Source organism: Variovorax paradoxus (assembly GCF_040544635.1).
Lineage (GTDB): Bacteria > Pseudomonadota > Gammaproteobacteria > Burkholderiales > Burkholderiaceae_C > Variovorax > Variovorax paradoxus_R.
The window spans coordinates 55,700-405,794 of sequence record NZ_JBEPKJ010000004.1 but is presented as its reverse complement, the minus strand read 5'-3'; the positions used below and the strand labels follow the sequence as shown (position 1 = coordinate 405,794).

General features: G+C 65.7%; 308 protein-coding genes, 1 tRNA gene, 2 pseudogenes and 3 riboswitches (1 of these 314 only partly in view). Of the genes and pseudogenes, 146 read left to right on the top strand and 165 right to left on the bottom strand.

Features of this window, described 5'->3' with window-relative positions:
- From ABIC94_RS09495 to ABIC94_RS09420, 16 genes are all read right to left on the bottom strand, one after another.
- Window positions 1-1,151: NAD(P)/FAD-dependent oxidoreductase (locus ABIC94_RS09495; protein ID WP_354372766.1), on the bottom strand; the 1,151-nt coding region annotated here is incomplete at its 3' end.
- 362 nt (window positions 1,152-1,513) lie between these two features.
- Window positions 1,514-2,317, bottom strand: a complete 804-nt coding sequence (locus ABIC94_RS09490; RefSeq protein WP_354372765.1) for an enoyl-CoA hydratase/isomerase family protein — start codon at window positions 2,315-2,317, stop codon at window positions 1,514-1,516.
- Between the two features lie 27 nt (window positions 2,318-2,344).
- The gene (locus ABIC94_RS09485) at window positions 2,345-3,181 is read right to left on the bottom strand and encodes an SDR family oxidoreductase (RefSeq protein WP_354372764.1); all 837 of its coding nucleotides are present in this window, start codon (window positions 3,179-3,181) and stop codon (window positions 2,345-2,347) included.
- Between the two features lie 35 nt (window positions 3,182-3,216).
- Entirely contained in the window at window positions 3,217-3,648 is a 432-nt protein-coding gene (locus ABIC94_RS09480) for a PaaI family thioesterase (protein WP_354372763.1), read from the bottom strand.
- A gap of 1 nt (window position 3,649) precedes the next feature.
- The gene (locus tag ABIC94_RS09475; RefSeq protein WP_354372762.1) at window positions 3,650-5,191 is read right to left on the bottom strand and encodes a class I adenylate-forming enzyme family protein; all 1,542 of its coding nucleotides are present in this window, start codon (window positions 5,189-5,191) and stop codon (window positions 3,650-3,652) included.
- Window positions 5,192-5,213: 22 nt separating this feature from the next.
- Complete coding sequence (locus tag ABIC94_RS09470) at window positions 5,214-5,678, bottom strand: PaaI family thioesterase (protein ID WP_354372761.1); 465 nt, start codon at window positions 5,676-5,678, stop codon at window positions 5,214-5,216.
- Between the two features lie 11 nt (window positions 5,679-5,689).
- Window positions 5,690-6,697 carry a tripartite tricarboxylate transporter substrate binding protein gene (locus ABIC94_RS09465; protein WP_354372760.1) on the bottom strand — a complete coding sequence of 336 codons (1,008 nt, stop codon included), beginning with the start codon at window positions 6,695-6,697 and terminating at the stop codon, window positions 5,690-5,692.
- Window positions 6,698-6,716: 19 nt separating this feature from the next.
- Window positions 6,717-8,405 carry a long-chain-fatty-acid--CoA ligase gene (locus ABIC94_RS09460; RefSeq protein ID WP_354372759.1) on the bottom strand — a complete coding sequence of 563 codons (1,689 nt, stop codon included), beginning with the start codon at window positions 8,403-8,405 and terminating at the stop codon, window positions 6,717-6,719.
- A 35-nt stretch (window positions 8,406-8,440) separates the two neighbouring features.
- Window positions 8,441-9,601: an acyl-CoA dehydrogenase family protein gene (locus ABIC94_RS09455; RefSeq protein WP_354372758.1), complete on the bottom strand. Its 1,161-nt coding sequence runs from the start codon at window positions 9,599-9,601 to the stop codon at window positions 8,441-8,443.
- A gap of 16 nt (window positions 9,602-9,617) precedes the next feature.
- Window positions 9,618-10,442, bottom strand: a complete 825-nt coding sequence (locus tag ABIC94_RS09450; RefSeq protein ID WP_354372757.1) for an SDR family NAD(P)-dependent oxidoreductase — start codon at window positions 10,440-10,442, stop codon at window positions 9,618-9,620.
- A gap of 35 nt (window positions 10,443-10,477) precedes the next feature.
- Window positions 10,478-10,921, bottom strand: coding sequence for a MaoC family dehydratase (locus ABIC94_RS09445; protein WP_354372756.1), 444 nt, complete (start codon window positions 10,919-10,921; stop codon window positions 10,478-10,480).
- 20 nt (window positions 10,922-10,941) lie between these two features.
- Window positions 10,942-11,385, bottom strand: a complete 444-nt coding sequence (locus ABIC94_RS09440; RefSeq protein WP_354372755.1) for a MaoC family dehydratase N-terminal domain-containing protein — start codon at window positions 11,383-11,385, stop codon at window positions 10,942-10,944.
- 11 nt (window positions 11,386-11,396) lie between these two features.
- Window positions 11,397-12,581 (bottom strand): lipid-transfer protein, encoded by a 1,185-nt coding sequence (locus tag ABIC94_RS09435; protein WP_354372754.1) that lies wholly within the window; start codon window positions 12,579-12,581, stop codon window positions 11,397-11,399.
- Window positions 12,582-12,623: 42 nt separating this feature from the next.
- On the bottom strand, window positions 12,624-13,607 hold the full coding sequence (locus ABIC94_RS09430) for a tripartite tricarboxylate transporter substrate binding protein (RefSeq protein ID WP_354372753.1): 984 nt from the start codon (window positions 13,605-13,607) through the stop codon (window positions 12,624-12,626).
- Window positions 13,608-13,798: 191 nt separating this feature from the next.
- Window positions 13,799-14,836, bottom strand: a complete 1,038-nt coding sequence (locus ABIC94_RS09425; protein WP_354372752.1) for an AraC family transcriptional regulator — start codon at window positions 14,834-14,836, stop codon at window positions 13,799-13,801.
- An 84-nt stretch (window positions 14,837-14,920) separates the two neighbouring features.
- Window positions 14,921-16,090: a CaiB/BaiF CoA transferase family protein gene (locus ABIC94_RS09420; protein WP_354372751.1), complete on the bottom strand. Its 1,170-nt coding sequence runs from the start codon at window positions 16,088-16,090 to the stop codon at window positions 14,921-14,923.
- A gap of 224 nt (window positions 16,091-16,314) precedes the next feature.
- Between ABIC94_RS09420 and ABIC94_RS09415 the strand changes: the two genes are divergently transcribed.
- Together ABIC94_RS09415 and ABIC94_RS09410 are read left to right on the top strand one after the other, a co-directional pair.
- Entirely contained in the window at window positions 16,315-16,728 is a 414-nt protein-coding gene (locus tag ABIC94_RS09415) for a Zn-ribbon domain-containing OB-fold protein (protein ID WP_354372750.1), read from the top strand.
- Complete coding sequence (locus tag ABIC94_RS09410) at window positions 16,725-17,900, top strand: thiolase (RefSeq protein WP_354372749.1); 1,176 nt, start codon at window positions 16,725-16,727, stop codon at window positions 17,898-17,900. Before ABIC94_RS09415 ends, ABIC94_RS09410 begins: the two co-directional genes overlap by 4 nt.
- A 13-nt stretch (window positions 17,901-17,913) precedes the next feature.
- Here ABIC94_RS09410 and ABIC94_RS09405 read toward each other — a convergent pair whose 3' ends face one another.
- From ABIC94_RS09405 to ABIC94_RS09395, 3 genes are all read right to left on the bottom strand, one after another.
- Window positions 17,914-18,123 carry a hypothetical protein gene (locus ABIC94_RS09405; protein ID WP_354372748.1) on the bottom strand — a complete coding sequence of 70 codons (210 nt, stop codon included), beginning with the start codon at window positions 18,121-18,123 and terminating at the stop codon, window positions 17,914-17,916.
- A gap of 188 nt (window positions 18,124-18,311) precedes the next feature.
- Complete coding sequence (locus ABIC94_RS09400; RefSeq protein WP_354372747.1) at window positions 18,312-18,518, bottom strand: dodecin; 207 nt, start codon at window positions 18,516-18,518, stop codon at window positions 18,312-18,314.
- Window positions 18,519-18,613: 95 nt separating this feature from the next.
- On the bottom strand, window positions 18,614-20,455 hold the full coding sequence (locus ABIC94_RS09395; RefSeq protein WP_354372746.1) for a pectate lyase: 1,842 nt from the start codon (window positions 20,453-20,455) through the stop codon (window positions 18,614-18,616).
- 361 nt (window positions 20,456-20,816) lie between these two features.
- On the opposite strand from ABIC94_RS09395, the gene fusA reads away from it, so the two are divergent.
- From fusA to ABIC94_RS09375, 4 genes are all read left to right on the top strand, one after another.
- Window positions 20,817-22,877 carry an elongation factor G gene (gene fusA, locus ABIC94_RS09390; RefSeq protein WP_354372745.1) on the top strand — a complete coding sequence of 687 codons (2,061 nt, stop codon included), beginning with the start codon at window positions 20,817-20,819 and terminating at the stop codon, window positions 22,875-22,877.
- 257 nt (window positions 22,878-23,134) lie between these two features.
- Entirely contained in the window at window positions 23,135-24,616 is a 1,482-nt protein-coding gene (locus ABIC94_RS09385) for an aldehyde dehydrogenase family protein (RefSeq protein ID WP_436317974.1), read from the top strand.
- Window positions 24,617-24,659: 43 nt separating this feature from the next.
- Complete coding sequence (locus ABIC94_RS09380; protein ID WP_354372743.1) at window positions 24,660-25,379, top strand: cupin domain-containing protein; 720 nt, start codon at window positions 24,660-24,662, stop codon at window positions 25,377-25,379.
- A 20-nt stretch (window positions 25,380-25,399) separates the two neighbouring features.
- Window positions 25,400-26,725 carry an NAD(P)/FAD-dependent oxidoreductase gene (locus ABIC94_RS09375; protein ID WP_354372742.1) on the top strand — a complete coding sequence of 442 codons (1,326 nt, stop codon included), beginning with the start codon at window positions 25,400-25,402 and terminating at the stop codon, window positions 26,723-26,725.
- Here ABIC94_RS09375 and ABIC94_RS09370 read toward each other — a convergent pair.
- On the bottom strand, window positions 26,722-27,678 hold the full coding sequence (locus ABIC94_RS09370; RefSeq protein ID WP_354372741.1) for a LysR family transcriptional regulator: 957 nt from the start codon (window positions 27,676-27,678) through the stop codon (window positions 26,722-26,724). The genes ABIC94_RS09375 and ABIC94_RS09370 overlap by 4 nt on opposite strands.
- 153 nt (window positions 27,679-27,831) lie before the next feature.
- Between ABIC94_RS09370 and ABIC94_RS09365 the strand changes: the two genes are divergently transcribed.
- The 4 genes from ABIC94_RS09365 to ABIC94_RS09350 all read left to right on the top strand — a co-directional run bounded on the left by ABIC94_RS09365 (window position 27,832) and on the right by ABIC94_RS09350 (window position 31,631).
- Window positions 27,832-29,004, top strand: coding sequence for a DSD1 family PLP-dependent enzyme (locus tag ABIC94_RS09365; protein WP_354372740.1), 1,173 nt, complete (start codon window positions 27,832-27,834; stop codon window positions 29,002-29,004).
- A complete protein-coding gene (locus ABIC94_RS09360) occupies window positions 28,977-29,399 on the top strand; it encodes a RidA family protein (protein ID WP_354372739.1) in 423 nt (140 codons plus the stop codon). The genes ABIC94_RS09365 and ABIC94_RS09360 overlap by 28 nt, the downstream gene beginning before the upstream one ends.
- Window positions 29,400-29,404: 5 nt before the next feature.
- Complete coding sequence (locus ABIC94_RS09355; RefSeq protein ID WP_354372738.1) at window positions 29,405-30,274, top strand: GNAT family N-acetyltransferase; 870 nt, start codon at window positions 29,405-29,407, stop codon at window positions 30,272-30,274.
- Window positions 30,275-30,353: 79 nt separating this feature from the next.
- On the top strand, window positions 30,354-31,631 hold the full coding sequence (locus ABIC94_RS09350; RefSeq protein ID WP_354372737.1) for an NAD(P)/FAD-dependent oxidoreductase: 1,278 nt from the start codon (window positions 30,354-30,356) through the stop codon (window positions 31,629-31,631).
- Between the two features lie 82 nt (window positions 31,632-31,713).
- Here ABIC94_RS09350 and ABIC94_RS09345 read toward each other — a convergent pair whose 3' ends face one another.
- A complete protein-coding gene (locus ABIC94_RS09345; protein WP_354372736.1) occupies window positions 31,714-31,866 on the bottom strand; it encodes a hypothetical protein in 153 nt (50 codons plus the stop codon).
- Between the two features lie 127 nt (window positions 31,867-31,993).
- On the opposite strand from ABIC94_RS09345, the gene ABIC94_RS09340 reads away from it, so the two are divergent.
- Complete coding sequence (locus tag ABIC94_RS09340) at window positions 31,994-32,371, top strand: YbaN family protein (protein WP_354372735.1); 378 nt, start codon at window positions 31,994-31,996, stop codon at window positions 32,369-32,371.
- 8 nt (window positions 32,372-32,379) lie between these two features.
- Here ABIC94_RS09340 and acs read toward each other — a convergent pair whose 3' ends face one another.
- From acs to ABIC94_RS09290, 10 genes are all read right to left on the bottom strand, one after another.
- Window positions 32,380-34,302 (bottom strand): acetate--CoA ligase, encoded by a 1,923-nt coding sequence (gene acs / locus ABIC94_RS09335; RefSeq protein ID WP_354372777.1) that lies wholly within the window; start codon window positions 34,300-34,302, stop codon window positions 32,380-32,382.
- Between the two features lie 89 nt (window positions 34,303-34,391).
- On the bottom strand, window positions 34,392-35,300 hold the full coding sequence (locus ABIC94_RS09330) for an ACP S-malonyltransferase (RefSeq protein WP_354372734.1): 909 nt from the start codon (window positions 35,298-35,300) through the stop codon (window positions 34,392-34,394).
- Complete coding sequence (mdcB, locus tag ABIC94_RS09325; RefSeq protein ID WP_354372733.1) at window positions 35,297-36,160, bottom strand: triphosphoribosyl-dephospho-CoA synthase MdcB; 864 nt, start codon at window positions 36,158-36,160, stop codon at window positions 35,297-35,299. Before mdcB ends, ABIC94_RS09330 begins: the two co-directional genes overlap by 4 nt.
- A complete protein-coding gene (gene mdcG, locus ABIC94_RS09320; RefSeq protein ID WP_354372732.1) occupies window positions 36,157-36,840 on the bottom strand; it encodes a malonate decarboxylase holo-[acyl-carrier-protein] synthase in 684 nt (227 codons plus the stop codon). The genes mdcB and mdcG overlap by 4 nt, the downstream gene beginning before the upstream one ends.
- A gap of 25 nt (window positions 36,841-36,865) precedes the next feature.
- On the bottom strand, window positions 36,866-37,567 hold the full coding sequence (mdcE, locus tag ABIC94_RS09315; RefSeq protein ID WP_354372731.1) for a biotin-independent malonate decarboxylase subunit gamma: 702 nt from the start codon (window positions 37,565-37,567) through the stop codon (window positions 36,866-36,868).
- Between the two features lie 22 nt (window positions 37,568-37,589).
- The gene (locus ABIC94_RS09310) at window positions 37,590-38,480 is read right to left on the bottom strand and encodes a biotin-independent malonate decarboxylase subunit beta (protein WP_354372730.1); all 891 of its coding nucleotides are present in this window, start codon (window positions 38,478-38,480) and stop codon (window positions 37,590-37,592) included.
- Window positions 38,477-38,809: a malonate decarboxylase acyl carrier protein gene (gene mdcC / locus ABIC94_RS09305; protein ID WP_354372729.1), complete on the bottom strand. Its 333-nt coding sequence runs from the start codon at window positions 38,807-38,809 to the stop codon at window positions 38,477-38,479. The genes ABIC94_RS09310 and mdcC overlap by 4 nt, the downstream gene beginning before the upstream one ends.
- 14 nt (window positions 38,810-38,823) lie before the next feature.
- On the bottom strand, window positions 38,824-40,506 hold the full coding sequence (gene mdcA / locus ABIC94_RS09300; protein ID WP_354372728.1) for a malonate decarboxylase subunit alpha: 1,683 nt from the start codon (window positions 40,504-40,506) through the stop codon (window positions 38,824-38,826).
- Between the two features lie 40 nt (window positions 40,507-40,546).
- Entirely contained in the window at window positions 40,547-41,920 is a 1,374-nt protein-coding gene (locus ABIC94_RS09295; RefSeq protein ID WP_354372727.1) for an SLC13 family permease, read from the bottom strand.
- 168 nt (window positions 41,921-42,088) lie between these two features.
- A complete protein-coding gene (locus ABIC94_RS09290) occupies window positions 42,089-43,063 on the bottom strand; it encodes a Bug family tripartite tricarboxylate transporter substrate binding protein (RefSeq protein WP_354372726.1) in 975 nt (324 codons plus the stop codon).
- Between the two features lie 174 nt (window positions 43,064-43,237).
- Here ABIC94_RS09290 and ABIC94_RS09285 point away from each other — a divergent pair, with 174 nt between their 5' ends.
- The 3 genes from ABIC94_RS09285 to ABIC94_RS09275 all read left to right on the top strand — a co-directional run bounded on the left by ABIC94_RS09285 (window position 43,238) and on the right by ABIC94_RS09275 (window position 45,426).
- Window positions 43,238-44,083 (top strand): glutathione S-transferase family protein, encoded by an 846-nt coding sequence (locus ABIC94_RS09285; RefSeq protein WP_354372725.1) that lies wholly within the window; start codon window positions 43,238-43,240, stop codon window positions 44,081-44,083.
- Between the two features lie 66 nt (window positions 44,084-44,149).
- Window positions 44,150-44,977, top strand: a complete 828-nt coding sequence (locus tag ABIC94_RS09280) for an alpha/beta fold hydrolase (protein ID WP_354372724.1) — start codon at window positions 44,150-44,152, stop codon at window positions 44,975-44,977.
- Window positions 44,978-45,084: 107 nt separating this feature from the next.
- Window positions 45,085-45,426 carry a RidA family protein gene (locus ABIC94_RS09275; RefSeq protein WP_354372723.1) on the top strand — a complete coding sequence of 114 codons (342 nt, stop codon included), beginning with the start codon at window positions 45,085-45,087 and terminating at the stop codon, window positions 45,424-45,426.
- 139 nt (window positions 45,427-45,565) lie between these two features.
- Here the strand turns inward: ABIC94_RS09275 and ABIC94_RS09270 are convergent, their stop codons facing one another.
- Together ABIC94_RS09270 and ABIC94_RS09265 are read right to left on the bottom strand one after the other, a co-directional pair.
- The gene (locus ABIC94_RS09270) at window positions 45,566-46,738 is read right to left on the bottom strand and encodes a GlxA family transcriptional regulator (RefSeq protein ID WP_354372722.1); all 1,173 of its coding nucleotides are present in this window, start codon (window positions 46,736-46,738) and stop codon (window positions 45,566-45,568) included.
- 141 nt (window positions 46,739-46,879) lie between these two features.
- The gene (locus tag ABIC94_RS09265) at window positions 46,880-48,274 is read right to left on the bottom strand and encodes a M20 family metallopeptidase (protein WP_354372721.1); all 1,395 of its coding nucleotides are present in this window, start codon (window positions 48,272-48,274) and stop codon (window positions 46,880-46,882) included.
- A gap of 255 nt (window positions 48,275-48,529) precedes the next feature.
- A riboswitch (glycine riboswitch) is annotated at window positions 48,530-48,619 on the top strand.
- A gap of 15 nt (window positions 48,620-48,634) precedes the next feature.
- Window positions 48,635-48,752, top strand: a riboswitch (glycine riboswitch).
- A 79-nt stretch (window positions 48,753-48,831) separates the two neighbouring features.
- Here ABIC94_RS09265 and ABIC94_RS09260 point away from each other — a divergent pair.
- Together ABIC94_RS09260 and ABIC94_RS09255 are read left to right on the top strand one after the other, a co-directional pair.
- The gene (locus ABIC94_RS09260) at window positions 48,832-50,154 is read left to right on the top strand and encodes a D-amino acid dehydrogenase (protein ID WP_354372720.1); all 1,323 of its coding nucleotides are present in this window, start codon (window positions 48,832-48,834) and stop codon (window positions 50,152-50,154) included.
- A gap of 266 nt (window positions 50,155-50,420) precedes the next feature.
- Window positions 50,421-51,212, top strand: a complete 792-nt coding sequence (locus tag ABIC94_RS09255; RefSeq protein ID WP_354372719.1) for a hydroxyacylglutathione hydrolase — start codon at window positions 50,421-50,423, stop codon at window positions 51,210-51,212.
- Window positions 51,213-51,279: 67 nt separating this feature from the next.
- Here ABIC94_RS09255 and ABIC94_RS09250 read toward each other — a convergent pair whose 3' ends face one another.
- From ABIC94_RS09250 to ABIC94_RS09240, 3 genes are all read right to left on the bottom strand, one after another.
- Window positions 51,280-52,194, bottom strand: a complete 915-nt coding sequence (locus ABIC94_RS09250) for a LysR family transcriptional regulator (RefSeq protein WP_354372718.1) — start codon at window positions 52,192-52,194, stop codon at window positions 51,280-51,282.
- A gap of 67 nt (window positions 52,195-52,261) precedes the next feature.
- Entirely contained in the window at window positions 52,262-53,866 is a 1,605-nt protein-coding gene (locus tag ABIC94_RS09245; RefSeq protein ID WP_354372717.1) for a sensor domain-containing diguanylate cyclase, read from the bottom strand.
- 97 nt (window positions 53,867-53,963) lie between these two features.
- Window positions 53,964-55,133: an SMP-30/gluconolactonase/LRE family protein gene (locus ABIC94_RS09240; RefSeq protein ID WP_436317967.1), complete on the bottom strand. Its 1,170-nt coding sequence runs from the start codon at window positions 55,131-55,133 to the stop codon at window positions 53,964-53,966.
- Here ABIC94_RS09240 and ABIC94_RS09235 point away from each other — a divergent pair.
- Window positions 55,042-55,857, top strand: a complete 816-nt coding sequence (locus ABIC94_RS09235) for a universal stress protein (protein ID WP_354372716.1) — start codon at window positions 55,042-55,044, stop codon at window positions 55,855-55,857. The two genes, ABIC94_RS09240 and ABIC94_RS09235, sit on opposite strands and share 92 nt — an antisense overlap.
- Before the next feature lie 12 nt (window positions 55,858-55,869).
- Window positions 55,870-57,222, top strand: coding sequence for an MBL fold metallo-hydrolase (locus ABIC94_RS09230; protein ID WP_354372715.1), 1,353 nt, complete (start codon window positions 55,870-55,872; stop codon window positions 57,220-57,222).
- Here ABIC94_RS09230 and ABIC94_RS09225 read toward each other — a convergent pair.
- The 8 genes from ABIC94_RS09225 to ABIC94_RS09190 form a co-directional block, all read right to left on the bottom strand.
- Complete coding sequence (locus ABIC94_RS09225; protein WP_354372714.1) at window positions 57,198-57,458, bottom strand: BON domain-containing protein; 261 nt, start codon at window positions 57,456-57,458, stop codon at window positions 57,198-57,200. The two genes, ABIC94_RS09230 and ABIC94_RS09225, sit on opposite strands and share 25 nt — an antisense overlap.
- Before the next feature lie 134 nt (window positions 57,459-57,592).
- A complete protein-coding gene (locus tag ABIC94_RS09220; protein WP_354372713.1) occupies window positions 57,593-58,246 on the bottom strand; it encodes a BON domain-containing protein in 654 nt (217 codons plus the stop codon).
- Complete coding sequence (locus ABIC94_RS09215; protein WP_354372712.1) at window positions 58,243-58,848, bottom strand: universal stress protein; 606 nt, start codon at window positions 58,846-58,848, stop codon at window positions 58,243-58,245. Before ABIC94_RS09215 ends, ABIC94_RS09220 begins: the two co-directional genes overlap by 4 nt.
- Window positions 58,849-58,885: 37 nt before the next feature.
- Window positions 58,886-61,588 (bottom strand): bifunctional acetate--CoA ligase family protein/GNAT family N-acetyltransferase, encoded by a 2,703-nt coding sequence (locus ABIC94_RS09210; protein ID WP_354372711.1) that lies wholly within the window; start codon window positions 61,586-61,588, stop codon window positions 58,886-58,888.
- 84 nt (window positions 61,589-61,672) lie between these two features.
- A complete protein-coding gene (locus ABIC94_RS09205; RefSeq protein WP_354372710.1) occupies window positions 61,673-62,182 on the bottom strand; it encodes a universal stress protein in 510 nt (169 codons plus the stop codon).
- 68 nt (window positions 62,183-62,250) lie between these two features.
- Window positions 62,251-62,463: a TraR/DksA family transcriptional regulator gene (locus ABIC94_RS09200; RefSeq protein ID WP_354372709.1), complete on the bottom strand. Its 213-nt coding sequence runs from the start codon at window positions 62,461-62,463 to the stop codon at window positions 62,251-62,253.
- Window positions 62,424-64,160, bottom strand: a complete 1,737-nt coding sequence (locus ABIC94_RS09195) for a trypsin-like peptidase domain-containing protein (RefSeq protein WP_354372708.1) — start codon at window positions 64,158-64,160, stop codon at window positions 62,424-62,426. Before ABIC94_RS09195 ends, ABIC94_RS09200 begins: the two co-directional genes overlap by 40 nt.
- Window positions 64,157-64,684: a flavodoxin family protein gene (locus tag ABIC94_RS09190; protein ID WP_354372707.1), complete on the bottom strand. Its 528-nt coding sequence runs from the start codon at window positions 64,682-64,684 to the stop codon at window positions 64,157-64,159. Before ABIC94_RS09190 ends, ABIC94_RS09195 begins: the two co-directional genes overlap by 4 nt.
- A gap of 213 nt (window positions 64,685-64,897) precedes the next feature.
- Between ABIC94_RS09190 and ABIC94_RS09185 the strand changes: the two genes are divergently transcribed.
- On the top strand, window positions 64,898-65,299 hold the full coding sequence (locus ABIC94_RS09185; RefSeq protein ID WP_354372706.1) for a hypothetical protein: 402 nt from the start codon (window positions 64,898-64,900) through the stop codon (window positions 65,297-65,299).
- Between the two features lie 110 nt (window positions 65,300-65,409).
- Here the strand turns inward: ABIC94_RS09185 and ABIC94_RS09180 are convergent, their stop codons facing one another.
- Entirely contained in the window at window positions 65,410-66,063 is a 654-nt protein-coding gene (locus ABIC94_RS09180; RefSeq protein ID WP_354372705.1) for a BON domain-containing protein, read from the bottom strand.
- A gap of 352 nt (window positions 66,064-66,415) precedes the next feature.
- Here ABIC94_RS09180 and ABIC94_RS09175 point away from each other — a divergent pair.
- The 5 genes and pseudogenes from ABIC94_RS09175 to ABIC94_RS09155 all read left to right on the top strand — a co-directional run bounded on the left by ABIC94_RS09175 (window position 66,416) and on the right by ABIC94_RS09155 (window position 74,251).
- Window positions 66,416-67,820: pseudogene (locus ABIC94_RS09175) on the top strand (thymidine phosphorylase family protein).
- 317 nt (window positions 67,821-68,137) lie between these two features.
- A complete protein-coding gene (locus ABIC94_RS09170) occupies window positions 68,138-70,771 on the top strand; it encodes a cation-translocating P-type ATPase (protein ID WP_354372704.1) in 2,634 nt (877 codons plus the stop codon).
- Window positions 70,772-71,110: 339 nt separating this feature from the next.
- Entirely contained in the window at window positions 71,111-71,497 is a 387-nt protein-coding gene (locus ABIC94_RS09165; protein ID WP_354372703.1) for a tripartite tricarboxylate transporter TctB family protein, read from the top strand.
- 10 nt (window positions 71,498-71,507) lie between these two features.
- Window positions 71,508-73,031: a tripartite tricarboxylate transporter permease gene (locus ABIC94_RS09160; RefSeq protein ID WP_354372702.1), complete on the top strand. Its 1,524-nt coding sequence runs from the start codon at window positions 71,508-71,510 to the stop codon at window positions 73,029-73,031.
- Window positions 73,032-73,450: 419 nt separating this feature from the next.
- A complete protein-coding gene (locus ABIC94_RS09155; RefSeq protein WP_354372701.1) occupies window positions 73,451-74,251 on the top strand; it encodes a hypothetical protein in 801 nt (266 codons plus the stop codon).
- 97 nt (window positions 74,252-74,348) lie between these two features.
- Here the strand turns inward: ABIC94_RS09155 and ABIC94_RS09150 are convergent, their stop codons facing one another.
- The 5 genes from ABIC94_RS09150 to ABIC94_RS09130 form a co-directional block, all read right to left on the bottom strand.
- Window positions 74,349-74,795, bottom strand: coding sequence for a Csu type fimbrial protein (locus tag ABIC94_RS09150; RefSeq protein WP_354372700.1), 447 nt, complete (start codon window positions 74,793-74,795; stop codon window positions 74,349-74,351).
- Window positions 74,792-76,999, bottom strand: a complete 2,208-nt coding sequence (locus ABIC94_RS09145; RefSeq protein ID WP_354372699.1) for a fimbria/pilus outer membrane usher protein — start codon at window positions 76,997-76,999, stop codon at window positions 74,792-74,794. The genes ABIC94_RS09150 and ABIC94_RS09145 overlap by 4 nt, the downstream gene beginning before the upstream one ends.
- Before the next feature lie 139 nt (window positions 77,000-77,138).
- Window positions 77,139-77,777 (bottom strand): fimbrial biogenesis chaperone, encoded by a 639-nt coding sequence (locus ABIC94_RS09140; protein WP_354372698.1) that lies wholly within the window; start codon window positions 77,775-77,777, stop codon window positions 77,139-77,141.
- An 83-nt stretch (window positions 77,778-77,860) separates the two neighbouring features.
- A complete protein-coding gene (locus ABIC94_RS09135) occupies window positions 77,861-78,478 on the bottom strand; it encodes a Csu type fimbrial protein (RefSeq protein ID WP_354372697.1) in 618 nt (205 codons plus the stop codon).
- Window positions 78,479-79,280: 802 nt separating this feature from the next.
- On the bottom strand, window positions 79,281-80,255 hold the full coding sequence (locus ABIC94_RS09130; RefSeq protein ID WP_354372696.1) for a ferritin-like domain-containing protein: 975 nt from the start codon (window positions 80,253-80,255) through the stop codon (window positions 79,281-79,283).
- 275 nt (window positions 80,256-80,530) lie between these two features.
- Here ABIC94_RS09130 and ABIC94_RS09125 point away from each other — a divergent pair, with 275 nt between their 5' ends.
- A complete protein-coding gene (locus ABIC94_RS09125) occupies window positions 80,531-81,655 on the top strand; it encodes a sensor histidine kinase (protein ID WP_354372695.1) in 1,125 nt (374 codons plus the stop codon).
- A 43-nt stretch (window positions 81,656-81,698) separates the two neighbouring features.
- Here ABIC94_RS09125 and ABIC94_RS09120 read toward each other — a convergent pair whose 3' ends face one another.
- Entirely contained in the window at window positions 81,699-82,019 is a 321-nt protein-coding gene (locus ABIC94_RS09120) for a hypothetical protein (protein WP_354372694.1), read from the bottom strand.
- 394 nt (window positions 82,020-82,413) lie between these two features.
- Complete coding sequence (locus ABIC94_RS09115) at window positions 82,414-83,532, bottom strand: antibiotic biosynthesis monooxygenase (protein WP_354372693.1); 1,119 nt, start codon at window positions 83,530-83,532, stop codon at window positions 82,414-82,416.
- 61 nt (window positions 83,533-83,593) lie between these two features.
- Between ABIC94_RS09115 and ABIC94_RS09110 the strand changes: the two genes are divergently transcribed.
- Window positions 83,594-84,550, top strand: coding sequence for an AraC family transcriptional regulator (locus ABIC94_RS09110; protein ID WP_354372692.1), 957 nt, complete (start codon window positions 83,594-83,596; stop codon window positions 84,548-84,550).
- Between the two features lie 188 nt (window positions 84,551-84,738).
- On the opposite strand, the gene ABIC94_RS09105 is transcribed toward ABIC94_RS09110, so the two are convergent.
- Complete coding sequence (locus tag ABIC94_RS09105) at window positions 84,739-85,689, bottom strand: LysR family transcriptional regulator (protein WP_354372691.1); 951 nt, start codon at window positions 85,687-85,689, stop codon at window positions 84,739-84,741.
- Between the two features lie 289 nt (window positions 85,690-85,978).
- Between ABIC94_RS09105 and ABIC94_RS09100 the strand changes: the two genes are divergently transcribed.
- From ABIC94_RS09100 to ABIC94_RS09065, 8 genes are all read left to right on the top strand, one after another.
- Entirely contained in the window at window positions 85,979-86,911 is a 933-nt protein-coding gene (locus ABIC94_RS09100; RefSeq protein WP_354372690.1) for an NAD(P)-dependent alcohol dehydrogenase, read from the top strand.
- A gap of 19 nt (window positions 86,912-86,930) precedes the next feature.
- Entirely contained in the window at window positions 86,931-87,608 is a 678-nt protein-coding gene (locus ABIC94_RS09095) for a helix-turn-helix transcriptional regulator (protein ID WP_354372689.1), read from the top strand.
- 229 nt (window positions 87,609-87,837) lie between these two features.
- The gene (locus ABIC94_RS09090) at window positions 87,838-88,137 is read left to right on the top strand and encodes a superoxide dismutase (protein ID WP_354372688.1); all 300 of its coding nucleotides are present in this window, start codon (window positions 87,838-87,840) and stop codon (window positions 88,135-88,137) included.
- 22 nt (window positions 88,138-88,159) lie between these two features.
- Complete coding sequence (locus ABIC94_RS09085; protein WP_354372687.1) at window positions 88,160-88,855, top strand: type 1 glutamine amidotransferase domain-containing protein; 696 nt, start codon at window positions 88,160-88,162, stop codon at window positions 88,853-88,855.
- Between the two features lie 27 nt (window positions 88,856-88,882).
- Window positions 88,883-89,914, top strand: a complete 1,032-nt coding sequence (locus ABIC94_RS09080) for an amidohydrolase family protein (protein ID WP_354372686.1) — start codon at window positions 88,883-88,885, stop codon at window positions 89,912-89,914.
- A 41-nt stretch (window positions 89,915-89,955) separates the two neighbouring features.
- Complete coding sequence (locus tag ABIC94_RS09075) at window positions 89,956-90,693, top strand: SDR family oxidoreductase (protein WP_354372685.1); 738 nt, start codon at window positions 89,956-89,958, stop codon at window positions 90,691-90,693.
- Window positions 90,694-90,858: 165 nt separating this feature from the next.
- Complete coding sequence (locus tag ABIC94_RS09070; RefSeq protein ID WP_354372684.1) at window positions 90,859-91,098, top strand: hypothetical protein; 240 nt, start codon at window positions 90,859-90,861, stop codon at window positions 91,096-91,098.
- 122 nt (window positions 91,099-91,220) lie between these two features.
- Window positions 91,221-92,111, top strand: coding sequence for a LysR family transcriptional regulator (locus ABIC94_RS09065; protein WP_354372683.1), 891 nt, complete (start codon window positions 91,221-91,223; stop codon window positions 92,109-92,111).
- Here the strand turns inward: ABIC94_RS09065 and ABIC94_RS09060 are convergent.
- Window positions 92,099-93,007: a LysR family transcriptional regulator gene (locus ABIC94_RS09060; protein WP_354372682.1), complete on the bottom strand. Its 909-nt coding sequence runs from the start codon at window positions 93,005-93,007 to the stop codon at window positions 92,099-92,101. The genes ABIC94_RS09065 and ABIC94_RS09060 overlap by 13 nt on opposite strands.
- A gap of 190 nt (window positions 93,008-93,197) precedes the next feature.
- Between ABIC94_RS09060 and ABIC94_RS09055 the strand changes: the two genes are divergently transcribed.
- Window positions 93,198-93,674, top strand: a complete 477-nt coding sequence (locus tag ABIC94_RS09055) for a (R)-mandelonitrile lyase (RefSeq protein WP_354372681.1) — start codon at window positions 93,198-93,200, stop codon at window positions 93,672-93,674.
- A gap of 88 nt (window positions 93,675-93,762) precedes the next feature.
- Entirely contained in the window at window positions 93,763-94,425 is a 663-nt protein-coding gene (locus ABIC94_RS09050) for a carboxymuconolactone decarboxylase family protein (RefSeq protein WP_354372680.1), read from the top strand.
- Window positions 94,426-94,446: 21 nt separating this feature from the next.
- Here ABIC94_RS09050 and ABIC94_RS09045 read toward each other — a convergent pair whose 3' ends face one another.
- Window positions 94,447-94,887: a MarR family winged helix-turn-helix transcriptional regulator gene (locus ABIC94_RS09045; protein WP_354372679.1), complete on the bottom strand. Its 441-nt coding sequence runs from the start codon at window positions 94,885-94,887 to the stop codon at window positions 94,447-94,449.
- Between the two features lie 125 nt (window positions 94,888-95,012).
- Here ABIC94_RS09045 and ABIC94_RS09040 point away from each other — a divergent pair, with 125 nt between their 5' ends.
- The 18 genes from ABIC94_RS09040 to ABIC94_RS08955 all read left to right on the top strand — a co-directional run bounded on the left by ABIC94_RS09040 (window position 95,013) and on the right by ABIC94_RS08955 (window position 128,820).
- On the top strand, window positions 95,013-95,750 hold the full coding sequence (locus ABIC94_RS09040) for an SDR family oxidoreductase (protein ID WP_354372678.1): 738 nt from the start codon (window positions 95,013-95,015) through the stop codon (window positions 95,748-95,750).
- Window positions 95,751-95,780: 30 nt separating this feature from the next.
- A complete protein-coding gene (locus tag ABIC94_RS09035; RefSeq protein ID WP_354372677.1) occupies window positions 95,781-96,467 on the top strand; it encodes a response regulator transcription factor in 687 nt (228 codons plus the stop codon).
- A gap of 28 nt (window positions 96,468-96,495) precedes the next feature.
- Complete coding sequence (locus tag ABIC94_RS09030) at window positions 96,496-97,854, top strand: sensor histidine kinase (protein WP_354372676.1); 1,359 nt, start codon at window positions 96,496-96,498, stop codon at window positions 97,852-97,854.
- Between the two features lie 156 nt (window positions 97,855-98,010).
- Window positions 98,011-99,012: a glycosyltransferase family 2 protein gene (locus tag ABIC94_RS09025; RefSeq protein WP_354372675.1), complete on the top strand. Its 1,002-nt coding sequence runs from the start codon at window positions 98,011-98,013 to the stop codon at window positions 99,010-99,012.
- Entirely contained in the window at window positions 99,012-100,562 is a 1,551-nt protein-coding gene (locus ABIC94_RS09020) for an ArnT family glycosyltransferase (RefSeq protein ID WP_354372775.1), read from the top strand. The genes ABIC94_RS09025 and ABIC94_RS09020 overlap by 1 nt, the downstream gene beginning before the upstream one ends.
- Window positions 100,550-101,143, top strand: a complete 594-nt coding sequence (locus ABIC94_RS09015) for a phosphatase PAP2 family protein (protein ID WP_354372674.1) — start codon at window positions 100,550-100,552, stop codon at window positions 101,141-101,143. The genes ABIC94_RS09020 and ABIC94_RS09015 overlap by 13 nt, the downstream gene beginning before the upstream one ends.
- Window positions 101,144-101,510: 367 nt before the next feature.
- Window positions 101,511-101,891, top strand: coding sequence for a hypothetical protein (locus ABIC94_RS09010; RefSeq protein WP_354372673.1), 381 nt, complete (start codon window positions 101,511-101,513; stop codon window positions 101,889-101,891).
- 502 nt (window positions 101,892-102,393) lie between these two features.
- A complete protein-coding gene (locus ABIC94_RS09005) occupies window positions 102,394-113,118 on the top strand; it encodes a peroxidase family protein (protein ID WP_354372672.1) in 10,725 nt (3,574 codons plus the stop codon).
- A gap of 42 nt (window positions 113,119-113,160) precedes the next feature.
- Window positions 113,161-113,430: a hypothetical protein gene (locus ABIC94_RS09000; RefSeq protein ID WP_354372671.1), complete on the top strand. Its 270-nt coding sequence runs from the start codon at window positions 113,161-113,163 to the stop codon at window positions 113,428-113,430.
- Between the two features lie 31 nt (window positions 113,431-113,461).
- Entirely contained in the window at window positions 113,462-115,144 is a 1,683-nt protein-coding gene (locus ABIC94_RS08995) for a type I secretion system permease/ATPase (protein ID WP_354372670.1), read from the top strand.
- Window positions 115,145-115,183: 39 nt separating this feature from the next.
- Window positions 115,184-116,521: an HlyD family type I secretion periplasmic adaptor subunit gene (locus ABIC94_RS08990; protein WP_354372669.1), complete on the top strand. Its 1,338-nt coding sequence runs from the start codon at window positions 115,184-115,186 to the stop codon at window positions 116,519-116,521.
- A gap of 34 nt (window positions 116,522-116,555) precedes the next feature.
- Window positions 116,556-118,343, top strand: a complete 1,788-nt coding sequence (locus ABIC94_RS08985) for a multicopper oxidase family protein (protein WP_354372668.1) — start codon at window positions 116,556-116,558, stop codon at window positions 118,341-118,343.
- Between the two features lie 50 nt (window positions 118,344-118,393).
- Entirely contained in the window at window positions 118,394-119,008 is a 615-nt protein-coding gene (locus ABIC94_RS08980) for an SCO family protein (RefSeq protein ID WP_354372667.1), read from the top strand.
- Between the two features lie 82 nt (window positions 119,009-119,090).
- The gene (locus ABIC94_RS08975) at window positions 119,091-120,485 is read left to right on the top strand and encodes a TolC family outer membrane protein (protein WP_436317973.1); all 1,395 of its coding nucleotides are present in this window, start codon (window positions 119,091-119,093) and stop codon (window positions 120,483-120,485) included.
- A 19-nt stretch (window positions 120,486-120,504) separates the two neighbouring features.
- Window positions 120,505-122,832, top strand: a complete 2,328-nt coding sequence (locus ABIC94_RS08970; RefSeq protein WP_436317966.1) for a TonB-dependent receptor — start codon at window positions 120,505-120,507, stop codon at window positions 122,830-122,832.
- 62 nt (window positions 122,833-122,894) lie between these two features.
- The gene (locus tag ABIC94_RS08965; protein ID WP_354372666.1) at window positions 122,895-125,045 is read left to right on the top strand and encodes a calcium-binding protein; all 2,151 of its coding nucleotides are present in this window, start codon (window positions 122,895-122,897) and stop codon (window positions 125,043-125,045) included.
- Window positions 125,046-125,241: 196 nt separating this feature from the next.
- Entirely contained in the window at window positions 125,242-125,895 is a 654-nt protein-coding gene (locus ABIC94_RS08960) for a response regulator transcription factor (protein WP_354372665.1), read from the top strand.
- A 174-nt stretch (window positions 125,896-126,069) separates the two neighbouring features.
- On the top strand, window positions 126,070-128,820 hold the full coding sequence (locus ABIC94_RS08955; RefSeq protein WP_354372664.1) for an FAD-dependent oxidoreductase: 2,751 nt from the start codon (window positions 126,070-126,072) through the stop codon (window positions 128,818-128,820).
- A gap of 29 nt (window positions 128,821-128,849) precedes the next feature.
- Here the strand turns inward: ABIC94_RS08955 and ABIC94_RS08950 are convergent, their stop codons facing one another.
- The 7 genes from ABIC94_RS08950 to mltG form a co-directional block, all read right to left on the bottom strand.
- A complete protein-coding gene (locus tag ABIC94_RS08950) occupies window positions 128,850-129,332 on the bottom strand; it encodes a DUF2726 domain-containing protein (RefSeq protein WP_354372663.1) in 483 nt (160 codons plus the stop codon).
- A gap of 158 nt (window positions 129,333-129,490) precedes the next feature.
- On the bottom strand, window positions 129,491-130,180 hold the full coding sequence (locus tag ABIC94_RS08945) for an ankyrin repeat domain-containing protein (protein ID WP_354372662.1): 690 nt from the start codon (window positions 130,178-130,180) through the stop codon (window positions 129,491-129,493).
- Window positions 130,177-130,986: a TatD family hydrolase gene (locus ABIC94_RS08940; RefSeq protein WP_354372661.1), complete on the bottom strand. Its 810-nt coding sequence runs from the start codon at window positions 130,984-130,986 to the stop codon at window positions 130,177-130,179. The genes ABIC94_RS08945 and ABIC94_RS08940 overlap by 4 nt, the downstream gene beginning before the upstream one ends.
- A gap of 144 nt (window positions 130,987-131,130) precedes the next feature.
- Entirely contained in the window at window positions 131,131-131,508 is a 378-nt protein-coding gene (locus ABIC94_RS08935) for a PilZ domain-containing protein (protein WP_354372660.1), read from the bottom strand.
- The gene (locus ABIC94_RS08930; RefSeq protein WP_354372659.1) at window positions 131,505-132,524 is read right to left on the bottom strand and encodes a DNA polymerase III subunit delta'; all 1,020 of its coding nucleotides are present in this window, start codon (window positions 132,522-132,524) and stop codon (window positions 131,505-131,507) included. The genes ABIC94_RS08935 and ABIC94_RS08930 overlap by 4 nt, the downstream gene beginning before the upstream one ends.
- A complete protein-coding gene (tmk, locus tag ABIC94_RS08925) occupies window positions 132,521-133,189 on the bottom strand; it encodes a dTMP kinase (protein WP_354372658.1) in 669 nt (222 codons plus the stop codon). Before tmk ends, ABIC94_RS08930 begins: the two co-directional genes overlap by 4 nt.
- Window positions 133,186-134,220: an endolytic transglycosylase MltG gene (mltG, locus tag ABIC94_RS08920; protein ID WP_354372657.1), complete on the bottom strand. Its 1,035-nt coding sequence runs from the start codon at window positions 134,218-134,220 to the stop codon at window positions 133,186-133,188. The genes tmk and mltG overlap by 4 nt, the downstream gene beginning before the upstream one ends.
- 131 nt (window positions 134,221-134,351) lie before the next feature.
- Here mltG and ygfZ point away from each other — a divergent pair, with 131 nt between their 5' ends.
- Window positions 134,352-135,278, top strand: coding sequence for a CAF17-like 4Fe-4S cluster assembly/insertion protein YgfZ (gene ygfZ / locus ABIC94_RS08915; protein ID WP_354372656.1), 927 nt, complete (start codon window positions 134,352-134,354; stop codon window positions 135,276-135,278).
- Between the two features lie 145 nt (window positions 135,279-135,423).
- Window positions 135,424-136,368 carry a hypothetical protein gene (locus ABIC94_RS08910; RefSeq protein WP_354372655.1) on the top strand — a complete coding sequence of 315 codons (945 nt, stop codon included), beginning with the start codon at window positions 135,424-135,426 and terminating at the stop codon, window positions 136,366-136,368.
- On the opposite strand, the gene ABIC94_RS08905 is transcribed toward ABIC94_RS08910, so the two are convergent.
- Both ABIC94_RS08905 and ABIC94_RS08900 read right to left on the bottom strand, forming a co-directional pair.
- Window positions 136,362-137,243 (bottom strand): YbgC/FadM family acyl-CoA thioesterase, encoded by an 882-nt coding sequence (locus ABIC94_RS08905; RefSeq protein WP_354372654.1) that lies wholly within the window; start codon window positions 137,241-137,243, stop codon window positions 136,362-136,364. The two genes, ABIC94_RS08910 and ABIC94_RS08905, sit on opposite strands and share 7 nt — an antisense overlap.
- Window positions 137,240-138,217 carry an alpha/beta hydrolase gene (locus ABIC94_RS08900; protein WP_354372653.1) on the bottom strand — a complete coding sequence of 326 codons (978 nt, stop codon included), beginning with the start codon at window positions 138,215-138,217 and terminating at the stop codon, window positions 137,240-137,242. Before ABIC94_RS08900 ends, ABIC94_RS08905 begins: the two co-directional genes overlap by 4 nt.
- A gap of 69 nt (window positions 138,218-138,286) precedes the next feature.
- Here ABIC94_RS08900 and ABIC94_RS08895 point away from each other — a divergent pair, with 69 nt between their 5' ends.
- The 7 genes from ABIC94_RS08895 to ABIC94_RS08865 all read left to right on the top strand — a co-directional run bounded on the left by ABIC94_RS08895 (window position 138,287) and on the right by ABIC94_RS08865 (window position 147,471).
- Window positions 138,287-139,423: an iron-containing alcohol dehydrogenase gene (locus ABIC94_RS08895; RefSeq protein WP_354372652.1), complete on the top strand. Its 1,137-nt coding sequence runs from the start codon at window positions 138,287-138,289 to the stop codon at window positions 139,421-139,423.
- A gap of 361 nt (window positions 139,424-139,784) precedes the next feature.
- Complete coding sequence (locus ABIC94_RS08890; protein WP_354372651.1) at window positions 139,785-142,127, top strand: type VI secretion system Vgr family protein; 2,343 nt, start codon at window positions 139,785-139,787, stop codon at window positions 142,125-142,127.
- A gap of 3 nt (window positions 142,128-142,130) precedes the next feature.
- Window positions 142,131-142,574: a hypothetical protein gene (locus ABIC94_RS08885; protein ID WP_354372650.1), complete on the top strand. Its 444-nt coding sequence runs from the start codon at window positions 142,131-142,133 to the stop codon at window positions 142,572-142,574.
- 7 nt (window positions 142,575-142,581) lie between these two features.
- A complete protein-coding gene (locus ABIC94_RS08880; RefSeq protein WP_354372649.1) occupies window positions 142,582-145,227 on the top strand; it encodes a DUF2169 family type VI secretion system accessory protein in 2,646 nt (881 codons plus the stop codon).
- Complete coding sequence (locus ABIC94_RS08875; protein WP_354372648.1) at window positions 145,224-146,336, top strand: pentapeptide repeat-containing protein; 1,113 nt, start codon at window positions 145,224-145,226, stop codon at window positions 146,334-146,336. Before ABIC94_RS08880 ends, ABIC94_RS08875 begins: the two co-directional genes overlap by 4 nt.
- Window positions 146,333-147,067 (top strand): DUF3540 domain-containing protein, encoded by a 735-nt coding sequence (locus ABIC94_RS08870; protein ID WP_354372647.1) that lies wholly within the window; start codon window positions 146,333-146,335, stop codon window positions 147,065-147,067. The genes ABIC94_RS08875 and ABIC94_RS08870 overlap by 4 nt, the downstream gene beginning before the upstream one ends.
- Window positions 147,068-147,084: 17 nt before the next feature.
- The gene (locus tag ABIC94_RS08865; protein WP_354372646.1) at window positions 147,085-147,471 is read left to right on the top strand and encodes a DUF4150 domain-containing protein; all 387 of its coding nucleotides are present in this window, start codon (window positions 147,085-147,087) and stop codon (window positions 147,469-147,471) included.
- A 6-nt stretch (window positions 147,472-147,477) separates the two neighbouring features.
- Here the strand turns inward: ABIC94_RS08865 and ABIC94_RS08860 are convergent, their stop codons facing one another.
- The 3 genes from ABIC94_RS08860 to ABIC94_RS08850 all read right to left on the bottom strand — a co-directional run bounded on the left by ABIC94_RS08860 (window position 147,478) and on the right by ABIC94_RS08850 (window position 152,040).
- Window positions 147,478-148,461 (bottom strand): tripartite tricarboxylate transporter substrate binding protein, encoded by a 984-nt coding sequence (locus tag ABIC94_RS08860; RefSeq protein WP_354372645.1) that lies wholly within the window; start codon window positions 148,459-148,461, stop codon window positions 147,478-147,480.
- Window positions 148,462-148,551: 90 nt separating this feature from the next.
- Complete coding sequence (locus tag ABIC94_RS08855) at window positions 148,552-149,625, bottom strand: patatin-like phospholipase family protein (RefSeq protein ID WP_354372644.1); 1,074 nt, start codon at window positions 149,623-149,625, stop codon at window positions 148,552-148,554.
- Window positions 149,626-149,664: 39 nt separating this feature from the next.
- Complete coding sequence (locus ABIC94_RS08850; protein ID WP_354372643.1) at window positions 149,665-152,040, bottom strand: Tex family protein; 2,376 nt, start codon at window positions 152,038-152,040, stop codon at window positions 149,665-149,667.
- A gap of 227 nt (window positions 152,041-152,267) precedes the next feature.
- Here ABIC94_RS08850 and ABIC94_RS08845 point away from each other — a divergent pair, with 227 nt between their 5' ends.
- Genes ABIC94_RS08845 through ABIC94_RS08835 form a run of 3 tightly spaced genes read left to right on the top strand, consistent with a single transcriptional unit; the run spans window position 152,268 to window position 154,798 of the window.
- A complete protein-coding gene (locus ABIC94_RS08845) occupies window positions 152,268-152,735 on the top strand; it encodes a hypothetical protein (protein ID WP_436317972.1) in 468 nt (155 codons plus the stop codon).
- 54 nt (window positions 152,736-152,789) lie between these two features.
- A complete protein-coding gene (locus ABIC94_RS08840; RefSeq protein WP_436317964.1) occupies window positions 152,790-153,377 on the top strand; it encodes a DUF2239 family protein in 588 nt (195 codons plus the stop codon).
- The gene (locus ABIC94_RS08835) at window positions 153,374-154,798 is read left to right on the top strand and encodes an MATE family efflux transporter (protein WP_436317963.1); all 1,425 of its coding nucleotides are present in this window, start codon (window positions 153,374-153,376) and stop codon (window positions 154,796-154,798) included. Before ABIC94_RS08840 ends, ABIC94_RS08835 begins: the two co-directional genes overlap by 4 nt.
- Window positions 154,799-154,819: 21 nt before the next feature.
- Here the strand turns inward: ABIC94_RS08835 and ABIC94_RS08830 are convergent, their stop codons facing one another.
- From ABIC94_RS08830 to ABIC94_RS08795, 8 genes are all read right to left on the bottom strand, one after another.
- Window positions 154,820-155,296 (bottom strand): VOC family protein, encoded by a 477-nt coding sequence (locus ABIC94_RS08830; protein WP_354372641.1) that lies wholly within the window; start codon window positions 155,294-155,296, stop codon window positions 154,820-154,822.
- A 65-nt stretch (window positions 155,297-155,361) separates the two neighbouring features.
- Entirely contained in the window at window positions 155,362-156,978 is a 1,617-nt protein-coding gene (locus tag ABIC94_RS08825) for an MFS transporter (RefSeq protein ID WP_354372640.1), read from the bottom strand.
- Between the two features lie 67 nt (window positions 156,979-157,045).
- Entirely contained in the window at window positions 157,046-157,681 is a 636-nt protein-coding gene (locus ABIC94_RS08820; protein ID WP_354372639.1) for a PqiC family protein, read from the bottom strand.
- Window positions 157,678-159,321 carry an intermembrane transport protein PqiB gene (locus ABIC94_RS08815; protein WP_354372638.1) on the bottom strand — a complete coding sequence of 548 codons (1,644 nt, stop codon included), beginning with the start codon at window positions 159,319-159,321 and terminating at the stop codon, window positions 157,678-157,680. The genes ABIC94_RS08820 and ABIC94_RS08815 overlap by 4 nt, the downstream gene beginning before the upstream one ends.
- Window positions 159,318-160,028, bottom strand: coding sequence for a paraquat-inducible protein A (locus ABIC94_RS08810; RefSeq protein WP_436317971.1), 711 nt, complete (start codon window positions 160,026-160,028; stop codon window positions 159,318-159,320). Before ABIC94_RS08810 ends, ABIC94_RS08815 begins: the two co-directional genes overlap by 4 nt.
- On the bottom strand, window positions 160,028-160,660 hold the full coding sequence (locus ABIC94_RS08805; protein WP_354372636.1) for a paraquat-inducible protein A: 633 nt from the start codon (window positions 160,658-160,660) through the stop codon (window positions 160,028-160,030). The genes ABIC94_RS08810 and ABIC94_RS08805 overlap by 1 nt, the downstream gene beginning before the upstream one ends.
- A gap of 20 nt (window positions 160,661-160,680) precedes the next feature.
- Window positions 160,681-162,036: an MFS transporter gene (locus ABIC94_RS08800; RefSeq protein WP_436317970.1), complete on the bottom strand. Its 1,356-nt coding sequence runs from the start codon at window positions 162,034-162,036 to the stop codon at window positions 160,681-160,683.
- A 95-nt stretch (window positions 162,037-162,131) separates the two neighbouring features.
- On the bottom strand, window positions 162,132-163,355 hold the full coding sequence (locus ABIC94_RS08795; protein WP_354372634.1) for a multidrug effflux MFS transporter: 1,224 nt from the start codon (window positions 163,353-163,355) through the stop codon (window positions 162,132-162,134).
- A gap of 210 nt (window positions 163,356-163,565) precedes the next feature.
- Between ABIC94_RS08795 and ABIC94_RS08790 the strand changes: the two genes are divergently transcribed.
- Window positions 163,566-165,443, top strand: a complete 1,878-nt coding sequence (locus tag ABIC94_RS08790; protein WP_354372633.1) for a M48 family metallopeptidase — start codon at window positions 163,566-163,568, stop codon at window positions 165,441-165,443.
- Between the two features lie 167 nt (window positions 165,444-165,610).
- On the opposite strand, the gene ABIC94_RS08785 is transcribed toward ABIC94_RS08790, so the two are convergent.
- The 3 genes from ABIC94_RS08785 to ABIC94_RS08775 are packed head-to-tail and all read right to left on the bottom strand — an operon-like array spanning window position 165,611 to window position 170,002.
- A complete protein-coding gene (locus ABIC94_RS08785; RefSeq protein ID WP_354372632.1) occupies window positions 165,611-166,195 on the bottom strand; it encodes a methylated-DNA--[protein]-cysteine S-methyltransferase in 585 nt (194 codons plus the stop codon).
- Between the two features lie 32 nt (window positions 166,196-166,227).
- A complete protein-coding gene (locus tag ABIC94_RS08780; protein WP_354372631.1) occupies window positions 166,228-169,296 on the bottom strand; it encodes an FAD-binding and (Fe-S)-binding domain-containing protein in 3,069 nt (1,022 codons plus the stop codon).
- Window positions 169,297-169,306: 10 nt separating this feature from the next.
- Window positions 169,307-170,002, bottom strand: a complete 696-nt coding sequence (locus ABIC94_RS08775) for a GntR family transcriptional regulator (protein ID WP_354372630.1) — start codon at window positions 170,000-170,002, stop codon at window positions 169,307-169,309.
- Between the two features lie 121 nt (window positions 170,003-170,123).
- Here ABIC94_RS08775 and ABIC94_RS08770 point away from each other — a divergent pair, with 121 nt between their 5' ends.
- From ABIC94_RS08770 to ABIC94_RS08760, 3 genes are all read left to right on the top strand, one after another.
- Window positions 170,124-171,365, top strand: a complete 1,242-nt coding sequence (locus tag ABIC94_RS08770) for a pyridoxal-phosphate-dependent aminotransferase family protein (protein WP_354372629.1) — start codon at window positions 170,124-170,126, stop codon at window positions 171,363-171,365.
- Between the two features lie 117 nt (window positions 171,366-171,482).
- Window positions 171,483-172,460, top strand: a complete 978-nt coding sequence (locus tag ABIC94_RS08765; RefSeq protein WP_354372770.1) for a Bug family tripartite tricarboxylate transporter substrate binding protein — start codon at window positions 171,483-171,485, stop codon at window positions 172,458-172,460.
- Window positions 172,461-172,783: 323 nt separating this feature from the next.
- Window positions 172,784-173,542, top strand: coding sequence for a fumarylacetoacetate hydrolase family protein (locus ABIC94_RS08760; RefSeq protein WP_354372628.1), 759 nt, complete (start codon window positions 172,784-172,786; stop codon window positions 173,540-173,542).
- On the opposite strand, the gene ABIC94_RS08755 is transcribed toward ABIC94_RS08760, so the two are convergent.
- Window positions 173,491-174,453 (bottom strand): LysR substrate-binding domain-containing protein, encoded by a 963-nt coding sequence (locus ABIC94_RS08755; protein ID WP_354372627.1) that lies wholly within the window; start codon window positions 174,451-174,453, stop codon window positions 173,491-173,493. The genes ABIC94_RS08760 and ABIC94_RS08755 overlap by 52 nt on opposite strands.
- A gap of 100 nt (window positions 174,454-174,553) precedes the next feature.
- On the opposite strand from ABIC94_RS08755, the gene ABIC94_RS08750 reads away from it, so the two are divergent.
- Together ABIC94_RS08750 and ABIC94_RS08745 are read left to right on the top strand one after the other, a co-directional pair.
- A complete protein-coding gene (locus tag ABIC94_RS08750; RefSeq protein ID WP_354372626.1) occupies window positions 174,554-175,750 on the top strand; it encodes an MFS transporter in 1,197 nt (398 codons plus the stop codon).
- A gap of 34 nt (window positions 175,751-175,784) precedes the next feature.
- Window positions 175,785-176,816, top strand: coding sequence for an aldo/keto reductase (locus ABIC94_RS08745; protein WP_354372625.1), 1,032 nt, complete (start codon window positions 175,785-175,787; stop codon window positions 176,814-176,816).
- Window positions 176,817-176,838: 22 nt separating this feature from the next.
- Here ABIC94_RS08745 and ABIC94_RS08740 read toward each other — a convergent pair whose 3' ends face one another.
- Window positions 176,839-177,549: an FMN-dependent NADH-azoreductase gene (locus ABIC94_RS08740; RefSeq protein ID WP_354372624.1), complete on the bottom strand. Its 711-nt coding sequence runs from the start codon at window positions 177,547-177,549 to the stop codon at window positions 176,839-176,841.
- Window positions 177,550-177,659: 110 nt separating this feature from the next.
- Here ABIC94_RS08740 and gcvA point away from each other — a divergent pair, with 110 nt between their 5' ends.
- Both gcvA and ABIC94_RS08730 read left to right on the top strand, forming a co-directional pair.
- Window positions 177,660-178,589, top strand: a complete 930-nt coding sequence (gcvA, locus tag ABIC94_RS08735; protein WP_354372623.1) for a transcriptional regulator GcvA — start codon at window positions 177,660-177,662, stop codon at window positions 178,587-178,589.
- A 31-nt stretch (window positions 178,590-178,620) separates the two neighbouring features.
- Complete coding sequence (locus ABIC94_RS08730) at window positions 178,621-178,977, top strand: Pr6Pr family membrane protein (protein ID WP_354372622.1); 357 nt, start codon at window positions 178,621-178,623, stop codon at window positions 178,975-178,977.
- 5 nt (window positions 178,978-178,982) lie between these two features.
- Here ABIC94_RS08730 and ABIC94_RS08725 read toward each other — a convergent pair whose 3' ends face one another.
- The 21 genes from ABIC94_RS08725 to ABIC94_RS08625 all read right to left on the bottom strand — a co-directional run bounded on the left by ABIC94_RS08725 (window position 178,983) and on the right by ABIC94_RS08625 (window position 204,753).
- Complete coding sequence (locus ABIC94_RS08725; protein ID WP_354372621.1) at window positions 178,983-179,621, bottom strand: ABC transporter ATP-binding protein; 639 nt, start codon at window positions 179,619-179,621, stop codon at window positions 178,983-178,985.
- A 24-nt stretch (window positions 179,622-179,645) separates the two neighbouring features.
- Window positions 179,646-180,551: an SDR family oxidoreductase gene (locus ABIC94_RS08720; protein WP_354372620.1), complete on the bottom strand. Its 906-nt coding sequence runs from the start codon at window positions 180,549-180,551 to the stop codon at window positions 179,646-179,648.
- Between the two features lie 80 nt (window positions 180,552-180,631).
- On the bottom strand, window positions 180,632-181,597 hold the full coding sequence (locus ABIC94_RS08715) for a glutathione S-transferase family protein (RefSeq protein ID WP_354372619.1): 966 nt from the start codon (window positions 181,595-181,597) through the stop codon (window positions 180,632-180,634).
- Window positions 181,598-181,647: 50 nt separating this feature from the next.
- Window positions 181,648-183,303 carry an isovaleryl-CoA dehydrogenase gene (locus tag ABIC94_RS08710; RefSeq protein ID WP_354372618.1) on the bottom strand — a complete coding sequence of 552 codons (1,656 nt, stop codon included), beginning with the start codon at window positions 183,301-183,303 and terminating at the stop codon, window positions 181,648-181,650.
- 95 nt (window positions 183,304-183,398) lie between these two features.
- A complete protein-coding gene (locus ABIC94_RS08705) occupies window positions 183,399-184,415 on the bottom strand; it encodes an NADP-dependent oxidoreductase (protein ID WP_354372617.1) in 1,017 nt (338 codons plus the stop codon).
- 29 nt (window positions 184,416-184,444) lie between these two features.
- A complete protein-coding gene (locus ABIC94_RS08700; RefSeq protein ID WP_258506108.1) occupies window positions 184,445-184,906 on the bottom strand; it encodes a PaaI family thioesterase in 462 nt (153 codons plus the stop codon).
- Between the two features lie 12 nt (window positions 184,907-184,918).
- Window positions 184,919-185,713 carry an SDR family oxidoreductase gene (locus ABIC94_RS08695; RefSeq protein ID WP_354372616.1) on the bottom strand — a complete coding sequence of 265 codons (795 nt, stop codon included), beginning with the start codon at window positions 185,711-185,713 and terminating at the stop codon, window positions 184,919-184,921.
- Window positions 185,714-185,761: 48 nt separating this feature from the next.
- Window positions 185,762-187,159 (bottom strand): DUF2252 domain-containing protein, encoded by a 1,398-nt coding sequence (locus ABIC94_RS08690; RefSeq protein ID WP_354372615.1) that lies wholly within the window; start codon window positions 187,157-187,159, stop codon window positions 185,762-185,764.
- 72 nt (window positions 187,160-187,231) lie between these two features.
- Window positions 187,232-187,468: a hypothetical protein gene (locus ABIC94_RS08685; RefSeq protein WP_354372614.1), complete on the bottom strand. Its 237-nt coding sequence runs from the start codon at window positions 187,466-187,468 to the stop codon at window positions 187,232-187,234.
- A gap of 1 nt (window position 187,469) precedes the next feature.
- Window positions 187,470-189,326, bottom strand: a complete 1,857-nt coding sequence (locus ABIC94_RS08680) for an acyl-CoA dehydrogenase (RefSeq protein ID WP_354372613.1) — start codon at window positions 189,324-189,326, stop codon at window positions 187,470-187,472.
- 137 nt (window positions 189,327-189,463) lie between these two features.
- A complete protein-coding gene (locus ABIC94_RS08675; RefSeq protein ID WP_354372612.1) occupies window positions 189,464-190,639 on the bottom strand; it encodes an acetyl-CoA C-acyltransferase in 1,176 nt (391 codons plus the stop codon).
- Between the two features lie 43 nt (window positions 190,640-190,682).
- Window positions 190,683-192,158, bottom strand: coding sequence for a M20 family peptidase (locus tag ABIC94_RS08670; RefSeq protein WP_354372611.1), 1,476 nt, complete (start codon window positions 192,156-192,158; stop codon window positions 190,683-190,685).
- Between the two features lie 26 nt (window positions 192,159-192,184).
- Window positions 192,185-194,290 (bottom strand): 3-hydroxyacyl-CoA dehydrogenase NAD-binding domain-containing protein, encoded by a 2,106-nt coding sequence (locus ABIC94_RS08665; RefSeq protein ID WP_354372610.1) that lies wholly within the window; start codon window positions 194,288-194,290, stop codon window positions 192,185-192,187.
- A gap of 150 nt (window positions 194,291-194,440) precedes the next feature.
- A complete protein-coding gene (locus ABIC94_RS08660; protein WP_354372609.1) occupies window positions 194,441-195,136 on the bottom strand; it encodes an ABC transporter ATP-binding protein in 696 nt (231 codons plus the stop codon).
- Between the two features lies 1 nt (window position 195,137).
- The gene (locus ABIC94_RS08655; RefSeq protein WP_354372608.1) at window positions 195,138-195,929 is read right to left on the bottom strand and encodes an ABC transporter ATP-binding protein; all 792 of its coding nucleotides are present in this window, start codon (window positions 195,927-195,929) and stop codon (window positions 195,138-195,140) included.
- A complete protein-coding gene (locus ABIC94_RS08650; RefSeq protein WP_354372607.1) occupies window positions 195,929-197,245 on the bottom strand; it encodes a branched-chain amino acid ABC transporter permease in 1,317 nt (438 codons plus the stop codon). The genes ABIC94_RS08655 and ABIC94_RS08650 overlap by 1 nt, the downstream gene beginning before the upstream one ends.
- Before the next feature lie 4 nt (window positions 197,246-197,249).
- Complete coding sequence (locus ABIC94_RS08645; protein WP_354372606.1) at window positions 197,250-198,203, bottom strand: branched-chain amino acid ABC transporter permease; 954 nt, start codon at window positions 198,201-198,203, stop codon at window positions 197,250-197,252.
- A gap of 80 nt (window positions 198,204-198,283) precedes the next feature.
- A complete protein-coding gene (locus tag ABIC94_RS08640; RefSeq protein ID WP_354372605.1) occupies window positions 198,284-199,522 on the bottom strand; it encodes a branched-chain amino acid ABC transporter substrate-binding protein in 1,239 nt (412 codons plus the stop codon).
- A gap of 201 nt (window positions 199,523-199,723) precedes the next feature.
- A complete protein-coding gene (locus ABIC94_RS08635; RefSeq protein ID WP_354372604.1) occupies window positions 199,724-200,953 on the bottom strand; it encodes a branched-chain amino acid ABC transporter substrate-binding protein in 1,230 nt (409 codons plus the stop codon).
- Window positions 200,954-201,103: 150 nt separating this feature from the next.
- On the bottom strand, window positions 201,104-202,747 hold the full coding sequence (locus ABIC94_RS08630; protein WP_354372603.1) for a 3-(methylthio)propionyl-CoA ligase: 1,644 nt from the start codon (window positions 202,745-202,747) through the stop codon (window positions 201,104-201,106).
- A 140-nt stretch (window positions 202,748-202,887) separates the two neighbouring features.
- The gene (locus ABIC94_RS08625) at window positions 202,888-204,753 is read right to left on the bottom strand and encodes a carboxylesterase/lipase family protein (RefSeq protein ID WP_354372602.1); all 1,866 of its coding nucleotides are present in this window, start codon (window positions 204,751-204,753) and stop codon (window positions 202,888-202,890) included.
- A gap of 148 nt (window positions 204,754-204,901) precedes the next feature.
- On the opposite strand from ABIC94_RS08625, the gene ABIC94_RS08620 reads away from it, so the two are divergent.
- The 6 genes from ABIC94_RS08620 (at window position 204,902) to ABIC94_RS08595 (ending at window position 209,776) form a co-directional block, all read left to right on the top strand.
- A complete protein-coding gene (locus ABIC94_RS08620; RefSeq protein ID WP_354372601.1) occupies window positions 204,902-205,978 on the top strand; it encodes an AraC family transcriptional regulator in 1,077 nt (358 codons plus the stop codon).
- Window positions 205,979-206,041: 63 nt separating this feature from the next.
- Complete coding sequence (locus tag ABIC94_RS08615) at window positions 206,042-207,535, top strand: protein adenylyltransferase SelO (protein ID WP_354372600.1); 1,494 nt, start codon at window positions 206,042-206,044, stop codon at window positions 207,533-207,535.
- Window positions 207,532-207,942 carry a peptide-methionine (R)-S-oxide reductase MsrB gene (gene msrB, locus ABIC94_RS08610; RefSeq protein ID WP_354372599.1) on the top strand — a complete coding sequence of 137 codons (411 nt, stop codon included), beginning with the start codon at window positions 207,532-207,534 and terminating at the stop codon, window positions 207,940-207,942. Before ABIC94_RS08615 ends, msrB begins: the two co-directional genes overlap by 4 nt.
- Before the next feature lie 28 nt (window positions 207,943-207,970).
- On the top strand, window positions 207,971-208,513 hold the full coding sequence (locus ABIC94_RS08605; RefSeq protein ID WP_354372598.1) for a septation protein A: 543 nt from the start codon (window positions 207,971-207,973) through the stop codon (window positions 208,511-208,513).
- 61 nt (window positions 208,514-208,574) lie between these two features.
- On the top strand, window positions 208,575-208,856 hold the full coding sequence (locus ABIC94_RS08600) for a BolA family protein (RefSeq protein ID WP_354372597.1): 282 nt from the start codon (window positions 208,575-208,577) through the stop codon (window positions 208,854-208,856).
- A gap of 134 nt (window positions 208,857-208,990) precedes the next feature.
- Entirely contained in the window at window positions 208,991-209,776 is a 786-nt protein-coding gene (locus ABIC94_RS08595; RefSeq protein ID WP_354372596.1) for a peptidylprolyl isomerase, read from the top strand.
- Window positions 209,777-209,845: 69 nt separating this feature from the next.
- Here ABIC94_RS08595 and purL read toward each other — a convergent pair whose 3' ends face one another.
- Window positions 209,846-213,844 (bottom strand): phosphoribosylformylglycinamidine synthase, encoded by a 3,999-nt coding sequence (gene purL, locus ABIC94_RS08590; protein ID WP_354372769.1) that lies wholly within the window; start codon window positions 213,842-213,844, stop codon window positions 209,846-209,848.
- Window positions 213,845-213,998: 154 nt separating this feature from the next.
- Between purL and map the strand changes: the two genes are divergently transcribed.
- The 3 genes from map to pgm all read left to right on the top strand — a co-directional run bounded on the left by map (window position 213,999) and on the right by pgm (window position 219,204).
- Window positions 213,999-214,823, top strand: coding sequence for a type I methionyl aminopeptidase (gene map / locus ABIC94_RS08585; RefSeq protein ID WP_354372595.1), 825 nt, complete (start codon window positions 213,999-214,001; stop codon window positions 214,821-214,823).
- A 34-nt stretch (window positions 214,824-214,857) separates the two neighbouring features.
- Window positions 214,858-217,464, top strand: coding sequence for a [protein-PII] uridylyltransferase (locus ABIC94_RS08580; RefSeq protein WP_354372594.1), 2,607 nt, complete (start codon window positions 214,858-214,860; stop codon window positions 217,462-217,464).
- Window positions 217,465-217,548: 84 nt separating this feature from the next.
- Window positions 217,549-219,204 (top strand): phosphoglucomutase (alpha-D-glucose-1,6-bisphosphate-dependent), encoded by a 1,656-nt coding sequence (gene pgm, locus ABIC94_RS08575; RefSeq protein ID WP_354372593.1) that lies wholly within the window; start codon window positions 217,549-217,551, stop codon window positions 219,202-219,204.
- Between the two features lie 21 nt (window positions 219,205-219,225).
- On the opposite strand, the gene ABIC94_RS08570 is transcribed toward pgm, so the two are convergent.
- The 3 genes from ABIC94_RS08570 to ABIC94_RS08560 are packed head-to-tail and all read right to left on the bottom strand — an operon-like array spanning window position 219,226 to window position 222,310.
- Window positions 219,226-220,284: an amino acid ABC transporter permease gene (locus ABIC94_RS08570; protein ID WP_354372592.1), complete on the bottom strand. Its 1,059-nt coding sequence runs from the start codon at window positions 220,282-220,284 to the stop codon at window positions 219,226-219,228.
- Window positions 220,281-221,279, bottom strand: a complete 999-nt coding sequence (locus tag ABIC94_RS08565; protein WP_354372591.1) for an amino acid ABC transporter permease — start codon at window positions 221,277-221,279, stop codon at window positions 220,281-220,283. The genes ABIC94_RS08570 and ABIC94_RS08565 overlap by 4 nt, the downstream gene beginning before the upstream one ends.
- Window positions 221,276-222,310, bottom strand: a complete 1,035-nt coding sequence (locus ABIC94_RS08560; RefSeq protein WP_354372590.1) for an amino acid ABC transporter substrate-binding protein — start codon at window positions 222,308-222,310, stop codon at window positions 221,276-221,278. The genes ABIC94_RS08565 and ABIC94_RS08560 overlap by 4 nt, the downstream gene beginning before the upstream one ends.
- Window positions 222,311-222,483: 173 nt before the next feature.
- Here ABIC94_RS08560 and ABIC94_RS08555 point away from each other — a divergent pair, with 173 nt between their 5' ends.
- Window positions 222,484-222,879 carry a DoxX family protein gene (locus tag ABIC94_RS08555; protein ID WP_354372589.1) on the top strand — a complete coding sequence of 132 codons (396 nt, stop codon included), beginning with the start codon at window positions 222,484-222,486 and terminating at the stop codon, window positions 222,877-222,879.
- 35 nt (window positions 222,880-222,914) lie between these two features.
- Here ABIC94_RS08555 and def read toward each other — a convergent pair whose 3' ends face one another.
- The 5 genes from def to smc all read right to left on the bottom strand — a co-directional run bounded on the left by def (window position 222,915) and on the right by smc (window position 230,810).
- Entirely contained in the window at window positions 222,915-223,454 is a 540-nt protein-coding gene (gene def, locus ABIC94_RS08550; protein WP_354372588.1) for a peptide deformylase, read from the bottom strand.
- Window positions 223,455-223,510: 56 nt separating this feature from the next.
- Window positions 223,511-223,954, bottom strand: a complete 444-nt coding sequence (locus ABIC94_RS08545) for a hypothetical protein (RefSeq protein WP_354372587.1) — start codon at window positions 223,952-223,954, stop codon at window positions 223,511-223,513.
- A gap of 108 nt (window positions 223,955-224,062) precedes the next feature.
- On the bottom strand, window positions 224,063-226,147 hold the full coding sequence (gene ligA, locus ABIC94_RS08540; protein WP_354372586.1) for an NAD-dependent DNA ligase LigA: 2,085 nt from the start codon (window positions 226,145-226,147) through the stop codon (window positions 224,063-224,065).
- Between the two features lie 27 nt (window positions 226,148-226,174).
- A complete protein-coding gene (locus tag ABIC94_RS08535; RefSeq protein WP_354372585.1) occupies window positions 226,175-227,281 on the bottom strand; it encodes a cell division protein ZipA C-terminal FtsZ-binding domain-containing protein in 1,107 nt (368 codons plus the stop codon).
- A gap of 13 nt (window positions 227,282-227,294) precedes the next feature.
- A complete protein-coding gene (gene smc, locus ABIC94_RS08530) occupies window positions 227,295-230,810 on the bottom strand; it encodes a chromosome segregation protein SMC (RefSeq protein WP_354372584.1) in 3,516 nt (1,171 codons plus the stop codon).
- A 113-nt stretch (window positions 230,811-230,923) separates the two neighbouring features.
- Here smc and ABIC94_RS08525 point away from each other — a divergent pair, with 113 nt between their 5' ends.
- From ABIC94_RS08525 to ABIC94_RS08510, 4 genes are all read left to right on the top strand, one after another.
- Window positions 230,924-231,682 carry a hypothetical protein gene (locus tag ABIC94_RS08525; protein WP_354372583.1) on the top strand — a complete coding sequence of 253 codons (759 nt, stop codon included), beginning with the start codon at window positions 230,924-230,926 and terminating at the stop codon, window positions 231,680-231,682.
- A 60-nt stretch (window positions 231,683-231,742) separates the two neighbouring features.
- Entirely contained in the window at window positions 231,743-232,060 is a 318-nt protein-coding gene (locus tag ABIC94_RS08520; protein ID WP_354372582.1) for a helix-turn-helix domain-containing protein, read from the top strand.
- On the top strand, window positions 232,057-233,355 hold the full coding sequence (locus ABIC94_RS08515) for a type II toxin-antitoxin system HipA family toxin (RefSeq protein ID WP_354372581.1): 1,299 nt from the start codon (window positions 232,057-232,059) through the stop codon (window positions 233,353-233,355). The genes ABIC94_RS08520 and ABIC94_RS08515 overlap by 4 nt, the downstream gene beginning before the upstream one ends.
- Window positions 233,356-233,425: 70 nt before the next feature.
- Window positions 233,426-234,118 carry a mobilization protein gene (locus ABIC94_RS08510; RefSeq protein ID WP_307700883.1) on the top strand — a complete coding sequence of 231 codons (693 nt, stop codon included), beginning with the start codon at window positions 233,426-233,428 and terminating at the stop codon, window positions 234,116-234,118.
- 9 nt (window positions 234,119-234,127) lie between these two features.
- Here the strand turns inward: ABIC94_RS08510 and ABIC94_RS08505 are convergent, their stop codons facing one another.
- From ABIC94_RS08505 to ABIC94_RS08470, 8 genes are all read right to left on the bottom strand, one after another.
- Complete coding sequence (locus ABIC94_RS08505) at window positions 234,128-234,634, bottom strand: disulfide bond formation protein B (RefSeq protein ID WP_354372580.1); 507 nt, start codon at window positions 234,632-234,634, stop codon at window positions 234,128-234,130.
- Window positions 234,631-235,728 (bottom strand): sulfate/molybdate ABC transporter ATP-binding protein, encoded by a 1,098-nt coding sequence (locus tag ABIC94_RS08500; RefSeq protein WP_354372579.1) that lies wholly within the window; start codon window positions 235,726-235,728, stop codon window positions 234,631-234,633. The genes ABIC94_RS08505 and ABIC94_RS08500 overlap by 4 nt, the downstream gene beginning before the upstream one ends.
- 20 nt (window positions 235,729-235,748) lie before the next feature.
- On the bottom strand, window positions 235,749-236,651 hold the full coding sequence (cysW, locus tag ABIC94_RS08495) for a sulfate ABC transporter permease subunit CysW (protein WP_354372578.1): 903 nt from the start codon (window positions 236,649-236,651) through the stop codon (window positions 235,749-235,751).
- Window position 236,652: 1 nt separating this feature from the next.
- A complete protein-coding gene (cysT, locus tag ABIC94_RS08490) occupies window positions 236,653-237,540 on the bottom strand; it encodes a sulfate ABC transporter permease subunit CysT (protein WP_354372577.1) in 888 nt (295 codons plus the stop codon).
- On the bottom strand, window positions 237,541-238,557 hold the full coding sequence (locus tag ABIC94_RS08485) for a sulfate ABC transporter substrate-binding protein (RefSeq protein WP_354372576.1): 1,017 nt from the start codon (window positions 238,555-238,557) through the stop codon (window positions 237,541-237,543).
- A complete protein-coding gene (locus ABIC94_RS08480) occupies window positions 238,554-239,129 on the bottom strand; it encodes an RBBP9/YdeN family alpha/beta hydrolase (protein WP_354372575.1) in 576 nt (191 codons plus the stop codon). The genes ABIC94_RS08485 and ABIC94_RS08480 overlap by 4 nt, the downstream gene beginning before the upstream one ends.
- 20 nt (window positions 239,130-239,149) lie before the next feature.
- Window positions 239,150-239,791, bottom strand: a complete 642-nt coding sequence (locus ABIC94_RS08475; RefSeq protein ID WP_258506056.1) for a peroxiredoxin — start codon at window positions 239,789-239,791, stop codon at window positions 239,150-239,152.
- A gap of 139 nt (window positions 239,792-239,930) precedes the next feature.
- Window positions 239,931-240,845, bottom strand: a complete 915-nt coding sequence (locus ABIC94_RS08470; RefSeq protein WP_354372574.1) for a LysR family transcriptional regulator — start codon at window positions 240,843-240,845, stop codon at window positions 239,931-239,933.
- A gap of 130 nt (window positions 240,846-240,975) precedes the next feature.
- Here ABIC94_RS08470 and ABIC94_RS08465 point away from each other — a divergent pair, with 130 nt between their 5' ends.
- Window positions 240,976-241,623 carry an FMN-dependent NADH-azoreductase gene (locus ABIC94_RS08465; protein ID WP_354372573.1) on the top strand — a complete coding sequence of 216 codons (648 nt, stop codon included), beginning with the start codon at window positions 240,976-240,978 and terminating at the stop codon, window positions 241,621-241,623.
- Between the two features lie 78 nt (window positions 241,624-241,701).
- On the opposite strand, the gene ABIC94_RS08460 is transcribed toward ABIC94_RS08465, so the two are convergent.
- Entirely contained in the window at window positions 241,702-242,259 is a 558-nt protein-coding gene (locus ABIC94_RS08460) for an NADPH-dependent FMN reductase (RefSeq protein WP_354372572.1), read from the bottom strand.
- Between the two features lie 178 nt (window positions 242,260-242,437).
- Between ABIC94_RS08460 and panE the strand changes: the two genes are divergently transcribed.
- Both panE and ABIC94_RS08450 read left to right on the top strand, forming a co-directional pair.
- On the top strand, window positions 242,438-243,370 hold the full coding sequence (gene panE / locus ABIC94_RS08455) for a 2-dehydropantoate 2-reductase (protein ID WP_354372571.1): 933 nt from the start codon (window positions 242,438-242,440) through the stop codon (window positions 243,368-243,370).
- A 13-nt stretch (window positions 243,371-243,383) separates the two neighbouring features.
- Window positions 243,384-244,079, top strand: coding sequence for an Asp/Glu/hydantoin racemase (locus tag ABIC94_RS08450; RefSeq protein WP_354372570.1), 696 nt, complete (start codon window positions 243,384-243,386; stop codon window positions 244,077-244,079).
- On the opposite strand, the gene ABIC94_RS08445 is transcribed toward ABIC94_RS08450, so the two are convergent.
- From ABIC94_RS08445 to ABIC94_RS08385, 13 genes are all read right to left on the bottom strand, one after another.
- Window positions 244,066-245,433, bottom strand: coding sequence for an NAD(P)/FAD-dependent oxidoreductase (locus ABIC94_RS08445; RefSeq protein ID WP_354372569.1), 1,368 nt, complete (start codon window positions 245,431-245,433; stop codon window positions 244,066-244,068). The genes ABIC94_RS08450 and ABIC94_RS08445 overlap by 14 nt on opposite strands.
- A 72-nt stretch (window positions 245,434-245,505) precedes the next feature.
- The gene (gene epsC / locus ABIC94_RS08440) at window positions 245,506-246,420 is read right to left on the bottom strand and encodes a serine O-acetyltransferase EpsC (RefSeq protein ID WP_354372568.1); all 915 of its coding nucleotides are present in this window, start codon (window positions 246,418-246,420) and stop codon (window positions 245,506-245,508) included.
- Between the two features lie 494 nt (window positions 246,421-246,914).
- Window positions 246,915-247,130: a TOBE domain-containing protein gene (locus tag ABIC94_RS08435; RefSeq protein WP_007829250.1), complete on the bottom strand. Its 216-nt coding sequence runs from the start codon at window positions 247,128-247,130 to the stop codon at window positions 246,915-246,917.
- Window positions 247,131-247,195: 65 nt separating this feature from the next.
- Window positions 247,196-248,485: an O-acetylhomoserine aminocarboxypropyltransferase/cysteine synthase family protein gene (locus tag ABIC94_RS08430; protein WP_354372567.1), complete on the bottom strand. Its 1,290-nt coding sequence runs from the start codon at window positions 248,483-248,485 to the stop codon at window positions 247,196-247,198.
- A 35-nt stretch (window positions 248,486-248,520) separates the two neighbouring features.
- Window positions 248,521-249,351 (bottom strand): ATP-binding cassette domain-containing protein, encoded by an 831-nt coding sequence (locus ABIC94_RS08425; protein WP_354372566.1) that lies wholly within the window; start codon window positions 249,349-249,351, stop codon window positions 248,521-248,523.
- Window positions 249,348-250,334, bottom strand: coding sequence for an aliphatic sulfonate ABC transporter substrate-binding protein (locus tag ABIC94_RS08420; RefSeq protein WP_354372565.1), 987 nt, complete (start codon window positions 250,332-250,334; stop codon window positions 249,348-249,350). Before ABIC94_RS08420 ends, ABIC94_RS08425 begins: the two co-directional genes overlap by 4 nt.
- An 11-nt stretch (window positions 250,335-250,345) precedes the next feature.
- Complete coding sequence (gene ssuC / locus ABIC94_RS08415; RefSeq protein ID WP_354372564.1) at window positions 250,346-251,194, bottom strand: aliphatic sulfonate ABC transporter permease SsuC; 849 nt, start codon at window positions 251,192-251,194, stop codon at window positions 250,346-250,348.
- Between the two features lie 8 nt (window positions 251,195-251,202).
- Window positions 251,203-252,372 carry an FMNH2-dependent alkanesulfonate monooxygenase gene (ssuD, locus tag ABIC94_RS08410; protein WP_354372563.1) on the bottom strand — a complete coding sequence of 390 codons (1,170 nt, stop codon included), beginning with the start codon at window positions 252,370-252,372 and terminating at the stop codon, window positions 251,203-251,205.
- A gap of 28 nt (window positions 252,373-252,400) precedes the next feature.
- Window positions 252,401-252,562, bottom strand: a complete 162-nt coding sequence (locus ABIC94_RS08405; RefSeq protein ID WP_354372562.1) for a hypothetical protein — start codon at window positions 252,560-252,562, stop codon at window positions 252,401-252,403.
- On the bottom strand, window positions 252,559-253,515 hold the full coding sequence (locus tag ABIC94_RS08400; RefSeq protein ID WP_354372561.1) for a sulfonate ABC transporter substrate-binding protein: 957 nt from the start codon (window positions 253,513-253,515) through the stop codon (window positions 252,559-252,561). The genes ABIC94_RS08405 and ABIC94_RS08400 overlap by 4 nt, the downstream gene beginning before the upstream one ends.
- A 37-nt stretch (window positions 253,516-253,552) precedes the next feature.
- On the bottom strand, window positions 253,553-253,687 hold the full coding sequence (locus tag ABIC94_RS08395) for a hypothetical protein (RefSeq protein ID WP_354372560.1): 135 nt from the start codon (window positions 253,685-253,687) through the stop codon (window positions 253,553-253,555).
- A 104-nt stretch (window positions 253,688-253,791) separates the two neighbouring features.
- Complete coding sequence (gene ssuE, locus ABIC94_RS08390; protein WP_354372559.1) at window positions 253,792-254,376, bottom strand: NADPH-dependent FMN reductase; 585 nt, start codon at window positions 254,374-254,376, stop codon at window positions 253,792-253,794.
- 20 nt (window positions 254,377-254,396) lie between these two features.
- A complete protein-coding gene (locus ABIC94_RS08385) occupies window positions 254,397-255,422 on the bottom strand; it encodes a sulfate ABC transporter substrate-binding protein (protein ID WP_354372558.1) in 1,026 nt (341 codons plus the stop codon).
- A 137-nt stretch (window positions 255,423-255,559) separates the two neighbouring features.
- Between ABIC94_RS08385 and ABIC94_RS08380 the strand changes: the two genes are divergently transcribed.
- Window positions 255,560-255,832 (top strand): oxidative damage protection protein, encoded by a 273-nt coding sequence (locus tag ABIC94_RS08380; protein ID WP_012748083.1) that lies wholly within the window; start codon window positions 255,560-255,562, stop codon window positions 255,830-255,832.
- A 7-nt stretch (window positions 255,833-255,839) separates the two neighbouring features.
- A complete protein-coding gene (gene mnmC / locus ABIC94_RS08375; protein WP_354372557.1) occupies window positions 255,840-257,681 on the top strand; it encodes an FAD-dependent 5-carboxymethylaminomethyl-2-thiouridine(34) oxidoreductase MnmC in 1,842 nt (613 codons plus the stop codon).
- Here the strand turns inward: mnmC and ABIC94_RS08370 are convergent.
- A complete protein-coding gene (locus ABIC94_RS08370; protein ID WP_354372556.1) occupies window positions 257,678-258,013 on the bottom strand; it encodes an antibiotic biosynthesis monooxygenase family protein in 336 nt (111 codons plus the stop codon). The genes mnmC and ABIC94_RS08370 overlap by 4 nt on opposite strands.
- Before the next feature lie 116 nt (window positions 258,014-258,129).
- Between ABIC94_RS08370 and ABIC94_RS08365 the strand changes: the two genes are divergently transcribed.
- The 3 genes from ABIC94_RS08365 (at window position 258,130) to msrA (ending at window position 261,593) form a co-directional block, all read left to right on the top strand.
- Window positions 258,130-259,029, top strand: coding sequence for a transglutaminase family protein (locus ABIC94_RS08365; protein ID WP_258506031.1), 900 nt, complete (start codon window positions 258,130-258,132; stop codon window positions 259,027-259,029).
- Between the two features lie 191 nt (window positions 259,030-259,220).
- Window positions 259,221-260,729: an alpha/beta hydrolase family protein gene (locus ABIC94_RS08360; protein WP_354372555.1), complete on the top strand. Its 1,509-nt coding sequence runs from the start codon at window positions 259,221-259,223 to the stop codon at window positions 260,727-260,729.
- A 162-nt stretch (window positions 260,730-260,891) separates the two neighbouring features.
- Complete coding sequence (gene msrA, locus ABIC94_RS08355) at window positions 260,892-261,593, top strand: peptide-methionine (S)-S-oxide reductase MsrA (RefSeq protein WP_354372554.1); 702 nt, start codon at window positions 260,892-260,894, stop codon at window positions 261,591-261,593.
- A 2-nt stretch (window positions 261,594-261,595) separates the two neighbouring features.
- Here the strand turns inward: msrA and ABIC94_RS08350 are convergent, their stop codons facing one another.
- Window positions 261,596-262,627, bottom strand: coding sequence for a class I fructose-bisphosphate aldolase (locus tag ABIC94_RS08350; protein WP_354372553.1), 1,032 nt, complete (start codon window positions 262,625-262,627; stop codon window positions 261,596-261,598).
- A 52-nt stretch (window positions 262,628-262,679) separates the two neighbouring features.
- Window positions 262,680-263,852: an NAD(P)/FAD-dependent oxidoreductase gene (locus ABIC94_RS08345; RefSeq protein ID WP_354372552.1), complete on the bottom strand. Its 1,173-nt coding sequence runs from the start codon at window positions 263,850-263,852 to the stop codon at window positions 262,680-262,682.
- Window positions 263,853-263,937: 85 nt separating this feature from the next.
- On the opposite strand from ABIC94_RS08345, the gene ABIC94_RS08340 reads away from it, so the two are divergent.
- The 3 genes from ABIC94_RS08340 (at window position 263,938) to ABIC94_RS08330 (ending at window position 267,251) form a co-directional block, all read left to right on the top strand.
- Complete coding sequence (locus ABIC94_RS08340) at window positions 263,938-264,831, top strand: LysR substrate-binding domain-containing protein (protein ID WP_354372551.1); 894 nt, start codon at window positions 263,938-263,940, stop codon at window positions 264,829-264,831.
- A 286-nt stretch (window positions 264,832-265,117) separates the two neighbouring features.
- Window positions 265,118-265,795 (top strand): winged helix-turn-helix domain-containing protein, encoded by a 678-nt coding sequence (locus ABIC94_RS08335; RefSeq protein ID WP_354372550.1) that lies wholly within the window; start codon window positions 265,118-265,120, stop codon window positions 265,793-265,795.
- Window positions 265,796-265,817: 22 nt separating this feature from the next.
- On the top strand, window positions 265,818-267,251 hold the full coding sequence (locus tag ABIC94_RS08330) for an ATP-binding protein (protein WP_354372549.1): 1,434 nt from the start codon (window positions 265,818-265,820) through the stop codon (window positions 267,249-267,251).
- Here the strand turns inward: ABIC94_RS08330 and ABIC94_RS08325 are convergent.
- The 3 genes from ABIC94_RS08325 to ABIC94_RS08315 form a co-directional block, all read right to left on the bottom strand.
- Entirely contained in the window at window positions 267,194-268,537 is a 1,344-nt protein-coding gene (locus ABIC94_RS08325; protein WP_354372548.1) for an HlyD family type I secretion periplasmic adaptor subunit, read from the bottom strand. The genes ABIC94_RS08330 and ABIC94_RS08325 overlap by 58 nt on opposite strands.
- Window positions 268,538-268,558: 21 nt before the next feature.
- Window positions 268,559-270,265, bottom strand: a complete 1,707-nt coding sequence (locus tag ABIC94_RS08320; RefSeq protein ID WP_354372547.1) for a type I secretion system permease/ATPase — start codon at window positions 270,263-270,265, stop codon at window positions 268,559-268,561.
- 67 nt (window positions 270,266-270,332) lie between these two features.
- On the bottom strand, window positions 270,333-277,358 hold the full coding sequence (locus tag ABIC94_RS08315; RefSeq protein ID WP_354372546.1) for a peroxidase family protein: 7,026 nt from the start codon (window positions 277,356-277,358) through the stop codon (window positions 270,333-270,335).
- A gap of 201 nt (window positions 277,359-277,559) precedes the next feature.
- On the opposite strand from ABIC94_RS08315, the gene ABIC94_RS08310 reads away from it, so the two are divergent.
- From ABIC94_RS08310 to ABIC94_RS08265, 10 genes are all read left to right on the top strand, one after another.
- Window positions 277,560-278,954, top strand: a complete 1,395-nt coding sequence (locus tag ABIC94_RS08310) for a TolC family outer membrane protein (RefSeq protein WP_354372545.1) — start codon at window positions 277,560-277,562, stop codon at window positions 278,952-278,954.
- A 76-nt stretch (window positions 278,955-279,030) separates the two neighbouring features.
- Window positions 279,031-279,483, top strand: a complete 453-nt coding sequence (locus tag ABIC94_RS08305; RefSeq protein ID WP_354372544.1) for a GNAT family N-acetyltransferase — start codon at window positions 279,031-279,033, stop codon at window positions 279,481-279,483.
- A gap of 156 nt (window positions 279,484-279,639) precedes the next feature.
- Window positions 279,640-280,605, top strand: coding sequence for a MurR/RpiR family transcriptional regulator (locus ABIC94_RS08300; protein ID WP_354372543.1), 966 nt, complete (start codon window positions 279,640-279,642; stop codon window positions 280,603-280,605).
- A complete protein-coding gene (locus tag ABIC94_RS08295; RefSeq protein WP_354372542.1) occupies window positions 280,602-281,561 on the top strand; it encodes an isoaspartyl peptidase/L-asparaginase family protein in 960 nt (319 codons plus the stop codon). The genes ABIC94_RS08300 and ABIC94_RS08295 overlap by 4 nt, the downstream gene beginning before the upstream one ends.
- A gap of 31 nt (window positions 281,562-281,592) precedes the next feature.
- The gene (locus ABIC94_RS08290) at window positions 281,593-283,470 is read left to right on the top strand and encodes a dipeptide ABC transporter ATP-binding protein (RefSeq protein WP_354372541.1); all 1,878 of its coding nucleotides are present in this window, start codon (window positions 281,593-281,595) and stop codon (window positions 283,468-283,470) included.
- 86 nt (window positions 283,471-283,556) lie between these two features.
- On the top strand, window positions 283,557-285,110 hold the full coding sequence (gene gsiB / locus ABIC94_RS08285; protein WP_354372540.1) for a glutathione ABC transporter substrate-binding protein GsiB: 1,554 nt from the start codon (window positions 283,557-283,559) through the stop codon (window positions 285,108-285,110).
- Window positions 285,111-285,228: 118 nt separating this feature from the next.
- Window positions 285,229-286,149: a glutathione ABC transporter permease GsiC gene (gsiC, locus tag ABIC94_RS08280; RefSeq protein WP_354372539.1), complete on the top strand. Its 921-nt coding sequence runs from the start codon at window positions 285,229-285,231 to the stop codon at window positions 286,147-286,149.
- Window positions 286,150-286,159: 10 nt separating this feature from the next.
- The gene (gene gsiD, locus ABIC94_RS08275; protein WP_354372538.1) at window positions 286,160-287,080 is read left to right on the top strand and encodes a glutathione ABC transporter permease GsiD; all 921 of its coding nucleotides are present in this window, start codon (window positions 286,160-286,162) and stop codon (window positions 287,078-287,080) included.
- A gap of 12 nt (window positions 287,081-287,092) precedes the next feature.
- Window positions 287,093-288,148, top strand: coding sequence for a P1 family peptidase (locus ABIC94_RS08270; RefSeq protein ID WP_354372537.1), 1,056 nt, complete (start codon window positions 287,093-287,095; stop codon window positions 288,146-288,148).
- 18 nt (window positions 288,149-288,166) lie between these two features.
- Window positions 288,167-288,985 (top strand): M55 family metallopeptidase, encoded by an 819-nt coding sequence (locus tag ABIC94_RS08265; protein WP_354372536.1) that lies wholly within the window; start codon window positions 288,167-288,169, stop codon window positions 288,983-288,985.
- Window positions 288,986-288,999: 14 nt separating this feature from the next.
- Here the strand turns inward: ABIC94_RS08265 and ampC are convergent, their stop codons facing one another.
- Window positions 289,000-290,208: a class C beta-lactamase gene (gene ampC, locus ABIC94_RS08260; RefSeq protein WP_436317969.1), complete on the bottom strand. Its 1,209-nt coding sequence runs from the start codon at window positions 290,206-290,208 to the stop codon at window positions 289,000-289,002.
- A gap of 305 nt (window positions 290,209-290,513) precedes the next feature.
- On the opposite strand from ampC, the gene ABIC94_RS08255 reads away from it, so the two are divergent.
- The 7 genes from ABIC94_RS08255 to ABIC94_RS08225 are packed head-to-tail and all read left to right on the top strand — an operon-like array spanning window position 290,514 to window position 297,083.
- Window positions 290,514-292,304: a nitrite/sulfite reductase gene (locus tag ABIC94_RS08255; RefSeq protein WP_354372534.1), complete on the top strand. Its 1,791-nt coding sequence runs from the start codon at window positions 290,514-290,516 to the stop codon at window positions 292,302-292,304.
- Complete coding sequence (locus ABIC94_RS08250) at window positions 292,301-292,696, top strand: DUF934 domain-containing protein (protein ID WP_126746440.1); 396 nt, start codon at window positions 292,301-292,303, stop codon at window positions 292,694-292,696. Before ABIC94_RS08255 ends, ABIC94_RS08250 begins: the two co-directional genes overlap by 4 nt.
- Before the next feature lie 21 nt (window positions 292,697-292,717).
- Window positions 292,718-293,350, top strand: coding sequence for a phosphoadenosine phosphosulfate reductase domain-containing protein (locus ABIC94_RS08245; protein ID WP_354372533.1), 633 nt, complete (start codon window positions 292,718-292,720; stop codon window positions 293,348-293,350).
- A 30-nt stretch (window positions 293,351-293,380) separates the two neighbouring features.
- A complete protein-coding gene (cysD, locus tag ABIC94_RS08240; protein WP_354372532.1) occupies window positions 293,381-294,334 on the top strand; it encodes a sulfate adenylyltransferase subunit CysD in 954 nt (317 codons plus the stop codon).
- The gene (locus ABIC94_RS08235) at window positions 294,334-295,674 is read left to right on the top strand and encodes a sulfate adenylyltransferase subunit 1 (protein WP_354372531.1); all 1,341 of its coding nucleotides are present in this window, start codon (window positions 294,334-294,336) and stop codon (window positions 295,672-295,674) included. The genes cysD and ABIC94_RS08235 overlap by 1 nt, the downstream gene beginning before the upstream one ends.
- 42 nt (window positions 295,675-295,716) lie before the next feature.
- Entirely contained in the window at window positions 295,717-296,046 is a 330-nt protein-coding gene (fdxA, locus tag ABIC94_RS08230) for a ferredoxin FdxA (protein WP_055806301.1), read from the top strand.
- Window positions 296,043-297,083: an NAD(P)/FAD-dependent oxidoreductase gene (locus ABIC94_RS08225; RefSeq protein ID WP_354372530.1), complete on the top strand. Its 1,041-nt coding sequence runs from the start codon at window positions 296,043-296,045 to the stop codon at window positions 297,081-297,083. Before fdxA ends, ABIC94_RS08225 begins: the two co-directional genes overlap by 4 nt.
- On the opposite strand, the gene ABIC94_RS08220 is transcribed toward ABIC94_RS08225, so the two are convergent.
- Window positions 297,070-298,374: an aspartate aminotransferase family protein gene (locus ABIC94_RS08220; RefSeq protein WP_354372529.1), complete on the bottom strand. Its 1,305-nt coding sequence runs from the start codon at window positions 298,372-298,374 to the stop codon at window positions 297,070-297,072. The two genes, ABIC94_RS08225 and ABIC94_RS08220, sit on opposite strands and share 14 nt — an antisense overlap.
- Window positions 298,375-298,485: 111 nt before the next feature.
- Here ABIC94_RS08220 and ABIC94_RS08215 point away from each other — a divergent pair, with 111 nt between their 5' ends.
- Together ABIC94_RS08215 and ABIC94_RS08210 are read left to right on the top strand one after the other, a co-directional pair.
- Complete coding sequence (locus tag ABIC94_RS08215) at window positions 298,486-299,220, top strand: TetR/AcrR family transcriptional regulator (RefSeq protein WP_354372528.1); 735 nt, start codon at window positions 298,486-298,488, stop codon at window positions 299,218-299,220.
- 26 nt (window positions 299,221-299,246) lie between these two features.
- Window positions 299,247-299,354, top strand: a riboswitch (TPP riboswitch).
- Between the two features lie 76 nt (window positions 299,355-299,430).
- On the top strand, window positions 299,431-300,780 hold the full coding sequence (locus tag ABIC94_RS08210) for a purine-cytosine permease family protein (RefSeq protein WP_354372527.1): 1,350 nt from the start codon (window positions 299,431-299,433) through the stop codon (window positions 300,778-300,780).
- On the opposite strand, the gene thiD is transcribed toward ABIC94_RS08210, so the two are convergent.
- Window positions 300,734-301,594, bottom strand: a complete 861-nt coding sequence (gene thiD / locus ABIC94_RS08205; RefSeq protein ID WP_354372526.1) for a bifunctional hydroxymethylpyrimidine kinase/phosphomethylpyrimidine kinase — start codon at window positions 301,592-301,594, stop codon at window positions 300,734-300,736. The genes ABIC94_RS08210 and thiD overlap by 47 nt on opposite strands.
- Before the next feature lie 140 nt (window positions 301,595-301,734).
- On the opposite strand from thiD, the gene ABIC94_RS08200 reads away from it, so the two are divergent.
- The 6 genes from ABIC94_RS08200 to ABIC94_RS08175 all read left to right on the top strand — a co-directional run bounded on the left by ABIC94_RS08200 (window position 301,735) and on the right by ABIC94_RS08175 (window position 307,150).
- Complete coding sequence (locus ABIC94_RS08200; protein ID WP_354372525.1) at window positions 301,735-302,826, top strand: FAD-dependent oxidoreductase; 1,092 nt, start codon at window positions 301,735-301,737, stop codon at window positions 302,824-302,826.
- The gene (thiS, locus tag ABIC94_RS08195) at window positions 302,823-303,026 is read left to right on the top strand and encodes a sulfur carrier protein ThiS (protein WP_145743690.1); all 204 of its coding nucleotides are present in this window, start codon (window positions 302,823-302,825) and stop codon (window positions 303,024-303,026) included. The genes ABIC94_RS08200 and thiS overlap by 4 nt, the downstream gene beginning before the upstream one ends.
- Window positions 303,027-303,060: 34 nt before the next feature.
- Window positions 303,061-303,882, top strand: coding sequence for a thiazole synthase (locus ABIC94_RS08190; RefSeq protein WP_436317956.1), 822 nt, complete (start codon window positions 303,061-303,063; stop codon window positions 303,880-303,882).
- On the top strand, window positions 303,879-304,811 hold the full coding sequence (gene thiE, locus ABIC94_RS08185) for a thiamine phosphate synthase (protein WP_354372524.1): 933 nt from the start codon (window positions 303,879-303,881) through the stop codon (window positions 304,809-304,811). Before ABIC94_RS08190 ends, thiE begins: the two co-directional genes overlap by 4 nt.
- Before the next feature lie 10 nt (window positions 304,812-304,821).
- Entirely contained in the window at window positions 304,822-306,984 is a 2,163-nt protein-coding gene (locus ABIC94_RS08180) for a TonB-dependent siderophore receptor (RefSeq protein ID WP_354372523.1), read from the top strand.
- A 90-nt stretch (window positions 306,985-307,074) separates the two neighbouring features.
- Window positions 307,075-307,150 (top strand) — tRNA-Asn (locus ABIC94_RS08175).
- 101 nt (window positions 307,151-307,251) lie between these two features.
- On the opposite strand, the gene ABIC94_RS08170 is transcribed toward ABIC94_RS08175, so the two are convergent.
- Window positions 307,252-307,542 carry a hypothetical protein gene (locus ABIC94_RS08170; RefSeq protein WP_354372522.1) on the bottom strand — a complete coding sequence of 97 codons (291 nt, stop codon included), beginning with the start codon at window positions 307,540-307,542 and terminating at the stop codon, window positions 307,252-307,254.
- Window positions 307,543-307,702: 160 nt separating this feature from the next.
- Between ABIC94_RS08170 and ABIC94_RS08165 the strand changes: the two genes are divergently transcribed.
- The 6 genes and pseudogenes from ABIC94_RS08165 to ABIC94_RS08145 all read left to right on the top strand — a co-directional run bounded on the left by ABIC94_RS08165 (window position 307,703) and on the right by ABIC94_RS08145 (window position 314,774).
- On the top strand, window positions 307,703-308,029 hold the full coding sequence (locus ABIC94_RS08165; protein ID WP_354372521.1) for a hypothetical protein: 327 nt from the start codon (window positions 307,703-307,705) through the stop codon (window positions 308,027-308,029).
- Between the two features lie 26 nt (window positions 308,030-308,055).
- Window positions 308,056-308,226, top strand: a complete 171-nt coding sequence (locus tag ABIC94_RS08160; RefSeq protein WP_354372520.1) for an autotransporter outer membrane beta-barrel domain-containing protein — start codon at window positions 308,056-308,058, stop codon at window positions 308,224-308,226.
- Between the two features lie 967 nt (window positions 308,227-309,193).
- Window positions 309,194-309,325, top strand: a pseudogene (locus ABIC94_RS27355) (ESPR domain-containing protein); the annotation flags it as partial.
- Between the two features lie 411 nt (window positions 309,326-309,736).
- On the top strand, window positions 309,737-313,543 hold the full coding sequence (locus tag ABIC94_RS08155; RefSeq protein ID WP_436317968.1) for a YadA-like family protein: 3,807 nt from the start codon (window positions 309,737-309,739) through the stop codon (window positions 313,541-313,543).
- A 31-nt stretch (window positions 313,544-313,574) separates the two neighbouring features.
- Window positions 313,575-314,420, top strand: coding sequence for an OmpA family protein (locus ABIC94_RS08150; RefSeq protein ID WP_354372518.1), 846 nt, complete (start codon window positions 313,575-313,577; stop codon window positions 314,418-314,420).
- A gap of 156 nt (window positions 314,421-314,576) precedes the next feature.
- Window positions 314,577-314,774 (top strand): hypothetical protein, encoded by a 198-nt coding sequence (locus tag ABIC94_RS08145; protein ID WP_354372517.1) that lies wholly within the window; start codon window positions 314,577-314,579, stop codon window positions 314,772-314,774.
- Between the two features lie 17 nt (window positions 314,775-314,791).
- On the opposite strand, the gene ABIC94_RS08140 is transcribed toward ABIC94_RS08145, so the two are convergent.
- Window positions 314,792-315,001, bottom strand: coding sequence for a hypothetical protein (locus ABIC94_RS08140; RefSeq protein ID WP_354372516.1), 210 nt, complete (start codon window positions 314,999-315,001; stop codon window positions 314,792-314,794).
- A gap of 132 nt (window positions 315,002-315,133) precedes the next feature.
- Between ABIC94_RS08140 and ABIC94_RS08135 the strand changes: the two genes are divergently transcribed.
- Together ABIC94_RS08135 and ABIC94_RS08130 are read left to right on the top strand one after the other, a co-directional pair.
- Complete coding sequence (locus tag ABIC94_RS08135; RefSeq protein WP_354372515.1) at window positions 315,134-315,367, top strand: hypothetical protein; 234 nt, start codon at window positions 315,134-315,136, stop codon at window positions 315,365-315,367.
- On the top strand, window positions 315,364-315,729 hold the full coding sequence (locus tag ABIC94_RS08130) for a hypothetical protein (RefSeq protein ID WP_354372514.1): 366 nt from the start codon (window positions 315,364-315,366) through the stop codon (window positions 315,727-315,729). Before ABIC94_RS08135 ends, ABIC94_RS08130 begins: the two co-directional genes overlap by 4 nt.
- An 84-nt stretch (window positions 315,730-315,813) precedes the next feature.
- On the opposite strand, the gene ABIC94_RS08125 is transcribed toward ABIC94_RS08130, so the two are convergent.
- The 5 genes from ABIC94_RS08125 to ABIC94_RS08105 form a co-directional block, all read right to left on the bottom strand.
- Window positions 315,814-316,041: a hypothetical protein gene (locus ABIC94_RS08125; protein ID WP_354372513.1), complete on the bottom strand. Its 228-nt coding sequence runs from the start codon at window positions 316,039-316,041 to the stop codon at window positions 315,814-315,816.
- 37 nt (window positions 316,042-316,078) lie between these two features.
- Window positions 316,079-317,548 (bottom strand): DegQ family serine endoprotease, encoded by a 1,470-nt coding sequence (locus tag ABIC94_RS08120; protein WP_354372512.1) that lies wholly within the window; start codon window positions 317,546-317,548, stop codon window positions 316,079-316,081.
- A gap of 103 nt (window positions 317,549-317,651) precedes the next feature.
- Window positions 317,652-318,980, bottom strand: coding sequence for an ATP-binding protein (locus ABIC94_RS08115; protein WP_354372511.1), 1,329 nt, complete (start codon window positions 318,978-318,980; stop codon window positions 317,652-317,654).
- Entirely contained in the window at window positions 318,977-319,636 is a 660-nt protein-coding gene (locus tag ABIC94_RS08110) for a response regulator (RefSeq protein ID WP_354372510.1), read from the bottom strand. Before ABIC94_RS08110 ends, ABIC94_RS08115 begins: the two co-directional genes overlap by 4 nt.
- A 53-nt stretch (window positions 319,637-319,689) precedes the next feature.
- The gene (locus tag ABIC94_RS08105) at window positions 319,690-320,460 is read right to left on the bottom strand and encodes an IclR family transcriptional regulator domain-containing protein (RefSeq protein ID WP_354372509.1); all 771 of its coding nucleotides are present in this window, start codon (window positions 320,458-320,460) and stop codon (window positions 319,690-319,692) included.
- A 130-nt stretch (window positions 320,461-320,590) separates the two neighbouring features.
- Between ABIC94_RS08105 and pobA the strand changes: the two genes are divergently transcribed.
- A complete protein-coding gene (gene pobA / locus ABIC94_RS08100; RefSeq protein WP_354372508.1) occupies window positions 320,591-321,772 on the top strand; it encodes a 4-hydroxybenzoate 3-monooxygenase in 1,182 nt (393 codons plus the stop codon).
- A gap of 22 nt (window positions 321,773-321,794) precedes the next feature.
- On the opposite strand, the gene ABIC94_RS08095 is transcribed toward pobA, so the two are convergent.
- Genes ABIC94_RS08095 through ABIC94_RS08085 form a run of 3 tightly spaced genes read right to left on the bottom strand, consistent with a single transcriptional unit; the run spans window position 321,795 to window position 325,454 of the window.
- Window positions 321,795-322,190, bottom strand: a complete 396-nt coding sequence (locus ABIC94_RS08095) for an SRPBCC family protein (protein ID WP_354372507.1) — start codon at window positions 322,188-322,190, stop codon at window positions 321,795-321,797.
- A 15-nt stretch (window positions 322,191-322,205) separates the two neighbouring features.
- The gene (locus ABIC94_RS08090; RefSeq protein ID WP_354372506.1) at window positions 322,206-323,078 is read right to left on the bottom strand and encodes a helix-turn-helix transcriptional regulator; all 873 of its coding nucleotides are present in this window, start codon (window positions 323,076-323,078) and stop codon (window positions 322,206-322,208) included.
- 45 nt (window positions 323,079-323,123) lie between these two features.
- Window positions 323,124-325,454 carry a xanthine dehydrogenase family protein molybdopterin-binding subunit gene (locus ABIC94_RS08085; RefSeq protein WP_354372505.1) on the bottom strand — a complete coding sequence of 777 codons (2,331 nt, stop codon included), beginning with the start codon at window positions 325,452-325,454 and terminating at the stop codon, window positions 323,124-323,126.
- A 245-nt stretch (window positions 325,455-325,699) separates the two neighbouring features.
- Between ABIC94_RS08085 and aat the strand changes: the two genes are divergently transcribed.
- The 3 genes from aat to ABIC94_RS08070 are packed head-to-tail and all read left to right on the top strand — an operon-like array spanning window position 325,700 to window position 328,074.
- Complete coding sequence (gene aat / locus ABIC94_RS08080) at window positions 325,700-326,455, top strand: leucyl/phenylalanyl-tRNA--protein transferase (protein ID WP_354372767.1); 756 nt, start codon at window positions 325,700-325,702, stop codon at window positions 326,453-326,455.
- The gene (locus ABIC94_RS08075) at window positions 326,452-327,201 is read left to right on the top strand and encodes an arginyltransferase (protein WP_354372504.1); all 750 of its coding nucleotides are present in this window, start codon (window positions 326,452-326,454) and stop codon (window positions 327,199-327,201) included. The genes aat and ABIC94_RS08075 overlap by 4 nt, the downstream gene beginning before the upstream one ends.
- Window positions 327,202-327,231: 30 nt before the next feature.
- Complete coding sequence (locus tag ABIC94_RS08070; RefSeq protein ID WP_354372503.1) at window positions 327,232-328,074, top strand: IclR family transcriptional regulator; 843 nt, start codon at window positions 327,232-327,234, stop codon at window positions 328,072-328,074.
- A 76-nt stretch (window positions 328,075-328,150) separates the two neighbouring features.
- On the opposite strand, the gene ABIC94_RS08065 is transcribed toward ABIC94_RS08070, so the two are convergent.
- The 8 genes from ABIC94_RS08065 to ABIC94_RS08030 form a co-directional block, all read right to left on the bottom strand.
- Window positions 328,151-329,353, bottom strand: coding sequence for a serine hydrolase (locus ABIC94_RS08065; protein WP_354372502.1), 1,203 nt, complete (start codon window positions 329,351-329,353; stop codon window positions 328,151-328,153).
- 114 nt (window positions 329,354-329,467) lie between these two features.
- Window positions 329,468-331,006 (bottom strand): 2-isopropylmalate synthase, encoded by a 1,539-nt coding sequence (locus ABIC94_RS08060; RefSeq protein WP_354372501.1) that lies wholly within the window; start codon window positions 331,004-331,006, stop codon window positions 329,468-329,470.
- Between the two features lie 60 nt (window positions 331,007-331,066).
- Complete coding sequence (gene leuA / locus ABIC94_RS08055) at window positions 331,067-332,770, bottom strand: 2-isopropylmalate synthase (RefSeq protein WP_354372500.1); 1,704 nt, start codon at window positions 332,768-332,770, stop codon at window positions 331,067-331,069.
- Between the two features lie 185 nt (window positions 332,771-332,955).
- Complete coding sequence (gene pssA / locus ABIC94_RS08050) at window positions 332,956-333,780, bottom strand: CDP-diacylglycerol--serine O-phosphatidyltransferase (RefSeq protein WP_354372499.1); 825 nt, start codon at window positions 333,778-333,780, stop codon at window positions 332,956-332,958.
- 184 nt (window positions 333,781-333,964) lie between these two features.
- Window positions 333,965-334,981, bottom strand: coding sequence for a ketol-acid reductoisomerase (ilvC, locus tag ABIC94_RS08045; RefSeq protein WP_093019123.1), 1,017 nt, complete (start codon window positions 334,979-334,981; stop codon window positions 333,965-333,967).
- A gap of 53 nt (window positions 334,982-335,034) precedes the next feature.
- Window positions 335,035-335,298 (bottom strand): DUF4282 domain-containing protein, encoded by a 264-nt coding sequence (locus tag ABIC94_RS08040; protein ID WP_157613688.1) that lies wholly within the window; start codon window positions 335,296-335,298, stop codon window positions 335,035-335,037.
- Window positions 335,299-335,353: 55 nt separating this feature from the next.
- Window positions 335,354-335,845, bottom strand: a complete 492-nt coding sequence (gene ilvN, locus ABIC94_RS08035) for an acetolactate synthase small subunit (protein WP_215247057.1) — start codon at window positions 335,843-335,845, stop codon at window positions 335,354-335,356.
- Between the two features lie 111 nt (window positions 335,846-335,956).
- A complete protein-coding gene (locus tag ABIC94_RS08030; protein ID WP_354372498.1) occupies window positions 335,957-337,741 on the bottom strand; it encodes an acetolactate synthase 3 catalytic subunit in 1,785 nt (594 codons plus the stop codon).
- Window positions 337,742-338,024: 283 nt separating this feature from the next.
- On the opposite strand from ABIC94_RS08030, the gene ABIC94_RS08025 reads away from it, so the two are divergent.
- The 6 genes from ABIC94_RS08025 to ABIC94_RS08000 are packed head-to-tail and all read left to right on the top strand — an operon-like array spanning window position 338,025 to window position 341,538.
- Window positions 338,025-338,591, top strand: a complete 567-nt coding sequence (locus ABIC94_RS08025) for an RNA polymerase sigma factor (protein WP_093019119.1) — start codon at window positions 338,025-338,027, stop codon at window positions 338,589-338,591.
- The gene (locus ABIC94_RS08020; RefSeq protein WP_354372497.1) at window positions 338,588-339,010 is read left to right on the top strand and encodes a DUF3619 family protein; all 423 of its coding nucleotides are present in this window, start codon (window positions 338,588-338,590) and stop codon (window positions 339,008-339,010) included. The genes ABIC94_RS08025 and ABIC94_RS08020 overlap by 4 nt, the downstream gene beginning before the upstream one ends.
- 18 nt (window positions 339,011-339,028) lie before the next feature.
- Window positions 339,029-339,931 carry a DUF3106 domain-containing protein gene (locus tag ABIC94_RS08015; RefSeq protein WP_354372496.1) on the top strand — a complete coding sequence of 301 codons (903 nt, stop codon included), beginning with the start codon at window positions 339,029-339,031 and terminating at the stop codon, window positions 339,929-339,931.
- A gap of 11 nt (window positions 339,932-339,942) precedes the next feature.
- Entirely contained in the window at window positions 339,943-340,512 is a 570-nt protein-coding gene (locus ABIC94_RS08010; RefSeq protein ID WP_354372495.1) for an RDD family protein, read from the top strand.
- On the top strand, window positions 340,509-340,916 hold the full coding sequence (locus tag ABIC94_RS08005; RefSeq protein WP_354372494.1) for a diacylglycerol kinase: 408 nt from the start codon (window positions 340,509-340,511) through the stop codon (window positions 340,914-340,916). The genes ABIC94_RS08010 and ABIC94_RS08005 overlap by 4 nt, the downstream gene beginning before the upstream one ends.
- 31 nt (window positions 340,917-340,947) lie before the next feature.
- Window positions 340,948-341,538 carry a TIGR00730 family Rossman fold protein gene (locus ABIC94_RS08000; protein WP_354372493.1) on the top strand — a complete coding sequence of 197 codons (591 nt, stop codon included), beginning with the start codon at window positions 340,948-340,950 and terminating at the stop codon, window positions 341,536-341,538.
- Between the two features lie 29 nt (window positions 341,539-341,567).
- On the opposite strand, the gene ABIC94_RS07995 is transcribed toward ABIC94_RS08000, so the two are convergent.
- Entirely contained in the window at window positions 341,568-341,906 is a 339-nt protein-coding gene (locus ABIC94_RS07995) for a P-II family nitrogen regulator (protein ID WP_126746480.1), read from the bottom strand.
- Complete coding sequence (locus ABIC94_RS07990) at window positions 341,903-343,606, bottom strand: NAD+ synthase (RefSeq protein ID WP_354372492.1); 1,704 nt, start codon at window positions 343,604-343,606, stop codon at window positions 341,903-341,905. The genes ABIC94_RS07995 and ABIC94_RS07990 overlap by 4 nt, the downstream gene beginning before the upstream one ends.
- A gap of 19 nt (window positions 343,607-343,625) precedes the next feature.
- On the opposite strand from ABIC94_RS07990, the gene ABIC94_RS07985 reads away from it, so the two are divergent.
- Complete coding sequence (locus tag ABIC94_RS07985; RefSeq protein ID WP_354372491.1) at window positions 343,626-344,807, top strand: GNAT family N-acetyltransferase; 1,182 nt, start codon at window positions 343,626-343,628, stop codon at window positions 344,805-344,807.
- Between the two features lie 80 nt (window positions 344,808-344,887).
- Window positions 344,888-345,640, top strand: a complete 753-nt coding sequence (locus tag ABIC94_RS07980; protein ID WP_354372490.1) for a hypothetical protein — start codon at window positions 344,888-344,890, stop codon at window positions 345,638-345,640.
- A 39-nt stretch (window positions 345,641-345,679) separates the two neighbouring features.
- On the opposite strand, the gene ppa is transcribed toward ABIC94_RS07980, so the two are convergent.
- Window positions 345,680-346,207, bottom strand: coding sequence for an inorganic diphosphatase (ppa, locus tag ABIC94_RS07975; RefSeq protein ID WP_021007095.1), 528 nt, complete (start codon window positions 346,205-346,207; stop codon window positions 345,680-345,682).
- A 254-nt stretch (window positions 346,208-346,461) separates the two neighbouring features.
- Here ppa and ABIC94_RS07970 point away from each other — a divergent pair, with 254 nt between their 5' ends.
- Together ABIC94_RS07970 and ABIC94_RS07965 are read left to right on the top strand one after the other, a co-directional pair.
- Complete coding sequence (locus ABIC94_RS07970; RefSeq protein ID WP_354372489.1) at window positions 346,462-348,636, top strand: sodium-translocating pyrophosphatase; 2,175 nt, start codon at window positions 346,462-346,464, stop codon at window positions 348,634-348,636.
- 13 nt (window positions 348,637-348,649) lie between these two features.
- Window positions 348,650-349,018 (top strand): nuclear transport factor 2 family protein, encoded by a 369-nt coding sequence (locus tag ABIC94_RS07965; RefSeq protein WP_354372488.1) that lies wholly within the window; start codon window positions 348,650-348,652, stop codon window positions 349,016-349,018.
- Between the two features lie 37 nt (window positions 349,019-349,055).
- On the opposite strand, the gene ABIC94_RS07960 is transcribed toward ABIC94_RS07965, so the two are convergent.
- The 3 genes from ABIC94_RS07960 to ABIC94_RS07950 form a co-directional block, all read right to left on the bottom strand.
- Window positions 349,056-349,637, bottom strand: a complete 582-nt coding sequence (locus tag ABIC94_RS07960) for a hypothetical protein (RefSeq protein ID WP_354372487.1) — start codon at window positions 349,635-349,637, stop codon at window positions 349,056-349,058.
- 219 nt (window positions 349,638-349,856) lie between these two features.
- Window positions 349,857-350,087, bottom strand: coding sequence for a hypothetical protein (locus tag ABIC94_RS07955; protein WP_012747462.1), 231 nt, complete (start codon window positions 350,085-350,087; stop codon window positions 349,857-349,859).
- Window positions 350,074-350,095, bottom strand: partial view of a hypothetical protein gene (locus ABIC94_RS07950; RefSeq protein ID WP_354372486.1) — the 3' end only. It continues 347 nt past the right edge of the window; only the last 22 of its 369 coding nucleotides appear in the window; its start codon lies beyond the right edge, outside the window; its stop codon occupies window positions 350,074-350,076. Before ABIC94_RS07950 ends, ABIC94_RS07955 begins: the two co-directional genes overlap by 14 nt.

The window sequence follows — 350,095 nt, the reverse complement described above, 5'->3', positions numbered from 1 at the left end:
TCCACCGTGTCGCCGTACAGGCACGCGCCCACCAGCTTGTCGTCCTTGATCACCAGCTTCTTGTAGACCCCGCCGAAGGGGTCGCTCATGACGATCTCTTCCGTGCCTTCGCCGCCCATGAACTCCCCGGCCGAGAACAGGTCGATGCCCGTGACCTTGAGCTTGGTGGAGGTCAGGGACCCCAGGTAGCGGCCGATGCCGAACTGGGCCAGGTGGTTGGCCGCGACCTTGGCCTGCTCGAAGAGGGGGGCCACCAGGCCGTAGGCGATGCCGCGGTGGGCGGCACATTCGCCCACCGAGTAGATGCGCGCGTCGGTCACGGTCTGCATGGTGTCGTTGACCACGATGCCGCGGTTGCAGTGCAGGCGCATTTGCTCGGCCAGCGCGGTGTTGGGGCGGATGCCCACGGCCATGACGACCAGGTCGGCGGCCACCTCGGTGCCGTCCTTGAAGCGGATGGCCTTGACTCGCCCGGCTTTGCCCTCGTCCGCGTCGCCCACCAGCTCCTGGGTCTGGGCGCCGATGAGGAACTTCAGGCCGCGGTCCTCCAGGGACTTCTGCAAGAGCTTGCCGGCCACGTCGTCCAGCTGGCGCTCCATGAGCCAGGGCATGACGTGCACCACGGTGACGCTCATGCCGCGCAGCATGAGGCCGTTGGCCGCCTCCAGGCCCAGCAGGCCGCCGCCGATGACGACCGCGTGCTTGTGGGTCTTGGCGGTCTCGATCATGTAGTCGGTGTCGGCGATGTCGCGGTAGGCGATGACGCCCTTCAAGTCCTTGCCGGGCACGGGCAGCATGAAGGGGTTGGAGCCGGTGCACATCAGGAGGCGGTCGTAGGCGGCCTCGGTGACGGCGCCTTGGGCATCCTCGGCGCGCACGATGCGCTTGACGCGGTCGACTTCGACGACCTTTTTGCCGGCGTGCAGGGTGATGTGGTTGTCGGTGTACCACTCCCAGCTGTTGAGCACGATCTCGTCCACGGTCTGCTCGCCCGCGAGCACGGGCGACAAGAGGATGCGGTTGTAGTTGGGGTGCGGCTCGGCACCGAAGACGGTGATGTCGTACATGTCCGGGGCGAGCTTCAACAGCTCTTCCAGGGTGCGTACGCCGGCCATGCCGTTGCCGACCATCACGAGCTTGAGTTTCTTCATGGGGTGGGGCCTTTCAAATGCAAATGCCGCAACGCAGCCTTGCGTGGCTGCATTGACGAGCGGGGTTGGGGGGAGGGGCGCCCGCAGAGTGCGGGCTGAAGGTGCTGGCGCCTCTTGCGCCGGGTGTTCGCAAGACCGCGAAAACCACACCAAAGCGGTGCTTCGTTACACCGTGATTTCCTGGTCATGCAAAGACCGTGCCTGCGCGGGCGAATCGCCGCTTCGCCAGTGAAGGCCTTTGACGCTACAGGCCGAGGAGGGTGGTTGGAGCGGGCTGGTGCTCGGAACTGGTGCGGCCGTGCACGTGGCACGTGCAATGGGCGAGCCGCGATGGCTCCCCGGTCAGAAGGGCCGTCGTGCGTTCAGCCGGGCCACCGGAACCGCGGCGCGCGCTTGGCGAGGAAGTCCGCCACGGCGTCGCGGTGGCCAGCGGTTCCCATCGCCAGTGCCTGCGCGCTGGCCTCCAGTTCGAGCCGGGTGTCCAGATCGTCTGCGGCAGCCAGGCTGCGCTTGATGAGGCTCACAGCCGAGGGCGATGCGCCGGCAAAGCTGTCCGCCAGCGCGCGTGCGCGGGGCAGCAATTGCTCGGGCGCCTGCAGCTCCATGGCTAAACCCAGGCGCAGCGCTTCTTCGCCGCCAACCTCGCGCCCCGAAAGCATCAGCTCCTTGGCGCGCTGCGCGCCGACGATGCGCGGCAAGGTATAGAAGGTGCCGCAGTCGGGCACGAGCCCGATCTTGATGAAGGACACGCACAGGCGCGCCCGCGGCGTGGCGATCACGAAGTCGGCGGCCATGGCCAACCCGAAGCCGGCGCCGAAGGCGGCACCGTCGACAGCGGCAATCACCGGCCGATCGAGCGTGATGAGGTCGCGCAGCCAGCCATGCAGGTCATGCAGGCGTTCGCGCCAGCCTTGGTTGTCGAGGCCCGCGCCGGCAATGCTGCGCAGGTCGCCGCCGGAGCAGAAGTGGCCGCCGGCACCGGTGATGACCAGGGCGCGCACACCGCGGTCGCGCTGAACACGCCGCACCGCGTCGGCCACTTCTTCGCGCATGGCGGGGCCGAGTGCGTTGCGGGTGGCGGGGTCGTCGAGCGTCAGTACGGCTGTCGTGCCGTCGGTTTCGAAGCGGATGCGCTCGTAGGTCGGGGAGGCTTCGGGTGTGCTCATGGTGTTCTTGAAAGAGCGTATGCGGGGTCAGGCGGCCGGCTTGAGCGCGGAGCCCAGGTCGCGGCCGCCGGCGAGCGAGCTGCCGCCATCGACGGGAATGACGGCGCCCGTGACGAAGCTCGACCAAGGCGAGCTCAGCATCAGCGCCATCAGCGCGACGTCTTCGGTGCGGCCGAAGCGCCCGAGCGGAATGGACGCCGCCATGGCTGCGAGCGCCTCGGGGCCGGGGGCGAGCCTGCGCACCCCTTCGGTGTCGCCGATGGGGCCCGGCACGATCGAATTGACGCGCACGCCGTCGGCGCCCCATTCCATGGCCAGCACGCGTGTGAGCATGTCGACACCCGCCTTGGCGGCGCACACGTGCGCCTGGTAGGGCGTGGGGTTGGCGGCCTGCGGCGCCGAGATGTTGATGACCGATGCGCCCGGCCGCCGCAAGAATTCATGCGCCGAGCGCAGCACGTTGAAGGTGCCCACCAGGTCGATGTCGACCACGGTGCGAAAGCCCTTGCTCGACATGCCGAGGGCCGGTGCAACGAAGTTGCCGGCGGCCCCAGAGACCAGCACGTCGATGGGGCCGAAGGCCTCGTGCGCGGCGGCCAGCGCGGCGCCGATGCTGTCTGCATCGCGCACGTCGGCGATCCATCCCTCGGCCCGTCCGCCATGGCTGCGCAGGCGCTCCACGGCGGCGGCGACGCGTTCGGGCGAGCGGCTGGCAATGCCCACGCGGGCACCGCGCCGGACGAAGGCCTCCGCAATCGACAGGTTGATGCCGCTGCTTCCTCCGGCGACGAAAACCGTGCGGCCCTGGAAGTCGAAGGCCGCCTCGGGCGGCGGTGCGAGAGAAGCTTCTGCGTGTGCGGTCATGGGCGATGTATGAATGAAGAAAGGCGCCGCCGCACTCAGGATTCCGACTGCGGAAGCGGCAGGTAGCGAAACGATCCGAGCGCGGTGGCCACGAGCTCGCCGCTGGCGTCGCGCGCTTCGGCCGAGCACGAAACGACGCCGTCGTTGGTCTCCAGCGCAAAGCCGTCGGCCACGATGCGGCCGAGGCCGGGCCGCAGGAAGCTGGTGTTCAGGTTCAGCGTGACGGCGGTCTTGGTGAAGTCGACCAGCGAAACCGCCGCGCTCGCCATCACCACGTCGAGCATGGTGAGGATCACGCCGCCGTGCACAGCGCCGATTACATTTTGCAGTTCGGGCCGCGCGTCGATCAAAAGCCGCGCCTGGCCGCCTTCCGAATAGGCGCGCTCCACGCCCATCATTCGCGTGAAGGGCACGCGGGCGTAGGCGTTGCGTCGGGCCACCTGATCGTCGACCATTTCAGCGGACATCTCATCGGCCATAGGCGGCACGCAATGCGGTCTTGAGCACCTTGCCGGCGGCGCTCATCGGCAGGCTTTTGGCAAAGGCGATGCTGCGCGGGCACTTGTAGCCGGCCAGCTCCCGGCGGCACCAGGCCGTGAGTTCCGCGCCGAGTTCCGCCGTGAGCGTATCGCTCGACGCGCCGGCCAACGGGTGTCCTTCGCGCACCACAACCACCGCATGCACCGCTTCGCCCCAGCGCGCGTCGGGCACGCCGATCACCGCGGCGTCGGACACCGCCGGGTGGCTTCGCAGCGCCGCTTCGACCTCGCCGGAGTAGACGTTTTCGCCGCCCGAGATGATCATGTCCTTCAGCCGGTCGGCAATGAAGATGTAGCCGTCCTTGTCCATGCGCGCGGCGTCGCCGGTGCGAAACCAGCCGTCCCGGAATGCCTGCGCGGTGATCTCCGGCAGGTTCCAGTAGCCGCGCGTGACCATGGGGCCGCGAACCACTATTTCTCCCACCGTTCCGCGCGGCATGTCGGCGCCCGATTCGTCGACGATGCGAATTTCGGCGCCGAGCCCGGCCCGGCCGACCGAGCGCCAGCGGTCTGTCAGCCGCGCCGCGCCGCGGTGGTTCAGCGGCGGGTTGATGCAGACCGCGCCCGCGGTTTCGGTCAGGCCGTACGCCTGGAAGAACTCGGCCTCGGGCCAGGCCTGAAGGGCGCGGTCCAGCAGATCGGGCGGCATGGGCGCGGCGCCGAACGCGATGCGGTTCAGCGACTGCGCGCGCGCCGGGTCGAAATGCGGCCAGTCGAGCACACTCTGCAGCATGCTCGGCACCATCACGGTGTCGGTGATGCCGTGGCGTTCGATGGCCGCGAGCACCGGCTCCGGGCGAAAGCTCGGCATCGTGAGGCAGGTGCCACCGACCATCGACTGGCCCACCAGCCGGCCCATGCCGGCCACGTGAAACAGCGGCGCCACCAGCAGGGACACGCTGTCGGGCGAGTTCGGCAGCTCGGCGGCGCGCGTCATGGAGGCCGACCAGAAGTTGGCGTGCGAGAGCATCACGCCCTTCGAGCGGCCGGTGGTGCCGCCGGTGTAGAGCAAGGTGCAAAGCGCGTCGCCGCCAGTGCGGCTGTCGGGCAGCCCGGGGCAATTCGCCGCCTCGCCGGCCAGCGCGCTGAACGACAGCATCGGTACCAGGTCGCCCAACGGTGCACCGGCCTCGCTCATCGCGTCGTCGGTCACGAGAAGGAGGGCGCCCGCATCGGCCAGCGCATGGCGAAACTCGGGCAGGCTCCAGCGCGTGTTCAGCGGGCATGCCACGGCGCCGAGCCACCAGCAGGCCCACAGCGCCACGATGAGCCGGTCGCTGTTGGGCGCCAGCAGCGCTACGCGGTCGCCGGGCCGTACGCCCCTTGCCTGCAGAGCGGCGGCATGGCGCGCCACCGCGTCCAGCAGTTGGGCAAAGTCGAGCGATCGCTCCGAGTCTTCCGCGACATGGCGCAGTGCCGTCTTGTTCGGATGGCGCTGCACCGCGCGGTGCAGGCCCTGTGTCAGGTACATGTGAATCTCCGGCTCCGGTGGTTCAGTTCGGGCGAAGGTTTTCGCCGGCGGGCTGCGCATCGGCCGGCGCGCGGTAGCGGAAGGTGCCCATCGCCTTGGCCACCACCGTGCCGCTGCCGTCGATCAGCTCGGCTTCGCAAAAACACACCGACCGGCCGCCGCCCGTCGCGCGCCCGGTCGCCACCAGGCGGCCTGCCGCGGGCCGCATGAAGCCGATATGCATGTCGATGGTCACCACTTCGCGGCTGTAGTCGATGCGGCTGAGCGCGGCATGCGCCATGGCGCTGTCGAGCAGCGTCATGACCACGCCGCCATGGCCGCCGCCGTGGTTGTTGCACAGCTCGGGCCGCAACTCGAGCGAGACGACGGCCGTGCCGTCGGCGGCAAAGTCGCGGTTGGCGGCCAGCAGTTCGAGAAAGGGCACATGGCGCTCTGGTCCTGCCACTGGGCGTGCCGTCGATTCGGACTGGGTGAGGGTTTCGTTCATCTGCGCAAGGCTCATTCGGGCTTGAAGCCGACCTCGTCGAGCATCTGCTTCTCGCGTGTGTACTGGGCCTGCGCGTAGGCGCGGAACACCGCGCTGTCCATCGGCCATGCCGCAAGATCGAAGTCGCTCAAAAGGCGCTGGTAGGCCGGGTCTTCCATGCCCTTGCGCAGGGCCGTCTGCAAGCGGGCGGAAATCTTCGCGTCGAGGTTCTTCGGTGCCACCAGCCCGAACGGCGACTGGATCACCAGGTCGAAACCCTGTTCCTTCACGGTCGGAACGGCGGGCCAGCGCTTCAGGCGCTCTTCAGTGAAGGTGGCCAGCACGCGCACCTTGCCGCCCATTGCCATCGCGCCGAAGCCCGGGTCTCCGTAGACGTCGAGGTGGCGGCCGATGAGCGCGGTGAGCTGCTCGTTGCCGCCCTTGAACGGAATGAAGTTGAACTTGACGCCGGCCGCGCGCGCCAGCCGCTCGGCATAGATGCGGTTGATGCTGGTGCTGCCGACGTTGCCCCAGCTGATCTCGCCGGGGCGCTTTTTCGCATCGGCCAGCAGGTCCGCAAGGTTCTTCCATGGCGCATCGGCCGCCACGGCGATGCCGGTGGCCAGGCTGGCCATGCCGATCACGTAGCTGAAGTCGGTCCGCGGGTCCCACGGCACCTTGAGCATGTGCGGCTGGCGGATGACCGTGTTGTGCATCACGGCCAGGGTGTAGCCGTCGGCGTCGCCCATGGTCGCGAGGCTGGCCGTGCCCGTCACGCCGCCGGCGCCCGCCCTGTGCGTCAGCACGAAGGGCTGGCCGATCTCCTGCGAGGCCGCGTCAAGCATGGCGCGCACCACCGCGTCGAGCATGCCGCCCGGCGGAAAGGGGAGGATGACGGTGATGGGCTTGGACGGAAACTCTGCCGCCAGTGCCACGCCATGCCGACCGAGCGCCGCCGTGCCGATTGCGGCGAGCGCAACGGCGCCGAGCGCCCGGCGTGTCAGCCCTGGATGGGCGGAAGAAAAAGATGGGGTCTGCATGCTTGTCTCCTTGTTTTCGTCAATGCGTGGCGCGTTCGACTTCTGCAATGGCCTCTTCCTGCAGCAGCCGCCACTGCACCTTGCCGGTTTCAGATTTGGGAAGGGCATCGCGGAACACCACGCTTCGCGGCACCTTGTAGGCCGAAAGCCGCTCGCGGCACCACGCGGCAATGCCTTCCGCGTCGACCTGGGCGCCCGGCCTGCACACCACCAGCGCCCGCACCGACTCACCCTGGCGGGCATCAGGCACGGCCACCACGCACGCCTCGTGCACGGCCGGGTGCTGGTGAAGAAGGTCTTCCACCTCGGCCGGCCACACCTTGTAGCCGCTGACGTTGATCATGCGTTTGAGCCGGTCGCGCATAAAGAAGAAGCCGTCGGCGTCGCGGCAGGCGAGGTCGCCGGTGCGGAAAAAACGCTTGCCGTCGCGCTCGAAGAAGGCGGCCGCATCGGCCTCTGGGCTGTTCCAGTAGCCGAGCATGAGCTGCTCCGCGTGCGTGACCAGTTCGCCGACTTCGCCGTCAGGCAGCGGCGCCAGCGTGACCGGATCGACGATGCGCGAATCGACGCCGAAAGCCGGCAGGCCGAGCGACAGCGTCTTGCCGTTGCCCGGCGGGTTGCCATGGAGAAACGAAGCCGTCTCCGTGAGGCCGTAGCCTTCCACATACGAAATGCCGAAGCGCTCCCGCAGCAGTGCGGCAACGGCCTGCGGCATCGGCGCGCCGCCGCCGTTGAGCATGCTGAGGCTGCACAGGTCGCGCTGCGCGGTTTCGGGGTGGGCGAAGAAGTCGTTCAGCATGGCGGGCGGCGCGGCCCAGGTCGTGACGCGGTAGCGTTCGATGGCGCGGCCCGCGGCCACCACGTCCCAGCGCGGCAGCATGACGACCGTGGCGCCTTGCGAAAGCGGCATCAGCATGGCGTTCTGCAGCCCGAGCATGTGAAAGAGCGGCGCCACCGCGAGCACCACGGCCTCGGCATGCAGACCGCGCCACAGGGCGGCACCGCAGGTCGAGGCCAGCACGGTGCGGTGCGTGTGCATGCAGCCCTTGGGGCGGCCCGTGGTGCCCGAGGTGTAGGGCAACAGGCACAGGTCTTCGGGCTGTGCGTCTACGTCATGCGGCGGCGGCGCGTCGGCCAGCGCTTCTTGCCACGCCATCGCACCAGGCAGGTCGAGCGGCAGGCGCCCCGCCGTGACGGTATCGGGCACGGGCTCCGTGGGCAGTTGCAGCAATGCATCAGAGTAGGTGTGCACGACGGCATGCGTCAGTCGCCCGTCGCGCAATGCCGGCGCCACCGCCGCGAGCAGCTCCTGCGCCACGCAAGCCACGCGGGCGCCGCTGTCGGCCAGGTAGTGCGCCACCTCGGCCGCGGTGCTCATGGCATTGACGGGAACCACCACGCCGCCCGCGCGCACGATGGCATGGAACGCCACGACGAACTGCGGGCAGTTCTGGCTGAGCAGCAGCACGCGGTCGCCGCGGCCCACGCCGTGCTGCCGCAGGTGGCCGGCCAGCCGCGCGGCCTGGTCGCGCAATGCCGCATACGTGATGGCGTTCTCGCAAAAGAAGATGGCCGGCTTGTCCGGGAAACGCAGCGCCGCGGTTTCCAACTGCTGCCAGAGCGTGATGCGCGGCACGTGGATGCGCGCGGGCAGGCCGCGCGGCCAGTGCGGTGGCGGTGTTTCGACAAGGGCGCGGCGGTCGGTCATGGCGGCGGAACCGGTTCTTGCTGGATGGTTCGAGGTCAAGGCTGGATCGCGCGGGCGATGATTTCCTTCATCACCTCGTTCGAACCGCCGTAGATGCGGCCGACGCGTGCGTCGGTCCAGATGCGTGCAATGGGGTATTCGGTCATGTAGCCATAGCCCCCGTGAATCTGCACGCACTCGTCCGCCACGCGGCACAGCGCGTCCGTGGTCCACCACTTGGCCATGGCGGCGGTTGCGGCGTCGAGCTCGCCGCGCAACAGGCGGGCCATGCAGTCGTCGATGAAGCTGCGCGCGATGGTCGCCTGCGTCTGGCATTCGGCCAGGCGGAAGCGGGTGTTCTGCAGGCTCATCAAGGTGTCGCCGAAGATCTGGCGCTGCGTGGCGTAGGCCACGGTGTCGTCGACCGCGCGCTGCATCGTGGCGGCGGCGCCCACGGCAATGAGCAACCGCTCGCGCGGCAGCTGCTGCATGAGCTGAACGAAGCCACGGCCCTCGGTGTCGCCGAGCAGGTTCCACGCCGGCACCCGCACGTCGTCGAAAAACAGCTCGACCGTGTCCTGACCCCGCTGCCCGACCTTCTCGAGCAGCTTGCCGCGCCGGAAGCCCGGCAGGTCGGCCGTTTCCACCATCAGCAGCGAAACTCCCTTGGCGCCCTGTGCCGGATCGGTCTTGACAGCGACGCAGACCAGATCGGCATGCAGGCCGTTGGTGATGAATGTCTTGGCACCGTTCACGACGTAGTGATCGCCGTCGCGCCGCGCCGAAGTCTTGATGCGCTGCAGGTCGGTGCCGGCACCGGGCTCGGTCATGGCGATGGCGCCGACCATTTCTCCGCTGGCCATCTTCGGCAGCCAGCGCAGCTTCTGCGCTTCGCTGCCGTAGCCCAGCAGGTAATGCGCGAGGATGCCGCTGTGCACATTGAGGCTGAAGCTGTTGACCAGCGCGCGGCCTTGCTCTTCGCAGATCACCGCCTCGTGCAGCACGCCGCCACCGCCGCCACCGTAGGCTTCGGGAATGCCGGGGCACAGCAGGCCGAGCTCGCCCGCGCGGCGCCAGATGGCGCGGTCGGGGTGATGCTGGCGCGCCCACTCTTCCTGGCGCGGCACGCACTCCGTTTCGAAGAAGCGGCGTGCGGTGTCGGCCAGCATGGACAACTCGGCGTCCATCCACGGGCGGGCTGCGGTGGGCAGGGGCATTGCTCTCGGCTCCGGCTCAGGGGCGGCCGCCGCCGCAGACCAGCACCTGTCCGCTGACGTAGTCCGACTCGGGAATGCAGAACAGGTAGACGGCGCCCGCTGCTTCTTCGGCCGTGCCGCCGCGGCCCAGCGGTATCAGCGACTCGGCGTTCTTCAGGATCTGCGGGTTGACGCCGACCTTGATCTGGCGCCCGTCGATGTCGATGCTGGCATCGGCATTGGCATCCGCCTCGGTCAGCCGTGTCTTGATGAGGCCGAAGGCCACGCTGTTCACGTTGACCTTGTAGCGGCCCCATTCCTTTGCAAGCGCCTTGGTCAGCCCGTTGATGCCCGACTTGGCCGCCGCGTAGTTGGCTTGGCCCGCGTTGCCGTAGACGCCCGAGGTCGAAGAGATGTTCACCACCTTGCGCAGCACCGGCGCTCCGGCCTCCGCCTCGCGCTTGGACGCCTCGCGGATGAAGCCGGCTGCGGCACGCAGGATGCGAAACGGCGCCGTCAGGTGCACGGCGAGGATGTCTTCCCACTGCTCGTCGCTCATCTTCTGGATCACGTTGTCCCAGGTGTAGCCGGCGTTGTTGACGATGATGTCCAGCCCGCCGTAGCTCTCGATGGCGGTGCCGACGAAGCGCTCGCCGAAGTCCGGCTGCGTCACGCTTCCGACGCAGGCAACTGCCTGCCCGCCGGCCGCCCGGATGGCGGCGACGGTTTCGGCGGCCGGCGCCTCGTCGAGATCGTTGACCACTACGCGTGCGCCTTCGCTCGCGAGCTTGAGAGCGATGCTGCGGCCGATGCCGCGGCCCGAGCCCGACACCAGGGCGACCTTGTCTTGCAACTTGTTCATGGAGACTGGATTCATTGAAGGAGGAATGAGGGACATCAGGGCAGGGCCACCACGGCATCGCCGCTGAGCTTGATCTGGCCGTTCTGGTCTGTGGTGGATAGTTCGAGCCGCACGCGACGCTCGCCGCCCGTCTCGAACTTTTCGGCCACGCGGCCTTCGCAGCGCACGCGGTCGCCCACATGCGTGATGGCTGAAAAACGCACGCCGTATGTGCGCAGGGCCGAGGGCGGCACCCAGTTGGTCAGCAGCCGGCCGAGCCAGGCCATCGACAGCATGCCGTGGGCGAACACGTCGGCCTGCCCGGCGCTGCGTGCGAAGTCGATGTCGACGTGAATCGGGTTGTGGTCGCCCGATGCGCCGCAATACAGCGCAAGCATGAGGCGGGAGACGGGCTCGAGTTCCAGTGCGGGCAGCGTGTCGCCGACCTGCAGGCTGTCGAACCGGAGAGTCTGCGAGGGTGTGGTCGTCTGTGCGGTCATGGCGTTCCGTTCGAACCCGTTCAGGCGTTGCGCAGCACGGTTACGGTGCGCAGTTCCGCCACGCGCGCATCGCGCTGGTTGTGCACCTGCGTGCGGCGCACCACGAATTCCAGCGCACCGCATTTCTTGTCGTAGATGTCTTCGATGCATTGCTCGAAGCGCAAGGTGTCGCCGGCATGCACGGGTGCGTGGTATTCGAACTGCTGCGCGCCGTGCAGCAGCTTGCGGTAGTCCATGCCCAGGAGATTGCGGATTGCCGCGGGATCGGGCGCATCCATTTCCAGGCAGAACAGAAAAGTGGGCGGCACGAGCAGCCCGGGCAGGCCGGCCGCACGCGCTGCCTGCTCGTCGACATACAGCGGGTCGGTCTGGCCGGTGGCCTTGGCGAAAAAGCGCAGCCGGCCGGCTTCGACGCGCACATCGAATGCGGGGAGGGTGTGGCCGATGAAGCAGCGGTCGATCATCCGGCCGCCCCTTACGCGCGCTGGTAGAGCGTGACCACGCAGGCGCCGCCCAGTCCGAGGTTGTGCTGCAGCGCGAGGCGTGCGCCTTCCACCTGCCGCTGGTCGGCCTGGCCGCGCAGCTGCCACGTGAGTTCCGCGCACTGGGCCAACCCGGTGGCGCCCAGGGGATGCCCCTTGGACAGCAGGCCGCCCGAGGGGTTGGTGACCACGCGCCCGCCGTAGGTGTTGTCGCCTTCGAGAATGAATTTCTCCGCCGTGCCCTCGGGCGTGAGGCCGAGCCCTTCGTAAGTGATGAGTTCGTTGGCGGTGAAGCAGTCGTGCAGCTCCACCACGTCGATGTCCTCGGGGCCGATGCCGGCTGCCTCGTACACCTGGCGTGCGGCGGCCACCGTCATGTCGTAGCCGACCACCTTGCGCATGTCGTGCGCATCGAAGGTGCTGGGTGTGTCGGTGGTCATGGCCTGCGCGGCAATGAAAACCGTGGTGTCGATGCCGTGGCGCTGCGCAAAATCTTCGGAGCACACCACCGCGGCAGCGGCGCCGCAGGTAGGCGGGCAGCACTGCAGCCGCGTCATGGGTTCGAACACCGTCGGCGCGGCCATCACTTCGTCGAGCGTGACCGTGTCGCGGAACACGGCCATCGGGTTGCGTGCCGCATGCTGGCGTGCCTTGACCGAGATACGGCCGAAGGTGTCGGCACGGATGCCGTGTTCCTTCATGTAGTCGCGCCCCGCGCCGCCGAAGAACTGCGCAGCGCGCGGCGCGGCGGGATCGAAGCCTTGCAGCGCCGTCATCTCTTCGGCGAAGCGCGCCATCGGCGAGGGGCGGTCGTCGTACGCGCCTTTCAGTGCGCCCGGCACCATCTGCTCGAAGCCGAGCGCCAGCGCGCATTCGACCATGCCGCTCTCGACGGCCTGGCGCGCCAGGAAGAGCGCGCTCGATCCGCTGGAGCAGTTGTTGTTGAGGTTGAACACTGGCACCCCGGTCAGGCCGACGCGGTAGATGGCGGCCTGGCCGGCGGTGGAGTCGCCATACACATAGCTCACGTAGGCCTGCTGCACTTCGGTGTAGGGCACACGTGCGTCGTCGAGCGCGAGGCGCGCGGCGCGTTCGCCCATCACGAGGTAGGGATCGCTCTTGCCCGGCTTGCTGAAGGGAATCATGCCGACGCCGGCAACGATGACTTTGCGTTTCATGGTCTTTACTGGATCAAGGAATGGAAGGAAGGGGGAGGCCGCCTACTGCAGCTTGATGCCGAGCTGTTCGATGAAGACCTTTTCGCGCGCGGTCTGCTCGGCGGCGTATTGCTGGTATGCCGCGCTGGACATGTAGATGTCGGGCTGGTCGTAGAGCTCCAGCGCGCGCTGGTAGGCGGGGTCTTTCATTGCGCGGTGGAATCCGTCGTGAAGCGTCTTCACCACCGCCGGGTCCATGCCTTTGGGCCCGACGATGCCGACCGGCGAATTGACGGTGATGTCGTGGCCCATTTCTTTCAGCGTGGGCACCTGCGGCCAGCGCTTCAGGCGCTTGTCGCCAAGGGTGGCGAGCACGCGGGCCTTGCCGCTCTCGACCAGCGCGCCCCAGCCGGGGTCTGAGATGACGTCGATATGGCCGCCGAGCAGCGCGCTGGTTTCCTCGGCCATGCCCTTGAACGGAATGAAGTTGAGCTTCACGCCCGTGGCGCGCGACAGGCGCTCCATTGCAATGTGGCCGCCGCTGCCCACGCCGGTCGAGCTGTAGCTGATCTGCCCCGGACGCCGCTTGGCGTCGTCGAGCAAGTCTTGCAGCGTTTTCCACGGCGCGTCGTCGCGAACGACAAGGCCGTTGGTGTAGCCCGTGAGATTGATGATGTAGGTGAAGTCGGTCACCGGGTCGTAGCTCACCTTCTGCAGATGCAGCAGGCGAAACAGCGTGGCCGGAACGACGGAGATGGTGTAGCCGTCGGCTGCGGCGCTGCGCGCCATGGCCGCTGGCGCCAGCGTGCCGGCCAGGCCCGGCTGGTTGACCACGACAACCGTCTGGCCGATCTCCTTGCCCAGCGCCAATGCGATGGCACGCATCTGCGCATCGGTTGCACCGCCCGGGGGAAAGGGCAGGATCAGCGTCACAGGCTTGTGCGGATAGGCGGGCGGCTGGGCCAGGGCAGCCGGCGCTGCAAGGCACGCGGCCGATGCGGCAAGTGCGCCAAGGGCCTGGCGGCGGGAAAGAGCGCGATACGTCATCTCTGTCTCCTGTCTTTTTCGGCAGCTGTACCGCTGCCTGTGGGCGATCACCGGCGGTGGCCGGTGTCATGTCGAACCTTGCGAACTTCGCAGGACCGATGAGGAAAGTCTAGGGAGACGATGCAGTGCGGCCCATGGCCGAACCGATGATTCGGATTGGCACGTTCGATCAGCGTGCCGCTGCGGAGGGCTCAGTGCTCGCGCAGCCGCGTGGTGCGATATTCGCCCGGGGCCACGCCGGTCCAGTGCTTGAAGGCGCGGTGAAAGGTGCTGGCTTCGGAGAAGCCGAGCCGCTGCGCGATCTCGACCAGGTTCAGCTCGGGGCGCGCCAGGTACTCGATGGCGGCATCGCGCCGCAGGTCGTCCTTGATGGCGCGGTAGCCCTGGCCTTCCTCGGCCAGGCGGCGGCGCAATGTTTGCGGCGTAACGGCCAGCTGCTTGCCAACCGCTTCGAGCGAAGGCAGTTCATCGGCCAGCTGGCGCCGGAGGATGCGGCGGATGCGCTCTGTCATGCTGGTCTGGTCACGGTACTTCACCAGCAGGCTCGCCGGGGCCTGGCGAAGAAACTCGTCGAGGCTTTGCTCGTTCTGCACCACGGGAAGTTCGAGCCAGCGCGCCTCGAAGCGCCAACCGGTGCAACCCGCGCCGAAACGCACCGGCGCCTGGAAGAGCGCGGGCGCATCGCTGGCGCGCTCGTCCTGGTGCGGGTAGTCCACCTGCAGCAGCGGCACGCGCCGGGCGACCAGCCACGACACAAGGCCATAGGCAAGAAAAGAAAACGCCCGCTGCGCGTAGGCCACCGATGCCGTGAGCGGCACGCGTGGCACCAGCGCGAATGTGGCCTCGCCGTGCTGCACATGCAGGCGCGGCACGAAGTCGGCCAGCAGCAAGCGGTAGTGGCGCAGGCCGAGCGTCAAGGCCTCTCCGAGCGTGCGGCAACGGATGAGAAGGCGCGTGGCCTGCGCAAAGCTTCCGGTCGGCACCGGCTGGCTGCACAGGCCCCACAGCTCGTCGCGCAAGCGATGGCGAAGCGCGAAGATGAGGGCCGCGAACTGGTCCTGCGTGACCCGCGAGAGCGGTGCGTCGAGCAGCGCCGCGGAAATGCCGGCACGCTGCAGCAGTGCATCCACATCGGCGCCCTGCGCGCGTGCGCCGATCAATATCTGATCGACGTGCTGGATGCCGATGGTGTGGCGCGTGCTGTGTGTCGGTGTCTGCCTGATGGCCATGAGCGTTCGTGATGCGACAGCGCCCCGTTCGGCGCACGCATGGCGGGATTCTAGGAGTTGCACCGGCTGCAAGGGCGCGCGCGCTCAGCCCACCACGCCGCGCCGGCGCAGGTCGGCGCGGGCGGTCTCGTCGTGTCCCAGCGCCGCGAGCACTTCGTCGGTATCCTGGCCGGGCAAGGGCGCGGCCCGATCGATGGAAAACTCGAAACCGGTCATCCTGACGGGGCAGGCCAGCTGCGGCGCACCGCCTTCGGCGGCCGGCGGATGCACCATGCCCCGCGCCACGAAGTTTTCGTGCGCCAGCGCCTCTTCCAGCCGCAGCACGGGCGTGACGCAGCACTGCCGGCCATGGAACACGTCGGCCCAGTACGCGAGCGGCCGCGCTTCGATGAGGGCCGCCACGTCGGCGCGAACCCGCTCGGCGGTGGCACGGTCGGGCGGCATGTGCATCGGCTTCAGGTCGGGCCGGCCGAGCACGTCGCAGAAGCGCTCCCAGAACTTGTGCTCGAGCGCACCGACAGACAGGTGGCGCCCGTCCTGCGTGCGGTACATGGCATAGCAGGGCAGGGCCCCGCTGAGCTTGTCGAGGCCCGCGCGGCGTGTGGCGCCCTGCGTGGCCAGCGTGACCAGCGGCACCAGCGCATGCGCCAGCACGCCGTCGGCCATGGAAATGTCCACATGGCGGCCGGTGCCGGTGCGCGCCGCGTCGAACAGGGCCGCGAGGATGCCCATCACGGCATTCATCGAGCCGCCGAGCAAGTCCGCAATGGGCAGGTTGGAGAGGGCGGGGCCGGCGTCGTCGCGGCCGATCTGGTCGCTGACGCCGCTGAGTGCGCAGTAGTTCAGGTCGTGCCCCGGCTCGTCGCGGTAAGGCCCGGTCTGGCCGAAGCCGGTGATGCTGCAATAGACCAGGCGCGGGTTCACCGCCGAAAGCGCGGCGTAGCCCACGCCCAGGCGGTCCATCACGCCCGGCCGGAAACCTTCGACGAGCACGTCGGCGCTCTCGGCCAGCCGGTGCAGAAGCGCCACGCCGTCGGCTTGCTTCAGGTCGAGCCGCATGGCTTTCTTGTTGCGCTGGACCATGGCGCGCAACGCGGGCGCGGCGTAGTCGCCGAGGCCTGTGTCTTCGATCTTGAGCACGTCGGCACCGAGGTCGGCCAGATGCAAGGTGCAGACCGGCCCGGGCAGCAGGCGGGTCAGGTCGAGTACGCGAATGCCGGCCAGCGGCGGGCGCGATGCGCCGGTTGTCTCCATCGAGTTTTTCCTGGGTGAATTTGGAACGGGCGCGTTGCAGTCTAAAAACAGGTGCCTCGCGTGCCCATGGCACAAAGCCTGAAAGCCGTTGGCAGAAAGAATCATTTGCACACACGGCCGATCGGTTCGGCCACGCCGATGGGGCCCTTCGGCAATCGCGAATGGCGCGAATGGGGCACAGCCGGCATGCTCGACGCAACCCATGCCGAACTCCGGCCATTTCAATGACGCATTCATCGACAACATCAAAACCGACCGGCACCGGCGTGCTGGCGCGCCACCAGGCCGAGCTGGACGCGGGCCGTTTCCTGATCCAGCGCTGCGGCGCCTGCCAGCGCGCGGTGTACTTTCCAAGGGTGCTGTGCCCGCATTGCGGCGCCGAAGAGCCTGCCTTGGTGGCGCCCGCCGGCACTGGTGTGGTGTATGCCGTGACGACGGTGCGCCGCAAGCCCGAGGCCGGCGGTGACTACAACGTGTGCATCGTCGAGCTGGACGAAGGCGTGCGCCTGATGAGCCGGGTCGAAGGCATGCCGCCAGCCGAGGTGCGCATCGGCCTGCGTGTGTGGGCGCGCGTGGTGGTGCCGCCCGGCGGCAGCGGCATGGTGGTTTTCGATGCCGTCACGGGAGACGCCGCATGACCACACTGAAGCAACTGCGCGGCAGCGCCGCCATCGCCGGCGTGGCCACCTACGGCTGCGGCGAGTCTCCGGGCCACACCGACATGGAACTGCTGGCCGAAGCCGCGCGGCGCGCCGTCGCCGACGCCGGGCTGGCCATGAAGGACATCGACGGACTCTGCACCGCCAGCGCAAGCGCAACGATGTGGGCCATGCCTGTCATCGAGTACCTGGGCCTTCGCCCGAGCTACATCGACAGCACGATGCTCGGTGGCTCCAGCTTCATCGCGCACCTGCTGCCGGCCATGCAGGCCCTGGCCAGCGGCCAGTGCAACGCGGTGCTCGTCTGCTACGGAAGCGCGCAGCGCACGGCCACCTTCGGGCGAAGGGAAGTTGTCGCGAGCAGGCGCTATCTCGATCCGCAGCCTTACGAAACGCCTTATGAACCGATGCAGCCGCTCTCGGCCTACGCGCTGGCCGCATCGCGCCACATGCACGAGTTCGGCACCACGCGGCGCGACCTTGCCGAAGTGGCGGTGGCCGCGCGCGCCTGGGCCCGGTTGAACCCCGAGGCGTTCATGCGCGACCCGCTCTCCATAGACGACGTGCTGAATGCACGCATGGTCTGCGACCCGCTGACCGTGCGCGACAGTTGCCTGGTGACCGACGGCGCGGGCGCCTTCGTGCTGGTGCGAGCCGATCGTGCGCGGGACCTGCCGCGCGAGCCGGTGCATGTGCTGGGCACCGGCACGGCCGTGTGGAACCGGCAGATTTCGTCGATGCACGACCTGACGACGACGGCTGCGCGCGACAGCGGGCGCGCCGCATTCGACATGGCAGGCCTCTCGCCGCGCGACATCGATGTCGTTCAGCTTTATGACGCCTTCACCATCAACGTGCTGCTGTTTCTCGAAGACCTGGGCTTTTGCGCGAAGGGCGAGGGCGGTGCCTTCGTGCGCGGCGGTGCCATTGCGCCTGGCGGCCGGCTGCCGGTCAACACCAACGGCGGCGGGTTGTCCTGCGTTCACCCGGGCATGTATGGAATCTTCGCGTTGATCGAAGCCGTTCGGCAGCTCAGGGGCGAGGGCGGCGACCGGCAAGTAGCCGGTGCCCGCACGGCGCTTGCACATGGCAACGGCGGCACGCTGTCCAGCCAATCCACCGCAGTGCTCGGGCTGGCGCAAACGTTGTGATGAATGAAGCGCGTCAGCCGTATTCCGCTGCCAGCTCCGTTCGCCCCACCGGTGTGATTTCTCGCACCACCGCGCACTCGTAGTCTTCGAACGAACTGCAGAGATCGAGGGGCGGTGAGATTTCAGCCTCCACGCAACCGATCGCCTTCAGAACAGCAATGGCCTGAATCGCATCCCGGTCTCGAATATGAAGCGGGAAGCTGGCGTGCTCGAGTTCGAGCAAATACTCAATGGGTCTGGGTGTTGCTGGCACTGTCTGGAAATACTAGCCGAACAACTTTGGCTTGTGCTCAGGGGTGCACCCCAGTACCGTGCGGAACACGCTACAAGAGGTGTCGGAAAATGCGCACCACTTTCGGTTCAAGCGGCTTCGGCGTTGGTGCATTCGTACTAGTTGTTGCGCCGTTGCGGCTATTCCAGCGTGAACCCGATCTTCACCGTCACCTGCCAATGCGCGATCTTGCCGTCCACCACGTGGCCGCGCGTCTCGGTGACGTTGAACCACTGGATGTTGCGTACCGTCTCGTGCGCCTTGGAGATGGCGGTCTGAACCGCGTCCTCGATGCCGATCGGCGATGAGCCGGTCAGTTCGAGCGACTTGTAAACGTGATTCGACATGTCTCTGCTCCTTGTGAGTGGCGGCCACACATCGTAGTCAGTGCGCGCGGCGACAGCCAGATTTTTCTGCCGCCACGCGGATCACCGGGCTCCGGTCAGGCCACCGGCGAAATGAACGAGATCAGCCGCCCCATGCGGGCGATGAAGTTCGACGTGATGATGAACTGCGGTTTTTCGCGCTTCACATACGGTTCGATCTCCGGTGGTGCATCGGCCGGATAGGGAGAGGTGTCGTAGATGTCGCCCACGTGGCGGCTGCGGTAGGCCGTGCCGGTATACGGCGTCGTCGGGCCGTTGCCGCGGTACGGGTTCACGATCTCTGGCACGGGCGCGGTCCAGTAGTTGCCGTCCACCAGCGCGGCCAGGATCGTCTGTACTTCCGATTCGGGCACCACCGGCGTCTTCAGCACCGCGCCTTCGAACAGGTCCGGAAAATCCACCTCTCGAACGGCGGCAAAGTACTTTGGCAGGGCCCGGGCCGTGGTGGCCCGCAGCGGCGACTTGGCGACCATGGCATCGATCTGCGGCTGCGTCATCGCGTTGAGTTCATTCAGGCGCGTTTGCAGCGCGGCGGCATTCACCGAGCGGCCCGACGAATAGTGGCTGATGGTGTTGGTGATGTCCTTGTCGAAAAAGTACGCGCCGTTGTGGATGTTGGAGCCATAACGGTGAACGAAGAGCGGCTCGTTCGTGTCGAGCTCGATGAACGTGGCCACGTTGCGGCCGGCCAGCAGCGGGTTGATGGTTGCAACATCGGCCGGGAGCTGGATCGACGGCGACTTCAGCCAGTCGATCGCCTTCTGCAACTGCGACAGGTACTTCTTGTCGCCGGTGAGCGTGAAGTAGCCGAGCAGCTGCTGGATGTTGGTCTGCGTGGTGTGCGTGGCCAGCGAGCGCGGCTCGTACGAGCGCGCACCGGCCGGGGCGCCTGCAGGGCGGAGGTTCGTTTCGCGCGATAGGTGCTGAAGGCTCCAGCCCGATTGCAGCGGCAGCACCCCCGAGGTCCACTGCATGCGCTGCATGCAATCCATTGCCCGTGTGATGTTGGCCACCAGGTCGGTGCGGCCCAGCGTCATCACGCACATGGTCAGGAACTTGATGTTCTCGCCCATGACGTCGTCGTTGAAGGTCACGTGCAGCGTGTAGTCGCTGTCTTCCATGCCCGCGCGCGCGCCCGCGGGCAGCTGCTGCGGATTGGGCAAAGGCATCGAAGTGATTGCGTTCGGGTTGTGCGGAAAGCGCTGGGGCCAACCGCCGTCGGCTATGCCGAACTGAGGACCGAACTGCGCATCGGTGATGAACCTGATGGCCTTGTCGGCCGCGGCCTGGTAGACCGGATCTTTCTTCTCCAGATACATGCGCAGCATCAGCTGCGATGCGACGGCGGTGGTGGCGTCGTCGAAGGTCGCATTGCCGTAGTAGTGCTGGAACTCTTCCAGGCGCCAGCCGTTCATGCCAACGGTTTCGTACCAGTGCTGCAGCGAGGCCTCGCCGTTGAAGTCGTAGATGTAGTTCCAGCCGCCCGAGCTGTGCTGGGCCGCGGCAACCGCCTTGGCCGTGCGGTCGGCCGCTTGGTAGAAGCGCTCGTCCCCAGTCGCGTGATAGGCGTCCAGGTAGATATGGCCGATGGAGGAGGTGCCCGGCGGCTGCAGCCACAGCATGGTGCGCTTGGCTTCCATTTCTCCGAATGTCTGCGTGAGGTCGGGTGAGTACGACCACACGTAGCCGCCCTTGTAGGAGACCACTTCGTCCATGTAGCTCGCCGCGCGCTTGAGCGCTGCTGCGGCGGTGGCCTGCGGAGTTGGCGCGGGAGGGGGAGCAGGGGGCGGGGGTGGCGGAACAGGAATCGGGAAGCTTGGCCCGTCGTTGCCGCCGCCGCCACAGGCGGCCAGCGCGACGGGAGACAGGACCGAAATTGCAAACTGTCGGCGTTTCATGGCATTTCCCTTTATTGATCGAATGTCCGGGGTTGGTCGGGCTGCGTCATCAGATGTCATACAACATCAGTTGTCATACGACGCGGCGGGCGGATTATTTGGACGGCCTTCAGGTGGAGTCAATCAGAAATTGCAAAGAAAATCGCTTCAAAGTATCGCCAGTAACTACATAGTTGTAGGACAACGTATGAGTTGAGGTGAGGCCTGTCGATTTCCTCGCTGTCGGCCCGAACGCGATCCGCCAGTTGGAGGGCGGAGTTGCATCGGCACTGTCAATCCCTTACGCTGGCCCAGCGTCCACACGCAACACCCGACTCCTGCAGGCGTCGGTCGGCTCTCCGGACGCCAAGGAGTGCATGCCATGCCAAGCCGATCGAACGGCCTCGCGGCCGAAATGGAAGCAGTGCGAACGCTGGCGCTCGTCGGCCCCGCCGCTGCAGGCAAGAGCTCCCTTGCAGAGGCCTTGCTGCACAAGGCGGGTGCCATCGGGGTGTGCGGCAGCATCGAGCGCGGCAACACCGTCAGCGACCACGATCCGCTCGAGCGCCGCATGCTGCATTCGCTCAACGCATCGGTGATGCACCTCACGCATGCCGGCACGCGCATCCACTTCATCGACACGCCCGGCGGGCCCGACTTTCTCGGCCAGAGCCTGCCGGCGCTGGAAGCGGTCGAAACGGCGGCGGTGGTCATCAATGCCGCCAACGGCATCGAGCCGATGGCGGTGCGCATGATGGAGTACGCGGCCTCGCGCCACCTCGCCCGCATGATCATCGTCACCAAGATCGACTCGCAGGGCATCTCGCTGGCGGGCCTGCTGGCCGACATCCAGGCGACCTTCGGCCGCGAATGCCTGCCGCTGAACCTGCCCGACGGGGTTGGCAGGCAGGTGGTGGACTGTTTCTTCAACCGCTTCGGGCAATCGGACTTCGGCCCCGTCGAAGCGGCCCACCGCGCACTGGTGGAGCAGGTGGTCGAAGTCGACGCGGCCTTCGTCGACCGCTACCTGGAGGAGGGCGACGTGGACCCGGCCGAGCTGCATGCGCCGCTCGAGCAGGCGCTGCGCGAAGGCCATCTGATCCCGGTGTGCTTCGTCTCGTCGCGCAGCGGCGCCGGCGTGGCCGAGCTGCTGGACGTGATCGTCAAGCTGCTGCCCGATCCGACCGAGGGCAATCCGCCGGAGTTCCTGCTTGGTGAGGGCGCGGAGGCCAGGCCAATGGAAGTTCGGCCCGATCCTTCGCTGCACGTGCTGGCGCACGTGTTCAAGGTCACGGTCGACCCCTATGTCGGCAAGATGGGCATCTTCCGCGTGCACCAGGGCACGCTCACGCGCGACAGCCAGCTCTACATCGGCGACGGCCGCAAGCCATTCAAGGTGGGGCACCTGTTCATGCTCCAGGGCAAGGATCACGTGGAGGTGTCGCACGCGGTGCCGGGCGACATCGTGGCGGTGGCCAAGGTCGACGAGATTCATTTCGACGACGTGCTGCACGACGCGGCGGAAGACAACCATATCCATCTCGCACCGCTGCCGTTCCCGGTGCCGGTGCACGGCCTGGCCGTGGAACCCAAGCGCCATGGCGACGAGCAGCGCGCCTGGGAGATCCTCGGCAAGCTCGCGGCCGAAGACCCGTGCCTGCGCATCGAGCATGTGGCCGCGACCAACGAGACGGTGCTCTACGGGCTCGGAGAACTGCACCTGCGCATCGTGCTCGAACGCCTGCGCGAGGTGTACCGCTTCGAGGTCCTGACGCGGCCGCCCCGCATTGCCTACCGGGAGACCGTGACCGCACCGGCCGCGGGCCACCACCGCCACAAGAAACAGAGCGGCGGGGCCGGCCAGTTCGGCGAAGTCTTCCTGCGCATAGAGCCGCTGCCGCGCGGTGCGGGCTTTCAATTCGCGGACGAAGTCAGGGGCGGCGCGATTCCGGGCCAGTTCATTCCCGCCGTCGAGAAGGGTGTGCGCGAGGTGCTGGCGAGCGGGGCGATTGCCGGCTACCCCGTGGTCGATGTGCGCGTCGTGGTGCACGACGGCAAGCACCACAGCGTCGACAGCAAGGACATCGCCTTTGCGACGGCCGGCCGCAAGGCCTTCATGGCCGCCATGCGCGAGGCACGGCCGGTGGTGCTCGAACCCATCGTCCAGATCGAGATCGCCGTGCCCGAACATTCTGTCGGCGATGTCACGAACGACTTGTCGTCGCGGCGCGGCCTGGTCACCGGTACGTCGATCGTGGGCGTCGGCACCGTGGCGGTCGGCGGCCAGGTGCCCATGGCCGAATTGGCCAGCTACCAGTCGCGGCTCAATGCGATGACCAGCGGCCAGGGCCGCTACACCATTGCGTTGTCGCACTACGAAGCCGTGCCGCCGGGGGTTCAGCAGACGCTGATGGGGCAGTACAGGGTGCACGAAGAAGACTAGGACGCTGGCCGCGTCGCTTGTCTTCGGCGGTCGAGTGCGTCCGGGGGCGAGTGCCTCCGAGGTGAAGGCCTCCGGCATATGCACAACGGCATGATCTGCTTGTAGCGACTCGCACAACCGCAGCCTGCTTTGTGCAAGGCCCTCATTGCAGCACCCGGGCGAGGGGCGCGCAGCCTAGACTTTTGGACATCCAAACGTCCGACCTCCGCTCCATCATGACGCGCCCCACCGCATTGCCAAGCATCCGTTTCGCCACGCTGAACTCCTCCGTCATCGAGCACCTCAGGCGCGCTGGCCGCCTGGATCGCATATTTGTCGACGGCGAATGGGTCTTGCCCGAAACGCAAGCGCGCAGCGCCGTCATCGACCCATCGACCGAGGAGCCCGTCGCGGAGATCGCGCTTGGCAGTGCAAGCGATGTCGCCGCAGCCGTGGTTGCAGCGCGGCGCGCCTTCGCGACCTGGTCCGTGAGTGCCGCCCAGAGCAGGGCCTTGCTTCTCGATCGCGTCCACGCCCTGATCCTCGAGCGCGCAGAACTGTTCGCCCAGGCCATCTCGCTGGAGATGGGCGCGGCCATCGGCTTCGCGCGCAGCACGCAGGTGCCGTCCGCGGCGGAGCACATCCGTGTGGCCAGCGACAACGCGCGCAGCTATGAGTTCGTCACCCATCGGGGCGACATGGCCATCGTGCGCGAGGCCATCGGCGTGTGCGGCCTGATCACGCCGTGGAACTGGCCGCTCTACCAGATCACCGCCAAGGTCGGAGCCGCCCTGGCAGCGGGATGCACCGTCGTCTTGAAGCCCAGCGAGTTGTCGCCCCTGAGTGCCTTGCTCTTTGCCGAAGTGATGCACGACGCCGGCATTCCGCCGGGTGTGTTCAATCTGGTGAATGGCAGCGGACCAGAGGTCGGCGCTGCCTTGGCCGAGCATCCGGACGTGGACATGATCTCGTTCACCGGCTCGACGCGGGCCGGCGTGCTGGTGGCCCAGGCGGCGGCTCCGACGGTGAAGCGCGTGGCGCAGGAACTCGGCGGGAAATCGCCCAACCTCATCTTGCCGGATGCGGACCTCTCTCTTGCCGTACCCAAAGGCGTGGCGGCCGCCTTCCGCAACGTCGGCCAATCGTGCAGCGCGCCGACTCGCATGATCGTGCCCCGCGCGCGCCTGCAGGAGGTTGAACGGATCGCGTTCGAAGCGGCATCCGGCTTCGTCGTGGGCGATCCGCGTTCGCAGCAGACCACGCACGGCCCGGTGGCCAATCGTGCGCAGTTCAATCGGGTGCAGGAAATGATCGGCATCGGCATTGCCGAGGGCGCGCGGCTCCTTTGTGGCGGCGCCGGGCGGCCGGAGGGCCTGAACCGCGGTTTCTACTGCCGCCCGACCATCTTCAGCGCGGTGCATTCTCAGATGCATATCGCGCAGGAGGAGATCTTCGGGCCGGTGCTCGCGATCATTCCCTACGACAGCGGGGACGAAGCGGTGGAAATCGCCAACGACACCGTCTACGGCCTGGGCGCCCATGTGCAAGGCAAGGACCTTGGTGCGGCGCGCGCCGTAGCGGCGCGCATTCGCTCCGGGCAGGTGCACATCAACTATCCGGCCTGGAACCCCAATGCGCCCTTCGGTGGCTACAAGCGCTCGGGGAATGGCCGCGAATACGGCATCGAAGGCTTCGAGGAGTACCTGGAAACCAAGGCCATCCTCGGCTTCCAGGATGCCTCGGCACCCAGCAGCAACTGACAGACTTTTCAGTGAAGACATCGCGCATCGCGCAGGAGCAATGATGACCGTGGCCCTAGTACTGCATCGCGCCGACGGCGCGCCCGTTTCAACCGCTTTCCGCAGGGCGCCGTTCGGCAAGGACGACCCCTTTGCGCGGCATCGCGAAATCGCCTGGGAAGGACCGGGCGAGATGAGCGCCGGCCGCACCAGCTTCATCGGCGAACTCGACGTCGCAAGCTATCCCCACATCGAGACCATCGTCGTGGTCGAGGGCGAGCTGACCCTGACGGCGGCCGGGGAGGCCCCGCTGGTGGTCGGTCCCCAGGCGGGTGCCGTCATCGGATGCGGCACCTCGCTTCGCATCCAGGCCGGATCCCGCGTGCGCTTCGTGTTTTGCGCGGCCGCCTGCGACAAGCCGACGAAGCGCGGCGTCTTCCCCCTGCATGCCGACGCCAACTTCACGCCCACCGGCACGCTGCCCGCCGAAGTGCTGCTGGGCCCCGTGCCGGAGTGCCGCAGCGACAAGGTCTTCACCGATGACGCCGCGCAGTACCTTGCGGGCGCCTGGGACTCGACCCCCTACCACCGGATCGTTCGCGCGCATCGCATGAACGAGTTCATGCATCTTGTGGCGGGCAGCGTGCGCTTCCCAGACCCTGACGGCGGTGTGCTGTCCGTGGGCACGGGCGATTCGCTTTTTGTGCCCCAGGGCACGCCGATCGGGTGGGAAAGCAGCGATCGCGTAGCGAAGTTCTACGTGTGCCAAACCGTCCCGGCTTGAACGGGCGAGCGAGATTCATCATGTCGCCTCCGCTGCAACACATCAACACGTCCCCCAAACCACCGGCTTCGGCGGATGTCGTCGTGATCGGTGGCGGCATCATCGGCGTCTTCACCGCCTACTACCTGGCCAAGCGCGGCGTGTCGGTCGCACTGATCGAGAAGGGGAGGATCGGCGCGGAGCAGTCCAGCCGCAACTGGGGCTGGTGCCGGCAGCAGAATCGCGACGCTCGCGAATTGCCATTGGCGACCAAGAGCCTCGACCTGTGGGAGCAATTTGCCGCCGAGAGTGGTGAAGACACGGGCTTTCATCGCTGCGGGCTGCTTTATCTCAGCAATGACGAGGCCGAAATTTCGCGCTGGGCCAGCTGGCGCGATTTTGCGAAGACCGCGGGCGTGACAACCCACATGCTGAGCGGCCGCGAGGCCGCCGAGCGCGGGCAGGCGACCGGCCGCGCCTGGAAAGGCGGTGTTTTCTCGCCCAGCGACGGCACCGCCGATCCCGCCAAGGCCGCGCCGGCCGTGGCCGCTGCGTTCATCAAGCTTGGGGGCAGCGTCCATCAGAATTGCGCCGCCCGCGGCATCGAGACCGAAGGCGGGCGGGTCAGCGGCGTGATCACGGAAGCCGGGGTCATCAAGACCCGGACGGTCGTGATGGCGGGCGGCGCCTGGGCGTCCTCGTTCTGCCGTCAGCTGGGCATCCGCTTTCCGCAGGCCTCGATCCGCCAATCCATCCTCAGTGTGTCCCCTGTGGCGCATCGCTTGCCGGATGCGCTGGTGAGCGCGGGCGTGTCCGCCACGCGCCGCAACGACGGACGCTACGCACTGGCCATCAGCGGCCGCGCGCGCGTGGATCCGACAGGTCAGTTTCTGCGCTTCGCTCCGCAGTTCGTGCCCATGTTCGCCAAGCGCTGGCGCAACCTTCGTCCGGGCGGCCTGGAAGCCATTCGGAGTGGCCATGAAACGCTGGCGCGGTGGCGGCTCGATGCGCCAACGCCCATGGAACGCGTGCGCATCCTCGATCCGAAGCCCGATCCCGTGAGCATCAAGGACACCCACCGCCGCGCGGTCGAGCTGCTGCCCCAACTTCGAGACGCAAAGATCACGCACGCCTGGGCCGGCTATATCGACAGCACGCCGGACGGTGTTCCCGGCATCGGCGAAGTGCCTGGCATGCCGGGCTTCATCCTGGCCGCGGGCTTTTCCGGCCACGGCTTTGGCATCGGTCCCGGCGCCGGCCACCTGATCGCGGACCTTGCCAGCGGCGCCAAACCGATCGTCGATCCCGTGCCCTATCGGCCGGAGCGCTTCAGCAACTCGGCATGGGGCAAGGTCGCTGACTTCTAGGTTGCGCCTGCGACGCGCTGAGCCCCGCCGCCGCCCAATCGCGCGGCCCTTCGCCTCCAAGGCGGCGGCGCAAGAGATTGGCGCAGCATCGTCAGAAAGGCCGTGGCCCGCGCACTTCGGCCGAAGCGGGTGCCCAGCATGGCGACGACATCGGCCGGAGGAACCTCCCAGCTCGCAAGCACCCGCTTGAGCCGACCGGCTGCCAGGTCGGCAGCGACGTTCCACTCCGACCGGATCGCGACACCCCGGCCTGCCACCGCCCACTCGCGCACCACCGCGCCGTCGTTGCTGCACATGGTGGGACGGATGCGGACGGTCTCCGGCTCGCGCGACGCGTGCACGAAGCGCCACAGGGTGACGTCCTCGTCGTTCTCTCTCACCACCAGGCATCGATGCCGCAGCAAGTCCGAAGGCGACTGGATCGGCGAAGCACCGGCGAGATAGTCCGGGCTGGCGCAGAGGATGCGTCGGTTCGGTGCCAGCGTCGTGACGATCTGGTTCTGGGCAGCAGGCGGTCCGATGTGGACGATGACGTCGCTGCTCTCCACCAGGTGCGCGCCGGGATGGTCGGCAAGGTCCAGGGTGACCGTCACGCCAGGATGCGCTTTTGCAAACGCATCGACCACGGGCGAGACATGCAGCCGCCCGAAGCCATGCGGGGCGGCTATGCGCAGATGCCCGCTGACGGCCTTCTTGCGATTGGCCAATGCCTCGGACAGCGCCTCCATCGCATCGGCCACGATGGTTCCGTGCGATGCGACCAGATCGCCTTCATCGGTGAGGACCATCCTGCGGCCGGAACGGTCGATCAGCCGGATGCCGATTCGTGCTTCCAGCGCCTGCAGGCGCTGGGTGACCGCCGGCGGCGTGACATCCATCTTCCGGGCAGCTTCAGCGAGCGACGCGGACCTGGCCAACACGTTGAAGAAGCGCAGGTCTTCAGAGCTGATCATTTAGTTCGGCCTTAACTCTCTATGCAGGTTCGATAAATTGTAGGTTCAATCGATCGGGCGCAACATCCGGCCATCTCACTTGCTCGATGCAGGTCCGCATCCAGCAAGCCGCATCGGACAAACACAACTCGGAGCACGACATTGAGCCAGGCCATGACCATGAAGCAGGCGCAAGCCGAACAGATCGCAACGACGCTGGGGGAACTGGCGACGCCTTGCCTCGTCCTCGACGCCGAGCGGATGGAGCGGAACATCGCACGCCTGAAAGCCCGGCTGGACGGCCTGGGCGTCACGCTGCGTCCCCACCTCAAGACGTCCAAGTCGGTGGAGGTCGCGCGGCGCGTCATGACGTCGCCGTCGGGTCCGGCAACCGTTTCGACGCTGCTTGAAGCCGAGCAGTTCGCAGCGGCCGGCGTGCGGGACATCGTCTACGCCGTCGGCATTGCGCCATCGAAACTGCCGCAGGTGCTCGCGCTGCGCACCGGGGGCGCCGATGTGACCGTGGTGCTGGACACCGTGGAGCAGGCGCAAGCTGTTGCCCATGCCTCGCGCCAGGCCGGCACGCGCATTCCGGCGTTGATCGAGATCGACTGCGACGGCCACCGCTCCGGCGTGCTGCCGGCCGACCGGCAACTGCTGCTGGACATCGGCCACGCCCTCGAAGACGGCGCTCAACTGCGGGGCGTGATCACGCACGCCGGGGACAGTTATTTGGCCCGTGGGGCCGAGGCCTTGCGTCAATGTGCCGAGGTCGAGCGCCGCAGCGTGGTCGATGCCGCCGCCATCCTGCGCCAAGCGGGGCTGCCCTGTCCGGTGGTCAGCGTCGGCTCCACGCCGACAGCGCACAACGCCGCCGACCTTAGCGGCGTCACCGAAGTCCGGGCCGGTGTGTTCGTGTTCTTCGATCTCGTGATGGCCGGGCTCGGTGTCTGCCAGGTCGACGACATCGCGCTGTCGGTGCTGGCGACGGTGATCGGCCACCAGCGCAGCAAGGGATGGATCCTGGTCGACGCTGGCTGGATGGCGATGTCGCAGGACCGCGGCACCCGCAGGCAGGCGGTCGACCAAGGCTATGGGGTGGTGTGCGACGCCGCCGGCGTGCCTTATCCCGACCTGATCGTTGCCGACGCCAACCAGGAGCACGGAATCATCACGGTGCGTCCCGGCTCGGGGGGCAAGCTGCCCGATCTCGCGATCGGCGATCGTGTGCGGATCCTGCCGAACCACGCCTGCGCCACAGGCGCCCAGCATCGGGCTTATCAGGTCGTTCGCGGCGCGTCCGACCGGGTCGAAGCCGAGTGGCCGCGTTTCGGGGGCTGGCGATGAGCGGCGGGCAGCTCGTGACCGCCATCCTGACGGACCGCGCACCGAAGCCGGCAGGCCACTACACGCAGGCCGTGGTTTCGGGCGCCCACGTCTTCGTCTCCGGCCAGTTGCCGATCCGCGCGGATGGGCGTCCGCTGGACGACGACGGTTTCGAGGCACAGGCGAGGCAGGCGATCCAGAACATGCTGGAGATCGTGCGCGCCGCAGGCAGCTCGCCGCAACAGATCGTCAAGGTGACGGCGTACATCGTCGGCATTGCCAACTGGGCCCGCTTCAATGCGGTCTATGCGTCCATGCTGCCGGATGCGTGCCCCGCGCGCACCGTGGTTCCGGTGCCGGAACTGCACCACGGGTACCTGGTCGAGATCGACGCCATCGCGGTGCGCGAACCATGACCGCCATGGCGACCCGACCCGACCACCACGACCACGACGACGACGTGGAGCTGCTTCCGTTTGCCACGGAACACCTGGAAGGCGCCCTCCAGCTTTCGCAGGAGATGTCCTGGCCTTATCGGCTCGAGGACTGGGCCTTCGCGCTCGAGCTCGGCCAGGGCCTCGTGCTGTGCAACAGCGCCGGTACGGTGATCGCGACCGCGGCCTGGTGGGCCTACGGCGAAGCCCATGCTTCAGTCGGGATGATCATCGTCGCCAAGGCTGCCCAAGGCCGTGGCCACGGTGCCCGGTTGATGGATGCGCTGCTGGCAGCGGCGCACCCGCGCACCATCATGCTGAACTCGACGGCCGAAGGCCTGGCGCTTTATGAAAGGCGCGGCTTTGTCGGCATCGGCGTTATCCAGCAACATCAAGGCGTTCCCCACGAGCGCCACCAGGCGCCACCGGCCAGCCTGGTCAGGGCGATGGCCCCATCGGATGCCGAGGCAGTCGCGCGTCTGGACCAACAGGCCACGGGCTGGGCCAGGCCGCAGATGCTGGATCGGCTCATCCAGGCCGGTGACGGCCACGTGCTCGTGCGTGACGGCGAGCCGCGCGGCTATGCCATTTCACGCCTCTTCGGCCGCGGACACGTCATCGGTCCGGTGGTCGCCGAAAGTGCGGCCGATGCGCGCGCCTTGATCGAAGCCGCGCTCGCACGACTAGGGCAGGTTTTCGTCCGCGTCGACACCGCGACCACCTCGCAGCTCGGAGACTGGCTCGAAAGCATCGGCCTGCGCCAGGTCGATGAAGCCACCACCATGGTCAAGGGGCCGCACATCCCGCCGGCGGGGCCCGCACGCATGTTCGCGCCGGCCAACCAGTCGTTCAACTAGGAGACATCACGATGCTGAGCTCGAAGACGCCGAAGGTGCCGAAAACGCGGGAAACGCGGGAAACGCGGGAAAGGCCGCTATGAAGCTGACCTCGTATTGGCTGGACACCTCGGAACCCTTTCGCAGTGCCGCTGCAGGACCGGTGCACGGCAGCTGCGACGTGGCGGTGATCGGCGGCGGCCTGACCGGCTGTTCGGCTGCGCTGGCGCTTGCCAAGAAGGGCGCACGCGTCGTGCTCCTGGAAGCCGAGACCATCGGGCACGCAGCCTCCGGCCGCAACGGCGGCATGTGCAACAACGGCTTTGCGCAGGACTACGGGATGATGTCGGCCAAACTCGGCAAGGAAGTCGCCGACCGGCTCTATCGGGCCTTCGACGCCGGAGTCGATACGGTCGAGCGCCTGGTGGCGGAAGAGAAGATCGACTGCAGCTTCGCGCGCGTTGGCAAGATCAAGCTCGCGGCCAAGCCCGAGCACTACGACAAGCTGGCGCGCAGCCAGGAACTGCTGGCCGCCAACGTCGACCCCGACACCGAGATGGTGAGCCGTGCAGACCTGGCCAGCGAGGTCGGGTCGGACCGCTTCCATGGCGGGCTGATCTACCGCAAAGGCGCCGGCATGCATGTCGGGCGCTTCGTGCGCGGCTTGGCGGAAGCGGCGGCGCGGCGCGGCGTGGAGATTCACGAGCATGCGCCGATGACAGGCCTGCGACCGGCCCCCGGGGGAGGGCACCAGATCGAAACGCCGAAGGGCCGGCTCAACGCCAGGCAGGTTCTGCTGGCGAGCGGAACCTCTCAGACGGGGCCGTTGGGTTGGATTCGACGCCGCATCGTGCCGGTGGGCGCGTTCCTGATCGTCACCGAGCCACTGCCGACTGAAACGCTTGACCGGCTGTTGCCGCGGCGCCGGATGGCGGTCGATACGAAGAACCTGGTCAACTACTTCCGAACGACGCCCGACAACCGGCTGCTCTTCGGTGGACGCGCGCGCTTCGCCGTCTCCAATCCGAACTCCGACGAGAAGAGCGGGGCGATCCTCAAGGCCGCGCTGCACGAGGTCTTCCCCGAGCTTCGCGCCGCACGCATCGACTATTGCTGGGGCGGCATGGTCGACATGACGCGTGACCGCCTGCCACGCGCCGGCGAGCGCGACGGCATCTACTACTCGATGGGCTACAGCGGCCACGGCACCCAGATGTCGACCCTGATGGGGACGATCATGGCCGAGGTCATGGACGGGCGCGCCGAACTCAATCCCTGGAAAGACTTCAACTGGCCCGCGATTCCGGGCCATGTCGGTCCACCGTGGTTCCTGCCGCTGGTAGGAGCCTATTACCGGCTCAAGGACAAGTTCGCCTGAAGGCCAATGCGGGCCTCGACTTCAGCCAGCTCGGCCCGCGTGCCCGGCTGCACGAGGGGACCGCGAATATGGGTGTTCGTCATCATTCGGCCTTGATGTTCTCGGCGCGCACCAGCTTCGCCCACTTGTCGGAATCCTGTTGCTGGATTGCCGCCAGTTTCTGGGGCGTCGGCCCAACGGGCTCGGTACCTGTCTTCAGCAACCTCTCCCGCACAGCCGGGTCGAGCGCGTGCATGTGGCGACGTACTGACCGGCACTCGACATTGCCTGCTACACGCCAGACTGTTTCGATCGGCATTGGCCTACCATCGGCCGATGCTGCAACCCTCATTCCCGGCCGAGCATTCCCTAGGAGGCGCCCGTTGAGGCGACTGGGCGCTTCTGTCGCGAAAGTGCTCTGGCGTGTGCTGGCGCTGATGCTGGTCGCTCTCGGCCTGCTCGGCGTCTTTCTCCCCGTTCTGCCGACGGTACCTTTTCTGCTCGCCGCCGCCTGGGCGGGCGGACACGGCTGGCCCGCCTTGGAGCAGTGGCTCGTCGGGCACCCGCGCTACGGCAAGTACATCCGGCAATGGCGGGAGGGAGGCTGCGTACCGCGCCGCGCAAAGTGGGCGGCCAGCTGGATGATGATCTTCAGTTCAGCCGTGCTGCTCGCCACCAACGCCCACATCGCCGTGAAGATCGGCGCGCCGCTGCTCATGGCCGTGGTCGCGATCTGGCTGTGGAGGCGGCCCGAGCCGTGATGGTGCCCTCAGTTCCGTTCTGATAGCTGCTCCAGGATGGCCGGATTCTCCAGCGTGGATGTGTCCTGGGTGATGGCCTCGCCCTTGGCCACGGACCGCAGCAGCCGGCGCATGATCTTGCCGCTGCGCGTCTTCGGCAGGTTGTCGCCAAAGCGGATGTCCTTGGGCTTGGCGATGGGGCCGATCTCCTTGGCGACCCAGTTGCGCAGTTCGTTCGCGATCTTCTTCGCTTCTTCCCCGGTGGGGCGCGTGCGCTTCAGCACGACGAAGGCGCAGATCGCTTCGCCCGTGGTGTCGTCGGGGCGACCGACCACCGCGGCTTCGGCCACCAGGGCGGTGCAAGACACCAGCGCCGATTCGATTTCCATCGTTCCCATGCGGTGGCCCGAGACGTTGAGCACATCGTCGATGCGGCCGGTGATCGTGAAATAGCCGGTCTTCGCATCGCGGATGGCGCCGTCGCCCGCGAGGTAGTAGCCCTTGAGTTCGGGCGGGTAGTAGCTCGCCTTGAAGCGTTCCGGGTCGCCCCAGATCGTGCGGATCATGCTCGGCCAGGGCTTCTTCACCACGAGAATGCCGCCCTGGCCGTTGGGCACATCGGCACCGGTCTCGTCGACGATGGCCGCCGCAATGCCCGGGAAAGGCAGGGTGCACGAGCCCGGCACCAACGGCGTGGCGCCCGGCAGCGGCGTGATCATGTGGCCGCCCGTTTCCGTTTGCCAGAAGGTGTCGACGATGGGGCAACGGCCGCCACCGACATGCTGGTGAAACCACTCCCACGCGGCCGGGTTGATCGGCTCGCCGACGGAACCCAGGATGCGCAGGCTCGACAGGTCGTAGCGCTTCGGGTGCACGGCTTCGTTGGCCTCGGCCGCCTTGATGAGCGAGCGGATGGCCGTCGGCGCGGTGTAGAACACGCTCACTTTGTGGTCCTGGATCATCTTCCAGAAGCGGCCGGCGTCCGGATACGTGGGCACGCCCTCGAACACGACTTCGGTGGCGCCCAGCGCCAGCGGGCCGTAGGCGATGTAGCTGTGGCCCGTGACCCAGCCGATATCGGCAGTGCACCAGAACACGTCGTCCGGCTTCAGGTCGAAGGTCCACTTCGTCGTCAGCACCGCGTGCAGCAGGTAGCCGCCGCTGGAATGTTGCACGCCCTTCGGCTTGCCGGTCGACCCGGAGGTGTAGAGCACGAACAGGGGATGCTCGGCACCCACCCATTCGGGTTCGCAGGTCTCCGGCTGCGCTTGCGTTTCTTCGTGCAGCCAGCGGTCGCGCGACGGAGCCCATCCGATCGGGCCGCCGGTGCGCCGGTAGACGATGACGTTCTTCACGCTCTCGCAGCCGCCCAGTGCAATGGCTTCGTCGACGATGGCCTTGAGTGGCAGCTGCTTTCCGCCGCGCAGCTGTTCGTCGGCGGTGACGACCATGACGGCCCCGGCATCCTGGATGCGGTCGCGCAGGCTCTGCGCCGAGAAGCCGCCGAACACCACCGAATGCGTGGCCCCGATGCGCGCGCAAGCTTGCATGGCGACCACGCCCTCGATGCTCATCGACATGTAGATGACCACGCGGTCGCCTTTCTTCACGCCGCGCGCCTTCAGCGCATTGGCCATGCGGCAGGTGCGCGAGAGCAGCTCGCGATAGCTCACCCGGGTGACCTGGCCGTCGTCGGCTTCGAAGATGATCGCGGTCTTGTCTCCCAGGCCGCGCTCCACCTGGCGGTCGAGGCAGTTGTAGGACACGTTGAGCGTGCCGTCTTCGAACCACGTGAAGAAGGGGGCCTGGCTGTCGTCGAGCCCCTTGGTAAACGGGGTTTTCCAGTTCAGGAACTCGCGCGCAAGTCGGGACCAATAGCCGCTGTAGTCGGCTTCCGCCTCGGCCACCAGCTTGTCGTACGCGGCCATGCCGTACACGTGGGCATCCTTCATCTCCGGGGCGGGAATGAAAGGGGTTGTCGGTTCTTGGGTGCTCACGATGGATCTCCTGTTGTTCGATTCAAGACGCCGAGCGGACTGATTCATCGGTCCGAATGGCTGTTCAACCAGGCTGCAATGGCTGCGGCACTGCGGAAGTCGTCGCAGGCGCGTGCCGGAACGGTGGGATAGCGCTGGTTCCACATGCGCGCCAGTGCCTGGCCCGGCCCGACCTCCAGCACGCAGCGCACCTGCCGCGCCATGATGTTTTCCATGCATTCGTCCCAGCGGACCGTCTGCGCGATCTGGGCGGTCAATGCCGTGCGGGCAGAGTTCGCATCGCGCATGCGGTCCCCCGTGTTGCTGAACAGCACGACGCGGGGTGCGCTAAACGGCACCTTCGCGAGGGTCTGAAAAAAACTCTCTGCCGCCTCGCGCATCCAGGGCGTGTGGGATGCGACGTTGACCCGCAGGCGCGTGCACTGCGCACCGGCTGCCAGGGCCATGCGCTCGGCCTCATCCAACGCGGCCACCGGGCCGCCGAGGACCATGCTGGCATTGCCGTTGCGAATCGCGAGTTCGAGTCCCGCTTCGGTGCGCAACTGCTCGAGCCTTTGCTCCGGCAAGCCGCTGACAGCCAGCAGGCCACCGGGCGCATGGGCCGCGCAACGATCCATCGCCTCGGCCCGCTGCGGCGCAAGCGCTACCGCCGCGCCGGGATCGATCACGCCGGCCGCGCTGAACGCGGCGAGCTCGCCCACGCTGTAGCCGGCAACCGCGGCCGGCGGCGGAACCATGGGCGCGAGTTGCCCCCAGGCTGCCAACGCAAGGCTCGTCAGGAGCATCTGCGCATTGCTGTTCCGCTCGGCCCATTCCGGATCGGCGAGCGCACGGCGCCAATCGCCGACGCCGAGCCGCACGCACATGCCGCGCACGATGGCGTCGTCCGCTAGCCAGGGGAGCATGGCAGGGTGCTGGGTGCCCTGGCCGGAAAAAAGCAGCGCGTAGCTCATGGGGCAGGGCACACGCGCTGGAGCCAGCAGGCGGCGGCGAGCGTGTCTGCCGCGCCGCCGGGCGACAGGCGCTGCCGCACGAAATCGTCTGCAATGGCTTGCGCCTCCTGCAGCCCTTGAGGCCGCGCGATGCCTCCCCGGGCCAGGAAGCCTTGCGCCGCGCGTTGGGCGCCGCGCAGGCCCGCAAGGCCGCCGCGGTGCGCCAGGTTGCTGTCGTCCAGCACCGCGATGATGTGGAACAGGGCGTCGAGCCGGGCCTGGCGAGCCGTGAGGCCGCGGGCCAATGAGCCTTGCAATGCGGGCAGGGCTGTTTCGAACAGCACCGGAAAGCCCAGCGCCGCCTCTTCGGATGCGCCGCGCAGGCCGTGGCGCCGTGCGGCGATGCCGCCGGGCAGTACGGATGGCCTCTGGCTGCGCCTGGCCAGCGCCTCGCCCCAGTGCCGGCGCAGCGCGTCACGCAACGCTGCCGGGTGCAACGCACCGCCTTGCTCTTGCAGGGCGGCACCCGCCGCGGCGCACAACAGGCCGAGCATGAAGATGGCCCCGCGGTGCGTGTTGACGCCGCCGGTGGCGGCCAGCATGCGCGCCTCGGCCGCAATGCCAAGCCGTTCGAGCACCGGAAAATCCGCGCCTGCAGCGCCGGCTTCGGCAATCTGGACGAAGTAGCGGCGCAGCGAGAACAGGCTGCGCATGAAGGTGTGCGCGTCCATGTCGTCGTGGCTGCCTCGGTCGATCAGGGTGACCAGGCCGGGCTTGGGCGACAGGGCGAGTTCGTCGTAGAGCGCGAGCGTGGCGGCGCGCCCGATCATCTGCGGTGTGAGCGGCGCTTGCGGCTGCAGCGAGCGCGCGGAGTTTTTCATGCGGCCAGCTCCGTCATGTCGGCTTGCCCGCACCAGGCGGTATCGCGTTGCATGCACACGCCGTCGAGCCGTTTGACCAACACGGCGCGCGCGCGGCCGGCGCGCCACTCGCGCCATTCACGCCACGCCACCGCCGAGCCGTCATTGAACAGGAGCTCGCCGTCCAGCCGCGGCCATGGCGCCTCGAACGACGCAAGCGCCCGAACCACGGCGTCCGCATGTGCCGCGCCCTCGACGGAGACCGACAGGTCGAGATCGGAGGTCGGGTGCACGTGATCGAGGCCGCTGATCGCCTGCCAGCCGTAGCTGCCGAACACGCGCGCTGTGGCGTGGCATTCATCGAGTCGTCCGAGCAATTCGCGGATTGCACCTTGCGCTGGCGGTGGCAGCAGATCGCGCATGTCGGCAAGCCGCGGGAACTCGTCGAGGCCAAGCACCGCGGCGTGCGGCACCTGCAGTGCAAGCCGGCGCTTGCCCCACCCCGCGGGCGCCGGCAAACCGAGCGCGATCCGTTCGCTGGCAGCGGAATCGGCTGGCTGCCGCGTCACGACCAGCGGCAGTTGATGCGACGCCCAATGCGCAAGGCATTCGCGTGCCTGCTCGTCCCACGGCCGGCCCAGCACGGCGGCCCAGCCGCTCGTGGAGAGCCGGGCGAGTTGATGGCGATGCAGAGGAACCATGGCGGTTTGCGTATTCAGGCGGCGGTCAAGCGGCGTCCAGCACGCGCTGCACGACAGCGGCGGCCAGGCGGCGTCCGCCTCGTTCGGCGCCGTCCCGCGCGCGCCGGTCTTCTGTGGGCGCGGGGGCCAGCGCATCGCGCAGGCAGGCCTGCAAGTCGCCCCGCCAAAGCGCCCTCACGCCGCCCATCGCCACATAGTTCTGCACGCCGGGTGCGAACACCGGGTTGGACTGCGACAGGGCAGTGAGCTTTTCTTCCGGCAGCTTGGTCACGCGGGCCATGGCGGGAATGCGCATCACGCGAATCTCGGCGTCCGGCAGCGCGTAGCAGGCGTCGGCAATCAACCCCGAGGTAATGAAGCCGCCGGACAGCGCCTGGTCGTACACCAGGCCGATCACGCGGTGGCCGCGCCGCCGTGCCAGGTCGATGCTTGCGCCCAGGTGCGCCATCGCGCGGTTGATGCCGAGCAGTTCGTCGCGCCGGCGCAGTTGCTGGCCTTGGGTGTCGATCAGCAGCAGGATCGGCCGGCCCGGGTGCTGTGTGATGGTGTCCAGCACCACGCGGGCCTGGGCCAGCGCGAGCCGGACCCCGATCGGTGCGTGGTTCGTGGTGCCGATCACCGCAACAGGCTCGCCGTCGAAGATGACTTCGCCCTGCAGAAAATCACCGTCTTCGCGCATGCCGTGGTACGGGCCGAAGAGCTGGGTGACGAGTGAATTCCATTGCATGGATTGCCTCTGTCTGTATCTGTCAAACGGTGCGCAGCGCGCGGACGGCATCCACCGAGAGCTCGGGTACCCGCTGCGCATCGGGAATGCCGAGCGCGGTCCAGAGCAGCGTCGCTTCGTCGCTGTCAGTGGTGCCGGTGGTGTCAGTGGAGGGCAGGGCGTGCAGGCGCTCCGTGAGCAGAACATGCTCCTGCTCCAGCGCCGCAAGAGTCAACGGCTTTGATTCATTGAGGGCCGAAATGGCCGCCGCGCGAAAAGCGGCAACGTCGTCGTCGACCAGCGCATCGCAGTCGCCAGTGAGCCAGCGGTGCTTGCCGCCCGTGGTGCGCCAGACCAGTGCCCGGTCGCGCGAATCGAATTCATCCACGCCGTGGGAAGCCTCGATCACCTCGGGGCCCGACATCGCCAGCCGGCCGACGTCGCTCATCACGATGTGGTCGGCACAGCGCGCGACGATGCCCATGCCGCCGAAGCAGCCGTTGGCGCCGCCGATCAACACCAGCACCGGAATGCCGGCGGCGCGCACGTCGAGCAATGCGCGCATCACTTCCGACACCGCAATGAGTCCGGCGTTGGCCTCGTGCAATCGCACGCCGCCCGATTCGGCCAGCAGCAGCACGGCCGCCGGCCGGTCGCGCAACGCACGCTGTAGCAGGCCGACCAGCTTGGCGCCATGCACCTCGCCGACACCGCCGCCCATGAACGCGCCTTCCTGCGCAGCCACGAACACGCTGCGGCCATCGAGCATCGCGCGGCCGACCGCCACGCCGTCGTCGAAGGCCGAGGGCACGCCCAACTGCGCCAGGTGCGGGCTCATGACCCGCTCGCTCGGAGGCAGCCATTCATGAAAACTGCCGGCATCGAGCAGCAGCGCCAGCCGCTCGCGCGCCGAGCATTCGGCATAGCTGATCATGCCCCGCCTCCGGCAATCTCGGCCACAGCCTGGTCCAGCCGTAGGCTCACCACTGCGGGTGTGGCGCCCATGTCGTTGATAGAGACGCGCACGCCGGCCAGCGGATGCCGGGCGTGAAAGTCGTTCATCACGGCCTGCCAGATCGGGCCGAAGCCGCGCGCTGATGTCTCGACGCGCACCGCGCAGCCGTTGCCGGCGGCCGGCTCGAGCATGACTTCGAGGTTGCCGGACCCAACCACACCGACGAGCACCGGCGCAAAGGCACCGGCCGGCCGGCCGCCGGAAAAAGAAAAGTCCAGGGTTTCGAGCCCTGCGGGAATGTCGCTCATCGTTGAATCTCCTGCTACCAGTTTCTGAAGCGCTTGGGCGGTTGGTACAAGCCGCCGGAGGCGCGCACGAGGTCGCGCATGTTGCGTGCGGCCAGCAGGTTGCGCGTGGCCTGGCGGGGGTCGATGCCCAGGTCCTGCGGCCGGCGGATCACGCCGCGGTCGCGCAGGTTCTCGACCGCGCGCTTGTCGCGCGCGAGGCCCACCGCGGTATAGCCAGCCACGCCGCGGATGGCTTGCTCGCGCTCCGCATCGCTGCGGCACATCAGCAGGTTGGCAATGCCTTCTTCGGTGAGGACGTGCGAGACGTCGTCGCCGTAGATCATGATCGGCGGCAGTTCCATGCCGGCCTGCTCCTGCAGGGTCCAGGCATCGAGCCGGTCGACGAAGGCCGGCTGCATGTGCTCACGGAAGGTCTCGACCATTTGCACCACCAGCTTTTGCCCGCGCGGCGTGCCGGCCGCGCCGGTGCGCCCGGCACGCGCTTCGCGCCCGGCCTTGAGCCAGGCCGGGCTCGAATGCCGGCGGCCGCGCGCGTCGGCGCCCATGTTGGGCGCGCCGCCGAAGCCGGCGATGCGGCCCAGCGTGGCGGTGGAGCTGTTGCCATCGAGGTCAATCTGCAAGGTCGAGCCGATGAACATGTCGCAGGCGTAGTGGCCCGCCGCCTGGCAGAACGCCCGGTTGCTGCGCAGGCTGCCGTCGGGACCGGTAAAGAACACGTCGGAACGCGCGCGAATGTAGTCTTCCATGCCCAGCTCGGAGCCGAAGGAGTGCACCGACTCCACCCAGCCCGCCTCGATCGCGGGAATCAACGCCGGATGCGGGTTCAGCGCCCAGTGCTTGCCGATCTTGCCCTTCAGGCCGAGCGACTCTGCATAGGTCGGCAGCAGCAGCTCGATCGCTGCGGTGTCGAAGCCGATGCCGTGGTTCAGGCGCTGCACGCCGTACTCGGCATAGATGCCCTTGATGGCCATCATCGCCATCAGGATCTGGACTTCGCTGATTTGCGCCGGGTCGCGCGTGAACAGCGGTTCGATGAAATTGGGGTGCGGCGCCTTCACCACGAAGCTCACCCAGTCGGCGGGAATGTCGACGCGCGGCAGCGTGGTGGTCTTGCCGTCGACCATTTCATTGACCTGCGCAATCACGATGCCGCCCGAGAACGCCGTGGCTTCGACGATGGCCGGCGTGTCTTCGGTGTTGGGGCCGGTGTAGAGATTGCCTTCGGCATCAGCCGCCTGCGCGGCGACCAGCGCGACCTTGGGCGTCAGGTCGACGAAGTAGCGCGCGAACAGTTCGAGGTAGGTGTGGATGGCGCCGATCTCGATGCGCCCCGCAGACACCAGCTTGGCCAGCCGCGCACCCTGAGGCCCCGAAAAGCTGAAGTCCAGCCGGGCGGCCACGCCGTTCTCGAAAACGTCCAGATGCTCCGGCAGCGCCAGCACCGACTGCACCATGTGCAGGCCATGCACCTTTGCCGGATCGACCTGGACCAGTGCGCGCGCGAGAAAGTCAGCCTGCTTCTGGTTGTTGCCTTCAAGGCAGACACGGTCGCCCGGCGAGAGCACCGCCTCGAGAAGGGTGGCGATGGCTTCGGTGTCGACGCGCTTGCCGGCGAGCCGGTTTCCGAGTGCGTCGGCCGCGCGTGCCAACCGCATGTTGCGGTCGTCGGCCTTGGAGGTCCAGGATCTGGAGATCATAGGAAAAGGAGTTGAAGTTCGATCGAAAACATTGGGGCCCTCACAGCACCACGAAGAGCAGCCACACCACCACCGGCGCCACCAGCGTCACGATGGCGCCATACACCATCAGCTGCCGGAAGAACACGTCCCGGTCCACGCCCTTGGCGTTGGCAAGCACCAGCGCCCCGTTGGTGGAGAACGGACTGACGTCGACGATGGTCGAGGACACGGCCATTGCCGCGATGAAGCCGATGGCGCTCACGCCCGTGTCGCCCTGCAGGAACGGCACCGCCAGCGGAATCAGCGAGCCGAGCACGGCGGTCGACGAAGCAAAGGCCGAGACCACGGCGCCGACGAAGCACAGCAGCAGCGCGGCGACCATGGGCGAGGTGAGTCCGGCCACGCTGTGGCCGACGAAGTCGATCGTGCCCATCTTGTCCATCACGCCCACGTAGGTGCTGACGCCCACGATCAGCATGATCTCCGGCCACGACACCTGGCCCAGCGCGCGCTTTTGCAGGTTGGGCGCCATCAGCGTCAGCACAAGGCCGATGCTGATCGAGACGAAGCCGATGTCCTGCTTGAAGAACAGCGTCAGCACGGCCAGCGCCAGCAGTCCGGCCACGGTGGCGATGCGGTAGGCATGCGAGCCAGGGTTCGCCGCTTCGGCGCGTGATGACTCCATCAGCGAGTTTTCTGCGCGCGCCGCGATGCGCCGTTCTTCGGGAAACGATTCGCCCTCGGCATCGCCATACACCTGCGCGCCGCTTTGGCCATGCGAAACGCGCTGCACGAGCGGTGCGGTGCCGTCGGCATTCGCGCGCTGCCGCAGCAGCTTCATGCCGCCCATCAGGAAGAACAGCAGCAGCGACACCGACAGGTTGACGCCGAGGCTTGCGAGCATGGTGGCCATCTCGTTCAGCGGCAGGCCGGCCTTGGCGACGATCTTGTTGGTGATGCCCCCGTAGATGCTGATCGGCGAAAAGCCGCCCCCTTGCGCGCCGTGCACGACCATCAGCCCCATGAGCAGCGGATTGATGCCGTACTTGGCGGCAAAGCCGAGCGCGATAGGCGCGATGATGGCCACCGCCGCCGGGCTGACCGCGCCCACTGCCGTGAGCAGCGCCGCAATGAGAAACATGATCCAGGGAATGGCGGCAATGCGCCCGCGCACGGCGCGCACCGCCAGCCTCACGAGCCAATCGATGGTGCCGTTGTTCTGCGCCAGCGCGAACAGGTAGGTGATGCCCACCAGCGTGAGAAACAGGTCGGCCGGAAAGCCGCCCATGATCGCCTTCGTGTTCATGCCGGCCACCAGCGTGCCGACCAGGAACGCACCGACGAAGGCGATCACGCCCATGTTGATGGGCAGCACAGTGGCCAGCACGAACATGCCGACCAGCGCGTAAATCGAAATCCAATGTGAACTCATCGAGGCGTCTCCGGTGTTTTAGGTACGACGCACATGGCACCACGCGTCTGGGTCCGTACGGTACGCACCCCCTCCGGGACGATCAATGAAGCGGCGTCTTCGACCTTTACGCCATGTGAAACGATCGAGGGTTAACCCTGGTTCGACCACAAGCTGGGCAAGGGGCAATCAGTCGAGCGTGGCGCCAGAAATCTTCACGCGTTCAGCCTGCACCTTGAAGTCTTGTGCCAGAAAGCTCCTGTACTCCGCAGGCGTGGAACCGATAGCCACATAAGAATAGGCGTCGATCTGCGTGCGGCGGAAATCGGGATCCATCAGAATCTTGCGAACGTCGCTGGCGATTTTGTCCACCACGGCCGAGGGCGTTCCCGCGGGTGCCACGAGCCCGATATTGAAAGCGCCATTGATGTCTTTGACGCCCGCTTCCTTGAACGTTGGCACGTCTGGCAAGGCAACACTGCGGCTGTCGCCGGAAATAGCGAGCGCCTTCATCTTGCCCGATTTGACGTGTTGCTCGACGACTGACACACCGAGGATCGCCGAATCCACTTGGCCCGAAATGATGTCGGGGATCAGGGGGGCTGCGCCCTTGTAGGGCACGTGCACCATTTCCAGATGCTCTTGTTTGGCAAACATGGCCAAGGGCAAATGGACAATGCCACCAGCGCCGGAAGAACCGTAGCTCATGGGCTTGTCTTTGGCGTTATGTGCCAGTTGCACGAACTCTTTAAGGGTGTTGGCCTTCGAGTTTTGCGGTACCAAAAAGACCATTGGCACAGTGATCAACCGCGAGATGGGCGCAAAGTCTTTTTCAGGGTTATAGGGCAATTTCTTGTACAGGTGCGGATTCATGGTCAACGCCGCCTCCGTCGCCGCAAACAACGTGTAGCCATCGGCCGGACTCTTGGCCACGAGCTCGGCACCAATAATCTCATTGGCGCCTGTTTTGTTCAAAACCAGCACTGGCTGGCCCCACTCCTTGGTGAGCCTGATGCCCAATGACCGGGAAAGATTATCTACGGGGCCGCCCGCGGAGTAGGGAACCACGATGGTCACGGGCTTGGCAGGGAAAGTCTGGGCAACAACGCCCTGCGAAGCAGCAATGACGGCAAGTGAAAGTGCAATTTGTACAAGATTTTTCATGGCAATTGTGCAAAACGAGACCAGATGCGAAAGCAGAAAGACAGGTCGATTTCTTGTCGCTCGAATGTGGCGACTGACGCTATGCACTTTCCTAGGAAGCGCATGAAAAAATACTCCCCTATAAACTGACTGCGTGGAACGATATCTCGTTATCAGGTCGTCGCGATAGGATAAATGCGCTCCGAAGTTTGGATGATTGCGACATCCTCGGCAACGGCGGCGGAGCTTTCATGTTCTCACGGCTTTGCAATCCTATCGATCCCATCGCAATGGGTCGAGAATTCCGTTATTGATCGAACCGAGAACCTTCGATTTGGGTGGCGGTGGCGAGTTCTGGCTGCGTTGGTCACCGGCGAGCATCGATCAATGTTTCAGATTAATAGCCAAGGAATTCTCTTCATGAAACTATATTGGTCATCAACGTCCCCATTCGTCAGGAAAGTCGTCGTAAGTGCCCACGAGCTGGGGCTGGCCGACAGGTTGGAAACGATTCCAACCCGCGTTGCACCAAATAAGCCAGATTTGGCTTTGTTGCAATACAACCCGCTCGGACAACTTCCAACGCTCGTTCTGGATGATGGAACTGCGCTCTACGATAGCCTCGTAATCATCGAGCACCTCGAACACGTCGCAGGTGGCGCCAAGCTCATTCCGTCATCGCCTGAAGCCCGAATTGAAGAGCTTCGGTTCCATGCGTTGTGCAATGGATTTCTCGATCTGTTGGTGCAATGGCGCATCGAATCCATGAAGGACGCAAAGCAGATTGCACTTATCAATGCATTCAATTTGAAGTCGAGCATGATATGGGCAAAATTGGAGGCGGCAGCCGAGCAAGTGGGGCAACGGCCTTTTGGGTTGTCGTCAATTACGCTTGCCATTGTTGCCGAATATGCCGACTTTCGATTTCCCAGGCTTGGCTGGCGAGAAAAATATCCGGTGCTCTCTAGCTGGCACCGATCGATGCAGTCGCGTCCTTCTCTGGTCTCCAGTAGATTTTTCGATGGCTCCCAGTCTCAGTAAGCAGTAGTCTTGCAAAGCTGCTGCCTACGGTTTCAACGGACTATCACCATCAAATTAGGATACAAAATGTCAAAATTCGAGCGCAAACTGATCCCAACGCATGAAGGGCAGGTCGAACTTCTGGTCGAAGGTGAGGGGCCGCGTATTGTCTTGCTGCCCTCGCTGGCGAGAGGGGCGACTGATTTCGATGAAATTGCACCAATAATCGCAGCGGCTGGATTTCGCGTATTGCGACCTCAGCCACGCGGCATAGGCGAGAGCACGGGGCCGACCGAAGGCATCACGTTGATTGATCTTGCCGCTGATGTTGTTGCCGCGATCGAAGCTGACTGCGCACCAGGAAAGCCCGAGGTATTGTGTGTGGTGGGCCATGCATTCGGAAATTGGGTCGCCCGGGTTCTCGCTCATCATTGGCCATCGATGACAAAATCTGTGGCGCTTTTGGCGGCCATTATCGGCAGCACGATATCGCCCGAGCTTTTGATTTCAGTCAATGTCGTATCTGACAATTCCAAGCCGGACGCAGATCGGCTGTTTTATCTGGAGCGGGACTTCTTCGCTCCGGGGCACGATGCTTCCGTTTGGTTGGGCGGGTGGCATACGGAAGTCTCCAAATTCCAGCTTGCAGCGACGAATGCAACGGCCGACAGCAGTTGGACCGAAGTAGGCAAGAATTTGCCGGTGCTTTACGTCGCGCCTGAATTTGACAAGATCGCGCCCGTACCCGAAGAAGACTTCTTGCGGGATCGCGTAGGCCATCGAACGACGATGGAGATCATTCATGGTTCCGGGCACGCACTTCTTCCGGAGAAAGTTTCTGAGGCTGCGGCTGTACTTGTCTCATTCGCCCAATCCATCATGCGCGGCGAAGGCGATGTATCGAAATCCGCCTAGACTTCGCAGTTGCATTTCAAAGAAGCAGCAATTCCGCGCCTAATGATTTCACGGGCCCGCTTTCACGCGGAGCCTTTTCCCGCAGCTCAATTTTTCAGGAGAATTCCATGAGCATTCAACGCATCGAACCGGGCGCCCGCATGAGCAACGCCGTCGTCCACGGCAACACCGTCTATCTCGCCGGCCGCGTCGGCGAAGGCGAAAGCGTCACCGACCAGTGCAAGAGCGCACTTGCTCAAGTCGACCAACTGCTCGCTGCCACCGGCAGCCACAAGTCGAAGATTCTGCAGACGATCATCTATCTCTCGGACATCGCGAATTTCGGGGAAATGAATGCCGTCTGGGAAGCCTGGATCGATCCGGCCAACCCCCCGGCCCGCGCCACCAGCGAAGCCAAGCTCACTACCCCGAAATACAAGGTCGAGTTCATCGTCACGGCAGCGATCTGACCCGTCCGGATTTGAGAAAAAAAGCCGGCCTATCGCTCCGATGGGCCGGCAAGCGGGATTGAGAGAGGACGTCCAGGTGAGCGAGAACGCCCAAGCGCAAGAAGCTCTTGCCGGGCGGCCGTTAGAGACGGGCGGTCGCCTAGTTGGTTTCTGTCTCGGTCAAAGCGGCATCGGGATCGATCTTGCCTGGAGAGGCACCCACAGAATGAGCCAGACTTGTGTAAACCGACTTTCTTGATCTCGACAAGTCCAGGTCTTGGTCGCTCTTTACAGTTCTTTCGTAAAGAGAAGCCCATTGCGGCGACATCACATCATCCACGCTCACTTTTGATTGGCGTGCCTGCGATGGAGTCATTGCAAACTGAGTTCGAAAACATCGATTGAAGTGAGAGCTATCGGAAAAACCGGTGATTGTCGCAATTTCGGTGATCGACTTGGGGCTATTCAGAAGAAGCCAATATCCATATGCGAGTCTGAGCTGCCGGCAATATTGCTGAACCGGCTGCTTCATTTCCTGCTGGAAAAGCCGTTCTATCTGCCGCTTGGAAATCCCCAGGGATGATGCTAGGGATTCGACCTTCAATGGCTCCTGTCCAAGATTTCTCTCGATGATCTTGAGCGCCCGAAGCACTCTCGGATCGAGTGGATTTTCTCTTTCTTCGACATTCTGCTCAGCTTCGGGAGGGGAGGCCGAAAGTTCCTGCGGTGCGGGAATCTCGGCGCCGATAGCGGAGTAGTGACGTTCCAGGAGCCATGATCCGAGTTCCAGCGCCGCGAGTCCTCCGGCACAGCTAACTCGCCTGCCGCTCACCATCAAGTTAACGCCTGGGATCTGCTGAACTTCCGCAAAACGGGTATCTCGGTCGGCGCCCCGATACCAATCGGTCGCACACGGCAATTTATCGAAAAATCCTGCCTCGATCAGCACAAACAGCCCCGAACCTGTTCCGACAAGGGTCGCGCTATTTCTATCGGCGTTCGTGAGTGCTTCCAGAATCGATCTGCGGTCCTCGACAGGAACTGCCGTCTTTCCACCGATCACAAAAACGTAGTTGCAATCGCGAGCAGCGTTCAGGGGCGCTGTCGGAGGTACTTGGACACCGCAGGTCGTCTCGGCGGGCTTCTGTCCTAGAACTACATATTCAAAGTCGACGCCGACCGCAGCTGCCGGGTCGGTGCAATGCTTCAGGATATAGACCAGGGCGGAGTACGAAAACATCGTGAAGCCCGGAAGGAGGATGAAGCCGACCCTCACTCGTCGCCGCGCCAGCTTGGCGGTCTCGGCCTTCACACCCAGAACCGGCATCATCATGGAATCTCCTGCCACAAGGTCGCGCATCGTAGCAGTCACAGCAGGTTCGCGCGCAATCCGATGCTCATGGCACTTGTCGCATAGAAGGTAAGCGGATAGTCGTACTTCACGGCTCCGCTGCGGCACGCGATCGGTGGCCGTTCAGCGTCGCGGAAGCGTCGGCGCGGCCGCCGCGAGGTCCCAGAACAAGCCCGTCATCAGTTGCAGCGCCTCGCGCGCCACCGGTGCCAGCAGATGCTCGTCGGGCGCGTGCTGCTGGCAGGCTGCATAGCTGTGCGGCACCCACACGGTGGGCAGGCCCAGGATGTCAGCAAACACATCATTGGGCAGGCTGCCGCCCAGGTTGGGCAGCAGCACGGGCTTCTTGCCGGTGCTCTGCTCGATGCTGGCCAGCGTGAAGCGCACCCAAGCGTTGTCCGGGTTCAGCCGGGTGGCGCGCATGATTTCGGGTTCGCTGACTTCGATGCCTTCGAAGGCATGCGTCGACAGGTGCTGCAGCACGACATCACGCAACCGGCTTACGTCGGTGCCGACGACAAAGCGCATGTGCATGAAGGCCTGTGCTGCGGGCGGAATTGCGTTGACCGGGAAGTCCGGGTTGCCGGTCTTGTAGGCCAGCACTTCCAGTGTGTTCCAGGCGATCACCCGTTCGGCCGGAGTCAGGCCGGGCTCGCCCCAGCCGGCGTCGACTTCCGGGTCGCCGGCGTCACCACCAAAGCGCAGGCCCTGCAGTGCGGCGCGCACGTTGGCCGGGATGGGCGGCGGGCGCAGGCCCTGGACACGGATCACGCCGTGGGCGTCCACCATGCTGGCAATGGCGTTGGCCAGTACCGTTCCGGGGTTGCGCAGCAGGCCGCCCCAATTGCCGCTGTGGTGACCTCCACCGCCGCGCAGGTTCAGCGTGAGACTGAAGTTCGCCACACCGCGCGAGCCCAGGAAGACAGTGGGCTGGTCACGGCCCACGCGCGGGCCGTCACTGGCGATCAGCACATCGGCGGCCAGCAGTTCCTGCTGCGCAGAGCAGAAAGCGGCCAAGCCCGGCGAGCCGGTCTCTTCGCCGGTTTCCAGCAGCCACTTGATGTTGAAGCCCAACTGGCCGCGCAGCGCCAGCACCGTGGCCAGCGCGGCGATGTTGATGCTGTGCTGGCCCTTGTTGTCGGCGGTGCCCCGCCCATAAAGGCGTTCACCGTCCACCGCCAGCGTCCACGGTCCCTGGCCGCAGGTCCAGCTCTTGTCCTGGCCTCGGATGACGTCGCCGTGGCCATACATCAGCACGGTGGGCAGGTCATCGCCTTCATGGCGGCTGGCGACCAGGAACGGTCCGTAGGCGGGCTCGGGGTTGGGGTAGATGCTGAAGCTGAAGCCCAGCTTGGCCAATGAAGGGCCGATCTCGTCCTGCAGGTAGGCGGCCAGTGCCGGTCCGGAATCCGGCTCCTGGCTGGCGGTGCGGAATGCGATACGGCGCGACAGGTCGCGCACGAAGTCGCCGTTGTCGAAGTGACCGGCAGCATGGGCCAGCGCGGCGTCGCGCGTCATTCTGCCCCCCGCAGGGCTTCTCGACGGCGGCCAATCCCACTAAGGGGGACACCCATGGGAGTGCACTTTGCTAGGAGACGCATGAAGGTACTTTCGTGTAGCAGACTGCCCAAGACGATATCGCGCTGCCAACCGGTTCAATAGGATAAATGCGCGCTTGAATTTGGATAATTGCGACGTGACCGGAAAAGGCGGCGATTTTTTTATATTCTCTTGGCTTTGAAATTCTATTGATTCCAGCGCATTGGAATAAGCTTGGAATTAGCAGGAGAGCGGGCCGCGAAGGCGGTTCCACCGAAGGCGCAAACTCCCATAAACGCTCAGGTCGGCCCACGCGATGGGTCTGTACTGCATCAATTGTCAAAGCCGTCTGGAGAGCCATCACGCCATTGGAATGTGAGCGTGGTGCACCGAAGGAGCAAACCCGTTGCGGGCGCAGCGGGTGAATCTCTCAGGTACCGAGGACAGGGGGAGCGGCAACTTGGACGCAAGATCCGGTTGCTTTCTTTTCGAGCTTCCATTTGCGTTTGAGCGCTGCAACCTCAAGGGTTCTCGAAATGCGCGTAATCGTTCTTGGCGCCGGCTTGCTCGGCGTGACCTCGGCTTACTACCTCCAGCAACTCGGCCACGAAGTGACCGTGATCGACCGGCAGGCCACGCCGGCCGCCGAAACCAGCTTTGCCAATGGCGGGCAGATTTCGGTCAGCCATGCCGAACCCTGGGCCAACCCGAGTGCGCCACTCAAGGTGCTGCAATGGCTGGGCAAAGAAGACGCTCCACTGCTCTTTCGCATTCGTGCCGATATGCGCCAGTGGCTCTGGGGCCTGCAGTTCCTGCGCGAATGCACCCCGGCGCGCACGCGCCACAACATCGAGCAGATCGTGCGCCTGGGCACCTACAGCCGTGACACGCTGCAGCAGCTGCGCGCCGACACCGGCCTCCAATACGACCAGCGTACGCAGGGCATCTTGCACTTCTACACGACGCAGAAGGAATTCGACGGGGCGCTGAAGCCGGCCGAGCAGATGCGCGCCCTGGGCTGCGAGCGTCAGGTGATCTCGGCCGATGAGGCGGTGACGATCGAGCCTGCGCTGGCTCACATCCGACCGCAACTGGCCGGTGCCACCTACACGGCCGAAGACGAATCGGGCGACGCCAACCGCTTTGCGCGCGAACTGGTCGGCCTCGCGGCCGCAGCCGGTGTGAAGTTCCTCATGAGCCACACCATCACTGCGCTGCGCGAGACCGGCGGGAGCATCGACCACGTCGAAGCTACCGACAACGAAGGCCGCTTCCAGCGAATCCGGGGCGAGACCTTCGTTCTGGCGATGGGCTCGCTAAGCCCGCTCTATGCCGCGCCGCTGGGCATTCGACTGCCGATCTATCCGGCCAAGGGTTATTCGGTGACCTTGCCAGTCAAGGACGCCTCGAAGGCGCACCAAGTCTCGCTGACGGACGACGAATACAAGCTCGTGTTCTCCCGCTACACCTCGGCCAGTGGCGACCGCCTGCGTATCGCCGGCACGGCCGAGCTCAACGGCTACGACCGCGACCTCAACCGCCTGCGCTGCGAGGCGATCGTGCGGCGCGTCGAAGAGCTCTTCCCAGGTGCCGGTGACACCGCGCAGGCCCGGTTCTGGACCGGCCTGCGCCCCGCGACGCCGAGCAATGTGCCGCTGATCGGCAAGACCAAGCTGCCTAACCTGTTCCTCAACACCGGGCACGGCACGCTTGGCTGGACGCACGCCTGCGGCTCGGGCAAATCGATCGCGCGCATCGTGAGCGGGCTGAGGCCTGAGGTCGATTTCACGTTCACCGGCTTGACGGACGGGACACGACGCAAAGCATTGGCGCCGCAGGTTGGTGGGCCATCTGCGTAGCGAGTTGCCATGGCTTCGCATCGGAAAGCAATTCAAACGGGGGGCGGAGCACCCTGGTCGGTGGTGGTATGAAGGAGCGGTTGCGTCGATTTCTGCAACGTGCTGGATCGTTTATTCACCGGTTGGTCGTTCGCTCGGGAGCAATGGAAGAAGCCGCTTGGATGCAGCCACGCGATGTTTGCAGCCGTGCCGAGCCACCGAACGAAGCACATCAACGGCATCGGGGTTAAGTCAGTGCCTTTCGTATCTCATACTTGGAGCGACAAATGATCGTCGAACGCATCTGGACCGGCAACGCCTATCGCAACTACAACTACCTGATCGTTTGCCCCGAGAGCGGCGAGGCTCTTGCCATCGATCCCCTGGACCATCAGAAATGCCTGGCGGCCGCAAAGGACAAGGGTTGGCAGATCACGCAAATCCTCAATACTCACGAGCACCACGACCACACCGGCGGAAATGAGGCAGTCGTCGCGGCGACCGGCGCCAAAGTAATTGCGCACCACCAGGCAGGCTCTCGCATTGCCGGCATGGATCGCGGCGTCAAGGCCGGCGACGTGATCAAGGTCGGCAAGACCGTCGAGCTCGAATGCATGGACACGCCCGGCCACACGATGTGCCACATCTGCCTGCGCTCTCACACCGACAGGCCGGCGCTGTTCTCCGGCGACACGCTGTTCAACGCGGGCGCGGGCAACTGCCACAACGGCGGCAATGTGGAAGACATGTACACCACCTTCGTCGAGCAACTCGCCAGGCTGCCCGACGACACCCGCGTCTACGCCGGCCACGACTACATCGAGAACAACCTGCGTTTCACGCTTGCGCGCGAGCCCGACAACGCCGCCGCCAAGGCGTTGCTGCCGGGTGTGGCAGGGCATGACCCGGCCAAGGCGCGCGTCACGACGCTCCGCGAGGAGAAGCAGATCAACACCTTCCTGCGCCTGTCGAGCCCGAGTGTCATTGCGGCGCTTCGCGAGGCCTTTCCCGATCTGCCCGAGGAGCCGGACCCAAAGACCGTGTTCGTCAAGCTTCGCGAGCTGCGCAATACGTGGTGAGCCGCTAGCCGACACTACGCCGCCCGTGCGGGGCCGGACAGCGCCGCATCGATCAGGCGGCCCGCGCTCAGCCGAGTTCGGCTCTTGCCAGGCGGCACACCGACAGCAGCGCAAGCAGGTTCGGGTCGCGCTCGCGCGTGCGCAAGAAATTGAGCGCGATGGTCTGGCGCATCAAATACCGGGGTTGCAGCGGAATCAGCTGCACCTTCTGCGGCATCACGCCGCGCACCCGCCCTGGCAGCAGCGTGTAGCCGACGCCGCCGCTCACCAGGTTCATCAGCGAGAAGATGTCGTCGGTCTTCATCACCACATTGGGCGTGAAGCCGGCGATGCGGAAGGTTTCGACAAAACCCCGGTAGGTGACAAAACCTTCGCTCAGGCTCACGAAGCGTTCGCCGGCGCAGCTGCTCAGGTCGATCTCGGCCAGCGCGGAGTAGGGCGAGCCTACGGGGGCGGCAAACTGGATGTCGTCTTCGAACAGCGGTTCCGACTCGACATCGGAAACACCTTCGGGAATGGCCATGAGCGCGGCGTCGATGGCGCCATCCCGCAGCTTCTGCAGCAGGTGCGCGTTGGAGCCGAGCACGAGTTCCGTGTGCAGGTCGGGTTTGCGCAGTTTCATGCCCATGATCAGCTGCGGCACCGTGCGGCTCGTCAGGGAGTAGAGCGAACCGATGCGAATCCGGTCGGCCGAGTAGCCGGCGACTTCCCGCGTGGCGCGAACGCCCTCGGACATGGTGCGAAGCACGTCATGCGCCACCTCTGCCAGCGCATGGGCGGCTTCGGTCGGGTGCAGGTTGCGGCCTTCGTGCCGGAAGAGGGCGCAGCGCAAGCCGGTTTCCAGCGAATGCAGGGCGCGGTGCACGCTCACGGCGCTGATGTCGAGCTTTTCCGCCGCGCGGGCCAGATTGCCGGCCTCCATGAAGGCCAGCAGGATCTCGAGTTTGCGGAAGGTGATCTCTTCGTCGACGTGGGGGAGCATGGGCGGCCTGCGAATGACATCCGATCGTAACCCTGGTGCCGCTGCGCGGTCTTGCGCAGCCAACAGGTCATTCGTGCACCATGACTGTGTTGCGCCCCTCCTGCTTGGCGAGGTAGAGCGCTTCGTCCGCGGCTTTCAAAAGCTCGAACGGCGTGCTGCCGGGCTCCGGAACCCAAGCCGCCACGCCAAGGCTGATGGAAACCGTGCCCAGCGCTGCCGCCGCATGAGGAATTTGCAGATCGACCACGGCCAGCCGCGCCCTTTGCGCGACCTCGAGCGCACCTTCGGCGTCGGTCGCGGGCAACAGCAGGACCATTTCCTCTCCCCCGTAGCGCGCGACCAGATCGGCCGAGCGCCACACCGCGGAGCGAAGCGCGTGGGCGATTCGCCGCAAGCACTCATCGCCTTCAAGATGGCCGTACAGATCGTTGTATTTCTTGAACTCGTCGACATCGACCATGACGACCGCCAACGGCATTTGGCCCTCCTGCGCCTGCAGAAATGCGAGGAGCAGCCGGGCGTCGAAGTAGCGGCGATTGGCCAGGCCTGTCAGCCCGTCTTCCTGCGCAAGATGTTCCAGCCGTTCATTGGCCTCCGTCAGTGCGTCCCGCGTACTTTGCAAATGCAGTTCCGCCACCAGGCGCCTGCGCATCGACCGGATCAGGTAGCGGCCCGACACGCCGATGATCAGGCACAGAAGGACCACCCAGGTCGTTTGATAGATCGATGCGGATTTCCATTCCTGCAGCGCCTCGTCCTTGCCGACCGCAACGGTCACGAAGAGCGGGTAGTCCAGAAGGTGTTCGAAGCTGATGATCCGCGTCACGCCGTCAATCGCCGATCTTCCTTCGACGGTGCCCGAACGCGAGGCCTGGAATCGCTTTTGGAACGGCGAGTCCGTATTGCGCCTGTTCATGTCGGCTTCCCTGAAGGGGCGGCGAAGCAGGAGCTGGTCGGTTCCGAACAGCGCAATAGCTCCCTGCTCGCCGATCTGAAAGCGGTCCAGCACGCTCAGCAGGTGCTTGACGCTGAGCGTGACCAGCACCACGCCGGCAAAGTTGCCGTCCGGGTCGTTGATCCTGCGCGAAACCGGAATCACCCACTCGCCCGAAGAGCGGCTCACGATGGGGCCGCTGATCAGCGTCCGCGCGCTCGGGTTGGTTCGGTGGTAAATGAAATACTCGCGGTCCGAGTTGTTTTTAGTACCCGCCGGGGATGCCTCGGAATAGACCAGCCAGCGGCCTTGCTCGTCGTAGATGAAGAGCCCCTTGATGGCCTGGACTTCGGAAGCATGGTTCACGAGAACAGGTTGAAGACGCTGCAGCGTCTCGGGCGTGATGTCCGCGCGCTCGAGCTCGAAGACGATGCCCGAGATGATGTGCTCGGCCAGGGCGACGGTACTGTCGATCTGCTGGCTGACTGCCCGCGCCAGGTTGGTATTCGCCCGCGCGATCTGCTCGTTTTCCGCCGTGCGTGCGCGAATGACCAGCCATGCGTTCATGGCCAGCAATGCCACGCACACAAAGACTACAAACAAAGTAGTACCGAAGATGACGCGACTTTTTTGCGCGTCCGTTTTTCGGGCGAGGGCGCTCGCGTCGTTCGATGACCTCGAGCCAATGGACGTATCGGGAACCGTCTCGGGCGACGGAGGAGAGGGAGCTTTTTTCATCGAAGGCCCGACTCTACAAAAAAACTCCGCTCGCCGGCTTCACCTGCGTTCAATTCGCTTCGGAACTCCTGTTGTTCGTTCAGACCTCGAGTAGCGCCTAGCCCGGCGCCGCGCCCTGCGTGGCCGTGTAGACGGCATACAGCGACTGGCTGGCCGCCATGAACAGGCGGTTGCGCTTGGGGCCGCCGAAGCACACGTTGCCGCAGACTTCCGGCAGGCGGATACGCCCGATGAGCCGGCCTTGCGGCGTCCATACGGTAACGCCGCTGTAGCCCACGCTGCGGCCCGCATTGCTGGAGCACCACAGGTTGCCGTCGACGTCGGCGCGCACGCCGTCGGGCCCGCATTTCACGCCGTCGACCATGAAGTTGCTGAAGAGCTTGCCGTTGCTGAGCTTGTTGTCCGGGCCCACATCGAACACATACATGTCGCCCTTGCCGCCGGCAATGGTGTCGCCCGGTCCCTGACCGGTGCTGACGATGTAGAGCTTCTTGAAGTCGGGCGAAAAGCACAGGCCGTTCGGGTCCGGCACCAGATCTTCGCCGGCGACCTGCGTCAGCGTGCCGCTCTTGTCCAGGCGGTAGACCGCGGTCGGCAGTTCGCGCTTGTACGAGCCGATCTCGGGCGGTTGCCCGAGCCTCGGATTCAGCCGGCCGGCCTTGTTCGCGGGCCCGCCCGCGGCATCGACCGTGCCCTCGTAGAGCTGGGCGCCGTAGGGCGGATCGGTGAACCAGTAGCTGCCATCGGGGTGAGGGACGATGTCGTTGGGCGAGTTGAGCCGCTTGCCGTTGAAGCTCGAGGCGAGGATGGTCACCGAGCCGTCGAGCTCGTAGCGCACCACGCGCCGCGTCAGGTGCTCGCAGGACAGCTGCCTTCCCTGGTAGTCGAAGGAGTTGCCGTTGCTGTTGTTCGAAGGCGCGCGGAACACGCTGACGTGGCCGTCGTCCTCGCTCCAGCGCATCTGGCGATTGTTCGGTATGTCGCTCCACACCAGAAAGCGGCCGACCGAATTCCACGCCGGCCCTTCGGACCACAGTGCACCGGTCCACAGCCGCTGGATGGGGGCGTTGGGCTGGCGCAGGCCATCGAAAGCCGGATCGACGGTGAGCACGTCGGGGTCGGTGAAGTAGGTGGTCGGGGCCCCGCCTGGGCCGAAGTCGCGCGGCGGCTGGGTGATGGTGCTGGGCGGCGCAACCGGCTTGCCGGAGGGGGCTTGCGCGTGCGTCCATCGCGGAAAGACGAAGGAGGCGCCTACCGCGGCTCCCACGCCCCCAAGAAGCTTTCGGCGTAGTACCGAACTATTCAATCCTGGATCGACTTTTTCTTGTGCCACTGATCACTCCATGAAAACGAAGGAAGAAGCCGCTGAAAGCGAGGCCGCAAAAACCGGTCGCATGCTACGCGCTTCTCTGAGGCTGCACCAGATTGCCCCGATGCTGCATAGAGCTGCATCGGGGGTTGATTCTGCGCAAGGTTCGCATCGATTGGGAGGCCTAAGGTCTGCGGATATGCCCATCTTCTTCGAAGGAGCGTCCATGCAGACCCCGAAATCGATCCTCTTGCATCTCGACGGCTCGGCCCGCACGGCGCAGCGCCTCCAGCTTGCGCGCAGCCTGGCCGAAGCATTCGGCGCGCGGGTCACGGCCATGCCTTGCACCATGTCGGCAATCATGCGTTATCCCTTCGCGTTGGAAGGCGCGGCGGAGGCCATCGCGATCATGCGTGCGAGTGACAAGGCCGCGCGCGCGCCACTTTTACGGTTCACGCGGCGGGCTCGCCTCGCATGCGGTGGGCCGAGCCGCAGAGCGACTCGCCACGGGGCTTTGCCCGCCATGCGCCGCAACAAGCTGCTGTCGATGGCCGCTGTCCTGGGCGCAGACCTTCTTGTGATGGGTTGCTACGGCCATAGCCGTGCACGCGAATGGATCCTGGGCGGCGCCACGCGAACCATTCTCGAGACGATGACCTTGCCTGTGCTGCTGTCGCATTGAAGGCGGGCCACCATGCGCATCGACTTTCTCGGCGGCACCGGCACCGTGACCGGTTCCAAATATCTGTTGACTCACAGCGGCAAGAGGCTACTGGTCGACTGCGGGTTGTTCCAGGGGCTGAAGCAGCTGCGTCTGCGCAACTGGGACGCGCTGCCTTTCGACGCCTCGGCCATCGACGCCGTGCTGCTGACCCATGCCCACATGGACCACGGCGGCTTCGTGCCGCGCCTGGTGAAGCTCGGCTTCAAGGGCAAGGTGTATTGCACGGCGGCCACGCGCGAGCTGTGCGAACTGCTGCTTCCTGATTCGGGCCGCCTGCAGGAAGAAGAAACCGACTTTGCCAATCGCCACGGATTTTCAAAGCACAAGCCGGCGCTGCCGCTCTACACCGAGCAGGACGCGCGCGCCGCGCTGAAGCGCTTCGAATGCGTTTCGTTCGAAGAGGAGTGCTCGCCCTGGCCGGGCTGGTCATGGCGGTTGATCCGCGCCGGCCACATCCTCGGCGCGGCCAGCCTGCGCGTTGGGTGGAACGAAGGCAGCATCCTCTTCTCCGGCGACCTGGGCCGCAGCGACGACTTGGTGATGAGGCCACCGCAAGAGGCCGCCCCTGCGGACTACGTGGTGGTGGAGTCCACCTATGGCAATCGACTGCACCCGGAGGCGGACACGCTTGCCGAGTTGGCGGGCGTGATCAACCGCACGGCCGCGCGCGGCGGGGTGCTGGTGGTGCCGGCCTTTGCCGTGGGGCGGGCGCAAACGCTGCTGCATTGCATCCAGATGCTCAAGCGCGAGGGGCGCATTCCGGACATGCCGGTGTACCTCAACAGCCCGATGGCCGCGGACGCCACGCGCCTGTACAAGGCGCACCTCGACGAGCACCGCATGAGCGCCGAGCAATGCGCAGACATGAGCGGCCGCACGATCATCGTCAACACCATCGAAGAGTCCAAACGCCTGAACAGGCTGAGCTATCCGTCGATCATCGTATCGGCCAGCGGCATGGCGACGGGCGGCCGCGTGCTGCATCACCTGAAGGCCTATGCGCCCGATGCGAGGAACACGATTCTGTTCGCGGGCTTCCAGGCCGCGGGCACACGCGGCGCAACGCTGCTGGGCGGCGCCGATTCAGTGAAGATCCATGGCACCTACGTGCCTGTGCGCGCCGAAGTGGCAAACCTGGAAACCCTGTCCGCCCACGCTGATCGCGAGCAACTGCTTGCCTGGCTGGCGCCGCAGAAGTCGCCGCGCCGGGTGTTCGTGACGCATGGCGAGCCGGTGGCCGCCGATGCGCTGCGGCTGGCCATCCAGGAGCGCTACGGCTGGCCTTGCACAGTGCCCGACTATCGGGAGTCGCAGGATCTGTGAGGTATGGCGGCTGTCGCCGCCGGCTCTGCCGTGGTCAACCGGTTCACGATGGTGGCAATGCCTTCCGCGCGTCGAACGGCGCGCTCTACGGCAGCTTTCAAAGCCTCGCTGGCCAGCTTTCCCTGTAGCGTGACCACACCGTTCTTCACGCGCACGTCGACGTCGCATCCAAATACCGAGGGGTCCCAGTTCAGTTGGGCGAAGACCTCGTGTCTGAGTTGGATATCGGGGTCCATGTTGATCCTTTCGGAAATGAGAGACTCTTTACTCCGCATCTGCTATCCGCATCACGACGCGGCCCTCGATCCGGCCCTGCCGCATGCGGTCCAGCACCGTGTTGATGTTTTCATCGTTTGCATGGTGGTGTTCCTCAGGCTTCGACAGCCAGTTCGTTGACTACGGAGACGATTCCCGGCGTCGACCACGCGGCATTGCGCACGGCCTCGAATTCCTTCCACGACCGCACCTTGCCCCGGAGCACGAGTTGCGAGCCGTTCACGTCGATGGCAATTTGCCGTGGCTTGCCATGAAAGGCACGGATGAGCGCGTCCTGCACCTGCCGCTCCACGTCGGCGGAACGCAGGAGCGGCTTGATCCCTACCAGGTTTGTGATTCCGGTGACGCCCAGCAGGTTGCGAACCGTGGCTTCGGCTGCGCGGCGCTGGTAGTCCCAGTCGACTTCGCCGGTCAGCGTGACCCAGCCGCCTTCCAGCATGGGTTTGATCGTGCTTCGGGGCACCTGCACGTTCCATTCGAGCGCATGTTCGACGGCCTGGGCCAGGTCGGCATCGGTGCGTTCGAATCCGGCGGCCAGCTTGACCGAGGTTTCAATGGCCAGCGCCTTCACGCCGCTGACTCGCAATGCGGCGCGTTCGGCCGCGAGCTTCTCTGCGTAGCTGCGGAGATGACCCGTCAGCGTGACAACGCCATGATTGACGATGACGCCAACGTCTTCAGCGGTCACCGCCGGGTCCCATTCCAGTTCGGCCTGAATGTCTGCCCGGAGCTGTGCGTCGGGCTTCATCGGTTTTCCGTTTCCTGGGCTGCCTCTGCGCAGCATGAAGCCGGTTGACCGACGGATTCCTGGCGCACGAGTAGAACCGGCACCGGGCTGCCGCGCACCACGAGATCCGCGTCGCTTCCGAGCGCAAGCCGGCTGAAGCCGCGCCGCCCGTGGGTACCCATCACGACAAGATCGCAGGCGGCCTTCTTGGCCTCTTCGATCACGACGTCGGCAATCCTGCCGCGCGTGACTTCGCGCAGGATGGTGTCGGTCTCCACTTCCGAGCGAGACGCAGCAGCCTTGCCGGCCGCCAGCACGGACGCCCCGTAGTCGCGCATCTTCTGCAGGCCGGCTTCGAAATTGGCGACGGTCGACATTTCCATCAGCCCCGGAAGGTCGTCGACGACGTGCAACAGGCGCAACTTTCCTTTGTGTTCTGCCGCCAGCCGGATGGCCTCGCGCAGGCCGCGCTCCGCAGTGGGACTGCCGTCGATAGGAACAAGAATGCGGTGGTACATGGCGTTGTCTTCCTTTGGCCGGACGAAGGGGCGTTCGCCTCCGGCCGGCAGGCGAACGCTTCGATTTTTCGGCCGGACCGCAGATGCGGGCTTGCGCCACGTCAAGCCAGCGGCAAGGAGCAGCTGCGCGCCGCCCGATGCTTCAACGCGTGCCCTGGGCCTGGCGCGCGATTTCCGGTTTCGTGTCGGCCAGGTTCCGGACCATGCGCCGCAGCCCAGAGTCCACGGGCTCGGCGGTATCAGCCTCGAAACCCATGGCGCGCGACAGCTTCAGCATGCGAGTGTTCTCGCGCAGCACCAGGCCTACAAGCCGTTCGAGGCCGCGATGCTTCGCGTGCTCGATGAGCCGCTCGAACAGCAGCGTGCCCAGCCCCTGGCCCTTGAGGTCGGAGCGCACCACGATCGCGAACTCGGCTTCCACGTTGTCAGGATCGCTCACCGTTCGCGCCACGCCCAGCGTTTCCGTTCCGCCGGTCTCGTCGCGCGCTTCGGCGATGAAGGCCATCTCTCGGTCATAGTCGATCTGGGTCAGCCGTGCGAGTTCGCTGCGCGGCAACTCGCTGCGGCTGTGGAAGACCCGCATGCGGATGTCTTCGGGGTCGAGCGACTCGAGGAAGCGCCGGTGCTGTGCTTCGTCTTCGGGGCGAATGGGCCGCACCACAATCGAGCGGCCGTTCCAATCCTGCTTGCTGACCCATTGCGTGGGGTAGGGCAGGATCGAAAACCGCTCGGCACCCGCCACCGGCGTCATCGAAATCCGCGCGCGCGCATCCAGCGCAAGGGCACCGTGCTCGTCGACCCAAAGCGGGTTGATGTCGAGTTCGGCCAGTTGCGGCAGATCCGCCAGCATTTGGGACACCGCCATCAGCACGTCATAGAGTGCGTCGATCTTGGCGGGCGGGTGGTCGCGGTAGCCGGCCAGCAGGCGCGAAACGCGGGTGCGCGCTACCAGTTCACCCGCCAGCGCCCGGTTGAGCGGCGGCAGCGCGATCGCGCTGTCGGCGATCACCTCGACCGCGGTGCCACCCTGGCCGCACAGGATCACCGGGCCGAAGACGCTGTCGATGCTGGCGCCGACGATCACTTCCTGCGCATGGGGCCGCCGTACCATCGGCTGCACCGTGAATCCGTCGATGCGTGCGCCGGGCCGTGCCGCGGCGACCGCCTCCTGCATGGTCCTCACGGCATCCCGCAGCGCCGCTTCGTCCGCCAGGGCGAGCCGCACGCCGCCCACGTCCGACTTGTGCGTGATATCGCGCGACAGGATTTTCAACGCGACCGGGTACCCCAGATCGCGCGCGGTCGCGGCGGCGGAATCGGCCGAAGCGGCCACCGCAGCGGTGGGAACGGTGTCGATGCCGTAGGCCTTCAAGAGCGCCTTGGCCTCCTGTTCGCCCAGCCACTCGCGGCCTTCGGCCATGGCGCTTTCCAGCAGGCCGCGGGCCGCAGCCGCATCGGGCGCAGGGCTCTGGCTGGCTTCCGGCGTCTCGGTCAGGATCTCCTGGTTGTGCCGGTAGGTCTGCAGCATCGAAAAAGCGCGCACCGCTTCCTCGGGCGTGGCGTAGTCGGCCACGCCTGCGTCTTCGAAAAGCTTGCGTGCCTGCGCAACCGCTGCATCGCCGAGCCAGGCGCTCATCATGCGGGAGGTGTGGCCGCGCACCAGCGGCAGGCAGGCGCGCGCGATGTCTTCGCTGCGCACGATGGCCGTGGGCGCATGCACGAAGAGCACCGCACCCGTGCCGGGATCCGCAAGCAGGGCCGAAAGCGTGTCGACGTAGCGCTGCACCGGCGCATCGCCAATGATGTCGATCGGGTTGGCGCGCGACCAGTTGGGCGGCAGCACGGCATCGAGCCGAGCCAACAGCGCCGTGCCGGGCTCCGCGAGCGCAACGCCGGAGCGTGCGGCCGCGTCGGCCGCCATGACGCCGGCGCCGCCGCCGTTGGTCATGATCGTGAGTTCGGTGCTGCGGTTGGTGCGGAAGCGCGCCAGCGTTTCGGCGGCGAGAAACAGTTCCTGCAAGGTGTCCACGCGCAGCATCCCTGCGCGCCGGATGGCGGCGTCATACACCGCGTCGGAGCCGGCCAGTGCGCCGGTGTGCGACGCGGCGGCCTTCACGCCGTTGCCGGCGCGGCCGGCCTTGACGATGATCACGGGCTTGTTGCGTGCAGCCGCCCGCGCGGCCGACATGAACTTGCGAGGCGATTCGATCGCTTCGACATACAGCAGGATCGACCGTGTCTGTGCGTCGTTGGCCAGGTGGTCGAGCAGGTCGCCAAAGTCGACGTCGCAATGATCGCCAAGCGACACCAGTCGCGAGAGGCCGACGCCGCGGCTGCGCGTCCAGTCGAGCACCGCCGTCACGAGTGCGCCGGATTGCGACACGAAGGCGATGTCTCCGGCCAATGCGTCGCAATGGGCAAAGCTGGCGTTCAGACCGATGTGCGGGTTGAGCAAGCCGATGCAATTGGGCCCCAGCAGCCGGACCATGTGCGGGCGCGCGGCGTCCAGCGCTGTCTGCTTCTGTTCGGCGCTGAGGCCCCCGGTCACGACCACGACGGCCCGGGTGCCGAGCGCGCCAAGTTCCCCGATCAGGCCGGCCACCGTGTGCGACGGCGTGCAGATGACAGCAAGGTCCGGCGCCGCGGGCAGCTGCGAGGCCCTGGCGTAGACGGGCACGCCGTCCAGCATCGAATGCTTCGGGTTCACGCCGTAGATGGGCCCGGTAAAGGCGCCGGCGCGCAGGTTGCGCCAGACCGTGGCGCCGACGCTGCCAGGGCGGGTCGACGCGCCGAATACGGCGACGGATGCAGGCGACAGCAGGCGGTCGAGATAGCGGATGCTCAAAGGGGTCTCCGGGACGATCGGGTGGGACTTGAGCCTGTTCCCGCGGACCAAGGCACCCGGATGTACACCTGCCGAGCGGCAGGACTACTGGTTGGCGACGAGACCGCTCGGCAGCGTGAAACGGGCGGCCTCGGCCTTTGCCTGCACTTCGGGTGCGCGAATCAATAACACCGGAACGGTGGCGTGTCGCAGAATGAGCTCCGCGCTGCTGCCCATCACCATGCGACCGAGTCCGCGGCGACCGTGCGTTCCCAGCACGATCAGATCCGCCGGCCAGGCGGCCGCGTCACTCACGACGCGCTCGGCGACCGCCCCCCGGAAGGTGTCGCAGAGCAGGCATTCGGCCTCCACGCCCGCGGCCGTGGCCTTCGCCCTGGCCTCCTCGAGCAGCTTGCTGCCAGCGGCGCGTAACTGGGCGAGCCAATCGCCGGTGTAGCCCGAGTAGGCATCCATCGCCAGCGCAAAAGAAAGCTCGTCGATGACGTGCATCAGCCGCAAGCGCCCCTGCGTGACCTTGGCAAGGCGAATTGCCTCATCCAGGCCGTGGCTGGATGTCGAGCTTCCGTCGATAGGAACAAGAATTCGCTGGTACATGGCGGCCTCGCTGGCAGTGATTCGGTGATCAGTATCCGGGGTGCGCACGAGCCGGCGCTTGATATCTATCAAATGGCGGCATCGTGGCGGCGCCGATGCAACTCTGCGGCGGCCTGACACGATGCGCAGCGGATGGCCATGGGCCGCGCCAGCAGGCGTTCGCGCGGGATGTCTTCGCCGCAGTCCACGCAGATGCCATAGCGACCGTCGCCCATGCGCTGCTGCGCCTGCTCGATCTCGCTCAACCGCACGCGGTCGACCTCGATCTCGGCAAAGCGCACATCGTTCTGGCGTGCTGTCTCGGCTTCATCGGCCGGCGTGGCTTCGCACTTCGTGCGCGCCCTCGAGCAAGCCTGCCTGCGCCCCGGATGCGCTTTCGCGGAGTTCCGCCAGTACCTGGCCTTTCATGGCCTCGAGTTTCGTGGCCAATGCGTGGCGATCGGCGTCGCTCAGGTGTTTCATGGTGTCCTCTTTGAAATTGGTGTTGGAACAAAGGGGGGGTTCGGCCGGAGGGGATAGGATCCGGCAGCCGCACCGCGACATAGGCAACCCGCTTGTCACGCACTACCAGCAACGCGACCGTTTTGCCGGCGGGCATGCGCGACAGGACTTGCCTGAACTGATCGACGCGGTTGAGGAGCACATCGTTGAGCGCCACGATGAAATCGCCGGCGCGAATACCCTCGCTGCGCGCGAGCCCGGCGGCTTCGCGCACCAGCAGCCCGCCGTCAATGCGGAGCAGCGCTTTCTGCGTGGAGGACACTTCTCCAAGCACGAGCCCAAGTCCGTCGTTCCATTCAGGCGCGGGGTCGGGCGCAAGCAGGGCGGTCTTGGCGGCCTGCGGCTGCGACGGCGTGACCCAGACAGTGCGCAGCGCGCCGCGCCGCCAGACCTCCATCCGACTGCGGTCTCCGGGCACGCGATCACCGATCTGCTGCAGCAGATCGGTGAGTCGTATGACGGGGATGCCGTCGAAAGCCGTGACCACGTCGCCCAGCACAAGACCGGCGGCTTGCGCCGGGCTGCCCGCATCGACGTGGACCACGAGCGCGCCGGTGGGCGCGGGCAGGGCGAAGGACTGGGCCAACGCGGGCGTCACTTCCTGAAACTCGGCGCCAAGATGAGCACGGTGCACGGTTCCGCCGGCGCGCAGCTGCGTGGCGATCCGCATCGCCAGGTTGATCGGCACCGCGAACGAGAGGCCCATGTAGCCGCCGCTGCCGCTGTAGATCATCGAGTTGATGCCGACGACCTCGCCGCGGCTGTCGAAGAGCGGGCTGCCCGAGCTGCCCGGGTTGATGGCGACATCGGTCTGGATATAGGGAACGCTCCCCGCACCGCCCATCAGGCGGTCGACTGCACTCACCACGCCCGCCGTCACGCTGCCATGAAAGCCGAACGGTGCGCTGATGGCGGCCACCCAATCGCCCGGAGCCAGCCGCGAGGAATCTCCGATGAGGGCAACCGGCAGCTCGGCGGCGTCGATCTTCAGCAGGCCCACATCGGTGCGCTTGTCGGCGCCGACCACGCGGGCCGTGAAGCGCCGGCCGTCGTCGAGACGCACCTGGGCCTCGTCGATATTCGCAAGCACGTGCGCGCTGGTGAGGATCAGTCCATCGCTGCTGACGATCACGCCGGAGGCGAGATCGCGGATCTGGCTGACCCGCACGCTGGCCGGCAGCGGCCAGGCCAGGCGGTCGGCGAAGTCATGCTCGGGCGCGATCTCCAGTTCGATGTCTTCCGGACTCTCGTCGCGGCCGATGCGCAGCGTGCTGATGTCGACCACCGAAGCGCTGCGGCTTGCGACGAGCAAGGAAAAAGCCGGGGCCCAAGACGACCCGGTGGCGGGCTCGGCCCGCAGAGCCGGAGCGGCAAGCGGCGCGGGTCCGGCGGCACATGCGGCGAGGAGCGCAAGCAGGCCGGCGCACGCAGAGGCGGCGACGAAACGTTGGATTGGCTGCACGAGGGATCCGCTCAAGCCGCCTGTGGAGAAAGGTCGACGGGCCGCACTGTCGATTGCGCAGCCTCGGCGCTGCGCACAGCCGTGCCGAATGCCTCCAGCCGCGTGGCGAAACTGCCGTTGTCGACCTCGCTGGCGGCAAATGCCACGTCGAGAATGGGCGCGCGTCCGATCAGCCGGCTGATTTCGGAGACCGCGTTGGGCGCGCCGCGCCCGCCCATGACCGAGATCACGGCCACGTCGGGCATGTGGTTGCGCCGGGTGCCGACGAAGCTGCGCATCGGTCCCGCGAGCCGCTGTCCCCAGATGGGCGATACCAGCACCACGGCGTCGAACTTCTTCGTGCGCGGACCGTTGTAGCGGATCGGCGAGTGCCGGCGGAAGACCGAATCGAGCAGGCATCGCAAGCTACCGGAGGCACCCGCGCGCGGCCGGGTTTCAACGATCTCGGCCATGGGCCAGCCCTGCTGGCTGCACAGCAAATCCGCCACCTTGCGCGAGGTGCCGGTGTAGGAGTAAACGACCACGAGGATCTTGTTCATGGCTGCCTCAGGTGTTTTCATGGAGAAATCAATGTAGGCCGCATGCCGGGTCGCTGCTTTGCGTTGGATCAAGCGGGCGAGCGGCGTCGCAAGGGCTGGGGGCACGCGATGCATTGCTGCATTGATCTGGAGCAAGGCGAATCTCCGGACGCGGGCGAACATCTGCGGCAGCGACTACACGGCTCGCATGCTCCCACTCTTCAAGGATTTGCCATGAACACCATTCACACACTCGGCTCGGCTGCATTGCTGTTCCTGGCCGGCTGCAGCCTGCTGCCCTCCGCAGAGGACAAGAGGGACAAAGATCATCTGCTGCACCATCCGTCCGCGGCGCTCTCGCCTGCGACGACAAGGTCGGATCAGCAGATGGCGCAGATGCGCGAAATGCACCGAAAGATGATGGCTGCCAAGACCCCGCAGGAACGCCAGGTGCTGATGGCTGAACACATGAAGGCCATGCAAGGCGGGATGTCGACGATGTGCCAGATGGGCGCCACGCCGAGCCCGCAGGTCGGGGCCCCGTCCGAAGAAACAATGAAGCGCTGCATGGCCATGAAGGACATGACCATGCAGATGATGCCGGACCGGGAAAAGCTCCAATCGCCTGCGCGATAGGCGGGCGCCACGGCCCGGGGCTGCTTGAGAGCAGGGGCGGCCTTGCCTTGCTCTGCTGCCGCTTCAGCGGCATCGACCGCCTTTGCCGCCGGTAACCAGCGCGATGCGTGTCAATTGTCCACCGCGAGATCGTTCACGACGAGCGAAACGCCGGGGGCCGCCCATGCTGCGCCCTGCACTGCATTGCGCTCGGCCCAGGAGTGGACCTTGCCGCGCAGCGTGACCTGCGATCCGGTCACCGTGACGGCAAGGTGTTTGGCTTCGCGTTCGGCCTGGCGCGCAAGCGCGTCATGGATCTTCTTCTCGACGTCGGCGGGGCAGACCTTGGGCGTGACCCTGACAAGGTTGGATACGCCTCTCACGCCCAGCAGGTTGCGCACGGCGCTTTCCGCGGCGCGGCGCTGGTAGTCCCATTCGACCTCGCCGTTCAGCGTCAGCCAGCCCTTTTCCACCATCGGGCGGATCTTGTCGTCCGGCACCAGCACGTTCCATTCGAGCGCGCGTTCGGCGGCGGTCGCAACCTCGGCATCGGTGCGCTCGTTGTCGAACGGGAGCTTGACCGCGATCTCGACGGCAACGGCCTTCACGCCATGCACGCGCTGCACCGCCCGTTCAACGGCGTACTTTTCGGCAAAGCTCGCCAGATGGCCGGTCAGGGTGACCACGCCGTCCTTGACGATCACGCCGACATTGGCGGCATCGAACGACGGGTCCCAAGCCAGTTCGGACTGAATGTCTTCTCGCAATTGAGCATCGGTTTTCATGGTGTTCCTTGCAGTGAATGGAGGTTGAACGGCCCGCACCGGAACCGGTGACGATCGTGGATTCACTGTAGAAACGTCGCCGTCCGGCTGTATTGCGCTGGATCAATGCACAGGCGCGTCCCAGCGCCTTGCATCAGCCAATACGGCCCGGAAGCAATGCCTGCCGCCCGAGACGCCGATGTACGTCTGCCACGACTACCCGACGACAACGGCGTTTCTTGCCTGCGCATTCCGCTTAACGCGCTGCCGGTTCGCCGCCCTGACGCTGATAGAGCGCGGTAGGCGCTGGCTTGACGCGGGTCAAGCTCCGGGCACGTGATGACTGCCAAGCTTGCTGCTTCAAGGAACGCCCATGCCGCCACTCAACCATCTGCTGGCTCGCCGCGCTGGCATCGACACCTACCAGCAGCCTGTGGTCTACATGCGTAGCGACTGCGCTGTCTGCCGTGCCGAAGGTTTCCAGTCGCAAGCACAGGTCGAGGTGGTCGCCAATGGGCGCCATCTGTTTGCAATCTTGCACCAGGTGAGCGGCGACTGGCTGCGCGACGACGAGATCGCGCTGTCGGAGGCCGCCTGGACTATGCAGCGCTGCGTTCTCTGATGGACGACATCAGCCGCGGACGCCTTGCCGATATCCACATGGCGTCGTTCGTGACGGTCTGCGCCGGCCGCGGTCTCGACCTGGACGAGACCGTGGCCCTGACCCGCGCCATGGTCGATGTCGGAGAGCGCGTCGACTGGGGCACCTCGCCCGTGCTCGACAAGCATTGCATCGGCGGCTTGCCGGGCAACCGCACCACGCTGCTGGTGGTGCCCATCGTCGCTGCATGCGGTGTGGTGATGCCCAAGACGTCGTCGCGCGCCATTACCTCGGCGGCCGGTTCCGCAGATGTGATGGAGACGCTCGCGCCCGTCGACCTCGACCTGGCGGCGATGCGCCGGGTGGTCGAGCGAGAAGGCGGGTGTGTCGTATGGGGCAGCGCCATGCGCGTCAGTCCCGCCGACGACATGCTGATACGCGTAGAGCGGCCGCTTGGCATCGACAGCGAGGGCCTTATGGTGGCGTCCATCCTGTCCAAGAAAGCGGCCATGGGTTCCAGCGCGTGCTGATCGATATTCCCGTCGGCCCGCTCTCCAAAGTGCGCAGCGATACCGCTGCCAAACAGCTCTCGCGCAGCCTGACTTCCGTCGGCGCCGCTCTGGGGCTGCAAGTGCAGACTGTTCTCACCGATGGCGGCCAACCGGTCGGAAGAGGTGTTGGCCCCGCACTCGAGGCGGTGGATGTGATGGCCGTGCTCGAGCGTCGCGCTGATGCCCCGGAGGACCTTCGCGAACGTGCGCTCCTGCTGGCTGGCCTCGTTCTTGAAATGGCAGAAAAGGCGCCGCCGGGTGCCGGGAGAGCAATGGCACGCGAGGCGTTGGACGGAGGCCGCGCCCTGGCCAAGTTCATCGCCATCTGCGAAGCACAGGGTGGCCTGAGAGTACCGCCAAAAGCAGCCCACACACATTGCGTAACGGCGCCCGCGACTGGGGTGGTATCGGGGATCGACACCCGCTTGGTGGCGCGCATGGCCAAGCTGGCCGGCGCACCGCGAGACCCGGCTGCGGGCGCGTCGATGCACGTGCGCGTGCAGGACCGAGTCGAGCGTGGCCAGCCGCCCTTCACCTTGCACGCCGAAAGCCTCGGCGAACTTCAGTACGCATCAAGTTTCGTGCGCTCGCAACTGCCTGTGGTTCGCATTGAGGCTGCGCCCTGAAACAGGGTCGAGTAAGACTGCTCGGCAGTGTCGCATCACAGACAGCGGGGCGCGGTCGGCGGAGCAGGGCGTCGAGATCTACACGCCCGAAGCCACGCGCGAGACTTTCGACCGGCTGCGGCGCTGCGCGCGCTTGCCATCTAGGTGCTCACTGACAGTGCCGTAGACATTGCTTCGATTGACGCGCGCTGGCGCGACGCCGCAAGCGGCCCGGGTGGCGGCCTGCATTCAACGCGGGCCCCGTGAATACGCGCAGGTTCCGCGTCGGTTTGCGCATTCTCAAAGCCATATCGTCCACCACGTCGGACGATATGGAGATGAACGACCCGAAAGATGCCTCCGCCCTGGTCCGCGATGCACACCTGCATCCCGTCGACGCTCTTGCGACCCATCTGGAGGTAGACCCTCGAAAGGGCCTGAGCACCGAGCAGGCGACGCAACGGCAGGCGCTCCACGGCAGGAACAGCCTGCCGGAGTCGCCGCCTCGGAGCCTGGTTCAGCGCGTGCTCGACCAGTTCCGGGATTTCATGGTGCTGGTACTGATCGCGGCGGCGCTGCTGTCGGGATTCATCGGCGATGTGGCGGACACCGTGGCCATCACGGTCATCGTCGTGCTCAATGCCGTCATCGGTCTGGCGCAGGAGTGGCGGGCGGAGCGCGCGCTCGACGCACTCAAGCGCCTGGCCAGTCCGCACGCGACAGTACGGCGCGAAGGGCGTACCCAGGTCCTGGATACGAGCCAGCTTGTGCCGGGCGACGTGGTGCTGCTCGAGGCAGGCAACCTGGTGCCGGCTGATCTCCGCCTGCATGATGCGGCGCAATTGCGGGTAGATGAATCGACGCTGACCGGGGAATCGGTCACGGTGGAGAAACACACAGCGCATCTCTCGGGCAGTGCGCACGCGCTGGGCGACCGGCTCAACATGGCGTTCAAGGGAACGCTGGTCACGCACGGCCGGGCTGAAGGGTTGGTGACCGCCACCGGTTCCCAGACTGAACTCGGCCGCGTGGCCGGACTGTTGCGCGATGCGCAAGAGCGGAGCACGCCGCTGCAGTTGCGCCTGGCCTCGTTCGGCAAGCGGCTGTCGCTGGTGGTCCTGTGCATCTGCGCACTGATCTTCAGCATCGGCGTGATGCGGGGCGAGCCGGTGCTGCTCATGGCATTGACTGCCATCAGTCTCGCTGTGGCGGCGATTCCCGAGGCCCTGCCTGCCGTGGTGACCGTGCTGCTGGCGCTGGGCGCTCGCCGCATGGTGAGGGTGAATGCGCTCGTTCGCCGTCTGCCGTCCGTGGAAACGCTTGGCTCCGTCAGCGTGATCTGCTCCGACAAGACCGGCACCCTGACGCAGAACCGGATGCGGGTTCAGGTCGTGGATCTCCTTGCCGGCGGTTCCCGCGACGCCATCTGGCGTGCCGCGCTGCTGTGCACCGACGCCAGCGCGGGCGCCCACGGAGAGTGGGTGGGGGACCCGACCGAGACCGCACTGGTCGAAGCTGCGCAGGCCGATGGTTTCGATCCGGGGGCTGTCCGTGCGGCGAATGCCCGCTTGCACGAATGGCCTTTCGAATCGGAGCGCAAACGCATGAGCACGTTGCACCGTGAGCATGAAAGCTGGCTCGTGGTGACCAAGGGTGCCCCCGAAACCCTGCTGCCGCGCTGCACTCGCGTGGCATCGGCGCAGGGTGATCTTGCGCTGGACAGTGCCGAAGCCCTGTTCGCCGCGCAAGCGATGGCGGCACAAGGATTGCGCGTGCTCGCGGTGGCGCGCCGCTCCTTTGGGCAGGATCCTGCAGGCCTGCCTGCCGATGCCGTCGAGTCCGACATGGTCCTGCTCGGGCTCGTCGGGCTGGCCGATCCGCCGCGGCCGCAGGCCAAGGCTGCCGTGGCCGATTGCCGCAGCGCGGGTATCACGCCGGTGATGATCACCGGCGACCATCCTGCGACGGCATTGGCCATTGCGCGCGAACTCGGTATTGCCGAGGCTGGTGCATCGGCGCTCACCGGTGCGGAGCTGAGCGCAATGGACGACGTGGCGTTGCAGCGCGCGGCCCGCGATGTGCGCGTGTATGCGCGTGTCGATCCAGCGCAAAAGATCCGGATCGTCCGGGCACTTCAGGCCCAGGGGCAATTCGTGGCAATGACCGGTGACGGCGTCAATGACGCGCCCGCGCTCAAGCAGGCGGACATCGGCGTGGCAATGGGGAAGGGCGGCACCGATGTCGCGCGGGAGGCGGCGAGCCTCGTGCTGCTCGATGACAACTTCGCGAGCATCGTGGCGGCCGTGCGCGAGGGGCGGCGCATCTTCGACAACATCCGCAAGTTCATCCGCTACGCGATGACCGGGAACTCCGGCGAGATCTGGACCTTGTTTCTCGCACCGCTGATGGGCATGCCGATTCCGCTGCTGCCGTTGCACATTCTGTGGGTGAACCTGGTGACCGACGGGCTGCCCGGCCTCGCCCTTGCCGCGGAGCCTGCCGAACGAGGCGTCATGCGGCGGCCACCCCGCCCGCCGGGCGAAAGCGTGTTCGCCGGAGGGCTGTGGCAACACACGCTGTGGGTCGGCCTGCTGATCGCGGCGCTGTGCCTGGGCATCCAGGCTTGGGCCCTGAAGGCAGGCATGCACTGGCAGACCATGGTGTTCACGGTGCTCACGCTATCGCAGATGGGGCATGTGCTGGCCATTCGCTCGGAGACCGATTCGCTGTTTGCCCAGGGGCTGCGAAGTAATTTGCCGCTGGCGGGCGCTGTTCTTTCCACCTTTGCGCTCCAGCTTGCGGTGATCTACGTGCCGGCCTTGCAGGCGGTGTTTCGGACGGAAGCATTGACTGCCGGCGAACTGGCACTGTGCCTGGCCTGTGCGGTGGTGGTCTTTGCGGCGGTCGAAGTCGAAAAGTGGGTTCGCCGTCGGGCGGCTCGAACTTCGGTGCAGCTCGCCGTGGTCGCCTAACACCGATACATGGGACGCGAGGCCTGCATTGCAAATGGAGGAAGGGGAGCCTTGACCACCTGCACCAGGGCCTCCGCGGGCGCGTTGCCGGCATTCACCCATCGGTCCAGCGGATCGAGCAGGTCCACCATCGTCGGCACTGCCGGTTGTCTCCAGATACGTAGTTCCCCTCGCGGCTGCGTCAGATTGCGATCAGGCCGGCGCAAGAGCATCCGGTTGTCCGGCGCGCCGCCCGGACGGAGACAAGCCGGGCGGCATTCAGTTGCGCCCGTTGCGTTCGACAACCCACTACATCGGGCACGTATGAGAAACAGAAATCTTGCCAGGGGACTCTTCCTCATGGCGATCGCGCTGGCCTTCGGCCTCACGGCGCTTCGCTATCCCATCGGAGACCTGAGCCGCGCCGGGCCGGGTCTTTTTCCCGTGATGGTGAGCAGCTTGCTGCTGCTGATCGGCGCGTCGACGGTGGTCCGGTCGTTCTTCGTCGAGCCTGTGCGGCTGAACCTTCACTTCAAGAACATCGCACTCATCCTTGGAAGCCTCTGCGGCTTCGCGTTGATCTCGATGTACCTCGACATGGTCGCGGGCATCGTCTTCATGGTGTTCTGCTCGGCCTTTGCCGGCAGCTCGAACTCGTGGGTGCGCAACGTCAAGATTTCTGCCGGCCTGATCGCCATGGCGTTCGCGCTTCAGAAACTCCTCGGCCTGAACCTGCCACTCTTTTGAGGCCACCACCATGGAAGTCTTGAACAACCTGGCGTTCGGTTTCTCGCACGCCCTGACATGGCAGAACCTGCTGTTCTGCGCCATCGGCTGCACGGTGGGAACGCTGGTCGGCCTGCTGCCGGGCCTCGGCCCGCTGGCAACCATCAGCCTGCTGCTGCCGCTGACCTATTCCATTCCCACGACTGGCGCGCTCATCATGCTGGCGGGCATCTACTACGGTGCGCAATACGGCGACAGCGTGAGCGCCATCACCATGAAGATCCCGCATGCGAGCAGCATCGTGGCCTGCATCGACGGGTACGCGATGACGCTGAAAGGGCAGACCGGCCTGGCGCTGTTCACGGCCGGTTTCTCCAGCTTCATCGGCGGCACGGTGGCCATTCTGGTGCTGTCGTTCTTCGCGCCCATGCTGGGCGAGGTCGCCTTCCTGTTCGGCCCCGCGGACTATGTCGCGATGATGCTGGTGGGCTTTGTGTGCGTGAGCTTCGTCACCACCGGCAGCCTGTTGAACGGCCTGGCGATGTGCATGATCGGCGTGCTGCTGGGAACGATTGGCACCGACGTGAACAGCGGCATGGCGCGCTTCACGCTCGACATGCCGTTTTTGACCGACGGTGTCGGCATCGTGAGCATCGCGCTGGGCTGCTTCGGCATTGCCGAGATCACGAAGAACCTCGATTCCCGCGAGGAGCGCTCGCCCTTCAACGGCAAGATCAACCTCATTCCCACCTGGGCGGAGTTCAAGCGAATCATCCCCAGCGCGCTGCGCGGCAGCGTGGTCGGCTCGCTGCTGGGCATATTGCCCGGCGGTGGCCCCACCATCGCGCAGTTTGCGGCCTATGCGCTCGACAAGAAGGTGAGCAAGTACAAGCACGAGATCGGTTCCGGCTGCATCGAAGGCGTGGCCGGCCAGGCCGCGGCGGACGAAGCGGCCGCGCGCACCAGCTTCATTCCGCTGATGAGCATCGGCATTCCCGAGAACGCCGTGATGGCGCTGATGCTCGCGGCCTTCGTCATCAAGGGCATTCAGCCGGGGCCCAACATGATCGGCGCGCATCCCGAACTGTTCTGGGGCCTGGTGGCCAGCATGTGGATCGGCAACGTATTCTTGCTGGTGCTGAACGTGCCGTTGGTGCGTTACTGGCTCTCGGTGTTCAAGATTCCCTACAGCGTGCTGTTCCCGTCGATCCTGTTCTTCTGCTGCATCGGCACCTACAGCGTGAACAACAACCTCGAGGACGTCTTCATCACGTCCGCCTTCGGCTTCATGGGCTACATGTTCATGCGGCTCGAGCTGGACGCCGCGCCGCTCATGCTCGGATTCATCCTCGGCCCGATGCTGGAAGAGAACTTCCGCCGGGCGATGCTGCTGAGCCGCGGAAGCTTCAATGTGTTCGTCAACCGGCCTATCAGCGGCACGCTCATGACGCTGATTGCCGTCTTCGCTGTTTGGCAGGTTGTGGCGTTCTTCTTCAAGTCACAAAGGAAGAATGTCGGCACGGGCGTCGTGCCTGGCGCGTTGGCCGAAGAGTGATGATGCGGAGCAGAGCCATGTTGATGCTTGCGGTCGCCGCCGAGCCTCCGCATGCTCGGCGGCAACCGACACCGACGTGCGCAGTGCCCTGGCTGCATGCAACCGCGATCAATTGGTCAGCCCCCGGGCGGCGGCCATGTTCGAACAATTTCTGCGTGAGGTGCAGCGCCATTTCCCGCTGGCGGCCCGCGCCAACGGCGTGGACCAACCCCTGATCTGGACCGAAGGCCTGCCGCTAGGGCCTGTGGACAGCTCTCCGCTCAATCTGGGCGTGGAGGTAGATGCGTTGGACGACGCGGTGCTCTCCACCCTGGGCCATGTGGCGGCCGATGCCGGGCTGCAGATGCTGGAGCCGCAGGGCGGAGCACTGTACCGGCTGGACCGACAGGTGATCTTCGACGATGGCAGCGCCGAGCCCTTTGCCGAACGGACGCCCCGGGGCCGAGCCGCGCGCGGTGGCTGCAGCGGGCTTCGATACGACGAAAACGCCTTATTCGCTGGAGGTGCTGTGCAGCGCGCTGATGGAAAAGCTGGGGCCTTTGGGCTTCGAAACCCAGCCCCATCCCCATTGGGAGCACATGCGGCTGGTGCAACGCACCTACGGCCCCACGGTGCAGGCGTTCTGCATCCAGGTTCAGCCCGAGCATGACCGCCAGTACGTGCATTTCATGGTGCGCTGGTGGTTGCCCGCCGTGCGCGAAGCCTGGCTGGGGCGGCTCGACGAGATCGGCGGTCCGGAGCTGCGCGGCCGCATCCGGCCCCTGTTCATGCCGGAGCATGAGCGCATGCTCGGCAACTTCCATGGAAGGCGCGATCCGCGGCTGGCCGATAACGTGCTGCGCAGCGAGAGCGACTTGCAGGCGTATGCCCAGGCCCTGGCCACCTGGTGCGCCGAGCAGGGCATGTACTTTCAGAACGCACCCAGGAACATGGCGGAGTTGGGAAAGGTCATGCTGTCGGTCGACCAGTTGAGCAACGTGCTCAGGGATGGTGAGAGCGGAGTGCATGGCTCGTTCTACTTGCCCCAGCAGATGGGCCTGCTGGTGCTGGCATTGACCTGCAAGACGCCGCTGCGCGAAGTGTGGCTGGAGACCCTGCGCCACCGCCAGCGGGTGACCCAGCATGTGCAGTGGAAGCACGTCACGGGCGACGATGGCAACTCGCTGTTCGAGGGCATCCTGGCCAGCCTGATCGAACGACCGCCAGCCCTTCAAGCCTGACGTGCCGCTGTCGCGGAGACAAGGGCTGGCAAATACCCGATCTGACGACGGGTTTTGGCGGCAGACCAGGGGAGGGGCGTCGTCCATCGGTGCTGGCTCAGTAGCTGACCGTGACAATCAAGGTGTCCGTGTAGCTGCCCACGCCCACATTTTGTCGCGCCGGAATGCGACCGAAGAGCGGGATCGTTGCCGCAGTTCCTGAACCGGTGACACTTGAACTTCCCCCAGTGCCATCTCCCCACACGATGGTGCGAGAGGGCTCGGTGAAGACGTTGTATTTCAGCCGGTACGTTCCTGACGCCATCGCACGATCGAAGCTGCCGCTGCCACCCGTGGCCAGGGCGATGCTGTAGCTTGCCACTGCATCGCAAGTGATCTGAACGCTGCCGTTGCTGTTGTTGGGCGCGGTGGAAAACGGTGCGTATGCACCAAACGCGAGCCCTGTGGTCGACACCGTGCACTGGGCGGCGTTGCTTGGTCCCGCGCCAACGTACAGGCCCAGACAAACCCCGAGGGTGCACAGCCGACGTGCCGCGCGTTTCATCGCCGGACTCCGTGGCAAACGAATGTGCCCAAGTGTGGAAGCGGATCGGTCGTTTCCTGGAAGGCCGCCTCGATCGTGCAGCGCTGCCGTCGCCAGCTCAATTCCATCGTGTTTTCCTTCAGAAGGTTCGTCAAGAAGATCTCGCCGTGCTGACCCGCCGGGAACTCCTCCTCATTGCCTGCCAACCGGGCTGTCGCGCCCGCAGGCAGCGGCCCACCATCGTCGAGCAATACCGTCACGAGCCCTCCGCGGGAGCGGCGCACTGGGAATTGCGTCAGGACACCGCTCCGGTACGCTGGCACCACGTCGAGCGCCAGGCTGTCGACCGTGGCGTCGAGCGGGAGGTCCGCCTGCTCGATACCGATTGTGTTGGTCTGATATGGAAGCAATCTCGGCACCATCGCTGCACCGTTCGAATTGGTGCGCCCTACCAGTTGATTGGCTGCATAGACGCGCACGTCGGCAAAGCCGGGAACCTTGACCACCGAGAAGCTTTCGTTGATGGTGCGGCTCGCAAACGCATCGGTGCCGATCATGGCAAAACCGCCGGCCATGCCGGCGCGGTAGGCTGTACTGCCCCCGTGGGCTGAGGCGCCAACCTCGTAGGTCCCGAAGTCACTTTGCATCAGGACACTTCCCTCGGTGCGTGCGCCGTCGCCGCTGCCTGTCGTGATCAGGCGGTAGCCGACGCCGGAGCCCACCGGAAGGTTGCGTTGCACCTGGGCGTACGCGTTCCAGTTATCGCTTCGGGTGTTCGTACTCGCGCCGGCGCTCATGCTGGTAGTGGCGCCCAGCGCCCGGGTGAATGTCAGCCCCACACGGGTTTGGCGCGCCCGCAGATCGCGTTGCAACGCGAGCGCAAGGTGGCCGACGCGCCCAATGGCAAAGCTCCAACTGGCGCTGACGAGCTGCACCCCGGACCGCTCGCGAAAATCCTGCTGGATGTAGTTCAATGCGGCCGCACCATAGTTTGGCGTCGCATAGCTGATGTAGGTTTGTGCGAGCTTCTTCGGAGCCCTCGGGTCCGTCGGCAGGCCAAGTGCCGAGTAGTTGTCGCTGGTCCCCGTGACGCTGGCACCGAAACTTAGCCGTTGAGCCTGGCGCTGAAACCCTACAGAAGCCAAGCCGCCTACACCCTCGCTGCTTCGGCTTGTTGCGACGGAGGCGGTGAATACGCCTGCCACTGGCCACAGCCATGCGGCGCCGATGCCGGCCGCCTGCCGATCCCGGGTCACCTCGCCATGCAACTCCCCAGTCAGGCTGTCGCTCAGGCCCCTGCGTTCGGTGCCGACCGCCACAAGGCGGCCGTAATCGGCGCTCGCGCTACCGTAGTTCGAGCGAATCGCGCCGACCTCGTAGGAAAAGTCGCGAAGTCCCGGCCGAAGCAGTTGCGCGCTGGCGTAGAAGGGCGTCACCAAGGTTTGCTGGCGACCCAGCAGGTCACGCACCACCACGCGGGCCTCGCCCATGCCTGTCAAGGCCGGCAGCTGTGGAACGCTGAAGGGACCGGCCAAGACGTCGCGCCGCATGCGAAGTGAATCATTGACATAGATGTCCACCGTCGAGGGCAGTGCCGCCTCGCCGGCAAGGCCCGGCATCGGAAAGGTGACGAAACCCGGCTGCGTGGAGAAGTTGGTGGCGTATTGAAGGCCGCCAATGCGAACAGGCCGGCTCCAGCTGCCTGCGCTGCTGATCGTATCGCCTACGCGCCAGGTGGCTGCATCGCCAGGGCGATCGAGCGTCCAGGTCGTGCTCAGACGCGTGAAGTCGGCCCGCGTCGTTTTGCTGATCTCGCTGCCCACGCCACTGCGCGCGACGGCGCTTGCCGCCAACGAACCCCAAGGACTAAAGGCGACTGCTTCGAAAAGGCCTCCGGAGCTCGTTTGATGGTTGGTCGACTGGACCGACAGGTCGTAGTTGAAGAACCCGCCGATCGGCGGCGGCGGCGGCTTTGCGGGCCGCCTGTCCTCCAGCAACATCATGGTAGGAAGGAAGTTGCCTGCCACCGTGTCAATGGCGAGTGTCTGCGTGGCAGGGTCGATGCTCCAGCGCACACCGGAGATCACGTCGAGAGACAGGAAGCTCTCGCCGTCGTGGATGACAGGGGGGCCCTGGGGCAGCACAAAGCGCCAGCGCACCAAGTCGGCTGTCCGTGCCATGATGCGACCGTCCGGATCCTGCAACAACAGGGTGACCGGCTTCATCTCGCCGTTGACGCGTACGGCGAGAAAGGTCTCTGCAGGGGTCCGAGTTTCAGGCGGAGGCGCGCCAGAGAGGGCGGGTTGCGCCAGCAAGGCTGCAATCAGCCCGAAAGAGTGCGAAAACCGCCGCTGGCTGCGGATGCTACGGCACGACGACATCAGCGCTGACTTCTCCGCGCTCAGTGCTTGCAGAGAGGCGCAGCGTGCTACCGGGCGCCAGCATCGCATTTCCTTGGACCGGCCACTGACGCTCTTGGCCAGCGTGCACATCGTCTGCGATGGTCTGTGCTGAAACTGCAGTGCCATCCTTCTTCGACAGTGAAATGGACGTGATGCGTGCGTGCAGCTCGCCGTAGTTACGGGCAGCGATGCCCAGCTTGTTGTCAGCTCTCTTCACAAGCTGCCACTGCAGAGCTTGCGCACTGTGAGTCGTTGGCGTCACGAACACCGGTATGCCGAGCCGCAGGGCAACACGGGTACCGGCGAAGTCCGGCTTCACCGGCGGCGGAACTTCGACGAGATAAAGGCGGTAGGTCAGCTCGGTGCGCGGGTCGGGTGCGCGGCGAAGGCCCAGCCGCACGATCTGTGTGCCGTGCGGCGGCAGCGTGAAGATGGGAGGGGTGGCGATCAGATCGCGTGTCGGCACGTAGTGGTCGACACCATCCTGCTGCGCCCAGTTGGTGGGCTCCAGTTGGATCACCGCGGGCTCATCGCTGCTGTTGCGGATGACCAGCGCGACGATTGGCGCGCTGGCCGTCAACGACAAGCGGACCGGATCCACCGTGAAGGATCCGGCCCCAGCCGTGCCAATCGCGAAGCACAGGGCCGCGAGTGAAGCGCCGCAGCGTAGGGCGCGCAAACACATCAGAAGGTCACCGTCGCAACCACTGTGTCGGCATAGGTGCCCGCAGGAACATTCACCCCAGCCGCGATCCGTCCATAGACCGTCAACATGGTGGCCGTGCCGGTTCCGGTATGTGCAACCCCGGTCGTATTTTCCCAGACCGTTGCCATGGTCGCCTCGGTCGACAAAGAGTAGGGCAGCAAGTTTGCGCCACTGTTCATTCGCCGCACGGGTACTGCGTCGGTAGAGGGGCCCGTCGGGTTAACGCCTTGGTTGAGTTTCACCACTGTCGCGGCGCCCAGAGTGCAGGTCACCGTGACGCTGCCCGTCGCGTTGATCTCAGCCTTGGTCACAGCGTCATAGGTGCCGAAGGCTATAGGGGCAGTCGAAATCGCGCAGGTGCTGCCAACTGTTGCCCCCACTGCCATGCTGCTGGTGGCATCGGCAGCATAGGCATTCACGCCCAGCATGGCGCCCCCCATGACGAATGCCGTTTGCATTGCGAGCTTGAGGGCATTACGTTTGATATCGTTTTTCATGGGATTTTTCGTGATGTTGAGCTGGTTGGCCCAGAGAATTAGAAGCAATATGCCGCTGCAAGACTTTTTATAGCCAAGTGCAAAAAGCAAGGTTTGCAAGGGTGATTTGCTTTAGCTTGCCAATGTCGTTGGATACGCATGGCCGAAATAGGTTTGGCTTCTATTCACATCATTAATCCTAGGTGGAGAAGATTTCTGCCCCTATCATGTTCTCGTTTGCTGGTTCCGGCGAAAACATTTATTACAAGGTGGCCAAACGTGAACAATGTCACCGATGTAGCCGGTTTTCGCGATCGGCTCCGAAATAAACGCCAATATTGAGAACTTAAGAACTCACAATTGACCGTGGAAGAATTGAGGTGATCTTGCTTCGCCGCGGTGAAAGCATGGGTATTGCCGAAACGATGAAAGACACGTTTGTTGATTGCCGCCGAAAATTGACCCGGCTAACCCACTAGTTCCATCTAAGACGGATCCACGTAAAACCCGACCCTGCTCATTTTTTAAGGCAGGGGATCCTAGGAGTGATAGACGTGGCGACATTGAGTGTCATCAGACGCTGGGCCCTGCGCGAGCAGATGGAAATCTAGGGTCAGAGATCGACGGAATCCAACAACCTGCACAAGGCGGGCTTTGAGATTTGGTCGTGAACTCTCACGCGGTCCATGGTTACGGCAAATTTTCACTTGCGGAAGTGTGTCGCGGCTTCTCATGACGAGGGACCTGTGCCGCACGTCGCGCGTTCCGCAGGGCCGGACTTGAGGTTGGCTCTACGGGTCCAAAGGGACACCACTCTGGCTCGAGTGGCCTCCGCGAAGGCCCCGCAAGCGAGACGACCGCCGCATGGAGCAAGTCCGCGCGGTCGCCTGCCTATCGCGCACCTGCACCACAGGTACTGGGGTCAGGCGCGCGTCGCGCGCGCCTCGTTGCGCAGGTCACGGATCTGATCGTGGTTGCGCTGCGCGGCATACGCCTGCGATTGCACCACCTCGCGCACATCCTGAGGCAGTGGCTGTCGCAAGGCCTTGCGATAGCGCGCGACCGCCGCATCCTCGCCGCGCTCGCATTCCTCAAGGATGGACAGCTCGCTGTTCGCGCCCACCGCGCCCTTGAGGTGCACCCAGCCGCGGTGCAGTGCGCCCGAGGCGGTGCCGCCGTTCGCCGGCTCTCCGCCATAGGAGACCACCAGTTGCGAGAGTTGCGCCGCGGCTTCGCGACACTGCGCGGCGCGCGTGGCGAACAGCTGCTTCAGCTGGGGCGATTCCACCTCTTCGGCACAGGTGCGAAAGCCGGCCTCGCCGTCGCGCGTGTTCTCGAGCACATCGTTCAACACATCCACCACGTCGTCGTTCGAGAGCGGATCGCCCTCGGGGAACGACGAGTCTTCTTCACGCATGTAGAGCCGGTCGGCGCGCTCCCACGCCGCATGCGATGCAGGCCGCGCCTGCTCCCAGGCGAGCGACGAAGTGCCACGGCGTATTTCCCATTCTTGCGCCAGCGACGGCTCGACGGCCGCGAAGTCGTCGTCCATCGTTGCGCGGCGGCTCCAGCCGAGTTCATAGGCGGGCGCGTAGTGCTCGTAGCTCAGGCCCGGTTCGTAATAAGGCTCGCGCGTGTAGGCGTTTTTCCAGTGGCTGTGTTCCGCGGTGGGGTTGATGCGCTCTGCCACGGCCTTGCCGCCCATGCCGCCGGCCACGGCGCCCACGAGCATGCCGGCCACTGCGCCTGCCGGTCCGCCGATGGCGCCGACAGCAGCGCCGGCGAGGGCACCGCCGGTGGCACCCGCGCCCGTGCCGACAGGATGCGACCCGGGTTCACCGGTGATGGGGTCGAGATTCATGTCGCTGCGCTCGGAAGGGGTCTTGGCTTGGGTCATGGGCATTCCTTGAATGGTGGTTGAGCTCGGGCGAGTGTTGGCCCCGCTTGGCAATCATCATTCGCCGCTGGCGGCGCAGCGAGGTCGGCCACCGGCGCGGCATGCTGTAGTCCAACCCGTTGGGTGTGGTGACGCGGGCAGTGATGATGCCCCTATACGGCGCCCACATCGTTCCTCGACCCCCCAGCCCGATGCGCCTATAGTGGCCATCGAGCCTCCGAAGCACGAGCTGCTGGCCTGCCTCACGCTTTTGTGCCGTGACCAAGGAGGTCTTCATGCACCGTTTTCTTTTCAACAACCGCGAGGCGCTGATTGCACGGTGCAAAGTGAAGGTTGCCCAGCGTCCCTTGCGGGCGGCGACCGACAAGCAACTGGCCCATGGCGTGCCCATGTTCCTGGACCAGCTCACGAGAACGCTCGCCGCCGAAGACGACGACGAGATGGATGTGAGCATTGCGATTTCGGGGCCTTCGGGGGGCGATTCGCTCGCCCTGTCGGAAATCGGCGTCAGCGCGACCGCCCACGGCAAGGAACTGCTCAATCTGGGCTACACCGTGGATCAGGTCGTTCATGACTACGGCGATCTTTGCCAGGCCATCACGGACCTCGCGTTCGAGCGGGACGCGCCGTTTGCCGTGGCCGAGTTCCGGACGCTGAACCGTTGTCTGGACAACGCCATTGCAGACGCCGTCACCGAATTCAGCTCTCAACGCGATGCGCAGATCTCGGTGCAGCAGCTTGCGGGCGAAAAGCAACGCTTGGGGTTCCTGGTGCACGAACTGCGCAACTCGCTCGGAACCGCCACCCTCGCGGTGCGGGCGCTCGAGTTGGGCAACATGGCCATCAGCGGCGCGACGGGCGCCGTTCTGAAGCGAAGCCTTTCAACGCTCGGCCTGTTGATCAGCCGGGCCACGGCCGAAGTCAGGGGAAAAGGGGCAGATCAACGCCAGACTTTCTCGGTGGCCTCCTTCATTGCGGATGTCGACCTTGTGGCCCGGCTCGATGTGGCGCGCAAGAGCGCAGCCTTCGAGGTGCGGACCGTGGATCCTTCGCTGGCGATCCTGGCCAACCGCGACCTGCTTCATGCGGCGCTGGCCAACCTGCTGCAGAACGCCTTCAAGTACACCCAGGAGAACTCGATGGTGACCCTGAGCGCCTACGCCTCGGGCGAACAGGTTCTCATCGATGTCGAGGACCATTGTGGGGGACTGCCTGCAGGCGGCGCCGCAAAGATGTTCATCCCCTTCAGGCCGAACAACGACGGTAGGGCGGGTCTGGGGCTCGGGCTCTCCATTGCCCGCCAGACCATCGAGGCGGACTATGGCACGCTGACGGTCCGGGACGTGCCGGGCTCGGGTTGCGTCTTCACCATCAGTCTTCCACTGCACGCTCTTTCGTAGGCCGTGGGCGAAATAGACCGTAACCAGTTCGGCAGAGGCTCCGCTATTCGAAGTCACTCGTTCCCAAGAGCATCGGGTTGGTATCTGTGTACACGTCACCGGCTGGGGCAAGTGCCAACACTTTCGTGTTGATCGTCGCCAGATTGGCGAGATAGGCGTGAGCGAGATCCTTCTCGCCCTGTCCCGCTCCGAAGTGAGCTTCAAGCGCCGCGCGCGCGATGACCACCGGGACCGATCGCTCGCCGTTGATGCGTTTGACGCGCACGAACAGCGTGCTGCCCTTGTCTTCGAGATTCGCAAAGTCGTCGCAAGCGGATGCGTTCTCCACCCCATCACTTGCCGGAGTTTCAACGGTATCCGTCATTTGTCCCCCAGTTCGCGAGCTGATTGCAAGCAATGATGCGGGCGCGACGGGGCATTGGAGTCAGCCAGAGGGGCGAGCATCCGCAGGACGGATTCTCACAACAAGAACGCGCAGTTTTGGCGAAGTGGTCGATGCGAGCGTGAGGAATTCTGGCCGCACCTGCCCAAATCCCGGGGTTTCGGGGCGTGGTGGTCTGGTCAATTCGTCAAGTTATGAGCATGTTCAGCGCGCGGCGCATCGCGATCAGCACTGATAAGACGGCGTTTCGTTAGCGAGCGCGCTGTACTCGCGCGGTGCAGCGGATGTAGGTTGCCTGGCGCTGCTGCAATCCGGGGGAGAAGGGTGCCAAATCGAGTTAGGACCTTGCTCGTCCTGAACCTCGCAACCGCGCTGATTACGGCGCGCGCGCGCCTTCGACGATGTACACGCGCGACTTCGCCGATCTCAAGCGGATGGGACGGATCTCTCGATACTGTGGTGAGTCGTACCAGGCCTGCGCCTGCTCCAGGCTCGGAAAGGCGATCATGACAATACGCTTGATGGGTCCACCTTCGAGCGAACTGACCTGGCCACCGCGCACGAAGTAGTAGCCGCCGAAAGGCTTGAAGGTCGCCTCCACCTGCGCGCTGTAGGGCTTGATGGCCTCGGCATCGGTGAGTTCGAACTCGGAGACGTAGTACGCGGGTGCCTTGGTTGCCGGCGGCAGGCCAAGAAAAATCGGCTCCGCTTCCAACAGCGTGCGCGAGGTGATCATCGATTTGGTCGCTTCCACATACTTCTTGAAATGCGGCGAGTCGATGTGCTGCCGGTAGGTCGTTTCATCGGCGTAGATCTCGACGAAGCGCAGTTGTGTCGGCTGCTCCTTCAATGCAAAGGAATAGATGCCCAGCACGCCCGGTTCAACCCGGATCGAGGTGTCGATTTCTTCCGACACGGCGTCTTTGTAGGCCTGGAGCTGAGCCGGATCGATCGTCAGCTCTGCAATCCGCACATGCGGCCGGGAGGGCAAGCTCTTCTTGGCGTCCAGGCGCACGGGCAAGGCTTCGTGCAGTTCGCGGCGCAGCATCATCGTGTCTGTCTGCGCGCGAAACTTCTGAAAGTGCGGCGTTTGCACGTGGGCCTGATAGGCCTGTGCGTCAACGTACATCTCGAACACCCGCACCCGGCCCGGGTTGCCTTTTTCAGCCACGGCATGGAAGGCGAGGACGCCCGGCTCAAGGCGCAAGGTGGCTTCGCCGTTTTCAAGCGCGGCCTTGTGAAACTCTTCGAGCCGGGTATTGTCGATCTCGAGTTCGGCAAATCGCACGAAGGGCGTGGGGCCGGGCGGCTGCGCGAGCGCAGTCCGGCACAACGCCAGCGTCAGCAGCGAGGTGCCGACAAGCGCCAGTTTCCAGAGGCGACGTGGCATGTGAATCGTGGAGAACAGCATGCCGCAATTCTTTAAGCAGACAGGACGACGGCAATAGACAGATCCGACCGAGTTCTTGCCTGATCCGACTGTTGCTGCAAGCAATGGGCAGCCACCAAGCAGCCACGCCCTACCATGGAGCCTTTCAGCCGCGGAGCGAAAAAAGGTGAAGCAGGAATCGCCCGGTGTACCGGCGGATACGTTCGAAGCCTTGCGCGCGGCGCTGGCTCAACGCATTGCGCGCTGGACAGACGGTGCCGAGCAATTCGACACGGCCATTCCCGGGCTCGCGTTCTACAGGCACAACACGCCGACCTCGCCCATGAACTGCATGGTCGGGCCTAGCATTGCGCTGACGGTGCAGGGCGCCAAGCGCGCGCTGCTGGGAGGCCGGAGCTACAGCTATCACAGCGGCCGCCACCTCATTGCCGCGCTCAACCTGCCCGTGGTGCTGCAGGCGGTCGAGGCGCATCCCGATCGGCCATACCTGAGCCTGGTGCTGGAACTGGATGCACGCGGTATCGCGGAGCTGGTCATGCAGGCCGAGCCGCCCACGTTGCCCGGGCACACGCCCGCGGCACCGGGCTTGGCACCGAGCCTCGTATTGGGCGAAACGACCGAGGCGCTTCTCGAGCTGTTCCTGCGCCTGGTCAAACTGCTGGACGAGCCGGCCGCCCTTGCGGTGATTGCGCCGCTGGTGCGCAAGGAAATCTTCTATCGCCTGCTCACCGGCGAACAGGGCGCATGGTTGTGGCAGATGGCGTCCGCGGGCAGCCAGAACCAGCGCATCGCGCGCGCCATCGAATGGCTGAAGCTCAATTTCGCCCAGCCGCTGCGCGTCGAGGAGCTTGCCGCCCATGTGCAAATGAGCCCATCGCGGTTCCACCATCATTTCCGCGCCCTGACGGCCATGAGTCCGCTGCAATTTCAAAAATGGCTGCGCCTCAATGAAGCCCGCAGGCTGATGCTGGCAGATTGCATCGATGCTTCGAGTGCGGCGTTCCAGGTCGGGTATGAGAGCCCGTCGCAGTTCAGCCGTGAATACGGCCGCCTGTTCGGCGCCCCGCCGCGGCGAGACATCGAAGACCTGAGGCAGAAGGGCGGCGCCGGTGGCGGGCGGTAGCTGTCCGCGATGAGGCTGCTCCTTCCGTGCTCACGGCCGACTGCAGTCGTATAGCGCGCTGGGGTTTTCGTGCATGACACGTCTCAGCAGTTCAGGCTCGTCCAGCCACTTACGAGTTCGTTAAGCGGAAGTAGCGAGCCGATTGTGCGAGGAGATCCTCTATGTCCGGCCCGAACCGACGCGCCTCGTTACCCGACCTCGGCCGGCACACCCAGTACCTTGGGCAGCTGTTCCACCAGCGCATCCACAGCCAGCCTCAGGCGAAGCGGCATGTGCGGCGCAGCGGGCCAGAGGGCATGGCAATCCATCGCGGCGCCGGGCTGGTCGTCCAGCACGCTGACCAGCGCCCCCGTGAGCAGGCGTTCCCTCACTAGCCATTCGGGCAACCAGGCAAGGCCGAGGCCGGCCGTTGCCGCGTCTGCGACGGCCTCCAGGTCGTCGAGCTGCAGGCGCGAGTTGAGCGGCATCTCCGTGATGCGTCCGGTCGCATCGGGCAGCTGCCACGTGTTGATGCGGTCGGCACGCCGGTAAATGAGGATGCTGTGCGAGGCCAGTTCGCTTGTGTTCTGCGGTCGTCCATGCGCGGCCAGGTAGTCAGGCGAGGCGCATACGCGCTTGCGCTGCACCACCAGCTTGCGCGCGCGCAGGCCTTCGCTTTCGTGCCCTAGAAAGCCGCTGCGAACGGCGAGGTCGAAGCCTTCGGCCAGCACATCGACAGGCCGGTCGCTGAAGCTCAGGAGCAATTCGAGCGATGGATGCTCGCGTGCGAGTTCGAGCAGAATCGGCGCGATGCAATGGCGGCCGAACAAGACCGGCATGGAGACGCGCAAACGGCCCGCCACCTGGTGCCGGCCGGACTCCATTTGCGCCTCGGCAGGCTGCAGCTCCGCGAGCGCGCGCAGGCAGTGTTCGTAATAGATCTGGCCATCCTCGGTGAGGCTTTGCACGCGCGTCGTGCGATGAAACAAACGCACGTCCAGGCGTGCCTCCAGCCGCGCGATCGCCTTGCCCACGGCCGAGCGGGTGAGGCTCAGGTGCTCGGCTGCGCGGGTGAAGCCGCCGAGGCGCACGACGTCCACGAACAAGGTCACACCGTCGAGCCGTTCCTGGCGCTGCGGCGGCGCCTTTGCCAAATACATTGGTGAATTCAGATCATTTGGCATGGGAATGCGCTTCTACATTGGATAGTATTTTTCTACTTAGTATGCCTGCCGAAGGCTTCGGTGGGAATGCGGAGCGGCAAGGACCAGCCTGAGAGCGGGCACCACGAAAAAGACTGGTGCCAAAACCTGGCACCAGTGCTGCCTAGACTGGAATTTCTCAGGCAACACAAGGAAATATCGTGACTCAAGCCAGCAGCGCCGCACCGGAAATTGCGTGCGCGGTGATCCGGGACTTCGCTGAATCGTTCGCGAGGAGCAACCGGTCATGAAGCGCATTCAATACGGCATGTACGGCGGGCCGGAGTTGATGCGGCTCGACGAGTTCGAGCTGGCGGCGCCGGGTCAAGGACAGGTGGCCGTGAAGGTCAAGTTTGCAGCCATCAACCCCATCGACTGGAAGTTGCGCAACGGCCAGATGAAGATCGTGACGGGCAAGGCGTTTCCCCGCGCCATGGGGTTCGACTTCTGCGGCACAGTCATCTCCGTCGGTCCCGGCGTGACGCGCTTTGTGCCTGGCGATGCCGTCTTCGGGCTTGCGCGCTTCAAGGAAAGCGGCGCGTTGGGAGAAGCTGTGATCGCGAACGAAACTGCCTTGGCAAGAAAGCCCGACAACGTCTCCTTCGAGGATGCGGCTTGCCTTGGAACCCCCGGCGTCACCGCGTGGAACGGTCTGGTCGACAAGGCCAAGCTGGCTGCCGGCCAGCATGTCTTCATCAACGGCTGCACCGGCGCGGTCGGCGAAGCGGCTGTCCAGATTGCGCGGATGCACGGGGCCATCGTCTCCGGCAGTTGCAGCGCGGCAACCATGGTGCGGGCGCGGGGCCTTGGTCTGCAGAACGTCTTCGACTATCGGACCTCCGACCTTTCGAAGATGCGCGAGCGTTTTGACGTCGTCTACGACACGGCCGCCACGATGACGACCGCCCTGGGCTTATCGCTGCTGCACAAGGACGGCGTGTTCCTGGACCTCGACCCAACGCCGGGCAAGTTCATCCGTTCGATCTTCAACCGGCGGCTCAAACCGATCGTCTGCACGCCGCGGCCCGACATTCTCGACAGCCTCGCCCGCGCTGCGGAGGAGGGCAAGTTCCGGATGCCGGTCGCCGAGATCGTTCCCCTGGACGAGGCGATCGGCCTCGTCACCGCGCTCGAAGCGGGCCGCAAGCTCGGCGGCAAGGGCCTCGTGGCAATGGCCTGACGTGTCGCGAAGCCACCGCTTGTTCGATCTCATGCAGGTGCTTCGCCGGCATCGTGGAACCGTGTCCGGCGAAACACTTGCCCGCGAGACGGGCGTGTCGCTGCGGACCATCCGCCGCGACATCGCCACGCTGCAATCCATCGGGGCGCACATCGAAGGTGAGGCTGGCGTCGGCTACATCCTTCGGCCCGACTTTCTGCTGCCGCCGCTGTCTTTCACGGAGGAAGAGGTGCAGGCGCTCGTGGTCGGCGCGCAGTGGGTCAGCCGCCACGCCGACGAAGCCTTGGCGCTTGCCGTGCAGAACGCGCTCGCAAAAATCAATGGCGTCCTTACGCCCGAGATGAGAGCGGAGTTGGACGACAACGCGCTCTACATCTTTCGCAAAAGGAAAGAAGCATCGGTCCTCGATCTGGCGCAGGTACGGCGGGCGATGCGTGAGCAGCGAAAAATGCACATCGGGTACGCGGACGACAGCGGGGTCGTTTCCCAGCGGACCATCTGGCCAATCATGCTCGGCTTCGTCGAATCGCAGAGGTTGATTGCTGCGTGGTGCGAGTCGAGCGGCGACTTTTGCCGTATTCGCACAGACCGGATCGTGACAGTCGATTTTCTGGACGAACGCTACCCGCGGGCTCGCAGGCAGCTTGTCAAGGAATGGCGAGACGGGCTTCCCTGCAATCAAGCCGGCAGCGCCTAACGCCATCGGGCCGCGCGCAGCTTGCGCGTCGAACGCTTCCAGCAGTGACGCAGTTTTATTGAAGAGCCCATTGGCGAATTCGAACCCGCCTGCGCGGGAATGCTTTTCTACATTGGATAGTATTTTTCTACATTAGCATCGATTTCTCTCGAAGACGGAGAACCAAGAGCGACAAAGTCCGAGACCGTTCGCCGACTTCAACTCCCGCGTTTTTGACCAAGGCCTTTCCATGAAATTTCTTTGCCTCGACATCCCCGCGCCCGGCGCCACCCTGGAAAAGTACCAGCCGCACATGCAGGACGAGGCACGCCATGCCTGGCAGCTCTACAAGGGCGGCATCGTGCGTGACATCTACTTCCGCCAGGATCGCCCCGGCGTGGCCATCATTGCCGAGTGCGAATCGGCCGATGCCGCGCTGAAAACGCTGCGCGAATTTCCGCTGGCCAAGGCCGGTCTCCTCGATTGGGACGTCATCCCCCTCGGCCCCTTCCTGAACTGGGAATCGCTTTTCGCGCCCGGCAACGCCTGAGCACCCCACAGAACGTACGACCATGACCAAGCAAGCTTCCGAAATCAAGCCCATCCTCTTCGTCGTCAGCAGCAACGCTGTGAAGGGCGCTACCGGCATTCCGACCGGCTACAACCTGGCCGAAGTCACCCATCCGCTGGAAAAGCTGCAGGCAGCGGGCCTGTGCGTGGAGTTCGCGTCCATCCGGGGCGGCGATGCGCCGCTGGACGGGCTGGAGGACATGAAAGACCCGGTCATCGCCCGCTATTGGGCCGATGCCGACTTCCGCCATGCCATCTCCCACACGCTGTGCATCGACGACGTGGACCCCTCGCGCTACTCGGCCATCTTCTTTGCGGGCGGCCACGGCACGATGTGGGACTTCCCCGACAGCGCGGCCGCGCAGAAGGCCATCCGCGAGATCGATGCGGCCGGCGGCATCGTCTCGGCCGTGTGCCATGGCCCGGCGGCCCTGGTCAACGCGCGCCGCGCCGACGGCAGCCTGCTGGTGGCGGGCAAGCGGGTGGCGGCCTTCACCAACGGCGAGGAAGAGGAGGTGGAGTCCACGCACGTCGTGCCCTTCCTGCTCGCATCCACGCTCAACGAACGCGGCGCGCAGCATCAGAACGCGGCCAACTGGGCCGACAACGTGGTCGTCGACGGACGCCTCATCACCGGCCAGAACCCGCAGTCCGCCGCGAGCCTGGGCATCGCGCTGCGCGACGCCCTGTTGGCATGAGCCTGCTGAAGCCTTCAAGGGGTTAGCGTGAAACTGATCTGTGTCGAAGAGCACGTGCTCGACCGTGGCATCGGTGGCGCCACCCAGGCTCTGGTGCGCGCCGAGGCGCCTTACTTTGGCGACTGGGGCCGCCGTGTGGTGGACGGCCAGAACGTGGCCGACCGAAGCCGGCCGCATGTCATTGCACCGAGCGAGTCCGCGCGCAAGGGGCTGGAGATGGGCGCCGAGCGTCTGGCCGACATGGATGCCTCCGGCATCGACATGCAGGTGCTCTCCTATGGCGGGTTCCCGCAGTTGCTGCCCGCCGCAGAGGCCATCGAGCTGAACCGCGCGGCCAACGACAAGCTGGCCGAAACGGCGCAGGCGCATCCCGCGCGCTTCGCGGGTTTTGCCACGCTGCCCTGGCAGGCGCCCGAGGCGGCCGCGCGCGAACTGGAGCGGGCGGTGAAAGAGCTCGGCCTGAAGGGCGCGCTCATCAATGGCCGCCCCGGCGACACGTTCCTGGACGATGCTCGCTACGAACCGATTCTTGCGGCCTTCAGCGAATTGAAGGTTCCGCTGTACGTGCACCCCGGTCTGCCGCTGCCCGCGGTGCAGGCGCCGTACTACGGCGGCCTCGAGCGCGAGCTCAGCGCGCGGCTGGCCATGTTCGCCTGGGGCTGGCACAACGAATCGGGCATCCAGGTCGTGCGCATGCTGCTCGCGGGCGCCTTCGACCGGCATCCCGGGCTGCAGGTCATCAGCGGCCACTGGGGCGAGATGGTGCCGTTCTTCCTGCAGCGGCTGGAAGACTCCATCCCGCAGGAAGCCTCGGGCCTCAGGCGACCCATCGTGCAGACCTACCGCGAGCACGTGTACGTCTCGCCGAGCGGCATGCTCACGTTGCCGCACTTCCAGTTTATCCATGCGTTGATGGGCGCCGAACGAATCCTGTATTCGATCGACTATCCCTACCAGAGCCTGGACGGTGCGCGGGCCTTCATCGAGCGCCTGCCCGTGAGCGACGCGGACAAGGCTCTCGTTGCCCACGGCAACGCCGAGCGCCTGCTGGGCCTGTGAGGCGGCTTCAACCAAGTGTAGAAAAAGAAAGAACAAGTGCGATGCAAGGAATCGAAAACAAGGTGGTCGTCATCACCGGCGGCAGCAGCGGCTTAGGCGCGGAAACGGCGCGCCATCTCGTATGGGCCGGCGCCAAGGTGGTCCTGGGCGCGCGGCGGCTCGATCGCCTGCAAGCCCTGGCCGAGGAACTCGGCCTCGGCGCCGAGAGCATCGTGCAGACCGATGTCGTGCATCTCGATCAAGTCCAGGCGCTGGTGGCCCGTGCGATCGGCACGCACGGCCGGATCGACGTGATGCTCAACAACGCCGGGGTGATGCCGCTCTCGCCGCTGGAGATGCTGCGCGTGGACGAGTGGAACCAGACCATCGACGTGAACATCAAGGGCGTGTTCCATGGCATCGCTGCCGCGCTGCCGTACATGAAGGCGCAAAAGAGCGGGCAGATCATCAACGTCTCCTCGGTGGCCGGCCACCTCGTGAGCGCGGGCGGCGCCGTCTACAGCGCGAGCAAGTTCGCGGTGCGCGCCATTTCCGAAGGCGTACGCAAGGAGCTCAAGCCTTACAACATTCGCTCCACGATCCTCTCGCCTGGCGCGGTGGACACCGACTTGCCAGCCTCCACCAAGGCCGAAGGCATGACGCAAGCCATGCAGGCCTTCTACGAGCGCAACGCGATTCCCGCCAGCAGCTTTGCGCGCTGTGCGCTGTTTGCCATCAGCCAGCCTGAAGACGTCGACATCAACGAAATCCTCTTTCGTCCAACGCGACAAGAGTTCTGAGCTGGTGCCAGAAACTGGCACCCACGCGTGTCCAAATCAGGACAACAGGCCTGAGGCCGCCATCCACTCAAAGAAAAACAAATGCCAAATAAAAGATATTCGTTGCTGCTTTCGTTCTCGCTTGTCCTGCTTGTGGCGGGTTGCGCAAACATTCCCAAAAGCGGAATGCCGGAATCGCAGTTTTCCGCACTCGATTGCCCCGCCATCGCAGACCAGCTGACGCAAGCACGGGTTACGCAGGCACATGCGGCGCAGGCCAGGCGCGACTCCTGGAAGGTCGTCATACCGGTTGCCGTGGGCGCCCGCTATATCGATGCATCGCGCCACATGGACGAGTCGGAGCGCAGGGCGACCTTGTTGGTGCAAGAGCAGCAGGCGAAGAACTGCGTGCAGGTTTCGGGCTGACGCGGTCGCACGCTGTGCCGAGGCGGCTGCCGGTCGCGAACCGGGGAGATCGAGGCACTGGCTTTCGTTGGTGCAGGGGTGGGGCGGTGACAGAATGCCGCATCACCGAACCTGACGATGAAATGACGCGCGATTCGATCAGTGACCTGCTGGCCTTCATGGCGGTGGCGCGTGAGCGCAGCTTCACGCGTGCGGCCTCCAAGCTCGGTGTGTCGCAATCTTCACTGAGCCACACCATCCGCGCCCTGGAAACCCGCCTGGGTGTGCGCCTGTTGACGCGCACAACGCGCAGCGTGGCGCCCACCGAGGCCGGCGAGCGGCTGCTGCAAACGGTGGCGCCACGGCTGCAAGAGATCGAAGCCGAAGTGGCTGCGGTCAGCGAACTCGGCACCAAGATGGCCGGCAGCATCCGCATCACGGCCATCGACCACGTGGCGGACACCGTGCTCTGGCCCCGACTGAGGCCGCTGGTTGCCGAGTACCCTGATCTCAAGATCGAGATCAACTCGGACTACCGCATGGTCGACATCGTGGCAGAGCGCTTCGACATCGGCGTGCGCTGGGGCGACCAGGTGGCCAAGGACATGATTGCGGTGCGCCTCGCGCCCGACCAGCAGATGGTGATCGTCGGCGCGCCGGGCTACCTGGCGGAGCGCGGCGCGCCGGCCACCCCGCAGGAACTGCTCGCGCACAACTGCATCGCGCTGCGCCTGGCTGGTGGCGGCCTGTATGCATGGGAGCTCAAGAGCGGCGATCGCGAGTTGCAGGTGCGCGTGGGTGGGCAGACGACATTCAACAGCGCCTACCAGATGCTGAACGCGGCGCTGAGCGGCTGCGGCCTGGCCTTCGTGCCGCAAGACCTGGCCTGGCCTCATCTGCAGGCGGGGCGCTTGCGGGCCGTGTTGGAGGACTGGTGCCCGGTATTCCCAGGCCTGCACGCCTACTACCCGAGCCGGCGTCAGTCGACGCGTGCGTTGACGCTGGTGATCGACGCGCTCCGCTACCGCGGCTGAGGCCCATCGGGCAAACGCAGCGCATCGATCACCATGGAAACCGGCTGCGTTTTCTGGCGGCGGCTGGGGTAGTACATGAAGAAGCCGGGCGAGGTCGGAAACCATTCCTCCATCACGCAGCGCAGGCGACCGGCTTCCACGTGCGGCCGCGCCAGGTACTCGGGCGTGAAAGCGAGTCCGCAGCCGTCCAGCGCCGCCTGGAGGATCTGGTAGCTGCCGTTGAAGGTGAGCTGCCCCTTCACCTGCACACGTTCGGCCTGTCCGTTGCGTTCCAGCGGCCAGGCAAAGAGGCCGCCGCGCGTCGCCAGCCGCAGCGTGATGCAGTTATGCGCAAGCAAATCCTGCGGCGTTTGCGGCACGGGGTGACGCTCGAAGTAGGCCGGCGCACCGACGATCAGGCGCCGAAAATCCGGCGTGATGCGCACCGACACCATGTCGCGCGCAATAGCTTCGCCGGTGCGCACGCCAATGTCGTAGCGCTCCTCGACGATGTCGACCATGCGGTAGCTGGTGTCGATCTCGACCTTGATGTCCGGGTACTTCTGCAGCAGCGGTGCGAGGCGCGGCCAGATGAACAGGTCCGCCACGGTATCGACCGCAGTGATGCGCACCGTGCCGGCCGGCTTGTCCCGGAACTCGGCCAATGCCTCCAGCTCGGTCTCGATCGCATCGAACTGCGGTGCCACCGTTGCCATCAACCGCTCGCCCGCTTCGGTCGGCACCACGCTGCGGGTGGTGCGGGTCAGCAGGCGCACGCCCATGCGGCTTTCCAGTGCGCGCATCTTGCGGCTCAGTGACGATGGCGACACGCCGAGCGTGGCAGCCGCGCGGGTGAAGCTGCGCTCGCGCGCCACCGCGAGGAATGCGAGCAGGTCGTTGAAGTCGTCGCGCGGCATGGCTACCTCAAGCCGCCGGGCCGCGCGGCCCGTGAAAGAGGGCGGTCGTCATGCCCTCGAGTCTAGGTGCGCTTCGCGTAGAAAAACGGCTCGCGATTCATGCGCCTGGTCGATAAGTGCATGCGGATTGGGGTGGCTAGTCAGGGCGGGCGAGCCCGCCTACGCTTGGACCCAGTGAAAGGTCTTCCGCATGAAAACATCCTTGTATTGCGCGCTATGCGCCGTATCGCTTCAGGCCGGGGCCGCTGAAGCGCAGCCCGACGCTGCCCAGCAGATAACGCGCGCGGGCAGCCAGACTTCGGCCTCGGGCCCGGCTGAATACTTCACCGGCCGCGTCCGGGTCGGTCTCGTATGGCCTGCCAATGCGCACATCAATGCCTCGGGCGGCGTGGTGACTTTCGAGCCGGGCGCGCGCTCGGCCTGGCATACCCATCCCGCAGGGCAGCGCTTGCTGGTGATGTCGGGTGTGGGGCTGACCCAGGAGTGGGGCAAGCCCGTGCAGGAGATCCGCGCGGGCGACGCGGTCTGGTGCCCGCCGGGCGTCAAGCACTGGCACGGCGCGGCCCCGGGCTCCGCGATGAGCCACTTGGCCGTGACGGGCACGGTGAACGGGAAGAACGTCGAATGGATGGAGAAAGTCAGTGATGAGCAATATGGCGCGCGCTAAACATCGCACCGTCGCAGTGGCGGCCTTGGCCTTGCTGCTGGCCGCCCCGACCATCCATGCATCCCAGAATCAGCAGGAGCCAGCCGGCATGACCAGCACACCCCAGTCCCAGGCCTTGTCGGCCACGCACCAGGCCATCGTGCCGATCGGGGCCTTTGCCGCCGCGGGCGACATTCCCAGGCTGAACGCGGCCTTGAACCAGGGGCTGGATGCCGGCCTGACCGTGAGCGAAGCCAAGGAGGTGCTGGTGCAGCTCTACGCGTATGCCGGCTTCCCGCGCAGCCTGAATGCGCTGACGGAGCTGATGAAGGTGGTTGACGCGCGCAAGCAGCGCGGCGTGAAAGATGCCGAGGGCCGTGGGCCGAGCCGCCCCATTCCGAAGGGAGACGCCCTGATGGCTGCGGGAGCCGCCAATCAGACCAGGCTGTCGGGTGCGCCGGTCCAGGGGCCGCTGTTCGACTTTGCGCCGGTAGCCAATGAGTACCTCCGGGCCCATCTGTTCGGCGACATCTTCGAGCGCGACAACCTCGACTGGCAAAGCCGCGAAGTGGCCACGGTCAGCATGCTGTCCGCGCTTGCGGGGGTCGAGTCGCAGCTGCAATCGCACATTCGCATCAGCATGAACGTGGGCCTCTCGGCGCAGCAGCTGCGGCAACTGGGCAGCATGCTGGCCGATCGCGTGGATGCCGACAGCGCCAAGCGTGTGCGCGATGCGCTGGAGCGCCACTTGGCGAGCAAGCCGGCAGGCTGACAGAACCGTGGCTGGAGCCGGTCAGCCTTGCTCTTCATCCTCCATGTCCTGCTCCAGTTTCTGCCGAATCGAGGCCATGACTTTCTGCATCGTCTTGATGTCGTCCACCGCGAGCCCATCCGAGAGGCTGTTGATCCAAGGGGCTTGCAAAGCCATGGCGGCCGTGTAGACCTGCCTTCCCCTGTCCGTCAGCACCACGAGCTGCGCCCGCCGGTGGTGAGGGTTGGTCTCGAACGCGACGAGCTCTTCCTTCTCCAGGTCGTTGACGATCCGCTGCACGTTTTGCCGGTTGGCACCCAAGGTGCGGGCAAGCCACGCCACGGGCTGCGGGTGTTCGCCCTTGAAGATGGTGCCAAGAATCTGCCAGCGGGCGCTCGTCAGCCCGAGCGGCGCCACCAGCCGATCGCCTGCGGTCAACAGGCGGCTGTTCAGCCTGAACAGTTCGAGCATCAAGCCGCTCATTGCTTCGCCGGTGGGTGTTCGCTTGGTCTTTATCATTTGTCGCTATAAGGCTTTATTGACAACATGATGCCATATTGGCATCATTTGATCGTACCAGACTGACCTCAGTCTCAAAGGACCAGACGATGACATTGAGCAACAGCACCATCCTTGTGACCGGAGGAGCCAGCGGAATCGGATTGGCGCTTGCGCAGCAGCTTCTTCAGCGAGGAAACCGCGTCATCGTCTGTGGCCGCGGGGCCGAGTCGCTGGCACGCGCGCAAGCGATCGAGCCGGCGCTTGTCACGCGAATCTGCGATGTGACGGACGCGCAGAGCCGAAGGGCGCTGGTCGAATGGATTGCGGCCGAGCACCCCGACCTCAGCGTCGTTTTCAACAATGCCGGCGTTCAATATCGCCGCAGCTTCGCCGGCGATCATTCGCTGGCCGATCTGGAGCAAGAGGTTGCGGTCAACTTCACTGCGCCGGTGCAACTTATCGGCGAGATCCTGCCGCTCCTGCGCCGTCAGCAGCAGGCAGTCATCGTCAACGTCACGTCGGGGCTGGCCTTCGCACCAATGGCCGACGTTCCCGTCTACTGTGCGACCAAGGCTGCGCTGCACTCGTTCACTCTCACGCTCAGGCATCAACTCCGCCACACCGCGGTCAAGGTCGTGGAACTGGTGCCCCCGATCGTCGACACCGGACTGGGCGGCGATGCCCGAAGCGACGGCACGAAGAGCGCCGGAATGATGAGCCCCGAAGCCTTCGCAACCGAAGCGTTGGCGCTCTTCGACGAGGGGCACGACGAAGTGCTGGTCGGGCTCTCGGTTGGCACGCGCCAACATGGCGAGAAGCTGTTCCAACGCATGAATGGCAGTTGAGCCTGTCGGGCCACTTCCGTACCGCATGCGATGAATCGCATTCTCCTGGTCGAGGACCATGAGCGGCTGGCTCGGCTCACGTGCAGCGGGCTGGGAGCCGCCGGTATTGCGGCCGATGTCGTTCACCGCGGCGATGCTGCGTGGGCCGCCATCCAGGAGGTGCCATACGGTGCGCTGGTGCTCGACCGGGGATTGCCCGACGGAGACGGGCTCGCCTTGCTGCAGCGCCTGCGCGCGCGAGGGGTGGGCGTGCCGTGCCTTGTTTTGACGGCACGCGATGCCTTGCACGACCGCGTGGAAGGGCTCGAGTCCGGGGCCGACGACTACCTTGCCAAGCCGTTTGCCATGGACGAAATGGTGGCACGCGTGCGGGCGCTGCTGCGCCGCCCCGTGCAGTGCCGGCCGCTCGAGCCCGCACATGGCGATCTGCAACTGAAGCCGTCTGCAGGAAGCGTTTGCTGCGGGGGGGAGCGCGTGTCATTGGCGCCGTCGGAAATGCAGATCCTGCTGTTGCTGGTGCAGGGAGGCGGCGAGACGGTGCGCCGCGCCGCGCTCGAACTGGCTGCATGGGGATTGGGAGGCGCGGTGACACCGAATGCACTTGACGTGGCCCTTCACCGGCTTCGCCGAAAGCTACTCGCCATTGGCTCGCGGCAGCGGGTTGTCAACGTAAGAGGCCTCGGCTATGCGCTTCGTGGAGTCGGCGTGGCTGAATAGCCTCAGCTTCAAGATACTGCTCGCATTCGTGGTCGGCGTGGTGCTGAGCATCGTGCTGATCGCCTCGATCCTCATCACGGTGCTGACGGTGCGCAGCGACATCCTGTTCGTTGCCGACCTGGTGGGACGCGCAGAGGAACTGGCGGGCGCACTGCAGTTCGACGGCTCGGGAACGCCCGTCGGGTTCGACACGAAAGAAAGCGGCGCAGACTGGATGTACGACAGCCTCAGGCAAGAGGTGGCGTATCGCGTCCTGGATGCCTCGGGCAATGCCGTGATGTCTTCCATTGCGGGCGAAGCGTTCTGGACAGGTGCCGCCCGGCAGGCCGGCCGCGGGTACTTCAAGTTCGAACACAATGGGGAGCCGATCCACGGTGCCACCGTGCCCGCGGAGCACGCGGGTCAGAAGTGGATCTTGCAGTTTGCTGCGAGCGCACGGCTTGCAGATCTCATGCACCGGCATTTCGCGCTGCCGTTCATGGGCGCGGGCATCGCCGTGTTCAGTCTCGTCCTGCTGATTGTTTTTGGCGCGTGCGCTTACCTGGCACTGCGCTCCACGCTCAAGCCCTTGAGAAGGGTGGCTGCTTCGGCTGCCGCGATCGCGCCGAGATCCATCCATGCCAGGCTGCAGGTGGCCGGAGTCCCGTCCGAGGTCGTGCCGCTGGTCGACAGTTTCAATCGCGTGCTCGAGCGGCTGGAGCACGGGTTTCGCATTCAGCAGGAGTTTCTTGCGACTGCGGCGCATGAGCTGAAGACGCCGCTTGCGTTGATCCGTGCGCAAATCGAACTGAGTGAAGCAGGCGCTGGCCGCGACTCATTGCTCAACGACGTCGAGCACATGGCGCGCCAGGTGCAGCAGCTGTTGCACCTGGCCGAGGCCAGCGAGGTTCAGAACTACAGCTTCGCGGAAGTCGATGTGCGGGAGGTCGCAGGGGAGGGCGTTGCCTACCTGGAGCGCATGGCGCAGGCGGCAGGCGTGCATCTTTCCGCACATTTCAATAGCCAGGACAGCCAGGCGGTTCACTGGACCGTCGACAGAGGGGCGCTCTTCACGGTGCTGAAGAACCTCATGGAGAACGCCATCCAGCATGCACCGCGAGGCACGAAGGTGACGGTGGAGGTGGGTGCCAAAGCAATGGCGGTTCGAGACTGGGGGCCGGGCGCAGATCCGGAACAGCTCTCGAAGATGTTCACGCGCTTCTGGCGCGGCCCGCATCGCCGCGACCATGGCGCCGGCCTGGGCTTGGCCATCTGCCAGGAAATCGCGCAGGCGCACGGATGGAAGCTCTCTGCACAGAGGGCCGAACCGGGCATGAGATTTCTGCTGGCTCGTTCGGATATGCAAGAGGAGGTCGCGGCGACCCAGATGGCAGCGCAGGGCCGGTAAGTCGCCGGAAAGTCTTCCAGACGGAGGATCCAGAAATCCTATTTGTCCTGGTGCGATGTCATGCTTCACTCTGTCGGTTCACGTTCCCTTCATCGCGCGCGAATTGCTGACCGATTCCGCGCAACCGACCGCACTGCGGGCGGATTGCCGCCGGACATGGCACCGGGCCAGCCCGCACGGCCAGCCTCGGGCTCGGCTTCCGAGGTGGCGCTCAGCGTTGTGGTGCCGGTTTTCAACGAGGAGGCGGTGCTGGTCGAGTTCCAGCGTCGTTTGAACGCCGTGCTGGTTGGCCTTGGCGTGAGATACGAAGTCGTCTACGTCGACGATGGGAGTACCGACCAGACCGCTCATCTGCTGCAGCGCCTGCAGCGCAGCCATCCGGGAATATCGTATGCGCGCCTGACCCGAAATTTTGGCAAGGAAGCAGCCATGAGCGCCGGGCTGCAACTTGCAAGCGGTGAGGCCGTGGTGGTCATTGATGCCGACTTGCAAGATCCTCCCGAGCTTCTGCCGGCGATGCTTGCGGCATGGCGTGGCGGTGCCGACGTGGTGAACATGAGGCGGCGAGAGCGGCTCGGCGAATCCTGGTGGAAGCGAGCCACCGCCAGCGCGTTCTATCACTTCATCGAGCGCGTGAGCGACGTGCCGATCGCGCGGCATGTGGGTGACTTTCGTTTGTTCAGCCGCCGTGCAGTCGATGCACTGAACCAGCTGCCTGAGCGCGGGCGATTCATGAAGGGCCTGTTCGCCTGGATCGGCTATCCGCAGGCGACCATCGACTACGAGCGCTCCGCCCGCGCGGCCGGCGAAACCAAATGGCCGTTCCTCAAACTCGTCGGGCTCGCCTTCGACGGCATCACGGCGTTCTCGGCCGCCCCGCTGAAGGTGGCCACGCTTTTCGGAGTGGCGAGCGCGGGCAGCGCCTTCGCGTATGCGATGTTCTTCTTTTTCAAGGCGCTGATTCTTGGCGATGCGGTGCAGGGCTTTCCGACCCTGATCGTGACGATGCTCTTCCTCGGCGGGCTGCAGCTGCTGTGCATGGGCATGCTCGGCGAATATGTGGCGCGCATCTTCACCGAGACGAAGGGCCGCCCCGTCTACCTGATCGACGTGTATGAACCGGCGACCGTGCCATCGAACGCAAGCGCGGGCCAGTGATGCCGCGCGTTCTTACCGATACCCGGCAGACGCTGGGCACTGCGACCACCTGCGTCCTGGTCTTTCTCGTCGTGCTGCGCCTGGCCTCGCTGGCGGGTTATCCGCTGATGGACACCACCGAGGGACGCTACGGCGAAATCGCGAGAAAGATGGCGGAGCGCGGGGATTGGATCACGCCGTGGTTCACCGATAGCGAGCCATTCTGGGGCAAGCCGCCGCTGGCTTTCTGGCTCACCGCGGCGAGCATGCGGATCTTCGGAGTCAATGAATTCGCCGCGCGCCTGCCTCACTTTCTGATGGCTGCAGCGATCGTCGTGCTCACGTTCGACTGGGCGCGGCGGGCGGGCATGAGGCGGCCCGCCTACGTGCTGCCCTTGCTCGCCACCACCGTCCTGTTCTGGATGGTTTCCGGCGCCGTAACCACCGACATGGCGCTGTGCCTGGGTACGGTGTTGTCGATGCGCGGCTTCTGGTTGGCGCTGCAAGGGCCGGCCGAACACCGGCGGCGCGAGACCTGGTTGTTTTTCGCGGGGCTCTGGATCACGCTATTGGCGAAGGGGCCGGTGGGATGCGTGCTGATCCTGCTGCCTGTTGGCGTGTGGTCCTTGTGGACGCGACAGGCACACAGCGTGTGGCGGGCAGTGCCGTGGCTGCGAAGTGGTGCGCTGCTCGTTGCCGTGGCGGCCCCCTGGTATGCGTTTGCCGAGGCACGCACTCCGGGTTTCCTGAACTACTTCTTCATCGGAGAACACTGGAACCGGTTCGTGGTTGCGGGCTGGCAGGGCGACCGCTACGGCTCGGCGCATGCGTTTCCGCGCGGCACCATCTGGCTCTTCCTGGCAGGGGCCATTTTTCCGTGGAGCATCGTGGTGCCGCTTGCGGCCTGGCGTGCGCGCCAGCGCAAGAGCACGGGTTTGCAGGCGGACGGTGCAGACGGTACGGAAGCGCGGCCATCGCTCATGCGCTACCTGCTGGTCTGTGGTCTTGCTCCGTGCGTGGTCTTCATGGCGGCTGGCAACATCCTCTGGACCTATGTGCTTCCAGGCCTGCCGCCGCTGGCGCTTGCAGCGGCGCTCTGGCTGGGCGATCGCGACGACGGGTTTGCGCGTCGGGCGCTGCTCGCCGGGACTCTTCTCGCAACCGCGCTGTTCGTGGGAAGGCTGCTCGACCTTACCGCGGGCGGGCGTGCCGAAGCCAAATCGGCCGAGGCGGTGGTGCAGCTGTACCGCGCACAACTGCAGACGGAGGTTCCGTTGGCATTTGTGCAGGAGCGCATGTTTTCCGCTGCGTTCTATTCGGGTGGGCGTGCGCTGCACGTCGCCGACCCGCTGAGGCTCGCACACGAGCGGCCACACGAGCCGCTGTTTGTCGCAGCACCGCGCTCCGCGCTGGTGCTATTGCCCCAGGCCGTCTGGCCATGCCTGCAACTTGTAGGCGATGCCGGGAGCTATCGCCTTTTTCTGCGCAAGCCGTGCGCCGAGCGAAGTCTTGCCATGGCGTCGCACGCCAGTGCCATTCAAGAGGGCAGGGACGGCGAATGGAAGAACTGAATCTTTTTCTGTTCCTGTGGATTGCCGCGGGACACGCACCCTGCGCCTGGCTGGTGTCCGCTGCGGGTGCCTTCGCCGTTGGCGGGCCTTGGCTGTGCGCGGGCTTGTTAGGCTGGATGGCCTGGCTGCATCCCCGGGAGCGTGGCTACATGCTGGCCGTGCTGGGCTGTGCGGCGCTTGCTTCGATGCTGGCCCACGCACTTGCGGCCGAGCTGAACCTGCCGCGCCCTTTCATAGTGGGTCTGAGCCCCGCGTACATCGAGCACGGTGCGCGCGGTTCGCTGCCGAGCGCGCATGCAACGGTCATGTTCACCGTCGCGCTGCTGTGCTTGCGCCGGCCGGCACTGCGGCGCGCGGGTGCGGTGGTATTTGCGGCCGGCATACTCACCGGTTGGGCGCGCATCCACGTCGGCGTTCATTTTCCGGCTGACATTCCGGCCGGGCTGCTGCTGGCCTTGGTGCTGGTGGCCGCCTTCGCCGGGCTGGAGTATCTCTGCGGGCGCCTGCTTGCATCGATGACAGCCGCGCGATTGCGGGGCGCTCGTGAGCCGGACGGTGCAGCCGAGCGGACAGGATCCTGATCTGAGGACGGACCTGTTGAACCTATCGGAGCCTTCATGGAATCCAACAGTCCGGTTGCTGCCGGGACGCGAGTGGCACATGTGGTGGGATTCGGACTTGAAGAGTGCAGCTCCTGTGATTTAACATAATGCACATTGTGTTATTAAAGTAGTCCGACGGGAGGTCACCCAAAAAGACGCCCAGGCCCGTGCCGCCATTACGAACCGCCTCGGTGTTCCATGCTCGGGCGCCGCCCCCTGGGTACCCAACTCGCGCAAGCTTTTTCAGGCAACCGACGAGCTGCTCATCCGTAGATAATCGGCGCGTCAGGTCCGACCGAGTGCACACGCGAGAAATTGCATGCCTCCGAGAAAGTTCATCCAAGCCGTGCTGGTCGCCGTTTGTGCGATGCAGCTCATGTGCGTTAGCTCGGCGATCACAGCAGAAGGCCTGCCGCAAGCCGGTGTTGCAGACCAAAGCGCAGACGGCGATGGCGGTGTTCCAGACGGAGAAGTTGCAAACGATGCTGTCATGGAGACTGCATCTCCCGATGCTCCGGCTGCGCCAAGAGTCGAAGAAGCCGACAGGCCCGGTTCAGCCATCTACAGTCCTTTCACGGATTTGCAGAACGGACATGAACTTACCGCCCCTCCCCTTGCAAAGCCTCTCGTGAACGACGTTGGCGCAGTGGAGCTGACCGTGACGCTGGTCCTCGCGCTGGCCGGTGTCGCCGCATTCGGCTTTTTCCTACGCCGCCATCATCCATAGGTCAGGTGCGGGTCAGAAAATTTGTGGTAGGAAAAAAGGTTTGCATTCTTAAGAATCATCTCGCACAATTAACACCTTGGTGTGTGTGAGAAGCCACGAATCGACCACCGCTTGCCGCCCCGCTCTCAAAAAGCAACGACTTCCGGCGTGCCGACCTAGATCATTTGTAAAGATCAATGGCGGAGGTGTCGCATGAAAGAATCTCGAGTCGAGCCTCGAATGGGATGCGGGTTGCATCCTCGTGTCGGAGTCAAGTGCTACCGACATCGCTCAATTGACGTCCGCCGTGCCGCCACCCTGCGGCACCTGAACGGCCGACGACAACCCTAGCAGTTCCCCAGGCGTGACCGCCATCGGGTCACGAACTGCTCCTCTCCCTCGGAAACCGTAGCTGGCAATACCAGCTGCAGGGTCACTCCTGAGCCACGCTACATGAGCCTTTGTCGCCATGTAGGCGGGATCGGGGCTGCATTGAGCGTCATTTGTTTTCAGGAGAATCGAAATGGCAACGTTGATCAGGTCCGATCTCGAGTTCATTCTTCAGCAAATTCTTATCGCGGAAGCACAAGCAGCGGGAGCGGACCCCGCAAGTCTGGTTCCGAACACCTTTGCCCCCTTCGGGCTCAGGACGGTCGACGGGTCGTACAACAACCTGATGCCGGGCCAGACCGACTACGGCACCGCAGACAACCCGTTCCCGCAGCTGGTGCCCCAAACCTACAGCGACGAGCAGGACGACACCTTCGCAGGGATCACCAACACCGACTACGGTAGTGCCGGGCATGTGGTCGACGCAGACCCGCGGCTGATCAGCAACCTGGTCGCCGACATGACCAGCAACAACCCGGCGGCAGTGAGCGCGTTCGTCGACGCCGGCCTGGGCACGCTCGACGAAGCCGGCGTTCTGTACGACCTCGAGGGCAACGTCATTCCTCTGGGCACCCTGCTGGACATCCCGAACGTCTCGCCCGACGAAGGCCTCTCGGCCCCGTTCAACTCGTGGTTCACCTTCTTCGGCCAATTTTTCGACCACGGTCTCGATCTGATCAACAAGAGCAGCACCGAGATGATCTTCATGCCGCTGCAGCCGGACGATCCGTTGTTCGATCCGACCCCCGGTGCCCCCAATTTCATGATCCTTTCGCGCGCCACGCGCGACGCGGACGGCGACCAGACCAACCAGACCACACCCTTCGTCGATCAGAACCAGACCTACACCTCGCACCCCTCGCACCAGGTGTTCCTGCGCGCGTACGCGCTCGACGCAGATGGCCGTCCGGTGGCCACGGGCGGCCTTCTCGACGGCACCGACGGGGGTCTTGCCAACTGGGCCCAGGTCAAGGCGCAGGCGCTGATGCTCGGCATCCTGCTCGACGACGCCGACGTCCTGGACCTTCCCCTCCTGGCGACCGACCAGTTCGGCAAGTTCATCCCCGATCCCCTGACCGGCTACGCGCAGATCGTGCTGCAAGCCGCCGACATCGGCGGGCCGCTCGACCCGGACGGCAACGGGCTCGCCTCCGGCACTCCCGACGCGCCCATCGACGCGAGCGTGGGCGTTCGCACAGGCCATGCCTTCCTCAACGACATCGCGCACGCCGCGGCTCCCGTGTTCGTGGGCGGCGTACTGGCACCGGACAGCGACTCCGCCGTCGGCCTCTCGGAACCCGGCACCTATGACGACGAGTTGCTCGACCGTCACTTCATCACCGGCGACGGCCGTGGCAACGAGAACGTCGCCCTGACCGCTGTCCACCACGTCTTCCACTCCGAGCACAACCGGCAGGCCGAAGAGATCAAGGCGACGGTCCTGGCAACCGGCGACGCCGCGTTCATTGCCTCATGGCAGTTGCCCGACGGCTCATGGAACGGCGAGCGCATCTTCCAGGCCGCCCGCTTCGCGACGGAGATGCAGTACCAGCACCTGGTGTTCGAAGAGTTCGCACGCAAGATGCAGCCGAACGTCGATGCCTTCCTGGCCGAAACCAACTACCAGACGACGATCAACCCGGCGATCGTCGCCGAGTTCGCGCATGCTGTCTTCCGCGTTGGCCACACAATGCTGACCGAGACGGTGGACCGGCTGGACCCCAACTTCCTGTCGAGCGATCTCGCGCTGGTCGAAGCCTTCCTCAACCCGATCGGGTTCAACAACGATGGCGCATTGACACCGGAGGAAGCGGCCGGCGCCATCGTGCGCGGCATGACCCGGCAGGTAGGCAACGAGATCGACGAGTTCGTCACCGACGCGGTGCGCAACCAGCTCCTGGGCCTGCCGCTCGACCTCGCGGCCATCAACATCGCGCGCGGCCGGGATACCGGCATTCCCACGCTCAACGAAGCGCGCCGGGAGTTCTACGCCTCGACCGCGGACCCGCAGCTCAAGCCCTATACGAGCTGGGTCGACCTCACACAGCATCTCAAGCACGAAGCCTCCGTCATCAACTTCATTGCAGCGTACGGCACGCATGACGCGTTGACGGCACCGGACGTCGACACGATGGCCGAGAAGCGGGCCGTGGCGGCCGCACTCGTCTTCGGCGGCGCCGTTGTTCTCAACGCGGGCGCGGCCGACGAGCGGACCTTCACCGCGGACGAGGCGGACCGCCTCGCCTTCCTCAACAGCACGGGCATCTACGCGATGGTCGGCGGTGTCACCACCACCGGCGTCGATGACATCGACCTGTGGATCGGTGGCCTGGCTGAAGAGCAGATGCCCTTCGGCGGCATGTTGGGCTCGACCTTCAACTTCGTCTTCGAGTCGCAGATGGAGGCGCTGCAGAACGGCGACCGCTTCTACTACCTCTCGCGCCTGGCCGGCATGAACTTCCTCACCGAGCTGGAGAACAACACGTTCGCCAAGCTGGTGATGCTCAACACCGACGCAACGCACCTCCCGGCCGACATCTTCTCGACACCGGGCCTGATCCTCGAGGTCGACCAGTCGCGCCAGTTCACCGGCATCGGCGTGGACGGCCATGGCGACCCGACGGAAGGAGGGACCGAACTCACGCCGATGGTGATACGGGACGATCCGACGACAGCGGGCGTGGAGACCAACTACCTGCGCTACACGGGCGACGAGCATGTGGTGCTCGGCGGCACCGACGGCAACGACACCCTGATCGCCAGCATCGGTGACGACACGATCTACGGCGACGGTGGCAACGATCGCATCGAGTCCGGCGACGGCAATGACCAGGTCGAAGGCGGCGCGGGCGACGACATCATCACGGACCGCGGCGGCGACGACGTGCTCAAGGGCAACGAGGGCAACGACGTCATCCATGGCGGCAACGGCGCGAACCTGATCATCGGCGGGGACGGCAGCGACTTCATCATCACCGGCGAGGATGTCTCCGAGGTCTTTGCCGGCCAGGGCGACGACTTCATCCTCGGCAGCAAGGGCAACCTGCCGACCTTCGGCAACGAGGGCCATGACTGGATCGAACTGGGAACCCAGGACGGCACCACCGGCGACAGTTTCGACCCGCTCGTGAAAGACAGCATCATCGGCAACGATGTCCTGATCTCCGGCGGCGGTTTCGACGAGCTGATCGGCGAAGGCGGTGACGACATCTTCACCGGCTCCGACGGCGAAGACCATTTCGACGGCGGCTCAGGCTTCGACTGGGCCAGCTACAAGTTCGACAAATACGGCGTGACCGCCGACATGATCGTCAACGACTTCGTCGTGCCGCCGGTGGTCAACTCGAACGCCGCAATGATGGACCGCTTCGCCTTCACCGAGGGTCTGTCGGGATCGGGCTTCGCCGACTTCCTGCGCGGCGACAATGCCGACGCCACCGAGATCCTGCAGGCCGGCTGGACCGGCAGCGTGCTCACCAACATCGCGCTCATCGACGGCCTGCAAGACCTGTTGCCCACCGGGATGACCTCATTCGGCGAGGGCAACATCATCCTCGGCGGCGACGGCAGCGACCTCATCGAGGGCCGTGGCGGCAACGACATCATCGATGGCGACGCCTGGCTCAATGTGCGGATCGCCGTCACGGGCGTTCCCGGCCTCACCAGCGTCGACAGCCTGAAGGAACTGGTACCGCGCATGCTCTCGGGCGAGATCAACCCGGGCCAGCTCAGCATCGTGCGCGAGATCTTGATGTCCGATGGCGCCGACTACGACACCGCGATGTTCTCCGGGCCACGCGCCAACTACACCGTCACCACCGGCGCCGACGGCCGCACCACCGTCACCGACAACGTGGGCACCGACGGCACCGATATCCTGCGCAATATCGAGCGGCTGCAGTTCTCCGACGCCGTCCAGCTGCTGTCCGGCAGCAACAACGCGCCCGCAGGCGCGGTCACGATCAGCGACGATACGCCCCAGATCAACCAGCTCCTGAGCGTGTCCGCGGCCCTCACCGACGCGGACAATCCCGGCGGCACGGTCACCGGACCGATCAGCTACACCTGGCAGTACGAAGCCGACCCGGCGCGCGCCCCTGGCGTCTTTCGCGACATCATCGATCTCGGCGGCGGCCAGCCTGCCACCGTGAACGGCACGACCTTCAGGGTCACTGCGCCTTTCGATGGCCTGGCACTGCGCGTGCGTGCCGTCTACCGGGACGCCGACGGCGTGCTGGAAACCGTGTACTCCACGCCCACCGACCCGGTCAGCGGCGTGGCCGCCGTCGTACCTCCGGCGCCCCTGCCCTCCTCCGCGCTGGTCGACAGCGCGGGCGTGCGCTTCCTCCAGTCCGACCTGCAGTTCATCCTGGAGCAGATCAAGATCTCGGAGCGGCACGCAGACGGCGAGGCATTGAGCGACATCCTCGACAACGCACGCGCGCCGCTCGGCCTGCGCACGGTCGACGGCTCCTACAACAACCTGGTGCAGGGCCAGTCCGGCTACGGCTCGTCGAGCCAGGCGTTCCCGCGCCTGGTCGACCCCGTATTCCTGGACGACCAGGACGGCGACACCATCAACCTCGGCCCGGGCACCACGCTCACCAACACCGACTACGGCACCAGCGGCCATGTGGTCGATGCCGACCCTCGCATCATCAGCAACCTGATCGTCGACATGACGAGCAACAACCCGGCGGCGGTGAGCGCGTTCGTCGACGCGGGCCTGGGCACGCTGGTGGACGGCGTTCTGTACGACCTGGACGGCGTGGCGATCCCCGTCGGCACCCTGCTGGTCATTCCGAACACGGCGCCGGACGAAGGCCTGTCGGCACCGTTCAACGCCTTCATGACCTTCTTCGGCCAGTTCTTCGACCATGGCCTCGACCTCGTGGCCAAGGGCGGCAACGGCACCATCTTCGTTCCGCTGCAGCCCGACGATCCGCTCTACGTGCCGGGCGGCAACAGCAACTTCCTGGTGCTGACGCGCGCCACCCAGGTCGCCGGCCCCGGTGAAGACGGCGTCATGGGCACCGCGGACGACACCACGCACGAGGCCAGCAACCTCACGACGCCTTTCATCGACCAGAACCAAACCTACAGTTCGCATCCCTCACACCAGGTCTTCCTGCGCGCCTATGAGCTCAACGCCGAGGGCAAGCCGGTTGCAACCGGACGGCTGATCACCAACCGCGACCTCGGCGCCGACGGCCTCTTCGGCACGGCCGACGACATCGAGCTGGGCGGCATGGCCACCTGGGCGGTGGTCAAGGCGCAGGCGCGCGACCTGCTGGGCATTGCGCTCGACGATGCCGACGCGCTCAACCTGCCGCTGCTGGCGGCCGACGAGTACGGCAACTTCATTCCCGACCCGGTGACCGGCTTCGCGCAGATCGTGCTGCAGGCCGGAGGCACCCTGGCATCGGGCTCGCCGGGCACGCCGATCGATGCGAGCCTGGCCGTGCGCGCGGGCCATGTGTTCCTGGCCGACATCGCCCACACCGCCAACCCGGTGAACAGCCAGGGCGTCGCGCTGACGGCCGATGCCGACGACGTGGTCGGCGGCACGCCGGCCGCGGGCTTCTATGACGACGAGCTGCTCGACGCGCACTTCATCGCCGGCGACGGCCGGGTCAACGAGAACATTGCGCTGACCGGCATGCACCATGTGTTCCATGCCGAGCACAACCGGCTGGTCGAGCACACCAAGGCCGTGATCATGGCCTCGGGCGACGCGGCCTTCATTGCCGAATGGCACCTGCCCGACGGCTCGTGGGACGGCGAACGCCTGTTCCAGGCGGCCCGCTTCGGCACCGAGATGCAGTACCAGCACCTGGTGTTCGAGGAATTCGCGCGCAAGGTGCAGCCGCAGATCGACATCTTCTTTGCCGCCACCCAGGTCTACGACACCGAGATCGACCCGTCGATCGTCGCCGAGTTCGCCCACACGGTGTACCGCTTCGGCCACTCGATGCTGACGGAAACGGTCGACCGCTTCGACGTCGACTTCAACGTGATCGGCGGCGCGGCCGACCCGACCCAGCAGCTCGGGCTGATCGAGGCCTTCCTCAACCCGCTCGCGTTCGCTGCAGGCGGCATCACGGCCGACGAGGCCGCCGGCGCCCTCGCGCGTGGCCTCACGCGCCAGCAAGGCAACGAGATCGACGAGTTCGTGACCGAGGCCCTGCGCAACAACCTGCTGGGCCTGCCGCTCGACCTGGCCGCCATCAACATCCTGCGCGGACGCGACACCGGCGTGCCGACACTCAACGCCGCGCGGCGCGACTTCTATGGTGTGACCGGAGACAGCCAGCTCAAGCCCTACGCGAACTGGGTCGACTTCATGGAGCACATCAAGCATGAAGCCTCAGTGGTCAACTTCATTGCGGCCTACGGCGTGCACGCCAGCCTGGCCGGCGCCGACACCCTGGCCGAGAAGCGCGCGGCGGCGGTGGCGCTGGTCTACGGTGGCATCGGTGCGCCGGAAGACCGGCTCGACTTCCTGTTTGGCCGCAATGCCTACGCGGACCAGGCCGGCATCACGACCACCGGCGTCGACGACATCGACCTGTGGATCGGCGGCCTGGCCGAAAAGCAGATGCCGTTCGGCGGGCTGCTCGGCTCGACCTTCAATTTCGTCTTCGAGGAACAGATGGAGAAGCTCCAGGACGGCGACCGCTTCTACTACCTGGAGCGCACGCAGGGCCTGAACTTCCTCACCGAGCTGGAGAACAACTCCTTCGCCCGGATGGTGATGGCCAACACCGATGCCGAGCACCTGCCCGGCGACATCTTCACGACGCCGGGATACACGCTGGAGGTGGATCCGTCCAGGCAGTTCACGGGCCTCGGGCCGGACGGGCGCGACGATCCGACGGCCGAGGGCAGCCTGACGCCATTGGTGCTGCGCAACAACCCCGGCACCGAAGCAGCCGATGCGAACTACCTGCAGTACAGCGGTGAGGACCACGTCGTTCTGGGCGGCACCGCAGGCAACGACACCATCATTTCCAGCATCGGTGACGACACGCTGTGGGGCGACGAGGGCAATGACCGGCTCGAAGGCGGCGACGGCAACGACTTCGTCTTCGGCGGTGCCGGCGACGACATCATGACGGACCTGGGTGGCGACGACAACATGCAGGGCGGCGACGGCAACGACGCCATCCACGGCGGCAACGGCATCAACCTGATCCTCGGCGGCCACGGCAACGATTTCATCGTCACCGGCGAGGATCCGTCCGAGGCTTTCGGTGGAACGGGCAACGACTTCATCCTCGGCGCGCGAGGCAACGAGTTCGTGTTCGGCAACGAGGGTGACGACTGGATCGAGAAAGGCATGGCCGACGGCAGCGCCGGCGAGAACTTCGACGCATTCGCCCGCGACCAGGTTGTGGGACACGACGTCTTCATCGGCAACTCCATCTCCGACCGGATGGACGGCGAAGGCGGCGACGACATCATGTTCGGCAACGGCGGCCAGGTGGACCGCTACGAAGGCGGCTCCGGCTTCGACTGGGCCGGCTTCAAGGACGACCCCTTCGGCGTCACGGCCGACCTGTTCCTTCGCGCCTTCGACGAAACGCCTGTGCCGATATCGAATGCGACGGTCCTGGCGCGCTTCACGTCGACGGAGGGCCTGTCGGGATCGGCGCACGCCGACATCCTGCGCGGCGACGACAACGATGCGGCCGCGATGGCGCTTTCCGGAACGACCGGCAGCGTGCTGACCAACATCAGCCTCATCGATGGCCTGCAGGAACTCCTGGATGAAGTGCTCGGAGTCGGGCTCGAACTGGACGACCCGGTGACTTCCTTCGCCGGCAACATCATCCTCGGCGGCGCCGGCAGCGACCTGCTGGAGGGCCGCGGCGGCGACGACATCCTCGACGGGGACGCCTGGCTGAACGTTCGCATCAGCGTGCGCGAAAACGCCGACGGAACGGGCGGCGAGATCGCAAGCTATGACACCATGACCGACCTGGAGCTGCAGAGCCGCGTTTTCGCCGGCACCTACAACCCGGGCCAGCTCACGATCGCACGCGAGATCCTGATGTCGAACACGCCAGACTTCGACACGGCCGTGTTCTCGGATGTGTTCGGCAACTACGAGATCACGTTCATCGAGAACGATGTGTGGCGCGTGAGCCATGTCATCGACGGCGCCCCCGGTTCGGACGGCATCGACGTGGTGCGCAACATCGAGCGCCTGCAGTTCTCCGACGGGGCCGCCTTCATCGCCGAAGAAGGTTTCAATTTCGACCCGGAAGGACTACTGACGATCAGCGACACCACGCCGGCTGTCGGCCAAACGCTCACCGCGTCGGCACTGGGCGTGATCGATCCTGACAACATCAGCGGCACCAACCCCGACGGAGCGATCACCGGGCCCATTTCCTACTTCTGGCAGGCCGAGGTTCGCCCCGGCATCTTCGAAGACATTCTGATCGAGAACGCCGGCGGCGAGGTCGCACGGGCCACCGGCCCCACCTACGCGCCGCGCGTCTTCGAGTTCGGGCTCGCTCTGCGCGTGCGGGCGGTCTACAAGGATGCCAACGACGTGCTGGAGAACGTGTACTCCGCCGCGACTGGACCGGTAGGCGTGCCCAATACCGCGCCTGTCGGACAGCCCACGATCAGCGACACGACACCGACCGAAGGCCAGACCTTGACGGCATCGGCCCTCGACATCACCGACCCTGATGGCATGGTGGGCTCCGTCCTCAGCTACCAATGGGAGCAAGCCGTCAACACGGGGGTGGGCGGCGGTGCGGGCGGGTTCACGGCCATCGCGGGAGCGACCGGGCTGACCTTCACGCCGGGCGCCGGCCAGGTCAATCGCGAACTGCGCCTGACGGCGAGCTACACGGACAACGGCGGCACGCTCGAGGCGGTGAGTTCCGCCGCGACCGTGGTGACCGGCGACGCCATTCCCGCCAACAACGCGGCCCAGATTCTCGCGGGCAACGAAGGCCAGGACATCATCTTCGGCGGCGCCGGGGCGGATTCCATCAACGGGCTCGGCGAGAACGACGTCATCGACGGCGGAACGGGTGCCGACAGCATCGCCGGCGGAGCGGGCAACGACACCATCAACTACGACTTCGGCGGCGGCACGGACACCGTCGATGGCGGCGCGGGGCTGGACACCCTGAATGTCATCGGAACGGCCGCGGCCAACGCACTGGCGGTCAGCTACGACGGCACGTCGCTCACGGCAGTCGCCGGCGGCACGGTGGTCAACGTCGAATCCGTCACGGCCAATCTGCAGGCCGGCGTCGACACCCTGACCTACACCAGCGCAGCGGCAGTCACGGTGAATCTGTCGACGGGAGCCGCCTCGGGCTTCACCTCGATCGCCGGCGTCGAGAACGTGACGACCGGCGCCGGTGCCGACACGCTCACGGGCGATGCCCTGGCCAACACGCTCAACGGCGGCGGCGGGAACGACACCTTCATCGCAACGCTGAATGACGGCAACGACAGCTATGTGGGCAGCGGCGGCACCGATACCCTGGACCTGTCCGCCATCACGGCGGGGGTGACGGTCACCCCCACGACCGCAACGGGCGCCCAGACCGGCACCGACGCGCTCTCCGCGATCGAGAACTTCATCGGCAGCCAGGGTGACGACAACATCACCGTCAATGGCGGCGCGAACGTGATCGACGGCCAGGGCGGCAACGACACCATCAACTCCGGCGGCGGAAACGACACTGTCACCGGTGGCGCCGGCAACGACACGCTCACCGGAGGTGCCGGCAACGACGCGGTCAACGGCAACGAGGGGGACGACACCTTCCACTACGTGATGGGCGATGGAGCGGACGCTATCGACGGCGGCGCCGGCACCAACGACAGGCTGAACATCAACGGCACGGCGTTGGGCCAGACGCTCGCGGTCGTCCTGGCAGGAACGGCGATCACGGCCGTTGCGGGCGGCAGCGTCGCCAATGTCGAGGCGATCACGGCCGATCTGCAGGGCGGCGTCGATACCTTGAGCTACGGCGCCACGACCACGGCCGTCACGGTCGATCTGGGCGCCGGTACGGCAACGGGCTTCGAATCGGTGGCGAACATCGAGAACGTGACCGGCGGTGCCGGCAACGACACGATGTCCGGCAGCGCCGGTGCCAACACGCTGAACGGCGGCGGCGGCAACGACAGCTTCTTCGCAGCGGCCGGCGACGGCAACGACAGCTATGTCGGTGGCGCGGGCGTCGACACCTACGACCTGTCCGCTACCACGGCGGGAGCGACGGTCGCCGGCAATCTCGCGACCAGCGCGGACATCGGCATCGACACGTTGAACACGGTCGAGAACATCATCGGCAGCCAGGGCAACGACATCATCGTCGTCAACGGCGGTACGAACTTCATCGACGGCCAGGGCGGTAACGACATCATCAGCGCCGGCGGCGGCAACGACGTCGTACTGGGTGGCGCGGGCAACGACACCCTCAACGGCGATGCGGGCAACGACACCCTTACCGGTGGCCTGGACAGCGACACGGTGAACGGCGGTGCCGGCAACGACACCATCGTCGCCACTGCGGGTGACGGCAACGACACCATGGACGGCGGGACGGGCAATGACATCTTCGTGTTCGTGGCGGGATTCGGCAACGACACGATCATCGGCTTCGACGCCAGTCCGAACGGGGGCAACGCACAGGACCGGCTCGACATCTCGGCGCTCGGGATCAACGCAGGCAACTTTGCCGCCAACGTGTCCATCACCGACCTGGGTGCCGACACGCTGATCGAGTTCGAAGGCCTGGAAAGCATCCTGCTGATGGGTGTGAACGGTGTCGGGGCGAACACCGTCACGCAGGCCGATTTCCTGCTGTCGGCATGAGATGCAGCTGACGTTTCAACAACATCGATCACGGAGAAAGACATGGACGAGCAAAACACACCAAGCCCGCAACAGAAAGCTCGTTCAGTCTCCGACCCGCGCGAGGTTGCGACGCTGATCATGTCGCGCATCAGCATGGTCAATGCCAAGAAGGACGAGTTGACCATCGCCATCAAGGGGCTCAGCGATGCGACCCAGCAGCTCTCTCGCGCCTATTCGGCGCAGATGCTGATCATCGACAGGCTCGCCCGACGCGTGAAGGCGCTGGAAGCAGCCGCGTCGGCCGCCGCGCAAGACCAGCGCGTGGACTGAGCACCGGTTTTCGAAACCACGGGAGAAGCACATGAAATCCTTGTGGACGGAACTGCGACCGCTGCTGATCTACATCGCGGCATTCTCTTTTTTCATCAACCTGCTGTTCCTGGTTCCGGCGTTCTTTACCCTGCAGGTGTTCGATCGCGTCATCTCGACCAACAGCCATGAAACGCTGCTGGTGCTGCTCGCCGGGACGGGCGTGGCGCTGTTGATCCTGCTGCTGCTGGACTACGTGCGCACCCGGCTGCAGAACGTGGTGGGCATCATGGTGGACGAGCGGCTCTCCCCGCCGGTGGTGAACGCCATCGTGGAGCGCGCTGCACGCGCGCCGAGCGGCGTGAGGACAGAAGGAATCCGCGATGTGGCGGCGCTTCGCGCCGTGTTTTCCGCGAACGGCCTCATCGCGGTGTTCGATGCGCCCTGGGTGTTCGTGTACGTGCTCGTGATCTGGATGTTCCACCCCGCGCTGGGCATTGGCGCTGCGTTCTCCGCGCTCCTCATGCTCGCCCTGGCCTGGCTCAACGACCGCATCAGCCGCCGGTCGCTCGAAACCCTGCAGAACGAAGGGCGCCGCGCTTCGCAGTACGTCGAGAGTTCCCTGCGCAACGCCGAGGTTCTGCAGGCCCTGGGGATGACGCGGCGCCTGCTGGTGCGCTGGCGCGCGCTGCAGGACCAGATCGCGACCATGCAGACCAGCGCCAGCCGCAGCACCGTGGCGTTCACCGCCGGGACCAAGGCCGTGCGCCAGGCCATCCAGATTCTCATGCTGGCGCTGGGTGCCTATCTGGTGCTCAACCAGCAGGCCTCCGCCGGCGTCATGATCGCCACCAGCATCCTGCTCGGCCGCGCAGTCCAGCCGGTGGAACAGCTGGTGGGAAGCTGGCGCACGCTGATCGAGGCACGCGCGGCCTATGGGCGCCTGCAGGAACTGTCGAAAGACTTCGAGCGCAACGAATCGTGTGTCGCCATGCCGCGGCCCGAAGGACGCCTCTGTGCAGAAAACATCTCGTATCGCGCGGCCGGCTCGGACACCCTGCTGCTCTCGAACATCGCCTTCGCCCTCGCTCCGGGCGAAGCCCTCGCCATCGTCGGCCCGAGCGCTGCCGGCAAGTCCACGCTGGCCCGCCTGCTCACGGGCGTGTGGTGTCCCAGCACCGGCAGGGTCCGCCTCGATGGTGCCGACGTGTCGTACTGGCCGCGCGAGGAGCTTGGCCCCTATATCGGCTATGTGCCCCAGGATGTCGAACTCTTCGACGGCACCGTGGCGGACAACATCGCGCGCCTGGACAAGGTCGACTCGGAAGCGGTGGTCGCCGCCGCCAAGCGCGCCAACGCGCACGAGATGATCCTGACCCTTCCGAAGGGCTACGAAACGCCGGTGGGAGAACATGGATCGCGGCTTTCTCCGGGGCAGCGACAGCGCGTGGCACTCGCCCGCGCGCTCTACGGCGACCCCCAGCTGGTGATCCTGGACGAGCCCAACTCCAACCTGGACGGTGCGGGAGAGATCGCACTCGCCCAGGCGATGAGCGGCCTGCGCAACGCGGGGGTGACCTCGATCGTGGTCACCCACCGCCCCTCCCTGATCGCCCATGTGGACAAGATTCTGGTGCTTGCAGCGGGCCGCATCCAGCAGTTCGGTCCGGCGAGCGAGGTGATGAAGGACATGCAGCGCCAGGCCCAGGCGATCGTGGACCAGAAGGTGGCCTGACGGCCGCACGCCGCCGACCGGAACAAGGACCCATGCACCATGAGCACCGCCACACTCCACATGACCCCTGTCGCCGAAACACGCAGCAGCCGGGAACATGCCCTGCGCCTGGTGCGAGGCGGATGCTGGATCGTCATCGGCGCGATCCTGCCTTTGGGCCTGTGGATGGGCTTCGCGCCGCTCTCCATGGCGGTGGTGGCCCCGGCTTTCGTCAAGGTGGATCTCAATCGCCGCCCAGTGCAGCACCTGGAAGGCGGCACGGTGCGGGAAGTCCTGGTGCGCGATGGCCAGCATGTGCGTGCCGGCGATCCGATACTGATTTTGGGCGACGTGCGGGTGGACGCCGACCGCAATCGTCTGAGCTACCGCGTTCATGTGGAGCGTGCCATGCTGGTACGCCTGGAGGCTGAACGGTCGGTCTCCAGGACGCTCGCCTTCCCTGAAGACCTGCGGCGCGCCGCCGGACAGGACGATCGCATCGGGCAAGCCTTGCTCAAGGAAACTGCGCTGTTCCAGGCGCAACGCCATTCGCTGGAAAGCGGAACGTCGCTCATGAGAACGCAGCGCGATCGCGTGCAGCAGGAAATCGTTGCCGTGCACGCGCAGATATCCCAGGCGGAGAGCTCGCTCGCGCTGCAGCGGCAGGACCTGGAAGCCAACCGTGGGCTGATCAAGGAAGGGTTCATCTCCTCTAGCCGCATCTCCCAACTCGACGCGGTGGTGATGGAGTACGCGGCCAAGCTCGAAGAGCGGCGCACGGAGCTCGCGCGCGCCGCCCAGCGCCTGGTGGAGATCGACCTGAAGATCCAGTCCGCTCGCAACGACTACGTCAAGGCAGCCAGCGATCAGCTCAAGGCCACCGCCCAGCGCCTGGGCGAGATCGAGCAGGAGCAGCGCAAGTCGAACGATGCCGCGGCGCGTCAGGTCGTGGTGGCTCCCGCAAGCGGCGAGGTGATCGATCTCAAGTTCACCTCCCCCGGCGCGGTTGTCGGCCCGGGAGAGGCGATCGCAGACATCGTGCCCAGCGACACCCAATTGATGATCGAGGCGCACATTCGCCCGGAAGACGTCAGCAACGTGCACCTCAACCAGCGCGCGCGGGTGAAGTTCACTGCCTTCAAGTACCGCAACACCTCGATGGTCACGGGCAAGGTGACCTATGTTGCCGGCGACCGGCTGATCGATCGCCAGACCAACCTGCCCTACTACAGCGTGATGATCCTGGCCGATGTCGACTCGCTCAAGTCCATCGGCGACTTCAAGCTCCAGGCGGGCATGCCCGCCGAGGTCTATATCGAAGGTGTCACACAGACGGCCCTTCAATACGTCGCCGAACCCATCGCCTCCACCATCCGCAGGGCGGGAAGGCAGATGTGAGACGGTTTTTCTTTATCAACGAGGGGAATGCATCATGCGCAAAGATTCCATTCGACGCGAGCTCGCAACTTCCGGTATCGACGGCAACAGACGCACGTTGCTGAAAGCCTCGCTGGTGGCCGCCACGGCGGCCCCCATGGTGCTGACACCTCGCAAGACCAGCGCGCAGCCGACGCCACTGCCGCCCAGCCCGCCGACCACACCATGGGTCGAGGACCTGCCCACCCAGATCACGCCGATTTCGCCGCTCGCCACGCTGACCCCGGCCCCGACGCTTGCAGCGAATACCGCCGGCGGCGAGTGTGGACGGGCCGAGCACCAGCGCTATGCGGCCCTCTGCGTGCCCGGCATTGCCGGGACACCGCTGCTGTACCAGCTGACCGCGAAGGAGAATCCGGCCTGGCTGTTCAACGGCAACAACCCCTACTATCCCGCCCAGCCCATCTGGGGCTACGAAGGCAATACGCCGGGCGCGACCACGCCGGGCCCCACGATCCACGCGCGCTATGGCCAATCGGTCGTCTGCCGCTTCCGCAACGAGCTGCCGCAGAACCACACGGGATTCGGCTCGCCCGAAATCTCCACGCACCTGCACAACATGCATACCCCGTCGGAGAGCGATGGCTACGCCGCCGACTTCTACAGCGCAACCCAGAGGGGGTTGACCCTGACTGCGCCGGGGACGTTCAACGACCATTTCTACCCCAACCTCTATGCCGGTTTCGACGAGTTCGGAGGGACCGGCGATCCACGCGAAGCCTTGGGGTCGCTCTTCTATCACGACCACACCGAAGGCGTGACGGCCCCGAACGTGCTCAAGGGCTTGTTCGGGCGCTACATGATCTTCGATCACCTCGATACCGGCGACGAGACCACGGGGCTGAAGCTGCCCAGCGGACCCTACGACTACCCGCTCAGTTTTTCGGACAAGCGATTCGACTCGGGTGGCCGGCTGACCTTCGACGAGCTCAATCCCGAGGGGGTGCTGGGCGACAAGGTGGTCGTCAACGGCAAGATCGAGCCGGTCCTGCGCGTGGCACGCCGCAAGTACCGGCTGCGGCTGCTGAACGTCGGGCCTTCGCGCTTCTACGAATTCGTTTTGCAGAACACGGGCGGCACCACCGTGTATCCGTACACCCAGATCGCCAACGACGGCAACCTGCTGCCGGCACCGGTCCTGAACCAGTTGAGGGTGCGGCTCGCCCCGGCCGAGCGCGCGGACATCGTCGTGGACTTTTCGCGGTTTCCGTTGAACACCACGCTCTACCTCGTCAACCAGCTGATTCAGGTGGACACGCGTCAACCCACCAACGCGCAGACACCGGGAACCCGCGTGCTCAAGTTCGTTGTCGATCGCAATCCTCCCGCGCCTGACCTGAGCACGGTGCCGAGCCTGCTGCGCCCGCTGCGCGACCTGCCCACGGCCGCACAGCTCGCGGCGCTGCCGGTTCGCACCTGGGTACTCGCGCGCAACAGCGGCATGTGGAACGTAAACGGGCAGTTCTTCGATGCGCTGACCCCGAGGGCGACGATCAGCAGGGGCAGCACCGAGATCTGGGAGTTCATCAATCCGGACAACAGCTGGCAGCACCCCATCCATGTGCACTTCGAAGAGGGCCGCATATTGAGCAAGTCCCTCAACGGCGTCAACGTGCCGCTACCGATGAACGAGCGGGGACGCAAGGACGTCTTCAACGTCGGTCCGCTGGGGAGGATGAGGGTGCTCTTGCGCTTCCGCGACTTCACCGGCAAGTACCTGATGCATTGCCACAACCTCACGCACGAGGACCACGCCATGATGGTCCGGATCGATGTCGTCTGATGCCGAAGGCAGACCTGCGAAGAACGTCGATGACTTTCCAGGAGATTCTCATGAAAAACCGCAGATATGTACTCGCCGGATTGAGCGCCGCCCCGCTGTTGGCGTTCAACGTGCCCGCCGCCGCCGATGTCGCAGCGAAGGCGCGCGGTGGGCGGCGCATTCCGAATGTCGAACTGAAGACGCACACCGGGGCCACGGTCAAGTTCTACGACGACCTGGTCCGGGGAAAGATCGTCGCCATCAACATGATGTATGCGGATTGCGAAGGCATCTGCCCGCTCATGACCAACAACCTCGTGCGCGTGCAGGAACGCCTGGGGAATCGGGTGGGCAAGGACATCTTCATGTACTCGATCACCATCCGGCCCGAGATCGACACCGTGCAGGATCTCGCCGACTACGCCGAGATGCACGGCGTCAATCCGGGGTGGCTGTTCCTGACCGGGAGCTGGCAGAACATCGAACTCGTGCGCTATGCGCTCGGCTTCTACGACCCGGACCCCAAAATCGACAAGGAGCTCAATCGCCATACCGGCATGGTGCGCATCGGCAACGACGCTTATGACCGCTGGGCGATGGCGCCCGCGCTGGCCGCGCCGGAGCAGATCGTGGGCTCCATCCTGCATGTCGATCGCGGCCGGGCCGCAGTTCGCCGGACAAGCTGATCCAACCCACCAGCCGTGCGCACCGGAGGATTGTGTGAACAAGCCCCGACGCCGAACCAAACCCGGTGGGCTGGACACGCAACTGCAATCCACCGCGAGGCTTCTCGTCCCGGCGTTCGCCACCCTGCTCACAGCCATCCTCGCATTGCCGGCGCACGGCCAGAGCCTGATCGAGCTCTATGAATCGGCGCGCAGCTACGACGCCACCTACCAGGGCGCGCGCGCGCAGTACGACGCCACCCTGGCGCGGGCGGCACAGGCCAAGGCCGGCATCCTGCCGGCGGTAGGGCTGTCGGCCGGTGTCTCGCACACCAGGCAGGAGCTCTCGACCGAGGGCGCCTCAGCGACTCGCGGGTTCAACACGCAGAGCGTCGGCATCAACGCGACCCAGCCGATCTACCGCCCCGCCAACTGGGCAACCTATGAACAGGGAAAGTTCCAGGCCGAGATCGGGCAGGCCCTGCTCGGCATCGCCGAGCAGGATCTTGTGGTGCGCGTGAGCCAGGCCTACTTCGACGTGCTGGCCAGCCAGGACAGCTTGGCGCTGGTGCGTGCGCAGAAAGTTGCGGTCGCCGAGCAGCTCGCCTTCGCCAAGCGCAACTTCGAGGTTGGAACCTCGACCATCACCGACGCGCGCGAGGCGCAGGCCCGCTACGACCTGGTCATCGCCCAGGAGATCGCGGCGCAGAACGATCTGCAGGTCAAGAAAATCGTGCTCGACCAACTGGTCGGCCGACCCGGCAGCGTGCCGACACCACTGGCTGCGCCGGTGGCGCTTCCCACGGTCGCGCCGGCCGATATCGAGGTCTGGGTCTCGCAGGCGGATGCCTCGCACCCTTCGATCCTGCAGGCCCGGCTCGGGCTCGACGTCGCCGTGCTGGAAGTGCGCAAGGCCGAAGCCGGCCATCTGCCCACGATCGACGCGACCTTGAGCTACAGCATCACCAACAACCCGCAGGGCACCAGCACCAACCCGGGCCGCTCGCGCATCAATGCAGCCACCGTGGGGGCGGTGCTCAACCTGCCCTTGTTCGCCGGCTATGCGATCGAGAACCGCGTCAAGGAAACGCTGGCGCTGGAAGATCAGTCGCGCTCGGTGCTCGAATCGACACGCCGCAGCGTGTCGCAGGCCACCCGCGCGGCATTCCTGGGACTGGTGTCGGGGGCCAGCCAGGTGAAGGCGCTGGAAGCGGCCGAAGCCTCCAGCCAGATCGCACTCGACGCCAACCGCATGGGCTACCGGGTGGGGGTGCGCATCAACATCGACGTGCTCAACGCGCAGAGCCAGCTGTTCCAGACCAAGCGCGATCTGGCTGTGGCGCGCTACAACGTGCTGGTGGGCAACCTCAGGCTGCGGCAGGCCAATGGCACGCTGTCGCCCGAGGATCTGCGAGCCATCAATGCCACGCTCGCAACCAACGGCCGCACCGCCGTCGGCAGCTTCGTCCCGGCCGCGCCGGTACCGCCGGTGCGCTAGCGAAGAAGAAAGCTTCCTCATGAAAAAAACCCGGCTTTCTCTTGCGCTGAATACGGCGTTCTCATTGTTGGCGATGCCCGCGCTTGCGCAAGTCGATCCCTTGGCGACTGCGCTTTTGGTCGAAGACTTCCCGGAACGCATCAAGTCGCTTGGCGTGGTGACCGTCACCGGCAGCCGGCCGACCTCGCTGCCGACGCAGATTCCCACCACCATCGAGGGCGTAACGCGCGAAGAGATCGAGACGCGCATCAACGCCACCGACAGCCAAGACGCGCTCAAGTACCTGCCCAGCCTCCTGGTGCGCAAGCGCTACATCGGCGACTACAACCACGCCATCTTGTCTACCCGTGCCTCGGGCACCGGCAACAGCGCGCGCTCGGCGGTGTATGCCGACGGCATGCTGCTGTCGAACTACCTTGGCAACGGCATTGCGAACGGCACCAACTACGCGCCGCGCTGGGGCCTGGTCACGCCCGAGGAGATCGAGCGCGTGGACGTGATGTACGGCCCCTTCTCGGCTGCCTACCCCGGCAATTCGGCCGGCGCCGTGGTCGACTACGTGACGCGCATGCCGACGAAGCTCGAGGCGCACTTCAAGGCCGGGTACTCGTCGCAGCCCAACGACCTGTACAACACCCGCCAGACCTTCAACAGCTGGCAGACCAGCGCATCGCTGGGCAGCCGGAGCGGCGACTGGTCATGGCGGATCGACCTGAGTCGCACCAACAGCCATGGCCAGCCGCTCACCTTCGCCACGGCCACCGTGGCATCGGGCGCCGCCATTGGCAACGGCACGCCCGTGACCGGTTTCGTGCCGGGCCTGAACATCACCAACACGCCTTGGTACATCCTGGGCACCGGCACGGCGTACCACACGGTGCAGGACCACGCCAGGCTCAAGCTCGCCTACGACTTCTCGCCCACGGTGCGTGCCACCTACACCCTCGGCTGGTGGCAGAACTCTTCGCAGGGACGGCCCGAAACGTATTTGAGCAATGCCGCAGGCATGCCGGTCTACAGCGGCGCGATCAACATCGGCGGCCGCAGCTACACGGTCGCCCCCACCGCCTTTCCGCTCACCAACGACAAGCAGACGCACTACATGCATGGCCTTTCGGTGAAGAGCAACACCAAGGGGGAATGGGACTGGGAGGTGGCCGCCAGCCTGTACGACTATTCCAAGGACCAGCAGCGCGCGCCGACGGCGGCGCTGCCGCTGGCGGCCGTCGGGGGCGCCGGCACGCTGCAGGACCAGGGCGGCACGGGCTGGAACACGCTGGCCGCCAAGGGCACGTGGCGGCCGCAGGGCGTGGGTGGGGCCCACATTGTCGACTTCGGCGTTGGCCGCGATGCGTACAAGCTGCGGATTCTGAAGACGAACGTCCTGGGCAACTGGCCGGACGGCGCGCCGCTCTCGCCGGTGAGCGATGTCGGCGGCCGCTCCGAAACCTGGAGCGCCTGGGCGCAGGACACCTGGTCCTTCGCGCCGAAGTGGAAGGCGGTGCTCGGCCTGCGTTACGAGGACTGGAAGGCGACGGACGGTTTCACGTCCACCGCGGCCAGCCGGCAGGCCTATGCCGCGCGCAGCGAATCGCACCTCTCGCCCAAGGCCGCGCTGGCTTACCAGCTCACCAAGGACACCGTGCTCAAGGCATCGGTGGGGCGAGCGGTGCGCTATCCGACCGTGGGTGAACTGTATGGCGCCACATCGGGCGCGGCGCTCTCGTTCATCAACGACCCGAATCTCAAGCCCGAGAAATCATGGACCGGCGAACTTTCGGCCGAGAAGGATCTGGGCAACGGGCTGGCGCGCGCCACCCTGTTCCACGAGACCACGCGCGATGCGCTCTACAACCAGCTCATCGCGGGCTCCACGGTCTCGCGCGTGCAGAACGTCGACAAGGTGCGCACCACCGGCGTCGAGCTGGCCTATGTCGGGGAAGATGTTTTCATGCGAGGCCTCGACCTGGGAGGCAGCCTGACCTATGCCGATTCGAAGACCGTGGCAAACGCCGCCTTCCCCGGGAGCGTGGGCAAGTGGCAGCCGCGCGTACCGCGCTGGCGCTCCACCGTCTACGCAACCTACAAGCCGGACACGCACTGGGCTTTCACGGTGGCCGCGCGCTACAGCGGCAAGCAGTATTCGACGCTCGACAACAGCGACGTCAACGGCTTCGCCTACACCGGCGCAAGCAGGTACTTCACGATCGATCTTCGCGTGCGCTACCAGATCGACAAGCAGTGGTCCGCCGCTTTTGGAATCGACAACGCCAACAACTACCGGTACTGGAACTTCCATCCGTATCCGCAGCGCACCTTTACGGCCGAGCTTCGCTTCGACCTGTGAGCCGATCCGATGACCGCAACGGACATGACATTCCCACCCAAACACAGTAAAGGAGACATCCCATGGCAAGCATCAACGGCACCAGCGGCGACGACTTCCTGCTCGGCACGGAGGATGCCGACCAGATCTTCGGCCTCGACGGCGACGATTTTCTCATCGGCTTCGGAGGCGACGACACGGTCGATGCCGGCAACGGCAACGACACGCTCGCCGGCGACCTCGGCAGCGACACCCTGCTCGGCGGCGCCGGCAACGACAGCCTCTCCGGCGGCGCAGGCGCCGACGTGCTGACCGGCGGGGCCGGCGAAGATTCCTATTCCTGGGCGCTGTCCGCCGGCGATTCGAGCGCCTCGGCCCAGGACCTGATCACCGCCTTCGAGGGCGCGGGCGTGGCCGGAGGCGACACCCTGCTCCTGTCGAGTCCGCCGGGCGGGCGGCGCTTCGTCTTCGAAGGTGCGCGCGCGTCCATGCCCGCGCTCGGCGCGACCCTGGGATTGGGCGGCAACGGCTTCACCGAGGTGTTCTATGCGCACCAGGGAGCCGACACGATGCTCTTCGCGGACTCCAACGACAACGGCGTCTATGACGCCGGCGACTTCTCGGTACGGATCGCCGGCCAACACAACCTTGTGAAGGCCGACTTCGGCACCACGGCCTTCGTCATGCGGGGCACGAACGGAAACGACACCATTGCCGGGGGGATCGAGAACGACACGATCTTCGGCCTCGGAGGCAACGACACGATCTCCGGCGGTGCCGGCAACGACACCATCGACGGCGGCACCGGGGGCGACACCTTGAACGGCAACGACGGCGACGACCGCCTGATCGGTGGCGCCGGGAACGACATCCTCAGCGGTGGAGCGGGCCGCGACCGCATCACCGGCGACGACGGCAACGACGTGATCTCCGGTGGCGCGGGCAACGACAACCTGCTGTCGGGCGGCAACGGCAACGATGTGGTGTCGGGCGACGACGGCAACGACACGCTCGACGGCGACGCGGGCAACGACATACTGAACGGCGGGACCGGCCGGGACGTACTCTTCGCCGGCGCCGGCAACGACGTGCTCCAGGGCGGGGATGACGACGACGAGCTCTTCGGCGACGACGGCGACGACCAACTCTCCGGCGGCACCGGCAACGACGAGCTGGAAGGCGACGCCGGGGCCGACATGCTCACCGGCGGCAGTGGCGATGACGAATTTGTCTTCTTCGCGGGCGATTTCAATCCGAGCTCGATCTTCGCTGCGCAAGACACGGTGCTGGATTTCCAGGGTGCCGGCGTGGCGGGGGGCGACGAGATTGCCCTGCGGTCCACCCAGCTCGTGTTCCGCGGCGAAGTGACCATCGATCCGAAGGTTGGTGCGCCCCTGCCCGGTGGCGGTGACGGCGTGACAGAGCTGGTCTACACCACCAGGAACGGCAACACCTGGCTGCTGGCCGACGGCAACGACAACGGGCGGCTCGATACCAGCGATTTCGCGCTCAAGTTCTCTGGCGTGCTGGACTTCACCGAAGCGGATTTCACCAGCTCCACGGACTTCATCGACGCCGGCACCCAGGGCGACGACACGCTGATCGGCACCGAGGAGGATGACGTCATCTTCGGCCTCGCCGGCAACGACACCATGCAGGGCCTGGGGGGCAACGATGTGCTGGACGGCGGCGACGGCAACGACGCGCTGGACGGTGGCCCCGGCGGATTCGACGAGCTGCGCGGCGGCAATGGCAACGACACCCTGAGCCTGCAGACCAGCGACTTCGGCGGCACCGCTTCCGGTGGCGCAGGCGACGACCTGCTGATTGGCAGCGATGCCTCGTCGTTCTCGGACTTGAACGGCGGCGAAGGCAACGACACCCTCCGGGCGGGGGCCGGTGGCGCCTCTCTCGCCGACTTCGACGGCGGGAACGATCGGCTGGAGGGCGGCGCCGGAGACGACCAGTTCACCGGCGGCACGGGAACGGACATGTTCGTCTTCGGCACGGCATGGACCTCTGCCTCCGGATTTCAGGACATCGTCTGGGACCTGGAAGACGGCGTGGAAAAACTCGACCTCACGGACAGCGGCCTCGGCTTCGGCGACCTCGCGATCGAGGACGCGGGCTTCTCGGCCATCATCACCTCGACAGCGGGTCAGATCGAAATCTTCGGCTTTGGCGAACAAGGCAGCGGAGGACGCATCACCGCGGACGATTTTCTGTTTGCCTGAACATTGAGGGTGCCCGATGCCGGGTGCCCAAAGGAGAAAGCGATGAGAAAAAATCCGACAAAAATCGCCGCTTCTCTTCGTGCGCGTCCGCCGAGCCGACCGCCGTCACTCCCCATACCCGAGCCGGCGGCTGCGCAGCCCTTCACGACAGCGCAGGGCCAGCGCGCATGACATCGCTGAATGCACAGGTGATGCCATGCGACTGCTTCTGGTCGAGGATCGCGAGCTTGTGGGTGACGGCCTGGCCGGGCACCTGCGCAGGGATGGCTTCCTGGTCGACCGCTTCGAGTGGATCGCTGACGTCGGCGGGCTGGAGAACGAGTCCTACGATGTGCTCCTTGTCTGTACCCGATTGCCCGACGGTTCGGGGCTGGAGTGGATCCGGGCGCTGCGAGGGCAGCGCCTGACCACACCGGTCCTGATGCTGGCGGCGGGGGAGCGCCCGGCGGAGCGGATCAAGGCACTCGACGCTGGCGCGGACGATTGCCTGGTGACGCCGTTCCCCCCTGAGCTGCTGGCCGAACGGGTGCGGGCCCTGCGTTGCCGGGCCGCAGGCCTGGCAACGCCACACGTGCATTGCGGCGATGTCGAGGTCGACCTGTGCCACAAGACCACGATTCGGTGCGGCACGCCTGTCGCACTGACCGAGCGAGAGTGGAATCTGGTGGAAGCACTCGCACTGCGCTTCGATCACACCGTGCCCAGGGCCCAGATGGAATTGCTTGTTCAAGGGGTTCATGGCGCACCGACGAGCAACGCCCTGGAAGTGCACCTGTCGAATGTGCGCCGCAAGCTGGGGCGGCAGATCATCAGGACGATTCGCGGTGTCGGCTACCGCCTGAACACCTGAGGTTGCGATCTTCAGACTCGTAAGCGTGCGGCACACAAGATTGCAACCTTAAGTGTCTTGTCTTGACAGAATCGCAGCACTCGCAGAGGCCCATCACCGATGGCGCCGTCAATGTCGCGGCGTCCCTTCACGGGCATGAACGGCGACACCTTCTCAGACAGGTACCACCGATCCATGTTCAAGCCCTCTCCTGCTTCCGCTTTCGCCAATTTCATGCAGCTGCCCACGGTCGTGCCGAAACCAGTGTGGCGCGCCCTTCGCGTGGTGAGCATCCTGTCGGCCCTGGCACTTGCCACGCTGCTGGCGCTCCGGCCTACCCTTGCAATGCCCTTGTTCTGGGGGCTGATCGTGCCCTCCCTCCCCCTCGTGTTCATGCTGGCGCCCGGGCTGTGGCGCAACATCTGCCCGCTGGCGGCCATCAACCAGTTGCCGCGACGATTCGGCATCACGCGCGCGCTCACGAGCCGCCGCCTCTCTCAGGGCGCGGCGTTTCCGATCGGCATCGGCCTGCTGATTTCCGCCGTCGTCGCACGCAAGCTCCTGTTCAACAGCAGTGGCGCCGCCACCGCGGGTTTGATGGCAGCGGCCATGGGCGCCGCGTTCATCGGCGGGTTGCTGTTCAAGGGCAAAAGCGGCTGGTGCAGCAGCATCTGTCCCCTGCTGCCGGTGCAGCGGCTGTACGGCCAGACGCCGTTCATCCGGATCGCCAACACGCACTGCGAGCCTTGCGTCGGCTGCGCCAAGAACTGCTATGACCTGAACCCCGGCGCGGCCTACCTCGCCGACCAGTACGACCCGGATCCGGCGTACCGCAACTTCCGCAGCTTCTTCGCGGGCGTGTTCCCGGGTTTGATACTCGGCTATTACCTCGTGCCCTCCCCCGGCGAGATCGGCTCCGTATCCACAGTCATGCAGATGCTGCTCTACATGGCAGCCAGCCTGACCCTCTTCAACCTGATCGAGATGCTGGCCAGCAAGACGCGCAACGTTTCGCCGGTGCTCTTCGCCGCAACTGCGTTCTCGCTCTACTACTGGTTCACCACTCCCGTGATCATCGGCACCTTGAGCAGCCTGGGCAAGGTCTCCATCGCGCCCGAAGTGATCGGTGTGTTGCGCGGGCTGACGATCATCGCGAGCCTTGTCTGGATCGCGCGGTCCCTGCATGTCGAGCGCATGTTCCTTCGCCGCGAGTTGCGCAAGGGCGTCAAGGACGGTGCCCGGCTGGCGCCCATCGTCATCGAGACGATGCGGCTGAACCGGAGTTTGTTCGAACCGGTACGGAAAGCAATGGTGCCGCCACAGGCGGAGCACCCGGCCGGTGCCGTCGAGCCGGTCGACTCCACCGCACAGGCGCCGGAACTGTGCATCGACCCCACAGGCATGAAGACCCCCATCCGCAAGGGCCAGACACTGCTGGAAGCGATGGAAGACTGCGGCGCTCCCATCAACGCCGGCTGTCGTTCCGGCGTTTGCGGCGCGGACCCGATCACGGTGACCGCGGGCGCCGACCGGCTCGCCCCGATGGGCAGCGACGAGCGCGCGACGCTGGCGCGGCTCGGCTGTTCCGACGGCACGCGCCTGGCATGCATGGCACGGGTGCGCAATGCCGGGCCGATCCGCATCGACCTGAAGCCGAATCCGAACCGGGCGGCGCCCGAAGTCCGCGAGCCCGAGCCCGTGTCCTTCGATCCGTCGATTCGCCGCGTCGTGATTGTCGGCAACGGGGTTGCGGGCCTGACGGCGGCCGACCACGTGCGGCGCCGCCACCCCGAGTGCGAGATCCATCTCATCGGTCGCGAGAATCACAACGCCTACAACCGGATGGCCATCGCGAAGCTCATCAGCATGCCGGCGGGCATCCAGGGCCTGCACCTGCTGCCCGAGCAGTGGTATGCCGAGCATCGCGTCACCGCCTGGTTGAACACGCATGTGTCGGGCGTCGACACCCAGCGCCAGGAGCTCACGCTGGCGACCCGGCAGACGCTGGCCTATGACAGGCTCATCCTGTGCTCCGGGAGTTCGGCGTGGGTCCCGCCGATGGACGGATACGGCATCGACGGCACCTTCGTCTTGCGCGATGCCGACGACGCGATGGCGATCCGCGACTACATGCAGCGCTTTCATGGCACCTCCGCGGTCGTCCTGGGCGCCGGCCTGCTCGGCCTGGAGGCCGCGCATGCACTGGCCCAGCTCGGGGCGCAGGTTCAGGTGCTGTCGAACACCAGCCAGATCCTGGACCGGCAAATCGACGCCGCGGCCAGTGCCTTGCTGGAAGCACATCTTGCGACCGAGGGGATCCGTGTCGTCACCGAAGCGGACGTCCGCACGCTGGACCAGGGCAGCGAGGGCCGCGTGGCGGGGGTCACCTTGAAAGACGGCCGCCAGCTGCCTGCCGACGTGGTGGTGGTCTGCACCGGCGTCCGCGCCAACGTCGACATCGCCCACTCGGCCGGACTTGCGCTTGGCCGAGGCATCATCGTCGACGCGCAGATGCGCACCAGCGACCCTCATGTCTACGCGGCCGGCGATGTGGCCGAGTTCGAGGGCAACTCGATTCCCCTGTGGGCAGTCGCCGCCGAGCAGGGCGAGATCGCGGCCATCAACGCACTCGGCGGCAAGCGCGTCTATGGCGGCCATGTGCCTGTGACCGCACTGAAGGTCTCGGGTATCGACGTACGCTCTGCGGGCGCGGTGCATGCCACGCAGCCTGGCGAATTCGAGTTGACGCAGTTCGATGCCGACCAGGGCGCCTACCGCAAACTGGTGGTCGCCAGAGGCCGGCTTGTCGGCGCGGTGCTTGTCGGATCGCCGGACGAGGCGGACGAAATCATTCCGGCAGTGCGCGAGGGCGCGGCGGTATCGTCAATGACGGCATTGCTGGAGCGCGGGGATTGGAGACAGCACTCGGTGCCGATGGCCGCCTAGCAAGCGCCCAGGGCCACCAAGGGACACGCTCAGGAGCCCATGGGACTCACCGATGCCATCGTCGGATCGAAATCAGCCTCCACGCGCCCCACATCGGGAACTCGCGGGTATCGCAGCACGCGGTAGCCGGCCTCTACCAGCAGCGCGTCCCGGTCCGAGTCGCGTTGTGACTTGCCTCTGCTGTTCTTGTCGCCGAGTGCGACCACGGCCACCACTTTGAACGAACGGTCGCACACGACGAAGTCGGCGATCTTGCGGCTGAACGAGCTTCGTGCGGCGCGTGTGCGGGCCGTGAGCAATGCGCCGAAGCTGACTTGCGGAAGCACCACCAGGTCCGGCAGCGTTTGCACCAAGCGGTTGTACATCGCCTGTTCGCGCGCGGTGAGCGGCGGCCTTGCCTTGGGCTTGTCGACAAAGCCGCTGGTGCCTTGCTCTGACCTTTTTCTGGCAACCGCTACGAACACCAGCAGTCCGATGGCCAACAAAAAGACCATGAATAGAAATGTATTCATCTCTGCTTCTCCTTCTCCACAGAGTCTCGCACGACTGCGCAGGCGCCTCTTTTGGTGTTTTGCCGGACCTGTTGCCGGAGCGCCCGATCAGCCCTTCGCGTCGAAGGAAAGCGGCGTAGTGCCTGGTGCGCAAGCCACGGCGAGCCAGGCCGTGGAACTCACCATTTACCGTCTTTGGGTAGCGCCTGGGGATTGGCCTGCGGATTGGCTTTTGCGCCGGCTGCGGCCCCGATCAGTTGCGCGGCTTCCGGGCGATTGGCTTTCGTTGCGAAGTCGACCGCGGTCATGCCGAGCTGGTTCTTCATCGCCGTGTCCGCGCCTTCGGCCAGCAGGAGCTTCACGGCCTCGGTCGATCCGTACATTGCGGCCATCATGAGCGGCGTGGTGCCGTTGGGCGATTGCGCGTCGATGAAGGCGTAGTTGTCGAGCAGCACTTTCATGATGCTCAACTGGCCGCTGCTGGCGGCGTAGTGAAGCGGCGTCCAGCCGGTCTTGTTGACCGCGGCGTCGCGCTTCAGCAACTGGGTGACCAGGTCTTGCTGGCCCTTGATGGCCGCCAGCATCAGCGGGGTTTCGTCCTTGGCGTTGGCAATGTCGACATCGGTTTGCGGCGACTCGAGCAGCACCTGGACAACCTTGGGCGACGGTTCGCGCAAGGCGATGATCAAGCCAGTCTGGCCGTTTTCGTCGCGCGTGTTGGGGTCGAAGCCGCGGTTCAGCAAGGTGCGCACACCGCTGGCATTGTCTCCGCGCACGGCGCGGAAGAAATCTTCGAACGAACCCGCATTTGCGGAAAAAGTTGCTGCTACGACAGCCAGATACAAGAACTTCTGGATGTATTTCTTCATGTTGTTTTTACTCCCGTGAACAGCGTTTCGAAGTTGTCGCTCGTCGCCTCTGCAACTGCTTCGATGGGCAGTTTGCGCAGTTCGGCGATCTGCTTTGCGACATACGGCACGTACGACGGATTGTTGGTCTTGCCGCGGTACGGCACCGGGGCCAGATACGGGCTGTCGGTTTCGATCAGCATGCGGTCCAGCGGCACAAAGGCCGCCACGTCGCGCAGGTCCTGCGCCTTCTTGAAGGTCAGGATGCCCGAAAAGGAAATGTAGAAGCCCAGGTCGAGCGCCGCGCGCGCGACTTCGGCGGTTTCGGTAAAGCAATGGAACACACCGCCCGCGGCATTGCCGGAGCCGTCTTCGCCCTCCTCCTTGAGGATGGCGAGCGTGTCGGCCGAGGCTTCGCGCGTGTGAATGACGAGCGGCAGGCGGGTTTGCTGCGCGGCGCGAATGTGCACGCGAAAGCGGTCGCGCTGCCATTCCATGTCGGAGATGCTGCGCCCGCCCTTGCGTTCTTCCATCTGGTAGTAGTCGAGGCCGGTTTCGCCGATGGCCACTACCTTGGGCAAGGCCGCGCGCCGCACCAGGTCTTCAACGGTGGGCTCGGCGATGTCCTCGTTGTCGGGGTGCACGCCCACGCTGGCCCAGAAGTTGTCGTAGCGGGCCGCCAGGGCCTGCACGTCGTCGAACTCTTCGAGCTTGGTGCAGATGCACAAGGCCCGGTCGACCTGTGCCTCGGCCATGGCGGCGCGGATTTGCGGCATCTGGTCCGCGAACTCGGGAAAAGTCAGGTGGCAGTGGGAGTCGGTGAACATGGCGTGTCAGGGAGCGGCGGCGGCTGGCCCCATTCCAGAAATACCGCGGAACCGGCTCTGCCGGGCCGCTGGTATTGCCCCCGGTAGGGGGTGGGCGTAGCGACACGAAGTGCGCGCAGCCTGGGGGCGAGCCTAGCCGTCGAGCTAAATGGTTTGTGTCGGCCGGTCGGAGGCCATCGAGCCGCCGAGTGCCGCTTCGATGCGCGCCTTGAGCTGGCGCGATTTTTCGTCCGACGGGAAGCGGATGCCGACGCCCGGCGCCCTGTTGCCGGCGGCGCGCTGCGGCGTGATCCACGCAACCTTGCCGGCCACCGGATAACGCTGCGGGTCTTCGGGCAGCGTCAGCAGCACGTAGACATCGTCGCCCAGCCGGTATTCGCGCGCGGTCGGAATGAAGATGCCGCCTTCGGCAAACAGCGGAATGTAGGCGGCATAGAGCGCACCCTTTTCCTTGATGGCGAGCTGGATCACGCTCGGCCTTTGAGGCGTTGCGGCGGCGGCGGGGGCGGCTGGTTGGTTCATGGTCGGCGAGGAGCAGAGTTTAGGGTGGTTCGCGCCTCGCTCACAAGCGCTTCCAGCATGAGACCCGCATTGAAGGGGTGTTCGGCGGTTCTTGCCGCATTGGCAAGCGACTTGGACCAGCGCGCCAGCGCCAGGTGCGAAGGCACTGCCGACGGCAGGTCGGCCGCCTCGAAAAACCGGGGTTCGGCACCGCTGCCGACGGCCATCAGGTCGTGGCAGAGTTTTTGCAGCGATCCGATGGCCTGCGAGGGTGCTTGATCCGCCAGCGCGGCGACGTCGCCGCGCAACACTGCCTTGGGCAGCAGCGACCAGGCCTTGGGCGACTGGCCGGAGCGCGCAAGCCGCAAGGCATCGCTGGGCCGGCCACCTGCCGCGCGCAGCAAGGCGGTGGCATCGGCGGGTGGCACGTCGTGTGCGCCCAACCAGGCTTCGGCTTCGGCCGTTTCCGGCCATGGCAGCGTAAAGCCGAGGCAGCGGCTGCGAATGGTCGGCAGCAGTTGCCACGCCGCCTCGCTGGCCAGCACAAAGCGGACGTCGCCGACCGGTTCCTCGAGCGTCTTGAGCAGCGCATTGGCGGTGATGGTGTTCATGCGCTCGGCGGGATACACCAGCACCACCTTGCCGCGGCCGCGGGCGCTGGTGCGCTGGGCAAAGCCGACTGCGTCGCGCATGGCTTCGACGCGGATCTCGCGGCTGGGTTTGCGCTTCTTGTCGTCGATATCGGCCTGGGCCTTTTCGTCGAGCGGCCAGCCGAGTTCCTGCATGGCGACCTCGGGCATGAGCACGCAAAGGTCGGCATGGGTTCGAACTTCGATGGAATGGCAACTGGGGCAATGGCCACAGGCGGTGCCGCCCTCTTCCGCCGGCTGTTCGCACAGCCAGGCGGCGGCAAGTGCCAGCGCAAGTTCGTACTGGCCCAGGCCCGAAGGCCCCTGCAGCAGCCAGGCATGGCCGCGCTGGCGCAACAGTTCTGCGAGCGGCCGGTGCAGCCAGGGCGAAAGCGCCGGTGTGCTCATCGTGTGGTCCCCGTTGCGGATGCCAGCGCGCCGCGCGCAACGAGCGCCGTCTCGACCTGCTGCCAGACCTGGTCGCGTGTCTGGCTGGCGTCGATGCGAACGAAGCGCTGCGCATCGGCGGCCGCGCGTGCTGCGTAGCCCGCCGCAACACGCCGGAAGAATTCGACCGGCTGGGATTCGAACTTGTCGGGCAAGCGCGCTCCGGCCAATCGCTGGGCGGCGATCTCGGGCGCCAAGTCGAACCACAGCGTGATGTGGGGCTGCAGCAGCTGTGCCGCATTGGAGGAATCTGCCCTACCCTGCACCCATTGCTCCAGCGTCGACAGCATCTGCGTATCGAAGTCTCGGCCCGCGCCCTGGTAGGCAAAGGTGGCGTCGGTGAAGCGGTCGCACAGCACCACGTCGCCGCGCGCCAGCGCCGGCTCTATCACCCGCGTGACGTGATCCCGCCGCGCCGCGAACACCAGCAGCGATTCGGTCAGCGGGTCCATCGGCTGTTCGAGGATGAGCCCGCGCAAGGTTTCGGCCAGCGGCGTGCCGCCGGGCTCGCGCGTGCGCACCACCGTGCGGCCCTGCGTCCTGAAAAGCGCTTCCATCGCGTCGAGATGGCTGGACTTGCCCGCACCGTCGATGCCCTCGAGCGTCAGAAACAAGCCTTCACTCATTGCGCAGCCTTCGGTTTGGGTTCGCCATTGCCGCCCCCACCACCGCGCTGGTAGCGGTTGACCGCGCGGTTGTGGTCGTCGAGCGAGCTGCTGAACTGGCTGGTGCCGTCGCCGCGCGAAACGAAATACAGCGATTTGCTTTGCGCCGGCTGCACCGCCGCCAGCAGCGCCGCCTTGCCCGGCATGGCGATGGGCGTGGGCGGCAGGCCGCCGCGCGTGTAGGTATTCCAGGGCGTGTCGGTCTGCAGGTCTTTCTTGCGCAGGTTGCCGTCGAAGGTGGTGCCCATGCCGTAGATCACGGTCGGGTCGGTCTGCAGCGGCATGCCGGTGCGCAGCCGGTTGACGAACACGGCGGCAATTTCGGAGCGGTCTTTGGCTTTTCCTGTCTCTTTTTCGACAATACTGGCCAGAATTAGCGCCTCATCAGCCGTTTTGACCGGCAAATCGGCCGCCCGGGCCGCCCAGGCGGCTTCGAGTTTCTTGTCCATGGCCCGCATGGCGCGCTGCAGCAGCGCCAGGTCGGTCGAGCCCTTCGAATAGGTGTACGTGTCCGGGAAAAAGCGGCCTTCGGGGTGCACGCCGGGTCTGCCCAGCTTGGCCATCAGGGCGTCGTCGGGCATGCCCACGGTTTCGGGCTTGAGCTGCTCGGCCTTGGCGAGGGCCGCACGTACCTGCCGGAAGTTCCAGCCCTCCACCAGCACCAAGCTGCGGGTGGCTTCCTCACCGCGCACCAGCACATTGAGCAGCATCTTGGGCGTGATGCCGCGCTCCAGCTCGTAGCTGCCGGCGCGAATCTGGCGATCTTGTCCCGAAATGCGGAACCAGAAATAAAGCAGTTGCGGCTGCACATCGGCGCCCGCATCGGCCACCGCCTGCGCAACACCGCGCGGCGTGGTGCCGGGCTCCACGGAAAGATCGAGGCTGGGCGCGGGCAGCTTGAGCGGCTGGTGCACCCACCACAACCCGGCAGCGCCGAGGCCGAGCGCACCCAGGGCGGCGAGCAGAAAGAGCGTAAGAAAGAAGCGGCGCACGGGTCCGATGGAATAACGGAGAAAAGAAAAACGAATCGAGGATTCGGTGCGAAAAGTCGGTGGCCCTGCGGGAACAACGGCAAGTTTCCCTGCAGACCGGACAGAACGGCTTCGACCATGATAATTCAGCGATGACTACTGTCGTTCTCAATGGTGTTACCGCTCTCTCGCACCTTGGCGTGATTCGCGCCGAAGGACCGGATGCCGCCGGCTTCCTGCATGGCCAGCTCACCCAGGATTTCTCGTTGCTCGGCGCCACCGAGGCCCGCCTGGCCGCGCTTTGCACCGCCAAGGGCCGCGTGATTGCCAGCTTTGTCGGCATTCGGCCACAGCCCGACCTGGTGCTGCTGGTCTGCAGCCGCGACATCCTGGCCGCCACGCTCAAGCGCCTGTCGATGTACGTGCTGCGCGCCAAGGCCAAGCTCACCGATGCCACGGAGCAGTTCGCGCTGTACGGCTTGGCCGGCACCGCACTGACCGCCAACGGCCTCGATGCCGCCGCCCTGCCCGGCCAGCGCACCGCCATCGGCGAAGACATCAGCTCGGTATCGCTCTACCCCGCCGACGGCGTGCCGCGCGCCATGTGGATTGCCCCCGCCGGCAGCCCGGTGCCCGCCGGCCCGGCGCTCGACGCGGAACTCTGGCAGTGGAGCGAGGTTCGCAGCGGCATCGTGACGTTGACCACGCCGGTGGTCGAGGCTTTCGTGCCGCAAATGATCAACTACGAATCCGTGGGTGGCGTGAACTTCAAGAAGGGCTGCTACCCGGGCCAGGAAATCGTGGCGCGCAGCCAGTTTCGCGGCACGCTGAAGCGCCGCACCTACCTTGTGCAGGCCGATGCGCCGGTGAGCCCGGGGCAGGAAGTGTTCGCCGCCGGCGACGCCGAGCAGCCCGTGGGCACGGTGGCGCAGGCTGCGCCGGCACCGGACGGCGGCTGGGCCGCGCTGATTTCCATCCAGATCTCGGCACTCGAAACCGGCGGACTGCGTGCGGGCAGCGCCGACGGTCCGGCGCTCACGGTCGAGCCGCTGCCATATCCGCTGCTCGAAGACATCTAGGTCTTGCCGATCCCCCGACGTCCTGGAAATGGACGTTCAGCGCTGCCCCGAAAGAGGCCGCGCTATTTTTTTGCGCGCGTTTAACCCTGCCGCCGGTGCTGCTCCGTAGAAGCCGTACCGATTCACTCCTGGCAAGGAAGACACCATGAAGCGCAGACTCATCTTCTCGACGGCCCTCGCATTGGCCGCCCTCTCGGCTTGCGCTGAAAGCCCGATACGGCCGCCTTCTCCGCCCTCACCGCCTTCGACATACAACCGCATCGGTTCGCTGATGCAGGTCAGCGTGGTCGACCGCACCACCGGCCGCGAGCTGCCCATTTACCGCCACCGCGGCGAATACTGGGTCGCCGGGCGGCCCGGCACACGCTACGCGATTCGCGCACGCAATGCGATGGGCGAACGCATCATGGCCGTGATGTCGGTGGACGGGGTCAACGTCGTCACCGGCGAAACAGCGGGCGTGCTGCAGAACGGGTACGTCTTTTCCGGCGGCGAGCGCAGCGACATCACCGGCTGGCGCAAGAGCGACTCGCAGATCGCGGCCTTCGAATTCACTTCCATCGCCAATTCGTATGCAAGCCGCACCGGCCGGCCAGTCGATGTCGGCGTGATCGGCGTCGCGATGTTCCGCGAGCGGGTGCCCGTGCCGCCTTCCGCGCCGCCCGTGGCATCTCCGCGCCGCGACGGCAGCACCGGCGAGATGAAGAGCCGTAATGAGGCGCCATCCGCCGTGGCCGAAGCCGCACCGGCCGAACCTGCAGCGCAAGCCCGCTCCGCCGACAGCGCCCTGGGCGCGGAAGCTGCCGGATCCGCGAAAGGCGGACTCGCCCGGCAATCGCCGCCCAGCCCGAGCCTGGGCACCGGCCACGGCCGACGCGAGACATCGCATGTCGGCCACACCACCTTCGAGCGCGCGCAGTCCACGCCCGACGAGGTGGTTCGCATCCGCTACGACAGCCGCGAGAACCTCATTGCCGCAGGCGTGGTCCCTGTACCGCCGCCTCCGCCGCGCTGGCCGCGTCATGAAGGCCCGTCCGCCTTTCCGGGCTCGGAGATGGGCTATGTGCCCGACCCGCCCGCCCGCTATTGATTGAGCGCGCGGCGCATCTCGATGTGCGGGATGCCGGCTTCCTCGAAGGGCTCGCCGTGCACGGCGTAGCCCAGCCGCGCATAGAAACGCTCCGCGCTGCGCTGCGCATGCAAGCCGATCTCTCGATCGCCCCTCGCCCTGGCGGCTGCCTCCAGTGCCTGCATCACCGCGGCGCCGTGCCCGCCACTGCGCAGCACGCGGTGCACGGCCATGCGGCCAAGCATGGCCGTTCCGTCCACGGCATTCAGCAGCCGGCCGGTCGCAATCACCTGGCCGAGCCGGTTGCGCGCCACCGCATGCAGCACCACCGCGTCATGCTCGTCCCATTCCAGTTCCTTGGGAATGTTCTGTTCCTCGATGAAGACGGCCCGGCGCAAGGCGCTGGCGCCTTCGCCCAGGGCTTTCCAGTCACCGGTTTCCACTGTGCTCATCGACTCACCGGCCTCGAAGCCCGTGAGAATTTCTCGCAGCACAGGCGGCACCGGCTTCGATGTCTGCGTGGCCGGGTCTGCGAACACATAGACGAGCTCGCAACCCACCAGGTACTGGTCCTGCCGGAACAACGCGCCCTCGAAGACCATGGACGAGTTGCCGATGCGCGCGCACTTCATGGCCACGTCGATCACGTCGTCCATGCGCGCCGAGGCGCGAAAATCGATCGTGGCCTTGCGCACGTACAAATCGCCGCCCAGCGCATGCATGGCCTCCTCGTAAGGCAGCGCGAGCGCGCGCCAGTAGTCGGCAATGGCGGTGTCGAAATACATCAGGTAGTGCGCGTTGAACACGATCTTCTGCATGTCGACTTCGGCCCAGCGCACGCGCAGGCGATGGAAAAAGCGGAAGTCTTTTCTCTGGGGTACGGTTTCTTCGCTCATGGTTTCAGTGCTTCTTTGAGTGCGTACGCCGCATCATCCTGCGCCTGCAGCGCCTCGGGAATGGCGCGACCCATCTTGAGGAATTCGTGGATCACACCGCGGTAAATTTCCAGATCGACCGCCACGCCCGCCGCGCGCAGCTTGTCGGCGTAGGCAATGCCTTCGTCCACCACCGGGTCGCATTCGGCCAGCCCGATCCAGGCAGGCGCCACACCGTCGACATCGTCTGCCAGCAACGGCGCAAAGCGCCAGTCGTCGCGGTCGGCCGGCGTGCGCACGTACTGGCCGAAGAAATAGTCGATCAGCGCCTTGGTGAGCAGCGGGCCATGGGCGTAGCGCTGGTGCGAGGCCGTGTCCTGGTGCGCCGCGGTGCCGGGATAGATCAGCATCTGCAGCGCGAGCGGCAGGCCCGCGTCGCGTGCGAGGATGGCGCACACCGCGGCCAGCGTGCCGCCTGCGCTGTCGCCGCCCACCGCGAGACGGCTGGTGTCGAGGCCGAGGCGCGCGCCCTCGTTGGCAATGAAGGCGAACGCATCCCACGCATCGTCAGAGGCGGTCGGAAACTTGTGCACGGGTGCCAGCCGGTAATCGACCGACACCACCGCGCAACCGCTCTTGCCGCTCAGCACCCGGCACAGCGTGTCGTGGGTTCGGATGTTGCCGACCGTGAAGCCGCCGCCATGAAAATACACCAGCGCCGGCAGCTTCGCCGTCGCCGATGGTGCGTAGAGCCGCGCGGGAATCGCGAAGCCATCGCGCGCCGGAATCGTGAAGTCGTCGACCCGGGCCAGCGCGGGCTTCGGCACTTCGAGCACGCCTGCTCCCTTCTCGTAGGACGCCTTGGCTTCCTCGGGCGTGAGCTGGTCCAGGCTCGGATGGCCTGCGCGGGCCATGCGCTCGACGACGCTCGCCATCTTCGCGGTGAGCGGTGGCTGCCATGTGCCGGGCGCGACAGCGGCAAGGGTTTTATTCATGTGCAAGACTGTTCCTGCTTGTTAGATTTGGGTGGTCTGCAATCGTACTGCCCCAGGCACTCCCACCTCATGGCCCTCATCCAATACCTCACCCAGATCCAGTTCGAATTCGGCGCCATCAAGCTGCTGTCCAGCGAATGTGCGCGCATAGGCATCACCCGCCCGCTGATCGTGACCGACGCGGGCGTGCGCGCGGCAGGCGTGCTGCAGAAGGCGCTCGACGCCATCGCCGACCTCGAAGTGGCGGTGTTCGACCAGACGCCATCCAACCCGACGGAAGCCGCCGTGCGCTCGGCCGTGGAGCTGTACCGCAGCGCGCGCTGCGACGGGCTCATTGCCGTGGGCGGCGGCTCCGCCATCGATTGCGCCAAGGGTGTGGCCATTGCCGCCACGCATGAAGGCCCGCTCAAGACCTACGCGACCATCGAAGGCGGCTCGCCGAAAATCACCGACCGCGTGGTGCCGATCATTGCAGTGCCCACCACCAGCGGCACCGGCAGCGAGGTGGCGCGCGGCGCCATCGTCATCGTCGATGACCACCGCAAGCTCGGCTTTCATAGCTGGTTCATCATGCCCAAGGCCGCGATCTGCGACCCCGAACTCACGCTCGGCCTACCGCCCCGCCTCACGGCTGCCACCGGCATGGACGCGATCGCGCATTGCATGGAAACCTTCATGTCGGCCGCTTTCAACCCACCGGCCGACGGCATCGCGCTCGATGGCCTGGAGCGGGCCTGGCTGCACATCGAGCGCGCCACCAAAGACGGCAGCGACCGCGAAGCGCGTCTGAACCTCATGAGTGCGTCGATGCAGGGCGCGATGGCCTTCCAGAAGGGCCTTGGCTGCGTGCACTCGCTGAGCCACAGCCTGGGCGGGGTCGATCCGCGCCTGCACCACGGCACGCTCAACGCCCTCTTCCTGCCGGCGGTAATTCATTTCAATGCAGGTGCCGAGTCGGTGCAGAAAGAGCAGCGGCTGCAGCGCATGGCGCAGGCCATGCACCTCGACTCGGCCGGCGATCTCGGCGACGCGATCCGCGACATGAATGCGCGCCTCGGCATGCCCAAGGGCCTGGCCGAGGTAGGCGTGACGCCGGACTTGTTCGAAAAGATCATCGATGGCGCCATGGCCGACCATTGCCACAAAACCAACCCGCGGCTGGCTACGCGCGACGACTATAAGGCGATGCTCGAAGCTTCGATGTAGGGCTGTCTTTTTTCGGGGCACGTTGGGGGTTGTTCGGAGGCGTTGTTGTTCAGGGCGCGCACCCGCCGACGGGTGCGTCATACGCGCAGGTCGTTGATCGGCGGAAAACCAGCAGCGTGCCCCAGTGCACAGGGCATCGGGTGCTCCCCGCAGCGAAATAAAGGAGGAGGCGAAGCCGGGGGACATTCGCGGAGGGGAGTACCCGGTGGCCTTTGCACGCGCCCCGAATCGGCCACGCACTGCAACTCACCAGAAGCAGCGAGGCTTCCCCTCGCACGTCATGTATATGACATAAGGAATTTCTAGACTGGAACCCGAAGGCTTGCATCCGCAGAAGCCCCAAGGGTCAGGGAAATTTCGAATGACGCGTACCGTCCAGGTTCACACCGTATTGAACGCCGAGCAGCTCAAGTTCCGCGCGATGCGGGGCCGGGAAGCACTGTCGCAGTTGTTCGAGTTCGAGGTCGACATGGTCAGCCCGAGCTTCAACCTCGACCTGAAGAAGCTGCTCGGTACCTCTTTGACCATCGAGGTGACCGACGGCGGCGCGCCGCGCTTTCTCAATGGCACCGTGGTGCGCTTCGAGCTCGTGGGCCGCGCCAACGAAACCGGCCGCCACTATGTGTACCGTGCGCTGGTGCAGCCCTGGCTCTGGTACCTCACGCGCACCACCGACTGCCGCATTTTCCAGAACAAGAGCGTGCCCGAAGTGCTCGACGAAGTGCTGGGCAAATATGGCTTCGAGTTTGAGAAGCGCCTGACGGGCAGCTACCGTCCCTGGGAATACTGCGTGCAATACCAGGAGAGCGATTTCGCTTTCGTCAGCCGCCTCATGGAACACGAAGGCATCGCCTACCATTTCGAGCACGCCAACAACTCGCACCTGCTGGTGCTGGCCGACGACACCGGCGGCTACGGCAAGCTGCCGGGCTACGCCGCCATTCCGTACCGGCCGCGCGACCGCGTGCTTCATGCGATGGAGCCCTGCATCGATCAGTGGCGCGTGTCCGAGCAAATTACCTCGGGCCGCGTGATGCTCGACGACTTCGACTTCAAGAAAGCGCGGGCCTCGCTGCAAAGCGTGCGTCAGGACCCCAAGGGCCACGACCATTCGACTTATGAAGTCTATGAATGGCTGGGCGGCTACAGCGAGCACCAGCAAGGCGATACCTACGCGAAGATTCGCCTGCAGGAGCTGCAGTGCGCGCATGAGCTTGCCGCGGGCCACACCAACGTGGTCGGCATGGCGCCCGGCTATCTGTTCGAGATGACGCACTGCCCACGCGAGTCGGACAACCGCGAATACCTGGTCACCGAAACCCGCTACGACCTGCAGGAGCCCGAATACTCCACAGGCACCGGCACGGAGTCGGTGTGCCAGTTCGACTTCACGGTGCTGCCCTCGAACGTGCCCTACCGGCCCGCGCGCAAAACACCCAAGCCGCGCACCAACGGCCCGCAAACCGCCACCGTCGTCGGCCCCGAGGAAATCTGGACCGACCGCTTCGGCCGCGTGAAGCTGCAGTTCCGCTGGGACCGCTATGGCCAGTCGGACGAAAACAGCTCTTGCTGGGTGCGCGTGTCGAGCAACTGGGCCGGCGCCAACTACGGCACCATGCACATGCCGCGCGTGGGCCAGGAAGTGATCGTCGATTTCATCGGCGGCGAGCCTGACCGCCCCATCATCACCGGCCGCGTCTACAACAACGACCAGATGCCGCCGTGGGAGCTTCCGGCCAATGCCACGGCCAGCGGCATCCTCACGCGATCGAGCACGGGCGGCGCGGCCAACCAGGCCAACATGCTCCGCTTCGAAGACCGCAGCGGCGCCGAGCAGATCCTGCTGCACGCCGAGCGCAACCTCGACGTCGAGGTGGAAGCAGACGAAACGCACACCACAGACGGCACGCGCACCACGCTCATCAAGGGCCATGAATCGGCCACCTACAAGAGCGGCGAAACGCGCGACATCACCGCGGGCGCGAAAGAAACCATTACCGGCGGCGACACGCGCGACGTGACCGGCGGCTTCGGCGAAACGGTCAGCGGCGGCGTCACGCAGACTATTTCGGGCGGCAAGAAGCGCACGCTCAGTGGCGGGCTGAACGACACGATCTCGGGCGGCGTCAACCTTGCGATCACCGGCGGCTTCCACGGCACCATCGATGGAAAGGAGATCCGCTTCGTGAGCGGCGGACGCAACGACACCATCGACACCTCGAACACCGTGCTGGTCAACGGCCCCTCGAACACCACGGTGACCGGCCCGACGGTGCACACCTCCCCGGATGTGACCTTCAACACGACGAACCACATCCACAACACGACGCAGCACGTCATCAACACCAGCGTCTACAACACGACGTCGAACACCTACAACAACCTGACGGTCAACTACACCAACAACTCCGTCTCCTACACCAACAACTACTCCAAGAGCAGCGACTGGAGGTGGTTCCGCCTGGGCGGCACCGGCCTGAACATGGACGTGTCGGGCATTTCGCTGGGCGTGGTGGCGGTGCGTTCGATGGCCATCGGCGTGCAGGCGCAGGCCATCGGCGTGAAGCTGGAGGCTGTGGGCGTGGAGTGGAAGAACAAGGCAATGTCGCTGGGGGATGCCGGTGCGCTCATCCAGCTCGTGGGCACGGAGATCAAGACGGGCGGTCTGCGCGCCGGCATCCAGGCGCTCAAGATCCTGCTCTGAAGCGTGGAAAACGTGCTCGATATCGTGCTGTGGGGGGTGTTCGGCGTCGTCAGCCTGGGCGTGATCGCGCTCGCCGCAATCGTGCTCGCGGTGGCGCTGATGAGCCATCGCGCCTATGCCGAGGAAGGCCGTCTGTGGCAGCAGCTGCAGGCCAGCGGGCGTCCGCTGCAGGGCGTCGCGGTTTCCCTGGTGCGCTCGCCAAGCGGCTACTCCCGGCGCGGCCCCATCGGGCAGCGCATGACGGCCGTGCAGCTGGGCGTCGCCTACGTCGATGCCGCCGGCATCGAGCAGCAGACCACCTTGCGCACGCTCATCGACGAGGACCTGCTGGCCCATTTTTCCGCGGGCCGCCCCGACATTCATCTGCTGCAGGACCCGCAAGACCCGTCGCGACTGGCCATCGACCGCAGGCACACCCCGCTGGTGATCCGCGGCGCAAGGCGCTGATCCCGCCGTGAAAACCATCAAACCCCTGCGCCTGAGCGTCCTTACACGACCCTTCCTGCGCGCGCAAAGCCAGCGTCTCGCACTCACCGTGATCGGCATGCATACCCTCGGCGAAGGGGGCGTGCTGCTGCCGGAGACGGAGCTCTGGAAGACCGTCTCTGCCGAACTGGGAAACCAGTCCGCGATCGATCTCGGCATTCCCAAGCTGCGGCCCGAATTCCTGGTGAGTGGCCAGGCCTACACCTGCCACCAGCAGGACAAGACACGCTGCGCGGTCGACCTGCGCGTCGGCACCTTGCGACGCCAGTTCCTTGTTTCGGGCGACCGCTACTGGCTGGATGGCCGCGCCACCGAGCCGCAGGCTTTCGACACCATGCGCCTGGACTGGCGACACGCGTTCGGTGGCCCCGGCTTTGCCGCCAACCCCGCGGGCATCGGGTATGCACCCGAGATGGTCAATGGCTTGCTGGTGCAGCGGCTTCCCAACGTCGAACGCCCGGGCGATGGCATGGACCGCCCCGACCGCAGGCCGGCCCCGGCCTGCCCGGGTGCGATGGACGTCGATCTGCCCGAACGCCTGAAGCTGCTGGGCACGGACTACGGCGACCAGTGGCGCGAGACGCTTTACCCCGGCTTTGCGCGCGACATGGACTGGCAGTTCTTCAACGCCGCGGCTCCGGAACAACGGTGGAACGACGAACTGTCCATTCCCGCAGCCGCGCCCTACGAGATCTGGAACATGCACCCAGAGCATGCGGTGCTGCGCGGAAGGCTTCCGGATCTGCGCGCACGCGGTTTCGTGGCGAGAAAGTCCGCGCGGCCCCTTGCGCTGGAAGAGGTGCCGCTGCGGCTGACCACCGCCTGGTTCTTCCCGCACATGGCGCAGGTCATGCTGATCTTTCACGGCGAGACGCTCATCGCCCAAGACGATGCGGCGGATATCACGCATGTCATGCCGGCGATGGAGGCTGCAGACAGCCCGCTGCGCCCCCTCTCCCACTACGAGAGGGTCTTCGAGAATCGCTGCAACCTGGAGAAAGGCGCGATCCATGCGCTCCTCGACGAGGAACTGCTGCCGGCCTCGGCCATCGGCCCCTGGCTGGACCAGATCGACGCGCGCGAATCGATCCTGGCAAGGAACATCAAGGACAAGGGCGAGCGCCTGCGCGCCGAACTGACGGCGCGCGGCCTGGAGGCCGGCCACAAGGCGCGCCATTTCCGGGAACGGCCCCTGCCCAAGCCTTTCGACAAGATGCCCACGCTGGCCGAACTGCCCGAGTTCATCGACAAGACACACGCCTACCAGCGCGAACAGGAACGCAAGCTGGAGGAAGCCAGGCAGGAGGTCGCGAAGGCGGCCCGGGACAACGCATCCGAATCGCGCAAGGCGGGCTTCGACAGCAGCCGGATCACCGAGGAAAGCCAGAACGCGCAGCTCAAGGGCCCGCCGAAATTCGAGGCCGAGGCGATCGTCAAGGGCCTGGCCGGCATCGCCGCGGCCACCGGCACCCCGGCCATGAGCGCCGCCGAGCACGCCGAGCTGCAGGCCCTCGGGCAGCGGGGCCGGCAGGACATGCTGACGCTGTACCGCATGGCGGCCCACCACCAGGCCGCTGCCGATCCGATGGCTGCCGAACAGAATGCGCAGACGCGCGAACGCGTGCTCGCCGCAATGGCCGCGGACCGCGATCTGTCCGCCATGGATCTGACGGGCTGCGACCTGTCGGGCCTCGATCTGCGGGGCGCCCGCATGCACCAGACCTTGCTCGAAGGCGCCCGCCTCCAGGGCACCCGCCTGGATGGCGCCGACTTGAGCCAATCGGTGCTGGTGCGCGCCGACCTGCGCCAGGCCTCGTTGACGGGCTGCAACCTGGAGCGTGCCAACCTCAGCCTCGCCCGCTGCGAAAACACCAACTTCGCGCAGGCCCGCTTCGAGCGCACGCAGATGGAAAAGCTGCGCCTCGACGGCTGCTGTCTCGACGAAGCGAGGTGGAGCCATCTGTTGCTGCAGGGAATCGAACTCGCGGATTGCAGCCTGCGGCGCGCCGACCTCCGCTACGTGAGCATGGCCGAACACTGCCGGCTGGCGCGCTGCGACTTCGGCGAGGCACGCCTGGAAAAGGTGCTGTTCGTGCAGGCCGAATTCGAGTCGGTGGATTTTTCCGGCGCCACCATCGAAGCCTGCAGCTGGGCCCATACGCCGCTGCACAAGGGCATCCGGTTTCGGCATGCCATGCTCAAGACCACCAGCTTCGTCGGCACCACGGATCTTCGCGAGGCCGACTTCGAGGATGCCACGCTGGTGCATTGCACCCTGCGCGAGCTGCCTCTCGATGGCGCGAACTTCAGGCGGGCTACGCTCGATACCTGCGATTTCTCCTCCGCGTCGCTCAAGGGCGCGGACCTGCGCGCGGCGGCGGCGCCCGACAGCCTCTTCATCCGCGCCGATTTCACGCGTGCCTCCCTGCGGCTCGCCAATCTCATGAATGCCAACCTTCAGAAGGCCTGCCTGGTCGATGCCGACCTGGGCGAGGCCAACCTGTTCCGTGCCGATGTTTCCCAGATCCTCATCACCCCAGGCACGATCACCCTGGGTGCCCATATCGACCAGATGAAGACACTGCCCCGGCGCCCCGAGGCGGGCGGCGCGTGAACGCCGAGGCGCTGGCAGCCCAGGTCCGCAACGGCGAGCCGATCCGCGAGAAGGACTTCAGCAACATGGACATGAGGGGCATCGACCTGCGCGGCGGCGTGTTCAGCGAATGCAGCTTCCGGGGCGCTCAGGCCGATGCCGCGCGTCTGGGCGAATCCCTCTTCGAGAAATGCCGCTTCGACCAGGCGCAGTTGCCGGGGGCGGAGCTGACGCGCGCCGCCTTCCACGAGTGCAGCCTGCAGGATGCGGTGCTGGATGCGGCCTCCATGCCGCATTCGGTGTTCAGCGGCTGCACGCTGTGGGGCATTCGGCTGGAAGAGGCCTTCATGGACCAGGCGAACTTCCATCAAAGCGAGCTGCGCAACGCCTGCCTGGACCGTGCCAGCCTCGACAAAGCCGTGTTCTCCGAATGCGACTTGACGGGCGCGTCCTTCAATGAGGTGGCCTTCTCGTCGACCATTTTCTTTCGCGCAGCGCTGACGGGCACGCGCTACGCCGGAGCCAGCTTCACGAACGCGATTTTCAGCGAGGCGGATCTTGCGGGGCAGGACTTCTCCGGGCAGCAGTTCCACCTCTGCCAGTTCATCGATGCGGTGCTGACGGCGTGCCGATTCCGCGATGCGCGCCTCACGCAGTGCAACTTCAAGGGTGCCGACCTGCGCAATGCGGTGCTGGCAGGGGCGCAGGCCATGCAGTGCCTGTTTCCCGAGGCGGACCTGCGCGGCGTCGATGCGCGGCGCGGCCACTTCCAGCAGAGCATATGGGTCGACGCCCATCTCGACGGCGCAGACTTCTCGCAGGCGCAGCTCGAGCAAGGCGTCTTCCATCGCGCGCACTGCGGGCAGACCGCATTCGCCGGCAGCCGCCTCGACTACGCCGATTTTTCCTACGCCTCGCTGGTCCAGGCCGACTTCCGCGATGCCGCTTTCCTGCGCACCGTGTTTCATCGCGCCGACCTGGACGGCGCCAGGTTCAGTACCCGCCTGGGTACGCTGGACCGGGACCCTGCGCTGCACGAAGCCCAGAAGGTGGCGCTCCAGCAACCCGAGCGTCCATCCCGCCTGGACCGCGACGTCCATGGCCGCCGCCCCAAGAAAGAAAGCCCATGACCTCCACCCGGACCACCGCCGGCGACACGATCGCCACTGCACGCCATGCAACGCAAGGCGTGCTGGATCCGCTCATGCAGCGCCCTTCGCATGCGGCCCGCGCGGACTCCGGCACGCGGACCGCCACGGTGATCGCCAGCGATGGCGATCCCTGGTTCGAGGTCGACCTCGACGACGGCCAGGGATCGCTGCGCTGCCGGCGCGTCGCCAGCTGCCTGCTGCTGCCTGCGCCGGGCGATACGGTGCTGATCACCTCGACCCGCCAGGGCGACAGCTTCGTCATCGCGGTGGTAGTCCAGGCCGACCCGCGGCAGGCGACGCTGGCCGTGGACGGCGACCTGACGCTGGTGTCGCGCTCGGGTGGCATCCGCGCGCGCAGCACCGGCCCGATAGCGCTGGAGTCGGACACCTCGATCGCCATGCAGTCGCCCGAGTGGCGCGCGCAGGCCCGGCGGGCCCATTGCGAGATCGGGGAGATGGACTACCAGGGCGCCCGCATCCGCTTCAGCGTGCTGGTGTCGCGCTTCGTCGGGCGCACCTGCGAGGTGGTGCTGGATCGCCTCAACCTGCTCACCCGCTCGAGCTTCCGCCTGACCGAGGAGATGGAACAGGTGCGTGCCGGCCAGATCGACATTCAGGTCGAGCAGACCTTGCGCCTGCATTCGAAGAACACGCTGCTGACCAGCAAGGGGCTGGTCAAGGTCGATGCCGAGCAGATCCACATGGGTTGATTGAAGGAGCCTTACGCATGTTTGCCAACGCACAGATGATGGGCATGGACCTCGCATTTCCAGATGTCTGCAAGACGCCGCCGGCGCTGCCCATCCCGTACCCGAACTTCGCGCTCGGGCCCACGGCCATCCCCAACGCCTGGAACATCCTCTACGGCGGCACGCCGGCCCACAACCTTGCCACCGTCACGCCCATCACCAACGGCGACAACGCGGGCGTGCTGATGGGCGTGGTGTCGCAGACGGTGATGGGGCCTTCGCGCCACATCACCGGTGCATTCACCGTGCTGCTCAAGGGCACGCCCTGCACGCGCATGACCAGCCTGTCGGTGCAGAACCGCTGCAACATCGTCGGCATGCGCATCGTGCCGAGCCAGTTCAAGGTGCTGGTGCTGGCGGCCTGAGGCTTCTTATTCCGCCTTCACGCCCGCGGTGCGGATCACCTTCGCCCACTTCGCGGTTTCAGCCGTGATGAAGGCGTCGAATTCCTCCGGCGTGCTGCCCGCCGGAATCGTGCCCATGGCGTCGAGCCTGGCGCGCGTTTCGTCGCTCTTGATGACGCGCGCCACCTCTTCCGACATGCGCTTGACGACATCGCGCGGCGTGCCGGCCGGCGCCAGCATGCCGGCCCAGGTGCTGCCGGTAAAGCCCGCGAAGCCCTGCTCGATGAAGGTGGGCACATCGGGCGCGGCGGTCAGTCGCTTGTCGCCCGCGACGCCGATGAGCCGCACCTTGCCAGCCTTCGCCTGGTTGATGAGGCCCGTGGGCGCATCGAAGAACAGCTGGATCTGGCCGCCCATCAAGTCGGTCAGCGCCGGCACCGCACCGCGGTATGGGATGTGGATCATGTAGGTCTGCGTGAGCGACTTCCACAGCTCGGTCGTCAGGTGCGCGGCCGATCCGTTGCCCGATGAGCCGAAGCTCACCTTGCCGGGGTTCGCGCGCGCATAGTCGATGAGTTCGCGCGCGGTCTTGAACGGCGCATTGATATTGACCGCCGCCAGCAGCGGCGACACGCCCATCAACGAAACGCCCGTCAGGTCTTTTTGCGGGTCGTAGGGCAGCTTGGGGTACAGCGTGGTGTTGGCCGCGTAAGCTGCAATGACGACGCCGAAAGTGGTGCCGTCAGGTGCGGCCTTGGCGATGGCATCGACGCCGATCAGGCTGTTGGCACCCGGCTTGTTGTCCACGAGAACCGGCTGGCCGAGCCGCGCCTGCAGGCCCACCTGCACCAGCCGCGCCATCTGGTCCGTGAAGCCGCCGGGCGTGTACGGCACGATGATGCGGATCGGCTTGTTGGGCCATGCGCCTTGGGCCAGCACGGGCATCGGGACGGTCGCGGCCGCAGCGGCGGCAAGGGTGAACCGGCGGCGTGAAATTCGGGCCTGCTGCATGAGTGGCGGCTTTCTCTGAAAAGAGTGAATCGGCCATTCTCGAAGGCGCCGCGCGCGCCCTCCGTCAGGGTTTGCCCGGCGGCAGCGTGATCAGAGCGGCAGGATGTCGCGCGTGCGACCGGGTTCGAGCCAAGCCTCGAACTCATCGGAAAGCCGCTGCGCCTCGCGCGTGGCTTTGCTCCACGCGCCGATGCGGGCCTGCGGATCGGTCGCAAAGTGGATGAAGTCCTTGCGGTCGGGCAGCTTGCCGTTGGGCAGCGACCGCACCCAGTCGGCGTCGGGCGCGAGCACCACCATGCGGTCGAGAAAGCCGGTGGACTTGTGGCGCCAACGCAGGCCCTTGTCGAGCCAGCCCGGCACCACCGAGCGCTGGAAATGCGGATACAGCACGATGCCCTCGTCCACCGGCTGGTAGTCGAGATGCAGGTGGTAGTCGGTAATGCCGCCGTCCCAATACGCACCGCGCGGCGCGCCCGGAATGTCGTGCACCGCGGCAAGAAGAAACGGAATCGAGCACGATGCCTGCAGCACCATGTTGAAGTTCTCTTCGCTGAGCGCGTGCTGGCGCGTGCGGAAGTCTTTCGTACCGAAAGGCAAGGCCGCGCCGGGCGTGGAGAACACACAGCGCTCGAGCCACGCGCCCAAGCCTTTGCGGTGCAGGCTGTTGGTGGCAAAGGCGCCCAGATAGCCGAAGGGCGTGCGCGCCCTGCCCTCGCGCCCGAGGATGTGGCGGCCACGCGAAGTCACCACATGGAGCTTGTAGCGCGAGTGGTGCAGCACCTCGCCGATGCGCCCGCCGTAGAAGTCGAGCAGGCTTTCGGCAAAGCGCTGGCTGAGCTGCTGCGGGCTCAGGCGCTTCTGCCCCGGCGGTACCTCGAACTGCTGGCGCACATAGTCGTGCTCGAAGCGCTCGAAGGCCTTTTGCGGATCGGACAGGCAGGCCGTCGCAAGCCGCCAGGCACCGATCGACGCGCCCACGAGGTGCACCGGCTGGCTCGACTGCGTGAGCCAGCGCCCGAAGATGAAGCGGTCGAGCGGCCCGAGGATCAGGCCCTTGGGTCCGCCCGCCGCGCCGGGAATGGTGCGCACGTCCTGCGGGCGCAGGCCGTGTTCTTCGATGTGCTTGCGGGCCGCCGGCCCGGCGTAGATGCGCAGTGCTTTCATGATGATGCCGGCTGCATCAGCAAGAACCGTGCTGCACGGCTACTTGCGCAGCCCCTGCAGCTTGGCGAAGGCGCTGGCCATCTGGCCCGCGGGCTGCGGCGAGTTGTCGCGGCGGGGCTGCTGTTGTTGGCCGCGCCCCGCGCCTTCGAAGCGGTTGTCGCGCGGGCCGTCGCGCCGTGCGGGAGCTGCGTCGAGCTTCATCGACAGGCCGATGCGCTTGCGCGCCACGTCCACTTCCATCACCTTGACCTTGACGATGTCGCCGGTCTTCACGACCTCGCGCGCATCGTTCACGAACTTGTGGCTCAGCTGGCTCACATGCACCAGGCCGTCCTGGTGCACGCCCAGGTCGATGAAGGCGCCGAACTGCGCCACGTTGCTCACGGTGCCCTCGAGGATCATGCCCTCGACCAGGTCCGTGATGTCGTCCACGCCGTCGTTGAAGCGCGCCACCTTGAAGTCGGGGCGCGGGTCGCGGCCGGGCTTTTCGAGTTCGCCCAGGATGTCCTTCACCGTGATGACGCCGAACTTCTCGTTGGCGAACAGCTCCGGCTTCAGCGTCTTGAGCATCTCGGCGCGGCCCATCAGCTCGGCAATCGGCTTGCCGGTCTTGACGATGATCTGTTCGACCAGCGGATAGGTTTCGGGGTGCACGCCGGTAATGTCGAGCGGGTCGGCGCCGTCACGAATTCGCAGGAAACCCGCGCTCTGCTCGAAGGCCTTGGGGCCGAAGCCGGTCACGTCGAGCAGTTGCTTGCGGGTGGAGAACGCGCCGTTCGATTCACGCCACCGCACCACGGCCTTGGCCACGCTGGCCGACAGGCCCGAGACGCGGCTGAGCAGCGGGACGCTCGCGGTGTTCAGGTCCACGCCCACGGAGTTCACGCAGTCTTCGACCACGGCTTGCAGCGTGCGAGCGAGTTCGCTCTGGTTCACGTCGTGCTGGTACTGGCCCACGCCGATGCTCTTGGGGTCGATCTTCACGAGCTCGGCCAACGGGTCTTGCAGGCGGCGCGCAATGCTGGCCGCACCGCGCAGGCTCACGTCGACATCGGGCATTTCCTGCGATGCGAATTCGCTGGCCGAATACACCGAAGCGCCGGCTTCGCTGACCACCACCTTGTCGACCGTCATCTCGGGCGCTCCGGCCTGCGCGGCCATCTTGGCGAGCAGCTTGATGAGGTCGGCGGCCAGCTTGTCGGTCTCGCGGCTGGCGGTGCCGTTGCCGATGGCGATCAGGTTCACGCCGTGCTTGGCGCAGAGCTTGCCGAGCGTGTGCAGCGAGCCTTCCCAGTCCTTGCGCGGCTCGTGCGGGAACACGGTGGCGGTTTCGACCAGCTTGCCGGTGGCATCGACCACGGCCACCTTCACGCCGGTGCGAATGCCCGGGTCCAGGCCCATCACGACGCGCGGGCCGGCGGGTGCGGCCAGCAGCAGGTCGCGCAGGTTGTCGGCAAACACCTTGATGGCCACCTTCTCGGCCTCTTCGCGCAGGCGGGTGAACAGGTCGCGTTCGGTGGAAAGCGCGAGCTTCACGCGCCAGGTCCAGGCCACGCACTTGCGGATCAGGTCGTCGGCCGGTCGGGCGGCATGGCTCCAGCCCAGGTGCAGGGCGATCTTGCCTTCGGCGATGCTGGGCTTGCCCGGCTCGGGCTCCACCGGCAGCACCAGCTTGGCGTCGAGGATGTCGAGCGCGCGGCCGCGGAACACCGCCAGCGCGCGGTGCGACGGCACCCGGCCGATCGGCTCGTCGTAGTCGAAGTAGTCGCGAAACTTGGAGACGTCTGCGTTGTTTTCGTCCTTGCCGGCCATCAGCGTGGACTTCAGCAGGCCTTCGGCCCACAACCATTCGCGCAGGCGCTGCACCAGCGCGGCATCTTCAGCCCAGCGCTCGGAAAGAATGTCGCGCACGCCGTCGAGCACGGCCGGCACGGTGGAGAAATCGGGGCCCGGCTTGCCGTCGTCCAGTGTGGTGGCCGGCTGCAGGAAGGCCTTGGCCTCGACCGCGGGGTCGAGCGTCGGGTCGGCCAGCAGCTTGTCGGCCAGCGGTTCGATACCGAATTCGCGCGCAATCTGGCCCTTGGTGCGGCGCTTCTGCTTGAAGGGCAGGTACAGGTCTTCGAGCTCCTGCTTGGTGGGCGCGAATTCGATCGCGGCACGAAGCTGGGGCGTGAGCTTGCCCTGCTCGTCGATGCTCTTGAGCACCGCGACGCGGCGGTCTTCGAGCTCGCGCAGGTACGAGAGGCGCGCCTCGAGCTCGCGCAGCTGAATGTCGTCGAGGCCGTCGGTGACCTCTTTGCGGTAGCGGGCAATGAACGGAACCGTGGCGCCGCCATCGAGCAGTTCGATGGCCGCCTTCACCTGGTGCTCGCCTACCTTGATCTCGGCGGCAAGCTGGCGAATGATTTTCTGCATTTCTGAATGGCGTCCCTGTCACGCACGGCCGGCGGTGCCGACGGTGCTTGGCGAATAAAGCGCTGAAGTTTGCCATAGGGCAGGAGGCGGCCGGTCCATCCGCAACCCGCACAATCGATGCGGTGCAAAACCCTCTTCCGCCTCCGCAGCCCCCTTCTCCGCCTCCGCCCTCTCCCCCGTCGCCCGGCCGACCCTCTTCCGTGCCACGAAAGCTGCTGCGCGCCGTGATGGCCGTGTTGCTGGTGCCGGTGCTGCTCTTCGAAGAATGGGGTTGGGTGCCCTTGGCCGCCCTGGCCGCCCGGCTGGCGCGTCTGCCGCTTTGGGCACGCGCGGAGAACTGGCTGAACAAGCTGCCGCCCTGGGGCGCCTTGCTGGCTTTCCTGCTGCCGGTGCTCCTGCTGCTGCCGGTGAAGTTACTCGCCCTCTTTCTCTTCGGCCGAGGCCATGCGGCAAGCGGCGTGACGGTCTTGATCGTCGCCAAGCTCATTGGCACCGCGTTTGTGGCGCGGATTTTTCAGCTGGTCGAACCCGCGCTCATGCGCATTCCGCTGTTCGCCCGCTGGTATCCGCGCTGGAAAGGCTGGAAAGACCACGTGCTGACGCTCGTTCGCGAGAGCCGCCCCTGGCGCGTGGTGCGCGCCTTCAACTGGCGCGCGCATCGCTTCTGGCGCCGGCTGCGGGGCGAAGCTTTTTGATATTTTTACCCGGGTATATTGCACTTCTTTGTTTTACCCGGATAAAATGGGCGCATGAACACTTCCATGCCAGCTCCAACAACTCCAACAGCCGCGGCGCCCACCACCGTCACCGCTTTTTCCGGCTTCCAGCGCGTTGCCGGCGGCACGCGGACTGAAGTGCTCGCGCAACTGCGCCAGCGCGTTGACGCCGCCTCCGTGCTGCTGTTCGACGATTCGACCGGAGCACAGATCGACCTCGACCTGCGCGAAGAAGCCGCACCCGCCGAGCTCGAAACCCACGACGAAGCACCGCGCGGCGTCGGGCGTCCCAAGCTGGGCGTGGTGGCGCGCGAAGTCACCCTGCTGCCACGCCACTGGGACTGGCTCGGCCGCCAGCCGGGCGGCGCCTCGGTCGCGTTGCGGCGCCTTGTCGACGACGCGCGCCGCGTGCATGCCGACCGCGACACCGTGCGAGCCGCACGCGAAGCCACCTACCGGTTCATGACGGCCATCGCGGGTGACCTGCCCGGCTTCGAGGAAGCCACGCGCGCATTGTTTGCCGGCGAGCGCGAGCGCTTCGACGCGCTCGTTGCGCCCTGGCCCGAAGACATCACAGCGCATCTGCGGAAGCTTTCCGCAGCCGGCTGGAGCGCTGCATGAGCACCACGCCAACCACCGCCGCCGAAGCTTCCATCGACAAGAGCGGCCTGCGCGGCACCCCTGTGGCTGCCGTCGGTGCGCCGCGCGCGCTGTGGAAGACCTTTCTGTTCTTTCTTGCGCCGATGCTGCTCAGCAACATCCTGCAGTCGCTCTCCGGCACCATCAACAACATCTACATCGGGCAGATGATCGGCGTCGGCGCCCTGGCGGCCGTGTCGAGCTTCTTTCCGGTGATGTTTTTCTTCATCGCGTTCGTCATCGGCCTGGGTGCGGGGGCCTCGGTGCTCATCGGCCAGGCTTGGGGTGCGCGCGACGTCGCCAAGGCCAAGGCCGTGGCGGGCACCACGCTGTCGGTCGGCATGCTGCTCGGGCTGGCGGTGGCCGTGTTCGGCGGCGCCTTCACCACACCGCTGCTGGCATTGCTCGGCACGCCGCCGGACGTGCTGGCCGATTCCACCAGCTATGCCCGCATCATGCTGATCGCGATGCCGGGGCTGTTTGTCTTTCTGCTGTCCACCGCCATGCTGCGCGGTGTGGGCGACACAGTCACGCCGCTGCTCACGCTGATCATTTCCACGGTCACGGGCCTCATCGTCACGCCGGCGCTCATCCGCGGCTGGGGCGGCCTGCCGCAGCTCGGCGTTGCGAGCGGCGCCTGGGCCACGGTGGTGGCCTTCGTGGTGGCAACACTGTGGCTCGGCTGGCGCCTTCGCAGCCGCGGCAGTCCGCTGGCGCCCGATGCGGAATTCATTCGCCATCTGCGCATCGACCCCCAGTTGCTGAAGGCGGTGCTCAAGGTCGGTGTGCCCACCGGGGTTCAGATGATCGTGGTTGCGCTCGCCGAAATCGCCCTGCTCTCGCTGGTGAACGGCTATGGCTCCAGTGCCACCGCGGCGTACGGCGCGGTGAACCAGGTGGTGGCCTACGTGCAATTCCCGGCCATCTCGATTGCGATCACGGCGTCGATCCTCGGCGCGCAAGCCATCGGCGCGGGCCGTGCCGACCGGCTGGGCGCCATCGCCAAGACCGCCCTGCTGATGAACCTGGTGCTCACGGGCGGACTGGTGCTGCTGGGCTACTTGTTCTCGCGCCATCTCATGGGCTTTTTCATCACCAGTGCGCCGGTGATCGAAATTGCGCAGACGCTGCTGCACATCATGCTGTGGAGCCTGGTGATTTTCGGCATGGCCGCAGCCATCTCGGGGATCATGCGGGCCAGCGGCTCGGTGCTGGTGCCCACGGCGATCTCGATCCTCTGCCTGATCGGCGTCGAGGTGCCGGTGGCCTGGTTCATGAGCCACCGCATCGGGCTCAATGGCATCTGGTACGCCTACCCGGTGACGTTCGGGGCGATGCTGCTGCTACAGACCGCCTATTACCGGCTGGTGTGGCGCAAGAAGGCGATCCGGCGGCTGGTGTAGGGCCAGCTCTTGCTCACTCGCTCACTCGCCGTCGAAGGCTTTCTGTGCCGCGGCGAGGTCGAGCTTGATCATCTTCATCATCGCCTGCATCGCACGGGCCGCCTTGGCCGGATCCTTGTCCTGGAACATCCGGATCATCGCCATGGGCGCGACCTGCCACGACACGCCGTAGCGGTCGGTGAGCCAGCCGCATTGCACCGGCTGGCCGCCGCCCTCGAGCAGCTTGTCCCAGTAGTAGTCGACTTCGGCCTGTGTCTCGCACTGCACGAGCATCGAGATGGCCGGCGTGAACTTGTACTCCGGCCCGCCGTTGAGGACCATGAACGCCTGCCCGTCGAGCTCGAAGGTGGCGGTCAGCAATGAACCCTTGAGGCTCGGATTGGTGTCGCCCCAGAACAGCCTGTCGGTGACGCGCGAGTTCGGAAAGATCGAACTGTAGAACTTCAGCGCGTCTTCGCCATTGCCGTCGAACCAGAGGCAGGGAACGATCTTCTGCATGGGAATCTCCTGAGTCTTCGATAATGAACCTTAAGGTTCAGTATCCAGGCGATGCGAGGTGCTTGTCAACCCTTGCGTTGCTCGTCACCGGCGGCATCCGTCGGCGCAGCCCCGCCGCCAATCATCAACCAGGCGCTCAACGCGCTGAGCACAGCCAGCCCGGCCCCCAGCAGCATCACCCAGCGAAAGCCGGCCACGAAAGACTCGGCCACGGCTTTCTTCAAGGCTGCGGCGGTGGCTGCATCGACGCCCGGGGGCAACGCGGCGCCGGCCAGCTTGCTGCGCTCGCCCTCGAGAAATGCCGACACTTCTGCCGAGGCGCCCATGCCGCGCAGGCTCTCGGCCAACGCCGCGTCGAAGGCCCAGGCCATGACCACGCCGAACACCGCAATGGCCAGCACCGCGGCCGCGCGCGACACCGCGTTGTTGACGCCCGAAGCCACACCGGCCTGCTCGCGGCCCACCGCGTTCATCACGGTGGTGGTGAGCGGCGCCACGGTCACGGTCATGCCGAAACCCAGTACCACCACCGCAGGAAAGAAGCCGCTCCAGTAGCTCGCGCCGACGCCGGGCACTGCAAACAGTGCAAAGCCCACGGCGGCTATCGCGGGGCCGACGACCAGCGGCAGCCGTGGGCCGAAGCGGTCGACCAGCTGGCCGGCCCAGCCCGAGAGCGCGAACATGATGAGGATGAACGGCAGCAGCGCCGCACCCGCCGCCGTGGCCGAGTAGCCCTGCACCTGGATCAGGTTGAGCGGAAAGAAATACAGGCTGCCGCCCAATGCGGCATACAGCAGCAAGGTCAGCAGATTGGCCCCGCTGAAGTTGCCGATGCGCAGCAGCGCCAGCGGCAGCATCGGTGTTGCCGCCTTGCGCTCCACGGCAATGAAGCCCGCGCTGGCGGCAATGCCGATGCCCAGGGCCGCCAGCACCGCGGGCGAGCTCCAGTGCTGCGTCGGCGCCTCGATGAACGCGTAGACGATGCCGCCGAGCCCGGCGGTCGCCAGCAGCGCACCGAAGAAGTCGAGCCCGCCGCTGGCCGACGAACCGCGGCTTTCGGGCACGTGCCGCCACACGATCCACAGCACCAGCAGCGCCATCGGCACGTTGATGAGAAAGGCCCAGGCCCACGAGAAATGGTCGACCAGAAAGCCGCCGAGCACCGGCCCCGCGGCCGCGGTAATGCCGCTGAAGCCCGACCAGATGCCGATGGCCTTGCCGCGCTCTTTCTCGGGAAACGAGGCGCTGATGAGCGCCAGGCTGCCGGGCACCAGCAAGGCGCCGCCGATGCCCTGCACCGCGCGTGCCCCAATCAGCTGCTGCACATTGGCCGCGAGCCCGCAAGCGACCGATGAAATGGCGAAGATGCCGACGCCGATCGCGAAGATGCGCCGCCGCCCGAAATGGTCGCCGAGCGCGCCGCCCACGAGCAGCAGCGCCGCGAGCAGCAAGGCGTAAGACTCGACCACCCATTGCGCCTGGAACGCGGTGGCCCCCAGATCGGCCTGGATGGCGGGCAGTGCCACGTTGACGACCGTGCCGTCGATGAAGGCCATGCTGGAGCCCACGATGGCTGCGGCCAACACCCACGGTTTGGAGGCTTCGGGACAGGCGCCCTCTTGTGTCTTGGCGCCATGCAGGATCAGTGCGTTGTCGCAGGGTGCCTTGCCGATCTGTGCCACGATGACCTCCGATCTATCTAGAAGCAGACGCCGGTATTGCTCCTTCCCCCTTCGGTGGAAGAAAGAATCAGAGCGTGCACGCGGTCGCCGCCGGGTTCGCGCGCGCCGCGCTCACGCTGCGCGCAATGGCCGTTGCCGCTGCCGCGGTGACGCGCTGCGCGCCCTGCGCCAGGGCATCAATGCCGCCTGCAACCGCCTCGCCCACGTTCAGCTGGCACACCATCGTGCGAGTCTCGTCGGAGCGCCGCAGCGTCCAGTTGAAGCCTGCGTCCACCCGGCCGCCGTCGACCGCGTCGAACTGGCGCACCTGCACTGCGATGCGCCACACGGGCTGCGAAGGCTGGCGTCCGCCCTTGGTGACATCGAGCGCGCCGAGCCGTGCCGCGATGCCGACGGCCAGCGCATCCTGCAGTTCGTTCTCGAACGATGCGGCCCAGCGGTGCTGCTCGAGCACGTCGACCTGCACGCTGCCGTTTTGCCGGCCCACCACCATCTGCGGCCGTGCGAGCCGCTCGGGCACCGCCACCGGCGCCAGTTCGATGTAGAGCGGTGCGGCGGTACCGAGGGTCGAAGGCGCCGCATCGGCGGCGGCCACCGGGCTGGCCAGCGTGTAGTAGTTGTCCGGCTTGCTCGCGCAGCCTGCGAGGAACAGCAGCGCTGCGGCAGCGGCAACGAGAGGGAACGGTTGTTTTTTCTTCTTCATTTCTTGTCGTCCGGTTTGCCGCGCAACAGCGACTCGGGATGCCGCTCGAGGTAATCGGTCAGCACGCGTACAGAGCCCGCGGCGCGGGTCAGCTCGCGCAGCGTCTGGCGCATGTCCTGCTGCAGCGGCGAATCGTCGGCCAGCGTGCGCTCGGCATTGTTGACCGTCTTGCGCACGTCCTTCATGGCCGCGGCGAGCTCCGGCGTTACGTCGGTGTTGATGCGGGTCACCGCCTGCTCGGTGCTGGCGAGTGTCTTGTTCAGCGCGGTGAGCGTGGTGCGCAGGTCGGCCGCAATCTGCTCGTAAGGCACCTTGTTGAGCTTGCTCGCAATCTCCTGCACCTGCGACTGGATCTCGTCGAGGCTGTTGGCGATGGTGGGCAGCTCGATCGGGTTCTTCTCAAGATCGATTTTCGCCGCTGGCGCCTTCGGGAAAAAGTCGAGTGCAACGTACACCGAACCGGTCAGCAGATTGCCGTTGCGCAGTTGGGCGCGCAGGCCCTTCTCGGCCAGGAAGCGCAAACGCTCCTGCTGCGTGGCGCGCGACTCGACGCCGGTTTCGCCGGCGCGGCGGCGCAGCCGGTCGGGGTAGACCTGCACCAGCACCGGCATGCGGAACTCGCGCTCGGCGCGGTCGAACTCCACGCCAATGGACTTGACCTCGCCGATCACCACGCCGCGGAAGTCGACCGGCGCACCCGGCGTGAGGCCGCGCAGCGACTGGTTGAAGTACATCAGCAGCGTTTGCGGAGGACCGTCGGGCTCCTTCATGGCCGTGGTTTCGTCTTCCGCGAGCGTGAAGGCCGTGTTCTCCTTGGCCAGCGGCCCCATGGCGTCGTCCGGCGCCTTGAAGGCAATGCCGCCCAGCAGAATGGTGGCGAGCGACTGCGTGCGCAGGGTGAAGCCGCTGGCACTCAGTTGCGCATCGATGCCGCTCGCTTGCCAGAAGCGCGTGTTGACGCCCACGAACTTGTCATACGGCGCGTTGACGAAGATGCGCAGCGTCACGCCGCGGCCGTCGCCGTCGAGTTCATAGGCGGCCACCTGCCCCACCTTGATGCGCCGGAAATACACCGGCGAGCCCACGTCGAGCGAGCCGACGTCGGTGGCGCGCAGCAGAAACTGCTGGCCCGAGGCATCGCGCGTGACGATGGGCGGCACCTCCAGGCCCTTGAACTCGCTCGCGGTTTCGGTCGAAACGCCCGCATCGGCGCCGATGTAGGCGCCCGACAGCAAGGTGCCCAGGCCCGAAATGCCGGAGGTGTCGAGCCGCGGCCGCACCACCCAGAAGCGCGAGTCTTCCGCGGTGAAGCTCTTGGCCTCGTTGCTGAGCTGCACGATCACCCGCACATGAGAGCGGTCGCGCGCAAGCCGCAGGCTCTGCACCGTGCCGATCTGCACGTCCTTGTATTTGACGGCGGTCTTGCCGGCCTCCAGGCCTTCGGCCGTATTGAAGGTCAGCACGATTTCGGGCCCGCGCTCCATCAGGATCTTGGCGACCAGCATCACGCCGACCAGCGCGGCGACGATGGGAATCAGCCAGATCAGCGAGGGCAGCCATTCGCGCCGGCGCACCACGCGCGGCGGAGGCAAGCCCGGCGGGGCCTGGTTGTCGTGCGGTTTGACGTCTTCATCACTCATGCTGGCTTTTCTTCCCTGTTGTCACGTGCCGGTTCATTTCGTTCCCGTTCGGCTTCCTGCTGCTGCCTGCTGTCCCATGTGAGCCTGGGGTCGAAGCTCAGCGAGGCCAGCATGGTCAGCACCACCACCGAGCCGAACGCCGCAATGCCCACGCCCGCGTTGATGACCGCAAAGCCCTGGATCTGCACCAGCCCGGTAAGGAGCGACACCACGAACACATCGAGCATCGACCAGCGGCCGATGATCTCGACGATGTGATAGAGCTTGGCCCGCTCGGGCCGCCGCCAGCTGCTCCCGCGCTGCGCCAGCAAGGCGAGCAAGATCAGTACCGTGAGCTTGAACAGCGGCACCAGGAAGCTCGCAATGAAGATGATGGCCGCGAGCCCGTAGGCGCCCGAAACCCAGAAATAAATGACGCCGCTCAGAATGGTGTCGTACTGCGCACCGAACAGCGTGCGCGTGATCATCACCGGCAGCAGGTTGGCCGGTATGTACATGATGCAGGCCGCAATCAGGAAAGCCCAGGTGCGGTTCAGGCTGTAGGGCTTGCGCGTGTACAGGCGGGTGCCGCAGCGGCCGCAGGGTTCGCCTTCGCCGGCGTTGCACCAGACGGCATCGCAATGCGGGCAGGCCAGAAGGCCGAGCGCGCTGGCTGTGGCCGCCGGCGCTTCGCCCTCGTCGTCCGGAACATGGAGAAAGGGGCCGATCACGCCGCATCCTCCCTGGGCTCGCCGGGCGGGCGAAACGTCATTTCCCAGAAGGCGTTGGGATTGAACGAGAGCACGGCGGTGAGCAGGACCGTAAGCGCCATGAAGGCCCAGAGCGCCGGCCCGGCCACCACCGTGGCCATGCTCGACAGCTTGACGATGGCCACCAGCACGCCGAGCAGGAACACCTCGATCATTCCCCAGGGCCGCAAGGTCTGCATGGCGCGCACCAGAATGGCAAAGCCGGCCGGCCGGTGCTCGCGCTGGAGCGGAACCAGCAGGTAGGCCAGGATGCAAAGCTGCAGCAGCGGAAACAATAGCGTCGTCGCCAGCACCAGCAGCGCCACCAGCGACATGCCCTCGGTGCTCAGCACCAGGACGGCGCCGGCCAGCGTGGTCTGGCTGCGCAGGCCCTGGAGCTCGATCTCGACGATCGGAAACAGGTTGGCAATGGCGAACATGATCAGCGACGCCACCGTCAACGGCAGGATGCGGCGCTGCTGGTCTCCCGGGTGGCGGTACAGCTCGGTACCGCAGCGGGCGCAGCGCGAGACCTCGCGTGGCTTCAGGGGCGTGCGGCTGAAGACCGCATCGCAGCCCGGGCAAACCACAGTTTCAGGTACTTCCGTCATGGGGCCGTACCCTACCCTATTCAGCCCGCGTGCCCTGTCGTCTTGAGCCGCAGGCTGCTGAAAACCGCCGCCACGCCGGCGCAACAGGCCGCCAACACCAGCGCCACCACCGGCCCGTGGCCGCCATGCGGGCTCCAGACGCTGAACACGCCCGCCAGCACCACGGCCCCCAGCGTCTGGCCCGTGAGCCGGGCCGTGCCCAGCATGCCGCTGGCCGCGCCGCTGCGGTGCGCCGGCGGCGATGTCACGATAGTGTGGTTGTTCGGCGACTGGAACAGCCCGAAACCCAGGCCGCACAACGCCATGCGCCATGCGATGTCGGCATTGGCCGGATGCTCCGGCAGCGCCGCGAGCAACGCCAGGCCGATGGCGAGCAAGCCCAGCCCGATGCCGCCCAAGAGCCCGTCGGGGTAGCGCCCGATCAACCGGCCCGCAATGGGCGCCATGGCCACGATGGCCAGCGGCCACGCGGTAATGAGCAGGCCCGCTTCGATGTGGCTGCGGCCGTACACGTCGAGCAGCAGAAACGGCAGCCCGATGTAGGCCAGCATCTGCGCACAGAACGCGGCCACCGAAGTGCCCATGGACAGTGCGAACACCGGAATGCGCAGCAGGTCGATCGGGAAAAGCGGCACCGCCAGCTTTCGCTGCCGCCGGATGTAGACGAAGCCCACCGCCAGGCCGGCCAGCAGGATGAGCCAGGCGGAGGCATGCGAACCGCCGGCCGTCGCGCCGCCCTCGCGCACGCCCAGGCGGTCGACGCCCAGAAACACCAGCGAGAACATCAGCACGTTCAGCGCCACGTCAACCGGCGAAAACCGCAACCCCGCGGCCGGCGCCACGCGGTTGAACGGCAGCGCCTTGATGCCCAGCGTGACGACGAGCAGCCCGAGTGGCACGTTGATGGCAAAGAGCCACGGCCACGAAGCCACCGAGAGGATGGCCGCCGCCACCGAAGGCCCCGCCACGGAAGACGTGGCCACCACCATCGAGTTGATGGCCATGCCGCGCCCCAGCAGCGCCGAGGGAAAGGTCAGCCGCACCAGCGCTGCATTCACACTCATGATGCCGGCCGCGCCCAAACCCTGGAAAGCGCGCGCGGCGATCAGGGTGCCGAGCGAATCGGCGAAAGTCGCGCCGATGGAGGACACGGTGAACACCGCCATGCCCACCAGGTAGACGCGCCGGTAGCCCACCAGGTCGCCGAGCGATGCCAGTGGCAGCAGCATGACCAGCGTGGCGATCTGGTAGGCGTTGACCACCCAGATGGCATGCGAGGGGCTGGCCTGCAACTCGCGCGCAATGCCCGGCAGCGCCAGGTTGACGATGGTGCCGTCGAGCACGGCCACCGTGATGCCGAGAATGATGACCAGCATGGCGCGGCGGCGCGCGGCCGGCTCGAGCCCGTCGACCGGCTGCACGGTGTCGATGTCTTCGGACGCCGTGGCCTCGGCGCCTGCGCGCGTCGTGTTCACGCTTCTTGCGCCCCCTGCGCCCTTCGGGTGGGTTCCGACCGCACGCGGCCCAGCGTGAGCCAGGTCAGCACCAGCGCAATCAGCGCGCCACCGGCCATGCCGGTCACCATCGGCAGCGGTCGCCCGTCGGTAAAGAGGCCCACCACCGCCATGGCCAGCGCGCCGGTCAGCATCTGCAGCGTGCCGAGCAATGCCGAAGCCGTGCCGGCAATGGCGCCGTGCATCTCCAGTGCCAGCACGCCGGTGGTCGGGATCACCAGGCCCATGAAGCCCGAGGCGATGAAGTAAAGAACGATCAGCACCCAGATGCTGTCGCCGCCCGTCGCAAAGTACGCGAACATGGCAAGCATGGCCGCGCCCGATGCCGCCACGCCGAACTTGACGAGGCCCACCAGCCCGAAGCGCTCGCCGAGCGAGCCCGTGAACTGCGAGGCGCCGATGAAGGCCGCAGCATTCACGCCGAAGGCCACGCTGTACAGCGCGGGCGACAGGCCGTAGTGGTCGATCATCACGAACGACGAATTCGCCAGATAGGTGAAGAAGCCCGCCATTGCAAAGCTGCCGATGAACACCAGCCCGAGGTAGTGCCAGTCGCGCAGCAGCAGCCAGTACGCCGACAAGGCGCTGCCGAGGCTGCTTTCCACACGCTGCGACGGAGGCCGTGTTTCCTGCAGCTGCGTGACCATCATCGCGAGACCTGCCACCGCGGCAATGGTCACGGCCCAGAACACGCCGCGCCAGCCCGCCACCGCAATCACGGCGCTGCCCGCCAGCGGCGCGAGGATGGGCGACACGCTGAACACCAGCATCAACAGCGACATGAGCCGCGCCGCATCGGTGCCGGTGTGCAGGTCGCGCACCACCGCGCGCGGAATAGCCATGCCCGCGGCCGCGCCCAGGCCTTGAACCAGGCGCAGCGCGATCAGCGTCTGGATGTCGGTCGCGAGCGCGCAACCGATGCTCGCAAGCGCGAACAGCACCAGCCCGGCATAGAGCGGCGGCTTGCGCCCGACCATGTCCGAGACCGGGCCGTACAGCAGCTGGCCCGCACCCAGCGATAGAAAAAACGCCGTGAGGCTCATCTGCACCGCGCCGATGTCGGCCTTCAGCGTCTGGCCGATGGCCGGCAGTGCCGGCAGGTACATGTCGATGGCGAACGGGCCGATGGCGGAGAGCAGGCCCAGCAACAGGGCCATCTTGAAGAAGGGAGAAGAACGCATCGAACCGATTGTCGCCAAGCCCGGCGGTTGGTGCAGGCGTGGGGTCGGCGCCCGGCCGTTGCTAATTCTGGGCAAAGAGTACGACCTTCGTATTCACGCCGTTTGCATGTGCGCTGTCCGATATTCGCAAGAAAGCAAACGGCGGCTACGCTATCGGCTTCCCGGATATTTACAACGATTCACAACAACTATCTCTTGGAGGGAGTACCCATGGCCGTCGCGCGCACGATCCATAAAGACCTTTTTCGCGTGTTTTTACTGACCCTGGTGTCGCTCTTCGCCATTCCGGCGGCGACGCTGGTTTTCACCGAATACGCGCTGCGTTCACAAGACGCCGAGTTTCTGCAGGCCATCGAAGCCCGCATCGCTTCCGACACCCGCCTGTCCGCGGCCGACAAGGCGCTGACCACCGAGTTCTATCGCAGCCACCCGCTTTCTGGGGCCTGCAGCGCCACCGCGCCTGAAGACAAGGATTTTCACGACAAGGTGTGCAGCCGCTATTCGATGCAATGGCAGTTCCATTGGGCCGACCGCGCAGCCATCTGGACGCTGGCGCTCGGCGCGGCGCTGCTGGCCGCTGCGCTGGTGCTGGGCGCCCTGGCGTTCGCCAACCGAGGCCTGCGCTATGCGAGCTTTGTAGCGGGCTGGCGGCTCATGACGGTGTCGAGCGCGGTCGAAGTCGTTCTGCAGAGCGCGATGCTGGTGTGGCTGTCGTTCTGGCTCACCGCGTATTTCATGGAGCGCTATTACGTCAAGCTGATTGCCATCGCGGGCATTGCTGCAGCTATTGCCGTGTTCTATGCGATCTACACGCTCTTCAAGAAGCTGCCTTTCGGCAACGAGATCGAAGGCGAAGTGGTTGCCGAGGCTGATGCGCCGCGCCTGTGGGAGCGCATCAGCCAGCTGGCCGCCCGCGTGAAGACCGCGCCGCCCGACCAGATCGTTGCCGGCATCGACACCAACTTTTTCGTGACCGAAGCGCCCTGCGACGTTCGCGGCCGAACGCTGCATGGCCGCACGCTGTTCGTGAGCATTCCGCTGCTGCGCGTGCTCGACCAGTCCGAAGCCGATGCGGTGCTCGCGCACGAGCTGGCCCACCTGGGCGGCGGCGACACCCGCAGCAGCGCCGCGCTCGGCCCCAAGCTGCAGCAGTTCGACCAGTACACCTGGGAAATGCGCAGCGGCGGCCTGACCATCGTTGCGCACTACCTGCTGCGCCTGTACCGCATGATCTTCGCCTTTGCCCTGGCGCGCGACAGCCGCGAGCGCGAATACAAGGCCGACCGCGTTTCCGCGGGCCTTACGGCACCGAGTGCCATCGTGCAGTCGCTCATCAAGATTTCGGCCTACGCCAGCTACCGCAACGACGTCGAGCGAAAGCTCTTCGAGCAGAACCGGCAGCATGACGGCGCGCTGGGCATCGCCGGCTTCGTGGCGGCCGGCCTGCCGCCGTATGCCAGTTCGGAAGCATTCATCGAAACGATGAAAACCGCCGACGTGCCGCATCCCTACGACAGCCATCCGCCGCTGCTCGAGCGCATGCGCAACGTCGGGCACCACGTGCCCGAAAGCGCCTACGGCGCCATCGTCGCGACTGCGCCGGGGGCCTCATGGGCCGAGGAGATCGAGACCGCCGCCGCCATCGAAGAGCGACTGTGGAGCGACTACGAGCAACGCTTCGTCCAGAACCACGAACTGAGCCTTGCCTATCGCTACGAGCCGGCCACCGAAGAAGAGCGTGCTGTGGTGCTGCGCCACTTTCCGCCGGTCGCGTTTGGGCTGAAGAACGACGAACGCGTCGAAGTGAGCTATACGGGCCTGCATCAGACCGTCGACGGCGGCTCGACGATCGGATGGGACGAGGTCAAGGACCTGACCTTCCAGGACAACACCTTCGGCGACATGCTGATCGTCACGCACCACGACAAGGGCATGCTGGGTGCGCGCACCACCAAGGTGAAGGTGGGCGGGCTCGGCAAGCAGAAAGACAACTTCAAGGGCGTCGTCGGGCGCTACTGGCAGCGGCACCAGATCATGAGGGCCGAGCAGGCGGCATCGGCGCGGGCCGAAGGGGACGCGCCGGCATGAAGTCCGGCAACCACGGCCAACGTCACCATCCTCTCGGAAGTGGTTGCCGCGGCGCTCCTGTTGACGGCCACGGTGTATCAGTTGACTTTGCAGCTGCGCCGGAAGACAAAGACCTGAGTGCCGCGCGTCACGCGCGACGCTGCACCGGCATTGCACCGCCAAGGCTTCTAGAACAACGACGCCATCCCATTCGGGCGCGCGCCTTCGATGTCGAGCATTCGCAGTTTCGTCAGCGCCCCGCCGCCCGCCGAAAAGCCGCCGGGCTTGTTGCCCGCGGCCAGCACACGGTGGCACGGCACCACCGGCGCGAAAGGGTTGTGACCCATGGCCTGGCCGACCGCGCGCGACAGGCCCTTGTCGCCCAGTTCAGCCGCGATTTCGCCGTAGGTGCGCGTCTGCCCGGGCGGAATGCGGCGGGCAATTGCGTAGATGCGTTGGTGAAATTCCGACACGCGGCTCATGTCGAGCTCGATGCCGCTCAGGTCGTCGGACGCGCCTTGCAGCAAGGCCTGGATGGCCGTGATCGCCCTCTGCGCACTTTCGGGCGTTTCGGACGGTACGGCCTCGGTCAGCTCCGGAAAGCGGCGCCGCATGCGCGCGCGGGTGGCGGCTTCGCCGTTGTCTTCGGGCAGCTGCACGCCGATGAGCCCGCGCGGGCCCCAGGCCAGCGCGCAGATGCCTATCGCGGTCTCGAACAGCGCGAAGCCGGGCTCCGCCGGGGTTGCCGCTGTTGTCGTCGCTGTGTCATTCATGGCACCATTTTGTGCCAGCCTGCCATGCCCGTTCAACCGACCGGGATTGGTTGCGCAAGGTGTCGCGCGAGCAGCACCGCCACGTGCACCGCCTCACGCTGTGCGCCGTCGCCGATCTGATGACGGCAGCTGGTGCCGTCGGCCACCACGATGGCTCCCGGCTTCGCGCGGATCGCCGGCAGCAGGCTGGCCTCGGCCATCTGCATCGAGACGTCGATGTGGCGCGCCTCGTAGCCGAAACTGCCCGCCATGCCGCAGCAGGAGCTTTCGATCAGCTCGGGCTCGGCGCCGGGAATGAGCCGCAGCACGTCCAGCACCGGGCTGACCGCGCCGAAGGCCTTCTGGTGGCAATGGCCGTGCAGCAGGATCGGCGCCGTGGCGGGCGTGAGCGCGAGTTTGAAGCGGCCGGCCTTCAGTTCGCGCGCAATGAACTCTTCGAACAGCAGGGCCTGCCTGGCCACGGTTTCGGCTTTCTTGCCGAAGCCCATCACCAGGGTTTCGTCGCGCAGCGTGAGCAGGCATGAAGGCTCGAGGCCGACGATGGGAATGCCGGCCTCGGCGAAGGGCCTGAGCGCATCGATCAACGCCTCGGCGCGGCGCTTGGCCTCGCTCACCATGCCGCTGGCCAGGAAGGTGCGGCCGCAGCAGTGGTGCCCGCCGCTCTTCTCGACCGTGTGCAGCGTGTAGCCCGCGGCCTTGAGCACGCGCGCCGCGGCCAGCGCGTTCCCGCTTTCGAATGTGCCGTTGAAGGTGTCGACGAAAAGTATCGCGGCCTTTCCGCCGCCCGCCTGCACGGAGAACACGGCTTCGCGGCTTGCGAACATGCCGTGCATGTCGGCCTTGGCGCGCCAGAAGGTGTCGGAGCGCCATTCGGGCAACGAGCGGCGCGCGGAAAAACCCAGCAGCTTTTCGCCCAGCCAGGCTGCGCCGGGCAAGGTGTTGCGCAGGTTCATGAGCCACGGCACGCGGCTCGCCTTGTGCGCGTAGTCGGGCATGTAGGCCACCAGCTTGTCCTTGAGCGTATGGCCGTGGCGCTTCTTGTAGTGATCGAGAAACTCGATCTTCATCTTCGCCATGTCGACGCCGGTCGGGCAGTCGCGCTTGCAGCCCTTGCAGCCGACGCACAGGTCCATGGTCTCGTGCATCTCTTCGCTGGTGAAAGCGTCGGGGCCGAGCTGGCCCGAGAGCGCGAGCCGCAACGTGTTGGCGCGGCCGCGCGTCAGGTGCTGCTCGTCGCGCGTCACGCGGTAGCTCGGGCACATGGTGCCTGCATCGAACTTGCGGCAGTGGCCGTTGTTGTTGCACATCTCGGCGGCCTTGGCGAGGCCGCCGGTGCTGTCGCCGCCGGTGCCGGGCGCGGTGGTTTGCTCGGTGACCGGGTCGGCGTTGACGTTCCAGGCCGACCAGTCGAGCACGGGCTTGAGCTCGATGCGCTTGTAGGGCTTGGGCGCCGTGGGCGGCGCAAAGCGGAACAGCGCGCCGTCGTCCATGCGCGGCGTATCGACGATCTTGCCGGGGTTGAACAGATTGGTAGGGTCGAGCTTCTGCTTGATGGCGCGGAAGGCCTCGTTGATGGCCGGGCCGAACTGCCACTCGATCCACTCGCCGCGGCACAGGCCGTCGCCATGCTCGCCGCTGAAGGCCCCCTTGTACTTGCGCACCAGCGCAGCGGCCTCTTCTGCAATGGCGCGCATCTTTGCGCTGCCGTCTGCGCGCATGTCGAGAATCGGCCGCACATGCAGCGTGCCGACCGAGGCATGCGCGTACCAGGTGCCGCGGCTGCCGTACCTGGCAAACACCTCGGTCAGCGCATCGGTGTATTCGGCCAGGTGCTCGAGCGGCACGGCGCAGTCTTCGATGAAGCTCACCGGCTTGCCGTCGCCCTTCAGGCTCATCATGATGTTGAGGCCGGCCTTGCGCACTTCCCACAGGTTTTTCTGGCGCGCGTCGTCGGGCATTTCGACCACGCTGCCGGGCAGGCCGAGGTCGCCCATCAGCTCGGCCAGTTGCTTGAGCCGCGGCAGCAGCGCGGCCTTCTCGGCCCCCGCAAACTCGACCAGCAGAATGGCCGCCGGCTTGCCGAGCAGCGCCGTCTCCACGGTCGGCTTGAAGGCCGGGTTGGCAAGGCTGAGCTCGATCATCGTGCGGTCGACCAGTTCCACCGCCGTGGGGCCCAGCTTCACGATGTGCTGCGCCGCGTCCATGGCCGAATGAAAGGTCGGAAAGTTCACGATGCCCAGCACCTTGGCACGCGGCAGCGGCGCCAGCTTGAGCTTCAGGCTCCGGGTGTAGGCCAGCGTGCCTTCGGCGCCGATCAGCAGGTGCGCAAGGTTCACGCTGCCGTCGGCGGTATAGGGGCGCTCGTTCTGGTTGTCGAAGATGTCGAGGTTGTAGCCGGCCACGCGGCGCAGCACCTTGGGCCAGTTGGCGTGGATCTGCTCGCGGTGCGCAAGCGCGAGCCCATGCACGAACTGCGCAATGCCGGCCGCGCGCGCGCCCAATGTCGATTGCGGCCCGAACTCCACCAGTTCGCCGCTCGAAAGCCAGGCGCTCGCCCCCAGCACGTTGTGCACCATGTTGCCATAGGCAATGGAGCGCGAACCGCAGGAGTTGTTGCCCGCCATGCCGCCCAGCGTGGCCTGCGCGCTGGTCGACACATCGACCGGATACCAGAGGCCGTGCGGCTTGAGCTGCGCGTTCAGGTGGTCGAGCACCAGGCCGGGTTCGACGGTGGCGGTGCCCTCTTCCACATTCACGTCGAGCACGCGGCGGAAATGCTTGCTGTTGTCGATCACCAACGCGGCGCCCGTGGTCTGGCCGCATTGGCTGGTGCCGCCGCCACGCGCGAGCACGGGCACCTTCAGGTCGCGTGCGATGTCGATGGCGGTGGCAATGTCGCGTTCATTGGTCGGCACGAAGGCGCCGACCGGCGTGATCTGGTAGATCGACGCATCGGTGGCATAGCGTCCGCGCGAACCGTCGTCGAACAGCACTTCGCCTCGCGTTTCGGCACGCAGCCGGCGTGCGAGCGCGTCGCAAGTCTCGTTGGGTGGAAGAACCGTTCCGGCGGGCTGGATATGGCTGGCGGGATCGACGCGCATGGTGTGGGACTCAGCTCGCTTTGTTGGCCTGGGGATAGATTTCGCCGGCGCGCATCAGCTCCAGCACCGTGTCGCGCTTGCGCATCAGGTGCGCGACCATCACCTTGCGCATCGCCGGTGCGTCGCGTGCGGCCAGCGCCTCGACCATCTGCTCATGCTCTTCGACCGCGTGCTTCCACTTGGCGTCGTTCTGGTTGGTTCTGAAACGCAGCGACTGCACGCGGGCATTGATGGAACGGTAGGTGCCGGCAAGCACCGGGTTGCCCGCGGCCTCGTTGATGGCGGTGTGGATGCGCGCGTTCAGGCGGTAGTAGCCCGAGAGATCGCGCCGCGCGAAGCAGGCCATCATTTCGTAGTGCAGCGCGCGCAATTCGGCCAGTTCTTCGTCGGTGATGCGCTTGGCCGCCAGCTCGCCCGACATGCCTTCGAGCATGGCGAGCACCTCGAAGGTGTTGAGCACGTCGGCCTCGGTGAGCTTGACCGCCACGGCGCCGCGGTTGGGCAGCAGGTCGACCAGCCCTTCGGCCGCGAGCAGCTTGATGGCCTCGCGCAGCGGCGTGCGCGACACGCGCAGCTGAAGGCAAAGCTCGCGTTCATTGAGCTTGGCGCCCGGGGCAATGTGCCCTTCGACCAGCATCGTGCGCAGGCGCGCGGCCACCTGGTCGTGCAGCGCAAGGCGCGAGATTTCGATGATGTCTGCGGTCATGTCTGTTTCCCTTGAATGCATTTTGAATGCAAAAAACGACACCAACAACCTCTATGCATAAGGGTAAACCATCATCCATAAATCAATTTTGAATGCAAAACTGAAAGCGAAAGGACAGTCCATGCTGCAACTCGACATCCATCCCACCGGCCGCCACTTCCTCCAGATTCCCGGCCCCAGCCCGGTGCCCGACCGCATCCTGCGGGCCATGAGCCTGCCGACCATCGACCACCGCGGGCCCGAGTTCGGCACGCTGGGGCTCAAGGTGCTCGGCGGCATCAAGCAGATCTTCAAGACGAAGCACCCGGTTGCCATCTACCCCGCCTCCGGCACCGGCGCATGGGAGGCCGCGCTCGCCAACACGCTGAGCCCGGGCGACCACGTGCTGATGTTCGAAACCGGCCACTTCGCTTCGCTGTGGCAGAAGATGGCCGCGCGGCTGGGGCTTTCCACCGAATTCCTCGCCTGGACGGGCAAGGACGAACACCTGCCCGCAGCTGCCGGTTGGCGCCGCGGCGTGCAGGCCGACCTGATCGAGGCGCGCCTGCGCAAAGACACCGAAAAGAAGATCAAGGCCGTGTGCGTGGTGCACAACGAAACCTCCACCGGCGTCACTTCCGACATCGCCTCGGTGCGCAAGGCCATCGATGCGGCGGGCCACCCGGCCCTCTTGATGGTCGACAGCATCTCGGGCCTGGCGAGCGCCGATTTCCGGCACGACGAATGGGGTGTGGACGTCACCATCAGCGGCTCGCAAAAGGGTTTGATGCTGCCGCCGGGCATCAGCTTCAACGCGCTCTCGCCGCGCGCGCTCGAAGCCTCCAAAAGCGCCAAGCTGCCGCGCGCGTTCTGGGCCTGGGACGAGATCGTGGAGATGAACAAGGACGGCTACTGGCCCTACACGCCCAACACCAACCTGCTCTACGGCCTGTCGGAATCGCTCGACATGCTGCTCGGCGAAGGGCTGGACAACGTCTTCGCGCGCCACCAGCGCTGGGCTGCCGGCGTGCGCGCGGCGGTCAACGCCTGGGGCCTGCCGATCCAGTGCGCCGACCCGGCCGTGTACTCGCCCGTGCTCACCGGCGTGATCACGCCCGAAGGCGTCGATGCCGATGCGCTGCGCCGCCTCATCCACCAGCGCTTCGACCTCTCTCTGGGCACCGGCCTCGGCAAGCTCAAGGGCCGCATGTTCCGCATGGGCCACCTGGGCGACAGCAACGACCTGACGCTGGTGGCCATGGTGGCGGGCGTGGAAATGGGCATGAAGCTCTCCGGCATCAAGCTGGCGGGCAGCGGCGTGCACGCGACCATGGACCATTTCGCAAGCCACGCCGCATCCGCGGCACTGCAGAAGGCCGCGTAGCGCACGGACCCGCTCGACACCGGCCGCAGCGCGTCGCTCGAACGGCGCGGCGGCCGTCACCTTGCCGGACTTGTCAGTCCGGCACGCATCGGAACCACCACACTGGAGACAGAGATGATGCAGAGACGTTCGCTGATTCAAGCCGCAGGCGCCGCAGCCGCCACGCTGGGCGTGCCCCGGCTCTTCGCGCAGGAGTGGCCTTCGGGGCCGGTGCGCATCGTGGTGGGCTTTCCACCCGGCGGGGGCACCGATGCGTTGGCGCGCGTGGTGGCCCAGAAGCTCACGACCATGTGGAACCAGCAGGTCATCGTCGAGAACAAGGGCGGCGTGGCGGGCGTGCTGGCGGCCGAGTATGTGTCGCAGCAGCCCAGCGACGGCAGCACGCTGCTCATGGCGCACATCAACAGCCATGCGCTCGCGCCCAGCCTGCAGCCCAAGCTGCGTTACAGCGTGGAGCGCGACTTCGTGCCGATCGTGCTGGTGGGCGTGACGCCCAACCTGCTGATTGCCAGCCCGGCGCAAAAGGCGCTCACGGTGAACGACATCGTGGCCGCGTGCAAGGCCTCGCCCGGCACGGTGAGTTTCGGCTCCGCGGGTGCGGGCTCGGCGCAGCACCTGGCGCTTGAAATGTTCAAGCTGCAAGCCAAGGTGGATGCGCTGCATGTGCCGTACAAGGGCAGCGGCCCGCTGCTGGCCGACCTGATGGGCGGCCAGATTCAATACAGCTTCGAGACCATGACCGCAGCCACGCCGCACGTAAAAAGCGGCCGCGTGCTGGCCGTGGCGCAAACGCGCACCAAGCGCGCCAAGGGGCACCCCAATGTGCCCACGATGCAGGAGCAGGGCTTTGCGGGTTTCGAAGCGACCACTTGGTACGGACTTGCGGGCCCGGGCAAGCTGCCGGTGAGCGTGGCCGAGAAGGTGAATCGCGACGTCAACGCGGTACTTGCGATGCCCGACGTGCAGGAGCGCCTCGATACCTACGGCGCCGAGGACGGTGGCGGTTCGCAAGACAAGTTCAAGCAATTCATCGCCACCGAGATTGCCAAGTGGGCCAAGGTGGTGAAGGACGGCAAGGTTCATGTGGACACCTGACGCGACGCGCTTCTGGTGGAAGTGATTCGTTCAGGGCGCGATCACGCCGACGGGGTACCTTGCTCCGCGAATGTCCCCCGGCCTGCGGCCTCCTCCTTTATTTCGCTGCGCAAGGCACCCCATCAGCGTGATCGTTATGCGCAACGGTCGTTGATCGGCGGAACACCAGCAGCGTGCCCTGGTGCACAGGGCGCCGGGTACTCCCCGCAGCGAAATAAAGGAGGAGCCGAAGGCGGGGGACATTCGCGGAGGGGAGTACCCGGTGGCCTGTGCACGCGCCCCGAAAAGCGGCAACTGACAAAATCACAGCAATGAACCCATCCATGAAAGCCCTCGCCGACGCGCTGATCGCCGCGCGCCAATCCAATCGCACACTCGACGCTGCACCCTTGGCCGACACGCTTCAAGATGCAGTGCAAGCCTACGAAGTGCAGGACGCTGTCGCTTCCGCACTTGGTTGGTTCAAATCCGGCACCGTGCCGGGCTACTGGAAATCCGGCGGCGGCTCGCGCAGCGCAACGCTCACGCATGCGCCTCTGCCTCCGCACGGCGTGCGCACAAGTCCGGCGGACTTCAGTGACCTCGTCTTTCACGCACCCGGCATCGAGGCCGAAATCGCATTGCGGCTCGGGCAGGACGTAACGCCTGCCATGGCCGCGAAGCTCGACCACGGCGACGCGGCTTCGCTGATCGATGCCATGGCTGTTTCGGTGGAGATCGTCGATTCACGCTGGCAAGACCTGGCCGCCGCGCCCGCCCTTCTGCGCCTTGCCGATTCGCAAGTGCACGGCGCACTGGTTCTTGGCGAATGGCAACCCTATGCGGCGGTCGATTGGGCTTCGCAGCACTGCGAAACAAAAGTCGGCAATGCGGAAACCGTGGTGCGCGAAGGCACTCATCCGCTGGGCGACCCGGCGTGGCTGCTGCCCATCTGGTTGCGCCACATCACGCGGCACGGCCAGACCGCGCCGGCCGGCACCATCGTGACAACCGGCTCGTGGGTGGGCCTGCTTCCCTGCAGCCGCGGCGATCAGGTGACGGCGGAATTTGCCGGCATCGGCTCGGTTCGCTTGATCGTGTAGCGCCCTCCCCCCACGCCCGAGCACGCCACCAGAAAATCGAGCACCGCGCGCACGCGGGCAGGCAAGGTGCCGGCCTTGCCGATGTACACCGCGTGGATCGGCTCCACCTCGCCCGGATTGAATTCCTCCAGCAGCGGCACCAACCGGCCGGCATCGATGTCGTGCTGGATGTGATACAGCGACAGCCGCGCCGCGCCCGCGCCGGCTATCGCAAGTTGTCGCAAGGTTTCGCCGTCGCCCGCGCGCACCGGCCCGGCCACGGGCAACGAGATCATTCGCCCATCGACACGCAACGGCCAATCAGGCGTATTGCGCCGGTAGCTCCAGCCCAATCTGTTGTGCGCCTCCAGTTCCTGCGGCGTGCGCGGCGTGCCGTACTTGGCAAGGTAATCGGGCGAGGCCACGATGGCCTGGCTGGTTTCGCCCAGGCGCCTCGCCACCAAGTCCGACGACGGCAGTTGGCCCCAGCGGATCGCGATGTCGGCGCGCTCGTCCATCAGGTCGACGATGCGGTCGGTCAGCGCAATGTCCAGCGTGATTTGCGGATGCAGCTCGAGCAGGCGCGGAACCAGCGGCACCAGCTTGTGGTGCCCGAAAGACACGCTCGCATTGATGCTCACCCGCCCGCGCGGCGCTGCGCCCGCGGCGGCGCACCGCTCGGCCTCGTCCATGTCGGCCAGTACGCGCGTGCTGCGCTCGTAGAAGTGACGGCCCTCGGGCGTGAGCTGCAGTTTGCGCGTGGAGCGGTGCACCAACTGAATGCCAAGCCGCAGTTCGAGCCGCGCGACCAGCTTGCTCACCGCGGAAGGCGTCATGTCGAGCAGGCGCGCCGCGGCGGAAAAGCCGCCGGACTCGACCACCTGCACGAAGGCTTCCATTTCACCGGAGCGGTTGACGTCGATACGCGGCATGGCGGTTTCCTTGCTCTCAATACTGTGACTTCAATTCACAAGTCTATGTACAGGCGGCATTCTAGTCATCCATGGGGATAACCCGCACAGTAGAGCCATCATGCCAATTGCTCTACTTGCCCTTACCGCCGGTGCCTTCGGAATAGGCACCACCGAATTCGTCATCATGGGCCTGCTGATGCAGGTGTCGACGGATCTTCATGTCTCCATCACCGCAGCCGGATTGCTGATCTCGGGCTATGCGCTGGGCGTTGCTGTCGGCGCGCCCGTGCTCACCATCGCCACCCGCAAGCTGCCGCGCAAGACCGTGCTGCTGGCGCTGATGGCGATCTTCACGCTCGGCAACCTGGCCTGCGCGCTCGCGCCCAACTACGAGCTGCTGATGGCCGCGCGCGTGGTCACCTCGCTCGCGCACGGCACCTTCTTCGGCGTGGGCTCGGTCGTGGCCACCGGTCTCGTGGCGCCGGAACGTCGCGCCTCGGCCATTGCCATCATGTTCACCGGGCTGACTGCCGCCACGCTGCTGGGCGTGCCGGCCGGTGCCTGGCTCGGGCTTCAGTACGGCTGGCGCGCCACCTTCTGGGCCGTGACGTTGATCGGCGTGCTGGCCTTTGCGGTGCTTGCGCTGTTCGTGCCCCGCGTCAGGGGCGAAGCCAGGCCGGCGCCGCTGCGCGAGGAGCTCGCGGTGCTCGCGCGGCCGCAGGTTCTGTTGGGCCTTGCGATGACGGTGCTCGGCTTCGCTGGCGTGTTCGTGGTGTTCACCTACATCCAGCCCTTGCTGACGCAAGTCACCGGCCTGCCCGAATCGGCGGTGTCGCCGATATTGCTGGTGTTCGGCGGCGGCCTTGCCGTTGGCAACATTTTGGGCGGCAAGCTGGCCGACCGCGCAACGATGCCCGCTGTGCTCGGCACGCTGGTGGCACTGGCCGCCGTGCTCGGCGCGATGCAGTTCACCATCGGCACGCCGTTCACCGCCGTGGTGTTCGTCGGCCTGCTCGGCATCGCTTCTTTCGCGACCGTGGCGCCCATGCAGCTGCGCGTGCTCGAGAAGGCTTCGGGCGCGGGCCAGAACCTGGCGTCGAGCCTGAACATCGCGGCCTTCAACCTGGGCAATGCGCTCGGCGCATGGATGGGTGGCGTGGTCATCGACCATGGCCCGGGCTTGCGTGCGCTTGGCTGGGCGGCGGCGCTGCTCACGCTCATCGGGCTGGCGATCGCGCTCTGGAGCCGTTCGCTCGACCGTCGCGAGAGCAACAACGGCGCTCCGGCCGACTGCGCCTCTTCGGCGCAAGCCTGAAACACTACTCAACGACAACTACAAGGACACCATCATGGAACAACGCTTTCTCGGCCGCTCCGGCTTCAAGGTCCCCGCGCTCGGCTTCGGCGCCGGCACCTTCGGCGGGCAAGGCCCGCTCTTCAGCGCCTGGGGCAACACCGATGTCGAGGGCGCGCGCAGCATCGTCGACCTGGCGCTCGATGCCGGCGTGACGCTGTTCGACACGGCCGACGTGTATTCGAACGGCGCGTCCGAATCGATACTCGGCGCCGCACTCAAGGGCCGGCGCGACAAGGCGATCATCTCGACCAAGCTCTCGCTGCGCGCGGGCGACGGACCGAACGACGTCGGCGCCTCGCGTCACCACCTGATCGCCGCAACGGAGGCCGCGCTCAAGCGCCTGGACACCGACTACATCGACATCCTGCAGCTGCACGCCTTCGATGCGATGACGCCGGTCGAGATGGTGCTCGACACGCTCGACGACCTGGTGCGCGCGGGCAAGGTGCGGCTCATCGGCGCGTCGAACTTCTCGGGCTGGCAGCTGATGAAATCGCTCTCGGCCTCCGACCGGCTGGGGTTGCAGCGCTTCGTGGCCAACCAGACCTACTACTCGCTGATCGGCCGCGACTACGAATTCGAACTGATGCCGCTGGGCATGGACCAGGGCCTGGGTGCCATCGTCTGGAGCCCACTGGGCTGGGGTCGCCTGACCGGCAAGGTGCGACGCGGCCAGCCGCTGCCCGCGGGAAGCCGCCTGCATGAAACCGCCGGCTTCGCACCGCCCGTGGACGACGAGCGCCTGTACCGCGTGGTCGATGCCATGGACCAGGTGGCCGAGGAAACCGGCAAGACGCTGCCGCAGATCGCGCTCAACTGGCTGCTCCAGCGGCCCACCGTGTCGAGCGTGCTGATCGGTGCGCGCAACGAAGATCAGCTCAAGCAGAACCTCGGCGCGCTCGGCTGGCAACTCAGCGCCGACCAGATCAAACGGCTCGATGCGGCAAGCGCGGTGACGCCGCCTTACCCTTACTACCCGTACTGGAACGGGCAGTTCGCCGAACGCAGCCCGGTGGCGGTGTGAGCCGGCTGAGATCGATAGGCGCCTAGGCCAACGCGGCGTCTGGAGAGCGCTCATTCGCCAGCCTTCCGCCGAGCTGGTCTACCAGCCGGTCGACTTCCTGCTCGGCCTTGCGAAGCGATTGCGCGAGCTCCTCGCCGCCGAATTCGTCGGACTCCACCGCCGCCTCGTACACATCGGTAATGCCGATGTAGCCGAACACGGAACGCACCGAGCTTTCAGTGTGATTCAGGTGCGCGATGCGTCCGCCCGGCCCATAGCCATGGTCGCCGCGCGCCCCGAGCAACACCATGCGCTTGCCCGCATCCGCAAGCAGCGGCCAGTACGGCACGGCGCCGCGTGCGCGATCGAAGCCGAAGGTACGACCCACGCGCACGATGTTGTCGACGTAGGCCTTGAACTGCGCCGGCACGCTGAAGTTGTACATCGGCAAGCCCACCACGATCACGTCGGCGGCAACCAGTTGGTCGACGAGCCGGTCGCTCTCGGCCAATACCTCGGCCATCCAGGGCTCGCGCTCGGCGGGTGGGGTGAAGGCCGCGTGGATCCAGCGGCCGTTGACGTGCGCCGGCGGATGCTGGCCCACGTCGAGATAGTCGACGCGATCGTTCGGGCGGGCCTTGCGCCAACGCTCGACGAAGCGCGCCGAGAGCCGGCGCGTGTGCGAGCCGTGAGGGGCGATGCCCGAAAGCCCGGGGCGGGCACTGGTGTCGATGTGGAGAAGGTTCAAGTTCATGGTCTTCGATGGGTGAGTTGATCTGTTCTGTCAGATGCATTCAAAATGTCTGCACAGGCCTCTAATCTAGAGACGCTCGCAAGCTGCGACAAACGATCATTTCTCCATCGATGAACGAAACTGGCTCATCCATCCGCCGTCCGCGGCACCTGCCGCCCCTGCTCTCGTTGCGCGCATTCGAAGCGGCTGCCGCGCATCTGAGCTTTCAGCGCGCGGCGCTTGAGCTCTCGGTAACGCCCTCGGCCATCAGCCATCAGGTGCGCGCGCTCGAAGACACGCTCGGCCAGCCGCTGTTCCGCAGGCTCACGCGGCAGCTCGCGTTGACGCCCGCGGGCCAGCGGCTCTTCGACGATCTGCGCGCGGGTTTCGATGCGCTCGAGGCGGGGGTCGAAAGGCTGCGCCAACCCTCTGCATTGCAGGCCGTCACGCTCTCCACCAACACCGCCTTTGCGGCACGCTGGGTGCTGCCGCGCATAGCCGGCTTCCGCAAGGCGTGCCCCGGCATCGAGCTGCGGCTGCATGCCAGCGACACGCTGGTCGACCTGGCGCGCGGCGACGCCGATATTGCCGTGCGCTCAGGCGGCGGCAACTGGCCCGGCCTCACGGTGAGCGAGTTGATGGCCGAGCAATACGCCCCGCTGTGCAGCCCCATGCTGAGCCTGAAGCGCGTGAGCGATTTGACGAAGCACCAGCTGATTCACGCCGATTGGCAGCCCGGCGCCACTGCGCCCGCAACCTGGCCGCGTTGGTTTCGCGAGGCCGGCATTGCGCCGCCCCGGGGCCGATCGATGAAGGCCGCGGGCTTGTCGTTCTCCGACGAAACCCACGCCATCCTCGCCGCACTCGCGGGCCATGGCGTGGCGCTGCTCAGCCTCACACTCGCGGCCGAAGAGTTGCGCAGCGGCGCGCTGGTGCAACCCTTCGGGCCTGTGCTCGACACCGGGAGCTACTTTCTCACCACGGCGCACGGACGCGAAAATGAACCGGCGATTCGCGGCGTCTGGGACTGGATCGCGTCGCAGGCCGCGGCCGCTGCTTGATGCAGCCTCACATACCTGAAAGGCACCCAAGATGAAGAACATGAACGTCGCACTGGCGCGCCTTCTTCACGGCGTTGTCGCACTCGCCGCGCTGTCGGGCATCGGCCTCGAACTCGCCGCAGCAATCACCGGTGGCGCGGGAGCCGCCCCGACGCATCTCGAGCGCTTCGTGCGGCTCTTCAGCTACTTCACCATCGACGCGAACATCGTCTACGCCTTCGCGCGCGGTGCGTTCGTCAGCTGGTATCCGTATCCGTTCATGGATGTCGGTGCGCTGGGGTTCGGGCGTGCGGTGCTCAACTCGGTGGTGGTTGCCGTGATCTTCCTGGTCATGGCATTCGGCTTGCGGCTGCTGGAGAAGCAGCTTCCTTCAGCGCCGGCGGCCTGAAAGCTTCAGCGCAGCGGCAGCTCGATGCAGCCCGCAAGCGGCACCGCGGTGACGCGTTCGCTGCTCGCAACGACGACGGCGCGGCCGGGCTGCGCGGCGCGCCGGGCCAGCGCATTCCACAGGTGATGAATCGATCGGGCATCGAGCGCACCCGTAGGCTCGTCGAGCAGCACCAGCGGACGTCCCGATGCCAGTGCTGCCGCCAGCCACACCTTGCGCTTCGAGCCGGTCGAGAGCATGTACATCGGTTTCTCGAGATGCGGGGTCAGTGCGAAGCCTTCGACGAGGCCTTGCCATGAAGCCTCATCGAAACCCGCATCACCTTCGCTGAGCGTTGCCGTGCATGCGTGGGCCGTGACCTGGTCGAAGGCTTCCGTCGTTGGGTCGCAGAAGAAGACGTTCCGGCGATAGGCATCGGGTGCGAGGTCGAGCCGCGCGCCCACTACCGTCAGCCGCCCGGTCGCAGCCAGCGCGCCGGCCATCACGCGAAGCAAGGTGGACTTTCCGGTGCCGGTGTCGCCATACAGCAGCGTGACGCCCTCCCCGATGGACACAGACCAACCGGACGCCAGCGCGGGCTGGTCCGGGTACGCGAAGCCCAGATCCTGGAGTTGAAGGATCGGGGGAGAAGTGAAAGGATTCATGCCCAGGTTGGAGCCGAAAAACGATCAAGCCGTCCGCAACTGCTCCCGCAACTTCTGCCCAATCTCAGGCCGCTCGAGAAACGGATCCGCCGGATTCTTGACCGCGACGATGTTCTCCATGCGGCTCCTCACATTGCCCAGCGCCTTCGGGTGACTGAACACGTAGAACTGGTTGTCGCTGATGGCGTCGAACACCTTCGCCGCCACTTCGGCCGCCGTGATCTTGCCGCTGCTCACCGCCTTGTTGCTCATGGCCTGGCCGATGAGCTGGCTCTTGGTGAGCTCGGTTTCCTTGGGAGCATTCGGGCGGTTGCGCTCGCTGCTCGTGATGCCCGTGGGCACGAAATACGGGCACAGCAGGCTCGCGCCGATCTGGTCGGTGACCAGGTTCAGGTCCTGGTACAGCGTTTCGGTCAGGCTCACCACCGCCGCCTTGGCGGCGTTGTAAATGCCCATGTTGGGCGGCGTGAGCAGGCCCGCCATGCTGGCCGTATTGGTGATGTGGCCGCGGTAGCCCGGGTCTTTGGCGGCAGCTTCGAGCATCATCGGCGTGAACAGGCGCACGCCGTGAATCACGCCCCACAGGTCGACGCCCAGCACCCATTCCCAGTCGGCCACGGTGTTCTCCCACACCAAGCCGCCCGCGCCCACGCCGGCGTTGTTGAACACGAAGTGCGGCGCACCGAAGCGCTCCTTCACGGCGGCGGCCAGTGCTTCCATTTGCGCGGCGTCGGACACGTCGACCTTGCGGGCAAGCACCTGAGCGCCGGCGGCTTCCATCTCGGCCTGGGCCTTGTCGAGCGCGTCTTGTTGCACGTCGACCAGCACGAGGTTCATGCCGCGCGCCGCTCCGATGCGTGCGCACTCGAGGCCGAAGCCCGAACCCGCACCAGTGAGTACGGCCGTCTTGCCCTTGAAGTCCTGAATCATTTGCCGGTGTCCTTCTTGCGTTGAATGTCTGTCTCTGACGTTGAAGGCCCTATTGAAATACGGAAAGCGCGCCGGCGCAGTCACGAAGGTGCCCGCGTCAACGCGTTTCGGGCCTCTGCTTTTTTCAGCACGTAACCGATGCGCGGGAAATGCACATGCACCGTGCCCACGCGCTCGCTGCTGCGCTCCAGCGTGTAGTGCGTGCGCGTGGCAGCCACCAGCGTGCCGGGGGTTTCCTCCAGGCCGAAGCTCTCGGCGCGAACAGTGACGGCGCTGCCCAGCGGAATGCCGTGGTCGTCCTGGAAGGTGCTGTCGGTGAGCAGCGTGTGCGGCGTGGCCGCCTTGGCAACGGCAATGGCCTCGTCGGCGCTGAACTTCTCGGGCGCACCGTGTGCAATGGCGGCCATGCGGTCCATCCAGTCGATCACCGCTGGCGTCAGGTCGAGGATGGTTCTCACCGATTCGATGCGGCGCGTGTACCAGAGCGGGTGGTAGGCCGAGAAATCGGCAATGCAGGGCGCCTCCCCCAGCAGGTAGGGCTTGTCGTCGAGCATGTCGGACAGGCGGCGCAAATACGACTTGTAGGCGCTGGTGGCGTCGGCCGGGCGCAGGCGCGCCATGTTGCCGGCGCTCATCTTGCCGCGGTCTTCGCCGAAGGCCTTGGCAACCTCGGGCGGCGCCTTGGCGAACACTTCGGCCGCACCTCGCGGCTGCAGGCTCCAGGCCATCGCAGCCCAGAACAGCGTAGTGTCGGCCCATTGCGCGAGGATGCGCGACATGCCCTTCTCCGGTTCGGGATAAAGCGTGGGCTCAGGCTGCAGGTGCTCCAGCACGTCGGCGATGAGCGCGCTGTCGCAGTACATGTCGGCCCCGATCTGCAGGAACGGCGTTTTGCGGTAGCCGCCCGTGAGCACCTCCACATCGGGCTTGGGCATGATCGGCGGAATGAAGACCGACTTCCACGGCAGCTTCTTGGCGCCGAGGATGAGCCGGACTTTCTCGGAGAACGGCGAGGTGTTGTAGTGGTGGAGGATGAGTTCGGGCATCGGGGTCCTTGTGGTCTTTTTTGAATTCTTCGGAAGTTCAGGAGATGCGATCAACAAGGGCTTGCACGCTCGATGATCGAATCGAAATCGGTGCCCGCGCCCAGCGTGCCGAAGGCATTGCCCCAGTCCCCGCCCAGGCGCGATTCGCAGAAAGCGCCGACGACGGCCGGCGGCGCAGTCTGCGCGAGCAACGCAGCTTGCACCGCCAAAGCCACGTCCTGTGCCAGACGGCGCGCCTCGGTTTCGGAAGCCATGGCCTCGATGCGCGCCGGCAATGCGTCAGCCAACCGGTCGAGTGCCGCGTGCTCTCCACGCGCGGGCGCCAGTTCCTTGGCAAGTGCCGCCACGGCATCGCCCTTGCGCAGGCCGCGCAGCAGATCGAGCGCCATGATGTTGCCGGCGCCTTCCCAGATCGAGTTGAGCGGCATCTCGCGGTAGATGCGTGCCATGGTTCCTTCGCCGCCCTCTTCCACATAGCCGTTGCCGCCCAGGCATTCCATGGCTTCCTGCGCGAAGTGGCTGCCGCGCTTGCAGATCCAGAACTTGGCGACCGGCGTGAGCAGGCGCGACATGAGCCGTTCATGCGCGTCGTCCTGGTGGTCGAAGGCGCGGGCCAGGCGAATGGCCAGCGCGGTCGAGGCTTCGCTTTCGAGGGCAAGGTCGGCCAGCACGTTCTTCATGAGCGGCTGCTCGACGAGCGGTTTGCCGAAAGCGCTGCGCTGCACGGTGTGGTTGATGGCCAGGCTCAGCGCCTGGCGCATCAGCCCGCTGGTGCCGAGCGCGCAGTCGAGCCGCGTCATGGTGCCCATCTCGAGGATCTGCGGAATGCCGCGGCCCTCTTCGCCCACAAGCCAGGCGCTGGCGCCGTGGAACTCGACCTCCGAGCTGGCGTTGGCCTTGTTGCCGAGCTTGTCCTTCAGGCGCTGGATGTGAATGGCGTTGCGCGTGCCCTCGCCCCCCATCCATTCGGGCAGCACGCGTGGCAGGAAGAAACAGCTCAACCCGGCAGGCGCCTGCGCCAGCACCAGGAAGGCATCGCACATCGGCGCCGAAAAGAACCACTTGTGGCCGGTAATGGCGTAGCGCTCGCCCCAGGCGTCGCTGCCTTCGCGCACGGCCTTCGTGGTGTTGGCCCGCACGTCGGAGCCGCCCTGCTTCTCGGTCATGCCCATGCCCATGGTCAGGCCGGGCTTGCCGTTGAACGGCGCAAGCGCCGGGTCGTACCAGAGGCTGCCGAGCTTGGAGCCCCAGTCGGCGTACACGCCGGCATTGCCGCGCAGCGCCGGCGTGGCGGCATACGTCATCGAGATGGGGCAAAGGACCGACGACTCCAACTCTGTGAAGAGCATGAAGCCGGCGGCACGCTGCACGTGCGGCGAAGCGGAAGTGCTGGTCCACGGCGTGCCGTGCAGGCCCGCACCCACGGCGGCTGTCATGAGCAGGTGATAGCTCGGATGAAACTCCACCTCGTCGATGCGCCGCCCGAAACGGTCGTGCGTGTGCAGCTCGGGCGCGTGGGTGTTGGCGAGCCGCGCATGCGCCTGCATCTCGGCCGAGCCGACGGTCACCCCCAGCTCCTGCAATGGCGCCACCTGCAGCTGCGGCGCATTGAACTTCAACGCATCGCGCAGGGGCCGGTTGGTTTCGAAGAGGTTGTAGTCCACCAGCGGCTCGGGCTGGTTGAACACCTCGTGCGTCGAATTCATTCGAATACCTCCGTGCTTCGCACTGCGGTGCACGCTTGCTTGGGGCGGCCCGGCGCGGCGTGCATGACCGGCCTTGCCGTGCGTTCAGTCCATCATCAGATCAGTTTGACCAGTTGCTTGCCGAAATTCTTGCCCTTGAGCAAACCCAGGAAGGCCTCAGGGGCAGCCTCAATGCCTTGCGCAACCGACTCGCGCGGCTTGAGCTTGCCGGTGGCCACCAACGTGCCGAGCTCGGTCAGCGCCTCGGGCCACACTTCCATGTGCTCGCTGACGATGAAGCCCTCGATCTTCATGCGGTTGATGAGGATCAGCGCCGGGTTGGTGAGCGGCAGCGGCTGGCCGTCGTAGCCCGCGATCATTCCGCACAGCGCAACGCGCGAGAAGGCATTGGCGCGCAGCAGCACCGCGTCGAAGATGTAGCCGCCGACGTTCTCGAAGTAGCCGTCGATGCCGTTGGGGCAGGCTTCCTTGAGTGCTGCGCTCATGCTCTTCACATCAGGGTGCTGGCGATAGTCGATGCAGGCGTCGAAGCCGAGCTCGTCGGTCACGTACTTGCATTTGTCCGGCCCGCCTGCGATGCCCACCACGCGGCAGCCGCGCGCCTTGGCGAGCGCGCCGAACGCGCTGCCGACCGCGCCGCTGGCGGCCGTGACGACCATCGTCTCGCCGGCCTTGGGCGCAATGATCTTCACCAGGCCATACCAGGCCGTTACGCCCGGCATGCCGACCGCGCCGAGGTAGTGCGACAGCGGCACGTGCGTGGTGTCGACCTTCTTCAGCGCACCGGGCTGCGAGGCGTCGACCACGCTGTATTCCTGCCAGCCGCCGAAGCCGACCACCTTGTCGCCTGCAGCGAACTTGGGGTGCTTGCTTTCCACCACTTCGCCGACAGTGCCGCCCTGCATTGTCTGGCCCAGCGGCTGCGGCTGCGCATAGCTCTTGGAATCGTTCATGCGGCCGCGCATGTATGGGTCCAGGCTCATGTAGTGGTGGCGCACCAGCACCTGGTTGTCGGCAAGCGCGGGCGTTTCGGCAGTCACGAGCTTGAAGTTGCCGGCAACGGCTTCGCCATCGGGGCGGTTGTCGAGGTGAATCTGTTTGTTGGTGGGCATGGAAGTCTCCGGAGAAATGCTGTCTGTCGTTAATCGGTAGAAGGCGGGCGCATCGCGTTGGCGCTGGCGGGGCCCGTGGGCAGGCGGCGCTTCACGTACTTGAAGGTGCCGGTGGCGTGGGCACACACGCGCTCCTGCTCGTCGTAGATCTTGGCTTCGGTAAAAGCCAGCGTCGCAGTGCGATGAATGAGCGTGCCGCGCGCATGCAGCGGGCCGACCGAGGGCTGCATGAAGCTGGTCTTCATCTCGATGGTGACCACGCCCGTCTCGGGTGCCACGCTGCGCGCGGCGGCCGCCATGGTGATGTCGAGCAGGGTCATGCAGGCGCCGCCGTGGGTCACGTCGAAGGTGTTCAGGTGCTCGGGCTTGGCGGTGTAGACGATCTCGGACTCGCCGCCCTCGAACTTCGTGAGTTCGAAGCCCAGGTGGCGCGCGAACGGAATCTGGCTCGTGTACGAGCGGATGTTGATGTCGGTGGAATCTTCAGTCATTACGCACCAAGCTTACGCACCGAGCACCACGCTGACACCGCCGTCCACAGCCAGCCACTGGCCGGTGATGTGCTTGCCGGCATCGCTTGCATACAGCAGGGTCAGGCCCTTCAGGTCTTCTTCGTCGCCAAGGCGGCCGAGCGGCGCATGCGAAGCCATTTTTTCCTCGCCCAGCGACTTGATCAGCCCGGCGGCCATCTTCGTCATGAAGAAGCCGGGGCAAATGGCGTTCACGTTGATGTTGTACTTGCCCCATTCGGCGGCCAGCGTGCGCGTGAAGCCGATCACCGCCGTCTTCGAGGTGTTGTAGGCCAGCGTCTGCATCTCGGGCGGATTGCCGTTCAGGCCCGCGATCGACGCGATGTTGATGATGCGGCCCGTTTTCTTGGGAATCATGTAGCCGTTGGCGACATGCTGCGACAGGATGAAATAGCCGCGCACGTTGAGGTTCATCACCTTGTCCCACGCCTCGACCGGGTGGCTCTCGGCCGGAGCGCCCCAGCTGGCGCCCGCGTTGTTCACGAGGATGTCGATGGCGCCCATGCGCTGCAGCGTTTCGTCGGCAAGGCGGCGCGTCTCTTCTTCCTTCGAGCAGTCGGCGGCAATCCAGCGTGCGTCGATGCCGGCGGATTGCAGCTCGGCCGCGGCCTGCTCCAGGTCTTCGGCCTTGCGCGAACTCAGCATGATCTTGGCGCCGGCCTCGCCCAGCGCATGCGCCATTTGCAGGCCCAGGCCGCGCGAGCCGCCGGTGATGAGAGCGGTCTTGCCGGTGAGGTCGAAGAGTTGCCTGGTGGTGCGGGGGGTCATGTCTGTTGTCTCCGGAACATGTGAAGGAAGGATGGGTGGCCGCCGCCGCTACGAGGCATCGCCGACGGCTTTGGCGGCGGCGAACTTGCCCGACGCCACTGCTTTTTTCAGCCCGCGCCAGTCGGCCTGGTTGACGTCGGCATAGGCCTCGGCAAAGTCTGCGAGAGCGGTGTTGAATGTCTTGGAGCGCCCGAGGTAGCCGGCGATGGCCCAGGCGTCGCCGCCCTTGGCATGCGCACGCGCCAGGCTGTAGCCGCAGGCCTCGGCAAACTCGACGAGGTCGACCGGCTTGAAGTCTTCGAGCTTGTAGGAAGCCTTCATGTCGCGCAGCTGGCGCACATAGAAGCCGCGTCCGCCAGACGCCTCGGCCCAGCCGAGGAAAACGTCGCTGGCAGCCTGTGCCAACCGCTGCCCGTGCACCACGCGCTCGCCTGGAGAGCCCGATTCCGGCGCCGGGCCCAGGTGCGCTTCCAGCACGGATTCACCGGCTTCCTTGCACTGCAAGAACAGGGGATGAATCTGGTCTGCCACCAACAGCAACAAGAAGCAGCGCCGGCCCACCGAACCGACACCGGGCGTCAGCACCGCAACGTCGTGCAGCTCGTAGCGGTCGAACAGACGCTGGCGCTCGGGCGTCAGGCTTGCGCGGTATTGCGCCAGGAAAGCCGGCAACCCGGCCCGAAAGCGGCCGATCTCGCGCGCGGTGGCCTTGGCGTCGTGGTACACGAACGGCGGCCGGTCGCGCACCATGAGACGGCCCTGAACCATCTCGGTCGCCTCTTCGGCGAACACGCGCGAGGTGCTGCGCCGGGCCTTCTTGATGACCGCGAGCTCGGTCGCATCCTCGGCGCCGAGCTTCAGCAGCGTTTGCGAGGTGAGGCGTGCGTACCAGGCATCCAGCGTGTCCATCCGCGCAAAGCGGCGCATGCGGTCACGGTACGCCTCGGCCATTTGCCGCACCGCGTCGCGCCCGACGCGCGGCTTGAAGCCCAGATCGCGCGCAGCCACGACAAACGAGGTGGCGAGCCGGCGCACATCCCAGTCGAAAGGGCCCTGCAGGGTTTCGTCGAAGTCGTTGATGTCGAAGACGAGGGAGCGCTCGGGGCTGGCGAAGAAGCCGAAGTTCGCGAGATGCGCGTCGCCGCACAGCTGTGTCGCGATGCCGCTGTGCGGCAGCCTCGCCAGGTCGTTCGCCATCAGGCTGGCAGCGCCGCGATAGAAGGTGAACGGGGTGGCCAGCATGCGGCCGTGGCGCACCGGCACCAGTTCGGGCACCCGGCCGCGATTGGAGGCCTTCAGCCATCCGAGCGGATCGCGGCCGGTTGCGTCGGGCTTGGGCGCATCCGCCCACTGGTCGAGCGCGCAACGGGCGCGCTGTGCCCGGCCGAATGCCCGCCGATCGGCCGGTGAAGCCTTGGCGTCGGGCGCGCGGAAATCAGACTTCATGGTCCATGCGCTGGCGCGCTTCGCGCACCGCACCGATGAAGGGTTTCATGAGCATAGGGCGGGCCTTCCTGCCTACTTACCGTCGAGGCGCGAGCGCACGTAGATGAGCACGACGCCCACCAGGGCAACCACGCCGCCGGGCACGGCCATCGACCAGCCGAGCGCCGGCTCGGTGCGGCCCGTGGCAATGCCGAGAATCACGAGAAACAGGCCGCCGTAGATCAGGATCCAGATCCACTTTTCGAGCCGCGCATGCGGCTTCGGTGGCTTGACGGGGTTGGGGGTGTTGTTGGGGGCGGCGTTGACCATTTCAAAAAGCGTCCTCTGGCAATGCTGTACAGGTGGGGTCGCGGCTTTCGACCACATTGAGCCAGGCACCGATTTTCGGCAGCTCGTAGTGGAAGAAATAGTCCGTGGCGCCAATCTTGCCAGCTGTTACCGCCCTCGCCTTTTCCGCGTCGATTTCCAGCGCGCGTCGCGCCACGTCCAGCCAGATCCAGGCCAGCACGGTGTGGCCGAAAGCCTGCATGTACGGCACGGCGTTGGCCAGCGCGTCGGCCGGGTCGCCGGTGGACCAGGCGGCCTCGGTCGCGCTGGCTATGCGCTGCAGGGCCACCTTCAATGTCTTGGCATGCGCCGCAAGCACCGGCACCTCGGCTGCGCGAGCGACGGTGTCGGTGATTCGGCCGGCCAGCAGTTGCAGGCCCCGGCCCTTTTCCATCAACACCTTGCGGCCCAGCAGGTCAGCGGCCTGAATGCCGTGGGTGCCCTCGTGGATCATGTTCAGGCGGTTGTCGCGCCAGTACTGCTCCACCGGAAAGTCGCGCGTGTAGCCATAACCGCCGTGCACCTGAATGGCGAGCGAATTGGCTTCGAGGCACCATTCGCTGGGCCAGCTCTTGGCGATGGGCGTGAGCACTTCGAGCAGCAGGCGGGCGTCGTCCGCGGACTGCGCGTCGCCGGTCTTCTGCTCGTCGACCAGGCGGGCGCAATACAGCTCCAGCGCCAGCGCGCCTTCGCAGTACGACTTCTGCGCGAGCAGCATCCGGCGCACGTCGGCGTGCTCGATGATGCGCACCTGCGGGCTGGCCGAGTCCTTTACCACCTGGCTGCCAGCGCCCGCGTCGGGCTTCTTCACGAGCCGGCCCTGCGGGCGGGTCTTCGCATAGTCGAGCGAGGCGTAGTAGCCCGCCATGCCCAGCATGGTGGCGGCCGTGCCGACGCCGATGCGCGCCTCGTTCATCATGTGGAACATGCAGCGCAGGCCCTTGCCGGGTTCGCCGACGAGGTAGCCCACCGCGCCCGCCTTGCCGCCGACCGGGTACTTGCCCTCACCGAAATTCAGCAGCGTGTTGGTGGTGCCGCGCCAGCCCAGCTTGTGGTTGAGGCCTGCCAATGCAACGTCGTTGCGCTCGCCGGTCAGTTCGCCGTTCGTGTTCACCATGCGCTTGGGCACGATGAACAACGAGATGCCGCGCGTGCCGGGCACCAGCTTGCCATTGGCATCCGGGATCTTGGCGAGCACGATGTGCACGATGTTTTCGGTCAGCTCGTGGTCGCCGGCCGAGATCCACATCTTGTTGCCCGTGAGCCGATAGCGCGGCCCCAGCGGATCGTTCTGGTAGTCATCGCCATCGGGCACCGCGCGCGTGGCCACGTCGCTCAGCGACGATCCGGCCTGCGGCTCGGAGAGGCACATGGTGCCCGCCCATCGGCCCGAAAATTCGTTCTTCGCGAACACCTCTTTCTGCATCTCAGTGCCGTGCACCATCAACAGGTTGGCGTTGCCGCTCGTCAGCATGTTCGAGCCGATGCTCACCGACGCCATCGCGAAGAAGCTGTTGGCCGCGGCCTGCAGCGTGTAGGGCAGCTGCATGCCGCCGATGTCGTAGTCCTGCGCCGCGCTCATCATTCCCGACTCGACGAAGGCCTTGTGCGCGTCGTGCGTCGCTTGCGGCAACACGACCTTCTCGCCGTCGAAGTGCGGCTCCTGTGTATCGACGATGCGATTGGCCGGCGCGTACTTTTCGCGCGCGATGCGTTCGCAGGTGTCGAGCACCGCGTCGAAGGTTTCGCGCGAGTGGTCGGCAAAGCGCTCGCGCTGGCTCAGCGATTCCGCGTCGAGCCAGTCGTAGAGCAGGAAGTCGAGGGTGGGACGAAGGCTCATGGCTGGATCTCGGTGTGAATGAACGCGCAGGTTCTGCGCCTGGAACACCGCGGAACCGGCTCAGCCGGGCCGCTGGTGTTGCCCCCGGAAGGGGGTTGGCGAAGGCGACACGCAGTGCGCCGCAGACTGGGGGAGAGTCAGATGATTTCGAACACGCCCGCTGCGCCCATGCCGCCGCCGATGCACATCGTGACCAGCACTTTCTTCGCGCCGCGGCGCTTGCCTTCGATGAGCGCGTGGCCCGTGAGACGCTGGCCGCTCACGCCGTAGGGGTGGCCCACGGCGATGGCGCCACCGTCCACGTTCAGGCGGTCACCCGGAATGCCGAGCTTGTCGCGGCAGTAGATCACCTGCACGGCGAAGGCTTCGTTCAGCTCCCACAGGTCGATGTCGTTGACCGTGAGGCCCAGGCGCTTGAGCACCTTCGGAATCGCGAAGACCGGGCCGATGCCCATTTCGTCGGGCTCGCAGCCGGCCACGGCGAAGCCGAGGAAACGGCCGAGGGGCTTCAGGCCCTTTTGCTGGGCGTACTTCTCGTCGACCACCACGCAGGCGCCGCCGCCGTCCGAGAACTGGCTGGCATTGCCGGCCGAGATCAGGCCGCCGGGCAGTGCCGGGCGGATGCCGCTGATGCCTTCCTTGGTGGTGCCGGGGCGGATGCCTTCGTCGTTCTCGACGGTGACTTCCTTGGTACGCAGGCCCATCACGGGGTCGGCCACGCCGGCCAGCACGGTGATGGGGGCGATCTCGTCCTTGAAGCGGCCGGCTTCCAGAGCGGCGGTGGCCTTCTGCTGGCTGGCGGCGCCGTACTCGTCCATGGCATCGCGGCCGATGTTGTAGCGCTTGGCGACCTGCTCGGCCGTTTGCAGCATGTTCCAGTAGATCTCGGGCTTGTGCTTCACGAGCCAGGGGTCGGCCAGCATGTGCTTGTTGGCTTCGTTCTGCACGCACGAAATGCTCTCGACGCCGCCGGCCACGTACACGTCGCCCTCGCCCGCGATGATGCGTTGCGCCGCGGTGGCAATGGTCTGCAGGCCCGAGGAGCAGAAGCGGTTGATCGTCATGCCCGAGGTGGTGACCGGGCAGCCGGCGCGCAGCGCGATCTGGCGTGCGATGTTGGAGCCGGTGGCGCCTTCGGGCGTTGCGCAGCCCATGATCACGTCATCGACTTCGGCGGCTTCGATGCCGGCGCGCGAGATGGCGTGCTGAACCGCATGGCCGCCGAGCGTGGCGCCGTGCGTCATGTTGAAGGCACCCTTCCAGCTCTTGGCGAGCGGCGTGCGGGCAGTGGAAACGATGACGGCGCTGGTCATGGTGAGGTCCTTTGAAGATGGAAGGGAAAAAGAGTTGTTGTCGTCATTGCGCCGGCGCAGCGTTGGTGTTGCGCAGGAGCTGGTGATAGAAGCCGATCATCTCGCCGTAGTTGGAGATGGCCAGGCGTTCGTTGTTGCCGTGGAAACGCGCGAGGTCTTCGCTCTTCATGCGGAACGGCGAAAACCGGTAGACGGCGTCGCTCACCAGGCTGAAATGGCGCGAATCGGTAGCGGCGGTCATGAGGCCGGGGGCCACCACCACGTCGGGGAACGACTGGCGCACCGCCTGCTGGATGGCGCGGTAGCCGGTGCTGTCCGTCGGCGACACGGGCGAAGGCTCGGAGTTGCCCGGGTAGCGCTTGATCTTGATTTCGTCGTTGCCGAGCGCCTTGCGCAGATGCGCTTCCACGCTGTCGATGCTGTCGCCCGGCAGGATGCGGAAGTTGACCGCCGCTTCGGCGCGGCCGGGCAGCACGTTGTCCTTGTTGCCGGCGCGCACGATGGTCAATGCGGTCGTCGTGCGCAGCATGGCGTTGCTGCTCGGGCTCTTCTGGAGCTGGCTGCGCACCAGTGGTTCGGTGAGCCACAGGTTGGAGAGCATCACGCGGTTCATGCTGCTCATCTCCGGCGCGAGGGCACCGAACATCTGGGCCGCCACGCCTTTGATGCCGCCGGGCATCGGGTTGGCTTCAAGCCGTGCAAGCGCGGCGCTCATGCTGCCGATGGCGCTGCGCTGCGGCGGCATCGACGAGTGGCCGGGGGCGGTGTCGAGCGAAAGAAAGAAGGTGCCGTAGCCCTTCTCGGCCAGGCCGATGAGCGCAGCCGGCTTCGAGAGGCCGGGCAGCACGCCGTCGAGAATCAGCAGGCCTTCGTCGAGCACCCAATCGAGGCGCACGTTGCGCGACTTCAGCAGCTCGGCAATGGGCTGCGCGCCGCGCAGGCCGCTCACCTCTTCGTCGTCGCCCATCACGAGATACACGGTTTGCCTGGGCTTGAAGCCGCTGCCGATCAGCAGCTCGATGGCTTCCATCTGCGCGAACAGGTTGCCCTTGTTGTCGAGCGTGCCGCGGCCCCAGACGTAGCCGTCCTTGATTTCGCCTGCGAAGGGGTCGACTGTCCACGCCTTCTCGGTGCCGGGCGCAATGGGCACCATGTCCTGGTGCGCCATCAGCGCGACGGGCTTGGCCGAGGCGTCGGTACCGGTCCATGTGTAGAGCAGCGCCCGCTGGCCCACCACTTCTTTCTTGAGGGTGGCGTGGACCTTGGGGAACTGCTGTTCGAGGTAGGCGTGCAGCTTGTCGAACTCGGCCAGATTGGCGGCCGGATCGTCGAGGCTGGAAACGGTGCGGATCGGAATCGCGCCGGCCAGCCGCTTGGCTGCGGCCTGCAGGTCCATCTCGAGCTTGGGCGCGGGCGCCACCGCCAGCTGCTGCGATGGCGTGGTCCAGGTCTTGACCGCCACGGCCGCCACCAGTGCCGCAAGCACCAGCAGCAGCCCGAGAAAGATGCGTTTCAACATAGGCGGTCAGGGTCCCGGGTGTGCTGTCAGCTGAACTGCTTGCCTTCGGCGACCAGCTTCTGGATCAGCGGCGCGGGCTGCCAGAACTCGGCGTCGTCGCGCGGGTTCCTGGCAAAGCGCTTCATGGTTTCGGCCACGTTGTACAGGCCGACCTGCGATGCGTAGTGCATCGGGCCGCCGCGCCAGATCGGGAAGCCATAGCCGGTGAGGTAAACCATGTCGATGTCGCCCGCCTTCGAGGCAATGCCGTCTTCCAGGATGTGCGCGCCTTCGTTGACGAGCGCATACACCAGGCGCTGCACGATTTCCTCGTCGGAGATCTTGCGCGGCGTGATGCCCAGTTCCTTGCGATGGTCTTCGATCATCTTGTTGACAAGATCCGACGGAATTGCATCGCGCTTGCCGGCCTGGTAGTCGTACCACCCTGCCCCCGTCTTCTGGCCGAAGCGGCCCAGCTCGCACAGCTTGTCGGCCGTGCGGCTGTACTTCATGTCCGGATACTCCACGGCGCGGCGCTTGCGAATGGCCCAGCCGATGTCGTTGCCGGCCAGGTCGCCCATGCGGAACGGGCCCATGGCAAAGCCGAACTTCTCGACGGCCTTGTCGACCTGCTGCGGCGTGGCGCCTTCGTCCAGCAGGAAGCCTGCCTGGCGCGAGTACTGCTCGATCATGCGGTTGCCGATGAAGCCGTCGCACACGCCCGAGACCACGGCCGTCTTCTTGATCTTCTTGCCAATGTCCATGACGGTGGCGAGAACATCCTTGGCCGTTTGCTTGCCGCGCACCACTTCGAGCAGCTTCATCACGTTGGCCGGGCTGAAGAAGTGCATGCCGACCACGTCCTGCGGGCGCTCGGTGAAGGCTGCGATCTTGTCGACGTCGAGCGTCGAGGTGTTGGAAGCCAGGATGGCGCCCTTCTTGGCCACGCGGTCGAGCTCCTTGAACACCTTCTCTTTCACGCCGAGTTCCTCGAACACGGCTTCGATGATCAGGTCGGCGTCCTTCAGGTCGTCGTAGCTCAGCGTGGTGCTCAAAAGCGCCATGCGCTGCTCGTACTTGTCCTGCTTGAGCTTGCCCTTCTTGACCTGGGATTCGTAGTTCTTCTTGATGGTGGCAATGCCGCGGTCGAGCGCCTCTTGCTTCATCTCGAGAATCTTCACGGGGATGCCCGCATTCAGGAAGTTCATCGAAATGCCGCCGCCCATGGTGCCGGCGCCGATCACGCCGACCGACTTGACTTCGCGCTTGGGCGTGTCGTCGGCCACGTCGGGAATCTTGGATGCCGCGCGCTCGGCCATGAACAGGTGGCGCAGGGCCAGCGATTCGGGCGTGAACATCAGCGACGTGAAGATGCGGCGCTCCTCGGCCATGCCAGCGTCGAACTTCATCTTGGTGGCGGCCTGCACGGCCTCCACGCACTGCAGCGGCGCGGGATAGTTCTTCGACATGCCGCCGACCATGTTCTTGGCGAACTGGAAGTAGGCATCGCCTTGCGGATGCTTGCACGGCAGGTTGCGCACCAGCGGCAATGCGTCGCCGCTCTTGCCGGCCACGCTCTTGGCGAAGGCCACGGCTTCTTCGAACACCGATTCGGGCGAGGCCGCGAGCTTGTCGAACAGCTTCTGGCCCGGCAGGCTGGCCAGCAGCTCGCTCTTGACCGGCTCGCCGCTCACGATCATGTTGAGCGCGATTTCCACGCCCAGAACGCGCGGCAGGCGCTGCGTGCCGCCGGCGCCCGGAATGAGGCCCAGCTTGACTTCGGGCAGCGCAATGCTCGTGCCGGGAGCCGCCACGCGGTAGTGGCAACCCAGCGCCAGTTCGAGGCCGCCGCCCATGCACACCGAGTGAATGGCCGCGACGATGGGCTTGGGCGAAGCCTCCAGAGACAGGATCACGCTTAGCAAGTTGGGCTCCTGCAGCGCCTTGGGCGTGCCGAACTCCTTGATGTCCGCGCCACCCGAGAACGCCTTGCCGGCGCCGGTGATGACGATGGCCTTGACGGCGTCGTCGGCATTGGCCTTCGACAACCCATCGGTGATGCCGATGCGGGTCGAAAAACCGAGACCGTTGACCGGCGGGTTGGTCAGTGTGATCACGGCGACATCGCCGAGCACTTTGTATTCAGCCGTCATGCTGCGTTCCTTGGTGTGTGAAGAAAAAGAAGAAAAAGCACGAGTGTTCTTTTTCGGGGATTCTAGGCGTTTCGCGTGGCCTAACAATGGCACGCAGTCGCTGTTGGGACAAGGGGATCCGGGGCGCGGCCCGGATCCCTCAGGGGCTTGTCAGACTTCGAGCCACTCTTTGCGAGTGGTCGCATCGGCGCGCAGGCTGTCGGGCGTGCCGTCGAACACGATGCTGCCGTGGCCCATGACCAGCGCACGGTCGGAGATCTGCATTGCAATGGTCAGCTTCTGCTCGATCAGCAGCACCGAGATGCCCTTGTCCTTGAGCGTCTTCAGGTACTGCCCCACCAGCTCGACGATCTTGGGTGCCAGGCCCTCCGTGGGCTCGTCGATGATGATCAGGTCGGGGTCGCCCATGAGCGTGCGGCACAGCGTGAGCATCTGCTGCTCGCCGCCCGAAAGCACGCCGGCCTCGGTGTGCTGGCGCTCCTTCAGGCGCGGGAACATGCCGTACATGTCGTCGAAGGACCAACGGCTTCCCTTGCCCGAGCCCTTCTGCCCCAGGAGCAGGTTCTGGTGCACCGTGAGCTTGGGAAAGATGTCGCGGTTCTCGGGCACGTAGCCGATGCCCATGTGCGCGATTTCGTAGGCCTTCTTGCGCAGGATGTCCTGCTCTTTCCATTGCAGCGTGCCCTCGGCGTGCACCAGGCCCATGATCGCCTTGGCGGTGGTCGAGCGCCCGGAGCCGTTGCGGCCCAGCAGCGCGACGATTTCGCCCGCGCCGACGTTGAAGGAAACGCCATGCAGCACATGGCTCTTGCCGTAGTAGGCGTGGATGTCGTGAAGCTTCAGCATTTCAGTGTCCCTGGCCTTGGCTTTGTGCATCGGCAACCGAAGAGCCGAGGTAAGCCTCCTGCACACGCGCATTGGCGCGAACGGCCGCCGGCGTGTCGAAGGCGATGACCTCGCCGTACACCACCACCGCAATCTTGTCGGCCAGCCCGAAGACCACGCCCATGTCGTGCTCCACCGTGAGCAGCGTCTTGCCGACCGTGACGTGCTTGATGAGCGAGATGAAGTGCGAGGTTTCAGTCTTGCTCATGCCGGCCGTGGGCTCGTCCAGCAGGATGACGCCGGCGCCGCCGGCAATGGTCACGCCGATTTCGAGCGCGCGCTGCTCCGCATAGGTGAGGTTCACCGCGTGCACGTCGCGCTTGCGCTCCAGGCCGATCTGCTTGATGAGCTCTTCGGTGCGCGCGTTGGCGTCGTCGAGGTTCGAGAGAAAGCGCAGGAAGGTGTAGCGATAGCCCAGACTCCACAACACGCCGCAGCGCAGGTTCTCGAACACGCTGAGCTTCGGGAAGATGTTGGTGATCTGGAAGCTGCGCGACAGGCCCAGCCGGTTGATCTCGAAGGGTTTTTTGCCGTCTATGCGCTGGCCGTTCAGCAGCACCTCGCCGCTGGTGGGCGTGAGGCGCCCGCTGATCAGGTTGAACAGCGTCGACTTGCCCGCTCCGTTCGGGCCGATGATGGCCACGCGTTCCCCGGCCTTCACGGCCAGGTCCACGCCGCGAATGATTTCGGTCTTGCCGAAGTTCTTGCGCAGCGCCTTCAGTTCCAGTGCATGGTGTGCGTTTTGCGCGCTCATTACGCCGCCTCCCGACGTTTGATTTCTGCTTCGATTTCTTCCTGCGCCTGGCCCCAGACGCGCACGAAACGGCGGCGTGCCACCTCCAGCGCAGCCAGTCCCACGGCCAGGATCGCGGCGGCGCCGAGCCAGCTTGCCGTGCCCGAGGTGTCGAGCGTCACGCCGAAGAAGTTCAGGTTGGGCCCGAGCGCCGAGTTCAGCTGGATGTGATAGATCATCTCGATGAGTGCGGCGGCTCCGACGACCACCGGCACCAGCGCCACCGCCAGTGCGACGTACAGCAGCCAGAAGCGGTCGAACTTGCCGAACTTGGCGACGCGCAGGTTCATCATCACCAGGCTGGCGATGCCGCCGGGCGCGAACATCACCATGAACACGAACACCAGGCCGAAGTAGAGCTGCCAGGCCTTGGAGAGCTCCGACAGCAAGATCGACGCGAACACCAGCAGCACCGCGCCGATGATCGGCCCGAAGAAGAACACCGCCCCGCCCAGGAAGGTGAACAGCAGGTAGCCGCCCGAGCGGATGGCGCTCAGACTGTCGGCCGCGTTCACGATTTCGAAGTTGATCGACGCCAGCCCGCCGCCGATGCCGGCGAAGAAACCGGCAATGATGAATGCGAAGTAGCGCACGCGCTGCGTGTTGTAGCCGATGAACTCCACGCGCTCCGGGTTGTCGCGCACCGCGTTCAGCATGCGGCCGAGCGGCGTGCCGGTGAAGGCATACATGAGCGCGGTGCAAACGAAGCAATACACGGCTATCAGGTAGTACACCTGCATCTGCGAGCCGAAGTTGAGGCCGAAGAAGGTCGGTCCGTACACGCGGTCGGTGGTGATGCCGCCCTCGCCGCCGAAGAAGCTCGGGAACATCAGCGCCATGGAGGCCACGAGCTCGCCGATGCCCATGGTGATCATCGCGAAGGTGGTGCCCGATTTCTTCGTGGTGACGAAGCCCAGCAATATGGCGAAGAACATGCCCGCCAGGCCGCCCACCAGCGGAATGAGCACCAGCGGAATCTGCAGCCCGCCCTTGCCGCCCATGTTCATGACGTGGATGGCAAGGAAGGAGCCGAGCCCGACATACACGGCATGGCCGAAGCTCAGCATGCCGCCCTGCCCCAGCAGGATGTTGTAGCTCAGGCAGATGATGATCAGGTAGCCCATCTGCGAGAGCATGGTGAGCGCCAGGCTGCTCTTGAACACCAGCGGCGAGATGATCAGCACGATCGCGAACAGCGACCAGATCAGGAAGCGCCCGATGTTCCAGGGCTTGAAGCGGTAGTACTGCGTCGGGGTCGTGGGTGTGGTCGTCGTCATGGTGTCAGTCCTCCCGGGTACCAAGAAGACCCTTGGGCCTGAAGATGAGGATCAGCACCAGGAACAGGTACGGCAGGATGGGAGCAACCTGCGAGATCGTGAGCTTGAGCAGCTCGTAGCCGAAGGTCTGGTCGGTCACGGTAAAGCCCAGCATCTGCAGGCCGCCGGCAAACGACTGGTCCATGGCCACCGCGAAGGTCTGGATGATGCCGATCAGCAGCGACGCCAGGAATGCGCCGGCCAGCGAGCCCATGCCGCCGACCACCACCACCACGAAGATGATCGAGCCGACCGAGGCGGCCATGGCAGGTTCGGTCACGTAGGTGTTGCCGCCCACCACGCCCGCAAGGCCCGCGAGCGCGGCGCCGCCGCCGAACACCAGCATGAAGATGCGCGGCACGTTGTGGCCGAGCGCCTCGACCATGTCGGGGTGCTTCAGCGCCGCCTGAATGACCAGGCCGATGCGCGTTCGCGTGAGCAGCAGCCACACCGAGATGAGCATCAGCACGGCCACCAGCATGATGAACGAGCGCGACTTCGGAAACTGCGTGCCGTACAGCGAGAACAGCGGCCCCTGCAGTTGCGTCGGCAGGCCGTAAGGCACCGTGGAACGGCCCCAGGCGAGCTGCACCAGTTCGAGAATCAGGTACGAAAGCCCGAAGGTCACCAGGAGCTCGGGCACATGGCCGAACTTGTGCACGCGGCGCAGGCTGTAGCGCTCGAAGGCGGCACCCAGCAGGCCGACCAGCAGCGGCGCAATGAAGAGCGCGGGCCAGAAGCCGATGATGTTCGACAGGGTGTAGGCGATGTAGGCGCCGAGCATGTAGAAGCTGGCGTGCGCGAAATTGAGCACGCCCATCATGCTGAAAATCAGCGTAAGGCCAGAGCTCAGCATGAACAGCAGCAGCCCGTAGCTGACGCCGTTGAGCAGCGAGATGACGAAGAATTCGACGTTCATCGGTCTTTCGTGTCGGTTGAAAAAGAAAAAGGCCCGAGTGGTGAAGTCGGGCCTCGACCGGTCAGCGCGCGATCAGGCGATCACGAGTTGTTGGGCCGCTTCATCTGGCAAGACGTGGGCGTGCTCGCAACGTAGGCCTCGTAGAACTTGACCGGCGCCAGCGTGTAGCCGGTGTTCTCCGGGCTGTAGGGGTTCTTGGCGTCGGTCTTCTGCCAGCGCGTGATCCACAGGCCCTGCTGCAGCTGGTGGTCGGACTTGCGCATCTCGACGTCGCCGTTGAAGCTCTTGAACTTCATGCCTTCCATGGCGGCCGCAACCTTGACGGGCTCGGTCGACTTGGTGCGCACGAAGGCTTCGCTGAGCATGGCGTACACCGTGTAGATGTCGGTGGTGTACATGTCGTCGTTGAACTTCTTCTTGAACTCGCCCATCAGCGGCTGGACCGGGCCCGGCGCGTTGTAGTGGCTGTAGCCCACCTGGTACACCTTGCCGTCCGAAGCCGCGCCCATGGCGGTCGGCGTGCCGGTCGTCACTGCGTAGTAGGTGTAGAACTTGACGTTCAGGCCCGAGTCGTTGGCCGACTTGATGAGCAGCGCGAGGTCGGAACCCCAGTTGCCGGTAATCACCGAATCGGCGCCAGAGGCCTTGATCTTGGCAATGTAGGGCGAGAAATCGCGCACCTGGGCCAGCGGATGCAGGTCGTCGCCGACGATCTCGACATCGGGGCGCTTGTCCTTCAGGTTCTGCTTGGCGAACTTGGAGACCTGCTGGCCGTGCGAGTAGTTCTGGTTGATCAGGTAGACCTTCTTGATGTCGGCCTGCTCTTTCATGAAAGCGGTCAGCGCCTCCATCTTCATGGAGGTGTCGGCATCGAGGCGGAAGTGCCAGTAGCTGCACTTGCTGTTGGTCAGGTCGGGGTCGACGGCCGCGTAGTTGATGTAGAGCACTTCCTTGCCCGGGTTGCGGGCGTTGTGCTTCTCGAGCGCATCGATGATGGCCAGCGCCGGACCGGAGCCGTTGCCTTGCACCACGTAGCGCGCGCCCTGGTCCATGGCCGAGCGCAGTGCGCTGGTGGTTTCCTGCGGGCTGAGCTTGTTGTCGATGGCGATGACTTCGAACTTCACGCCGGCGGCGTTCTTCTTGTTGAACTCCTCGGCCAGAAACTGGAAGGTCTTGAGCTGGTTGGTGCCGACCGCCGCCATCAGGCCCGACAGCGGGTCGAGCCAGGCAATCTTCACGGTTTCACCCTTTTGGGCCAGAGCGCCGGTGGCGGCTGCGGCAAGGATGGCTGCGGTAGCGATTTTCAGAGCGAACTTCACGATCTATATCTCCTGGTCAAACCGAATCAAAAAGCCTTGCACGAGCGTACAAGCGTTCACTGCCCCGCCCCTCAGGGAATGCCCGGAGGGGGTGGCCGCAAAGGCCCGTTTCTATCGCGCAGGCGACAGCGCATTTCTCCAATTACTACCCGCGGGTAGACAGCTTCTACCCACGAGTAGGAAATGCGTTCACAAAGACGCTCAAGGGCGCTTCATCTGGCAGGTCGTCGGCGTGCTCGCCACATACGACTCGTAGTACTTCACGGGAACGTTGGTGTAGCCGGTGTTCTCGGCGTCATAAGGGAACTTGGCGCTGGCTTTCTCCCAGCGCGAGATGTAGAGGCCCTGCTGCAGCTGGTGGTCGGCCTTGCGCATCTCGACCTCGCCGTTGAAGCTCTTGATCTTCATGCCCTCGAGCGCGGCCGCAACCTTGACCGGATCGGTCGACCTGGCCTGCACGAAGGCGGCGTCGAGCAGCGCGAACGTGTGATAGATCGACGATTGCGTCAGGTCGTCGTTCATCCTCTTCTTGTAGCCTGCGAGCAGTTTCTGGATCTCGCCGCCCATGTTGTAGTGGCCATAGGCCACCGTATAGATCTTGCCGGCAGAGGTGGCGCCCATGGCCGTTGGGGTGCCAGTGCCGAATGCGTAGTAAGTGAGGAACTTCACGTCCAGGCCCGAGTCGTTCGCCGCCTTGATGAGCAGCGACAGATCGGAGCCCCAGTTGCCGGTAATGACGGTGTCCGCGCCCGATGCCTTGATCTTGGCGATGTACGGCGAGAAGTCGCGCACCTGCGCGAGCGGGTGCAGGTCGTCGCCCACGATCTGGATGTCGGGGCGCTTGGTCTTGAGGTTTTCCTTGGCGAACTTCGACACCTGCACGCCGTGCGCATAGTTCTGGCCAAGGATGTAGACCTTCTTGATGTCGGTCTGGTCCTTCATCCAGGTGGTCAGCGCCTCCATCTTCATGGAGGTGTCGGCGTCCAGGCGAAAGTGCCAGTAGCTGCACTTGCTGTTGGTGAGGTCAGGGTCGACCGCCGCATAGTTCAGGTAGAGCAGTTCCTTGCCCGGATTGCGCGCGTTGTTTTTCTCGACGGCATCGATGATCGCCAGCGCCGGACCCGAGCCGTTGCCCTGGGTGATGTAGCGCGCACCCTGGTCCTGGGCGGAGCGCAGCGCGGCGGTGGTCTCTTGCGGGCTCAGCTTGTTGTCGATGGCAATGATCTCGAACTTCACGCCCGAGGCGTTCTTCTTGTTGAACTCTTCCGCCAGGAACTGCGTGGTCTTTAGCTGGTTGGTGCCGACCGCGGCCATCAGCCCCGACAGCGGGTCCAGCCAGGCGATCTTGACCGTCTCGCCCTTCTGGGCGAACGCGGCCGCGGCGCTCACCAGCATGGCGCAAGCAGCTACGGACTTGATGGCAAATTGCATGAAGAGTCTCCTGGATGAATGGCGGGTATGAAGCGGATGCCAGCGTACAAGCGCCCTTTTCTTCGCCGCACAGGGATTGCCCGGAAGGAAGGCCGCCGAAGCGGCCTTGCTATCGCGTGCGCGACAGTGCGGTGGGTTCAGGGCGATGCGTCAGGCGGTCGGCAGCTTGTAGTCCTTGAGCAATTCGCGCAGTTTGGTCTTGAGGATCTTCCCGGTGGCGCCGATCGGAATCGCTTCGACGAACACCACGTCGTCGGGAATCTGCCACTTGGCCGTCTTGCCCTCGTAGAACTTCAGCAATTCTTCGCGCGCGACTTCCGCGTTGGGTTTTTTCACGACCGCGATGATCGGCCGCTCGTCCCACTTGGGGTGGTACACGCCGATGCAGGCGGCCATGGCGACGGCCGGGTGCGCGACGGCGATGTTCTCGATCTCGATCGAGCTGATCCACTCGCCGCCGGACTTGATCACGTCCTTGCTGCGGTCGGTAATCTGCAGATAGCCCTCGGCGTCGATGGTGGCGACGTCGCCGGTGGGAAACCAGCCGCGTCCCTGCTCGTCGCGAATGAGCGGATCGCCGCCCTCGCCCTTGAAGTATTCCTTCACGATCCATGGGCCCTTGACCAGCAGGTCGCCATAGGCTTTGCCGTCCCAGGGCAGCTCCTTGCCGTTGCCGTCGACGATCTTCATGTCGACGCCGAAGATGGCACGGCCCTGCTTCATGCGGATCTGCAGTTGCGCGTCCGGCGGCAGCGAGAGGTGCTTGTTCTTGAGCGTGCACAGCGTGCCCAGCGGGCTCATTTCGGTCATGCCCCAGGCATGCAGCACCTCGACGTTGTAGTTCTCCTGGAACGCCGTGATCATGGCCGGCGGGCAGGCCGAGCCACCGATGACGGTGCGGTTGAGCTTGCTGAACTTCAGGCCGTTGGCCTGCATGTGGCCGAGCATCATCTGCCACACGGTGGGCACGCCGGCCGCGAAGGTAACGCCTTCGGCTTCGATCAGCTCGTACACGGACTTGCCGTCGAGCGCCGGGCCGGGAAACACGATCTTGCAGCCCACCAGCGCAGCCGAGTACGGAATGCCCCAGGCGTTGACGTGGAACATCGGCACCACCGGCAGCACAGAGTCGCGCGCCGACAGCCGCATGACGTCGGGCAAGGCCGCGGCGTAGGCATGCAGCATGGTCGAGCGGTGGCTGTAGAGCGCGGCCTTCGGGTTGCCCGTGGTGCCGCTCGTGTAGCACATGCTCGAGGCCGAGTTCTCGTCGAAGGTGGGCCACTCGTAGCCGGTGGGCTGCGCGCCGATCCAGCTTTCGTAGCTCACGAGGTTGGGCACGCCGCTGTCCACCGGCAGCTTGTCGGCATCACACAGTGCAATCCATTTCCGGATCGTGGGACATTTGGCGTGCACCGCCTGCACCAGCGGCAGGAAGCTCAGGTCGAAGCACAGCATCTGGTCTTCGGCATGGTTGGCGATCCAGGCGATCTGGTCGGGGTGCAGGCGCGGGTTGATGGTGTGCAGCACGCGACCGCTGCCGCTCACGCCGTAGTACAGCTCCAGGTGCCTGTAGCCGTTCCATGCCAGGGTGGCGATGCGGTCGCTGAACAGCAACTGCTCGCCGTCCAGCGCATTGGCCACCTGCCGGGCGCGCGATGCGATACCGCTCCATGTCGTGCGGTGAATGTCGCCCTCGACCCGGCGCGAGACGATTTCGCCGTCGCCGTTGTGGCGCTCGGCGAAATCGATCAGCGACGAGATCAAAAGCGGTTGGTCTTGCATCAAACCCAGCATCTACGGACTCCTAAAAGAAATGACTTCATGAAAGCTTGCGAACAACGGATTCACGCAAGCTTCGGCCACTTCCACAATGACACAAACCCGCACTGCCGGATCGAACGCGGCGGCTCACCGATGCACCCTTGGCGCTTTGCTCATGGCACGGCCTGCACCGGCGTGATCACGGCCGCCGAGGGCGTGGCGTCGAGCCGCAGCTGCGACGGCCATGTCGCCCAGGTTGCACCAAGTTCGGGCGTGTTCGGGTTGCCATTGCGCATGAAGGCGCCAACGCTGGCCATGACGGCGTTGGACAGCGCGAGCCGGCCCGGCTGGTTGGCCTTGCCGCCCATCGCGTTGCTGAGCAGCGAGCCGCTGAAGTTGCCGAACACGAACGGCAGGTCGAAGGCGTGCGCCGCGCCGTACACGTCGTTCCACGGCGAGGGCTCCTGCGCCCAGTCGAGGCGGTAGTGCCAGATGTTCGGCTGGCGCATCTTCATCGTGTCCAGCAGGCTGTCGCGGTTGGCCTCGAAGAGGCCCTTCGTGATGATGTCGGTCGCCGCGTTGTAGCCGGTGGCCGGCTTGTCTACCGGGAGGTAGAACGGGTCGATGATGTCGGCCACCGTGAGCGTGGGCGGCGCATCCGGGTCGAAGTTGAACATCATCGAGAAGCGCTGGGCATCGGTGACGATCCAGCCCGGCTTGGGGAAGCCGATGGTTCCCAGCAGCGAGGCGAAGAGCTTGCCCTCGTCGCGCGTGTTGCCCGCGAGCATCGGCACCTTGACGTAGTTGTCGGCCGCGATCGCGCCGATCGGATCGACCGGGAGCACCGTGCCGTCGGGAATGGGTGCGACGGCGCCCAGGCCGTTGGCGACCACCGTGGCCAGCATTGCGCCACCCTCTTGCGCCCGCATGTAGTCGGCGATCTGCGCCGGCGTGCGCGTGCCGATGTAGGCCTTGGCGGCGGCTGCGTCGGCGGCGGTGCCGTCGGCCACGAGCAGCTTCTCGAGGATCGACTGGCCCTGCGCAAGCGAGACGGATGCCGGGACCAGCGTAGGCAGCGTCCCCGGCGGCAGGTTGCTCGCGAGCGAAATCCCGCCGCTCATCTCGAAGGCCTTGTGGAACAGCCCCTTCGCCATCGGCGAGGTCATCACCGCCAGCAGGTTGGTGGCACCGGCCGATTCACCCGAGAGCGTGACGTTGCCCGGATCGCCACCGAAATTCGCGGCGTTGTCCCGGATGAAGCGCAGTGCCGCCATGTTGTCGAGCAGCGCGAAGTTGCCCGAGTCGTCGCCCGCGGTGCCGCCCGGGCGCAGCTGCGGCATGTTCAGGAAGCCCAGGATGCCCAGGCGGTAGCTGGCGGTAATGACCACCGCGTTGGTGGCCTTCGCCAGCCTGGCGCCGTCGTAGAGCGGATCGGCCGTGTAGCCCGAAATATTGCTGCCGCCGTGCACGAACAGCAGCACCGGCAGGTTCTGCTCGCTCGTGGCGGGGCGCCAGATGTTGACGAACAGGCAGTCCTCGCTGCCGACCGGCTTGCCCAGGTTGGTGCCGATGGTGGCGTCATAGGTGTTGTTGGTGCCGGGGCTGAAAAGCCGGCCGATCTGCAGGCAAGCGTTGCCGAACTTCGTGGCCGGTCGGATGCCGCTCCACGCTTCGGGCTCCACCGGCGCGCGCCAGCGCAACGCGCCGACCGGCGGCTGCGCGAAAGGAACACCCTTCCAGAACCACGTGCCCGAGTTGGCGCTGTCGTCCACGCCTTCAATCTTGCCGGCCGTGGTCTGGCGCACCATGGGGCCGTCCGCGGCCGGTGGTGGTGCGGCCGGTGGTGGTGCGGCCGGTGGCGGCGGCGCAGGCGGAGTGGCCGGCAGGAACGAGAACGACGAACCCAAAGAGCCGCCGCCGCAGGCCGCGAGGGCCAGGCACGCCGTCATGGCGAGCGCCCGCGCCGCCGCTGTCGCCGTTCCTGCCGCTCCCCGGTTTTCCGGCCATGGCTGTACCGCTGCTGTCAGTGCCGTATTCATTTTTTGTCTCCACACCGGGTTAATCGGAATTCCTGCCTTCGTGTCCGGTGGCCATACTCCGGCCCGCCGAACCCGTAAAAATTCTAGGAACGCACGCCGTTTCCCTCGCTATCGCAAGCGCGCCAAATCAATGACTTCAGGAGCCTCCATGCCGCACGCCCAGCGCCGCCCGCAACGCCGGCCGGGCTTCGCGCAGCAGCCGGAGCTTCGGACCAGCTCGGCCGCCTGGCTCGAGGGCGTGCTCTCGATGTTCGAGGCCGAAGGGCTCGACGTGCCTTCGCTGCTGCGCGACGCGGGCTTCGACCCCGATTCGCTGCACCGCCAGAACGCGCGCGTGCCGGTCGACGAAATCTCGGTGCTCTGGCAACTCGCGGTGGCGCGCGCCGGCAAGCCCACGCTGGGCCTGCACCGCGACCTGGCCGCCACGCACAGCAAGCTGGGCACGGTCGGTCACGCCATGGCCTGCAGCGCGGACCTGGGCGCGGCGCTCACCCGGCTCACGCGCTACATGGCGGTGATCTCGGACGCGACCGCGTTCTCGCTGCAGCCCGAGGCGCGCGGCTGCTGGATGGTGATGGAACACACCGGCGGCAGCCTCCCGATTCCGCGCCAGCGCGTCGAATACGCCCTGCTGACCGTCTTCATGCAGTGCCAGTGGCTCACGCGACGCGAGCTGCAGCCGCTGGCCCTGGAGTTCGTCTATGCGCCGCCGGTCGACGACCGGCTGCACCGGGAGGCCTTCGGCTGCGCGATTCGCTACAACGCGCCGGCCAACCGCCTGCTGCTGTCGGCGGCCGACATGGCCATGCCGCTACCCACCCACCACCCGGCGCTCGGCGAGATGCAGGAGCACCTGCTGGACGACCAGCTGAACCTGCTCGGCCAGACCACCACCAGCACGCTGGTATGCGCCGAGATCGCGCGGCGGCTGCCGCAAGGCGAACCGCGCCGGCAGGACGTGGCTGCCGGCCTCGGGCTCGCGGAGCGCACACTGCAACGGCGGCTGCAGGAGGAATCGGTGTCGTTCCAGTCGCTGCTCGACCGCACCCGCCGCGAGCTGGCGCAGCAGTATCTGGCGGAAGACCGCCATACCCTCACCGACGTGGCGGACATGCTCGGCTTCGTCGACAGCAGCAACTTCTTCCGCGCCTGCAAGCGCTGGTTCGGGCTACCGCCCGCGCAGTACCGGGCGCGGATCTGGGACACGCCGGCGCTCGCTCATTGAGCAGCCTCCAACGCCGATGGCCCGCGCGGCAAGGGGTTACGCCCGTTGCCGGACAATCCGGGCATGAGCCTGCTTGCTGAAGACACGGACGTCGCGGACCTGGGATTGCACTGGAAGCCTGGTTTCGAGGCGCTCGGCGCCGCCTTTCTCACCCACCTGCGGCCAACGCCCCTGCCCGATCCCTACTGGGTGGGCCACAGCGAGGCGGTGGCCCGTGAACTGGGGTTGCCGGCCGATTGGCGGCAATCGGACAGCACGCTCTCGGCGCTGACGGGCAGCCTCCCGGTCGCCGGCACCAACCCGTTCGCCACCGTGTACAGCGGCCACCAGTTCGGCGTCTGGGCCGGGCAGCTCGGCGACGGCCGCGCGATCATGCTGGGTGAAACGGCGGGCGGCCTCGAAGTGCAGCTGAAAGGCGCGGGCCGCACGCCCTACTCGCGCGGCGGCGACGGCCGCGCCGTGCTGCGCTCCAGCATCCGCGAATTTCTCTGCAGCGAAGCCATGCACGGCCTCGGCATTCCGACCACGCGGGCACTGTGCGTGACAGGTTCCGACGCCCGCGTGTACCGCGAAGAGCCCGAATCCGCCGCCGTGGTGACCCGCGTGGCGCCCAGCTTCATCCGTTTCGGCCATTTCGAGCACTTTGCCGCCAACCAACGCGACGCTGAATTGCGCGCGCTCGCCGACTACGTCATCGACCACTACTACCCGGCCTGCCGCACCACCGATCGCTTCAACGGCAATGCCTACGCAGCCTTCCTGGAAACCGTGAGCGAACGCACTGCCGCCCTGCTCGCGCAGTGGCAGGCCGTGGGCTTTTGCCATGGCGTGATGAACACCGACAACATGAGCATCCTCGGGCTCACCATCGACTACGGGCCGTTCCAGTTTCTGGACGGCTTCGACCCGCGCCACATCTGCAACCACAGCGACACCAGCGGACGCTACGCCTTCAACCAGCAGCCCAACGTGGCCTACTGGAACCTGTTCTGCCTGGCGCAGGCGCTGCTGCCGCTGATCGGCGACCAGGAAGTTGCGGTGGGCGCGCTGGAGTCTTACAAGACGGTGTTCCCGCGCGAGTTCGAGGGCCGCATGCGCGCCAAGCTCGGGCTGGCCGATTCGGCCGAGGGCGACCGTACGCTCATCGAAGGCGTGCTGAAGCTGCTGGCCGCCGAAAAGGTCGACTACACGATCTTCTGGCGCCGCCTGTCGCAGCACATGAAAGACGGCAACGCCGAACCGGTGTGCGACCTCTTCCTGGACCGCGCCAGCTTCGATGCATGGTTGCTATCTTTTTCGGAGCGGCATGCACAGGCCCCATCGCAGGCCCGACACTCGCAGGCTGCCGATTTGATGCTCAAATCGAACCCTAGATTCGTGTTGCGGAACCACCTGGGCCAGCAAGCCATCGAAGGTGCTGCGCAGAAGGACTTCTCGGCTGTGGCAACCTTGCTGACCCTGCTCGAGACCCCATTTGAAGAACATCCCGGTGCCGACGCTTATGCCGGCTTCCCGCCCGACTGGGCGTCCACGATTGAAATCAGCTGTTCATCATGACCACTCCCGTACAGAAAACCGACGCCGAATGGAAAGCCGTGCTCGCTGAAAAAGGCGCCGAGCCCGCGGCCTTCGAGGTGACGCGCCACGCGGCCACCGAGCGCCCCTTCACCGGCAAGTACGAGGCGCACTGGGAAGACGGCACCTACCATTGCATCTGCTGCGGTGCCAAGCTGTTCGAGGCGTCGACCAAGTTCGACGCGGGTTGCGGCTGGCCCAGCTTCTCGGAAGAAGCCGTTCCGGGCGCCATCAAGAACATCGTCGACCGTTCGCACGGCATGGTGCGCACGGAAAATGTCTGCGCGAATTGCGGCGCCCACCTGGGGCACGTGTTTCCCGACGGCCCCACCGAAACCGGCTTGCGCTACTGCATGAACTCGGCTTCGCTCGACTTCCAGAAGAAATAACAACCAACAACCGGCTCCCGCCCAGCGCATGAAACTGATCCTCGACTTTTTTCCGATCCTGCTTTTCTTCGGCGCCTACAAGATGGCCGACATCTACACGGCCACCGCCGTGCTGATGGGCGCCACCGTGGTGCAGATGGGCATCATCTATGCGCTGGACCGCAAGCTGCAGGCCATGCAGAAGGCCACGCTGGTGCTGATTCTTTTGTTCGGCACGCTCACACTGGTGCTGCATGACGACCGCTTCATCAAGTGGAAGCCCACGGTTCTCTACGGCGCAATGGCCGTGGCGCTGGCCGTCGCGCTCTGGGCGCTGAAGAAGAACTTTCTCAAGATGCTGCTGGGCTCGCAGTTGCAACTGCCGGACCGCATCTGGGGCCGCCTCAATGTGGCGTGGATCGGCTATTGCCTTTTCATGGCCGCAATCAACGGCTACGTGGCGGCGTACTTCACCACCGAGGCCTGGGTCAACTTCAAGCTCTGGGGCTATGTGTTCCCCATCGTGTTCCTGGTGGCGCAAGGCCTGTACATATCGCCGCACCTCAAGAGCGACGACAAGCCCGCCGCATGAGCGCCGCGCCGGGCCGCCCCAAGCAAGCGCGCACCGCAGTGCAAAGCACGAAGGTCATCCAATGAGCACCGCCACAACCCATCCCCTGCCGACGGCGCACGCCCTCGAAGCGGCGCTGCGCGAAGCGCTGCAGCCCACGGAGCTCGAAGTGATCGACGAGAGCAGCGCCCACGCAGGCCATGCGGGCGCCAACGCGGAGGGGTACGGCACCCACTTTCGCGTGCGTATCGCCTCCCCCCTCTTCGCCGGGAAACCCCGTGTGGCGCGCCATCGCCTTGTGTATGATGCCCTCCAGGTTTTTATCGCGCAGGGTCTGCACGCCATTGCCATCGAAGTGCTTTGAGTCGTTCGATTGGTTACATGCCACGCCGCTTTCGCTGCGGCGGCCCGCCCCCTCCCGTTTCTCTTCGTCTTTTCCGTTTTTTTCACGCGCTTTTTCCTACACGCGCATTTCCCCTCCAGCCTGATATTCATTCCATGAAAAAACAACTCTTGCAGGCCGTTGCGGCCGCAGCGCTGCTCGGTGCGATTCCTCTGGCGGCAGTGGCGCAGAACGCAGCCATCGTCAACGGCAAGCCGGTGCCCAAGGCACGCATGGACGTGCTGGCACAGCAACTCGCCGCCGCCGGCCGGCCGGTCACGCCGGAAATGCAGGGCCAGCTGCGCGAAGAAATCGTCGCGCGCGAAGTGTTCATGCAGGAAGCGCAGAAGCAGGGCCTGGACGCCACCGACGACTACAAGAACCAGCTCGAACTCGCCCGCCAGGCCATCCTGATCCGCGCGCTGTTCGAAAACTACCGCAAGACCAATGCGGTGTCGGAAGCCGACGTCAAGGCCGAGTACGACAAGTTCGTGGCGGCCAACGGCGGCAAGGAATTCAAGGCCCGCCACATCCTGGTCGAAACCGAAGACCAGGCCAAGAAAATCATGGCCGACCTGAAGAAGGGCGCCAAGTTCGAAGACATCGCCAAGAAGCAAAGCAAGGACCCGGGTTCGGGCGCCAACGGCGGCGACCTCGACTGGGCCAACCCCGCGAGCTTCGTGCCCGAGTTCTCGGAAGCGATGATCAAGCTCAAGAAGGGCGAGACCACGGCAACGCCCGTCAAGACGCAGTTCGGTTACCACATCATCCGCGTCGACGACATCCGCCAGGCCCAGCTTCCGAAGATGGAAGAAGTGCAGCCGCAAATCACGCAGCAACTGCAGCAGCAACGCCTGCAGAAATACCAGGAAGAGCTGCGCGCGAAGGCCAGGATCGAATAAGGTCCGGCGGCTTTACCCGCCCCATGAAAAAAGCGGCCTGAAGGCCGCTTTTTTTTCGGGCGCTTTCTTTCACCCCACCCAGCGGCGCGCATTGCGCCAGATGCGCATCCAGGGGCTTTGCTCGCTCTTGTCGCCGCCGGTCCAGCTCATCTGGATGTTGCGGAACACGCGTTCCGGGTGCGGCATCACGGCGGTGAAGCGGCCGTCTGGCGTGGTGACTGAGGTCAGGCCGCCCGCGCTGCCGTTCGGGTTGAACGGGTACTGCTCGGTAGGCTTGCCGTGGTTGTCCACGAAGCGCATCGCCGCAATGGCCTTGGCTGCGTCGCCGCGGTGCTTGAAGTTGGCATAGCCCTCGCCATGCGCCACGGCAATCGGCAAGCGGCTGCCGGCCATGCCCGCAAAGAAGATGCTGGGCGACTCGAGCACCTCGACCATCGACAGGCGTGCCTCGAAACGCTCGCTCTGGTTGGTGGTGAAGCGCGGCCAGGCTTCGGCGCCGGGGATGATGTCAGCGAGCTCGGCGAACATCTGGCAGCCGTTGCATACGCCCAGGCCGAAGGTGTCTTCGCGGCCGAAGAAGGCCTTGAACTGTTCTGCGAGCTTCGGGTTGAAGGTGATGCTGCGCGCCCAACCGATGCCGGCGCCCAAGGTGTCGCCGTAGCTGAAGCCGCCGCAGGCGACCACGCCCTTGAAGTTGGCAAGGTCCGCCCTGCCCGTCTGCAGGTCGGTCATGTGGACGTCGTAGGCCTCGAAACCGGCTTCGGTGAAGGCGTAGGCCATTTCGACGTGCGAGTTGACGCCTTGCTCGCGAAGAATGGCGACCTTGGGGCGGCTCTGAAGGATGGCGGGGGCGTTGAGGCTGCTGCCCTCACCCCTGCCCTCTCCCGGAGGGAGAGGGAGGAAGATGTGCAGGCCGGGGTCCGAAGGATCGCCGGCTGCGGCGTGCTCGGCATCGGCGCAGGCGGGGTTATCGCGTTCGCGGGCGATCTTCCAGCTGACCGAGTCCCACACCTGGTGCAGGTCGTGCAGCGTGGCGCTGAACACCGACTTGGCATCGCGCCAGACTTCGAGCTTGCCCTTGCCCGCATCCATGGTCGAACTCGCGGGCCGCGTCTTGCCGACGAAATGGCTGTGGGCGCTGAGGCCGTGGGCGCGCAGCACCTGCATCACGTCGTTGCGCTCGGCGGTGCGCACCTGCAGCACCATGCCGAGCTCTTCGTTGAACAGCGCCTTGAGCGTGAGCTCCTCGCGCCGCGCGCTGACTTGCTGCGCCCAGTTCTTGGCGTCGCCGGTTTCCATGCGGCTGTCGGAGATGCCGTCGCCTTCGGTGACCAGCATGTCGACATTGAGCGCCACGCCCACATGGCCGGCAAAAGCCATTTCGCAGGCGGTGGCGAACAGGCCGCCATCGCTGCGGTCGTGCAGGGCAAGAATCTTGCCGTCGGCGCGCAGCGCGTTCACAGCGTTGACCAGCGCGACGATCTGCGCCGGGTCGTCGAGGTCGGGCACGGTATCACCGCTCTGGTTCAAGGTCTGCGCCAGGATGCTGCCGGCCATGCGGTGCTGGCCACGGCCCAGGTCGACGAGCACGAGCGTGGTGTCGGCCTCATCGGCATCGAGCTGCGGCGTGAGGGTGCCGCGCACGTCGGCGAGCGAGGCGAAGGCGGTCACGATCAGGCTGACCGGCGACGTGACCTTCCTGGCCTCGCCGCTGTCTTTCCACTGGGTGCGCATCGACAGCGAATCCTTGCCGACCGGAATCGACACGCCCAGCGCCGGGCAGAGCTCCAGGCCCACGGCCTTGACGGTCTCGTACAGCGCGGCGTCTTCGCCCGGCTCGCCGCAGGCGGCCATCCAGTTGGCGGACAGCTTGACGCGCGAGAGTTCGATGGGCGCGGCCAGCAGATTGGTGATGGCCTCGGCCACAGCCATGCGGCCCGAAGCCGGCGCGTCGAGCGCGGCCAGCGGCGTGCGTTCGCCCATGCTCATGGCTTCGCCTGCAAAGCCCTTGTAGTCCGCCAGCGTGACGGCGCAATCGGCCACCGGCACCTGCCACGGGCCGACCATCTGGTCGCGGTGGCTCAGGCCGCCCACAGTGCGGTCGCCGATGGTGATCAAGAAGCGCTTGGAGGCGACGGTCGGGTGCGAGAGCACGTCGATGGCGGCCTTTTGCAGATCGACGCCGGTGAGGTCCAGCGGCTTGAAGCTGCGCGCGACGGTCTTCACGTCGCGGTGCATCTTGGGCGGCTTGCCGAGCAGCACGTCCATCGGCATGTCGACGGGTTGCACTTCGGCGCCTTCGTCGGCCACCAGCAACTGGCGTTCTTCGGTCGCAACGCCCACCACCGAGAAGGGGCAGCGCTCGCGCTCGCAGAAGGCCTTGAACTGTTCGAGCGATTCCGGCGCGATGGCCAGCACGTAGCGCTCCTGGCTTTCGTTGCACCAGATTTCCTTCGGCGCCATGCCCGACTCTTCGAGCGGCACCGCGCGCAGGTCGAAGCGCGCGCCGCGGCCGGCGTCGTTGGTCAGCTCAGGGAAGGCGTTGCTCAGGCCGCCCGCGCCCACGTCGTGGATCGCGAGAATCGGGTTGGCCGCGCCCTGTTGCCAGCAGTGGTTGATGACCTCCTGCGCACGGCGTTCGATTTCGGGGTTGCCGCGCTGCACCGAGTCGAAGTCGAGTTCCGCCGCGTTGGCGCCGGTCGCCATCGAACTGGCGGCGCTGCCGCCCATGCCGATGCGCATGCCGGGGCCGCCGAGCTGGATAAGCAATGAACCGGCCGGGAACTGGATCTTCTTGGTCTGCGTGGCATCGATGCTGCCGAGGCCGCCCGCGATCATGATGGGCTTGTGATAGCCGCGCTGCACCGTGTCGATGTCGCTCGCCACCGTTTGCTCGTATTCGCGGAAATAGCCCAGCAGGTTGGGCCGGCCGAATTCGTTGTTGAACGCGGCGCCGCCCAGCGGGCCTTCGGTCATGATCTGCAGCGGGCTGGCGATGTGCTCGGGCTTGCCGTAGTGGCCCTCTTCCGGCCAGAGCTTCGACACGGTGAAGCCGGTCAGGCCGGCCTTGGGCTTGGAGCCGCGGCCCGTGGCGCCTTCGTCGCGGATCTCGCCGCCCGCGCCGGTCGAGGCGCCCGGGAACGGCGAAATGGCGGTCGGGTGGTTGTGCGTTTCGACCTTCATCAGCACGTGGCTCAGTGCGCTATCTTTTTGATAGCTTTGCGAGCCCGAAGCCGGGATGAAACGCTCGACGGTCGTGCCCTCCATGACCGAGGCGTTGTCCGCATAGGCGATGACCGTGTGCTGCGGGTTCTCTTTCTCGGTGTGGCGGATCATCGAGAACAGGCTTTGGGGTTGCGCCTTGCCGTCGATGGTGAACTGGGCGTTGAAGATCTTGTGGCGGCAGTGCTCGCTGTTGGCCTGCGCGAACATCATCAGTTCGACGTCGCTGGGGTTGCGCCCCAGGCGGGTGAAGGCTTCGACCAGGTAGTCGATTTCGTCCTCGGCCAGCGCCAGGCCGAAACCTGTGTTGGCCGCCACCAGCGCGGCGCGGCCGCCGGCTTGCACGTCGACCAGCGCCATCGGCTGGGCCGGCAGTTCGCTGAACAGGCTGGCCGCCTGCTCCACGGTGGCCAGCACCGATTCGGTCATGCGGTCATGCAGCGGGCCGGCCACGGCGGCCAGCACGTCGCCCTCGAGCACGGGCGCCTTGCCGATCAGCGGGGCCTTGAGCTTCAGGTGGTATTGGGTGACGCGCTCGACCCGGCGAAGGGCAAGCCCGCAGTTGTGGGCAATATCGGTCGCCTTGGAAGCCCAGGGCGATACGGTGCCCAGGCGGGGCGTCACGACCACGGAGGTGCCGGCCTTGGCCGGGGCTTCGACGAACGGCTCGCCGTAGGTGAGGAGCGCCGCAAAGCGGTCGCGGCCGGCTGCATCGAGCGCGGCGTCGGTGACCACCAGGTGCACGAAACGGGCGGCGATGCCCTCGATGCGCGGTTCGATCGCCTGCAGCTTGGGCAGCAGTTGCCGCGCGCGAAAGTCGCTGAGTGCGCTGCCGCCCTCGAACATGGTTACGACGGGAAGGGCTTGAGGTGCGGGCTGCGTCACGGTCGATGGGGCCTTGGGGCCGCGTTGGGAATCAAAGAATCGAGGCGGAAGACCGCTGACTGGGGTCATCCGCGTTAACCCGGAATTTTAGCTTGCTGAATGGGATAATTCCGGGATGAGCATTACCTACAAAGACGCAGCAGGCATCGAGGCCATGCGCGTCGCCTGCCGCCTCGCCTCCGAGGTGCTGGACTACCTCACGCCCCTGATCAAGCCCGGCATCACGACCAACGACGTGGACCGGCTCGCCGCCGAGTACATGGTCAAGCAGGGCACCACCTCGGCCACGGTGGGCTACATGGGCGCCAGCAGCGTGCCCTTCCCGAAGTCGCTCTGCACCTCGGTGAACCACGTCGTGTGCCACGGCATTCCCAATGACAAGCCCTTGAAAAAGGGCGACATCATGAACGTCGACGTCACCGTCATCAAGGACGGCTGGTTCGGCGACAACAGCCGCATGTACATCATCGGCGACGCCTCCATTGCGGCCAAACGCCTGTGCAGCATCACCTTCGAAGCCATGTGGCACGGCATTTTGCAGGTGCGCCCGGGCGCCCACCTGGGCGACGTGGGCCATGCGATCCAGAAGTTTGCCGAAGGCCAGGGCTATTCGATCGTGCGCGAGTTTTGCGGCCACGGCGTGGGCCAGCGCTTCCACGAAGAACCGCAGGTGCTGCATTACGGCCGCCCGGGCACGCTGGAAGAGCTCAAGCCCGGCATGATCTTCACCATCGAGCCGATGATCAATGCCGGCAAGCGCGAGGTGAAGGAAGACTTCAAGGGCGGCCAGTACGACGGCTGGACCATCGTCACCCGCGACCATTCGCTGTCGGCGCAATGGGAGCACACGGTGCTGGTCACCGAAACGGGCTACGAGGTGCTCACGCTGTCGGAAGGCAGCCCGCCCCTGCCATCGTTCGTCACCTCCACGAAAACGTGAGCCGCGCGAGCGGCGCACGGCCCAGGAAAAAGCCGTGATCGAACCAGCCAAGATCGATGTAGCAACGCTGCGCGAAGCCTATCGCGCAAAGAAGCTCGCACTGTTCGACACCCTGCGTTTTGCACGCGCACCCACGCGCAGCGTGCACACGGTGCTGCGCCAGTTGTCGGCGCTGGCCGACCAGACCTTGTGCGCACTTTGGCGTGAAGCCGATTTCGGCGATTCGCTCGCGCTGGCGGCCGTGGGCGGCTTCGGCCGCGGCGAGCTGTTTCCGTATTCCGATGTCGACGTGCTGTTGCTGCTGCCGCCCGAAGGCCACGCCAGCGAAATCGATCCGGCCCGCATCGAGGCCTTCATCGGGCACTGCTGGGACGCGGGGCTTGAAATCGGCTCCAGCGTGCGCACAGTCGAAGAGTGCCTGGCCGAGGCCGAAAAAGACGTCACGGTTCAGACCTCGCTGCTCGAATCGCGGCTGATCGCGGGCAACAAGAAGCTCTTCGTGGCTTTTCGCCGCCGCTTCACCAGGGCCATCGACCCGCAGGCTTTCTTCATGGCCAAGTCGCAGGAAATGCGGCACCGCCACCAGAAGTTCGACAACACGCCTTACGCGCTCGAACCCAACTGCAAGGAATCGCCGGGCGGCCTGCGCGACCTGCAGACCATTCTCTGGATGGCCAAGGCCGCCGGGTTCGGCAACCGCTGGGACGACCTGGCCAAGAACGGCCTGGCAACCCCCTTCGAGGCACAGCAGATCAAGCGCAACGAGGCCCTGCTCTCGCTCATTCGCGCGCGGCTGCACGTGATTGCCAACCGGCGCGAAGACCGCCTGGTGTTCGACCTGCAGACCGCCGTGGCCGCGAGCTTCGGCTACCAGGGCGAATCGCAGCGCAAGTCGAGTGAAGCGCTGATGCGGCGCTACTACTGGGCGGCCAAGGCGGTGTCGCAGCTCAACCAGATTCTGCTGCTCAACATCGCGGAACGGCTGCAGCCGATGGACGAGCAGCACACGCCGATCAACGAGCGCTTCTTCGAGCGCGCCGGCCTGATCGAGATTGCGAGCGACGACCTCTACGAGCGCGAGCCGCACGCCATTCTCGAGACCTTTCTGCTCTACCAGAAGACCATCGGCGTGAAGGGCCTGTCGGCTCGCACGCTGCGCGCGCTCTACAACGCGCGCCACGTGATGGACAGCAAGTTCCGCAACGACCCGGTCAATCACCAGACCTTCATGCGCATCCTGCTGCAGCCTTACGGCATCACGCATGCGTTCAGGCTCATGAACCAGACCTCGGTGCTGGGGCGCTACCTGCGGGTGTTCCGCAGCATCGTGGGCCAGATGCAGCACGACCTGTTCCACGTGTACACGGTGGACCAGCACATCCTGATGGTGCTGCGCAACGTGCGGCGCTTCTTCATTGCCGAGCATGCGCATGAATACCCGTTCTGCTCGCAGCTCGCGGCCGGCTGGGACAAGCCATGGATCCTTTACGTGGCGGCGCTGTTCCACGACATTGCCAAGGGCCGCGGCGGCGACCACTCCACGCTCGGCGCGCGCGACGTGCAGCGCTTTTGCAAGCAGCACGGCATCGCACGCGAAGACTCGAAGCTCATCGAATTCCTGGTGGCCGAACACCTGGTGATGAGCCAGGTGGCGCAAAAGCAAGACCTGAGCGACCCGGAGGTGATCGGCGCTTTCGCCAAGCGCGTGGGCAACGAGCGCTACCTCACGGCCCTGTACCTGCTGACCATCGCCGACATTCGCGGCACATCGCCGCGCGTGTGGAATGCCTGGAAGGGCAAGCTGCTCGAAGACCTTTACCGCTACACCCTGCGCGCGCTCGGCGGGCGCATGCCCGACCCCGACGCCGAGGTCGAATCGCGCAAGCGCGAGGCGCTGGTGCAGCTTGCCTTGCATGCGCAGCGCTTCGAAGCGCACAAGGCGCTGTGGGAGACGCTGGACGTCGGCTACTTCATGCGCCACGACGCGGCCGAGATCGCCTGGCATGCCAAGCAGCTTTCGCGCTTCGTGCCGCCGCCCAACGTGCCCGTCGACCCCAAGGCGCCGCCCATCGTGCGGGCGCGTCTTTCGCCGGTGGGCGAAGGGCTGCAGGTGGTGGTGTACACGCCCGACCAGCCCGATTTGTTCGCGCGCATCTGCGGCTATTTCGACCAGTCGTCGTTCAGCATTCTTGACGCGAAAGTACACACCACCAGCAACGGCTACGGCCTGGACACCTTCCAGGTTGTAACTACTTTCCTGCCCGACCACTACCGCGATCTCATCAGCATGGTCGAGTCGGGCCTCGCGCAAACGCTGACCGAAGCCGGCCCCCTGCCCCCGCCCAGTGTGGGACGGGTGTCGCGCCGTGTGCGCAGCTTTCCCATCAAGCCGCGCATCAGCCTGCTGCCCGACGACAAGGCACAGCGCTGGCTGCTCAACATCTCGGCCAGCGACCGCACGGGGCTGCTGTATTCGGTGGCACGCGTGCTCGCGCGGCATCACCTGAACCTGCAGCTCGCCAAGGTCACGACCCTGGGCGAGCGCGTGGAAGACACGTTCCTGATCAGCGGACCGGAACTGCAGGGCCAGAAGACACAGCTGGCCATCGAGACGGATTTGATGGAAGCGCTGGCCTCCTGAGGGGCTTTCCGCTTGTTTCGTTCGCAGGCGCATCCTGCGGCATGATGTTGTCGACTTGATTCAACTCGAACGGCAACACCCGACATGAGCCAGAAGACCAATCCCCTCGCGGGCCAGCCCGCATCGCTGGACCTGCTCGTCAATGTCCCGCGCCTCATCTCGGCCTACTACACGGGCCGGCCCGATCCATCGGTGCCCGCCCAACGCGTGGCCTTCGGAACATCGGGGCACCGCGGCTCTTCTTTCGACGACGCTTTCAACGAATGGCATGTGCTGGCGATAAGCCAGGCGATTGCCGATTACCGCAAGCAAAAAGGCATCGACGGCCCGCTGTTCCTGGGCATCGATACGCATGCGCTCTCCACGCCCGCATTCAACAGCGCGGTGGAAGTGCTGGCCGCCAACGGCGTGGAGCTGATGCTGTCGAAGGACGACGAGTACACGCCGACGCCTGCCGTCTCGCATGCCATCCTGGTCTACAACCGCGGGCGCACGACCGGGCTGGCCGACGGCATCGTGATTACGCCTTCGCACAATCCGCCCGAAAGCGGCGGCTTCAAGTACAACCCGCCCAACGGCGGCCCGGCGGGCACCGACATCACCTCCGCCGTCGAGGCCGCCGCCAACAAAATGCTGGCGAACGGGCTCGAAGGCGTGAAGCGCATGCCGCTCGCGCAGGCGCTGCGCGCTTCGACCACACACCGGCACGACTACCTCAACACCTACATCGAAGACCTGGCCCAAGTGCTCGACATGGACGCCATCCGCGGCGTGGAGATCGACCTCGGTGTCGACCCGTTGGGTGGTGCCGGCGTGCACTACTGGCCGGCCATCGCCGAGCGCTACAAGCTCAAGCGCCTCACCGTGCTGAACCAGGAGGTCGACCCGACCTTCCGCTTCATGTCGCTCGACTGGGACGGCCGCATTCGCATGGACCCATCGTCGCCCGACGCGATGCACAAGCTGATCGCGCTGAAAGACCGCTTCGGCATCGCCTTTGCCTGCGACACCGACCACGACCGCCATGGCGTGGTCGCGCGCAGCTCGGGCCTGATGCAGCCGAACAGCTACCTCGCGGTGATGATCGACTACCTCTACACGCACCGGCCGCAATGGCCGGCGCAGGCGGCCGTGGGCAAGACGGTGGTGAGCAGCCAGATGATCGACCGCGTCACGGCTCGGCTCGGCCGCAAGCTCTACGAGGTACCGGTGGGCTTCAAGTGGTTCGTCGACGGGCTGGTGGACGGGTCGCTGGGCTTCGGCGGCGAAGAAAGCGCGGGCGCGACCTTCCTGCGCTTCGATGGCTCGGCGTGGACCACAGACAAGGACGGCATCGTGCCCGCCCTGCTCTCGGCCGAGATTGCCGCGCGCACCGGGCGCGACCCGGGCGAACGCTATGCGGAACTGGCACAGGCGCTGGGCCAGCCGGTGTCCGACCGCGTCGACGCGGCAGCCACGGTCGAGCAGAAGAAAAAGCTGTCGAGCCTGTCGCCGCAGCAGATCAATTCGACCGAACTGGCCGGCGACAAGATCGAAACCGTGCTGAGCCATGCGCCGGGCAACGGCGCGGCCATCGGCGGCGTGAAGGTCGTCACGGCCAATGGTTGGTTCGCCGCGCGGCCCTCGGGCACCGAGAACATCTACAAGATCTACGGCGAAAGCTTCGAGGGTGCGCAGCACCTGGAGCGGATCCTCGAAGAGGCGCAGCAAGTGGTGGACAAGGCGCTGTCGGCAGGCTGATGAAAACCGGCGCGCGGCCGCTCAGCGCGTCCCCTCTCCCAGCCGCCGCTCCAGCCACACGCTGTAGCGCGAGAGCCCGAAGCACAGCACCCAGTACACCGCCGCAATGAAGAGGTACCCCTCGAGGTAGAACGGCCGCCAGGTCGGGTCGCCGCCCAGGGCCAGGCCCAATGCGCCGGTCAGCTCGAACAGACCCACCACCGTGACCAGCGATGTGTCTTTCAGCGTGCCCACCACGTTGTTGGTCAGCGCCGGCACCACGAGCCGCAAGGCCTGCGGCAGCACGATGTCCCGCTGCACCGGCCAGCGCCCGAAGCCAAGCGCCATCGCCACCTCGGTCTGTCCGCGCGGTACGGCCTGCAAGCCGCCGCGGATGATCTCGGCCAGATAGGCCGCCACGAACAGCGTCAGGCCCGCCAGCACGCGCACCAGCACATCGGGCTGCCAACCCGCGGGCCACAGCAGCGGCAGCAGGAAAGAGGCCATGAACAGCACCGAGATCAGCGGCACGCCACGCACCAGTTCGATGTAGCTTGCGCTCAGCGTGCGAACCACCGGCCAGCCCGAGCGACGGCCCAATGCAAGCAGCAGCGCGAGCGGAAAGGCCAGCGCCAGGCCCACCACCGCAAGGCCGATGGTGAGCGGCAAGCCGCCCCATCGGCTGGTCGGCACATGGCTGAGCCCGGCGACGCCACCGCTCATCAGCAGCGCGAACAACAGCAGCGCCACGATCCAGAGCGGCACCAGCCACCAGCGCCAGCTGCGCGGCCGGGCGCTCAGCACCGTGACGGCCGACAGCACGACCACCGCAATGGCCGGGCGCCATTGCTCTTCATAGGGGAAGCGGCCGAACAGCATCGGCCGCCACTTCTCGGCCACCACGCCCCAGCAGGCGCCGTGCTGCACCGCGCGGCAGGCCTCGGCGTCGGGCCGGAATACCGCGTGCACCACGCCCCATTCGACGGCATGGAAACCGCCCCACGCGAGCAACGCAAGCAGCAGCATCGTGGCCAGCGCCCGCAGCGGCGAACCCCAAAGTTCGCTGCGCCACGCGATGGGCCCTTGCGCGATGTTTCTCATCGCCAGCCTCGCAATGCGACGCGCGCGTTGTAGCGGTTCATGCCGAAGGAGATCATGAGAGAGAGCAGCAGGTACACCGCCATGATGATCGCGATGCACTCGAAGGCCCGGCCGTTCGAGCCGATGGTGGTGTTGGCCACCGACACCAGTTCCGGATAGCCCACGGCCACCGCAAGCGATGAATTCTTGGTCAAGCTGAGGAGCTGGTTGGTGAGCGAAGGCACGATCACCCGCAGCGCTTGCGGCAGGATCACGATGCGCAATTGCTGCACCGACGTCAGCCCCAACGCCTGCCCGGCCAGCACCTGCCCCTGCGACACCGACAGGATGCCGGCGCGCACGATTTCCGCCACGAAGGCCGCTGAGTAAAAGGACAGGCCCGCGACGATGGTCACGTATTCGGGGCTCAGCGCCGCGCCGCCGCTCACGCCGAAGTCGCCCTTTTCGGGCCATTCGAAGTGCGTCGGCCACCAACCGCCCTCGCCCGTGGCGGGCCAGGGCACGCTGAGGCCGCCCTTGCTGAGCCAGACGCCCGGCATCAGCCTGACGGGCTCGGTCGGATCGGGAAGCAGATTGGCCATGGCAAAAGCCAGCATCAGCAGTTGCACCAGCAAAGGCACATTGCGCAGCACTTCGACATACGCGGTACAGATACCGCGCAGCAGCACGTGCGGCGCGAGCCGGCCGATGCCGATCAGCGTGCCGAGCACGACCGAGAAAATGGCGGCGGGCACCGCCGCCCGCACCGTGTTGATCAGGCCCGCCAGGAAGGCGCGCCAGAACGGCTGGCTGGCATCGAAGTCGAGCCAGCCTTCGCTGATGGAAAAACCCGCGGGCTCGGTCAGAAAGTCGAAGCCCGAACGAACCCCGCGCGAGCGCAGGACTTCGAGCGCATGGTTCACCACCCAGACGGCGCAGGCCACGACGGCCAGTACCAGCAGCGCCTGGACGACCCAGGCCAGCCAGGCGCCGCGGCGCGAGGCTTCCCGGCTCATCGAACGGGTGGTGCGTAGATCAGGCCGCCCTTGTTCCAGAGGTTGTTCGAGCCGCGCGGCAGCTTGAGCACCGATTTCGGCCCGACGTTGCGCTCGAACATCTCCCCGTAGTTGCCCACGGCCTTGATGGCGCGGAACGACCAATCCTTGTCGAGGCCCAGCAGCTTGCCCAGGTCTTCGCCGGTGCCGACCAGGCGCTGCTGCGCCGGGTCCTTGCTGTTGGCCTTGAGCTCATCGGCATTGGCCTGGGTGACGCCGAACTCTTCGGCCTCGATGAGCGCGTTGGGCACCCACTTGGCAATGGCAAACCATTCGTCGTCGCCACGGCGCACCAGCGGCGCAAGCGGCTCCTTGGAGATCAGTTCGGGCAGGATGACGTAGTCGTCGGGGTTCGGCGCTTCCTTGTTGCGCAGACCCGCGAGCGCCGACGCGTCGGTGGTGAAAGCCTGGCAGCGGCCCGAGAAAAAGGCCTTGAAGGAAGCCTCGAAGCTCTCGAACACCACGGTCTTGACCGGGATGTTCTGCGCGCGGAAGTAGTCGGACACGTTCTTCTCGTTGGTGGTGCCCGACTGCGTGCAGATGGTCGCGTTCTTGAGTTGCTTGGCGCTGGTGACCTTGAGCTTCTTCGGCACCAGGAAGCCCTGGCCGTCGTAATAGGTAATGGTGGTGAAGTTGAAGCCGAGCGAAGCATCGCGGGTGAGCGTCCACGTGGTGTTGCGCGCGAGGATGTCGATTTCACCGGCCTGCAGTGCCGAGAAGCGTTGCTGCGAATTGAGCGGTACGAAGTCGACCTTTTTCGCATCGCCCAGCACGGCGGCGGCAATGGCGCGGCAGGTGTCCACGTCCAGACCCGACCAGTTGCCCTGCGTATCGGGCGCGGAAAAGCCGGCTACGCCGTTCGTCACGCCGCATTTCACGGTGCCGCGCTGCTTGACGGCATCGAGGGTTTTGCCGGCGAAGGCCGGCGCGGCGGCCGCGAATGCGACGACAGACGCGGCAACGGCCAGCGCGGGACGGAATCGGTTTTTCATTGGTGTGTTCTCCTCAACAACAAGCAAAAGGCAGTGTACGGGGCTGCGCGCTACTCTGCCAAAGAACGGGCAGTTGGATGCATATGCCGCACCGGCCGCCTGCTCCGGGCTTTTCTTGCCCGCTGCATTCACTAACATACGGCCCTTCAATCACTCTCACCAGGAATCTGCTCATGACCAAATCCGATGACACCGGCAAGCTCGTTCTGCGCGTCGCACTCGGCATCCTCATCCTGCTGCACGGCATTGCGAAGGTCGGCAAGGGCGTCGACGGCATCGGCGGAATGCTGGCATCCCATGGCTTGCCGGCGGCCATGGCATACCTGGTCTACGTCGGCGAGATCCTCGCTCCCGTGCTGTTGATCGTGGGGCTGTTCACCCGGCCGGCGGCACTGATCGTTGCCCTCAACATGCTGGTGGCCATCTGGCTCGTGCACCAGAAAGACCTGGGCTCACTCAACGGCCAAGGCGGCTGGGCTCTGGAGCTCCAGGGCATGTTCCTGTTCTCGGCGATTGCCATTGCGCTCTTCGGCGGCGGCCGTTTCGGCCTGGGCGGCAAATACAACTGAACGCATGCGGCCGGTGATGAACCGGCCGTTTTTTATCAGTCGTCGTCGGTGGCGTCGAGCCCTGGAAACAGGACCTCGGTGTAGCCGAAGCGGGAAAAATCGCGCACCCGCATCGGGTAGAGCTTGCCCAGCAGGTGATCGACCTCGTGCTGTACCACGCGCGCATGAAAGCCGCTCGCGGTCCGGTCGATCGGATCGCCATACGGATCGAAGCCGGTATAGCGGATGTTCGAGAAGCGCGGCACCACGCCGCGCAGGCCCGGCACCGACAGGCACCCTTCCCAGCCCTCTTCTTCCTCTTCCCCGATCGGCGTGATGACGGGATTCAGCAGCACGGTGCGGGGCACCGGCGGCGCATCGGGGTATCGGGGATTGACGACATCGGTGCCGAAGATGACGAGTTGCTGGTCGACACCGATCTGCGGCGCGGCCAAGCCGGCGCCGTTGACCGCAAGCATCGTCTCGAACATGTCTCGCACCAGCAGGTGCAGTTCGTCGGTGTCGAAGGCAGCCACCGGCTGCGCAACGCGCAGCAGCCGGGGGTCGCCCATTTTCAGGATTTCGCGAATGGCCATGGCGAGATTATCGCGACAGCCGTGCGCTGAGGCTGGGTCGCCCGCCGTCGCTCCGATCAGGGAGGCGTTTGAGTCTTGGAGTCGGGCGACGTGTAGAGCCGCGAGCGGCCGCTAGGCGGCGGCGTGCGGTACTGCGGCAATGGCGAAACGCCGGTATTCCCGGTCGGCGGCACGATCGCGCCGGCACCGGGCGGCCGGCCACCGCCGCCCCAGCCCGGGCGCGCCACCGGGTAACCCGGCCGCACCGCCGGATAGCCTGGCCGGCCATAGTGCGGCCGGTCACCGTAATAGGGCCGCCCGCCGTAGTAAGGCCGGCGACCTTCGTAGTAGCCGCCGCCCTCGATGTAGACGGGCGCTGGCTGAACGACCACCGGGTTGTCGTAATACGGCTGCGAATAGCCCCCGCTGTAGTAAGGGTCGCCAGGAACAGCCACGCAGCCGCCGAGCAGCGCGAAGCCGCCGATGGCGACGCAGGTACCGAGAACACGAATTTTCTGCATAAGGGACTCCTTGTCAGCCTTTTGTCTTCAACGCCAGCTTGTAGCCCCTGTTGACTGCGCTGATGTGAAGTCACGTAACCGGCGGTAAGAACGCCACGCTTTCACTCTTCAGCCCGGCACCCCGTTGGCGAGTATCTCCAGCATACCCGCCTCGTCGATCACGTTCACACCGATCTCGCGAGCCTTGTCGAGCTTGCTGCCGGCTTCCTCGCCCGCAACCAGGTAGTTCGTCTTCTTGCTGACGGAGCCGGCCACCTTGGCACCGGCCGCTTCCAGTTTGTCCTTCGCTTCGTCCCTGCTGAGCGTAGGAAGGGTGCCGGTAATCACGAAGGTCAGTCCCGCCAACGGCTTGGGTGCCCGGGCGGCGGGTTCGCCTTCTTCCCAGGTCAGGCCGCAGGCGCGCAGCTGCTCGACGACTTCGCGGTTGTGCGGCTGGTCGAAGAAGGTGCGCAGGCTTTGCGCCACCACCGGGCCGACGTCGTTGACCTCGAGCAACTGCTCCTCGGTCGCGTCCATGATCGCGTCGAGCTTGCCGAAGTGCTTGGCCATGTCTTTGGCGGTGCTCTCGCCCACATGCCGGATACCGAGCCCGAACAGAAAGCGCGGCAACGTGGTTTTCTTCGAGGCTTCGAGCGCATCGACGAGGTTCTTGGCCGACTTCTCGGCCATGCGGTCCAGGCCCGCCAAGGTGGTGAAGCCGAGCTTGTAGAGGTCGGGCAAGGTGCGGATCAGGTTGGCATCGACCAATTGCTCGACCAGCTTGTCACCGAGGCCGTCGATATCGACCGCACGGCGTGCCGCAAAGTGCAGGATGGCTTCCTTGCGCTGGGCCCCGCAGAAGAGGCCGCCGGTGCAGCGGTAGTCGACCTCGCCTTCCTCGCGCAACGCTTCCGATCCGCACACGGGGCACTGGCGCGGCATGGTGAACAGCGGCCCGCGCTCGGCGTCGGGCTTGGCCAGGCTCTCCGGCACCACGCCGACCACTTCGGGAATCACGTCGCCGGCGCGGCGCACGATGACCTTGTCGCCCACGCGCACGTCCTTGCGGCGGGCCTCGTCCTCGTTGTGCAGCGTGGCGTTGGTCACGGTTACGCCGCCGACGAACACCGGCGCAAGCTTGGCCACCGGCGTGAGCTTGCCGGTGCGGCCCACCTGCACCTCGATGCCGAGCACCTCGGTGAATTGTTCCTGCGCGGGGTACTTGTGCGCCACCGCCCAGCGCGGCTCGCGCGAAACGAAGCCGAGTTGCCGCTGCAGCTCGATGCCGTCGACCTTGTAGACGACGCCGTCGATGTCGTAGGGCAAGGCATCGCGCTGGCGACCGATGTTCTCGTGGAACGCAATCAATTCAATCGCACCCCTCGCGCGCGCCGTCTGCTTGGCGACCGGGAATCCCCATGCGTCGAACTGCTGCAGCCAATCGAACTGGGTCGGAAAATCCGGTCCGCCTTCGCTGGCCGGCGTCACCTCGCCGAGGCCATAGGCAAAAAAGCTCAGCGGACGCGCCGCAGTAATGGCTGGATCGTGCTGGCGCACCGCACCGGCCGCCGCGTTGCGCGGATTGACGAACAGCTTCTCGTTCTTTTGGCCGGCCGCGATCTTCTCGCGTTGGCGATCATTCAGCGCGTCGAAGTCGGCGCGCTTCATATAGACCTCGCCGCGGACTTCGACCACGGGGGGCGCCTTGCCGGTGAGCCGCAGCGGAATCTCGCGCACCGTGCGGATGTTCTGCGTGACGTCTTCTCCCACCTCGCCGTCGCCGCGCGTTGCGGCCTGCACCAGCACGCCGTTCTCGTAGCGCAGGTTCATGGCCAGGCCGTCGAACTTGAGCTCGCAGACGTACTCGACCTGCGGCCCGTCCTCGGGCAGGCCCAACTCCTTGCGCACGCGGGCGTCGAAAGCGCTGGCGCCGCCGGGCGTGATGTCGGTCTCGGTGCGAATCGACAGCATCGGCACCTTGTGGCGTACCTTCACGAAGCCGTCGAGCACCTTGCCGCCGACGCGCTGCGTGGGCGAATCGGGTGTGCGGAGATCGGGAAACTCCGCCTCGATGGCTTGCAGCCGCTGGAACAGCTTGTCGTACTCGGCGTCGGGTAGTTCGGGCGCATCGAGCACGTAATAGAGGTGGGCGTGCTTGTGGAGCAGTTCGCTCAGTGCGGCGGCTTCGCGTGCCGCTTCGTCGCGCGTTGTCATGGGTGTCTCCCGAAGAAATCGGATCAGCTAGCTGAAGAGGCGTCGCGCCAAAGGCGAACCGGCGGCCAGGTCGCGCGACTCGAGCGTGTCGTAGAGCTGCTCGAGGTCGGCGCCGATCACGTCCATGGTTTCTTCGCGCAGCAACTGTCCGTCGCTGTCGGTTACCACGCCGTCCATTTCGCGCGCCAGCGTGGCGGCGGCTTCGCGCATGCGGCGAAACGGCTGCTCGGCGCGGTCGACCTGGGGCACGTCCAGGCTCAGGCTCAGCTCGCGGATGGCCGACTGCGCCGGATCGTCGGCCAGCGCGGCCTGGGTGTCGAACGAGAGCCCGAGGATCGGCGGCAACCCCACTTCGCTGGTCGGCAGCACCATGCGGCCGGGAATGATGCCCGCCACAAACCCGAGCCGGGCCGCGTTCTGCTGTACATAGCCGGGGCTCCAGGCCGCGTGCAGCGCGCGCAGCACGAAGCCGAGCTGGGCGTCGTGCGCGCTGGCGAACTGGTCGAGCTCACGCGCACGCGCCACTTCGTCGAGCATTTCAGGAAACTCGAGCGCGCCGTTGACGGCATCGGCAAAGGCCTGCGCCTTGACGACGAATTCGGAGTATTCGATCTCGTTGAGCGCGCCGGTGCGGTTGGCGAGTTGCACGCCCACCTGGAATGCGCTGTAGCGCTGGCCGGGCACGGGCGGCTCCCACTGGCCGGTGTGCTCGTTCAGGCCTTCGATGGCAACAGGCTTGCTGCCCGCGCGACGGGTCGGCGGCATGGCCGCAATGGCCGCATCGCCCGATGCGAGCCCGTCCAGCGAGACCGGCGCGATCACGTCGATGAGTGGATCGAGCCCGCCGCGCCGCTCAGCGGTCGGGAGCGGGCTGGCGCCGGGCGCGGGCAAATCGGGGTCGAACAAGGGTTCGTGGCGCTCCTGGCCCGGCGGCATCTGGTGCGGATCGACGCGCAGCATCGGCTCCATGCCGCCGGCCGGGGAAGACGGCGAATGATCGTCATCGAACAATTCACCGCCGGCGGCGTCGGGCTGCCGCGGCGCATTGCGGCGCGAGGTGACGGTGTTGTAGGCCACGACGGCCGCGAGAACGAGGCCACCGAGGATGGCCAGGGCGAGAGTGAGATTGCTCATGCGCGCTGCTCGCTCAAGCAGCTTCGACCATCGAGGCGGCCGATTCCATGTCGACCGCAACGATGCGCGACACGCCCTGCTCCTGCATGGTGACGCCGATCAGCTGTTCAGCCATTTCCATGGCGATCTTGTTGTGGCTGATGAAGAGGAACTGGGTTTCGCGGCTCATGGCGGTCACGAGTTTGGCATAGCGTTCGGTGTTGGCGTCGTCCAGCGGCGCGTCCACTTCGTCGAGCAGACAGAAAGGTGCCGGGTTGAGCTGGAAGATTGCGAACACCAGCGCAATGGCCGTGAGCGCCTTCTCGCCGCCCGAGAGCAGGTGAATGGTCTGGTTCTTCTTGCCGGGAGGCTGCGCCAGCACCTGCACGCCGGCATCGAGGATTTCATCGCCCGTCATCACCAGCCGCGCGTTGCCGCCGCCGAACAGCTCGGGGAACATGCGGCTGAAGTGCTCGTTGACGATCTTGAAGGTGCCCCCGAGAAGCTCGCGCGTTTCGCCGTCGATCTTGCGGATGGCGTCTTCGAGCGTGCCGATGGCTTCGTTCAGGTCGGCCGATTGAGCATCGAGGAAAGTCTTGCGCTCGCTGGCAATGGCGAGTTCGTCCAGTGCCGCCAGATTGACGGCGCCCAGCGCGACCACTTCGCGGTTCAGGCGGTCGATTTCGCTTTGCAGGCCCGTGAGGCGCACCTTGTCGGTTTCGATCGACTGCGCAACGGCTTCGAGATCGGCGCCCGCGTCATCGAGCAACTGCTGGTACTGCTCCACGCCCAGGCGCGCGGCCTGTTCCTTGAGCTGGAATTCGGTGATGCGCTGGCGCAGCGGATCGAGCTCGCGTTCGAGCTGCAGGCGACGCTCGTCGCTGGCGCGCAGCTTCAGCGTGAGGTCGTCGTACTGGCTGCGCGCGGCCCCCAGGGCGCCTTCGCGCTCGAGCTTGAGTGCCAACGCGTCCTGCAGCCCGGCCTGGGCTGCCGCATCGGACAGGCGGCCGAGTTCGGTTCTGGCGCGCTCATCTTCATCGGTAAGGGCCACCACCTGCTGCGATGCAGTTTCGATGGCGCGGCTCAGCTCGCCGCGGCGGGCTTCGAGCGTGCGCTGCGAGAAAGTCGCTTCCTGCGCCTGGCGCTCCAGGCTGCGGTGCTGTTCGCGGCTGGCGGCCAATGCACGGCCGGCTTCGATGACGCGCTCGTCGAGCTGGGCGTGGCGCTCCTGGCTATCGGCGAGCTGCATGTCGAGTTCTTCGAAGCGGCCTTCGGCGGCCATGCGCTTTTCCTGCAGTTCCTCGAGCTGCGCATCGACCTCGGCGAGGTCGGCAGCCAGTTGCTCGCTGCGCGCGCGCGTCTGCTCGGCCAGTTGCGTCATGCGCAGCGTCTCGACCTGCAATTCATGCGCGCGGGATTGCGTATCCGCCGCTTCGCGGCGCGCCGTCACAAGGCGCTGCGCGGCATCGGCGTAGGCGGCTTCAGCACGGACCAAGGCCGTGCGCGCCTCTTCGCTGATGAGCGTCTGGGCGCGCAGCTGGCGCTCGAGGTTTTCCATTTCCTGCTGGCGCGCCAACAGGCCGGCCTGCTCGGAATCGGGGGCGTAGAAGTTCACGCTGTGCGAGAACACGGCGTGGCCGCTTTGCACGTAGATGACTTCGCCCGGCTTCAGCGTAGCGCGCTGGGCGAGCGCTTCTTCGAAACTCTGGGCCGTGTAGCAACCGTGGAGCCAGTCGGTCAGCAAGGCTTGCAGGCCCGCATCGTTCAGGCGCAGCAGGCTCGACAGCCGAGGCAGCGTGCCGGCACCTTCCGGCACCCCGGCCTCGGGCGGGCTGTAGAACGCCAGCTTGGCGGGCGGCGCGTCGTTGCCGAAGGCGCGCACCATGTCGAGCCGGCTGACTTCGAGCGCACCCAGGCGCTCGCGCAGCGCCGCTTCGAGCGCGTTTTCCCAGCCCTGCTCAATGTGAATGCGGCTCCACAGGCCCTGCATGCCTTCGAGGCCGTGCTTGGCGAGCCAGGGCGCGAGCTTGCCGTCGGTCTTGACCTTTTCCTGAAGGGCACGCAGCGCTTCGAGCCGTGCCGAGAGCTCGGCATGCCGGCCGCTCTCGGTATTGACGGCCTGCTGCTTCGCCCGGCGGTCGTCGTCGAGCTGCGGCACCGATTCCTGCAACTCGTGCAGACGGGCTTCGGCTTCGCTCGCGGCTTCCTGCGCAGCGGCGTGCTCTTCCTGCATGGATTGCAGGCGGGCTTCGTCCGGCGCGGCCAGTGCGTTCTGATCGGCGCGCAGGCGTTCGCCGCGCTGCGTGAGCTGCCGGCTCTGGTCTTCGATGTTGCGCTGGTCGGCGGCCAGCACCTGAATCTGCTGCTGGATCTGCACTACGGCGGCGCGCTGCGCATTGGCCTCGTCCTGCGCGCGCTGCTGCGCTTCCTCGAGCTCGGGCATGCGCGCGTCGTGCTCTTCGAGTTGCGCGGCCAGCATGACGGCTTGCTCTTCGGCATCGACGCCCTGGCCTGCGAGCGTTTCGATTTCGGCCTCGGCCTCTTCGCGGCGGCGGCCCCACTGGCCCATTTGCTCGCGCAACTGGACCAGCCGCTGCTCCACGCGCTGGCGGCCTTCGACCACGAAGCGGATTTCGCCTTCGAGGCGGCCGACTTCGGCGCTGGCTTCGTAGAGCTTGCCCTGGGCCTGGTTGACCTGGTCGCCGGCCGCGTAGTGGGCCTGGCGCACGGTTTCGAGTTCGGATTCGATGCGGCGCAGGTCGGCCGTGCGCGACTCCAGGTCGTTGATCGCCTTTTCCGAATCGGCCTTGATCTTGGCCTGGTCGGCGTCGCTTTCGCTGCGCTTGAGGAACCACAGCTGGTGCTGCTTCTTCGTAGCTTCGCCCTGGAGCGTGTTGTAGCGCGCGGCCACCTCGGCTTGCTTTTCCAGTTTTTCGAGGTTCGCGTTCAGTTCGCGAAGAATGTCTTCGACGCGCGTCAGGTTCTCGCGCGTGTCGCCCAGGCGGTTCTCGGTTTCGCGCCGGCGTTCCTTGTACTTGGAAACACCCGCCGCTTCTTCCAGGAACAGGCGCAGTTCTTCAGGCTTGGACTCGATGATCCGGCTGATCGTGCCCTGCCCGATGATGGCGTAGGCGCGCGGGCCGAGGCCCGTGCCCAGGAACACGTCCTGCACGTCGCGGCGGCGCACCGGCTGATTGTTGATGTAGTAGCTGCTGGTGCCGTCGCGCGTGAGCACGCGCCGCACGGCGATTTCGCCGAACTGGTTCCACTGGCCGCCCGCGCGGTGGTCGGCGTTGTCGAACACCAGCTCCACGCTCGAACGGCTGGCCTGCTTGCGCGTGGTCGTGCCGTTGAAGATCACGTCCTGCATCGACTCGCCGCGCAGTTCCGATGCGCGCGACTCGCCCAGCACCCAGCGCACCGCATCCATGATGTTCGACTTGCCGCAACCGTTGGGCCCGACAACGCCGACCAGTTGGCCTGGCAGCAGGAAGTTGGTCGGTTCGGCGAACGACTTGAAGCCTGAAAGCTTGATGGAATTGAGACGCACGACTTGTCGGCCTGCCTTGGCATAGCGCCAAGGTATTGATTTGTAAGGAAAATTGCACGGGCCCGCCGCTTGAAGCAGGCCGCCGCCCCAGCTGTGGATGATAACGTCAGGGCATGAGCGATTCCCTGGTTTTACCCTTCACCGCGCGCCGCGGTTACCTGCTGGCCGGAGCGGCTGCCCTGCTGGGCTTGGGCGGTTGTGCGGCCACCCGTTCCACCGAGCGCGCCGAGCCTTATGCCAACCAGGAATGGTTGCAATCCAGCGCCAACCGCATTGCCAACCTTTCCTTGCGCGACAACCTGCAATCGATCCGGCGCGTGCAAACCACGTTGTACCGGCGCAATCCCCGCGAATGGCGCAAATCGGCGGCGAGCGTCGAAGCGGCTGCCCAACGCGCCTGGGACGCAGTGCTGACGGGCCCCGCGCTGCCCGAGTTGCGCGGCGCCACCGGCATCGATGCCATCCGCCTGGCTTTCGACACCAGCCCCCAGGGTTACCAGGGCGACCGGGTTGCGGCATTGGTCGTTGGCTGGGCATCCATGCTCAAGCAAGCCAATGGCGACACCTGGGACCAGACGATGCTCGACGGCGTCAACGCCGAGAACAGCTACCGCGCCGCGCGCAATTTCGAAATATCGCTCTGGCTGATCTCGTCGAAAACCGGCCCGGACGGCCAGCCCCTGCTGCTGGCCACCGAAATCAGCGAGCGCGGCCGCAACCTCGTGGCCGACCGCGAGTTGTCGAAGGTGGTGGCGCGGCTCGACCTGCTGGCCGCCCAGGCCGACGAGAAATACCGGCGCGCCGCGCTCGACTTCGGGCAGAACTGGATCATGGGCGTCGTCATGCCCTTCTTCACGCTGATACCCAGATAAGGCAACGGTCACTGCAAGGAAATATATTTCCCAAATAGCGATTTACGGTAATATGTTTCCGTGACCAAGCAGGAACTCATCACCGCCCTCACGGCCCGGCGCGACGCCGCCGGCCTTTCCAACGCGGAAATTGCACAGCGCTCCGGCCTGACCGAGCGCTCGGTGCGCAATGCGCTGAGCCTGAAGGGCAACCCGCAGCTTTCGTCGCTGCTGGCGCTGGTCGATGCCATCGGCCTCGAACTGCAGCTCGCGCCCAAGGGCTTCGGCGAAAGCACGGCCGCCGATCCTGATTACCGCCCCGTTGCCACCCGTGTGGGCCATGCGGTCGCGCAGGCACCCTCCCCGCCGCCATACACCAACAAGCGCCGCTCGCCATGAACGTCAAGATCCTCGAGATCTCGCTGGGCACGCGCCGCTTCGGCAAGCTCTTTCAGTACGCGGACCTGTGCCGGTTCGTGGCGGAGCCCGAACTGGTCGCCGCGCCGCCCGCGGAGGTGCTGTCGCTTTCCATGGTGGCGAGCGATCCCGCGGCGCAGGCGGCCCTGTGGAGCGACGTGAAGAACCCGCTTTTCAACGCGCAGGGCGGCCAGCTGCCGCGCTTCTTCCAGAACCTCTTGCCTGAAGGCGTCTTGCGAAGCCACATCGCCCAATTGCGCGGCTGCCGCGAGAACGATCATTTCGAACTCCTCGCGGCTTGCGGCGGCGACCTCCCCGGCGCGGTGAGCGCCCGGCCGGTCTCGGTCGACCGCGGCACGCTGCAGCGGCTCATCACCCAGGACCAGGACGCGCTCGAGATGTCGGTGGTCGAGCTGCCCATGCCGCAGGGCATTTCGGTGTCGGGGGTGCAGCCCAAGCTGGGGCTGCGGCGCCAAGGCGGGCGCTACGTGGCGCGGACGCGTGCCGGCGCAAGCACGCGCGTGATCGCCAAGCTGCCCATGGCCGGACGTCCTCACATGCCGCAATTGGAGATGCTCTCGCTTCGCTTGGCGGGCGCGGCCGGCGTCGAGATCTGCCATGCCGAGCTTGCACCGCTCTCCGCCATTGCGGCCGAGCACAGCTATGCGCTGCCCGACGAACCCGAATTCCTGGCCGTGACGCGCTTCGACCGCGAAGGCGCGCGCCGCATTCATTTCGAAGACTTTGCGCAGGTGCTCGCCGTCGACCCGATGCACAAGTACAGCGCCAGCTACCTCGACATGGCGCTTGCCATGCGCGCCTTTCCGTCGCTGGGCGAAGAGGCCGTGCTCGAACTCGTGCGGCGCCTTGTGGTGAACGACCTGCTCGGGAACCCCGATGCGCACCTGAAGAATTTCGGCGTGATCTATCCGGACGGCACCGCGCCGCGGCTGGCACCGGCCTACGACATCGTGGCGTATGCCGCGCTCCAGGGCGTCGACGGCCACGCCCTCCCTCTTCTGCCCGCAGCGGGCGGAGGCGCCGCGCCCAAACGCACCGCCCTGTTCACGCCCGCCAACGTGCGTGCCTTCTGCTTCTCGACCGGGCTGCACGAACCGCTGGTCCGGCGCGTCGTCGCAGATACCGCGCGGCTCGCGCGCAGCCAGTGGCCCGAAATGATCGAGGCATCGACGCTGCCCGCCGCGTGGAAGAAACGGCTGCAGCAGCGCTTGCAGGCACACCCCTTGCTGCAAGGCATGGCCAGGCGCGGCAAATAGAAAAAGAAAACACGGCCCCTAGAATGATTCAGCCCTTCACCCCTCAACCCATTCGAGGCAGCAGCAACTCATGAGCTCCATCAATTTCATCGGCGGCGAAAAAGGCGGTGTCGGCAAGTCGGTTACGGCGCGCGTGCTGGCGCAGTACTTCATCGACCACAGCCGGCCTTTCACGGGCTTTGACACCGACCGTTCGCACAGCTCGTTCACCCGCTTCTACGAAGGATTTGCGTCGCCCATCGTGGTCGACAGCTTCGAGGGGCTGGACACCGTGGTGAACGGTTTCGAGACCAATCCGCAGCAAAGCGTCATCGTCGATCTCGCGGCCCAGACACTGGCGCCCCTGTCGCGCTGGATCAAGGAATCCGACTTGTTCGATGTGTTCGTCGAACTGGGCGTGGCCGTCAACTTCTGGCACGTGCTGGACGACGGCAAAGATTCCACCGACCTGCTCGGCACGCTGATCGACACCTTCGGCAACCGGCCCAACTACATCGTGGTGCAGAACTACGGCCGTGGCAGCGACTTCGGCATGCTGCTCGCGTCGCAATCGCTCTCGAAGGCGACCGCGAACGGCGCCCGCGTGATCACGCTGCCGCGCCTGCACGAGGCCAGCATGCGCAAGATCGATGCGCAGAACACCAGCTTCTGGAAGGCCGTGAACGACCGCGAAGGGCCCCACGCACTCGGCATCCTGGAACGCCAGCGCGTGAAGTCCTGGCTGGCTACCGCTTACGCTGCCTTCGATACCCTGCCGCTGTAACCTTCAGGCTCAGCGCACAGCCGGGCGCTTGCGGAAGATCAGCACAAGCAGCAGGACCGCAAGAACGAAGAAGGCGACGAACGACCAGTTCGCCAGCGTCAGGCCGAACAGCGACCAGTCGATCTTCGAGCAATCGCCGCCGCCGCGGAAGATCATCGGCAGCGCCCGCTTGAGCGGAAAGGTCTCGATCATTCCGTACAGGTCGCGCCCGCATGACACGACCTCGGGCGGATACCACTGCAGCCAGCTCTGCGCGGCGGCCGTGTAGGCGCCGCCGATGGCCGACACCAGTGCCAGCACCCCGCCCGTCACCTGAAGGCCGCGGCTGCGGAACACGGCGGCCAGCCCGGTGAAGAGCGCCACCAGCACCAAGGCATACCGCTGCACGATGCACATGGGACAAGGCTCGAGCCCGACCACGTGCTGCAGGTAGAGCCCGAAGGCCAGCATGAGAACGCAGGCCAGGCAGATCAGCCCATACGCGCGGCGCGGCGCGCCGAAGTACCAATCGATCAAGGGGAAACCCAATCTTCTTCTACGAACACCCGGGCCTTGCGCGGTGTGGCGACGACAGTGTCGCCCTCGTTCAAGCCCAGTTCACGGAACTGTTGCGCAGGGATTTGCGCTTCGATGATGGTTCCGGAGCCCGGATTATCTGGATTCGTTTCGGTGGGCTCAAGTTCCAGCCGCGCGATCGGGCCGACCACGATGGCACGCGACAAGGTCGCCACGATGCCGGTCGCGCCGGAGGTGTAGCGCTCCACGGTGAAATCGTGCGGACGCACATAGGCCATGGCCTTCGCGTCGCGCGCACCGCTGTGCTCCGGGGAGTCGAGGCGCATGCCGTCCAGCTGCACCGCGCCGTTGTCGGCCCGGCCATGGAACAGGTTCACGTCGCCCAGAAAACCGTAGACGAAAGGACTTGCGGGCTGGTCCCACACCTCTTGCGGCGAACCGACCTGCTCGATGCGGCCCTTATTGATGACCACCACGCGGTCGGCCACCTCGAGCGCCTCTTCCTGGTCATGCGTGACGAAGATCGAGGTGACGTGCAGCTCGTCGTGCAGCCGGCGCAGCCAGCGGCGCAGCTCCTTGCGCACCTTGGCGTCGAGCGCGCCGAAGGGTTCGTCGAGCAGCAGCACCTTGGGCTCCACCGCCAGCGCACGCGCCAGCGCAATGCGCTGCCGCTGGCCGCCCGAGAGTTGCGAGGGGTAGCGGTCGGCCAGCCAGTCGAGCTGCACCAGCTTGAGCAGGTCGGTCACTTTCTGCTTGATCTGCGTTTCGCTCGGGCGCTCCTTGCGCGGCTTCACGCGCAGGCCAAAGGCCACGTTCTCGAACACCGTCATGTGGCGGAACAGCGCGTAGTGCTGAAACACGAAGCCCACTTGCCGCTCGCGCACATGCACGTCGGTGGTGTCTTCGCCCGAAAACAGAATGCTGCCGGTGTCGGCCGTTTCCAGCCCCGCGATGATGCGCAGCAGCGTGGTCTTGCCGCAGCCCGACGGGCCGAGCAGTGCGACGAGCTCGCCCGACTCCACGTCGAGGTTCACGTTGTTCAACGCCCGGAAGTCGCCGAACTGCTTGCTGATGTTGCGGATTTCGATGCTCATGATCTTGTTCTTTCTCTCTCTCAGGCCGCCGTGGGTTCCGGAGGCCGCTCGGGCGGCAGCTCGGCGATGGCTTTCATTTCACGCTCGTGGCGCCATTCGATGACCGACTTGATCACCAGCGTGACCAGCGCCAGGATGGCCAGCAGCGAGGCCACGGCAAAGGCCGCCACCGATTGGTACTCGTTGTAGAGAACTTCCACGTGCAGCGGCATGGTGTTGGTCTGCCCGCGGATGTGGCCCGAGACCACCGACACCGCGCCGAACTCGCCCATGGCGCGCGCGTTGCAAAGAATCACCCCGTACAGCAGCCCCCACTTGATGTTGGGCAGCGTCACGCGCCAGAAGGTCTGCCAGCCGGTCGCGCCGAGCACGATGGCCGCCTGCTCTTCGTCGGTGCCCTGCGCCTGCATCAGCGGCACGAGTTCGCGCGCAATGAACGGAAAGGTCACGAACACCGTTGCAAGCACGATACCGGGCACCGCGAAGATGATCTTGATGTCGTGTTCCGCGAGCCATGGACCGAACCAGCCCTGCGCGCCGAACACCAGCACGTAGATCAGGCCCGCCACCACCGGCGACACCGCAAACGGCAGATCGACCAGCGTGGTCAGAAAGGCCTTGCCGCGGAATTCGAACTTGGCAATGGCCCACGCCGCGGCAACGCCGAACACCAGGTTCAGCGGCACCGAAATGGCGGCCGTGATCAGCGTGAGGCGAATCGCGCTCCAGGCGTCGGGCTCCTTCAGCGCTTCGAGGTAGGCGCCCAGTCCCTTGCGCAAGGCCTCGGTTGCCACGGCCGCCAGGGGCAGCACCAGGAACAGGAACATGAACGCGAGCGCAAGGCCGATCAACAGCCAGCGCACCCAGGGCGATTCGGTGGTGCCGGCCTGCGCGCGGCGAATGATTTTGGAAGGGGCGCTCATCTCAAGCTCCTGCGCGGCGGCGCTGCCAGGCTTGCAAGCCGTTGATGACGAGCAGCAGGATGAACGAAATCACCAGCATCACGAGCGCGACCGCGGTTGCGCCGGCGAAGTCGTATTGCTCGAGCTTGCCGATGATGATGAGCGGCGTGATTTCCGAAATCATCGGCATGTTGCCGGCGATGAAAATCACCGAGCCGTATTCGCCGATGGCCCGCGCGAAAGCCATCGCAAAGCCCGTGAACAGCGCGGGCGCAATCGACGGAAAGATCACTTTCGTGAAAGTCTGAAGGCGTGTCGCACCGAGCGAGGTGGCTGCTTCTTCAAGCTCTTTCTCGGCGTCTTCCAGCACCGGCTGCACGGTGCGCACCACGAAGGGCAGCCCGATGAAGATCAGCGCAATCACGATGCCGGCCGGCGTGAACGCCAGCTTGATGCCGTGCGGCTCGAGCAGCTGGCCGATCCAGCCGTTGCCCGCGAGCAGCGCGGTCAGCGAGATGCCGGCCACCGCCGTGGGCAGCGCAAACGGCAAGTCGACCAATGCATCGACTATGCGCTTGCCCGGAAACTTGTAGCGCACCAGCACCCAGGCCACCAGCAGGCCGAACACCGCATTCACCAGTGCAGCGATCAGCGAGGCGCCGAACGTGAGCCGGTAAGAGGCCATCACGCGCGGCGCGGTCACGGCCACCCAGAACTGCTCCCAACTCAGCGTGAAGGTCTTGAAGACCAGCGCCGACAGCGGGATCAGAACAATCAGGCAGAGATAGAAGATCGAGAAGCCGAGCGTGATGTGAAAGCCCGGCAGCACCCGCCTGGAGCCCCCTGCCCGGTTCACATGCGAAAGCGGCGCTCCCGCGGACGGGAGCGCCGAAGAAACAGCGCCGCTCATTTACTTTGCGCCGGGCGTGTAGAGCTTGTCGAACTGGCCGCCGTCGTTGAAGTGCACCTTCTGTGCATCGCCGAGGCTGCCGAACAGTTCCTGCACGGTGAAGAGCTGCAGCGGCTTGAACGTGGCGGCGTGCTTCTTGAGCACGGCCGGCGAGCGCGGGCGCAGCGCATGCTTGGCCGCGATTTCCTGCGCTTCTTCGGAATAGAGCCAGTCGAGATACGCCTTGGCGAGTTCGCCGGTGCCCTTTTTCTTGGTCGTGCGCTCGACCAGCGCCACCGGGTTCTCGGCCACGATGCTGATCGACGGGTAGACCGAGTCGACCTTGCCCGAGCCGAATTCGCGGTCGATCGACACCACTTCCGATTCGAAGGTGATCAGCGCGTCGCCGATGTTGCGCTGCAGGAAGGCGGTGGTCGCGTCGCGGCCGCCACGTGCCAGCACCGGCACGTTCTTGAACAGCTTGCCGACGAACTCGGCCGCCTGGGCGTCGGTGCCGCCCTTCTTCTTCACGTAGCCCCAGGCCGCAAGGTACGCGTAGCGCCCGTTGCCGCCGGTCTTGGGGTTGACGATGACGACCTGCACGCCCGGCTTGACCAGGTCTTCCCAGTCCTTGATGCCCTTGGGGTTGCCGTTGCGCACCAGGAACAGCATGGTCGAGGTGGTCGGCGATGCGTTTTCAGGGAATTGCTTGTTCCAGTCTTTCGCGACCACGCCGGTGCTGGCCAGAAAGTCGATGTCGGTGGAGGTGTTCATGGTGACCACGTCGGCATCGAGGCCGTCGGCCACTGCGCGTGCCTGGGCACTGGAGCCGCCATGCGACTGGTCGATCTTCACGTCCTTGCCGGTGGTCTTCTTGTAGTGGGCCACGAACGCCGCGTTGTAGTCCTTGTAGAACTCGCGCGCCACGTCGTACGAGGCGTTCAGCAGCGTGGTGCCCTGGGCAAAGGCGTTGCTGCCTGCGAATGCGGAAGATGCCAACGCGAGCACGGCGGCGAAGGTCTTGAGTCTGGAAGTCATGAAGTTGCCAAGGTTTCTGAAAATTCACGGCCCGCCGGCCATGCGGCGGGCTCGTCGGTCAACGACTGGAGCAAGGCCAGGCCGAGCGGCCAGTCTCCATGCCCCGAATCGATGTTGATATGGCCCGCATTCTGCATGCGAACAAACTCACTGCCCCAGGCGCGGGAATATGCGCCGGCCAGGCGAATCGGGCAATACGGATCGTTGCTGCTCGCCACCACGATGCTACGGTACGGCAGGGCCGCATACGGCACGGGCGCAAAGTCGGACAGCACGGCCCGGCGCTCGGGATCGGCCGGCGCCACCAGCAGCGCCCCGCGAATGCGCGCCGCCGCCTCCGCCGGCAGGTGCGCCGTGGCAATGCAGCCCAGGCTGTGCGCGGCAATCACCACCGGGCCGGGGCTCTCGAGCACCAGCCTGGCCAGCGTGGCCACCCAGGCCTCGCGCTTGGGCGAGGCCCAGTCGTCCTGCACCACCCGCGCCGCGCCCGGAATGCGCTCCTCCCACAGGCTCTGCCAATGGCCGGGCCCGGAGTCGCGCCAGCCGGGCACGATGATCACGGAAGTCTGCATTGCGCCGCTGCCCTGCCCGCTTACTTGTTGGGCTGCGGCGTGATGCGCAGATAAGGCTTCACGGCCTTGAAGCCCTTCGGAAAACGCTCCGCCAGTTCGGCCGGGTCCTGGATGCTCGGGATGATGACCACGTCGTCACCGTCCTTCCAGTTCACGGGCGTGGCCACCTTGTGGCTGTCGGTGAGCTGCAGCGAGTCGATCACCCGCAGGATTTCGTCGAAATTGCGGCCGGTCGATGCCGGGTACGTGATGGTTGCGCGGATCACCTTCTTCGGATCGATGATGAACACGCTGCGCACCGTGGCGGTGGCCGAAGCGTTCGGGTGAATCAGGTCGTACAGGTCGGCCACCTTGCGGTCGTGGTCGGCCACGATCGGGAAGTTCACGGTGGTGTTCTGCGTTTCGTTGATGTCGCCGATCCATTCCTTGTGCTTGGTGGCCGGGTCGACGCTCAGCGCAATGGGCTTCACGCCGCGCTTGGCGAACTCGCCCGACAGCGCCGCGGTCTTGCCGAGTTCGGTGGTGCACACAGGCGTGAAATCGGCCGGGTGCGAGAAGAACACCACCCACGAATCGCCGGCCCACTGATAGAAGTCGAGGGGGCCTTCGCTGGAGTCCTGGGTGAAATTGGGGGCTGTGTCGCCGAGTCGCAGGGTCGCCATGGTCGCTCCTTGAATTGGATGGGACCTGGGATTGTGCGAAGGGCCGCTTCAATGCCAAACGAATATCTACTTGTTTGGTTATGGCGTTTTTCGCATAAGAAGCAGCCAGCCAGGCTATTTGGCCCAGGCCAGTCAGCAGCTAGTACATCCCCGATTCGCTCCCGTGCAGGTGTTCGGCCAGGAAATCGATCAACCGGCGCACTGCCGGCACCAGCGCTCGCCGGGCCGGAAAAACCATGTGCGCAATGACCGGCGCCGGCCCCCAGTCCGGCAGCACCCTCACGAGCCGGCCGGCCTCCACGTCGTCGCGGCACATGTAGCCGGGCAAGAAGGTCGCGCCCGCGCCCTCGAGCACGGCCAACTGCAGGGTCGTGAGATCGTCCGCCACGTAGCGCGGGTTATGAACGTGCACGTAAATCTCACCTTTGGGGCCTTCGAGCCGCCATTCGCTGCGCCCCTCGCTGTTGGCCGACATGGCCGCGGTCTGGAGCCGCGCGAGGTCGGCCGGCGTGTTCACCGGCCCTTGGCGTTTCAACAGGTCCGGCGTGGTCACCAGCACCCCGCGGCTCGTTCCCAGAACCTTGGCCACGAGCGTCGTGCTGTCCTCGATGGCCGGGCGCACGCGCAGCGCGATGTCGATGCCCTCCTCGATCAAATCGACCGGCCTGTTCATCACCCGCAAGTCGATCCGCACGGCCGGGTAAAGCGCCATGAACCGGGGCAGCAACTGGCCCAGCCCGCTGTGCGCAATGGAAATGGGGCAGCTCAGCCGGACCGTACCGCTGGGCTCGGTTTGCACCTGCGCCACCGCTTCGGCGGCGGCCTGCGCCGCATCTCGCATGGCCGCCGAATGCCGCAGGTAGATCTCCCCTGCGGGCGTGAGCGACAGCCGCCGCGTGCTGCGCTGCATCAGCTGCACGCCGAGCCGCTCCTCGAGTTCCGCCACGCGGCGCGACAGGCGCGATTTGGGAATGCCGAGCGCACGGCTGGCTGCGGCAAAGCCGCCCCGCTCTGCCACTTCGGCGAAGAAAACCATGTCGTTGAGGTCTTGCATGGCACCATTGTCCCGCATATGGAACGATGTAGTTGAATTCTGGCTACTTATCGCCAACTCGCATCAAAAATAGAATTCTCACATCGTCGGCCACTTTTGAGCGTCGACCGCCACACGAAAGCGATTCACCATGAAACTGCTCCACGTCGATTCCAGCATCCTGAGTACCAACTCGACCTCCCGCCTCCTCACGGCCGAGATCGTGACCGCGTGGAAAGCCGCGCATCCCGACACCACGGTCGAATATCTCGACCTCGCAGTGAACACTCCGCCGCATTTCAGCGCCGACGCGCTGGGCATCAAGACGGGCGTGCAGGCCCAGCCAACCGAAGCCCAGCAGCGCGAAAACGAGCTCTCCGAAAAGCTCGTGAGCCAATTCCTCGCCTCCGACGTCATCGTGGTGGGCGCGCCGCTGTACAACTTCTCGATCCCGACCCAGCTCAAGGCCTGGATCGATCGCCTCGCCCAGATCGGCCGGACCTTCAAATACACCGACAAGGGCCCCGTGGGTCTGGCCGGCGGCAAGACCGTGATCGTGGCGTCCAGCCGCGGCGGCATCTACTCGACCACCGAAGGCGGCCGGGCCATGGAGCATCAAGAGAGCTACTTGAAGGCGATCCTCGGCTTCTTCGGCATTACCGACGTGCGCTTCGTGCGCGCCGAAGGCCTGGCCATGGGCGATGCACCCAAGGCCGCCGCGCTGGCTGCCGCGCGCGCCGACATCCTCACGGCAACTGCCGAAGCCGCCAACCAGAAGGACGTGGCACAAGCCGCTTGAACCTCGGTTTCCTCAAAAAAAGAGCCGCCCCTGTGGGCGGCTCTTTTTTTTCGTTGGGCGGCGAGAAGAGCCAGTTCGTCAAACCCCCGCGTGACTCTTGATCCAGGCCACGTACTTGTCCATCCACCCCTGCAGGAACTTCTTCGTGCCTTCGTTGCCGATGTGGCCCTTGTCATCGAACAAGCCGTCCTTGAACTGCAGGAATATCTCCGGCGCACCCAACGTTGGAACGTCGAGGTAAGCCAGCACATTGCGCAGATGCTGCTGTGCCAGCGCGGTACCGGTGGCGCCCACCGAAATGCCCACCACGCCCGCAGGCTTGCCCGCCCAGGCGCTCTGCCCGTAGGGGCGCGAAGCGTGGTCGATCGCATTCTTCAGCACACCGGGCATCGAGCGGTTGTATTCGGGCGTAACAAACAACAAGCCCTGAGCTGCCGCGATCTCGGTCTTGAGCCGCTTCACCGAAGGTGCCGGGTTGCCGTCGTCGTCCTGGTTGTACAGAGGCAGATCGTCGATGCGCAAATGCTCGAACGTGAAGTCCGAAGGGGCAAGATGCGCCAGTGCAAGGGCCAGCTTCTGGTTGTACGAATCCTTGCGAAGGCTGCCGACAATCACGGCAATTCGGGTCTGGCTCATGAATGAAGCTCCTTGAGATGAGTGAAGGGAATCCAAATAGCGAAAACCATTATGCGAAGCGCCCAAGACCTTTTCCAGAAAAGCTCTTCCATCGCGCCCGCCTTTTCGGCGCCCCAAGCAGGCGCTTCCAATCGAAGGCATCATCGTTCCGGTTCTTTCGATCCAGGAGCAATGCACGATGAGATTCTTGATGGTGGGTGCCGGCGCACTCGGCGGTTATTTCGGCGGCCGTTTGCTGGAGGCGGGACGCGATGTGACCTTTCTGCTGCGCGCCCGGCGCGCGGCGCAAATCGAGAAGACAGGGCTGGTGGTCCAGAGCCCGTTCGGCAATCTGCAATTGCCCTCGCCGCCGCACGTGCTGGCAGAAGACATCAAGGCGCCGTTCGATGTGATCGTGGTCGGCAGCAAGGCCTACGACCTCGACTCGACCATGGAGTCGTTCGCACCGGCGGTCGGGCCGAACACGGTCATTCTCCCCCTGCTCAACGGCATGAATCACATCGAGCGCCTGGTTGCCCGCTTCGGCGACGAGCGCGTGCTGGGCGGCCTTTGCATGATCTCCGCCACGCTGGACGACGAAGGCCGCGTGCTGCATCTCAACGACATGCACGGCCTGAGCTACGGCGAGCGCGCCGGCGGACGTTCGGCCCGCGTCGATGCCATCGCAGCCCAGTTCGCGGGCGCGAAGTTCAGTGCCACCGCAAGTGAGACGATCTCGCAGGACATGTGGGAGAAATGGGTCTTCATTGCCTCGGCAGCCGGCCTCACGAGCCTGATGCGCGCATCCATCGGCGACATCGCAAGCGCGGGCGGCCAGGATGTGGCGCTTGCGATATTCGACGAATGCTGCGCCATTGCCGCGCACAACGGCTTCGCACCGCGCCCTGCAGCCCTCGAGCGCGGCCGCGCCATCATGACGGCGCCGGGCTCGCCGATGACCGCATCGATGTACAAGGACATCGTGCGCGGCGCGCCAGTCGAGGCCGACCACATCGTGGGAGACCTGCTCGGCCGCGCACCGGCAGGCCGTTCGGCAACGCCTTCGGTGCTGCGCATCGCCTACGTTCACCTGAAAGCCTATGAGGCGCAGCGCGCCCGACAAGCCACCTGACGAGGGTTCCCCGATGACCGACGCCATCGCTTTCCTCCACACCGCACAAGTTCATGTGCCGACCTTCGCGCGGCTCACCCGCGAGATTGCGCCCGAACTGGAGGTGCGCCACCTGGTGATGGAAGAACTGCTGCACGAAGCACGCGCCACAGGCATCGACAACCCGATGCTGGCCGCGCGCGTGCACGACGCCATGCGCGAGGCCGCATCCGATGGTGCCGCGGTCGTCGCATGCACCTGCTCGACCATCGGCGGCATCGCGGAAAAAACCGCAACCGGCGGCGCCTTCACAGCCCAACGCATCGACCGCGCGATGGCCGACCGCGCCGTGCGCGCCGGCCCGCGCGTGCTGATTGCAGCGGCGCTCGAAAGCACGCTGGAGCCGACGACCGCATTGATTCTTTCGGCCGCCGCGCAGGCCGGCGTCGGCGTCAGGCCGAGCGTGCTCCTCGTCGAAGGGGCCTGGGTGCACTTCGAGGCCGGCGACACCGCCCGCTACATCGAGATGCTGGCCAGCGCGATTCGCAGCGCCGCCGTCGGGGCCGACGCCGTGGTTCTGGCACAGGCCTCGATGGCCCCCGTCGCGAGCGAGCTGGCAGACCTCGGCATCGAGGTGCTCGCGAGTCCCGTCCCGGGCGTTGCGCATGCCGTGGCAACGCTGCGCGCTTCGCGCACCGCGTGGGCCACGCGGGCCGCTAGTCCGACTTGAGAATCGTCTCGCCCTTCAGCGGGCCCGCGTCGCGGATGTTGAAGCGGTGCCGCTTCCATCCCTCCCACGTGCGGCGCATGTGGGTGACCGAGATGAAGTAGTAGAGAACCTTGAACATGCCGAGTGCCCGCCACATCGGCGTGCCCCGGTAGATGTCGCCGGCCAGCAGCGACATCAGCGCTTCCTTCACGCGGAACGGGTTGCCCGGATGCATGAACATGTCGCGAATCGTCGGATTGGTCACGCGGTAGATGAACCATGAATACTCGCGCGGCCCCTTGCGCATCATGGCTTCGAAGTCCTTGCGCACGGGTGCCAGTTCGGCCGGCTTGTCGAGAGCCGTGGCCACAAGCTCGGCGCCGTCGAAAGCGCTGTGCATGGCCAGGTACACGCCCGACGAGAACATCGGGTCGATGAAGGTGAAGGCATCGCCCAGCATCAGGTAGCGGTCGCCCGTGGCGTGGGTGCTCGAGTACGAGAAGTTGCCCGTGGCGTGCACCGCGTCGTCGACCAGCGTCGCGTTTTTCAGGCGATCCGCCAGCACCGGGGAAAGTGCGATGGTGTCGTAGAAAAAATCCTTCAGCGGCTTGTCGCGCGTCTTCAGGTAGTACGGCCAGCAGACCGCGCCCACGCTGGTGGTGCCGTCGGCCAGCGGAATGAACCAGAACCAGCCGTGCGGGAACCAGCAGATGCTGATGTTGCCTTCCTTCTTGCCCTCGAGCCGCTCCGCATTGGTGAAGTGGCCGAACAACGCGGTGCTGTTGTGCTCGGGGTTCTTTTCCTTGCAGCGGAATTTGTTGGCCAGCAGCGTGTCGCGTCCGGTGGCGTCGACCACGAAGCGCGCGCGCCAGCTGCGTTTGGCGCCATCGTCCATTTCGGCCTGCACCGTGGCGCCGTCGGTATCGAACGCCACGTCGCGCACCTTGCAGCCCTCGAGCGTCTGCGCGCCGCGCGTGGCGGCATTGCGGAACAGCAGTTCGTCGAGCTCCGAGCGGCGCACCTGCCAGGCGGAATCGAGCGACTTGTCCCAGCCCTCGGCAAAGTCCACATAACTGCGGTATTCATGGTCCGGCGAGACGAACTCGATGCCGAACTTGGGCATGCCGATTTTCTCGACCTGGTCGCGCACGCCGAGCTTGTCGAAAAGCTCGACATTGGCCGGCAACAGCGACTCGCCGATATGAAAACGCGGGTGATGCGCCTTTTCGAGCAGCACCACCTTGCGGCCCTGTTGCGCGAGCAGCGCCGAAATCGTGGAGCCCGCGGGGCCGCCGCCGATTACGAGCACGTCGCAGGACTCGTCGGCCGCGGACGCGGGAGAAGCGGGGAAAGAAGTAGCTTGAGGCAAGGACATGCGGGGGCAAGCAACATTATTGGAACGGCGAAGCATAGCGCGGCCGGCAACGCCCGCGCTCCGGTGGCGCTCCTATGGCGCACCGGTCTTCGGCGCGTTCTGCAGGCTGGCCTGCGTCACGCTCGCGCCTGCGGGCACGTCGTCGGTAATCCACACATTGCCGCCGATGACCGCGCCCTTCCCCAGCGTCACGCGCCCGAGGATGGTGGCGCCGGCGTAGATCACCACGTCGTCTTCCACCACCGGGTGGCGCGGCAGGCCCTTCTGCAAATTGCCCTCGGCGTCGGTCGGAAAGCGCTTGGCGCCCAGCGTCACGGCCTGGTAAAGCCGCACGCGCTTGCCGATGACCGCCGTTTCGCCGATGACGACGCCCGTGCCGTGGTCCATGAAAAAGCCCGCGTCGATCTGCGCACCGGGGTGGATGTCGATGCCTGTCTGCGCATGCGCCAGCTCGGCCACGATGCGGGCCAGCAGCGGCAGGTCGAGTTTGTAGAGTTCGTGCGCCAGCCGGTGGTGAATCATGGCGAGCACGCCCGGGTAGCACAGCAGCACCTCGTCGACGCTGCGCGCCGCCGGGTCGCCCTGGTAGGCGGCGAGCACGTCGCTGTCGAGCAGGCGGCGCAAACCCGGCAACGCATTCGCGAACTGGCGAATGGCCTCGGTGGCGGCGGCCTCGACCTCGCTCGAGGGGCGCGGCTCGTGGCGGGCGTTGTAGTTGAGCTCCAGCCGCGCCTGCACCAGCAGCGCCTGCAGCGCGGAATCGAGCGTGTGGCCGACGTAGAAATCCTCGCTCTCGTGGCGCAGGTCGGGCGGGCCCAGCCGCATCGGGAACAGCGCGCCCTTGAGGGAATCGATGACCTGCGCAAGCGCGTCGCGCGAAGGAAACTCGCGCATGCCGGGCTCGCGCGAGCGGCGCTGCGAGTCGCGCCACTCGTCGCGCACGGCGTGCAGCGCTCGGACGATGTCGCTTACTTCGAATTGGGCCATATGAGGTACTCCCGGGAATGTGAATGGGTCGGTGTCGGCCGATGGTGACAGGGTTGATGACAGGCTGGGCGACGGCCGCCACGGCAGGAGCGTAGCGGGCAAAGCACGGCAACCGTGAAATCGGCTCATAACAACCATGCGGTCGTTGGGCCGTCATCGGCCTTCCAGCAGAATGGGCGCCCATTCCACCCTAACCACTCCCGAGATGGCGGCCATCGGCGGGCACCGGTCGGTGGTCTATCTTGTCGGCTTGGGCGGCAGCCGGCAGAACGCCGAATCGCTCATGCGCGCCGGCGCAGCCCTGCTGCGCGCGGGCGGACTCGGCGTGAAAGTCGAGAGCACGGGCCTCTCGTACAAGCCTTCGGACTGGCTCGACCACTCACTCGACGAGCTCCACCTGTTCTTCGCGCACCGCGGCTGGTGCCAATCGCTGGCTGATATGAAAAAAACCCGGCGCCAAGGCGGCGCCGGGTGTTCGCAAGCCCGAGGGTCCGTCAGAGCTTCGCGATCGAAACCTCCGTGGACTTCACGAGCGCCACCACGTCGGAGCCCACCTTGAGCTGAAGCTCGTCGACCGAGCGCGTGGTGATGACCGAGGTGACGATGCCCCAGGCGGTTTCGACATCGACTTCGGAAACGACGTCGCCGCGGATGATCTCGCGGACCTTGCCCTTGAACTGGTTGCGTACGTTGATGGCTTGAATGGACATGGTGCTGCTTTCTCTTTCAGGTTGAACGAATGATTCGGAAGGGCGAATAAATAGAAGCGACGCGCTCAGGCGACCGCGGCGGCCAGCGCCTGGTCGAGGTCGGCCAGCAGGTCGTCGATGTGCTCGATACCGACCGACAGGCGCACGGTGTCTTCCGTGACACCGGCTCGCGCAAGCTCTTCGGGCGAGAGCTGCCGGTGCGTGGTCGAAGCCGGATGCGTGGCCAGCGAGCGCACGTCGCCGATGTTCACGAGCCGCGTGAAGAGCTTCAGCGCATCGAGAAACTTCGCCCCGCCCTTACGGCCGCTGCCAATGCCGAACGTGAGCACGCCGCTCGACTTGCCGCCGAAATACTTCTTCGCCAGTGCATGGTCTGGATGGTCTTCGAGAGCCGCGTAGTTGACCCAGTTGACGGCCTTGTGGGTCTTGAGATGCTGCGCCACCGAGAGCGCGTTGTTGCTGATGCGGTCCATGCGCAGCGCCAGTGTCTCGATACCCTGCAGGATCAGGAAGGCATTGAACGGCGAGATGGCCGCGCCTGTGTTGCGCAGCGGCACCACGCGCGCGCGGCCGATGTAGGCGGCCGGGCCAAGCGCTTCGGTGTAGACCACGCCGTGATAGCTCACGTCGGGCTCGTTCAGGCGCCTGAAGCGCTCCTTGTGCTCGGCCCATGGAAACTTGCCCGAATCGACAATGGCGCCGCCGATGCTGGTTCCGTGTCCGCCCAGGTACTTGGTGAGCGAGTGCACCACGATGTCCGCGCCATGTTCGATGGGCCGGCTCAGGTACGGCGAAGGCACGGTGTTGTCCACGATCAGCGGCACGCCGTGGCGGTGCGCAATGTCGGCAATGGCCGCAATGTCGGTCACGTTGCCAGCCGGGTTGCCGAGCGATTCGACGAACACCGCCTTGGTCTTATCGTCGAACAGCTTCTCGAAGCTTTTTGGATCGCGGTGGTCCGCAAAGCGCGTCGTAATGCCGAACTGCGGCAGCGTGTGCGCGAACAGGTTGTAGGTGCCGCCATACAGCGCGGTGCTGCTGACGATGTTGTCGCCGGCTTCCGCGATGGTCTGTATCGCATAGGTCACCGCCGCCTGGCCCGAGGCCAGCGCGAGCGCCGCAATGCCGCCTTCGAGCGCGGCCACGCGCTGTTCGAGCACGTCCTGCGTCGGGTTGTTGATGCGAGTGTAGATGTTGCCCGGCACCTTCAGGTCGAACAGGTCGGCGCCGTGCTGCGCGCTGTCGAAGGCATAGGCCACCGTTTGATAGATGGGCGGCGCGACGGCGCGCGTGGTCGGCTCGGGCGAATAGCCGGCGTGCACCGACAAGGTTTCGAATTTCCAGTTCTGCGACATGCAGCTGCCTTTCTGTTTTTGTGGATGAACGACGCTCAGATGGCCCAGCGCAACGTGTGCGCCGAAGCCTGCAGCCAGCGTGCGTCAGTCTCGGCGGGCTCTGCTTCTCCGGCCTTCTGCAGCACGCGGTCGAGAATGCGTTTTTCGATGGCCGCGAAGGCCGGGTCGCCTTGCGAGCGCGGCCGGGCGAGCGCGATGTTTTCGTCGAGCGCAATGCGGCCGTCCTCGATCAGGATCACGCGGTCGGCAAGCGCCACGGCTTCCTGCACGTCGTGCGTCACCAGCAGCGCCGTGAAGCGGTGGCGCTGCCAGAGGTTCTCGATGAGCCGGTGCATCTCGATGCGGGTAAGCGCGTCGAGCGCGCCCAGCGGTTCATCGAGCAGAAGAAGACGCGGGTGATGCACCAGCGCCCGTGCCAGCGACACCCGCTGCCGCTGGCCGCCCGAGAGGCGCGCCGGCCATTCGTTCTCGCGGTCGGCCAGGCCCACCTGCGCGAGCACCTCCTTGCCGCGCGCCTTGGCTTCGCCAGGCAAGCCCAGCGTCACGTTGTCGAGCACGCGGCGCCAGGGCAAGAGGCGTGCCTCCTGAAACATGATCCGGGTGTCGTCGTGCAGGCCGTCGATGGCCTTGCCGTCCGTATAGAGCCCGCCGGATGTGGCTTCCTCGAGCCCGGCGATGAGCCGCAGCAGCGTGCTCTTGCCGCAACCGCTGCGCCCCACGATGGCGATGAACTGCCCCGGCTCGATGGTGAGCTGCGTGTTGCGCAGCACCTCGCGTTCGCCGTAGCGCTTGTGCAACCCGCGCGCCTCGAGGCGCACGCCGCCGGCGATGGCTGTTTGCTGGATGTCTTTCAGAACGGCGCTCATGATTTAAGGCTCGGTTGGAACAGCGCCACGTCGAGCGCGTTGATCTTTCTTGGCAACAGCTTTTCCGCGAAGAAGGCATCCGCGATGCGCTGCTGTTCGGTGAGTGCTTCGGCCAGCACCGGACGCACCGCGTAGCTGCGGCGCGCGTTGGCCTGTTCGATCGTCGCGGCATCCAGTCCCCACACGGGCGACAGCAACGCTGCCGCTTCCTTCGGGTTCTGCTTGACCCACTTGCCGGTTTTCTCCAGCTCGGCATACACCACGCGCAGCACATCCGAACGTGCCTTCGCAAACTTGGTGCTGGCAAGGTAGTAGCGCTGGTACGAGGCAATGCCCGTGCCGTCGGCCAGAATCCGCACCTTGGCCTGGCGCTGCGCCGCCGCAAGGAATGGATCCCACACCACCCAGGCGTCGATGGCACCGCGCTCGAAAGCGGCCCGTCCATCGGCCGGTGTCAGGTAGGCGGGATCGATGTCCCTGAAAGACAAGCCAGCCTTCTCCAGCGCCGCAATCAGCAGGTAGTGCGCGCCGGCCGCCTTGGCGAAACCGACCTTCTTTCCCTTCAGGTCAGCCACCGACCTGAGCGGCGAATCTTCGCGCACCAGAATCGCCTGCGCAGAGGGCGAAGGCGCCTCTTGAGCGACGAAGGTCAGGTCGGCGCCTGCCGCCTGCGCGAACACCGGCACGGTGTCGGCCACGTCGGCGCTGATGTCCAGGTTGTCGAGGTTCAGCGCCTCGAGCAGCGGCAGGCCGCTGGTGAACTCATGCCAGCTCAGCGTGGCGTTGAGCGGAGCCAGCTGCTTTTCGAGTGCGCCCTGCACCTTGAGCACCGCAATCAGCGTCGAAGACTTCTGGTAGCCGAGCCGCACCGTCACGGGCCTTGCGGCCGTGCCCTGGGCCAGCGCGGCACCCGCTCCGAGTGCGCCCAGGCCGGCCAGCCCGGCAACCACCGTGCGGCGCGAAATCGTGGAATGTGTGGTCATTTGCCCTGCTCTCACTTCGGCTTCTTCTGGTAGCCGGGATGCCAGCGCAGCCACCACTGCTCCAGCCCGCGCGCGAACAGGTCAGCCAGCTTGCCGAGCAGCGCATACAAGAGGATGCCCACCAGCACGATGTCGGTCTGCAGGAACTCGCGGGCGTTCATCGTGAGATAGCCGATGCCGGCCTGCGCCGAGATGGTTTCGGCCACGATCAGAATCACCCACATCAACCCGAGCGAAAAGCGCAGTCCCACCAGAATGGACGACAGCGCGCCCGGCAGAATGACTTCGCGGTACAGCTGCCAGCGAGAAAGACCATAGGTGCGGCCCATCTCGATCAGCTGCGGATCGACGTTGCGAATGCCGTGAAAGGTGTTGAGGTAGATCGGAAAGAACACCGACACCGAGATGAGGAACAGCTTGGCCGACTCGTCGATGCCGAACCACAGGATCACGAGCGGAATGAGCGCCAGCGCGGGAATGTTGCGCACCATCTGAATCGTCGAATCGAGCAGCGTCTCGAAGAATTTCACCGAGCCCGTCAAGAGGCCCAGCACCAGCCCCGCTCCGCCCCCAATGGCAAGCCCGGAAAGCGCGCGGCCGGCGCTGACCTTGACGTGCGTCCAGAGCTCGCCCGAAACAGCCAGCCCCCAGGCCGCCTTGAGCACGTCCACCGGCGCCGGCAGCACCCGGGTGGAGAGCCAGCCCAGCGATGAAGCAATCTGCCAGAGCACGATGAGCCCCACCGGCACGAGCCACGGCACCAGCCGGCCCGCCACGTTGGTGCCGAAGGCCTTGAGCGCTCCGGGGGCGCTCTCTCGCGAAGGCGCGAGCGCCGGCAGTTCCTGCACTTGTTCGGTCATGATGGTCCTTAGCTTTGGGATGCGAAGCGCGAAGGCGCATCGAGATTGGCGACGACTTCGCCAAAGGGCCCGCTCAGCGAGCCGCCCGCGAGCCGCGTTTGCGCCTTGCGGGAGAGCAGCGGGAACACCAGCTCTGCAAATCGGTAGGCCTCTTCGAGATGCGGGTAGCCCGAGAGAATGAATTTGTCGAGGCCGAGCGCCGCGTATTCCTCGATGCGCGCCGCCACGGTCTTGGGGTCGCCCACCAGCGCGGTGCCCGCGCCGCCCCGCACCAGGCCGACGCCGGCCCAGAGGTTGGGCGAAATTTCCAGATCGGCACGGGAGCGCTTGGCCCCGCCCGCATGCAGCGCGGCCATGCGGCGCTGGCCTTCGGAGTCCATGCGCGCAAAGGCGGCCTGGGCGCGGATCACCGTGTCATCGTCCACGCGGCTGATCAGTTCGTTGGCGGCCTTCCAGGCGGCTTCTTCGGTTTCGCGCACGATCACGTGCAGCCGGATGCCGAACTCGACCTTGCGGCCCTTGCGCGCGGCGCGGTTGCGCACGTCGGCAATCTTCTTGCCCACCTCGGCGGGCGGCTCGCCCCATGTGAGATAGGCATCGACCTGCTCGGCCGCGAGCTCGTGCGCGGCAGCCGACGAGCCGCCGAACCACACCGGCGGATGCGGGTTCTGCACCGGCGGAAACAGCAGCTTCGCGCCCTTCACGCTCAGGTGCCGGCCCTCGTAGTCGAAGGGCTGGCCGTCATGGCTGCGCGCAAGAATCTCGCGCCAGATGCGAATGAACTCGGCCGACTGCTCATAGCGCGCCGCATGGTCGAGATACACGCCGTCGCCTTCGAGCTCGGCCTGGTCACCGCCGGTGACCAGGTTCACCAGCAGGCGGCCGCCCGAGAGGCGATCGAAGGTCGCTGCCATGCGCGCAGCCAGGCTGGGCTGGTGCAGGCCCGGCCGCACCGCGACCAGGAACTTGAGTTTCTTCGTCGCGCCGATCAGGCTCGATGCAATCACCCAGGGGTCTTCGCACGAGCGGCCGGTGGGGATCAGCACGCCTTCATAGCCGAGGTTGTCGGCGGCGCCGGCAATCTGCTGAAGGTAGGCCAGGTCGACCTGGCGCGCGCCTTCGGTCGTGCCGAGATAGCGGCTGTCGCCGTGGGTGGGGAGAAACCAGAATATTTGCATGTCTTCTTTCCGTCGGTTGGGTCCGGCGTCAGATGGCAAAGAAAAAGCCGCGCACGCGGGGCAGCGCAAAGCGCAGGCGCGGCAACGCAGCACGGGCACGGCCGGCCCGCGGCTGCTGCGAAATGCCCCAGGCGCGCGTGGTCGTGGCAAGCACGCCGGCGGCACGAAGGTGCAAGGCTTCCCGCGTCACGCGATTCCCGCCGGAGCGGCCTCGAGCACGCTGATCCTTCGGGGGATCAGCTTCAGGTCGAAGAAGGTGTCGGCAATCTTTTGCTGCTCGGCGAGGATGGCCTTGGTGATGGGGCCGGTGCCGTAGACCGCGCGCGCCACCGTCAGGTCGGCCACCGGCTTAGGCAGGCCCCAGAGGGCGGCCAGCTCGGCGGCAAGATCGCTCTTGTTGGCGGTGCCCCAGGCGTCGATCTTGCCGATCTCCTCGGTCACGATGGCCAGCACGTCGGCGTTCTTCGCCGCATAGTCGAGCGACGAGAAGTAGTACGAGCGGTTGCCCACCACGCCGGTCGCGTCGGCCAGCACGCGGGCCTCGAGCGACTTTTCGGCGGCCGCAAGAAACGGATCCCAGATCACCCATGCGTCGACCGAGCCCTTCTCGAAGGCGGCGCGCGCATCCGCTGGCGGCAGGTAGACGAGGTTCAGGTCGCTGTACGCAAGGCCGTGCTTCTCGGCCAGCTTGACGATGAAGTAGTGAACGTTCGAGCCCTTGTTGAGAGCAATCTTCTTTCCCTTCAACTCGGCCACGGTCTTGATGCCCGAGCCCCTGGGCACCAGCACCGCTTCCGACTGCGGGCGCTGCAGCGTGGCCGCCACATAGGCCAGCGGCGCGCCCGCGGCCTGCGCAAAGATGGGCGGCGCTTCGCCCACGTCGCCGAAGTCGATGGAGCCGACATTCAGCGCTTCGAGCTGCACCGGGCCGGCGGTGAACTCGGTCCACTTGAGCGATACGCCGAGCGGCGCGAGCCGCTTCTCGAGGGTGCCGCGGCCCTTGAGGATGCTGAGCAGGCCCTTCTGCTTGCCGATGCGGAACTGACGCGCCGGCGCCTGGGCCAGTGCACCGAGCGAAGGCAGAGCCACCGCGGCGGCGGCACCCTGCAGCAGGCGGCGGCGCGGAATGGAGATGGAAGTCATGAGGTTGTTCTTTCGTATGCGGAGGAGCAAACCCGGCTCAGGCCGAGATGAAGCCGACGATGAGCGCAACGGCTGTAACTACAACCGTGCTGATGGCGAGGTCTCGCAACGCATGCCAGATGGAGCGAGGCGGCGTGTCGAGCACGGAGTCTTCGGTGGCAACGGGATTCACGTGTGGGTTCCTTTGGGCAAAGCTGTCCCCTCGCCGCGTACAGGCGATCAAAAAAACGGGAACGGAAATGGGGCTGGCCGGAGGCGGGTTCGACGGAGAACCCGTCAAACGCTACATCGCACGCGGGAAAACGGCACCGGTTCGAAGCCGTGGGTTGCCGGCAGCTTCAGCCCTTCGGTCGCCAGCACTTCGACGGCTTCGTTGAGCCGTTCGGCCAGGTCGGCATGCACCTGGTAGGCGTTCTCCGGTGTCAGCGTGATCTGCGAATCGGTCGCGTAGACGCCCGGAAGAATGTGCCGCGCCGAGAGCGCATGCAGCACGGGCCGCAACGCATAGTCGAGCGCGAGCATGTGGTGCGGGCTGCCGCCGGTGGCCAGCGGCAGCACCGTCTTGCCCTTGAGCGCGTTCTGCGCCAGCAGATCGAGAAAAACCTTGAGCACGCCGCTGTAGGCCGCCTTGTAGACCGGCGTTGCCACCACGACCACCCGCGCATGCGCCACCTGCGCAATGGCGCGCTCGATGGCCGGGTGGTCCCAGTCGGCCAGCAACAGCGCCTGTGCCGGCAGATCGCGGATGGCGAGCCGCTCGATTTGCGCATTGCGACCGGCCAGCCGCTCGCCCACGGCCTCGAGCAAGGCGGTTGAACGCGACGGCGCCGAAGGGCTGCCAGCAATCAGGAGAACGGACACAAGAGGCTTTCTTTGTTGTCTTACTTGTAGATCTGGTCGAACGAGCCGCCGTCGGCGAAATGCGCCTTGTCGGCCTTGGCCCAGCCGCCGAAGGCTTCGTCGATGGTGACCAGCGTGAGCTTGGGAAACTGCTTGTCGTACTTGGCCTTGGCCTTCTCCGAGGTCGGCCGGTAGAAGTTGCGGCCCGCAATGTCCTGGCCTTCGTCCGAATACAGGTACTTGAGGTATTCCTCGGCCACGGCACGCGTGCCCTTCTTGTCGACCACCTTGTCGACCACCGCCACAGTGGGCTCGGCCAGGATGGAAATCGAAGGCACCACGATCTCGAACTTGTCGGTGCCGAATTCCTTCAGCGCCAGGAAGGCTTCGTTCTCCCAGGCCAGCAGCACGTCGCCCACGCCGCGCTGCACGAAGGTGATGGTGGAGCCGCGCGCGCCGGTGTCGAGCACGGGCACGTTCTTGAACAGGCTGCCGATGAATTCCTTGGCCTTGGCATCGCTGCCGTACTTGCGCTTGGCGAATTCCCATGCGGCCAGGTAGTTCCAGCGGGCACCGCCGGAGGTCTTGGGATTGGGCGTGATCACCTGAACGCCGGGCTTCACCAAGTCGCTCCAGTCTTTCAGGCCCTTGGGGTTGCCCTTTTTCACCAGGAACACGATGGTCGAGGTGTACGGTGCCGAGTTCTGCGGCAGGCGCTTCTGCCAGCCCTCCTTGACGACCCCGCCATGCTTGACCAGCGCGTCGATGTCGCCGCCCAGCGCCAGCGTGGCCACGTCGGCATCGATGCCGTCGATGATCGAGCGGGCCTGCTTGCCCGAACCGCCGTGCGACTGCTTGATGCTCACGTCCTGGCCGGTCTTTGCCTTCCAGTATTTGGCGAAGGCGCGGTTGTAGTCGACATACAGCTCGCGCGTCGGGTCGTACGACACGTTGAGCAGCGTCACCGGGCCCGCGCCCTGCGCAAACGACGGCAACGCCGTCAGGGCCATGGCACCGGCCACGCCGGCACCCAGGGAAAGCTTGATAAAGTCGCGGCGAAGGCTCATGGTGTCTTACTCAAAAAGGCATATCGATGAAGCTGCGTATTCTGAATACGACATATAGAAACTGGAACGACCGAGTTCTCAGTTCTAAATAGCAAAATCAACTAAGCAACCGCTTTCCCCACCAGAGGCAATCAAAAATGGCACGCATGGTTCAGTGCATCAAGCTCGGCAAAGAAGCCGAAGGGCTCGACTTTCCGCCCTATCCCGGAGAATTGGGCAAGCGCCTGTGGGAGAACGTCAGCAAAGAGGCCTGGGCCGCCTGGCTCAAGCAGCAGACGATGCTGGTCAATGAAAACCGGCTGAATCTGGCCGATCTGCGCGCTCGCCAATACCTTGCCCGCCAGATGGAAAAGCACTTCTTCGGCGAAGGCGCCGACGTCGCCCAGGGCTACGTTCCGCCGTCCAACTAAAGCCGCCTTGGCCGCCGAGCCCGTCGCCTGGCGCGCCGATGGCGTGCCGTACAGCGAGCGCTTCGGCGACATCTATCACACCGAAACCGGGGCACTGGCGCAGGCGCGCCACGTGTTTCTGGGCGGCTGCGGCCTGCCCGAGGCATGGTCTGGACGGCCGAAATGGCTGATTCTCGAAACCGGCTTCGGGCTGGGCCTCAATTTCCTGACAACCTGGCAGGCGTGGCGCGCGGACGCGAACCGGCCGCGCATGCTGCACTTCGTCTCGGTCGAGGCGCACCCGGTCGGGCCTGAAGATCTGTTGCGCGCCGCCGTGGCCTACCCGGAGCTGATGCCGCTGGCCGAGGAGCTGGCCGCGCAGTGGCACGGGCTGCTGCCGGGCTTTCACCGGCTGGCATTCGACCAGGGCCGCGTACTGCTCACGCTGTGCATCGGCGATGTACAACCGATGCTGCGCGCGCAGCGTTTCGAGGCCGACAGCCTCTTTCTCGACGGCTTCAGCCCCGAGCAGAACCCTGCCATGTGGTCGCCCGACACGCTCAAGGCCGTGTCGCGCTTTGCCCGCCAGGGCACCGGCCTCGCCACCTGGACCTATGCCCGGGCGGTGCGCGACACGCTCTCGCAGAACGGTTTCCAGCTCCAAAGGCGCCCGGGCCTGCCGCCCAAGCGCGACTGCCTCGCCGGCGTGTTCGCGCCTGCCTGGACGGTGCGCCGCCGCGGTCCTGCGCCCGAGAACGTGGAGGCGCCGGGCCGCTGTGCCGTCATCGGTGCCGGGCTGGCCGGCGCGGCCGTTGCCGCCAGCCTCGCGCGGCGCGGGTGGCAGGTCACCGTGTTCGATGCGGCCGACCGCCCTGCCGCCGGCGCTTCGGGCCTGCCGGTCGGCGTGCTGGCACCGCATGTCTCGCCCGACGATGCCCTGCTTTCGCGGCTTACGCGCGCAGGCATTCGTGCCACCTGGCTGGAGTTGGACCGGCTACTGGAAGAAGGCCGCGACTGGCGCGCCAGCGGCGTGCTGGAGCGCCGGCCCGAAGGTGACACGCGCGTGCCTGCCGGGTGGAGCGAAAACGGCCCGAATGAGTCGTGGCCCGCCAGCGCCGCGCAATTGTCGAGTGCCGGCTTGTCGGCCGACGCGCCCGCGCTCTGGCATGCACGCGCGGGCTGGGTGCGCCCCTCCAGGTTGATTGAAGCGTGGTTGCGCGAGCCGGGCATCGAGTTTCGCGGCAACGCGGCGGTCGCACGCCTGTCACGCAGCGCGGTGGGCTGGCAGCTGTTGGATGCGGCCGACCGGTTGCTGGCCGAAGCCGATCGCGTGGTCGTTGCAGCGGGCTACGAATCGGGCCGCTTCGCACCAAGCCTTCCGCTGCAGCCGGTGCGCGGGCAAGTCGCGTGGGGCCGCATGGCGGACGACCTTGCATTGCCCGCCACGCCGCTCAACGGCGACGGCCATCTGATTGCCCGCGTGCCCGAAAATGAAGGCGCCCTGCTCTGGCTCGCCGGCGCCACCTTCGACCGCGACAGCACCAACCTGGCCCCTCAGGCGGCCGATGCCGATGCAAACCGGGAGCGCCTGGAACGCCTGCACCCCGGCGCCGCGGCAGCGCTGGCACCGGCTTTCGAGCATGGCGAGGCCGAGACGTGGGTGGGCGTTCGTTGCGCCTCGGGCGATCGCCGCCCGCTGGTCGGCCCGCTGGCCGATGCCGGCCTCTGGGCCTGCACCGCGCTCGGTTCGCGCGGCCTCAGTTTTGCGGCGCTGTGCGCCGAACTGCTGGCCGCGCAATGGCACGGCGAGCCACTGCCGCTGCCCGCCAACCTGGCAAAGGCCCTCGGCACCGAAAGAACCGCGCCCTAGGTGCCAGCGTTGCCGGCCGGCGCCAGCATGTGGTCGATCTTGCTGTCGCCGTAGACGCGCACCACTTCGGCGATGACGACCTTGTAGCCGTCGAGCCAGTTGGCCTGCGCCGCCTTGGCTTGCTGGTGCACGGGGTGCTGGATGAGCGCCTGCAGCGCGTCGAGCGAATCCCAGTAGTAGACGTTCGACACCAGCCCGTTGCCCGCGTTCTCCCAGGTTTCTTCGCCCAAGTAGCCGGGCAGCGACTTCGCGGCGGCCGCAATGGTCTGGTCGAGGCGATGGAATTCATCGTCGAACTGCTTCTTGGCAAAAATGAAGGTGGCGGAGTACATGTGTGTGGCGTCGATGCGGTGGTAAAGGCCGTTCGGGCGCCGATTCTGCGGCATAGGACCGCGGCAAGCCGACGGAAAGCCACCGCTCGCCCCGCCGACACGTGAGAATGCACCGCATGGCCATTCAGTACGACATCACGCACACCACCGTCTACCGCTACAAGAAACCGGTGACCTTCGGGCTGCACCGCGTCATGTTCCGGCCCCGCGACAGCCATGACCTGCGGGTGCTGGCCACCGACCTGCAGGTCAGCCCCCAGTCGTTCACGCGGCTGATCCAGGACCCGCATTCCAACTCGGTCGCGCTGGTGCAGCCCATGGGCGAGGCCACCGAGCTGCGCATCGTGTGCTCCTTCACCATCGAGCATGTGCCGGCGCAGCAAGACCAGCTCGCGCTCGACCCGGCGGCCGAATTCCTGCCCTTTGCCTATTCGGTGCAGGAGCGCCTCGACCTCGAGCACTACCTGCGCCCGCACCATGACGATGACGCGAACGGCACGCTGATCCGCTGGGCCCACCAGTTCCTGCACACCGACAAGCCCAACAGCACGCGCGAAGTGCTCACGCGCATGAACGCGCACATCGGCCAAAGCCTCGAATACAAGGCGCGCGACGAGGAAGGCACGCAAACGCCGCTGCAGACGCTGGCGCTCGGCAGCGGCAGCTGCCGTGATTACGCGCTGCTGATGATGGAAGCCACGCGCCGCCTGGGCATTGCCACCCGTTTTGTCTCGGGCTACATCTACGACGCAGCGCTCGACCGTGCAGCCCAGTCGCCCGGCGAATCGATGACCGGTGCCGGCACCACGCACGCATGGCTGCAGGCCTACCTGCCGGGCGTCGGCTGGCTCGCGTTCGACCCGACCAACAACCTCATGGGCAGCGGCCAGCTGATCCGTGTCGGCGTCACGCGCGACCCGGCTCAGGCCGCGCCGATCTCCGGCAGCTGGTATGGCGACGCCGAGGCCTACGACGGTCTTGAGGCCACGGTGGTGGTCACGCGCCGCAAGGAGTGAGGCCGCCGCGCGCCGGCATGGCGCTGGTGTCGCGCACGAGATAGCAGCTACGGGAAAGCCCGGGCCGATGCGCCCGGCAACGCCCCTACGCTGCGCCGCCGGTCCAGTGAAATAGCACGGTCGTTCTCTACGGCCTGGCGATGCACCGCTGCGCCGGGCTTCTTCTTCCCAACACCACAAGAACGGATCCCATGCATTCCGCACGCCTGACATTTCTTGCCCTTGCAGCCAGCCTTGCCGTCGCATCCTGCGGCGGCGGCGGTGGTGGCGGTGGGGGCGGCTTTGCGTTCACCCCGCTGCCGCCGGCTCCGGCCCCAGCGCCGCCCCCTCCTCCTCCGCCGCCGCCGCCCGAAGAGACGCGCCTGCAGGACAGCCGCAACTCGTTCGCGCCCGCCGACCCGTCGGCCACCACTTTCTCCGCCCTCGCCGCCGACGCAAGCGACAGCGTCGACAACGCCACCACCAGCCGCTGGGCCGGCATGCTCGGAGGCGCGCAGTACCGTGTGGAGGTGCCCGCCAACTGGAACGGCAAGCTCGTGATGTACGCGCATGGATATGCCGGCGACGTCAATCTGCTGGTGGTGAGCAACCCATCGATCCGCCGCTATCTCCTCCAGAACGGCTATGCCTGGGCCGCCTCGAGCTACAGCAAGAATTTCTATGACGTGCGCGCCGGGGTGGAAGACACCAACGCGCTGGCCCTGCAGTTCAACGCCATTGCCAAGGCCAACGGCCGCGAGCTTGCGGCGCCTTCAAAAATCTACATCACGGGCCATTCAATGGGCGGCCACATCACGGCGGCGGCCATCGAGGACGAGGCTTTCGCCACGGCCAACCACAAGGTCAGGTACAACGGCGCGGTGCCGATGTGCGGCGTGGTCGGCGACACCGAGCTGTTCGACTACTTTGCAGGCGCACAGATCGCCGCACAGGCACTGGCAGGTCTGCCCAAGTACCCGACCGTCAACTGGCTGGACATCAGGACGCAGGTCACGGGCACGCTCTACACGGCGTTCCCGGGCACGCCCACGGCCACCGGCCTGAAGTTCGGATCGGTGGTGAAGAACCTCACGGGCGGCGAGCGGCCGATGTTCGATCTCGGGTTCACGCAGGGCGGTTCGTTCGCGGCGGTCTGGGGCGTGTTCGGCAGCGACGGCACTGTCAACGGCATCCTGAACAAGAGCACGCTCGACACCAACCGCTTCACCTACACCATCGACGGCGACGTGCCGGGAACGACCGCGCTGAACTCGTCGGTGCTCAAGCTCACCGCGGCGCCCGACGCCAACCGGCTGCGCACCGACGGCCTGCGCTGGATCCCCAAGGCGAACGGCGAATTCAAGATTCCGGTGGTCTCGCTGCACACGCTGGGCGACCTGTACGTGCCCTTCAGCATGCAGCAGATCTACCACCAGCGCGTTGCGGCCAAGGGCAACAGCGACTGGCTGGTACAGCGCGCCGTGCGCGGCATCTCTCATTGCGACTTCACGATCGCGGAGCAGGCCGAAGCCTTCGACGCCATGATCAAGTGGGAGCGCGATGGCGTGAAGCCGGCGGGTGACGACGTGGTCACAGCTGCCACGGTGGCGGATCCGGCCTATGGCTGCACCTTCACCCGACCTCTTGGCACGGTGGACGAAAGCGGCACCAGCCAGGCGACGCGGCCGGGTGCGGCGGCGGCGCGCCCCTGCCCGCCGTAAACCGCGCGATGGATTCCGGCCGGCGTGCAAGCGCCGGTCGAGCGTCTGAACCGGCACGTCGATAAAAGAGGCACGGGTACGCGGCATTGACGCACGCCACGATCGGCGGCAATGTCGCTCCCATCGGCCTGGCATCGAAGACTCACTCGCACGGGACAGCACATGAGAACCCTCGCATTCACCGCAGCCGCACTCACTGCCGCGGCGCTGGCCTGGCCCGCCGCGTCTTCGTTCGCCGAGCCGGCCCGGCGCGTGCCGGCGCCCAAGGTCGACGTCATGCCTTCGCCCACCACGAAATACGAAACCGCCGTGTTCGCCGGCGGCTGCTTCTGGGGCGTGCAGGGCATATTCCAGCGCGTCAAGGGCGTGAACAACGCCGTGTCGGGCTATGCCGGCGGCGAAGCGAAGACGGCACGCTATGACCGCGTGGGTTCCGGCCAAACCGGCCATGCGGAGTCGGTGCGTATCACCTACGACCCGCAGCAGGTCAGCTACGGCAAGTTGCTGCAGATCTATTTCTCGGTGGCGCACGACCCGACCGAACTGAACCGGCAAGGGCCGGACACAGGCCCTCAATACCGCTCCACCGTGTTCGCCGAGAACATCGAACAGGCCCGCGTTGCGAGGGACTACATCGTGCAGCTGAACCAGGCCAAGACCTTCGGCAAGCCGCTGGCGACCACCATCGAAATGTCGAAGCCCTTTTATGCGGCCGAGGCCTATCACCAGGACTTCCTCACGCGCCATCCGCGGTACGGCTACATCGTGATCCACGACATGCCGAAGATCGAAAACCTGAAGAAGCTGTTTCCGGAGAGCTACCGGTCGACGCCTGTGCTGGTGAACCCAGCAAAAGGCGGATGAACTCAGCCGGGCTTCGGTGCGTCCGCCAGCGCGTCGTAGTCGCCGCGGCGCGCGGCCTGGTTGCAGCGGGCACGGTGCACGAGCGCTTTCTGCGCTGATCCGACATTGGCGGCATCGCCTTTCCAGGCGTCCAGCGCCGGCTGCTGAACGGCGCGTGAGTACGAGAACGCCAGCGCCCAGGGCAGCCGCGATGCGAACCGCGCATTCATGGCATTCAACCGGGCCGAAGCAAGCTCTGCCGACTGGCCGCCCGAGAGGAATGCGATGCCCGGCACGGCAGCAGGCACGGTGCGCAGCAGGCACGACACAGTGGCATCGGCAACCTCGTCCACGCTCTCCTGAATCGGGCAGGCCTGGCCGGGCAAGACCATGTTGGGCTTCAAAAGCATGCCCTCCAGCAACACGCCCTGCAAACGCAATTGAACGAAGACCGCATGCAGCGTTTCTTCCGTGATCTCCGCGCAGCGTGCGAGGAAATGGTCTCCCTCCATCAGCACTTCAGGCTCGACGATGGGAACCAGCCCCGCCTCCTGGCACAAGGCCGCATAGCGGGCCAGCGCATGGGCATTGACCTCGATGCACGCACGGCTGGGCAAGCCGGGCCCGGGTGTGATGACGCCGCGCCATTTGGCGAAGCGCGCGCCCATGCCGGCGTATTCGGCGAGCCGCTCGCGCAGGCCGTCCAGGCCTTCGGTCACCGTCTCGCCGGGGTGGCCCGCCAGAGGCTTCGCGCCGGTGTCGACCTTGATGCCGGGAATGATGCCCGCTCCCTCCAGCACCGAGACAAAGGACGCGCCCGCGCTCGTTCGCTGCCGGATGGTCTCATCGAAAAGAATCGCGCCGCTGATGCATGCGCCCAGACCCGGCGCGGTCACGATCAGCTCGCGCCAGCTGCGGCGTGCCTCCTCGGTCTGGGGAATGTTCAGCTTCGCAAAGCGCTTGTGGCAGGTGGCGTTGCTCTCGTCCATTGCCAGCAAACCCTTGTCGCCGGCGACCAGCGCCTGCGCGGTATCGATCAATGCCTGTGCAGTCATGATGATGTGACCCTCGCTTGCGAGCGATCGTACGCCTCTGCCCGGCCTCCGGCTAGATCACGTTTTTCTCGAGCAACGGCCTGTTCTCGAGAATCCGCGCGAACGAAACCGGCGACAGATCGAGGTTGCGGTATTCGCCGTAGCGAATGAGTTCCGCCACGCCGCGCCCCGCTGCGGGACACTGCTGGAGCCCGTGCCCCGAGAAGCCGTTGGCAAAGTAGAAGTTGTCGCAGTCCGGATGCAGGCCGAGGATCGCGTTGTGGTCGAACACGTTCATCTCGTAGTAGCCGGCCCATGCACCGGTCATGCGAATGGCCTCGAACGCCGGCACGCGCGCGGCCAGCGCCGGCCAGATGAAATCGTCGAAAACGCGGTAGTCGACCTCGAGCGGCGCGTCGTCGCGGTCCCTGTCCTGCGGCGGCGCAAAGCCGCAGATGAACCGCCGGCCTTCGGGGCGCAGCCAGATGCCCGATGTGTCGATGATCAGCGGGCATCCCGGCAAGGTCTCGGGGCATGAAAAGCTGAACACCATGCGGCGGCGCCCGCGCACCGGCAGATCGATGCCAGCCCAGCCAGCCACCTTTGCGGCCCAGGCACCCGCTGCGTTGACCACCACGTCAGCCTCGAGCGCGTCGCCGATGTCGAGCTCCACACCCGTCAGCGCGCGGCCGCTGCGCTGCAGCCCGGTTGCCTTTGCCTGCACATAGCGCGCGCCCTGTGAGATGGCCTTCTTGCGAAATGCCTGCAGCAGGCTGTAGCCGTCGTACCAGCCCTCGCCCGAAAGACCCAGCGAAGCCAGCGCGATGCCTTCGGTCGAAATCCAGGGGAAGCGGGCTTTCAGCTGTTCGGGCTTCATCAAGATCACGTCGACACGATGCGCCTTCTGCGTCGCATGGTTCTCCCGCAGCACATCCACGCCTTCCGGCGAAGCCAGGTACAGGTACCCCGGTTCGACCAGGCCGATGTCGGGCACGTTGTCGCCCACGCGCAGGGTTTCGCCAAGCTGGCGGAAGAATTCGATGCCGTAGAGCGACATCTCGATGTTGATGGCGGTGGAGAACTGCTGCCGGATCGAGCTTGCCGACAAGGCCGACGACGCCTGTGTGTAGGAGAAATCGCGCTCGACCACGGTCACATCGAACGGCTCCTCCCCCGGGTCCTGGTTCAGAAAATAGGCAATGGCGGAGCCGATGGCCCCGCCGCCGATGATCACCACACGACGCATGAAATCCCTTTCTTGCTGCTCGCCCACAGGCCCATTCTTACAAGCGCCGGGAAAAACCGCGAGACCCGCACGCAGAATAGCAACGATGAGAAAAGACATTCCCAATCTGGGGGCGCTGCAAGCCTTCGAGGCCTCGGCGCGCCTGGGGAGCTTCACCCGGGCCGCGGCCGAGTTGGCGCTGACGCAAAGCGCCGTCGGGCGGCAGGTGGCCACGCTCGAGCAACGGTTGGGGGTGCCGCTGTTTTCGCGCGTGCGCCGGCGGCTCACCCTCACCGACACCGGTCGCGAATACGCCGCGCGCATCCGCCGGCACCTGGACCAGATCCGGCGCGACACGCTGGAAATCAGCGCCGGCCACGACATGGGTTTTGTGCTTGAAGTGGCGGTGGTGCCCACCTTTGCCACCCAATGGCTGATTCCGCGGCTGCCCGATTTCAGCCGGCAGCACCCCAACATCACCGTCAACCTCTCGGCGCGGGCGCAGCCCTTCTCCTTCCAGGAAAACGCCTTCGACGCGGCCATCTATTTCGGCGACCAGTTCTGGCCCAGCACGCAGGGCGGGCTGATCTTTTCCGAAGGCGAGATGGTTCCTGTCTGCAGCCCGGCGTTCCGCGATGCCAACGGCCTCTGGGACGAATCGGCCTTCGCGCGTTGCCGCCATGTGCACCTGAGCACGCGCGCGCATGCGTGGCGCGACTGGTATGCGCATCAAGGCTGGGACTACACGGTGCACGCCTCGCGCGGGCCGCGCTACGAGTTTTTCACGATGGTGACTGCCGCCGCGGCGGCCGGTATGGGCGTCGGCCTCGCGCCGCGCATCCTGATCGAACGCGAACTGCGAACCGGCGAACTCGTGATACCGATCGACCGGCACCTGGACGTGCGCCAGGGCTACTACTTCGCCTATCCCGAAGGCCCGCCCGCCTCAGGGGCGCTGGAGCACTTCAAGCGCTGGGTGCTCGGACTTACGCCGAGTTGAGTAATAGGTGTAGGAAAAAAGTTGCTATTTCGCTTATCCATCTATACATTGATACCGCCGGTTGCGTAACGCAATCCGGCACTTGACCCCCGCCGGCCACCCGCGCAAGCAGACGCCCCCGGAGAGCCGACATCGACCCAGCAAAGATCAATGGGCGAGGAGACAAGAATGGCTTCGAAAGTCCTCTTTCGAACAGGATTGCGCTGGCTCGCCCCGGGGCAAGCCTCGCTCGTCCAGCCCCGCCCCGCGTCCGGGCTGACCGGCGTTTGATTCAAGTCGGTGCCACATGCGCCTGCTCCTGGTCGAAGACAACGAACTGCTTGGAAGCGCCGTTCACAAAGGCCTGGTTCGAACTGGCTACGCCGTGGACTGGAATCGCCTGGGGAAAGACGTTCTCTCCTCGCTCGCGTCCTGCACCTACGACTGTGTGCTCCTTGACCTCGGTTTGCCCGACGTCACCGGAGACATATTGCTCAAGAGCATTCGAACGCGCGGCATCCCCATCTCGGTGATTGTGATCACGGCTCGCTGCGGCATCCGGGAACGGGTGCGCCTGCTCGACATGGGTGCCGATGACTACATGATCAAGCCGCTGGACCTGGACGAGGTGGCCTCCCGGGTCAGGGCCGTGCTGCGCCGCGCCAACGGCAAGACGCCCAGCGCCGCCGAGCCGGCGCACGGCCCGCTGAAGCTGCACCCCTCCCATCGCATGGCAACGCTGCATGGCAACGTCATTCCGCTGACCAACAAGGAGTTCTGGCTCCTGGAGATTCTGGTACGCCGCAAGAACCAGGTCCTTTCGCGCTCCCAGCTCGAAGAGGCGCTCTACACCTTCGACGTCGAGGTCGAGAGCAATGCGGTCGAGGTCCACGTCCATTTCCTGCGGCGCAAGTTCTCGCCCAAACTCATCCTCACGGTGCGAGGCGTCGGCTACCAGCTCGGACCCGAGAGCTGGAATGAATAAGCGGTCGGGCACCCCGTGGTCCTTGCGCCGCCGGCTGGCGGCGCTCGTGCTCTTCGTATGTGCCGCAACCCTGCTGGCGGCGGCCGCCGCCATGTACAGGGCCGACCACCTCTCCGACAAGAAAGTGCTCGATGCCCGCCTCGTTGCACTGGCGCACACGGCACTGGCGTTCGCGGAGCACGAGATCGCCGAAATCTCCGCGGAGGGACACGACGACGGCGTCCACGAAACCGGCGACACGCTCGGCACGCACTACCACTATCAGATATGGTCACCCGACGGACGGCTGCTTCTTCAAAGCCACAGGGCACCTTCGGGCGTCCCGATGCGGCCGCTCGCAGAGCGCGGCTTCGGCAAGGCGAATGTGGATGGCGAGAGCGTTCGGACGTATTCCGAAGCAGCTAAAAAGGGCGGCATGGTCGTCCAGATCGCGGAACGCGTGGGTTACCGCAAGGGCGCGATCGGCACCATCACCGGCTATTTTCTTTCCTTCCTGGCGATTCCGCTCTTGCTGATTTTCGTGAGTGCCTGGTGGTTCCTCAACCGTGCCCTTCGGTCTGTCGAGGGCTATGCTTCACAGCTTCGGGAACGCCACGCGCTCGACCTCACGGAACTGAATGCCGTGGACCCGCCTACCGAACTCAGACCGATGGTCGATTCCATCAATACATTGCTCGACCGTTTCAGGAAGGCGTTGTCGGTCGAGCGCGACTTCACCGTGATTGCCGCGCACGAGATGCGCACGCCGCTGGCCGGCCTGCGCGCGCAGGCCCAGCTGGCCGCCACGCTGGCCGGTTCGCCGCAAGAATTGTCGGCTTCCCTGCGTGGCCTGATGTCGGGCATCGATCAGGCCAGCTACCTTCTCGATCAGTTGCTCGACCTCGCCCGCATCGACAGTCTTGCTGTGACCGGCCATGCCCTGGACCCTGTGAGCCTGGAAGGAATCTACCGAGACGTGATGTCCGAACTCGGTCCTGCGGCAGCCCAGCGCGATCTCTCGCTGAAAACGCGATTCGAGGTACGGGAGCTGCTCGCCGAGGAGCTCGGCTTGCACTTGCTGATGCGCAACCTGATCGTCAACGCGATTCGCTTCACCCCCACCGGCGGGCGCATCGAGATCGGCAGCACGCGCAGCCGCCAGGCCGTTGTGCTCACCGTCGATGATTCCGGCCCCGGCATTCCCGCCAGCCGGCATGCGGAGGCGTTCCAGCGCTTCAATCGTCTCGGTCGCGTCGACGGACACGGCGTCGGGCTCGGGTTGTCGATCGTGCACGCAGTGGCCCAGGCGCACCACGCGCCGGTGCGCCTGCTCAAGTCGCCGTTGGGCGGCCTGCGGGCCGAGGTCCGGTTTCCGGCGACGGCTTCGGGAGCCCCCGCGCCTGAACGCAGCGAAGTGGTTCACATCTGCCTTGCCGCCCTGCGCAATGTGGACGTAATGGGGTCCAGAAGGTACTGAAGCGCGGTCTGGAATCCGCCGTCGATATAGACCTCGGCCGGCATTCCGGCCTGCATCTTCAGGTCGCCCACCGCCTTCACCGACTCGGAGTCGGCGAGGATGGAAACGCTGTAGTACGGCATCTGCGTGGACTTGTCGGTGAACCGGTCGCCCGATACATAGGTCACCTTGCCCATCACCATCGTGGCGTTGCGGTACTTGAAGGCAGTGAACTTGATGCGGGCGCTCTGCCCCACCAGGACGTTGTTCACTTCTTCGGGGCGTATCTGCGCCTCGATCATCAGCGCCGTGTTGCTCGGCACGATCTCGGCGATGGTTTCGCCGGGCCGCACCACCGAACCCGGCGAGGTGAACTTCAGGTCGATGATCTCGCCGGCTGCCGGCGCCAGCACGACCTGGCGCGTCGTGGCATCGTCGGACTTGCGCAGTTCCTGTTCGATCTCGCTCACCCGCGCCACCGTCGTCTTGAGTTGGTCGCTCGCCGAGCGAAGGTATTCGTTGACGATCGAATTGCTCTTGATGTCGGCATCGATCAGCCGCCCGTGGCCGCGCGCGAGTTCGGAGCGTCGTTCCTCCAGCTTGGAGGTGTAGTCGGCCACCGATGCTTCCATCTGGTTGATCCGCGCCGTCGAGACGAAGCCTTCCTGAACCAGGCCGCGATTGGCGTCGAGGTCGCGGTGCTGCAGGGCCAGGGATTCCTGCGCCTTGCTGCCCTGTGCCTCCAGTGCGCCGATTTCCTGCTGCACTCTCTGGCGCAACTGCCGCATCAGCGCCAGTTCGCTGTGCAGCGAATGCCGGCGCGCATTGAACAGCGACGATTCCTTGGCCATCGCATCCTGCAGGCGCGTGTCCTTGCGCGCTTCTGCCTGCAGGCTTTCGGAAAACACCAGCTTTTCGGCGCGGCGCTGCTCCGCGTCCAGCCGCTCCAGTGACGTGCGCTCCACCGCAAGGCGATAGGTGAGCCGGTTGCGGTCGGCGTCCACGCCCACGTCGCCGATGACCACCAGCGGTTCGCCCTCCTTGACCACCTGCCCGTCGCGCACGAGAACCTGCCGCACGATGCCGCCTTCCAGATGCTGGACCGGCCGCCGGTTCAAGTCCACCTTGACGTGCGCCGGAGCCACTACCGCCATGGCCAGCGGCGCGAGCCCGACCCACACGCCCAGTGGAATGACGATGCCCAGCACCGTCCACAGGCCCATGTTCATGAGGCGCCTGATCTGCTGTTCGCTGGTCTTGCGTTTCGGCGCCATGCCGACGCGTGGGAGCGTTTGTGCGTGCGTCATATGTTCCTGCCTTTTCCGGTCTTATGCCGTGCGCTCGCGTTCATGTTCACGTTCGCGTTCGGCGACTGCTGCTTGCGATTGCTTCTGCATCGCCTTCATCACCTCGCTGGCAGGCCCGAACTGTTTCACCTGCCCAGCCTCGAGGATGAGGATCTTGTCCACGTGCGCGACCAACGATGGGCGGTGCGTCACCACGATCGAGGTCACGCCCTCGGCGCGCAGGCTGCTGAGGGCGTGCGCCAGCGCAATTTCGCCTTCGGCGTCCAGGCTCGCATTCGGCTCGTCGAGCACCACCAGGCGTACGTCGCCGTACATCGCCCGGGCCAGCGCAATGCGCTGGCGCTGCCCCGGCGACAGCCGCGCGCCGCCGTCGCCGATGGGCGTGTCGTAGCCCTGCGGCAGCTGCAGGATCATGTCGTGGGCGTTGGCCCGCTTGGCGGCGGCAATGACCGCTTCGGCGTCCGGCTCCGCGAGGCGGCCGATGTTGTCCGCCACCGTGCCGTCGAACAACTCCACGTCCTGCGGCACGTAGCCGACCCAGGGCCCGAGTTCGCGGCGGGACCAGGTCGACAGGTCGGTGCCGTCCAGCCGGATCGTTCCGATGGTCGGCTGCCAGATGCCCGTCAGAAGGCGCGCCAGGGTCGATTTGCCGGCGGCGCTCGGCCCGATGATGGCCAGTGCTTCGCCGGCAGCGAGGTTCAGCGAGACGCCGGTCAGCGCCAGCTTCTCCGTGCCCGGCAGCCGCAGCGAGACGCCTTCGACCCGCAACTGGCCGACCGGCCGGGGCAGCGACATGTGCGGCTCGTCCTTGCCGAGGTGGCCGCACAGGTCCCGCAAGCGGCGATAGGCCGAGCGCGCTTCGTTCAGCACGCGCCAGCTGCCGACGATCTGCTCCACCGGCTGCAACGCGCGGCCGAGCAGGACGGTGGTGGCGATCATCACGCCCGCCGAAGCCGATTGCGTGAGAACCAGGTAGGCGCCGATGGACATCATCATGACCTGCACGGCCTGGCGCAAAAACCGCGAGGCGGCGCTGAACATCACGCTCGAATGGCTGGTGCTGCCTTGCAGCGCCAAGGCCTCGTCCTGCTGCTTGCGCCAGCGGCCCAGCAGGCGCTCGGTCATGCCCATGGCCTGCAGAACCTCCGCGTTGCGCAGCGATCCTTCCACGTAGCGCGACGCGCTGCGCGTTTCCTTCTGCACCGCATCCAGCGCCTTGCGGCTCATCCGGTCGTTGAGCCAGGCCAGGCCGATCATCACGATGGCGGCGCCCGCGGCACCCAGGCCCAGGGCCGGGTGGAAGAAGGCGATGACGGCCACATAGACCACGATCCACGGCGCATCCATCAGCGCCGTCAATCCGTTGGCCGAGAACAGGCCTCGCAGCGTGGCGATGTCGCGCATCGCATCCGGCCGCGCATTCAGCGGCGAACGGGCGGTGGCGGTAACGACCGCATGCACCACAGGCGGCGAGAGCCGCTCGTCGACGATGGTGCCGCTCAGGTGCTGCAAGCGCAGCCGCACGTAGTCGAGCACGAACAAGATGGCCAGCGCAGCGCCGACGCCCGCCAGCAAGACCCACAGCGTTTCGCGGCTGTTGGTGGGAATCACCCGGTCGAACACCTGCAGCATGAACAGCGCAGGCACCAGGTACAGCAGATTGATGACAAACGAGAAGAGCGCCATGTTGAACAACAGTGGCTTCATCTCGGTCCAGATCGGCTTCATGTTCTTGTCTCCTCCAGTATGCGGAGCAAGGCGCTTGCGCGCCCTGCTCCGTGCCTTGCCATGCCGTTCAGACGAAGTCGAAGTTGGCCGCCACCACCGCCGCATTGGCGCTGAAGGTGCCGATCAGCGTCAGTTCCCCTGCAGACGTCTCCCCTCCGCCGGCCTGAACCCATTGCCACAGCGAGAAGCTGTTGCCGTTGGTGTCGTTGATGACCAGCAGCGCGTCTTCGCCGGCGCCCGCGGTGATGGCGAACTCGGCGTTGAATGCCGCCGACACCGCCGCTGCGTTGCCGAGGTTCGCCGTCGTCACGCCTTCGCCTCCGACGCCGGTCAGCAGCAGCGCCTCGATGTCGCCGTTGCCCTGCCCGACCGTGACGTTCACCGTGCCGCCAGCACCGTTCCCCGTCCCGAACAGGAAGTTGTCGTTGTTGTTGCCGTCGTCCCAAGCCGTGTTGAGCGCCCCGGTGAACTCGATCCGGTCGTCTCCCGCCGCGGTAGGCCCATTGGCGTCGAAATTGCTGACCACGTCGCCGAACTCATTGGTCGCGCTGAACCTGAAGATGTCCTGGACGTTGTCGTTCGCCGCCCCCGAGTTGATGACGTCGGCGCCAATCCCGCCAATGAGGATGTCGCCTCCGGCCCCGCCGTTGATGGTGTCGTTGCCCGCTCCGCCGTTGAGCGTGTTGGCTCCGGCATTGCCCGTCAGGTTGTCGCTGCCCGATCCGCCGGTCACGTTCAGGATGCTGGCGATCGACGTGAAGCCGGACGCCGCACCCGTCGCCAGGTTGACCGTGACAGGCGTTGCGGAGGTCCCGTACGACAGCGTGTCGGCGTTGCCGCCGAGGTTGGCGCTGATTGACTCGACGCCGGTGACGGTGGCGCCTTCGAAGCCGGTGATGGCGCCGTTGTAGACGACATCCAGGACATCGTTGTTCGCCACGCCCGTGATGTTCAGCGTGTCGTTGCCGCCACCGCCGTCGATGGTGTCGGCGCCGCCGCCAATCGCATAGGTGAAAGTGTCGTTCCCCAAGCCGCCGTTCAGGACATTCGCGGCCGTGCTGCCGGAGATGGTGTCGGCGCCGGCGCCGCCGGTGAAGTTCTCGACAGACACCAGCACGTCGGAGTTGGCCGCATTGCTGCCCGAGCCACCGACCACGATCGGCGCCGCCCCGCCCAGGTTCACCGTGAGTGCCGCCGTGTAGGCCGAGTAGTTGGCGGTGTCCGTGCCGGCGCCGCCGTCGAGCGTGTCGCGCACGTTGTCGATCGTCGCGCTCAGCGTGTCGTTGCCCTCTCCGCCGCTCAGGAGGTTGACGACGCCGAGCCCCGCGGTTCCGCTCGCCGTCAGCGAGTCGGCGAAGGCGCTGCCCACCAGGTTCTCGATGCTCGAGAGCGTGTCGCTGCCCGCCCCGCCGGTGGCTTGCGCCGCGGCAATGGCCAGCGACACCGTGACGCCCGCCGTCGCCGTGGCATAGCTCGCGGTATCGCTGCCGCCGCCGCCCGTCAGCACGTTGTTGCCGGCGTTGCCGGTGATCACGTTGGCCGACCCGTTGCCGGTGCCGTTGATGTTGCCGGTGCCCAGCAGGGTCAGGTTCTCGACGTCTGCATCGGTGATGGTGTAGGTGACGGTCGACTGCACGGTATCGGTGCCGCCGCCTCCGCCCTCGATGACGGTGTCGCCGGTGTTGTCCACCAGGAAGGTGTCGTCGCCTGCGCCGCCGTTCATCGCGTCGGTGCCGATGCCGCCGTCCAGCGTGTCGTTGCCGTCGTTGCCGTTCAGCGCGTCGTTGCCGATGCCGCCGGTCAGCACGTCGTCGTCGTCGCCCCCGTTGAGCGTGTCGTTGCCGTCGCCGCCCAGGAGCGTGTCGATGCCCAGACCGCCGTTCAAGGTGTCGTTGCCGCCGAGCCCGCTCAGCGTGTCGGCGAGGTCACCGCCGCTGATGACGTTGTTCAGGGCGTTGCCGGTTCCGACGAACGGGTCGGCGTCGATGCCGGTGTAGGTCAGGTTCTCCACGTTGGCGACGAGCTCCAGCGAGTAGGCGGCCATCTCGGTCTGCACTTCGTCCGTTCCGGCGGCCGCCGCCTCCACGACCACGTCGCCCAAGTCGTCCACGATGTAGGTGTCGTTGCCGGCCAGGCCGACCATCGTGTCTGCATCCAGGCCGCCGTCGAGCACGTCGTTGTCGCCAACGCCCGAGCCGCCCACCAGCAGGTCGTCGCCGATTCCGCCGTTGAGTTCGTTGTCGCCAGTGCCGCCGAAGATCAGGTCGTTGCCGCTGCCGCCAGTGATGACGTCATCGGTGCCGTTCTCGCCCGCGATGAAGTTATTGACGATCGAGGCCGCCAGGTTGATGGTGCGCCCCCCGCCCGTGGGGTCGAGCCGGCTCACCAGGTAGTCCTCCGTGCCGAGCAGGTAACCCTCGAAGGTGGCATCGCCGAAGTTGATGCGCTCCACGCCGGTGCCGGCCACGTTGCCTGTGAAGTGGTTGGCGACGGTGACCGTCTGGCCGTTGAAGTTGAGGACCAGGCTACCGGTGGCGGTGTTGGTGTTGTTGTCCGCGGCATTGAGCCCGGTGATCGGGTTGAGCGTTCCGGCGACAGGATCCAGCACGCCCGGCACGATGACGATGCGGTCGGCGGTGCCGCCACTCGTCGCGCTGACGCCTTCGTTGATCGTGTCGCTGCCGTCCGCGAGGCCGAAGGTGTAGGTGTCGTCGCCCAGGCCGCCGTTGAGCACGTCGTTGCCGATGCCGCCGCTCAGCTGGTCGTTGCCCGCGCCGCCGTTGAGCGTGTCGGCGCCCGCGCCGCCGATCAGCACGTCGTTGCCGCCGTTGCCGTTCAACGTGTCGTTGCCACCGAAGCCCAGCAGCAGGTCGTTGCCTTCGCCGCCGTTGAGCACGTCATCGCCGTTAGTGCCGGCGACGATCGTGAGGGTGGCATCCGTGAACTGCAGGCGTTCGATGCCGCTCAGCGTGTCGGTGCCTTCGATCGGGTCGATGCCGATGTCGGTGACCGTGAGCCTGCCGTCGGCGGTGGAGCCGAAGGCGTAGTTGGCCAGCGGACCCAGGTAGGCGACCGTGTCGATGTCCGCGACGTTGTCGCCGTCTGACTTGATCGAGCGGACGATGGCCAGCTGCGCGGGATTGATATCTCGCGCGAACATGCTGTTGACCAGCGTCTTCATGCTGTTGTGCAGCGCGATGGGGGTGCCGGTATGGTTGGGGTCGTTGGTGGCGTAAACGCCGATCTGCACGTCGAGCCACTTGTCGCCGTCGATGATGTCATCGCCGCCGCGGCCCATGATGAGGTCGCTGCCGTCACCGCCGAGGATGATGTCGCCCGCCATGAAGCTGGTGACGCCGGCGCCGAGCACGGCCTGGAGGCCGGCGATGCGGGCGATGCCTGCCGCATCGAGCCGGCTGCCGGTGTAGCCCTCCGTGCCGCCCTGCGCGAACGGAAGCCGCTCGTCGGCGATGGTGTCGGCGCCGGTGAGCACGTCGTTGAAGCGCGTGCCCGAAAGGCCTTCGACCGATTCGTAGGCATCCAGCGTTCCGTTCTGGGGCGGCGTCGGGTTCTCGTCGAACACGATGGCGCGTGTCAGGTCGGCATTGACGAAGGCGGTGTTGTCCTTGTAGGTCGCCCAGTCCCAGCCCGACATGCCGGCCAGCTTGCCGCGGCCGGGGCTGCCCACCATGATGTCGTCGCCGCCCTCGGCAATGAACTCGTCGAAGCCGCCGTCGCCCAGGAACACGTCGTGGCCGACGATCCCGTCTTTTGCAAAGATCTCGTCGAAACTGTCGCCGGGCGCACCGTCGAAGGTTCCGGTCTCGATCCAGTCGTCGCCCTCGTTGCCCAGAATGCGCTCGGCATTCTTGCTGCCCAGGATGAAGTCGTTGCCTTCGCCCGCGAAGACTTCCGAGCCCGCGTCGGTGCCCAGGACGATGAAGTCCTGCCCCCTGCCGCCCATGATCAGGTCGAGGCCCGGGCCGCCGTGAACCACGTCGTTGCCGTCGCCCGCCTTGATGTTGTCGTCCCCGCCCAGGTCCCTGACGATATCGTCGCCCGCTCCCGCATTGATGATGTCGTTGCCGGCGCCGCCTTCGAGGTTGTCGTTGCCGCCGTCGCCATGAATGGTGTCGTCGCCCTCGCTCGCAATGATGATGTCATTGCCCTCGGTACCGCCGAGCACCACGTGCTGGTCGCCCGTGTACTTCAGGTAGTTGGTGTCCGGCCCGACCGTGGCGGGGTTGTTGCGAACCACCAGCGGCGTCAGGATGCCGCCGCCTACCGGGTCGGTGCTCTCGAGGTCTCCGTCGCCATCCAGGTCGTTGAACTGTCTTGTGATGTCCACCTCGAGCGCCAGGCCCGGCGTCGAGAACACGTCCGACGGCAGGTGCGTCGCGTTCGTGTTGGTCATGATCATTTCAGCGAACGAGTTGTTCTCCATTTCGCCGAACAGGTGCAGGCCGTCGAGCCGCTGCAGATAGTAGAAGCGGTCGCCGTTCTGCAGGCTCTCCATCTGGTTCTCGAACACGAAGTTGAAGGTCGAGCCGAGCATGCCGCCGAACGGAAGAATCTTCTCTGCGAGGCCGCCGATCCACAGGTCGATGTTGTCCAGGCCGGTGATGGTGACGCCATTGGCGTTGCTGGTCCAGGCGCCGGTGCCGTTGAGGAAGTCGACCGAGTCTTCAGGTACCAGCAGTCCGCCGACCGAAGCGCCCGTGATGATGGTCAGCGCCGCGTCGCGCTTGCCCTCGATCGTGGTCTGCCCGGTAATGAGCTGGTGCGTGCCATAGGCGGCGATGAAATTGATGATCGACGCTTCGTGCTTGAGATTGCCGGCAAAGTCGACCCAGCTGTCGTAGGGCCGGAGCTCGGCGGCGTTGTTGGTCGCGTTGTAGAACTCGCGCCGGGCGGCGTTGAGCGACGGCACGCCCGTGTCGCGGCCCCGCGCCAGGTTGATGGTCGCCAGGTCGAGCGGAAGGCCCAGCAGGTTGTTGCGCAGCGCGCTGGTCACGAACTCGTCGATCTCGTTGCCGACCTGCCGCGTCATGCCGCGGATGATCGCGCCAGCGGCAATGTCGTCGGTGATGGTATGGCCGGAGTCGAACGCCACCGGATTGAGGAAGCCCTCGATCAGGCCGATGTCCTGCGGGTTGAAGTTCGGATCGAAGCGATCGATCGACTCGGTGAGCATGGAGTGGCCGAAGCGGTACACCACATGCGCAAACTCGGCGACGATCGACGGATCGATCGTGACGTCGAAGCCGTCGGGAACGACGAACGGGTTGATCTGCGGTTGCACCTTGCGCGCAAACTCCTCGAACACCAGATGCTGGTATTGCATCTCGGTCGTGAACTTGGCGGACTGGAACAGGCGCTCGCCGTCCCAGACCAGCGTACTGAGGTCTACCGGCAAGGCCGCAACGTCTTCGAGCAGCCATTCGTTCAAGAAAGCCAGGTCCCCGCCCGCCGCGGTGGAAAGAATGACTTCCTTGTTGTGATCGACCATGCGGTTGTGCTCGGCATGGAAAACATGGTGAACGGCGGTCAGGCCGATGTTCTCGTTCACGCGGCCGTCGCCGGCGATGAAGTGGGCGTCGAGCAGTTCGTTGTCGTACTCGGTGTCGCCATTGCCCGGGTTGCCCAGGCCAATGGTGATGTCGCCGTCGGCGATCTTGCCGATAGGAACGGCTTCATGCGCGATATCGGCCAGGAAGGCATGGCCGGTGCGAAGCGCAAGCGCCGTCGTCGGGTTGACGGGGCTGCCCGGCGTGCCGGAGACGACGATGTCGTCGGCCGTGTTCGGAATGCCATCGACGCCGATGCCGGTGATGACCTGCGCGAACCCGGTCACCGGGTCGGGAATGAAGTTGCCGTACTGGTCCGTTCTGAGCAAGGGCACGCTGCCCACGTCGAAGTCGGTCAGTTGGATGCCCAGGAGCAGGGCTTGCGCCTTGACCTCGCCCCACGTCGCCATGCCGCCGTTTGCGCCTTCGATCAGCTTGCCGGTTGCAACCGGCACGCCCTGGTCATTCAACTCGTACTGGCGCAGGAACACCTGGTGCGAAGAATGCGAGGTGTAGGTCTGGTTCTGGTCGACGAAGGACGTGGTGGTGTTCACCGGCCCGACATCGTCCGCCGTTCCCATGATGCCGTCCTGCCCGGCGGACACCGTGGCGCGCGTCAGCACCATGAAGTTGGTGTTGCTGCCGGGAACATAAAGCGGGTCGTCCGGCTGCAGGGGAATGAAGACCGTGCCGCTGCCGCCCTTGTTGACGAGGTCGAGCCCGTGGTCGAAGAACTGGCCGAACAGCGTGAACCATGAATTGAACGAGGCCGAGAGGCCGACGTCCGGCGAGATGTTGGGCAGGCTGACGTTGTCGCCTTCCATCACGATGCCGTAGGGCGCGACGGCGGCGTCGCGCACCGCGCGGGCGTCTTCCAGCGCGGTGACCGTCACTGCATGATCCGCCTCCGCGGCGGCGGCGGCATCGAGGGCAGCCTGCTCTGCCGGCGTGGGGGGCGTGTTGGGGTCGCCATCACCGAGTTCCTCCGCAGCGGCACGGGCGTTCTGCGCCACGACGCGGGCCTGGTACTCGGCATCGGAAGCGGGCTTGAAGGCCTGATAGATGACGGTGATGGCCGCAAGGTCGGCCATGGAGTCGGCCGAGCCGGCGCGGTCGAGCGCGGTCAGGATCGCGGCCGGGTTGCCCAGGGTCTGGTCGACCAGCAGGTTGGAAATGGTGCGCAGGCTGGAGTCGAAGACGAGCGAGTTCGGGTTGTTGCTCGGGGTGTAGGTCGCCGACGTCGGCATTGCAGGCGCGGGGCCGGGGCCGTCGGGATCGAATAGCGTGCCGTCTGCGGGCCGGTACACCGGGTCCATCAGCGACGGGAACTGTTGGTCTGCCGCCCCCCACGTTTCATGAAGCAGGTTGTTGTACGTGCCATCGACCGTACGCAGACCCCAGCTGACGTTGTACGCGGGCACCAGGCCACCGGGCCCGAACAACGGCTGCCCCGCGGCATGCGCCTCGGAGAGCTTGATCTGGGCAAGGATGAACTCGAGGTCTGCTTGATTGACAGTGACTGACATGGCGCGGCTCCTCTGGTGGGTAAGTGGGAATAGTTAAAAGCGTTACTTCCGCCACAGACGAGTCTTTGCCCCGACTCTTAAGATTTCCTTAAGCAATTGGTAGTAATTTCAATCGACACGCCGAAGCCTCCTGCACACGCAGGCACAGTCTTCAGCGGGTGACGCCGGTCCGCAGAAGATCAATGTCCGGAGGAGACAAAAATGAAAGCCTCGCGTTGCGCTGCATCGGCAAGCAAGCCGCTGGCCCTGCTGTTGGCGCTGGCCGCGGCGCCGGCATCCGCACAGAGCCTGGCCGCGCTTTACCAGTCGGCGCGCAGCTACGACGCCGTCTTCCAGGGCGCACGCGCCCAGTACGACGCCAGCGTGGCGCGGGCGGCCCAGGCGCGCGCGGGTGTGCTGCCGGTCATCAACCTCACGGCGGGGGCCTCTTTCACCGAGCAGGACGTGTCCGCCGGCAACGCCACGTTCACGCGTGGCGTCAGTGCGCGGAACGTGGGCGTCAACCTGATCCAGCCCCTGTATCGACCTGCCAACTGGGCGACCTACGAGCAAGGCAAGCGCCAGGAGGAGATGGCCCGGGCGCAGCTGACCCTGGCCGAGCAGGACCTCATCGTGCGCGTGAGCCAGGCGTACTTCGACGTGCTCGCGAGCCAGGACAGCCTGGCGCTGGTGCGGGCGCAGAAGATCGGCGTCGCGGAACAGTTCGCCTTCGCCAAGCGCAATTTCGAAGTCGGCACCTCGACCATTACCGACGCGCGCGAAGCCCAGGCCCGCTACGACCTCGTCATTGCGCAGGAGATTGCCGCCGAGAACGACCTGCAGGTCAAGAAGCTCGTCCTCGACCAGCTCGTCGGGCAGCTCGGCAGCGTGCCGACGCCGCTTGCCGCCCCGGTTGTGCTGCCCGTGCTGACACCGGGCGATGTGCATGCCTGGCTCGCGCAGGCCGAGGCCGCGCATCCGGCCATCGTTCAGGCGGCCCTTGCGGTGGAGGTTGCAACGCTCGAGATCCGCAAGGCCGAGGCCGGGCACAAGCCCACGATCGATGCCCAGCTGGGCTACAACGTCAGCACCAACCCGCAAGGCAACTCCCCCACCGCCTCGGCCGACAAGGTGCGGGTGGCCGGGGCCAGCATCGGCGTGGTCTTGAACATGCCGCTGTTCGCCGGTTTCGCGACCGAGAACCGCGTAAGAGAAACCCTGGCGCTCGAAGACCAGTCGCGCGCCTCGCTCGAGAACACGCGCCGCAGCGTCTCGGTCTCCACCCGTGCCGCCTATCTCGGGCTGGTGTCGGGCGCCAGCCAGGTGAAGGCGCTCGAGGCCGCGGAAGCGTCGAGCCAGGTGGCGCTGGACGCGAACCGCATGGGCTACCGGGTGGGGGTGCGCATCAACATCGACGTGCTCAATTCGCAAAGCCAGCTGTACCAGACCAAGCGCGATCTGGCGCTGGCGCGCTACAACGTACTGCTGGGCGACCTGCGCCTGCGCCAGGCGAACGGCACGCTGACAGCCGACGCCCTCGCGGTGCTCAACGCCACCCTGGCGCTCGACGGCAGGCCAGCCGTCGACAGCGCTGCCCCTGTGGCGCGCCCGCGGTAGCACCGGCGAACGCCGATGGGAGGTCGACGCCCATCCGGGATTCAATAAGATTCGCCGGATCCAAAGAAGCCTCCGCATGAACATTGCTCTCGAACACCCCGACCAGCCCGAGGTCGTCCGGCTCATAGAGGCGCTCGACGCCTACCAGAAGCCGCTTTATCCGCCCGAGTGCCACTACGGCATCGACATTGCCGCGCTCTCGGCGGCGCATGTGCTGTTTGCGGTTGCGCGCGACGAGCACGGAGCGGCCGTGGGCTGCGGCGCCATGGTGCTGGAGCCCGCATACGGCGAGCTCAAGCGGATGTTCGTGCGGCCGGAAAACCGCGGACAAGGCGTTGCCGCAAGGGTGCTGGCCTTTCTCGAAACCGAGGCGCTCGGCAAGGGATGCACGCGATTCGCGCTGGAGACCGGCATCAGCCAGCCGGAAGCGCTGGCTTTCTACGCCAGCGCGGGCTACGTGAAGCGAGGGCCGTTCGGGAGTTACCCGGACGACCCGTTCAGCGTGTTCATGGAAAAAAGCTCCGCCTAGTCTCAGGCCGGCAATCTCCGCGCCTCTCTCACATCGGCCCCTCGCGGGCCCGAAATTTGCTCATTCGATCAAAAATGACAGAAAATTTTCTTTTTTGTCTTATATTTGAAAACTGATTTACATAAAGCACCCCCTTTGGAGTGCACGGCCCCACGAATGAGCACCAACGTCGACACCACTGGCACCACCGTGGCCCAGCGCATTGCGCAGGCGCTGCCGCGGCTGACGCGCTCGCACCGCCAGGTGGCCGACTACGTGCTGGAGCATCCGCTGCAGGTCGCCACGCTGCCGATCGACGAGCTCGCCGCGGTGGTGGGGGTGTCGGTTGCCACCGCCAACCGCTTTGCCCGGGCATTGGGTTTCGACGGCTACGCCACCTTCCGCGCCGAGCTCGTGCGCGGCTTCGAATCGCTGGTGGCGCCGGTGGAACGCCTGCGCGGCAATCTCGAACATCCGACCACGGTGGCCGAAGTGTTTGCCACCGCGCTCGACGAGAGCCGCCGCAACATCGAAGCCACGCGCCAGTCGCTGGACTACGCCGCCTGCGAGGCCGCGGTGCAGCGCATCCTGAAGGCGCGTTCGATCTTCATCGGCGGCTTCGGTGCCAGCGCATGGCTTGCGGGCCTGCTGCAGCACGGGCTCGACGGCAGCTGCAACGACGTGCGCATGCTCTCCAGCGTCAGCGGCGTCACGCATGCGGCGCGCACGCTCACGCATGCGGGTCCGCAGGACCTGTTCATCGGGCTGACCTTTCCGCGCTACCTCACGGACACGGTGGCGCTGGCGCAGATCGCAAAGGGCCAGGGCTGCGCCGTGCTGGCGTTGACCGATCGCCCGAGCTCGCCGCTGGCGCCGCTGGCCGACGTGGCGCTTTATTGCCAGACCGAAACCAGCTACCGGCCGAACTGCGAAACCAGCGTGCTGGCATTGATCGAGGCGCTGACCAGCGCGGTTGCGCTGCGCGCGCCCCGCGCGGTGCAGTCCGCGAGCCGCATCCTGCAGGCCGTGCGGCCCTGGCTGCACGGCGCGCAAGGCCTGCCGCGGGCGGACTTTTCCTCCGCGCAACTCGCCAGCGCCGCCCCGGCCGGCACCCACAAGAAAAAGAAGAAAGCTTCCCGATGAAGAACAACAGCATCCCCGTCATCGCCATTCATGGCGGTGCCGGAACCATCAGCGCCGCCACGACCAGTACGGCGCAGGCGCAGGCCTATCACGACGCGCTGCAGAACATCGTGCGCGCCGCGCAATCGGCGCTTCTCAAGGGCGCATCCGCGCTCGACGCCACCTGCCTGGCCGTCGAAATGCTCGAAGAGTGCCCGCTCTTCAACGCCGGCCACGGCGCGGTTTTCACGCACGAGGAAACCCACGAGCTCGACGCCGCCGTGATGGACGGCGCAACGCTCGCCGCCGGTGCCATTGCAGGCGTGTGCCACGTGCGCCGCCCGGTGCGCGCCGCGCGCGCCGTGCTCGAAGACGGCGCGCATGTGCTCCTCGCCGGCGCGGGCGCCGAAGCCTTCGCGCGTGATCACGGGCTCGAAATGGTCGAACCCTTTTTCTTCTCGACCGAAGCGCGCCGCCAGCAGCTCTACCGCGTGCGCGATACCGGCCGCGTGGTGACCGATCACGAAGGCGCGGCCATGACGCCGCCGCTCGACGAAGACAAGAAGTTCGGCACCGTGGGTGCCGTGGCGCTCGACATGAACGGCCACCTGGCCGCCGCCACGTCGACGGGCGGCATGACCAACAAGCGCGTCGGCCGCATCGGCGATTCGCCGCTGATCGGCGCCGGCACCTATGCCGACGACCGCACCGCTGCCGTCTCGTGTACCGGCAGCGGCGAAATGTTCATCCGCGTTGCGGCTGCCTACGACATCTGCGCGCGCATGGCCTACGGCGGCGCGACGCTCGAAGCCGCCGCGCATGCCGTGGTGCATCAATCGCTGCCCGCCATCGGCGGCACCGGCGGGCTGATCGCCGTCGACCTCCACGGCAACCTGAGCCTCGCCTTCAACACCGAAGGCATGTACCGCGGCCATGCACGCGGCGACGAAGCCCCCGTGACCGCCATCTTCGCCTGACACGCCCGCGCCCTCTTTCCCTCGCACTCCCATGTCTACCCCTGCCCTCGCCCTGCCGGACGGCCGCGTTCTCGCCGTCGACGATCTCACCGTGCGCTTCTCGACCTCCGAGCGCACGGTCGATGCCGTCAAGAACCTCTCCTTCCACGTCGACCACGGCGAAACGCTTGCGGTGGTGGGCGAATCGGGCTCGGGCAAGTCGGTGACCTCGCTCGCGCTGATGCGGCTGGTGGAGCACGGCGGCGGCCGCATCCTCGGCGGGCGCATGGCGTTCCGCCGCCGCAACGGCGAGGTGCTCGATCTGGCGCAGGCGCGCGACGCCGAGATGCGCAACATCCGCGGCGCGGACATCGCGATGATCTTCCAGGAACCGATGACCTCGCTGAACCCGGTGTTCACCGCCGGCGAGCAGATTGCCGAGGCCATCCGCATCCACCAGGGCAAGAGCAACGCGGCCGCGCGCGCCGAGGCCTTGCGCATGCTGGAGCTGGTGCGCATTCCCGAAGCGCGCAACGTGCTCGACCGCTTTCCGCACCAGCTGTCGGGTGGCATGCGCCAGCGCGTGATGATCGCGATGGCGCTCTCGTGCAAGCCGCAGCTGCTGATTGCCGACGAGCCCACCACCGCGCTCGACGTGACGATCCAGGCGCAGATCCTCCAGCTCATTCGCGAGCTGCAGAAGGAGATGCACATGGGCGTGCTCTTCATCACGCACGACATGGGCGTGGTGGCCGAAATTGCCGACCGCGTGCTCGTGATGTACCGCGGCGACAAAGTGGAGGCAGGCAGTTCCGACACGGTCTTCGCCTCCCCCCAGCATCCGTACACGAAGGCGCTGCTGTCGGCCGTGCCCAAGCTCGGCGCCATGCAAGGCACCGACCTGCCCGCCAAGTTCGAACTGCTGCGCACCGAAGGCAGCCCCGACGCCGTGCCGGTCAGCGACGCCACGCCGCAAACCACGGTGCGCGAAGAAGCCGGCCCGATCCTGCGCGTGCGCGACCTCGTGACGCGCTTCGACGTGCGCAGCGGCTTCTTCGGCCGCGTGAAGCGCCGCGTGCATGCGGTCGAGAAGATCAGCTTCGACCTCTACCCCGGCGAAACGCTGGCGCTGGTGGGCGAATCGGGCTGCGGCAAGTCGACCACCGGCCGTTCGCTGCTGCGCTTGGTCGAAAGCCAGAGCGGTGCCATCGAGTTCGGCGGCCAGAACATCCGTGAGCTGCCGACGCGCGAACTGCAGGCGCTGCGCCGCAATATCCAGTTCATCTTCCAGGACCCGTTCGCCTCGCTCGATCCGCGCGTGACGGTCGGTTTCTCGATCATGGAGCCGCTCTTGATTCACGGCATCGCCAAGGGCGCCGAGGCGCAACAGCGCGTCGACTGGCTGCTGAAGAAGGTCGGCCTGCCGCCCGAGGTTGCGCAGCGCTATCCGCACGAGTTCTCGGGCGGACAGCGCCAGCGCATCGCGATTGCGCGCGCACTCGCGCTCAATCCCAAGGTGGTGGTGGCGGACGAATCGGTGTCGGCGCTCGACGTTTCCATTCAGGCGCAGATCGTCAACCTCATGCTCGACCTGCAGCGCGAGCTGGGCGTCGCGTTTCTCTTCATCTCGCACGACATGGCCGTGGTCGAGCGCATCAGCCACCGCGTGGCCGTGATGTACCTCGGGCAGATCGTCGAAATCGGCCCGCGCCGCGCCGTGTTCGAAGCACCGCAGCACGCCTACACCCGCAAGCTGATGGCCGCAGTGCCGGTGGCCGACCCGTCGCGCCGCCACAAGCCGCGCGCGCTGCTCGAAGGCGAGATCCCGAGCCCGATCCGCGCGGTGGGCGACGAGCCCGACGTGCCGCCGCTGGTGCAGGTTGCGCCCGGCCACTTCGTGGCACGGCACGCCATCGGCGGGGCCTTCTGATTTTTTACGCCATCGACGGCGCCAACTGATTTTTCAACCCGCAGGCCCTCCTGCTTTTTTCTCGAACCGACTGGAGTTTCTTTTCCATGAAGCAATCTTCTTCCTCCCTGCGATGGGCATCGGCACTGCTGGGCCTGGCCGCACTGGCGATGACCGGCACGGCAATGGCCGCGAAAGACGCGGTGCTGTCGATCGGCTACCAGCCCGAAACGCTCGACCCGTACAACACCAACACGACCATCACCACGGCCGTGACCAAGACCTTCTATGAAGGCCTGTTCCAGTTCGACAAGGACCTGAAGGTCCAGAACGTGCTGGCCGAAGGCTACGAAGTGTCGAAGGACGGCCTGGTCTACACCCTCAAGCTGCGCCAGGGTGTCAAGTTCCACGACGGCACCGACTTCAACGCCGAGGCGGTGAAGTTCACGCTCGACCGTGTGCTGAACCAGGAAAACAAGCTGCTGCGCTACAACCAGTTCAACCGCGTGAGCAAGGTCGAGGCGCTCAACCCCAACACCGTGCGCATCACGCTGAAGGAGCCCTTCGGCCCCTTCATCAACTCGCTGGCCCATGCATCGGCCGCAATGATCTCGCCCACGGCGCTGAAGAAGTGGGGCAACAAGGACATCGCCTTCCACCCCGTGGGCACCGGCCCCTTCGAGTTCGTCGAATGGAAGCAGACCGAAGCGGTCAAGGCCAAGAAGTTCGACGGCTACTGGAAGAAGGGCTACCCCAAGGTCGACACGGTGCAGTGGAAGCCGGTGCTCGAGAACAACACCCGCGCCGCAATGCTGCAGACCGGTGAAGCCGATTTCGCGTTCCCGATTCCCTACGAGCAAGCCGAGCTGCTGAAGAAGAGCGACAAGCTGGAAGTGGTGGCCATTCCTTCGATCATCACGCGCTTCCTGGCCTTCAACATGCTGCAGAAGCCGTACGACAACCCGAAGGTGCGCGAAGCCATCGGCTATGCCATCAACAAGGAAGCGCTGGCCAAGGTCGCGTTCGGCGGCTATGCCTTCCCCGCGCAGGGCGTTTTGCCGCAGGGCGTGAAGTTTGCCGAGAAGATGGCGCCCATTCCCTACGACGTGAAGAAGGCCAAGGAACTGCTGGCCGAAGCCGGCTACCCGAACGGCTTCGAGTCGGTGCTGTGGAGCGCCTACAACAACACGACCAGCCAGAAGACCATCCAGTTCGTGCAGCAGCAGCTCGCGCAAGTGGGCATCAAGCTGCAGGTGCAGGCGCTCGAAGTGGGCCAGCGCACCGAGATGGTCGATGCATGGCCCGACGCCAAGACGGCCAAGGTGCGCATGTACTACACCGGCTGGTCTTCGTCGACCGGCGAGGCCGACTGGGGCCTGCGCCCGCTTTTCGCCTCTGAAGCCTGGTCGCCGAAGCTGAACAACATGTCGTTCTACAAGAGCGAGGTAGTGGACAACGCGTTGGCCAAGGCCCTGATTACCGTGGACGACAAGGAAAAGGCCGCGCTCTACAAGACCGCGCAGGAAGAAATCCGCAAGGACCTGCCGCGCGTGCCGCTGGTGACCGAGCAGAACCTCTCGGCGCACTCCAAGCGCCTGTCGGGCGTGTTCGTGATGCCTGACGGCAACATCAACATCGACGCTATCGCTGTAAAGGACTAAGACCACCCCCGAAGCGGCTCACTTCGTGTAGCCGCCTCCCCCTCAAGGGGGCGACACCAGCGGCCCGGCAAAGCCGGTTCCGCGGTGTCCCCCGACGAGGGCTGACTGTCTGTATGCCATGCTGAATTACTTTCTCAAACGACTGTTGGGCCTGATCCCCACGCTGCTCATCGTGGCGGTGCTGGTGTTCCTGTTCGTCCACATGCTGCCCGGCGATCCGGCGCGCCTTGCTGCCGGCCAGGACGCCAACGAGGAGACCGTGGCCATGGTGCGCACGGAGCTGGGCCTGGACAAGCCGCTGCCGCAGCAGTTCGTGAGCTTCTTCACCCACATGCTGCAGGGCGACTTCGGCACATCGATCCGGACGCGGCGGCCGGTGTCCACGGAGATCGGCGAGCGCTTCTTCCCGACGGTGATGCTCACCATCACCAGCATGGTGTGGGCGGTGATTTTCGGCATGGGCATCGGCATTGTTTCCGCGGTGTTCCGCAACCAATGGCCCGACCGGCTCGGCATGACGCTGGCGGTGTCGGGCATCTCCTTTCCTGCATTTGCACTCGGCATGCTGCTGATGCAGATCTTTTCGGTTCAGCTCGGCTGGCTGCCCACCGTCGGCGCCGCCACCTGGAAGCACTACATCCTGCCCTCGATCACGCTGGGTGCGGCGGTGGCCGCCGTGATGGCGCGCTTCACGCGTGCCTCGTTCGTCGAGGTGATCCAGGAGGATTTTGTTCGTACCGCGCGTGCCAAGGGCGTGGCCGAATACGGCGTGGTGTTCAAGCACACGCTGCGCAACGCGCTCATTCCCGTCGTCACGATGATGGGCCTGCAGTTCGGCTTTCTGCTGGGCGGCTCGATCCTGGTCGAGGCGGTGTTCAACTGGCCCGGCCTCGGCCGCCTGCTGGTCGACTCGGTGCAGATGCGCGACTACCCGGTCATTCAAACGCTGGTGCTGCTGTTCTCGCTCGAATTCATCCTGATCAACCTCGTGGTCGATGTGCTGTACGGCTACATCAACCCGACCATCCGCTACAAGTGAGGCAGCCGACATGACGCAAGCTTCCGGCGTGTCTGCCGAAACGATCACTCCGCCTATCGTGGCGGTTCAAACCGCGGGCAAGGTCCGCACGCCCTGGGGCGAATGCTGGCGCCGTTTCAAGAAGCAGCCCGTGGGCATCGTGGCCGCGGTCTTCGTGCTGCTGCTGGTGTTCATCGCGGTGTTCGCGCCGTGGATCGTGCCCTTCGACGCGGAGAACTTCTTCGACTACGACATGCTGAACAGCGGCCCGACGGCCACGCACTGGTTCGGTGTCGATCCGCTGGGCCGGGACATCTTCAGCCGCATCCTGATGGGTGCGCGCATTTCGCTGATGGCCGGCTTCCTGTCGGTGCTGGTGGGCGGCTTCATCGGCACGGCCTTCGGCCTGCTCGCGGGCTACTACGAAGGTTGGTGGGACCGCATCGTGATGCGCATCTCCGACGTGCTGTTCGCCTTCCCGGGCATTCTGCTTGCGCTCGGCGTGGTCGCCATCCTCGGCAGCAGCATGACCAACGTGGTGGTGGCGGTGTCGGTGTTCAGCGTGCCCGCGTTCGCGCGCCTGGTGCGCGGCAACACGCTGGTGCTCAAGCAGCAGACCTACATCGAGGCCGAGCGCAGCATCGGCGCGTCGGACTGGACCATCATCGTGCGGCACATCCTGCCGGGCACCATTTCGTCGATCGTGGTGTATTTCTCGATGCGCGTGGGCACGTCCATCATCACGGCGGCCAGCCTGTCGTTCCTCGGCATGGGCGCGCAGGCACCAACACCCGAATGGGGCGCGATGCTCAGCGAAGCGCGCGCCGACATGGTGACTTCGCCGCACGTGGCGCTGTTCCCGAGCCTGGCCATCTTCTTCACCGTGCTGGCGTTCAATCTGCTGGGCGATGCGCTGCGCGACGCGCTCGACCCGAAGATCGACCGCGAGTAAATTTCCTCCTTCATGTCATCGACCACCGTGCCCTACATCGGCAATTTGCTCCAGGGCTCACGCAACGCCATCACCGATGTCGAAGGCGTCACGGTCGGCCACCAGACGCTGGACGACGGCGCCGTGCAGACCGGCGTGACGGTGATCCGTCCGCACGCCGGCGATCCGTTCCGCGACAAGGTGCCGGCCGCGGCCGTGGTGCTGAACGGCTTCGGCAAGAGCGTGGGGCTGGTGCAGCTCGCCGAGCTCGGCGTGCTCGAAACACCGATTGCGCTGACCAACACCTTCTCGGTCGGCACGGTGGCCACGGCGCAGATCCGCCATTGCGTGGCAGCCAATCCCGAATGCGGCCGTTCGCTGCCAACGGTCAATCCGCTGGTCTTCGAGTGCAACGACGGGTTTCTCAACGACATCCAGCGAATGGCGGTGAGCGAGGCCGATTACCTCCGGGCCTACGACCACGCCGGCGAAGAGTTCGCGCAAGGATCTGTCGGCGCGGGACGCGGCATGTCCAGCTTCCAACTCAAAGGCGGCGTCGGCAGCGCGTCGCGGTGCGTTTCGGCGCACTCTGGAGTGCACACCGTAGGGGCGCTGGTGCTGGCCAACTACGGGCGGCAACCTCAACTCGTGCTGGCCGGCCATTCGGTCGGCGAGCGGCTCGGCAGACTGCCGGGCACGCGCGGCGCCGGGAACATCGCGAACGATGCGGAGAAAGGCTCGATCATCATCGTGATCGCCACCGATGCTCCGCTCGATGCGCGCCAGCTCAAACGCCTGGCCTTGCGTGCCGGCGCGGGCCTCGCACGCACAGGCTCGGTCTTCGGCCACGGCAGCGGGGACATCGTGCTGGCCTTCTCCACCGCCTACACCGTGCCCGATGGCGTCGAGCGGCCCATGCCCGCGGTGGCCATGGTGCACGACGGGCTGCTCGATGGTCTCTTTCAAGCGGCGGCCGACAGCACCGAGCAAGCCATTCTTCATGCGCTGTGGCGTGCCACGCCGGTCACGGGTCGCGAGGGCAACCACCGGCCCGCGCTGCACGACCTGCTGCCGCCTTCGGCCCTCTGAACTGAAAAAAAACAAAAGATGAAAGTCCTGATCTCCACCGACATCGAAGGCGTGGCCGGCGTCTACCACCCCGAGCAGACGCGCGCGGGCAACGGCGAATTCGAACGCGCCCGGCTCTTGATGGCGCACGAGGCCAGCGCGGCCGTGGCCGGTGCGTTCGACGCAGGTGCAACCGAGGTGTGGGTGAACGATTCGCACGGCGGCTTTCGCAACATGCCGCCCGACCTGCTCGATGCGCGTGCGCGCGTGATCCAGGGCAAGCCGCGGTATCTCAGCATGGTTGCGGGTGTGGATGAAGGCGTCGACGCCTTGTGCATGATCGGCTATCACTCGCGCGCGCAGGGCCGCGGCATCCTTGCGCACACGATCAACAGCTTTGCGTTCGCGGGCATCGCGCTGAACGGCGTGGAGTACGGCGAGGCCGGACTCTACGGTGCGTTGGCCGGTGAATACGGCGTGCCCGTGGTCATGGGCAGCGGCGACGACGCGTTCATCGAGGAGAACCGCGCCCTCTTCCCGAATGCCGCGTTCGTGCAGACCAAGCGCGCGACGGGGTTCACGAGCGGTGTATCGCTGTCCCCTGAACAAGCGCGTGCCGCAATTCGCAAGGGTGTCGCCGAAGGCCTGGCCGCGCGCGCAGCTTGCAAACCCCTGGTGTTCACTGGAACACAGTCCGTCACGCTGCGTACGCAATCCCCCGCAATGGCCGACCTGTTCTGCCAATGGCCGACCTTCGAGCGCGTCGATGGCGTCACGCTGCGCTTTACGGCCGCCACGGTGGAGGCGGCGGTGCGAATGCTGAACTGCTGCTCCGCGATGTCGTCGATGCTGCGCTGAAAGCTGCCTGCGTTTCAGGGCATGGCAGCCATCGCACTCAACACGCGGTGCGCCGCTTTCACTCGCTCGGCGTTGGGGTAGTTGCGGTTCGCAAGCATCACGATGCCGATGCGTTTCGATGGCACATAGGCCACGTAGGCCCCGAACCCGTTCGTCGAGCCGGTCTTGTTGACGAGCACGTCGTCGCGCTCATCCCGCTCATCGCGCTCATCACGCATTTGCACGGGCCGCTCGATGCGCTTCACTTCATTGGGCTTGAGCGAAATCTCTTCCGAGTTGCCGGCCAGCAAGCGGTCCAGCGGCGTCGGCCATGCATACATTTCCCAGCCCAGCCCCTGCGTCATGTCGCCGACCTTGTAGTAGCCCGTGTGCGTGGCTGCGATCGCGCGGTGCAACGGACCGGCCGGGCGTGAGCGGTACTCCATGTTCATCTCGACGAAATGCAACATGTCCGCAGCGGTGCTCTTCACGCCATAGGCCTGCGCGTCGAACATGCCCGGCGTGACGCGCACCGCCTTGTCGGCCTTCGAATAGCCCCACGCGTAGTTGGGCATCTCGTTTGCCGGCACCTCGATGTAAGTGTGCGAGAGGCCGAGCGCCGGGAACAAGCGCTTCTGCATGAGGCTGACAAAGGGCTCGCGCATGCTGCGAGCGGCCAGTTCGCCGAACAGGCCGATGCTGGGGTTCGAATAGAGGCGCTGCGCGCCGGGTTCTGCCGTGGGGCGCCAGTTCCTGTAATACGCGGTCATCTGCCGCGCATCGTTCACACCGTCGGGGAACTGCAGCGGCAGGCCACCGGCTGTGTAGGTGGCGAGGTCGAGCACGCGAACGCTGTCGAACTGGCTGCCGGCCAGCTCGGGAAAGTATTTGCTGGCGGGCTCGGAAAAAACCAGCGTGCCGCGCGCCTGCGCCCAGGCGCCGAGCGTTGCGGTGAAGGTCTTGCTGACCGAGCCCAGCTCGAAGAGGGTGCGGTCACCCACGCGTTGCCCGCTTTCCTTGGACGCCACGCCGTAGTTGAAGACATGGCGTTGTCCGTGCACGGTGACCGCCACGGCCATGCCGGGAATCTTCTGCTCCTCCATCAACGGCCGGATCACCTCGCCGACCACCTCGCCGACCACCTCGGACAGCGCGCGGGGGGCGGCACTGCCGGCAGCGAACGCGCTTGCGGAGTAAATCAGGGACAGGACGGCGACAAGCCCGATGCGCGGCGCGCAGGCCATTCTTTGTCTCGAATTCATGGGCCGATTGGAAACCATCTTGCCGCGCCGGTTTAGGCTTGCGGCGTAACCGCTGTATCGCGGGCTTCCTAGAATCAACGGTCTGGAGCCCCGTTTTCGGTGCCCGGCCTTATCCAGAATAAGCATTCAACCGCCCGCAAACCCGCATGGGCATTGGAGAATAAGCTTATCCGCATAAGGCGCGAACCAAAAAATAGTTTGCTTCCATAAGGCGTGCTTTCAGAATCTCGGCTTCTTGCTGGGGCGCCCCGTTGGACGTGCGGCACCGCACTTCTTCAAGACTCACGATGTACCAATACACAGACTTCGATCGCCAGTTCGTCCATCAACGGGCAGCCCAATTCAGAGACCAGCTCGAGCGCTGGCAAAAGGGCCGTCTCCACGAAGACGAGTTCCGCCCCCTGCGCCTGCAAAACGGCTGGTACGTGCAGCGCTACGCGCCGATGCTGCGCGTGGCCGTGCCCTATGGCGAGCTTTCGAGCCGCCAGCTGCGTGTGCTGGCCCGCATTGCCCGCGAGTACGACGAGCCCGAGGCCGAGGTCTACAAGAAGGCGCTGGAAACCCAGGGCCTGCTCGGCACCCACAAGCTGCCCACGCACTACGCCCACTTCTCGACGCGGCAGAATGTCCAGTACAACTGGATTCCGCTGGCCAAGTCGGCCGACGTGATGGACCTGCTGGCTTCGGTCGACATGCACGGCATTCAGACCAGCGGCAATTGCATTCGCAACATCACCAGCGACGAGCGTGCCGGCATCGCGGTCGACGAAATTGCCGACCCGCGCCCGTTCGCGGAAATCATGCGCCAGTGGAGCACGCTGCACCCCGAGTTCGCGTTCCTGCCGCGCAAGTTCAAGATTGCCATCACCGGCGCCACCGAAGACCGCGCCGCCACCGGCTGGCACGACGTGGGCCTGCATGTCGTGAAGAATGAGGCAGGTGAAATCGGCTTCCGCGTGCAAGTCGGCGGCGGCATGGGCCGCACGCCCATCATCGGCACCGTGCTGCGCGAGTTCCTGCCCTGGCAGCAGATCATGAATTACCTCGAAGCGGTGATTCGTGTCTACAACCGCTACGGCCGCCGCGACAACATCTACAAGGCGCGCATCAAGATTCTGGTGAAGGCCGAAGGCCAGCGCTACATCGACGACGTGGAGGCCGAGTACAAGCAGATCCTCGAGCACGACGGCGCACCGCACACCATCACGCAGGAAGAGTACGACCGCGTGGCCGCCTCCTTCGTGCCGCCGACGCTCGCCACCCGCGTGCTGCAAAGCGCCGAGAAGACCGACGCCGAGCTGCGCGCCCACGCCGCGGACGACGTGCAGTTCGCCCGCTGGCTGGCCCGCAACGTGGCCCCGCACAAGAACCCCGCGCTGCGCGCCGTCACCTTGTCGTTCAAGCGCCTGAAGCAGGCGCCCGGCGATGCCTCGGCCGACCAGCTCGACACGCTCGCCGTGCTGGCCGACCGCTTCTCGGCCGGCGAAGCCCGCGTCACGCACGACCAGAACATCGTGCTGCCCTGGGTGCATGCCGAAGACCTGCACGCGCTGTGGCTCGCCGCCCGCGCGGCCGGCTTTGCCAGCGCCAACGTGCACCTGCTCACCGACATGATCGCCTGCCCCGGCGGCGACTTCTGCGCGCTGGCCAACGCCCGCTCCATTCCCATCGCCGAAGCCATCACCGAGCGTTATCAGGACCTCGACGAACTCGACGACCTGGGCGAGATTGACCTGCACATCAGCGGCTGCATCAATTCGTGCGGCCATCACCACAGCGGCCACATCGGCATCCTGGGCGTCGACAAGGACGGCAAGGAGTGGTACCAAGTCACTCTTGGCGGCTCTGACGGGTCCGCGCTCAGCGGCACGCCGCAGGCCGGCAAGGCCGTGGGCCCCTCGTTCTCGGCGGCCGAAGTGCCTGGCGTGATCGAGGCGGTGCTCACCACCTACCGCGACACCCGCCTGACCATCGACGGACGCGGCGAGACCTTCATCGACACCCTGCGCCGCGTCGGCCACGACCCGTTCAAGGCCGCGGCCAACGGTGCACGGTTCAAGGTGGAGGAAGCAGCATGAACCGCAAACTGAACATCCTGGCCGCCGAAGAGCACATCGACGATGGCGACCCGAAGGTCTTGCAGCTGCCGAACGATGCCGATCCGCTCGCCATCGAGGTGTGCCTGGAAGACATCGAGCGCATCGACCTGAACTTTCCGAAGTTCACCGATGGCCGTGCCTACAGCCAGGCCTTTCTGCTGCGCCGCCGCCTGGGCTTCAAGGGCGACATCCGCGCCACCGGCGATGTGCTGATCGACCAGCTGGTGCAGATGGAACGCACCGGTTTCTCCAGCGCCGTGCTGAAAGAAGGCGTGGACGCCTCCGACGCGCAGCGCCAGTTCGACCGCTTTGCCGCCTTCTACCAGGGCGACGCGGTGCAGCCGGCGCCGCACTTTGCGGCCAGCAACTGAGTCCGCACAGGAACCTTCGACATGAGCATTGCCACGGACATCGACTTCGCACGCATCAACACCGAGCTCGGCCGCAACGCCGAGGGCCTGGTGGACTGGGCAATCGGCCTGGGCCAGAGCGCGATCGTCACCACCAATTTCCGTCCTTTCGAGGCCGTGATCCTGCACATGGTCACACGCGCGAAGCGTGATGTTCCCGTGGTCTGGATGGACAACGGCTACAACACCGAGGCGACCTACCGCTTTGCCGACGAGGTGACCAAGCAGCTGGGCCTGGATCTGCACATCTACCTGCCGCGCCGCTCGCGTGCGCATCGCGAAGCGGTGGAGGGCCCGACGCCCGCGCTCGACGATCCGCGCCATGCCGCTTTCACGGAAGAAGTGAAGCTGGAGCCCTTTGCCCGCGCGCTGCGCGAAACGGCGCCCCAGGTGTGGTTTACCGCGCTACGCGCCACCGACACGGCCGTGCGCGCGCAGATGGACCCGGTCAGCGTCAACCCCGATGGCCTGATCAAGGTTGCGCCGCTGCTGCACTGGTCGTCCAAGGACTTGTACGAGTACTGCGAAGCGCATGGCCTGCCCAACAACTTCGACTACGTGGACCCGACCAAAGGCGAAGACAACCGCGAGTGCGGATTGCATCTCTCGCACTGAGAGCCAACGCCTCACCTAAAGCCCCATCCGATGAACGCCCGTACCGAAGCCGAACTCTTGCAGCCCTCGATGCATTCCCCTGCGCACCTGTCCAACACGCACCTCGATGCGCTCGAGGAAGAAACCATCTTCATCCTGCGTGAAGTCGCAGCCGCCTTCGAGCGCCCCACCCTGCTGTTCTCGGGCGGCAAGGATTCGCTGGTGCTGCTGAAGTGCGCCGAAAAGGCTTTCGGCGTCGGCCGCATTCCGTACCCGCTGCTGATGATCGACACGGGCCACAACTTCCCCGAAGTCACAGCCTACCGCGACCAGCGCGCAAAAGAGCTGGGCGCCGAGCTCATCGTGCGCAGCGTCGAAGACTCAATGGCGCGCGGCACCGTGCGCCTGGCGCACCCGGGCGAGTCGCGCAACGCGCACCAGTCGGTCACGCTGCTCGAAGCCATTGAAGAATTCCGCTTCGACGCGCTGATTGGCGGCGCCCGCCGCGACGAGGAAAAGGCGCGCGCCAAGGAGCGCATCTTTTCGCACCGCGATTCATTCGGCCAATGGCAACCCAAGGACCAGCGCCCCGAACTGTGGACGCTGTTCAACACCCGACTGGCACCGGGCGAGCACTTCCGCGTGTTCCCGATTTCGAACTGGACCGAGCTCGACGTGTGGCAATACATCGAGCGCGAACACGTCGGTCTGCCGTCGATCTACTACACGCACAAGCGCGAAGTGGTCGAGCGCCGCGGCCTGCTGGTGCCGGTGACCGAACTCACCCCGCCGCGCGACGGCGAAACGGTGCAAGTGCGCGACGTGCGCTTTCGCACCGTGGGCGACATCACGACCACCTGCCCGGTCGAGAGCCTCGCAGCCGATGCGGGCGACGTGGTGCTCGAAACGCTGTCGGTCGAAGTCAGCGAGCGCGGCGCGACGCGCATGGACGACATGACCTCCGAAGCGTCGATGGAAAAACGAAAGAAAGACGGTTACTTCTGATGAGCGCAACGACCACTGCAAACCCCGCTACCGCCGAAATCCACGGCGACACCGGCACCGCCCTGCGCTTCATCACCTGCGGTTCGGTCGACGACGGCAAGAGCACGCTCATCGGCCGCCTGCTGGTCGACAGCAAGACCGTGCTGCAAGACCAGCTGGCCGGCGTGCAGCGCGGCGGCGAAACCGACCTTGCCCTGCTCACCGATGGCCTCTCGGCCGAGCGCGAACAGGGCATCACGATCGACGTGGCCTACCGCTACTTCTCGACCGCCAAGCGCAAGTTCATCATCGGCGACGCGCCGGGGCATGAGCAGTACACCCGCAACATGGTCACCGCCGCCTCGGCCGCCGATGCCGCCGTGGTGCTGGTCGATGCCACCAAGCTGGCGTGGGCCGCCGAGGTGGAAGACGGCACCGTCGTCAAGCGCGAGCTGCTGCCGCAAACCCGCCGCCACACGCTGCTGACCCACTTGCTGCGTGTGCAGTCGATCGTGTTCGCGGTCAACAAGCTCGACGCCATCGACGATGCCGCCCTGGCCTTCGAGCGCATTTCGACCGCGCTGAACGCCTTTGCCGAAGCGGCCGGCGTGCAGGTGGCCGCCATCGTGCCGATCTCGGCCCTCAAGGGCTGGAACGTGGCCACGCGCCATGCCGACTGGGTGGGCTACGAAGGCCCCAGCCTGCTCGAACTGCTCGAGGAGCTGCCGGTGACCGTGCAGGACGAGGCCGTGCCCTTCGCCTTCCCGGTGCAATGGGTCGAAAAATTCTCTTCCTCGGCCGACACCTCGCAGGGCCGCCGCGTGTTCTGGGGCCGCGTGGCCTCGGGCCATGTGGAACCCGGCCAGCGCGTGACCGTGCTGCCCAGCAACCAGACCGCCACCGTCGCCCAGGTGTTGAGCCACACGCGCCAGCCGAAGGCGGTGCATGCGGGCCACAGCGCCGGCATCGTGCTCGACCGTGAAGTGGATGTGTCGCGCGGCGACTGGCTGCTGGCGCCCGAGGCCTTCGAGCCGGTACGCGAAATCACCGCCACCGTGGCCTGGCTCGACGATGAGCCGCTGGTTGCGGGCCGTGTTTATTGGGCGCTGCAGGGCCATCGCTGGGTGAAAGCCAAGGTGGCGCGCATCGTCGATCGCGTGAACATCACCACGCTCGAATCCGAGCCGGCAACGCAGCTGGAGGCCAATTCGATCGGCGACGTGGTGCTTGCGCTGCAGCAGCCGCTGGCCGTTCTGCCCTTCACGCAATCGCGGGCATTGGGCTCGCTGGTGCTGGTCGATACGGCCACTCACAAGACCGCTGCTGCCGTGCTCGTGCAGCCTGCCGCCGCAAAGGCCTAAAATCTGGGGTTTTCCCGACCTCACACTGACGCTAAAAGACAAATGACCCACGTCGTCTCTGAAGCCTGCATCCGCTGCAAATACACCGACTGCGTGGACGTATGCCCCGTGGATTGCTTCCGCGAAGGTCCCAACATGCTGGTGATCGACCCGGACGAGTGCATCGATTGCGCGGTCTGCATCCCCGAATGCCCGGTCAATGCGATCTACGCCGAGGAAGACCTCCCGGCCAACCAGATCGCCTTCATCAAGCTCAATGCCGAGCTCGCGCTGGCCGACGGCTGGAAGAGCATCACCAAGCGCAAGCCGGCCCTGCCCGACGCCGAAGAGTGGAAAGACAAGACCGACAAGATCGGCGAACTGGTCCGTTGAACCCCGAAGGCCCGGCTCCCATCGAAACCGACGCGCTCATCATCGGCGCCGGTCCGGTCGGGCTGTTCCAGGCCTTCCAGCTCGGCCTGCTCGAGATTTCCTGCCACATCGTCGATGCGCTGCCCGCCGCGGGCGGCCAGTGCGTGGCGCTCTACGGCGACAAGCCGATCTACGACATTCCGGGCACCCCGGTCACCAGCGGGCGCGATCTTGCGCAATCGCTGCTGGAGCAGGTGGCGCCGTTCAAGCCGCAGTTTCATTTCGGCGAACAGGTCGCCACCCTCGCCCGCCAGGCCGATGGGCGCTTGCTGCTGACGACCTCGGCGGGCAAGGCTTTCCTGGCCAGGACGGTGTTCATTGCGGCCGGCGTCGGCGCCTTCGTGCCCAAGCGCATTGCCATCGAAGGCATTGCGCAGTTCGAAGGCAGCTCGCTTTTCTATCACCCCGATTCGCTGGACCGCTTTGCGGGACAGACGGTGGTGGTGAATGGCGGCGACGACGTTGCACTGCAAACTGCCATCGCTCTCACCGCCATTGCCAAACAGGTCACGCTGGTGCACCGGCGCGACGGCTTCCAGGCCGACGAAGGCACTGCCGCTTCCATGCGTGCGCTGGCGGCAGAAGGCAAGCTGGCGTTCAAGGTCGGACAGCCCACCGCTTTCGACGGCAAGCAGCTGCAGATCACGACGCCCGACGCAACGACTGTCGATCTGCCGCTCGACGCGCTGGTCGCCTGCCTCGGCATTTCGCCGCGCCTCGGCCCCATCGCCGACTGGGGCCTGGAGCTCGAACGCAAGCAGGTGCCGGTCGACACCGAAAAGTACGAAACCCGCGAACGCGGCGTGTTCGCGGTGGGCGACATCAACACCTACCCGGGCAAGAAGAAGCTCATCGTCTGCGGCTTCCACGAGGCCACGCTGGCCGCCTGGGGCGCCACCGCGATCGTGTTCCCCGGCAAGGCCGTGCCGCTGCAGTACACGACCACCAGCACGCGGCTGCATGAGCTGCTGGGCGTGGCCGGCACTACTCCGCGCTAGGCAGCAGCGCCCGATACTCGCCAATGAAGCTGCCGATGGCGGCGACGAAGCGGTCGATGTCCGCATCCGGCAAAGGCAGCGACAGTACGACGAAGCCCCGCGGCGAGGCATAGATGCCCTGGCCCAGCAGGTGGAAGAACAGCAGTTGGCGCAGACGCCCGTCAACCACCGCCAGATCGTCCACACGCCGCACTTCTCCTCGGAGGAAATGCGCATTCATCAGCGAGCCCACGCCGGTGAATTGCATGTCCACAGCTTCTTTCGCGCACAGCTCGTTGAGCCGCGCACGCATCGCCTCGCCGCGCCCGGCCAGCGCGCCGGCCGCCTCGGGCGTGAACAATTTCGTGAGGCCGGCATACCCGGCCGCCATGGTCATCACGTTGTTGTTGAAGGTGCCCGAATGCGTGAGCGAGCCCGTGCGCGGATCGAACTGCGCCATCACGTCCGCACGCCCGCCAAAGGCCCCGAACGACATGCCGCCGCCGATGTACTTGCCGAGTGTGGTGAGATCAGACCGGATGCCCAGCTTGTTGGCGAGGCCGTTCGGCGCAAGGCGCGAGGTCATGACCTCGTCGAAGATCAGCAGCGCGCCGACCTTCGTCGCGCCATCGCGGAGTGCCTGAAGGAAGTCGAGGCGCCCCGGAATGCAGCCGCTCGCGCCCTGCATCGGTTCGACCAGGATGGCGGCGATCTCCGGCCCGTGCTTGGCGATCTGCTCGCTCGCAAGCTGCGCGTCGTTGTAGGGCAGCACCAGGAAGTCGAAGGGCACGGTCGTCGGCAAGGGCTTGGCACCGAAGCCGAGCACACCGCCGTGATAGCCGCCCGAGAACACCACGATCTTTCGCCTTCCCGTGAAGTGCAGCGCGGCCGTGAGCGCCATCAGGTTCGCCTCGGTGCCCGAGTTGGTGAAGCGCAATTGCTCGATCTGCGGGAAGCGCTCGCAGATGGTCTTTGCGAGCCGTCCTTCGAGCAGATTGTGCCCCGTGAGGTTGATGCCGCTTTGCATCGCCTCGATGACGGCATCGCGGATCTCGGGCGCCGAGTGGCCGTAGACGCCGGCCGTGTACTCGGCGATGAAGTCCGCATAGCGGTGGCCGTCGGCATCCCAGAGTGCCGCGCCCTCGCCCTTGGCGATGGTGAGCGGAAACGGCGCGTAGAAAAGCACCGAACGGCTGTTGGCGCCAGGCATGTAGCGCGCCTGCTCCTCGAACTGGCGCCGGCTCGCGGGGTTGCCGTCGGTGAAGCGTTGATGCGCCTCGGCAAGGGCTTGGTCGATTGCGGCGTCGGTCATGGGCTGGTCCTTCGAACGTGGGATGGCAGGCTTTCGGCTTCGATTAATTGATCAGTGCTCAATTAATATTATTTATACAATCAATTTCCCCGCCGCACAATGGCAGCATCCATGAAAAAAACCGCCTCCGAGCCCAAACCCAAGACCGCCGGCCGGCCCGCCGGCGGCGGCGCGCTGTCGAAGCGGCGCATTGCCGAAGCCGCCCTGGCGCACATCGACGAGTTCGGCCTCGGCGCTTTCAGCATGCGCGAGATCGCGGCGCGGCTGGGCGTCTATCCGGCCACGGTGCACTGGCATGTGAGCACGCGCGAGGCGCTGCTCGCCGAAGTGGCCGCCATGGTGATGGCCGACGTCACGCCGCCGCCCGGCAAGCAGCCCTGGCAGGAATGGATCGCGCAACTGTTCCGCCGCTGCCGCGCCGCGGTGCGCCGCCACCCGAACGTGGCGCAGTTGCTGGGTGCGCAACTGGTGTCGAACGGCAGCCTGCCCATCGAGCTGGTGGAAGGCGTGCTCGCGGCCCTGGTCGAGGCCGGATTCGAGGGACAGCCGCTGCTGGAGGCCTACAACTGCGTGATCGCGGCCATGCTCGGCTTCGTGACGATGGAGTTCTCCCCCCTGCCCTCGGACAACACCCAGGCCTGGGCCGAGGAGCTGCGCGAGCGCGTCCACACCATTCGCCCGCTCGATCACCCGGTGCTCACGCGCAACCTGCCGCTCCTGGCCAACCAGGCCTTCATCGTGCGCTGGGACAACGGCAGCACCGTGCCGCTGGACAGCAGCTTCGAGCGGCATATCCAGATCGTCATCGATGGTTTGGAAGCTTTCGCGCGCAGGCTCGTACAATAGTTTCCGCTTTGCGCCACGGCGCGGAGCACCACCGCTAGGGGTGTCGAACCGGAATCCGTTCCGGGGCTGACTGAGAGAGTCCCTTTGAACCTGACTGAGGTAATCCTCGCGCAGGGAAGCTGGTCCGGCGGCCTGTCGCGTTGTCTCGCGCGATGGCTCCGCCGCCGGAGCCTCGCCCACCTGCCAAACCTTTTGCATTGGAGCAACTGGATGGCACACGACGATAGTTTTTCTTCCGCCAACGAGGCGCTGACGCCGTTGCCCGCGTCGCAGCGCGTGTTCGGCTGGCACGACCACGCTTCGCTCTGGTTCAGCCTGGGCGTCGGGCTGCTGGTGATGCAGATCGGCGCCTACCTGGTGCCAGCGGTGGGCACGCGCGATGCGGCCATCGCCATCGTGCTGGGCTCGCTGCTCGGCGCGGGGCTTCTGGCATGGACTGCGCGGCTGGGCTGCGAAACCGGCCTCGCAAGCGCGGGGCTGATGCACGCCACCTACGGCAGCGCCTTCGCGCGGCTGCCGGTGCTGCTCAACATCGTGCAGCTGGTGGGCTGGACCACTTTCGAGCTCGTGATCATGCGCGAGGGCACGCAGGCCATCGGCCAGCAGGCATTCGGTTTGACGCTCACCGGGCCGCTGGGCGGCGCCCTCACCACGCTGCTCTGGGGCGCGGTGCTGCTGGCGCTGCTGGCGGGCTCCATGGTCAAGCTGGTGCGGCGCTTCGTCAGCCGCTTCGGCCTGCCGCTGGTCGTGCTCTCTCTGCTCTGGCTCACCTGGCAGTTCGCGACGCGGCTCCAGGCCAAGGGGCTGGACGCCTTCTGGGCGCGGCCGGGTGCTGGCGGCATGGGCATGTTCGGCGCGTTGGACCTCGTGATCGCCATGCCGGTGTCATGGTTGCCGCTGGTGGCCGACTATGCCCGCCACGGCAAGCGCAATGCCAGCGGACAGGGTGGTCTCGGCAGTGCATTCAGCGGCACCTGGCTGGGCTACGCGCTGGCCAACATCTGGTGCTATGCCCTCGGCGTGATGGTGGTGAGCGTGGCCGAACCGGGCACGGGCCTGGTCACCGCACTGCTGCTCGCACAGGGCGGGCTGGTGGCGCTGGGCCTGATCCTGATCGACGAGCTCGACAACGCATACGGCGATGTCTATTCGGGTGCTGTGTCGACGCACAGTCTGCTGCCGCGCTGGAGCGTGAAGCGATGGGGCCTGCTGCTGGCCGTGCTGTGCATTGCCCTCGCACTGGTGCTGCCCATGCACACGCTCGAACCCTTCCTGCTGCTGCTGAGCTCGGTGTTCGTGCCGCTCTACGGCGTGATCCTGGGACGGCTGGGTACAGGCCAGGCCATTGCATCAGTCGGCAACCGCCGCGTCGACCTTGGCGCGGCACTGATCTGGATTGCCGGCATTGCGGCCTATCACGCTGCGGCCAGGTGGGCGCCGCAGTTCGGCTCTGCCCTGCCGACGCTGGCAGCCACCTTCCTGCTGGCGTGGATCAGCCGGCCCAAGCCGACGTCTACAACGGCAGGCGGTGCGTCGGTACTGGCGCAAAGCCGTGGTTGAGCGGACCGTGTCCCGCACCGATGCGCACGTTCGCACCGGCGGCCATGGCGCCGAGCACGAACGTGCGTGCATGCTCCACGGCCTCGGGCAACGCCAGGCCCAGCGCCAGGTGCGCGGCAATCGCGGACGACAGCGTGCAGCCGGTGCCATGCAGATTGCGACTCGCGATGCGGGCCGAGGCCAGGCGCCTGCGGACGCCGCCGCGCCCCAACAGCACGTCGACCACTTCGTCGCCGGGCAAGTGGCCGCCCTTGAGCAGCACGGCCTGTGCGCCAAGCGCCAGCAATTCTTCGGCCGCATCGTCGAGCGCATCGATGCCGTCGATGGCATGGCCGATGAGCAAGGCGGCCTCGTCGAGGTTGGGCGTCACCACCATGGCGCGCGGGAACAGCTCGCGCACCAGCACCTGCACCGTCTCGGCGGCAATCAGGCGGTCGCCGCTGGTCGCGACCATGACCGGGTCGAGCACCACGTTGGGCAGCCGATAGTGATCGATGGCCCAAGCCACCACGTCGACCACCTCGGGCGCATGCAGCATGCCGAGCTTGACCGCATCGACGCCGATGTCCTCGACCACCGCCTGGATCTGCGCCTTGAGAAATGCGGGTGGCACGCCCTGAATGCCCGAAACGCCCAGCGTGTTCTGCGCGGTGAGCGCGGTGATGGCCGTCATGCCGTAGCAGCCGAGGGCCGCGAAGGTCTTCAAGTCGGCCTGGATGCCGGCACCGCCGCCGCTGTCGGAGCCGGCGATCGAGAGCACGCGCGCATAGCGCAGGGGCGCTTGCGGCGCAGCGGGATGTGCAGCTTGGGTCATGGCGAAAATTATCGACGACTCGCCTTGCCTTGCTCCCTCCCCTTCCGGGGGAGGGCTGGGGTGGGGGCAAGCGGCGTATGCATCGGGCGCTCTGGCTGCCCCCATCCCGACCTTCCCCCAGAGGGGGAAGGAGCAAAACCATGAGCCTTCCGTTTCAATCGGCCGCCATCCTCGGCGCAGGCCTCATGGGCCGCCTGCTCGCGGTCACGCTGGCGCGGGCCGGCTGCAAGGTCGAGCTGTTCGAAGCAGGCAGCCCCGAGGCGGAAGGCGCGGCCGCGCGCGTGGCTGCCGCCATGCTCGCGCCGCTGGCCGAATCGGCCGTGGCGCCGGTGTCTGTCGTTCGCATGGGCCAGTACGCGTTGAGCTGCTGGCCCGAACTGCTGGCGCCGCTGGCGCAGCCGGTGTTCTTTCAGCGCGAAGGCACGCTGGTGTTGTGGCACCGGCAGGATGCCGCCGAGGCAACGCGGCTCGCGCGCGTGCTGGCGCGCACCGGCGCCCAGGTGCCCGAACTCGCCGCGATGCAGACGCTCGACGGCTCCGGCATTGCCGCGCTTGAACCTTCGCTGGGCCAGCGCTTCGCACAAGGGCTCTTTCTTCCGGGCGAAGGCCAGCTCGACAACCGCGCGCTGCTTGCCGCCCTGCTCGCTACGCTGCAAACCAGCCCCGACGTGAAACTGCATTGGCAGTCGCCACGCGCACCGGAAGATTTTTCTCCGGACGCGCCGGGCCAGCCCGACTGGGTGATCGACTGCCGGGGCCTCGGCGCCAAACCTCAGTGGAATGCACTGCGCGGCGTGCGCGGCGAAGTCATTCGCGTGCATGCGCCCGAGGTGGCACTGCAGCGGCCCACGCGGCTGGTGCATCCGCGCTACCCGCTCTACATCGCGCCCAAGCCCGGCAGCGTGTTCGTGATCGGCGCGACCGAAATCGAATCGGACGACATGTCGCCTGCCAGCGTGCGCTCCACGCTCGAGCTGCTGAGCGCGGCTTATGCGGTGCACAGCGGCTTCGCCGAGGCACGCATCCTGGAGATTGCAACGCAGTGCCGCCCCACCCTGCCCGACAACCTGCCCGCAATCCGGCAACCTCAACCGCGCGTGCTGCAGATCAACGGCCTGTACCGGCACGGTTTCATGATCGCGCCCGCTGTGCTCGACGCCGCGATGGAACTGCTCGTGCACGGCCGCTCGGCATTGGCGCAGAAGCTCGGGCTGGAGACCTCCCCCCCATGACGATGAACGTCCTGATCAACGACAAGCCTTACACGCTGCCGGACGGCGCCACCGTGATCGACGCGCTGGCCGCACTCGATGCCGTGCCGCCGTTCGCGGTGGCCGTGAATCGCGAGTTCGTGCCGCGCTCGGCCCACGCAGCGCGCGCGCTGCAGCCCGAAGACCGCATCGAGGTCATCCGCCCCGTCACCGGCGGCTGAACAAGCACCCACAGAGATGGAGACAACACACACCATGACGACCGCATCTTCAATTCCGGACAACGATCCGCTGGTTCTCTACGGCCAGACCTTTCACAGCCGCCTGCTGCTGGGCACCGCGCGGTACCCCTCACCGGACCTGCTCGAAGCCGCGGTGAAGCGCGCCAAGCCTGCGATGCTGACCGCTTCGCTGCGCCGCCAGTCCGCGAGCCCGGGCGCCAGCGATAGCGGCAACGGTTTCTGGGAACTGCTGCGCCGCCTCGCGGTGCCCGTGCTGCCCAACACCGCCGGCTGCCACAGCGTGCAGGAAGTGATTGCCACCGCGCAGATGGCGCGCGAGCTCTTCGATACGCCGTGGATCAAGCTCGAACTCATCGGCGACGACTACACGCTGCAGCCTGACACGCTGAACCTCGTCGATGCCGCATCGCAACTGATTCGCGACGGCTTCCAGGTGCTGCCCTACTGCACCGAAGACCTCGTGCTGTGCCAGCGGCTGGTCGATGTCGGCTGCCAGGCCGTCATGCCGTGGGCAGCACCCATCGGCACCGGCCGTGGACCGGTCAACCCCTACGCGCTGCAGTTGCTGCGCGAGCGGCTGAGCGTGCCGATGCTGGTCGATGCCGGCCTGGGCCTGCCCTCGCATGCCTGCCAGGTGATGGAATGGGGCTACGACGGCGTGCTGCTCAACACGGCAGTGGCGCTGGCGCAAGACCCGGTATCGATGGCCGGCGCCTTTGCAGACGCCGTGCAGGCCGGCCGCGCCGCCCATCGTTCCGGCGCCATGGCCGCACAAGACTCCGCGCAGCCGAGCACGCCGGTGCTCGGAACGCCCTTCTGGCATCACGCAGCATGACCGCTTTGACCGACCCTCGCGCTGTTGCCCATGCCATCGTCGCGGCCCATGGGCTGCGCTTCGGTGCCATCACGGCCGCGGCCATTTCGGCGGGCAGCTTTTCCTCGGACGACCCGGTATATCGCGGCGCGAAGCAGGCCTGCACGGCGCTCGGCTTCATCGACATCGACGCCGAATGCCTCGCGCAAGCGTGGTGGGCGCAGACGGTGCGAACCGGCGCATTCGATGCCAACCACTGGCCCGAGACGCCTGCCGACTTCGGCATGCGTGCGTTCCCCCCCACGGCGCGCGACGACGCGTTTGCGCCCTGCCCCGACCGGCTCGGCCTCTATGCCGTGTTGCCCGATGCGCAATGGGTCGGCCGCATGGCGCGCGCCGGCGTCCCCACGGTGCAGCTGCGCTTCAAGTCGGACGACGCAGCCGCCGTCGAACGCGAAGTGCATGCCGCCGTCGAAGCCGTGCGCGGCACGGGCGCACTGCTGTTCATCAACGACCACTGGCAAACGGCCATCGCCGCCGGTGCCTACGGCGTGCACCTTGGCCAGGAAGATCTCGATGCGCTCGCGCCCGCGCAGGTGCGGCAGATCCGCGATGCGGGCCCGCGGCTCGGCGTCAGCACCCACGGCTATGCCGAGATGGTGCGTGCCGATGCGGTGAGCCCGAGCTACATCGCCATGGGTGCGGTGTACCCGACCACCCTCAAGAAGATGGCGACGGCCCCGCAGGGCGTGGCACGGCTCGGGGCGTATGCGCGCCTGTTGCGCGGCTACCCGCAGGTGGGCATCGGCGGCATCGATGCCGTGCGCCTGCCCGAGGTACTTGCCACCGGCGTCGGCTCGGTCGCCGTGGTGCGCGCGCTTGTCACCGCAGAAGACCCCGAGGCCACGGCCGCGCAATGGATGGCCGCCATGAACGCAGCCTCCGCATGAACAGAACCAGATGACAACAAAGCAGTTCCTTTTTCCCGCATGGCCGCTGTCGCCCGTTTCGCGCGCAATGGCCGCCGCCTTCCTCCTGGCCACCGGCGGCGCGCATGCCCAACAGCAAGCCGAGTTGCCAGCCATCACGGTGAACGAAAGCAATGCGGCACCGCAAGCCGACGTGAGCGGCTTCGGCGACGTGCCGCTGCGCGAGCTGCCGCTCTCGGCCACGGTGATCGACAGCACGCAGCTTCGCACGAGCGGTGCGCGCCGCCTCGCGGACCTGACGCAGTTCGACGCCTCGGTGACCGATGCCTACAACTCGGCCGGCTACTGGGACTACCTGACCGTGCGCGGCTTCGTGCTGGACAACCGCTTCAACTACCGGCGCGAAGGCTTGCCGATCAGCGCCGAGACATCGATTCCGCTCGACAACAAGGAGCGTGTCGAGATCCTGCGCGGCACCAGCGGCATCCAGGCCGGCACCAGTGCCCCCGGCGGCCTGGTCAACTACGTGGTCAAGCGGCCGACCGAGCAAGACCTGCGTACGCTGCGCCTCGAAACCACCAGCCGCGGCAGCGTGCTCGGTGCGCTCGACCTGGGCGGGCGCTTCGGCGCGAACCGCGAGTTCGGCTATCGGCTCAACGTGGCGAGCGAAAACCTCAAGCCGCTCACGCACAACCTCGACGGCAACCGCAATATGTTCTCGCTCGCGGGCGACTGGCGCATCACGCGCGACTCGGTGCTCGAGTTCGAAATCGAGCGCAGCCACAAGACGCAGCCGAGCCAGAACGGATTCAGCCTGCTCGGCAACACGCTGCCCACGCCGGTCGATCCCAAGATCAACCTCAACAACCAGCCGTGGTCGCAGCCTTCGGAATTCAATGCGCTCACCGGCAGCGTGCGCTTCAGCCAGGCGCTCAATGCCGACTGGCGCTGGAGCGCGCAGCTTGGCCAGCAGCGGCTCAAGAGCGATGACCGGCTGGCCTACGCGTTCGGCTGCGGCGCCGAGGGCAACTACGACCGCTACTGCTCCGACGGTACTTTCGACTTCTACGACTTTCGCAGCGAGAACGAGCGGCGCACGCAAACCGCCGGCAGCCTGAACCTCAAGGGCAACGTGATGACCGGCAGCGTGCGGCACGAGCTGGGCTTCGGCCTGCTCGCAAGCCGCGTGCGCAACCGCTTCCAGAACCAGGCCTATAACTACGTCGGCACCGGCAACATCTGGGCCACGGCCGTGGTGCAGCCGAACCCCGACGCCGTCACCCCGCAGGCCAACCGCGACGAGCGTTCGACCGAACTCTCGGTGCAGGATGCGATCCGCTGGAACGACCGCTTCACCACCTGGCTCGGCGCGCGCCATACGCGGCTCGATCGAAGCAGCATCGGCAACGACGGCTCGAACCCGACGGGCTACAAGCAAGGCGTGACCACGCCATGGATTGCTGTCAGCTACGCCATCCAGCCTGGATTGCTCGCCTACGGAAGCTGGGGCAAGGGCGTCGAATCACAGGTCGTGCCGAACAGGGGTGACCAGTACAGCAACGCCGGCCAAGCATTGCCAGCGTTGACGTCACGCCAGTGGGAACTGGGACTCAAGGGCGGCAGCGATGTCTTCAACTGGCAACTCGCATGGTTCGACATCAAACGGCCGATGACCAATCTCGATGCCTGCAACCGGCTCTTCATTACACCGTGCGATGGCCGCTATGACGGCAGCGCGGTGCACCGCGGGCTCGAGGCGGGCGCGCAATGGAATGCAGGCCCCTGGCGTCTGGGCGGCAGCGTCACACTGATGGATGCCAAGCGCCGCGGCAGCACCGCCGAGCCCGCCATCAACGGCCAGTGGCCCACCAATGTGCCCAAGCAAGTGCTGCGCGCGCAGGCGGCTTACCGGGTCGCGTCGGTGCCGGGCCTCGAGGTATTGGGACAGCTTTCGCACGAGGGCCGGCGCAACGTGCTGCCCGATGGTTCGATCACGCTGCCTTCATGGACGCGTGTCGATGCGGTGCTGCGCTACGACACCAAGCTGCGCGGCGTTCAGACGAGTTGGAGCATTGCCGTCGACAACGTGTTCGATCGCCGCTACTGGAAAGAATCGCCCTACCAGTTCGGCCATGTCTACCTCTTTCCCGGAGCGCCGCGCACGCTGCGTCTCGGCTTGAGCGTGTCGCTCTGAACGACGCTCAAGAAAATCTGCAGAAATTTATGGCGGCCGTATTCGTGCGCTCGAAAGGCTCAAAAAACCACGCTATAATCTGAGGCTTGTTCCTCGATAGCTCAGTTGGTAGAGCGCCGGACTGTTAATCCGTAGGTCCCTGGTTCGAGCCCAGGTCGAGGAGCCAAAACATGCCGCGAGGCCTCTGGATGCCCCGTTACTCACAAGGTAACGGGGCATTTCCTTTTCTGGGTTGGCTTATTGGCAATCGCCAGATACCCAGAACGCTCAAGCCAACAAAGAACGCCGCATCTTGTTCCTGGCTATCTGCAGCGTCCTTGCCGTTCGCCGAGGTTCGTGGAGCATCCTGTTGATTTCCGCAATGCCGTCCTCGGTGATGCGCGTCACGGTGGCTGTTCGGGCAATGTGGTACTTGCCTCCTGAGTCCGATGCGGGCGCTATGTCCGCTTCGACAAGCCCAGTGGCCTTCAACACGCTCACACACTGAACGTCTTCGGGTCTCGTCACCACCTTGGGCAGGGCAACGTTCTGCAGGTATAGCAGGTAGAACAAGGGCATGGCTGAACCTCGTTGGATGCGTTTTTTCTCGACGCTGACGCTTGCCCGCATCGCTCCTTTCAGGGAGAACTCGAAGGTATCGCGGTGCCCTCCTCGCCCTGTCAGACGATAATCCCGCAGCAGGTAGGATATGGGAACAAATCACATTTCAAAGTTCGTCATGAAATACCTGCTACGCCCCTTGGCCCTCGCTGCCCTCCTGGCCGGTGGCCTGGTTGCACCCGCCTTGGCGGACCCGCACAAAGACGAAAGCGGCCATGGCTACGGCAAGGGGCGCCACGGAAAGCGCGAACACAAGGAAGAGTATTGGGACGGCCGGTGCAAGGTCGAGCGCAAGTGGGGAAAAGGCGGCGAATACAAAGAGGAGCGAAAGTGCAAAGAACGGTCGGCACGCCCTCGGCAATATGACGGCCCCTACTATGCGGCGCCACAGCCCGTAGAACCTCCCACCGTCGTCATACAGCCTCAGATCGTCATTCGGCCGTAGGCATTTGCGCGAGCGACTCTGCACTCATGCCGTCCGCGCTCTCAGGCATTCCGCAGGCCAAGGACGTGGCGGTGCTGGAGGCCAGCATTGAAACGCAACTGCGCCCCAACCTGGCATTGAACGCCTCGTACTCGGGCCAGTTTGGAGACCGGCTGCAGGACCATGGGTTCAAGGTCAACCTGAACTGGTCGTTCTGACGGACGGCGGGCGATCTCGTCGCCCGCCGGGCAAAAAAAAGCCCAGCCCGAAGGCTGGGCGGAAGCCCTGACGATGTCGCCACGTCAAGGGCCCCGAGAGGAAAGAAACCAAGGATCGGGGCAACGGCAAAGTAGGTTCGGAGCGCCGGCCAGGCTGTTGGACGTGACCGACTTCCGGGCCAGAGACCAGCCCGCCGATTGTACTGTATGTTTGTACAGCCCCTGCTCCGCCCGGGAGAGGCCGCCGCTTGAGCGCAGCGGAATGATCGCCGGATGCTCACGCTACCCCCACGCCGCATCGCAGTAATTTGGATTCCAGCGGACATGCGCAGTCCGAGCTTCGAATCAATTGAGGTTTTCTTGCTTTCATTTAGCCAATCGCGTCCAGCTGAAATCGGAAGTTCACATCTGGCAACACCTTCCGAGGGGTTCGAAGCCGTGCTTTGATTTCGATGTGTGTGCGCAACTCATCTTTGGCATGTTTTAGAAGATGTTGGGCACAAGCAAAAATAAAACTCCAAAGACAGACGTTGGAACAGCATATCGATTGCATATTTGCAATGCATTGATCTGCTTTTGATCATCAGTAACTGACTGGCGGCTGACCCCCTTTCCCTGCGCAGCAGCATCCTTGAGGCAAGTTCGTGCAGCGTCAGACGGTCGGTCGTTCGGCATTGTCTGGTCGCATCGTATGCACCAAGAAGCGACGCCTCTTAAACGACAACCATCTCTACAAACTCCAAAATGGTGCATGTATGAACTTAATTCTATTAGTAACTTTATATTACTATGAACAAAAGATTCACAATTGAAATTTATTATCAATTCAACAAGGTGACTCCAAAATGAGACATTAACAGTTGCAACGCTTTGCCCCTCTTTTAAGATTTGTTTGCAAAACGATATTTCATAATTTTGCAAATGTTGAGCGACCAACGGTCGTTCATTAGAACTTTTATACGCATGGATGGGGCAAATGAACACTACTTATCGCTCGCTTTGGAATGACTCCCTCGGGGCCTGGGTTGCGGCGCCGGAGACCACCAGTGCTAGAGGCAAGCGCAGCGGAAGTTGCGTGGCAGGTTCCGCGGTGGGTAGCGCGCTTGCATCGCTCCCGCCGGGACGCCTGCGCAGGGGGGTTCTGACTGCGCTGCTGGCGATGAGCGGTTTGGGATGGGGTTCTTGGGCACAGGCGCAGGCGCTCTGCGCTGGGGCGCCCTACTACTCCTACAGCGGCAGCGCGACATGCGCGGGCCAACAGTCCCAAGCGACTTTCGGCGGAGCCACTGCCATAGGTTTCAACGCCTCAAGTACAGGGATAAATGCCACGAGTCTCGGCATCAATGCCATTGCCTCAGCCACCAACGCCATTTACCTGGGTTCCCGCACCGTTGGAACCGGAGCGTCCGCCGAGTCGGCGATTGCTATCGGTACGGATGTCATCTCCAGCGGCGAGGGAGCCATCAGTATCGGCATACAGTCGAGAGCAGCTGGACTTAGGGGCGTTACCTTGGGCGCGCAAGCCGCTGCCACTGTCGGCTATGCGACAGCACTCGGCGGGGGTGGCATCAGCGCAGCAACAGCCGTACAGGCCACCGGCGTCGGTTCGCTGGCAATCGGCGGCAATGCCACCAGTGGCGCTCTCGCGTCGAACGCCGATGCCATCGCCATTGGCGGTCAATCCGTCTCGTCGGCACAATACTCGGTTGCTATTGGCCTGAACGCGGCAGCCTCAGGCACTGGCGGCGCGATGGCGCTGGGCCAAGGCACAGTGTCAAGCGGGGTCAACTCGGTAGCGCTCGGCGTCGACGCCGAGGCCACCACAGCTGGCGCCAGCGCGCTGGGCACCTTCGCCGTTGCGTCGGGAGGGAATTCCACGGCGCTGGGTGTCAGTTCCACGGCCAGTGGCGCTACTGCATTCGCCGGCGGCTGGAAGTCCGTCGCAAGCGGAGACCGCAGTACGGCATTGGGACATGAGGCTACCGCGTCCGCGTCGGATGCCGTTGCACTAGGACACCTGGCAACGGCAACCAGCGACGCAGCCACCGCTGTCGGCAACGGCGCCCGAGCGCTGGGCAATAGTTCACTTGCACTCGGAGCAGAGGCGCTTGCTATGGGGACCAGCACAGTTTCGGTCGGCCAAGGTGCCGGTGCTGGCTCGACGATTGCCAACACGGGTTCGGTCGCAGTAGGTATTGCCTCCGGAGCGCTGGTCACTGGTGCACAGAACACCGCCATCGGCGGAGGCATTGCGAGCGTGATGCGTGGCGCGGGTTCGGGCGTCACGGGAACGCGCAACCTCGCCTTCGGCACAGGCGACGGCTCGGTCGCCTACGACGGTACCCTGAAGGCTGCGGCAGGCAGCCTGGTCAGCGGCAACGACAACGTCGCCATCGGCACCAACGCGGGCATCGGCGTCGCGGCCAACGCGACGACGTCGATCGGCTTGAACGCGAATGCGAGCGCAGGCAACGCGATCGCCATCGGTACTTCCGCGATTGCCAACACTGCCGAGGCGGTTGCAATCGGCACCAACGCCACCGCCACCGGGGGCCGCTCGGTCTCCATCGGCTCCGGCAACGTAGCCAGCGGCAACGGCGCGGTGGCGATCGGCGACCCGAACACCGCGACCGGCGACGGCGCGATTGCGAGCGGCATGGACAACACGGCCACGGGCAACGGTTCCGTGGCAATGGGCAACACCAACAAGGTTGGCGGCGGCGGCCAGGATGTGGGCGTGGCCGGCACGGCGGCGCAAGGCGCGGTCGGCATCGGCTACCAGAACACCGTGGTCGGCCAAGGTAGCGTCGCGATCGGCAGTACCAGCAGCGCGCTGGCCGCGGGCGCGGTTGCGTTTGGCGATACGGCGGTGGCCAAGAACGCGCGTGACGTGGCGCTGGGTTCGGGCTCGGTGACAGACACGGCAGTCGCGACGACCGGTATTGTGATCGGCGGCAATCCGTACAACTTCTTCGGCATCAATCCGACGAGCACGGTCAGCGTTGGCGGGCCGGGGACGGAACGCACGATCACCAACGTGGCGGCCGGCAGGATTTCCGGCACCTCGACCGATGCCATCAACGGCTCGCAACTGTTCGGCACCAACCAACAGGTGGACTTGAACTCGACCCAGATCACCAATCTCAATAACCAGATCGGCGGCATCAACAACGGCGCAGGCATCAAGTACTTCCACGCCACCTCCACCCTGCCCGACTCGCAGGCCTTGGGCACGGATTCCGTCGCCATCGGCCCGAACGCAGTGGCCAACAACGCAGGCGATGTGGCGCTGGGCTTCGGCTCCACGACCTCCAAGGCAGTCGGCACATCGGGCGCCACGATCGGCGGCAATCCTTATGTTTTCGCTGGGGCCACGCCGACAAGCACGGTCAGCGTGGGTGCGCTGAATGCAGAGCGCACCATCACCAATGTGGCGGCCGGACGGCTCGCGATCGACTCGACCGATGCCATCAACGGCTCGCAGCTGTTCGCCACCAATCAGCAGGTGACGGCGAACACGACTTCGATCAACAACATCAACAGCCAGATCGGCGACATCAATAACGGCGCGGGCATCAAGTACTTCCACGCGAACTCCGTCCTGCCCGACTCGAAGGCCGTGGGGACGAATTCCGTTGCCATCGGCCCGAATGCGGTGGCCAACAATGCAGGAGACGTGGCGCTCGGCTCGGGCTCTACGACGACCGCGGCCGTCGGCACGGGCGGCATCGTGATCGACGGCAAGTCCTACGTCTTCGCCGGAGCCACACCGGCGAGCACGGTCAGCGTGGGCGCGGTGGGTGCGGAACGCACCATCACCAATGTGGCGGCGGGCAGCATTTCCGGCACCTCGACCGACGCCATCAACGGCAGCCAGTTGTTCGCCACCAACCAGTCGATCGAGAACCTGAGCAGCACGGTCACGGCCAACAAGACCCGGTACTACAGCGTCAGCTCCACGGGCGGTGGGAACGAGGCCAACGAAGGCGCGACAGCCGCCGACGCCATCGCCTCAGGCAAGGACGCGGCCGCGAGCGGCGTGGCCAGCATTGCGCAGGGCCTCGGCGCCAGCGCCACGGTCGACGGAGGCGTTGCGCTCGGCTCGGGCTCGGTTTCCGACCGCTTCGTGGCGCCCTCGACCGGCAGCATCCCGGCCGGCAGCAGCCTGATCGAATACAACACCACCGACCGCACGCTGCTTGGCGCGCTCTCGGTCGGCAGCGCCACCACGTACCGCCAGATCACCAATGTTGCAGACGGCACGCAGTCGCAAGACGCGGTCACCGTGCGGCAGCTCAGCGGCGCGCTGCAATCGTTTGCAGTCACCCCGATCCAGTATTTCCACGCCAACTCCACGGCGGCGGACTCGCTGGCCATCGGCGCCGAATCGGTGGCGGTCGGGCCGCAGACGGTGGTCAACGGCAACAACGGCGTCGGCATCGGCAACGGTGCCATCGTGCAGCAGAGCGCGCCGGGCGGCATTGCCATCGGCCAAGGTGCGACTTCACATCTGGCGGACTCGATTGCCATGGGCACCAACGCGTCGGCGGCTGGAGTTCAGGGCGTGGCGCTGGGCGCGGGCAGCAGCGTGACACAGGCCGGCGGCGTGGCGTTGGGCGCGGGCTCGGTGGCTTCCACAGCGGCAGGCGTGGCCGGTTTCGTACCGCCCACGGCCACCGACTCGCAACGCATCGCCATTGGCGCGACGACCAGCACATTGGCAGCAGTGTCGGTGGGCGACGCGGCCAACGGACAGTTCCGCCAGATCACCGGCGTGGCCGCGGGCTCGGCCGACAGCGATGCGGTCAATGTCTCGCAGCTGCGCGGGGTACAGGGCGTGGTGGCGGTGATCGACCAGTCGACCGTCAAGTACGACACCAACCCGGACGGTTCGATCAACTACAACAGCGTGAGCATGGGCGGCAGCAACGCGACCGGCCCGGTCACGGTGCACAACGTGGCACCCGGTGTTGCGGGTACCGACGCCGTCAACGTCAACCAGCTGAACAGCGGCATCGCCGGCGCCAACGCGTACACCGATGCGCGCGTCAACGGCCTTGGCAGCGAGATCCGCAGCATCGCCAAGGACGCCAGCGCAGGCGCCGCCGGCGCCATGGCAATGGCCAACATGCCGCAGGCCTACATCCCAGGCAAGAGCATGGTGGCCGCGGGCGTGGCGGGCTTCGACGGTCAGGCCGCCCTCGCCCTCGGCGTATCAAAGCTCTCGGACAACGGTCGCTGGGTCGTGAAGTTCAGCGGCTCGGCCAACTCGCGCGGAAAGATCGGCGTGGCAGCCGGCGCGGGCTTCCACTGGTAAGCCGAGTGCACAAGAAAAAAGGAACAACATCATGACGAAAACGCAATTCCATCGCTTCTCGGCCATTGCAGCGGGAGCCGCGGCACTGCTGGTGCTGCAGGGCTGCAGCTCCTATGTGAGCAAGGGCATCACCGATGACGGCAAGGCCACGGAAGTGGTCTTCCCGAGCATCGACAATGACGCCTGGCTCAAGGAAGGCACGTTCCCCAACCTGGACAACCTGCGCGCCGTGGCGCCGGGCGTCACGAAGGACCAGCTGTACGACCTGCTCGGCCGTCCGCACTTCCGCGAAGGCCTGGCGGGCCCGCGCGAGTGGGACTACATCTTTCATTTCCGCAAGGCCGGCGGCGGGGTCACCACCTGCCAGTACAAGGCGATTTTCGACAAGGACTACAAGGCGCAGACCTTCCACTGGCTGCCGGCCGGTTGCGGCGACGTGCTGGCGGCTCGTCCGGTGCAGGCGGCCGAACGGCCGGCCGGGCCGGCCCCGGCTGCGCCGCGCAAGATCACGCTCGGCGCCGATGGCCTGTTCCGTTTCGACGGCGGCGCTCTGGCTGACCTGTTGCCCGAAGGGCGCCGCAAGCTCGACGCGTTGGCGGGCGACATCAAGAGCGTCAAGACGTTCGATGCCATCAAGGTGACGGGCCATACCGACCGCCTCGGCAGCAACACCTACAACAACGCGTTGTCGCTGGCTCGCGCGAACACGGTGCGCGACTATCTGGTGCAGGCCGGTGTGGCGCCGCAGAACATGCAAGTGCAAGGCAAGGGCGAGTCCGAGCCGAAGGTGCAATGCGCCCAAACCTCGCGAGCGGCGCTCATCGATTGCCTGGCACCGAACCGGCGCGTCGAGATCGAGGTGTTCGGGGGGCGCTGAACCCCGGGGAGCGGGGGCCTCACTCACCAGGCCCGCCCCCGCCCCATGGATAGAAGTCGATCATCGACTTGAGCGTCACAAAAAGATGCGCCTTCGTCTGACATCTGCGATTTTGAAACATCTCAAATATCCGGTTTCTCGATAACGGAGGTTGAGATGGACGATCGTGAAAAGGGAAACGGCCAGAATTCGCAGTCTGCACGGGCCATCTTGTGGGTGATTGCAGCGATGGCTGCGGTGATCTTCACCCTTGCGTTTTTGCACCTTGCCGTACAGCGCGAGCGCGCGGCAACGGCGGCTGGGCAGTCAGAACTTCCACTGCCGTCGGGGGCCTCGGTCAGCGCCTCGAGGTAGACGCGAGTTCGCCCCGGTCAGATCCTTCCGGTCTGGGACGAGTGGCTCATCCCCACCTTCGAATTCGTCTGCTCGCCGACGGCTTCTTCTTCCGCCGACCCGGCGGTCGCTTTCACCGTATCGATATCTCTGTTGCGGTGTCCCTTCGGCGGGATTACCGTCGAAGGGTCGTCGGATGCGAGTTTGGGGTCTTCTGAGGGGTGAAAAGGTTTGCGCGTGCGCGGCATGATGTGCACCTCCGGTGTTTCTTCAAACACCGTAGGACAGCTCGCTTGCGGATGCATGTAGGAGCGGGCCGCAGAAGACCCATCGATGGAGTGCTACGCGCTGCTCTTGAATCACGGCAGCTCGCCCACATCATGGATGCGATCAAAAAAAACCGGAGGAAGATGATGTCGAGGTCTTCGGATACCCGCGCCATTGCAAAGCTTGCCTGGGAAGCAGCGTGGGAACGTCTTGGCAACGCGCTGCAACCGCCGCCGGGCTATCCGGAGCCGACGGCGGAGCAGCTTCGCGAGTGCTTTCGCGTGGCACAAGAGCAACTTGAAAACCTGCGCGAAGTCCATGACATCGCGCCGCCGCACAAGCCGTGAAACCGCTGCCGCCCGCTTGGCAGGCCGGCACAGCTCACGGGGTGCAAAGCGAAATATCGCGAAAACAGGGTATATCCCAGAGTTCGAGTCAGCCGCCAAACAGTAACGCCGCGTACATTACCGCCAATGTACTATCGGCTTGGTCCATGCACTTGAATCTTTTACTCTTGGTTGCGCTGCTTCTTGTTGCAAGCGGTTTGTTCTGGTGGTGGACCTTCGGGGGAGGCTTTTTCGCTGTGATCTTCGTCGTAGTAATTGGCCTCGGCGCCGTGCTCTACCTGGCTCTTCGCGGAGACAAAGGCATCAAGGACGAACTCGACGCGCAAGTCCCCGAAGAAGACACCGGCAAGAAAGAGTCCTGAGCCGCGCGCTCAGCGCAAGGCAAACGCCAGCGTTACGGCGCCCAGCGCCAGCAGCGCGAGCCCTGCAATGAAAACCATCTCGCCCTAGGCTTCCAGGCGAACCCCCGACTTTCGCGACCGCATCGAGATGAAGGACAGGAGCGCACTGGCCAGAAAGACCAGTGCGTCGATGGCCAGCATGCGGTCGATCAGCAGCCGCATGTCGTCGCGCGGGCCCAGGTGACCGATCGACATCACCGTCATGCACACGCCGATCATGGTGGCCGACGTGGGCAGGATGTGCGCCGAAAGGCCGCCGGTCGATGAACTCATGGTTCGCGTTAAAGCTCTGATGGCCTGACGGCGGGCCTCAGCCGATGCGAACCGGCACGAAGATCTTGTCTTCGCCGCGCTGGATCAGAAGCGCCACCGATTTGTCGGCCTTGGCCACGACTTCCCGCACCTGTTCCAGGCTCTTGGCGGGCGTGCCGTTGATGGCCAGCAGCACGTCGCCCGCCTGCACTCCGGCGATGGCGGATGGCCCGGCGACGTCTTCGACCAGCAGCCCGTTCTCGATCGCGGCTTCGCGCTTCTCCTGCGGCTGCAGGGGGCGCAACGCAAGGCCAAGCTTGCCCTGCCCTGCGGCGCTGTCGTTCTTGGCAACCTGCGTCGGCTTGTCGCTCGCATCGCCGAGCTTGGCGGAAAGCTCTTGGCGCTCGCCCTGCCGCCACACTTCGAGCGTGACCTTCTTGCCCGGCGTCTGCTGCCCGATGACGGCGGGCAGGTCACCCGACGAAACGATGGGCTGGCCGTCGACCTTGCGGATCACGTCGCCCGCCTTCAGGCCGGCCTTGTCGCCGGGGCCGCCCTTCTCGATATTCGACACCAGCGCGCCTTCGGGCTTGTCGAGCTTGAACGAGTCGGCAAAGGCCTGGTTCACCTCCTGCACCGCCACGCCCAGGCGCGCATGCGTGGCCTTGCCGGTCGCTACGATCTGGTCCTTCACCTGCACGGCCACATCGATGGGAATGGCGAACGACACGCCCTGGTAGCCGCCGCTGCGGCTGTAGATCTGCGAGTTGATGCCCACCACCTCGCCGCGCGTGTTGAGCAGCGGCCCGCCCGAGTTGCCGGGGTTGACGGCCACGTCGGTCTGGATGAACGGCACGTAGCTGTCGTCGGGCAGCGAACGGCCCTTGGCGCTCACGACGCCGGCGGTGACCGTGCTCTCGAAACCGAAGGGCGAGCCGATGGCCAGCACCCATTCGCCGACCTTCAGGTCCTTGGTGTTGCCCAGGGCGAGCGTGGGCAGGTTCTTCGCGTCGATCTTGAGCACGGCGATGTCGGTCTTGGCGTCGGCGCCGAGCACCTTGGCGCGGTATTCGCGGCGGTCGGTCAGCTTGACGGTGACCTCCTTGGCGCCCTTCACGACGTGCGCATTGGTCATGATGAGGCCGTCGGGGCTCACGATGAAGCCCGAGCCCTGCGACCGCACCGGCACGTCGCGCTGCTGGCCGCGCGGGCCCATCTGGCCCTGGAAGCGGCGGAAGAACTGGAACATCGGATCGTCCGGGTCGATGCCTTGCATCTCGGCCGCGGCTTCGGCGTCCGATTCCTTGGCGGTGCCGGTCACGCTGATGTTGACCACCGCGGGGCCGTCGCGCGTGGTGATGGTGGAGAAGTCGGGCAGCGTGACCATTGCGGGGGCTGCGGCGATGGGTGTGGCGTTGGTCGGGGCGCTCACGGCGCTGGTGTAGGCGCCGGCACCGACGGCACCGATCACCCCGGCGGTCGCCAGGGCAAGAACCAGGGCGTGGGGAGAAGTCAGGCGGGTGTTCATTTCTAGCTTTCCTTTCAATGCGTCTGCACGCAAACACGATGAAAGGAATGTCGGTGCACTGGCTTAAGCGCGGCTTAAACCGCGGCTCGGGCCTGAAAAGAACTCAGGCCTTGGCAGGAAAGCGCACCAGCACCCGCAAGCCGCCAAGGCCCGGAGAGGTGGAGAGCGCCACCGTGGCGCCGTGCAGGTCGGCAATCGACTTGACGATGGCCAGGCCGAGCCCGCTTCCCGGCGCCTGCGGCTCGCCCGAGCGGTAGAAGCGGTCGAGCACCCGCTCTCGTTCTGCCTCGGGCAGGCCGGGCCCGCTGTCGTCCACGCTGAGCTCCACCGTCGAGCCGAGCGCCGCAATGCCGACGTCGACGCGCCCTTCTTCCGGCGTGTACTTGACGGCGTTGTCGATCAGGTTGCGCAGCATCATGCGCAGCGCTTCGGGCTGGCCGTTCACCACCGCCGCATCGGCATGCGAAATGCCGATGTCGATGCGTCGTGCCTGTGCCGCCGCAACGGCATCCGAAATGGCCAGGCGCGCGACTTCGGCAAGGTCGACCGGCTCGGGCTTTGCGCCGGCCGCCATGCTGGCCTCGTGCCGGGCCAATGCGAGCATCTGTTCGACCAGACGCGTGGCGCGGTCGATGCCCGCGACCAGCCGGCTCACAGCCACGTCGCGTGCGGCAGCATCGGGCGCGCGCTGCAAGCCCTGCACCTGCAGCTTCAAGGCGGCGAGCGGCGAACGCAACTCGTGCGCCGCATCGGCGACGAAGTGTTTTTGCGCATCGAAGGCGTGGCGCACCCGGTCGAACAGCAGGTTGAGTTCCTGCACCAGCGGGCGCACTTCGTCGGGCAGGCCTTCTTCGCTCACGGCGGAAAGATCGTCGGCTTGCCGCGATGCAACCTGTTTGCGCACGCGTGCCACGGGCGCGAGGGACAGGCTCACCACCCACCAGACGATGAGCATGAGCAGCGGCGCCATCAACGCCACCGGCGCGATAGTGCGCAGCGCCAACGCGCCGGCCATGTTGCGCCGCGCCGCCATGTCTTGTGCCACCTGGATGACCAACCCGCTCGTCTGCATCGAAAACACGCGGTACGTGGTGCCGCGCGCACGCACGTCGGCAAAACCCAGCACCGCCAGTTGCGGCAATGCGGCCTGCTCGGCGGATTCGAAAATACGCACGCCGTCGGCGGTCCACACCTGCACCACGAACTCGAAGTTCTGCTCGCCGCTGCCGATGCCACCGACGGCCGCACTCGGCGGCAGCCCGGCACGCAGCGAGAGCGCCATCTGCTGCATGTGATAGTCGAAGATGTCGTCGGCTTCCTTCAGCACCGTGCGGTAGGCCACGACCGCCTGCGCCCCGGCGGCCAGCACGATGGCTGCAAGCAGAAACCACAGGAGGCGCGCGCGCAGCGATCCGGTCAGCGCGCGCATCATGCCTTCGGCACCATGTAGCCCACGCCTCGCACGTTGCGGATCAGCTCGGCGCCCAGCTTCTTGCGCAGGCCGTGCACATACACCTCGACGGCGTTGCTGCTGATTTCGTCTTTCCAGCTGTAGAGCTTTTCCTCGAGCTGGGCGCGCGACAGCACCATGCCGGGTCGCGCGATCAACGGTTCGAGCACCGCCCATTCGCGGGCCGAAAGTATCACCGGCTGGCCGGCCACGGAAACTTCACGCGTGGCAGGGTTGATGCTCACGCCCATGTGCTCGTACACCGGCTCGGCGCGCCCCGCGGCACGGCGCAGCAAGGCCCGGATGCGGGCGAGAAGTTCGTCCAGGTCGTAGGGCTTGAGCACGTAGTCGTCGGCGCCCGCATCGAGCCCTTCGATGCGCTGCTGCACCGAGTCGCGCGCGGTGGCAATCAGCACGGGCATGCGCTGCTTGCGGGCGCGCAGGCTGCGCAGCACCTCGAGCCCGTCGCGTCGCGGCACGCCCAGGTCGAGCAGCACCAGGTCGTATTGCTGGGCGCGCAATGCGGACTCGGCTGCATCGCCATCCTTGACCCAGTCCACGGCATATTGCTCGGCCCGCAGCAGGTCGAGCACGGCCTCGCCGATCATCACGTCGTCTTCGAGAAGCAGGAGTCGCATGGTTGTTGTGATCCGTTTCGGGATTCGAGGCGGCAGCGGTGCGGAAGTTCAGATCACAGCAGCGACCGGACCTCGCGCGCCGCCTCGAAGAGCAGCGGCAGCATGTCGCGCTGGAGCGTCTCCTCCTGATAGCGCGTGCCCGAGAGCACCACGTTCAACGCGGCCACGGTGCGGCCTTGCATGTCGCGCAGCGGCACCGCGAGCGCCTGCACGCCGAGCTCGTGCTCTTCGCTGGCAAAGCAGTAGTCGTCCTTGCGCACGCGGGAGATCAGCTGGCGCAGGCCGCGCGCCTGGGTGGTGGTGTGCGGCGTGAGCCGCGCAAGGTGGCGCCCCTTGAGCCATTGCGTGAACTGGGCCGGCGCCATGGCCGCGAGCAGTACCCGTCCGGTCGATGTTGCGTGGGCCGGCAAGCGCGCGCCAAGGTGCAGGCCGTAAGCCAGCACACGGGTCGGCGTGCCGTAGGCGCCGCTGCGCGCGATGATGACCGCCTCTTCGCCGTCGAGTACCACGGCCGAGAAAGACTCCCCCGTTTGCGCCGCAAGCCGGTTCAGCGTGGGTTGCAGTGCGCGCGGAAGGCGTGACGAAGCCAGGTAGCTGCCCGAAAACCGCAGCACCTTGGGCGCCATCCAGAAATAGCTGCCGTCCGTCTCCAGATAGCCCAGGTGGGCCAGCGTCAGCAGGTGACGGCGGGCGGCGGCACGCGTGAGGCCCGCGCGCTCGGCCGCCAACGTGGCGTTGAGGCGCTGGCGCTCGGTGTCGAAGCTCTCGAGCACGGCCATTCCCTTGGCAATGCCCTCGATGAAGTCGGCTTTGGCGATGGTCATCTGGTCAGGGTACGAAGTGTTGCGCGATGATCGCGCAGCCGTTCGCATGATCGCACAGAGCCTCGCCAAGTGGTGCGCCGGCGCACCGCGCACGCCCTACGCTCCGGGAAACCTTATCGGAGACACGAACATGCGCACACAGGTCGCGATCATCGGCGCGGGCCCGGCCGGCCTGCTTCTCGGGCAACTGCTTTTCAAGGCGGGCATCGACAACATCATCGTCGAGCGCCAGAGCGGCGACTACGTGCTGGGGCGCATCCGCGCGGGCGTGCTCGAGCAGGTCACCATGGATCTTCTGGCGCGCGCCGGCGTCGATGCGCGCGCCAAGGCCGAAGGGCTGCCGCACGAGGGCATCGAGCTGCTGTTCAAAGGTGCGCGGCATCGCATCGACATGCATGGCCTGACGGGCGGCAAGCAGGTCACCGTCTATGGCCAGACGGAGGTGACACGCGACCTGATGGAAGCACGCTCGGCCGAGGGCCTTGCCACCATCTACAGCGCGGCCAATGTCAGCCTTCACGACTTCGATTCGCAGCGCCCGCGCGTGCGCTACGAAAAAGACGGGCAAACGCACGAGATCGAGTGCGACTTCATCGCTGGCTGCGACGGCTACCACGGCGTGAGCCGCGCCAGCGTGCCTGCCGACGCCATCCAGACCTACGAGAAGGTCTACCCCTTCGGCTGGCTGGGCGTGCTGGCCGACGTGCCGCCGGTGTCGCACGAACTGATCTACGCCAACACCGAGCGGGGCTTTGCGCTGTGCAGCATGCGCAGCGCCACGCGCAGCCGCTACTACGTGCAGGTGCCGACCGAGGAGCGGGTGGAGAACTGGAGCGACGAGGCCTTCTGGAACGAGCTGCGTGCGCGGCTCGACCCCGAGGCCCGCGACCGGCTGGTGACGGGACCTTCGCTGGAGAAAAGCATTGCGCCGCTGCGCAGCTTCGTGGCCGAACCGATGCGCTTCGGCTCGCTGTTCCTGGCCGGAGATGCCGCGCACATCGTGCCGCCGACCGGCGCCAAGGGGCTCAACCTTGCGACGGCCGACGTGGGGTATCTCTCGCGCGCGCTCGAGATCTTCTACGGCGAAACAACGCCCTCCGCGCTCGACCGGTATTCAGACCTCTGCCTGCGCCGGGTTTGGAAGGCCGAGCGCTTCTCGTGGTGGTTCACTTCGCTGATGCATCGCTTCCCCGAGACTGGCGCCTTCGGCCAGAAGATCCAGGAGGCCGAGCTCGACTACCTGGTGCATTCGCACGCCGCCTCCACCGCGCTGGCCGAGAACTACGTGGGCCTGCCGCTCGAAGATTTCTAGGAGCGGCTGGCGGCGCCGAGGTTTACTTTTCGAGCGTCTTCTTCATCGCCAGGCCGCCTTGGTCCATCATCGGCGCGATGTGGGCGCCGAGTTCATCGGGCAGTACATCGGTGATCCAGACGAAGCGCGAGCGCCCTTCGCCGTGCGCAAACACCTGCGCCGATGCATGGTGGTGGCGGGCCTGGCCCCCGGTGATGGTGTAGGCCAGCCGGCGATTTGGTTCGTCGATGCCCACGAGCAGCTCGCGCGCCACCAGGCCGTTGGCAAAGCTCACGATGCGGGCGCCATTCCCGTCCAGTTTGCAGTCGGTCAGGAAGCCGGGCGCAAGGCGCGTATGCACGGCGCCGAAGTCGCGCAACGCATCCCACACCTGGGCCGCGTCGGCTTCGACGATGAATTCCTTGTAGATCGTTGCCATGGTTGTCCGTTCGCCTCAGGAATGAATCAGGCGGTCATCATCGAGCAGGGCTGCCAGGCGGTCTTGGAAAATCTTGCGATCGCCTTTGGCCGCCTGGCGAAAGCCCCGCGGCGACACCCCGGCCGCACGGTGAAAGGTGCGAACGAAGTTGCTCAGGTCGGCAAAGCCCACATCGAAGGCCACGTCGGTCACGGGCCGGTCGTCGTCCGCCAGCAGGCGTGCCGCATGGCGCAGCCGCGAGCGAACCAGGTACTGGTGCGGCGTGACGCCGAGCACCTGCGAAAACAGGCGCAGGAAATGGAAGGCGCTCAGCCCGGCTTCGGAGGCCGCGCGCTCCAGGCCGATGTCGTTGTGCGAGTGCGCATCGATCCACATGGCCGCATCGACCGCGCGGCGCCTGTCGCGTGGCGCGGCTGGCCGCGGTTCCGGCTTGCCGCGTCCGCTCGCCACCTCGACGAAACGGCTGGCGAACCACATGCCCAATTCGTCCAGGCCGACGTCGCTCCGGCCTTCCGTCGCGACCTGCGTGAGTTCACCGAGCACCATGAGTTCGGGCAACGGCGGAAGCCCCGCCGTACGCCAGGTCCGCTGGTCGCCGCCGATCAGGTCGACAAAGCCGGGCGACAGATGAAACGCCAGGCATTCGTCACCGCACACATGGTGGTCGTGGGTGCAAACGTATTCATCGCCCGGGCAGCCCACCAGCACGGAGCCGGCCACCAGTTCGTAGGCATTGCCGCGTGTGCGGTAGCCGAAACTGCCCTTGCGCACGTACGAGACTGAATAGTCCGTGTGCATCTCGGTGAACGGCCGCGTACCGGGCTCCGCGTCGCAGCGGTAACTCGAAACGCGGATGGCGTCGGTCTGCAGTTCGGTGGTGGCCTGCATAGTGCGCGCGCCTTTGAGCCTTCGGAGCGCCGGGGGGTTTGAAGATCAATCCACCGTGTGCATGGCCTGCCACACACGCGCCGGACTCAGCGGCATGTGCAGGTGCGGCGCGCTGGCCGCAAAGCCGTTGCGCGCAAAGGCGTCGGCCACCGCGTTGACGATGGTCGGCGTGGCACCGATGGTGCCCAGCTCGCCCACCCCTTTCACGCCCAGCGGGTTGTTGATGCAGGGCGTCGACTCGTCCATCTCCATGTGGAACATGGTTTGCACGATATCGGCGCGAGGTGCGGCGTAGTCCATGAGGCTGCCGGTGACGGGCTGGCCGGTTTCGTTGTCGTACACCACCTGCTCGTACAGCGCCTGGCCGATGCCTTGCACCGCGCCGCCTTCGAGCTGGCCGCGCACGATCATCGGGTTGATCACGCGGCCCACGTCGTTGACCGAGCTGTAGGCCACCACGCTGATCTCGCCGGTCGGCGGATCGATTTCGATCTCGCAGATGTGGCAGCCGTTGGGCCAGGTCGGGCCAGCCACGGTGCTGGTGGAGTCGACGAAGATTTCGCGACCGGGCTGCTTGTCCGCCAGGGCGAACAGGTCGAGCTCGAGATCGGTGCCGGCCACGTTGAACACGCCGCGGCTGTAGATGATGTCGTCGACGGAGGCTTCGAATTCCTGCGCCGCGAGCTCGCGTGCCTTGCCGATGGTGCGCTCGGCGCCGATGCGCACGGCCGAGCCGCCGGTGAACAGCGAGCGCGAACCGGCGCTGCCGAAGCCGTCGCCGCGGTCGGTGTCGCCGAGCACCACGCGCACCTTCTCGATCGGCACGCCGAAGGCATCGACCGCCAGCTGCGCCAGCGAGGTGGCAATGCCCTGCCCCATGGCGTTGACGGCGGAGAACACCTCGATCACGCCATCGGCCTGTACCGAGACCGTGACACGCTCCTCGAACACGTTGCCGCCCGTCCATTCCAGAAAGGTGGCAATGCCCAGGCCGCGGTGTTTGCCCTGCCGTGTCGACTCGGCTGCGCGGGCCTCGAAACCCTGCCAGTCGGCCAGCGCCAGGGCCTGGTCCATCACCGACTCGAACTTGCCGGTGTCGTAGGTCTGCGCCATCGGGTTCTTGTAGGGCATCTGCTCGGGGCGGATGAAGTTGCGGCGGCGCAGCGCGACGCGGTCGATGCCGGTCTGGCGCGCGGCCTCGTCCATCAACCGCTCGATGGTGAAGATCGCCTCGGGCCGGCCTGCGCCGCGGTAGGCGCCGGTGGGTGCGGTGTTGGTGAGCACCGCCTTGAAATGGAAGTCGATGGTCTGGATGTCGTAGACGCTGGTCTGCACCCAGGGGCCGATCAGCAGCTGGATCGCAACGCCGGTGCCGGTGGCATAGGCGCCCACGTTGGCCAGCGTCTTGATGCGCAGCGCAAGGATCTTTCCGTCGGCATCGAGCGCGAGTTCGGCCCTGGCCTCGATGTCCCGGCCGTGCGCGCTGGAAAGAAATTCTTCGCTGCGCTCGGCCACCCACTTCACGGGGCGCTTGACCTGCAGCGCGGCAAAAGCGATGGCAATGTCTTCGGGATAGGCGCCGGTCTTCATGCCGAACCCGCCGCCGACGTCGCCCACCACCACGCGCACCTTTTCCTTCGCAAGGCCGATGGCGGCGCAGACCGAGTCGCGCACGCCCGAGGGCATTTGCGTGCTCATGCGGATGGTGAGGCGGTCGGATTCGCCGTCATAGGCCGCGAGCACCGAACGCGGCTCGATGGTCAGCGCAACGACGCGTTGATTGACCACGTCGAGCGCGACCACATGGCTGGCCTTGGCAAAGGCTGCCGTCGCGGCATCGCTGCTGCCGTGCTTCATTTCGGCGGCGATGTTGCCGGTGGCCTCGTTGCACAGCTGCGGCGCGCCGTCGGCGGTGGCGCTGGCGAGGTCGACCACCATCGGGAGCTCGTCGTAGTCGACCATCACGGCCTCGGCGGCATCGCGTGCCTGCTGGACTGTTTCGGCCACCACCGCCGCCACCGCCTCGCCGACGAAGCGCACTCGCTCGTGCGCCATGGCAAAACGCGGCGGGCTGGCACAGTCGCTGCCGTCGGCACGCTTGAAACCGGCGGCGCCGGGCATCGGCTGGACGCCCGCTTCGACCAGTTCGGCACCGGTAATCACGCGCAGCACGCCGGGCATGGCCGCGGCGGCGGCCGTGTCGACCGACACGATGCGCGCATGCGGATAAGGAGACCGGAGGAAGACGAGATGCGTCTGGCCAGGGAGGGTGACGTCGTCCGTGTAGCGGCCTGCGCCGGCCAGCAGGCTCTCGTCTTCGAGGCGGCGAACCGCCTGGCCGCTGCCGAAACGCGTGGGGTTGGATTCAGTGGTCAACGTGGTCCTCTTGGGCTGGCCCCCCGCAAGGCAACGCCGGCCTGGCGGGTCCGCTATGGGTCTGTGGAGTGCGTCTTCCGTTGCAAACGGACGACGCAAGACTATATGGGCTCCCGATATTCCTGTGCGCTTTTGCATGCAGGAGCCTGTGGCTTGCGGACAGCAATCGTTTGCAAACCGCCGGAGAGCGGCCATTTTCCCCCATCCGGATGAAGCTCGCCGCGAAGCCGTGTATACCTATGGCTATGCAACAACTGCCCTGGCTCGAACCCGGCGACGCACTGCCCGACCCCGCATCCGCCTGGGGTGAGGCCGACCCCGTACCTGGCCTGCTTGCGGCCGGCGGGGCACTCGATGTCGACACCCTGATGCAGGCCTATGGCCGATGCGTGTTTCCGTGGTTCAGCGAAGACCAGCCGATTCTCTGGTGGAGCCCGGACCCGCGCATGGTGTTGCAGGTGGCCGACTTCAAGCTTCACAGATCGCTGCGCAAGACCCTGGCCCGTTTCGCGCAGACGCCGGGCTGCGAAGTGCGTATCGACCACGACTTTGCCGCGGTCATCACGGCCTGCTCGCAGTCGCCGCGCATCGGGCAGTCGGGTACATGGATCGTGCCTGACATGGTGAACGCCTACCTGGCGCTGCACCGGGCCGGCCACGCGCACAGCGTGGAAACCTGGATCGACGGCGAGCTTGCGGGCGGCCTCTACTGCGTGGGGCTGGGGCGCGCGGTTTTCGGCGAATCGATGTTCACTCGCCGCCCGGATGCCTCGAAGATCGCCCTGGCGGCCTTGGTGTGCCTGTGCCGCCATTTCCAGGTGAAGACGATCGATTGCCAGCAAAACACCTCTCACCTCGCGAGCCTGGGCGCACGCGAAATGTCGCGCAAGAGCTTCGTGGCGCACGTGGCCAAGGCCCGGGAACAACAGGGGCCACGATGGCATTTCGAGCCCGTATACTGGAAAGAACTCCTTTCCACGCGGCCTTCTCAATCGACGTGACGCACCTCAAGGATCTTCCGCTTCACACGCTGCAGTTCTACGCGACGGCGCCCTATCCCTGCAGCTACCTGCCCGATCGCCAGGCCCGGTCGCAGGTGGCTACGCCCAGCCACCTGATCCACAACGACGCCTACTCGGACCTGGTGCTCAGCGGCTTCCGGCGCAGCGGAATGTTCACCTACAGGCCCTACTGCGACGGCTGCCGCGCCTGCATACCGCTGCGCGTGCTCGTCAACGGTTTTCAGCCCAGCCGCAGCCAGCGCCGGGCTGTCAAACAGCACAAGGACCTGCACGCGCGCGTCCTCAAGCTGTGCTTCGTGCCCGAGCACTACCAGCTCTATCTTCGCTACCAGAATGGCCGCCACGCCGGCGGCGGCATGGACCACGACAGCATCGACCAGTACACCCAGTTCCTGCTGCAGAGCCGGGTCAATTCGAGACTGGTCGAGTTCCGCGAGACGCTGCCCGACGGCAGTGCGGGCGCATTGAAGATGGTCTCGATCCTCGACGTGCTGAATGACGGCATTTCAGCTGTCTACACGTTCTACGAACCGGAGGACAGCGCGGGGTACGGCACCTACAGCGTGCTCTGGCAAATCGAGCAGGCCCGCAAGCTCGGGCTGCCGCACGTCTATCTGGGTTACTGGATCGAAGGCAGCGCCAAGATGAACTACAAGGCGCGCTTCGCCCCCCACGAAGTCCTGATCGACGGGCACTGGCAGGCGCCAAACGATTTCACAAGGTAAAATGGCGCTCGGTCCATACCGCATCGCGCCATGAGAAAAAACCAATCCGACGTTCCTGCCGTTCCAGTCATTCAGGTGATCGAGCGCATGTTCGCGCTCATCGACGTGCTCGCCTCCCGCGAGGAGGCCATTTCGCTGAAGGAAATCAGCGAGAAGACGGGACTGCACCCCTCCACCACGCACCGGATTCTTAACGACCTGGCGGTCGGCCGCTTCGTCGACCGGCCCGAGGCCGGCAGCTACCGGCTCGGCATGCGGCTGCTGGAGCTCGGCAACCTCGTCAAGGGCCGGCTCAACGTGCGCGATGCCGCCCTGGGGCCGATGCGCGAGCTGCACAAGCTCACCCAGCAGCCGGTCAACCTCAGCATGCGGCAGGGCGACGAAATCGTTTATATCGAGCGCTCGTACAGCGAGCGTTCGGGCATGCAGGTGGTGCGTGCCATCGGCGGCCGTGCCGCATTGCACCTGACTTCGACCGGCAAGCTGTTCCTGGCGGCGGACGATCCGCAACGCGTGCGCAGCTATGCCACGCGAACCGGCCTGGCGGGCCACACGCGCAACAGCATTACCCAGTTACCGGCACTGGAACGCGAATTGTCGAAAGCACGCCAATACGGCATTGCGCGCGACAACGAGGAACTGGAGCTGGGGGTGCGCTGCATGGCCGCCGGCATCTACGACGACCAGGGCAAGCTGGTGGCGGGGCTGTCGATTTCCGCGCCGGCAGACCGACTCGACGAAGGATGGCTGCCCAAGCTGCAGGCCACGGCCAATGAAATCTCCGGGGCACTTGGCTACAAGGACGCGACCGGCGCTGCACCCATCGGGTCTGCAGCCAGCGCAAACGACAGCGGCTCTTCAGCGACCGCCTGAGCAGCGGTACGGGGATCAGAGCCCCTCTATTGCGCCTCTCGAACAGCCCTTCTCAGGGCTGTTCGTTCGTTTGTGTTCAGCCAGCGACCTGGTACGCCGCGTTGCTGCGCGACGCGGCCGGCGAACCCGTGGAAGCATGCGTAGCCTCGACCCAGCGGCGAACACGTTCGGCGTCGGCAATGCGGCTGAATTTGCCGGCCGAATCCAGGAACACCATGATCAGCTTGCGCCCGGCCACCTTGGCCTGCATCACGAGGCACTGGCCGGCTTCGGAGATATAGCCCGTCTTCTGCAGGCCGATTTCCCAGTCCGGGCTCTTCACGAGACGGTTGGTGGTGTTGAACTGCAGCACGCGATTGCCAACTTCGACCTGGTATTCAGGCGAGGTCGAAAGCGAGCGCACGGTGGCGTCCGAATAAGCGGCATTGACGAGCAGTGCCAGGTCTTGCGCGCTCGACTGGTTGCGGCTCGACAGGCCGGTGGGCTCCACGTAGCGCGTGTCCTTCATGCCCAGCATCTTTGCCTTGGCGTTCATGATGCTCACGAAGGTTGCAAGACCACCCGGGTAGGTACGGCCAAGCGCATGCGCTGCGCGGTTTTCGCTCGACATCAGGGCCAGGTGCAAGAGCTCGCCGCGTGCGAGCGTGGTGCCCACCGTCAGCCGCGAACGGCTGCCCTTTTCGGTATCGACGTCGTCCTGGGTGATGGTGATCAGCTCGTCGTTCGGAAGATGGGCTTCGCTGATGAGCAAGCCGGTCATCAGCTTGGTGAGCGATGCAATCGGGAGCACCGCATGGTCATTCTTGCTGAACAACACTTCGTGCGTGTCCTGGTCGATCACGAGCGCAACGCTCGATTTCAGGTCGAGCACGTCCTCGGCTCCGTGCAAGCCGGCCAACTGGCCGAACGACTGGCGTGCCGGCGTTTCGACACGAACGACCGAGCGGCGTTGCACGGCAACCACGGTCTTGCCGTTTTTCTGGCGGATGCTGGCCACTACATTGCGGCCACCGCGAACGACCTTTTCGCTTCGATCGGCCTTGCTGCCGCGCTTGGCGACAACGGCAGCGCGCGGCGCCTTGGCCGAACGCTTGACTTCCACTGGCACGGGTCCTGCGGCCTTCTTGGCCGTGGACGTCTTGGCGACAGTTGTTTTTTCCTTCTTGGCGGCCTGTGCACCGGACAGCAAAAACGCCGTGGCGCAGAGCGCGACGGCGACGAATTTGACTGCGGGCAAGAACCGCTGGCTGGAAACTCGGCGGGGGCGGGTTTCGGGCATTAATAAATCTCCAGCGGCAAAATGAGAACCGCAGTGTATCCAAATCAAAAAAGACACGCAATATCAGTTACTTGCGTCCTTTTCTTCAATCGAATCCAAGGATCACTCGTAAACCTAACCTTGTGCCGCCACTCTCTCAGCTTGGCTCTGTAACTTGTTGAGCGCACTCAAATAAGCTTTAGCCGATGCGACCACGATGTCGGGGTCCGCACCTACTCCATTCACCACCCGCCCTGCATTTTGTAACCGAACTGTAACTTCTCCTTGGCTTTCTGTCGAGCCACTGATGGCATTAACCGAGTAAAGCACCATCTCCGCGCCACTTTTTACAAGCGATTCGATGGCCTTCAGAGAAGCATCAACCGGGCCATTGCCGTCGGATTCACCGGTGACTTCCTTGCCCTGAACGGTAAAAACGACCTTGGCCTGGGGGCGCTCGCCGGTTTCGCTGTGCTGCGAAAGCGAGACAAAAGCAAACTGTTCATCAACGTGCGCCAGTTCCTCGGCGCTGACGAGCGCAAGGATGTCCTCGTCGAAAATTTCGGACTTGCGATCGGCCAGTTCCTTGAAGCGCAGGAAAGCGGCGTTGATGTCGGCCTCGCTGCCCATCGTCACGCCGAGGTCCTGCAGGCGCTGCTTGAACGCGTTGCGCCCGCTGAGCTTGCCGAGCACGATCTTGTTGGCGGCCCAGCCCACGTCTTCGGCACGCATGATCTCGTAGGTGTCGCGCGCCTTGAGCACGCCGTCCTGGTGAATGCCAGAGGCATGCGCGAAAGCGTTGGCCCCCACCACGGCCTTGTTGGGCTGGACCACGAAGCCCGTGGTCTGGCTCACCATGCGGCTCGCGGCCACGATGTGCGTGGTGTCGATGTTGAGGTCCAGGCCGAAATAGTCCCTGCGGGTCTTCACGGCCATGACGACTTCTTCGAGCGAACAGTTGCCCGCACGCTCGCCCAGCCCGTTGATGGTGCACTCGACCTGTCGTGCGCCGCCGATCTTCACGCCCGCCAGCGAATTGGCCACGGCCATGCCGAGGTCGTTGTGGCAATGCACAGACCAGACCGCCTTGTCGCTGTTGGGCACGCGCTCGCGCAGCATCTTGATGAAGTTGCCGTAGAGCTCGGGAATGGCGTAGCCCACGGTGTCGGGCACGTTGATGGTGGTGGCGCCCTCGTTGATCACGGTTTCGAGCACACGGCAGAGAAAGTCAGGGTCGCTGCGGTAGCCGTCTTCGGGGCTGAACTCCACGTCGGCCACGAGGTTGCGCGCAAAGCGCACGGCGAGCCTGGCTTGCTCATGCACCTCGTCGGGCGACATGCGCAGCTTCTTTTCCATGTGAAGCGGCGAGGTTGCGATGAACGTATGGATGCGCCCGCGCGCCGCGCCCTTGAGCGCTTCGGCCGCGCGCGAAATGTCGCGGTCGTTGGCGCGCGAGAGGCCGCATATCGTCGAGTCTTTGATGGCGTTCGCAATGGCCCGGACGGCTTCGAAATCGCCGTTCGAGCTGGCGGGAAAACCGGCCTCGATGACGTCGACCTTGAGCCGCTCGAGCTGCTTGGCGATGCGCAGCTTCTCGTCGCGCGTCATCGAAGCGCCGGGCGATTGCTCGCCGTCGCGCAAGGTGGTGTCGAAAATAATGAGTTGGTCGGTCATCGTGGACTCCTTTGTTCCTTTTGGTCGTTTCGCACCTTGCGCGTACGGCGGCGGACAGCGTCAGGCGAGCTCAACCACCGATTGTGCGCTGTGCGCGCCCCGGCCCCGCGCGCGCTGCACGCCCGAGACAATGGCCTTGAGCGATGCCGAGATCACGTCCGCATCGATGCCGACGCCGAACAGCGTCTGGGCTTCGTCCACGCGCAGCTCGAGGTACGCCACCGACTTGGCATCGGCGCCCGCGCCGATCGCATGCTGGTGATAGTCCATCACGCGCACGGTGTGGCCCGTGGCCTTGCAGAGGGCCTGCGTGAAGGCGTCGATCGGCCCGTTGCCGCGGCCTTCGATGGCGCGGATTTCACCGTTCCATGGCAGGTTGCCGCGCAGCACCACGGAGGCGCTGGCGCCCTCGCCTTCTTCCTCGAGCACGCGGTGCTGCAACGAGTGCGCGGCCTCGATGCCGTATTCGCGCACGAACAGCTGCCAGAGGTCGGCCGCGGTGAGCTCCTTGCCGGCCACGTCCATCACGCGCTGCACGGTCTGCATGAACTCCATCTGCAGGCGACGCGGCATCTCGAGGCCGTACTCGCTCTCGAGCAGGTAGGCCATGCCGCCCTTGCCCGACTGGCTGTTGACGCGAATCACGGCCTCGTAGCTGCGGCCCACATCCTTCGGATCGATGGGCAGGTACGGCATGTCCCAGATGTCGCCCTCCTTGCGGGCTGCAAAGGCCTTCTTGATCGCATCCTGGTGCGAGCCGGAGAACGAGGTGTACACGAGGTCGCCGACATACGGATGGCGCGGATGCACCGGGATCTGATTGCAGTGCTCGACCGTCGCGCGGATCTCGTCGATGTTCGAGAAGTCGAGCTCGGGCGAAACGCCTTGCGTGTAGAGGTTGAGCGCAACGTTCACGAGGTCGAGGTTGCCGGTGCGCTCACCGTTGCCGAAGAGGCAGCCTTCGATGCGCTCGGCGCCCGCCATCAACGCCAGCTCGCCGGCTGCGGTGCCCGTGCCGCGGTCGTTGTGCGGATGCACGCACAGCACGATGGAATCGCGCCGCGCCAGGTTGCGGTGCATCCACTCGATCATGTCGGCAAAGATGTTCGGCGTGGAATGCTCGACCGTGGTGGGCAGGTTGACGATGCACTTGTGCTCGGGCGTCGGCGCCCAGACCGCCGTGACCGCATCGACCACGCGCTTGGAGAACACCACGTCGGTGCCCGAGAACATTTCGGGCGAGTACTGAAAGGTCCACTTCGTGGCCGGCTGCTTCGCAGCAAACTCGTTGAACATGCGCGCATGGCTGCTGGCCAGCTCGACGATCTGGTCTTCGTCCATGCCGAGCACCACGCGGCGCATCACCGGGGCAACCGCGTTGTAGAGGTGAACGATGGCGCGCGGCGCGCCTTGCAGCGATTCGAAGGTGCGCGCAATGAGGTGGTCGCGCGCCTGCGTCAGCACCTGGATCGTCACGTCGTCGGGAATGCGGTCTTCCTCGATCAGCTTGCGCACGAAGTCGAATTCGATTTGCGAGGCGGAGGGAAAGCCGATTTCGATTTCCTTGAAGCCGATGGACACGAGCGTCTCGAACATGCGCATCTTGCGGGCAATGTCCATCGGTTCGACCAGCGCCTGGTTGCCATCACGCAGATCCGTCGACAGCCAGATCGGAGCCTTGGTCAGCACGGCATCGGGCCAGGTGCGGTCCTTGAGGCCGATCGGGGCGAATGCGCGGTATTTGGCTTGAGGTTGCTTGAGCATGTCGATTTCTCTGTGATGGTTGGTAATCAACCAGCAACCCCAAAAACAAACGGCCCGTTGCTGGTGCGAACGGGCCGTGGTGAGGGATTTGCGCGTGCGCTACCGTCTCCGCCCGTGAGGGAGGGCTAGTAGGGCCAGCTGCGAAATCTTGGTCATGAGGATTGCGAATGTAGCACAAGCCGCCGTCAGTTATGCAAGCCCCGCTCGTCCGGCTCTTCGGTCGAGGTGCTGATCACGCTCGCCTGCTGGCCCTTGGCCTTGCGCCACGCGTAGACCACGTAGCCGCTCAGGCCATAGGCCACGAACAGGCCGAACAGCACCGTGGGCGGATGGATGTTGATGACCGCAATGCCCAGGGCAATCAGCACGATCACCACGAAGGGCACGCTCTTTTTCATCTGCACGTCCTTGAAGCTGTAGAACGGCGCATTGGTGACCATCGAAAGTCCGGCATAGAGCGTGAATGCAAAGGTGATCCACGTGATCTGCGTCCACGAGAGATACAGCACCTCGCCGCCCCGTTTGCCCCATTCGGTCATGAGCCAGATGAACCCGGCCACCAGAGCCGCCGCGGCCGGCGACGGAAGCCCCTGGAACCAGCGCTTGTCGACCACCCCGGTGTTGACGTTGAAGCGTGCAAGCCGCAGTGCCGCGCAGGCGCAATACACAAAAGCCGCGATCCAGCCCCAGCGGCCCAGGCCCTTGAGCGACCACTCGTACGCGATGAGTGCCGGCGCAGCGCCGAAAGACACCATGTCGGACAACGAGTCCATCTGCTCGCCGAACGCGCTTTGCGTGTTGGTCATGCGGGCCACGCGGCCGTCCAGGCTGTCGAGAACCATGGCGGCAAACACGCCGAGCGCCGCGAGATCGAAGCGCCCGTTCATTGCCATCACGACCGAATAGAAGCCGCCGAACAACGCGGCGAGCGTGAACAGGTTCGGCAGGATGTAGATGCCCTTGCGGCGCTTGCGCGGCGGCACCTCGTCGGGAACCGTGTCGTCATGCATTGAATTTGCCTCCGTCCCTCATGGGCACTGCGCGAACAGCTATCCATTCGATAGCATCTTGATCTGTAAATCGCATGGGTTCGCAGTGTAGTTCAGGGGCGTGGCTCGCCCCGTCATGAAAAAAGGCCACCCCAGCGGGTGGCCCTCGGGAAACGGGCGCCGCGGCGCCCACTTCGTTTGCGGATCAGTTGCGGGTCTGGTCGACGAGCTTGTTCTTCTTGATCCACGGCATCATCGCGCGCAGCTTTTCGCCGACGACTTCGATCTGATGCTCCGAGTTCAGGCGGCGGCGGCTGATGAGCGTCGGTGCGCCGGCAGCGTTTTCCAGCACGAAGCTCTTGGCGTATTCGCCGGTCTGGATGTCCTTCAGCACTTGCTTCATGACCTTCTTGGTCTCTTCGGTCACGATGCGCGGGCCCGTGACGTACTCGCCGTATTCGGCGTTGTTCGAGATCGAGTAGTTCATGTTGGCGATGCCGCCTTCATAGATCAGGTCGACGATCAGTTTGAGCTCGTGCAGGCATTCGAAGTACGCCATTTCGGGCGCATAGCCGGCTTCCACCAGCGTTTCGAAACCAGCCTTGATCAGCTCGACAGTACCGCCGCACAGAACCGCTTGTTCGCCGAACAGGTCGGTTTCGGTTTCTTCGCGGAAGTTGGTCTCGATGATGCCGGCCTTGCCGCCGCCGTTGGCGGTGGCGTAGCTCAGCGCGAGGTCACGCGCCTTGCCGGTCTTGTCCTGGTGCACGGCCACGAGGTGGGGCACGCCGCCGCCTTGCGTGTAGGTGCTGCGAACGGTGTGGCCAGGGGCCTTGGGAGCCACCATCCACACGTCGAGGTCGGCGCGCGGCTGCACGAAACCGTAGTGCACGTTGAAGCCGTGCGCGAAGACGAGCGAAGCGCCTTCCTTGATGTTCGGGGCAACGTCGTTCTTGTAGACGTTGGCGATCTGCTCGTCGGGCAGCAGGATCATGACCACGTCGGCGGCCTTCACGGCGTCGGCCACTTCGGCGACCTTCAGGCCAGCCTTCTCGACCTTGGGCCACGAGGCTCCGCCCTTGCGCAGGCCGACCACGACCTTGACGCCGCTGTCGTTCAGGTTCTGCGCATGCGCATGACCTTGCGACCCGTAACCGATGATTGCGACCGTCTTGCCCTTGATGAGGCTGAGGTCGGCGTCCTTGTCGTAGTAAACCTTCATGATGCGTCTTTCCTATTTAATCTCGAGCACCCCCAGGGCGGGGGTGCGTTCACTCACAGTTGGCCGGAGGGATTCCGGTCCTTCATTTGATGGTTGATGGACACGAGGTTGTCGTGAATGCGGAACAGCAGGATCAGCAGCTCGCTGTAGACGCGAACCATGATCGCGCCGAAAACGAGGATGCCGATGGCAGCGAGGAAGCGCCCCTGGAACAACGAAACGACCGTTGCGGCGAGCACGCCCAGCAACCCGAGGAAGTACAGAATCCGAATGATGATCGGGGTCACCATCTTCTCGAAACCCAGCAAGTCTTGCATTACCTTCTCCTCATGTGTTGGTTTAGAACATTGGAACTGAGGGGATCTTCACCCCCTACACGCGCAGGATGCGCTCGCCGCGCCCGATGCCGCTGGCACCGGTGCGGACAGTCTCGAGGATAGCGCTACGGTCGATTGCTTCCAAGAAAGCATCGTTCTTGCCGTGGTCGCCGGTGAGTTCGATGGTGTAGCTCTTGTCGGTGACGTCGATGATGCGGCCGCGAAAGATCTCGGCCATGCGCATCATTTCTTCGCGTTCCTTGCCGACTGCACGCACCTTCACCATCATGAGTTCGCGCTCTGTGTAGGCACCTTCGGTCAGGTCGACGACCTTGACCACTTCGATCAGGCGGTTCAGGTGCTTGGTGATCTGCTCGATCACTTCGTCGGAGCCGGCGGTGACGATGGTCATCCGCGAAAGGCTCGCGTCTTCGGTGGGTGCGACGGTCAGCGACTCGATGTTGTAGCCGCGGGCCGAGAAAAGGCCCACCACGCGGGAAAGAGCACCCGGCTCGTTTTCCAGCAGCACTGCAATGATGTGTTTCATGTTTGCGCGACTCCTCTTTTCGCCGCCCTCCCCCGTGCACGGTAATGCGCGGGCTTGGCGGGCAATAGATTCGTCGTCAGTAAAGAGTTTTAAAAGCGAATGCGCCGACGATCAGAGATCTTCGGAACCCAACAGCATTTCGGTGATGCCCATGCCGGCCTTGACCATCGGGAACACGTTCTCGGTGGGGTCGGTGCGGAAATCCATGAACACCGTGCGGTCCTTGAGCTTGCGTGCTTCGCGCAGCGCCGGCTCGACGTCTTGTGGACGCTCGATCAGCATGCCGACGTGGCCGTAGGCCTCGGCGAGCTTCACGAAATTGGGGAGCGCATCCATGTAGCTGTGGCTGTAGCGGCCGGAGTATTCGATCTCCTGCCACTGGCGCACCATGCCCAGGTAGCGGTTGTTGAGCGAGCAGATCTTGATCGGCGTGTTGTACTGCAGGCAGGTGGAGAGTTCCTGGATGCACATCTGCACCGAGCCTTCGCCGGTGATGGTGAACACTTCCGAGTCGGGCTTGGCGAGCTTGATGCCCATGGCGTACGGAATACCGACGCCCATCGTGCCCAGGCCGCCCGAGTTGATCCAGCGGCGCGGCTCGTCGAAGCGGTAGTACTGCGCGGCCCACATCTGGTGCTGGCCGACGTCCGACGTGATGTACGTGTCGGCGTCCTTGGTCATGTTCCAGAGGGTTTCGACCACGTACTGCGGCTTGATGACGTCCTTGTTGTCGCGGTCGTACTTGAGGCAGTCGCGCGAGCGCCAGGCCTCGATGGTCTTCCACCAGTCGGACAGCGCGCCGGCGTCGGGCTTGGTGGTGCTTTCGCGGATCATCGAGATCAGTTCGGTGAGCACGTCCTTCACGTCGCCGACGATCGGAATGTCGACCTTCACGCGCTTGGAGATGCTCGACGGGTCGATGTCGACGTGGATGATCTTGCGTTCGTTCTGCGCGAAGTGCTTCGGGTTGCCGATCACGCGGTCGTCGAAACGCGCGCCCACGGCCAGCAGCACGTCGCAGTTCTGCATCGCGTTGTTGGCTTCGATGGTGCCGTGCATGCCCAGCATGCCCAGGAACTTGCGGTCGCTCGCCGGGTAGGCGCCCAGGCCCATCAGCGTGTTGGTAACCGGGTAGCCGAGCATGTCGACCAGCGTGCGCAGTTCGTTGCAGGCGTTGCCCAGCAGCACACCGCCGCCGGTGTAGATGTACGGGCGCTTGGCATTCAGCAGGAGATGCAGCGCCTTGCGGATCTGGCCGCCGTGGCCCTTGCGCACCGGGTTGTACGAGCGCATCTCGACCTTGTCGGGATAGCCGGCGTACGGGGTCTTCTTGAAGGAGACGTCCTTGGGCACGTCCACCACCACCGGGCCCGGACGGCCGCTGCGTGCGATGTGGAAGGCCTTTTTCATCGTCATGGCCAGATCCTTGGGATCCTTGACGAGGAAGTTGTGCTTCACGATGGGGCGGGTAATGCCCACGGTGTCGCATTCCTGGAAGGCGTCGAGGCCGATGGCCGCGGTGGGTACCTGGCCCGAGATGATCACCATCGGGATCGAGTCCATGTACGCGGTCGCGATGCCGGTGACCGCATTGGTCAGCCCGGGGCCCGAAGTGACCAGCGCCACGCCGACTTCGCCGGTGGCTCGCGCATAGCCGTCGGCCGCGTGGACGGCTGCCTGCTCGTGACGCACCAGCACGTGCTGGATGGTGTCCTGCTTGTAGAACGCGTCGTAGATGTACAGAACCGCGCCACCCGGGTAGCCCCAGATGTACTGGACGCCTTCGGCCTGCAGTGCCTTGACCAGCACTTCAGCGCCCATGAGTTCTTGCGTTTGATTGCCGGCGCCAGAGGACGCGGCTGCTGCGGAAGCGAGTTCCGCCTTAGAGATTTCCATGATCAACCTTTGGAGTTTTTTCGGGAACGAAAAACCTTGGGTGCCCCTTGCCAACCCTTGTGGGGTCGCGCCAGGACTTGAGGCCAAAGCCATGAGCGGACTGATGTTCCGCCGGACCGTGACCCGTTTGCCTTTTGACTTGCGATGCGAATTATGACATTGATGGACCAGCCTCCGCGCGAAAACCGCCACGAAAAGGCAGGAAGGCATAATCCCCGACGGAAAACATAAGCGCTTCCAGACACTCCATTCCCCACGCGGCGCCCGCGGCGCCCCCTCTCGCTTGGCCACTGAACAAGAACTTTCCGACTTTCTGAAAAGCGTCGAACGACGCGCTTTCAAGCGCTCGGTCTACCACGTGCGGGACGAGGAAGCGGCCCTCGACATCGTGCAGGACAGCATGATGAAGCTGGCGCAGCACTACGGCGACAAGCCGCCGGAAGAGCTGCCGATGCTGTTCCAGCGCATTCTTTCGAACTGCACGCTCGACTGGTTTCGCCGGCAAAAAACCCGGCGCGCCCTGTTTTCGAACCTGGGCGACTTCGAAGCCGCCGGCGACGACGGCGATTTCGATCTTCTGGAGAACTTCGTCTCTCCAACCGACTCTAGGGAAACGGAGAGCGCCGAGGACACGACCCGACGCGCCCAGGTCTTCCACGAGATCGAAGAACAGATCGCAGCTTTGCCGGGTCGTCAACGCGAGGCTTTCCTGATGCGTTACTGGGAAGAAATGGATGTGGCGGAGACGGCCGCTGCAATGGGCTGCTCCGAAGGCAGCGTCAAAACCCATTGTTCGCGGGCCGTACACGCCCTGAGCAAGGCACTCAAAGCCAAGGGAATTTCGCTATGAACACTAAGGTTCCAACCTCTTCTTTTGCCGTCGAAGACCAATTCGGCCAGCGTGTGGCTGCGCGGCTGTCGGCCGGCACCCAGGAGCTGCCGCATGACATCGGCGAGCGGCTGCGCGTGGCGCGGGCGCAGGCCGTCGCGGTGCGCAAGCAGGCTCCCCAGTTGCGTGCAGCCTCGACGGTCATCCAGTCCGGCAACGTGGCCACGATGGGCGGCAACTGGTGGACCCGCATCGGTTCGGTGGTTCCGCTGATCGCGCTGGTCGCCGGGCTGATCACCATCAGCGTGCTGCAGGACGAAGACCGCGCCAGCGAGCTGGCCGATGTCGACTCCGCCCTGCTGACCGACGACCTGCCTCCGGCCGCCTACACCGACCCCGGGTTCGCCCAGTTTCTCAAGTCGGATGGCGCGTCCGACTGAGTCCTGACGAACGAACGAATGCAACGCCCCTCCGTTTTCCGCACTTCCACGCCCCGACCGATGTGCCCGCAAACGCCGGGCGCAGTCAATTGGGCGGGTGCACTCGCCGTGGCGGTGCTCGGACTGGCCGGCCTGACGGGGCCGGCACCGGCCAGCGCCCAACCACGCGCCGAGCCGCTCAAGTCGGCCGTCGATACCGCGCAGGGTGCACCGGGATCCGCCTCGCACCCCTCCGCCTCGAAAGTTGCTTCGGCAACCAAGCCGTATTGGAGCGAACTCACCGCTGAGCAGCAACAGGCGCTGCAGCCGCTCGCGGCGCATTGGCATACCTTGGGCACGGGGCACAAGCGCAAATGGCTGGCACTGTCACGCAACTACGCGAACATGTCGGCCGATGACCGAACAACCCTGCACAGCCGCATGATCGAATGGGCAGCCCTGAGCAACCAGCAGCGGGCCCAGGCTCGCCTCAACTTCGCAGAAGTCAAGAGCCTGCCCGCCGACGAACGCAAGGCCAAATGGGAGCAGTACCAGGCGCTGAGCGAAGAAGAAAAGCGCCGACTGGCGGAGCGTGCCCCCACCAAACCGCGCGGCGCCGCCGTTCCGGTGCGCCCTGTTCCCGCCCAAAAACTGGTCACGGTTCCGGCGGTGACCCCCACCGGCCAGCACACGCCGCGCATTCTGCTGGCGCCGCCTGTCTCGGCGGCCGCATCGGCTACACCATCCGCGGCCGTCATGGTGGCGCCACCGCCCGAGCGGGTTCCAGGCATCGTGTCCATCCTTCCCTCTCCTGCCTCCTCCGGCACGGCGTCGCCGCCGGTTCCACCCGAAGCGCAGGTGCCGACGCCTTCGGCCTCGCCATCCGGCTCCGCGCCTTCCGCTGCGGCGGGACGCCCGACCGAGCAGTCCTCGCCCCCCTGAACAAGATTTCGATGGTTTCCCCTTCTCCCGAAGTTTCGGAATCGAATTCCCCTTCCTCTCCCGCAGATTCTTCGACCAGCGCTCCTCTTTCGATAGTGCCCGGTCTGTGGCGGCGCATGGCGTGCTGGCTCTATGAGGGCATGCTGCTGTTTGCGGTGGCCATGATGTCGGCCTGGCTGTTCAGCGCGCTCAGTCAGATGCGCAACGCCATGGACGACACGCGTCGCCCGCTGCTGCTTGCCTATCTCTTCGTGGTGTTCGGCGTCTACTTCGTCTGGTTCTGGTCCAAGGGCCAGACGCTGGGCATGAAAACCTGGAACATTCGAATCGTGGACAAACAAGGCCGCCCAGTCACCCAACCGCGGGCCTTCCTGCGCTACGTACTGAGTTGGGTCTGGCTGCTGCCACCGCTGGCGTTGCACCCATTGCTGGGCGTGCCGGTGGTCGAGACGCTGGTCCTGCTGTTCGGCTGGATCGCCGTCTGGGCATTGCTGGCCCGCTTCCATCCCGAGCGCCAGTTCTGGCATGACGCCTGGGCCGGCACGCGGCTCATCACCTCCAAGCCCATGAGCCGCCAATGAGTGCCTTGCCCAAGCTCCCCGATCCCGCCGTCAATCCGCAGAAGGCTCGCAAGGGCTTCGAGCGGGTGTGGCACGCAACCCTGATTTCGCTGCACGGCCTTCGCGCCGGCTGGAGCGAGCCGGCCTTCCGCCAGGAAGCCGTCATGGCCATCGTGATGATTCCGGCCGCCTTCTGGCTGGGCCGCAGCTGGGTCGAAGTGGCCCTGCTCGCCGGCAGCGCCATTCTGGTGATGATCGTCGAGCTGCTCAACACGGCAGTCGAAGCCGCCATCGACCGCATCGGCCCCGAATGGCACGACCTTTCCAAGCGCGCCAAGGACATGGGCAGCGCCGCCGTGCTGCTGTCGCTCACCCTTTGCGGAGGCATCTGGCTGGCCGCGCTGTGGCAGCACTTCGCGTCATGAAAGCGCCCGCCGCACGAGGCATGATGGCGGCATGAATCCTGAATTTTCGATCTGTGTTTATTGCGGCTCGCGCCCCGGCGAGCGGGCTGAGTTTTCCAAGGCTGCGGAAGCGGTCGGCCAGTGGATCGGCCAGCATCGCGGCCAACTGGTTTACGGCGGCGGGCGCACCGGGCTGATGGGCACCGTGGCCGAAGCCACCCGCAACGCCGGCGGCCGGGTGGTTGGCATCATTCCCAAGGCGCTGGTCGACCGGGAACTGGCCAATACGCTTTGCGACGAACTCCATGTGGTCGACACCATGCATGAGCGCAAGGCCATGATGGGCGAGCGCGCCGACGCCTTCATCGCCCTTCCGGGCGGCATCGGCACCTTCGAGGAACTGTTCGAGATCTGGACCTGGCGCCAGCTCGGCTACCACGACAAGCCGACCGGTATTCTGAATACCGCCGGCTACTACGACGGCCTGCTGGGCTTCCTGGCGCACAGCGTGCGCGAAGGCTTCATGGGCGAGTGGCAGATGGGGCTGATTCGCACCGGCACCAACCCCACCGAACTGCTCACCGCGCTGCGCGCCGAAGTGCCGCTCCACCCCCGCGACGACCGCCTGGCTGAAAACCTCTAGTCAGCCTCGGCAAGGCCGGTGGGGGCCCTTTAAACAGCGTTTTCGTTCTCTTCGCCGGTGCGGATGCGCACGATGCGCTCTACTTCCGTGACGAAGATCTTCCCGTCGCCGATCTTGCCGGTGCGCGCGGAATTGACGATGGCTTCGATGCAGCGCTCCACGTCGCCCTCGTTGACGACCACTTCGACCTTCATCTTCGGCAGGAAGTCGACCACGTATTCCGCACCACGATAGAGCTCCGTGTGCCCCTTCTGGCGCCCGAAGCCCTTGACTTCGGTCACGGTCAGGCCGGTGACACCCACTTCGGCCAAGGCTTCGCGCACGTCCTCGAGCTTGAAGGGTTTGACGATGGCGGTGATCTGCTTCATGGTTTTTGCGCTCCGGCGGTTTCGTTGAATTTGCTGGTGATAGGGTAACGCCAATCTTTGCCGAAGCTGCGATGGGTGACCCGAATGCCCACTGGCGCCTGGCGCCGTTTGTATTCATTGATCTTGATGAGCCGCGCAACCCGCTCGACCACCGCGCGTTCGTAACCCGCCGCAATGATCTCGTCGATGCCCTCATCGTCCTGCATGTAGCGTGCCAGGATGCCGTCGAGGATGTCGTACGGCGGCAGGCTGTCCTGGTCGGTCTGGTCGGGCCGCAATTCGGCGCTGGGCGGCCGCGTGATGATGCGTTCGGGAATCGGCGAGGCGCCGGTGCCGTATGGGTCGTGGGCATTGCGCCATCGGGCCAGCGCGAACACGGTGGTCTTCAGCAGGTCCTTGATGACCGCGAAGCCCCCGGCCATGTCGCCATACAGCGTGCAATAACCCGTGGCCATTTCGCTCTTGTTGCCGGTGGTGAGAACAATCGAGCCGAACTTGTTCGACAGCGCCATCAGGAGCGTGCCGCGGATGCGGGCCTGGAGGTTTTCCTCGGTCGTGTCTTCGGGCAGCCCCTTGAACTCTTCGGCCAGCGCGCCCTTGAACGATTCGAAGGTGTGCTTGATCGAGATTTCGTCGTACCGCACACCCAGGCGGGTTGCCATCTCGCGCGCGTCGATCCAGCTGATGTCGGCCGTGTAAGGCGAAGGCATCATCACGGCGCGCACCTTGTCTTTGCCGAGCGCATCGACCGCAATCGCCAGCACCAATGCGGAATCGATGCCGCCCGAGAGCCCCAGGATGGCTCCGGGAAAGCCGTTCTTGCCGATGTAGTCCCGCACGCCCAGTACCAGTGCATCCCACAATTGGGCTCCGGCATCGCGCGGCGGCGCGACCGCTTCCGGCTCAGCCACGAAGCCGATGCCTGCGCCGCCTTGCGACGGGCGCTCCAGCTGCATGAAAACCAAGCTCTCCTTGAAACTCTCGGCCTGCATGGCCAAGGCGCCATCAGCCTGCAGCGCGAACGACGCACCGTCGAAAACCACTTCGTCCTGCCCGCCGACCAGATGCGCATAGACCAGCGGCAGGTCCACTGCGCGGGCGCGGTCGGCCATTCGCGCCACGCGCTCGCCCTCCTTGCCGACGTGGTACGGCGAGGCGTTGATGACGGCCAGCAGTTCGGCACCCGCGGCGCGGGCCAGTTCGGCCGGCTCGTCGAACCACGCGTCTTCGCAAATCAGCACGCCCACCGAGACGCCGCCGGCCTCGAACACGCAGGTGCCCTGCCCCGGCGTGAAATAGCGGCGCTCGTCGAACACCTGGTAGTTCGGCAGTTCGCGCTTGGCGTAGGTCTCCAGGATGCGGCCCTCCTTGAGGACGCTGGCGGCGTTGTAGCGCATCTGCACCGCCACCGAGCGGCTGCGCAGGCTGCCGCCCGTCGGATGCCCCACCACCACGACCATGTCTTTGAGATCGGCCAGCGCGGCGGCAATGCCTTTCACGGCATCATCGCAAGCTTCGGTGAAGGCGGGACGCAGGAAAAGATCCTCTGCCGCATAGCCGGCAATCGAGAGTTCGGGCGTCAGCAGAAGACGCGCACCCTTTGCATGGGCCTGGCGCGCGGCATCGACGATTTTTTTCGCGTTGCCGGCGAGGTCGCCCACCACAAAATTGAGTTGCGCGATGGCGAGCTTGAGCGTCATACGGAAGGAAGAAAAAGGCTTGAACGATTATGTCATTCGGGTGATGGCGTCGCTGTCGGACCTGGGCCCGAACGCATGGAACGCGCTGCTCGCCGCCGAGGCCGAACCGTCGCCTTTCATGCGCTACGAATACCTCGCGGCGCTCCATGAGAGCGGCAGCGCGTCGCCCGAAAGCGGATGGACGCCGCAGTTCCTCACGCTTTGGTGCGGAGACGATCTGCGGGCGGCCTGCCCGGTCTACATCAAGACCCACTCCTATGGCGAATACGTCTTCGACTGGGCCTGGGCCAATGCCTACGAGCAGCACGGGCTTGCCTACTACCCCAAGGCGGTGGTGGCGGTGCCGTTCACGCCGGTGCCTGGCGCACGGCTGTTGGCCCGCGATGCGCAAAGCCGCACGCTGCTGGTGCAGGCTTTGCTGGCCTGGTGCAAAACGCAAGAACTCTCGTCGTTGCATTTGCTGTTCGGCGCCGAGGCCGACATTGCCGCCTGCACCGAAGCGGGCCTGATGCTGCGCAACACGGTGCAGTTTCACTGGACGAATGCAGCCCCGGCCAGGCTTGATGGAACAGCCGGCTACGTGGATTTCGAATCCTTTCTCGCCAGCCTCTCCCATGACAAGCGCAAGAAAATCCGCCAGGAGCGCCGCAAGGTGGCCGACGCGGGCGTGACCTTTCGCTGGTCGCGCGGCCCCGACATCGCATCATCGGACTGGGACTTTTTCTACCGCTGCTATGCACGCACCTATCGCGAGCATGGCAATCCGCCGTACCTTTCGCGCGACTTCTTCCAGCGCATGGCCGACACCATGCCCGAAGCCTGGCTGCTGTTCGTCGCCGAACGCGAGGGCAAGCCCATTGCCACGAGTTTGATCGCGCTGTCCACCCACGATGACGACGCACTGGTCGCCTACGGCCGCTACTGGGGCGCCCTCGAACGCGTCGATTGCCTGCATTTCGAAGCCTGCTATTACCAGCCGCTGGCCTGGTGCATTGCGCACGGCGCCAGGCGCTTCGAGGGCGGTGCGCAGGGCGAGCACAAGATGGCGCGCGCGCTGATGCCGGTCAAGACCACCAGCGCCCACTGGCTGGCGCACCCGGCGTTCGCCGACGCCGTCGAGCGCTTTCTCGAGCGCGAGGGCGAAGGCATCGAGAACTACATGGACCACCTGGGCGAACGCAGCCCATTCAAGGCAGGCTGAGGCCCAGCGGATTGCGGTCGGTTCGCTGCCATCCGGGGCTGATATAAACGCGCCCAACATCCAACAACAGAAAGAAACCGATGCCATTCGTCGGACTGGGCCTGCACATCCTTATTGCGCTGTTCTTCGCCGTCCATGCGATGCGCCATGGCAAGCAGATGTACTGGCTCATCATCCTGTTCAGCTTTCCGATCCTGGGCAGCATCGTGTATTTCGTGGCCGAGTACCTGCCCGCCTCGCGCATACAGCGCACCGCGGGCAAAGTGGCGAGCGCAGCCATCGGCTTCATCGACCCCGAGCGTGAGTACCGCGCGGCCACCGAGGCCTACGACCTGGCTCCGACGGCGCAGAACAAGCTCCGCCTTGCCCAGGCCGCCTTGAACAAGGGCCAGGCTGCGGACGCGGTCGAGCACTACCGCGACGCCCTGAAGGGTCCGCTTGCATCCGATCCCGAGCTGCAATTCGGCCTCGCCAGTGCCCTGCTCGCGGCTGGCGGCCCGGCCTCCGGCGGCGACGCGCTGCAGGTGATCCAGACTCTGCGCGTCGCGCGCGACGACTACCGCAAGGACGAGGTCGCCGTGCTCGCCGCCCGCGCACTCGCCGCCGATGGCCGCCATGCGGAAGCAGGCGAGGCCTTCGAGGCCGCACTGAACCAATACAACACCGTCGAGGCTCGCGCCCGCTACATCGCCTGGCTGGCCCAGCAGGGCGACACCGCCGGCGCGCAGCGCCGATGGAACGAACTCCAGCAGGCTGCGCGCCACTGGAATTCGCACGCACGCTCCGTCAATCGCGAGTGGATGCGGCTGGCCGGAGACGCGGTGCAGGGCTGAAGCACCTCTGCACGGCGCCCGCCCCTCGAACAGAAGCGATTACTTCTTGTAGGCAGCGATGCCGTCGACGACTTCCTTCTTGGCGGCGTCGATGCCTTCCCAGCCCAGCACCTTGACCCACTTGCCGGCTTCCAGGTCCTTGTAGTGCTCGAAGAAGTGGCTGATGGCCTTCAGGCGCATCGGGTTCACGTCATCCACCGACTTCCAGTGGCTGTAGATCGGCAGCACCTTGTCGGTGGGCACGGCCAGCACCTTGCCGTCCACGCCGGCTTCGTCTTCCATCATCAGGATGCCGAGCGGGCGGCACGGCACCACCACGCCAGGCAGCAGCGGGTACGGTGCAATCACCAGCACGTCGACCGGGTCGCCGTCGCCAGACAGTGTCTGGGGCACGTAGCCGTAGTTGGCCGGGTAGTACATCGCGGTCGTCATGAAGCGGTCGACGAAGATCGCGCCCGATTCCTTGTCGACTTCGTACTTGATCGGGTCGGCGTTCATCGGGATTTCGATCACGACATTGAAGGCGTCGGGAATGTTTTTGCCGGGGGAGACTTTGTCGAAGGACATGACGTTTTCGAGTAGTTGAAAAGTATGAGAGGAGATGGGGACAAACCCGGAGTTTACTTTCCGTGTCACGGCACGATCGCACACGTTCCTGTATTTGCCTGTAAATTGCACCCGTTGGCCAATCGGCTCCGCACTTCGGTGCAGCGAGCTTCGAGGAAGCAACGCGACGGAAAACCTGGGTCCCGTACGCGTTGCGCGCAGGACCCATGCTGTCCGTCTCCACAAGTCACAACGAACGAATGGAGAAGCAAAGCATGATCGGCAACACCCCCCTGATACTCGCCATCGTCTGCGGCCTCGTGGCCGTCGGCTACGGTTTCTGGGCTCGAAGTTGGATTCTCGCCAAGGACCCCGGCAACGCGCGAATGCAGGAAATCGCGGCGGCCATCCAGGCCGGCGCATCGGCCTACCTCGCCAAGCAGTACACCACCATCGCGGTGGTCGGCGTCGTATTGGCCATTCTCATCGGCATCTTTCTCGACGCGACCACGGCCGTCGGCTTCGTGGTGGGCGCAGTGCTTTCGGGCGCCTGCGGCTTCATCGGCATGAATGTGTCGGTGCGCGCCAACGTGCGCACCGCGCAAGCGGCCACGCAAGGCATCGGCCCGGCGCTCGACGTCGCGTTTCGCGGCGGCGCCATCACGGGCATGCTGGTGGTGGGGCTGGGCCTCCTGGGCGTCTCGGTCTTCTACTGGTTTTTGGCGGGTAACGGCAACCTCACGCCGGACCGCAGCCTTTCGGCCATTCTCAATCCGCTGATCGGCTTCGCCTTCGGCTCCTCGCTGATCTCGATCTTCGCGCGGCTGGGCGGCGGCATCTTCACCAAGGGCGCCGACGTGGGTGCCGACCTGGTGGGCAAGGTCGAAGCCGGCATTCCGGAAGACGACCCGCGCAATCCGGCCGTGATTGCGGACAACGTGGGCGACAACGTCGGCGACTGCGCCGGCATGGCGGCCGACCTGTTCGAAACCTACGCCGTCACGCTCATCGCCACCATGGTGCTGGGTGCGCTGATGGTCACGGCGGCGCCGGTCAACGCGGTGCTCTATCCGCTGGCATTGGGCGGCGTGTCGATCATCGCCTCGATCATCGGCTGCTTCTTCGTCAAGGCATCGCCTGGCATGACCAACGTGATGCCGGCGCTCTACAAGGGCCTGGCGGTGGCGGGCGTCCTGTCGCTGATTGCGTTCTGGTTCGTCACGGGCTGGCTCATTCCCGACAACGCCATTGCCCCGAGCGGCAGCCAGCTCAAGCTGTTCGGCGCCTGCTTCGTGGGCTTGGCGCTCACGGCCGCGCTGGTGTGGATCACCGAGTACTACACCGGCACGCAGTACAAGCCGGTGCAGCACATCGCGCAGGCCTCCACCACGGGCCACGGCACCAACATCATCGCGGGCCTCGGGGTCTCGATGCGCTCGACGGCCTGGCCGGTGATCTTCGTCTGCGTTGCCATCATGGCCTCGTACACGCTCGCAGGCCTGTACGGCATTGCGGTGGCCGCTACGGCCATGCTCAGCATGGCGGGCATCGTGGTGGCGCTCGACGCCTACGGCCCCATTACAGACAACGCCGGCGGCATTGCCGAGATGAGCGAGATGCCCGCCAGCGTGCGCGATATCACCGACCCGCTCGACGCGGTCGGCAACACCACCAAGGCCGTGACCAAGGGCTACGCCATCGGTTCGGCCGGCCTCGCCTCGCTGGTGCTGTTTGCCGACTACACCCACAAGCTGGAGAGCTTCGGGCTGAACATCAGCTTCAACCTGAGCGACCCGATGGTGATCGTCGGCCTCTTCATCGGCGGCCTGATTCCCTACCTGTTCGGCGCCATGGCCATGGAAGCCGTGGGCCGCGCAGCCGGCGCGGTGGTCGAGGAAGTGCGCAGGCAGTTCCGCGAAATCCCCGGCATCATGGAAGGCACGGGCAAGCCCGAGTACGGCAAGGCCGTGAGCATGCTGACCGGTGCGGCCATCAAGGAAATGATGATTCCATCGCTGCTGCCGGTGGTGGTGCCGATTCTGGTCGGCCTGCTGCTCGGGCCGAAGGCGCTGGGCGGCCTGCTGATGGGCACCATCGTCACGGGCCTGTTCGTCGCCATCTCGATGTGCACGGGCGGCGGCGCATGGGACAACGCCAAGAAGTACATCGAGGACGGCCACCACGGCGGCAAGGGCTCCGAGGCGCACAAGGCGGCCGTCACCGGCGACACCGTGGGCGACCCCTACAAGGACACGGCCGGCCCGGCTGTGAACCCGCTGATCAAGATCATCAACATCGTTGCGCTGCTGATCGTGCCGCTGGTGGTCAAGTTCCACGGCGGCGATGCGGCGGCGGCCATGCCGCACAAGGTCGAAACGCCCCCTGCCGCAACCGCACCGGCCGCCCCTGCAACGCCGCCGGCAGCGGTTGCTTCAGGCGCCGTGAAATGAAGGTCAAGACCTGATGCCCTCCGCGGAAAGACTCGAAGCCTTCATTGCCGCCGTCGAAAGCGGCGCGCATGCCGAGGCTATCGAGAACTACTACACCGAAGACGCGACCATGCGTGAGAACCAGTCCGAGCCCCGGCGCGGACGCAGCACGCTGGTTGCCCACGAGCAGGCGGTGCTCGAGCGCACGGCCTCGGTCGTCTCGAGTTGCGTGCGCCCCGTGCTCGTGAACGGAGACCACGTGGTGATCCGGTGGGTTTTCGACTTCCGCTTCAAAAACGGAAAGGCGATGCGCATGGAAGAACTCGCCTGGCAACGCTGGGAGGGCGAGCGCATCGCCCAGGAAGAATTCTTCTACGATCCGGCGCAGGCCAAGCCGGCCTGATGGCTTGGCTGGCGGGCTGCCGATGGCCTGGTTGCCTTCAGTAGAAGCTGGCCCGGTGCGTAGGCGGGTTGATGGCCGCCCGCTGCTCGGGGCGCATCGTCAAGTCGTGCAGGGTGTCGAAGTCTGACGGGGCATCCGGAACGCGCATCACGGCTTCCAGTTCATTCAACGAGGCAACCCACAGGCCCGCGGCCGACTCGGCCGGCTCGTCGTTGGCAAAGGTGCCATCGCGGATATAGAGGGTTTCGCTGTCGGGGCGTTCGGCGTGCAAGTCGATCAGGCGCGAAATCGAAAAGTTGTAGGTCACCAGCTTCTCGCGGGTGTTGCGGTCCTTGCCGCCGCAGTTGAACGAGCCTTCCGCGGCAATCACGATGCAGGAGCCCTCGACGCCGCTGTCGACATGGCTGCCGGTGCGCCAGATGGCATTCGGAAGCCGCACCCGCACCTTGTCGATCACCAGGTCGCGCTGCTTGTTGAGGCTGCCGAGCGGCGGCACCAGCGAGCGCAGCTGCCGCAGGCGCTCGGCAAAGATGTTGTCCATGAAGAATTCGACATGGTGCGTCGCGCTGCCGGAAGAGCGCTTGACCACCTGCATGACAACATGACGTGACTTATTCATCGCAGGTCCTTCCGCACGTCGCCCGGGCGTTGGGCGCCTTGCCTATACAAAATCATTGGCGTCGACTACAAATTAGAACTTTTTATTGACTGCAATTACTTGCATCAATTGTGTCTAACTGTATATCGATTGCGGCAAATGTGGAAGGAAATCTGCAACGCGTGTGCTCGGGCATGTCGCCAAAGCGTCGCACGGCCCTGTTAGCCGGGCCGTGCCGAACTATTCGAGCGATTCGTCGAGCGCCTTGCACGAAGGCGCGCAAACGGTTTGCGACTTGCCAAGCACCTGGCGGGTGCGCAGCTGCGACCGTACGCGGTGCTTTCCGCACATGAAGCAGGACATGGTCGCCCCGCTGAACGACGCGGAGGCGCGGAACGGGGATCCCGGTGCTTTCGACTTGTAACGCAAGCCATCGGCCACGACGGCAGTCTTCACCTCAGCTTTGGCCATCGGCTTTG

Coding starts and splice junctions, on each gene's coding strand:
- ABIC94_RS09490 (WP_354372765.1), bottom strand. CDS start 2,317: ATGAGCACACCCGAAGCCTCCCCGACCTACGAGCGCATCCGCTTCGAA.
- ABIC94_RS09485 (WP_354372764.1), bottom strand. CDS start 3,181: ATGACCGCACACGCAGAAGCTTCTCTCGCACCGCCGCCCGAGGCGGCC.
- ABIC94_RS09480 (WP_354372763.1), bottom strand. CDS start 3,648: ATGTCCGCTGAAATGGTCGACGATCAGGTGGCCCGACGCAACGCCTAC.
- ABIC94_RS09475 (WP_354372762.1), bottom strand. CDS start 5,191: ATGTACCTGACACAGGGCCTGCACCGCGCGGTGCAGCGCCATCCGAAC.
- ABIC94_RS09470 (WP_354372761.1), bottom strand. CDS start 5,678: ATGAACGAAACCCTCACCCAGTCCGAATCGACGGCACGCCCAGTGGCA.
- ABIC94_RS09465 (WP_354372760.1), bottom strand. CDS start 6,697: ATGCAGACCCCATCTTTTTCTTCCGCCCATCCAGGGCTGACACGCCGG.
- ABIC94_RS09460 (WP_354372759.1), bottom strand. CDS start 8,405: ATGACCGACCGCCGCGCCCTTGTCGAAACACCGCCACCGCACTGGCCG.
- ABIC94_RS09455 (WP_354372758.1), bottom strand. CDS start 9,601: ATGCCCCTGCCCACCGCAGCCCGCCCGTGGATGGACGCCGAGTTGTCC.
- ABIC94_RS09450 (WP_354372757.1), bottom strand. CDS start 10,442: ATGAACAAGTTGCAAGACAAGGTCGCCCTGGTGTCGGGCTCGGGCCGC.
- ABIC94_RS09445 (WP_354372756.1), bottom strand. CDS start 10,921: ATGACCGCACAGACGACCACACCCTCGCAGACTCTCCGGTTCGACAGC.
- ABIC94_RS09440 (WP_354372755.1), bottom strand. CDS start 11,385: ATGATCGACCGCTGCTTCATCGGCCACACCCTCCCCGCATTCGATGTG.
- ABIC94_RS09435 (WP_354372754.1), bottom strand. CDS start 12,581: ATGAAACGCAAAGTCATCGTTGCCGGCGTCGGCATGATTCCCTTCAGC.
- ABIC94_RS09430 (WP_354372753.1), bottom strand. CDS start 13,607: ATGACGTATCGCGCTCTTTCCCGCCGCCAGGCCCTTGGCGCACTTGCC.
- ABIC94_RS09425 (WP_354372752.1), bottom strand. CDS start 14,836: ATGGCCATCAGGCAGACACCGACACACAGCACGCGCCACACCATCGGC.
- ABIC94_RS09420 (WP_354372751.1), bottom strand. CDS start 16,090: ATGGAGACAACCGGCGCATCGCGCCCGCCGCTGGCCGGCATTCGCGTA.
- ABIC94_RS09415 (WP_354372750.1), top strand. CDS start 16,315: ATGACGCATTCATCGACAACATCAAAACCGACCGGCACCGGCGTGCTG.
- ABIC94_RS09410 (WP_354372749.1), top strand. CDS start 16,725: ATGACCACACTGAAGCAACTGCGCGGCAGCGCCGCCATCGCCGGCGTG.
- ABIC94_RS09400 (WP_354372747.1), bottom strand. CDS start 18,518: ATGTCGAATCACGTTTACAAGTCGCTCGAACTGACCGGCTCATCGCCG.
- ABIC94_RS09395 (WP_354372746.1), bottom strand. CDS start 20,455: ATGAAACGCCGACAGTTTGCAATTTCGGTCCTGTCTCCCGTCGCGCTG.
- fusA (WP_354372745.1), top strand. CDS start 20,817: ATGCCAAGCCGATCGAACGGCCTCGCGGCCGAAATGGAAGCAGTGCGA.
- ABIC94_RS09380 (WP_354372743.1), top strand. CDS start 24,660: ATGACCGTGGCCCTAGTACTGCATCGCGCCGACGGCGCGCCCGTTTCA.
- ABIC94_RS09375 (WP_354372742.1), top strand. CDS start 25,400: ATGTCGCCTCCGCTGCAACACATCAACACGTCCCCCAAACCACCGGCT.
- ABIC94_RS09370 (WP_354372741.1), bottom strand. CDS start 27,678: ATGATCAGCTCTGAAGACCTGCGCTTCTTCAACGTGTTGGCCAGGTCC.
- ABIC94_RS09365 (WP_354372740.1), top strand. CDS start 27,832: ATGACCATGAAGCAGGCGCAAGCCGAACAGATCGCAACGACGCTGGGG.
- ABIC94_RS09355 (WP_354372738.1), top strand. CDS start 29,405: ATGGCGACCCGACCCGACCACCACGACCACGACGACGACGTGGAGCTG.
- ABIC94_RS09350 (WP_354372737.1), top strand. CDS start 30,354: ATGAAGCTGACCTCGTATTGGCTGGACACCTCGGAACCCTTTCGCAGT.
- ABIC94_RS09345 (WP_354372736.1), bottom strand. CDS start 31,866: ATGCACGCGCTCGACCCGGCTGTGCGGGAGAGGTTGCTGAAGACAGGT.
- acs (WP_354372777.1), bottom strand. CDS start 34,302: ATGAAGGATGCCCACGTGTACGGCATGGCCGCGTACGACAAGCTGGTG.
- ABIC94_RS09330 (WP_354372734.1), bottom strand. CDS start 35,300: ATGAGCTACGCGCTGCTTTTTTCCGGCCAGGGCACCCAGCACCCTGCC.
- mdcB (WP_354372733.1), bottom strand. CDS start 36,160: ATGAAAAACTCCGCGCGCTCGCTGCAGCCGCAAGCGCCGCTCACACCG.
- mdcG (WP_354372732.1), bottom strand. CDS start 36,840: ATGGTTCCTCTGCATCGCCATCAACTCGCCCGGCTCTCCACGAGCGGC.
- mdcE (WP_354372731.1), bottom strand. CDS start 37,567: ATGCAATGGAATTCACTCGTCACCCAGCTCTTCGGCCCGTACCACGGC.
- ABIC94_RS09310 (WP_354372730.1), bottom strand. CDS start 38,480: ATGATCAGCTATGCCGAATGCTCGGCGCGCGAGCGGCTGGCGCTGCTG.
- mdcC (WP_354372729.1), bottom strand. CDS start 38,809: ATGAGCGACATTCCCGCAGGGCTCGAAACCCTGGACTTTTCTTTTTCC.
- mdcA (WP_354372728.1), bottom strand. CDS start 40,506: ATGATCTCCAGATCCTGGACCTCCAAGGCCGACGACCGCAACATGCGG.
- ABIC94_RS09295 (WP_354372727.1), bottom strand. CDS start 41,920: ATGAGTTCACATTGGATTTCGATTTACGCGCTGGTCGGCATGTTCGTG.
- ABIC94_RS09290 (WP_354372726.1), bottom strand. CDS start 43,063: ATGAAAAATCTTGTACAAATTGCACTTTCACTTGCCGTCATTGCTGCT.
- ABIC94_RS09285 (WP_354372725.1), top strand. CDS start 43,238: ATGCGCTCCGAAGTTTGGATGATTGCGACATCCTCGGCAACGGCGGCG.
- ABIC94_RS09280 (WP_354372724.1), top strand. CDS start 44,150: ATGTCAAAATTCGAGCGCAAACTGATCCCAACGCATGAAGGGCAGGTC.
- ABIC94_RS09275 (WP_354372723.1), top strand. CDS start 45,085: ATGAGCATTCAACGCATCGAACCGGGCGCCCGCATGAGCAACGCCGTC.
- ABIC94_RS09270 (WP_354372722.1), bottom strand. CDS start 46,738: ATGATGATGCCGGTTCTGGGTGTGAAGGCCGAGACCGCCAAGCTGGCG.
- ABIC94_RS09265 (WP_354372721.1), bottom strand. CDS start 48,274: ATGACGCGCGACGCCGCGCTGGCCCATGCTGCCGGTCACTTCGACAAC.
- ABIC94_RS09260 (WP_354372720.1), top strand. CDS start 48,832: ATGCGCGTAATCGTTCTTGGCGCCGGCTTGCTCGGCGTGACCTCGGCT.
- ABIC94_RS09255 (WP_354372719.1), top strand. CDS start 50,421: ATGATCGTCGAACGCATCTGGACCGGCAACGCCTATCGCAACTACAAC.
- ABIC94_RS09250 (WP_354372718.1), bottom strand. CDS start 52,194: ATGCTCCCCCACGTCGACGAAGAGATCACCTTCCGCAAACTCGAGATC.
- ABIC94_RS09245 (WP_354372717.1), bottom strand. CDS start 53,866: ATGAAAAAAGCTCCCTCTCCTCCGTCGCCCGAGACGGTTCCCGATACG.
- ABIC94_RS09235 (WP_354372716.1), top strand. CDS start 55,042: ATGGTGCTGGGCGGCGCAACCGGCTTGCCGGAGGGGGCTTGCGCGTGC.
- ABIC94_RS09230 (WP_354372715.1), top strand. CDS start 55,870: ATGCGCATCGACTTTCTCGGCGGCACCGGCACCGTGACCGGTTCCAAA.
- ABIC94_RS09225 (WP_354372714.1), bottom strand. CDS start 57,458: ATGGACCCCGATATCCAACTCAGACACGAGGTCTTCGCCCAACTGAAC.
- ABIC94_RS09220 (WP_354372713.1), bottom strand. CDS start 58,246: ATGAAGCCCGACGCACAGCTCCGGGCAGACATTCAGGCCGAACTGGAA.
- ABIC94_RS09205 (WP_354372710.1), bottom strand. CDS start 62,182: ATGTACCAGCGAATTCTTGTTCCTATCGACGGAAGCTCGACATCCAGC.
- ABIC94_RS09190 (WP_354372707.1), bottom strand. CDS start 64,684: ATGAACAAGATCCTCGTGGTCGTTTACTCCTACACCGGCACCTCGCGC.
- ABIC94_RS09185 (WP_354372706.1), top strand. CDS start 64,898: ATGAACACCATTCACACACTCGGCTCGGCTGCATTGCTGTTCCTGGCC.
- ABIC94_RS09180 (WP_354372705.1), bottom strand. CDS start 66,063: ATGAAAACCGATGCTCAATTGCGAGAAGACATTCAGTCCGAACTGGCT.
- ABIC94_RS09170 (WP_354372704.1), top strand. CDS start 68,138: ATGAACGACCCGAAAGATGCCTCCGCCCTGGTCCGCGATGCACACCTG.
- ABIC94_RS09165 (WP_354372703.1), top strand. CDS start 71,111: ATGGCGATCGCGCTGGCCTTCGGCCTCACGGCGCTTCGCTATCCCATC.
- ABIC94_RS09160 (WP_354372702.1), top strand. CDS start 71,508: ATGGAAGTCTTGAACAACCTGGCGTTCGGTTTCTCGCACGCCCTGACA.
- ABIC94_RS09150 (WP_354372700.1), bottom strand. CDS start 74,795: ATGAAACGCGCGGCACGTCGGCTGTGCACCCTCGGGGTTTGTCTGGGC.
- ABIC94_RS09145 (WP_354372699.1), bottom strand. CDS start 76,999: ATGAAGCCGGTCACCCTGTTGTTGCAGGATCCGGACGGTCGCATCATG.
- ABIC94_RS09130 (WP_354372696.1), bottom strand. CDS start 80,255: ATGACCCAAGCCAAGACCCCTTCCGAGCGCAGCGACATGAATCTCGAC.
- ABIC94_RS09125 (WP_354372695.1), top strand. CDS start 80,531: ATGCACCGTTTTCTTTTCAACAACCGCGAGGCGCTGATTGCACGGTGC.
- ABIC94_RS09120 (WP_354372694.1), bottom strand. CDS start 82,019: ATGACGGATACCGTTGAAACTCCGGCAAGTGATGGGGTGGAGAACGCA.
- ABIC94_RS09105 (WP_354372691.1), bottom strand. CDS start 85,689: ATGTATTTGGCAAAGGCGCCGCCGCAGCGCCAGGAACGGCTCGACGGT.
- ABIC94_RS09100 (WP_354372690.1), top strand. CDS start 85,979: ATGAAGCGCATTCAATACGGCATGTACGGCGGGCCGGAGTTGATGCGG.
- ABIC94_RS09090 (WP_354372688.1), top strand. CDS start 87,838: ATGAAATTTCTTTGCCTCGACATCCCCGCGCCCGGCGCCACCCTGGAA.
- ABIC94_RS09085 (WP_354372687.1), top strand. CDS start 88,160: ATGACCAAGCAAGCTTCCGAAATCAAGCCCATCCTCTTCGTCGTCAGC.
- ABIC94_RS09075 (WP_354372685.1), top strand. CDS start 89,956: ATGCAAGGAATCGAAAACAAGGTGGTCGTCATCACCGGCGGCAGCAGC.
- ABIC94_RS09070 (WP_354372684.1), top strand. CDS start 90,859: ATGCCGGAATCGCAGTTTTCCGCACTCGATTGCCCCGCCATCGCAGAC.
- ABIC94_RS09065 (WP_354372683.1), top strand. CDS start 91,221: ATGACGCGCGATTCGATCAGTGACCTGCTGGCCTTCATGGCGGTGGCG.
- ABIC94_RS09060 (WP_354372682.1), bottom strand. CDS start 93,007: ATGCCGCGCGACGACTTCAACGACCTGCTCGCATTCCTCGCGGTGGCG.
- ABIC94_RS09055 (WP_354372681.1), top strand. CDS start 93,198: ATGAAAACATCCTTGTATTGCGCGCTATGCGCCGTATCGCTTCAGGCC.
- ABIC94_RS09050 (WP_354372680.1), top strand. CDS start 93,763: ATGACCAGCACACCCCAGTCCCAGGCCTTGTCGGCCACGCACCAGGCC.
- ABIC94_RS09045 (WP_354372679.1), bottom strand. CDS start 94,887: ATGAGCGGCTTGATGCTCGAACTGTTCAGGCTGAACAGCCGCCTGTTG.
- ABIC94_RS09040 (WP_354372678.1), top strand. CDS start 95,013: ATGACATTGAGCAACAGCACCATCCTTGTGACCGGAGGAGCCAGCGGA.
- ABIC94_RS09035 (WP_354372677.1), top strand. CDS start 95,781: ATGAATCGCATTCTCCTGGTCGAGGACCATGAGCGGCTGGCTCGGCTC.
- ABIC94_RS09025 (WP_354372675.1), top strand. CDS start 98,011: ATGGCACCGGGCCAGCCCGCACGGCCAGCCTCGGGCTCGGCTTCCGAG.
- ABIC94_RS09020 (WP_354372775.1), top strand. CDS start 99,012: ATGCCGCGCGTTCTTACCGATACCCGGCAGACGCTGGGCACTGCGACC.
- ABIC94_RS09015 (WP_354372674.1), top strand. CDS start 100,550: ATGGAAGAACTGAATCTTTTTCTGTTCCTGTGGATTGCCGCGGGACAC.
- ABIC94_RS09005 (WP_354372672.1), top strand. CDS start 102,394: ATGGCAACGTTGATCAGGTCCGATCTCGAGTTCATTCTTCAGCAAATT.
- ABIC94_RS09000 (WP_354372671.1), top strand. CDS start 113,161: ATGGACGAGCAAAACACACCAAGCCCGCAACAGAAAGCTCGTTCAGTC.
- ABIC94_RS08995 (WP_354372670.1), top strand. CDS start 113,462: ATGAAATCCTTGTGGACGGAACTGCGACCGCTGCTGATCTACATCGCG.
- ABIC94_RS08990 (WP_354372669.1), top strand. CDS start 115,184: ATGAGCACCGCCACACTCCACATGACCCCTGTCGCCGAAACACGCAGC.
- ABIC94_RS08985 (WP_354372668.1), top strand. CDS start 116,556: ATGCGCAAAGATTCCATTCGACGCGAGCTCGCAACTTCCGGTATCGAC.
- ABIC94_RS08980 (WP_354372667.1), top strand. CDS start 118,394: ATGAAAAACCGCAGATATGTACTCGCCGGATTGAGCGCCGCCCCGCTG.
- ABIC94_RS08970 (WP_436317966.1), top strand. CDS start 120,505: ATGAAAAAAACCCGGCTTTCTCTTGCGCTGAATACGGCGTTCTCATTG.
- ABIC94_RS08965 (WP_354372666.1), top strand. CDS start 122,895: ATGGCAAGCATCAACGGCACCAGCGGCGACGACTTCCTGCTCGGCACG.
- ABIC94_RS08960 (WP_354372665.1), top strand. CDS start 125,242: ATGCGACTGCTTCTGGTCGAGGATCGCGAGCTTGTGGGTGACGGCCTG.
- ABIC94_RS08955 (WP_354372664.1), top strand. CDS start 126,070: ATGTTCAAGCCCTCTCCTGCTTCCGCTTTCGCCAATTTCATGCAGCTG.
- ABIC94_RS08950 (WP_354372663.1), bottom strand. CDS start 129,332: ATGAATACATTTCTATTCATGGTCTTTTTGTTGGCCATCGGACTGCTG.
- ABIC94_RS08945 (WP_354372662.1), bottom strand. CDS start 130,180: ATGAAGAAATACATCCAGAAGTTCTTGTATCTGGCTGTCGTAGCAGCA.
- ABIC94_RS08940 (WP_354372661.1), bottom strand. CDS start 130,986: ATGTTCACCGACTCCCACTGCCACCTGACTTTTCCCGAGTTCGCGGAC.
- ABIC94_RS08935 (WP_354372660.1), bottom strand. CDS start 131,508: ATGAACCAACCAGCCGCCCCCGCCGCCGCCGCAACGCCTCAAAGGCCG.
- ABIC94_RS08930 (WP_354372659.1), bottom strand. CDS start 132,524: ATGAGCACACCGGCGCTTTCGCCCTGGCTGCACCGGCCGCTCGCAGAA.
- tmk (WP_354372658.1), bottom strand. CDS start 133,189: ATGAGTGAAGGCTTGTTTCTGACGCTCGAGGGCATCGACGGTGCGGGC.
- ygfZ (WP_354372656.1), top strand. CDS start 134,352: ATGACTACTGTCGTTCTCAATGGTGTTACCGCTCTCTCGCACCTTGGC.
- ABIC94_RS08910 (WP_354372655.1), top strand. CDS start 135,424: ATGAAGCGCAGACTCATCTTCTCGACGGCCCTCGCATTGGCCGCCCTC.
- ABIC94_RS08905 (WP_354372654.1), bottom strand. CDS start 137,243: ATGAGCGAAGAAACCGTACCCCAGAGAAAAGACTTCCGCTTTTTCCAT.
- ABIC94_RS08900 (WP_354372653.1), bottom strand. CDS start 138,217: ATGAATAAAACCCTTGCCGCTGTCGCGCCCGGCACATGGCAGCCACCG.
- ABIC94_RS08895 (WP_354372652.1), top strand. CDS start 138,287: ATGGCCCTCATCCAATACCTCACCCAGATCCAGTTCGAATTCGGCGCC.
- ABIC94_RS08890 (WP_354372651.1), top strand. CDS start 139,785: ATGACGCGTACCGTCCAGGTTCACACCGTATTGAACGCCGAGCAGCTC.
- ABIC94_RS08870 (WP_354372647.1), top strand. CDS start 146,333: ATGACCTCCACCCGGACCACCGCCGGCGACACGATCGCCACTGCACGC.
- ABIC94_RS08865 (WP_354372646.1), top strand. CDS start 147,085: ATGTTTGCCAACGCACAGATGATGGGCATGGACCTCGCATTTCCAGAT.
- ABIC94_RS08860 (WP_354372645.1), bottom strand. CDS start 148,461: ATGCAGCAGGCCCGAATTTCACGCCGCCGGTTCACCCTTGCCGCCGCT.
- ABIC94_RS08855 (WP_354372644.1), bottom strand. CDS start 149,625: ATGAAAGCACTGCGCATCTACGCCGGGCCGGCGGCCCGCAAGCACATC.
- ABIC94_RS08850 (WP_354372643.1), bottom strand. CDS start 152,040: ATGCAGAAAATCATTCGCCAGCTTGCCGCCGAGATCAAGGTAGGCGAG.
- ABIC94_RS08845 (WP_436317972.1), top strand. CDS start 152,268: ATGGCCGTGTTGCTGGTGCCGGTGCTGCTCTTCGAAGAATGGGGTTGG.
- ABIC94_RS08840 (WP_436317964.1), top strand. CDS start 152,790: ATGAACACTTCCATGCCAGCTCCAACAACTCCAACAGCCGCGGCGCCC.
- ABIC94_RS08835 (WP_436317963.1), top strand. CDS start 153,374: ATGAGCACCACGCCAACCACCGCCGCCGAAGCTTCCATCGACAAGAGC.
- ABIC94_RS08830 (WP_354372641.1), bottom strand. CDS start 155,296: ATGCAGAAGATCGTTCCCTGCCTCTGGTTCGACGGCAATGGCGAAGAC.
- ABIC94_RS08820 (WP_354372639.1), bottom strand. CDS start 157,681: ATGAAGAAGAAAAAACAACCGTTCCCTCTCGTTGCCGCTGCCGCAGCG.
- ABIC94_RS08815 (WP_354372638.1), bottom strand. CDS start 159,321: ATGAGTGATGAAGACGTCAAACCGCACGACAACCAGGCCCCGCCGGGC.
- ABIC94_RS08805 (WP_354372636.1), bottom strand. CDS start 160,660: ATGACGGAAGTACCTGAAACTGTGGTTTGCCCGGGCTGCGATGCGGTC.
- ABIC94_RS08800 (WP_436317970.1), bottom strand. CDS start 162,036: ATGCTGGTCATCATTCTCGGCATCACGGTGGCCGTGCTCGACGGCACC.
- ABIC94_RS08795 (WP_354372634.1), bottom strand. CDS start 163,355: ATGCGTTCTTCTCCCTTCTTCAAGATGGCCCTGTTGCTGGGCCTGCTC.
- ABIC94_RS08790 (WP_354372633.1), top strand. CDS start 163,566: ATGGCCGTCGCGCGCACGATCCATAAAGACCTTTTTCGCGTGTTTTTA.
- ABIC94_RS08785 (WP_354372632.1), bottom strand. CDS start 166,195: ATGAATGACACAGCGACGACAACAGCGGCAACCCCGGCGGAGCCCGGC.
- ABIC94_RS08780 (WP_354372631.1), bottom strand. CDS start 169,296: ATGCGCGTCGATCCCGCCAGCCATATCCAGCCCGCCGGAACGGTTCTT.
- ABIC94_RS08775 (WP_354372630.1), bottom strand. CDS start 170,002: ATGACCGCAGACATCATCGAAATCTCGCGCCTTGCGCTGCACGACCAG.
- ABIC94_RS08770 (WP_354372629.1), top strand. CDS start 170,124: ATGCTGCAACTCGACATCCATCCCACCGGCCGCCACTTCCTCCAGATT.
- ABIC94_RS08765 (WP_354372770.1), top strand. CDS start 171,483: ATGCAGAGACGTTCGCTGATTCAAGCCGCAGGCGCCGCAGCCGCCACG.
- ABIC94_RS08760 (WP_354372628.1), top strand. CDS start 172,784: ATGAAAGCCCTCGCCGACGCGCTGATCGCCGCGCGCCAATCCAATCGC.
- ABIC94_RS08755 (WP_354372627.1), bottom strand. CDS start 174,453: ATGCCGCGTATCGACGTCAACCGCTCCGGTGAAATGGAAGCCTTCGTG.
- ABIC94_RS08750 (WP_354372626.1), top strand. CDS start 174,554: ATGCCAATTGCTCTACTTGCCCTTACCGCCGGTGCCTTCGGAATAGGC.
- ABIC94_RS08745 (WP_354372625.1), top strand. CDS start 175,785: ATGGAACAACGCTTTCTCGGCCGCTCCGGCTTCAAGGTCCCCGCGCTC.
- ABIC94_RS08740 (WP_354372624.1), bottom strand. CDS start 177,549: ATGAACTTGAACCTTCTCCACATCGACACCAGTGCCCGCCCCGGGCTT.
- gcvA (WP_354372623.1), top strand. CDS start 177,660: ATGAACGAAACTGGCTCATCCATCCGCCGTCCGCGGCACCTGCCGCCC.
- ABIC94_RS08730 (WP_354372622.1), top strand. CDS start 178,621: ATGAAGAACATGAACGTCGCACTGGCGCGCCTTCTTCACGGCGTTGTC.
- ABIC94_RS08725 (WP_354372621.1), bottom strand. CDS start 179,621: ATGAATCCTTTCACTTCTCCCCCGATCCTTCAACTCCAGGATCTGGGC.
- ABIC94_RS08720 (WP_354372620.1), bottom strand. CDS start 180,551: ATGATTCAGGACTTCAAGGGCAAGACGGCCGTACTCACTGGTGCGGGT.
- ABIC94_RS08715 (WP_354372619.1), bottom strand. CDS start 181,597: ATGCCCGAACTCATCCTCCACCACTACAACACCTCGCCGTTCTCCGAG.
- ABIC94_RS08710 (WP_354372618.1), bottom strand. CDS start 183,303: ATGAATTCGACGCACGAGGTGTTCAACCAGCCCGAGCCGCTGGTGGAC.
- ABIC94_RS08705 (WP_354372617.1), bottom strand. CDS start 184,415: ATGCCCACCAACAAACAGATTCACCTCGACAACCGCCCCGATGGCGAA.
- ABIC94_RS08700 (WP_258506108.1), bottom strand. CDS start 184,906: ATGACTGAAGATTCCACCGACATCAACATCCGCTCGTACACGAGCCAG.
- ABIC94_RS08695 (WP_354372616.1), bottom strand. CDS start 185,713: ATGACCCCCCGCACCACCAGGCAACTCTTCGACCTCACCGGCAAGACC.
- ABIC94_RS08690 (WP_354372615.1), bottom strand. CDS start 187,159: ATGAAGTCTGATTTCCGCGCGCCCGACGCCAAGGCTTCACCGGCCGAT.
- ABIC94_RS08685 (WP_354372614.1), bottom strand. CDS start 187,468: ATGGTCAACGCCGCCCCCAACAACACCCCCAACCCCGTCAAGCCACCG.
- ABIC94_RS08680 (WP_354372613.1), bottom strand. CDS start 189,326: ATGAGCCTTCGTCCCACCCTCGACTTCCTGCTCTACGACTGGCTCGAC.
- ABIC94_RS08675 (WP_354372612.1), bottom strand. CDS start 190,639: ATGACCAGCGCCGTCATCGTTTCCACTGCCCGCACGCCGCTCGCCAAG.
- ABIC94_RS08670 (WP_354372611.1), bottom strand. CDS start 192,158: ATGTTGAAACGCATCTTTCTCGGGCTGCTGCTGGTGCTTGCGGCACTG.
- ABIC94_RS08665 (WP_354372610.1), bottom strand. CDS start 194,290: ATGACGGCTGAATACAAAGTGCTCGGCGATGTCGCCGTGATCACACTG.
- ABIC94_RS08660 (WP_354372609.1), bottom strand. CDS start 195,136: ATGCTGAAGCTTCACGACATCCACGCCTACTACGGCAAGAGCCATGTG.
- ABIC94_RS08655 (WP_354372608.1), bottom strand. CDS start 195,929: ATGAGCGCGCAAAACGCACACCATGCACTGGAACTGAAGGCGCTGCGC.
- ABIC94_RS08650 (WP_354372607.1), bottom strand. CDS start 197,245: ATGACGACGACCACACCCACGACCCCGACGCAGTACTACCGCTTCAAG.
- ABIC94_RS08645 (WP_354372606.1), bottom strand. CDS start 198,203: ATGAACGTCGAATTCTTCGTCATCTCGCTGCTCAACGGCGTCAGCTAC.
- ABIC94_RS08635 (WP_354372604.1), bottom strand. CDS start 200,953: ATGCAATTTGCCATCAAGTCCGTAGCTGCTTGCGCCATGCTGGTGAGC.
- ABIC94_RS08630 (WP_354372603.1), bottom strand. CDS start 202,747: ATGCTGGGTTTGATGCAAGACCAACCGCTTTTGATCTCGTCGCTGATC.
- ABIC94_RS08625 (WP_354372602.1), bottom strand. CDS start 204,753: ATGAATACGGCACTGACAGCAGCGGTACAGCCATGGCCGGAAAACCGG.
- ABIC94_RS08620 (WP_354372601.1), top strand. CDS start 204,902: ATGCCGCACGCCCAGCGCCGCCCGCAACGCCGGCCGGGCTTCGCGCAG.
- ABIC94_RS08615 (WP_354372600.1), top strand. CDS start 206,042: ATGAGCCTGCTTGCTGAAGACACGGACGTCGCGGACCTGGGATTGCAC.
- msrB (WP_354372599.1), top strand. CDS start 207,532: ATGACCACTCCCGTACAGAAAACCGACGCCGAATGGAAAGCCGTGCTC.
- ABIC94_RS08605 (WP_354372598.1), top strand. CDS start 207,971: ATGAAACTGATCCTCGACTTTTTTCCGATCCTGCTTTTCTTCGGCGCC.
- ABIC94_RS08600 (WP_354372597.1), top strand. CDS start 208,575: ATGAGCACCGCCACAACCCATCCCCTGCCGACGGCGCACGCCCTCGAA.
- ABIC94_RS08595 (WP_354372596.1), top strand. CDS start 208,991: ATGAAAAAACAACTCTTGCAGGCCGTTGCGGCCGCAGCGCTGCTCGGT.
- purL (WP_354372769.1), bottom strand. CDS start 213,844: ATGTTCGAGGGCGGCAGCGCACTCAGCGACTTTCGCGCGCGGCAACTG.
- map (WP_354372595.1), top strand. CDS start 213,999: ATGAGCATTACCTACAAAGACGCAGCAGGCATCGAGGCCATGCGCGTC.
- pgm (WP_354372593.1), top strand. CDS start 217,549: ATGAGCCAGAAGACCAATCCCCTCGCGGGCCAGCCCGCATCGCTGGAC.
- ABIC94_RS08570 (WP_354372592.1), bottom strand. CDS start 220,284: ATGAGAAACATCGCGCAAGGGCCCATCGCGTGGCGCAGCGAACTTTGG.
- ABIC94_RS08565 (WP_354372591.1), bottom strand. CDS start 221,279: ATGAGCCGGGAAGCCTCGCGCCGCGGCGCCTGGCTGGCCTGGGTCGTC.
- ABIC94_RS08560 (WP_354372590.1), bottom strand. CDS start 222,310: ATGAAAAACCGATTCCGTCCCGCGCTGGCCGTTGCCGCGTCTGTCGTC.
- ABIC94_RS08555 (WP_354372589.1), top strand. CDS start 222,484: ATGACCAAATCCGATGACACCGGCAAGCTCGTTCTGCGCGTCGCACTC.
- def (WP_354372588.1), bottom strand. CDS start 223,454: ATGGCCATTCGCGAAATCCTGAAAATGGGCGACCCCCGGCTGCTGCGC.
- ABIC94_RS08545 (WP_354372587.1), bottom strand. CDS start 223,954: ATGCAGAAAATTCGTGTTCTCGGTACCTGCGTCGCCATCGGCGGCTTC.
- ligA (WP_354372586.1), bottom strand. CDS start 226,147: ATGACAACGCGCGACGAAGCGGCACGCGAAGCCGCCGCACTGAGCGAA.
- ABIC94_RS08535 (WP_354372585.1), bottom strand. CDS start 227,281: ATGAGCAATCTCACTCTCGCCCTGGCCATCCTCGGTGGCCTCGTTCTC.
- ABIC94_RS08525 (WP_354372583.1), top strand. CDS start 230,924: ATGAGCGATTCCCTGGTTTTACCCTTCACCGCGCGCCGCGGTTACCTG.
- ABIC94_RS08515 (WP_354372581.1), top strand. CDS start 232,057: ATGAACGTCAAGATCCTCGAGATCTCGCTGGGCACGCGCCGCTTCGGC.
- ABIC94_RS08510 (WP_307700883.1), top strand. CDS start 233,426: ATGAGCTCCATCAATTTCATCGGCGGCGAAAAAGGCGGTGTCGGCAAG.
- ABIC94_RS08500 (WP_354372579.1), bottom strand. CDS start 235,728: ATGAGCATCGAAATCCGCAACATCAGCAAGCAGTTCGGCGACTTCCGG.
- cysW (WP_354372578.1), bottom strand. CDS start 236,651: ATGAGCGCCCCTTCCAAAATCATTCGCCGCGCGCAGGCCGGCACCACC.
- cysT (WP_354372577.1), bottom strand. CDS start 237,540: ATGAGCGGCGCTGTTTCTTCGGCGCTCCCGTCCGCGGGAGCGCCGCTT.
- ABIC94_RS08485 (WP_354372576.1), bottom strand. CDS start 238,557: ATGACTTCCAGACTCAAGACCTTCGCCGCCGTGCTCGCGTTGGCATCT.
- ABIC94_RS08480 (WP_354372575.1), bottom strand. CDS start 239,129: ATGCAGACTTCCGTGATCATCGTGCCCGGCTGGCGCGACTCCGGGCCC.
- ABIC94_RS08475 (WP_258506056.1), bottom strand. CDS start 239,791: ATGGCGACCCTGCGACTCGGCGACACAGCCCCCAATTTCACCCAGGAC.
- ABIC94_RS08470 (WP_354372574.1), bottom strand. CDS start 240,845: ATGCAAGACCTCAACGACATGGTTTTCTTCGCCGAAGTGGCAGAGCGG.
- ABIC94_RS08465 (WP_354372573.1), top strand. CDS start 240,976: ATGAAACTGCTCCACGTCGATTCCAGCATCCTGAGTACCAACTCGACC.
- ABIC94_RS08460 (WP_354372572.1), bottom strand. CDS start 242,259: ATGAGCCAGACCCGAATTGCCGTGATTGTCGGCAGCCTTCGCAAGGAT.
- panE (WP_354372571.1), top strand. CDS start 242,438: ATGAGATTCTTGATGGTGGGTGCCGGCGCACTCGGCGGTTATTTCGGC.
- ABIC94_RS08450 (WP_354372570.1), top strand. CDS start 243,384: ATGACCGACGCCATCGCTTTCCTCCACACCGCACAAGTTCATGTGCCG.
- ABIC94_RS08445 (WP_354372569.1), bottom strand. CDS start 245,433: ATGTCCTTGCCTCAAGCTACTTCTTTCCCCGCTTCTCCCGCGTCCGCG.
- epsC (WP_354372568.1), bottom strand. CDS start 246,420: ATGGCCCAATTCGAAGTAAGCGACATCGTCCGAGCGCTGCACGCCGTG.
- ABIC94_RS08435 (WP_007829250.1), bottom strand. CDS start 247,130: ATGTCCATTCAAGCCATCAACGTACGCAACCAGTTCAAGGGCAAGGTC.
- ABIC94_RS08430 (WP_354372567.1), bottom strand. CDS start 248,485: ATGTCGCAGAACTGGAAATTCGAAACCTTGTCGGTGCACGCCGGCTAT.
- ABIC94_RS08425 (WP_354372566.1), bottom strand. CDS start 249,351: ATGAGCGCCGTTCTGAAAGACATCCAGCAAACAGCCATCGCCGGCGGC.
- ABIC94_RS08420 (WP_354372565.1), bottom strand. CDS start 250,334: ATGACCACACATTCCACGATTTCGCGCCGCACGGTGGTTGCCGGGCTG.
- ssuC (WP_354372564.1), bottom strand. CDS start 251,194: ATGACCGAACAAGTGCAGGAACTGCCGGCGCTCGCGCCTTCGCGAGAG.
- ssuD (WP_354372563.1), bottom strand. CDS start 252,372: ATGCAAATATTCTGGTTTCTCCCCACCCACGGCGACAGCCGCTATCTC.
- ABIC94_RS08400 (WP_354372561.1), bottom strand. CDS start 253,515: ATGACTTCCATCTCCATTCCGCGCCGCCGCCTGCTGCAGGGTGCCGCC.
- ABIC94_RS08385 (WP_354372558.1), bottom strand. CDS start 255,422: ATGAGCCTTCGCCGCGACTTTATCAAGCTTTCCCTGGGTGCCGGCGTG.
- ABIC94_RS08380 (WP_012748083.1), top strand. CDS start 255,560: ATGGCACGCATGGTTCAGTGCATCAAGCTCGGCAAAGAAGCCGAAGGG.
- ABIC94_RS08370 (WP_354372556.1), bottom strand. CDS start 258,013: ATGTACTCCGCCACCTTCATTTTTGCCAAGAAGCAGTTCGACGATGAA.
- ABIC94_RS08365 (WP_258506031.1), top strand. CDS start 258,130: ATGGCCATTCAGTACGACATCACGCACACCACCGTCTACCGCTACAAG.
- ABIC94_RS08360 (WP_354372555.1), top strand. CDS start 259,221: ATGCATTCCGCACGCCTGACATTTCTTGCCCTTGCAGCCAGCCTTGCC.
- msrA (WP_354372554.1), top strand. CDS start 260,892: ATGAGAACCCTCGCATTCACCGCAGCCGCACTCACTGCCGCGGCGCTG.
- ABIC94_RS08350 (WP_354372553.1), bottom strand. CDS start 262,627: ATGACTGCACAGGCATTGATCGATACCGCGCAGGCGCTGGTCGCCGGC.
- ABIC94_RS08345 (WP_354372552.1), bottom strand. CDS start 263,852: ATGCGTCGTGTGGTGATCATCGGCGGCGGGGCCATCGGCTCCGCCATT.
- ABIC94_RS08340 (WP_354372551.1), top strand. CDS start 263,938: ATGAGAAAAGACATTCCCAATCTGGGGGCGCTGCAAGCCTTCGAGGCC.
- ABIC94_RS08335 (WP_354372550.1), top strand. CDS start 265,118: ATGCGCCTGCTCCTGGTCGAAGACAACGAACTGCTTGGAAGCGCCGTT.
- ABIC94_RS08325 (WP_354372548.1), bottom strand. CDS start 268,537: ATGACGCACGCACAAACGCTCCCACGCGTCGGCATGGCGCCGAAACGC.
- ABIC94_RS08320 (WP_354372547.1), bottom strand. CDS start 270,265: ATGAAGCCGATCTGGACCGAGATGAAGCCACTGTTGTTCAACATGGCG.
- ABIC94_RS08315 (WP_354372546.1), bottom strand. CDS start 277,358: ATGTCAGTCACTGTCAATCAAGCAGACCTCGAGTTCATCCTTGCCCAG.
- ABIC94_RS08310 (WP_354372545.1), top strand. CDS start 277,560: ATGAAAGCCTCGCGTTGCGCTGCATCGGCAAGCAAGCCGCTGGCCCTG.
- ABIC94_RS08305 (WP_354372544.1), top strand. CDS start 279,031: ATGAACATTGCTCTCGAACACCCCGACCAGCCCGAGGTCGTCCGGCTC.
- ABIC94_RS08300 (WP_354372543.1), top strand. CDS start 279,640: ATGAGCACCAACGTCGACACCACTGGCACCACCGTGGCCCAGCGCATT.
- ABIC94_RS08295 (WP_354372542.1), top strand. CDS start 280,602: ATGAAGAACAACAGCATCCCCGTCATCGCCATTCATGGCGGTGCCGGA.
- ABIC94_RS08290 (WP_354372541.1), top strand. CDS start 281,593: ATGTCTACCCCTGCCCTCGCCCTGCCGGACGGCCGCGTTCTCGCCGTC.
- gsiB (WP_354372540.1), top strand. CDS start 283,557: ATGAAGCAATCTTCTTCCTCCCTGCGATGGGCATCGGCACTGCTGGGC.
- gsiC (WP_354372539.1), top strand. CDS start 285,229: ATGCTGAATTACTTTCTCAAACGACTGTTGGGCCTGATCCCCACGCTG.
- gsiD (WP_354372538.1), top strand. CDS start 286,160: ATGACGCAAGCTTCCGGCGTGTCTGCCGAAACGATCACTCCGCCTATC.
- ABIC94_RS08270 (WP_354372537.1), top strand. CDS start 287,093: ATGTCATCGACCACCGTGCCCTACATCGGCAATTTGCTCCAGGGCTCA.
- ABIC94_RS08265 (WP_354372536.1), top strand. CDS start 288,167: ATGAAAGTCCTGATCTCCACCGACATCGAAGGCGTGGCCGGCGTCTAC.
- ampC (WP_436317969.1), bottom strand. CDS start 290,208: ATGGCCTGCGCGCCGCGCATCGGGCTTGTCGCCGTCCTGTCCCTGATT.
- ABIC94_RS08255 (WP_354372534.1), top strand. CDS start 290,514: ATGTACCAATACACAGACTTCGATCGCCAGTTCGTCCATCAACGGGCA.
- ABIC94_RS08250 (WP_126746440.1), top strand. CDS start 292,301: ATGAACCGCAAACTGAACATCCTGGCCGCCGAAGAGCACATCGACGAT.
- ABIC94_RS08245 (WP_354372533.1), top strand. CDS start 292,718: ATGAGCATTGCCACGGACATCGACTTCGCACGCATCAACACCGAGCTC.
- cysD (WP_354372532.1), top strand. CDS start 293,381: ATGAACGCCCGTACCGAAGCCGAACTCTTGCAGCCCTCGATGCATTCC.
- ABIC94_RS08235 (WP_354372531.1), top strand. CDS start 294,334: ATGAGCGCAACGACCACTGCAAACCCCGCTACCGCCGAAATCCACGGC.
- fdxA (WP_055806301.1), top strand. CDS start 295,717: ATGACCCACGTCGTCTCTGAAGCCTGCATCCGCTGCAAATACACCGAC.
- ABIC94_RS08220 (WP_354372529.1), bottom strand. CDS start 298,374: ATGACCGACGCCGCAATCGACCAAGCCCTTGCCGAGGCGCATCAACGC.
- ABIC94_RS08215 (WP_354372528.1), top strand. CDS start 298,486: ATGAAAAAAACCGCCTCCGAGCCCAAACCCAAGACCGCCGGCCGGCCC.
- ABIC94_RS08210 (WP_354372527.1), top strand. CDS start 299,431: ATGGCACACGACGATAGTTTTTCTTCCGCCAACGAGGCGCTGACGCCG.
- thiD (WP_354372526.1), bottom strand. CDS start 301,594: ATGACCCAAGCTGCACATCCCGCTGCGCCGCAAGCGCCCCTGCGCTAT.
- ABIC94_RS08200 (WP_354372525.1), top strand. CDS start 301,735: ATGAGCCTTCCGTTTCAATCGGCCGCCATCCTCGGCGCAGGCCTCATG.
- thiS (WP_145743690.1), top strand. CDS start 302,823: ATGACGATGAACGTCCTGATCAACGACAAGCCTTACACGCTGCCGGAC.
- ABIC94_RS08190 (WP_436317956.1), top strand. CDS start 303,061: ATGACGACCGCATCTTCAATTCCGGACAACGATCCGCTGGTTCTCTAC.
- thiE (WP_354372524.1), top strand. CDS start 303,879: ATGACCGCTTTGACCGACCCTCGCGCTGTTGCCCATGCCATCGTCGCG.
- ABIC94_RS08180 (WP_354372523.1), top strand. CDS start 304,822: ATGACAACAAAGCAGTTCCTTTTTCCCGCATGGCCGCTGTCGCCCGTT.
- ABIC94_RS08170 (WP_354372522.1), bottom strand. CDS start 307,542: ATGCCCTTGTTCTACCTGCTATACCTGCAGAACGTTGCCCTGCCCAAG.
- ABIC94_RS08165 (WP_354372521.1), top strand. CDS start 307,703: ATGAAATACCTGCTACGCCCCTTGGCCCTCGCTGCCCTCCTGGCCGGT.
- ABIC94_RS08160 (WP_354372520.1), top strand. CDS start 308,056: ATGCCGTCCGCGCTCTCAGGCATTCCGCAGGCCAAGGACGTGGCGGTG.
- ABIC94_RS08150 (WP_354372518.1), top strand. CDS start 313,575: ATGACGAAAACGCAATTCCATCGCTTCTCGGCCATTGCAGCGGGAGCC.
- ABIC94_RS08145 (WP_354372517.1), top strand. CDS start 314,577: ATGGACGATCGTGAAAAGGGAAACGGCCAGAATTCGCAGTCTGCACGG.
- ABIC94_RS08140 (WP_354372516.1), bottom strand. CDS start 315,001: ATGCCGCGCACGCGCAAACCTTTTCACCCCTCAGAAGACCCCAAACTC.
- ABIC94_RS08135 (WP_354372515.1), top strand. CDS start 315,134: ATGGATGCGATCAAAAAAAACCGGAGGAAGATGATGTCGAGGTCTTCG.
- ABIC94_RS08125 (WP_354372513.1), bottom strand. CDS start 316,041: ATGAGTTCATCGACCGGCGGCCTTTCGGCGCACATCCTGCCCACGTCG.
- ABIC94_RS08120 (WP_354372512.1), bottom strand. CDS start 317,548: ATGAACACCCGCCTGACTTCTCCCCACGCCCTGGTTCTTGCCCTGGCG.
- ABIC94_RS08115 (WP_354372511.1), bottom strand. CDS start 318,980: ATGATGCGCGCGCTGACCGGATCGCTGCGCGCGCGCCTCCTGTGGTTT.
- ABIC94_RS08110 (WP_354372510.1), bottom strand. CDS start 319,636: ATGCGACTCCTGCTTCTCGAAGACGACGTGATGATCGGCGAGGCCGTG.
- ABIC94_RS08105 (WP_354372509.1), bottom strand. CDS start 320,460: ATGACCATCGCCAAAGCCGACTTCATCGAGGGCATTGCCAAGGGAATG.
- pobA (WP_354372508.1), top strand. CDS start 320,591: ATGCGCACACAGGTCGCGATCATCGGCGCGGGCCCGGCCGGCCTGCTT.
- ABIC94_RS08095 (WP_354372507.1), bottom strand. CDS start 322,190: ATGGCAACGATCTACAAGGAATTCATCGTCGAAGCCGACGCGGCCCAG.
- ABIC94_RS08090 (WP_354372506.1), bottom strand. CDS start 323,078: ATGCAGGCCACCACCGAACTGCAGACCGACGCCATCCGCGTTTCGAGT.
- aat (WP_354372767.1), top strand. CDS start 325,700: ATGCAACAACTGCCCTGGCTCGAACCCGGCGACGCACTGCCCGACCCC.
- ABIC94_RS08070 (WP_354372503.1), top strand. CDS start 327,232: ATGAGAAAAAACCAATCCGACGTTCCTGCCGTTCCAGTCATTCAGGTG.
- ABIC94_RS08065 (WP_354372502.1), bottom strand. CDS start 329,353: ATGCCCGAAACCCGCCCCCGCCGAGTTTCCAGCCAGCGGTTCTTGCCC.
- ABIC94_RS08060 (WP_354372501.1), bottom strand. CDS start 331,006: ATGACCGACCAACTCATTATTTTCGACACCACCTTGCGCGACGGCGAG.
- leuA (WP_354372500.1), bottom strand. CDS start 332,770: ATGCTCAAGCAACCTCAAGCCAAATACCGCGCATTCGCCCCGATCGGC.
- pssA (WP_354372499.1), bottom strand. CDS start 333,780: ATGCATGACGACACGGTTCCCGACGAGGTGCCGCCGCGCAAGCGCCGC.
- ilvC (WP_093019123.1), bottom strand. CDS start 334,981: ATGAAGGTTTACTACGACAAGGACGCCGACCTCAGCCTCATCAAGGGC.
- ABIC94_RS08040 (WP_157613688.1), bottom strand. CDS start 335,298: ATGCAAGACTTGCTGGGTTTCGAGAAGATGGTGACCCCGATCATCATT.
- ilvN (WP_215247057.1), bottom strand. CDS start 335,845: ATGAAACACATCATTGCAGTGCTGCTGGAAAACGAGCCGGGTGCTCTT.
- ABIC94_RS08030 (WP_354372498.1), bottom strand. CDS start 337,741: ATGGAAATCTCTAAGGCGGAACTCGCTTCCGCAGCAGCCGCGTCCTCT.
- ABIC94_RS08020 (WP_354372497.1), top strand. CDS start 338,588: ATGAACACTAAGGTTCCAACCTCTTCTTTTGCCGTCGAAGACCAATTC.
- ABIC94_RS08015 (WP_354372496.1), top strand. CDS start 339,029: ATGCAACGCCCCTCCGTTTTCCGCACTTCCACGCCCCGACCGATGTGC.
- ABIC94_RS08010 (WP_354372495.1), top strand. CDS start 339,943: ATGGTTTCCCCTTCTCCCGAAGTTTCGGAATCGAATTCCCCTTCCTCT.
- ABIC94_RS08005 (WP_354372494.1), top strand. CDS start 340,509: ATGAGTGCCTTGCCCAAGCTCCCCGATCCCGCCGTCAATCCGCAGAAG.
- ABIC94_RS08000 (WP_354372493.1), top strand. CDS start 340,948: ATGAATCCTGAATTTTCGATCTGTGTTTATTGCGGCTCGCGCCCCGGC.
- ABIC94_RS07995 (WP_126746480.1), bottom strand. CDS start 341,906: ATGAAGCAGATCACCGCCATCGTCAAACCCTTCAAGCTCGAGGACGTG.
- ABIC94_RS07990 (WP_354372492.1), bottom strand. CDS start 343,606: ATGACGCTCAAGCTCGCCATCGCGCAACTCAATTTTGTGGTGGGCGAC.
- ABIC94_RS07980 (WP_354372490.1), top strand. CDS start 344,888: ATGCCATTCGTCGGACTGGGCCTGCACATCCTTATTGCGCTGTTCTTC.
- ppa (WP_021007095.1), bottom strand. CDS start 346,207: ATGTCCTTCGACAAAGTCTCCCCCGGCAAAAACATTCCCGACGCCTTC.
- ABIC94_RS07970 (WP_354372489.1), top strand. CDS start 346,462: ATGATCGGCAACACCCCCCTGATACTCGCCATCGTCTGCGGCCTCGTG.
- ABIC94_RS07965 (WP_354372488.1), top strand. CDS start 348,650: ATGCCCTCCGCGGAAAGACTCGAAGCCTTCATTGCCGCCGTCGAAAGC.
- ABIC94_RS07960 (WP_354372487.1), bottom strand. CDS start 349,637: ATGAATAAGTCACGTCATGTTGTCATGCAGGTGGTCAAGCGCTCTTCC.
- ABIC94_RS07955 (WP_012747462.1), bottom strand. CDS start 350,087: ATGGCCAAAGCTGAGGTGAAGACTGCCGTCGTGGCCGATGGCTTGCGT.